Origin of the sequence: Natrinema sp. 74, from assembly GCF_046097095.1 — an archaeon.
Taxonomy (GTDB): Archaea; Halobacteriota; Halobacteria; order Halobacteriales; family Natrialbaceae; genus Natrinema.
This window is the reverse complement of sequence record NZ_CP175699.1, coordinates 57672-519044: the sequence shown is the minus strand read 5'-3', so window position 1 is coordinate 519044 and position 461373 is coordinate 57672. Positions and strand designations below refer to the sequence as shown.

At 58.5% G+C, this 461373-nt stretch carries 368 protein-coding genes and 50 pseudogenes (2 of these 418 running past the window's edge); 273 read left to right on the top strand and 145 right to left on the bottom strand.

Translation table 11 applies throughout. From position 1 onward, the window contains the following. From ACJ70B_RS20330 to ACJ70B_RS20320, 3 genes are all read right to left on the bottom strand, one after another. Window positions 1–1406: the 5' portion of a rhamnogalacturonan lyase gene (locus ACJ70B_RS20330; protein ID WP_408960705.1), read on the bottom strand. Its footprint begins 505 nt before the window's first position; only the first 1406 of its 1911 coding nucleotides appear in the window; it begins with the start codon at window positions 1404–1406; the stop codon falls past the left edge of the window. 457 nt (window positions 1407–1863) lie between these two features. Next, entirely contained in the window at window positions 1864–3825 is a 1962-nt protein-coding gene (locus ACJ70B_RS20325; protein WP_408960704.1) for a hypothetical protein, read from the bottom strand. Window positions 3826–4089: 264 nt separating this feature from the next. Beyond that, a complete protein-coding gene (locus ACJ70B_RS20320) occupies window positions 4090–6033 on the bottom strand; it encodes a rhamnogalacturonan lyase (RefSeq protein WP_408960703.1) in 1944 nt (647 codons plus the stop codon). A gap of 429 nt (window positions 6034–6462) precedes the next feature. On the opposite strand from ACJ70B_RS20320, the gene ACJ70B_RS20315 reads away from it, so the two are divergent. From ACJ70B_RS20315 to ACJ70B_RS20280, 8 genes are all read left to right on the top strand, one after another. Beyond that, a complete protein-coding gene (locus tag ACJ70B_RS20315) occupies window positions 6463–6687 on the top strand; it encodes a hypothetical protein (RefSeq protein ID WP_408960256.1) in 225 nt (74 codons plus the stop codon). A gap of 253 nt (window positions 6688–6940) precedes the next feature. Beyond that, window positions 6941–8596: an ABC transporter substrate-binding protein gene (locus tag ACJ70B_RS20310; RefSeq protein WP_408960255.1), complete on the top strand. Its 1656-nt coding sequence runs from the start codon at window positions 6941–6943 to the stop codon at window positions 8594–8596. A gap of 147 nt (window positions 8597–8743) precedes the next feature. Further along, window positions 8744–10498 (top strand): ABC transporter substrate-binding protein, encoded by a 1755-nt coding sequence (locus tag ACJ70B_RS20305; RefSeq protein WP_408960254.1) that lies wholly within the window; start codon window positions 8744–8746, stop codon window positions 10496–10498. Window positions 10499–10540: 42 nt separating this feature from the next. Then, window positions 10541–11560: an ABC transporter permease gene (locus tag ACJ70B_RS20300; RefSeq protein ID WP_408960253.1), complete on the top strand. Its 1020-nt coding sequence runs from the start codon at window positions 10541–10543 to the stop codon at window positions 11558–11560. After that, a complete protein-coding gene (locus tag ACJ70B_RS20295) occupies window positions 11553–12548 on the top strand; it encodes an ABC transporter permease (RefSeq protein WP_408960252.1) in 996 nt (331 codons plus the stop codon). Before ACJ70B_RS20300 ends, ACJ70B_RS20295 begins: the two co-directional genes overlap by 8 nt. A gap of 69 nt (window positions 12549–12617) precedes the next feature. After that, the gene (locus ACJ70B_RS20290) at window positions 12618–13682 is read left to right on the top strand and encodes an ABC transporter ATP-binding protein (RefSeq protein WP_408960251.1); all 1065 of its coding nucleotides are present in this window, start codon (window positions 12618–12620) and stop codon (window positions 13680–13682) included. Beyond that, the gene (locus tag ACJ70B_RS20285; RefSeq protein ID WP_408960702.1) at window positions 13679–14767 is read left to right on the top strand and encodes an ABC transporter ATP-binding protein; all 1089 of its coding nucleotides are present in this window, start codon (window positions 13679–13681) and stop codon (window positions 14765–14767) included. The genes ACJ70B_RS20290 and ACJ70B_RS20285 overlap by 4 nt, the downstream gene beginning before the upstream one ends. 32 nt (window positions 14768–14799) lie before the next feature. After that, on the top strand, window positions 14800–15045 hold the full coding sequence (locus ACJ70B_RS20280; RefSeq protein WP_408960250.1) for a hypothetical protein: 246 nt from the start codon (window positions 14800–14802) through the stop codon (window positions 15043–15045). A 157-nt stretch (window positions 15046–15202) separates the two neighbouring features. On the opposite strand, the gene ACJ70B_RS20275 is transcribed toward ACJ70B_RS20280, so the two are convergent. Then, on the bottom strand, window positions 15203–15967 hold the full coding sequence (locus tag ACJ70B_RS20275) for an IclR family transcriptional regulator (protein ID WP_408960249.1): 765 nt from the start codon (window positions 15965–15967) through the stop codon (window positions 15203–15205). Between the two features lie 340 nt (window positions 15968–16307). Here ACJ70B_RS20275 and ACJ70B_RS20270 point away from each other — a divergent pair, with 340 nt between their 5' ends. The 3 genes from ACJ70B_RS20270 (at window position 16308) to ACJ70B_RS20260 (ending at window position 20011) form a co-directional block, all read left to right on the top strand. Continuing rightward, window positions 16308–16820, top strand: coding sequence for a lactate utilization protein C (locus ACJ70B_RS20270; RefSeq protein WP_408960248.1), 513 nt, complete (start codon window positions 16308–16310; stop codon window positions 16818–16820). After that, window positions 16820–19042, top strand: a complete 2223-nt coding sequence (locus ACJ70B_RS20265) for an LUD domain-containing protein (RefSeq protein WP_408960247.1) — start codon at window positions 16820–16822, stop codon at window positions 19040–19042. The genes ACJ70B_RS20270 and ACJ70B_RS20265 overlap by 1 nt, the downstream gene beginning before the upstream one ends. Window positions 19043–19174: 132 nt before the next feature. After that, window positions 19175–20011, top strand: a complete 837-nt coding sequence (locus ACJ70B_RS20260; RefSeq protein WP_408960246.1) for a fumarylacetoacetate hydrolase family protein — start codon at window positions 19175–19177, stop codon at window positions 20009–20011. 3 nt (window positions 20012–20014) lie between these two features. On the opposite strand, the gene ACJ70B_RS20255 is transcribed toward ACJ70B_RS20260, so the two are convergent. Next, the gene (locus ACJ70B_RS20255) at window positions 20015–20881 is read right to left on the bottom strand and encodes an amidohydrolase family protein (protein ID WP_408960701.1); all 867 of its coding nucleotides are present in this window, start codon (window positions 20879–20881) and stop codon (window positions 20015–20017) included. Window positions 20882–21073: 192 nt separating this feature from the next. After that, window positions 21074–22108, bottom strand: coding sequence for a zinc-binding dehydrogenase (locus ACJ70B_RS20250; protein ID WP_408960245.1), 1035 nt, complete (start codon window positions 22106–22108; stop codon window positions 21074–21076). 294 nt (window positions 22109–22402) lie between these two features. On the opposite strand from ACJ70B_RS20250, the gene ACJ70B_RS20245 reads away from it, so the two are divergent. The 3 genes from ACJ70B_RS20245 (at window position 22403) to ACJ70B_RS20235 (ending at window position 25033) form a co-directional block, all read left to right on the top strand. After that, complete coding sequence (locus tag ACJ70B_RS20245) at window positions 22403–23608, top strand: enolase C-terminal domain-like protein (RefSeq protein ID WP_408960244.1); 1206 nt, start codon at window positions 22403–22405, stop codon at window positions 23606–23608. A 3-nt stretch (window positions 23609–23611) separates the two neighbouring features. After that, window positions 23612–24643 carry an LLM class flavin-dependent oxidoreductase gene (locus ACJ70B_RS20240; RefSeq protein ID WP_408960243.1) on the top strand — a complete coding sequence of 344 codons (1032 nt, stop codon included), beginning with the start codon at window positions 23612–23614 and terminating at the stop codon, window positions 24641–24643. Between the two features lie 84 nt (window positions 24644–24727). After that, window positions 24728–25033: an L-rhamnose mutarotase gene (locus tag ACJ70B_RS20235; RefSeq protein WP_408960242.1), complete on the top strand. Its 306-nt coding sequence runs from the start codon at window positions 24728–24730 to the stop codon at window positions 25031–25033. A 488-nt stretch (window positions 25034–25521) separates the two neighbouring features. Here the strand turns inward: ACJ70B_RS20235 and ACJ70B_RS20230 are convergent, their stop codons facing one another. Together ACJ70B_RS20230 and ACJ70B_RS20225 are read right to left on the bottom strand one after the other, a co-directional pair. Continuing rightward, window positions 25522–26511, bottom strand: a complete 990-nt coding sequence (locus tag ACJ70B_RS20230; protein WP_408960241.1) for a hydroxyacid dehydrogenase — start codon at window positions 26509–26511, stop codon at window positions 25522–25524. Between the two features lie 111 nt (window positions 26512–26622). Continuing rightward, window positions 26623–27447 (bottom strand): sugar phosphate isomerase/epimerase family protein, encoded by an 825-nt coding sequence (locus ACJ70B_RS20225; protein WP_408960240.1) that lies wholly within the window; start codon window positions 27445–27447, stop codon window positions 26623–26625. Window positions 27448–27630: 183 nt separating this feature from the next. Here ACJ70B_RS20225 and ACJ70B_RS20220 point away from each other — a divergent pair, with 183 nt between their 5' ends. Beyond that, window positions 27631–29526 carry a heparinase II/III family protein gene (locus tag ACJ70B_RS20220; RefSeq protein WP_408960239.1) on the top strand — a complete coding sequence of 632 codons (1896 nt, stop codon included), beginning with the start codon at window positions 27631–27633 and terminating at the stop codon, window positions 29524–29526. 291 nt (window positions 29527–29817) lie between these two features. Further along, window positions 29818–30452: pseudogene (locus ACJ70B_RS20215) on the top strand (IS6 family transposase). 679 nt (window positions 30453–31131) lie between these two features. Here the strand turns inward: ACJ70B_RS20215 and ACJ70B_RS20210 are convergent. After that, window positions 31132–31899, bottom strand: coding sequence for an IclR family transcriptional regulator (locus ACJ70B_RS20210; protein ID WP_408960238.1), 768 nt, complete (start codon window positions 31897–31899; stop codon window positions 31132–31134). A 361-nt stretch (window positions 31900–32260) separates the two neighbouring features. Beyond that, window positions 32261–33955 (bottom strand): (2,3-dihydroxybenzoyl)adenylate synthase, encoded by a 1695-nt coding sequence (locus ACJ70B_RS20205; RefSeq protein WP_408960237.1) that lies wholly within the window; start codon window positions 33953–33955, stop codon window positions 32261–32263. 182 nt (window positions 33956–34137) lie between these two features. On the opposite strand from ACJ70B_RS20205, the gene ACJ70B_RS20200 reads away from it, so the two are divergent. The 4 genes from ACJ70B_RS20200 to ACJ70B_RS20185 all read left to right on the top strand — a co-directional run bounded on the left by ACJ70B_RS20200 (window position 34138) and on the right by ACJ70B_RS20185 (window position 39642). Continuing rightward, on the top strand, window positions 34138–34437 hold the full coding sequence (locus ACJ70B_RS20200) for a hypothetical protein (RefSeq protein ID WP_408960236.1): 300 nt from the start codon (window positions 34138–34140) through the stop codon (window positions 34435–34437). Further along, the gene (locus tag ACJ70B_RS20195) at window positions 34437–35918 is read left to right on the top strand and encodes a sodium:solute symporter (RefSeq protein ID WP_408960235.1); all 1482 of its coding nucleotides are present in this window, start codon (window positions 34437–34439) and stop codon (window positions 35916–35918) included. The genes ACJ70B_RS20200 and ACJ70B_RS20195 overlap by 1 nt, the downstream gene beginning before the upstream one ends. A 173-nt stretch (window positions 35919–36091) precedes the next feature. Then, on the top strand, window positions 36092–38191 hold the full coding sequence (locus tag ACJ70B_RS20190) for an FAD-dependent monooxygenase (RefSeq protein ID WP_408960234.1): 2100 nt from the start codon (window positions 36092–36094) through the stop codon (window positions 38189–38191). 683 nt (window positions 38192–38874) lie between these two features. Then, a complete protein-coding gene (locus ACJ70B_RS20185) occupies window positions 38875–39642 on the top strand; it encodes an IclR family transcriptional regulator (protein ID WP_408960233.1) in 768 nt (255 codons plus the stop codon). A gap of 780 nt (window positions 39643–40422) precedes the next feature. Here the strand turns inward: ACJ70B_RS20185 and ACJ70B_RS20180 are convergent. After that, complete coding sequence (locus ACJ70B_RS20180) at window positions 40423–40911, bottom strand: DUF3237 domain-containing protein (protein ID WP_408960232.1); 489 nt, start codon at window positions 40909–40911, stop codon at window positions 40423–40425. Between the two features lie 550 nt (window positions 40912–41461). Between ACJ70B_RS20180 and ACJ70B_RS20175 the strand changes: the two genes are divergently transcribed. The 5 genes from ACJ70B_RS20175 to ACJ70B_RS20155 all read left to right on the top strand — a co-directional run bounded on the left by ACJ70B_RS20175 (window position 41462) and on the right by ACJ70B_RS20155 (window position 48486). Then, the gene (locus ACJ70B_RS20175; RefSeq protein WP_408960231.1) at window positions 41462–42922 is read left to right on the top strand and encodes a YjiH family protein; all 1461 of its coding nucleotides are present in this window, start codon (window positions 41462–41464) and stop codon (window positions 42920–42922) included. A gap of 284 nt (window positions 42923–43206) precedes the next feature. After that, the gene (locus tag ACJ70B_RS20170) at window positions 43207–45156 is read left to right on the top strand and encodes a 3-hydroxyacyl-CoA dehydrogenase/enoyl-CoA hydratase family protein (protein WP_408960230.1); all 1950 of its coding nucleotides are present in this window, start codon (window positions 43207–43209) and stop codon (window positions 45154–45156) included. Window positions 45157–45158: 2 nt separating this feature from the next. Continuing rightward, window positions 45159–46355 carry a thiolase C-terminal domain-containing protein gene (locus tag ACJ70B_RS20165; RefSeq protein WP_408960229.1) on the top strand — a complete coding sequence of 399 codons (1197 nt, stop codon included), beginning with the start codon at window positions 45159–45161 and terminating at the stop codon, window positions 46353–46355. Then, a complete protein-coding gene (locus tag ACJ70B_RS20160) occupies window positions 46352–46867 on the top strand; it encodes a Zn-ribbon domain-containing OB-fold protein (protein ID WP_408960228.1) in 516 nt (171 codons plus the stop codon). Before ACJ70B_RS20165 ends, ACJ70B_RS20160 begins: the two co-directional genes overlap by 4 nt. After that, entirely contained in the window at window positions 46864–48486 is a 1623-nt protein-coding gene (locus ACJ70B_RS20155; RefSeq protein ID WP_408960227.1) for a long-chain fatty acid--CoA ligase, read from the top strand. Before ACJ70B_RS20160 ends, ACJ70B_RS20155 begins: the two co-directional genes overlap by 4 nt. A gap of 93 nt (window positions 48487–48579) precedes the next feature. Here ACJ70B_RS20155 and ACJ70B_RS20150 read toward each other — a convergent pair whose 3' ends face one another. Then, window positions 48580–49650, bottom strand: coding sequence for an alpha/beta hydrolase fold domain-containing protein (locus tag ACJ70B_RS20150; protein ID WP_408960226.1), 1071 nt, complete (start codon window positions 49648–49650; stop codon window positions 48580–48582). A gap of 578 nt (window positions 49651–50228) precedes the next feature. On the opposite strand from ACJ70B_RS20150, the gene ACJ70B_RS20145 reads away from it, so the two are divergent. After that, window positions 50229–50990 carry an IclR family transcriptional regulator gene (locus ACJ70B_RS20145; RefSeq protein ID WP_408960225.1) on the top strand — a complete coding sequence of 254 codons (762 nt, stop codon included), beginning with the start codon at window positions 50229–50231 and terminating at the stop codon, window positions 50988–50990. Window positions 50991–51319: 329 nt separating this feature from the next. On the opposite strand, the gene ACJ70B_RS20140 is transcribed toward ACJ70B_RS20145, so the two are convergent. Next, window positions 51320–52174 carry a UbiA family prenyltransferase gene (locus ACJ70B_RS20140; RefSeq protein WP_408960224.1) on the bottom strand — a complete coding sequence of 285 codons (855 nt, stop codon included), beginning with the start codon at window positions 52172–52174 and terminating at the stop codon, window positions 51320–51322. A gap of 215 nt (window positions 52175–52389) precedes the next feature. Between ACJ70B_RS20140 and ACJ70B_RS20135 the strand changes: the two genes are divergently transcribed. From ACJ70B_RS20135 to ACJ70B_RS20120, 4 genes are all read left to right on the top strand, one after another. Then, a complete protein-coding gene (locus ACJ70B_RS20135) occupies window positions 52390–53937 on the top strand; it encodes a class I adenylate-forming enzyme family protein (protein WP_408960223.1) in 1548 nt (515 codons plus the stop codon). A gap of 138 nt (window positions 53938–54075) precedes the next feature. Further along, window positions 54076–54282 carry a hypothetical protein gene (locus tag ACJ70B_RS20130; protein ID WP_408960222.1) on the top strand — a complete coding sequence of 69 codons (207 nt, stop codon included), beginning with the start codon at window positions 54076–54078 and terminating at the stop codon, window positions 54280–54282. 91 nt (window positions 54283–54373) lie between these two features. Then, entirely contained in the window at window positions 54374–55762 is a 1389-nt protein-coding gene (locus tag ACJ70B_RS20125; protein WP_408960221.1) for an acetate--CoA ligase family protein, read from the top strand. Continuing rightward, a complete protein-coding gene (locus ACJ70B_RS20120) occupies window positions 55755–56465 on the top strand; it encodes an acetate--CoA ligase family protein (RefSeq protein WP_408960220.1) in 711 nt (236 codons plus the stop codon). Before ACJ70B_RS20125 ends, ACJ70B_RS20120 begins: the two co-directional genes overlap by 8 nt. A 78-nt stretch (window positions 56466–56543) precedes the next feature. Here the strand turns inward: ACJ70B_RS20120 and ACJ70B_RS20115 are convergent, their stop codons facing one another. After that, the gene (locus tag ACJ70B_RS20115) at window positions 56544–57422 is read right to left on the bottom strand and encodes a fumarylacetoacetate hydrolase family protein (protein ID WP_408960219.1); all 879 of its coding nucleotides are present in this window, start codon (window positions 57420–57422) and stop codon (window positions 56544–56546) included. A 131-nt stretch (window positions 57423–57553) separates the two neighbouring features. Between ACJ70B_RS20115 and ACJ70B_RS20110 the strand changes: the two genes are divergently transcribed. Both ACJ70B_RS20110 and ACJ70B_RS20105 read left to right on the top strand, forming a co-directional pair. After that, window positions 57554–58633, top strand: coding sequence for a cupin domain-containing protein (locus ACJ70B_RS20110; RefSeq protein WP_408960218.1), 1080 nt, complete (start codon window positions 57554–57556; stop codon window positions 58631–58633). Between the two features lie 108 nt (window positions 58634–58741). Further along, on the top strand, window positions 58742–58927 hold the full coding sequence (locus ACJ70B_RS20105; protein WP_408960217.1) for a hypothetical protein: 186 nt from the start codon (window positions 58742–58744) through the stop codon (window positions 58925–58927). Between the two features lie 69 nt (window positions 58928–58996). Here the strand turns inward: ACJ70B_RS20105 and ACJ70B_RS20100 are convergent, their stop codons facing one another. Continuing rightward, the gene (locus ACJ70B_RS20100; RefSeq protein WP_408960216.1) at window positions 58997–59905 is read right to left on the bottom strand and encodes an SDR family oxidoreductase; all 909 of its coding nucleotides are present in this window, start codon (window positions 59903–59905) and stop codon (window positions 58997–58999) included. Window positions 59906–60244: 339 nt separating this feature from the next. On the opposite strand from ACJ70B_RS20100, the gene ACJ70B_RS20095 reads away from it, so the two are divergent. Continuing rightward, window positions 60245–60568 (top strand): hypothetical protein, encoded by a 324-nt coding sequence (locus ACJ70B_RS20095; RefSeq protein ID WP_408960215.1) that lies wholly within the window; start codon window positions 60245–60247, stop codon window positions 60566–60568. Window positions 60569–60790: 222 nt separating this feature from the next. Here ACJ70B_RS20095 and ACJ70B_RS20090 read toward each other — a convergent pair whose 3' ends face one another. After that, on the bottom strand, window positions 60791–62026 hold the full coding sequence (locus tag ACJ70B_RS20090; RefSeq protein ID WP_408960214.1) for an FAD-dependent monooxygenase: 1236 nt from the start codon (window positions 62024–62026) through the stop codon (window positions 60791–60793). Between the two features lie 422 nt (window positions 62027–62448). Continuing rightward, window positions 62449–62631 (bottom strand): annotated as a pseudogene (locus ACJ70B_RS20085) (GNAT family N-acetyltransferase); the annotation flags it as partial. Between ACJ70B_RS20085 and ACJ70B_RS20080 the strand changes: the two are divergent. Beyond that, window positions 62592–62966: pseudogene (locus ACJ70B_RS20080) on the top strand (electron transfer flavoprotein subunit alpha/FixB family protein); the annotation flags it as partial. The pseudogenes ACJ70B_RS20085 and ACJ70B_RS20080 sit on opposite strands and share 40 nt — an antisense overlap. A gap of 430 nt (window positions 62967–63396) precedes the next feature. On the opposite strand, the gene ACJ70B_RS20075 reads toward ACJ70B_RS20080, so the two are convergent. The 4 genes from ACJ70B_RS20075 to ACJ70B_RS20060 all read right to left on the bottom strand — a co-directional run bounded on the left by ACJ70B_RS20075 (window position 63397) and on the right by ACJ70B_RS20060 (window position 68242). Beyond that, a complete protein-coding gene (locus tag ACJ70B_RS20075) occupies window positions 63397–64899 on the bottom strand; it encodes an aldehyde dehydrogenase family protein (protein ID WP_408960213.1) in 1503 nt (500 codons plus the stop codon). A gap of 529 nt (window positions 64900–65428) precedes the next feature. Next, window positions 65429–65581: a hypothetical protein gene (locus ACJ70B_RS20070; RefSeq protein WP_408960212.1), complete on the bottom strand. Its 153-nt coding sequence runs from the start codon at window positions 65579–65581 to the stop codon at window positions 65429–65431. Between the two features lie 517 nt (window positions 65582–66098). Further along, the gene (locus tag ACJ70B_RS20065) at window positions 66099–67559 is read right to left on the bottom strand and encodes a YjiH family protein (RefSeq protein WP_408960211.1); all 1461 of its coding nucleotides are present in this window, start codon (window positions 67557–67559) and stop codon (window positions 66099–66101) included. Window positions 67560–67849: 290 nt separating this feature from the next. Next, a complete protein-coding gene (locus ACJ70B_RS20060) occupies window positions 67850–68242 on the bottom strand; it encodes a universal stress protein (protein ID WP_408960210.1) in 393 nt (130 codons plus the stop codon). Window positions 68243–68447: 205 nt separating this feature from the next. Between ACJ70B_RS20060 and ACJ70B_RS20055 the strand changes: the two genes are divergently transcribed. Next, window positions 68448–69914: a DUF3179 domain-containing (seleno)protein gene (locus ACJ70B_RS20055; RefSeq protein WP_408960209.1), complete on the top strand. Its 1467-nt coding sequence runs from the start codon at window positions 68448–68450 to the stop codon at window positions 69912–69914. Here the strand turns inward: ACJ70B_RS20055 and ACJ70B_RS20050 are convergent. Further along, window positions 69911–70309 carry an acyl-CoA thioesterase gene (locus tag ACJ70B_RS20050; RefSeq protein WP_408960208.1) on the bottom strand — a complete coding sequence of 133 codons (399 nt, stop codon included), beginning with the start codon at window positions 70307–70309 and terminating at the stop codon, window positions 69911–69913. The two genes, ACJ70B_RS20055 and ACJ70B_RS20050, sit on opposite strands and share 4 nt — an antisense overlap. Before the next feature lie 401 nt (window positions 70310–70710). On the opposite strand from ACJ70B_RS20050, the gene ACJ70B_RS20045 reads away from it, so the two are divergent. The 4 genes from ACJ70B_RS20045 to ACJ70B_RS20030 all read left to right on the top strand — a co-directional run bounded on the left by ACJ70B_RS20045 (window position 70711) and on the right by ACJ70B_RS20030 (window position 81011). Further along, a complete protein-coding gene (locus ACJ70B_RS20045) occupies window positions 70711–73791 on the top strand; it encodes an FAD-binding and (Fe-S)-binding domain-containing protein (RefSeq protein WP_408960207.1) in 3081 nt (1026 codons plus the stop codon). Window positions 73792–76833: 3042 nt separating this feature from the next. Then, window positions 76834–78057, top strand: a complete 1224-nt coding sequence (locus ACJ70B_RS20040) for a mandelate racemase/muconate lactonizing enzyme family protein (RefSeq protein ID WP_408960206.1) — start codon at window positions 76834–76836, stop codon at window positions 78055–78057. Window positions 78058–78409: 352 nt separating this feature from the next. Then, a complete protein-coding gene (locus ACJ70B_RS20035; RefSeq protein ID WP_408960205.1) occupies window positions 78410–79858 on the top strand; it encodes an aldehyde dehydrogenase family protein in 1449 nt (482 codons plus the stop codon). A gap of 214 nt (window positions 79859–80072) precedes the next feature. Continuing rightward, window positions 80073–81011, top strand: a complete 939-nt coding sequence (locus ACJ70B_RS20030) for a dihydrodipicolinate synthase family protein (RefSeq protein WP_408960204.1) — start codon at window positions 80073–80075, stop codon at window positions 81009–81011. A gap of 148 nt (window positions 81012–81159) precedes the next feature. Here ACJ70B_RS20030 and ACJ70B_RS20025 read toward each other — a convergent pair whose 3' ends face one another. From ACJ70B_RS20025 to ACJ70B_RS20010, 4 genes are all read right to left on the bottom strand, one after another. Next, complete coding sequence (locus ACJ70B_RS20025) at window positions 81160–82455, bottom strand: TRAP transporter large permease (RefSeq protein ID WP_408960203.1); 1296 nt, start codon at window positions 82453–82455, stop codon at window positions 81160–81162. Between the two features lies 1 nt (window position 82456). Next, window positions 82457–83017 (bottom strand): TRAP transporter small permease, encoded by a 561-nt coding sequence (locus ACJ70B_RS20020; protein WP_408960202.1) that lies wholly within the window; start codon window positions 83015–83017, stop codon window positions 82457–82459. A gap of 55 nt (window positions 83018–83072) precedes the next feature. Then, on the bottom strand, window positions 83073–84041 hold the full coding sequence (locus ACJ70B_RS20015) for a TRAP transporter substrate-binding protein (protein WP_408960201.1): 969 nt from the start codon (window positions 84039–84041) through the stop codon (window positions 83073–83075). 344 nt (window positions 84042–84385) lie between these two features. Beyond that, on the bottom strand, window positions 84386–85072 hold the full coding sequence (locus ACJ70B_RS20010) for an IclR family transcriptional regulator (protein WP_408960700.1): 687 nt from the start codon (window positions 85070–85072) through the stop codon (window positions 84386–84388). On the opposite strand from ACJ70B_RS20010, the gene ACJ70B_RS20005 reads away from it, so the two are divergent. Beyond that, a complete protein-coding gene (locus ACJ70B_RS20005) occupies window positions 84983–85384 on the top strand; it encodes a hypothetical protein (RefSeq protein WP_408960714.1) in 402 nt (133 codons plus the stop codon). The two genes, ACJ70B_RS20010 and ACJ70B_RS20005, sit on opposite strands and share 90 nt — an antisense overlap. A gap of 1104 nt (window positions 85385–86488) precedes the next feature. Here ACJ70B_RS20005 and ACJ70B_RS20000 read toward each other — a convergent pair. Together ACJ70B_RS20000 and ACJ70B_RS19995 are read right to left on the bottom strand one after the other, a co-directional pair. Beyond that, window positions 86489–87565 carry a mannonate dehydratase gene (locus ACJ70B_RS20000; RefSeq protein ID WP_408960200.1) on the bottom strand — a complete coding sequence of 359 codons (1077 nt, stop codon included), beginning with the start codon at window positions 87563–87565 and terminating at the stop codon, window positions 86489–86491. 308 nt (window positions 87566–87873) lie between these two features. Next, complete coding sequence (locus ACJ70B_RS19995; protein WP_408960199.1) at window positions 87874–88317, bottom strand: universal stress protein; 444 nt, start codon at window positions 88315–88317, stop codon at window positions 87874–87876. 98 nt (window positions 88318–88415) lie between these two features. Here ACJ70B_RS19995 and ACJ70B_RS19990 point away from each other — a divergent pair, with 98 nt between their 5' ends. Then, window positions 88416–89045, top strand: coding sequence for an IS6 family transposase (locus ACJ70B_RS19990; RefSeq protein ID WP_408960699.1), 630 nt, complete (start codon window positions 88416–88418; stop codon window positions 89043–89045). A gap of 10 nt (window positions 89046–89055) precedes the next feature. Next, window positions 89056–89502 (top strand): annotated as a pseudogene (locus ACJ70B_RS19985) (site-specific integrase); the annotation flags it as partial. Window positions 89503–89544: 42 nt separating this feature from the next. Here ACJ70B_RS19985 and ACJ70B_RS19980 read toward each other — a convergent pair. Together ACJ70B_RS19980 and ACJ70B_RS19975 are read right to left on the bottom strand one after the other, a co-directional pair. Continuing rightward, a pseudogene (locus ACJ70B_RS19980) lies at window positions 89545–90278 on the bottom strand (IS6 family transposase). 122 nt (window positions 90279–90400) lie between these two features. Then, window positions 90401–91255, bottom strand: a complete 855-nt coding sequence (locus ACJ70B_RS19975; RefSeq protein WP_408960198.1) for a hypothetical protein — start codon at window positions 91253–91255, stop codon at window positions 90401–90403. A 753-nt stretch (window positions 91256–92008) separates the two neighbouring features. Here ACJ70B_RS19975 and ACJ70B_RS19970 point away from each other — a divergent pair. The 11 genes from ACJ70B_RS19970 (at window position 92009) to ACJ70B_RS19920 (ending at window position 108903) form a co-directional block, all read left to right on the top strand. After that, a complete protein-coding gene (locus ACJ70B_RS19970) occupies window positions 92009–92344 on the top strand; it encodes a hypothetical protein (RefSeq protein ID WP_408960197.1) in 336 nt (111 codons plus the stop codon). Between the two features lie 487 nt (window positions 92345–92831). Then, a complete protein-coding gene (locus ACJ70B_RS19965; RefSeq protein WP_408960196.1) occupies window positions 92832–94244 on the top strand; it encodes a hypothetical protein in 1413 nt (470 codons plus the stop codon). Between the two features lie 77 nt (window positions 94245–94321). Then, window positions 94322–95800, top strand: coding sequence for a hypothetical protein (locus tag ACJ70B_RS19960; protein ID WP_408960195.1), 1479 nt, complete (start codon window positions 94322–94324; stop codon window positions 95798–95800). A gap of 1 nt (window position 95801) precedes the next feature. Beyond that, window positions 95802–97181 (top strand): ATP-binding protein, encoded by a 1380-nt coding sequence (locus ACJ70B_RS19955; protein WP_408960194.1) that lies wholly within the window; start codon window positions 95802–95804, stop codon window positions 97179–97181. 72 nt (window positions 97182–97253) lie between these two features. Further along, on the top strand, window positions 97254–97640 hold the full coding sequence (locus tag ACJ70B_RS19950; protein ID WP_408960193.1) for a hypothetical protein: 387 nt from the start codon (window positions 97254–97256) through the stop codon (window positions 97638–97640). Window positions 97641–97856: 216 nt separating this feature from the next. Beyond that, a complete protein-coding gene (locus ACJ70B_RS19945) occupies window positions 97857–98708 on the top strand; it encodes a hypothetical protein (protein WP_408960192.1) in 852 nt (283 codons plus the stop codon). Next, window positions 98708–100945: a VirB4 family type IV secretion system protein gene (locus ACJ70B_RS19940; protein ID WP_408960191.1), complete on the top strand. Its 2238-nt coding sequence runs from the start codon at window positions 98708–98710 to the stop codon at window positions 100943–100945. The genes ACJ70B_RS19945 and ACJ70B_RS19940 overlap by 1 nt, the downstream gene beginning before the upstream one ends. Beyond that, window positions 100938–105143 carry an ATP-binding protein gene (locus ACJ70B_RS19935; RefSeq protein WP_408960190.1) on the top strand — a complete coding sequence of 1402 codons (4206 nt, stop codon included), beginning with the start codon at window positions 100938–100940 and terminating at the stop codon, window positions 105141–105143. Before ACJ70B_RS19940 ends, ACJ70B_RS19935 begins: the two co-directional genes overlap by 8 nt. After that, window positions 105140–106033, top strand: coding sequence for a DNA primase (locus ACJ70B_RS19930; RefSeq protein ID WP_408960189.1), 894 nt, complete (start codon window positions 105140–105142; stop codon window positions 106031–106033). The genes ACJ70B_RS19935 and ACJ70B_RS19930 overlap by 4 nt, the downstream gene beginning before the upstream one ends. Continuing rightward, entirely contained in the window at window positions 106030–107535 is a 1506-nt protein-coding gene (locus tag ACJ70B_RS19925; protein ID WP_408960188.1) for a primase-associated protein, read from the top strand. The genes ACJ70B_RS19930 and ACJ70B_RS19925 overlap by 4 nt, the downstream gene beginning before the upstream one ends. A gap of 1086 nt (window positions 107536–108621) precedes the next feature. Next, window positions 108622–108903: a hypothetical protein gene (locus tag ACJ70B_RS19920; RefSeq protein ID WP_408960187.1), complete on the top strand. Its 282-nt coding sequence runs from the start codon at window positions 108622–108624 to the stop codon at window positions 108901–108903. Between the two features lie 35 nt (window positions 108904–108938). Here the strand turns inward: ACJ70B_RS19920 and ACJ70B_RS19915 are convergent, their stop codons facing one another. Then, entirely contained in the window at window positions 108939–109172 is a 234-nt protein-coding gene (locus ACJ70B_RS19915) for a hypothetical protein (protein ID WP_408960186.1), read from the bottom strand. Between the two features lie 381 nt (window positions 109173–109553). Between ACJ70B_RS19915 and ACJ70B_RS19910 the strand changes: the two genes are divergently transcribed. From ACJ70B_RS19910 to ACJ70B_RS19885, 6 genes are all read left to right on the top strand, one after another. Beyond that, the gene (locus ACJ70B_RS19910) at window positions 109554–109736 is read left to right on the top strand and encodes a hypothetical protein (RefSeq protein WP_408960185.1); all 183 of its coding nucleotides are present in this window, start codon (window positions 109554–109556) and stop codon (window positions 109734–109736) included. Next, window positions 109737–110234, top strand: a complete 498-nt coding sequence (locus ACJ70B_RS19905; RefSeq protein ID WP_408960184.1) for a type II toxin-antitoxin system VapC family toxin — start codon at window positions 109737–109739, stop codon at window positions 110232–110234. It begins immediately after the preceding gene. Between the two features lie 170 nt (window positions 110235–110404). After that, a complete protein-coding gene (locus ACJ70B_RS19900) occupies window positions 110405–110695 on the top strand; it encodes a hypothetical protein (protein ID WP_408960183.1) in 291 nt (96 codons plus the stop codon). Continuing rightward, window positions 110695–111018, top strand: a complete 324-nt coding sequence (locus ACJ70B_RS19895) for a hypothetical protein (protein ID WP_408960182.1) — start codon at window positions 110695–110697, stop codon at window positions 111016–111018. The genes ACJ70B_RS19900 and ACJ70B_RS19895 overlap by 1 nt, the downstream gene beginning before the upstream one ends. 265 nt (window positions 111019–111283) lie before the next feature. Continuing rightward, on the top strand, window positions 111284–112081 hold the full coding sequence (locus ACJ70B_RS19890) for a hypothetical protein (RefSeq protein ID WP_408960181.1): 798 nt from the start codon (window positions 111284–111286) through the stop codon (window positions 112079–112081). A gap of 114 nt (window positions 112082–112195) precedes the next feature. After that, window positions 112196–113455: a hypothetical protein gene (locus ACJ70B_RS19885; protein WP_408960180.1), complete on the top strand. Its 1260-nt coding sequence runs from the start codon at window positions 112196–112198 to the stop codon at window positions 113453–113455. 620 nt (window positions 113456–114075) lie between these two features. Here ACJ70B_RS19885 and ACJ70B_RS19880 read toward each other — a convergent pair. Continuing rightward, window positions 114076–114764, bottom strand: a pseudogene (locus tag ACJ70B_RS19880) (RNA-guided endonuclease TnpB family protein); the annotation flags it as partial. A gap of 100 nt (window positions 114765–114864) precedes the next feature. Between ACJ70B_RS19880 and ACJ70B_RS19875 the strand changes: the two are divergent. The 20 genes and pseudogenes from ACJ70B_RS19875 (at window position 114865) to ACJ70B_RS19780 (ending at window position 131350) form a co-directional block, all read left to right on the top strand. Continuing rightward, complete coding sequence (locus tag ACJ70B_RS19875) at window positions 114865–115587, top strand: helix-turn-helix domain-containing protein (protein ID WP_408960179.1); 723 nt, start codon at window positions 114865–114867, stop codon at window positions 115585–115587. A gap of 9 nt (window positions 115588–115596) precedes the next feature. After that, a pseudogene (locus tag ACJ70B_RS19870) lies at window positions 115597–116126 on the top strand (hypothetical protein). Between the two features lie 314 nt (window positions 116127–116440). Next, window positions 116441–116716, top strand: coding sequence for a ribbon-helix-helix domain-containing protein (locus tag ACJ70B_RS19865; RefSeq protein ID WP_408960178.1), 276 nt, complete (start codon window positions 116441–116443; stop codon window positions 116714–116716). Further along, window positions 116697–116990 carry a type II toxin-antitoxin system RelE family toxin gene (locus ACJ70B_RS19860; RefSeq protein WP_408960177.1) on the top strand — a complete coding sequence of 98 codons (294 nt, stop codon included), beginning with the start codon at window positions 116697–116699 and terminating at the stop codon, window positions 116988–116990. The genes ACJ70B_RS19865 and ACJ70B_RS19860 overlap by 20 nt, the downstream gene beginning before the upstream one ends. A gap of 485 nt (window positions 116991–117475) precedes the next feature. Next, a complete protein-coding gene (locus ACJ70B_RS19855) occupies window positions 117476–117790 on the top strand; it encodes a UPF0175 family protein (RefSeq protein WP_408960176.1) in 315 nt (104 codons plus the stop codon). An 86-nt stretch (window positions 117791–117876) separates the two neighbouring features. Beyond that, window positions 117877–118290, top strand: a complete 414-nt coding sequence (locus ACJ70B_RS19850) for a hypothetical protein (RefSeq protein WP_408960175.1) — start codon at window positions 117877–117879, stop codon at window positions 118288–118290. Window positions 118291–118409: 119 nt separating this feature from the next. Continuing rightward, window positions 118410–118703, top strand: a complete 294-nt coding sequence (locus ACJ70B_RS19845) for a PadR family transcriptional regulator (protein WP_408960174.1) — start codon at window positions 118410–118412, stop codon at window positions 118701–118703. A 162-nt stretch (window positions 118704–118865) separates the two neighbouring features. Further along, window positions 118866–119426 (top strand): annotated as a pseudogene (locus ACJ70B_RS19840) (hypothetical protein). A gap of 316 nt (window positions 119427–119742) precedes the next feature. Further along, window positions 119743–119943 carry a hypothetical protein gene (locus ACJ70B_RS19835; RefSeq protein WP_408960173.1) on the top strand — a complete coding sequence of 67 codons (201 nt, stop codon included), beginning with the start codon at window positions 119743–119745 and terminating at the stop codon, window positions 119941–119943. Window positions 119944–121159: 1216 nt separating this feature from the next. Next, a pseudogene (locus ACJ70B_RS19830) lies at window positions 121160–121255 on the top strand (IS5/IS1182 family transposase); the annotation flags it as partial. Window positions 121256–121462: 207 nt separating this feature from the next. Beyond that, on the top strand, window positions 121463–121738 hold the full coding sequence (locus ACJ70B_RS19825) for a hypothetical protein (RefSeq protein WP_408960172.1): 276 nt from the start codon (window positions 121463–121465) through the stop codon (window positions 121736–121738). Window positions 121739–122809: 1071 nt separating this feature from the next. Further along, window positions 122810–123079, top strand: a complete 270-nt coding sequence (locus tag ACJ70B_RS19820) for an AbrB/MazE/SpoVT family DNA-binding domain-containing protein (RefSeq protein ID WP_408960171.1) — start codon at window positions 122810–122812, stop codon at window positions 123077–123079. Beyond that, window positions 123080–123436, top strand: a complete 357-nt coding sequence (locus tag ACJ70B_RS19815; protein WP_408960170.1) for a type II toxin-antitoxin system PemK/MazF family toxin — start codon at window positions 123080–123082, stop codon at window positions 123434–123436. Window positions 123437–124183: 747 nt separating this feature from the next. Continuing rightward, window positions 124184–124675: a hypothetical protein gene (locus ACJ70B_RS19810; RefSeq protein ID WP_408960169.1), complete on the top strand. Its 492-nt coding sequence runs from the start codon at window positions 124184–124186 to the stop codon at window positions 124673–124675. Between the two features lie 306 nt (window positions 124676–124981). Then, entirely contained in the window at window positions 124982–125932 is a 951-nt protein-coding gene (locus ACJ70B_RS19805; protein ID WP_408960168.1) for a MarR family transcriptional regulator, read from the top strand. Further along, a complete protein-coding gene (locus ACJ70B_RS19800) occupies window positions 125929–126798 on the top strand; it encodes a hypothetical protein (RefSeq protein ID WP_408960167.1) in 870 nt (289 codons plus the stop codon). The genes ACJ70B_RS19805 and ACJ70B_RS19800 overlap by 4 nt, the downstream gene beginning before the upstream one ends. 270 nt (window positions 126799–127068) lie before the next feature. Next, complete coding sequence (locus tag ACJ70B_RS19795; protein ID WP_408960166.1) at window positions 127069–127941, top strand: thermonuclease family protein; 873 nt, start codon at window positions 127069–127071, stop codon at window positions 127939–127941. Between the two features lie 485 nt (window positions 127942–128426). Beyond that, window positions 128427–129590, top strand: coding sequence for a PQQ-binding-like beta-propeller repeat protein (locus ACJ70B_RS19790; protein ID WP_408960165.1), 1164 nt, complete (start codon window positions 128427–128429; stop codon window positions 129588–129590). Next, window positions 129583–130872 carry a PQQ-binding-like beta-propeller repeat protein gene (locus ACJ70B_RS19785; RefSeq protein WP_408960164.1) on the top strand — a complete coding sequence of 430 codons (1290 nt, stop codon included), beginning with the start codon at window positions 129583–129585 and terminating at the stop codon, window positions 130870–130872. Before ACJ70B_RS19790 ends, ACJ70B_RS19785 begins: the two co-directional genes overlap by 8 nt. 265 nt (window positions 130873–131137) lie before the next feature. Beyond that, complete coding sequence (locus ACJ70B_RS19780) at window positions 131138–131350, top strand: hypothetical protein (protein ID WP_408960163.1); 213 nt, start codon at window positions 131138–131140, stop codon at window positions 131348–131350. 412 nt (window positions 131351–131762) lie between these two features. Here ACJ70B_RS19780 and ACJ70B_RS19775 read toward each other — a convergent pair whose 3' ends face one another. The 4 genes from ACJ70B_RS19775 to ACJ70B_RS19760 form a co-directional block, all read right to left on the bottom strand. Then, window positions 131763–132227 (bottom strand): hypothetical protein, encoded by a 465-nt coding sequence (locus ACJ70B_RS19775; RefSeq protein ID WP_408960162.1) that lies wholly within the window; start codon window positions 132225–132227, stop codon window positions 131763–131765. Beyond that, a complete protein-coding gene (locus tag ACJ70B_RS19770; RefSeq protein WP_408960161.1) occupies window positions 132224–133939 on the bottom strand; it encodes an AAA family ATPase in 1716 nt (571 codons plus the stop codon). Before ACJ70B_RS19770 ends, ACJ70B_RS19775 begins: the two co-directional genes overlap by 4 nt. Further along, window positions 133926–134453 (bottom strand): hypothetical protein, encoded by a 528-nt coding sequence (locus ACJ70B_RS19765; protein WP_408960160.1) that lies wholly within the window; start codon window positions 134451–134453, stop codon window positions 133926–133928. The genes ACJ70B_RS19770 and ACJ70B_RS19765 overlap by 14 nt, the downstream gene beginning before the upstream one ends. A gap of 747 nt (window positions 134454–135200) precedes the next feature. Further along, complete coding sequence (locus tag ACJ70B_RS19760; protein ID WP_408960159.1) at window positions 135201–136256, bottom strand: hypothetical protein; 1056 nt, start codon at window positions 136254–136256, stop codon at window positions 135201–135203. A gap of 813 nt (window positions 136257–137069) precedes the next feature. Between ACJ70B_RS19760 and ACJ70B_RS19755 the strand changes: the two genes are divergently transcribed. The 20 genes and pseudogenes from ACJ70B_RS19755 to ACJ70B_RS19660 all read left to right on the top strand — a co-directional run bounded on the left by ACJ70B_RS19755 (window position 137070) and on the right by ACJ70B_RS19660 (window position 151184). Beyond that, window positions 137070–137372, top strand: a complete 303-nt coding sequence (locus tag ACJ70B_RS19755) for a hypothetical protein (protein WP_408960158.1) — start codon at window positions 137070–137072, stop codon at window positions 137370–137372. 166 nt (window positions 137373–137538) lie between these two features. Continuing rightward, on the top strand, window positions 137539–137727 hold the full coding sequence (locus tag ACJ70B_RS19750; RefSeq protein ID WP_408960157.1) for a hypothetical protein: 189 nt from the start codon (window positions 137539–137541) through the stop codon (window positions 137725–137727). Further along, complete coding sequence (locus ACJ70B_RS19745; RefSeq protein WP_408960156.1) at window positions 137724–138116, top strand: hypothetical protein; 393 nt, start codon at window positions 137724–137726, stop codon at window positions 138114–138116. The genes ACJ70B_RS19750 and ACJ70B_RS19745 overlap by 4 nt, the downstream gene beginning before the upstream one ends. 298 nt (window positions 138117–138414) lie before the next feature. Further along, window positions 138415–139287, top strand: a complete 873-nt coding sequence (locus tag ACJ70B_RS19740) for a hypothetical protein (RefSeq protein ID WP_408960155.1) — start codon at window positions 138415–138417, stop codon at window positions 139285–139287. A gap of 374 nt (window positions 139288–139661) precedes the next feature. Then, window positions 139662–141284, top strand: a complete 1623-nt coding sequence (locus tag ACJ70B_RS19735) for a hypothetical protein (RefSeq protein WP_408960154.1) — start codon at window positions 139662–139664, stop codon at window positions 141282–141284. Window positions 141285–141299: 15 nt separating this feature from the next. Then, a complete protein-coding gene (locus tag ACJ70B_RS19730; RefSeq protein ID WP_408960153.1) occupies window positions 141300–141599 on the top strand; it encodes a hypothetical protein in 300 nt (99 codons plus the stop codon). Between the two features lie 16 nt (window positions 141600–141615). Next, the gene (locus tag ACJ70B_RS19725; RefSeq protein ID WP_408960152.1) at window positions 141616–142128 is read left to right on the top strand and encodes a hypothetical protein; all 513 of its coding nucleotides are present in this window, start codon (window positions 141616–141618) and stop codon (window positions 142126–142128) included. A gap of 395 nt (window positions 142129–142523) precedes the next feature. Then, a complete protein-coding gene (locus ACJ70B_RS19720) occupies window positions 142524–143021 on the top strand; it encodes a hypothetical protein (RefSeq protein ID WP_408960151.1) in 498 nt (165 codons plus the stop codon). 244 nt (window positions 143022–143265) lie between these two features. Then, window positions 143266–143427, top strand: coding sequence for a hypothetical protein (locus ACJ70B_RS19715; RefSeq protein ID WP_408960150.1), 162 nt, complete (start codon window positions 143266–143268; stop codon window positions 143425–143427). A 165-nt stretch (window positions 143428–143592) separates the two neighbouring features. Beyond that, window positions 143593–144288 carry a hypothetical protein gene (locus ACJ70B_RS19710; protein ID WP_408960149.1) on the top strand — a complete coding sequence of 232 codons (696 nt, stop codon included), beginning with the start codon at window positions 143593–143595 and terminating at the stop codon, window positions 144286–144288. Between the two features lie 122 nt (window positions 144289–144410). Then, window positions 144411–144632, top strand: coding sequence for a hypothetical protein (locus tag ACJ70B_RS19705; RefSeq protein ID WP_408960148.1), 222 nt, complete (start codon window positions 144411–144413; stop codon window positions 144630–144632). A 77-nt stretch (window positions 144633–144709) separates the two neighbouring features. Then, on the top strand, window positions 144710–145129 hold the full coding sequence (locus ACJ70B_RS19700) for a hypothetical protein (RefSeq protein ID WP_408960147.1): 420 nt from the start codon (window positions 144710–144712) through the stop codon (window positions 145127–145129). A gap of 307 nt (window positions 145130–145436) precedes the next feature. Continuing rightward, window positions 145437–145637, top strand: a pseudogene (locus ACJ70B_RS19695) (DUF6735 family protein); the annotation flags it as partial. A 455-nt stretch (window positions 145638–146092) separates the two neighbouring features. Continuing rightward, window positions 146093–147391 (top strand): NRAMP family divalent metal transporter, encoded by a 1299-nt coding sequence (locus ACJ70B_RS19690; RefSeq protein WP_408960146.1) that lies wholly within the window; start codon window positions 146093–146095, stop codon window positions 147389–147391. Between the two features lie 277 nt (window positions 147392–147668). Further along, window positions 147669–147968 (top strand): annotated as a pseudogene (locus ACJ70B_RS19685) (hypothetical protein); the annotation flags it as partial. Between the two features lie 370 nt (window positions 147969–148338). Then, window positions 148339–148627: pseudogene (locus ACJ70B_RS19680) on the top strand (hypothetical protein). Next, a pseudogene (locus ACJ70B_RS19675) lies at window positions 148627–149059 on the top strand (hypothetical protein). The pseudogenes ACJ70B_RS19680 and ACJ70B_RS19675 overlap by 1 nt, the downstream one beginning before the upstream one ends. 30 nt (window positions 149060–149089) lie before the next feature. After that, a complete protein-coding gene (locus ACJ70B_RS19670; protein ID WP_408960683.1) occupies window positions 149090–149395 on the top strand; it encodes an AbrB/MazE/SpoVT family DNA-binding domain-containing protein in 306 nt (101 codons plus the stop codon). Then, window positions 149392–149829, top strand: a complete 438-nt coding sequence (locus ACJ70B_RS19665; RefSeq protein WP_408960682.1) for a PIN domain-containing protein — start codon at window positions 149392–149394, stop codon at window positions 149827–149829. The genes ACJ70B_RS19670 and ACJ70B_RS19665 overlap by 4 nt, the downstream gene beginning before the upstream one ends. 430 nt (window positions 149830–150259) lie before the next feature. Then, a pseudogene (locus ACJ70B_RS19660) lies at window positions 150260–151184 on the top strand (transcription initiation factor IIB). A 117-nt stretch (window positions 151185–151301) separates the two neighbouring features. Here ACJ70B_RS19660 and ACJ70B_RS19655 read toward each other — a convergent pair. Continuing rightward, window positions 151302–151514 (bottom strand): hypothetical protein, encoded by a 213-nt coding sequence (locus ACJ70B_RS19655; protein WP_408960681.1) that lies wholly within the window; start codon window positions 151512–151514, stop codon window positions 151302–151304. A gap of 1029 nt (window positions 151515–152543) precedes the next feature. On the opposite strand from ACJ70B_RS19655, the gene ACJ70B_RS19650 reads away from it, so the two are divergent. Next, window positions 152544–153056, top strand: a complete 513-nt coding sequence (locus ACJ70B_RS19650; protein ID WP_408960680.1) for a hypothetical protein — start codon at window positions 152544–152546, stop codon at window positions 153054–153056. Window positions 153057–153464: 408 nt separating this feature from the next. Here the strand turns inward: ACJ70B_RS19650 and ACJ70B_RS19645 are convergent, their stop codons facing one another. The 4 genes from ACJ70B_RS19645 to ACJ70B_RS19630 form a co-directional block, all read right to left on the bottom strand. Further along, a complete protein-coding gene (locus tag ACJ70B_RS19645) occupies window positions 153465–153728 on the bottom strand; it encodes a hypothetical protein (RefSeq protein ID WP_408960679.1) in 264 nt (87 codons plus the stop codon). Window positions 153729–153754: 26 nt separating this feature from the next. Next, on the bottom strand, window positions 153755–154126 hold the full coding sequence (locus ACJ70B_RS19640) for a hypothetical protein (RefSeq protein ID WP_408960678.1): 372 nt from the start codon (window positions 154124–154126) through the stop codon (window positions 153755–153757). A 191-nt stretch (window positions 154127–154317) separates the two neighbouring features. Beyond that, window positions 154318–154752 (bottom strand): DUF3995 domain-containing protein, encoded by a 435-nt coding sequence (locus ACJ70B_RS19635; protein ID WP_408960677.1) that lies wholly within the window; start codon window positions 154750–154752, stop codon window positions 154318–154320. Between the two features lie 123 nt (window positions 154753–154875). Beyond that, the gene (locus ACJ70B_RS19630) at window positions 154876–155058 is read right to left on the bottom strand and encodes a hypothetical protein (protein ID WP_408960676.1); all 183 of its coding nucleotides are present in this window, start codon (window positions 155056–155058) and stop codon (window positions 154876–154878) included. Window positions 155059–155336: 278 nt separating this feature from the next. On the opposite strand from ACJ70B_RS19630, the gene ACJ70B_RS19625 reads away from it, so the two are divergent. The 8 genes and pseudogenes from ACJ70B_RS19625 (at window position 155337) to ACJ70B_RS19590 (ending at window position 159158) form a co-directional block, all read left to right on the top strand. Continuing rightward, the gene (locus ACJ70B_RS19625) at window positions 155337–155546 is read left to right on the top strand and encodes a hypothetical protein (RefSeq protein WP_408960675.1); all 210 of its coding nucleotides are present in this window, start codon (window positions 155337–155339) and stop codon (window positions 155544–155546) included. A gap of 693 nt (window positions 155547–156239) precedes the next feature. Then, a complete protein-coding gene (locus ACJ70B_RS19620; RefSeq protein WP_408960674.1) occupies window positions 156240–156773 on the top strand; it encodes a sugar-specific transcriptional regulator TrmB in 534 nt (177 codons plus the stop codon). An 8-nt stretch (window positions 156774–156781) separates the two neighbouring features. Further along, the gene (locus ACJ70B_RS19615) at window positions 156782–157216 is read left to right on the top strand and encodes a hypothetical protein (RefSeq protein ID WP_408960673.1); all 435 of its coding nucleotides are present in this window, start codon (window positions 156782–156784) and stop codon (window positions 157214–157216) included. A 78-nt stretch (window positions 157217–157294) separates the two neighbouring features. Then, the gene (locus ACJ70B_RS19610; protein ID WP_408960672.1) at window positions 157295–157585 is read left to right on the top strand and encodes a hypothetical protein; all 291 of its coding nucleotides are present in this window, start codon (window positions 157295–157297) and stop codon (window positions 157583–157585) included. Beyond that, window positions 157585–157910, top strand: a pseudogene (locus ACJ70B_RS19605) (hypothetical protein). The gene ACJ70B_RS19610 and the pseudogene ACJ70B_RS19605 overlap by 1 nt, the downstream one beginning before the upstream one ends. Window positions 157911–157981: 71 nt before the next feature. Next, complete coding sequence (locus tag ACJ70B_RS19600; protein ID WP_408960671.1) at window positions 157982–158284, top strand: hypothetical protein; 303 nt, start codon at window positions 157982–157984, stop codon at window positions 158282–158284. Then, window positions 158285–158797 (top strand): hypothetical protein, encoded by a 513-nt coding sequence (locus ACJ70B_RS19595; protein WP_408960670.1) that lies wholly within the window; start codon window positions 158285–158287, stop codon window positions 158795–158797. Window positions 158798–158828: 31 nt separating this feature from the next. Further along, on the top strand, window positions 158829–159158 hold the full coding sequence (locus tag ACJ70B_RS19590; RefSeq protein ID WP_408960669.1) for a hypothetical protein: 330 nt from the start codon (window positions 158829–158831) through the stop codon (window positions 159156–159158). 143 nt (window positions 159159–159301) lie between these two features. Here the strand turns inward: ACJ70B_RS19590 and prf1 are convergent, their stop codons facing one another. Continuing rightward, window positions 159302–160378: a peptide chain release factor aRF-1 gene (gene prf1, locus ACJ70B_RS19585; protein ID WP_408960668.1), complete on the bottom strand. Its 1077-nt coding sequence runs from the start codon at window positions 160376–160378 to the stop codon at window positions 159302–159304. Between the two features lie 854 nt (window positions 160379–161232). Here prf1 and ACJ70B_RS19580 point away from each other — a divergent pair. The 3 genes and pseudogenes from ACJ70B_RS19580 to ACJ70B_RS19570 all read left to right on the top strand — a co-directional run bounded on the left by ACJ70B_RS19580 (window position 161233) and on the right by ACJ70B_RS19570 (window position 164908). Then, window positions 161233–162129 (top strand): DNA-binding protein, encoded by an 897-nt coding sequence (locus ACJ70B_RS19580; protein WP_408960667.1) that lies wholly within the window; start codon window positions 161233–161235, stop codon window positions 162127–162129. 494 nt (window positions 162130–162623) lie between these two features. Then, window positions 162624–163031, top strand: a pseudogene (locus ACJ70B_RS19575) (AAA family ATPase); the annotation flags it as partial. A 374-nt stretch (window positions 163032–163405) separates the two neighbouring features. Next, window positions 163406–164908 carry an amidohydrolase family protein gene (locus tag ACJ70B_RS19570; protein ID WP_408960666.1) on the top strand — a complete coding sequence of 501 codons (1503 nt, stop codon included), beginning with the start codon at window positions 163406–163408 and terminating at the stop codon, window positions 164906–164908. 288 nt (window positions 164909–165196) lie between these two features. On the opposite strand, the gene ACJ70B_RS19565 is transcribed toward ACJ70B_RS19570, so the two are convergent. From ACJ70B_RS19565 to ACJ70B_RS19540, 6 genes are all read right to left on the bottom strand, one after another. Then, window positions 165197–166129: an ABC transporter ATP-binding protein gene (locus ACJ70B_RS19565; RefSeq protein WP_408960665.1), complete on the bottom strand. Its 933-nt coding sequence runs from the start codon at window positions 166127–166129 to the stop codon at window positions 165197–165199. Beyond that, window positions 166129–167241, bottom strand: coding sequence for a FecCD family ABC transporter permease (locus ACJ70B_RS19560; protein WP_408960664.1), 1113 nt, complete (start codon window positions 167239–167241; stop codon window positions 166129–166131). Before ACJ70B_RS19560 ends, ACJ70B_RS19565 begins: the two co-directional genes overlap by 1 nt. Before the next feature lie 5 nt (window positions 167242–167246). Beyond that, complete coding sequence (locus ACJ70B_RS19555) at window positions 167247–168392, bottom strand: ABC transporter substrate-binding protein (protein WP_408960663.1); 1146 nt, start codon at window positions 168390–168392, stop codon at window positions 167247–167249. A 107-nt stretch (window positions 168393–168499) separates the two neighbouring features. Next, the gene (locus tag ACJ70B_RS19550; RefSeq protein WP_408960662.1) at window positions 168500–169366 is read right to left on the bottom strand and encodes a helix-turn-helix transcriptional regulator; all 867 of its coding nucleotides are present in this window, start codon (window positions 169364–169366) and stop codon (window positions 168500–168502) included. A gap of 327 nt (window positions 169367–169693) precedes the next feature. Continuing rightward, a complete protein-coding gene (locus ACJ70B_RS19545) occupies window positions 169694–170542 on the bottom strand; it encodes a VOC family protein (RefSeq protein ID WP_408960661.1) in 849 nt (282 codons plus the stop codon). Window positions 170543–170562: 20 nt separating this feature from the next. Beyond that, window positions 170563–170967, bottom strand: a complete 405-nt coding sequence (locus ACJ70B_RS19540) for a DoxX family protein (RefSeq protein ID WP_408960698.1) — start codon at window positions 170965–170967, stop codon at window positions 170563–170565. Window positions 170968–171116: 149 nt separating this feature from the next. Between ACJ70B_RS19540 and ACJ70B_RS19535 the strand changes: the two genes are divergently transcribed. The 8 genes and pseudogenes from ACJ70B_RS19535 to ACJ70B_RS19500 form a co-directional block, all read left to right on the top strand. After that, window positions 171117–171473 (top strand): winged helix-turn-helix transcriptional regulator, encoded by a 357-nt coding sequence (locus ACJ70B_RS19535; protein ID WP_408960660.1) that lies wholly within the window; start codon window positions 171117–171119, stop codon window positions 171471–171473. A gap of 321 nt (window positions 171474–171794) precedes the next feature. Then, the gene (locus tag ACJ70B_RS19530) at window positions 171795–172139 is read left to right on the top strand and encodes a hypothetical protein (protein WP_408960659.1); all 345 of its coding nucleotides are present in this window, start codon (window positions 171795–171797) and stop codon (window positions 172137–172139) included. Window positions 172140–172657: 518 nt separating this feature from the next. After that, a pseudogene (locus ACJ70B_RS19525) lies at window positions 172658–172957 on the top strand (hypothetical protein); the annotation flags it as partial. 24 nt (window positions 172958–172981) lie between these two features. After that, window positions 172982–173527 (top strand): type II toxin-antitoxin system death-on-curing family toxin, encoded by a 546-nt coding sequence (locus ACJ70B_RS19520; protein WP_408960697.1) that lies wholly within the window; start codon window positions 172982–172984, stop codon window positions 173525–173527. A gap of 2 nt (window positions 173528–173529) precedes the next feature. Continuing rightward, window positions 173530–173667: a hypothetical protein gene (locus ACJ70B_RS19515; RefSeq protein WP_188879674.1), complete on the top strand. Its 138-nt coding sequence runs from the start codon at window positions 173530–173532 to the stop codon at window positions 173665–173667. A 127-nt stretch (window positions 173668–173794) separates the two neighbouring features. After that, window positions 173795–174118 (top strand): annotated as a pseudogene (locus tag ACJ70B_RS19510) (pirin-like C-terminal cupin domain-containing protein); the annotation flags it as partial. Window positions 174119–174205: 87 nt separating this feature from the next. Next, window positions 174206–174553 carry a hypothetical protein gene (locus tag ACJ70B_RS19505; protein WP_408960658.1) on the top strand — a complete coding sequence of 116 codons (348 nt, stop codon included), beginning with the start codon at window positions 174206–174208 and terminating at the stop codon, window positions 174551–174553. 288 nt (window positions 174554–174841) lie between these two features. Next, window positions 174842–175192, top strand: a pseudogene (locus ACJ70B_RS19500) (hypothetical protein); the annotation flags it as partial. A gap of 72 nt (window positions 175193–175264) precedes the next feature. Here the strand turns inward: ACJ70B_RS19500 and ACJ70B_RS19495 are convergent. Further along, entirely contained in the window at window positions 175265–175813 is a 549-nt protein-coding gene (locus tag ACJ70B_RS19495) for a hypothetical protein (protein WP_408960657.1), read from the bottom strand. A 128-nt stretch (window positions 175814–175941) separates the two neighbouring features. Between ACJ70B_RS19495 and ACJ70B_RS19490 the strand changes: the two genes are divergently transcribed. After that, window positions 175942–176355, top strand: coding sequence for a PadR family transcriptional regulator (locus ACJ70B_RS19490; RefSeq protein WP_408960656.1), 414 nt, complete (start codon window positions 175942–175944; stop codon window positions 176353–176355). A 31-nt stretch (window positions 176356–176386) separates the two neighbouring features. On the opposite strand, the gene ACJ70B_RS19485 is transcribed toward ACJ70B_RS19490, so the two are convergent. After that, complete coding sequence (locus tag ACJ70B_RS19485; protein WP_408960655.1) at window positions 176387–177307, bottom strand: helix-turn-helix transcriptional regulator; 921 nt, start codon at window positions 177305–177307, stop codon at window positions 176387–176389. A gap of 139 nt (window positions 177308–177446) precedes the next feature. Between ACJ70B_RS19485 and ACJ70B_RS19480 the strand changes: the two genes are divergently transcribed. Continuing rightward, entirely contained in the window at window positions 177447–177770 is a 324-nt protein-coding gene (locus tag ACJ70B_RS19480; protein ID WP_408960654.1) for a hypothetical protein, read from the top strand. Between the two features lie 1081 nt (window positions 177771–178851). Here ACJ70B_RS19480 and ACJ70B_RS19475 read toward each other — a convergent pair. Continuing rightward, complete coding sequence (locus tag ACJ70B_RS19475; RefSeq protein WP_408960653.1) at window positions 178852–179181, bottom strand: hypothetical protein; 330 nt, start codon at window positions 179179–179181, stop codon at window positions 178852–178854. Window positions 179182–179778: 597 nt separating this feature from the next. On the opposite strand from ACJ70B_RS19475, the gene ACJ70B_RS19470 reads away from it, so the two are divergent. The 5 genes from ACJ70B_RS19470 to ACJ70B_RS19450 all read left to right on the top strand — a co-directional run bounded on the left by ACJ70B_RS19470 (window position 179779) and on the right by ACJ70B_RS19450 (window position 183238). Then, on the top strand, window positions 179779–179976 hold the full coding sequence (locus ACJ70B_RS19470) for an antitoxin VapB family protein (protein ID WP_076146299.1): 198 nt from the start codon (window positions 179779–179781) through the stop codon (window positions 179974–179976). After that, window positions 179973–180368, top strand: a complete 396-nt coding sequence (locus ACJ70B_RS19465) for a PIN domain-containing protein (protein ID WP_408960652.1) — start codon at window positions 179973–179975, stop codon at window positions 180366–180368. The genes ACJ70B_RS19470 and ACJ70B_RS19465 overlap by 4 nt, the downstream gene beginning before the upstream one ends. A 105-nt stretch (window positions 180369–180473) precedes the next feature. Next, window positions 180474–180923, top strand: a complete 450-nt coding sequence (locus tag ACJ70B_RS19460) for a hypothetical protein (RefSeq protein ID WP_408960651.1) — start codon at window positions 180474–180476, stop codon at window positions 180921–180923. A 383-nt stretch (window positions 180924–181306) separates the two neighbouring features. Beyond that, the gene (locus tag ACJ70B_RS19455; protein WP_408960650.1) at window positions 181307–182110 is read left to right on the top strand and encodes an alpha/beta fold hydrolase; all 804 of its coding nucleotides are present in this window, start codon (window positions 181307–181309) and stop codon (window positions 182108–182110) included. Between the two features lie 444 nt (window positions 182111–182554). Beyond that, the gene (locus tag ACJ70B_RS19450; RefSeq protein ID WP_408960649.1) at window positions 182555–183238 is read left to right on the top strand and encodes a phospholipase D family protein; all 684 of its coding nucleotides are present in this window, start codon (window positions 182555–182557) and stop codon (window positions 183236–183238) included. Here ACJ70B_RS19450 and ACJ70B_RS19445 read toward each other — a convergent pair. Further along, a pseudogene (locus ACJ70B_RS19445) lies at window positions 183204–183934 on the bottom strand (IS6 family transposase). The gene ACJ70B_RS19450 and the pseudogene ACJ70B_RS19445 sit on opposite strands and share 35 nt — an antisense overlap. Before the next feature lie 273 nt (window positions 183935–184207). Between ACJ70B_RS19445 and ACJ70B_RS19440 the strand changes: the two are divergent. The 6 genes and pseudogenes from ACJ70B_RS19440 (at window position 184208) to ACJ70B_RS19415 (ending at window position 191024) form a co-directional block, all read left to right on the top strand. After that, the gene (locus tag ACJ70B_RS19440; protein ID WP_408960648.1) at window positions 184208–184444 is read left to right on the top strand and encodes a hypothetical protein; all 237 of its coding nucleotides are present in this window, start codon (window positions 184208–184210) and stop codon (window positions 184442–184444) included. A 586-nt stretch (window positions 184445–185030) separates the two neighbouring features. Further along, entirely contained in the window at window positions 185031–185864 is an 834-nt protein-coding gene (locus ACJ70B_RS19435; protein ID WP_408960647.1) for a type IV toxin-antitoxin system AbiEi family antitoxin domain-containing protein, read from the top strand. After that, window positions 185861–186658: a nucleotidyl transferase AbiEii/AbiGii toxin family protein gene (locus ACJ70B_RS19430; RefSeq protein ID WP_408960646.1), complete on the top strand. Its 798-nt coding sequence runs from the start codon at window positions 185861–185863 to the stop codon at window positions 186656–186658. Before ACJ70B_RS19435 ends, ACJ70B_RS19430 begins: the two co-directional genes overlap by 4 nt. A 371-nt stretch (window positions 186659–187029) precedes the next feature. After that, a complete protein-coding gene (locus ACJ70B_RS19425) occupies window positions 187030–188226 on the top strand; it encodes a PQQ-binding-like beta-propeller repeat protein (protein WP_408960645.1) in 1197 nt (398 codons plus the stop codon). Window positions 188227–188858: 632 nt separating this feature from the next. After that, on the top strand, window positions 188859–189830 hold the full coding sequence (locus tag ACJ70B_RS19420) for a hypothetical protein (RefSeq protein WP_408960644.1): 972 nt from the start codon (window positions 188859–188861) through the stop codon (window positions 189828–189830). 506 nt (window positions 189831–190336) lie between these two features. Beyond that, a pseudogene (locus ACJ70B_RS19415) lies at window positions 190337–191024 on the top strand (IS6 family transposase). Window positions 191025–191183: 159 nt separating this feature from the next. Here ACJ70B_RS19415 and ACJ70B_RS19410 read toward each other — a convergent pair. From ACJ70B_RS19410 to ACJ70B_RS19400, 3 genes and pseudogenes are all read right to left on the bottom strand, one after another. Further along, window positions 191184–191288: pseudogene (locus ACJ70B_RS19410) on the bottom strand (multicopper oxidase domain-containing protein); the annotation flags it as partial. A gap of 11 nt (window positions 191289–191299) precedes the next feature. Further along, entirely contained in the window at window positions 191300–191563 is a 264-nt protein-coding gene (locus ACJ70B_RS19405) for a hypothetical protein (protein ID WP_408960643.1), read from the bottom strand. Next, complete coding sequence (locus tag ACJ70B_RS19400) at window positions 191560–191946, bottom strand: DUF302 domain-containing protein (RefSeq protein WP_408960642.1); 387 nt, start codon at window positions 191944–191946, stop codon at window positions 191560–191562. Before ACJ70B_RS19400 ends, ACJ70B_RS19405 begins: the two co-directional genes overlap by 4 nt. Before the next feature lie 222 nt (window positions 191947–192168). On the opposite strand from ACJ70B_RS19400, the gene ACJ70B_RS19395 reads away from it, so the two are divergent. After that, window positions 192169–193095, top strand: coding sequence for a complex I NDUFA9 subunit family protein (locus tag ACJ70B_RS19395; protein ID WP_408960641.1), 927 nt, complete (start codon window positions 192169–192171; stop codon window positions 193093–193095). A 48-nt stretch (window positions 193096–193143) separates the two neighbouring features. Here ACJ70B_RS19395 and ACJ70B_RS19390 read toward each other — a convergent pair whose 3' ends face one another. Together ACJ70B_RS19390 and ACJ70B_RS19385 are read right to left on the bottom strand one after the other, a co-directional pair. Next, window positions 193144–193308, bottom strand: coding sequence for a hypothetical protein (locus ACJ70B_RS19390; RefSeq protein ID WP_408960640.1), 165 nt, complete (start codon window positions 193306–193308; stop codon window positions 193144–193146). A gap of 93 nt (window positions 193309–193401) precedes the next feature. After that, a complete protein-coding gene (locus ACJ70B_RS19385) occupies window positions 193402–193572 on the bottom strand; it encodes a phosphotransferase (RefSeq protein WP_408960639.1) in 171 nt (56 codons plus the stop codon). A gap of 401 nt (window positions 193573–193973) precedes the next feature. Between ACJ70B_RS19385 and ACJ70B_RS19380 the strand changes: the two genes are divergently transcribed. Together ACJ70B_RS19380 and ACJ70B_RS19375 are read left to right on the top strand one after the other, a co-directional pair. Continuing rightward, a complete protein-coding gene (locus tag ACJ70B_RS19380) occupies window positions 193974–194537 on the top strand; it encodes a hypothetical protein (protein WP_408960638.1) in 564 nt (187 codons plus the stop codon). A gap of 187 nt (window positions 194538–194724) precedes the next feature. Then, window positions 194725–195228 (top strand): ArsR family transcriptional regulator, encoded by a 504-nt coding sequence (locus tag ACJ70B_RS19375; RefSeq protein WP_408960637.1) that lies wholly within the window; start codon window positions 194725–194727, stop codon window positions 195226–195228. Here the strand turns inward: ACJ70B_RS19375 and ACJ70B_RS19370 are convergent. Further along, window positions 195225–195560 (bottom strand): hypothetical protein, encoded by a 336-nt coding sequence (locus ACJ70B_RS19370; protein ID WP_408960636.1) that lies wholly within the window; start codon window positions 195558–195560, stop codon window positions 195225–195227. The genes ACJ70B_RS19375 and ACJ70B_RS19370 overlap by 4 nt on opposite strands. Window positions 195561–195870: 310 nt before the next feature. Between ACJ70B_RS19370 and ACJ70B_RS19365 the strand changes: the two genes are divergently transcribed. The 8 genes and pseudogenes from ACJ70B_RS19365 to ACJ70B_RS19330 all read left to right on the top strand — a co-directional run bounded on the left by ACJ70B_RS19365 (window position 195871) and on the right by ACJ70B_RS19330 (window position 202346). Next, a complete protein-coding gene (locus ACJ70B_RS19365) occupies window positions 195871–196821 on the top strand; it encodes a transcription initiation factor IIB (protein ID WP_408960635.1) in 951 nt (316 codons plus the stop codon). Beyond that, the gene (locus tag ACJ70B_RS19360; RefSeq protein WP_408960634.1) at window positions 196818–197186 is read left to right on the top strand and encodes a hypothetical protein; all 369 of its coding nucleotides are present in this window, start codon (window positions 196818–196820) and stop codon (window positions 197184–197186) included. Before ACJ70B_RS19365 ends, ACJ70B_RS19360 begins: the two co-directional genes overlap by 4 nt. Before the next feature lie 216 nt (window positions 197187–197402). Further along, window positions 197403–198170 (top strand): helix-turn-helix domain-containing protein, encoded by a 768-nt coding sequence (locus ACJ70B_RS19355; protein ID WP_408960633.1) that lies wholly within the window; start codon window positions 197403–197405, stop codon window positions 198168–198170. A gap of 79 nt (window positions 198171–198249) precedes the next feature. Then, window positions 198250–199011 carry an MBL fold metallo-hydrolase gene (locus ACJ70B_RS19350; protein ID WP_408960632.1) on the top strand — a complete coding sequence of 254 codons (762 nt, stop codon included), beginning with the start codon at window positions 198250–198252 and terminating at the stop codon, window positions 199009–199011. Between the two features lie 275 nt (window positions 199012–199286). Beyond that, on the top strand, window positions 199287–200171 hold the full coding sequence (locus tag ACJ70B_RS19345; protein WP_408960631.1) for a hypothetical protein: 885 nt from the start codon (window positions 199287–199289) through the stop codon (window positions 200169–200171). 112 nt (window positions 200172–200283) lie between these two features. Then, entirely contained in the window at window positions 200284–200505 is a 222-nt protein-coding gene (locus ACJ70B_RS19340; protein ID WP_408960696.1) for a hypothetical protein, read from the top strand. 42 nt (window positions 200506–200547) lie between these two features. Then, window positions 200548–200993: pseudogene (locus ACJ70B_RS19335) on the top strand (hypothetical protein); the annotation flags it as partial. A gap of 328 nt (window positions 200994–201321) precedes the next feature. Further along, window positions 201322–202346 (top strand): annotated as a pseudogene (locus ACJ70B_RS19330) (DUF6610 family protein). Between the two features lie 216 nt (window positions 202347–202562). On the opposite strand, the gene ACJ70B_RS19325 reads toward ACJ70B_RS19330, so the two are convergent. Then, on the bottom strand, window positions 202563–202712 hold the full coding sequence (locus ACJ70B_RS19325) for an aminotransferase class I/II-fold pyridoxal phosphate-dependent enzyme (RefSeq protein ID WP_408960695.1): 150 nt from the start codon (window positions 202710–202712) through the stop codon (window positions 202563–202565). Window positions 202713–203328: 616 nt separating this feature from the next. On the opposite strand from ACJ70B_RS19325, the gene ACJ70B_RS19320 reads away from it, so the two are divergent. The 6 genes and pseudogenes from ACJ70B_RS19320 to ACJ70B_RS19295 all read left to right on the top strand — a co-directional run bounded on the left by ACJ70B_RS19320 (window position 203329) and on the right by ACJ70B_RS19295 (window position 209015). Continuing rightward, complete coding sequence (locus ACJ70B_RS19320) at window positions 203329–204609, top strand: DUF6498-containing protein (protein ID WP_408960630.1); 1281 nt, start codon at window positions 203329–203331, stop codon at window positions 204607–204609. A 56-nt stretch (window positions 204610–204665) separates the two neighbouring features. Next, window positions 204666–205202: pseudogene (locus ACJ70B_RS19315) on the top strand (IS6 family transposase); the annotation flags it as partial. A 360-nt stretch (window positions 205203–205562) separates the two neighbouring features. Beyond that, window positions 205563–206492 carry an ArdC-like ssDNA-binding domain-containing protein gene (locus ACJ70B_RS19310; RefSeq protein ID WP_408960694.1) on the top strand — a complete coding sequence of 310 codons (930 nt, stop codon included), beginning with the start codon at window positions 205563–205565 and terminating at the stop codon, window positions 206490–206492. Window positions 206493–206790: 298 nt separating this feature from the next. Next, entirely contained in the window at window positions 206791–208206 is a 1416-nt protein-coding gene (locus ACJ70B_RS19305; protein WP_408960629.1) for an ATP-binding protein, read from the top strand. Window positions 208207–208328: 122 nt separating this feature from the next. Then, window positions 208329–208804 (top strand): annotated as a pseudogene (locus tag ACJ70B_RS19300) (DUF955 domain-containing protein); the annotation flags it as partial. Then, the gene (locus tag ACJ70B_RS19295; protein ID WP_408960628.1) at window positions 208797–209015 is read left to right on the top strand and encodes a HalOD1 output domain-containing protein; all 219 of its coding nucleotides are present in this window, start codon (window positions 208797–208799) and stop codon (window positions 209013–209015) included. The pseudogene ACJ70B_RS19300 and the gene ACJ70B_RS19295, both read left to right, overlap by 8 nt. Before the next feature lie 52 nt (window positions 209016–209067). On the opposite strand, the gene ACJ70B_RS19290 is transcribed toward ACJ70B_RS19295, so the two are convergent. Both ACJ70B_RS19290 and ACJ70B_RS19285 read right to left on the bottom strand, forming a co-directional pair. After that, entirely contained in the window at window positions 209068–209166 is a 99-nt protein-coding gene (locus ACJ70B_RS19290; protein ID WP_408960693.1) for a hypothetical protein, read from the bottom strand. Window positions 209167–209896: 730 nt separating this feature from the next. After that, window positions 209897–211279: an ATP-binding protein gene (locus tag ACJ70B_RS19285; RefSeq protein ID WP_408960627.1), complete on the bottom strand. Its 1383-nt coding sequence runs from the start codon at window positions 211277–211279 to the stop codon at window positions 209897–209899. Window positions 211280–211784: 505 nt separating this feature from the next. Here ACJ70B_RS19285 and ACJ70B_RS19280 point away from each other — a divergent pair. Then, a pseudogene (locus tag ACJ70B_RS19280) lies at window positions 211785–211973 on the top strand (RNA-guided endonuclease TnpB family protein); the annotation flags it as partial. 216 nt (window positions 211974–212189) lie between these two features. On the opposite strand, the gene ACJ70B_RS19275 reads toward ACJ70B_RS19280, so the two are convergent. Beyond that, window positions 212190–214265, bottom strand: a complete 2076-nt coding sequence (locus tag ACJ70B_RS19275) for an ATP-binding protein (RefSeq protein ID WP_408960692.1) — start codon at window positions 214263–214265, stop codon at window positions 212190–212192. Beyond that, window positions 214245–216275 (bottom strand): annotated as a pseudogene (locus tag ACJ70B_RS19270) (MEDS domain-containing protein); the annotation flags it as partial. The pseudogene ACJ70B_RS19270 and the gene ACJ70B_RS19275, both read right to left, overlap by 21 nt. Before the next feature lie 400 nt (window positions 216276–216675). On the opposite strand from ACJ70B_RS19270, the gene ACJ70B_RS19265 reads away from it, so the two are divergent. Next, entirely contained in the window at window positions 216676–217833 is a 1158-nt protein-coding gene (locus ACJ70B_RS19265; RefSeq protein WP_408960626.1) for a Fic family protein, read from the top strand. Between the two features lie 570 nt (window positions 217834–218403). Here ACJ70B_RS19265 and ACJ70B_RS19260 read toward each other — a convergent pair. Continuing rightward, a complete protein-coding gene (locus tag ACJ70B_RS19260; protein WP_408960625.1) occupies window positions 218404–219009 on the bottom strand; it encodes a helix-turn-helix domain-containing protein in 606 nt (201 codons plus the stop codon). Window positions 219010–219150: 141 nt separating this feature from the next. Here ACJ70B_RS19260 and ACJ70B_RS19255 point away from each other — a divergent pair, with 141 nt between their 5' ends. The 4 genes from ACJ70B_RS19255 (at window position 219151) to ACJ70B_RS19240 (ending at window position 222770) form a co-directional block, all read left to right on the top strand. Next, window positions 219151–219717, top strand: coding sequence for an FAD-dependent oxidoreductase (locus ACJ70B_RS19255; protein WP_408960691.1), 567 nt, complete (start codon window positions 219151–219153; stop codon window positions 219715–219717). A 228-nt stretch (window positions 219718–219945) separates the two neighbouring features. Then, on the top strand, window positions 219946–220362 hold the full coding sequence (locus ACJ70B_RS19250) for a luciferase family protein (RefSeq protein WP_408960624.1): 417 nt from the start codon (window positions 219946–219948) through the stop codon (window positions 220360–220362). Between the two features lie 12 nt (window positions 220363–220374). Then, window positions 220375–221592 carry an MFS transporter gene (locus ACJ70B_RS19245; protein WP_408960623.1) on the top strand — a complete coding sequence of 406 codons (1218 nt, stop codon included), beginning with the start codon at window positions 220375–220377 and terminating at the stop codon, window positions 221590–221592. Window positions 221593–222314: 722 nt separating this feature from the next. Continuing rightward, on the top strand, window positions 222315–222770 hold the full coding sequence (locus ACJ70B_RS19240) for a hypothetical protein (protein ID WP_408960622.1): 456 nt from the start codon (window positions 222315–222317) through the stop codon (window positions 222768–222770). A 403-nt stretch (window positions 222771–223173) separates the two neighbouring features. On the opposite strand, the gene ACJ70B_RS19235 is transcribed toward ACJ70B_RS19240, so the two are convergent. Further along, the gene (locus tag ACJ70B_RS19235) at window positions 223174–223749 is read right to left on the bottom strand and encodes a metal-dependent hydrolase (RefSeq protein WP_408960621.1); all 576 of its coding nucleotides are present in this window, start codon (window positions 223747–223749) and stop codon (window positions 223174–223176) included. 403 nt (window positions 223750–224152) lie between these two features. Here ACJ70B_RS19235 and ACJ70B_RS19230 point away from each other — a divergent pair, with 403 nt between their 5' ends. The 3 genes from ACJ70B_RS19230 to ACJ70B_RS19220 all read left to right on the top strand — a co-directional run bounded on the left by ACJ70B_RS19230 (window position 224153) and on the right by ACJ70B_RS19220 (window position 230668). After that, the gene (locus ACJ70B_RS19230; protein WP_408960620.1) at window positions 224153–225892 is read left to right on the top strand and encodes an alkaline phosphatase PhoX; all 1740 of its coding nucleotides are present in this window, start codon (window positions 224153–224155) and stop codon (window positions 225890–225892) included. Between the two features lie 1249 nt (window positions 225893–227141). Beyond that, the gene (locus ACJ70B_RS19225; RefSeq protein ID WP_408960619.1) at window positions 227142–229688 is read left to right on the top strand and encodes a DNA double-strand break repair protein Mre11; all 2547 of its coding nucleotides are present in this window, start codon (window positions 227142–227144) and stop codon (window positions 229686–229688) included. After that, complete coding sequence (locus tag ACJ70B_RS19220; RefSeq protein ID WP_408960618.1) at window positions 229685–230668, top strand: DNA-processing protein DprA; 984 nt, start codon at window positions 229685–229687, stop codon at window positions 230666–230668. The genes ACJ70B_RS19225 and ACJ70B_RS19220 overlap by 4 nt, the downstream gene beginning before the upstream one ends. A gap of 78 nt (window positions 230669–230746) precedes the next feature. Here ACJ70B_RS19220 and ACJ70B_RS19215 read toward each other — a convergent pair whose 3' ends face one another. Further along, entirely contained in the window at window positions 230747–231667 is a 921-nt protein-coding gene (locus ACJ70B_RS19215; protein WP_408960617.1) for a metallophosphoesterase, read from the bottom strand. 417 nt (window positions 231668–232084) lie between these two features. Next, window positions 232085–232743 (bottom strand): annotated as a pseudogene (locus ACJ70B_RS19210) (IS6 family transposase). Between the two features lie 141 nt (window positions 232744–232884). Between ACJ70B_RS19210 and tnpA (ACJ70B_RS19205) the strand changes: the two are divergent. Further along, window positions 232885–233130, top strand: a pseudogene (tnpA, locus tag ACJ70B_RS19205) (IS200/IS605 family transposase); the annotation flags it as partial. 144 nt (window positions 233131–233274) lie between these two features. Here tnpA (ACJ70B_RS19205) and ACJ70B_RS19200 read toward each other — a convergent pair. After that, entirely contained in the window at window positions 233275–234033 is a 759-nt protein-coding gene (locus tag ACJ70B_RS19200; RefSeq protein ID WP_408960616.1) for a hypothetical protein, read from the bottom strand. Window positions 234034–234667: 634 nt separating this feature from the next. Between ACJ70B_RS19200 and ACJ70B_RS19195 the strand changes: the two genes are divergently transcribed. The 8 genes and pseudogenes from ACJ70B_RS19195 to ACJ70B_RS19160 all read left to right on the top strand — a co-directional run. Further along, window positions 234668–235783 (top strand): hypothetical protein, encoded by a 1116-nt coding sequence (locus tag ACJ70B_RS19195; protein WP_408960615.1) that lies wholly within the window; start codon window positions 234668–234670, stop codon window positions 235781–235783. A 147-nt stretch (window positions 235784–235930) separates the two neighbouring features. Next, a pseudogene (locus ACJ70B_RS19190) lies at window positions 235931–236603 on the top strand (IS6 family transposase). A 733-nt stretch (window positions 236604–237336) separates the two neighbouring features. After that, a complete protein-coding gene (locus ACJ70B_RS19185; RefSeq protein WP_408960614.1) occupies window positions 237337–238284 on the top strand; it encodes an NADH-ubiquinone oxidoreductase-F iron-sulfur binding region domain-containing protein in 948 nt (315 codons plus the stop codon). A 3-nt stretch (window positions 238285–238287) separates the two neighbouring features. After that, window positions 238288–239253, top strand: a complete 966-nt coding sequence (locus ACJ70B_RS19180; protein WP_408960613.1) for a 2Fe-2S iron-sulfur cluster-binding protein — start codon at window positions 238288–238290, stop codon at window positions 239251–239253. 29 nt (window positions 239254–239282) lie between these two features. Continuing rightward, complete coding sequence (gene fdhF / locus ACJ70B_RS19175; RefSeq protein WP_408960690.1) at window positions 239283–241517, top strand: formate dehydrogenase subunit alpha; 2235 nt, start codon at window positions 239283–239285, stop codon at window positions 241515–241517. Between the two features lies 1 nt (window position 241518). After that, window positions 241519–242259: a DUF1641 domain-containing protein gene (locus ACJ70B_RS19170; RefSeq protein ID WP_408960612.1), complete on the top strand. Its 741-nt coding sequence runs from the start codon at window positions 241519–241521 to the stop codon at window positions 242257–242259. Between the two features lie 117 nt (window positions 242260–242376). Next, window positions 242377–244221: a molybdopterin oxidoreductase family protein gene (locus ACJ70B_RS19165; protein WP_408960611.1), complete on the top strand. Its 1845-nt coding sequence runs from the start codon at window positions 242377–242379 to the stop codon at window positions 244219–244221. Window positions 244222–244302: 81 nt separating this feature from the next. Further along, window positions 244303–244440, top strand: a pseudogene (locus tag ACJ70B_RS19160) (IS4 family transposase); the annotation flags it as partial. A 166-nt stretch (window positions 244441–244606) separates the two neighbouring features. Here ACJ70B_RS19160 and ppc read toward each other — a convergent pair. After that, entirely contained in the window at window positions 244607–247348 is a 2742-nt protein-coding gene (gene ppc / locus ACJ70B_RS19155; protein WP_408960610.1) for a phosphoenolpyruvate carboxylase, read from the bottom strand. Between the two features lie 1012 nt (window positions 247349–248360). On the opposite strand from ppc, the gene ACJ70B_RS19150 reads away from it, so the two are divergent. From ACJ70B_RS19150 to ACJ70B_RS19140, 3 genes are all read left to right on the top strand, one after another. After that, window positions 248361–248540: a hypothetical protein gene (locus ACJ70B_RS19150; protein ID WP_408960717.1), complete on the top strand. Its 180-nt coding sequence runs from the start codon at window positions 248361–248363 to the stop codon at window positions 248538–248540. Between the two features lie 44 nt (window positions 248541–248584). Beyond that, window positions 248585–249493 (top strand): pyridoxal 5'-phosphate synthase lyase subunit PdxS, encoded by a 909-nt coding sequence (pdxS, locus tag ACJ70B_RS19145; RefSeq protein WP_408960609.1) that lies wholly within the window; start codon window positions 248585–248587, stop codon window positions 249491–249493. Between the two features lie 557 nt (window positions 249494–250050). After that, window positions 250051–251169 carry a CobW family GTP-binding protein gene (locus tag ACJ70B_RS19140; RefSeq protein ID WP_408960608.1) on the top strand — a complete coding sequence of 373 codons (1119 nt, stop codon included), beginning with the start codon at window positions 250051–250053 and terminating at the stop codon, window positions 251167–251169. Between the two features lie 245 nt (window positions 251170–251414). Here ACJ70B_RS19140 and ACJ70B_RS19135 read toward each other — a convergent pair whose 3' ends face one another. Further along, window positions 251415–252572, bottom strand: coding sequence for a glutathione-independent formaldehyde dehydrogenase (locus ACJ70B_RS19135; RefSeq protein ID WP_408960689.1), 1158 nt, complete (start codon window positions 252570–252572; stop codon window positions 251415–251417). A 726-nt stretch (window positions 252573–253298) separates the two neighbouring features. Next, window positions 253299–253742, bottom strand: a complete 444-nt coding sequence (locus ACJ70B_RS19130; protein WP_408960607.1) for a GlcG/HbpS family heme-binding protein — start codon at window positions 253740–253742, stop codon at window positions 253299–253301. Between the two features lie 436 nt (window positions 253743–254178). Between ACJ70B_RS19130 and ACJ70B_RS19125 the strand changes: the two genes are divergently transcribed. Next, window positions 254179–256752, top strand: coding sequence for an FAD-dependent oxidoreductase (locus ACJ70B_RS19125; protein ID WP_408960606.1), 2574 nt, complete (start codon window positions 254179–254181; stop codon window positions 256750–256752). 373 nt (window positions 256753–257125) lie between these two features. Then, the gene (locus tag ACJ70B_RS19120) at window positions 257126–258895 is read left to right on the top strand and encodes an aldehyde ferredoxin oxidoreductase family protein (RefSeq protein WP_408960605.1); all 1770 of its coding nucleotides are present in this window, start codon (window positions 257126–257128) and stop codon (window positions 258893–258895) included. A gap of 194 nt (window positions 258896–259089) precedes the next feature. Here ACJ70B_RS19120 and ACJ70B_RS19115 read toward each other — a convergent pair whose 3' ends face one another. Next, complete coding sequence (locus ACJ70B_RS19115) at window positions 259090–259362, bottom strand: hypothetical protein (protein ID WP_408960604.1); 273 nt, start codon at window positions 259360–259362, stop codon at window positions 259090–259092. A gap of 265 nt (window positions 259363–259627) precedes the next feature. On the opposite strand from ACJ70B_RS19115, the gene ACJ70B_RS19110 reads away from it, so the two are divergent. Beyond that, complete coding sequence (locus ACJ70B_RS19110) at window positions 259628–261151, top strand: NADH-ubiquinone oxidoreductase-F iron-sulfur binding region domain-containing protein (protein ID WP_408960603.1); 1524 nt, start codon at window positions 259628–259630, stop codon at window positions 261149–261151. Continuing rightward, window positions 261148–264483, top strand: a complete 3336-nt coding sequence (gene fdhF / locus ACJ70B_RS19105) for a formate dehydrogenase subunit alpha (protein WP_408960602.1) — start codon at window positions 261148–261150, stop codon at window positions 264481–264483. The genes ACJ70B_RS19110 and fdhF (ACJ70B_RS19105) overlap by 4 nt, the downstream gene beginning before the upstream one ends. Window positions 264484–264855: 372 nt before the next feature. On the opposite strand, the gene ACJ70B_RS19100 is transcribed toward fdhF (ACJ70B_RS19105), so the two are convergent. Further along, window positions 264856–265017 (bottom strand): hypothetical protein, encoded by a 162-nt coding sequence (locus ACJ70B_RS19100; protein WP_408960601.1) that lies wholly within the window; start codon window positions 265015–265017, stop codon window positions 264856–264858. A gap of 558 nt (window positions 265018–265575) precedes the next feature. On the opposite strand from ACJ70B_RS19100, the gene ACJ70B_RS19095 reads away from it, so the two are divergent. After that, window positions 265576–267204, top strand: coding sequence for a BCCT family transporter (locus ACJ70B_RS19095; RefSeq protein ID WP_408960600.1), 1629 nt, complete (start codon window positions 265576–265578; stop codon window positions 267202–267204). Window positions 267205–267689: 485 nt separating this feature from the next. On the opposite strand, the gene glyA is transcribed toward ACJ70B_RS19095, so the two are convergent. Next, the gene (gene glyA, locus ACJ70B_RS19090) at window positions 267690–268940 is read right to left on the bottom strand and encodes a serine hydroxymethyltransferase (protein WP_408960599.1); all 1251 of its coding nucleotides are present in this window, start codon (window positions 268938–268940) and stop codon (window positions 267690–267692) included. Between the two features lie 138 nt (window positions 268941–269078). On the opposite strand from glyA, the pseudogene ACJ70B_RS19085 reads away from it, so the two are divergent. Then, window positions 269079–269331, top strand: a pseudogene (locus tag ACJ70B_RS19085) (Rid family hydrolase); the annotation flags it as partial. Window positions 269332–269633: 302 nt separating this feature from the next. Here the strand turns inward: ACJ70B_RS19085 and ACJ70B_RS19080 are convergent. Next, complete coding sequence (locus ACJ70B_RS19080; protein ID WP_408960598.1) at window positions 269634–270644, bottom strand: aromatic ring-hydroxylating oxygenase subunit alpha; 1011 nt, start codon at window positions 270642–270644, stop codon at window positions 269634–269636. Window positions 270645–271429: 785 nt separating this feature from the next. Between ACJ70B_RS19080 and ACJ70B_RS19075 the strand changes: the two genes are divergently transcribed. The 3 genes from ACJ70B_RS19075 (at window position 271430) to ACJ70B_RS19065 (ending at window position 273880) form a co-directional block, all read left to right on the top strand. Beyond that, on the top strand, window positions 271430–271657 hold the full coding sequence (locus ACJ70B_RS19075; protein ID WP_408960597.1) for an IclR family transcriptional regulator C-terminal domain-containing protein: 228 nt from the start codon (window positions 271430–271432) through the stop codon (window positions 271655–271657). A gap of 608 nt (window positions 271658–272265) precedes the next feature. Next, on the top strand, window positions 272266–272691 hold the full coding sequence (locus tag ACJ70B_RS19070; protein WP_408960596.1) for an EamA family transporter: 426 nt from the start codon (window positions 272266–272268) through the stop codon (window positions 272689–272691). Window positions 272692–273064: 373 nt separating this feature from the next. Continuing rightward, window positions 273065–273880: a hypothetical protein gene (locus tag ACJ70B_RS19065; protein ID WP_408960595.1), complete on the top strand. Its 816-nt coding sequence runs from the start codon at window positions 273065–273067 to the stop codon at window positions 273878–273880. A 95-nt stretch (window positions 273881–273975) separates the two neighbouring features. Here the strand turns inward: ACJ70B_RS19065 and ACJ70B_RS19060 are convergent, their stop codons facing one another. The 4 genes from ACJ70B_RS19060 to ACJ70B_RS19045 form a co-directional block, all read right to left on the bottom strand. Continuing rightward, entirely contained in the window at window positions 273976–274335 is a 360-nt protein-coding gene (locus ACJ70B_RS19060) for a hypothetical protein (protein ID WP_408960594.1), read from the bottom strand. A gap of 61 nt (window positions 274336–274396) precedes the next feature. Then, complete coding sequence (locus tag ACJ70B_RS19055; RefSeq protein ID WP_408960593.1) at window positions 274397–275530, bottom strand: aromatic ring-hydroxylating oxygenase subunit alpha; 1134 nt, start codon at window positions 275528–275530, stop codon at window positions 274397–274399. 180 nt (window positions 275531–275710) lie between these two features. Continuing rightward, complete coding sequence (locus ACJ70B_RS19050) at window positions 275711–275986, bottom strand: hypothetical protein (protein ID WP_408960592.1); 276 nt, start codon at window positions 275984–275986, stop codon at window positions 275711–275713. A 149-nt stretch (window positions 275987–276135) separates the two neighbouring features. Next, window positions 276136–277245 carry a hypothetical protein gene (locus ACJ70B_RS19045; RefSeq protein WP_408960591.1) on the bottom strand — a complete coding sequence of 370 codons (1110 nt, stop codon included), beginning with the start codon at window positions 277243–277245 and terminating at the stop codon, window positions 276136–276138. Window positions 277246–277478: 233 nt separating this feature from the next. On the opposite strand from ACJ70B_RS19045, the gene pabB reads away from it, so the two are divergent. Continuing rightward, window positions 277479–278993: an aminodeoxychorismate synthase, component I gene (pabB, locus tag ACJ70B_RS19040; RefSeq protein ID WP_408960590.1), complete on the top strand. Its 1515-nt coding sequence runs from the start codon at window positions 277479–277481 to the stop codon at window positions 278991–278993. Further along, window positions 278986–279738 carry an anthranilate synthase component II gene (locus tag ACJ70B_RS19035; RefSeq protein ID WP_408960589.1) on the top strand — a complete coding sequence of 251 codons (753 nt, stop codon included), beginning with the start codon at window positions 278986–278988 and terminating at the stop codon, window positions 279736–279738. Before pabB ends, ACJ70B_RS19035 begins: the two co-directional genes overlap by 8 nt. 20 nt (window positions 279739–279758) lie before the next feature. On the opposite strand, the gene ACJ70B_RS19030 is transcribed toward ACJ70B_RS19035, so the two are convergent. After that, on the bottom strand, window positions 279759–280766 hold the full coding sequence (locus ACJ70B_RS19030) for a succinylglutamate desuccinylase/aspartoacylase family protein (RefSeq protein WP_408960588.1): 1008 nt from the start codon (window positions 280764–280766) through the stop codon (window positions 279759–279761). 89 nt (window positions 280767–280855) lie between these two features. Here ACJ70B_RS19030 and ACJ70B_RS19025 point away from each other — a divergent pair, with 89 nt between their 5' ends. The 5 genes from ACJ70B_RS19025 to ACJ70B_RS19005 all read left to right on the top strand — a co-directional run bounded on the left by ACJ70B_RS19025 (window position 280856) and on the right by ACJ70B_RS19005 (window position 288803). Further along, window positions 280856–281593, top strand: coding sequence for a creatininase family protein (locus ACJ70B_RS19025; protein ID WP_408960587.1), 738 nt, complete (start codon window positions 280856–280858; stop codon window positions 281591–281593). A gap of 330 nt (window positions 281594–281923) precedes the next feature. Further along, window positions 281924–282862: a tetrahydrofolate dehydrogenase/cyclohydrolase catalytic domain-containing protein gene (locus ACJ70B_RS19020; protein ID WP_408960586.1), complete on the top strand. Its 939-nt coding sequence runs from the start codon at window positions 281924–281926 to the stop codon at window positions 282860–282862. Window positions 282863–283052: 190 nt separating this feature from the next. Continuing rightward, on the top strand, window positions 283053–285608 hold the full coding sequence (locus ACJ70B_RS19015; protein WP_408960585.1) for an FAD-dependent oxidoreductase: 2556 nt from the start codon (window positions 283053–283055) through the stop codon (window positions 285606–285608). A 39-nt stretch (window positions 285609–285647) separates the two neighbouring features. Beyond that, window positions 285648–286892 carry a threonine ammonia-lyase gene (gene ilvA, locus ACJ70B_RS19010; RefSeq protein WP_408960584.1) on the top strand — a complete coding sequence of 415 codons (1245 nt, stop codon included), beginning with the start codon at window positions 285648–285650 and terminating at the stop codon, window positions 286890–286892. A 276-nt stretch (window positions 286893–287168) separates the two neighbouring features. Further along, window positions 287169–288803: a BCCT family transporter gene (locus ACJ70B_RS19005; protein WP_408960583.1), complete on the top strand. Its 1635-nt coding sequence runs from the start codon at window positions 287169–287171 to the stop codon at window positions 288801–288803. Window positions 288804–289120: 317 nt separating this feature from the next. Here the strand turns inward: ACJ70B_RS19005 and ACJ70B_RS19000 are convergent, their stop codons facing one another. Further along, window positions 289121–289258, bottom strand: a complete 138-nt coding sequence (locus ACJ70B_RS19000) for a hypothetical protein (RefSeq protein ID WP_408960582.1) — start codon at window positions 289256–289258, stop codon at window positions 289121–289123. Between the two features lie 120 nt (window positions 289259–289378). Here ACJ70B_RS19000 and ACJ70B_RS18995 point away from each other — a divergent pair, with 120 nt between their 5' ends. Then, complete coding sequence (locus ACJ70B_RS18995) at window positions 289379–289759, top strand: Rid family detoxifying hydrolase (protein ID WP_408960581.1); 381 nt, start codon at window positions 289379–289381, stop codon at window positions 289757–289759. A gap of 413 nt (window positions 289760–290172) precedes the next feature. Here the strand turns inward: ACJ70B_RS18995 and ACJ70B_RS18990 are convergent, their stop codons facing one another. Continuing rightward, the gene (locus ACJ70B_RS18990; protein WP_408960580.1) at window positions 290173–291150 is read right to left on the bottom strand and encodes a formyltetrahydrofolate deformylase; all 978 of its coding nucleotides are present in this window, start codon (window positions 291148–291150) and stop codon (window positions 290173–290175) included. 290 nt (window positions 291151–291440) lie between these two features. Then, the gene (locus ACJ70B_RS18985) at window positions 291441–292652 is read right to left on the bottom strand and encodes an alanyl-tRNA editing protein (protein ID WP_408960579.1); all 1212 of its coding nucleotides are present in this window, start codon (window positions 292650–292652) and stop codon (window positions 291441–291443) included. An 89-nt stretch (window positions 292653–292741) separates the two neighbouring features. Between ACJ70B_RS18985 and folP the strand changes: the two genes are divergently transcribed. From folP to ACJ70B_RS18965, 4 genes and pseudogenes are all read left to right on the top strand, one after another. Beyond that, window positions 292742–295171, top strand: coding sequence for a dihydropteroate synthase (gene folP / locus ACJ70B_RS18980; RefSeq protein WP_408960578.1), 2430 nt, complete (start codon window positions 292742–292744; stop codon window positions 295169–295171). A gap of 423 nt (window positions 295172–295594) precedes the next feature. Then, window positions 295595–296172 (top strand): annotated as a pseudogene (locus ACJ70B_RS18975) (IS6 family transposase); the annotation flags it as partial. Between the two features lie 143 nt (window positions 296173–296315). Next, window positions 296316–296972 carry a helix-turn-helix domain-containing protein gene (locus ACJ70B_RS18970; RefSeq protein WP_408960577.1) on the top strand — a complete coding sequence of 219 codons (657 nt, stop codon included), beginning with the start codon at window positions 296316–296318 and terminating at the stop codon, window positions 296970–296972. Window positions 296973–297419: 447 nt separating this feature from the next. Further along, window positions 297420–297611 (top strand): HalOD1 output domain-containing protein, encoded by a 192-nt coding sequence (locus ACJ70B_RS18965; RefSeq protein WP_408960688.1) that lies wholly within the window; start codon window positions 297420–297422, stop codon window positions 297609–297611. Between the two features lie 88 nt (window positions 297612–297699). Here the strand turns inward: ACJ70B_RS18965 and ACJ70B_RS18960 are convergent, their stop codons facing one another. Further along, entirely contained in the window at window positions 297700–298221 is a 522-nt protein-coding gene (locus ACJ70B_RS18960) for a phosphopantetheine adenylyltransferase (protein WP_408960687.1), read from the bottom strand. A 480-nt stretch (window positions 298222–298701) separates the two neighbouring features. Continuing rightward, window positions 298702–299715, bottom strand: a complete 1014-nt coding sequence (locus tag ACJ70B_RS18955; RefSeq protein ID WP_408960576.1) for a TIGR04024 family LLM class F420-dependent oxidoreductase — start codon at window positions 299713–299715, stop codon at window positions 298702–298704. Between the two features lie 261 nt (window positions 299716–299976). Here ACJ70B_RS18955 and ACJ70B_RS18950 point away from each other — a divergent pair, with 261 nt between their 5' ends. Continuing rightward, on the top strand, window positions 299977–300753 hold the full coding sequence (locus tag ACJ70B_RS18950) for an IclR family transcriptional regulator (RefSeq protein WP_408960575.1): 777 nt from the start codon (window positions 299977–299979) through the stop codon (window positions 300751–300753). A gap of 407 nt (window positions 300754–301160) precedes the next feature. On the opposite strand, the gene ACJ70B_RS18945 is transcribed toward ACJ70B_RS18950, so the two are convergent. After that, window positions 301161–301952, bottom strand: a complete 792-nt coding sequence (locus ACJ70B_RS18945; RefSeq protein WP_408960574.1) for an enoyl-CoA hydratase/isomerase family protein — start codon at window positions 301950–301952, stop codon at window positions 301161–301163. A gap of 117 nt (window positions 301953–302069) precedes the next feature. On the opposite strand from ACJ70B_RS18945, the gene ACJ70B_RS18940 reads away from it, so the two are divergent. From ACJ70B_RS18940 to ACJ70B_RS18905, 8 genes and pseudogenes are all read left to right on the top strand, one after another. Further along, window positions 302070–303218: an ABC transporter ATP-binding protein gene (locus tag ACJ70B_RS18940; RefSeq protein WP_408960573.1), complete on the top strand. Its 1149-nt coding sequence runs from the start codon at window positions 302070–302072 to the stop codon at window positions 303216–303218. A 127-nt stretch (window positions 303219–303345) separates the two neighbouring features. Then, window positions 303346–304758 (top strand): ABC transporter substrate-binding protein, encoded by a 1413-nt coding sequence (locus ACJ70B_RS18935; RefSeq protein ID WP_408960572.1) that lies wholly within the window; start codon window positions 303346–303348, stop codon window positions 304756–304758. Next, entirely contained in the window at window positions 304755–305702 is a 948-nt protein-coding gene (locus ACJ70B_RS18930) for a carbohydrate ABC transporter permease (RefSeq protein WP_408960571.1), read from the top strand. The genes ACJ70B_RS18935 and ACJ70B_RS18930 overlap by 4 nt, the downstream gene beginning before the upstream one ends. Window positions 305703–305708: 6 nt before the next feature. Further along, window positions 305709–306584 (top strand): carbohydrate ABC transporter permease, encoded by an 876-nt coding sequence (locus ACJ70B_RS18925; RefSeq protein WP_408960570.1) that lies wholly within the window; start codon window positions 305709–305711, stop codon window positions 306582–306584. A 164-nt stretch (window positions 306585–306748) separates the two neighbouring features. Further along, complete coding sequence (locus ACJ70B_RS18920; RefSeq protein ID WP_408960569.1) at window positions 306749–307399, top strand: enoyl-CoA hydratase/isomerase family protein; 651 nt, start codon at window positions 306749–306751, stop codon at window positions 307397–307399. 348 nt (window positions 307400–307747) lie between these two features. Next, a complete protein-coding gene (locus ACJ70B_RS18915) occupies window positions 307748–309412 on the top strand; it encodes an AMP-binding protein (protein ID WP_408960568.1) in 1665 nt (554 codons plus the stop codon). 96 nt (window positions 309413–309508) lie between these two features. After that, window positions 309509–310241 (top strand): annotated as a pseudogene (locus tag ACJ70B_RS18910) (IS6 family transposase). Between the two features lie 159 nt (window positions 310242–310400). After that, a complete protein-coding gene (locus tag ACJ70B_RS18905; RefSeq protein WP_408960567.1) occupies window positions 310401–310664 on the top strand; it encodes a hypothetical protein in 264 nt (87 codons plus the stop codon). A 183-nt stretch (window positions 310665–310847) separates the two neighbouring features. Here the strand turns inward: ACJ70B_RS18905 and ACJ70B_RS18900 are convergent, their stop codons facing one another. Then, on the bottom strand, window positions 310848–311231 hold the full coding sequence (locus tag ACJ70B_RS18900) for a Rieske (2Fe-2S) protein (protein WP_408960566.1): 384 nt from the start codon (window positions 311229–311231) through the stop codon (window positions 310848–310850). Continuing rightward, window positions 311228–312346 (bottom strand): amidohydrolase family protein, encoded by a 1119-nt coding sequence (locus ACJ70B_RS18895; protein WP_408960565.1) that lies wholly within the window; start codon window positions 312344–312346, stop codon window positions 311228–311230. Before ACJ70B_RS18895 ends, ACJ70B_RS18900 begins: the two co-directional genes overlap by 4 nt. A 485-nt stretch (window positions 312347–312831) precedes the next feature. On the opposite strand from ACJ70B_RS18895, the gene ACJ70B_RS18890 reads away from it, so the two are divergent. Then, on the top strand, window positions 312832–314334 hold the full coding sequence (locus ACJ70B_RS18890) for an aldehyde dehydrogenase family protein (RefSeq protein ID WP_408960564.1): 1503 nt from the start codon (window positions 312832–312834) through the stop codon (window positions 314332–314334). 477 nt (window positions 314335–314811) lie between these two features. Here ACJ70B_RS18890 and ACJ70B_RS18885 read toward each other — a convergent pair whose 3' ends face one another. After that, a complete protein-coding gene (locus ACJ70B_RS18885) occupies window positions 314812–315636 on the bottom strand; it encodes a MoaF C-terminal domain-containing protein (protein ID WP_408960563.1) in 825 nt (274 codons plus the stop codon). A gap of 459 nt (window positions 315637–316095) precedes the next feature. On the opposite strand from ACJ70B_RS18885, the gene ACJ70B_RS18880 reads away from it, so the two are divergent. After that, window positions 316096–317553, top strand: a complete 1458-nt coding sequence (locus ACJ70B_RS18880) for an amidase (protein WP_408960562.1) — start codon at window positions 316096–316098, stop codon at window positions 317551–317553. A gap of 548 nt (window positions 317554–318101) precedes the next feature. Here the strand turns inward: ACJ70B_RS18880 and ACJ70B_RS18875 are convergent. From ACJ70B_RS18875 to ACJ70B_RS18855, 5 genes and pseudogenes are all read right to left on the bottom strand, one after another. Continuing rightward, window positions 318102–319460: an APC family permease gene (locus ACJ70B_RS18875; RefSeq protein ID WP_408960561.1), complete on the bottom strand. Its 1359-nt coding sequence runs from the start codon at window positions 319458–319460 to the stop codon at window positions 318102–318104. Between the two features lie 355 nt (window positions 319461–319815). Continuing rightward, window positions 319816–320136 (bottom strand): annotated as a pseudogene (locus tag ACJ70B_RS18870) (heterodisulfide reductase-related iron-sulfur binding cluster); the annotation flags it as partial. Then, window positions 320132–320725, bottom strand: a pseudogene (locus ACJ70B_RS18865) (Fe-S oxidoreductase); the annotation flags it as partial. The pseudogenes ACJ70B_RS18865 and ACJ70B_RS18870, both read right to left, overlap by 5 nt. 21 nt (window positions 320726–320746) lie before the next feature. Continuing rightward, complete coding sequence (locus ACJ70B_RS18860) at window positions 320747–321697, bottom strand: electron transfer flavoprotein subunit alpha/FixB family protein (protein ID WP_408960560.1); 951 nt, start codon at window positions 321695–321697, stop codon at window positions 320747–320749. Beyond that, window positions 321694–322485, bottom strand: coding sequence for an electron transfer flavoprotein subunit beta/FixA family protein (locus ACJ70B_RS18855; RefSeq protein ID WP_408960559.1), 792 nt, complete (start codon window positions 322483–322485; stop codon window positions 321694–321696). The genes ACJ70B_RS18860 and ACJ70B_RS18855 overlap by 4 nt, the downstream gene beginning before the upstream one ends. Window positions 322486–322964: 479 nt before the next feature. Here ACJ70B_RS18855 and ACJ70B_RS18850 point away from each other — a divergent pair, with 479 nt between their 5' ends. The 4 genes from ACJ70B_RS18850 (at window position 322965) to ACJ70B_RS18835 (ending at window position 328865) form a co-directional block, all read left to right on the top strand. Continuing rightward, window positions 322965–324182, top strand: coding sequence for an NAD(P)/FAD-dependent oxidoreductase (locus tag ACJ70B_RS18850; protein ID WP_408960558.1), 1218 nt, complete (start codon window positions 322965–322967; stop codon window positions 324180–324182). 240 nt (window positions 324183–324422) lie between these two features. Beyond that, window positions 324423–325955, top strand: a complete 1533-nt coding sequence (locus ACJ70B_RS18845; RefSeq protein WP_408960557.1) for an aldehyde dehydrogenase family protein — start codon at window positions 324423–324425, stop codon at window positions 325953–325955. A 166-nt stretch (window positions 325956–326121) separates the two neighbouring features. After that, on the top strand, window positions 326122–328362 hold the full coding sequence (locus ACJ70B_RS18840; protein WP_408960556.1) for a glycoside hydrolase family 3 N-terminal domain-containing protein: 2241 nt from the start codon (window positions 326122–326124) through the stop codon (window positions 328360–328362). A 200-nt stretch (window positions 328363–328562) separates the two neighbouring features. Next, window positions 328563–328865, top strand: coding sequence for a hypothetical protein (locus ACJ70B_RS18835; RefSeq protein ID WP_408960555.1), 303 nt, complete (start codon window positions 328563–328565; stop codon window positions 328863–328865). A gap of 54 nt (window positions 328866–328919) precedes the next feature. Here ACJ70B_RS18835 and ACJ70B_RS18830 read toward each other — a convergent pair whose 3' ends face one another. Continuing rightward, complete coding sequence (locus ACJ70B_RS18830; RefSeq protein WP_408960554.1) at window positions 328920–329762, bottom strand: IclR family transcriptional regulator; 843 nt, start codon at window positions 329760–329762, stop codon at window positions 328920–328922. Between the two features lie 677 nt (window positions 329763–330439). On the opposite strand from ACJ70B_RS18830, the gene ACJ70B_RS18825 reads away from it, so the two are divergent. Further along, complete coding sequence (locus ACJ70B_RS18825; RefSeq protein WP_408960553.1) at window positions 330440–330628, top strand: hypothetical protein; 189 nt, start codon at window positions 330440–330442, stop codon at window positions 330626–330628. A 1070-nt stretch (window positions 330629–331698) separates the two neighbouring features. Here ACJ70B_RS18825 and ACJ70B_RS18820 read toward each other — a convergent pair. After that, complete coding sequence (locus tag ACJ70B_RS18820) at window positions 331699–332022, bottom strand: rhodanese-like domain-containing protein (RefSeq protein WP_408960552.1); 324 nt, start codon at window positions 332020–332022, stop codon at window positions 331699–331701. A gap of 209 nt (window positions 332023–332231) precedes the next feature. Here ACJ70B_RS18820 and ACJ70B_RS18815 point away from each other — a divergent pair, with 209 nt between their 5' ends. Continuing rightward, window positions 332232–332540: a hypothetical protein gene (locus ACJ70B_RS18815; RefSeq protein ID WP_408960551.1), complete on the top strand. Its 309-nt coding sequence runs from the start codon at window positions 332232–332234 to the stop codon at window positions 332538–332540. Between the two features lie 147 nt (window positions 332541–332687). Here the strand turns inward: ACJ70B_RS18815 and ACJ70B_RS18810 are convergent, their stop codons facing one another. Next, window positions 332688–333296 carry an HTH domain-containing protein gene (locus ACJ70B_RS18810; RefSeq protein ID WP_408960550.1) on the bottom strand — a complete coding sequence of 203 codons (609 nt, stop codon included), beginning with the start codon at window positions 333294–333296 and terminating at the stop codon, window positions 332688–332690. A 271-nt stretch (window positions 333297–333567) separates the two neighbouring features. Here ACJ70B_RS18810 and ACJ70B_RS18805 point away from each other — a divergent pair, with 271 nt between their 5' ends. Next, window positions 333568–333957: a PAS domain S-box protein gene (locus ACJ70B_RS18805; RefSeq protein ID WP_408960549.1), complete on the top strand. Its 390-nt coding sequence runs from the start codon at window positions 333568–333570 to the stop codon at window positions 333955–333957. A gap of 140 nt (window positions 333958–334097) precedes the next feature. On the opposite strand, the gene ACJ70B_RS18800 is transcribed toward ACJ70B_RS18805, so the two are convergent. Next, window positions 334098–334697 carry a hypothetical protein gene (locus tag ACJ70B_RS18800; RefSeq protein ID WP_408960548.1) on the bottom strand — a complete coding sequence of 200 codons (600 nt, stop codon included), beginning with the start codon at window positions 334695–334697 and terminating at the stop codon, window positions 334098–334100. Between the two features lie 204 nt (window positions 334698–334901). On the opposite strand from ACJ70B_RS18800, the gene ACJ70B_RS18795 reads away from it, so the two are divergent. The 6 genes and pseudogenes from ACJ70B_RS18795 to ACJ70B_RS18770 all read left to right on the top strand — a co-directional run bounded on the left by ACJ70B_RS18795 (window position 334902) and on the right by ACJ70B_RS18770 (window position 345099). Beyond that, on the top strand, window positions 334902–337568 hold the full coding sequence (locus ACJ70B_RS18795) for a PD-(D/E)XK nuclease family protein (protein ID WP_408960547.1): 2667 nt from the start codon (window positions 334902–334904) through the stop codon (window positions 337566–337568). Further along, on the top strand, window positions 337565–340483 hold the full coding sequence (locus ACJ70B_RS18790) for a UvrD-helicase domain-containing protein (RefSeq protein WP_408960546.1): 2919 nt from the start codon (window positions 337565–337567) through the stop codon (window positions 340481–340483). The genes ACJ70B_RS18795 and ACJ70B_RS18790 overlap by 4 nt, the downstream gene beginning before the upstream one ends. 807 nt (window positions 340484–341290) lie before the next feature. Further along, the gene (locus tag ACJ70B_RS18785; protein ID WP_408960545.1) at window positions 341291–341917 is read left to right on the top strand and encodes a twin-arginine translocation signal domain-containing protein; all 627 of its coding nucleotides are present in this window, start codon (window positions 341291–341293) and stop codon (window positions 341915–341917) included. Window positions 341918–343803: 1886 nt separating this feature from the next. After that, window positions 343804–343947 (top strand): annotated as a pseudogene (locus tag ACJ70B_RS18780) (arsenical-resistance protein); the annotation flags it as partial. Window positions 343948–344156: 209 nt separating this feature from the next. After that, window positions 344157–344912, top strand: coding sequence for an ATP-binding protein (locus tag ACJ70B_RS18775; protein WP_408960544.1), 756 nt, complete (start codon window positions 344157–344159; stop codon window positions 344910–344912). Between the two features lie 4 nt (window positions 344913–344916). Further along, window positions 344917–345099 (top strand): hypothetical protein, encoded by a 183-nt coding sequence (locus ACJ70B_RS18770; RefSeq protein WP_408960543.1) that lies wholly within the window; start codon window positions 344917–344919, stop codon window positions 345097–345099. Between the two features lie 370 nt (window positions 345100–345469). On the opposite strand, the pseudogene ACJ70B_RS18765 reads toward ACJ70B_RS18770, so the two are convergent. Continuing rightward, window positions 345470–345619, bottom strand: a pseudogene (locus ACJ70B_RS18765) (IS6 family transposase); the annotation flags it as partial. A gap of 68 nt (window positions 345620–345687) precedes the next feature. Further along, window positions 345688–347916 carry a DEAD/DEAH box helicase gene (locus ACJ70B_RS18760; RefSeq protein ID WP_408960542.1) on the bottom strand — a complete coding sequence of 743 codons (2229 nt, stop codon included), beginning with the start codon at window positions 347914–347916 and terminating at the stop codon, window positions 345688–345690. A gap of 1190 nt (window positions 347917–349106) precedes the next feature. On the opposite strand from ACJ70B_RS18760, the gene ACJ70B_RS18755 reads away from it, so the two are divergent. Continuing rightward, window positions 349107–350267, top strand: coding sequence for a cupredoxin domain-containing protein (locus ACJ70B_RS18755; RefSeq protein WP_408960541.1), 1161 nt, complete (start codon window positions 349107–349109; stop codon window positions 350265–350267). Continuing rightward, complete coding sequence (locus tag ACJ70B_RS18750; protein ID WP_408960540.1) at window positions 350264–352126, top strand: PQQ-dependent sugar dehydrogenase; 1863 nt, start codon at window positions 350264–350266, stop codon at window positions 352124–352126. The genes ACJ70B_RS18755 and ACJ70B_RS18750 overlap by 4 nt, the downstream gene beginning before the upstream one ends. A gap of 93 nt (window positions 352127–352219) precedes the next feature. Here the strand turns inward: ACJ70B_RS18750 and ACJ70B_RS18745 are convergent, their stop codons facing one another. After that, on the bottom strand, window positions 352220–352843 hold the full coding sequence (locus ACJ70B_RS18745) for a helix-turn-helix domain-containing protein (protein WP_408960539.1): 624 nt from the start codon (window positions 352841–352843) through the stop codon (window positions 352220–352222). Window positions 352844–353133: 290 nt separating this feature from the next. Here ACJ70B_RS18745 and ACJ70B_RS18740 point away from each other — a divergent pair, with 290 nt between their 5' ends. Together ACJ70B_RS18740 and ACJ70B_RS18735 are read left to right on the top strand one after the other, a co-directional pair. After that, entirely contained in the window at window positions 353134–355872 is a 2739-nt protein-coding gene (locus ACJ70B_RS18740; RefSeq protein ID WP_408960538.1) for a PQQ-dependent sugar dehydrogenase, read from the top strand. Between the two features lie 2 nt (window positions 355873–355874). Further along, window positions 355875–356822: a TIGR03557 family F420-dependent LLM class oxidoreductase gene (locus tag ACJ70B_RS18735; protein ID WP_408960537.1), complete on the top strand. Its 948-nt coding sequence runs from the start codon at window positions 355875–355877 to the stop codon at window positions 356820–356822. 169 nt (window positions 356823–356991) lie between these two features. On the opposite strand, the gene ACJ70B_RS18730 is transcribed toward ACJ70B_RS18735, so the two are convergent. Together ACJ70B_RS18730 and ACJ70B_RS18725 are read right to left on the bottom strand one after the other, a co-directional pair. Next, complete coding sequence (locus ACJ70B_RS18730; RefSeq protein ID WP_408960536.1) at window positions 356992–358347, bottom strand: sulfatase; 1356 nt, start codon at window positions 358345–358347, stop codon at window positions 356992–356994. A 193-nt stretch (window positions 358348–358540) separates the two neighbouring features. After that, the gene (locus ACJ70B_RS18725) at window positions 358541–359821 is read right to left on the bottom strand and encodes a DUF6498-containing protein (protein ID WP_408960535.1); all 1281 of its coding nucleotides are present in this window, start codon (window positions 359819–359821) and stop codon (window positions 358541–358543) included. A gap of 620 nt (window positions 359822–360441) precedes the next feature. Between ACJ70B_RS18725 and ACJ70B_RS18720 the strand changes: the two genes are divergently transcribed. The 5 genes and pseudogenes from ACJ70B_RS18720 (at window position 360442) to ACJ70B_RS18700 (ending at window position 363931) form a co-directional block, all read left to right on the top strand. Beyond that, window positions 360442–361443 (top strand): DUF6610 family protein, encoded by a 1002-nt coding sequence (locus tag ACJ70B_RS18720; protein WP_408960534.1) that lies wholly within the window; start codon window positions 360442–360444, stop codon window positions 361441–361443. A 78-nt stretch (window positions 361444–361521) separates the two neighbouring features. Further along, window positions 361522–361869 (top strand): hypothetical protein, encoded by a 348-nt coding sequence (locus tag ACJ70B_RS18715; protein WP_408960533.1) that lies wholly within the window; start codon window positions 361522–361524, stop codon window positions 361867–361869. A gap of 85 nt (window positions 361870–361954) precedes the next feature. Continuing rightward, a complete protein-coding gene (locus ACJ70B_RS18710) occupies window positions 361955–362896 on the top strand; it encodes an ArdC-like ssDNA-binding domain-containing protein (protein ID WP_408960532.1) in 942 nt (313 codons plus the stop codon). Continuing rightward, window positions 362889–363110, top strand: coding sequence for a HalOD1 output domain-containing protein (locus ACJ70B_RS18705; RefSeq protein ID WP_408960531.1), 222 nt, complete (start codon window positions 362889–362891; stop codon window positions 363108–363110). The genes ACJ70B_RS18710 and ACJ70B_RS18705 overlap by 8 nt, the downstream gene beginning before the upstream one ends. Before the next feature lie 144 nt (window positions 363111–363254). Beyond that, a pseudogene (locus ACJ70B_RS18700) lies at window positions 363255–363931 on the top strand (IS6 family transposase). A 511-nt stretch (window positions 363932–364442) separates the two neighbouring features. Here the strand turns inward: ACJ70B_RS18700 and ACJ70B_RS18695 are convergent. The 3 genes and pseudogenes from ACJ70B_RS18695 to ACJ70B_RS18685 form a co-directional block, all read right to left on the bottom strand. Beyond that, window positions 364443–365552 (bottom strand): NAD(P)-dependent alcohol dehydrogenase, encoded by a 1110-nt coding sequence (locus tag ACJ70B_RS18695; RefSeq protein WP_408960530.1) that lies wholly within the window; start codon window positions 365550–365552, stop codon window positions 364443–364445. Window positions 365553–366323: 771 nt separating this feature from the next. Beyond that, the gene (locus ACJ70B_RS18690; RefSeq protein ID WP_408960529.1) at window positions 366324–367730 is read right to left on the bottom strand and encodes a Cdc6/Cdc18 family protein; all 1407 of its coding nucleotides are present in this window, start codon (window positions 367728–367730) and stop codon (window positions 366324–366326) included. A 702-nt stretch (window positions 367731–368432) separates the two neighbouring features. Continuing rightward, window positions 368433–368711 (bottom strand): annotated as a pseudogene (locus ACJ70B_RS18685) (helix-turn-helix transcriptional regulator); the annotation flags it as partial. A 132-nt stretch (window positions 368712–368843) separates the two neighbouring features. Here ACJ70B_RS18685 and ACJ70B_RS18680 point away from each other — a divergent pair. Beyond that, window positions 368844–369167: a hypothetical protein gene (locus ACJ70B_RS18680; protein WP_408960528.1), complete on the top strand. Its 324-nt coding sequence runs from the start codon at window positions 368844–368846 to the stop codon at window positions 369165–369167. 352 nt (window positions 369168–369519) lie between these two features. On the opposite strand, the pseudogene ACJ70B_RS18675 reads toward ACJ70B_RS18680, so the two are convergent. Both ACJ70B_RS18675 and ACJ70B_RS18670 read right to left on the bottom strand, forming a co-directional pair. Then, window positions 369520–369654 (bottom strand): annotated as a pseudogene (locus tag ACJ70B_RS18675) (DUF955 domain-containing protein); the annotation flags it as partial. An 87-nt stretch (window positions 369655–369741) separates the two neighbouring features. After that, window positions 369742–369960, bottom strand: a pseudogene (locus ACJ70B_RS18670) (hypothetical protein). Between the two features lie 912 nt (window positions 369961–370872). Here ACJ70B_RS18670 and ACJ70B_RS18665 point away from each other — a divergent pair. Next, window positions 370873–372072, top strand: coding sequence for an FAD-dependent oxidoreductase (locus ACJ70B_RS18665; protein WP_408960527.1), 1200 nt, complete (start codon window positions 370873–370875; stop codon window positions 372070–372072). Window positions 372073–372110: 38 nt separating this feature from the next. On the opposite strand, the gene ACJ70B_RS18660 is transcribed toward ACJ70B_RS18665, so the two are convergent. The 3 genes from ACJ70B_RS18660 to ACJ70B_RS18650 all read right to left on the bottom strand — a co-directional run bounded on the left by ACJ70B_RS18660 (window position 372111) and on the right by ACJ70B_RS18650 (window position 375969). Further along, on the bottom strand, window positions 372111–373094 hold the full coding sequence (locus ACJ70B_RS18660; protein ID WP_408960526.1) for an asparaginase: 984 nt from the start codon (window positions 373092–373094) through the stop codon (window positions 372111–372113). Between the two features lie 143 nt (window positions 373095–373237). Then, window positions 373238–375007 carry a Na+/H+ antiporter NhaC family protein gene (locus ACJ70B_RS18655; RefSeq protein ID WP_408960525.1) on the bottom strand — a complete coding sequence of 590 codons (1770 nt, stop codon included), beginning with the start codon at window positions 375005–375007 and terminating at the stop codon, window positions 373238–373240. Window positions 375008–375204: 197 nt separating this feature from the next. Next, window positions 375205–375969 carry an IclR family transcriptional regulator gene (locus ACJ70B_RS18650; RefSeq protein WP_408960524.1) on the bottom strand — a complete coding sequence of 255 codons (765 nt, stop codon included), beginning with the start codon at window positions 375967–375969 and terminating at the stop codon, window positions 375205–375207. A 432-nt stretch (window positions 375970–376401) separates the two neighbouring features. On the opposite strand from ACJ70B_RS18650, the gene ACJ70B_RS18645 reads away from it, so the two are divergent. The 8 genes and pseudogenes from ACJ70B_RS18645 (at window position 376402) to ACJ70B_RS18610 (ending at window position 383833) form a co-directional block, all read left to right on the top strand. Next, window positions 376402–377637 (top strand): methylaspartate ammonia-lyase, encoded by a 1236-nt coding sequence (locus tag ACJ70B_RS18645; RefSeq protein ID WP_408960523.1) that lies wholly within the window; start codon window positions 376402–376404, stop codon window positions 377635–377637. A 216-nt stretch (window positions 377638–377853) separates the two neighbouring features. Beyond that, window positions 377854–378588: pseudogene (locus tag ACJ70B_RS18640) on the top strand (IS6 family transposase). A 3-nt stretch (window positions 378589–378591) separates the two neighbouring features. Beyond that, window positions 378592–379512 (top strand): PQQ-binding-like beta-propeller repeat protein, encoded by a 921-nt coding sequence (locus ACJ70B_RS18635; RefSeq protein ID WP_408960522.1) that lies wholly within the window; start codon window positions 378592–378594, stop codon window positions 379510–379512. A gap of 911 nt (window positions 379513–380423) precedes the next feature. After that, window positions 380424–381302: a manganese catalase family protein gene (locus ACJ70B_RS18630; RefSeq protein ID WP_408960521.1), complete on the top strand. Its 879-nt coding sequence runs from the start codon at window positions 380424–380426 to the stop codon at window positions 381300–381302. 14 nt (window positions 381303–381316) lie between these two features. Next, a complete protein-coding gene (locus tag ACJ70B_RS18625) occupies window positions 381317–382192 on the top strand; it encodes a hypothetical protein (RefSeq protein ID WP_408960520.1) in 876 nt (291 codons plus the stop codon). A gap of 105 nt (window positions 382193–382297) precedes the next feature. Next, the gene (locus ACJ70B_RS18620; RefSeq protein WP_408960519.1) at window positions 382298–382549 is read left to right on the top strand and encodes a hypothetical protein; all 252 of its coding nucleotides are present in this window, start codon (window positions 382298–382300) and stop codon (window positions 382547–382549) included. 158 nt (window positions 382550–382707) lie between these two features. Then, window positions 382708–383523, top strand: a complete 816-nt coding sequence (locus ACJ70B_RS18615; protein WP_408960518.1) for a class I SAM-dependent methyltransferase — start codon at window positions 382708–382710, stop codon at window positions 383521–383523. Beyond that, window positions 383510–383833, top strand: coding sequence for a hypothetical protein (locus ACJ70B_RS18610; RefSeq protein ID WP_408960716.1), 324 nt, complete (start codon window positions 383510–383512; stop codon window positions 383831–383833). The genes ACJ70B_RS18615 and ACJ70B_RS18610 overlap by 14 nt, the downstream gene beginning before the upstream one ends. A 127-nt stretch (window positions 383834–383960) precedes the next feature. On the opposite strand, the gene ACJ70B_RS18605 is transcribed toward ACJ70B_RS18610, so the two are convergent. The 7 genes from ACJ70B_RS18605 to ACJ70B_RS18575 form a co-directional block, all read right to left on the bottom strand. Then, entirely contained in the window at window positions 383961–384866 is a 906-nt protein-coding gene (locus tag ACJ70B_RS18605) for a hypothetical protein (RefSeq protein ID WP_408960517.1), read from the bottom strand. Beyond that, window positions 384863–385603, bottom strand: coding sequence for a hypothetical protein (locus ACJ70B_RS18600; protein WP_408960516.1), 741 nt, complete (start codon window positions 385601–385603; stop codon window positions 384863–384865). The genes ACJ70B_RS18605 and ACJ70B_RS18600 overlap by 4 nt, the downstream gene beginning before the upstream one ends. Beyond that, window positions 385600–386460, bottom strand: a complete 861-nt coding sequence (locus tag ACJ70B_RS18595) for a hypothetical protein (RefSeq protein ID WP_408960515.1) — start codon at window positions 386458–386460, stop codon at window positions 385600–385602. The genes ACJ70B_RS18600 and ACJ70B_RS18595 overlap by 4 nt, the downstream gene beginning before the upstream one ends. 206 nt (window positions 386461–386666) lie before the next feature. Continuing rightward, window positions 386667–386801 (bottom strand): hypothetical protein, encoded by a 135-nt coding sequence (locus ACJ70B_RS18590; protein WP_408960514.1) that lies wholly within the window; start codon window positions 386799–386801, stop codon window positions 386667–386669. 62 nt (window positions 386802–386863) lie between these two features. Further along, window positions 386864–387184, bottom strand: coding sequence for a hypothetical protein (locus ACJ70B_RS18585; protein WP_408960513.1), 321 nt, complete (start codon window positions 387182–387184; stop codon window positions 386864–386866). Further along, window positions 387184–387564, bottom strand: coding sequence for a hypothetical protein (locus ACJ70B_RS18580; RefSeq protein ID WP_408960512.1), 381 nt, complete (start codon window positions 387562–387564; stop codon window positions 387184–387186). Before ACJ70B_RS18580 ends, ACJ70B_RS18585 begins: the two co-directional genes overlap by 1 nt. Then, window positions 387564–387842, bottom strand: coding sequence for a hypothetical protein (locus ACJ70B_RS18575; protein ID WP_408960511.1), 279 nt, complete (start codon window positions 387840–387842; stop codon window positions 387564–387566). The genes ACJ70B_RS18580 and ACJ70B_RS18575 overlap by 1 nt, the downstream gene beginning before the upstream one ends. Window positions 387843–388017: 175 nt before the next feature. Here ACJ70B_RS18575 and ACJ70B_RS18570 point away from each other — a divergent pair, with 175 nt between their 5' ends. After that, window positions 388018–388242, top strand: coding sequence for a hypothetical protein (locus ACJ70B_RS18570; protein ID WP_408960510.1), 225 nt, complete (start codon window positions 388018–388020; stop codon window positions 388240–388242). A 111-nt stretch (window positions 388243–388353) separates the two neighbouring features. Here the strand turns inward: ACJ70B_RS18570 and arsB are convergent, their stop codons facing one another. The 3 genes from arsB to ACJ70B_RS18555 are packed head-to-tail and all read right to left on the bottom strand — an operon-like array spanning window position 388354 to window position 390351. Beyond that, window positions 388354–389520 (bottom strand): ACR3 family arsenite efflux transporter, encoded by a 1167-nt coding sequence (gene arsB, locus ACJ70B_RS18565; protein WP_408960509.1) that lies wholly within the window; start codon window positions 389518–389520, stop codon window positions 388354–388356. Continuing rightward, window positions 389513–389956, bottom strand: a complete 444-nt coding sequence (locus tag ACJ70B_RS18560; RefSeq protein WP_408960508.1) for a low molecular weight phosphatase family protein — start codon at window positions 389954–389956, stop codon at window positions 389513–389515. The genes arsB and ACJ70B_RS18560 overlap by 8 nt, the downstream gene beginning before the upstream one ends. Next, window positions 389953–390351 (bottom strand): ArsR/SmtB family transcription factor, encoded by a 399-nt coding sequence (locus ACJ70B_RS18555; RefSeq protein WP_408960507.1) that lies wholly within the window; start codon window positions 390349–390351, stop codon window positions 389953–389955. The genes ACJ70B_RS18560 and ACJ70B_RS18555 overlap by 4 nt, the downstream gene beginning before the upstream one ends. A gap of 196 nt (window positions 390352–390547) precedes the next feature. On the opposite strand from ACJ70B_RS18555, the gene ACJ70B_RS18550 reads away from it, so the two are divergent. The 4 genes and pseudogenes from ACJ70B_RS18550 to ACJ70B_RS18535 all read left to right on the top strand — a co-directional run bounded on the left by ACJ70B_RS18550 (window position 390548) and on the right by ACJ70B_RS18535 (window position 393175). Further along, entirely contained in the window at window positions 390548–392122 is a 1575-nt protein-coding gene (locus ACJ70B_RS18550) for a transposase (protein WP_408960506.1), read from the top strand. After that, complete coding sequence (locus ACJ70B_RS18545; RefSeq protein ID WP_408960505.1) at window positions 392119–392379, top strand: hypothetical protein; 261 nt, start codon at window positions 392119–392121, stop codon at window positions 392377–392379. Before ACJ70B_RS18550 ends, ACJ70B_RS18545 begins: the two co-directional genes overlap by 4 nt. A 401-nt stretch (window positions 392380–392780) precedes the next feature. After that, window positions 392781–392924: pseudogene (locus ACJ70B_RS18540) on the top strand (hypothetical protein); the annotation flags it as partial. Then, window positions 392918–393175, top strand: coding sequence for a DoxX family protein (locus ACJ70B_RS18535; RefSeq protein ID WP_408960504.1), 258 nt, complete (start codon window positions 392918–392920; stop codon window positions 393173–393175). The pseudogene ACJ70B_RS18540 and the gene ACJ70B_RS18535, both read left to right, overlap by 7 nt. A 225-nt stretch (window positions 393176–393400) precedes the next feature. Here the strand turns inward: ACJ70B_RS18535 and ACJ70B_RS18530 are convergent, their stop codons facing one another. Beyond that, window positions 393401–394036 carry a helix-turn-helix domain-containing protein gene (locus ACJ70B_RS18530; RefSeq protein WP_408960503.1) on the bottom strand — a complete coding sequence of 212 codons (636 nt, stop codon included), beginning with the start codon at window positions 394034–394036 and terminating at the stop codon, window positions 393401–393403. A gap of 146 nt (window positions 394037–394182) precedes the next feature. Between ACJ70B_RS18530 and ACJ70B_RS18525 the strand changes: the two genes are divergently transcribed. Then, window positions 394183–394626, top strand: a complete 444-nt coding sequence (locus tag ACJ70B_RS18525; protein ID WP_408960502.1) for an ester cyclase — start codon at window positions 394183–394185, stop codon at window positions 394624–394626. Between the two features lie 216 nt (window positions 394627–394842). Then, window positions 394843–396651, top strand: a complete 1809-nt coding sequence (locus tag ACJ70B_RS18520; RefSeq protein WP_408960501.1) for an aldehyde ferredoxin oxidoreductase family protein — start codon at window positions 394843–394845, stop codon at window positions 396649–396651. An 18-nt stretch (window positions 396652–396669) separates the two neighbouring features. Here ACJ70B_RS18520 and ACJ70B_RS18515 read toward each other — a convergent pair whose 3' ends face one another. Continuing rightward, on the bottom strand, window positions 396670–396945 hold the full coding sequence (locus tag ACJ70B_RS18515; RefSeq protein ID WP_408960500.1) for a hypothetical protein: 276 nt from the start codon (window positions 396943–396945) through the stop codon (window positions 396670–396672). A gap of 356 nt (window positions 396946–397301) precedes the next feature. Here ACJ70B_RS18515 and ACJ70B_RS18510 point away from each other — a divergent pair, with 356 nt between their 5' ends. Next, window positions 397302–398825 carry an NADH-ubiquinone oxidoreductase-F iron-sulfur binding region domain-containing protein gene (locus tag ACJ70B_RS18510; RefSeq protein WP_408960499.1) on the top strand — a complete coding sequence of 508 codons (1524 nt, stop codon included), beginning with the start codon at window positions 397302–397304 and terminating at the stop codon, window positions 398823–398825. Further along, on the top strand, window positions 398822–402148 hold the full coding sequence (gene fdhF, locus ACJ70B_RS18505; protein ID WP_408960498.1) for a formate dehydrogenase subunit alpha: 3327 nt from the start codon (window positions 398822–398824) through the stop codon (window positions 402146–402148). Before ACJ70B_RS18510 ends, fdhF (ACJ70B_RS18505) begins: the two co-directional genes overlap by 4 nt. Before the next feature lie 301 nt (window positions 402149–402449). Here fdhF (ACJ70B_RS18505) and ACJ70B_RS18500 read toward each other — a convergent pair whose 3' ends face one another. Beyond that, window positions 402450–402668, bottom strand: coding sequence for a HalOD1 output domain-containing protein (locus ACJ70B_RS18500; protein WP_408960497.1), 219 nt, complete (start codon window positions 402666–402668; stop codon window positions 402450–402452). A gap of 648 nt (window positions 402669–403316) precedes the next feature. Here ACJ70B_RS18500 and ACJ70B_RS18495 point away from each other — a divergent pair. After that, window positions 403317–403526 (top strand): annotated as a pseudogene (locus ACJ70B_RS18495) (hypothetical protein); the annotation flags it as partial. Window positions 403527–404579: 1053 nt separating this feature from the next. On the opposite strand, the gene ACJ70B_RS18490 reads toward ACJ70B_RS18495, so the two are convergent. From ACJ70B_RS18490 to ACJ70B_RS18480, 3 genes are all read right to left on the bottom strand, one after another. Next, entirely contained in the window at window positions 404580–404888 is a 309-nt protein-coding gene (locus ACJ70B_RS18490) for a helix-turn-helix domain-containing protein (protein WP_408960496.1), read from the bottom strand. Between the two features lie 142 nt (window positions 404889–405030). Further along, a complete protein-coding gene (locus ACJ70B_RS18485; RefSeq protein ID WP_408960495.1) occupies window positions 405031–405198 on the bottom strand; it encodes a hypothetical protein in 168 nt (55 codons plus the stop codon). A gap of 595 nt (window positions 405199–405793) precedes the next feature. Beyond that, complete coding sequence (locus tag ACJ70B_RS18480; protein WP_408960494.1) at window positions 405794–406135, bottom strand: hypothetical protein; 342 nt, start codon at window positions 406133–406135, stop codon at window positions 405794–405796. 266 nt (window positions 406136–406401) lie between these two features. Between ACJ70B_RS18480 and ACJ70B_RS18475 the strand changes: the two genes are divergently transcribed. After that, window positions 406402–406560 carry a hypothetical protein gene (locus ACJ70B_RS18475; protein ID WP_408960493.1) on the top strand — a complete coding sequence of 53 codons (159 nt, stop codon included), beginning with the start codon at window positions 406402–406404 and terminating at the stop codon, window positions 406558–406560. 513 nt (window positions 406561–407073) lie between these two features. On the opposite strand, the gene ACJ70B_RS18470 is transcribed toward ACJ70B_RS18475, so the two are convergent. Next, a complete protein-coding gene (locus ACJ70B_RS18470) occupies window positions 407074–408438 on the bottom strand; it encodes a dihydrolipoyl dehydrogenase family protein (RefSeq protein ID WP_408960492.1) in 1365 nt (454 codons plus the stop codon). 110 nt (window positions 408439–408548) lie between these two features. On the opposite strand from ACJ70B_RS18470, the gene ACJ70B_RS18465 reads away from it, so the two are divergent. The 3 genes from ACJ70B_RS18465 to rpiA all read left to right on the top strand — a co-directional run bounded on the left by ACJ70B_RS18465 (window position 408549) and on the right by rpiA (window position 410725). Beyond that, window positions 408549–408671 (top strand): C2H2-type zinc finger protein, encoded by a 123-nt coding sequence (locus ACJ70B_RS18465; RefSeq protein WP_408960491.1) that lies wholly within the window; start codon window positions 408549–408551, stop codon window positions 408669–408671. A gap of 104 nt (window positions 408672–408775) precedes the next feature. Further along, window positions 408776–409831 (top strand): phosphogluconate dehydrogenase (NAD(+)-dependent, decarboxylating), encoded by a 1056-nt coding sequence (gene gnd / locus ACJ70B_RS18460; protein WP_408960490.1) that lies wholly within the window; start codon window positions 408776–408778, stop codon window positions 409829–409831. A 21-nt stretch (window positions 409832–409852) separates the two neighbouring features. Then, a complete protein-coding gene (rpiA, locus tag ACJ70B_RS18455; RefSeq protein ID WP_408960489.1) occupies window positions 409853–410725 on the top strand; it encodes a ribose 5-phosphate isomerase A in 873 nt (290 codons plus the stop codon). Window positions 410726–410956: 231 nt separating this feature from the next. Here the strand turns inward: rpiA and ACJ70B_RS18450 are convergent, their stop codons facing one another. Further along, window positions 410957–411388, bottom strand: coding sequence for a DCC1-like thiol-disulfide oxidoreductase family protein (locus tag ACJ70B_RS18450; protein ID WP_408960488.1), 432 nt, complete (start codon window positions 411386–411388; stop codon window positions 410957–410959). 192 nt (window positions 411389–411580) lie between these two features. On the opposite strand from ACJ70B_RS18450, the gene ACJ70B_RS18445 reads away from it, so the two are divergent. Next, entirely contained in the window at window positions 411581–413449 is a 1869-nt protein-coding gene (locus tag ACJ70B_RS18445) for a glycoside hydrolase family 15 protein (protein WP_408960487.1), read from the top strand. Between the two features lie 62 nt (window positions 413450–413511). Here the strand turns inward: ACJ70B_RS18445 and ACJ70B_RS18440 are convergent, their stop codons facing one another. Next, window positions 413512–413868, bottom strand: a complete 357-nt coding sequence (locus tag ACJ70B_RS18440) for a DsrE family protein (protein ID WP_408960486.1) — start codon at window positions 413866–413868, stop codon at window positions 413512–413514. Window positions 413869–413971: 103 nt separating this feature from the next. Continuing rightward, window positions 413972–415432 (bottom strand): annotated as a pseudogene (locus ACJ70B_RS18435) (dihydrolipoyl dehydrogenase). A 118-nt stretch (window positions 415433–415550) separates the two neighbouring features. On the opposite strand from ACJ70B_RS18435, the pseudogene ACJ70B_RS18430 reads away from it, so the two are divergent. From ACJ70B_RS18430 to ACJ70B_RS18410, 5 genes and pseudogenes are all read left to right on the top strand, one after another. Next, window positions 415551–415819: pseudogene (locus tag ACJ70B_RS18430) on the top strand (MarR family transcriptional regulator). A 321-nt stretch (window positions 415820–416140) separates the two neighbouring features. Beyond that, entirely contained in the window at window positions 416141–416458 is a 318-nt protein-coding gene (locus tag ACJ70B_RS18425; protein ID WP_408960485.1) for a hypothetical protein, read from the top strand. A gap of 71 nt (window positions 416459–416529) precedes the next feature. Beyond that, a pseudogene (locus ACJ70B_RS18420) lies at window positions 416530–417057 on the top strand (alpha/beta fold hydrolase); the annotation flags it as partial. A 163-nt stretch (window positions 417058–417220) separates the two neighbouring features. Further along, a pseudogene (locus ACJ70B_RS18415) lies at window positions 417221–417409 on the top strand (DNA polymerase I); the annotation flags it as partial. A 1151-nt stretch (window positions 417410–418560) separates the two neighbouring features. Continuing rightward, on the top strand, window positions 418561–419838 hold the full coding sequence (locus tag ACJ70B_RS18410) for a Cdc6/Cdc18 family protein (RefSeq protein ID WP_408960484.1): 1278 nt from the start codon (window positions 418561–418563) through the stop codon (window positions 419836–419838). A gap of 726 nt (window positions 419839–420564) precedes the next feature. Here the strand turns inward: ACJ70B_RS18410 and ACJ70B_RS18405 are convergent. Further along, complete coding sequence (locus ACJ70B_RS18405) at window positions 420565–420687, bottom strand: hypothetical protein (protein ID WP_408960483.1); 123 nt, start codon at window positions 420685–420687, stop codon at window positions 420565–420567. Window positions 420688–421029: 342 nt separating this feature from the next. On the opposite strand from ACJ70B_RS18405, the gene ACJ70B_RS18400 reads away from it, so the two are divergent. After that, window positions 421030–421929 carry a polysaccharide deacetylase family protein gene (locus ACJ70B_RS18400; RefSeq protein ID WP_408960482.1) on the top strand — a complete coding sequence of 300 codons (900 nt, stop codon included), beginning with the start codon at window positions 421030–421032 and terminating at the stop codon, window positions 421927–421929. Here ACJ70B_RS18400 and ACJ70B_RS18395 read toward each other — a convergent pair. Continuing rightward, window positions 421920–422924: an asparaginase gene (locus tag ACJ70B_RS18395; protein ID WP_408960481.1), complete on the bottom strand. Its 1005-nt coding sequence runs from the start codon at window positions 422922–422924 to the stop codon at window positions 421920–421922. The genes ACJ70B_RS18400 and ACJ70B_RS18395 overlap by 10 nt on opposite strands. Before the next feature lie 116 nt (window positions 422925–423040). On the opposite strand from ACJ70B_RS18395, the gene ACJ70B_RS18390 reads away from it, so the two are divergent. Together ACJ70B_RS18390 and ACJ70B_RS18385 are read left to right on the top strand one after the other, a co-directional pair. After that, a complete protein-coding gene (locus ACJ70B_RS18390) occupies window positions 423041–423715 on the top strand; it encodes a helix-turn-helix domain-containing protein (protein ID WP_408960480.1) in 675 nt (224 codons plus the stop codon). A gap of 140 nt (window positions 423716–423855) precedes the next feature. Beyond that, complete coding sequence (locus ACJ70B_RS18385) at window positions 423856–424707, top strand: aldo/keto reductase (RefSeq protein ID WP_408960479.1); 852 nt, start codon at window positions 423856–423858, stop codon at window positions 424705–424707. A gap of 244 nt (window positions 424708–424951) precedes the next feature. Here ACJ70B_RS18385 and ACJ70B_RS18380 read toward each other — a convergent pair whose 3' ends face one another. Beyond that, entirely contained in the window at window positions 424952–425614 is a 663-nt protein-coding gene (locus tag ACJ70B_RS18380; RefSeq protein ID WP_408960478.1) for a helix-turn-helix domain-containing protein, read from the bottom strand. Window positions 425615–425712: 98 nt separating this feature from the next. On the opposite strand from ACJ70B_RS18380, the gene ACJ70B_RS18375 reads away from it, so the two are divergent. The 6 genes from ACJ70B_RS18375 (at window position 425713) to ACJ70B_RS18350 (ending at window position 433435) form a co-directional block, all read left to right on the top strand. Then, window positions 425713–426006, top strand: a complete 294-nt coding sequence (locus ACJ70B_RS18375) for a hypothetical protein (RefSeq protein WP_408960477.1) — start codon at window positions 425713–425715, stop codon at window positions 426004–426006. A 35-nt stretch (window positions 426007–426041) separates the two neighbouring features. Continuing rightward, on the top strand, window positions 426042–426653 hold the full coding sequence (locus ACJ70B_RS18370; RefSeq protein WP_408960476.1) for a hypothetical protein: 612 nt from the start codon (window positions 426042–426044) through the stop codon (window positions 426651–426653). An 84-nt stretch (window positions 426654–426737) separates the two neighbouring features. Beyond that, window positions 426738–427220: an Lrp/AsnC family transcriptional regulator gene (locus ACJ70B_RS18365; protein ID WP_408960475.1), complete on the top strand. Its 483-nt coding sequence runs from the start codon at window positions 426738–426740 to the stop codon at window positions 427218–427220. A 528-nt stretch (window positions 427221–427748) separates the two neighbouring features. Then, entirely contained in the window at window positions 427749–429230 is a 1482-nt protein-coding gene (locus ACJ70B_RS18360) for a proton-conducting transporter membrane subunit (protein WP_408960474.1), read from the top strand. Further along, window positions 429220–431640, top strand: a complete 2421-nt coding sequence (locus ACJ70B_RS18355; protein WP_408960473.1) for a DUF2309 domain-containing protein — start codon at window positions 429220–429222, stop codon at window positions 431638–431640. The genes ACJ70B_RS18360 and ACJ70B_RS18355 overlap by 11 nt, the downstream gene beginning before the upstream one ends. Window positions 431641–432466: 826 nt before the next feature. Beyond that, entirely contained in the window at window positions 432467–433435 is a 969-nt protein-coding gene (locus ACJ70B_RS18350) for an ArsR/SmtB family transcription factor (protein WP_408960472.1), read from the top strand. A gap of 243 nt (window positions 433436–433678) precedes the next feature. Here ACJ70B_RS18350 and sod read toward each other — a convergent pair whose 3' ends face one another. Further along, a complete protein-coding gene (gene sod, locus ACJ70B_RS18345; RefSeq protein ID WP_408960471.1) occupies window positions 433679–434281 on the bottom strand; it encodes a superoxide dismutase in 603 nt (200 codons plus the stop codon). A 204-nt stretch (window positions 434282–434485) separates the two neighbouring features. Between sod and ACJ70B_RS18340 the strand changes: the two genes are divergently transcribed. The 3 genes from ACJ70B_RS18340 (at window position 434486) to ACJ70B_RS18330 (ending at window position 438538) form a co-directional block, all read left to right on the top strand. Next, entirely contained in the window at window positions 434486–435235 is a 750-nt protein-coding gene (locus ACJ70B_RS18340) for a pirin family protein (protein WP_408960470.1), read from the top strand. 121 nt (window positions 435236–435356) lie between these two features. Then, window positions 435357–436106 carry a helix-turn-helix domain-containing protein gene (locus tag ACJ70B_RS18335; RefSeq protein ID WP_408960469.1) on the top strand — a complete coding sequence of 250 codons (750 nt, stop codon included), beginning with the start codon at window positions 435357–435359 and terminating at the stop codon, window positions 436104–436106. A 59-nt stretch (window positions 436107–436165) separates the two neighbouring features. Continuing rightward, window positions 436166–438538, top strand: coding sequence for a heavy metal translocating P-type ATPase (locus ACJ70B_RS18330; RefSeq protein ID WP_408960468.1), 2373 nt, complete (start codon window positions 436166–436168; stop codon window positions 438536–438538). 515 nt (window positions 438539–439053) lie between these two features. Here the strand turns inward: ACJ70B_RS18330 and ACJ70B_RS18325 are convergent. The 4 genes from ACJ70B_RS18325 to ACJ70B_RS18310 form a co-directional block, all read right to left on the bottom strand. Continuing rightward, on the bottom strand, window positions 439054–440343 hold the full coding sequence (locus ACJ70B_RS18325; RefSeq protein ID WP_408960467.1) for an MFS transporter: 1290 nt from the start codon (window positions 440341–440343) through the stop codon (window positions 439054–439056). Between the two features lie 118 nt (window positions 440344–440461). After that, the gene (locus ACJ70B_RS18320) at window positions 440462–441586 is read right to left on the bottom strand and encodes an MBL fold metallo-hydrolase (RefSeq protein WP_408960466.1); all 1125 of its coding nucleotides are present in this window, start codon (window positions 441584–441586) and stop codon (window positions 440462–440464) included. A 456-nt stretch (window positions 441587–442042) separates the two neighbouring features. Continuing rightward, window positions 442043–444475, bottom strand: coding sequence for a heavy metal translocating P-type ATPase (locus ACJ70B_RS18315; RefSeq protein ID WP_408960465.1), 2433 nt, complete (start codon window positions 444473–444475; stop codon window positions 442043–442045). 3 nt (window positions 444476–444478) lie between these two features. Next, window positions 444479–445282 carry a sulfite exporter TauE/SafE family protein gene (locus tag ACJ70B_RS18310; RefSeq protein WP_408960464.1) on the bottom strand — a complete coding sequence of 268 codons (804 nt, stop codon included), beginning with the start codon at window positions 445280–445282 and terminating at the stop codon, window positions 444479–444481. A gap of 427 nt (window positions 445283–445709) precedes the next feature. On the opposite strand from ACJ70B_RS18310, the gene ACJ70B_RS18305 reads away from it, so the two are divergent. Then, a complete protein-coding gene (locus ACJ70B_RS18305; RefSeq protein WP_408960463.1) occupies window positions 445710–446636 on the top strand; it encodes a bile acid:sodium symporter family protein in 927 nt (308 codons plus the stop codon). Window positions 446637–447082: 446 nt separating this feature from the next. On the opposite strand, the gene ACJ70B_RS18300 is transcribed toward ACJ70B_RS18305, so the two are convergent. From ACJ70B_RS18300 to ACJ70B_RS18285, 4 genes are all read right to left on the bottom strand, one after another. After that, the gene (locus tag ACJ70B_RS18300; protein WP_408960462.1) at window positions 447083–448318 is read right to left on the bottom strand and encodes an RNA-guided endonuclease InsQ/TnpB family protein; all 1236 of its coding nucleotides are present in this window, start codon (window positions 448316–448318) and stop codon (window positions 447083–447085) included. Beyond that, on the bottom strand, window positions 448315–448704 hold the full coding sequence (tnpA, locus tag ACJ70B_RS18295; RefSeq protein WP_408960461.1) for an IS200/IS605 family transposase: 390 nt from the start codon (window positions 448702–448704) through the stop codon (window positions 448315–448317). Before tnpA (ACJ70B_RS18295) ends, ACJ70B_RS18300 begins: the two co-directional genes overlap by 4 nt. 216 nt (window positions 448705–448920) lie before the next feature. Then, complete coding sequence (locus ACJ70B_RS18290) at window positions 448921–450228, bottom strand: glycosyltransferase (protein ID WP_408960460.1); 1308 nt, start codon at window positions 450226–450228, stop codon at window positions 448921–448923. Window positions 450229–450415: 187 nt separating this feature from the next. Next, window positions 450416–451456 carry a YbhN family protein gene (locus tag ACJ70B_RS18285; protein WP_408960459.1) on the bottom strand — a complete coding sequence of 347 codons (1041 nt, stop codon included), beginning with the start codon at window positions 451454–451456 and terminating at the stop codon, window positions 450416–450418. Window positions 451457–452753: 1297 nt separating this feature from the next. Here ACJ70B_RS18285 and rdfA point away from each other — a divergent pair. Together rdfA and ACJ70B_RS18275 are read left to right on the top strand one after the other, a co-directional pair. Further along, window positions 452754–453506, top strand: coding sequence for a rod-determining factor RdfA (rdfA, locus tag ACJ70B_RS18280; RefSeq protein WP_408960686.1), 753 nt, complete (start codon window positions 452754–452756; stop codon window positions 453504–453506). 2 nt (window positions 453507–453508) lie between these two features. Continuing rightward, window positions 453509–455293, top strand: coding sequence for an archaea-specific SMC-related protein (locus ACJ70B_RS18275; protein WP_408960458.1), 1785 nt, complete (start codon window positions 453509–453511; stop codon window positions 455291–455293). Window positions 455294–455436: 143 nt separating this feature from the next. Here ACJ70B_RS18275 and ACJ70B_RS18270 read toward each other — a convergent pair whose 3' ends face one another. Together ACJ70B_RS18270 and ACJ70B_RS18265 are read right to left on the bottom strand one after the other, a co-directional pair. After that, window positions 455437–455661, bottom strand: coding sequence for a hypothetical protein (locus ACJ70B_RS18270; RefSeq protein ID WP_408960457.1), 225 nt, complete (start codon window positions 455659–455661; stop codon window positions 455437–455439). A gap of 635 nt (window positions 455662–456296) precedes the next feature. Further along, a complete protein-coding gene (locus tag ACJ70B_RS18265) occupies window positions 456297–457169 on the bottom strand; it encodes a DUF106 domain-containing protein (protein ID WP_408960456.1) in 873 nt (290 codons plus the stop codon). A gap of 819 nt (window positions 457170–457988) precedes the next feature. Here ACJ70B_RS18265 and ACJ70B_RS18260 point away from each other — a divergent pair. From ACJ70B_RS18260 to ACJ70B_RS18245, 4 genes are all read left to right on the top strand, one after another. Next, the gene (locus tag ACJ70B_RS18260; RefSeq protein ID WP_408960455.1) at window positions 457989–459089 is read left to right on the top strand and encodes a hypothetical protein; all 1101 of its coding nucleotides are present in this window, start codon (window positions 457989–457991) and stop codon (window positions 459087–459089) included. Window positions 459090–459210: 121 nt separating this feature from the next. After that, window positions 459211–460233, top strand: a complete 1023-nt coding sequence (locus ACJ70B_RS18255) for a hypothetical protein (protein WP_408960454.1) — start codon at window positions 459211–459213, stop codon at window positions 460231–460233. 1 nt (window position 460234) lies between these two features. Further along, on the top strand, window positions 460235–460873 hold the full coding sequence (locus ACJ70B_RS18250; protein ID WP_408960453.1) for a hypothetical protein: 639 nt from the start codon (window positions 460235–460237) through the stop codon (window positions 460871–460873). Further along, a protein-coding gene (locus tag ACJ70B_RS18245) for an ATP-binding protein (RefSeq protein WP_408960452.1) crosses the window boundary here: on the top strand, window positions 460866–461373 show its start. The gene runs 1160 nt beyond the window's last position; only the first 508 of its 1668 coding nucleotides appear in the window; the start codon lies at window positions 460866–460868; its stop codon lies off the right edge, out of view. Before ACJ70B_RS18250 ends, ACJ70B_RS18245 begins: the two co-directional genes overlap by 8 nt.

Genomic DNA, 461373 nt, shown 5'->3' with positions numbered 1-461373 from the left:
TCGTTGTCGGACAGGGGGATGCCTGCCCACGCTTCCGCACCGTCGTAGTTCGGATCGATGTCCGCGATCATGCCTCTGCCGATGTCGCCCTCCGCTTCGACGCCCCACAGTAACTCGCCCGTTCCGGCGTCGCGGAACGTCGCACCGTACGGCCCCCACTCGTGGGGCATGAAGACCTCGAGCCCGTCCCGACTGGGATCGAAGTTGCTCACGTGCAGGGCGTCGCCGTGGTTCCAGCCGGTCGAGTAGAGCCCGGTCCCGTCGTGATCGACGACCATCGCGCCGTAGACGATTTCGTCTTTCCCGTCGCCGTCGACGTCGGCGACGGAAAGCTGGTGGTTGCCCTGGGCCTCGTACTCCTCGTTGCCGTCGTCGCTGTCGAAGATCCAGCGGGTCTCGAGTTCGCCGTCCCGGAAGTCCCACGCGGCCAGCATCGACTTCGCGTAGTAGCCCCGCGTCATGAGGATGCTCGGTCGCTCACCGTCGAGGTAGGCGACGCCGGCGAGGAACCGATCGGCGCGATTGCCGTAGCAGTCGCCCCAGTCGCAGATATCTCCGCGTGCGGGCTCGAAGTCCTTCGTCGCGAGTTCCTCGCCCGTCTCGCCGTCAAAGACGGTCAGATACTCCGGCCCCTCGAGGATCCGGCCTGCGTCGTTCACGTAGTCGGCGTCCGGGTCACCGATGACCGTCCCGGACCCATCCGTGGCACCGTCGGACGTCCGCACGGCCACCTCGGCTTTCCCGTCCCCGTCGAAGTCGTAGACGACGAACGGCGTGTAGTGTGCGCCGGCGCGGATGTTCTGTCCGAGATTGATTCGCCAGAGGTGTTCGCCCTCCAGCGTGTACCCGTCTAACAGGACGTCGCTCGTCTGCCCTTCGTGGGCGTTGTCTTTCGCGTTCGACGGCGACCACTTCTGGACGATATCGAGCGTTCCGTCGCCGGTGAGATCGCCCACGCTCGCGTCGTTTGCGTGATACGTGACCGTCTCGCCGTTTTCGCCCTCGACCGACTCGGGCTTGTTCAGCGGAATTTCCTTGTATTGGTTATCCCATACCTCGACGGACTTGGACAGGCCCGGTTTGCGGTCGTCATCGTTTCCGTCGTGTCCTCTTCTGCCGTGTGGCCGTTCGTCGTGGTCTCTCTCGCCATCTCTCCATTCTCGTTCATCGTGTTCCCGTTCGCCGATCCGACCGAAGCCGACCGGACGAACCGCGTACGTCGACTCGGTCGTCCCGTCGGGGTCGAGGAAGTTCGTGCTCTCGGTGATCGGCTCATCGTTCACCCGCTCGCCGTCGCGGAACACGTGGAATCCCAGGTCGACAGGTTCGGTCCCGAGCAGTCGCCATCGGACGAGGACCCCGCCCTCTACCGGAACGGCTACGAGGCCGCGACCGAGCGACTCCATCTGTCGCGTCGACTCGTTCTCCTTGTTATCTGGTCCGGTTCCACAGCCGAACCAGCCGTTTCGGCCCGTGGCAGTTGCCACGCCGCTGGTCGCAACCACTGCCGTCCCGGCTGCTACTCCGCTTAGCAACTCGCGTCGATATCGTCGGTGTCGTGTCTCGTTCGTGTCCGTATTAGTCATTGTCTTTCACACCGCACCTTCTCCGTCCATATCGTGATATATAAACATTTTTGACTGTGAGACGGCTGCCATAAACGCCATCTACGTCGGTATCACCAGTGCCTTCGCCGACGGCACCGTCGGGATATCCATGCTACTCTCGGGCGAGTCAGCAGCCTGACTCGACTCACCGATGGCTGATGGGGACCGAGTCGATGGTCTCGAGCCTCGCGTACTAGCTGCTCAGACGCGCAGCGTCGGAGGCCGGTAGACAGTGACGCGACGATACGCGCCCTGTTCAGTCGTCGGCGGAGACGAGTTCGATATCGGGTTTCGGCGGGTCGTCCATCCCGTGGCCGATGAAGTAACTCGGCCACGGCGGCTGGTTATAGATCACGTTCTGCCAAGCGAGGGCCAGCCGATACTGCGGGTCGTGCAACAGCGTGTAGAGTCGGTGATCGGTCTCGTAGGGCGTCGCGTACAGGCGCAGCGCCTCGCTGTCTTCGGTCCGCCAGATCACCTCTTCGCGCCAGTCGCCCAGAATGTCCCCGGAGAAACACGGGTTGCCCTTCGAGCCATTGTTCGACCGCGTGCCGTCGAAGGTCTTCAGGCGCTCTAGTTCTTCGGTCTCGGGGTTCCACTTCTTGATCCAGCCGTGACCGTATCCTCCCTCGTCGTAGCCGAGGAAGTCGTGGTCCAGCAGCTCGCGGTGGAGGTCTCCCGTCCACCAGATCGCCGAATTGGTCGAACCGATTGGCGTCTCGCGAATCCGTTCACCGCTGGCGGTCCATGTACTGAGTCCGTCATCGGAGAGGGGTATCCCCGCCCACGCTTCCGCACCGTCGTAGTTCGGATCGATGTCCGCGATCATGCCTCTGCCGATGTCTTTCTCCCCGTCTCCCTTCCCCCACAGTAACTCGCCCGTTCCGGCGTCGCGGAACGTCGCGCCGTACGTCCCGTACTCGTGGGGCTGGAAGACCTCGAGTCCCTCCCGGTCCGGGACGAAGTCGCTTACGTGAAGGGCGTCGCCGTGGCCCCAGCCGGTCGAGTACAGGCCAGTGCCGTCGTGGTCGACGACCATCGCGCCGTAGACGATCTCGTCTTTCCCGTCGCCGTCGACATCAGCGATGGAGAGTTGGTGGTTGCCCTGACCCTCGTACGCTTCGTTGCCGTCAGTGCTGTCGAAGATCCAGCGAATCTCGAGTTCGCCGTCGCGGAAGTCCCACGCGGCCAGCATCGTCTTTTCGTAGTAGCCACGACCCATGACGAGGCTCGGTTGCTCGCCGTCGAGGTAGGCTGGCGTCGGAAGGAAATGATTCACGCGGTGGCCGTAGCAGTCGCCCCAATCGCAGACGTCTCCGCGTGCGGGCTCGAAGTCCTCCGTCGCGAGGGCTTTGCCCGTCTCGCCGTCGAAGACGGTCAGATACTCCGGCCCCTCGAGGATCCGTCCGTCCTCGGTTGAGTGGTCAGCGTCAGGATCACCGATGACCGTTCCAGTTCCGTCCGTAGTGCCGTCGGACGTCCGCATCATCACTTCCGCCGTTCCGTCGCCGTCGAAGTCGTAGACGGCGAACGACGTGTACGCTGGGCCAGCCTGAATGTTCTGCCCAAGATTGATTCGCCAGAGGTGCTCGCCTGCTATCGTATATCCATCGAGCAGGACGTCGCTCGTATATCCGTCGAGCGGGTTCACCTTCGAATCCGACGGGGTCCACTTCTGGACGATGTCGAGCGTTCCGTCGCCGGTGAGGTCGCCTACGCTCGCGTCGTTTGCGTGATACGTGACCGTCTCGCCGTTCGCACCCTCGACCGGCTCGGGCTTATTCAGTGGGATTTCCTTGTATTGATTGTCCCATACCTCGACGGACTTGGACAGGCCCGGTTTGTGGTCGTCATCGTTTCCGTCGTGTTCCCTTCTGCCGTGGGTCCATTCGTCGTGGTCTCTCTCGCCATCTCGCCGTTCCTGTTCGTCGTATTCTCTATCGTGACGGTCTCTCTCCCAGTCTCTCCAGTTTCGTTCGTCATGTTCCCTTCCGTCGACCCGACCGAGACCGACTGGACGAACCGCGTACGTCGATTCGGTCGTCCCGTCGGTGTCGAGGAAGTTCGTGCTCTCAGTGATCGGCTCGTCGTTCACTCGTTCACCGTCGCGGAACACATGGAACCCTAGATCGATCGGTTCGGTCCCGAGCAGTCGCCATCGGATGAGGACTCCGTCTTCTACCGGAACGGCCACGAGGCCTCGGTCGAGCGCCTCCATCTGACGCGGCGATCCAGCCCCGTCGTTTCCGACGGCGGATCGGTCGTTTCGACTCGTGGCAGCCGCCGTCCCGCTGGTTGCGAACACCGCTGTTCCGGCCGCGATTCCGCTCAGCAGTTCGCGTCGATACCCTCGATACTCCGTAGTGTTGGCGTCTGAACTAGTCATCTTCTCTCATACTCCGGAACTCAATATATTATCTATTGATATAATTGTTTGGGTAATTCTACCGTAACTAAATGGTACCATGGCGGGACACGCCGTTCAGCCGGTATCGCTGGAAACGAGTTCGATGTCGGGTTTCGGCGGGTCGTCCATCCCGTGTCCGAGGAAGTAACTCGGCCACGGCGGCTGATTGTAGCCGGCGTTCTGCCACGCGAGCGCGGTTCGATACTGCGAGTCGTGCAACAGTGTGTGTAGTCGGTGATCGGTCTCATACGGCGTCGCGTACAGCCGCAGCGTCTCGCTGTCGTCGGTCCGCCAGATCACCTCTTCGCGCCAGTCGCCGAGGATGTCGCCCGAGAGACACGGCGTCCCCTTCGAGCCGTTGTTCGACCGCGTGCCATCGAAGGACCGTAGGAGCTCTAACTCCTCGGTTTCAGAGTTCCACTTCTTGATCCAGCCGTGACCGTATCCTCCCTCGTCGTAGCCGAGGAAGTCGTGGTCCAGCAGCTCTCGGTGCAGGTCGCCGGTCCACCAGATTCCGAAGTTGATCGAGTTGACGGAGTTCTCGCTGATCCGCTCGCCGCTGGCGGACCACGTGCCGAGTCCGCCATCGGACAGGGGGATACCCGCCCACGCCTCCGCACCGTCGTAGTTCGGATCGATGTCCGCGATCAGCCCTCTTCCGATGTCGCCTTCGCCTTCGACACCCCACAGTAACTCACCCGTGCCGGCGTCACGGAACGTCATGCCATACGGGCCCGACTCGTGTGGCTGGAAGACCTCGAGTCCGTCCCGACCGGGGTCGAAGTCGCCGACGTGGAGGGCGTCCCCGTGGTTCCAGCCGGTCGAGTAGAGCCCGGTCCCGTCGTGATCGATGACACAGGCGCCGTAAACGATCTCGTCCTTCCCGTCGCCGTCGACGTCAGCGGTGGTGAGCTGGTGATTCCCTTGGCCCTCGTACTCCTGATTGCCGTCGGTGCTATCGAAGATCCAGCGGATCTCGAGTTCGTCGTCGCGGAAGTCCCAGGCGGCCAGCATGGTCTTCTCGTAGTAGCCCCGCGTCATGAGGATGCTCGGGCGCTCACCGTCGAGGTAGGCGGCGCCAGCGAGGAATCGATCGACGCGATTTCCGTAGCAGTCGCCCCAGTCGCAGACGTCGCCGCGCGCGGGTTCGAAGTCTTCTGTCGCGAGTGCCTCGCCGGTCTCGCCGTCGAAGACGGTGAGGTACTCCGGCCCCTCGAGGACGAATCCGTCCTCGTTCGTGTAGTCGGCGTCCGGATCACCGATGACCGTTCCAGTCCCGTCCGTGGTGCCGTCGGACGTCCGCACGGCCAGTTCTGCCGTCCCGTCGCCGTCGAAGTCGTAGACGGCGAACGGCGTGTAGTGGGGTCCAGCCCGGATGTTCTGTCCGAGGTTGATCCGCCAGAGGTGCTCGCCCTCCATCGTGTAGCCGTCGAGCAGGACGTCGCTTCTATGACCCGGCAAGTTGTCCCCTGCGTCCGATGGAGTCCACTTCTGGACGATGTCGAGCGTGCCGTTCCCGGTGAGATCGCCGACGCTCGCGTCGTTGGCGTGGTACGTGATCGTCTCACCGTCCTCGCTCTCGACCGGATCGGGTTTGTTCAGCGGGATCTCCTTGTACTGATTGTCCCATACTTCGACGGACTTGGACATGCCTGGTTTGCGGTCGTCATCGTTGCCGTCGTATTCCCTTCTGTGGCGGCCCATCTCGCCATCTCGCCATTCCCATTCGTCGTATTCCCTATCGTGACGGTCTCTCTCCCAGTCACTCCATTCCCATTCATCGTGGTCCCGTTCGCCGATCCGACCGAACCCGACCGGGCGAACCGCGTACGTCGACTCGGTCGTCCCGTCGGGGTCGAGGAAGTTCGTGCTCTCGGTGATCGGCTTGTTGTTCACTCGCTCACCGTTGCGGAACACGTGGAATCCCAGGTCGATGGGTTCGGTCCCGAGCAGTCGCCATCGGACGAGGACTCCGTCTTCTACCGGAACGGCCACAAGGCCCCGGTCGAGTGACTCCATCCGACGCGTATACTCGTTCGGTTTGGTTTCATAGCCGGGCCGACGGGTCTGACCACCGGAAGTCGCTCCGCCGACACCGCTGGCCGCGATCATCGTCGTTCCGGCTGCGATCCCGCTTAGCAACTCGCGTCGATATCGTGGCTTACTCGCGTTTGGATCAGTCATTATCACTCATGCTCTAGCTTCTTAATTTAGTATCTAATATTAGAACGTTACGGCGAAAAGCGCTTTCTGCAATATTCCCGTACTCGAGTCATCGTCACCATTCGAGTGTATCCTCTCGTTCGGTTACCGCTCGATCATACCCGCGGTGGAACCGAATTGACTCGAGAGCGCTGTCCGACGCATTCGGCACTCGGTCCAACGTGATAGGCGTGTTGTAGTTTCACACAGTAACACTTGTGATGACCGAGCGAAAACGATGACAGCATGACAGAAGAAACCCTCGTCGGCGCGTTCTGCCGATTCCGGTATCAGTTCCGACTGCTGTTTATGGTCTCGGTGTTAGCGCTGATCGTCCTCGGTGCTGCGCTGCCGGTCATCGAGCGAGGAACAGGAACGTTCGTTATTACGATCGTTCAACTCGTGTCATTCGCCGTGATCGGTGCCCTCTCGTTCGCGATGATGGTCGTCTGTGCGCGACGCGCCGATTAACGGCGACCGCGCCGGACGATCGACGCTGCGCTCTCGTGGCTCGCTTCGATCGGACGAGCGCTCGCTGATCGATCGCTGATCACTGATCACTAGTCCAAATCTACATAAGGATCGATAATTATTGGCTACTTGTAGGCATATGAGAACTAATCGCACTCGGGTGAATAGACGGCAGTTTGTCGGCACGAGCGCCGGCACGGTCGCTGCGACACTCGCCGGTTGCCTCGGTGGTAGCAGTAACGCGACGGAATTCGTGACGGCACTTGCAGGCGGCCGCCAGCCGACGCAGGTCCACTTCAACCCCTGGAACGCGTCGAACTACGCACAGACCTACAGCATCTACTGGCTTCAGGGGACGGTCGTGACACACGCCGACGGGACCGTCTCGACCGACTTCTTCGAGAATCTCAGCGTCGACGGTCGGACGGTCACGCTCGAGTTTTCGGACGAGTGGAGCTTCTGGAACGGCAACGACATCACTGCCGAGGATTACCTCATCGAACAGGAGATCTGGCGCTACCAGGATCCCGAGGCCTCGCCGATCGAAGGTCACGAACTGGCCGACGATCACACCGTCAAGCGGATCTACAAGGACGAGATCTCGCCGACGATCGCGCGATCGGAAGCCGGCGCTGGGACGGCCGCACCCAAGTCGGTCTTCCGCGAGTACTACGAGCGCTACGAGGACGCGACCACGAAGAGCGAGCGGGAGGCCGTTACTGAAGACCTTCTCCAGCTGACGATCGACACCGAGGAATTCGTCGAAAAGGGATACGGGAGCTCGCTCTTCCGTATCGAGGACTTCAACTCCTCCGAGACGCTGGCGACCAAGTGGGAAGATCACCCGTGGTCCGACCGAACGGATGTCGAGCAGATCCGCGTACAGCCCACCGAGGGAACCCAGGTCAAACAACTCGAGAAAAGCGACGAGCTCGATACAACTCAGTATATCACCGAGGATCAGCGGTCGAACTATCCCGATAACATCGAGAACATCTACAAGCTGGACCATTACAGCTGCCGGAAGTACATCCTGAACTGGAACAACAAGCACCTCGCGAGGCGGCCGGTCCGGCGAGCGATTATCTCCGCGATCGACATTCCCTCGATCGTCGACGCCGCAAAGCAGACCGGGCTGATGGCGACGCCGACGCAGGTTCAGACGGGGATCCGGGCGTCCATCGAGGAGCAATATCTCGGTGCGGACTTCGTCGACAGCCTCATCAAGTACCCCGTCAAGGCCGACGAGGAGACGGCCGTCGAGTACATGCAGCAAGCCGGCTACTCCAGAGAGGACGGCGAGTGGATCGGACCCGACGGCGACGCGACCGACTTGACCGCCATCACGCAGGCGGGCGTCAGGAAGTCCCAGCCGATGAAAGTCTTCACTGACCACCTCTCCGAATTCGGCTTCAACGTGGAGATGGAGGCCGTCGGGCAAGACTACTACTCGCGGGTCCAGGAGTGGGAGTTCGACATCGCCTGGATGTGGCACGTCGCCCTGCCCTACTGGCACCCCGTGGCGTACTTCTCGAACGACTTCTACGGCCTCCTCGCCGGCGATATCACCAGCAATAGCGCTACTGGCCCGACCGGCGTGCCGTTCTCGCTCGAGATCCCCGGGGAAGTCGGCGCGACGGAGGTCGGAAACAACGGCGTCGAAATCAATCCGGCTCAGCTCATGGTCGACCTCGAGGGGGCGTCCTCCGAAGCGGAGACGAAGGAATTGACGCGAACGCTTGCTCAGTGGGTCAACTTCGATCTGCCCGTGATCATTCACTTGCAGGAAACCCGCGGCTTCGCCGGCGATGTCGAGAACTTCGACTTCCCGAGCGAGGACGAGTTCCGGATGGACCGCTCTAATCCGGGTCCGAACGCGCTGTTGAACGGTCGTATTTCGGTCAATTGAGGCCGTCTTGACGGGAATCGAACGCGAACGACGGAAGACGTCGCACAGACGAGTTCCGAGTTCGCCAGTATTCTAACTAGTCCAAACATACATAAGGGTAGATGGGTATGAAGGAACTGCAACCATATGAGACACAGTAACACTCGTATGAGTAGACGGGGGGTTGTCGGCGCGAGTGCCGGTACGGTCGCCGCCACGCTCGCTGGCTGCCTCGGCGGTGGCAGTAACGCAACGGAGTTCGCCACGGCGTTCGCGGGCGGTCGCCCGCCGACACAGGTCCATTTCAACCCCTGGAACGCGTCGAACTACGCACAGACCTACAGCATCTACTGGCTTCAAGAGACGCTTGCGCCGCATTCCGACGGATCCGTCTCGACCGAGTTTTTCGAGGAGCTCAGCGTCGACGGTCGGGAGGTCACGATCAAGCTCTCGGATCAGTGGAATTTCTGGAATGGCAACGACATCACCGCCGAAGACTACTTTATCGATGCGGAGATCTGGCGCTACCAGGACCCGGAGGCCTCGCCGATCGAAAGCCACGAACTGGTCGACGAGTACACGGTCAAGCGAATCTACAAGGAAGAAGTGTCACCGACGATCGCGAAATCGAACGCGGGCGGTGGGACGACCGCACCAAAATCGGTCTTCCGCGAGTATTATGAGCGCTACGAGGATGCAAGCGGAGAAAGCGGTCGACAGGCGGTGACCGAGGATCTCCTCCAGCTGACGATCGACACCAAGGAGTTCGTCGAAGAAGGATACGGGAGCTCGCTCTTCCGTATCGAGGACTTCAATTCCTCCGAGACGCTGGCGACCAAATGGGAGGACCATCCGTGGGCGGATGAAACGGATATCGAGCAGATTCGGGTTCTCCCGCACATCGAAGCGGGGACCCAGGTCGAGCAACTCGAGAAGAGCAACAAGCTCGATATGACCAAGTACATCGCCGAGAACCAGCAGTCGGCCTACCCCAATAACATCGAGAACATCTACAAACTGAGCCACTACAACTGCCAGAAATTCATCCTGAACTGGAACAACAAGCACCTCGCGAGGCGGCCGGTCCGGCGAGCGATCATCTCTGTGATCGATATTCCCGCGATCGTCAACGCCGCGGCGCAGACGGGAATGCTCGCGAGTCCGACACAGGTCCAGACGGGGATCCGAGAGACCATCGAAGAGCAGTACCTCGGTGCGGACTTCGTCGACAGCCTCATCGACTACCCCGTCGAAGCCGACGAGGAGACGGCCGCCGAGTACATGCAGCAAGCCGGCTACTCCAGAGAGGACGGCAGCTGGGTCGGCCCCGACGGCGACACGACTAACTTCACCGTCATCACGCAGTCCGACGTATCACAGTCCCAGCCGACGAAGGTCTTCACCGACCATCTCAGCGCGTTCGGGCTGAACGCGGAGATGGAGGCCATCGGGCAAGACTACTACTCGCAGATCCAGGAGTGGGAGTTCGACATTGCTTGGATGTGGCACGTCTCTCTCCCATACTGGCATCCCGTGGCGTACTTCTCGAACGACTTCTACGGCCTCCTCGCCGGCGACATCACCAGCAATAGCGACACTGGCCCGACCGGCGTGCCGTTCTCGCTCGAGATTCCAGAGGAAGTCGGCGCGACGGAGGTCGGAAACAACGGCGTCGAAATCAACCCGGCTCAGCTCATGGTCGACCTCGAGGGGGCGTCCTCAGAAGCGGAGACGAAGGAATTGACGCGGACACTCGCTCAGTGGGTCAACTTCGATCTGCCCGTGATCGTTCACCTGCAGGAAAACCGCGGCTTCGGTGGCGACGTCGAGAACTTCAACTTCCCGAGCAAGGACGAGTTCCGAATGGACCGTCCGAACCCCGGACCGTACGCGCTCCTTCGAGGACGCATTTCAACGAACTAACCCCGTCTCAATCACAGAACCCTACCCAACAGGATACAGGCCATGCAAGGGAACTACTTCGCGAAACGCGTCGGGCAAGCGCTACTGACGTTTTTCGCGACGGTGACGCTGACGTTCGTATTGTACCAGTCGATGCCGGGTGGTCCCGCCGAGGCGCTTCGAAACCAGATCCTCTCCCAGCAGATGGGATCGTCGAACACGATCAGCCCGGAGCAAATCGAACAGCTAGTAGCGAACTATACAAATATCGAGAGCGACAAACCGATTTTTACCCAGTACATTCAGTATATGAGTAGCGTCTTCCTCGAACAGGATCTCGGCGAATCGCTCTACGAGAATACCTCCGTGACGACGCTCATCGCCGAACGGCTCCCGTGGTCGATGCTCATCAGCGTCTATGCGATGGTCATCGGATACACGGTGAGCATCGTGCTCGGGGCGGTGATGGCGTTCAAGGAGAAATCCCGGTTCGATTCGGTGTCGTCCGTCGTTGTGATCGGACTCAACTCCACGCCGTACTACGTCGCGGGCATTCTGTTCATCTTCTTCTTCGGCATTCGGAACAATTTCTTCCCCACGGGCGGACGGTACGGACTCGGAATCGACGTGGGATTCAACCTGGCATTTATGCAAAGTATCGCACACCACGCCGCGCTTCCGATACTGTCGATGAGCGTGCTCGGACTCGGCACGGCGCTGACGATGCGGGGCAATTCCATCCGCGTCCTCGGCGAGGATTACCTCCGCGTCGCGGAGCTACGCGGACTGCGTAACTCCCGCATCGCGACCCAGTACGTAGGACGGAACGCCATCCTGCCGATGTACACGCAGTTCATGATCGGTATCGCCGGCGTGCTCAGCAGTTCCGTCATCGTCGAGGAGATCTTCTCCTACCCGGGCGTGGGACTGTTGGTGTACGACGCTATTCAGGTACAGAACTACCCCGTACTCATGGGCTCGCTCATCGTCTTCACGTTCGTGACGATCGTCGCGATCCTGATCGCGGATCTGACGTACGGCTTCATCGACCCCCGAATCTCAGCCGGAGGCACCAATGAGTAACGAACAACTCGACGACGAACTCGAGACGCTGTTCGACGCGGACGTCGACCGAGAGCCGACGCCGCGATCCCAGCGGCTCAAACGACGGTTCGATCTATACGTCGCCGCCCCTGCCCGTGTGGCGATGACCGACTGGCGAGCCGTCATCGGGACGGCGATTATCACGATGTTCGTCCTGATGGGAACCGTCGGCGTCTGGCTCGTCGACAGACCGATAAGCGGGGACGCGCCCGTTCTCGTACCGCCGTTCCAGAACCCCAACTACATTCTCGGGACGGACACCTTCGGCCAGCCGATCGGGGCGCAACTCATCCACGCGACGCCGGACATGTTCCGGATGGTGTTCGCCGGGGCGGTCGTGAGTATCGGATTCGCGGCGCTGATCGGCGTCCTCTCCGGGTTCCTCCGGGGGTCGAAGATCGATACGATACTGATGTCGATCACCGACATCATCATTACGATCCCCGGACTCCCGCTGGTTATCGTCCTGATCGCGATCTTCCAGCCGAAGAGTCCGTACGTCATCGGCGTTTTGCTCGGACTCGACAACTGGCCCGGGCTGGCGAGGACGGTGCGTTCGCAAGTGCTCAGCATTCGGGAGGAGTCGTACGTCGAGGCCTCACAGATAATGGGCATCTCGACGCGGACGATCCTCCGCCGAGACGTCCTCGCCCAGCTGATGCCCTACATCACGGTGAACGCGGCGCTGGCCTCTCGACGCATCATCTTCGAGTCCGTCGGGCTATACTTCCTCGGGATCCTCCCGTTTACCACGTTCAACTGGGGCGTCATGATGAACATCGCCTACAAGGGGAACGCGCTGAGTAATCCGGACATGTACCACTTCCTCGCGTTCCCGTTGCTGACGATCTTCCTGATGTCGTTCGGGCTCGTGTTATTCTCCCAGGGGATGGACAGCGTGTTCAACGTCCGACTCAGGGCGCGACACTCGTCGACGATCGACGACGACGGAGGTCCCGAACCATGAATGGATCAACTGTCAGACAGAACGGTAGTACTATGCCGCTGTCTGCGATGTACTCCGACAAGACAACGCATGCGTAACACAGACACGATCGTGGAGGTCCGAGACCTCAACGTCACGTTCCAGATGAATCGTGGACAGTCACGCGTCGTCCGCGACGCCGATCTTGACGTCGCTCGCAACGAGACGCTCGGCATCATCGGCGAAAGCGGGAGCGGAAAGTCGATGCTCGCCTCGTCGTTTCTCAACGCCGTCGTCGAACCCGGCGTCTCGACCGGCGAGGTCACCTACTATCCGGAAGACGACGAGCCAGTCTCCGTGCTGGATCTCTCCGAGTCCGAACTGAACCGATTCCGCTGGGAGGAAATCGCGATGGTGTTTCAGGGGGCGATGAGCTCGTTCAATCCCGTCACGACGATTCGAACCCACTTCAGGGAAACCCTGCAGGACCACAACCGGAACATTCCCGCCGGGATGGATCGCGCACGCGAGCTCTTAAAGAGCGTGTACCTCGATCCGGATCGAGTCCTCGACTCGTACGCCCATGAACTCTCGGGCGGGATGAAACAGCGTGCACTCATCGCGCTCTCCCTGGTGCTCGAGCCGGACGTCCTCGTCCTCGACGAGCCGACGGCCGCGCTGGACCTCCTGATGCAGCGCTCGATCATCACGCTCTTGCGCCGGCTGCAAGACGAGTACGAGCTGACGCTCGTGTTCATCACGCACGACCTCCCGTTGTTGACCAAGCTCGCCGACCGCATCGCCGTGATGTACGCGTTCAACATCGTCGAAATCGGGACAACGGATGACGTGCTCTACGACGCGTCGCATCCGTATACGCGCGCACTCCTCGATACGACACCGGATCTGAACGTGCCGGTCGAGGACATGGATATCATCGAAGGGAGCACGCCGGATCCGGTCGACCACATTTCGGGTTGTTCGTACCATCCCCGGTGTCCGATGGCCGACGGGCGATGTCGAACCGACGACCCGCCGATGATGGACGTAAGCGACGCTCACGAGTCCGCGTGTTTCTACTACGACGAGGCCGGAGACGCGGTGCCGATCAGCGCCGCGCCTGATACCGGCTCGTCGAACGGGCGAAGCACCGCGACTGACGGGGGTGAGAACTGATGGCGTCGGATCCGATGCTCTCGATGGACAGCGTCTCCGTCAAGTTCACCAACGACGGTGGTGTGCTCGACCTCTTCGGCGACTCCGAGACGGTCCGTGCGGTCAGCGACGTCTCCCTCGAGCTCGACGAACAAGAAACACTCACGCTGATCGGTGAGAGCGGCTGTGGCAAGTCGACGCTCGGAAAGACGGCAATCGGTGCGCAGAAACCGACTAGCGGAACGGTCAGCTACCGCGGCCAGGATATCTGGGAGGCGCGAAATGATTCCGACAACGCCTCGATCCCGTTCGACGAGATCCGCCACTCCCTTCAGATCATCCACCAAGATCCCGGAAGCGCGCTCAACCCGAATCAGCGAATCCTCACCTCGCTGATGCTCCCGCTAAAGCGGTGGTATCCGAACCTCGGCCGCGAGGAGCGAGAGGACCGCATCCACACGCTGTTCGAACGCGTCGGCATGTCGCCGCCGGGCGATTACCTGAACCGGTACCCACACCAGTTGAGCGGCGGGGAAACCCAGCGCGCGGTCCTCGTTCGCGCGCTGTTGTTGAATCCCGATCTAATCCTGGCCGACGAGGCCATTTCGGCGCTGGACGTCTCCCTGCGCGTCGAGATGATGGATCTCATGCTCGAGTTACAGGACCTGTTCCAGACGTCGTATCTGTTCATCTCGCACGACCTCTCGAACGCCCGCTACATCGCCGAACGATCCAACGGACGGATCGCCGTGATGTATCTCGGCGAGATCGTCGAGATCGGAACCGTCGAGGAGATCGTCGAAAACCCGCAGCATCCGTACACGAAGGCGTTGCAGTGGGCGACCGCGAACCTCTACGAGGACGAGGACGACGAGGAGTTTCCCTTGCGGAAGATCGACGTTCCCGATCCGACGGACCTCCCCGCCGGCTGTCACTTCCACCCGCGTTGTCCGAACGCTCGCGAGGCGTGTACGCGGCAGCATCCGGGACGGATTCAGGCGAACGGCAACGAAGCGAACTACGCTCGGTGCTTCCGGGCGGACGATACCCACGAATACTGGAATAGCCCCGAGATAGCGGACGAGTCGCCGGTCGATTCACCGTGAGAGAGCGTTCACACGATACAGAGATGTCCGATATGACCGACACTACCGCGATGGAACCGTCCAGTGAATCGAACTCTAGACAGCGCCGCTCCGTGCGTCTCCCAGGCGGTCGGGGGCTCCACGTCTCGATCGCGCTCGCGAGCCTCCTCCTGTTCGCCGGGCTGTTCGTCTTCGACGGGCCGATGGCGGGTGTGGTCGGACTGTGGAGCCTGTCGCTCCTCGCCGCCGCCATCGTCGGATCCGTCGTCTACCGGATCTGGTATCACTACGGCCCGTAGCCGCCGGCTGCAGCGTCGCCAGCATCGATACTGCGAGGATAACGCTCTGCTGTGTACCCAGCGATCACTGGCCCCTCGTCGACACGGTCGGTGGTGCAAGTTTTGCACCACAGACGCGTAGCCGAATGAGGATCTGACAGGCCGGTTCGGCCGGGGGTTAGGAATAGGTCATGTTCACTTCGATGACGTTTGCGGTGCTCAGAACGGTCTTCGGAATGTCGGTGCTGAACGTCTCGTCGTTAAAGCGATTCGTCGGTCCGGAGACGCTGATCGCTCCAAGGGGATTCTCGTCGCTATCACAGATCGGCGCTGCGACACACCGCATTCCGGCGACCCGTTCTTCGTCGTCGATCGCGTATCCCGTATCGCGAATCTCCGCCAGTTGACTCTTCAGTTCGTCGGCGTCGGTGATCGTCTTCTCGGTCACGCGGGGGAGCCCATGGCGATCGATAACGTCGTCGACGGCCGCTTCGGACCGTTTTGAGAGAATCGCCTTCCCCAACGCGGTGGTGTGGAGGTGAACGCGCTTGCCGATGTGCGTATCGAGGTTCACGGCGTCTCGGCCTTTCGCCTTGTTGAGGAAGATTCCCTTCCCGTGCTCTTCGATCATGAGGTTCGCGTGCTCGCCGGTCTCCGCCGCCAACTTCTCGATTTCGGGGGACGCGATCTGATAGAGCTTCATCTGACTGCGAGCGAACCCGCCTAACTCGAGGAAGCGAGCGCCGACGTGGTATCGCCCGCTCTCGTTGACGAGATATTCGGCCTCGGTCAGCGTCTGCAGGTGGTCGTGGACCGTGCTCTTTGGCATCTCGAGTTCGTCCGCGAGTTCAGAGACGCCGGCCCCGTTGAGGTCGTGAAGCGTCTCGATGATTCGAAACGTCGTCGCAGCGGCCTGAACCGGTTGACGCGGTTTGTTCGACATACCCACCCACGCAACGAGGAGATATTTAATAGTTGTCCGGCCACGCCGGAAATCGCTGTCACGGCGCCCTCGCTCTCGGTCGAGCAAGGCGCAATGCCGACCGAATCGGGGACTCTGGCTGTCCGTCGAGACCGGCTCCGATAGCGCCGATATCGAAGGCGTCGACCCGACCGCCGTGTCGGATGGCTTCGATGTCGCCGGACAGACTCGTCCAGCGTGCTCGAGTGCGAGCGAACGTGATCCGGGATCGGCGATATTCGATACAGGGTCTCGTCCGTTACACGATGTGGGGGCAATGACAAGAGCCAACTTTCTGGCATCGGTTAGTCACGACCAAGCAATGGAGACACAGCTAGAGACGTTCGAGACGAACCTCAGAAGCGTTCGGACCGCCGTCACCCAGACGTCGCCGGCCGCGTTTCGGGACGCGCTCGCCGATGTCATCGATGAGCCCGCGATCGGTGCGCCGCTTCCCTTCGAGGCGATCACACTCGAGGGAACGGACGTCGTCCTCGAGCCGACGCCCGAGCAGCTCCGTGAGGCGGCCTGTGGCGTCACGGCCGCCACGCTCGGCGTCGCTGAGTACGGAACGGTCGTCCTCGAGTCGACGCCGGCGGGTGCCGAACTCGCCGGGCTCTTCCCCGATCGACACGTGATCGTCGTCCGCGAGCGAGACCTCGTCGACGACATGGCCACGGCATTCGAGCGGCTGGGCGAGCGGTTCCGAAACGGAGACGGCGACGCCGTCCTCGCGACCGGCCCGAGCGCGACCGCCGACATGGGGGAACTCGTCTACGGCGTGCACGGCCCACAAGAGACCCACGCGGTCATCGTGGAGGACGCGGAGGAATAATGGCGAGCGAGCGATCACGGAAGGCCGACCGGATCCGGCAGGTCATGGCCACGGAGGGCGACAGCGTCGAGCGCAACACCCGCGGGTTCAACGAGGGCCGGTACGAGTCCGTCGATCGGCTCGATGACTACGACGCGTACAAAGACCGGGCGCGGGCGATTAAAGAGGACGCGATCGAGCGCCTCCCCGAACTGATCGAGCAGGTGCGCGCAACGGTCGAGGACAACGGGGGAACCGTCTACGTCGCCGACGACGCCGCCGACGCGAATCGGTACGTCCGCGAACTCGCCCGCGAACGAAACGCCGAGACCGTCGTCAAGTCCAAGTCGATGACGACCGAGGAGATCGAACTTAACGATGCCCTCACGGCCGAGGGCTGTGCTGTCTGGGAGACCGACCTCGGCGAGTTCGTCCTACAGGTGGCCGACGAGGCACCGAGCCATCTCGTTGCACCGGCGATCCACCAGTCGCGCGAGGAGATCGCCGCCCTGTTTAACGAGTACTTTGACCCGGATACGGAACTCGAGACGGCCGAAGAGTTGACCGCGTTCGCACGGGAGTACCTCGGCGAGCGGATCGAGGACGCGGACATCGGCGTCACCGGCGCGAACTTCGTGACGGCGGACACGGGGACGATGGCGCTCGTCACGAGTGAGGGGAACGCTCGGAAGACCGTCGCCGTGCCTAACACGCACGTCGCGGTCGCGGGCGTCGAAAAGATCGTCCCGACGTTCGAGGACCTCCAGCCGTTCGTCGAACTGATCGCGCGCTCAGGGACGGGACAGGACATCACCGCCTACGTCTCGCTGTTCTCACCGCCGGTTTCGACGCCGCCGGTGGACTTCGACGACGACGGGCCGATCGCCGATGACTCGGCCGAGCGGGACTTTCACCTCGTCTTGCTGGACAACGGCCGGATGGACATGCGCGAGGACGACCAGTTGCGGGAGACGCTGTACTGCATCCGGTGTTCGGCCTGTGCGAACTCGTGTGCGAACTTTCGGTCCGTCGGGGGCCACGGCTTCGGCGGCGAGACCTACTCCGGCGGCATCGCGACCGGCTGGGAGGCCGGCGTCCACGGGCGGGAATCGACCGACGACTTCAACGACCTCTGTACCGGCTGCTCGCGCTGTGTCGAGCAGTGCCCGGTGAAAATCGACATTCCGTGGATCAACACGGTCGTCCGCGACCGGCGCAATCGCGGGGCCGAGGACGGCCGGTTCGACTTCCTTGTCGAGGGACTCACACCGGACGAAGAGCCGGCCGGAATGGACCTGCAGAAGCGCTTTTTCGGCAACTTTGCGACGCTGGCGAAACTCGGCTCCGCGACCGCGCCCGTGTCGAATTTGGCCGCAGATCTGCTCCCCTCCCGACTCCTCATGGAGCAAGTCCTCGGCGTCGATCGCCGCCGCAATCTGCCCACGTTCGAGCGCGAGACGTTCGTCGAGTGGTTCCGAAACCGCGACGTGCCCCGGCCCGTCGGCGCGGACTACCACGCCGTCGTCTACCCCGATCTCTACACGAACTACATTCGGACCGACCGCGGAAAGGCGGCCGTCCGCACGCTCGAGGCGCTGGGCGTCGCGGTCGAGGTCCCCGACGTCGCCGCCTCGGGCCGCGCGCCGCTCTCACAGGGGATGATCGCCACCGCCCAGGAGCACGCCGAGCGGGTCACGGCCGACCTCGAGCCCTACCTCGAGGCGGGATACGACGTCGTCGCCATCGAGCCAAGCGACCTCGCGATGGTCCGCGGCGGGTACGAGCGCCTCCTCGACGCGGAGCGCTACGAAGCGCTCGCCGAGCGCAGCTACGAGGTCTTCGAGTACGTCTACGGCCTGCTCGAGAACGGGGCTGATCCCGCGGCGCTGACACACGCCGAGAATGCCGACGGCGGCTCCGACGTCGCCTATCACTCCCACTGTCAGCAGCGCACGCTCGGACTCGAGTCGTACACGACGGCTGTCCTCGAGCGGCTGGGATACGACGTCTCCACCTCCGACGTCGAGTGTTGCGGAATGGCGGGGAGCTTCGGCTACAAGCGCGAGTACTACGAGCTGAGTATGGACGTTGGCGACCGACTGAGAGAGCAGTTCGAGACGCCAGCGGCCGCTGATCGAACGGTCGTAGCCAGTGGGACCTCGTGTCTCGAGCAACTGGACGGGCTGTTGGCCCGCCACCCGCGGCATCCGCTCTCGCTCATCGCTCCGAACGGGTCCGAGTAGTCTCCGAACGGGCTTAAGCGGTCCCCAGCCGACTCGAATCGTCTCCGGACGAGCCCGTCGATTGACCGAATTCGGTCCGATCGCACTCCGCCGAGAGAAAGATTCAATATCAAGGACAGGAATTTCGATACGATGCAATTCGTTCGCTTCGCGACCGACGGCGGCGTCCGCTGGGGCGTTTCCGTCGACGACCAGATCTACGCGCTGGACCGCTTCGGAGAACCGTCGCTCGAGGACCTCGCGACGCCCGGCTACCGCCGCCGCGTCCGTCGCGCCGTCGATACCGGCGAACTGCCGGCAATCGATGAGCCGGAGACGTATCTGGTACCGATTCCCTCGGTCGACCAGATCATCTGTATCGGCCTGAACTACTACGATCACGCCGAAGAGCAGGACGCGGAGATCCCCGATACCCCGCTGTTGTTCGCGAAATCGCCCTCGAGCGTCACCGGGCCGGACGCGCCGATCGTTCACCCCGAGGACGTCGAACAGGTCGACTACGAGGTCGAACTCGGCGTCGTCATCGGCCGAACCGCCTGCGAGGTCCCGGCCGACGAGGCCGAAGAGTACGTCGCCGGCTACACGGTCGTCAACGACGTTAGCGCGCGCGACGCGCAGTTCGAGGACGGCCAGTTCTTCCGCGGCAAGAGCTACGACACGTTCGCACCGATGGGGCCGGCTCTGACCGCACCCGACGCGATCGATGCCAATGACGCCGCCGTCGAACTCCGGGTCAACGGCGAGGTGAAACAGGAGTCTTCGACGGCAGAGTTCATCTTCGACGTCGGCGAGACGATCGAGTTCCTCAGCCACAGATTGACGCTGCAACCCGGCACCGTCATCGCGACCGGTACCCCAGGTGGCGTCGGCATCTTCCGAGACCCGCCGGAACTGCTCTCGCCCGGCGACACCGTCGAAGCCGAAATCGACGGGATCGGCACGCTCGAGAACCACGTCGTCGGCAAGTAGCGCTCAGATCCCGCACAGCTCCCGCATCGCCCGATCGGTGAGCCACTCCCGATCATTCTTCGAGAGGCAGTCGACGTGCTCGAGCCACCGCAGGCTCTCCGCGTAGGTCGCCTCGTCGCTGACGTTCGGAAAGTCCGAGCCCCAGATAACCCGCTCGCGGCCGAAGGTCTCGAGTAGCCAGCGGACGTGGTCGTGCATGTCGGCGTAGGGAAACCCCTCCGCGGAGCGGTGGACGACTTCGGAGATTTTCACCGCCACGTCGTACTCATCGCCGGCGAGGGGCTCGAGTGCGCCGAGCGCGTCTTCGGGCGGGACGTCAGGGCCGGCGTGACAGAAGTGATCGAGCGCGTAGGAGAGTTCGGGATAGGTCTCGACGAGGTCGCCCACCTGCTCGAGTTGGTCGACGTGGGCGAGTACCTGCACCAGCGCGTCGGTCTCGCGGGCGGCCGCCCAGAACGCGGTCTCGTCGACCGCCTCGCGCAGCCAGTCGACGGTGGGATCGAACGTCTCCCACATGCGGTCGGACGGACAAATCGCGCCGAGTCGGAAGCCGAGCACGCCGTCGACGGCCATCGCCTCGCGCAGCCGGTCGGCCGCGTCGTCGGCAAACGGATCGAGCATCACGATTCCTGAGAGCGCATCGTGCTCCGTAACACACCGGACGGTGTACCAGTTATCGGTCCACTCACAGATCGGGTAGCCGACGACGACCGCCTCGTCGATCCCGACCTCGTCCATGTCCGCGAGGAGCGTTTCCGCGGGGTAGACCGCGTCGACGGAAAACTCGTCGACGGTCTCCACTAACGGGCCGTTGACCCAGGGGTGGTCTCGGGTCGGTCGCGTCCATGCGTGTGTGTGAGTATCCATCACCATCGTGTGCGGAAAGCGACGTGTCGAGCGATACTAAACGTTGTGTCGAGGCGACGGTCCGCTCGAGCGGACCGTCACCGCGGGAACCGCGTTCGGTCGCTCGCGGTGTCGGCGTCGATTCACACGGTCGGGTGTCACGCTCGCCGCTCGGAGAAACGGGGTCTCAAGACGGATTTCGTCAAATCGTCCGGGTCAGCGGTCTGCAAACGAGAAGACCGGCTTGCAGGTCTCCGACTCGAGGAACGCCTCGAACGCGGCGGTCGGGTCGTCGACGCTGAACGAGCGGTCGATGATCACGTCAGCGTCAATCGCACCGGCTGCGAGGAGTCGAATGGCCTGTTCGAAGTTCCGCCAGGTCGAGCCGTAGGACGTGTTCACGTCGACCTCGCCGCGAACGACCGGCGTCATGAACACTTCGCTGGGAGAGCCGGGGAGGCCGACGACGACGATCTTCCCGCCTTTCCGAACGTGGTCGACGGCCATCTCGATGCCGCTCGAGTGGCCGGTCGTATCGAACACGGCGTCGAAGCCGACGCCGTCGGTTCGCTCGTCGACGACGTCGGAGAGGTCGGTCGCCTCAACATCGATCGTCTCGATCCCGAGTTCTTCGACCAGCGGCAGTCGATATCCCGTATCTTTGCCGAGTCCCGAGACGAGGACGGTGGCACCCATCGAGTCCGCGACGGCCGCAACGAGCACGCCGATCGGGCCGGGACCCTCGACGAGAACAGTATCGCCCGGCGTCACGGAGGATTGATCGAACACCGCCCGCGTCGCGATGCTGAGCGGTTCGGTGATGCTCGCGTGTCCAAGCGCCACGTCGTCGGGGATCAGGTGGAGATCACGCGGCCGGACCGTCGTGTACTCAGTGTAGGCACCGTCGTTGTGCATGCCCGTGATTTCGAAGTTCTGACAGACGTTCGGCTGGCCGTTCTTACACTGGAAACACGAGCCGCAGTCGTGGATTGGCTCCTCGACGACGTGGTCGCCGACCGCGAAGTCGGTGACGTCATCGCCGACGTCGACGACCTCGCCGGAGTACTCGTGGCCCATAGTTCGCGGGATCGGGATCCACTCGTAGCCGTCCTCGTACTTGTACGCGTGGGCGTCGCTACCACACAGCCCCGCCGAGTGAACGCGAACGAGTACCTCGTCGGCGTCAGGGACTGCCTGCTCGCGCTCGCGGATTTCGATGGCTCTGGGACCGGTATGTACTATGGCCTTCATGTAGGGTTACCTCGCTCTGGTCGAGCTAGCAATACGTGGGGGATTCACACGTATATAACTTTAGGTGGACACGGTTGATCGAAACGGCGACTTCCGGTTCACTGGCGAGAAGACTCGAGGTCGGCTGGGAATCGTCGGCTTTCGCGTTCGGTGCCGGCGGCCGCCGCGTTCGGAGTCCCCTCTTGAGAGCGGAGGAGAGGTATATCACGTGCCGAGAGCGTCGTGTCACTACAAACACTTATGTGGCTGTTGCACACACATCAGGATAGATTCATCGGAAGTGAACGTCAATCCATGGAGATAACGAACGTCAACGTCACGAAGGTCAGTACCGATTCCTGGGGCGAGTTCGTCGAATTCCCGCTCGTCACCGTCATGAGCAAGTTCGACGAGTACAATAACGCCGACGGCGACAACCCGCAGGCCCGTCGAGCGTGGATGGGGCCGGTCGGCGACGTCGTCGTCGAGGTCGAGACGGACGCGGGCATCACCGGTGTCGGCGTCGGCAACTGGGCGACGGGAGCGATCGAGACGATCGTCGACGAGACGCTCTCGAAACTCGTCGTCGGCGAGGATCCCCGCAAGCGCGAGCGGCTCTGGGACATGATGTACCGGGCGACGATCCCCTTCGGCCGGAAGGGTGCGGCCGTCGAGGCCATCAGCGCGGTCGACCTCGCGCTCTGGGATATCGCCGGCAAGGAAGCCGACAAGCCGGTGTACGAACTGCTGGGCGGTCCCGTCACCGACGAGATCCCCTGCTACGCGAGCAACCTCCACCCCGTCGACCACGAGACACTCGAGCGGGAGGCCCAGAACTACGCCGAGCAGGGCTTCGACGCGATGAAGCTGCGGTTTCGCTACGGACCCGAAGCGGGCCGCGAGGGGATGAAGGAAAATGAGAAGATCGTCGAGACGGTCCGCGACGCCGTCGGCGACGAGCTCGCGATCGCCGGTGACGCCTACATGGGCTGGGACGTCCGCTACGCGAAGAAGATGCTCAAGCGCCTCGAGCGCTACGACATGGAGTGGGTTGAGGAGCCGGTAATCCCGGACGACATCGATGGCTACGCGGAGGTCCGCGAGGCGTCGAACATCCCGATCTCCGGCGGCGAACACGAGTTTACCCGCTGGGGGCACAAGGAACTGCTCGAGCGCGAGGCAGTGGACATCCTCCAGCCCGATATCCACCGCTGTGGGGGGCTGACCGAACTTCAACGGATCGATGCCATGGCCAGCGCCCGCGACGTGCCGGTGATCCCCCATTCCGGGACGAACCCGACGCTGCACTTCATCGCCGCCTCGACGAACGCGCCGATGGCGGAGTACTTCCCGATCCCCGAGTGGTACGAGGAGCGCCAGGGCGAACAGGAATCGACCTACGCCGACGCCATCTACGCCGACCCGCCCCAGGCCACGGGCGGCACCGTTCCGCTCCCGGAGGGCGTCGGGCTGAGTTCGGCGATCAATCGCGAGGCCCTCGAGCACTACAGCGTGGAGTGAGCCATGAGCGATATCACGTTCGAGTACAACGTGCCGGTGTTTGCTGGCGCGCCGAAATCGGGAACGGATCCCACGCACCGCGATACGCCGTGTTACGAGCGACTCGACTGGGAGACGACGAAAGAGGGCGTTCTGACGGCCGAGGAACTGGGCTTCGACGCCGCGTGGGCGCCCGATCACGTCATGCTCGGGCGCGACCACGCCGAGTACGAGTGCTGGACGCTACTGTCCGCACTGGCGGGGCTTACCGACGATATCGATCTCGGCTCGCTCGTCCTCTGTAACGACTACCGCAACCCCGCGCTCGTCGCGAAGATGGCCGCGACGCTGGACGTCATCTCCGGCGGCCGACTCGAGCTCGGGCTCGGCGCCGGTTGGCACGAGTCCGAATACGAGGCCTACGGCTGGGAGTACCGTGATGGCTTCGACCGGCTGCTGCGCTTGGACGAGAGCATCCGCCTGATGAAGCGAATGTGGGACACCGACGTCGGCGAGGGAGCCTCCTTCGCCGGCGATCACTACGAGATCGACGGTGCTTACTGCGATCCCGGTCCCGTACAGGACCCCCACCCGCCGATTCTCGTCGGCGGGCAAGGCGAAGACGTGACGCTCAAACTCGTCGCGAAACACGCCGACGTCTGGAACACGGACGTCTTCAGCGGGACGGCGGAGACGATAGAGCACAAGATCGGCGTCATCGAGGATCACTGTGAGACGGTCGGCCGCGATCCCGACGAAATCGAGTACTCCTGGGATGGGCACGTCATCTGTACGCGCGATCCCGAGACGTACGAGCGCCTGCTCGACCTGATGATCCCGATTCAGTTCGAAGAGGAGTACGTCGATCGGGCCGACATCACGACCGAGGAGATCGCCAGCGACTACTTCCTCATGGGGACGCCCGAGGAGTGTGCCGAAGGGATCCAGCGGCGGATCGACGCCGGCGTCACGAAGTTCCAGTGCTGGTTCGTCGATTTCCCCGACACCAGCGGGATGGAACTGTTCGCCGACGACGTAATGGGACAGTTCCGGTAGCGACGGGTTGTACAGACGAGCGTCGCTCGAACGGTCCGGAGACAGGGGAACAGCTATGGGGCCTCCGCCCGACTCGGTTCCCGTATGGCACGCATTGCGTTCCATCTGGAACTCGCCGACGGACAGCGCGAGGCGTACCGCGAGGCCCACGAGAACGTCCCCGCGTGGCTCGAGGAGGTGTACCTCGAGTCCGACGCCGGACTCGAAACCTACAGCGTCTTCGAGTCAGACGGACACGTCTTCGGATTCATGGAACTCGACGATCCAAACGCGATTCGAGACGTGATGGAGACCAGCGACGCACAGGCCCGTTGGGACGAGACAATGGACGGTATCATCGTCGACGACGACTCCGAGCAGTGGCTGGACGAGGTGTATCGAATGCGCTGACGGACCAACGGTGTCCTCGTTGCGCAACTGAGTCGCTTCTGCCCTGTTGCTCCGCTCCGATCGCAAATCGGCGACCAGTAGCGGGGCGAGCGTGCGACCGATGGAGGAACTCTCGAACTCCGCATTATGACAGTCAGTGACACAATCGTCCGGCGTCACCGGATTGCACCAAAATTCGGCGCTTCGGTTCCGTTGCCGGCATGATTTCGGTAGTCGGATCGATCTCCCTCGAAATAGCGACAACTGTTTACACCTGTACCGTCGTAATGTTCGGGGCAGGAATAAGCTCCTCACTCGAGGTGCAGTTCCGGTTATATCGGACGGCTATCCTCGGCTGTCCATCGAGCCGTATTAGAACGCCTGTCGGTGTATCGCTACCAACCCGTCTACGCCCCGTTTCAACCCCGTTCGATGCTGACGGACGGTTCGACGCGACGTGCTCGAGGGGATCCGCAGTCGGTCGCCGCGTCTCGTTCGCCGCGTCCGTCTCATCGGGTCATCGTCTTCCAGTGTCGCCTCGAGATTTCGTGCTCAAGCGGTCGGCCTCGCTCGAACCGCTCGATGTCGTCGATGACGGACTCGGTTAGCGGTCCACGGATCTGAGAGCCGCCGACGTGGGGGGTGAGCAAGACGTTGTCGAGCGTTCGGAGTTCGTGGTCGGCGGGGAGCGGTTCCTGATGATAGACGTCAAAGACGCCGGCGAGTCGACCCGACCGCAGTTCCGCCATGAGCGCCGCTTCGTCGACGATCTCGGCGCGTGCGGTATTGACGAACAGCGCGCCGTCGGGGATCCGTGCCAGTCGATCCGCGTCCAGCATGCCGATCGTCTCGTCGGTCCGCGCCGCGTGGACGGAGACGACCGCCGCGTCCAATGCCGTCTCCAGATCCGTCAGCGTCGCAAACGGATACTTCGCAATCTCTTCCGGGTCCACATAGGGATCGTAGATACTGGCGGACACGTCGAACGAAGCCAGGTGGTCGAGCAGTTTTCGACCGATAGTTCCCAGTCCGACGAGGCCGACGTCCTTCCCGTAGAGGGACCGAATATCGACGTCGTCGGCGTCGAACTCACCCGCTTTCATCGACGCGTCGAGTTCCGGAACGGCGCGCAGTTTCGCGATGATCAAGCCAAGCGTGTGTTCCGCCGTGTACTCGGCCATCACATCGTTGGCGCTCACGACGCGGATTCCTGCGTCGTAGACCGCGTCGGTGACGAGCGTCCCGACGCTCCCGCCGGTGTGGGCGATCAGTTGCAGGTCGTCGGCCGCTTGGAGAACGTCGGCGGTGACCCGCGGACTGCCCCATCCCGTGACCAGTACGTCGACGCCGTCGATGCGCTCGCGGAGGGCGTCCTCTGAGAGGTCGTCGGTCGACGGGTTCCACGCAACCGAGCCCAGCGACTCGAGTCGGTGGCGGACCTCGTTCGGGAAGAAGTCGTCTCGGAGTTCCCCGTCCGGTAGCGTGACGAAAACGTTCATACCCCCTCATGATACGTCTGATACTATAAACGTCGGGATCTATTCCGGGAATCCAATATCGGACCTCGGCCTATAATCGGTCCGATCGCCGAGAAGCGCCGGGAGGTGCGCTCACAGCTGGTCGCGGACCCACCCGACGAACGCCGGAAAAGCGACCTCGGGCTCGGGAATCGACGGGTGCCAGCGTTTTTCGTGTTCGAAGACGAGCCAGCCGTCGTAGTCTCGCTCGTGGAGTGCCGCGACGACGTCTGCCATCGGCAAATCGCCGTCGCCGGGGACCGTGTACACGTAACCGTCGTCGGTCGCATCGCGGTGATCCGGGTCATGGACGGCGTCTTTCAGGTGCACGTACTCGATTCGGTCACCGAGCGCGTCGAGGGTCTCGCGCGGGGATTCGTCGGCGAGACGGAGGGTGTGGGCGGCGTCCCATACGATGCCGACGTCGTCCGTGGGCATCTCGTCGAGGAGTCGCTGGCAGTCGGCTGAGGCGGTCCAGGCGTCGTGCGTCTCGAGGACCCACTGAAAGTCCGCCGCGCCGTCGATCGCAAGAATCTCCCGCATGGTTTCGCCCCCAGCACGCGCGAGTTCGGCTCTCGAGTGCGCGTCGAGGTCGCCGCCGCCGAACACGCGGATCCGGTCGACGTCGAACGCGTCGCCGACTTCGATCAGCCTGCGTGCCTCCGCCACGCGGGCCGAACGGTCGCCGGGTTCGCAGAGACTGATACTCGAGCTAAGGGCGCTGACGGTTAGTCCAGCGGTTTCGACTCTCGACTGCGTTTCGTCGGCTCGGTCGGTGAACAGGGGATGGCGCGTGACGTCGATCTCATCGCGGTAGCCCCGAACGTCAACGCCGTCGTAGCCGGCCTCCCGGCCGACGGACAGTATTCGCTCGAGGTTCCAGTCAGGACAACCGAGCGTCGACAGTGCAAGGTTCACGTGTACCACAACTCGCCGCTCGCACGTAGAGTTTTATGAACCGGCACTGGGCGGTCGCGAGTCCGGTCTCTGCCGACCAGTCGTCGACCGATAGGGGACCGCGAGGCGGCGGTGCCTGCTCGACAGTGCTCATGGCCGACGGAGCCCCTGAGGTTTATCGGCATCCCGTCGGTCCTATTACGTATGCCGACGGCACACGACCACGACTATCCGCCGCGTGACTGGACGGTCGGCGGCCTCCGAGACGCTCTCGAGGGCACTGGGGAGGCGTTCACGCTCTCGACGTACGAAGACGAAGCGGCGTGGACGGCCCTCCGCACGGACGACCTAACCCGCGAGCCGGTCGAGGCATTGCTCGACTGCGCCGAAGCAGCCCGCGACGGCGACATCCCGTCGCTCACGGCCAGCCGGTATCTCGACTACGAGCGAACGGGTAATCGAACGCGCTACGAAGCCGTCGCACGCGAACGCCGGCGTCGCCTCTCCGCGCTCGTCGTCGCCGCGTGTGTCGAACGCCACGACGACTTCGATCCGATTCTGGACTACGCGTGGGCGCTCTGCGAGCAGACGACGTGGACATGGCCCGCACACCTCGAGGACGACTCCCACGAGGGCCTCCCGAGCGCGGTTCCGAGCGACGAGCAGACGGTCGCGCTCTTCACCGTCGGTGCGGCGCTCCTCCTCGCAGAGGTCGACGGAATTTGCGGCGACCGTCTCCATCCCTCGCTCCGCGAGCGCATCCGGTCCGAAGTCGACCGCCGCGTCTTCACCCCCTACGAGGAACGCGACGATCTCTGGTGGACGACGGCGACGAACAACTGGAACGCGGTCTGTAGCGCGGGTGTCGCGCTCGCCGCGCTCCACCTCATAGACGACGCCGGCCGGCAGGCGCGCATCGTCGAACGCGTCGCCGACAGCCTCGGCTCCTACCTCGACGGCTTCGGCCCCGACGGCGGGACGCCAGAAGGAGTCGGCTACTGGAATTACGGCATAGGTAGCTACGTCGCGCTCGCGGACGCCCTCGAGAGTGCGACCGACGGCTCGTACTCGCTGTGCTCACCCCCGAACCTCGAGCGTCTCGCTACGTACCCCCTCGCCGTCGAACTTAGCCCCGGCCGATTCGTCCCGTTCTCGGACTCGGACGAGGAGAGCGTCGTCGCGCCGCGTGCGGCCGCATGGCTCGGCCGCCGTCTGAACGACCGGGGACTGGCCGCTCGCGGACGGTGGGAGATGGCGCGCCGGACGGACGCGTTCGCCGGCCCGAACGTCACGTCGCTCCCCGAGATCGTCCGCGACCTCCACTGGGCGCGGACGGTGCCCGCGTCGTGGACGCGTGCCACCCCGCCGACCCGTCGATACTTCGAGGGCTGTGAGTGGTGGTTTACGCGGGCGAGCCCGGCCGACCCGGACGGGCTCGTCGTCGCCGCGAAAGCTGGCCATAACGGTGAGCCACACAACCACAACGACTGTGGCTCGTTCGTCGTTCACGCGAACGGCGAGTCGCTCCTCACCGATCCGGGACGTCCTGAATACGACCGGGACTACTTCGGCCCGACCCGCTACGAATACGTCGCCGCGCGCTCGCTCGGACACTCCGTTCCGTACGTCAACGGCGTCGAACAGGCGGCCGGCGAGGAGTTCGCCGCGACGGTGCTCGACCGACGCTCCTCGTCGACGGTTGACGCGTTCGAGATGGATATCGGAAATTGCTATCCCGAGGACGCCGGCGTCGAATCGCTCCACCGGACCGTAACGCTCGACCAAACCGACGGCGTCGTCTCCGTCGCCGACGACGTGACGTTCGTGACCGCGGACAACACGTATGCGTCTACGCTCGTCTCCGCGTTCCCGATTCGAAGCGAGGAGAGGAAACTCGTCGTCACTGGCGAACGCGGTCGCATGCGAGTGACGCCGGACGATCCGAATGCCGAACGCAACGTCGAGCGGCTCGCGGACGCTCTCGAGACGGCCGACGGGACACGTGACGTCTGGCGCGCCCGCATTACACAGACCGTCGATAGCCACATGACGTCGCTACGGCTACGGATAGAATCCGACAGCGAGACACCGATCTCGTAGGTTACTGCCTCGCTCGAACCTGAATTACTGACAATTTATATATTAAAATGCCATATTATTAAATATATGTCCGAAGTCAGTTTCCCCATACTGAATAGTTAGATTGGTGTAATGTTTGAATAATACTTCTTATTTTATGTTCACATGATCAGTAGAATCTGTTTGTCGGATTGTCTAATCAAGTTTGTCAGGCAGGAGAGCAAACTATTCTTTGGGCATAGATACAGATGAACAAGCAACTAACTTGAGAATGGTTACTACGAGTGAGGGGGTTCGTTTTCTGAGTAGTTTATTCCCGAAAACGACCGTCTCAGTGGTTGTTTAGAGGATATCAACGTAGGGTTTGTTGAAGAGAAGCGACACCGCGGCTGCTGATGAAGCTCAGTATTCAGCTCCATCTTGCTGGACTCTCACTTTCGAATACTGTTTCTATTCTTGGGATATTCGGTGCCAGTCGGACTCGGTCAACCGTCCATAATTGGGTTCACAAGGCCGATCTACAGCCCGAATCTGGTCGGTGTCTGGATTACGTTGCGGTTGACGAGACCGTGATCCGACGCAACGATGAGCAATATTGGCTGTATGCAGCCGTCGATCCCGAGACAAACGAGTTGCTCCATACAAGGCTTGCACCGACGACAACGAAGGGTCTTGCTTATTCTTTTCTGCGAGAACTCTCCGAGGAACACGGCATCTCCGACGCTGTGTTTCTCGTCGATGGATCGCACTCATTACAAGATGTATGTCAGCGCCACGGCTTCGATTTCAGAGACGAAAAACATGGAAATCGGAACGCTGTCGAACCTGTCTTTAGGGAGATAAAGCGCCGAACTCTCTGTTTCGAAAACTATTTTAGCAACGCCGAAGCAGAAACCGCCGACGACTGGATCAAATCGTTCAGCTTCGCATGGAATCAGCGTATCTGAACACTACCCTTTCCCCTTCGACGGTGCGAATTTCCCGACGCGAGCATATCACGTGTGCGGTCGCGGTCCGACCCGGCCGAGGCCATCGCGAGATATGGCTGCCGCTCGAGCGATCCGTTCGCGCCTATCGAACCGTCGGGCCGGCCGTCGAACCTCCGCTCCGGTAATCGCGTGGGTCCGGCTTCGGCCGCAGCCAGTCGTTTACGCATCGAACTGGGGCGGGGGAAAATTCCGTTGCGCACGGATTCTGACACGCGTTTCACGGTGTGAGATCCCACTCGCGGTTTGACCCACTTTTGCGGAACCGCGCGAATACGTCCCGTTTCGACCGAAATCGCTGACGCGTTATCGATTCGGTCTCCGATCCCAGAGATACGGGTACGGCCGATCCGATCCTCCTTCCCGTTCGCGAATTCCGTGCGTCGCAATGGCTCCGATTCTCACGGCTATCCGTCGGTACTTGTTCGATACATCTCCGTCCTATTTCGAACTCTGAAAGAGCGATATCCGTTTCGAGACCGCGTATCCGGAAACGCCCCGATCTTCATTTACAATAGTACTTGTGTAATAGATGGGCGACGGACATCGGTTGACGGTTGATTCCCGAGAATCGGTGGTCGCAGCGATAGCATCGGTAACCGGCATTCGGCCGCAATACTCGTCCGAGAACGAATCGCCGCTACGAGTAAGAGATCGTGAGTTCGAACTCCTTGACGGCCCCCTGAACCAGATCGGGAAGTTCCGAGTCAAATCGCTCCCCTCGTAAGCGATGTGACGGTCCGGCGATGACGAGGCTCCCGAGGAGGGTATCGTCGTCGGGATCGAACGCTGGTGCGGCGACGGCTTTCAGCCCGTTCACGTACTCTTCATGAGCGGTCGCATACCCGCGGTCGCGGATCTCCGTGAGTTCCGATCGGAGTTCCTCCCTATCCGTTATCGTGCTTTCCGTCCGCGCCAGCAGATTGTGTTCGTCCAGTAGCTCCTCACGTCGATCCGCCGGAAGATGTGCGAGAATCGCTTTACCCGACGCGGATTGGTGGAGATAGAGATTCTGTCCGACTCGAGCCTCGGACGGAACGCCTTCGGTCCCCATCTCACAGTAGAGAAATGTCCCGATTCCCTGATCCTCGACGAGGAAGCCGACGAATTCGCCGGTTTGATCCGCGACCTGTTGGACGATCGCCTTCGACTGCCGGTGGAACGAATAGCGCTCCCGCGCCGCCCCACCGAATCGGAGGAACTCTAATCCGAGGACGTATTCGGCGTCTTCCTTCGTGACGAACCGTTGGTCGCAAAGCGTCTTCAGATGGCGATGGACGGTGCTCTTCGATACACCGACTTCGTCGGCGAGCGTCGTCAACGTAGCTCTCTCGTGCGAATGGAGTGTCTCGAGTATTTCGAGTAGCGTTTCGTCCGATTTGATTGTACCGCCCGTCTGTGTTCCCATACCGCGTTCCACGGTGTGAATCCTCATAGTTGTTCCGTCTCATGCAACCGTCGAGAATAGTCCTTAGATCGTCGACTGCGCCTATCGATCTATTGCACAAGACGGAACGGACACTGATTAGATCGATGGTTCACTATCCGGACACTCGTACCCTTAAAAATCCCTCATATGAACGAGTCTCATCACACGAACAGTATATCTCTGCATAGTTATCTGGGAATGATATTTTCGTCCGAGGTCTGATCATTGCACGATAGTAAATGACATGGGTAGATCCTGAAGCGGAAAGCGGACTCGGCAGTCACACCCGAGGCCCCGAGAACAGAACGCGAGTGGATCGGATGAGAAGAGACCGAACTAGTTACGTCGACTCTGCGTCGGTGATGCGGTCCTTGAGAGCTTGCTTCTCTATCTTACCGACTTCCGTTCGCGGAAGCGACTCGAGGACCTCGAGGTACTCGGGCCGCTTGAAGACGGCGATACCGCGTTCCCCAAGGAACGACGAGACGTCCTCAAGCGAGAGTTCGTTCGCATCGTCCGTTAGTTCGACGAACGCGGCCGGCCGCTCGCCGAGTCGATCATCCGGTATTCCGATCACGGCGGCGTTCGTGATCTTCGGATGCTCGACGAGTTCGTCCTCCGCGCCGGGTGCATAGATGTTCTCCCCACCGCGGATGATGGTGTCCTTGATTCGGCCGTAGACCTCCAGATTACCGTCGTCGCGTCGGGCGAGCACGTCCTCAGTGAAGAACCAGCCATCGTCGGAGAAGTTCGCGGCGTTCTCCTCCTCGTTCCGGAAGTAGCCAGTGAAGTAGCCGGGACCGCGGACGGCGAGTTCACCCGCTCCTCCGGTAGGGACCTCCGTTTCGCGGTCGGTTTCCACGATGCGGACCTCGTCGGCCTCGAGGGCGATCGGGCGACCGACGGTGTTGGCCTGAATCTCGACGTCGTCTCCCGGACGAGTACAGATGAGCGGCCCCTCGGCCATGCCGAAGATGTTACAGAACCCGACGTTCCAGCGATCGACTGCCTCCTCGACGACCCTCGGTGGAACCTTCTGACCGCCGCTGACGAGCACCTCGAGCGAGCTCAGGTCGTACTGGTCGAGGTCGGGATGTTCGAGGATATCGATGATCTGAGTCGGCATAGGAAGCGTGTAGTTCCCGCCGACGCGTTCGATAAACGCCATGAGCGCGTCCGACTTGAGCTCCGGTTCGACGGCGACTGTCGCTCCCTCCCATAGGGCAGCGCCGACGATGCAATTGAGCGAGGCGTTGTGACCGATCGGGACGCTTGGGAAGGCGATCCAGTCGTCTTCGACGGCGGCCGCGTTGGCCATCCGTTCCCACTGGAAGATGTACTCATTGTGGGTACGCGGAATCGCTTTCGGCAATCCAGTTGTGCCGCCCGAGAGAAGCATGACGCCCGGTTTCGACGGATCGACGTCGGTCTCAGATACCTCGTCGCCATGCTCGTCGAGCCAGCGCTCGTCGCGCATATCGGCGAACGTGACACAATCGTCGACGGACGTCGTCTCATCGTCGCTAACGGCGATGAGATGTTCCAGAGGCTCGTGGGCGTCACGGACATCTTTCGCGAGTCCGACGAAGTCGAACCCGTCTGAATAGCGGTCGTAATCGACGACGTAGGCCCGTGCGTCGGTGAGTTCAACGACGTGATTTGCCTCGGCGCTTCGGTGACGAGGGAGTACCATCACCGGAATGACGCCGACGCGGGAACAGGCGACGAACGCTTCGAGGAATTCGGTACAGTTCGGGAGCTGGAGGACGATTCGCTCGTTCGGGCGCAGACCGAGTTCGCCGACGAGGTACGCCGCGATCCGGCGGGAGTTCACAGCGAGCTCCGCGTACGTGAGTTCCCGATGCGGGCCGACGAGAGCGGTATCGTCGGGGATTTCCTCCGCGTGTCGGTCGATTACGTCGTGAAACGTGATATTTCGCCAGTATCCTGAATCGATGTACGTCTGCTGTCGTTCGGCGTCGAACGGAACATACCCGTCTAACGACGCCGTATCGATAATCTCGCCTTCGACCATAGGTGCGGATCCACATACCGTACCGGTATTATTAAATCTATGTTCGGTCTCGGGCTCTGTCTTCGCGTTTCGGCGCCCTTAGTGTCGGAAGCACACTGCCCGTTATTCTCCGCGATATGTGTGATTTTTATAATTATCTTCAAGTACCCCCCGTCATATATTGTGGTGTGTGAAATGAGAACATGATGGGAGATAGCTTCTGGACTCCGAAGACTCCGGTACGAGCGGCACTGCTTGGCTCCGTACTGGCGATGGTTGTACTCCATCAGAGCGAACTGCTCGGCTTACTGAACGCGCAGACGTTGCTGTTCGGCTGGCTGCCGGTCCAGCTCGCGTACGACATCGCGTTCCTCCTCGTCGGCGTCGTCATCCTGTCGGTGATGTACGTCGTCGCGCCCGAACCGCCCGCAGATTACGATGCGAGACTCGAGCGAGAGGACGAACCGTCCGACCCCGTTACCCCCGCGGAGGGAGACGACTGATGCTGGCCGAATCGAACCTCCTCATCGTCGGCATCACTGCGGTCTACCTTCTGGTCGTCCTCGGTGTCGGTCAACTCGCGGCGCGGACGACCGGCACCTCTCGTGAGGACTACCTGATGGCGGATCGGTCGTTCAGTACGATCATTCTCCTAGCGGCGCTGTTCGCCACGAACATGACCGCGGTAGTGATGATCGGGGCACCGGGGCTGGCGTACAATGCCGGTGCGGGCGCGTTCGGATTTTTCGTCGTCCTGTTCGCGTTCCTCTTTCCGGTCTTCCTGATGACGGTCGGCTACCGGATCTGGATGGTCGGCAAGGAGTTCGGTCACATCACGCCCGCACAGATCATCAACCACCGGTGGGACGCAGAGTACCTCGGTGTGCTCGCCATGGGGATGTTCACCGTCTGGACCGTTCCGTATCTCCTCGTCGGCGTACAGGGTGGGGGGATCGTCTTCGAGGCACTGACGGACGGACTAGTCCCCTACTGGGCGGGCGCCGCGATCGTCCTCTTGGTGGTCGGCGGCTACGTCTATCAGGGCGGAATGCGCGGGACCGGCTGGACGAACGCGTTTCAGGGTGCCGTTTTCATCGCATTCCTGCTCGCGATGTTCGTCTGGATTCCGTTGCGGGTCGGCGGGTTCACCGAGGCGACGAACGCCGTCGCGCAGATTAATGACGGCGCGCTCCTAAACCGTGCCGGGATTCCCCCGTTCCAGCCGCGAGTTTGGTTCTCCCAGGGGCTGGTCGTCGCGTTCGGCGCCTTCATGTTCCCACACCTGATCATCCGCTATATGACCGCTAAGTCCGTGAAGAACCTCCAGCAGACTGCCGTCCTCTATCCCATCGCGGTCATCGTCGTCTGGGTGCCCGCCGTGATGCTCGGGTTCTGGGGGATCGCACAAATTCCGGACTTAGCGAACCCCGATTTCATCCTGCCAGCGCTGGTCGACGAGTTCCTCCCCGTCTGGGTCATCGGTTTCGCTCTGGCCGGAATCCTCGCTGCGCTCATGTCGAGCCTCGACGGCCAGGTGCTCACCCTCAGCACCTTCTTCACCGAGGACGTGCTCCGGCCGTTCTTCGACGTGGATGAGTCCAGGGAGATCCACTACACACGGTTCTTCCTGATCGCGATCTTCCTCGCGGCGTTCGCCGGCGCCATGCTCACCCGGGACTCGATCGTCAACACCGCGACGTTCGCGTTCTCCGGGTTCGCACTGATGTTCTTCCCGATCTGCTCGGCGTTCTACTGGCGTCGATCCAACAAGTATGCCGCTTACGCGGGCCTCGTCTGGGGATTCGTCGGCCTCTGGGCGTTCGAATTGGGACTGCTTCCGGAAAGCCTCACGTTCGGGTTCCTGCCGTTCGTGCCGCTCGCCGTCAGTCAACTCGTCTTGATGATCGTCGTCGCCTATTCGACGCCGAAACCGCCGGCCGACAAGGTATCGAAGTACGAGCAACTCTTTGAAAATGTCTGGTGAGCAGTCACAACAATGAAGGGAGTACGAGTCATCGTGGCAAACAGGAACGTACGTATGCGAGGAACCGTCCAGTACTGCGAGGGGAGACGACGTAGCAGACGTATCGAAGAAATCGCGTCAGGAGGACGTGAGATGGTCACGTCCTCGATCGCTGAGGAGGGGCGGTCCGACCGATGAACGTCGCGACTATCGGCGGCGGTCCCGGCGGACTATACGCGAGCCTCCTCCTCAAACGGAGCCACCCCGACTGGGACGTGACCGTCCATGAGCGGAACCCGCAGGGGGTCACGTACGGCTGGGGGATCGTGTTTCCGAACCGAACGCTCTCGAACCTCGCCGATGCCGATCCGCCGTCTCACGAGGCAATAACAGAGACGTTCGACCGCTGGGATCCGTTCGACATCGTCACCGACGACGACTACTTCCGGTGTGACGGAAATACGTTTGCGAGCATGATGCGGACCGATCTCCTCGCCGTCCTCGAGGAGCGCTGTCGCGACGTGGGCGTTGAACTGAAGTACAAGTCGGAGATAGCGGATCCCGCCGCTATCGCCGCCAAGGCCGATCTCTGTATCGCGGCCGACGGGATCCACAGTCACACGCGCGAGGTCTTCGCCGACGAGTTCGGCACGGAGATCACCCAGGGAAGCGCGCGGTTCTCCTGGTTCGGTACCGACGCGGAGTTCGAAGCGCTGACTCACATCTTCGTCGAGAACGAGGACGGTATCTGGTGCGCTCACACCTATCCCGGACCGACGAGCACGTTCATCGTCGACTGCGACGCCGAGACGTGGGAGCAATCCGGGATCGCCGAAATGACCGAAGACGAGTATCTCGCCTACCTCGAGGACGTGTTCGCTGACCAGTTGGATGGACACGCCCTTCAGTCCCAGCAGGACCGATGGCGGCGGTTCCAGACGGTCACGAACGAGAACTGGTCTCACGACAACGTCGTCCTCATCGGTGACGCCGCGCACACCGCCCACTACTCGATCGGCTCCGGAACGACCCTCGCGATGGAAGACGCAATCGGGCTGATGGAGGCCTTCGAGGACCACAACGAGACCGGTGCCGCGCTCTCGGCCTACGAATCGGCTCGGAAACCGTTCGTCGAGACCCTGCTATCGGCGGCCGAACGGAGTCGGATACACTTCGAGGAGATCGACCGATACTACGATCTCCCACCTCGACAGTTCGCACTCCATCATCTCACCCGGAGCGGCCGGCTCACGTACGGGAGCCTCCAGCGCCGTGACCAGACGTTCACGGACGCGTTCGACGAGTGGTTCGCCGAGCGGACACCGATCGACGCGGAGACGCGACCGCCGGCCCGCCAGCCGGTTCGACTCGCCGATACCGTCGTCTCGAACCGGTACGTCCGTGCCCTCGAACCCACATCGTCCGCCGACGAGGGGACGCCATCGGCTGCTCAACTGTCCGCGTTCACCGCGGCCGCAGACGAAAGGCCGGGGCTGCTGCTCACGGAACCGCTTGCTATCGCTCCCGAGGGGCGGACGGTGATTGGTTCTCCGGGACTCTACACCGAGGATCACGCCGCTACGTGGGCCGATGCCGTCGAAGCCGTGCCAGACGGAGTTACGGCCGGTGTCCATCTCACGCACGCCGGCGCGAGCGGTGGGCGAGATCCTCGCGTTTTCGATCACGGCGACCGTACCGAACGAGAGTCGACGTGGGCGCCGCGACTCAGTGACGACTATCCGATTCATCCGCAATCGTTCGACCCCACCAAACTGAGCGCGGCGGACCGGAACGCCGTCGTCGACGACTTCGTCGCAGCGGCGCGCCGGGCCGTCGACGCCGGCTTCGAGTACGTGCAGCTCCAAGCGGCCACCTCCTCAGTTCTGTCGCAGTCCCTAACGGCTTCGGACGTGCCGTTCGAGGACGGTGTCCAGTTCGTACAGACCGTCGTTACCGACGTTGCCGACGCGGTACCGGCTGGAATGCCGCTCGGGGTAACGGTTCCGGTCTCAGACGGCGACGAACGCGGGCTCTCGCTCGAGGAGGCGTTTGAGGCCGTTCGCGAGCTTTCGGCGGCGGGCTGTGACGTCGTGGCTCCGGTCGATACCACTACCAGCGAGCGTGGACTGGCTGCGAAAGGGCCGAGCAATTTCAGCGACGATATCAGAAACGAGGTCGGTGTCGGCACGTTGGCAACTGTCCCCACCGCATCCGCCGATAAGGTGAACACGCTCGTCGCGACTGGGCGTGCGGATCTCTGCGTGGTTCAGGGAGCACTGTCTCGTGACGACTGACCTCGATCCACTGTCGGGATGTGCGGAGAGCCCACACAGCCGTCGGCGTTCGTAAGTGCCCCGCTGAGCCCTGTCGCAGTGTTGACTGCGCAACGGGTGACTGATCGGGACGGACACCGTGGGAGGCTGCCCTCGAAGGAAAACCGGCACCGAGCATATGCGCATGGGGCCGACAACGGTCTGTTACTCACGGCCGTCTCCGTCCGAACCACGCGACTACGAACCGGACCGCTATCCCCGATCGCTGCCACGTTTTCCGGGGCCGCTGTCCGGCACGGGCGTTTGCGACCTGCTACGAGGTCTTGTGAGCATGCTGAACGACGCCGACGCGGCCACAGGGAACTCCCCGGAACTCGAGTTCGCCATCGTCCCTGCGGCTTCGCGTTCACGAGGAAGACCGTCTAGCAACTCGCGCGGTTCCCGAACGCCCACGTCTGTATAGAGGCGCTGGAGATTCTATTGCAGGAAACGCTGACTCCTTCGAGCAGCTCCTCGCGGAGACGTGACCTGCTCACGGGGTTCGCGTCCGTTTTGCTTGAGACCGCCTGCTGCTACGTAGCTACCGCCACACACCGATATTCCATCTGCTGTTTCTTCAGAGTGAACTTCTAGTGTTCATTCTGCATACCATAGGTAGACAACAATGCACAAATCTTTAGATGCGCGTTTCTAATTCACTAGCCATGGAAAAGGACGACAGCTCTGGACGATCGATCAAATCGAATAAGACACTGTTCTCTATCATCGAATCACTCAAGGAGAACGACAGCGCGGGCGTCACCGAACTCGCTAATCAGCTCGACCTCGCGAAGAGCACCGTCCATAAACACCTCGTGAGCCTCGAACGTAACCGCTACGTCGTCAACGAGAACGGTCGCTATCGACTCGGACTCCAGTTCTTCAACACCGGTGTCCACGTGCGAAATCGGTACGAGGTATATCACGCCGCGAAACACCGCATCGACGGGCTGGCCGAGGAGACCGACGAGGCGGCGTGGCTCATCATCCCGGAGAACGGCCTCGGAATGTTCGTCTACGGCGTCTCGCGCAACGAGTCGTTCTCGTTCGATTCGACGATCGGGACGTGGGTCTACCTCCACGCGAACTCCGCCGGCAAGGCGATCCTAGCCCATCTTTCCGACGAAGAGGTGCAGCAGATCATCGATCGTCACGGCCTTCCGGCTCAGACGGAGAACACCATCACGGAACCAGCGGAATTGTTCGACGAACTCGAGCGCACCCGCGATCGCGGCTACGCAATGAATTTTCAGGAGGATCTGCGGGGACTGCACGCAATTGCGACGCCGATCATCTGGGACGGGAGACCGATCGCTGCCGCCACGATCGCCGGCGCCGCAAACCGACTGACCGAAGAGCGAATCGAGGACGAGTTGTACGGGGCGCTCCTCGAGGCCGTTGACGACATCGAACTCCGTCTCGTCTACGGCTAGGAGACTCGCTGCTATCCGTCACGAACGCAGGCTGGTTTCTGGCGGCGTTTCCGATAGTTACGCGTTGATGACCGACGGTGTCGTGTATTCAGGCGTTTCAAGCGAATTACGATAGCGCGCCCAGAATTCCCCAGTGATGTGCGTAGCAAAACTATCAGGACCGATATCGACCGCGGAGACTATTACATTAGTACTAACGTAATGGTCGGACTTCGACTCCCGCCGGATCAGCTCTTCATCCATTATTGATAGACAGAGAATACTCTCTCAGAAGGTGTCTTAGCCAGTTCAGAATGGCTATTACGAAAGTAGTATGGTTGAAGATTGCATAATATAGTACTATTCTCGATATAATGAATGAAATTTAAACCAGTATTCGAATTGGCATCGATCACGACCGACGCAGATGTCTGATATAATCGGACGATTAGAGGGCAGTGATAGTCAGCTACTACTATGATCGATGCTACACTGCCGCTGTCCTCCGTTCTCTGAGCGTCGACGCACCGACCGGTTCCTAAATGGGAAATGGTACCGTCCCTCCGCTGGCATGAGAGACGTGGGCGTGCCAGTGTTCGTTGCGCCCGGCGAGCGTATTGAGAAGCGGTCCGTCGACGAGACGACCGTCTCACCTCCGTAGCACGGTTGATCGTTCGATCGGGAACCCGGCATGAACCTCGCCGACGATGGCAGCGTAGCCGGTCGGACGACGTAGTCGTCGAAGACGGCGTCGTCTTCGTTGAGGACGGAACGTGCCCGCTCGTTTCTTCGCAGCGCCACTCAGTAGACGCGGTAGACCGCCAGCTTCACGCCTCTCGGCTGCCGAATCCCTGAAGCGACGAAGACGTTCCGAGTAAGCCACTCGAGGTCGGGATCGGCGGTCTCGAACTCGGGTGTCGACTGGAAGTAGACCTCGTCGGGATCGACAGGGTCCCCGTCGCGGAGTCGCTCTTTCGTCTCCGGCGGCGCGGAGCGAATGCCGCGATTCTCGACGTAAACGCTGGAACCGTCGTCGGTCTCGAAGGCGTACTTCGCGACCAGTTCGGTCGGTCGATCGACGCGAAACAGTTGGTAGTCCGCGCCGGCGGAAATGACCCGCCCCTCAATGCGCCCCGAGACCGTGCCGCCGGTGATCGGAATGATCCGCCGTTGGCCGTCGCCGGTCTCGCCGATCTCGATCGGTTCCTCGACCTCGACTTCGAGGTCCATGACGTGTTCGAGGCTCGGCTCGGGAACGGTGTTGTCGCTCGAGTCGGTCTCTTTGACCATACTCCCGTCATCACTGTCAACCGTAATAAATGCTCCCGAGTGAGAGCCGCTTCGGTTCGCTCTAGGCGGTCGGCACCAGCAGTATGGTGGAAGAGAAACGAGTGAGAACGGCCAATTATCCTGTGCCCCGTCGACGACGAATTCAGTGCCGCGGTCGTGACGAGGGCCGACGAACTCATCGAAGTGTTTTCGAGCCGACGGCAAGAGTACGGACGCGGCGAATCTGCAACCGGTCGCCGAAGCGAGCAAGCAACTCGAGGAGCGGGCGTTACCGCTGAGGTCGCTTGGACCAGCGGTGACCCCGTTCGGAGCATGGGTAGTCAACGCGCTCGATCCTGGCGCACTCAACCTAATCGGCCGAAAGCGATTACCTTTGATCGCCTGCCTCGCCAATTCGCCCGCCGCAGACAATCGAGTCAGTTTTCTCGCCACTGGCGGCGATTAGTGCGCTGCCTGGTTATATTCCGCTATAACACAGTGGTTGTTACAATAGTATACGTTCCTATATATGACCGGTGTTTTTATGACCCATGGTACTATTTGTCGAGCTATGTTCGGTAGTCAGAGCTGGGAAGATGACGATAGCATTTCGGGGGAAGCAGTGAATCCAGAGCAGAAGTCGATCGACGATGCGAACCTCGTCGAGAAACGATTACGACCGACGCTCAAGTTCATCCTCGCGTTCGCGACCGGCGCGTTCGTCTTTCTCTTTCCGGTACAATATCAGGGACAGACCACGATTCCACTCGACATTCTGATGTCGTACATCACGAATCTGTCGTTGCTCGCCGTCGAGACATTCGCGCTGGCGGTCCTGTTCGCGGGTGGGATCCTGACGACGGTCGCGATGTTGCACTACCAAGGCGTCATCACGCTGGACGAACGCCAGCAAGCGCTGTTCCAGATCGATTACTGGCAGACGTCGAAGCCGTTCTGGGCGTTTCGCGTAATCGCGATCTTCCTCGGCGTACCGCTGTTCCTCGGGACCGGCCCCGACTGGTTAGTCGGTGGGGCCGTCTCGACGATCGCTTGGAACGCGCTTCTACTCACGGTCGTGCTCGTAATCCCGCTGGGCGGCATTTTCGTCAATCTGCTCGCCGAGCTCGGTGGACTTCAGTTCATCGGCACGCTGGCGCAGCCGATCATGCGGCCGCTGTTTAACCTGCCTGGCCGGTCGGCCCTCGACAGCGCAGCCTCGTGGCTCGGCTCGTTCAGCGTCGGCTACTACCTTACGCGAAACGTGTTCGATCGCGGCGGGTACAATAAGCGGGAAGTGTTCGTGATTTGTACCTGTTTCGCCACCGCGAACCTCGGGACCATCGGTGCGGTCGCCGCCGTCGTCGGCGTCCTCAAGATCTTCCCGGTCCTCATCCTGCTGTACCTGACCGCGACGCTCATCGTCGGTGCGATTCTCGTCCGCATTCCGCCCCTCTCGACGGTTCCCGAGGAGTACATCGCAGAGCCGGATCCGGAACCGCAGTTCACCGGTACCGTCACTGACTACGTCCGGTTCGCCTTCAGCGAGGGTGTCCGAACCGCCGAAGAGGGGAAATCGATCCCCCGCGCGGCGATCGAGGGCCTCGTCGATGGAACGAAACTCACCGCGATGATCCTCGGTACGGTCTTGACCATCGCGACGGCCGTACTCCTCCTCGAGGCGAACACGGACATCTTTTCCTACCTCGCGGCGCCGTTCGTTCCCCTGATGACGATTCTCGGCGTTCCGGACCCGAAAATCGCCGCCACGGCGATCATCGTCGCCGGTGCCGAGTACTTCGTCGGAACGACGCTCGTCGTCGAAGCGTCGTTGTTCACGAAGGTGTTCGTCATGGTCGTCACGAGCGCGCAGGCGATCTTCTTCGCCGCGACGGCACCGATGATGGTCGACATGTTCGACGACATCCCCATGCGCTTCCGTGATCTCACTCTCCTCTTGATTCTCCGAACCGCGCTGCTGATCCCCGTCACGGCCGCGCTGACCCACGGTGCCGTCGCCGTCGGCCTCATCTGAACGTCTCCAACCTCGACGCCGTTCGATCCCGTTCCGTTCTCCTCGATGACGCTGAACCGCAACGGGGCTCGAGCGAGGAGTCGCGATTGATCACCGTGAGGACGCGAGCGGTGGACCGGCCGGCTCCGGTATAGCCGGCGATATCGACGCTCGCACTCGCTGTCAACAGTCAACGTCGTCGATCGGACCCTCGAAGACTGATCCTTCCAGTCGTGGACCATTCTCGGGATTACACGCTCTACTCTTCCAAAGATATATGGGAGACAATAACAGAGATTTCTGTGATGACGATTGACACCGTGCAGCGAGTGGCAGTACTCGGAGCCGGAAGTATGGGACACGGTATCGCGGAGGTCGCCGCGATTGGCGGCTACGACGTCGCGATGCGCGATATCGAGGAGGACATCGTCCGCGAGGGATACGAGCAGATCGAGTGGAGCCTCGGCAAACTCGAGGAGAAAGGCCGGATCGACGAGTCCGCGGAGATGGTCCTCGAGCGGATCGAGACGACGACGGACATTGGCGAGGCCGTCTCGAACGCGGACTTGGTCATCGAGGCCGTCCCCGAACAGATGGAGATAAAGGAGGACACGTTCTCCGCGGTCGACGAACACGCCCCGGATCACGCGGTCCTGGCGTCGAACACGTCAAGTCTCTCGATTTCGGCGATCGCATCTGCGACCGGCCGACCGGAGCAGGTCGTCGGTCTCCACTTCTTCAACCCGCCGGTGAAGATGGACCTCGTCGAGGTCACCTACGGCGAGGCGACGACCGACGAGACGGCAGAGATCGCCTACGAGTGGGCCGAATCGGTCGATAAGACACCGATATACGTCCGCAAGGACGTCCATGGCTTCGTCGTCAACACCGTTCTTGTCCCGTTCATGGAGGAGGCGGCCTGGATGCTGTCGACCGACGAGACGACGGTGCAGGAGGCCGACGCCACGATGGTCTACGAGCGGGGCTACCCGATGGGGCCGTTCGAACTCAATGACTTCGGCGGGATCGACGTCGCATACCACTTCCGCGACGAGTCCGGCCAGCCCGTTCCCCCGGCCATCGCGGAGAAGGTCGAGGCCGAGGAGCTCGGCAAGAAGAGCGGCAAGGGCTTCTACGATTACGAGGACGGTGACGGCGTCGACTACGAACCCGAGGATTCGGGCGGCTACGACGCGCTTCGTACCGAGGCCGTGATGATCAATAAGGCCGCCTGGCTCGTCGGGAACGATGTCGCGACCCCCGAGGAGATCGATATCGGGCTCCGGCTGGGCGGTAGCTTCCCCGAGGGAATGTGTCGGCGCGGCGATCGCATCGGCCTCGATGTCGTCCTCGAGAAGCTCGAGTCCCTGTACGCGGAGTACGGCGAGGAGCGCTACGAGCCCACCGACCACCTCGTCGAACTCGTCGAGGAAGGCTGGACCGGCGAGGACGCCGGCAAGGGCTTCTACGACTACCGCATTGATCCGCCCTACCACTACATCAACTGGGAAATCGACGGCGACGGCGTCCTCGCGGTCGAGCTCGACCGCCAGGAGCGGATGAACTCGATGTCCGAGGACATGTTCGCGGAGATCGATCGGCTCCTGAACGACGTCGATGTCGACGAGGTCTCCTGCGTCGTCTTCGAGGGGGCCGGCGACCGCGCGTTCAGTTCGGGAGCCGACATCACCGGCTTCACGGCCGGCGAGCCGGCCGACATCATGGACGTCGACGAAATGTTCCAGACCGTCTACGAGTTCCCGCGGCCGACGGTCGCGAAGATTGACGGGTTCTGTCTGGGCGCGGGCATCGAGCTCGCGCTGGCGTGTGACATCCGCGTCGCGACCGAGGACTCGACGATCGGGACGCCCGAGACGAACCTCGGCGTGATCCCCGGCGGTGGCGCGACCCAGCGGCTCGTCCGCCTCGTCGGCGAGGGCCGGACGAAAGAAATGGTGCTCCGTGGGATGCAGTTCGACGCCGTACAGGCCGAGGAGTGGGGCATCATCAACCATGCCGTCTCCGACGACGAACTCGAGGAACTGGTTGGCGAGATCGTCGACGACCTCGTCTCGGGTCCGCCGGTCGCGCTGAAGGCGGCCAAGCAAGTGATCAACGACGGTCCCGAGGCCAGCCTCGAGGCGGCGCTGGCCATGGAGAAACAGGCGTTTGCGGTGCTGTCGACGACCGACGATATGTACGAGGGCGTGGCAGCGTTCAGACAGGACCGCGAACCGCAGTTCGAGGGTGAGTAACCGTGACCGCGACTCGCAACGTCGCGATCGTCGGTGGCGGACAAACGAACTGGGGCGAACGCGACGCGACGTGGAAGGATCTCGCTCAAGAGGGCGGAAAGGCGACGTTCGACGCTGTCCCCGACGTCGACCCCGAGGACGTCGAGGGGCTGTTCGTCGGCGCGGTCCAGCCGGAGCGGTTCGCGAACCAGACTCACGTCGCGCCGCTGGTCGCGGAACTGCTCGGCATCGAGGTCACCGAGATGACCGCGCGGACCGAACTGGCCTGTGCCAGCGGGCAGGCGGCGCTGCGCTACGCCTGGCTCGCGATCGCGGCCGGTCAGCTCGACACCGCGCTCGTGCTCGGCGTCGAGAAGATGAACCTCGGCCGAGAGTACATGCCCGAGATGCAGTCGTCGATGTCGAACGTGCTCGACCGTGAGTTTGACGGCGTCAACGGGCTCGCCGCGCCGCCGTTTTTCGCGTGGTATGCCCAGCGACACATGCACGAGCACGGGACAACCCGCGAACAGCTCTCGCTGGTCGCCGCGAAGAATAAGAGCAACGCCGCGAAGACCGACTTCGCCCAGTTCCGGTCAGCGATCGAGCCCGACGAGGTCACCGAGTCGCCCGAGATCGCGCCGCCGCTGCACCTCTACGACTGCAGCGGCATCACGGACGGCGCTTCGGGCGTCATCTTGATGAGCGAGGAGAAAGCCCGCGAGGTCACCAACACCGCGGCCTGGATCACCGGCAGCGGACAGTCGTCGATGGCGGGCAACTCGATCAATAACCTCCCGTCCTTTTCCGGCTGGCCGCAGGCCCGAAAGGCGTCGCAGAACGCCTACGAGCAGGCCGGCATCGATGACCCCCTCGAGGAGATCGACATCGCCGAGATCCACGACTGCTTCTCGATCAGCGAGATTATCGAGTACGAGGAACTCGGCTTTTGCGAGCGCGGCGAGGGCGGCCAATTTATCGAAGACGGCCGCAGTCGCCTCGACGGCGACGTCGCGGTCAACCCCCGCGGTGGCCTGCTGGGTTGTGGCCACCCGCTGGGCGCGACCGGCGTCTCGCAGGCGCTGGAAGTGACCCGGCAGTTCAAGGGCGAGGTATCGAGCGACAGACTGGTGGACGATCCGACGACCGGGCTGATCCACAACTTAAGTGGGAGCGGATCGGTCCACAGCGTGATGACGCTCGCGAGGGATCCACAATGACTGACACCACAGACCCCACGGACGGCGACGCCGAACGGGAGCGCGTCTCGGTCCCCTCGGAAGTCGAGCTGCCACGACTGCTCGACTTCTACGAGCTCCAGACCGAGGATCAGACGCAGATTCACGAGTTCTACGACAACCTGCGGGACGGGCGGCTGACGACGACGCAGTGTCGCAACTGCGACGAGGTCCACTTCCCGCCGCGAATCGTCTGCCCCGAGTGTACGGGCGACGACCTCGAGTACGTCGATCTCCCCCACAAGGGCGAGCTGTTCGCCTTCTCGGAGGTCCGCGGCGGCCTCCCGCTAGGACTGAGCGAGCACGACGTCCCATACGTGGTGGCCGTCGTCGACCTCGGTCCCATCAGGCTCTCTGGACGGGTTGACGGCGCCTCGTACGGCGACCTCGAGATCGGCGATCCGGTCTCGTTGAAGGTCGTCGAGATCGACGGACCGACCGACGAGGAACGCGTCTTCTATCGCTTCGAACCCGCGGACGGTGATGCGAAATGAGAGACTACGAACTCACGTTACGGGTCATGCTCGAACGGGCCACTGACCTGTTCGGCCATAAGGAGATCGTCTCGGAACTGCCCGACGGAACGACCCACCGGTACACGTACGAAGCGGCGTACGATCGGATCGCCCAGCTGGCCAACGCCTTGGACGAGCTCGGCGTCGACGCCGGCTCGCGCGTGTCAGTGATGGCGATCAACCACTATCGCCACTACGAGCTGTACTTCGGACCCTCCTGCAGCGGCCGGAGCATCCACATGACCAACCACATGCTCCCGGACGAACACCTCGTCGAGATCGTCAACGAGGCCGAGGACGAGGTCGTCTTCGTCGACCCCCAATTTGTCGAGACCGTCGAGAACGTCGCCGACGAACTCGAAACGGTAGAGCACTACGTCGTGCTGGACGACGAGGTGCCCGAGACGGACCTCGAGCCCGTCGTCGCCTACGAGGACCTCCTCGAGGGGCAGGACACCGACTACGACTGGCCGGACCTCGACGAGGAGCAGGAGGCGGGGATCTGTTACACCTCCGGAACGACCGGGCTCCCGAAGGGGGCCGCCTACTCCCACCGAGACCTCTACCTTCACACGCTCACACACGGCCACGTCGACGTTTTCGAGATCGGAGAGAACGACGCCGTAATGCCCGTCGTTCCAATGTACCACGTCAACGGCTGGGGGCTGCCCTACAGCGCGACGCTGTCCGGCTCGAAGCTGATCCTGCCGGGCCCCAAGACCGACGCCGAGGAGATCGCCGAACTCATCGATCGCGAGGACGTGACCATCACCGCCGCGGTGACGACGGTCTGGCTCGAGATGGCGGAGTTCTACGACGAGCGCGACGACGTCGAACTTGAGAGCCTCGACCGGGTCCTCATCGGCGGTACGTCGCCGCCGGAGTGGCTCATGGAGAAGTTCGACAAGGAGATCGACGCGCCGATCCACCAGGGGTACGGCATGACAGAGGCTGCCCCACACCTCGTCAACACGATGACGACGGCCGAGGTGGCCGATCTCCCCGAAAGCGAGCGCTACCAACAGCAGATGAAGCCCGGTCTCCCCGCCCCCGGCGTCCGGATTCGGCTGCGGGACATGAGCGGCGAGCCGGTCCCCCACGACGGGGAGTCGACTGGCGAGATTCAGGCGCGCTCGCCGTGGCTCATCGACGAATACTTTGACCGACCCGAGGAGACTGAGGCGTCGTTCACCGAGGACGGTTGGTTCAAGACCGGCGACGTCGGCGTAATCGACGAGTACGGCTATCTCGAGGTCGTCGACCGCCTTGATGACGTCATCAAAAGCGGCGGCGAGTGGATCTCGTCACTCGAACTCGAGAATGAGCTGATGGCCCACGACGCCGTCGAGGAGGCGACGGTAATCAACATGGAACACGAGAAGTGGGACGAGCGTCCGATCGCCTACGTCGTCCAGCGAAACGAAGTCACTGAGGACGAGCTGAAGGAACACCTGGTAGAGCGGTTCCCAAAGTGGTGGCTGCCGGACCGGATCATCTTCATCGAGTCGATCCCAAAGACGACGACCGGGAAGTTCGATAAGAAGGTGCTCCGCGACGAGTTCGAGTCAAAGTACGGGACGCTGCCAGTCGACGAATAACGCGACCGCCGAGCGCGCCGACCCTTTCGGTCGTCTTCGACCGATCTCGCCGCTGACGACGCCTCTCGAGCGGTTCGACCGCCGAACCGGGTATCAGTGCCGCAGGTTGCGACGGAGGAACCGTTCCATGTCCGTAAGGGAAGCGATCGGACCGTCTCTCACTCGTTCTTGCGGGGCGTCATCGGTGGGTTTGCAGTGCACCGTTCTCGCGGTCGCTTCGGCCGGCGGGGCATCGCTCAACGCCGAATAGACGTCTTCGGAACTATGCCCGAGGCCGTGGAGTTCGTAGAACGTGGTGTCGTGACAGCGCTCGCAAGCGCGCTCGAACAGCAACTCGCTCTGTCCGTGGCCGACGATGCGATCGTCGTTCCCGTGATAGAGGAGGAGCGGCGGATCGTCGGGGTCTACGTACTTGAGTGGACTGGCGTACCGGCCGGCTTCGGGATTCTCTCCGACGGTCTCCCCCACGAGAAGCGATTCTGGAGCCGTGGCGTGTTCGTACTCGTATGGGCTGTCCGGGTGGGCCGTTTCCCGCATCCGGTCGAGGGCCATGATGCCGTACCAGGAGACGGCGGCCTGGACGTCGCTCGAGTACTCGGCAGGGCCGTCGCCGTCGAACTCGTTGACCTCGTTCGTCACCCCGGCGAGGGCGGCGAGATGAGCACCCGCGGACGTCCCCCAGGTAGCGACGTTCTCTGCGTCGAGATCGTAGTCGTCAGCGTGAGCACGGAGCCACTGGATAGCGGTGTTGACGTCGCGAATCTGCGCGGGGAACGTCGCCTCCGTCGCGAACCGGTACTCGATGCTCGCGACGGCGAACCCTCGCCGCGCGAAGTGCTCGAACATCGGCACCTCTCCGGGATCTGCCTTGTCCCCATAGAGCCACTGCCCACCGTGAACGTAGACTACTACCGGGGCCAAACGCGGCGTCCGTCGATCGGGGAGATACAGGTCGAGTCGGAGTTCGCCGTCGCTGTGGTCTTCGTGATCGACGTCCGGCCGTTCGGCGTACGTGAGGTTCTCGTAACGTTCGATCTCCCTCGAGGGAGTAGCCGGTGTACCTGCTGCACTGCCGGTCGACAGTGCGATCGCCGACCCGGCGATACTGAGCCCACGAAGAACCGATCTTCGCGTCGTTCCGTTTCTCTTATCGTGATCAGTCATGCCGACGTAAGTGTGTGACAATGACACACCATATATGTCTTGGGCTGATAGTCAGATTTTGCTGCTAAACGGACCGACTATAGATCGCGACCGGTCTCGGCCGGATCGGATCGTCTTTTTGATCGCCGTGCCCGAACCGTGCTCGTGGTATCCATCAATAGTAGACATATCGCTCGCGGACGGCCGATTCGACGACGCGATCGTTCCAATCGTCGATAACGAAACGCTCTCGCCCTCGTACGGCGTGAATCGATTCGTCAGTGTCCGAACAGGTTCGAGAGCATTCGGGATGGGGTCTCGTCGTTCGACAGTGTGGGAATAAGTACCGTCTAATCCGTCTGGTCGTGTTGGACGTAGTTCGCTCGCCGATCTGGACGCCCGATCGGCCGAACGCGCGGCGTCAATTGATTACAGTTGTATGGATGTAATCTACCGGCGGTAGACGCGACCAGCCAGAGATTCGGCGGTGAGCGTCTACGATACGTAGACGGTACCGATGTCGACGGGTCCGTTTCTGATGAAACGAGACGTCTGACATCATCGGACGATTTATGGGCGTTGCCAGTGACCGTTCGACCATGACCGACGGCACACCGCCGATGAAATCGGTGCTCCGCGCGTTCGACGTGCTGGACGTTCTCTGGGAGGTCAACGGGGCCGGTCCCTCGGAGGTCGCAGCGCGGATGGACGTTCCCAAGAGCACGGCTCACGTCTACCTGCGGACGCTCGAGGAGACGGGCTACGTCGTCAACGAGGGCGGCGAGTACCGACTCAGTCACCGGTTTCTCACTACCGGATCGCGGATCAAACACCGGAGCAGCCTCTTTCGAGCGTCGGAGGCGAACCTCCGCGAGCTCGCGACGGAAACGGGCGAGCTCGTATCGGTCGTCGTCGAGGAAGCCGGCCGGTCGGTGGTCCTCCACGTGGAGGCGGGGAACCGCTCGCTCGAGCTCGGCATCTACTCGGGGATGGTCACGCCCCTGCACACCAACGCCACCGGGAAGGTGATCCTCGCGCATCTCCCCACTGACCGAACCGACGAGATAATCGACACCCACGGGCTCGAGCGACTGACCGACGAGACGATCACGGACGAGGAGACGCTGCGCGCCGAACTGGAGACCGTTCGGGAGCGCGGTTACGCGGTTGACTGGAATCAACAGGTCAAGGGGATGGGACTGATCGGCGCACCGATCGTCGTCGACGAACAACTGAAGGGGGCGGCCGGTGTGGTCTGTCCGACCGGTCGCATGAAAGACGAGACGTACCAGCGCGAGCTCCTGCAGAAACTGGAGGGGACGATCGACTCGATCACGATAAAGTACCGATACGGGACGTGACGGCCGAACGCCCGCCCGACGCGACAGCGTCGACTGCGGTGGAACGTTCGCTCTCGAGACGTTCGCTCTTGAGAAACGAGTTGTGAAAACGGGTTTGCCGCTCTCAGTGGCGAACACGACTGATTCATCTCTTTTACTACGTCGGAGATCCGTCAGAAAACGCGTTTCGAACCGTTCCGAACTCGGTTTCGCGAGAGCGAACGATTCTCGCTTGTCGCCGCAGATACCCGGTCCGATCGCGAGTTCCGGGCGTAACTCCCGCCCATAACGACATCACTCGAGGTGATCGTCGACCGGTATCGGTTATCGTTCGCTAGTAGCGAACGAGATCACGAAAAGCGGATCGCGAGGAACAACGCCAGACCGAACACGTACGTTGCGCCGATAAACAGGGCGACGAGCCGATCCGGGTCGGGGTCGCGCAGGCGACAGCCAAGTGCAGCGCCGACGGGGACGGCACCCGCCAACAGCGCGCTCCGCGGAAGCGGACCGAAGCGGCTTGAGACCGTCAGTGCGGCGACGCTGACGAGGACCAGCGCCCATGCCACCCGCAGGGCGCGGTCGGGGCCGAGGACGACTGGCAGCGTTCGCTTCCCAACCCGGCGATCGTGGCGGTAGTCAAGTCGGTCGAGCATGACGTTGATCGCGACGAGCAGGAGGAAGAGGACGAGACAGACGGTCAGCGCGAGAGCCGTGACCGTCCCCGTCTGCGTCGCGTAGCCGCCCGCCGTCGCGAGGACGATCCCGAGCGGATAGTCGACGCTCTCGGTAGCGGGGTTCGTATCGAGGACGGGCGCGTGGAGATAGCCCAGCACGAACAGCGGCGCGGTCAGGAGCACGCCGATCGATCCCGCGGCGAGCCAGAGCGCGACAAGACAGCCCGCAAACAGGCCCGCTGCGGCGATGATCGCGACGCGGATCTCGCTCGGCTTGAGGGGGTTCGTCTCGTCTTCGCCGCGGACGTAGTGGTCTACGTATCCGTCCTTCAGGTGCGCGACGTAGATAGCGAGACAGACCGCGGCCGCGTGGAGGACCGCGATCGGGATCTCGAGGTCCGTCGCGAGCAGCGCCCCGAACCCGGACATCGCCGCTCCCGGGAACAGGAAGATAGGCTGAACGTGGATCCAGAGCCCGCGAACGCTGCGTCCAACCCGCGTTCGGTTCGATGGCGACCGATCGTGCACGGCCGACCGTACTCGGTGCCACCATATCAATGTCCCCACAGCGTCATCACAGCGTTCTCAACTACTGAACCGATCGGACGACAGCTGAGAGCCGGCGCTGATGCGTGAGCTGGCACTGTGGGCGCTGATCAAGCACGTATTAGTATCCCCGTCAAACGACGGGGATTCCATAATCATTAATACCCTCGGTAGTGGTCGTCACACATATACCCCATATGGACTTCATCGAGACCTTCGACCGTACCGTTCGACGGCACTCGTCTGATACGGCGCTCGTGTCCGACGACGGACGGTCGCTGACCTACCAAGAGCTGGACGAGCGTGCCACCCGTCTCGCAAACGCGCTGAACGAGCGGGCGGCCGACCGCCGGGTGGCGACGCTGGCGATCAACGGCCCGATGGCAATCGAAGCGATGATTGCGAGCCAGAAACGCGGGATCGGAAACGTCCAGTTGCCGTTCCGCGACAGTCCCGGCGGGCTCGCCTCGATGCTCGAGCCCACCGACGCGGGAGTCCTCCTCTTCGACGATGCGAACGCCGAGAAGGCCCTCGAGGTCCTCGATCGCACGGACATCAAAGGCGGAATCCACGCCGGCGAGACGTCGATCGACCGCGAGGACGTCGAATCGTACGACGTCGCCCTCTCAGACGCGCCGCTCGAAGAGGTCGAGCCGCATCCGAACTACGAACACGGCGTCTTCTACACCAGCGGGACGACGAGTACGCCGAAAGCGGTACTGTTCGATCAGGAGAAACTCTGGCACGGTAGCACGCAAGTGGTCATGGAGATGAGCATCGAGGAGACGGACACGGCGCTGGTGACGACACCGTGGTATCACATGGTGACCTGCGATGCCTGGATCCTGCCTCACATTCAGGCCGGCGCGACGCTGGTCGTACAGTCGGATTTCGACCCCGACGAGACGCTCCGGCTCGTGGCGGACCACGACGTGACGGGGCTGCTGGCCGTTCCGACGCAACTGCACGCGCTGGCCGACCGTCAGGCCGAAGCCGAGTACGACATCGATTCCCTCTCGTACATCCGGACCGGCGGCTCGATCGTCACGGAATCGCTCGTCGAGAGGGCGTCCGAGCACCTGACCAAGGGCGTCTACAACACGTACGGACTGACCGAGGGCGGACCGAACCTGACGTTCGCTCATCCGTCGGTTCAGGACGAACACACAGGAACGATTGGCAAGGAATCGTTTACTTCGGAGGTCCGCGTCGTCGAGGCGGCCGACCCGGACGAGGATCCGGATCCGGAGGCGACGGTCGACCCCGGCGAGACGGGAGAGGTGATCGTCCGCGGACCCGGCACCTGCAACGGCTACATGGATCGACCGGAGGAGACCGAGTGGCTGCTCGTCGACGACGAGTGGCTCCGAACGGGCGACGTCGCCGAAGTCGACGAGGACGGCTTCCTCTACATTACCGGCCGCGTCGACAACATGTTCGTCTGCGGCGGCGAGAACATCTACCCCGAGGAGGTCGAGGAAGTCGTCGAGACCCACGAGGACGTCGACGAGGTCGTCGTCGTCGGCGTCGAGGACGAGCAGTGGGGCCACCGCGTCGCCTGCGTCGTTTGCTGTGGCTCGGCGGAGGTCACAAAAGACGATCTGGACAGCTTCTGCAAGGACCACGACCAGCTCCCGGACTTTAAGCGCCCCCGCGAGTACGTGCTGACGACGGAGGAGCTACCGCGGACCGACACCGGGACCGTTCAGCGCGAGACGGTCCACACCGAGTTCTTCGCCGAGTAGGCCGTCGCCGGCTTTCGTTGGGCGGTCGCCGCCGATCGTTGTCGAGGCAGTCGTCGCCGCGTGGGAGGGGATCGGACGGTATTTTTATCGTATCCTCTAAATACCGAGCTACCGATAGATACCGAACTGCTTCCGGGAGTGTACGATATCACGGTCCAGGACGACGGGGACGCCAGGTATCGGGCGTTCCTCGTCGACGCCGACGTGCCAACGCTCGTCGATACGGGGCTGCCGGACACGACGGACGCGCTGTTCGACGACAGGCTCGTCTTCCACGGCTCATCGGTTCGCTCGGACGCGTGGGACAAACTCGCGGAGGTCGTTGGGTTCGCCGGCAAACCGTAGCGGACCGACGTCGCGCCGCGAGATAAGGTGTGTTGCTCGTTTTCTCTCGCCATGGAAAACGCTTTCACCACCCCCGAACAACACCATCGGTATGTCGGTCACAAGTTTGTTCGATCCCAGCGGTATCGCGGTCGTCGGGGCCTCCGATACGCCGGGGAAGATCGGATACGAAGCGATGCGGAACGCGATCGAATTCGACGGGCCAGTGTATCCGGTTAATCCGTCGGCCTCGGGAGCCGTCTTCGACCGGGAGTTCGTCTCCTCGGTAGCCGAGATCGACGGCGACGTTGATCTGGCGCTGTGCTGCGTCCCGGCACACGTCGTACCGGACGTCATCGAGGAGTGCGGCGAGGCGGGCATCGGCGCCGCGATCGTCTTCGCCGGCGGCTTTTCCGAAGCGGGGCCTGAGGGGCAGGAACTGCAGGACCGCCTGATCGCGGCCGCCGAGGAGGGCGACATCGCCGTTCTCGGGCCGAACACCAGCGGCTTTCTGGAACCTTCGCGGGATCTGTACGCGACGTTCGCGAGCGATCTCGAGAGCATTCCCGCCGGGAACCTGGCGATCGTCGCCCAGAGCGGCGGGCTCGCCTACGCGGTCGCGTTCCAGGCCGAGAACGCCGGGGTCGGAATCTCCGCGATGGTCGGCCTTGGAAACCGGGCCACCGTCGGCTTCCGCGAGGCGATCGACTACTTCGACGGCGACGAGCGGACCGACGCGATTTTGCTCCACGTCGAGGGGACCGACCGGGGCCGCGAGCTACTCGAGACCTGCCGCGAGGCGGAGACGCCGGTCGTGGCCTACAACGTCGGCGAGCAGGACGTCGGCGACTTTGCGGAGTCGCACACGGGCGCGCTGACCGGCGAGTACGAACTGTACGAGGCCGGCTTCGCCCAGTACGGCGTCCCGACGGTACGCACCTCGTCCGAACTGCTGAACGCGGGCAAGGCGCTGGCCGACTGCCCGGAACCGGACGGGCCAAACGTCGGCGTCGTCACCGCGCAGGCCGGGCCCGGGATCGCGATCGCCGACCAACTCAAGGCGGCCGGCGCGACGCTTCCGTCGCTGACCGAGGAGACCCAGGCCGTTGTCGAGGAGATTCTTCCCGGAATCACGTTCTCGGCCAACCCGGTCGACACTGGTCGCCCGATGCCTGAGTTCGGCGAGGTCGTCGACGCCGTCGCCCGCGACGACAACGTCGACATCGTCCTCGTCTATGAACTGTACGAGGGCAGCGTCGGCTACCCGACCGACGCCCTCGAGGGGGTCGTCGACGAGGTCGACAAACCGATCGTCTTCGCCAGCGGCGGCCCCGAGGCGATCTTGGACGAGCAACTCACCGAACTCGAGGAGCTGCGGATTCCGACCTACCGGGTGCCCGAGCGGGCCGCCGACGCCGTCGGAGCGCTCGTCCGGTACGCAAAACGGAATCGGGATCCGGCTGCCGCCGTCGACGCAGCGGAGGTGAGCGCCGATGACTGAGCTGGCCGAGAGCGACGTCCTCGAGGCCGTTCGCGGGGAACAGCAGACCACGCTGACCGAGTCCGAGGCGAAGGAACTCCTCGACGAGGCTGGACTGGCCGTTCCGCGCGGCCGCACGGCTCGCTCGCCCGATGACGCTGTCGAGGCGGCCGACGAGATCGGCTATCCGGTCGTCGCGAAGGTCGCGTCACCGTCGGTCCAACACAAGAGCGAGTGGGGCAACGGCGTCGGCGTGAACGTGAACCTCGAGGGGCCGGACGCGGTCCGAGCGGCCGTGGCGGAGATCCTCGAGACCGCAGAGCGGGAGGCGATCGACGCCGCGGTTCTGGTCGAGGAGGCCGTCGACCTTGAGGCGGGATTGGAAGTGATTGTCGGCGGGACGCGAGACCCCTCGTTCGGGCCGACGGTCCTCGTCGGTCTCGGCGGGATCACCGTCGAGGTGTTGCAGGACACAAGCCACCGACTCGCGCCGATCTCGATGGCCGAAGCAGTGGAGATGACGCGCGAACTCGAGGCGTCGCCGCTGTTCGACGGCTACCGCGGGTCGCCGGCCGTCGACCGCGAGGCGGTCGCCGAGGCGATCGTCACCGTCGGCGACCTGCTGGACGAGCGCGAGGCGATCAGCGAGATCGAGGTCAATCCGCTGTTGGCCCGGTCGGACGACGCAGTGGCGCTCGACGCGCTCGTCTCGCTCGAGGACTGAAGTCGAGAGACTGTGTGGCGGAAAACCGAAGCGAGAGTCTCGACCGCAGCCGCGGTCGCTTTCCGTACTCGGTTCTGATTACTCGTCTTTCTGACTCTTCTGAACGTCGACGTCCTCGAAGGCAACGTCGCGTTCCGTGACGTCGACGGTCATCGCGCCGACGTTCTCGATTTCGGCATCGATGGTGTCGCCGCCGGAGATCGCGCTGACCCCTTCTGGTGTGCCGGTGGTGATGACGTCCCCAGCTTCGATGGTCGCGCCGATCGAAGCGTATTCGACGATGTCGGCGCAGCTGTAGATCATGCCGCCGGTGTTTTGCTGCTGCTCGGTCTCGCCGTTAAGCTGTAGTTCCATCTCAAGGTCGTGGGGGTCGTCGAACTCGTCGGCGGTCGTGACACAGGGGCCGATGATCGTGAACGTGTCGTAGGACTTGCGGTTCGAGCGGTCCTGATCGCCGCGAACGGAGACGTCGAGTAGGATCGTATAGCCTAACACGGCGTCCCAGACATCGTCGGCGTCGATGTCTTTGACGTCCTCGCCCATGACGAACGCCAGTTCGATCTCGTGGTCGACGCGGCGGTCGTTGAACGGCAGTTCGATGCCGTCTTCGGGACCGGCGACGCTCGAGGGGGCCTTGAGGAAATAGCCCTTGTCCTCGATGGTGAACCACTCCTCAGTGACGATGTCCTTGTCAGCGAGGGCTTCCTCGACGTGATTCTCGTAGTTCAGCGGTGCGGCGATGACCTTACCGGGGCGGCGTACCGGAGATTCGATGGTGACCTCCTCGCGGTCGTAGTCGGGCTCGTCGCCCTCGTACTCGCTTGCGTCGAGGTCCTTCCGGGCGTACTCCTTGATCGGGTCGTTCGTCTCGAGACCGAGGTCGTCGGTAACATCGACGATGCCGTCGTCGTCGGTGAGCAGTCCGAGCCGGTCGTCGTCGAATCTGACGAGTCGCATGGTAAATGCACTGCGAGCTGTCCACATAAATCATCCTTTCTCGGCTCGGCCAGCGGCGAGTTCGAACGGTCGATTACGGTCGGCCGGGATCCTCCACCACACTTATGGTATCGTTCGGCAAACATACGCACATGGCACAGCAAGAGCCAGAGGATCTCTTGGAGCTGAGTTCCAACACGCGGAGCCTGCTCGAGGACAACGACCTCCGCCCGCTCTGGGAAGTGGAAGACGACATGGGAAACCTCCTCGACGACCTGGAAGCGAACATCTGGAAGTGGGAGGACATCCAGGCTGCGATCGACGGCATCGAGGACGACGTCCCGATCGCCGACCTGCCGCCGGGCTTCCAGCGGCGAGTCGCGGTCCCGATCAACGCCCAGAACGCGATTTCGAACACGATCTACGTCGGCGTCCAGACGGTTTCGCCGGGCGAGACGGCGCCCGCCCACCGCCACGCCGCCAGCGCCCTTCGGTTCACGATCGACGGCCACGAGGACATGAAGACGGTCGTCGCCGGCGAAGAGTTCCCGATGGAGGACAACGACCTGGTCACGACGCCTCAGTGGGAGTGGCACGACCATGTCAACGACGGCGACGAGACGGCCGCGTGGCTCGACGTGCTCGACCTGCCGCTGTTCCTCGACACGCTGAACAACACCCACGTCTTCGAGAACCACGAACTCGAGCGCCAGCCGGTCACGAAGACCCAGGGCTACTGGGATTCCCAGTACGGGCGCGGCCGCCCCGACGGCAAGGAGTCGGACGGCTCCATCCCCGGCCCGTTCGAGGGGAACAAGGAGCCGACGCCACCGTACCGCTTCGGCTGGGACGAGATGGAAGAGGCGCTGCGCCAGCGGGCTGACAACGACGATCCGGACCCCCACGACGGCTACAGCCTCGCGTACGTCAACCCCGCCACAGGCGAACCGCCGCTGTTCCCGACGATGTCGTTCCGGGCCCAACTGCTCAACGACGGTCCGACAGACCCGCACTTCCACAACTCCGTCGAGGTCTATTTCGTCATCGAGGGCGAGGGCGCCACCCACGTCGGTGACGAGGCCCTCGAGTGGGGACAGTGGGACATCTTCGTCGTGCCGCCGGACGAGCCACATCACCACGAGCCCGACGACGAGGCGATCCTGCTGGGCATGACCGACGAGCCGATCCTGCGGTCGATGAACTTCTACGCTGAAGCGGCGATCGACGAGTAACGCGGTACCGATCCCGATCACGTTTTCGCGGACTCGGGGCGTCGCGACGCTGGTTTCACAGCTGTCGAATGGGTAATACTCTTATACGTGTCACCCTAGCATTCCCGTATGGCCGAGTTCGATAATCCCTACGTCGACGAGGACCCGTTCGTCCGAGCGCACTTCGACTGTCTGGATTGCGGCGGCAAGCTCTGGGAATACGCGATTCAGGGTCAGATGGTCTGCGAGGACTGTCGCGGCGTCTTCCGGTCGGAGGACGTGTTCGACGCTAGCGTCGAGCAGCCCGCGGACTGAATACTTCTCCGACGTGGATTGCGGTCGTCACCGCTCAGAGCCGCTCTTTCGCTTCCGACAGCGCGGCACTCAGAGGAACCGCTCCGTCCGCGTCACCTCGTAGCCGTCGGCGATCGACTCGAACGCCTCGTCGATTGCATCGACCGTCCAACCGTCCTCGGCGACGCCGGTCCGGACCTGACGCGGTTCTGAGAGAATCCCGATCTCGTCGCCCGCTGCGGTCACGGTGATCCCCGTGACGTCGGCGGCGGCCTCGCTCAATAGGTAAACTGCGGCGGGCGCGACGTCCTCGGGCGGCAGCTCCTCGCGCGTGTACGGTCGGTGCTCCTCCGGGATCGTCTCCGTCATCCGCGTGTAGCCGTTCGGAACGAGCGCGTTAACTCGGACGTCCTGGCGGTGCAGTTCCGTCGACGCGGCGCGGACGAACCCTAAAATCCCGGCGTTCGCGCTCGCGTACGCGAGTTGCCCGACGTTACCCAGCGCCCCTCTGGAACTGACTGCGAGGAAGGAGCGGTCGTTCGCCGCGTCCGTGCCGTCGCCCTCGCCCTCGTTCTCGTCGTCGACCGACCGCCAGTAACGGACAGCGCTGCGCAACAGCGTGAAGTTGCTCCGGAGATGGCTCCGTAGTACGGCGTCCCAGTCCTCCTCGGACAACGACCAGGACATCCCGTCCCGCAGGATCCCCGCGAAGTTGGCGACGCCGTCCAGTCGGCCGAACGACTCGAGGGCCGTCTCGACGGCCGCCTCGGCGTCGGCAGCGTCGGCGGCGTCACCGAAATGGGCAACCGCCGAGGCCCCCTCGATATCGTCAATCTCGTCGGTGACCGCGCGGGCCGGCCCCGGATCCGAGCCGGTGCCGTCGACGGCCGCCCCCAGATCGGAGACGACGACGTTCGCGCCCTCGCGGGCGAGTTCCCTCGCGGTCGCCGCGCCGAGCCCGTTGGCGCCGCCGGCGACGAGATACGTGGGATCGGTCACGCGGACCACCCCTCGTCGACGGTCGGTTGACTCGGATCGATTCCGTTCCGTTCGCGCTCACGGAGTCGTGCGGTCGTACGGCAGCGCTCGCTCGTAAGCATGAATCGAATCATCGCTCGATACGCAGTCGGCGATATTCATGGTTCGGGATCGGAGTACCGGGGGAGCGACATCGGCGCGAGTCTGCGGTGACTACGCGAACGCGTTGTCGTCCGCTCGTGATCGAGACCGTCCTCTCGAGGGATCCGTGCATCGCATGTCATCGATTAGAATCGCTTCAACACCGGAGAGCGAACGAAAAGGGGATGGATTTACGTGATTATGCTACAGAGTGAGCGCATGGTACTCGAACGAGACCTCGAAGAAGTGGCAGCGAAGCAGGACGACCTCCCGGACGTCGGCGACGTGTACGACGAGGACGAGGAGATCGCTATCGCCGACGTGTTCGACCGCGAGTTCGTCACTGAGCGGACCGACTTCGAAAGCTTCGACGAATTGGTCGCCAAGAGCCCCAGCGAGGCCGGCTCCGGCGTGGAACTCGAGACGATTCCCCACGGCGAGTGGGACGAGTTCGTCGCCGAGCAGACCGACTTCGATACCGAAGAGGCGTTCGTGCTGGCCGCCCGCGACCACTGGGTCGCCAAGCAACTGGACCTGGCCTGAGCCGGTCCGCTCTACGGCCGTTTTCAGCTCTCTTTCAGTCGACGCACCGCCGTCCGCGACGAGTCGCTGTCCGTCTTGAGACCCATCAACACTCGTCGGGTCGCACGCGACTATGTCGGAGTCGGACGTCTCGAGCGAGAGTCCGCGCTCCGCACGACGGCGGCGATTCCGATGCGAAAAGCGGCAGTGACGGTTCGGACGCGAAACGGAAAACGAGTGAGTCTAGTAGTTACCGGTCGAGACGATCGGCGGTGCACCGTGGGGGCCGTACGGGGCGTCGTCGAGCCACTCGCCGGCGGTCTCGAACGTATCGGCCATCGAGGCGGCCACCTCCTTGCGGAGGACGGTCACTGGATCGTCACCCTGGAGATACTCCAGCGCCTGGCCGGCCGCATTGAGGTTGTACTCGGCGGCCTTCTCGCGGCGGGCCGCGTACAGTTCGACCTCGTCGCGGGCGACCGCGTCCGTGCGGGCGTCGAGTGCGACGGAGATTGCCGAAGCGGCCTCGTCGGCGTCGGCGATGCCGGAGTTCATCCCGCGAGCGCCGAACGGCGCTAGCAGGTGCGCGGCTTCACCGGCCAACAGCACACGCCGGTGATCGTCGACGAAGGAGTCCGCCATCACCTGGAGGAAGTGGTAGGTGGAGACCCACTTCAGCTTGTCCTCGTACTCTTCCCCCATGACATCCCGAACGAACTTCCGCATCTGCTTGTCGCTGCTGAGTTCCTCGGGGTCGTCGTCGCCAATACACTGAATGTCGAGGCGCCAGCCGCCGGTGAAGGGGACGAGCAGGACGTTTCGGCCGTCGGCCTCGGGCGCGTCGTAGTGGAACATCCGCTCGAGGTCGGGGTGACCGTCGTCGATCTCCTCGTCCTCGACGTCGGCGATGATGAAGGCGTTCTCGGACTGGTCGCCCTCGAAGTTCGCGCCGATCTCCGAGCGGACCGTCGAGCCGCCACCGTCCGCGCCGATCAGGTACTCAGTCTCCCACTCGCGGCCGTCACCGGTCTCGACGGTAACGCCGTCCGGCGAGGAGTCGACCGAGACGACCTCCGACTCCCAGTGGATGTCGATACCAATGTCCTCGAGCGCCTCGAGCATGTACTGCTCGGTGACGACTTGCGGGACGCTGGTGAAGTGCGGGATGTCGCCGCTGCCGCCGGGCGAGTCGTACGTCCGGTTGAACACTTCCTCGCCCTTGTAGAGGGTCCGACGGGTCGGCCAGACGAGTCCCTCGTCGACGAGGTCGGTGCCCAGTCCCGGGCGGATCCGCTCGAGGGTCCGCAGCGTCGAGCCGTGGACGTAGATGGCGCGGCTCCCAGACCGGTCTCGGTCCTCGGGATCCGCTTCGAGAATCGCGGTCTCGATTCCTCGCGCGTGCAGTGCTAGCGCGGCCGTCATACCGACTGGTCCGGCACCGGCGACCAGCACCGGCGTATCGGTCGTATCTGCGCTCATGATGTGCATTGACGTAGTATGGTGACATAGTGTTTGCGGTGTCCACCAGAACCGCTTTATGGTGTTACAAACATCGATGCTATCGAAAACAGCGTTACATAGAGCGACACATCCGTGCTCGACGGCCGGAATCCGAGGGAATTACCGGTAATGGCTATCGCGGCGTTCGAAACGGCTGGTCACGCGGAATGCGAAACGCGGGCCCAGCGAGAACGACGGCAGACAACCGACGTTTCTCATTAGCGAACGCAGCCCTCGAGGGGACGAGCCGGAATCAAGGGACCAGAGAGTGATCAGTCGAAAGCGGCCGGCGGTCGTCGAACCGCCGTCACCAGCGGGAGTTGCATCTCGATGTCGATCCGATTGGCGTTGATCACGCTGAACTCGATCTTCTCGTAGACGGCGATCACCCGGGGATGGTCCGTCGAGACATTGAGGGTCAGTTCGTCGTGGTCGCGGTCGTCGGCACGGGCGACGACGTGCTCGAGTAGTTCTGATCCGATTTCGCGGTTCCGAAAATCGGGCCGAACGAAGACGACGAACTCTGGGTTAACAGCGTCGGCGGGGCGACATCGACAACAGCGAGGTCGACGTACTCGTCTCAGTCGGCCGCGGCATCGAAAAAGAGGAGCACCTCAAAATTATTCACGAGTTCGCGGACGCACTGGATGCAACGATGTCGTCCTTGCGGCCGATCGTCAACAACGGCTGGCTGCCGAAGAACCGCCAGGGCGGCCAGTCAAGGAAGGTCGGCGCGTCTGACATCTATATCGCGATCGGGATCTCCGGCGCGATCCAGCACGTCGCCGGCATGACGGGTTCGGACACGATCGTCGCGATCAACGCGGACCCAAACGCGCCGGTCATGGATATCGCCGACTACGCCATCGTCGATGACCTTTTCGACGTCGTCCCCGCGCTGACCGAACAGTTCCGATGACGCAAGTCCCCGTCTGATATGGATCACATAGCCCAATCGACCGTAACGAGGGAGATCTGCTGGGGAATCACCAGCGTCGAGTACACCCTATTCTACTTCCGGCCCGCCCTCGATACCACTCTTGACGTTCGCGACGCGCTCCGGACGTCCGAGCGATGGTGTGGAAACGCCGTACAAATCTGTTTCGAGTACGAGCTAACCGCCACCGGACGCCTGGTGGTCACGGAACGAGGTATCCCAGACTGCCGACAGTTCCGGACTCATGGGGTAGCTAATGTGTACCACCACCTACATGGATTACATTATATTTAGTGTATGTCTGGAACGGTCGTGGCGTTCGCCGAGTAAACAGTACTCCGGTGTTGTCGAAAGAACACAGCGAGGGTCGAGATCCCGTTATCGAACTCGGCCGACGATCGAGTGAGCCGGGTTAGAACGGGAACTCACGCGGTTCGTGCTGCAGCGAGATCCACTTCTTCTCGGTGACCTCCTCGAGGAAGGCGGTCGTGTTGTAGCCGCCGACGCCGGAGGCGCCGGTGCCGCCGAACGGGACGTGGGCCTCATCGTTGATCGGCTGGTCGTTGACGTGGACCATGCCAGTCTCGAGGCGGTCGGCGATCCGTCGGCCGGCGCCGACGTCGCCGGCGTGGACCGATCCCGAGAGGCCGTATTCGACGGCGTTGTGGAGTTCGACGGCCTCGTCGACGTCCGAGAACGGGATAACCGGTGCGATGGGACCGAAGTGCTCGTTGCACGCGGCGGCCATGTCGTTGGTCGCGTCCGAGAGGACCGTCGGCGCGACGACCAGTGAGTCGTCGACGCCCTCGAGGTCGACGGTCTCGCCGCCTGTCTCCAGCGTCGCGCCCTGGTCGATCGTCTCCTCGACGTACTCAAGTATCTCGTCGCGCTGGGACTCGTCGATGATCGGGCCGACGATCGTATCAGGATCGTGGGCGCTGCCGACGGGCAGTGACTCAGCACGCTCGGTTAGCTTCTCGACGTACTCGTCGTAGACGTCCTCGTGGACGAGATGGCGGTTGATCGAGATGCAGACCTGTCCCTGATGGACGAAACTGCCGAAGACCGCGGCGTCGATAACCGCGTCGATATCGGCGTCGTCGGTGACGATGTGAGCGTTGTTGCCGCCCAGTTCCATCGCCGCTTCGGCGAGGTTCTCGCCCGCGGCGGCGGCGACCCGTCGACCGACGGGGGTCGAACCGGTAAAGGCGACGACGTCGCTTTCGGGGTGACTCGCGACTCGGTCACCGATCTCGGAACCGCGTCCTGTGACGACGTTGAGAACGCCGTCGGGGAAGCCGACCTCCTCGAAGAGCCGAGCGAAGAGGAGTCCGCCGACGACCGGCGTGTTGGTCGCAGGCTTAAGGACGACCGTATTTCCGGCGGCGATAGCCGGTGCGACCGCGCGCATGGAGAGGTTGAGCGGGAAATTCCACGGGGAGATGACTGTAACGACGCCTTTTGCCTCTCGTTCGACGATGTTCTCCTTACCGGGGATATTCGAGCGAGCGTGCTCGCCCTTCATCCGGCGTGGGAGCGTTGCCGCCTCGCCGAGCTGGTCCTCGGCGAGGTGAACCGACGTTCCGGCCATTACGGCCGAGCCACCGGCCTCGGTGGTCGCTAGTTCCATGATCTCCTCGCTGCGGTGCTCGACGGTTTCGAGAAGGTCCTGAATGAGTTCCTCGCGACGGGCCGGCGGCGTCGCCTCCCATTCGGGCTGTGCCTCAGCAGCGGCCTCGTAGGCGGCGTCGACGTCCTCCTCGACGGCCGCAGGAACCTGCGTGACGACCTCACGGGTGGACGGGTCCTCGACGTCGATGGTCTTCCCGCTGGCGGCAGCGGTCCACTCGCCATCGATGTAGAGTTCGTCCCACTCCCCAGTAATGCGGTACGGCGATTGACTTCGTTGGGCCATATGCAAACATTTGTCGAGGACCTAATCAAGCTTTCGGAACCCTGACACGGACAGTACGGTGTCCAGCGTTCCGCTCAGTTTGAATCGATTTGGGGAACAAACCGGCGTGATCGGGGCATTCCGTTCCGCTCTGACTGGACGAGACCGACGGCGAGTTCGGTCGGCTACCGAATGTGTCGGTCCTGGACTATCCTTGCATAACTAGGAGACACGGTAGCCGACCGAGTTCAGCGGACATCTGCTCTGGAAGTCGGCTCGTATCGACGCTAGCGTCCGTACGCGTAAGGCGATCGGCGGTCCGGTGGCGGTTGCGAGAGCGGTGAACGGTGTCTTGACGGTCGGCTCGGTCCAGAATACTTTCGCAGAATGGGTCAACTGATACGAAGAGTGAACGGAGCATCGCTCTCTTGCTTCCGTCGATCGAATGTGGTTTGATACCCTCAACTGAGTTGCGAATCAATAACAATGTGCAGTAGACGTCGATCCGTCGCCGTTTCATCATCGACCGAGACGGCCGTCCCGTTATATATTACGTCACTATGGTTGTAAGTATTGTGTTCCGCGAATCGCCGATGAGATCGAGCGCGAGCACTCCTCGTACCCGGATGATCCCGAGACGCCCGAGCGCATCCGCGAGGGGATGGAGTCGATCGGCGTCGACGAGACGCTGCTGATCTCCCACCTGATCCTCGCCGGCGCCGCTCGAGCCGACGGGACGCCGTCCTGCATGCGTCGGCGACCCGTCTCCGATTCGAACGGATCATTGACATGGGGATCGTACCGAAACGAACGCACATACAATTCCAATTATATCGGATGTTTATTCATTCATGACTCTTACAGGTGCCTATCGAACGTATTACAGTGTTCTTAGCGCGAGCGTGCGCTATTCGAAACGATCGCCCACCGATCTACAGTACTGCTCCATATTCGCCCTCAAGCCAGTATTTCGGTACGATTGTGCTCTCATATAGCCACTATTATTCTATCCATCCCAGACCAGAAATGTTTAGTAACGTATTCCAGTTATGCATTTCAATTGTTATACTTATTACAAACACCGATTGTTTTGGCTAATACATTCCAACTATCGATGTCGGCGTCGAAAACGATCGCGACACATCGCTGGCCCGGCCGACAGCGGCGGACGGATCATTGGTCTTGGAGACGAGAAACGGAATTAAACGGCGGTCGCGAGCTTAGATGAGGCCAGCGACGGCGGCACCGTGGGTCAGCGCGGCCGCGATGGGGACGAGCAGCGCGGTCCGGAGGATCAGGAGGAGGGTGAGATCACGGAAGCGCATGGGGATGTCGTCGAACATGTCGACCATCATCGGGATCGACGCGGCGAAGAAGATCGCTTGCGCGCTCGTGACGACCACGACGAACACTTTCGTCGTGAGACTTGCGCCGACGGCGACCGTCGCACCCACGAAGTACTCGCCAGCACCGGCGAGGACCGCGATCGCGGCCGTCTCGGGTTCCGGGATTCCGAGGATCGTCATCAGCGGGACGAACGGCGTTGCAAGGATCTCGAAGAAGTCGGTGTACCCCTCGAGCAGGAGGACGCTCGTCGCGATCGTCATCACAGTGCCAAGGATCATCGCGGTGAGTTTCGTCCCGTCGACGAACCCGTTGATCGCCGCCCGCGGGATCGATTCACCCTCTTCTGCGGTTCGGACGCCCTCGTTGAAGGCGAACCGGACGTAGTCGGTGACGGTACCGGTGAACTGCGGTTCCGGGTCCGGTTCCGCGATATACTCCTCGGGAACCGTCGAGAGCGGCGGGATGCGAACGAGGATCGCGGCGACGATGAACGTCGCGATCATGTACAGCGCGACGACGACCGGGAAGACATGCAGTATCTCGAGGATGGCGGCGACCGCCCCGACGCTGCCGAGGTTCGCGGTCGCAAAGCACGTACAGATCGCGAACACCTCGCGCTTGTTGTAGCCGCCGCGGTCGAAGACGTTCCGCGTGAGGTAGTAGCCAATACTGAACGAGCCAAGCCACGACGCCGCGCTGTCGAGGGCTGATCGGCCGGGGAGGTTGAACAGCGGACGCATAATCGGCTGGGCTAACGTGCCGATGAACTCGAGGCCGCCGAGTTCGGCCAGCAGGTTGACGAAGATCCCACCGAGGGGGATCACGAGCACGATCGTGATCATGAGCACGTCCCAAGAGACGCCCGCGATCCCGTCGGCGAGCAGCCAGTCGGGTCCGACGCCGAGGAACATCGAGAGCCCGAGGGCGACCGCGATCACGCGGAACGCCCAGAACGGCTTCGACGTCTGCCAGTAGTCTGGCTGGACGCGGTCCCGAATGCGCTCGTTCAGCGTGATAACGCCCTGAAAGTGGAGCATCGAAATCGTCGTCATAATGCCGCCGGCGAATAGCACGAGCAGCGCGAACACTTCGACCGCGAGCAGCGACGTCGACTCGATGTATGACATCAGAATGTCGAGCGGAATCGTCGTCTGTCCCTGGTACTGGACCGGGAAGAGGAAGAAGAACGCCCCGGTCGTGAACGCGAAGAGGAACTTGAGCGTCGGTCGCAATCGCTTCTCGACCAAGTTCACGTCATCGATCTCTTTCTCATCGGGGGACACTGATTCCCCAGATATGTGATCGTCACCTTCCCAACTCTGACTACCGAACATGATTCGACAAGTCGTGCCATGGGTCATAAAAACATCGATCATATGTCGCCATCCATACTATTATAACAATAATAACATATATACTATTACTGTTCCAGGAGGAGAAAATATTCAGGTCCTGCCAGTTGGCAGGAGAAGGCACCTATCGACGGTGTCTCAGCTGTCGTCGTTCGCGACGGTCGCGACGACTACAAGGGATCGATAGCGCCGGAAAATCGCCGGGACGGACTCGCCGCGGTCGGCGAACACGAGTCCGCAACCGACCGGTCCCGATCGGTCCGAGGCGGCGACTACTCGGTCGCGCTCAGCAGCACCGTCCGGTCGGACTTGAGGATCACGTCCTGCGTGACGCTTCCGAACAGTGCCTTGCCGGTCGGCGATCGCTTTCGGCCGGCCAGACTGATCACGTTGGCGTCGATCGCCTCGGCCTTCTCTAGAATGCTTCGGACGGCGTCGCCGCTGGACTGAGAGACCTCGACGGTAAAGCCCGCCTCCTCGAGTCGCTCGATCGCTTCCGAGACCGATTTCAGGTTCTCGGCGTCGGCGTCTTCGTCGTCGGCCCGGAAGACGTGGTAGAGCACGATACGCACCTGTTCCGTCTCCAGCGGTAGCTCAGTTACCGATCTGACCTGTTCGTTCGCCCGTTCGACGTCCGTGTCGATGCAGAGTAGGATCGTTTTCATTGTGATCTTCCCCGCCACGGTCGGCGGGCGACCCGATCGACCACCCTCGCCGGCCGGTTCGGGCCTCGTGTATCTAACACATCAGTTCACGGTATTATAGTACTTGTTATCACGGTCCACTACGTCGGCGCGGAGTCGACTCGGACCGTCGACGTGACGGAATCGACCGCCGTACTTTTTATACGATCAGGTTTCATGCACGAGTGTGACAGCCACTACCGACGACCTCGAGTCCCTCGTCACGGAGCTGCTGGTTCGTGATCCGGACAGACACGCCGAGGCGCTGGACGCGATCGCGGAAATCGATGATCCGCGCGCGATCCCGCACCTGATCGAGGCGCTGATGATCCACGAGATCGGGAGCAATTGGGAGCAGTTCGGCTTCCCGGAGGCCCTCCGGGAACACAGCCCGCCTCGGTACCTCGAACTCCCGGAGGCACGCTGGCCGGGTGTCCGCGAAGCGTTACGGACGATCGCCGAGCCCGACTACGACTCCGCGTACGCCTGGGTCGAGTGGGAGACCTGGTACTCACAGCGGGAGATCGAACCCCTCGAGGGGTATGATGAGTGGAAGTTGCAACTCTACCGTTCGTATCTCCCGCCGGTTGGACGGTTACTCGACGCCGAGCCGCGAGCGTTCGACCTACAGGATATTCGTTGGGGGAACTGCGATCCGTCGTTCCTCGCGGCCTGTAACGAGCCCGATTTCGTCGCCGGCGACGTCGTCTCGGTCGACGGCGGGGACGGCGGACAGAGCGACGACCGCAAGGACGGCGACGGCGAGGAGGCGACCGAACGGTACCTCGATCCTGACGACACCGTCTTCGGTTTCACCGTCGACGACACTGCCTACGCCGTGCCGCGGTGGGTGCTGTTCCCCCACGAATTGGCGAACCTCACCGTCGAGGGAACGCCCCTCTCGCTGACCTACTGTACGCTCTGTAACGCGCCGATCCTGTACGACCGACGCGTCGGCGACCGCACGCTAACGTTCTCCAGTACGGGGATGCTCCTCGAGGGGAACAAGGTCATGTTCGACGAGGAGACCGAGAGCCTGTGGAGCCAGCACCGCGGAGCGCCGATCGCTGGCGACTACCTCAAGCGGGAGGCCGACCTGCGGCTCGATTTTCGCCCCGTCACGCAGACGACGTGGGCAGAGTGGCGGGAGGCCCACCCCGAGAGTCGTGCGCTCGATATCGACACTGGCTACGACTACGATTACCGGTTCTACGAGGACGACATCGGCTTCTTCCGCCACTACTGGAACGACGCGGACGCCGTTCAGCCGGGCGTCGAGACGGACGACGGACAACTCCCGGAGAAGACCGATGTCTACGGCGTGACGAGCGACGACGGGTCGACGGTCCGCGTCTATCCGGTCGACGAAATCGGCGACGACGCCGTCGAGACCGACGAGATCGACGGCCGGTCGGTCGTTGTCCTCCGTGACGAGACGAACGACGTCGCGGTCTACGAGGCGCCGCCGACACCGGTCGAGTGCGACAGAGACGTGATCGTCGACGACGATGGAACGCGCTGGCGGCGCACCCGCGAGGCGCTTGTCAGCGAGAACGCGGACGACGACCGGCAGCTGTCCCGTGTTTCCGGCCGTCACGGGCTGTTCTTCGCGTTCCGATCGCAGTACGAAACGGTCGAGATCGGACCGAACTAAACGCCCGTTTCCAGCGCGTCGTGCAGGTCGTCGGGAACTGGAACGCTGCTGTCGCCGTCGACGGGAACGCAGACGCGGAACTCAGTTCCGCTGAAGACGACCTCGCCATCGTGGGTCGCCCGGTAGTCGAACTGCACGCTCGACTCCCCGACCTCGGGTGTCAGTTCGATCTCGACCTCGTCGCCGCCGGCGACCTGTCCCTCGAAGTCGAAGTCCATCGAGACGAGGGGCAGTCCGACGCCCTGTTCCTCGGTCAATTCCCAGAACGGCCACCCGATCGCTTCCATGAACATGTCCGAGGTCTCATGGACCGCGTCGATCATTCGCGGATAGTGAGCGATGCCGAACGGGTCCGTATCCGAGAATCGAACGGTCCAGGTACGTGTGAATCCCATGATATTCTGAACGAGTGTGCCGGGAGATATAAAAGTACTGTCGAACGCCGCGCCAGCCGATCGCTCGTTCGATATCAGCGAACGTTAGTGTCGCATTGTGTATATGTTTTCACTATCCTTCCATACGAAGCAACCGAAGAGCGAGATAGTATCTCACGAGAAAACATTCATGGGGGTAGCGCTCAAAGAAAGGTTGATAAATGGACATCGATACCTGGGTCGAGACGCTCCATACGAGAGAATCCAGTGGCGTGTCCGCGACCGAAACCACCAGCAGCACCTGTGGCGCCTTCGAACTGACCGTTAGGAATCGTACTCGACGTGACGGATCGGTTCCCACTCAGACATGCGATCACGTCGAGAATATCGGTAGTACCTTCGAGATGGACGCCTGACGATTTATGACTGCGAGTTCTAATACCTCTCTCGATGTCGACGACGCACCGGACACTGACGAGCGGGCAGGGTACGACTACGTCTCGGACGACGTCGAACGACCGGCCCTACTCGCCGACCTCCGCGACCGAGTCGACGGCGACGTTCGGTTTGACACCTACACCCGCCAACTGTACGCGACCGATGCGAGCGCGTACCAGGAAACGCCTATCGGCGTCGTCTTCCCGACGTCGACGGAAGACGTCGCGAGCGTCGTTTCCTACTGTGCCGAGCGCGAGATCCCGGTCCTCCCGCGGGGCGGCGGCACGAGTCTCGCCGGCCAAGCGGTCAACGAGGCGGTCGTCCTCGATTTCACACGTCATATGGACGGGATCGTTTCGGTCGACGCTGACGACCAGCGAGCGCACGTCCAGTCGGGGGTCGTCCTCGAGGAACTTAACGACGCGCTGGCACCCCACGGACTGAAGTTTGCACCCGATCCGGCCGCCGGCAATCGAAGCGTCATCGGTGGCGCGATCGGGAACAACTCCACGGGCGCTCACTCGCTGAAATACGGCAAGACCGACGCCTACGTCGAGGAGTGCGAGGTCGTGCTGGCCGACGGCACCGTCGCGACTCTCGGCGAAATCGGCGTCGACGAGCTCCGTGAGCAGGCCGACCCAGACGGTGACCTCCTCGAGCGCGTCTCCGCGGAAGTCGTCCGGATCATCGACGAGGAGGCCGACGATGTCCGCGAGCAGTTCCCCGACTTGAAGCGCAACGTCTCCGGCTACAACCTCGATATGCTCGTCGACGAGGCCGAGAGCGGGACCGTCAATCTCGCCCGCCTACTCGCCGGCAGCGAAGGGACCCTCGCGGTCGTCACCGAGGCCGAAGTGTCCCTCGAGCCCGTCCCCGAGACGAAGGCCGTCTCTTTGCTGTTCTACGAGAGCGTCCTCGAGGCCGTCACGGACGTCCAGCACGTCCTCGAGCACGACCCCGCAGCGGTCGAACTCATCGACGACATTCTCATCGGACTGGCCCGCGAGACCGCGGAGTTCGAGGAGATCGCGGCGCTCGCTCCCGATGGCGCGCAGGCGGCGCTGCTCGTCGAGTTCTACGCCGAGGACGACGAGCACGGCCGGGAACGGACTGCGGGGCTCCTCGCCGACCGCGTGCCGGGAAGCGAGAGCGCGGTAGCCGCCCCGGCCGAGCACCCAGACGTTGCGGAGACGCTTGCCTTCGAGGGCCTCGAGGCACACGCCGAGGCCGACCGCGAGCAGTTCTGGAAACTCCGCAAGGCCGGGCTCCCGATTTTGCTCTCTCGCACCTCCGACGCAAAGCACATCAGCTTCATGGAGGACTGTGCGATTCCGCCCGAACACCTTCCCGAGTTCGTCGAGCGCTTCCAGTCGTTGCTGGTCGAGAAAGACCGCGACGTCGACGCGGCCTTTTACGCCCACGCCGGCCCGGGCGTGCTCCACGTCCGTCCGCTGGTGAACACGAAGGCCGCCGAGGACCGCACGGACATGGTCGACATCGCCGACGCGGTGACCGACATGGTCGTCGAGTTCGGCGGCTCGGTTTCTGGTGAGCACGGCGACGGCCGCGCCCGCACCCAGTGGAACCGCAAGCTCTACGGCGACGACCTCTGGGAGACGTTCCGCGACCTCAAAACCGCCTTCGACCCCGACTGGCTCCTGAATCCCGGGAACGTCTGTGGCGATCACGATATGACGGCGAACCTTCGCTATGACAGCGACTACAGCCACGACGCTGGCTTCGATCCCGCCCTGAACTGGGACAACGAAAACGGCATGCAGGGGATGGTCGAACTCTGCCACGGCTGTGGCGGCTGTCGGGGTGATCAGGAGACCACCGGCGGCGTGATGTGTCCGACCTACCGCGCAGCCGAAGAGGAGATCACGGCCACCCGCGGCCGTGCAAACCTCCTCCGGAACGCGATGAGCGGCGACGTCCCCGACGATCCGACCGACGACGAGTTCGCTGAGGAGGTGCTGGACCTCTGTATTGGCTGCAAAGGCTGTGCGCGTGACTGTCCCAGCGAGGTCGACATGGCCAAGCTCAAAACGGAGGTCATGCATGCACGCCACCAGGAACACGGTGCTAGCCTCCGCGACAAGCTCTTCGCGAACTTCGACCGGCTTGCGCCGCTTGGCAGCGCGCTGGCACCGCTGTCGAACCTCGCGGAGTCGCTCCCAGGAGCCGGGACGATCGCCGAGAAGACCGTCGGCATCGCCCGCGAGCGGTCGCTGCCGGAGTTTCACCGCGAGACAGTCCACGACTGGTTCGAGGCCCGCGGCGGTTCCCGCATCCCCGAGTCCGAGGCCGAGCGAAAGGCCGTCTTCTTCGTCGACACCTATACGAACTACAGCCACCCCACGGTCGGGAAGGCGACGATCCGCGTCCTCGAGGCCGCCGGCGTCCACGTCGATGTCGCGCGGCGGACCGACAGTGGTCGGCCGGCGCTCTCGAAGGGCTTCATCGACAAATCGCGTGAGACGATGCGATCGAATGTCGCTGAACTTGCGCCTCGTGTCGATAGTGGCTGGGATATCGTCCTCGCAGAGCCGTCTGATGCGGTGATGTTCCAGTCCGACGCGCTCGACCTCCTGGGTGGAACGAACGTCGAATCCGTCGCGGCCAACGCCTACGGCGTCTGCGAGTATCTCGACACGTACCGTCTCGACGAGAACGTCGATTGGAACGCGCCATCCGAGTCAGTGGCCTATCACGGCCACTGCCATCAGAAAGCGACGAAGAAAGACCATCACGCGGTCGGCGTCCTCCGCCGCGCGGGTTACGCCGTCGATCCGCTCGACTCGGGCTGCTGTGGTATGGCCGGCAGCTTCGGCTACGAGGCCGAACACTACTCGCTGAGCCAGTCGATCGGTGATATCCTCGTCGACCAGATCGAGGACAGCGAGGCGACCGTCATCACCGCGCCGGGAACGTCCTGTCGCACCCAGCTCGGTGACAAGCACCTCGAGCCGGTTCCAGCGGAGAGTTCGCTCGCCGGCAGTGAGCTTGACGGGGAGGAGCCGCCGACCCCGGCCGAACTGCTGGCCCACGCGCTTCCGCGCTAACGGTTGTGTCGGCTCCCTCGGGTACGTTCCCGGTCGAACGCGGTTCGTCCACCGCTGAGCTCGAGTCCTGCGCCGTTCCGGCTGCGTTTCCTGTGAGGAAACGGGGCGACCCGATCGCCGTACACCTGTTCTCTGTCTAGAACGTCGCCCGTGACTCGCAGGACAGTGAGTACCACCGTGTCGCTATCAAAACATCCACTGATGACTCCGTGAAAATTGGTACATGGACCTGCCGATATTCAAGGTTCTGTTCGCTGTACGTCAGGAATAGGGGACTATCGGAGATGAATACGGCCACAGTCATTCGAAATTTCCAAACTATCACTTCAAAACTAATCGTATATCGGTCGCAAGGGGCGGCTCTGGTTCGACCGACCGGCATCTGTTTACATAGATATGGTTGTGAAAGAGAGCAGCAAGCGTTCGATAACTTCGAACGATCCTCACGGGGGCGACGCTCAAGTCCGGCACCCACTGGCCGAAGGGTGTCCAGGAGTTCGGAGAGATCAGTGATCGTGTTTTCAGTGAATGAGTCCGAACCCCGCCATAATCGTTCTGACGTGCCGCTTAGGTGACCGCAAGAGGTTCGACTTTTTCACCAGCAGTGCACCGGATGTGCTCCTGCGGTCGGTCCCGCTTTCAAGCGTGAAAGTCCCAGTCGACAGCGTTCTCGCCGAAGACCTCGTAGAGGGCGATCGGTTGGTCGTCATACTCCGTGAGTAGGTGGGCAACGCCATCGCTCGCATAAGCGAGTCAATCCGCCTCTCCTCTCGCCGCTTGATATAGCGAGCACTGCATGCGGACGTGTTCACCGAGTGGCAGGAGTTCAAGGCCGAGCGCGTACTCCAGACGGGCAGGTCGAAACAATCGTATCTATTTTTACAATAGTACAATTGTATTCCTGCATGGAGAACCATGCATGTAAATCAGCGACAGCAGTCAGAACACTGTGAGAAATGAAACAGACTTGGTCGGTAAATGTATCGTCAGATATTCAGCTAACAATTGGATGAAACACAACTCCATATAATCCCTCGAGATGAAGGCGAACACTCGATAATCGAGAAGTCGAGATAGCACATATAATCTTCTCTCGAGCACGACCGGGAGTCGCGCTCGTGACCCTTCTTCTCGACTGGGGCGCAAAGCTCGCCGATTTCTACCGATCCATTGAGTGACCACTGAGGCACGTCCAGCGCTTCCTGCGAGCGCTAGACGTGCCGGTAGACTGTCTTGAAGGAAACATCGAGTTCATGTTCAGCAGGGGTGTAGACCGCGGTTCCACTAGTAGATTGTGCGTCCAGTAGGAAAGTGGGGGAAGTTGCGTAGAAATTGTTGCCAATCTACGGACTCCGCAGAAGAACACATCTTCGTCGATAACATGTTGATGGATTGCGAGTTTGACAGCCAACACGTCTTCGACGCAATTAGCCAGCGTGGGCTCACGTCTGTCGTCCCAAAGGAATGCAGAATAGTTGTTAATACAACCCAATAAGTCGTTTGAGAGCCAATCTAAATCAGTTCTCGCTCACCAAACCGTCCGAGACCACACATTCTGGCGTCTCTCTACCAACTGTCGTCTCATTTCCAGTGTCCGTATTTAATATAGCGTATTATGGTTTATGCAAGTGGGGAACGTAGACTACGAGGGCCGAGGAGAGGAAAATCGTCAGAATTGGGGGCGATAACGATCACTCGTGATTACTTCAATAATCGTGTGTGCTTTCACGGTGGTCCGTCCCCTCTCCGAATCACGATCGATGGAATTCGGCACGAAATCCCCTCTCGAGCACTATATCGAGGTTTTTCGAGTGGCAAAAGAGAGCTGCGCCCGAAGAGGACGTTCGACGAACAGACCAGACGGACGTCCTGCCTGGAACTCGAGAGTACAGAGGTCGAACCCCACCGAAGACGGCTTTCACAGACAACATGCAGCGGGCCGACATCGGCTGAGATAGTCCCACCCCTTGGGGAAAGCACAGTTATCGACCGTCGTGACGAAACCACTCTCCGTACGGCGGTCGCCGACTAAATACGCAGTAGGGGTCGAGTGACGAACAGTATCTTCCGATTACGTGTTACGTCACCGAACATGGCGTTGTCGACGCAACGAACTCGAGGTCGTCCGAGCGCTTCACGGTTGAGCGCCTGTCTACGTCCACGCTTCTCCGGCCTCCGTAGTGTTGGGTGTCGTAGATCTGAAGGCCATCCGCGGAACAGTCCCTTGAGATGGGATCTGGCTCGAGAGTCGGACGACGACTGTTCTCGCGGAAGAGCACACGGCTCGACTGTCCACGTACGAAGCAGCCATAAATTCTATATCGCGATATAGAACCACTCGATCTTGTCGACGCAGTTTCGGAGGAGAGACCGTTCTCACGGAAAACCAACTCACAAAGAGTGTCACTACTCATAAAAGACGACTCGTGTTGGTGCAACGGACTACTCTGGGAGGAGCAGTGCTATGCAAACTAACTCGACACACCTAGCTGTACGAACCGGCGCGCGATCCATCTCACCGTCGACGCCATCTTCCATAAGAAATCGGTGAACCGCCAGCTGATGTGTAACAGCACTGGAACACGCTCACCAGTGACCAGACACATTCAGTTTTGAGCGATTGCTGTGTCGGTGGTTCGGGGTCAGCAGCCTGTTCGGTGTTTGTGACTGGTATTGGAATCAACCGGACCGCGTCACTCGGCCGAGGTGGGAATCCACAACGTGGTCCTTTCCATCGATGCGTTATAGCCATCGCCAAGACCGTTATCAGTAATTCGAGATCACACACGACAAGCGACGCGAAGGATGTTCAAGAACCTATCAAACCCTACACGATGAACGTCGATAGAGCACTGAAAATTCCCGTAACCGTACGACTTTACCTGCAGACGAGAGAAGACAGACTATGCTTATACTCGAAGCTGACAGGTGGCCATCATTTGACACACAACCCCGCTACGGCGGTTTCAGAAATCATATCAATACCGGGCGAACGCAGCAGCTCAAAACCGACGCAGGTAGTGTTCCCGGGGTCGGTCACCGATGAGAGAGTTTTCGAATCACGCGACTGATCGTCCTACGGGCCATGACGTCGAAATCACGGGACTCGAGTCGGTGGTCGTCGAAGGGAACTTCGAGTGGAATCTCGTGAAAGTCCACACCGATGCGGGCGTGACGGGAATCGGCGAGGCCTACCGCGGCGGTGGGGTGCCGGAACTCGTCGCGTACGCGAACCGCTTTCTCATCGGCGAGAACCCCTTAGATGTCGAGCGGCTGTTTCGGTATATCGTCCAGGAGATGTCGGGCCACGGCGGGACGACGGGAAAGGTCGTCACCGCCGCCTCAGGAATCGAGATCGCGCTGTGGGACGCCGCCGGCAAGCTTCTAGAGTTGCCGGTCTACCAGTTGCTGGGATCTCGGTATCGGGATCGAATTCGGCTCTACTGCGACTGCCACGCCGGTGAGGCGTACGCGGTCGACGACGGCGGCTTCACCGAGTACGCCGACGCGGAGGCCTATACGCCCGAAGCCTATGCGGCGGAGGCCAAGCGCGTCGTCGACATGGGTTTCGACGCGATCAAGTTCGATCTCGATATGGCCCGCGACAACGACCCAGATCCGTACAACGGCCGGCTGACCAACGCCGCGCTGAATCACAAGATCGCGGTCGTCGAGGCCGTCCGCGACGCCGTCGGCGACGAGATCGACCTCGCGTTCGACTGCCACTGGGATTACACCGTCGAGAGCGCCACACGGCTTGCACGCAAACTCGAGCCCTACGATCTCATGTGGCTCGAGGATGTCGTCCCACCCGAAGAGACGGACGCCCAGCGCGAAGTCGCCCGGCGGACCGAGACACCGCTGGCGACCGGCGAGAACCGGTTTCGAATCCACGAACTGAGCGACCTGATCGACGACTACGCGGTCGACGTGATCACGCCCGATCCGGCGACCTGCGGCGGGCTCGCCGAATCCAAACGGATCGCCGAACGCGCTGAGGAACGCTACATTCCCTTCTCTCCGCACAACGTCTGTAGCCCAGTCGGAACGATGGCTTGTGTCCACCTCTGTGCGGCGGTTCCGAACGCCGACGTCCTTGAGTATCATGCCCTTGAGGTCGACTGGTGGGACGACCTGCTCGCACGAGACGAGCCGTTGATCGACGACGGCTACATCGACGTACCCACGGAACCGGGTCTGGGCATCGAACTGGACGAGGCAGTCCTCGAGGAGCACCTCCGTTCGGGCACTGACGGCTTCGACTGAGGACTGTCAAATAGGAAGGGACTGCCGCCAAGCGGACTAACCGCCGCTCCGCCAGTCCAACGTAGATCGGCAATGGGAACGATCGAGATACGGCAATCAGAGAAGCGCTTGAACGCCCTCCACCATGTCTATGTACCGAGTTGATCCCCACCGTGGGAAACCGAGTTGCTCCCTACCGTGGGGAACCGAGTTGCCACCAATAGTTGGGTTCGGGATAAAGCACCGCTCTCAGTCTGTGTCTTGCATGGTCGAAACCGGGCGCGTGCATGGACCAATCCGCCATCGATGTTCACAGCCGACCCATATTCATACCACAATTCATGTATACGAGAACTCCGAATACCCGGATGGAATGTCGACAGTGTACGCCAATTATATCGACGGCCAGTGGAACGAATCACAAAGCGGAGACACATTCGAGGTTCAAAATCCCGCGGACACCGATGACATCGTCGGAGCGTATCAATCATCGACACAAGAGGACGTCGAAACCGCGATAGACGCAGCAGTAGACGCACAGGACGAATGGGCTAATATGCCCGGTCCGAGCCGCGGACAGGTCCTCAAGAAAGCCGGAAACCACCTCGATGCGCGCAAAGACGAAGCGACGGAGACATTGGTCCGAGAGGAAGGGAAGACCCGCAGCGAGGCCGCCGGTGAAGTCCAGCGTGCGATCGATATCTTCGCGTATTACGCCGAGAAGGCCCGCGACCTCGGCGGAACGTCGAAGGCCCCGAGCGCGCCCGGAAAGCAACTCCACACGAAGCCCGAGCCGCTCGGAACGGTTGGCCTCATTACCCCGTGGAACTACCCCATCGCGATTCCAGCCTGGAAACTCGCACCCGCGCTTGCAACCGGAAATACGCTGGTCATCAAACCCGCCTCGGAAGCGCCGAACATGACTCGAATTATCTTCGAGTGTCTCGACGAAGCGGGGCTGCCAGACGGCGTTGCGAACTTCGTTACTGGTTCGGGAAGTGAAGTCGGCGCACCGCTTGCGTCCAACGACGACATCGACGCCGTGTCATTTACCGGTAGCACCGAGGTCGGAACGACAGTCGCCCAGACGGCCGCGGACGATCTAAAGCGCGTCCAGTGTGAAATGGGCGGCAAGAATCCCACGGTAGTCATGCCGAGTGCCGACATCGACGAAGCCGTCGATATCGTCGGCGTCGGCGCGTTCGGAACCACAGGTCAGTCGTGTACCGCCTGTTCCCGTGCGATCGTCCACGAGGACATCGCCGACGAGTTCGTCGACGCGCTCACTGACTACGCGAAATCGATCGAAATCGGACCCGGTCTCGAGGACCCCGACATGGGACCACACGTCAGCCAAAGCGAACTCGAGTCGACGCTTGAATACGTCGACGTCGCTCGAGAGGACGGGGCGACGGTAGCGACTGGCGGCAGCGAACCTGACGGTGGCGAATACGATGGGTACTTCGTCGAACCGACCGTCGTCACCGATGTCGAAAGCGAAATGCGGATCGCCCAAGAGGAAGTGTTCGGCCCAGTGCTCGCCGTCATCACGGTCGGCGACTTCGAGGAGGCCCTCGAGGTAGCAAACGACGTCGAATACGGACTGTCCGCGAGCATCGTCACGCAGGACATCACGGAGGCCAATCGGTTCGTCGAGGACGTTGAGGCGGGCGTCGCCAAGGCCAACGAGAAGACGACTGGGTTGGAACTCCACGTTCCGTTCGGCGGCTACAAGAACTCCTCGACGAACACGTATCGAGAGCAGGGTGATGCCGGACTCGACTTCTTCACAAGCACAAAAACAATCTATATGAACTATTGACGTTCCACCAGGGGACGTAGAGAGCCGAACCGCCCGTTTCAACTGTCTCGGATTTCGAATGAATTGGACTGGATGTCACGCTCGTTGGCTGGGCGAGACAAGTCACCATATGCAGGCCGTATAGGCCGACGAGCGTTCGTCGAACAACGGTGATTTCGCAAGTCAGTCGGCTGTAGACGATGGTTTTATGCCAATTCCCACCACAAAACGAGCTATGGCATTGTCTGCCGAGCAGGTGCAGGAGCACCTCCGTAGTGTAGCTGTCGGATTGCTTACACCTTTCGACGAAAATGGTGAGATCGAATACGAGAAGATAACAGAAAACGCGAAAGCACTCTACGAGGAGGGTGTCAGAACGTTCCTCGCGACCGCAAACATCAGCGAGTACCACTCACTATCACAGAGCGAACGGATCGCAGCCGCCGAAGCGGCCCTCGAAGGCCTGCCGGAAAGCGCCTGTGTACTCGCAGGCGTCGGCGGAAGCACGGCTGCCGCTCAGGAACTCGTTCGAGAGTACGAACAGCTTGGAGTCGACGCGATGATGATCATGCCACCAGACCACACCTACCTCCACGAGGAGGGCCTTCTCGAGTACTATCGGGAACTCGGGGCGAACACCGAACGGCCGCTCGTCCCCTACGTTCGCGGCTTCGATCCGTCCGTCGACTACCTCGGGAAGCTCACGCGACTCGACAGCGTCGTCGGAATCAAGTACGCGCTGAAAGACAGCGTGAAACTCGGTGCCGGGATCGAAGCGGGCGACGACGACGTCGTCTGGGTCAACGGCCTCGCGGAACCCTTCGCAGTCGCCTACTGGGCAGAGGGCGTCGAAGGGTTCTCCGCAGGTGTGAGTAACTTCCGTCCGGAAATCGGGCTCGAGCTATTCGACGCGCTCTCTGATGAAGACTGGGACCGTGCGCGGGAACTCCGAAACATCTGTCTCCCGTATCAGAACCTCCGCGACGAATACGGTGAAGACAACGAGCTCCCGGGAGCCGTCAGCGTTCCTGTCGTCAAAAAGGGACTCGAGCTCGCCGGACTCCACGGTGGGAACGTTCGCGAGCCGATCCGCCCACTTCCCGATCGGATTGAACGCAAAGCCGAAGAGCGCTACGACGAACTCGAGGACGACATCGACCGTCTGATCGAATAGGACGACGACCCGCCATCGGCTGAGACGACCGACTACCAGTTTTTCTCGAAACAGGATATCGCACCGACAGTCGCGTCTGCATCGCGAGCGGTCCTACCATTGACCGAGTTTGCCGATCGACGCGACGCAAATAAAAACGAACCAGTCGTTAGAAGAAGTAGTGGTTCGGGACGTAGATCGAAACCTCCGGCACGAGTGCGACGATCAGAATAACGATCAAGAGCGGGATATAGAACAACACCATCGCACGCATAACCGTCTCAAGCGAAGCGTCGGTCACCTTTTCCAGAACGAAGAGGACGGACCCCAGCGGCGGCGTAACGACGCCAGTCATGAGCGAGAGGATCATTACGATCCCGAAGTGAATTGGATCGATCCCAAGTGTTTCGATGATCGGCATCAGGATCGGTACCATGATCATGATCGTGGCGGTGATGCTCATGAACGTCCCGATCAGCATGAAAAGCGGGACGAAGATCAGGATCGCGACGGTCGGATTCGTCGTGAATCCCGTGATTGCGTCGGCCAGCAATATTGGGATCCGGAGCTGCAGTGCAACGAGGCCATACAGCATCGCCAGGGAGATGATAAACAGAATGGAGAACGTTTCGACCATTCCTTCCTGGAACTCCTGGAGGAGGACCTCACCTGTAAGCGAGCCCTGGTAGAAGCCGAGCCCAATCGCGTAGATGACCGCGACCGCACCGGCCTCCGTCGCAGTGAACATCCCAGAGAGAATACCACCGACAATGAATACGGGAATCAGTAATGCGGGGAGAGCGTTAACGAACTCCTGCCCGATGGTCCGGAGTCCAGCGGCCTCACCTTTCCCGTATCCCTTCCATCGCACGACGAGATACGTGAACACGGAAAGGACTGCAGCGAGTAGCAGTCCTGGTACGATGCCGGCCAGGAAGAGTGCACCTATCGATTCCTCGGCCAACACGCCGTACAGAATGATCGGGACGCTCGGCGGAATGATCGGACCGATAATCGACGATGCACCGGTGACACCAATCGCCGTCTTCTTGTCGTACCCCTGATCGCGCATCGCGTTGTACTCGACGCGGCCGAGCCCTGCCGCGTCGGCGACTGCCAGCCCGGACATCCCGGAGAAGATGACGCTCGCGCCGATATTGACCTGTGCAATACCGCCACGAACCCGTCCGAAGACGGCGTTTGCAAAGTCGAAGACGTCCGAAGTCATATCAGTCCTGTTCATTAACCGACCTAACATGAGATAGAACGGAACTGCGAGCAGCGTAAACGAGTTCAAGCCGTGCATCAACTCGTTCGACATGAGGCCGTAATTGAGGGGTGGACCGAACGGGGACAGCATGATCAGGACGCATGCCGATCCGATCGCAGCCGCAACGGGCATGCCAAGCGCATAGAAGGCCAACAGCCCACCGAGGAAGATGAGTCCGATCAGTAATAGTTCCATCTTATTCACCCTCTTTGTTCGCACTAGTTACGGTGCTCATGAATTGTCGACTGAAATCGTTCGTCGTCAGTACGGAGTACAGGTTGATCAGTTCGTAAATGATCATCATTCCGAGTGAGGCCGTTATCGTCCCGTATATCCATCCCTGTTTGACCACCTGAACGCCGAGCATGGGCGTGCTCCACTTCCCGAGCGTCGCCTGCAAACCGGCGTAGGTCAGGAGGACTAGGAAGAGGATCGTTAGTATCTGCGCAATGATATCGACGATCGTTCCAATCGACGGAAATCGTTCCTCGAGTTGATTCGAAATGATGGTCATTTTAATGTGTTCTCCATTTCTGGACGCGACCGCTGCGCCAACATATGTTCCGGTCATAAGCGAATATCGCGCGACCGGTTCCGTCCACCACGCTCCGCCGCTGATCGGAAGGTCGAAGATGCGGACGATTACTTGCGCTGTTGTAAGCACCAGCATTAGAATGAATAACAATGTCGCTACATTCAGCACGATCCTATCGTACCACGTGTCTTTCTTCAATCCTAATGATTGGTCGATGTCCATGTCCAATAATGAGGGATATTCCGTTATAGAACCACCGATTCGATGCGCCTTGGTTTCAGAGGTTTCGCCAGTCGTCCCACGTTCCCGTATACGAGTTCTCGAAGAGCCTCTCAATGCCAGGCGCAGCAGCATCGTAGAAGGCCTCCGAATCGACGTCCTCGATGATTTGCATTCCGTTTTCCTCGATTTCGGTCAGGAGATCTTCCTCCGAGCTCTTCGCCCACTGCGTCGCTTCTTTCGTGACTTCGCTGATGATCTCGTCGAACATGTCCTGCTGAGATTGATCGAGATTCTGGTAGAAGTCCGACCTGACGTACATCTGTCCGCTCTGGGGTAGGTGAGCGGTGAGACTGTAGTAGTCTTGCACCTCCCAGAGACTCAGAGATGAAATCTGGGCCGGTGGCCCCTCGGATGCGCTGACGACGCCCTGTTGGAGCGCCGAGTACAGTTCGTCGAGGGACACGGGAGAGGGGCTCGCGCCGACGGATTCCCAAGCGGTCACCCAGGGGTCGGAACTCGGTAGCCGAAGCTCCATCCCCTGAACGTCCTCGGGCGTACGAACAGGTTTGTTGGATGTGAAGTATCGCATACCCCTGTAGACGCGGTCACCAGCGACGCGGATGTTCCCCTTCTCCTCGAGTGTCGGGTAGACTTCGTTCTGGAACTCATCGGTCTGCATGATCTTTTTCTGATGCTCAAAACTCTCGATGACGAAGGGAGTGTTGAAGAAGTAGTACTCGGGCGTGTAGAGTTTGTAGGCATCCGAGCCGCCCGTGTACATGTCGATGGCACCCTGGCTCATCAGGTCGAACGTCTCGTTTTCTGACCCGTAGGCACCACCGTAAGAGAAGTCGACGCTGATATCGCCGTCCGATTCCTCTTCGATGCGTTCTTTGAAAAGTTCGCCCGCGTGTACCATCGAGGTCCCTTTCTCCATCACGCTCGCCATCGTGATGTTCGTCCCACTACTACTACCACCCATACAACCGGCGAGAGTCGCGATCCCAGATGCGCCGATACCCATTTTGACTGCTTGGCGACGCGTCACACTAGCTAAACGGCTGTCCCTACCGGTTGTCTGGTTGCCAGACATACTCACACCATTGTAATGGTGGTATATGAATCTATCCCTATCTTTCATATATTTCCGATTTTGCTCTTCACTCAGTCTATCTCTAGGTGGCAATCAGAAGGAACAGGATCGTTCACAGCAGTTCGAACTTCCTCCAGAACCGAGCGGCGTGTTTGACCGTGTGGCAACGCCCCCAGAGGAGAGATTTGTCCATCGTAACTGACGACACCATCAGCTCGAGACGAACGACCGTGCCAGGAATCACTGATCGAGAGACGAAAGGGGGTGAGACGGGATCAGTAGCTCAAATCAAGCTCGATCAGGTTCGCTTTCTGCGAGAGTTTATTGGGTATCTCTTCTTGAAACCGGTCATCAGTCATCCGGCTCCTTGGACCGGAGACGCTTATCGCACCTATAGCCTCCCCGTCGTCTAGAAGCGGAACCGCAACGCATCGGAGCCCATTTATTCGCTCTTCATCGTCGAAAGCGAAGCCCCGGTTTCGAATTTCCGCAAGCGATTCGAACAGGTCATCAACGTTCGTGATCGTTCTCTCGGTCGCAGACGGAAGTCCGTGGTGGTCGGCGACCTCTTTGACCCGTTCTTCTGGGAGATGTGCTAAAATCGCTTTTCCGAGCGCGGTGTTATGGAGATATACCGACTCGCCCGTGTACGTGTTGATCTGGATCGCTTCGTTTCCCATAGATCGGTAGATGTAGATTCCGAGCCCATGCTCTTCGACCAAAAGGTTCGTCTTTTCGCCCGTCTCTTCTGCCAGCGATTTGAGTTCCGGTTTCGCCGTGTTATAGAGTTCCATCTGGTGGCGCGTGTACCCTCCTAACTCGAAAAACCGAAGCCCCAACCGGTACTTCGACCCATCTTTGATGACGTACCGATGTTCCTGAAGGGTACTGAGGTGTTTGTGAACGGCGCTGGGGGCGAGATCCAGTTGCGTGGCGATGTCCGTCACGCCCGCTCTGTCCATTTCTTTAAGCAGATCAATAATCTCGAGAGTCGTCTCGGTCGCTTTGACCGGATGTTTTGCTTTGTGGACCATGGATACCGGTTCGACACGGTCCCCTATAAGGTTTCTTCATTAGAGAATTCTGAAAGAGAGCAGACGAACCACGCCGCTTGGCTTATGACACCACACGACTTCAAAATAATTCACAGGGCTACAGAAGAGCTAACCGACATCGACAACACCGATTTAGGCGGTTTCTCCGGTTCTGCTGATTCAACCGGTGGCTACGCCGTTCCGGACGAAACAGGTGTCTGCCGCCACCCACACCGATGACCTACACAATATTTATCTAACAGAGAAGGCACCTCATTAGTTCGTTCTCCCCGGCGCCTTTACGCCGGTACTATCGTAATGTTTGGGAGGAGTCCTTTACATTCATACAGGTGTAATTCTCTATGTGTGCTTCGCGTCAGATATAATATAGGGGTTGGTTCTTCAGGACATCAATTAATCGAGAAACAGAATTTTACATGGGTATATATGTAAACGCGAAGTGAAGAATAAGCCAACGTGTGAGGATTGATATTATCTATGAGAGAACGCAGATCGGTCGTTCGTTGTCCAATGATCTACCTAGGAGAAAGTATGGTAACAACCGTCAGCCGTTGATAGTGAACCCCGACGGTCCACATAGACCTATGCAGCTACGCTGGCTGATGTGGGCATACTCAGTCATGTTCACGTTGAATTCACTCAGAGAGAATTCCGTGTGAAGAGAGCACAGCAACCAAAGAGAAACCGAAAGGAATCGTGTGAAATTCCCGCATATTTGGTCTGCGTCGCGGAAGTTAGTCGACTTGTTAGGATTGTTGATCACGTACCGAAAACCGTACTTCTCTGTCAGAGAAATTTAACGGATGCATGCTTGAGCGACCGTCTACTCATTGCTACGACGCAGAATTCAAGTCAACACTAGCTGGAGGCCACTCGAGAGATCGAGCGATAACAGACAGCAATGGGTACGGAAGAAACGAGGAGAACGAACGGATAGCCACAATCGATAGCAAGGTCTTCTCCTTACTGCCGAAGGGAAGAACCGACGCAGCGACACCGGGGATCAACGGTTCTCAGTGCTAGTTTCGTTCGACGGTCAATCGGCCCCTTGCGGTGGAACGAACCCACACTCCTCGCACAGAAACAGGGGATAGTCGTATGGCGCAACCAACATACGGTCACAACTGTCGCAACGCATCGTCTACCATATTAGGACGACATCTAATAAAGGTGTGTACGTCAAATGACGAACGTAGAGTATGGAGGATTATTTAAATAAAGAGCGAGGAGCAGGAGTGACGAGCAACCGCGGAAATTGTGAACCACTCGTTTTAGCACCGTTAAGTGCGACCCCGGACGACGTACTAAGGAAACTTGCTGTGGCTACTCCGTTTCGGCCACTTGCGTCGTTCGGGACGGTTCCGTCCGGACCGTATCGATAACACCGCGGAGGTATCCGACAGTAAACCCACGAGCGCGGTGTCGCCAATCGTCGTCGCCTTCCATTTTCGGAACATGATCTGGGATAACGGGGCCGTCGAACCCAACATCGTGAAGCGTGCGTACCGCCTCTGCAGTGTCAAAGTTCCCCGTATCGACAAACGTCTCGTGGAACTTCGGTACCGTTCCAACGACGTCACGGAAGTGAATGAAGACGATCTGATCTCGTTCGCCAAAACGACGAATGACCTCGGTCACATCCTCTCCCATCTGCGAGAAACAGCCGAGACATAGCTTGAGACCGTGATTATCGCTGGGTACGAGTTCCATCGCCTTCTCGAAGTTCTCTACGTTCCGGAATAGACGCGGGATACCACCGAGCGACTCGAGGACCGGTGGGTCGACGGGGTGAAGCGCGAGCTCAACGCCGGCTTCTTCCGCCACGGGGAGAACGGTCTCGAGGAAGTACTGGTAATTCTCCCAGAACTCGTCTTCGGTGTAGGCTCGATCGAGACCAGGTGCGAGTTCGTCCGGATCATCGAGTTCGTCGTAATCGAAGGCAGTTGCCTCTGCGCCGCCGCGGGTCTCGACGGGCGACGTCCGCATCGGAACGACGCTTCGGGGGTTCCACTGGTAACCTAACACCGGAATGCCGGCCTCACCGAGGTTTCGAATTAGGGTGGTGATCTGATCGAGCGCCTCGTCTGCACCGTCGCGACCGAACATGATATCGCCGTACATCGAATACGGGAGCGACTGAATGCCAGTAAAGGAGAGCCCGGCATCCTCAATACGTTCTCGAGCGGCCGTGAGCTCCGAGACAGACGGGATCTGGTTCGGACCGACTGCGATCGTATCGGTCCCATCGCGGTCATTGAATTCATCGGGCTCTTCGTCCGTATCTGCGTGATCCACGAAGATGTCCGTTACTCCGAGTTGACGGATGTATCGTAATCGAGACTGCGCAAGCGATCGTGTTCGAACACCGACGCTGACGGCCGGATTACTGTCGCGGTCCATACCTGAGTACTCGTTTGAAACGTCTAAACTATTTCGGAGGGATATCGGACTGGCTTTAGATACTATCACTCATACAGAGAGTGCCAACGGAGTCTACTCTTCGATGAAAGCCGAAAAAGCTAGGTCTGGTTCCGTTCTATGGGACAGCAACCCGAGACTAGCGTTTTCGGGAGTTACGACAAGTGGCGCTCTGCTGCCCAGTTACTACCTTAAAAGAAGAGACCGATCGTATATCCGTGCCACCTCGATGCTGCTCTCGCCCGGATGGGCAGGGGTACCGACGGCCGACGGAGTCTCCGTCGGCGGTCTTACACCGACTGTGTTGTCACGGTAACTGGCCCGTCGAACTGGAGGATAATCGACTGCGCTACATCACCGAAAACCGCTTTTCCAGCCGGAGAGCGTTTCTTTCCGCTGACGAACACGTGCTCGCAGTTCTCCTCTTCAGCGATCTGAACGACATCGTCCGGGATCGTCCCCACAACGCCCATTACCTTGTACGGAACGTCGTCGCCGAATGCGTCTTTCGCGATTTCGTTGGCCTCGGTTGTCGCGATCGTCTCCATCTCGTCGATACTTTCGACCTGTCTATCTGACTTCGCCTGCCGTTGTAGGTTATTCTGGAACTGCTTCTCATCGACAATCCTGCAGAGCAGGATCTCGTTTTCCGTTCCGGCGACATGGTTTTTTGCTGTACGCAACAGTCGCTGGTCCGGGCTATCCGCTAGCTGGACGACGAGTACTTCCTCCATAGTAGCTATACAGTCGGGACAATATATAAAACTCAGCACTGGCAAGAGGGTGCTGTTCAGATAAGGCTGAAGGAGTGAAGCGTGGCATTTTCAAAGTGATTTATGCCGAAAATGCACGCCTCGGTTCTAGTATCGGCCAGTTCGACTTGGATTTTGTGGAGCGAGAAGCAACACCGCAACTGTTGATGAAGCTTAGTATTCAGCTCCATCTTGCTGGGGTCTCGCTTTCGAATACTGTTCGATTTCTCGAGATATTTGATGTTGAACGAGCTCAATCGACGGTTCATAGTTGGGTTCACAAGGCAGATCTACAGCCCGATTCCTGTCGAAGTCCGGATCACGTTGCGGTTGACGAGACGGTGATCCGGCTCAATGATGACCAGTATTGGCTGTACGCCGCTGTCGATCCAGAGTCAAACAAATCACCCCATACAAAGATTGATCCGACTAGAACCAAGGTCATAGCCAGTACGTTCTTCACGGAATTACGCGAGAAACACGACGTCGATGACGCGGTGTTTCTCGTCAATGGAGATAAATCGCTGAACTACGCCTGTCAACGACATGGCCTCTATTTCAGATACGAACGACATGGAAATCGGAACAGTGTCGAACATATCTTTCGTGAGATAAAACGTCGAATCTCATACTTCTCAAACTGCTTTAGCAACGCTCATGCAGAAACTGCAGATCAGTGGCTTCGGTCGTTCGCCTTTGTATGGAATTAACTTATCTGATGACGAACGCGTGTTCCGGGAGTACGCCCGTCATTTTGCTGGTGATCGAGGACTCAAGCAGAACACGGTACAAACCTATTATTGCCATATCCCTGTGTGGTGTGACTGGTGTGTCAACGAGGGCTACCTCGAGGCGCACTACGCGCAACGGGCGAGCGCGATGGCACCCCTTCTAGAAGATGACGGTCGAAAGCCCGGCGACCAGCAGGCCTGGACGTCCGATCAGCGCCACGCCATCACCCGCCACGTCGACGAACGGGCCCGCGACGCTATAGAGATGTACACTACACTGTCGGAGGATGCTGACCTAATCGACAAACAGCGAGCACGATATACGGCGCTGAAAGCCGCTCGAGATCGGGCGCTTGTGTTCGTTCTTGCCTACACAGCTGTCCGTGTCGGCGAGTTGCTCCGTGACCCGAACGATCCTCGCCGGCGTGGTGTTCAGTAGGGCGACCTCTCGCTCGAAGATGGAAGTATGGGGCACTGTCTAGTTTAGTACCTCCGCTGGCGGTTGTTTGTTGAGTGACTGGTGGGGTCGCTGTGTGTTATAGTAGTGAACAAACTGTTCAAGACATTCTCTGGCGCTGGCCCGACTGCCAACCGATGAGTTGTGGAAGCGGTCGATCCGCATTTTGAGGGTGTGAAACCATTTTTCGATGGGGGTTCGATCGACGTAGTCAAGGTGACCGCTCAATCCTACTCGAGAGAGGGCAGTCAGATAGCCAGCACCATCGACAGAAACTCAGTGTCGGAGAGATCGTGTGTCTGGGCGAGTCCATGCAGAAACGCAGCAGCTGGATCGGTTCCTCGCCGTCCAAAGAGCGCGACGTCGAGAATGAGCTTTGTGTCGAGGTCTATTGCAGCGTACATCCAAGATCGGCCGCCGTTAATCCTGACAGCGGTTTCGTCAACCGCGACCCGCGACGGCTGCGCCGTCCTCAGAACGCTTTGCGTTCTGATGGGCCGCACGAGAGCGTGGCTCTCGTGGACGTCGGCGGGTCCGGTACGCTGTCAGCTAGCCAATGTACCCAGTGCCAGATCGCTTGATGAGAGCGTTCAACGCCGAGTGAGCGAAGAGTCGCTTGTGTCTCCCGAAGTGAACAACTGGCTGCGTGGAGCCGGACGGCGAACGCCCTGACGGGCGTCCGCCGTCCGCTCACGCTCCCAACATTCATCAAATTCCTCCGCGTAGCACTCGCTGAGCAGGTCTGCGAGCATCATTCCAACCCAACTCTACGACCTGCTCGCTTCTCAAACTGCGCTAACTAGACGGTGCCCCGAATCCCCTTCTGAAGGGCGATCGTATTGTGGGTCTTCCACTCGGAAAGTAACCGCCTATGCCGTCAGATCACCTCTGGCATTTTCACGTAATCCTCGTTCTCTGTCCAATTAGGCTTGATATCAACAAGGGCAATATTATCTTCATGAGATGATAGCATCTCGTCCGCTTCTGAAGCGTCAGATTGTTGTGAATAAACTGGTTCGGAGATACTATACTCATCGCTCACCTCTAGGGTGAATCCTTCACCTGGAGGAACTTCCAGCGTAAAGTAAACACCTGCCAAGTATGCCGGGATGCTGCCACGTCCGTTGTAATTCATTCGCCAGTGTTGGCCGTTGTCAGCATCGTTGATGCCGAGGTTTTCGTCACTCATATTATCTATCATGTTTGCCACCGAAAGGCCAACTCCGGTCGCACCTAACAAGGTTGCGGCCCCACCACTGGCGATCGTGCCGCCAATTCCCAGAGCTAGTCCTGCACCCTGTGCAAATTTGTCACTCACCGCATCTATCTGATCGTACTCAATGTCTTCAGCACTTGTGGCAGATAACCACCCAGACCCGCTTCCGACATCCTCCACGTGCTGGTCCAGTAGACCATCAAGCGCAGCGAATTTCGCGTTATCCTCATTGAGCATATTCGTTTGGTTCGTGTTTTGTACTTCTAGTTCCATCGTGTGATCAGCATTAAATAGCGAAGGGATGATTTTCGGATCGGTGATCGTCCCACCTTCACCTTGGTATAGATTCTGATACTGACGCCACAGACCAGCACCAAACGATGCGAAATTAAACGCATAGAGATAGGAGTGGCTTGTATTCAAACGGAATGGATTATCAAGGCACTCGACACCTATAAACGAAAGTGTTCGATGAACACTCACGCCGATTTCTGCCACGCCTTGGTAGCTGCTCATGTACATATCTGGCTTGCGCTCGTCTCTTTCCCACGAGTTGTGGTTTTGACCGACGTCTACTGGTTCGTCCCAAACCGAATTGTATGGTGTGCTAGTCGATGCTGCACTACCAACTCCGCTAGCGCCAACGCCGAGCGTTATCCCCCCGACTGAAGCGCCTAATGATTTCAGAACTGTCCGGCGTCCAGGATTGTAATCCTTTCTAACCATTCAAATCCACATAAAACAGCTGTTTATTAAAATTTTAATATTCCATAACATTATCGCTATATAGTGAATGGTCATGTTACAAGATTAGGTTAATACAATACGGATCTATTGGATCTATAGAGGGAAATAGAATCCATTGTCTGATTGTATCGCTGGCAACTTGGTCTTCTATGGCTCGACTTCCTCGTCGATCCCCAATAGGTGCGGTCACTAGTTAGACCCGTGTAGTCGACGAGATCGTAGCGCTTCAACTTCTTGAACTTGCCTCGGCGTGTTCACTCGCCAATCGACTGAGGTGTTTTGTTATAGTAGGGATCCGCTGCGACCTCGTCATAGTAGTCGTGGAGGTCCTTTCAACGCTTGTCGCTTTTTGTCTGTTTGCTCATTAGTACAGAGTCGCCCATCCAGCCGAGGCTTGAGTTGTTGCTATTGATACAGTCCTCTTGTGATTTCTGTATATTGAAACCGTTATCCGTTGTCTAAGAAACATTCATAAATAGTACTATATAAGATTTTTAGTGTAGGTGCTAATATGAATATAGCATGCACCAGCACAAAGGTGCCACACGATCCCTGGTCGCCCTGTTCGCGTTCACCGTAAGTACAGGCGTCGCTGCCGCCCAACAAAGCGAAATAAATGACTCGCTCACACAGATCGAGGAGTTCGTCGCCACAACCCTCGGTCAGGTCGGTGTAATCGTTTTCCTCGTCGGTGCTGCTGCCTGGTTCGTTTCCAGACGTAGTGCCGACCGTGCTCAATGGGGCTGGCGCGGCATGTGGGGCGGTGCCGGGATGATCGTCCTCTCGGTCAGCTACAGCGTGTTTGTCACCCTCTTCGAGAACCTCGCCCCGGGGATGATCGTTCCAGTCCTTCCGTGAGCAGTGTACTCGGGTGGGTCGAAAGCAGACTCTTGCTCCATCCACCCCATCACTCTGACCTATGATGGACAGTCGTTCCCTACTCGGTCTGGTGGTTGTTGTCCTCCTCGTGCTCCCCGTCGTGAGTGCGGTCACAACACCGACTGGTACCGCGCCAAACAACGGAACGCGTGCGTTCATCTCCGACGATCGCGATCCAGACGCTGGAACGCTTCCCCCGTTCGTACTCTCTACCCTTGACGATGTCGTCCATTCGGAGAGCATCTCTATGGCAAACATCAGTCGGATGCGCGATTTCTCATACGCAACAACACAGCCTCCCTATCGCGTTGGACCGAACCAGCAGACACTCAGCGAGTATCGTCTCGCCCAGTTGAACTCGATTCAGCGCAACGACTCGACGAGTCTCTGGCTGCCCGACTCACAGCGCTCGAATGGAACCCTCGTCAAAAACGCACATATCACGATCCTTGGGACAACTGAAGGAGTGCGTACTGGCATCGGTACCGAAGAGGACAGTCACTCTGCAAACAACAGTGACCGACTGCTAATTCCCCGGAATGGGACGGTGCTGACGCAGCTCGATTACTCGCTGCCCTCTCCAAACCAGACGTGTACCGTTGCCGGCGACACCAAGAACTGTCTCTCTTACAATCTCCTCGAGCAGCAGGTCAACCGGACCGTCCGAATTGGCAATCAGACCTGGGAGAGTGATTCAACGTCGCCGCGTCAACTCGAGTATGACGGGGCGATAGCAACCGAGCCGACGACACTGCAGGTCCATGCAACAATCAACTCGACTGTTGCTGTCTCGACGAATACCTACATCCGCGACGGGGGTGGTTGGCAACTGTCGAATACGACGACCGATGAAACGCTCACCCTCTCGCACACGGTTCGAGACAGCATGCCTGTGGCCGTCACCACGAATCAGGACCTCAACGTCACGCAGACGATCATCCGTTCTGAGGAGGGAATCGACCGAATCGTTCTTCGATTTGAAGGCCCACAGACGCTCTCTGACCGCCGACTCTGGAGCTATGCTCGGTTTAAGGGCTCGGCTGGACGCGTTCAGAACATCTGGGGCGTCTATTCGCAGCGCCAGTACACGAATGCATCTCGCGGTCGACGGCTTCTCACGACGTCGAACACCACCCTCTCGTCCCCACCGAGTAACACAACTCAGCTCAACCAGACGCTTGCACGGCACCTCGCGGCCACAACTGAACGACAGCGCACCGTCCCGTTCCCGAACGTTCTCGAGCAGGGGCTCACCGCTCGCAGCCGTCAGCCGACGCTCCAATGGACGCAGAACACGAGCGTTATCTCTGCTCCGGAGATTGGTCGACTCTCCGGATTCAATATATCCAGCAACACGCGTCCACTTGACCAACGTGTGAATCTCGCTTCGGTGCCACCGCGTGGCTATACGACGATTGTCATTACGAACGTGGACCAGCCGATTGCGGAGGTCAGCGACATTCACAACGAATCAATTCCGTTGACGACACGAACCGTTCGCGAGCGGAATGCAAGCCTCTCGACGACGGTCCTCAACGAGACACACGCTACGATTCAGCTCACCGACGCCGCCACTGGCCAACCACTGTCGGATCGGACACTCTGGCTCAGGGGGGCCGCCCAGGGGCGAGTAACGACGAACGCCGACGGGACAGTCGTCGTCGAGCGGCGTGATCTCTACGTTACGGCTTCGTTCACGGGGGCGACCAACGTCTCAGAGAGCGTCTACTATAGCACCGCACAGACGCGGATCGCGTTTCAGCAGGACCCCTTCAACATCTACCAGCTACTAACCAGCCTCGCAGGTGCGCTCGTCTCGGTAGCAGCATTCCTGATCTTCTTTGCGCCGTTCGCGTACATGCGGCGAGAAACAGGGTAGTACCTGAGTTGTACGCACCTGGGATTCGACACTGACGCTCACGCAACAAACTCACAATACCGAACTCGGAACAACCAATGACCGGATCAAGATTCCACACCCCGTTCGAGATCGTCCACCAGAGCATCGGTCCCGAAACTCTGGCGTCTATCCGAGGTAGCATCGCGACGCTGCCAACTGACGCCACGGTAATTCAGCTCGCCATCTTCTCTGACTGGATCGCGAACTTCTTCACCTACATCCTGACTGGGGTTCTGGGCTTCATCAGCGAACTCATCGCTAACGGGATGCGGACGTTCATCATCTTCGACAGTCCCTACTCGGACCCCACGATGCAGGCAGCTTTCCAGCACAACCTCGATATCTTCCCACAACTGCTCGTAATCATGTTCATGGCGGGGATCGCGACAAAACCGTTCGCCGATCAGCTCGAAGTGACGAATTTCATGCTCGCCTGGAAGGCACTGAAGGTGATCATTTTCGTCGCTGTCGCCCGCCAGATCATGCATTTCGGACTCCTACTGACGAACGCACTCATCCGTCATATCTTCACCGCGAACTACGGTGCTGCGTTCGGACCAGAGGTCCTGAAATCCAGTCTCGATGGGGCTGCGGCGTCGAGTGCTGGCATGGTCATCGGTGCGCTTATCCTGAGTATGGTGTCCGTGGCGGGCATCCTCCTTGCACTGGGCGTCTTTGTTCTACGGGAATTTTTGTTCAACGCGACGTTCATCCTCCTACCAGTCCTCGGGGCGATGCTCTTTCTGGACTTCGGACCACTCCGCTACACGTCGGAGATCGCGAAAACCGCCCTTCGGGCGACCGCTTACATGTTGTTGGCGGGCATCGTGATGGCGGGTCTCCTACAGACCGGGGCTGCAGCGGCTGGTGCGTATGCGGACATGGCCGGGCAAGGTGCGACCGCTGCCCAGAGCCAGCAAGCTGGCGACCCCGGATTTGGGGGAGTCCTCGAGGCGTACCTTTTCTGGCTAATCGGGCTCGTTGCTCCCGCGCTCGTTGGCATCAAATCAGCGACGATGGCCGGGCTGTCACCACGGCGGATGTCCGGTCGTCAGGGTGCTAAAAGTAAATCGGGTTCACAGGGTTCGTCGGCGAACCGGTCGGGAGGAAAGTCAACTCGTACCGCCCTGATAGAGCAGGCGAGGCATGGGACGTCGAAGGGGCTAAGTTATGCTGATCAGAAAACTGGCGGAATCGGAAGCAGCGCCGTCAGTAGGGCTGGGTCTGCAGCGGGCCAGGCAAAGAGTGTAGCTGGAAGTACAGCTACAACAGTCTTCTCAGAAGAGACTGTCAAGACGAGTAAGAAGATAGGATCTCAAGGGAAAAAGAGCGGAAAGCGTGCCGCTCAAGATGTCAAAGCCGGTGCTGACTACACAACTCGAAATCTCCACCAATCGCCTGTTGACTGGGCGGAGGCTGGCCTTGAGAGATACCGCGAGAACCCCGCTGTCGATACGTCAACGGAGACTGGACCTAACCAACAGACGATAAGCGATTGGACGGGTGAATCCCCCGACAAGAACCGGTCAAAATGAGATGACTGGAACACTCAGGATTAGAGATCGCCTGTGGAAGGTGATTGTGGAGTTTCTCTCAACGGGTCTCTTTACGGCAAACTATGTACTAGCTCCACTGGGAGTTGTCTGGGTCGCAGCTAATACTCCCTCCTCGGTTAGAGGATTAGCTGCTCTTTTAGGTGTTCCAACAATCTGGATGTTTCCTTCATTCACTGCTGCTCTGTTGACTGGAGTGATCTATCCGATGCATAGTGAAAATACCAAAAGTGCAGATATTGATTGGGTCTTTGGGATTCTCATTGGTTCGGTTGTATTAACAGCTGTATGGTTCCTCCCAGCTTGGGAGAACAGTTGGACATCACTTGCAGAAACTCTCGCTCCACTTCGAGTCTCGTCTATGTTTGACCGTTTGTGGCTTATGGGTCTCAGTTGGATTGCATGTATTCCCTTAATGATCTCGACGAGCCTCGGCACCGCTACCGACAATATCGAAGAAAAATCCTTACCATCTGAGACGGGTCAGACTGATGAACCGGATTCGTCTGCTCAAAGCACCACAGAGCATAAGCATAAATCTCCTCAGAACAGCGACAATTCTGACCCGTTGCATCCTACTCTTGATGATCTCGAGTACAATTGGAAACTCGCTCCAAATGTTGGGTTCTGGGATGTCGGTGGCCAAGATGAGCTGAAGAAAGAAATCATACGATCCGTCCTACGACCCCTAACTCGAGTCGACGAAGCCTACGAGCGATTCAACGTCTCACCACCGAATGGAATTCTTCTGTACGGCTCACCGGGAACCGGGAAGACCCTGTTCGCTCGAGCAATCGCCGGTGAACTCGGCCATCCGTATCTCGAGCTATCTGCAGGCGATATCAAATCGCGGTGGATCAACGAATCAACCGAGCAGGTCAATCGACTGTTCGACGAAGCCGAGCAGTTCGACCGATGCGTCATCTTCATCGACGAGATCGACGCCCTCCTCGCTGGTCGCGGAAACGAACTCCACCGTGAGCACGCTCAGGTCGTCAATGAGTTCCTCGCGCATTTAGACGACGAAGATCCGAATTTCCTCGTAATTGCGGCGACGAATCGAGCCGACCTCCTCGATGAGGCTGCCACACGCCGAGGGCGGTTTGACCAACAGTACGAAATTGGCCTCCCTAGCCGCGACGCTCGTGAGGAAATCTTCCGCGTCCGACTCTGTGATCTTCCAACCGCTCTCGATGAGGACGACTATTTAGAGTTAGCCGATCGCTCGGACGGGCTCAGTAGTGCAGATATCGTGGGAATCGTCGACGACGCCGCAATGCATGCCGCCGAGCGTGATGCGGAGGCAATTACACCCACAGACCTCCACGAGTCGTTCCCGAGCACATCGGAGAGAACGACCTAACAAACCATACTACGATGCGAAAATGTGATCTATAAAACCATTAACTATCCAAATATAGGACGAAATAATCGTATGGAGACGTTCCCTATCGCAGGTCGGATCATCAATACGAAGTTGGTTTTCGGCCTCACAGCCCGCGAGGTCGGCGAGGTCCTCATCATCCCGTTTCTCGCTCTCGGCATCGTCCAGAGTCTCGGAGTCACCGGCACGCCTTTCCTGATTGCCGGTGGCGTCGGTCTCACACTGGGCATCCTCATCTTGCTTGTCGCGCCTGCTGGCCAACGACCGATCAGCTACGCCCGTGCCGCCGCTGATTACTATCTCTCGTCGAACTCGTACTACAATCGGCGTACTCGACCTGAGGCGGAAACACCTGTTGTCCAGGATGTCGTCGGCGTCCGGCAGGAGGGACTCGATCTCGAGACGATCGAAGCCGAGCGGGAGGCCGAATCGAGGTGACTGCAGATGGGCTCTGCCTCTACCGACGAGACCATCGACGGACCAGGCGACGACAGCGATGGAGCTACTGATAGGGACGAGACAACGACCGAGCACTCCTCATCCGACAGTTCGACCGAACAATCCACGCCGAGTGCGTCAGTGACCGAGTCGCATTCACCACCGGATTCCGACGATCAGAACGGTTCCCAGCCGACCACGGGTACCCGTGGTGAAATGCCGCCGACAGCGCCGGAATCCGACCTCGAGGTCCTCCGCGCACTCGATAGATTCCTCGACGACATCGATACGGATCTCCCGACCGCTCGCGAACGGGCTCGAGCTCACGACCATTTCGACCTCGAGAATCGACTCGGCGAGTCGATGACCACGCAAGAGAAACTCGGCTTTGAGTACGTTCGCGACGATGGTATCGCTGTCGACGAGAACAGCTACATCGGCCTGCTGAAGGTCCACCCACAGAACTGGCTGTCGCTCAGTGACGAGGCGAAACGCAACACGATGAGCGCGTACATGTCCTTCCTAATGTCACTGGAGTCCAGTGTTGCCGTTCCCTGCTATCCGAAGACGTTCGATCTGACAGGGCATCTTGAGCGCTTCTACAAAGCGGGTGCGAGTATGAGTTCTCATGGGCAGACGCCAATCCTCCAGTATGGACGCAAATTCTACATTCAGTGGGCCAACGCCAACATCGAGGACGAAGATCTCAAACAGCGCGATTTCTACATCGTCACGCGCGTCGATGCCGACCAGGTCAACAAGGATCTCGATACAGGGAGTGTGTTGAGTCAGCTCGGAACGCTCCCGATTATCGGGACGGTCTTTTCGGGGATCGTCGATCGAACATCACTGGGTGATTCCCACGAGGAGGCCCGGACCGAACTTTGTATCCGCGAAGTCCGACAACGCCAACGCCGAATCACGAACAAACTCGGCCGGACAGACGTGTCCATTGAACGTGTCACCGACCGCCAAGAGACGATGGAGATTCTCTATCACTACTATAATCACGTCGATCCACAGTTCGAGAAGTTCTCCCACGCGACGAAAACGGAGGGTGAGCACTGATGGCGGGACGATTCGGCCGCTTCCGCTCGTGGCTTCCAGTGGGGAGTAGCGAGTCAAGCATCGACGACATTGACGACGAGACATTCGACCGCGCTACGGAGATTCTTGAAGCAAATGGGGACGACCTTACGAAGGAGAACATCCGCGAACAAGCCGAGTACCTACTCGAAGTTGAGGACGTCGACGAGGGTGAACTCCGGCTTGGCATTGTGCAGGACGAGACCGAACAGTCGCTTGCTGACCAAGATGTCATCGCCCCGCGTCAGCTTCAGGAAGTCTCGAACCTCTTCGAGTCGGGGTATATGATTCGCAACGATCAGTTCGTTCGCACCCTCACCATCCACGGCTATCCCGAACGCGTGCCACTGGGGTGGCTCGAGGACCTCTATACAACGAACGACCACATCCGCGTTACCCAACATATCCAGCCTCGCGATACCGGCTCAGTACTCCGAAAGCTGCAAAAACGCCTCACGCAGCTTCGAGCTCGCCTTCACAAGAAACATGAGAAGAACCAGACCGACACCCACGAGGCTGAGGCCGACCGCGACATGGTCAAAGATCTCATCTGGGATATTATCCTCGGGGAGACGAAACTCTTCGACTTCGCGATCTACATCGAGATCATCGCTGATACCGAACAGGAACTCGATGACGCCACCGAACGCGTCATCGAAACGCTTGGTGCTGCGAATGCTGAGGCGGTCACGCTGGATAAACGCCAGGTGGAATCCCAAGACGCCCTCGCCCCGCTAGGCGACGACCCAATCAAAGCCACCCAACTCATGCAGGAGACAGCCGTCGGGACGATGTTCCCGTTCATCGAGCCTGCGGTTGCGGACCCTGAAGGCGTCTTCTACGGGTTCGATGGGACGAACACGCCCGTTCTGCTAGACCGCTACAGGCTCTCGTCGTACTCGAAGGCGATTGCCGGAAAGATGGGGTCGGGGAAGACGTTCGCCGAGAAGCACGAGATGTACCATCGGCTGATGATGGACCCCGAGATCGAGATGCTTGTCCTCGATCCGCTTGGGGACTTCGTCGACTTCGCGGACGACCTCGGTGGGCAGGTTATCCGTTTCGGCGGGCAGAACACAGTTAACCCGCTGGAGATTCGGCGTGGGATCGACGACGTTGCGGACGATCCGTTCAAGAAGAAGTTCCGCTCTGTGATGGAGCTGTTCCGTACCCACTTCTCGGCGGTCGCCGATCAGTCGCTGAGCAAAGAGCAGGAGGGAATTCTTCGGCGGGCCGTACGGTTGGCATATCTCAAGTACGGAATCACGGCTGACCCGGCGACTCACGAGAACGCGAGCCCGACGATGCAGGACGTCCTCGATATCCTCCATGCACTCACGGACGGCGATCAACCGTCGGAGTTCATCGAGTTACACGAAGATGCTAACGACGAACGTGTTCGGCCGGAGATCGAACAGCTGGAGATGCGGTTCAAAGAGGCCGACGAGAAGTACGCCTACCAGCTTCTCCTCGGTCTCGAAGCGTTCCAGCACGGCGGCGAAAATGACAATCTGAACGGCCACACAAACGTCGAACTCGACAATCGCCTGGTCGTCATTGATATGTCGATGTTCGCCGATACCGGGCAGGCACCGCTGTTCATGCATGTCATGTTCGACTGGATCTACCAACGTGCCCAGAGCAGTGACCGGCGGACGCAGGTCACCATCGACGAGGCACACTACCTCCTGCGGCGGGCGGCGACGACGGACATGATCGACCTGTTCATCCGCCATAGCCGTCACTTCAACACGGCGATCACACTCATCTCACAGACGGTCGATGAGTTCATCGCAAAGTCCGACAAGAAATCCGAGGAGGCCGTCGAGAAGGCACGGAACGTCTACAATCTCTGCGATATCAAGCAGATCTTCCATCACGAGTCGGTCAGTGACGAAATGGTCGACTTCCATGGGTTGACACCGTCTGAGCAGAACTTCATCGCGACCGCGCAAACTGGTGAGGATGGCGGCTACTCGGAATGCCTGCTCGCTGTCAATGACTGGACGAAATCGCTCGCACTTCACGTGAACGACTACGAGATTCACGTCCTTGACGACGATTTAGACCCGTGGGAGCATCTCGTTAATCAGCGGTATATCGACGCCAGCGACGTTGAGTATCTTGCCCAGAAAGATCGTGTCGATGACTACGACATTCCAGACCCGCTTCTTGAGGACGCCGGGATCCGGACTTCTCCCCAGGAGGCCGATGACTGAGCCCCGTCGCTACATCCGCATTGAACCAGCACGCGAGCGGGTGGATTCTGCGGATATCGTCTCTCGACTGGCTGGACTGCGAAAACTCCGGACTGGCTGGAAGGTCAAATACGACCCTCGAAAGAGTCCGCCTACATTCGAGTTCCTTGCACTCACGCGAGGCGAAGACGCGCCGGTACGGTTCTATCTCGGCGTCGACGACAAGGAGCTGCTGCCGACGGTCAAATCCGAACTGCAGACGGCGTACCCAGCAAGCTACGAGATTTACGAGGAGACGGTTGACCTTCCTGCAGAACTTTGTCGTCCTACCAAGGACGAGGAGCCCCAACCCCCAACCGAGGGAGGGGACACGGAGGAGCAGGAGGGTTCACTCTCTGAGCACACGCCAATCGCCGCTCGCTGGAGCGGCGTCGGTGAGCGGAGCCGCGACTGGATGACGCCGATCAAGCAGTATTCGCAGGTTCAAGAGGAAGGCACCAGTTCGGGGGACCCAGCACGAGCGCCACTCGCGACGGCCGTTGAACGACTCACAGAGGCCACAGCTCCCACCGCGTTGCAGGTGTTGTTCATGCGGTATGGCAGCTGGCAGAAGTTCGCTGAAAGCCGCAAAAAGCAGATCGAAACCAAACACGACGGTGCCCTCCAGTCCGCGCGAACCAGCCTCGCGGATATGCTCCATGGGGCCGATGAAGAGCGAATTCGAGATCGGCGACGTGGTCGTGACCCGCCGCATGTCGGTGAGAGCACCCAGCAGACATCAAGTGCAGCCAGTGGTGAAGTTGCCTCCCGACAGGCACTAATTGATCAAAAAGGGCCCTCACAGACGTTTCTCGTGAACGCCAGGACGGTCGCCGTCCTCTCGAACGAACCTGATGAGGCAGTCAAAGCACAGGCGGCGAACAATATTGAGACGCTGGCCAACGCGTTCAATCATCTGGACGGGTACTTCTATCACCTCGACGGGAGCCGCGTTACGAAGAGTCTGACCAACATTCGGGACCCCGCGACAAAAGAGCTGAAGCGATTGGTCTCCCGTTCGTTCAACCAATCCTCGATGGGGAAGCGTCGGCCCCAACTTATTCTAAACGCGGACGAGCTCGCGAACTTCGTTGCAGTGCCGAGCGCACAGTCACTGACCACCGAGGGCTCGCGTGGCGCTCGCGGAAAAGAACGACTCCGACAACCACTCCCACTGCCGGATCCCGATCTCCTCGAGGAGTTCGCCGGATCTGGTATGACGGTGGGAAAGCCCCTCCGAAACCGGAACGAACCCCTAGACCAACCGATTCGTATTCCGCCGGATCTCTTGACCACGAGCTATATCCGGGCTGCGTCGACCGGGAGCGGGAAGTCCACAGCTGTACAGGCCGAGATGCTCTCACTCCATGAGTACGTTGACGGTCCTACTGTTCTCCTTGATGGGAAGGGGGACGGGATGGCCGAGAACTATCTCCACGCACACTACGCCGAGAACGGGAACCTGGATGATGTCTACTACTTCAACGCCCCGGACACGCTGCCGGCGGTCTCGTTCTTCGACATTCGACCGGCGCTTGCGATGGGGCGCTCTCGTGAGGACGCCGTCCAGGACAAGGTCGAGCATTTCCACGAGATCATGCGGCTCATCCTCGGCGAGGAGCGTCACGAGCAGGCATACGTCGCCAACGAAATCCTCACCTTCCTTATCAAGGCGCTGTTCGACCGGGAATACGGCCATGACGCGTTCAGTCTCGAGGACCTGATTCAGGCTGTCTTCCGGATGAGTCAGGAGAAGACACTTCCAGAACTCTGTGATGCAAACTCGCATATCGAACAGTCGCTGGTGCAGAAGTGTCAGGTCGACGACCGCCAGTTCCAGCAGACGATGGGGGCTGCGGCGAATCGCCTTGACAAACTCGTCGAGCACGAGCACCTCTACCAGATGTTTACCCACGTCCCCGAGTGGGATGACGAGGAGGAGGAATACGTTGGGAACGCCTTCGACTTCCGTGAGTTCGTCGACGAGGACGCAGTTATCCTGTTCGACCTTGGTGAGTTCCGCGCTGAATCCCAGCACGCTCTGACGATGATTCTGTTGAGCAACCTCTGGGACGCTGTTCAGGGGCGTCGTGGCGGTGGGCGGTCACTGAACGGTGGGTCTCGTCAGAGTGAGAGCGACGCCGACGATACGATCGTGAATATGATCATCGAGGAGGCGGCACCAGTTGCGACATCCTCACTAGTCTACGAACAGTTTATCCCCCAAGGCCGAGCATTCGGCGTCAGTCTTGGCCTCATCCTCCAGTACCCCGAACAGGTCGCCCAGTACAGTACGTCCGATCGGCCGTACACGGAAATCCTGAACAATGTCAAAACGAAGCTTATCGGCAATATCGCGACGGATGCGAAACTCGCCGAGTCGATGGCCCACGAAAATCTCAGTACGTCGGAATTGCGCAATCGCGTGAGCCGCCTGCCGGCCGGTGAGTGGATCGCCCAGTTGCCGAGTCCGCAGTTCGGACAGACGGGCCCAGCGCCGTTCTCACTTGCCTCGCTGCCGATCCCAGAGGGCCACCCTGAGAGCGATGCGCCACTGTCAGGCGACGACCGGCATCTCTTTGAGGAACAGCAGATTCCCCAGGTGATGCGGCGAACGCAACACGAGTGTAGTCTTCCGGGTCGGACGAATCAATTTGCCCGCGAGGAGGTGCGGGAGACGCTCGACGAGGTCGGTGATGACGTCGATGGTGAGCCTGCGACGACGAGCGGGAGCACAGCGGGCGCTGGAGCGGCAGACGGCGGTACCTCATCGGATGCCCCCTTCTTCGGCGCGGACGGCACGAGCGACGACGCAGATGCCTCCGCGGAGGACGAGACAGCCATCACAGCGGGCCAACCCACCACCCCATCGGGTGACGAGCGAGATATCGGGAGTGCGCCCATGTTCGGCGCTACTGCAAGCGAGCAACAGGAATCCGAGGGAAGCCCTCAGCTCTCGGCTGCGGGACAGGCAGCGTCAGAACACCGTGAGGAGCGCAATGAGGCTTCAGAACTACAAACCACGAACGGCGATGAGGACACAGAGGATTCGGCGGAAACGACAGGCGGGGATTTGCTGCCCGAGCACGTGAGCTACGACGCGAATACTGAGTGCTACGTTTGCGACGTCTGTAGGTCCGAATATACCGCGTCCGAAGAGCGGAAGGCCAGTGCCTGCTGCCAATTCGCGTCTAAAGACGACGTGTTCGTTGCGGCCAAACGCGCTCGCTCCACCGCTTCGTCGTCCAGTGAACTCTTCACTCGACTCGGGACTATCACCGAGCACGCCGAATCGTACGGGATCGAGGTAACTATCCAAGACTTCGCGAATCTCGAAGGCTCTTCTGAGGAGTCCGCCGCTGCTCCCAACGGAGAGTCAGAGGAGCCAGCAGAGCCGGAGGAGAGTCAGAACCCGAATGTGTCACACTCGATCCGTTTCAAGGACGCAACGACGACCATCCCGGATGAGACGCTCCGCGAGGAAGGCATCACACGTGACGAGGCCGCCTTCCTCGGTCTCGTACTGGATGCGATGAACCACCAGGTCGAGGAGTATTCGCTGCTGGAGAGCATGACCGTGCTCAAAGAGCCATTCTCCAATCTCGATCTCGAGACGCTCAAAGAGAAGGAGTTCATCGAAGAACACCGTTCGTTCTGGCAGACGTACTATACGGTCCTCCCCGCCGGGCGACGGTTCCTCGATCGCTCACTCGACACTAGCCCTGGAATCGGCGATCTCGGTGAAAAAACGCCACACAAGGCTGCCGTTGTGTTCCTCGAAGCATGGCTCTCCCAACAGAAAGACGTTGCTCGCACGGCCGTCTACTATCAGCATTCGGAGGATGTCGTGTTTGACGTTGCGGGATTCGATGCCGCTGACGAACTCGTCTGGGTAGGTGAAGTCGAAACCCCGAGCAACAATACTGACGCGCTGCTCTCGGATTACGAAAAGCTGGCGACCGTCGACGCAGCTGCTGTCTGGGCGTGTGAAGATAAGGACCTCATTCTGGAGATCATCGAGTCGCTCACAGGGACTGACACAGTCGATATCTCGTTGACGTCCACGCAAACCCGGACGATTAGTTCGCTGCGTGCGGCGATCAACGACCACGACCTGTCGGGGATGGGCGCTCTCCATACGTTCCGGAGTCTCAAAACGGAGGTCGACCACGAGCCGTGACTGGGGAATGGCGAAAAGCAACCCGTGAGGAGCTCCACACCTACTACACAGAGACGTTTCCGGACCAACTCGACGCCCTCCCGTCATTCCTCACAGCTAGTGGCCCGAAGCAGTACGCTATCGCCTTCGGCGAGGCATACCCAACCCGAAACCAGAACGCTCCCGATCGGTCGTTCATCCGCCGCGATACCTGGCAGACCAGCGACTCTGGCGAACGAAGCATCCAGCAATTCGGCTCGATGGAGGACCTCGTCGAATTCATCCAGTACCCCGCCAGCTACGACCCCGCTCAAGGGAGCAACTATGCGCTCGCAGACCCGGATCTATTAGAACGACCAGAACCACGCCCTGATGCAGTCTACTACGCGCTCGATCACTGGGAGCGACCCTGGGTGCTGGCGGTCGATATCGACGCGAAGGACATCGCCGCACAGCGCGCGTCCAATGAATCAACCAATGGGAGAGCCGACGATGTCGGGACTGAGCAACTTCGTGCCACAGGTGTCCTTGACAGCCCACCCGAGGGATATCCCTACGCATTCGAGGATATCGAGCAAGCTCTTGAGTATGGATTTGCAGTTCAGGACATCTTCGAGGACGACTTCGCGGCCGACGAGACGATGGTCGTCTACTCGGGGCAGGGCTGTCACGTCTACCTGCTTGATACGGACCGCGAACACTGCTACGACGAGCAAAGTCGCGAAGTCATCAACGACCTACTCCTCGACGAATATGGGATTCCCATTGACCCGGTCGTCACGGCCGACCGGCGTCGCGTGATGCGGCTGCCGTACTCACTACACGCCGATGTCTCGCGTGTCGTTCAGCCCATCGACGATTCGGGATTCGACTTCCGGACCGAGGCGATGCCTGACTTCCTTGACTCATGAGCCGAGACACGCCCACAGACGACGAGTACACGGCGTATCGAGTCGCGGCACTTCCACGAGACAAGGGGGAGTTCCAGCTCACCCAACTGTTCGAGCGTGGGTATCAGCGGTGGACAGTCGATGGTGAGCAGCAGACAGAGAAGATGCTCGCAGATGTCGAGCGGTTCACGATCGACGCGTTCGCACCGAGTACACGAGAGGAAGCAGCCAAGCGTCCCTATGTCGACGATCCCGGGACGCTGGCCGTCTTAAGCACTCTTGGCGCGGTCTGTATCATGGACCATCCGAAACTCGAAGATACGCCACCCCGTCATCTCGCGCTCCTCGGAAATCTCCGCGAACTCTGCGTCAACAATATCGCCTCACTCGTTCGCGAGTACGATGACTGGTCGCTCCACCAGGAGATCGCCGAAACCCTCTACGCAAAAGATCCCGGCGAGGACGGTGTCCATCCAGGGCGTGTGTGCACCGACGTTACGACCCACCCCGAGTTCGGAGAGGGGTACTATCTCGAGATTCCGCTCGTCGCCGCCTCGCGAAAGTGCTTGGCCCGTGCTGATGGGGACGAGGACCAGCAGGGCGAGATTCAAGCACACGTCGCTGACAACAATCTGTACGTTCCCGTTTCGGATTTCATGGCGAAGTACTGCGAGTACGCAGAGGACGCCTTCGGCCGGCTGCTTGCTGTTCAAGAAGAGTCGTTGACGGCGGAACAGCGGAGTTGGCTGACGGCAAACGAATCGGCGATCACCGACCGAATCGATCGGTTCTTCGAGGCCGGTCAGACCCACCGCGTTTGGGAGAACTGGAGCCGGCAGAAGCGTGACCTCCTGACGATTATTAACGCCGTCTCCGCCGCAGACGATGACGTCGCCCAGCTCGATGAGACGCAGACTGCCCGCGACCTCTACGAAGCGGTGGAGGCATATGAGCCAGAGCGAACATGGGAGCGAAGAGTCTGTGAGTCAATTTCTTCACCGCGAAGTCTCGGGACGGTGCTCTCGCGGAACCGCGATCACGCGAGCGTCACCGTCGAGAACGCGCGCTTGAATCGGTACACACTCACCGAATACAGCGACGGTTCGCAACCACTCCACGTCGACGACCTCGAAGATCTATTCGAGTTGCCCTGCATGGCAGCGATGGACGAGCGCCTACAAGAGAAGAAACCTGTTCGGAAGGACCTGTTCAATCTGGTGCGGATGGCATGGTGGCTTCCCCAGTACCGGGACGCGAGTATGGCGGAATTCATCAGCGACGTGAAAGACCTGTTCTCGCGGTGGCCCTGGTATGACGACGAGGTGACTGAGTACCAGATTCGGTACGAACTCGACAACGACATCGACGGCGAAATCCCCCTCCCGATGAATTGTACGAATGATGATATGAAGCGGTACTGCATCGGGCGCGACCAATGCCCGTACTCGATTTATGGGAGCCTCCCCTTCCCCGACGAGATGTACGAGCAGATCGATGACCAAGGAACGTCTCCATCACAGTAACTGACCAAGACGGGCGGTCACAGTCACGTTTAACAGTTCGCGTATCTATTCATCCGCTGGTCTTTCAAGACCGTCCAGGACTGCAGTTTGCGAATACGATTGATGGATTCTCCATGGGTAATTGAGCAGTCTTAGCGATTTCAACCCCCTCAGTTTTCATTTATCGTCGGAACTCGCCTTCGTATAGTATATATAACCTTATTCCACCAATTTCCTGTTTCTCCAATATTCAGCAGGTAGAAGTCGTCACGCGTTGCATATATCAACGAGGGTTCCGATGCTCACTTTCATATAACAAATAACGCCCTCAAATCAGTCCTCCGCTATCCTATGCAATTCTGCCTCCGTCAAATCTGAATTCGTACCTCGGAATGCGTCCAAAGGAAGGGTGGGGTGCGAGGTGTGAATCCGGTGTGTTTCGTAAGGGGGATTCAGGGATGGGTAGAGCGCAGCGTAATTCATAGAGCTATCAGTTTGAGAGAACACGATGCGGTGGTAGCGAGAGCGGGGGGATAGGTAGCGTAGTGAAGATGGTAGCTGTATAGCCAGACAGGGGGAGGACTAGGGTGGTCACGTTCCTGGTGACAGCCTTCTCATCTGTTTCAGTTTGCGTAGGGTTTGAGTGACGACTGGAAACTCTCATCTGCCAGCCTGGGTGTACTACTAGGCCGTGGTATCCGTGGCGAGCATGCTGGGGGTTCTAGTGAGGGTGCTATCTCTCCGCGTCTTGTGTCAGCCTGAGTACTTCTCTGTGAGAAGGTGTTGTGTTCTGTGGGTTGTTCGCGCCGACGAAGGGCGACGGCGCTCAGCGTGCCCGGCACGCAGGTCGAACCTGGTCGTGGTGCGGGTGCCATGGGCGGCTGAGTGCGGTCAGTGAGCGATTCCATGTCCACGTTCAGTAACTCCGAGTCAGCGACTGCATCGGCTTCAGAAAACCACGCGAATCCACGAGATACTGGCGAGCAATCTCGACAGTCTGGATGGCTAGACGAAGAGAGCAGCGACGACGGGTCACCAGAACTCGAGATGGACCGGTGTCCGGAGTGCGGAGCACGTCGCTTCGTCTCGAAACTATTGGTGTACGAGGTGACGAGCTACGACGAGGGCGGCGAGCGAGAATTTCGTCGGCAGCACGTTCGCGCCGAGTTCGAGTTTACCTGTAGCGAGTGCCAGACGACACTCCGGAGGCTGCCGGCGGATCGGCGCGATTACTACGACGAGGTGCAGATCTTGGAGGCGGAACGCCGTGCAGCCCTCCGAGATCAGTGCCGGCAGCTGTGTAGTCGGGTCGGACGGCGACTCTGGACCATGAAGTCCGGGATCGCGCTGGCACTCTTTGCAGTCGCCGTCGCGGTGATCTGGCTGTAGGGGCAGCAGTGAGGGACGGCGGACGTCCAGGCTCGTTAGGGTCGTGACGGAATCCGCAGTTCCCCGTTGACCTCGTATAGATAGCCCTTCAGGAGCAACTGCTCGATATGTGATCGGGCGTCGGCACGCTCAACGCCCTGGTCCATGAGGCGGGCAACGGCGTCCTCTCGCGTGAGCGGCTCATTATCCGTCAGTGCGTCGACGTACTGCTCGAGGTACTCGAGCGCGGCTTCCTCACTGGAGGTGATCGGCGTCCGCGAATTCGCCATTACGTAGTGTATTAGTGTCTCTGCGTTTGACAATTGGGGTCATGATCGCGCTTCGATGTACGGTTACGATGTGTGAACCGCCTCGGGACCAAGTGGTTCGAGACGCGAAGCGTCTCGTCATCACGGAAGACGTAGTCTTCCGTACGCGAGCCACTCGGCCTGCTCCGCCTGTAGAATAGCGCTTGCCCAGCTGCGAGTTCATCGTGGGATGAATCTCGCACAGGAGTCTGTAGTACACGCAATATGAACGGTGGAGAGTGGGTCTTGCCCGACCACGTAGTGCCTCTGACAGGGGAGGAGCAACCCTCCAGCCTAACGTGACAACCATCACGTATAGCCCTGTTGTGTACGGCGGCATTGCGTGAAGCGACCGAAGTCTGGATGGAACAACAGGAACAGGTCGATCCAGACGATCCACTATTCGCGATTCTCGACCAGCTCGATCAAGAGCCAGTACCCAAGACACCACGGACGAACGCCGCCACAGAAGATGATCTGGTTGACGAGTGGAGTGGAGACACAGCTGGGATCCGATTCTCGAATACACCCGACAGCGAGGAGTGAATGGGCCGCTCGATTGATACTGATGCTGGTCCGGTTTCCGCTGGGGACTTCAAGCCTGAACGACTCACCCATCGGGTGTTTCTCGGTCCGAAATTCCTCTTCGCGTTTTTCAATCCGAACGACGAACTGCATGGAGCATCGAGAGCGCTTGCTGAATTCGCACGCAGCGGGGACCTCCCATATCGACAGTTCATCGTTAACGGGCACGCGCTCGACGAGGCGGCAACGCGACTGAAAAAGCGTGCGTCACTCCGGTACGCCGAGTTGCTATTCAAAGCGGTCGATGAAAGTGGGCTATTTCGCTTCGAGCGTGTTCCCGACGAGGCATTCGAGCAGGCACGCGATAGATTCATCAAATGGGACGACAACGACGCCTCATTCACGGACTTCGTCATTGCGTGTCACATGGAAGAACTGGGTATCAACCACATTGCAACGTACGATCGACACTACCAGCTATTCGATGTCATGACGGTTCCGCACATCGATCTCGGATAAGTCCCTCATCGAGTTGGTGCTGGTCGCCAATGGCCACATGGACGAGGCGCGTGTCCTCGCTACTCGGGGTGTGTTGAGGAAACGTATTCGGTCGTGCCTGTATCGCAGGGATGTTTGTCAGCGCCAGGTGGCATGAGGCGCGTTCACAACTGTACCTCGTGTGAGTTCCCATGACTGATCCAAATATACTCGATGATACGACAGCTGATTACGAACGGCTCGAGACCGAACTCCTTGCACAGGACCGGGATGCAGCCCGGGTGTCGACGGCGGACGTCGACAGGACGACGGCGCAGCAACTCGCCAGTGACCTCGTCGACGACGGCGTCGTGACAGCGGTCGCTAACCAGCGAGTCCTCGTTCACGAACCAAGTGGTGAAGCATTCGACTCAATTCGGCAGTTAGTTGTCTTCCACCGTGGGTGGACAGCCGGCTGTGATGCCAACGACGAGATGTCGTAATGCAGCAGACGCTTTCGGGATGTGCGTTCTACGATTCGCTTCCCGGGTCGGAGCGTGGTGCCGCCTTCACCTGGGGTAAAGATGAACGGGTTTCGCATCCGATCTGTGTCGACTGCGCCGTCCAAGCCCGGGCCGACCCCGACGACCGAGATCACCACGCCTGTGATAGCTGTGGTCTCGTCGTCGACACGCTCGCTGCACTCACGCGGTTTCGCGTGGGACTCGGCCATCTCGAGGGAACACTATACCTCTGTGTCCGCTGTAGTCCTGACGGACTCGCAACGTACTGGACGCGTGACCTCGACGAACATCTCGTCGAATGAAGGTATCGCTGACTGTCGCACTGTTTACTGAGGTAGTTGATAGAATAATATGAATAGGGGCTTGAAGAGTCGGTCCGAGGTATTTCTGTATATTTACCTGTTCGAAACTATTTATTACAATGCCGGTGAACCCACCGTAGTCTCAACCCCTACAGCCACTGCAAGAACCGCTCTGTTTTTTGAAGGCGTTCCTATATTCCTCCCTCAGCTCTCTGATAGAGATCGCCGAAAGTAATATATACTGGAATGTAATTGTGCCAACTGTATGGCCAAGGAAAACAACTCATATCCACGTCGTAGCGTGCTGAAAAAGACCGGTCTTACCATCACAGGCACCGTCATCGCGGGGAGTGCGGCCAGCGGAACTGCGTCGGCAGCATCGTGGGATCATCTCCCGTACGATAAGGTCGAAGGAAGTCAGCAGGACAAGTACACGATTCAATGGGAGAAAGACAAACCGTTCAGTACCGCGAAACTTGCAGGCACGACGACCGTTGATATCTTGGACGATAGTACGCAAGATGGCGGAGGGTACACATACAAATTCGGTGTTGCCACCCACGGTCTCGGGTTGAACGAAAACGACGGTGATAAGCAGGATGCAATATCGTCTCACGCAGTCAAGGTATGGGAACATCCGAACAGCACCGTTGATCAGCAGACTGTGTACACTACGAACGACTCGGATGTGACCGGTGCATGGGCTCATGGAACTGGAACTGAGATTCCAGATCCAGCTGTCGATGCTATTCACACCGCCGTCTCGATTGCGAACACGAAGTATGCGATCGCAACCGGTACTGCGACGATCGCGGACAGTATCTTGGACTACTACACAAAAGGCTGTAACGAGAGAGATGATTGTGTGCTATTCGAATGGGCACCGTCGTCGGCCGACGAGGTAACCCACACCACGAAATTCAGGGTTGACGTTCCGGAGAGTGAGACTGGTTGTGCGTTGCTATTGACGACGCATATCAACAACAGAGTTGTCATGTCTTTTACACTGACCGGCAACGAGGACAACGCCTACATCACACCGACAGAACCGCAGCTGTGGTGACGGCCAATTAACGGCTTGACCGTGGACAGCCCGCAGTTTTCCGGACCTATTCGATTAGGTGGCACTGTCTGTTTGTTCGGAGGCCTCAATGAGTGGACCTCGGAGAGATCAACGATGAGTTCTGACACCCCAATCGACACAGCAGCGCTGCTAGCTAGCTTGCAGGAACGCAAGCAGTGGGTATGCTGGCGAGAGGAAGAGCGCGATGGCAAACCAACGAAGATACCGGTGACGCCAGGAACAGGAGCATTCGCCTCGTCAACTGATCCGGATACGTGGGACAGCTTTGACACAGCGATTGGATACGCCGGGACGAAGAACGCTGATGGCGTTGGCTTCGTCCTTACTGACGATGATCCCATCGTTGGCGTAGACCTTGATGATTGCCGTGATCCCGAGACCGGAGAGGTCGACAACATAGCACTCAACATCATCGAACGACTCGACTCCTATACGGAGATTTCGCCATCCGGTACCGGCTACCACGTACTCATCACGGGAGAGCTTCCGGACGGTCGGAACCGACGTGGAAGCATCGAGCTGTACGACACCGCACGCTTTTTCACCGTCACTGGTGACCATGTCGAAGAGACTCCCACCCACGTTGCACGCCGACAGGATGCGCTCGTAGCGATCCACCGCGAGTACCTCCAGGACACCGATAGCGATGTGAAGTCGCAGTCTGGGCAACTGGGCGCTGGCGACGACCAGTCAGCAACGAACGGTGCAGTTGACGTTGACCTCGAGGACGAAGAATTGCTCGAAAAAGCAATGAACGCGTCGAACGGGTCAAAATTCGAGCGCCTCTGGAACGGGAACATTGCTGGGTACGACAGCCAGTCGGAAGCCGATATGGCGCTGTGCTGTCTGCTAGCCTTCTGGACCGGCGGCAACCACGCTCGTGTGGATCAACTCTTCCGCCACTCAGGGCTGCTTCGGGAGAAATGGGATGACGTGCACTACGCCGACGGGTCGACGTACGGCGAGAAAACCATCGAACGAGCGATTGCGAACACCTCCGAGTTTTACGATCCAGACGCTCGAGACGACTCGAGTAAAGCGAGTTCCAGACAGAGCGAGTCATCGGTCACTAGTAGTGGTGACGAACCGGCACAGAATCATGCGTATCTGGTCGAGAAAAATCGACTCTTGACCGACCGCGTCGACGACCTCGAGGCAACGCTCAAGGAGAAAGACGAACGTATCGACGAACTCGAAGCGACCAATGAAGCGCTTCGAGAGCAACTCAGTGACTGTCAGGAGGCACTCGAGCGTCGTGATCAGTCTTCGAACCCTGAGATGGATGAGACGGGTGCTGCTGACAGTGACTCGATCTGGGGACGTGCACGGCGGTTCGTTGGGGATAACAACTGAGACCACTTCTAAAGCACTCTGACGGGTTTATCGACCCCCAGAGGGGCGAGGGAGTACCATCATTCTCCCTGTGAACCATGAGTTCTCAGAAATCACAACCAGTTAGTACTGAGTCTGAACCGCTCCAAAACCGTACAATTGGGGGATCCTGCGGCGTTCCTCAACTCTCTATTCCGAATGATCGAAGCACTCCGTCGATACTCTCGTTCGTCGAATGGGCGCTCGTTGAACTCACACATGGCAATATCAGCGCTGAGTACCGGTCGTCGCATCTCTGGGGTCAAAAACGAACACAGTATACTGTAGCGGATTCCAACGGAGAGTTCTTCTTGAAGCGACACCACAATGCTCGACTCGGCTGCCACACTGAGATACTTCGCCGAGAGGAACTCCGAACGGAACTCGTAAGCCGATTATCAAGGTCGCGTCCAGAGACATCCGATCCGACTCGAGATGTGGCGTGTCGGTGTGACCACTTCGTTCTCAAGCCACTCTAGCAATTCCGCCAGAAGTGACATCCTCCTCGCCGTAAACGGAGAGGGAGCGAAGCTCCCTCAAGCAGTCGGGCGGAGCCCGACGACGGCGAGGCTTCCCGTACCGCAGGTGGGATATTTGCCGGTCTACGACACGACCTGTTCTCTGGCCTTGAACGTCCCGCTCTCGCGGTCGAACAGGTGTACCGATGGCTGTGCCACACAGCCGTTACCCCTATCCTCCCCATGAGGACTTGGAGTTATCTTCTGGCGCATGTTCTCCGCCCCGTTACAATCCGCGTTGGCCACCAACTCACACGACAAGCAGACGTACAGGCCACGTTCGACACGGTTCGACTTCGTGTCGTCACCACATCGTGAACAGGTCTTACTGGTGTTCCACTCGTTTTCCTTCAGCACCTCAACACCGCGTATCCCGCCATTATATTCGAGATACTGGTAAATGCGGTCAAACGCCCCTGAGTGAACTTCTTGTTGCCTGTTTTGCCCCAGTCTGATTCACGCACGTCTTCGGGCCAACTCACTGCGAGCGTTCCCACGTTCCGTTCGACACACTCGGTGATGATGGTGTCCGTAAGCGTGTGGTAGAAGTGCATTTCACGGTCAGCGAGTTTCCTGCGTGCCCACATCGACTTCTCCGATGGGCCGTTCTCGCCTTCCGTGTCGTACTGTGTGCGGGTGAAGTAGTGCTTGTCCTGCTTGAGCGAGTTCCCGGGGTACAGGACATATTCATCGGGGAATGCGACCGTGGCGATGTTCGTGATACCGAGGTCGATGCCTGCCACTTCGTCGCCTGCCGAGTCGGTAAATTGTAGAGGAAGTGTCGGATTCACTCCCACCCTTCCGGGCGGATTCTCTCCTCGCAGAAAGATAGTCTCCCACAAGTAGAAAAGAGTTGGCGCTAGTCTGAAGTACATGGACTTCGAACAAGCGGATATGACCGATATGGATCGCATTCGTCCCGACGGTGGGATTGACGCGTTGGATCCACCACCGACAGATATCATGGACGAAGAGACGCTCGACCCGGCAGCGCTTGCCCAGAACGCGCCCAGACTCGAGACAGTCGTGCAGTTGCTCAACCAGCCAGCGCTGGCTCGTGTGTACGTCTACGTTTGCTATTGGGGGCCCGTTTCGCCACCGGAGATTATGGACGGTCTCGAACTATCGAAATCGACGACCTATGAGTACGTTGACCAACTCGTCGACCTCGGTCTCGTCGATCGAGATGACTCGACACGTCCGCAGCAATTGACGGCCGATCCGATCATCATCGTCGAGCAGTACGTCCCCATCGTCATCACGCCGACGGTCCTGCACGCACTTGCACTCCAGGAAATTGACGAGGATGTCGAGTATTTCATGGACCGCTACGGTGCTGGCAAACTCGTCGCTGCGCTGCGAGGTGCAGGGCTGCACTTTGCTGGGAAGACGACCCAACGAATGGTCGCGACCGATATCGACGTTCGCGACACCGAAGCGATGATGATCATCTATGCGCTCGAGCCATTGCTGACTGTTGGCCGAACGCATGATCCGTTCTTCGAGCATCTATTTCCGGACGTTCATGATCAGATGGATCTTCCTTCCCTTGATGAGGTAGACGGTGCCCCGACAGAGTCTGATTCCCCCGAATGAGGCCGTTGAATGAGCCGAGGTAATCCACTCTCTTCCGAACAGGACGTCTTCGTCGATGCAAACATCTTCTTTGCCATCAGACACCCATCAAATCCGAGATACGCACGGTTTCGGAGCACTGTCCGGAACGCTGATGTCGTGTGCAAACTCCCCCAGCGCGTTATTGGAGAGCTTGGCGGGTCAGAGACGGATCGTGTGCGGACGGCTCTTGATGAAGGATGGGCCGAAATCATCGATGCACCCTCTCCGACAGATGGTGATGCGGTCGCAGCAAGCGATATCGCCACGAGAACGATCGCAAACGAAACCGGCAAGCCCGAACACGAGGTCGAAAAGACGGATGTGATTCTCGCAGGGCTGGCTATCCAGTACGTCAGAGATCCTCGACAGAGCGCGTGGTCGTACTGACCGATGATAAGCCAGCTCGAAAAGGGGTCGAAAACGCGGTCACTGCACAGGGCTATACTGATGTGATCTCCGTCTACGGATTGACAGACATCATCGGAGATGATTCCAGTGACTCGATGCGGTTAATTTGAGGCAGATAGCTCGTCGAATTCGAGTGCGTTATACAGTTTGGCAGCCTGCCCGGCGGGGCGGGTGCTGATGATAACTCGATCTGAGATCGTGCACGGCGGTTCATCGGAGAGGACAACTGAGGTCCATTCCAACGCACTCGGACGGTTTTATCGACTCCCCGAAGGGGTGAGGAGTACAACGATGACTGTAACCAACCAGAGAGACGAACAACGCATTGTGTGGTTGTACGGACCGATCGTGAGGTATAGCTATGATCTGATTCCGGCAACCTCGACGGTACTGTTTTGTGTGTGTACTACGAACGTACAAGCGTATGTCTGAAGCTGAACCCAACAATGGAGATCCTGAGATTGAACGAATCAACCTTCGGATTTCCCAGTCGTTCCGCGAAGTCGTTGACGAGACGTGGCGCGAGCGGGGATTCAATAGCCGAAGTGAGTTTATTCGCTACGCACTGCGAGAGTCAGTGAATCATCCAGAGGGTGCAGGGTTCTGGAAGGACCTTGCAATTAGTGAAGCACAGTTTGATGACGGTGAGAGCCGCTCGAGCGAGGAAATCAGAGCAGCATATGGGTCCGACGGCGAGTGACGACGATTGGGACTGGGCATTTTCGTCTCGAGCGGAAGACCAACTTGCGCAGCTCCCCACAGAAACGCAGGACCGGATCATCACGAAACTCGATGATGTCGTGTCCTCCGAGTGGCGCGAGCCAGCTGACTTTCTCGAGCCATTGACTAATTCGCCATACAAGAAATTACGAGTCGGGACCTACCGACTGGGGTGTCGACTCCGATCGGAAGAACGCATCCTACGCGTAGAGAGTGTTCGAAAGCGAGATGGGGCATATTCAGCGGACGATTGAACCTCACAGCCGTGGGAACTGCCTAGCTGATATCAAATCGACTGTCTTCTTGGGAAAGAAGCGTTACTGGCTCGATCGACTGACCACTGATCAGTACGACACTAGCAAGTCATTGATCGCTTTTTCGAACCGAATCGTGATCAGGTATGTACCATGCTCTCGAATACGCCAACAGAAGTCTTTCTGACTCCAACGCAGTTATACGAAGAGCGTGAGATGACCGCGTTCAACATCATAGAAGCCACACTCGTTCTTGGAGTCTACGTACGAGGCCAACTTTGTCTTCACGTATGATGAGACGACTGCCACGCTCGCGCGGAGTTTCAGACTTGACGTCCTTCCATATGCGACGCTACTCATCTCAACTGACTAGTCCTCGTTTCTTAGATTAATAGCCGAGCCGGGCACTCGTAGTATGGAGCAGCAGCCGCTCGAAACACACACTACAGGCATATTCAGGAATTGCCAGTCAACTCGAATCGACGATGCCAGACGAGGACACACTAATGATACTGCCGCTCGAGTATTCACCTAGACCCATAGCAACCGATCGTCACAGCCCCCATGTCGATCACACTGAGGAGCTCGCGACCACGATCGGGCTCTACGTGCTCGGTGAAATCTCCCTTGGGAAGGCTGCAGAGCGGGCTGACGTCACCCGCTGGGAGATGAAAGAGATTCTCACTGAGGCCGGTGTTGAGGTTCGCCTTGGCCCACAGACCATGGACGATCTCGAGAACGAGGCGAGACAGCACTCGACATCGAATGAGCGAGTCGTTTTCGCCGCCAGTTGTTCTTGATGCAACAGTATTGAGCAACTTCACGAGCACTGACTCGGTAACGTGGCTTACGTCGGTGCTCGAGAATCTAACGACCGTCCCTGCCGTTGAACGGGAACTTCAACGCGGTACCGAGAATTGGATATCCGTATCTCGAGAACGCACTCGAGGCCATTGAGACTGGACAAATTCCTCTCGAGCAGAGTGCAACAGAACAACTCGAGCAAGCGTATCCAAGGATTCGAGACCAACTCGATCCAGATGAGGCAGAGGCATTCGTTGTTGCCGATCAAACGAGCGGAACACTCGTGACCGATGACAGTGCAGCCCGGAACCTTGCTTCTACATACGAGATTGAACTTACGGGTTCTATTGGGATACTCGTTCGTGGTGTTGTACGGGAGGATCTCACTGTCGAGACAGCTGACAGTTGGCTCACAACCTGGATTGATGAATGCAGTTACTATGCACCAGTTGAAAGTGTTAGTGATGCTCTTCCTGACGAGTATACTCCAGAATAGTTTCTCTCGCTGTGGTTTTGGCAGGATGAGATACTTGCTTGCCACACCTGCTGTCCCTGAAACGTGATTTCTTTCACCTCTATCGAAACGGTCATATAGTCATATTCATTAACCACGATATGTACGATCTTACCGCATTCCAACGTGATCTGCTCTACGTGATAGCCGGCCAGGGTGATCCACACGGACTCGCAGTCGAAGACGAACTCGAGGAGTACTACGAGAAGGAAATCCATCACGGCCGGCTCTATCCGAATCTCGATGAAATTGTCGACAAGGGCCTCGTCGAGAAGGGGGAACTCGATCGCCGAACGAATTACTATACGGTCACGGCTCGCGGCCAGCGGGAACTCGAAGCTCGACGAGAGTGGGAAGACCAGTACGTGAGCAACTTTTGCACCTCGTCTGAATAATGGCCAATATTCTCACTCCGAAGCTGGGAGAATGACGCAGAGCGCAGCGTCGATTCCATAAAAATACCCCCGCTCGAGGAAGAACGCGAACTCCTCCTCGAAGGAGTTGATCATTTTGCGTCTAAGGGGTGAGGCGCGACCACGTGTGCCTCGAGATTATCCATGAGTACAGATCGACCGATCCAACACAAGCAACACCAGGAACACCACCAGAACTGCAACACCAGCGACCGAGAGCGACGGTATTCCGGCGACGTCGCTCGACTGAATGGACACGAACTTGTTGCCGTCGACGAGTAGCTACCCGGCACGGAACCAACACCATACGAGATCGACCTCACCGATGGATACGAGTACCGAACGCGCTACTGGCACTGCCGGGACTGTGGCCAAGAACGAAACCGCCGTCGCGAGTTCAGCGATCCCTGCGAGACACCAGACCCACCGACTCCGCTTGAGGCAGGTGGCTACTCGATCGACGAGCCGCGAACCCGCCGGGCACTGAGCGAGGATATGGACGTTTGCTTCGCCAGCGTGGGCTCAACCTACGAGGTTGTCAGTGAGAGTAGGAACACCTACACGGTCGATATTGAGGCAGAGACGTGTACCTGTCCAGATTGTGAACAACGCCAGCCAGTCGGTGGCTGTAAGCATCTCAGACCCGTTGATCTCGAGATCCGAACTGGGATCACCCCTGCTCCGGATGGGACGTTCAACCGGTGACTGCGGGTTGAACTGGTCGTTCGCTCAAGATGGTTTGTCGCCCCCGGAAGGGGTGCGGGGGCTCAATGAAGTTCACCGCAGCAATTCATGAGAACAGCTGATGTAGCAACAGCGTCACCAAATGCTGAGACGACTCGGTTCCTGAAGCGAGGTATCGCCAGATGACCAATCGCAATGCGTGCCGAATGCAAAATTGTTCGGCACGCACTCGCGATCGGACAGGATACGCTGGCCGGTTCTGTTCGGACAGTTGTGAGGTTCGGTACGACCACCTGCAAGCGGACGCTCGAGACGCGGCTCAGGAGGACACGTACTGATGCTCGAGCAGATCGACCACCGTGGCAAGCGCTTCACGATCGATGACGATAGCACCCGCGACGAAGCGGGAATCAGACGCTGTCAGCGAGCAGCCGCACTCGACCGTCAGGCCCAGCGAGAACGCCGTGAACTCGAGCGTGCGAAAGCGGTCGCTGGGCCAGCCGGTATAAATCCCGACGTCGAGGTGCTTAACCGATGACACCAGATGATCCTGATCCACACGACATCCCCGGATTCGACCGAGCACTCGGTTCGATGATCCGATTCCCGACTCGGAGTACGGTAATCAGGGGTACCAGCTGGAACGTGACGCCGTCGATGGCGGTCATGTTCCCATCGACGATCTTCACGAGGCGCTCCTCGAGGCCGAACAAGCCCTTCGCGAGATTAATGAGCGACTCCCCGAACCGATGACGCTCAACAGTTCGCTCACTGAACTGGGTGCCACCGCAGATGCATATGCTCGGCTTGATCCTGAGCACCGCAACAGCGGGGAGTAAACTAACGTACTCAACCGAGCCGCTCGTCGGAGGTAGACTCTTTGTATCTACCTTTGAGTTGGGTCTCTTCTGCAGTTCTGAAGAAGGGAGACTAACGTTAACCAACAGTTCCGAGTGGTATCCCCAATCTGTTGGTTAACATTCTCGGAGCTAGACTCTGCTCTACCACCGGATCTGCTACCGGCGTACGAGTCTATCGGCGCCGGGAGGCGTGAGGCGCGCTCGAACAGCGTCCTCGAACTGATCCTCATGACTGGTTCAGATGCAATCAATAACACAGCTGACGATCACAGACGGCTTAAAACCGGACTCCTCGCTCAAGACCAGGCCGCGACTTACGTCTCGACGGCAGACGTCGACGAAACGACCGCCTGATGCCTCGTTGGTGCTCTCCTCGAGGACGATGTAGTCATCCCGGATTCCGGACAGCAAGTGCTCGTTCACGAACCAAGTGGCGAAGCATTCGACCTATGCGAGGGAGAAAGGGAGACTTCCCCCAGTGTGTCGCTGGTTCCCTCTGAGTGCGGGTTGGACCCTCGAACACCACTTCTGATGGAAATCCGATGGTCGAATTCTACGTCCTACAGGACGTGTAGGAGGTCAGGGTTTATCGACTCCCTGGTGGGATGAGGGGCTCAACGATGACTGAAATCAACCAGATAGATGACCAACGCACTGTGTGGGTAGACGGACCACTCGAGGAGTGTAGGTATGATCCGATTCCAGCGACGATTAGTTCGACTGGATCTCCGATTGACTGCTCGAAATATAGCGTTCCAGGCGTATTGATCAATCACTATGCAAATTTAAGCAGAACTGCATTCGACGACGCCGTTCCACAAGGAGTGTCAACTCGGCAAGTCGAAACACAGGGTTGGGTTCCAAGCGTTCCGTGGGGAGACTGGATTGGTGATATTCGCCGATTACGCTGTTGTGTCGCTGCATTGTCTGCGGGTTTACCTAGAGAAATCGGGAACTCGCAGCGCTCGAAGCGGCCAGGTTCTAGGTGAACGATACGTCGACAACGTTGTGGCTGGGATCGAATCTACCAGTGTCCACCACGAACTCACCCACCTCCTCAACGATTACTGCACAAGCGACGTTGCCGACCTCGTGGATCTCTATACGACACTCGGCGGCCCAACCCTCGACGAAGCGTATCGCCGGACAGCAGCTGAAATCACCTAAAAGACCTCATCTGGCGATTCAGGGTACTGTATGATCTCGATTCATAAGTTGGAAGCGGAAATTTTCGGCTTTGTATTCAGCAACCGAGTGTTCGAACTATCCGATGTCGATTCTGGAGATTCCGTAGCCCAGATACAGCTTCACCCGGAGCATCTTCCTGATTGGCTAAGCGACGAAGGAGATACCTGCTATATTTCGATTCGACTCGAGTACGACCATGGGGCGATGCTGGACCACTATAGCGAAGTCGAGATCGAAGAGAAACGAGAACAGTTTCGGGAGCGAATGGATGAAATGGAAGAATGAAAGTAACATCCCTCGCCGGTTACAGAGGATAGATACAGGTTACGCACGTATCGTTTGAAGCAAGTGGTTAAGACCCACTGTTCGCTCACAAGCATTTATCTGTTTGAGGAGTCTCTATCTGGTACGGAACAACGATTCATTATCGTGTGTTCGCACCCCAAGAATGGAGGGGTCGCTTGAACCAGTTACCCGTTCTGTTGAGGAACGAACCTTGTTCTCTCCACGTCGCGGTCACGTGGAACACATTAGAGTGGACACGGATTCCCCCACAGTGACCACATATGTCCAAAAATAAGGATACCTCGACAGAGAGGGCCGTGCAAACCTCAGAGAAAGTCCGCATCGTGTGTACTGAATGCAATTTCTCGAAACCGGTAACGAAGGAAGGGCAAAAATCTGCAGACGTAATTAGGGAACACGGTCGAGAAACTGGCCATAGACTCACTGCTGAGGAACTCAACGATGGTGAGTAAGCAGTTGTGCTTATCAAGGACGCAGCGATATGAGCGTGTGAGAATAGTATTCATTCACAACAGTCTGCGTCAAATGTTGATTGAGGAGTAATTCGTAAACTTCGAGAATCTCTGCGATTTCCGCGGCGGTGAGTGACTCCTCTGGTCAGCGCGACAGTCAGGAACCTGCTTACGATAGATTTCGTATCTCTGGTTCTTTTCGAGGACCCATGCCGCGTTCTCGACGAGTAGCGTTTCCTCCTCTGCCCATTTGAGAAGCCGATCGTCTAAGCCAACAGCCTCGAAACGAACGCACAGCCGGTGGTGTTGTTCGACCCCTGAAAAGGATAAGGTAGAAAAGATGGATGGCCAACACATCCTCGGATACCTGCTGTGCATGCGTGGAGCAATTTCAGAAGAGCATCGACGAGGATCAGTTGAGCGAGGAAGATCGAGAGAGAAACGCTGATGCAGTAGCACTCCTTGAAGACGTATCGCTTTTGGAGAGTGGAGGACGCTCAGAATCCTCAGGGTCCAGCACGGCCGGGCGATTGGCCAGCCAAGCAATTGCCTCCACCCGCCCGGTATCCTTTTGAGTATGGATATGATATGAATATGTATGGACGAGGTAAAGAAACGACGTGTTGGCGACCGCGGGCAGATCACTCTCCCAAAGGAACTACGCGAAGAATTTGACATTGGCGGCGGTGACGAGATAGAAATCCGCAAAGAGTCGGGAAAAATCGTTATCGAGAAACCGATCACTCGGGACGATCTAGCGGCCGGGTACCGTGCGCGGGCCGATCAGCTTCGAGACCTCGAGGAGGAGATGGATGGCGTTTCGCAAGAGGCCGACGAATATCTCGGCGACGTCCCGGAGTGGGAATAGATGGAGGTGCGCCGAGGAGACATTGTGATCGTTGAGCTCGACCCGACGAAAGGATCGGAGCAGCGGGGGACGCGACCATGTCTCGTTGTCCAGAATAACGTTGGGAATGAAAACGCACCCACAACGATCATCGTCCCGTTTACGACGTCGGTTGATGACGATTTGTATCCGTTCGAAGTGCTCATAACGGCCGATGAAAGCCACCTTCGCGAGGATTCCGTCGCGATGTGCAGTCAGATCCGAACTGTGTCGATCGAACACCGGATCAAAAACGTCATCGGATCCATCCCCGATGAGCGGATGAATGAGGTTGATAATGCACTCGAGTATAGCCTCGGGCTGCGCGGCTCGTGGTAGTTTCCCGGACAAGTGAACTACCCTGCCCTACCGGGCTCGGGGCTACTCGCCCCTCGCTTGTTGAGGACAGGGCTTCCTGTTTCTGTGTCGGAACTTGTACCTACCGAGGACACAGCGGTTCCAGACTCCGCAGGCGGCTTCCCTTTACGGGTGGTTCGGAGTGTCCCACTCCTACCGAATGGACACTCAGCCACAACCGACGGGACGCGCTTCTTGTCGTGCTTGAATACCGTCGGAGGCGTGGTGAGCATCGTACTCCCGTATTCGACCGCGTGTGGGTAGTAAGGTAGCGGAGAACGTGAAAGCAACTCGTGCGGGCGCTGTATCCCCTTCCTGCTCGCGCCTTCCCTTCGGTCGGCGCTCGCTGAGGAAGGGGGCTTAGCGCCCTCAATTACAGCTAATGGGTGCTGAGAGGAATATTTCGGCCGTCCCAGCACTGTGATTCATCGTCACTGTGAGTCGCGAGTGCTGATAGCGGACGACGCTTACAGAGGTATCCACGGGAAGCCCCTAAACATCGCGCGTACTACGCCGCCTACAACTCGGATACATTCTCAGTTGTGTTCGAGGCCGATTACGAGAGCGGGGACTGACGGTCAGCGTCGAAGAGGAGACTGCCAGTCGAAAATCGAGAACGTCTAGCCAGCGTCGTCAGTACTATTTTTTGAGCGCCGGCGATGGCTGCCGGCGCATCACGTAGTGACGCAGTGTGCAGTCGCGTGCGTCGGCAGACGACGGTGAAAACCGATGCATATGGTCATTTACACCCTGATAGAGGCATCGACGCGAGACGACGCAGTGGCCACCGGCAAAGCAGTGTTCGATCGGCTGATTGGAGCCGATCCGCACGCTGGCGCCGTATTCGACTACTTCGTCACGTTCGATCAAGAAGGCACGACGGTGGCAGGGAAAGCCCGTTGGGGCGACCTCCCAGTTGCAGCGCGCGTAGACTCTGACAAAGGCCAGGAACTCCTGGAGCGCGGTTGGGACGCAACGAAGAGCGAGTTCCAGCGGAATCTCAATCGAGTACAGGAGGCGCTCGATGAGCTTAGCGATGATGAGATAATGCGTGATGAGAACCTCCCCCGGCATGCCTTCCATCAAGTCGGTGCCTACGACGGTCCCTCGATTTTCCTGTACGACCAACACGGTTGCGGGATTCGCCACCGAGGCCAGCTGGATCGCATCGTCGACGAGAGTGACGACCTCTGGGTCGTTCCGGCGGACGTCCATTTCTAAACAATGCCCAGAATCACAAACTGGCGACGCGAGAGCCGCTCGCCAACGTTGGCGTATCGGAACACCGAGACTGGCGCTCGAGCCGTCCTGCATCGAGCACCGGACTCATACCGGTACGGAGTCAAGGTGAGCGAGCATTCTGGGTACTCGCAATAGGACGGACCGACCGACGGGGTTTTCAAGTGAGCGAGTTGGCAATTCCACGGGTCTCTAGAGAGCGCACTCGTAGACTTCGTACCGGAACAGTCCGATTGTAAACCCAAATCCAGAAACCCATATATACGAGTGGGTTTTAGAGTATACACAGTGATTTCAAAGGCCGGAATCGCCGTGATTGACGCTCTGAGTACCGGTCGAGAAGCGACGCCAGTGGATCTCGCAACTGAAACCGGGTATTCACAGACACACATCTACGAGGTGCTCGATGACTTGCTGGACGCGGGGCTCTTGGTCGAACGCCGTGGGCCCAACAACCAGCGGAAAGTCCGTGTCGCGGACCACCCAGTCATTGAAGCGTACCGGACGCTGCAGTCGGAGCTCAGTCACGTTGAATGGGCTGACCTCCTCTCGCCCGCCGCCCTCAAAGTGTGCTGGTTTCTCGACGAACCCCGTCGAGTATCCGAGATTGCAGAGCGACTCGGGATTACTCGACAAGGCGTTCACAAGGCGCTGTCGCCGCTCAAAAATCGGGCGATGCTGTCCCCGTCCGGCCCCGAGTACGCGGTGAGTGAGGACCTCGCACCGCTGCTGGCATTCGCGCAGGCCGTCGTGACCCACGAGCACCGATCGCGAGCCCGAGAGATCGCGCCGAGTGCGATTATCGAGTGGTGCGACCCGAAACGAACACTCGTCCGCGTGCAGACCACTGAAGATACAGACGCGCTACTAGACGCACCAGATTGGCAGGTGACCGGTCTTGGTCGATTCGAGGAGTACGGGCTGCAATTCTTCCTTGCAGGTGAGCCCGCGTTCTGGTACGCGCCCGACGAGGAACTTACACCGGGCGAAGTGGTGTGTCACACGCTCACCCTCGATAGCGGCTCCCGCCGAGTTAGCTATGCAATGTTGTTGATCGAGGCGTTGGACATCGACCAGGAAACGCTCACAGACACGGCAACGTGGTACGATCTGGAAACCACGGTCGCTGCGATGTACCAGGCACTGCAGGAAGGGGTCGAAAACTCGGACGAGATCCCTGTCGTCCTTCCAAGTGAATCAGAATTTATGGCGCTCAAAGAGCAGTACGGTGTAGTATGACGGTATTCAAAGGTGGCGAGGCGATCAAAGAGTTCCTCGAGGAGTTCGATAGCTGGCTGTCGGAGTCCGTGACGGTGTATCTCCTCGGCGGATCAGCGATGACGGTCCGGGGATTGAAAGACCAAACCGAAGATATCGATCTTGCGGTGGGTGTTGTTTCTGAGTTCGAACACGTTTACCAGACGCTCACGTCACAGGGATTCACGGTTGTCGACGAACCAACAGAGTCGTTCGAGGGCGTCGGAAAAACCGTCGAACTGCATCACGACAAGCGCGGGTTTCGAATCGATATCTTCGAACAGCAAATCGTCGGGAAAGTCTGGATCACAGACCGGATGCGCGACCGGGCCGAAGAGTTCTGGACCGGGAGTTTCGTAACAGCGTTCATCCTCTCGGATGAGGATATGTTCCTGCTGAAAGCGGTTTCCGGCGGTGATCTAGCGAGTGGCCGTCGACGCGACATCGAAGATATGCGGAAATACGCCCAGCGTGGGCTGGACTATGAATCGATTCTCACTGAGATCGACGAACAGCGACCGTTCAATACCAGCACGACTGAAGCACGGCAGATCCGTGATCGTTCGCATCCCCTATTCACTATCGAGATGGCGGTAAACTCACTGTCGGGGCTCCCAAACAAGTTCACCGCTCGTATCGCAGAGTTCGCGACGGAGTTCGAGGTCGAATATACCGTTCTGGGTGCTGTTGACGATGAGATCGACAACGTCGAAGTACTTCGAGATAGAGTTCTCGCGAATGTGCGAGCACTTTCGGACGACCAGGAAGATACCGTCGATGAAGCGATTGAGCGACTAGTCGCAAAGCAGATTCTCGAGCGCGACGGAGATACAGTTCGACGCCGCTGAGCAGGTACTACATGTTTGGGTACGGACTTAGATGATGCCGCCAACCACGAGCAGGACATTGACATCCTCCTCCGGCTAAAGCCGGAGGAGGATGTCAAGATAGTTAGAAGGTGCAGGTTCGTTTCGATCTGAGAAACGAGCTGAAATATATGTACATACGAGTATATATTAATATTACACAAGTTGATTGCGATTGCAGTTGGGTCAGTGAGTGTGATTCGACAGAAACTCCTGACAGCGGTCATGGTTGTAGCACTTATTGCAACTGGGATGACGGTCTCGGCAGGGGCGGTCACGACGCCGTCGGTTGAGACGACCTCGATCAGCGAGTCGACGACGGTGACGGTGACGGTGACGAACGTCGTCGACGGCGACACAATCGACATTGAATATCAGAACGGGTCGACCGATACCGTTCGACTACTGGGTGTCGACACACCGGAAACGTACGGGTCGGTCTCGCCCAGCGAATTCGAGGGCGTGCCGGACACGCAGGCGGCCCGTGAGTGCTTACAAGCCGCGGGTGAGAACGCCAGTGCGTACGCGACTGACCAACTCGCTGGCCAAACGGTCTCGCTGCAGTTCGACAGCCAGGCGGACCGACGCGGTGACTACGGTCGTCTGCTCGCGTACGTACAGGTCGACGGTTCGAACTTCAACTATGATCTCGTGGAGCGAGGCCACGCCCGGGTCTACGACAGTACGTTCTCCCAAAGCGATTCGTTCTACAGCGCCGAATCGGCGGCTCAGTCCGCCGAACGAAACGCTTGGTCGTGTCGAACGCCGAACGACGACGGCTCTGGCGATGACGGGTCGTCGGGTGGAGACGCAAGTGCACTCACTATCGATTGGGTCAACGCAGAAGCGAGTTCCCTCACCGACGAACGTGTGAAGATCACCAACACCGGCAGTAGTTCGGTTGACCTCGACGGGTTTACGCTCGCCGACGAGGCGGGTTATAGCCACACGTTTGCGGAGTTCACGCTCGGCGCCGGTGACTCGGTGTACGTCCACACTGGTAGTGGAACCAACGACGCCGACGACCGCTACATGGGCTATGGGACCGAGATCTGGAACGACGACGGTGACACGGCGACGGTGCAGACGGCAACCGGAACGACCGTCGCCCAACTCGCGTACTAAAGCGAGCGTAGCAGCTTATTTTTCAGACGCCTCGGCGGCGGGTCAGGTGGTGGCGACCGAATTCGATAACGAGCGGTGAAAGCCCTCGGCGGGGTCCGTATCCGGACGACCGCCACTCGAGTGCTCAGAGAGCTGAATACGAGCCAGTGGAAGTTACTTTCTGCGTCCGCCAGGACGGTGATTGCTTTGCCAAGCGCTGTAGCCGGATAACCAGTGGTACGTAACGGCCCGCCCCGCTCGCCGCTGCCGCCTTCCGGTGGGCAGCGTTCACCGGCGTCCCGCTTACTTCGTTCGCGGGACCTCCGCGTCGCTCGTGACCGCCCATTCCGGACGTGCGGCCGCTCTTCGCACTGCCCGATAGGATGCTCACGACGGCACGAATACGGGCAGATAGAGAGTGCTAGTACGTCCTCGACCTGCACCATTTGTCGAACAAATAACAAGACTGATATCATCGCCGTCGCAACGGTGAACAAATGTCCTCCATGACACGTCGCGCGGCCCTCGGCGCAGTCACCGGCTTCGTTGGCAGCGTCGCGGGTTGCGTTGGTCTCTTCGATGGGGAATCGTTCCCCATCCAACGGTCGTGGCAGTCGGGTTACCGTGATCCGTCGTCCGTCGCCACGACCGCAGACGGGCAGCTCTTGGCTGGCTCGCACAGCCCATTTCGTGATCGGCCGATCGTCGCCGGCTTGGACACCCAGACCGGTAAGACTACCTGGACCGTGACGGCCCCGAAGGGTAAGAAGTCGCCTCTCGGCGTCGGTGATGGGCGAGCCTACGCCTTCTCGAAGGCCGAAACGATGGTTGCTGTCGACGCAGCCACGGGTGAGACCGTCTGGCAGCGCCGGCTTGCACCGATCGACGAGGCCGACCCTGGGGTCGTCGAGTTCGCCCCCATCCCGCTCGGTGATCGCATCGTGGTTCCAATCTCTGGCACCGAAGACGACGTGCCCGACCGACTGGTCGGTGTCGCCCGGGCGGACGGTGAGACGCTGTTCACCCATACCCTGTCCGCATCGCTGTCAGGCGCTCCTGGTGCGACGTCCGGTGGTGTGGTTGCGCCCCTGGTCGACGGTCGTGTGCTTTTCCTCGACCGGACTGGCGAAGTCGGATGGACACAGGATATTGGCGCTGTGCTGTCGGCCGTCGGAGCTGCTGACGGGACCGCATACCTCGGCGCCGCCACCGAGGAGCTGCTGGCGCTGGAGACCGCGACCGGCACAGTCGCCTGGCGCGGCTCGCTGGCCAACACCGTATTCACACGGCCGTTGGTGACCGACGATCGGGTGTACGTCGGCGGCGCGGACTACACCCTCCGAGCGTTCGACCCGGCCTCAGGAAAGCAGCTGTGGCGCGATGACCTCGGGAACGCCGTGACCCACGGGCCGATGCAGGTCGGCGACCGCCTGGTGACGCTGGTCGGCGGGGGACACAACATCCGTGGCTCGAGCGGCACCATCCCGTTCAGCCCGACTGTACTCTACGTCCACGAGCAGGACGGCACACGCGTCCGAGAAGTTCGGTTCGATGACAAGTCGTTCGAGGGCGGCAGCATCGAATGGGCACAGGCGGCCGGCGAGACAGTCTATCTGGGACAAACGTTCGGTCTGACACGGGTCGCTTCGGAGGCGATCACCGATGCGTGACGCCGACACCGCTGCCGACAAGCACGGTTCGCCGCGGCACGCGAGCGAGCGACAGGACAGTCGGAACTGGTCGCGCCGCCAGACGCTCGCCTCGCTCGCGTCGGTGGGCACGCTCACGCTCGCAGGGTGCAGCCTGCGATCAGCGCTGTCCGGTGTCCAACCCCTCTGGGAGCGTGACTTCTCGAGCGCAATGGCGGCAAGTCCACCGTCCGCGACCGACGAACATGTCGTCGTCGGTGGACAGGACAAACGCCTCCACGGGTTCACGGCCGACGGGGAACGTATCCTCACCGTCGAAACCGGTGGACCCATCGAGACGCGACCGGCTGTCCCGTCATCGGGCGGCCCGGTCCACGTCCACAGCACCGACGGTGACCTCTACACGGTCGGGCTGTCGGGGGAGCGACTGTGGCACGTGGAGGGACAAGCCCGGGACGGGTGGCTCGGTCGACACGGTTCGCTGCTGGTCGGTATCAATTCGGTCGACAGTGTGGTCACCGGCTATGATGCGCATGACGGCACACGTCGCTTCCAGCGGTCCGGTCGAAGATATCCGTACCCGACGCTCAGTGACTCGGCCTGTCTCTTCCCCGTCACGAACTCGGACGACGACACGAAGTTGGTTACACTTGCTCCGGAGACCGGCGAGGTGCTGTGGGAGTTGCCACCTGGTAAGAGCTACCCCTACATCGTGGCTGCAGGCGACCGGATCGTGACGGTCCACAATTCTACCGTGCGGATGCGCCGGGCCCGCGATGGGCACGTCCTATGGCGGACCGCGGTGGACGGCGACGTGACTAGCATCTTTGGTCCGCCAGTCTGGCTTGGCGAACACGTCTACGTGCGTGTCCGCCGCGATGATCGCTCGGACGAGCTGGTTGCCCTTGAGCGCGATGGGGGAACCGTACGGTGGCGCCGATCCGTCGGATACGAATTCGAGACGGTGACGACGACCTCACAGGGTGTGTTCGCTGCAAGTTCGGTCGAGGACCCCGACGGTGGCGTCCTAATCCGGCTGGACGCCTTCGCCCTCGATGGGACCCGGCGATGGAAGACGACAACTGACATCCAGATCGGCGGGACAGTCGCGGCACTAGGCCGTACCGGTGAGATTCTCTTTACGGCCAGCGACAATGAACTCGCCGCCTACGACCCTGCTACTGGGGAGCGCCGATGGCGGTACGATCCGGACTCCTCCCGGATCGGTGTGACGACGGCTGATAACGCGCTATACGTTTCTTACCGCGACCGCGGTGGCGTGGCGCGGCTTCCGACGAGCTGACCTGGGACTGCTGGGAACCTACTCGTTCGACATCGCACAGGAATCTGTTCCGGCGCCGTGGTGAGAGTTATCCCTGGGACCCAGACAACGATGGCTTGCCACAGGGTAGGCGCACCCGTGGCAGTGGCACAACCCACCGAGTACCGAGCGAGTAACTCTCGCCGATAACGCTCTCGGCTTGTCAGCGACGATCTGCTAAAGTCCCAGAAATGGCACCCAGAAAGACGGCCGCCCAAAGATCGAGTTCGGGTACTTATTTGTGCTGGTGAACTACCGCGGGTCGGACAACCTCTCCCAGCACAGTCTGGCCAAACTCGACTATGCCGTCCAGACCCGGCTGGATCCCGACGAGCGCGACCACCACGCCTGCGGCAGCTGTGGCCTCGTCGGCATCACGAGTCACGATTTCGAGAAGGCCGCTACCGGAGCGTCAGTGGATGCCGTCACAGACTACGAGACACATCCAGACGACGGCTAAACGTACTGAAAGCTACACGGAACTCCCTCAAACAGAGGAAGATACGTAGAGACCGTTGTTAGAATCAATCCCCTGACGACGCTCGTCTTGTTTTTCATGGATGTCATAGGTAGCATGTTTATCCTCGAATGGATCAGCATGTTACCCGTGGCCGTTGGGGTGTTCGAGATAACCATCCAGCGTGAGCTAATATGCGTTCTCACCAGTATTCTCTTCCTATCGATATTCTATGTTTCCCAGCAGACCTCACTACTCGTTGAGAACGAAGACATTGGATGGCAGATGATCAGGCACATGTCTCGGGTGGTTATGACATAACGAAGGTGGCCTCGGGTTTCTCACTTCGCTCTGAGATAGTCGGGTAGAACCCCTTCCTTAAATTCGAAAACTCTTCCAATAGACACAGTATCGCCTACTCTTGTTCCTGAGAGTTCGAGTCCCCCGGAAGCGGAGTTCCGAGCGATCGCTTCTTGTCTTCCTGCACGTCTTCTTCTTGCACCAGTTCGTTCATACTCTTATCACCGTATTTTGAAGCAATCTTTTGGACTCGGTTATGCGTCCTCTGGAAGGAGTCGTCTAGATAGGACTTCGTTCGTTCAAATCCGCTCACATATCTTTCGCCTTTCTCTGTTTCTTCAATATCCCGGGATTGTCCCTCCTCATCGGTCTCGACAATCCCCATGTCGATATACCGCTTAACGCTTCGTGAAAGGCCTTCGTTGAATGGGCCTCGCTCCTTCAGAACAGAATCTACATCACTCTCACCCGGCTCACGGCGGTACCGATCTAAGAGCTTGTGATACTTTCCTCGCCCTTCGATCTCCCCACCTATCTCATGCAAGAGCAGCAGTTCCGGATGATGATCTTCGTCACTCATAGGTACTCATCGAGAGTTGTCACTTCAGTACTGATACGGTCCAACTGAATGATCTGTGATTGACTGTCCTGGAAGTGAGATTGGATCCTGTCGAGCGGAGATGTCATGATGCATTGGATATCCACATTTCGCAGATATCGGGCAGCAGCGTCCTGAATGTCAGATTCAAGGTTCGTGAGCGGTTCGTCAAGCACAAGCACCTCCCAATTGTGTGCATCATCATCTTCCTGAGCGAACTGTGCGACCGTGAGAGCAAATGCAAGATTGACTAGTCGTTTCTCGCCACTGCTCAGTCGGTCATATGGCCGAATACCTTCAGATCCCGTTCCCGGAAATTCCAGTTCCCCATCTTGGGTAAGGCCGACTTCAGTACCGAGCTCTGGTGCGATTTCTTGATAGACCTCAGAAAGTCGGTCAGTAAAGGCTTCTCGAATTTCTGTAAACGCCTCATCCTTTAGTTCCTCTATTCGAGTCTCTGCGACAGATATCGACTCGTCGATAGAGTGAACAATATTCTGGCGCCGTTCTAAGCGGGCACTGAGTTCCTCTTTTCGAGACTTGAACTCTTCCAAGTCTTCTCGTTTCTGCGCGAGTTCCTCCTCAGTAGTTTCCCGAAGCTGATCAATATCGTACTCTGCCTGCTTGAGCGCAGTTCTGACGAATTGATTAAGCTCGTTCAGTTCTGGCTCAGATTTCTTGACCTCGGTAATTTCAGCCTTTACTGCCGAGAGTTCTTCCTCTAGTTCCCCAATGCCTTCTTTCAGTTCCTCAATCCGGTCATCCGCACTGTCAACCTTTTCCCGAAGTTGCTCACGCAGTTCAGAGAGATCTCGCTCACGCCCACACTGTGGACATCTGTTCGGAAGTCGGTTCCGTGCAGTATCTTCCTCAACCAGACGTCCACAGACAGGGCAGGTAAACTCCTGAATGGCGTCGATAATAAGATCGTTTACCTTCTGCGTATACCGAGAAGCATCGCCCAATTCACGTCGCTTCTGCTTGAGGCGGTCTTCAAGGGTCCGCCGCCGGTCATAGAGTTCGTCAAGTCGTTCTGCAACGTCATCTTTCGCCCGAAGTCGATCTCTGATACTTTCGATCTCCCCCGACTCGATCAGATCTTTGAGTTCCTCAATCTCTTCAATCCGATTCTGGGTGCGGGAGACCGGGAGAGAATTCAGATCCTCTTCCAATTGTCTAATACCCGGCTCTTGTTCGCCACGTCTCCGGATCTCTTTGAGATGGCCTAAGTCGTGCTTTGCACGGCGATGTCGCTCAATTTCGTCTTGGTTTTCCGCACTAAGTAGCCCTCTAATCCTGTTGAGCAGTTCTTCTTTGGAAAGGTTGCTGATCGGCTGATTCGCCAGGTTTGCGGGAATGAACTGGAGACGAACGTCTTGCTTCGGGCCGATATTTGACTTCACTCCTTCATCAGCGTCGAATGACTGATCCGTACTCTCGTACGTGTGGTCTCGATCCCGTAGAACTGCATCAGCATTATCGAAGTACACATTCACTGTGCTACGCTGGCCGGGCGTAACACCGAACGTTCCGGAACGTCCATACAACGCGTAGAGAATTGCGTTGAATGTCAGCGTCTTACCGGACCGATTCCCGCCATATAGCAGTAGGTCGTCACCTCCTATGGAGTCCTCGTTGATTGTCGGGCTCTCTTCAATTGCGAAGTTTTCGACTTTGAGTCTACTGATTTTCATAGTTTTCTTCGTAGGGAACAGACATTTGTTTCGCAAGCCGGTTCAGTTCACGATAGGAACGAATGGAGAGCGCACGAAGCAATACAGGAGCGGTGACGACGCCGAGAATCACTCCAATATTCCCAGCAACCACGTATCCAGTGACAGGTACTGCGACCGCTAGGATGATCCCTGAAAGAATCGCTACGTGATGACCGTAAGCTAATTCATCAAATTCATCCACTGAGTCTTTGACTTCCTGTGGAGCGGAATCATAGAAGTCATTCTCACCGGTTATCTTCGCTATTGTCTCCGTAGACCGCTTCAGATTCCCACCTGCCCAATAATCGTTGAGCCAGTCGTTTGTGACGACGACGGTAAACATCACTGCCAAGGCGGGAATTGTTGCTGCCGCAAGCGCCAGCCTATCTGTCGATATGAGCGGAACGTCCCAATAGAGGAAAGCGAACAACGAATAGAGATATACGCCCAACGCACCCCATCCACCGTTCTTTATTTGGGACCTGACCCCCATATGATACCATTCAGTCAACAGAAGCCCGGAGTAATAAATTATATGGTAGTTGCCGTATCGTCCGTGATATTATCATCCTGACTCTAAATCTATTTCATCATGGTATTCGTGGAAATTACCCGTCTGGGGGTTGGTCTTCGGATTCGTTGTGCTGAGATGCGGAGAGTGTTTTGGACGGTGGCCTTGGTCCCACTCTAACCATTGATGGTGAACGGGGATAGTTGTAGCAGCGAGAGCAGTTGCTTCAACAGCAGAAGACGTGAGGAACCGTCAACAAGAGTAGACCATGAACATGCCAATAAATCATACAGGTAAAAGACACCTTCGCGGAACTCTAGAAGACTGCCAATCAAGCACGGAAATCTACAAAACCTACCACAGCTGCGGGGCCTGCCCTCCTGATTGCTGAAGGAGGCCCTCCGTTATAGCCTTCCGGTACTCTGATGGTTGCGGGAGACGGTCCGCCGCTCTCTCGAGGAGATCAAAACGTACTGGAAAGAATAGAGTGCATGGCCGGACACGGACCGGTGGACAGGTATGGACCGACTGTGATCAAGCTAGATGACATAATCTGGTATGATGATGGCGGCCAATCGATCCAGACGCAGGACAATGTGGATCGGCGTACATCGGCGATTACGACGGAGAGACGGTGGCGTACCGGAGTAAGTCGGCGAAACGGTTTGTGAAGTACCGCGACGGATTAGGCCCAGAACAAGCCTAAACCCTGCAATCCTCAAACTACGGCTAGACAGACGGACCTCCGATAACACCAATCCAGGCCAAGCCGACAATACTGACAATTCCAACTGTCACGGTAACTGCGAGCGGTTTCCCCCACGCTCTCCGGATTGCTTTTGCATCCTCTGTCTCTGGATAGCACCATAACAAGCCTGCGACAATCGCTGTCACGGCAAACATGAGGTAAAACACGAATGTCTGCCAGTCATAGCCTGCAATCATGTAGATTACCGGCGATTCAACGGCCCGATCAGCAACTGCATCTATACCCAGAATCAATATTGCCAGATCAACGCAGCAGACCGTTACCGATACGTGAAATGGCCACTGTCGCTGCCAGTACGAGACGGCCCGAGCCCACAATTGACGCGGCTGTGCACCCACTGTTCGTATCCGGTGGAGGTCGATATTAGCTGGCAGCTCTGATTTGAACACAGTGGAAACTGCTTCACAGACAGTAAGATGGACGAGAGCCGCAAAGAGAACGAAAACTACGTCAGTCTCGAACGATGAAGAAAAGTGCGTATCCAACGCACGGTATATTCCGCGTTCAAGCGACGTTGTAGCAAAAAATACGATAAAACCTGCAGCCATTGCTACACCGGCTGGATCCATTTTCGTGCCCCGGTACCGTTCGTTTGGGAACCGGCGAATATACAGTACAAGCCCGGCTGCCAGTACGCCGATAGAGATCGCCAACTGGACGACATCGGTGTACGTAGTGATTGCTGAGCCGATCGCCAGACACAATGTGCCGGTGCAGAGCACTATCACTGTGTAGCCGAATTCGGTAGTGATCGGTCGCGTGCCTTCATGGAGGTTGCTCAAGAGTTCAGTAAGTGCGCGCCAACAAAGCCAGAAGGCAGTGAACCCGAAGATGGTGAGACTGGCGAAGATGGCGCTGCGGGCGACAAGTCTGGAAGTGCCGTCGGGAAAGTTTGAGGTGAGGAAGACTGAAACCGTACCGAAGATCCCCATGATCGCGAACTGGGAGTAGTACTCATCTAGGAAATCACCGGTGGAAAGATAGTTGTCTTCCGATTCTGTGTCGTCCTCGGTCATACAGTAGTGCAGGAGTGTCGGTGCTGATTACTCTTAATTGTCTTGATCAATTGGGAAAGTGAAGCGAGAAACAAGTACGCTTTTTTAACGCCGGAGACAGTGTATAGTGTAGACGGCTATCTGGCGTATACCGACTAATGCTGGTTGAGGAGGTGGGCCCGGGGGAACACCGCTATGTTGTTCTCTACTGGTTCGCATCACACCATTTCCGTCATTCTACAGCGGTTACTTTTCTCGCTCTGATATTACGCGGTAGAGGAGGTTGACTGTAAATTCAGCGGCCGCTATTCGACCGTTCGCATCCATTATCTCGGCTTAGGTCGTATCTGCTGAGTGATGGATTGTTTTCCCTTGTAGATATACCCTCTAAGAAGACACAGTACATCCTCTGTTCTCAGAAGGCCGAACACGTTAGGAAAATCTGTGAGTTCTTTTGTACACTTGTAGACCAGTTCTGATAACCGGAATCATACTACCGACGGCTGGACTGGAAGGGTTTGGAGTCAGCCATCTTGATCTTCCTCGTCTATCAACCGCCAAATTACATCCTCATAGCTCTCGCCTCGAGATTTCCGCTCGTGAAGCTCATCTGCAAGTTCAGTTGTGACCCTAATGCTCGTGTAATCGGCCATAGCGGTGATTCTATTTCTATAACCATACATCTAAGCATATTGTGCAAGGACATGGATGCATACAATAGTTAAATGCATACATTTATGTGAATCGGGATAATACTATGAATTAGACACAGGGGCCGGAAAAACGATCTCGGCCGGGTGCTGGCACACCCGACCTGTGTCCTAGCTCAGGACAATGAGTATTCAACCGCGAACTCACGAAACGGTTTCGGAAGCACAGCCTGCTGACCCACGAGACGACTACATCCCTATCGGTATCGATAAAGAGGGCGCACACCACGTCTACCGGACGATTGACGAGTCGGTCCACGTCATCGAGGACGGCGAACGCCCGGTCCGCTACGACCTCGAGGACCTCGACAAGACGATCGACGATTGGATCGACTACGTCGATGCCCACCGTGACGGCTTCGAGATACAGCACCTCTATAGAACTCTCTCGGGCTCACTCGAGAGCGCAGTCGAGGTGGGCAACTAATGGTGCTTATCATCCCCAGCGATGTCCATCTCAACGATCACGCCCACTGCTCCGAGGATCGATATCGAACTGACCTCCTCGAGCGAGGACAAGCATGGTCAACTACTGGGTCTACCGCCCAGCATCTGAGTGACCGTGCCGGCGCCGGCGTGGAGGACGAACGCGCATGACGACCGATGCCGAGCAACCAATCCGCGTTCGTCTCGAGGAGGTCCTCGACGACATCCAGACGCTCGAGGGCCAGCTGGCTGACCCGTTGTCACTCGGGCCAGCAATCCGGAATCTCGAGGAGACGATCGAGGCCTACGAGCGACTCTGCTCCGAGAATTCCGGTCTGGAGGAGGGTACCCGATGACGGACTCGAACGCCTGGCTGTCAACCGTGAGTGATGACAGCCTCGAGTCACTGGAGACCCAGCCACCCTCGCCGACAGGTACTCACGATCACCTCCTCGAGACCCGGTTCAGCGGAAAGCAAATTGCGGCTGGCGAGACCGCGCCCTGTCACCACTGTGACGCCCGCCTCCACGAAGGCCACCCGATAACAGCTCATGCCTACCGGCACTCTGACGAGCCAGCCTACACCATCGCCGCCGTCTACTGTGCTGGCTGTGCACCGACGGACCTGATGGAGACGACACGGGGTCGGGACGACGTCCTCCTCGAGGCCGACCTCGGACTCGCCATGGCTGGGCAGACCCACTGGACGATCCTCGTCGAGCCGACCATCGTGGCCACCGCCTAACGAGCATCACCTCCAGTTTCCCCCAGAACAGTGCTCCAGTCAGGGACGGCCAGTTACCGGCAGTGGCCACGTCGCTCACCGTCGTCTCGAGGGCGTAGTCGCTCTCGGGGCAGCCAGCCCATCCATCGCCGTAGCGACAGCGCTGTGATCGGGGTGCGACGGTCTAGACCCTTTCTGGAGAACGACCCATACGGATCGGGACGACAACGTCGTCACATCGCAACCAGTTCGCCAACGTGGCGACGTTTGGGTGTCTCGCCAGGAGACCATCCCAATCCTCGAGAGTTCCTAAATCCCGATGACACCAAACGGTACCACCAGCGACGCATCGATCAACGACCGCCTCGAGCAACTCGAAGCTCGTATCGACGACCTCGAGAGTGAGAATGGGCAGCTTCGAGAGACAGTCGCTCGGCAGAGCGACCGAATCGAAGACCAGCAAGCACAGATCGACTCCCTCGAGGACGAAGTCGAACGGCTCCAAGAAGAGAACACTCGACTGGAGGCAGTCACCGATGCCGCGCTGAAGAAAGCCGGTGCGAACAAGGCTCGAATTGCAGAACTCCAGACGAGAGAGCTCGAGAAAGGAGCCCATCTACTCGACGAGAACGTCGACCCCGATTCGCTTGCCGACACCGTCGATCGCCTCGAGCGGTTCACCAAGGAAGACGGCAATACCTACGTACGGATCCCTGACTCAGACGATCCACTCGACCGTGGTGGAAGCGTAGCGTTATCACACGGCGATCTGCTGCCTATCCAGCAGCTTGCACGGATGGACGACGATATGTTGCACTCCTCGACGAACTCGTTACCAGCACGACTCGCTGCCAGGCTCTGGCGGGCACGGACCAATCCGAGTGTCGGTGATGATCCATGGCAAGATGGGTGTAAGGAGGTTCAGGAGTACGTGAAGGCCAGCGACATGAAACACTGGATTCGGCGTCAGGAGAGTGGCGTCAGTGATGCCTACGCGAAGAAACTCGTCTCGAGGACGATCGATGTCTTGCTCGAACTCTCGAAGAATCGGGTGGCCATCCGAAAGCAGACCGAACGGAAGAACGGACTGCCATACACAGAGCGTCGGGTGTTGTTGAAGACAGATGCCTCGATTCCAGGGAAGATTACTGAATCCGATAGATCGCCGGAGACGGCTGGTGTCCACGGCTAGGATTGACCATAGAGACTGATCACTGCCCAACCGGGCGATCATCGGTCCACGAGACGGTTACTACACGATATGGCCGGCTGTACGTGTGGTATCGTTACTTGTGGGTCTCTCGTTCGATAGGTCGTCGTAGGTGACTCCTCGAGACGTACTCGAGAGTCTTGTCCGAGGACATCATGTGTCACTTGAAGCAAGTCGAAGTCGGGGAATGATCCGACAGTCCTTCGCAGCATCAAGCCGATCTAGACGCCCGGCGGTGGAAACCTCCAATAGAGGTCTACACGAGCGGCTGGCGTGTTCCGGAAACGAGTCTCGACGCGGAATACTGGGCATATGCATCGATTGAAGACGAGGCGGGCATCAACGGAGTCGAATTCGTGAAAGAGGGATCCGTCGAAAAACGGTTCCCCGATGCCGACGGCATCGAGGTGACCCGTCGGTTCAAATACACGGATAAAATCTCCGGCGGAAACGTCGATACCAGTAGCATCAAGTCGACGGTCGTCTCGGGTACTGGAAGCGCGATCGACCTTACTGGTGATCTCGCGGGAGCCATCGCTGACACGACCCTCGGGACGAGCGTATCCCTGCGCGCGACAGACGCGAACGGCAATCGCCAGCAGGTCGTCGCCGTGGAGCGTGCGAACTTCTACGGGTACATGGCCGACGAACTCCCGACCGGTTGGGACCTCGCCGATAGGGAGATCGCTCGAAAGGTCGGTACCGTCTCCGGGTTCTCTGCGAGCATCGGCGTCGTCTTCCGGGACGCCGAACAGCTCCTGAACGATCCCGGTGCGTTCATCGACGGCATGCGGGCCATGCTCGAGCTCGTCGCCGAGGCCGATCCCGCCGTCATCGACAGGCTGATCGACGGCTACATCCAGCAGTTCGAACAGAAACAGGAGCAGAACAATCCGTACGACGAGGGCACGACGAAATACAGACTCTTCGAGGAGAACTGGTACGAGGGATACGCGCTCGGTTTCCTCTCGAAACTCGTCGTCAGCGGTGGCTCCAGTGGAGCGAAGAACGCGATCAAGAGCACCGATCGCGTCGGCGATATCGCGGATCGGCTCTCGGACAGTCGCGCCCTACGGGCGCTCTCGCGGATTGACGGCGCGACCGATACCGCCAAAGCGCGAGTGACCGCACGCCTGCTGCTGGCGACCGACGACGCCGCCGAACCGTTGCTGAGTCAAGCTGATACCGCCGGCCAAGCCTACCGGCTTTGGCGGCTCCAGCGCAGCGTCGATGTGAACGTCGACGCGATGCCCGAGGCAAGGCAGCAGCGGTTAGGCGAGTACCTCGCGAGGACCGGTAACGACGGAGCGAGGTTGTTCGACGACCTTGACCCCGAGGTGCGCGACGACTTCCTTGGGACGCCGTGTCGCCGGCCGTCGCTGTCGATGCCCGTCGGGGCCAGCGTAGGCGTCCGCCAGCAGCACATCGCCGGCATCGGACTGGCGGGCGGGTGCAGTGATATCGGGGACGACCTCCGCGAGCAGCTGACAGCCGTCGACAGCCGCAGCGACTCCTTCGACACCAATAGGTTCCTTAAGAACACCGACGCCGACAGTCGAGCGACGTTCAGCCAAGTCGACGATACGACTGCTACGCGGATGCTCGTCCGCTACGGCGAGGGCGACCTCGAGGCCGATCATCTCCGCCGAATGAACGAACTGCTGGACAGCGGCGACATGGACCAGGCCGATGCCCAGCGGATGATGGAGATGCTCGAGACGAAGGATGCCGATGGTTCGCTCATCGACGATTCGATCACCGGCAGCGATCTAATCGATATCGCCGAATCGGACAAGTCGAATCTGGCGCAGACGCGGATCGTCGGAAAAACGGACGACGGGCAACCGCTGTGGTTCGAGCGCGGGGAATACGAGATAGGCTCCGACGAGAATCATGGCTGGGTCTACCTGAAGGGCAGACACATCGACGCGGACCAGTTCGACGAGAAATCCACGACGACAATCTGGCCCAACGGTTAGGAGCTCCCCGACCGGATGGAGCGAAAGCTCCCGGACAAAACGGACGGTAGCGTGCCACGGACTGTGAGCCAGGACGAGATCGAACGTCTAGTGTACGAGGCAATCGATGAATCCGACGGTATCGATCCCGCAAAAGGCGATAACGTCTACTACGATCTCCCCGAGAGCAAAGCGTCGGAGACGGGGATCGAGACGATCCGCGTTCGTATCGAGGATGGGGGACGTATCACGACTGCGCACCCAGAGGATGGAGCAAACGCGTACAAATGGATTAATAATCTCGACGACTGGAAGAGAAACTACGAAAGCAACTGACCGAAAGGTGACGACAATGAGTGACGGTGATCCGTTCACGATCGAGTTCGCGCTATCGACCTCGGGCGTCAGTGATGTGCAAAGCGGGAGACCGCCTGGCGGAGGCTCCGTCCGAATCACGACGGCGGACGGGAAACGAGAGTACGATCTGAGCCTGTTTACGTACTCGTTCGAGGAGTTTCTGGAGGCTGTTCCGGAGATGCTTCGGGGTGGTCACGGCGGCATCTCGACCGAAGATACGACCCACCTCGTACTCGAGCGAGAAGACGACAGCCGTGGTCACGTCACGATCTGTTTCAGTCGGGACGCGATTGAAGACCCGGAGCGGCGGTTGTTACCCCGTGACGATCGTCCGCTCGATGCCGTCGTTCCCTTGTCAGTCATCGTCGACGAGGTAGTCACGGCCGCGGAGGATCTGATCGATCACATCGAACAACTGAATGAAAGCGCTGTCGAGCGTGAGTGGTTCCGAGACTTGAATGCGGACCTCGAGGAAGCCCGCAGCGTTGCCGAGGAACACCTTCAGTAACCTCATCTCGCACGCTCGGCAGCATTTGGCGTGGACGTGATGCCTGAGCCCACACAAAATGGTGGTCGTGTATCTGAAAAAGAACGTCTGAATTTACACTCGTCCGTTCGTCACTGGATCACTCGAGGCTGTGTCCGAATTCGAAGAGTTCGCTCTCGCCGTAAACCCAGACCTCGCCGAACAAAGCGCATATCGTGGACTTCGTGCGGACATCGAACGCGTCGAAGACGTCTACGATTAACCCTCGTAACCGATAGACGGCTAAACCACGGATCACCAAAGAAGTGAGATAATCAGAAACGGGAACGTCCGGACTGCATATCTGAAAAAGGGTCCAGCAGTCTGGAAGTACATCAATCAGAACGACGTTGGTTGGAGACAGATGGGGTGAAACCATGGTGGATAAATACGATAAAATAGATATTGACATCCAATCTCCGGGGGCCTATGATCTAGAAAGAGGATGGATGCCGAGTGCTGACATCCGAATACACCCAGGTGGAATTGAGGGTGGAGAAGACCGTCCCTGGGACGACGTAAGCCTCCCGAATGAGGTGTTCCCGGATCTGCTCCGATGCATGGCTGCGATTCTCGAGAACGAGGAGTGCGCTGCAGCGTTCGATATGGGGGAACTCGAGTTCACGCCCGTCCCGGAGAACGACGCCGTCGGCGTGTATTTCCATATCGATGGGGTGCCGCAAGATGTCCGAGATGATTCGGCGGATCTCGTCGATCGAACTGCTCTCGTCGAGGAACTCTATATCTCCATTCGAGGGTGGGCCGACGAGGCGCTGTCGGTCAACGACGATCTGACGGACACCGATTGGTTTCAGGAGATCGATGCGGCACTCACGGAAGCTGAACGGGTCCTCGAAGAGAAAAGGATTCGCTAACCGCTAGCGCCCACCATAACGTCTTTCTTCATCTATACGGCAATACACTACTCGGACCACTTCAAAACAGAATATCAGTTGTTCACCTACTCAGTGAGATAAACTAGTGCTTCCAAGGCAGACGATAGACAGACACGGAAATAGATTCGATGAACTGATTGAGGAGACAAGACTTAAAGACCAACGAGGAAGTTACCGCAGACAAGGTCCAGATTACGTATACTAGCTACGAGGAGATCGAGCAATGAAGAGTCTTCCATATTACACCCCGTCTGCAGTCGATGATACCGGTGAGGTGATTAAAGATATCTGTGCAGAAGTTGGACTGACAGTGGAGAAAATCCCGACTGAGCAGACTACTGCAAACCCGGACTCGTCAGTATTTCTCGTCTCTGAGGATAGTTAGGACTTCGAGATTAGATTTGATTCAGAGTCAGACAGTCAGGTACCTGCCCCAGAAATCGTTATCGCAGGAACCCCCTGGTTCGACAATCCGTGGGAGAGAGGCATCGAAGACGATGAGTACCAGCGGCGTGTCGACCGCCTGTTCGAAGTCATCTGCCGGCTTGCGATGGCGCTCGAGGTCGAATATGCGCCGATGTTGGGGTTTGTCGACCCGTTGCAAGTCTGGCCAACCGATCGGCCACTCGCTGAGAACATCGAGGAACTCCCGATATTTGGGATCTATTCCGAATCGATACTTGAGGAGTTCGGTGGCCTCTCAGAGATGTTTGACGGGTCGTTGTGGTACGTAGCAGAGCTCCCGAGCGGTCACACGGTCGTTGTTCGGAAAGACTTCCCGTGGAATAATCGGGAAATCGAACTCTTCGAGCGTACTGAAGGGCTTCCTCACCCGGTCGGTGTAGACATTCTTGTGAACGGCCTCGGCTGCCGACAGACCGAAGCAGAGTGGTCGTTCGACTATCTGCACAAGCACAGTTCTCCGACGACGATTTCAGGCGGTACTCGGTCGACGACCGCACGGGCAGCTGACGGCGAAGTGCTCGTTGCAGCCAAGCTCCATAGTGGTCGAAAAACGGATCTCGCTGACGTCCTCGCTGCGGTTCCGTCGATCGACCTCGGAATGGTCGAGACGCATCTGCATCGCGGCGATACTGAAGCCCTTCGTCAACAGCTCAGTGAGGCACAAGCGTTCATCGAAGAGGGCGGACTCGATCACCGATTCAAGAGTATGGTCGGTCAATCATCGGCCTCGGCCGAGGATATCGAGACGCTCCTCAAGTTCCTCAAGCAGCAGCAGAAGTAAACTGCACCCACTGCGATAGCAACAGCGACGGTATCTGTGGGTGGCCGTCTCCGAATTTGAGCTAGAAAGGGAGTGAGCAGGTGCTGTTTGTCGTCGCCTTGAGGGCGCGGAGGCAGACACCAGTGAGTGACTCTTCAGATCAATTTGTAGAATCGGGTGGCCTAACACCGGAACAGCGTCTCGAACCACCGAACACGCGTCTCATTAACGCCGGTATTGTGACGATCAACGATATGGCGACACTACGGGCTTGTGTCGCATACGAGAATGCGAATCAGGGACGTGTTCAGATTCTCCGGCGTCTCGAACGTCAGGCACAAGAAATCCGCTCACAAGAGGGGTGAGTCAGCTCGTAGTCGAATATCTTTTTTCACCCCCGAAGGGGTGCGGGGGAATCAAACGTCCTTCAGAGGTGAACCAAATGAAAGACTCCAACGAGACGACAGCGTATCGAGTAACGATTACCCTTGATAGCGCGAAACTCCCCGTCGACGAGCAAGCCCGCAACGCGCTTCTCACCGAGTTTCGCTCACGAGTCGGCCATCTCGTCGGTGGGCTTCGTGGCATTGACGCTGAGCAAGATGACATCGACATCAGTACGGGCTACCGATATGCGCAAGTTCCGTCGACGTGCCCACTTTGTAGCGAGCCACTCGATCTCCAAAGCGTTCATCTAGATACAGGGAACGGGGCCCTAGCAAGCGCGGTGTGTTCGAGCGATCAGTGTAACTGGAGCGGTGATGCAGTCTATCGAATCATCGACCACGAGGGCAGCGAAAGCGACGCCTTCGAGAGCAGTGTACTAACCGGGGATATCGCTCCGAGCTACCACCCGTACTGAACTGAGATCCGCGAGGTATCCCTGCTGAGCCGACAGCGTAGCAGCCCCCACAGGGAACCAGCCCGATTAACCAACATGACTCATCCAGTAGCAACCGATGTTGGTTAACGGCTAGCCGCCGGTAGCAGTTTTTCTCCCCCCAGGAGGGGGTGCGGGGCGAGTTCCTAGCAAAACGGTACGTCGTTCGCGATGGCGAGGTATTCCACGCGGATCTCAGCCCCCCTGAGCCGATCGACGAGTAGGGTTGTTCGTCCTCGGAGGGATGCGGGGCGATCCAGCCCAGATCACCCTGCGAGGTGATTAATCAATGGGCTACCGAGCAGTCGTTGCGTACAAACGGACCAACGGACAGTACACGCTTCACTACTTTCACTGGGGCGCGGCGAACCTCAAGCATCGCATCACAGCGGAGACGCCGTTCGGCGGCGATAACATCGACTCCAAGTAGACGAAACAGCTGCTTACTGAACTCGCGGACGGACTGAAAAGAGATCTGGTCAACGACTATCCAATATGGTTACGGGGCTTTGAGACGAAGGAGGCCACCATGTTCCGGGCTATGCACTCCGGGACAGGGCAGTCCCCAACCCATCCTGTCCAGAGTATCCAATCGACGACGTCCTTGTCGGCCAGAAGTTAGCTGACGGCGATGTAGAAACGATGCCAGCAACGCCACTATCACCCTCTGAGAACGGCTCTCCGCGATTTTCATAACAGAATAGCTCCCTTTCCTAGAACCACAGGAAATAACCCTCTGGGTGGGCTGTATCGTAATATAGTTCTTGGACATTGTGCGCCAGGTAGTGTACGCACTCGGAGCTTGGCGGTTCGGGGTCGTCGTAGTATTGCCAGCGTGATCCGTTCCAGCTGAGTGGTGACGCTCGCGAGATGGGCCGGTCGTCTCAAAGAGGAATCCCCCGCCAACGCATGCATCGCTAAACGACCAAGGAAACCTATGAAACAATGAGTTTTGATTTCAACACGTACGACAATCTTCGCTCGATATTCGGCGTCAAGACCACGGTAAGCGACGTCTTCCGGAAGTATGGGCTGGCGTTCGTGATGGTCGCCGGATACTTTGGCTCTGGATCAATCTTCATCGCCAGTTCTGCCGGCGTCCGCTACGGCTATTCGCTTCTGTGGGCTGTCGTGGGCGCGGTTCTACTCGGCTACATGGCCCAAGACATGAGCGCCCGTCTTGGCATCTTCGGCGAGTCCCTGGCCGCCTTCGCCAGAGAGAAACTCGGACGGACTATATCGACGGTGCTCATGGTACTTCTGTCGGTCGGCTGTGTCGCTTGGACGCTCGAACTCACCGCCGCTGTCGGGAAGGGCATCGTCGTCCTGCTCGGCCTCCAAGGAATCGGCTGGGGCCCGTTCGCATACCTGACCGGCCTTGCGGCCATCGTGGTCGGTATCCTCGGCTACGACTGGGTCGAAAAGATCATGATCACGATGATGTTCGGTCTTCTCGTCAGCTACGTCATCGTTGCCGGCGCCTCCTCGCCGAATATTGTCACCGCAACGATGGGATTTATCCCCATACTTGGTGGCATGAACGGGATGGTGCTGGCGGTCTCCATTCTTGGGACCACGGCGCTGTGGCCCAACTTCTTCCTCGAATCCGAGCTCGTCGAAGAGAAAGGCTGGGTCGGCGCTGATGCGATCCCTGACATGCGCCGTGATCTCGCCATCGGCTACGCAGTCGGCGGCATTGCTACCATCGCCATCGTCGTCGCTGCGGCTGCGGTCCTGCGACCAGCGGGTTACGAGCACCTCCAGACGTTCCTCACGCCTGGCAAAGCTATGGCGACTGTGCTCGGTGAGTGGGCGATGGTCGTCTTCCTCGTGGGGACCCTCGCGGCGGCCTTCAACAGTATTATCCCCATCATGTGGGCGCCTGGCTACATAATCCGCGAGGCGATGGGCGGCGAGTATGCCGATAGCCGCCGGACATTCCTCATCATTTACGTCGCTGGCGTCGCGATTGGCAGCCTCTCGCCACTCGTCCACCAGTATATGGGCCTCAGCGTCATCGACATGATCATCCTCTTCCCGGCTTACAACGCCGTGGTCGGACTACCCATCACCGCAGCCTTGCTGTTCTGGGCGGTCAACGACTCCGACGTGATGGGTGAACACACCAACGGGCTGACGCTCAATATCCTCAACGCCGCACTCATCCTCGTGGCGGCCTACTCGGCCTACAGCGCCGGCACGTTGGTCATCGAGACGATTCTCACCGGCGGGTTCGCCGGGTGAACGGGATGAGCTGATATGACCGCAGTCGCCGGCCTCAGACTCCCGGTTGTGTTCGCCTTGGTCCTCGTCTCTCTTGCGGGTGGAATGAGAATTACCGCAGTCGGCCCCGGCGGTGTCTTCGTCACTGCGGCGTTGTACGCCCTACTGGACATCCCGCCTGGTACAGTCGCGGGTACCGCCAGCGCTACCTTCGTCGTCACAGGGCTGCTCGGGACCGCCACTTACCTCCGCTCTGGCGAACTCGATGACCACGTGGGGGCCAGCGCGGCAGGAATAGTCGGAGTACCCGAATGCTCACGACCAAGACATTCCGTGGTGGTGGAAGGAGGACCGCCGCGATCTCCGTGAACGCGAGGAGAAGGTGTTGAAGCAACGCGAGGTCTACAAGCTCCAGACCGTGGACCACAGGCAGGTGGTTGCCTACGAGGGCGACCGCCCGGTGGAGACCGCGAAGAGCGGTATCCTCCGGGTCGGCAGTCACTCGAAATACGGCTTCGGTGAGCTTCGAGTGAAGTCCGTCGAACCCCGGTCGGACCAGTATCAGAACTCAGAGGCAAAGACGAAGCTCACCGGGTGAGATAACTCATGCGAGACGGAAGAACCGGCACGAAAAATCACGCCGCAGATCGAATAAAAGAATCGTATTTGTAACAGCTGGTAAGGACACAAATAGCGAAATGTTCCTCGATGCAGTTGATCCATCGGCAGTCGTCATCTCCAGTTCAACAGCCGCACTACAACTACCCCCCGAAACGTTTAGCCGGGTCAGTAATTTGACTTCTTCCGAGTAATCACCAGCCGTCGGTTCTCCAGCCTATTGTTGAATCTCGGTCACAGACTCCAGTACGCATCACCTAGTATCTTCGACTCGATTGTGCTTCCAGCAGCGGGTTTCTTGACGCCATGAGACATGAGGCGCGTTCAACAATGTGCCTCATGTAGTTCCAATAACTGATCCAAACCTGATTGACGACACTGCAGACGATTACAGCCGGTTCGAAGCCAGACTCGTTGCCCAATCTGGATACAACTCGCACCGTGACAGCGGATATTGACGACACAGCCGCCCAACAGCTCGTTACGGAACTCATCGATAACGGTGTGACGACACCGGTACCTGACAAGCGGGTGTTCGTCCACGAGCCAAGCGGGACCACCTTTAACTCGAGTACTCAACTTGCTGTTTTCCACCGAGGCTGGATGGCTGCTCGCAACGCCGACGAGGTGGGTGAGTGATGCAGCAAACGCTCACTGACTGTGCCTTCTTCGACGCCCTGCTCGGAATCGAGATCGGTGAGGCACATACGTGGGAAAAGACAAGCGAGTCTCCCATCTGATCTGTGTCGACCGCTATCTAAGCGGAGTCGGACTCTGATGACCGCGATCACTGCACCTGTGGCGGCTGTGAGCTCGTTGTCGACACGATCGCGGCGTCGCCGGTGTTTCACGCCGGCTTCCAGCGGGACCAAAGGTCCCGCCCGGCTCACGCGGTTCCGCGTCGAACTCGGTCATCTGGATGGTCTATTGCAGCTATGTACACAATGTAGCCTCGGTAGGCCGGCAACGTATTGGACCTGGGACCTCGAAAAGCATCTCATTACGACGCCGACAGAGAAAATAAGCGGGTATTTTGAACGAACGAGGAGGGGTTTTCCCATCGATAGTTAGTAGTACTCTGGGTCCATAGTAGAATATAATATGTCGAGTAGTACTCGAGACCCAGAGGTCGTACGCGTCTCACAGAAGGGACAGGCAACGATCCCGAAGACGCTCCGAGAGAAGTTCGGGATCGACACCCCAGGTGAGGTGTTCATTTACGAGGAAGACGAGCGGATCATCGTCGAACCAATTCCGTCACTCGAAGAGTTAGGCGGGATTCACGCTGACACCGACCGCGATCGTGGCGACGTGCTTGACCGGGTTCGCGAACTGAAACACGAGGAACGCCGGCGTGAAGAGACCCGTGCTGACCGGCTCCGACCGGCTGACTCGGAGGATGAATGAGCGACCGGTACGTCTTTGACACCGAAGCGATCATCGCATACCTCTATGACGAGCCAGGTCGGAGCGTCGTCGAAGAGTATCTTCGGGACGTTCGTGACGGGTCTGACGAAGGGCTGCTGGCAGAAACCAACGCTGGGGAAGTACTCTATCTCGTTGCACGCTTCGAAGGAAATGACGACAAACCCACGACAGACTCACTTCGGACTGCCGATCGCGATCTCCGTGCGCTCGAGCGGTGGGGTATTCAAATCGAACGAGCTGACTGGCGGCTTGCCGCCGAGGTGAAGGCGGATGGTCACATCTCGTTCGCGGACGCTCATGGCGTTGCACTCGCTTCCGAGACGGATGCGACACTCATCGCCGGTGCTGACGACGACTTCGAGGCGCTTCCAATCGACGTCGACGTAGTTCGATTTCGCGAGAATGGTGTTTAGGCCAGTCAATTGGAGACACCTTCGATGTAACCAGCTTTTCGACTACTCGCTGCGTGGATCTGTCTTGAGCATTATTTCGATAATCTCACCAGGTTCGAGTTCCGCGGATCCAGAAGGTGAAGAACATGGTCGCCTTCTCCCCACTTACCACGCGAGCCCTGATACCGAGATCGTCACCGAAACCGCGTGAGTGTTTCCTCAGTGCTGGTTGCTGTCTATGAGTAAGCGTACCGCTGGGGTTCGATGTCTCGAGAAATGTCGGCCAGAGACCGGCGTTAGAGCCCCATCCCTCACGTGGTGTGTCAATTAGGGGAAACCTGCCTGAAATTTAGCACCAATACGACGGACCCTTCTACTGGACTCTGGAATCAACGAGTGGTGTTTATCGCCCGGTGAAGGGGCTGATCAGTTGTCCTCTTCGGAGTTATCGATGGCAACGAGAGACATCTACACGACTACGTGTGACGATGGCGTTCAGACGACTCCAACTACCTGTCCGGACTGTAGCGGCAGCGTTCGAACGACTGATCGCGAGACGATCTGCGAGGACTGTGGCCGTCTCCTCGAGGATACCCACTTAGATCGAGGACCTGACTGGGGTCGACATGACGAGCAGGGATCCAGGAAACGGACCGGCGCCCCGCTAACACCGACACGCCACGACCGAGACCTCTCCACCGAGATCGGGTACATGCAAGACGGACATGGAAACACCCTCTCGAGCACGAAGCGCCGACAATTGAACCGGCTGCGTCGCGAACAGTCCCGTGCCCAGTGGCAGTCGAAAGTCGAACGGAACCTCGCCTATGGACTCGGTGAAATCCGGCGAATCGTCGCCAGTCTCGGCCTCGCACAGCGTATCCGGGATCAGGCGTGTTCGCTGTTCCGAACGGCACAGTCCGAACAGCTCTGTCGCCGACGATCGCTCGAGGCAGTGGCTGCAGCCAGTGTCTACGCCACCACTCGCTGTAACGGACTCGGACGATCACGAACCGAAGTCGCAGCCTGTGTGCGCTGTGATCAGCAGCGACTCACCAGCACCTACACCGCGCTGAACGTCGAGCTCGAGTTACCGACACAGCCGATTGCAGCAACCGATCGGATTCCGAGGCTTGCGACAGAACTCGAGGTTCCGGACCACGTGCGTCGACGAGCACTCGAGCTCGCACAGACGGCACGCGAACGCGGACTGACGATCGGTTGCCGGCCGAGTGGCGTCGCAGCGGGCTGTCTCTATCTCGCTGCCCAGCGAGTCGGCTGCTGTCTCTCGCGACAACGGACCGCCGATATCGCAGGAAACATCGCCGAATACGCTCCGCAGTCGGCGAGACGAATTACTCGAGATCGATACCTGAGCCAGATACAGCAAACCAGAGGAATGCTTGCAACCAGTAGTCGGTAGCGCGATTTCTGTATGCAGAGATTCAGGTAAGAACGAATTGGATGATTCGGTAACTACGTGTGCGAACTTATCAGGCCGAACCTTGTCTTCGGTCAAACAGCAGTACGGGAACAATCACCAGCATTGCAAGCAACAGACCGGCTCCAATGATAACAAAAAACATGTCTGCTGACCCTTCTGTTGTCATGTAATCATACGAAAAAGCAACTGCCGTGACCATAGAAACCGCGATGAAAAATAGTTGGCGAAACTCCGAAGATCTGTGCATAGAGGGGACGTTCATATTACGTGGTAGAAGATCCTCATGCAAATACGTAGCGGTGATGATGATCAGTACACACTCTGTACTGAACGTGGGGGTTCTGAATCTATCACTATTTGATGATTTCAACAGGGCTATTAAGATCAAATAGGCGTCGAGAGAGATCAATGGACAACTTACCGAGCGATTCTGAGAAACGCAATGGTGGGGACTAAGTCATCGTACCCAGGTAGCCGCTCGCCAGAGGTAGATCTCGGTCTCTCCCCGAATTTTTGTTCTCTTCTGTAGTTCTGCAGTAGGAAGTTTGCATTAATCAACGGCCCAGGGGTGATCCCAAATTATTGGTTAATGCTCCGGAAGCTTGGGACCTGCTTCACTACCCCACCTGCTACCGACGCTCAGTCTGTCGGCGCCATGAGGCGTGAGGCGCGCTCTCGCGTGCCCGGCAAGATTCACCATGTCTGATCCGCACCACGACACGAGCGCCGACTACGAACAGTTCGAGACCGATATACATCGCCCGTTCTGGAGGAAATATAGAGGATACGTCTATAGTTGCACAGATAGACAATCTATATGAGTTCAGTCAAAACAACCCTTGGGGAATAGACCCTGGTACGAAATTAGAAACTGCTTGGGTTGAGCAGGGTAATAAGGATGACTGGGGATGGACTCATGCAAAAGCGCGACACATTGAGGGATATAAGATGAATTCTAAAGACAAACAGATTTCCTCTTTTTCCCTGCCGGCCAGAAGCTAAAGGGGGACCATATTCCGGAAGGAGCAAGAGGTAAAGAACTTCCTCGAAAGATGGATGGTATAGCCGGGGATAAAAAGTCGATCTATAAAACCATAGATGAAAGCAATCATCAGCGTCGAGATGGCGGATATATCGCTTTCAGTCGCAGTTCGAGTATAGAAGGCGTTGATGAAATAAAGGTCAGAGTTGATCCGAATACTGGGAGAATGGAAGTTGCACATCCGAAAAAAGGAGGCAAGAACGTCTGGACCTGGTCGCGTGGAGCAGGTGATTGGCTGAGGAACCTATGATGAGTAACGATACTATCGAGATCGCCTACTCTCGGCCAGAAGGGGACAACAGGATACGCACCGATGAGGAAGCACTATCCCTCTCAGTCGGTGTTACGATCACCGTCAACGGTGAGTCGTTCCCCGGCGACGGTGGAAAAATCGGGTTCCGTCTCCGAGAACTGATCACGGGGTTCGTATTTTTCGGGATGGACGACTTCATCGCCGGTGAGTCCGAACGAGCCATCGTCACAGCGGGTGAGTCGTATCTCGTCTTCGAGCACGAAGATGAGGGCCGCGTCAGAATTACCCTCTACTACACCGAAAAGACAGCGAAGAATCCAGGCGATCGTTATGATGCCGAGCCAACGACCGTCGTCGATCGTGATCCCCTCATCGAAGAGATCTTACAGACTATCGATGAGTTGGTCGAGATACTCCTTACAGAGAACGAAAACCTCCACGACCGTTACCGGACCACAGTTCAGCGCTGTCATGAACAGCTCGAAGAGATAGGTGACGCCATAGAGTAATCTCAGTCAGGCCACGTTTCACCTGCCAGATTTCTGGTCCCTTCCGAAATACGGTGACGGGGACGCTAACTGCGGCAACTACATTGAGAACCACATCGCACCGGACGCCTCAACGTATCGAGAAGTAGGTTCTATCCACGTGAAATCGAAGAATACCTCGGAATCTAACTGCAGTACACGAACAGGGTGCAGAGATCCGAAGTGAGTTTCTCGGAGCGTAATTTCATAGACCGCCCATAGAGTAATAATAGCAACTTACGATGTGCGGATTCGCACTCGATCATGGATACGAGATTGAACTGAGCTACTGAGCCAAGCCGTTACCGCTGGCGGTGTGGTCCGACTCTGGCGCCTCCAACGGGCATCGACGCCGACATCGACGTGATCCCAGAGGCAAGGCAGCAACGGTTAGGTGAGTACCTTGCACGGACCGGTGACGACGGGGCGAGGTTGTTCGACGACCTCGATCCCGAGGTGTGCGACGATCTCCTCGTCGCGGTCGCGCTGACGGAGTCTAATGTCCACTGTGAAAGCAGGGCCACCCTCGTTTAGACGAAGCGTGACGATACCGTCGCCAGTGAAGTTGACCTCAAGCGAATCTCTCAGCGCCCCTCTTATCTCATTCACGAGAACGTCCAAATCCAGCTCGCGTCCTATACTTCCACTCCCCATTGTACTGATGATCTCCAAGCTCACGCCTACTCACGGATGGCACTAATGAATCCATCCACACCGTCGTATTCTAATTCGATTGTCTCCAGTCGTTCACCAATGACCCGAATGAACCTAACGGGAAACCAATTCCCATAATCCAGTAACTCCGCCACCGTATCACCACTTACCGAAACCTCAATCGGATCGTCTAACAGCAACAGATAATCCCAATCTCGATCACGGCTCACGTCCTTAAGGACCTCCTCTCGAATCGCGTCACCAAAATCTGGATTGTGCTGTTTTCCTTTAATCCGGGCCGCATGCTCGTACTGGTTTTCCCGGGTATAGAAGAGAACCCAGTCGTCCCTTTCAGAGGTTTTCCATGTTGGTTTAATTGAGGACGTAAGACCCCACATGTGAGCGCAAGACCCCAGGTCCTCGTTAATAAAGTTCCACCGCTCAGGAAATAATTGGGTCACTCGTGGAGTGACGATTCCGACAACCTCTGGAGCAGTAGTCACAGTCGCAACTAACCTTTGTCACAACAAGCAGAGTAGTCTGTATAGAACTAACTGGCTCTTGGCATACACGGGCCACCAACCACTCATCATCTGACCTGCTGATTACGTGACCTCAATTGGTAGTTCCACGCCGCTGTACAGAAGAGAATTCCACCGAGGAGCCACCACGGTCCCCACACGAATGTCTGCCAGTGATTCGATGTCCAAGCCGCAGGGCTGGAGAAACTGATGAGTCCCGTCTCTGTGAGTGCTCCCTGAATCACGAAATCACCGCCGTGGATGACCAATACAGCACCCACACCCCATGCAGCAATGAGCAACAGCCAGCGCGGGATCTGCTGACCCCATGTCTGGACCAGCGCAAGCGCGAGCAATCCACTACCGACCTTTAGAATGCCAGTGAGCCAGAGAGCCGTGATGAACCACGATTCGTCTGCGACATCCTGACCAAGCGAGACGGTGTTCAGACCTATAGTTCCGCCAAGAGCCCAATAGAAACTCATTGCGGCGAACACGAACATCCATGTACAGGCAGTGTAACCGGTCAACATTGGTGACCACGATCGCATAGTGGGTGGCATCTTCGTGGTGAAGGTACAACTCAGATCTTCACTTAGGCTGGTAGGTTGTCTCTGGACGGGCCACTACTCGACAACCGTCACGTCGAACTTCTCGCGCAAGCGGTATCGCCGGCCGCCACAGACGAACGTCCAACGGATGAGCGCCGAGAGGAACTGCTCGACCGGCCCCGGTGTCGGATCAAAGCCCAGTATCTCCGTGATACCACTAACGAGTCCCATTGGGTACTCTTCCTTGTCCGGAGCCATGAGCACGCTGCCGGCGATCCATGGACGCTTATAATGGACAACTTGCGGGGTGACGGCTTATCGAGGACGCATACGGTACGTCGCCGTCGTTGCTTACCCCGACGAGGAGACCAACCGACTCGATTGACGAGTCAACGAACTCGGCCTAAAGTACTAGGTATCCATCGAATGGAACAGGTACTTGAGTCGCTCGAGACGACTCGAGTGAAGCGAGTTCCAGACAGAGCGGGGCGTCGACCGCCGGCAGTCGTGACGAACCAGCGCAGAATCATGCGTATTTGGCCGAGAAGAATCGACTGTTGACCGGCCGGGTCGACGAACTCGAGGCAACACTCGAGGAGAAAGACGACCGTATTGCGGGCCTCGAGGCGACTACTGAAGCGCTTCGAGAGCACCTCAGTGACTGTCAGGAGGCACTCGAGCGTCGTGATCAGTCCTCGGACCTCGAGATAGATGAAGCGGGTGCTGATGACAGTGACTCGATCTAGGGACGTGCACGGCGGTTCGTCGGGGATGACAACTGAGACCCGTTTTAGAGCACTCTGACGGGTTTATCGACCCCCAGAGGGGCGAGGGAGTACCATCATTCTCCCTGTGAACCATGAGTTCTCAGAAATCACAACCAGTTAGTATTGAGCCTGAACCGCTTCGAAATCGTCCAATTTGGGAATCCTGCGACGTTCCTCAACTCTCTATTCCGAATGATCGAAGCATTACGTCGATACTCTCGTTCGTCGAATGGGCGCTCGTTGAACTCACCCACGAAGACGTCGGAGCCGAGATCGTTTCGACGAGCGTTGCGGGAGTGAAGCGGACACAGTATATCGCCATAGATGACGTCGGCCAACGGTTCCAGAAGCGGTATTTCGACGAGCGGCTCGGCCGGCACGAAACGACTGTCAGTCGTGAAACGGTTTGTGACGAGCTGGTCAGCCGGCTCACACACCAGTCGTCACTGGGCGGTGAGGTAGGTCAGAATGACGTTGACGGTGGTCAAGACAGCTTCTGCGTGAAACCAGCTCGAGAGCTCCGATTTCAGGAGTGATGTTTTAACCAACACTTGGACAAGCGGATTACCCGATGTTGGTTAAGGCATTGTCAACCTGTGGATCCCAGCCCACCCAAGTCAGGAAACTATTCCCTGAAGTAAGAACTATATCCTTCGCCCTGTAATTCCGAGTATGTCCGAAACAGACGCCACCGATGGGCCGCCCCCCTTCGAGGACGCGTTCAGCAGCGATGACGTCGAACAACGCATCTACGGTACTATCCTGCAGACCCGCGAGCCGACGACGGCGAGCGCGATCGCCGACAGCGCCGACTGTGACCCCAAGACCGCCCGGAAATACCTCGGCTGGTTCGACGATTTGGGAATCGTCACCCGGCACGATGGCCATCCGGCCACCTACGAACGGAATGACGCGTATTTTGAGTGGCGACGCATCAACCAGCTCGCAGCCGACCATTCCGTCGAGGACCTGCAGGATCGCGTTCGTGAGCTGACGACGCGCATCACTGAGTACGAAGCGACGTACGACGCCGCGTCACCGGCCGCAGTCGACGCCGTCGACGCCGCGCAGGCCAGCGATGAGCGGACCATCGACGACGTGTACAGCGACCTCGCCGACTGGGCGACCGCCCTCGAGGAGCGTGACCGCTACGAACGCGCGCGCCAGCAACGCACGGGTGGCGAGCGCAAACAGGCGTCCGGGTAGCCCGCTCAATGGTGCCACCGACAGGCGATGGCGGGAGCCCTGCCCCCATCGATCGTCCCATCCTCGAGTTCCTCCAGTCGCGGCTCCAAGCGACGAGGCAGGTCTCCCGAGCGACCGTCACGGACGCCAGCGGCCATCTGGAACTCCACGTCGTCTTTGCCCCGTCGTACTACCCAACGGCAGTCGACGAGGCGCAGTTGACGATCCGTTGGTACACAAACGACGACTTCAAACTCCACTATCGAGAGCAGCACGCGGACCACGCCTGGGAGTGCCGGTGGGATCGGCATCCGAATACGCACAATACACGAGACCATTTCCACCCCCCGCCCACTGCCCCGACGCCTGGCGAGGACACATCGTGGCCGGACGACCATCGTGACGTCGTTGCGCTCGTCCTCGACGAGATCGAAGACCGGATCACGGCCCTCTGGAGCGAGTAGGGACCGCGGTCTCGCGTGGGGTGTTTGTCCGCACCGAGAGGCGTGCAGCGCGCGACAGCGTGCGCGGCGTGATTTACCATGGCTGATCCCGATCCGCACGACGACACGAGTGCCGACTACAAACAGCTCGAGACTGAACTCCTCGCACAGGACCGCGACGTCGCCGGCGTCGACACGGCAGACATAGATGACGCGACAGCCCACAGCTTGGTCGACGATCTCGTCGACGCGGACGTCGTCACTCCGGTTTCCGAGGACCGCGTTCTGGTTCACGATCCGAGCGGCACCGCGTTCGATTCTGCCACGCAGCTGGCCGTCTTCCATCGGGGTTGGATGGCCGGCCACGACGCCGACGCGGAGGGTGAGTGATGCAGCAGACGCTCACTGGCTGTGCCTTCTGCGACACTCCGCCCGGCGCTGAGGCTGGCGAGGGTATACGTGGAACCAGGACGAGCGGGTTACTCACCCCATCTGCGTCGACTGTGCGATCCAGTCGGAGCCGGATTCCGACGAGCGCGATCAGTCCACCTGCGACGGGTGTGGACTCGTCGTTGACACGCTCGCAGCGCTCACTCGATTTCGCGTGGAACTCGGCCATCTCGAGGGGGCGTTGCAACTGTGCGAGCACTGTAGTCCAGGGGGGCTCGCAACGTACTGGACACGTGATCTCGAGGAGCATCTCGTGGCCGAGTGACGGTCGGCCGAGTGAGGCTCACATCGTACACACGAAAACGGCTAAGTGCGTTGGCTCACATTGTACACATCATGAGCACCGATAAGAAGCGCGTGCAGTTTCGGGCCCCCAATCGGCTCGTCGACCGCGCCGACGCACTGGCCGCAGTCCTCGGGGAAGACCGAACAGACGTCCTCGTGACCGCGCTTCGAGAGTACCTCCAAGACGCCGCTCACGACGACGCACTCACCCAAGAGATCGCCGCCGCCTATTACGACGACGAGATCACCTTCGATCAACTCAAGGCACTCGTCGGCGCCGAGGAGGCAGCAAACCTCCGAGTGTTGAAACAGCAGTTGGACGAGGACTTCATCGACGAGGTCGCCGACGCATAGATGTCGCGGCTTATCGCAGACGCCTCCGCCCTCGTGAGTCTCGGGATCGTTACTGACGACGACCCCGATCCACTCGCACTCTGTCTATCCCGGTACGAGGTCGTCGTCCCAACAGCGGTCATCGATGAACTCCAAGAAATCGCCTCCTACGATGACGTCCATGGACACGCCGCGTCCGCCGTACTCGACCAAGCAGAGTCATTCACGACACAGTCGGTCGACCTCGATGCCGAGTTCCCCCTCGATGACGGTGAGAACGCGGCGGTCACGCTCGCGAACGATCTCGATGCTGCGCTCTTCCTCTGTGACGAGTTCAACCAACTTGGCTTGATCCACGCCTCACTCGCGGATACCCGACTCGTCACGACACCGACGCTGCTCTCGGTTCTCGTTCGAACTGAACACCTATCAGCTGCCGATGCGCAGCTGCTCCTCGATGAAATCAGCGACGCCCGTAGCTGGGGCGCGAACAGTTACGTGCAGCGAGCTCGCTCGTTGCTCGAAGAGCCCTGATACCGTGGAGGATACTTCGAAGTGAACAGGAATGCCCGATAACGACGCTCTCTACGACGTTCGTGAACGAACCAAGAATCCCGAGCACGCATCAGTTGACGACGTAGTCGAACTCGTGCTCGAACGCGCACAGCATCCCCGGACAGAGCACCGGGACGCGCATCTCGACGAGATGATGGCTACTGTCGTCGACAGGTACGGGACCGACCCCGTCCGAACCGTTATCCATCGCATCCTCGTCGACCACTACCCCTTTCGGACTGCCACGCACGACCTCGAGATGCACAACGTAGATGGCATTCGTATCGGGACGGCAGCCGGCCAGTTCCTTACAGAATTGAACGCACAGGACGACGGTTGAGACCGGTGTGAGTGATTCGTGTCCCCAAGAGCGACACCGCACCGCCCGGTTTACGGCCATTCGAGGTCGTCTGCACGACCGATGACTGCCTCTATACCCGTACTGGGACGCTAGAACAGCTATGGCGTCAAAAACTACTCGGCTTAGTTGATCGGAAACCGAAGGAGCGCTCCAAGGCCCCCGAATGCAGCATCGAACTGGGCACCTCGATCTGTGTCAGTCGACACAACGAGACACTCACCGCCTTGGTCGGTCGTCGCTTCCTCCAGCTCACGAATCTCCGCTGGTGGCCGTGCGTCAGAAACGAGAAGGACGTCGACTGCTCCATAGTCGATGGCGGTTTGCGTTTCATCAGCTCCGTAGGCGACATCTCCACCTAGTCCCAGCGCCGTGAAGAACCGATCGAGGGCTTCCCGTTCCCGTCGGCGCTCAGCATCAGACAGTACGTCGTCAGCGCGCTCAACGAGCTGTGAGAGTCCCTGCTTGGTCGCGTACTCAATCGGATAGACGCCTAGTATGTGGTCCCGCAACTCGTGGTGGAGATAGTCACCCTGCTGGAACTCGTCGACGGTGACCGTCGTCCCGCCGAGGATGACGCCATCGACAGTGGGCTCATCGAGGAACGTCTGCTCGGCAGCGTCGGCGACCTGCTCGAAGAACTCGTGTTTCTGGCGGTCTCGCTCGCGTTCGAATCGCTGCGCACTCTGACCGCCAGCACGGGATTTTCCCATCACTTGGCTCTCGAAGGTCCGACTGGAAACGATGCGTTCGCCGGCGAGGCGACCGAGGGCGGCACGGCCCCGTTCGAGGATGACCAGACCGTACACCTCTGACGGGGTGAGCGCCTGCTCGACAGGGGCAGTCTCGAATTCAGCCGCACAGCGGTACAGTGAGACGTCGACGGGGACGTCGAGATCGTCGAAGACGGCGTCCTGCAGCTCACCGTCGACGACACCAGCGTAGATGACGAGGCCGCTTGGTGGTGTCTCTTCGTACGCTTGGAGGAGGCGTCGGATGCGTCCGAGAGCGTCCTGGACGTGAGTTCGTGTCTGATCGGATTTGATGTTCGCAGCCTGTGCATATTCGCGGTCAATGCGCTCACGGACCGCATGGAGTGATTTGTCTGGCGAGACGGCCACGGTGATGAGCTCGGTGCCCTCGCCACGGTAGTTTGTGAGCTGGTCGATTCGATCGCGGAGTTCGTACTCGGTGGTCTGCATTTGTCTCGGTGAAAGCGGCGTCGCTGCTCGATGAGAAGGCGATACACCCGCCGGCGCCGCTACCAACTACGAAAGAACAGAGCAAGCGCTCATCGTCCGCACGTTCACCTGTTGCACCGGCGGTGTGTGGTGCATACTATATCGTTCGTGACGGTGCAGGATAATGCTTCCGTCGAGACGGCAGGCGGTGGCCGAGAACGAATAGATAGCCCTCGGCCGCTCGGCATCCCGCGACCCACACTGCGCTCCTCGTGCCTGTGGTGCTTGCGGAGTCGGGGGACGACCGAGACGCCCTCGCCCTTTCTGAGCCCACCAGGATATCGGCTGTGTGACTGAGCGTCGAGCCCGGTTGAACAGGTTCTTTGTTACGGCACGCCCCGCTGCCGCCCTCCGCGTCGCTCGCGACCGACCATTCCGGGCTTGCGGGCGCTCTCCGCACCGCGAGCGCCCGTTCCGGGCTAAAATGAATCTGGTCTCGACGCCAGCGGGTATCCCCGTCGGTTGCGCCCCTTGCGGGCTTTCGCGTTCCAGCGCTTTGTGCCGCCTGCGCTGTCGCGCGCCACACGGCGGCGCGCGTTCTCGGCGACAGTCGCCCTGAACACGGACCCGCTGTCCGGGCCGGACACGAGCGGGCATATCCCGCTGACCGCTTGCTCCGGGCGGGTCGGCGCGCGGTGCTGGTTAGGTGGCCTCCTTGAGGCGCGCTCTCGCTCGCGCCCCATAGGGCGCTCGCGAAGGCGCGAGCGAGAGCGCGCAGATGGGTCTGTCGGTCGTAGTCCGTCGAGGAAATCCGCGATGTAGAGGCATCGCGGTGTCGGGCGCGTGAGCGCCTTCAGGAATCTTGGGAGATTCCAATGTCAAGTAACAACGCCACTACGGATGTAGTTTCGGTCGATGAACAGGCATTCGAGCACGCGGACGAGCAGGCGGTTGATGAGGACGGGTTCCCGGTCGTCGACGAGACGCCGGAGTTCGAGGCCGCGGTCGAGCAGGAGACGCAGGCGAAGGTCGATGCGAACCACCCGGACGGGATCACGGACACGAGCACCGAGCGGATTCACGGCGTCACCCTCGAGCAGGAGGAGCGCATTCGAGCACGAGAGGACGAACTCGAACTGATCAATGCCCAGGGTGAAATGGGGCCGCAGGAAGGTCGTGCAAAGCGGACGCGAACAATCGCTGCGAAGCAGAGCAACGTGCGGCGTTCTGAGTTCCAGAAGCGGGCGGCAAGCGTGGATCCATTGGCAGACCCGGAGCAAGCGGATCCCCGTGAAGAACTCTCTAGAGAGCAGTTGGCGGCCGTGAACAAGCAGTCGATGCGACTCGCGAAGGAGTTAGATGGCTGGTCTCGAGCGGCGATCAGCCGACGGTTGAGTGAAGCCGTCGTCGGTGGCCAAGACCTGACAAGTGCGGTCGTCCACGTGTTCGAGGAACTGCAGACGGCGCCTGGACACGTCATTCCCATCGCGAACCTCGAGGAGGTCTCTCGGAAAGAGGTGAGCATCGAAGGGTGTGTCGAAACCCTGTGGGATCCCTCTCATCCAAGCATCGCACAAGTCGGGCTCGTTGCAGACGACAGTGGCCAGACGCGTGTAACCATCTGGAAGTCGTCAGACGCGCCGTGGATCGAGGAAGGTGAGCAGGTGCGGATCCACAAGGCTGCCCGGAACTGGCACGAAGGCCGTGTCTCACTGGCCGTGACCGGCTGGACGACGATCCACTTCCCCGAGCGCGGCCGCTGGTGGGAATAGCCGGGATGGAACCCCTTTTTTGCTAGTGTGTACGCAGTCACCGCCACCGCCCACCACCTCCACGGTCCGGGCTGCTCACGGCTGATGGCCGGTTCGCTGCCGGGCTTTCGCTTATAGATGGAAAAGCGATCATCCGACTTGCTGGACAATGGCGGCCAGACAGTCTGGCTCGAAGGAAAAGGCAGTAAGTGTTGTTCGGCAACCGTCCTAAGAGGCTGTCACCGCTGCTCGTCGATCGAGTCCCCACTTGTGTCAGAGACTAGACGACGATGTCACAGGCTCCATCACATCTTCACCGTTTCCACGTCTTACGGTTTCCCTTATCTAGACAGTGCCGATATTGGAATAGGCCATTTGGCAGATATTAGTCATGGTGTTTCTCAATCCATCCGAGTATATCACGAGAAGGAATTAGGAAGTAGCCAATTCCGAGTTAGCCTATTCTGAAATAGGCTATCTGGAAGTATTATTCTCCAGTGGGAGAGAGTAGACACATGGAACGCTTCGTGGATCGGGAACAGGAACTCTCACGGGTGCGTGGATGTTACGAATCCGACGACGCTGAGATGGTCGTTATTTTTGGTCGGCGACGACTCGGGAAGACACAGCTCGTCCAGCACTCGCTTTCCGACCGGGACGACGCCGTCGTCTACCAAGCCACGGAGACCACGTCACAGATACAACTTGACGAGTTCGTCGATGTTGCGGCCGACACGTTTCCTGGGATTACGGAGATCAAACAGAACTGGGAGTCCTTCTTGGGGTATCTCGGCGACCACGACGGAATTGTGGTCCTTGACGAATTCCCCTACCTCATCGATGCTGACGAAAGCCTTCCTTCGGTTATTCAGCGGCTGTGGGACCAACGCTTCCAGAACACCTCGGGTACGCTCATTCTGGTTTGAGAACCACCATCAATGCCGGCTGAGTAACAGACCGAGAATCCCGGAGAAGGACCGAGTGTCGTCGTCGAATGCTTGAGCAACGGTAGTGCGGAGCTCGTCATGACCACAGATACTGATGCAGGGAGAGGATCGTCGCCGCACTCTCAGCGAATGGCTTCGAAGATCGCGGCCGATCCAAAAATGGATACGGATTAATTGACGAGATCGTCTGACCCCTAGACAGCGCAATAGTACTGCCTGTTAGAGGTTATCCAGGTAATCTCACCGTTGCTCCATCTTTTCGCGCTTTGTCCGGCGGTCGTAGTGCTGTTCCAACATGACAAACGAGGTCCTATCCAGCCCCGGCCCAAACCATGATTTGCAGCGACACCATGACAGACTGCGAAGATAGTACTGGAACCGGCGTATCGAGACGCAACTCCCTCAAGGTCGGTGGTGTGACGTTATCTGCGCTGTCGTTCGCCTCCGTAGGTAGCGCCGACGGGGCCGAGAACGACTCGTCACGCACAGGCGACTCCGGCCAGCCCGGGCAGTCGCTAGGCCGTGTTTTGATAAAGGACGGGACCATCGTCACCGTCGACCCCGACATCGGCGTCCTACACGACGCCGACCTGTTCGTCCAAGACGGACGGATCGAGCGAATCGACGACCACATTGAGGCACCCGCCGCCGAGGTTATCGATGCCAGCGATTCTATCGTCCTGCCCGGATTCGTCAACGCGCACCTCCACACGTGGGAGGCGGGCGTTCGCGGCATCGCCGGCAACTGGTCATTCCTCCAGTATCTGGAGAAGATGCTCGGGAACATCAGCAGTCACTACCGGCCCAGAGACGCCTACCTCGGAAATCTCTTCGGGGCCGTCGAGCAACTGAACGCTGGCGCGACGACGGTTCTGGACTGGTTCCACATCGCGAACTCGCCGGGACACACCAACCGCGCGATAGACGGATTGGAGGACGCGGGTATCCGTGCGGTGTTCGCGCACGGGCCGCCCGGTGACGACAGCGCGAAGTGGTGGCAGAACAGCGCGGTACCGCACCCGGACGACATTCGGCGACTCCACCGCGAGCGCTTCCCCGCCAACGACGGTCTGCTCACGCTCGCGATGGGCATCCGCGGTCCGGACTACTCGACGGACGAAGTCGTCGCCCACGACATCGAACTCGCACGCGAGCTTGGTATCCCCGCGTCGATGCACATCGGTTCGCTCGGTCCCGGCGGAGTGACCACCCTCAAAGAGCTTGGACTGCTGGGAGACGATCTGAACTACGTCCACGCCAATCGACTCACAGAGGAGGAGTTCGAGCTGATCGGGAAGTCCGGCGGGTCGCTGTCGACCTCCCCGGAAGTTGAGATGCAGATGGGCATGGGTATGCCAGCGCTCCGGAAGGCGTTGGACGCGGGAGCGACTCCGTCCGTGGGCGTGGACATCGTCTCGAACGTCAGCGGCGACATGTTCACGCAGACGCGGATGGCGCTGCAGGTCCAGCGGGCGCTCGACAACCAGCCGACCGTCGAGAAGAACAAACAGATCAAGACCGTCTCGCTGAAGGCACGACGCGCGCTCGAACTTGCGACCATCGACGGTGCCCGTGCACTCGGACTGGAGGACGAAATCGGGTCGCTAACCCCCGGCAAGCGCGCGGACATCACGCTCATCCGGACGGACGACATCAACACGTCGCCGGTCCACGATCCCGTCCAGACGGCGGTCTTCCAGGCGGAGGTTGCGAACGTCGATACGGTACTCGTCGACGGCAACGTCGTCAAGCGCGACGGGACGTTGTACAACGCCACCGCACGGCGGCGTCAGGACCAGCTCGTGCAGTCTGGTCGGCGTGTCCTCCGCGAGAGCGGCATGTTGTATGAGTAGGACTACACCTCCCGCGAATCCGTGCGTTGCATAGACCGACAACCAGCCCTCCCGTGAGAGGGTCCTCGCCTGTGCCACCACCTCTCTCTCAATTCTGTTCTCACGCGCTTCGACATCGAGTCCACAGTGTCGAGTTTACGCGACGACCGGACGCGTCACAGACAAAAGATTGACATCCTCCTCCGGCTTCCTCCGGAGGAGATGTCAAAAATCGAGATGTCCCGTGAGATCTGCAGACAGCACGACGTTGCCACCGAGTCGCTTAGCCTCAAACAAGCCTCGTGCGCTTCACTCCTCTTCGTTGGGGTTGCCATCTCCTCGCTGTAGTGGCTCCGACTCACCCGTTTGGAACGGGTGGTTCTCCTTGATCGGATCCAAGGGGACCACCACAGGACCGTGGTCGGTCTCAATGACCTCCGAGTCGATATCGAAAACATCTTCAAGGAGGTCATCGGTCACGACCGCCTCAGCCGGACCGTGGGCATAGATTTCGCCCTCTGTGAGCGCGACAATGTTGTCGGCATAGCGTGCCGCCTGCGAGATATCGTGTAGGACGAGTACGACCGTCGTCTCACTCTCATCGCGGAGCGTCTCCACAACGCTCATCACTTCTAGTTGATGACGGGGGTCGAGGAACGTCGTTGGCTCGTCCAAAAGGAGGACATCTGTATCCTGAGCGAGTACCATCGCGATCCAGACGAGTTGCGTCTGTCCGCCGCTGAGCGTGCCAACCTCACGGTCGCGGAGATGCTCGACGCCGGCCATCGAAATCGCCTCGTCGACGGCTTCCTCGTCGCTGTCGGTCTGAGATTCAAAGAATCCCTGGTGGGGGTAGCGTCCGCGCTCGACGAGTTCCTCAACGCTGATGGTGTCGGGTGCGGTGTTCTGCTGGGAGAGCCGACCGATCTTCCGCGCAAGTTCCTTCGATTCGAACGAGTCCACACGCCGGCCATCCAGCAGGACATGGCCGTCATCGGGTTCCAGTCGGTTCGCAAGCCCTTTCAGCAGTGTCGACTTGCCGCTGCCGTTCGGGCCGATAAGCGCGGTTACCTCACCCTCGGGGACGGCGAGCGTCTGGCCGTCGATGACTGGCTCGTCGGCGTTTGGATACCCGACGACAAGTTCGTCCGCATTGAGGGCCGGTGACGCCATCTCGTCCACGCCAGCACCCGGTAATTCGCGGCTCGTTACACGCTCGCTTGACTTCGCATTCTCCTGCATTACACTTCACCCAAATTCTCGGTCTTCCGCATCAGATAGAGGAAGTACGGCCCACCGACTAGTCCCGTGATGATACCAACCGGGAGTTGAATGGGGTTGAGTGCGAGGCGCGCGCCCACATCGGCACCGACCAGCAGCGCCGGCCCAAGAAACAAACACCCGAGCAGGAGCCGTCGCGAGTCACCACCGACAATGTTCCGCACCATATGTGGAACAATGAGCCCGACGAAGCCGATGAGACCCGCGACCGAGATAGCGGCCGCTGTCGACAGTACGGCGATACCAGCGACCGCGAACCGCATCTTCTCAACAGGCATCCCAAGGGAGTCTGCGGTCTCCTCGCCAAGCGCGAGCACGTCCAACTCTTTGGTCACTACGAACGCGAGCGTGAGCGCCAATAGCGTGAACGGAAGTGCGATACGGACCTCACCCCAGTCGGTATTCAGCAGCGACCCGGAGAGCCACGCCTGCGCCGACATTACGGTGCTGAGGTCGTCGATGAAAAAGAACAGTGCGCGCTGTACCGAACCGAAGATCGTGCCGACGATGACACCCGCCAGTACAAGCCGGACGGGACTTGTACCGTTCTTCCACGCGATGACGTACACCAGCAGGAAGGCCGCGCCGCCACCGATCGCCGCGATCACTGGCACAAAGGGAAGGAACTCGGAGAACGCCGTTAGGACGACCAGTACGACGAGCCCGGCGCCATCGCTGACGCCAAGGATGTAGGGGCTGGCGAGCTCGTTCCGGGTGATAATCTGGAAGATGGCGCCGGAGACGGCAAGATTCGCACCGACGAGCACGCCGACGAAGATGCGCGGCAGGCGGATGTTCCAGACGATGTGCTGTTGCAGGGTGAACCACTCGGGGTTGTCAGCACCGAGCAGGAACGCCCGCCACGCTTCGAAGCTGAACAGGATGCCAGGGTCGAAAACTGCCCCCCACGCTTCTCCGAGGGTCAGCGGGAACGCGCCGAAGCTCACTTGAAGGAGTGTCGCTCCGACCAACACTGCGATGCTCCCAAGCGCGACGCCTGCCAGCGTCGAACTGGCGTACCAACGGCTAGCTGCCACTCGGCAGTCTGCAAGCCGGTCGAACAGTTCCGCCATCGGTCCTACAGATCCCCGTTGACGATGTTAATGAGGCGCTGGCGGTCGAAGAGCTGCTCGTCCTCCGGAACGTCACCGACGGGACCGGGCCACTCGCCGAACTCGTCGGGGTAGACCTGCTTTGCGACGGCCTCGGTGGAGAACATGTCGACGATAGGGCCCATGTACTGGCCGCCACTCCGGATGACGTTGCCGTTCTGGACGGCACCGAGCTGCTGGCCGTTCTCGTTGTTCTCGAACGGCTCAATGACGGTGTTCACGAACTCCTCGTGGGTCGCGTGCATGAGTGCGCCGACAGCGCCGATGTAGTCGGGGTCAGCGCGGAGCAGTTCCTCGTAGCCGATCGGGCCGTCCGGGTACTGTCCCTCGAAGGCGTCCTGCATACCGAGCCGATAGTAGGACTTGGTGTTGTTGGCGAGGCGGTGTAGGGGCGCGATGCGGAACCGACCGGAATCGGGGCTAACGCCCTGCCAAATGGCGGCGACTGTGGGACGGTCGCCCTCCGGTGGGAGCCCGTCCTCGATGGTGCTCATAAGGTCGTCGTGGAGAGACTGCCAGGCCAGGAACTGCTGTTGGCGCTGGAAAATCTTCGCGACCTTCTCGAAGGCCTCGTACATTGTGTACGGGTTCGGTTCGTCCTTGAACGCAATCTGGGGGGCAAATCGGAGTGTCGTGCCGAGGAAGGGGCCGGTCTGGGATTCGATGTTCTCGAAGTCGGAGTCATCCCAGTTGACGAAGTTACCGATGTTGTCTCGGGAGATGAGCCAGACGTCGGCATCGGCGGCGTAGAAGTTCTCCTTGTCGTAGCCGGACTCGGCGTCGCTGGCGATCATGGTGATTTGACTCTCGTCGAACCCGAGGTCGAGGAGGTCATAGAACTTCAGCGGAGCGCGTTCGAGGCCGGTGGTCGCCGTCGGGTGGATGCCGAGTGCCATCCCCATGTCGATGAAGGGGCTGGTACCGACGCCATACGTTTCGGGCACCGCTTCAAATGTGTAGGGATCGTTAGGTTTCATATGGACCGTGTACGGTTCTGTACTTGTCGACTGGTCCGTTCCGTCCGTTCCATTGCCGTTGTTTCCAGCACAGCCGGCGAGACCGGCGGCGATGAGACTAGCACTATTCGCGAGTATCTGGCGTCGACGTGCCATAGTTCTTAGGCTCCCCTAAAACAACTTATTGATGCCCACTGTTCGATTCGACCCAGTGTGAACGATGTTCACGGCATGTAACGGGTCACATGCCGTGTTCACTCGGATCAGTCCACGTCGCTCGTCCGCTCAGCAAGCGGCACCGCACGATCACTGTACTCACCAATTACCCGATTGGCCCACGCTACTACGTCGGAATGGGAACACGAGATGATGTCGAATCCGGTCTCGTGATCCCGATCGACGGTGAAAAATACAGTTTCGCCGTCGATGAGGTCGACGGTACAGGGGACACGTTCATCGAGACTGAAATATACTGTCGAATCGGCCTGCGACTCGAGTTCTCGCAACTTTGTGTGCAGAGACGAGTCTCCCACTATCGTTTCAGTGACATTCGAATCGAAGATGACGTGCACCTCGGGTTCACTCCCGTTCTGGATGGCCTGTTCGTACCCATACACTGGGAGTGAGGTGAACGTCCTAACGAGTGACTCACACGAGGAGCTACCTTTGATGGCATTGGCAAGAGTACGGGTAGCTGCGAGCGGGTCTTCACTCTTCCCATGGATGTGTTCGCCGTTGGCGAGGCAACGGAGGTCGAAGTCAAACCAGTCGGTCGGGAGTCGCGAAATTAGGTTAGGGTAGGTTTGCCCGACCATTATTGTTCCTTGAAGCCTAACGAGGTCCCGGTAAACAGTTTCACCAAAGGAGGTTAGTTCGTATCCCCCCTCGGAATTTCTTCGGTGGATGAGTGCCCGGTCCTCGAGGTCACCTAGAATGCGGCTCAAGGTTACTCGAGTCGCGTCTAACTGCTTGCGCAGCTCCTCGCGGGAACTGGCACCGTCTGCTAATAGATTGAGCACGTGAAAGCGGTGTTCCGAGCGAGTAAGGAACGCGACGTATTCGACTGTGGTCTCAGCAAGCTGATCCTCCCCCTTAGACTTTATCTCCTTCCCTGAGTACTCAGCTGTCATATGATGTCTGTTGTTTAGGCTGGCCTAAATCCTTTTCAATCCAGATTTGTTATAGCTTAGGCCAGAGCGGCCATTCAGTCGTTTCCTAAGGTCCATCTCCGAACCCGCCGCGCCCCGCAGGCCGCTGAATACGACACCGGCACTATCTGTGGATACTAAAGCTACGAATGAAATTTAGATACCGTTACCGAAACTTGTAGAAATAGCCGGCGAGCAGAGGATCTACCTCCCGCTGGCGTGACATCATATCTCGATTCTGATGAAACCTAACCGTCGAAAAGCACTCATATCTGATGTTCACAAGACCGTACAGAGCAGAGCTAGAAGCTACGTTCCGATTCGGAACCTCACCTCGATCTCGTCTGGTCCTGTGACCGCGATGCCATTCTCTGTCTCAGTTATCGGATACTGACTGTCATCGATTCGGGCTTGAATTACGTCGAGTGCCTCTGTGTCGGGAAGGAGCACTTCGAACCAGGAGAGGCCTCTGCCGCCGACTGGCCCGGACCGATGATTCCACGTGTTCGCACCGATGTGGTGGTGGTAGCCACCAGCGGACACGAACACTGCGCCTGGCTCATCCACTTGTAACTCGAACCCGACGGTGTCCATATAGAATTCACGGAACGCCTCCAGCGAGGATACCTCGAGGTGAACGTGCCCAATGTCCGTTCCAGCGGGGAGTCCTGCGTCACCAGCGGCAGCACTTTCCACCGCTTCAAGATCGAGGGGATACGTTCCCATACGAACGCTCCCGTCATCGCTGCGAGGCCAGTCCTCACGAGGACGATCTCGGTAGATCTCGATGCCGTTGTCCTCCGGGTCAGTCAGGTACAGTGCCTCGCTGACACCGTGGTTGGACGCGCCGCCGAGCTGCCAGTGCTCCCGAATGCGAGCTAACGCGTCACCCAGCGCCTCACGCGAGGGGACCCGAAACGCGTTGTGAAAGAGCCCAGCAGCTGACCTGTGTCGTTGGAGTCCATCTCCCTCCCCCTCCAAGATGAGGAGAGAGGTGTCCTCGACACCGAGAACGGAACTGGTGTTGGAGCGATGGAGCACATCGAGCCCAACGACATCCCGGTAGAACTCAGTCATCTTTCCGAGGTCGTTGACGCGGAGTGCGGTCCGTCCGATACGTGTTTGCTGGGGGAGTACGTCTGTAGTTATTGGTGTCATTATGGGAACATGAGCGCTATTTATCTGTCTGTGGCCCTCGACTGAGACGAGTCACGGATGCGGTCCTCTTGGTCGGACAATGTCTGTTCGATCGAAAGCGCTCCAGGACCACTCAAGACAAGCGCTACTGCCATCAAGGTCAGCACGAGCGTCAATTCGATACCATTACTCGAGGCCGGATACCCGTTGGGAAGGTGGTACAGCACTGTGGCGACGAACATGTCGATGGCAATCAACGCGCCCGTGATTCGAACGGCCAAGCCGACCAGTAGTAAGATACCACCAATAAGTTCGAGGAGACCGACGCCCCATGCCATAATCGTGGGAAGCGGAACGCCGAGACTCGCCAAGAAGCCTGCGAAGCCCGAGATACCCATCGCTTTCGGTCCGATCGAGAAGACTTTGCCGACGCCTGCGACAAGCATCGTAATCCCAAGGGCTAGTCGGATGAAAACTGGACTCCACCGCGCAGTCGTCTCGGATTGGCGTTCCGTCAAGTGTTGTAGTTCCATTACATCACCTGGTTGGACTTCAAACCGCTTAATAGCTCAGGCAACGAGAGTGTAACCAAGTAATGACTACCCAACCACCCGACGGTGATACGGAGGAAAAGACCGACGCTGAACAGCAAAATTCGGACCTCTGCAACGTCGTTGGAGCAGTCGAAGAGATAGGAACCGAGTGGAAACTTATTACCCTCCATAACTTACGAGACGGAGAAAAGCGGTTCAACGAACTCAAACGGTCAACAGGGGCGAGTTCCTACACACTGTCTCGTGTCCTCGATGACTTGGAGGAGAAGGGATTCATTGACAACCGCAAGGAGTTGGAGTCGCCAGTCGCCAGTTACTACTCGCTGACCGAGAAGGGGGGCGACCTCTGTCCCGTGTTCGAGGCATTAGATGGCTGGGGAGCTGAATGGCTTGAATAGACCGAACTGTCCAAAAGAAGGATACCCGGACAGCGACATTGACGATATGAGGGTGATCGTATTGCCAAATGGTGAGGTGGAAACGGCATATCCGCTTAGTGGCCCAGCAGTCAAGCGGTGGGTGCCGGAACTGAACGACGGAGAAGGAGGGTTTGTTGACACAGCATGACCGGAACCCCACCTTCGGCGACCGCGACGATCACGTTCCACTACGACTCGGAGTACCGGCAGAGAGTTTCCGAGAAGCAAAATCCGGACGGATGGATCGAGGTCTCGATAGCGGTCGGCGAGACGTACATATGGGGTGGTTCCGACGGCGGCGTGACGGGATTCGCATGTGGAATCGTCCTTAACCTACTCGACTCGGTAGATGCGGTACTCTCTGATGAGCGCTACATAATCGAGTTCGAATTCGGACCATCTTGGATGGTAGTCGAACCGTGGGACGACGAAGCGGTCAACGTGGCGAAAAGTTCGACCTTGATGGGTGCTCGAAACCCGGACGACCGCCTCGATATTGACACCTCCCGACCTGTATTAAAAGATGCGTGGATCGAGGAAGTCGTAGAAACTGCTCGAGACTTTCACGATACAGTTATCGAGATGAATCCGAACCTGCGGACTCGGGACGTGATGGAGCAAATTCGGGAAAATCGCCAGGGCTGAAAAGCTCAGAAGCAACACCGATCGAGCCTCGTAGAAGACGTGGCTCGGGAGGGTCAACGATGCGACTGCTACCCGGATGCTCGCCGGCTACGGCGAGGCCGATCATCTCCGCCGAATGAACGAACTGCTGGACTACGGCGACATAGACCAGGCCGACGCCCAGCGGATGATAGAGATACTCGAGACGAAGGATACCGATACCTTAACTCAGCCCTCGCCAAACAAGCGCATATCAGGGACTCTGTGCGGACATCGAACGCGTCGAAGACGACTCCGGAGACAAAGCCGATATACTCGGCCGAACGCTCGAGGACATCCCGGCTGATGCGACGCGCGACGAGCAGATGGTCTCCGCACTGCTCCACGAGGACATCCCAGCGTCGTTCGTTCGACTTGACGATCCAGACGGCCAGAAAATCGTTACGAACGTGATGAACCTCGATGTCGAGACGAACAAACACGACTTGCTCGTCTCGCTCGGTCGCGTCGCTCAACTCGCGAAATTCGACGACGAGGAGGACCTCGAGTGTCCGGACGAAATCCGACAGCGGGCCCGAACCCTTGCGGAACAGGCCGAGGAGCGCGGCGTCACGACGGGCGTCCATCCGGCCGGGTTCGCAGCGGCCTGCCTCTACAAGGCCGGTCGCGAGGAGGGCCGATGGCTGACGCAATCCGAGATTGCAGGAGCCGCTACCATCTCAACGACAACGATTTGGACCCATCGAGACGCACTACAACAACTGGACGAGAAGCATATAATAGCCACCAAGGGCGAACAGAGAAGCGAAGAGCATCTGCAGAAAGCAGAGGTTAGATAAGCGCCCTCCCAGAGGATATCGATGATGGACGAGGAACCGGGGTCAATCAGCTATTTGTCGGCTGGTGACATTCGTGACATCCACGAGTTGATCGTGGAGTCAAATGCAGACACCACGGCGGGCATCTCTTCACCAGGTGATATCGAATATACCGTCGAACATATCCAAGAAGGCCATTTCGGTCAGGTTCCCGAGTCGCTCCACGAGAAGGCATTTCAATTACTTCGGCTCATTGCGGCGAATCATCCATTCGTCGATGGCAACAAGCGAACGGCGCTCATGTCGACCCGCATTTTCTACGCGCTGAATGGCCGCCGCTTTGACTACGATCGAGAGGTCAAAAAGATACTCAAGGCGCTCGCCACAGATGAGGGTAGTGTCGATGAGGACAACGTGATCGAGTATCTACGAGCGCACACAGAGCCGCTTGCTCCGGAGTACGAGGCGACCATCAACCTGTGGCTGGCACATATTGAAGGCACAGACCAGCTACCGACGGGGCACGACATAGCCGACCAGGAATCCAACGAACCGAACGATTATGACGACGACGCCCATAGTGAGGAGTAAGGATGGCCGCTGAAAGTGAGCAGCCCGAGATTCCCGATGAGATGTCCCCCGAGGAGGCACGGCAGTATCTCATCCGGTTCCTCGGACGCCAAGACCTCGACGAGCACGAGGAAATCTACGACGAACTCGCGACTGAGTAGGACTGCCTCCAAGCTGCGGGTACTATACCAATTACGCCGGCCATTCGGGCAATACTGGTCTTCCATCCTCCAACGAATCGCCTCTACTGCCGACAGGAACTGCTGTAGTCAATCATCTGTTCCTAACCCGGTCGCCGGCGAATGGCGCCACCTGTTCGGGCCCGAGGGAACCGACGCCCCGCTGTACGTTCGGAACGACGTCAACTTCTACGACTGCCGACTCGACGCTGAGGCCACAACCACGCTCCCCTCACAGCCGGGTTGGCACACCTACCTGTACGTCTTCGACGGCGCCGTCGAGGTCGGCGATGAAACGGTCGAGTTCACCGAGAGCGCACTCGTGACCGGCGGCAACGACGTGGCCGTCACTGCGACCGAGGACGCCACCATCGTCGCCTTCAGCATCAAGCCCGACGCGCCGGTCACCCGCCAAGGCACCATCGGCCGCTAAGATACCGTCGTACCGACTGCAGGGAGTGTTTTTTGCGCCCCCAGAGAGCGCGAGGGCTCCATCGAGAGTCCTCAGAGGTGACTGCCTGTGAGTCAACAACAGAGTCCCAACAACATCTCGATCGACGAGGTCCCGGTCGATATCGACACCACGCAAGCAGACGAGATCAATCCCGCCGACGTCCCCGATGAAATCGAGTCCATCACCCGTGGGCTCGCCGGTGAGCAGCCGCCGACGAATCCCATAGTGGTTCTCAAAGCGGCTCGCTGGTGGTATCTACACGGCAAGGGCGGGACAGATCCCCCCTTCCAGTGGGCCATCGAGTGGGCGCGTCACCTTGCGACCGACACGCCTAGCGACGTCGAGCGGTTCGACGAGTTCCTCGAGTACCTCGTCACGGTCGGCTTCGCTGACGAACGCCACGAACTCCGCTAACCGACTGACTCGGTTTTTGAACGCCCCAGAGGGGTGCGGCGCGGTCTGAACAGACGCAGTCGCCGTGAATTCGATTCGGTGAACACGATGTCCACGACCAGAGACTCGTCGGTCTCCTTCGACCAGACCGACACGCGATCCGACGAGATGAACAGCACTATCGAACAGTGGATCGACGAACTCGTCGCCGGCGTCGACGACGCGCAGGCCAGCGAAGAGTTCCAAGAGTGGCTCGACGTCCAGAGTCGCTTCCACGACTACTCCTACCGGAACACGCTCCTCATCACCAGTGGCCCTGCGGAAGCCGTCGCTCCCGACGGTGGCCGAACGGGCGACGTTCGCGACCGACTGGTCGTCGACGAGGACGCAGCGTCACAGGACGATCTCGAGCCCCGCACGAAGCAGGCCGTCGCCGAAGCGATGGACGTCTCACTCCTCTCGAAAGGTGGCCGCTACGAGGTACAGTCCGCGTCCGGCAACAGGTACGAAGTCGACGTCATCGACGAATCGTGTACCTGTCCCGACTGGCAGCAGCGCTCACCCGAAGGCGGCTGCAAGCACCTGCGTCGCGTCGATCACGAAATCAAACGGGGCCGGGTCCCGCGACCGGATGGTCGTCTCCCAGCTGGTGCGGACTGATCTTGATTAACCAACAAACCGCCCTATTCACTTCTGTCGTTGGTTAAGAATAAGTCGCTATCTCACCCGCCGTCACGGGAGTTCTTCTGTCACGTCAACGAGTTGCTCCTCAGTCTGCCAGCGATACAGCCGCCCCTCGCGTTCGAACAGCTCGAAGACGCCGTCCTGCATCCAGCCGAAGGGGTGCTCCTCATCCTCGTACACCCGCTTGAGAACATGGCTCTTCGCGAAGAACTCGGTCGTGCCTACGAGGAGCCCCTGTTCGACGAGAAAATCACTCGGTTCCTTCTCGGCGACACCGACGAGGTAGGTCACGATGTCAGCGATCAGGCAAAACTTCTGGATGCTGTTATCCCACTCCCCGCGGATGTCGACCATCCGGAAGGCGTAAGCGTCCTGGCGGCGGTTGAGCCGGTCCACAACGAGGTTCAGCCGGCGAATCGGCTCCCGGTCGTAGTTCCCGAGCACGAAGTACGAGCGCTCGTTTTCATAGACGGGAGTCAGTTCGCTCAGGGCGTGGAGGATCTCCTCATTGTCGGCCAGCGAGATCTCTTCGTCATCGAGTTGGTCCTTCGCACTGGTAAGGACCTCTTCAGGGACGGGCGGCTCCTCGTCGGACATATTCAACTCCTCTCCGCGTTGTGCGATATGGTTTACGGAGTAAATCACCTACTCAATCGAGCGTAGTTTACTCCAGAGTGGTTTACTCAAGGGTAAACTACTTGCCGCCAGGCCGTGTATCGTCTCGTATGAGTACCGACCTGGGGACTGCCGACAGGATGGAATCCCGCGAACTCGTCCACTTCGTCACTCAGCAGACGCGGTTCGCGCTGATCAACAACATCCTCCAGCATCCCGAGCAGCTACCCTCAATGTACGAGCTCGAGGAGCTCAACCCCAGCGTGAGCGACGCGACCGTCTACAAGCACGTCCAGAAACTCATCGACGCCGGCATCGTCAAGGAGGTCGCTCTGGATGACGATCAGCGCCGGCAGGGCTACCCCTGGAAGTTCTACGGCCTCACGGCGGAGGGACGAGAGTTCCTAGAGGAACACAACCTGCTCGCCGCAGAGGAGACCCTCCAGCAGATCTACGACACCATCTCAGACAAGCCCGAAAAGATGGTTAAGTACGAGAAGGCTCCCCGTCCGGAAGAAGCGTAACTCCCGAAATTCTTTCCAAATGAGCACTCGATCAGGATTCAATTTTGTAATCTGCCGCTAGCTCCTGGAACTCCTCCCACTCCGGGAGCCGGTCGTCGTCGACCTCCCCGTGCGTCTCGAGGTAACGGAGCAAGGCGTCGATTTCGTCTTCGAGGCCATACTTCGCCGCCTGCTCTCGGAGGTCCTCCTCGTCGACGTCGACGTGACTGAGCAGAAGGAGACAGTACGAGCGGTGGCGGCTGCCGTCGTCGATTAACAGCGTGTGACAGCAGAGCTCCGCCGGCGAGACTGCGTCGAGATCCTCGGAGTAGACGTAGTAGCGCTGGCCGGTGAGCAGGAACTGGAGGTCGAAGGCCGCGAATCGAGCGAGCCCGGTTTCGTGGAACTCCGCCGCGTCGATCTCCGTCTCGACCTGGGCGAGGAATTCGTCGTAGTCCTCCCAGAGAATCGTCCCCTTCGGGGCAACGGCTTCGAGACGGTGGCGATGTAGATGGTGTGAGAGTTCCCGGGCAAACTCGTGGAGGCGGTCGAAATCGACGTTGAAGTCATAGCGGCCGTCGGCCGTCCCGACGAGACCACGATCGCCAAACCGCTTGAGGACGCGGTTGACCGTGTTGCGGTAGTTGTCGCTCTGGTCGGCGGTCTCGGAGACGGTTCGCGGCTGGTCGAGGTAGTACAACACCTCGAGTGCCTTGCCGGTCAGTAGCTCGGGGAAGTCGATGTGGGAGTGCTGGCGGACGAGGTCCTGATAGAGTTCGACGGCGCGAGCATCCGACGGGACGACTCGTTTTCGTCGCCCGTCGCGTTCCGTGTAGACGAGTCCCTTCTCGACGAGGTCGCCGACGGCACGGGAGAGGTAGCTCTCGCTGTGGTCGAGCTTCGTCGCGAGGTCGGAGATCGTGTCGCCGCGGTCAACCGTGGCGAGGACCTCAAGTTCGATGCGCCGGAGCACGGTGTAACATAGTACGAAACTTGTATATAAAGGAGTTTCGAGTAGTGTTACAGACCGAGAGGGACAAGAGCTTGCCCCATCGTCTTAACCAACAAAACTATGCGTAGAGAGTCCGTGTTGGTTAACTCGGAGAGAGTCGATGTCCTACGAACCACCGTCCCCACCGGCGAACCTCCCAACGGAGATCGTCAACACGCTCAACGAAGCCACATCGGAGCATCTTCGGGACGTTGCCAGCTACGCCGAGGCGTTGGCCGAATACAAGGAGCGTGAAGCTCGTCTCGAGGAGGAAGCGGACAACGCCGACGTCGAGGAACGCCCTAATGACCTCCCAGACGACGTGCCGGCGAAGGCGACGATCACGATTAAGGAGATCAACGACAACCGCTACTACTACTGGCAGTGGCGGGAAGGCGATTCGGTGACGTCGAAGTACAAAGGGCCGGTGAATCCCGACGAGTAGACGAGATGGAACTGTAGCCTGATGTTCGTTTCAACATGATTCGGAGCGTAGCAGATGGCACCCCCCCAGAGTGTGAATGGGATCGGTTTACCCGACACCCCTCGGTGTGAATGGACTACCAACCGCTACTCTCTAACGAGACTTCACGCCGAGAGAAGACAGAGCAACACGTGGATAGATTACGCCTCGTTTACCCCCACACCCCTCAGTGTGAATGGTCCCCCATAGGATACGACGGTTGTAGAGATAGAGCGGGAGTTGAAGAAGCAGGCTTGTTCGTCTGAAGAACCTAGTACGGCACGGAGAGCGGCTTACACGTTCTACCGCGGTAGCTGAGCCGACCCGCTACTGCACCGCACCGCAGCTGTAGTTATCTTTATTATACCCCAGTCCAAATAGTCCCTCAAGTTGGTATATCCTGAAAGGCGAGGCCTTGTGCCGAAGCCGAAGGTTCGCTGCTGAGGCGAGAACCCTCCCTACGGCGTGAGGACTTCTGCTGCTAAGGGCTTCTTAATCGCGGTACCCTGGGTGGTAGACCATCCTGATTGGCTAAGCGACGAAGGAGATACCTGCTATATTTTGATTCGACTCGAGTACGACCACGAGGCGATGCTGGACCACTATAGCGAAGTCGAGATCGAAGAGAAACGAGAACAGTTTCGGGAGCGAATGGATGAAATGGAAGAATGAAAGTAACATCCCTTGCCGGTTACGGAGGATAGATACAGGCGAACAAGGTAACAAACGACATCGCTCTCAGTCAGTAAATTCTCGTCCCTAGATTCTTCTCGTCAAATTTCGGGCCTTTTCTCACGATCTATTCATCTTTGTTCCATCTCACCAGCCCTTTTTCCTGCGCAGTGACATCTGCGCGACTCAGTTCGTGACTACGACGCTCCTCGAGGTGCTCTTGAATCCGTTCGAACTGATCGGCTTTGCTCCCGCGGAGTGAAACATCGATGCGCATCGTGTGTTAGTCGAAGGGGTGTTTGATTCGGACGTGATCGCTCCCATAGTGCGTACTCTCGAGCGTCCACTCGCGTGAATCGATGCGTCTGAGGGTGGTATCGTCCGAGTAGATTCACTTGGAGCCGATCGTGTTGTCCTGGTTGTCAGTGTAGCGCCGAAGCGTGAGAGGTTCGCCGTCGACGAGGAGTTCATCGGAAAGCGTTCGGGGACACGTCTCGGCGTCGGCCTTGTGGACGTCGGCGGGATATTCGACGATCCCGCGGACTTTGCCGAGATCGTTCCTACTGCCGAAGCCGCCGAGCATCGACCAGTACCAGCCCGTGGTGTTCGGGCCCCGAGTGAGTCGAATCGCTCTCGCGAAGGCGATCGCGAGGAGATTCCGGTCGTGGTAGACTTCGTCGATTTGCTTCTCGTCAGTCGGTGGCGGGTTGTTTGCGCCCATGGTCAGATGGGTCTCTCGAGCGAGTGATAGCGGCTGGGAATATCATAGTCTCGTACTAGTGAGACCAATGTTTAAACAGTTTCAGGACCAGTTAGGAACGTAGCCATTCCGATCCATCAGTTGACACAAGTTGGTCGTACGTCGGGCAGTGTTGTACTCCCAAAAGCGAACTTTGGGCGCTTGGATTGGTCGACGACGAAGGGAACGTGAAAGATCAGCCAGTGCGGGTGACGCAGACAGATGCAGGGACGTGGGAAGTTTCCGTTATTGATCCGGAAGACTACCCCACGCCATAGAAGTCGATATTTCCCACTCTATAGCACCATTGGCAACCAAAAGGGATGATCGTTGGAACTTTTATCTCTACCAACCCCATAGGCATTCACGGCAACTATGTCGCTACAAGAAACTGTCCGCGATATCCGTGAACAGTACGATATTCCGGACAACGAGCGGCTTCGGGAACTAGCGCGGTCGAACGCACATCTTCGTGATTGATCGTTTTATCTTTCCAGTTGGGCAGTCATCCTATAGCTGAGATTTGCCTGTCAGCTACTGGGCGAAACTTCTTAGCCGCTGCATACACGATGCATACATATGAGTACGTCCATCCGCGTCTCGGACGAGACGAAAGCAAAACTCGATCGACTCAAGCGCGACGACGAGAGTTTCGACGAGTTGCTCGAGCGACTGGCGAGCGACGAAGAGCCGATCACTGTCGGTGCATGGGATTCGGACACCGCCGACCGAGCCCGCGACGCTATCGATCGATCCCGTGAAAGCTTCGAGCGATGACGTTTCTCGATTCGTCGGTCATCATCGATATGCTCGAGGGTGTCGATGAAACTGTCGCGTTCGTCGAATCACAAGACGAACCGTATCTCACGTCGGCGATCTGTGTCTACGAGGTCCTCGCCGGAAGGCTCGGCAGCGGCGACACCGATCTCCGGGCGGAGCGCCAGCACTTCGGCGGCGTCCATTCACTCGAGTTCAACGAGGAGATCGCGCTCGAGGCAGCTCAGCTGCAGGACGAACTCCTCACCGATGGCGACCGGATGGCCGTTCGCGATTTGATGATCGCGGCGACCGCCCGCTCGACCGGCGATCAACTCGTCGTTGCGGATTCGGACTTTCAGACGGCCACCCTCGAGTCCAAAATGCGAGTGACGAATCTTCGCGACGACTGAACCCGGTCCTCGAGGACAGCGATAAGTATAGATGCGTACCTATCGGAGACGCTCTCTGGAATCCAGTCCAAAGGTTCTTATCACAGCAAGTATTAATTACTGAACATGTCGGATATGCCCTCCCGTCGCACTATTTTCGGCCTGATAGCGGCGAGCGGAATCGGAGGGGTTGTCGGGTGTAGCGATGTGATTAGCTCAGAGAAACCCGCGCACACTGTGAGTGTCTATTTGCATAATCGAGACGCTGTCCGCGATGTCACCGTCGCGATCAAAGAGGACGATGGAGCGGTCGTGTTCGAACGGGATTACTCCCTTTCCGACGACAATGAAGCTCATGAGGACGCAACGTTCCCCGAGACAACCGACCCGCATACCGTCGTCGTGACTGTCGATGGAAAACGGTTCGAACAGCCGTGGCCGGAATTCGATGATCCGAACAGTCAGTGTTCTAAAGGAAACTGGGAAGGTATCGAAGTCTGGATTAAGGGTGATCCGGAGGAATCTCCGTCTGTTCTTTTAGCGGGGAATTGCCAACATGTTACGCTCGATGAATGACGATATCTGTCAAAAGATCGAACACCATTTCTGAACGTCGTTCTATACACATCCTATACTTACCACAAGTACTGTGTCCGCGAAGCCGGTCCTCGAGGACAGCGATAAGTACAGGCCAAGGCGTTACTGGAGCGGCGACCCACATCCCGGCTAAATATCAGAAACGACCTACTGAACAAGGCCCAGAGAATCCAGTCAGAAAAGATCTATCTTCTTTCAAATGCGCCTCTAAGCAGAACGATCTGGTGGTTATATGCTTAATCCACAAACATAGGCCAGATATTCTGATAAATAGGGAAATTTTGGTGCAATTGACCATCAAATAGTCAAGATCATTGGCTAGCTGTTTATATAACTACATGTGGGACTGAACCTTGGTCAATATGACCCGAATACAAGTTGAAGAGGGAGTAGAGCTGTTCGTTCAGGATTGGGGGTCAGGTACTCCGGTCGTGTTCGTTCATGGATGGCCTCTGAGCCACAGAATGTTCGAATACCAGTACATCCAACTCCCGAGGGAGGACATTCGGTGTATCGGTATCGATCTCCGTGGCTACGGACAGTCGAGTAAACCGTGGAGTGACTACGGCTTCGATCTGTTCGCTGACGATCTTAAGACGGTTCTCGACGAACTTGATATCGATGACGTAACACTCGCGGGTTTTTCGATGGGTGGGGGAGTCGTCACCCGGTATATGAGTCGGCATAACGAAGAACACGTGTCAAAACTGGCGCTGCTTGGTGCTGCGTGCCCCGTTCTAACCGAGAAACCCGACTTTCCGGAAGGCGTCGATGAAGCCGCGTTCATGGACCTTGCCGAGGGATGCTATGAGGACCGGGCGAAAGTAAGCAGTGAGTTCGGTGATTCGTTGTTTCACTCCGCCCCGAGTCCCGAGCTGAAAGATTGGCTCTGGAACATGAGCATGGAATCGTCGCCGCAGGCCATGGCTGATTCAATCGAAGCGGTCGCGAAGATGGATCTTCGTTCCGACCTCGCAGACATCTCTGTTCCGACGCTCATCTGTCACGGTGTCCACGATCAGGCATGTCCGTTCGAGCTGACGGCGGAGAAGCTCCACGACGGAATCGAAAACACGGAGCTCGTTCCCTTCGAGGAGAGTAGTCATGCACTCTTCTACGAGGAAAAAGAGAAACTCAACCAAGAACTGACTGAATTCTGTAAATAGCTCTAAATAAACGTTAGAGCCAACAGAATCGGCCTCGTCATATTTTATTACCAACGTAAACCCACTAATCCACCGGAAACAGGGTTGTGAGAGATACGCGCTCTGCGTTCAATACAATTCTTATAATATACTCATATCTGATAGAAGTTACAGCGATAAGTTCGCATCTGTACTTACCACAAGTACTGTGTCCGCGAAGCCGGTCATCGAGAATATTTTGAGGTATATGGAGCACTCTACAACATTGGACCCAGGTATTCATCCTAATCTGTTGGGACGAAGTTGAGGATCGCGGACAACGATTAGAGAGACATCTTGTTCCGCGATGCAGCTTTTTGCTTGAAGTGTGAGTTGAATTCGTCATCACCATAACTACATGCACTTGTTGATGAGAGTGCATCAGGACAGTAATCGAATAAGCTACGGGCCTAAACAGCTAACAGAATGCATAGTAGCTTCATCGGACAGGGATTCGGAATTCAAAGCGAATCGACTGGAGAGATAGTCAATGTCGAAGAATCGGCAATAGAAAATCCACCCATCACCATTGGTGAAGCAGTAATATCCTCTCTCACAGAACCAGCGTTCCACTCTGCCCAGTTTGTTGTTGCGTACGCGACCAGTTCCGGTATCGGCTACCTGACTGAGGCACTTGAGAAAGAAGACAGCGTTAGTGATGTTGTCTTCTACATTGGAGTCGATGGTGAAGCTACGACAAAACAGGCGTTAGAAGGATTGCTTGCTTCTAAGATTCAGACATCGGTGTTCCGAGTAAATCGGCCCGAGGTAGAATATCACCCAAAGGTGTATCTCTTTCAGGGGGATGAGAAAACGCGAGCTATAGTTGGCTCAGCAAATGCAACGGACTCTGGTTTCCGGAGCAATATTGAGGCTGGCCTCGTGTATGAAGTAGACACTCACGATACAGACGGAAGCCACGTTTTCGAAGATATTGAGAGAACTCTAATTGCGTCGGTTCGAAAAGGGAGCAGGGAGTTGGACGAAATCCTTCTGAATCAGCTAATTGAGGAAGAAAGGATAGGCAATGAGGCATCGTGTTCCTTTGGGGATACCAATGACGTATCGGCACTGTCTAGTTTAGCACCTCCGCTGGCGGTTGTTTGTTGAGTGATTGGTGCGGTCGCTGTGTGTTATAGTAGTGGACAAACTGTTCAAGCCATTCTCTGACGCTGGCCCGACTGCCAACCCATGAGTTGTGGAAGCGGTCGATCCGCATTTTGAGGGTGTGAAACCATTTTTCGATGTGGTTTCGATCGACGTAGTTGAGGTGACCGCTCAATCCTATTCGAGAAAGAGCAGTCAGATAGCCAGCACCATCGACGAGAAACTCAGCGTCGGAGAGATCGTGTTTCTGGGTGAGTCCATGCAGAAACGCAGCAGCTGGATCGGTGCCTCGCCGTCCAAAGAGCGCGACGTCGAGAATGAGTTTCGTGTCGAGGTCTATTGCAGCGTACTGCCAAGATCGGTCACCGTTAATCCTGACAGCGGTTTCATCAACCGCGGCCCGCGACGGCTGCGCCGTCCTCAGAACGCTTTGCGTTCTGATGGGCCGCACGAGAGCGTGGCTCTCGTGGACGTCGGCGGGTCTGGTACACTGTCAGCTAGCCGATGTACCCAGTGCCAGATCGCTTGATGAGAGCGTTCAACGCCGAGTGAGCGGAGAATTGCTTGTGTCTCTCGAAGCGAACAACCGGTTGCGTGGAGCCGGACGGCGAACGCCCTGACGGGCGTCGCCGTCCGCTCACGCTTCCAGCATTCATCAAATTCCGCCGCGTAGCTCTCGCTGAGCAGGTCTGCGAGCATTGATCCAAACTACTCTACGACCTGCTCACTCCTCAAACTGCGCTAACTAGACGGTGCCTCCGTTGGAAAACAGTCATCTACATCGGATATAGGGTGGGAACCACTTACGAATCCGTTACGTCAGGCGTTTTTCTTCGCAAACACGGGGTGATCACGGTGACGCTCGAGATTTCACTACAGAGATACCAAGAGCCGTTTGGATTCGGACAAGATCTCGGCCAATTCAAATTTCATATCCAACAGGAATATGTGGGGGAGAACTGATGTTAAAACATGGTCCAGATCGTACTTTCATGGCCGGTGGCAATTTTGCTTGCTCTCCTCGGTGCTGCATGGATCTATTCCGATGGTCAAAAGCGGGATATGGAGTCTGCCGAGATGTGGGCTGTCGGGTTCTTTATCGGGATGTTTATCCCACCTATTATCGGCGCGGTGATTGTCGGAATAGCGTACCTCTTGAAGCGGAAACCGAGGAACGGCTCCCCGCAGTCTGTTGAGCACTACAGATAGTCGTCTCCCAGGAGACTGCTTTGTTGGAAAACAACTTATCAGCCTACCTTCCGCGTAGCCTCCCGAATGGAAGGAGCTGTTTTAGTCGGAGAGGTCAGTTCTCCTCGCAGCTTTGATGATGAGTCCTCAAGTGAATTTCTCACTATCTTGCCTCATTTCCACAGTCTTTCAGAAAGTTCGATCCCTATAGGGAAAAGGTCTTTCGCACGCAACTACGCTTAGTGCAATCCGTTTCCGTTGTACTCACTACAGTAGAAGATATGCTTACTCTCAAAGACGTACGAAATAGCAGTCAATTATTGGAGACGGATTAATCAGAGTCCACACAAGATGACCACTTCGACGAAGGTACGACCGCCAGCTCATTCTCTCTGGGTCTGAAATCTGTCTCTTCCTAAATCGACTCCTTCACTGGTGCGTAGAAAGCGCCAGTTAGTCCCAGACCGCTGTAGTAAATAGAATATTTCTGATTTCTTTTAGAGTCTATGTACTCTGAGCGACTGTGTAGTCGACTTTAGAAACGAGGACACTCAATGAGTACCTTTATTTTCCGAACGGATTTAGACTCTATGTACGCTGAGCGGCCATGGGATCGACAAACGAATCAGAGACTCAAAGAAAGAGTCTATCGACGCGTGAATCTCAAGCTCTCTCGCGACTCGCGAGCGAGGGGCAACAAGTCATCACTATCGGCGACGTCGAGGATACGCTAGAAATTTCTCGGAAATCAGCCAAGGACATGGCGTATTCTCTCAAGGAGAAAGGATGGCTGGAGCGCCTCTCTCAGGGAAAATATCTTATCTTGCCACTTTCGGCTGGAGAGAATGCGGTTTACACGGAACACGAGTTCGTCATCGCTTCGGCACTCGTGGAACCGATGTACATCGGGTATTGGAGCGCGATGAATCATCACGGTCTCACGGAGCAGATGTCGCGGACGGTATACCTCGTAACGACGAAACGCGCAGCGACGCGTGAGATTCACGGCGTCGAGTATCGGCCGGTGTCGGTCACTGAGCAGAAATTCTTTGGATATCAGCCGACGGCAGTCGGATCGGCGCAGGTGAACATCGCCAGTATCGAAAAGACGCTAGTTGACTGTGCTGATCATCCCGAGTTCTGCGGAGGTGTAAGTGAACTCGCCAAGGCGATGCAAAACGCGACCGAGAAGCGGTGTTCGTGGGAAACGGTCGTGGGATATCTCCGTCGAGTCGGGAATGGTGCTGCAACGAAACGCATCGTATACCTCGCAGACCAGCTCGACATCGATCTCCCGGAGTACTGGGATCTCGTCGAGGATTTCACGACCGGATATCCACTTCTCGATCCGACTCGAGAAGCGACGGGCACCCGGGACAGTAAGTACCAGCTGCGTCTGAACGTGGGGCCTGAGACATTTCTTCCGGACGATTTCGCATGATTACCGATACACGCCTGAGACAGTTAGCAAGAGAACTAGACGTCCGTCTGGGTTACGCGGAGAAGAACTACGTCAACTCGTGGATTCTATGGGCGATCTATACGAGTTCGTATGGAGATAATCTGCTGTTCAAGGGCGGCACCGCTCTTAGCAAGCTCTACTTCCCAGAGACGTGGCGGTATTCAGAGGACCTCGACCTCGGTGTCGAAGGAAACTACCAAGGCAGCGAGGAAGAGCTAGCGACTGCGTTGAACGACGCAGCAAGGCGGTCCGGAATCGACTTCGAGGTAACTCAACATCGCGAGTTACGGAACGAGGGGTATCCAACTCATTACGTCGACATCGACATCCAGTACAACGCCGTTCTTGGCCACAGGAATACGACGAGTTTGGACGTCATGATTGACGAGTACGTAGCGTTTGATTCAGTAGACCACACCCACCAGTATGAGGATACGCCCGAATTCACGTTGACTGCGTACAGCCTCGAAGAAATCTTCGCAGAGAAATTGCGAGCGCTCTACCAGCGATCACAAGCGCGTGACTACTACGACCTCTATCGGATGATCACAGAAGCTGAAGTCAACGATTCCGTCATCGTGCCAGCGTTCACCAAGAAATGCGATCACGACGATCTGGATATCCACCTCGAGGAAGGGCTTCCGAGCGAGAAGCGCGCTGAAATCCGTAATGGTTGGCAGAATACGCTCCCGGATCTAGTTTCCGACCTCCCTGAGTTCGATTCCGTCTACGAGAGGCTCGAGGACTACATCGATTCCCTGACAGAGAGTTGATGGCTATTCATCAGACGAGCATTCTCAGTAGCAAAATGCAGAAAAGCTCTCTGACCGGACTTGGTTATCTTTCCGGCGTTGGACTACAGGAGAGGCACCAGCCAGAGTCCAACCAGTTCGGGTGGTACTAGCTAATCAATCGACACATTTACCATTTGTCACGATTGCACTCAGTCCGTGCAACGACCAGTATCGCGCCGCCACGTTCTCCGCGGCGTTGCGAGTATAGGACTCGGTAGTATGGTCGGTGCGGCGAGCGCCCAGAAAGAACGGACGGCGCGGAAAACTGGCCGCAATCCGGGTTCGATCAACTGAACTCGGGATACGCGCTCGGCCACTCTATCCCGACGAAATCGGTCGGCCGGAAGTGGGTGAAGCGCTTCGAGGACTCAGAGGGACTGAGTCCGCTCGCTCTTCCGGATAGCGCGCCCGTCGTCGACGGAACCGTCTACGTCGGTGGGGAGGACCTCTACGCACTACGGACGAGCGACGGCAGCCAGCGTTGGCAAGCTGGATTCACTAACGACGTCGAAACGACGCCTGCCGTGGCGAACGGTCTCGTACTCGTCGAGTCTGGGCAGACATTCTACGCAGTGAACACAACCGACGGGACCAAGCAATGGCACCAGCCCCGCGGAACTATCCCGAGACCGGACGCTGCGACGGTCGCCGGCGATAGCGTATACGTCCCAGGAAACGACCTCTTCAAGTTCGACGTCGACACTGGAACGAAGCACTGGCAATTCGGACCGAGCGGGGTTCCACGAAGTCCGGCTGTCGCTGACGGTCGTGTCTTCGTCCCTGATACCATCGGTAACTTCTTTGCTCGGTCCGCCGAGGATGGAAGTGACCTCTGGCACTACGAGAGCCTTAACGGATCGAAACTCAAGGCCCCAGCTGTCGATAACGATACCGTCTACCTCTCCGTTACTGGTGATCGTTCCGGTGCTGCTGATCTTTCGATCATCAACGCGTTCGATGTCGCAACTGGCTCGGTACGATGGCGATACGGCGGAACGACCGGTGAGATCTCCACGGTGACGCCGGCTGGCAACAGCGTCTACGTCAAGGATGCCGGCGGCGCCCTGATCGCCCTCGACGCCTCGAGTGGCAAAGAGCGTTGGACGACCCAAGTTGAAGGGGCGACCGATCGTCCGATCGTCGTGAACGGCGTCGTCCTCGTCGGGGGCGCTGACCAACTGGTCGCGGTCGACGCGTCGAACGGCGATATCCGCTGGACGGCCTCGCTTCAGAAACCCAAGGTGCCGGCAGTCGTCGACGGAGTCGTGTACGTACCTACCGACAACACGATCACGGCACTCGCCCACGGTGCCGAGGCGAGCGAGACCCCCTCCGAGACGGAGACATCGAATCAGTCGACGTCGGAGCGACAGACACAATCCTCCGCAACGAACGAGACAGAGGGAAACGTATCAAGGAGTACTGACGCAGCCGACTCGTCGTCACAGTCTAGCGATGGCGCCAGCGGATTTGGACCAGCGGCGGCGCTGGCCGGAATCGCCGGTGCACTCATGGACCGTCGACGTAGAGTTGCGGACGAAGACTGATCGACGAGACAGCGGACGACCAATCGGGGGAGATGCACAGTTTCTAGCCTGCACGCCGAAACTGCTGGGCACGACAGTGAAGACCTGGTCTTCCATCTCGTTAACGAGATCGCTACTGAACTCAACAAATTCACTGATGATAATGAAGAATAGATCCACTTCGATGTGGGGTAGAGAGGTTCACCGATCGCTTGCGGTATCAGTTACTGGCAGAGTGAATCTGCGGTATTGTCCAGATAAGAGAAAACGATAGACGGCAAGATGGTGAACGAGACACAATGGCAGTGAAATCAGTGTCCACCAACAGAATACGCACTACACCAATGCCCGATGGGACAGCGCTCGTCCAGAACGTGACCGTTGACTACGCGCTGGATACGTAGCACTGTCGGACGAAGGGACCGCGGCTCTCACGAACGCGCTTTTGCCGGAGTATGCAGACAGCGTGTCCCGGTCAGCAGCCGTGCGACCGATAGTCGAGCCTGAACGCCCGGTGCCCGCTTTCTCACACGTATGTCTTGCTCAGAAAACATGGGCCGTATGTTAGTTTACATACTAAAACCTTTCCAAATCAGAATTTATCACTTGCAACTCATTCACTAAATATATACAGTCAGTAATACCATAATGTAATGCGTGACAACAGCCCGAGTGGTCGCCGTCGGTTCCTCAAGCGTGCCGGCACGGCCCTCACAGTCGGAGCAGGGATAGGTATTGCCAGCCAGTCCGCGGCCGCTGCGACCACGGACAAGACCTACCAGATCGAGATCGTTCCGCTGGACGAGTCGACGTCATTCGACATCGAGTTCGGGTCCGACGTCGACCCGTCGGTCGCACAGGAGCCGAGTGACGGCTCTTGTAACAGCTATGGGTCGACCGTCTACGGGTCGATCGACAGCGAGAACGGCAAGGCAGTGATTGGCGTCGATACGTACGACCTCGAGAGCGTCGAGATCGACGACGGCCCGGCGGCGTTCGGCGCACAGTTCATCGAGGAGAATTTTCAGCCAGTGGTCAGCCCAATGCCGGACGTGAAGAAGTTCTGCCAGATCGAAATCACCGGTAACGGTGGCTACGTCGTCGGGGTGCCCTACGAGGAGGGTGTCGAGACATGCAGGGTCGACCAGCACGGAGACATATGGGGTGTCAACGATACGGCCGAATTCGAGATTTCCCAGTTCGTCGGCACCGGGTCGGGAACCCGCGAAACGGCGAAGCTCGTCATCGTTGGGCCGACGGGCTCGACCGGGCCTGGTTCCGGGTGGAGTTCGGCGTCGTTCAACTTCACCAGTCAAGACCATATCGCCGCGATGGATTACAACGGAAGGGACAGCGATGTCGAGAAGCGTTTTGGACCGTCGAGCGAAAATGATCTACTGTCGAACCGGATCGACACCCATGCCGGCGTCTGTTCCTTCGGGTACGTCGACGGCGGCGTCGACAAGTACCAGACCGCAGGCTTCGAGAAAACCCACGAAGGAGTACTCAACGATCTCGAACTCAAGAACCCCGTGGCCCAGCCGCCAGCCTGGATGCGCCTCGAAGACGGCGTCGAAGTCAGCATCTCGTTTACGGACACCGCTCGGGATTGTCCGCACGTCTGAGCCAGCGCGTGGGCAACACGCCCGAAGTCGGTTATGCAGCGGTACAGCACGATCCAAATGGTGTAATGGCGGAGTGCTGTCGGCAAGCCCACGCAATTTGCTAGTGCTGCCGAGTCGTCACCGTGGGCCCGAGAATCGCTGATAGAGGACGGTCCGAACGAACAGGTGTCCGCGAACCCCGTCTTCGAAGACAGCGATAAGTACAACTGAATTAGTTATCGGTCAGTCGCAGAACGGTAAGAATGACCACGGTGAGTGGGAGAATATACATAAGAAGAATAGCAACTATCCCGATGATCATATTAACTGCGCTACCGCCTCCAGAACCCGTCTGTACGAATATAAGGACAACAAACCAGAGAGTTACTAACTGAGTGATCGATATATCGTCCATAGGTAGGTGTCAGTAAATAACAATCACTATAACAAGGTCTTTTCGATAAATATGGCACCGTCTAGTTAGCGCAGTTTGAGAAGTGAGCAGGTCGTAGAGGTAGTTTGGAACAATGCTCGCAGACCTGCTCAGCGGGAGCTACGCGGCGGAATTTGATGAATGTTGGGAGCGTGAGCGGACGGTTGTTCGCTTCGAGAGACACAAGCAATTCTTCGCTCACTCGGCGTTGAACGCTCTCATCAAGCAATCTGGCACTGGGTACATCGGCTAGCTGACAGCTCCCAGACCCGCCGACGTCCACGAGAGCCACGCTCTCGTGCGGCCCATCAGAACGCAAAGCGTTCTGAGGACGGCGCAGCCGTCGCGGGTCGCGGTTGATGAAACCGCTGTCAGGATTAACGGTGACTGGTCTTGGATGTATACTGCAATAGACCTAGACTCTAGACTCATCCTCAATATCGCAGTGTTTGGACGACGAGACACCGATCCAGCCGCTGCGTTCCTGCATCAACTGGCCGAGAAATATGATCTCTCCGATACCGAGTTTCTCGTCGACGGCTACAGGTATCTGACTGCCCTCTCTCGGGTAGGGTTGAGCGGTCAGCTCGACTATGTCGAGAGAAACCCGATCGAAAAGTGGTTTCACACCTTCAAAATGTGAATTGACCGATTCCATACCTCGTGGGTGGGCAGTCGGGCGAGCGCACGCGAATGGTTTGAACAATTCATGCTACTACAACCGCCAGAGACCGCACCACGCTCTCAACGGAAAGACGCCGACCGAGGAGGTGCAGAACTAGACAGTGCCACCATCCTATAGATACCATTCCAACTTTCCGGAAACACCAGTAAATCAGTGAGAGGCTGATGCCGACCCCGCCGACACCTATTAAGAAATACATCCCTGTGGGTTCGGTCCTGAACTCGTAGGTGAACGTCTCGCCAGGCGAGATCAGCGGCTGGATGATGTTCGGGACACCGTCCATCGCGTTGGGCACCGGTACGCCATGCCAGTGGATCGTCGTCCCTTCCGAGACGTCGTTGGCAATCTCGGTCTCGATCACGTTGCCCTTACTCACCCGGATTCGGGCCCGGGAAACTCGCCGTTGTACAGCCAGTTCTCGGCCGAGGCGTCGGCGCCTGGCTGCACCGTTGCCGGCACCGCCGTGAGCGCGGTCGACACGTCCGCGGGAGCGTCGACGGGGTCTCGCGAGGGCACCGACTGGTAGTCGTCCCCTTGGGTCGCGCCGTTCCGATCGAGACAGCCTGCGACAGCGCTCGCACCGGCCGCACTGAGCGATAGCAGGAACCGTCGGTGGGTGCTGGACGGCGGCGTCACAGATCACCCAGCACGCGGTCGAATCTGTCGGCGGCATCCTCCGCAACAGCGTCGAGGTCGGGATCGTCGGCGATGCTCAGGAGGCGCTCGGGGTTGACGGCGCTCACGACGATGTCGCCGTCGTCGCTCTCGTAGACGACGACGTTGCATGGCAGCAGCGCGCCGAGTTCGAGATCCGCGTTGAGCCCCTGACGGGCGAGCCCTGGGTTGCAAGCGCCGAGGATGCGGTACTGTCGGAACTCCTCATTGAGTTTCTTCTCGAACGTCGCCCGGACATCGATGTCGCTGAGAATGCCGAATCCTGCGTCTTCGAGAGCGTCGACTGTCTTCTCGACGACCGCGTCGAACTCACCGTCGACCTTCGTCTGTGTAGTATATTCCATACACCACAATACGGCTCGAGAGCGTATTACTCGTTTGGGGTGCCCTCCGATGACTATTCATTCTGAGAGACTACTAGGGCACATATTTCAGCCACCCACACTGCCGCAGACATCGATAGACTAAGATGTTTGTGGAATTCGTGCAATATATGCTGCACGTCCTAGTGGCTAATCAATGGGTGGACCGGTGTTTTACGCCCATGGTCGGTGTAGCTGCTACACATGAATGTACTCGTAACAGGCGGCGATGGCTTCGTGGGCCGACACCTCTGTTCCGAACTCCTTGACCGCGGCCACGACGTCACCTCGCTCTCGCGAACACCTGACCCGTCGGTTCTGCCGGACGAGGTGGACCTGCGGCAGGGCGACGTAACCGACTACGACTCGATCGAGGACGCGTTCGAGGGACAAGATGTCGCGGTGAACCTCGCGGCACTACCGCCGTTGCACCAACCGCCCAGAGAGACCAGCCACGACAGCGTCTGTATCGGTGGATCGATCAACGCCGTCGAAGCCGCCGAAAAACATGATGTCTTGAAGTTCATCGAGATGAGCTCGCTCGGAGCGGACCCGAACGGCGACATCGCCTATTGGCGGACACAAGGCCTCGGCGAGGAAGTGGTCCGCTACTCAGACCTCGACTGGATCGTCTTCCGACCGTCGTTCATCTTCGGCGAGGGTAGCGAGACCTTCACTTTCGTCAGGCGCCACACCACGCCATACGTGACGGTGCTCCCGGACGGCGGAGACCGACCACAGTTTCAGCCGATCTGGATCGGCGACTGCGTCGACATTTTCGCGGACGGTATCGAGGACGACGCCTACGACGGCGAGGTCTACGAACTTGGTGGACCGGAGGTACTCTCGTTCGGTGAAGTTACTCGGATGCTCTATGAGACCGACGGGAAATCGGTAGAGATCCTTCCAGTGCCGATGCGACTGGCGACGATCGCGCTGTACGCGGTCGATCCGATTTCCTTGATTCCCCTCGGCGTCAATCAGGCGCGTGCCCTGAAGATGACGAACGTCGCCGACCACAACGACGTCAACGCGTTCGGCTACGACGAGTCGAACCTGACAACGCTCTCGGCGTATCTAAGGGGCAAGCAGCGACACCGCCCGCAGCGGCGCCCCGTTCCGAGCGACTGAGCCAACCAGTGCGTCTGGGCCAGACGAAAATTGTCTCGACGTACCTCATTAGGTAGCCTTAGCCACCGCAATTCGGTCGTCAAGTTCGCTTCGAACCCAGTCGGTGAGGTTCTGCGTAGGCTGTGGAGCATCAGACGCCCAAAAATCGAGGGCTTTGGGCTTCGGGAGGAACGTCACTACCTGATAGAACGGCCGTCGGCGGTTGAGTTCCATGGGTAGTTCTTCGGCTTGTTCACGATAGCCGTCACAGACCGACGTTCGGAGGCGTTCCCGGCTACTCTCGGGTACGTCTGCCCGGTTAGCCACCTACTCCTCAGCCCAGCAGAGTCTGAGGCCTGGGTCGCCGACGAGCGCCCACTCCCAGTCAATAACTCCCGACTGTCTGTTCCGGAAGACGTTTTCGGGGCGGACATCGTGGTGGACGAGAGCTGCTGCGCCATCAAGGACGTCTGCATAGCTCCTGAGAAGGTTTGCCACGCATCTAGGTCTTCGTTGAATCTGTCTGGATACTGCACCTCAGTTGCTTCGCACTCAATTGCGTCGGCGAGAATTATACTCCACTGTCCAGGGTCGTAGTGGAGGTGTTCACTATCCCCGCCGGTAATTCGGCCATGGTCATTGAACCGAGCAGCAGAAATTCCTGCCACTGCCCGGCCGACGTAGCGGGCAATTGCCTCGCCTCGGCCGTCCGCCCCCTAATCCTCGTTTGCCGGGGTTCCGTCGAGCGGTGCCGTCGCGAGGTATGGCGGACTGAATGTTGAATCTTCCCTCACCACCGAGGACGAACACGCCCGAGTCCTAATTCTCCTGCCGACTTCTTGTATCGTTTATGTGTGCCAGAAGGCGTGAGGCGCGTTCTGCCCGCCTCGAGATCAGTGATGAGTACTGACCGACCGATTCAGAGCGAGACGCATCGAGAGCGTTCGACTGACGACGAATTCACCAACGACCGATCCCAGAATTATCCTGGCGATACTGCCCGCCTGAACGGACACGAACTCGTGGCGATCGATGAGTGGCTTCCCGGCAAAGCGCCGTCACCCTACGATATCGATCTCACAGACAGTTACGAGCATCGGACCCGCTACTGGCGCTGCAAGAACTGCGGCCACGAACGCAACCGTCGCAACGAGTTCACAACCCCCTGTGAGGAACCACAGCCAGCAACTCCTCTCGAGGCCGGCGGCTACTCGATTGACGAGCCACGAACTCGCCGTGCTCTCAACGAAAGGATCGACGTCCACTTCGCTCACCCGGGACCACTCTACGAAGTCGTCAGCGAAAGCGAGAGCACATACGAGGTCGACGTCGAGGAAGAGACGTGCACGTGCCCTGATTTCGAACAACGCGATCCAGATGACGGCTGTAAGCATCTGCGCCGTGTCGACCTCGAGATCCGAACTGGACTCGTTCCCAGTCCAGATGGGACATTCCAACGATAAGAGTCTCGAGAATTCCGACGCTGCACTCAGCCACGATGTTACACTATCAAACCAATTCATCCACCGTAGGATCCGATCCTCCGGGGAAGGTGGTTTGAATAATTGACCCAAGCGAAATTATTTGAGATTGCGGATTCAACTACTAGTACGAATGGGTGACTCAGATCAGCGGTCGTGGACGGAAAGCATGAGCGGGCGTGAACGGGTCCGCCACGTCGTAGAGTTACTTAACGAACCAGCACCAGTCCAAGAGATTGCAGACCAGGCAGAGGTCTCTCGCACAACAGCGGATGATGAACTCCAGCGACTGCAGAGTGACGACTGGGTCAGAGAAACGACGATTGACGGGACGAAAGCATACGACTTGAACCCTGTCCGAATGCTCTTCGACGAAGTAACTGACCTGATCGATGAGTATTCGCGTGACGAACTAGAAAGCCAGCTGACGGAGTTGAAGACGGAACAAGAGGAGTTAGCTGCAGAATACGACGTCAGTTCGCTTACTGAGTTTCGGGAACAACTCGCTGGGGAAGAGCTGTCGGCTGCGGAGCTTCGTGAGCGTCGCAACGTCGTCGAAACCTGGGAGGCAATCAACACGGAACTTAGGCTCGTGAAGCACGCTCTCCAGTTATACGATGATGTTGTTGGCCTTTCCTCACCCGGAAGTGGCTCTCACTCGACATTTGCCTAATGGTCGTTTTTCTCGCTAACCGGGCTAACTTGCAGAGCAAGCGCCTGCACGACCGTATCCAGAATCGACTCACTGCCGAATTCGACAACGTTCGACGGCGGCGTGCCGAGCCACGTGACGCGGGTCCATACCGCATTGTCGGTGATACGGATCCACGTCAATTCCTCGACGACGAGACGTACCCTACAACGACGGCTCGAATCGAAATTGGATTTCAGCTCCAGACAACTGATCCATACGAGCACTACTGGTGCAACTGGATTGAGCCCGACCGAAGTCTGCTGGTTGGCTGGCACCAAGACGATATACACAACGATCTCGGCCCAGTTCATTTGCAAGTGAATACTGGATCATCGGCTGTTGATCATCAGCCAACCCGGTTCATCGACTCACATCCACTCGATGTTATCGAACAGCGATTAGGAGAACTTCCCAGTGCCGTCCATGCTGTCGAGTGGGATGGTCATACCCCTGTTGGATTCGATTCATCTGCTTCTATTATTGGATAGTTGACCAATTGCGACCTGCGTTTGCCTTCAGCTAGGTTCCGCTCACGGTCACACGTAGTAGCATCCTCGAGACGGTTTGTTGCCCCGAAGAGGGGTGGCGGGGCGATCAGTCAGCAGCCTCGTCGGAAAACCGATGGCTCCAGATCAGACCGTCAGCAGTCGCTCTACGCGAGATGCATCGCACCAGTCGCAATCACCACTGTCGTGTCCGGAGTGCAGTGGGAAACTCGTCACAGCGAATCGCGAAACGCGCTGTCAAGAGTGTGGGTTGATCGTCGACGAGAACCAACTCGACCGTGGCCCAGAGTGGATCGCTTCGGATGAGGACTCGAGCCGACGCCGAACGGGTGCCCCACTCACTGCCGGGCGCCACGACCGGGGACTTTCAACCGAAATCGGCTGGAGCAGGGATGGATACGGGAATACACTCCCCGCCTGGAAACGACGACAGCTCAACCGCCTTCGTCGAGAGCATCGACGCAGCCAGTGGCGCTCAAAACGCGAGCGGAATCTCGCCTACGGTCTGGGCGAAGTTCGTCGTCTTGTGAGCGCACTCGGGGTATCAGAGTCTCTTCGCGAACAAGCGTGTACGCTCTTTCGGCAGGCCCAAAACGAAGACCTCTGTCAGGGACGGTCGCTCGAGGGAATCGCAGCAGCGAGTGTGTACGCGATCTGTCGTTGCAATGGCCTTGGACGAACCCTCGATGAAATCGGACAGGTAGCGAACTGCTCCCGGGCACAACTCGAGTGTGCGTACTCGGCGATGAATACTGAGCTCAACCTGCCCACTGCAGTACCACGGCCCCAGAACGTTCTCCCACGACTCGTAACCGACCTGGGAGTTCCAAACGACATCCAGCATCGGGCACTCAAGTTAGCGGCACTTGCAGAGGACATCGGCATCACGACTGGAAATCAGCCACACGGCTTCGCTGCGGCCTGCCTGTACAGAGCGGGCCAAGAGCTCGGATGCTTGATCACACAGCAGGAACTGGCAGCGGTAGCCAACACGTCGACGAAAACGATCCGAAAGCACAGGGATGCGCTTCTCGATCTCCTCGACGAACAGGAGGGAGGACAATGACGCTCGAGATTGCTACTGCGGTATCAGTCGAACGGGAACAACTCGCAAAGTGTCTCCATGCCTACGTGGTGAATGATCTCGACATCGATTCCGACGACGTTCGTATGATGGCCTACTCGGACGGCACAATTAATACCCAGCTTGCGTCCGGGATTGGGATAGACGGCGAGCCGGAGGTGCGTACTCTAGGACTACCATATGGTCGTTCAGCTCACACAGGCAGCTACAGTGACGCTCCTAGACTATCGATCGACGTCCACGAAGCATATGCTGCGGCAGTCAACAGAGCTACAGCTCGCCGCGAAGCGCTAGCTCTCCTCGAGGGACTCTTTGCGGAAATGGAGCAGTGGGAAATTGATAAGTAGTGACGAAGGCCTTTCCAGAGCGCCGATCTACCTCCCCAATAGCTGGCAGAAGCAGCATACTGACTATAGAGGCTATGTTCAGCAAGATAATTCCATTTGTTTCACGCAAAAATCTGTGAGCTACCCACTCACTATATGTGCTAATCAATCGGAAGAGTGTTTCTGGAGTGGGAGCCAGTCCGAGTGGTTATACGCAACGAGCGAGATTATCCCACAATGCGCGAGGTCGTTTTCACCATCGAGTATGAGCGAGGGGCCGATCCGTTGATGGATGCGTTCATCGAGTCCTCCGATTTGTACGCGCGATCTATGCAGGTGCAAGCGACCAGCGAGGCCATGTGGGGCATCGAGAAGGTCGTCGGCCCACCGTCCGTTCTCGACGAGTACGACAACCGCCTCAAACAGGCTGCCGGGGATTCGAGATTGGTCGGGATGTGCAGCGCGCCGATTACAGAGTACCAGTACGAGATTCTCTCGTCGAACCCGGAGTCACGGAAAATCTACTCGCTCCAGCGAGAAAACGACGAACCACGGTCAATCCCAATCGCCGCCGCGAACCACCTCGGTGAGGGAGTGATAATGCGGTCAGAACGCCACGGCGACCAGTTCCGCTGGCACCTCCTCACCGACGGCTCGCTCGGAGCCTTCCACGACGACATTCGAGCGAATCTCCGCGACGGACTCTCGCTGACGGTTGAACGACTCGGCGAACCTCCCTGCCTGCTCGAAGATGGACGGACACAGCACGACCTGACGCCGGAGCAGAAGACAGCGCTGGAAGCCGCACTCACCCACGGCTACTACGAAGAACCTCGAGAGGCCTCGGTGAGCGAGATCGCCGAGGAAATCGGCGTTCCAAGTTCCACGCTCCAGTACCGACTTAACCGGGCCGAGGCGTGGCTCGCCGAACAATTCGCCGCCGATTCGATGACCGTCAATATCGACACGGCTCTCGACCTCGGAGACATTGAATTCATCCAGTAGTTACTACCACACTCGAATCGAGGGAGTTGGAATATTTCAAAACAAGTTGTAATCGGCTACCTCTCCAAGAACGGGGTGTATGACAAGCGACTCTGAGATCAGCGTCCAACTCGTGCGAAACGCGACGGTGCTTGCGACGGTCGATGATACCACCTTCCTCGTTGACCCGATGTTCACGCCGCAGGGCGAGAATCCGACGGTGACGGACAGTCCGGAGGTGCCTGAATTCCTCACGACGGCGAATCAGAAACGAAATCCGTTAGTGGCGCTGCCGGACATCGATCTCGACTACGATGCCGTGGTCGTTACGCACCGCCACCCAGACCACTGGGACGAGGCGGCCAAAGAGGAACTCGATGCGGGCGTACCGCTGTTCTGCCAGCCCGAGGAAGCAGACGCGTTCAATGACGAAGGATTCACCGACGTGCGACCCGTCGAGGACAAGACCTCGTTCGATGGGGTGACGATTCACCGGACGCCGGGCCAGCACGGCCATGGCGAACTCGCTGAGGGGATGGACCCAGTCTCCGGGTTCGTCTTCGAGAGCGAGAAAACGCTGTACATCGCTGGAGACACCATCTGGTACGACCCAGTAGAAGCAACGCTCGACCGGTTCGAGCCAGAGATGGTCGTCCTCAACGGTGGGGCGGCACAGTTCGATCAGGGCGAACCAATCACGATGGGCGTCGAGGACATCACGGCTGTCCGGGAGGCCACGGATGCGACCGTGGCAGTTGTCCATATGGAAGCCATCAATCACTGTCTGCTCTCTCGTGAGGAACTGCGAACGGAGACGGAAGACGTCCTTGTCCCTGAGGACGGTGAGCAGATCTCCCTGTAACGACATTCCTACAGAATACTAACTGTACCGAACGATAGGTAGGCCACCTGTAGTTAGTATGTTGTGAAGAATATCTACCATAATTAGCGGAATCGTCAGCGTCAATAAGCACATGTAGTTTCCATCAGCGATACCAGACAACGAATAGTCATCTAACCCACAAACATATGGACGGACATCGTGGGATAGCTTCGATCATATGCAAGCAAAGGAATCGACTGGCCACCAGTTCCGTCCAAAATATGAATCGTCACAGATCGACCTCGGGTTTAAGTATGAAGCCGCAACCAACACCGATAGATCAATGGATCAAAGAGAACACGACCGCAAGGAGTTTCGACCGCGGGGAGAAGCACTGTCTGCTACAGATCCCAGACTCGAGGAAAGTCAGAGACCTACTCATTGCACAGAACATGGGAGAAGTGCCGATTAGAGTGACTGGCCACACGCTGGAAACGGAGTCGGAATGTCGTTCATGTGGTGCACCGATCCCATCAAACCGAACGAAATGCCTGTTCTGTCTGAGTGAGCATATCGAACCTACTGACGAAGAGACTACAGCATCTGCTGGAAATCTCCTGAGCGTGGTCTTCATCGCCGTTACGGCACAAACGAAGTACGAGGCTATAGCAAAAGGAGCAGCCGCTTGTCAGAAGCTTGTCTCAGACACTGGGCCGATCGATGGCTACCAGCTCATAGACGATATCGATGACCCAGCACCACAACTCGTCAAGCGCTGGTCCTCACTTCCAACGGCAACCACGCTCACTTCTGAAACCGGACAGCAGTTGCTCGAGCGACTCGTCACTGTTGTCGATGAAGATTTCTCGAGATGGTCAGCAGCTGATGGAGAGTTTCCGATTTTGTACAACGAGTGGGGACAAGTAGTCAACGACAGCGACCAAGCAATTGGGCTTGAGGGAGACCACCAATGGTTTGTATCTGCACTTGCACTTCACGAGGATCCTAAATCGAATCACACTACGCAAACGGAACCAGATATTCCAACCAAGACCCGACTCTTCTGTCGAGCCTGCGAATCAGAAACGATCCACGTAGTCGATGGTCGTGATACCGCGTCAGATACCGCAGTCCCAGCAACACCAGTTTGGCAATGTAACCGATGCCAAAGTCCTCAACATGGTCCAGACCCGAAGTGAAAGCAGATTGGTAGAGACGAGCGTATCGGTTGACGCCTACAGACGAACGTGTACAACTCGAGACAGGCTGCGTGGCTGTTTTTCGCGCCGTCAAGTAGTGGAGGCGTCCAAAGTGAGAGATTCATCACACAAACCTGAATCAGCAACTGAATTCCCACCGGAGAAACGGCTCAAGGCACCAAATACACAGCTTGTCGACGCGGGGATAGCGACAATTCCGGACATGGAAACCCTCCGAAAGTGTGTCGCTTACGAAAACGCCCACCAGAATCGGACTCAGATACTGAAACAGCTCGAGTGGAGGGCAGCCGAGCTCCGAGATGAGCAGGAGTAAGCGTCTATAGACGGAGCAGGCCAAGTGCCTCAGGGCTTGACCCGCGACGCCCAAGACATCGAGCTCGACTTCTCGGAACTTCCGTTCACTGTCACCGAGTTCTACAGTCTCCTCAAGTTCCCGGACTACCTCGCAGAGCATGCTGCCAAGGGCGGGGAGGCGAATGCGGCGTCGACGTTCGAGATCAATATGTGGACGCTGCACTCTGGTGCGACGTATGCACTGACTCACTTCTTCCAGGGCAAGGAGGGCGCTGTCCGCATCGCGAACGATATCCTGTTAATCCCGAGGGCACCATCGAGCCCGTCGAACAGGCCTACGAGCAGTAGCTGAACACCGAGGATAGTGATAGGGCGCAGTCCTCGCTCGCCGGCGAGCGGGCGCTCGTGAGCATCGAGTGCGTGAGTGAGGACCTGCAGGCGAACGTCGACCAATTCGAGGAACGTGAGGACGCGCTTCGCGATCGGTTCCAGGAAGTCACGAACTAGTGCTGCTCCTCGGTTTTGCGGTTCTACTGATGTCAAACGAATATGCCGACCGAGAGAGGCCGGTCTGTGATCGGCGAATTGCGAGCGTGATGATACTCGGACCGAGTGAGGCAGTGGTCACACCGTGTAGCCATCATGTCCATCCCCACCGACTCGACTGAGTTCCCGCTTCATCGCTGAACGGACAGGTCGCATACGTCGTCTGCATCTTAACCAACGTCACGCTGGTTCTGCAGGCTGGTGCTGGTTAACGGCTGACTGCAACTCCGTTTATTGCCCCTCGGAGAGGGTGCAGGGCGGCCGGATTCGCCCTCGCAGAGCATTACTCATGTCGCTTGATATCAGCCCTAGCAGCGGCACTACACATGAAATCGCCGCCGCCAGACAAGCTGATAGCGTGGCGTTCCTCCATCGAGCGCCGTTCGCTCTGGACGCATGCAAGCTCGGATTCCTCCCCAAATTCCGAGAGGACTGCGGGTATCAACAGACCCAGTATCAGGATCTGGACATCCCCGTCGGGATGCTCGATAACGACTTTCGGAATCCCGACCTGGATCGATACGTCGCCCGGTTTTTCGAGCACGAACCCCAGGTCGGCGTCATTGGCGATGCGTACGAGGTGAACGACGTCGACGAGTACGTGGCCGCCGCCTGCGAAATTCAGGCGAGTTACCCCGATGCAGAACTCGTCATCGTCCCCAAGTGCCGGGGAGTAATCGACGCGATTCCTGACGACCTCGTGCTCGGCTACTCGCGGGAGTACGCCGATCGGTTAGCGCACGAGTTCTCCAAGACAACCAATCGGCGGGGCCGCCGCGTCCACATCCTCGGTGGCAGTCCACCGAAACAGTGGGATGTCATCCGGCAGCTGACACAACCGACGCTTACAGATGAGCCACCGGCTGACATCGTTGGCCTCGACTGGAACGGGCTGCATCGCGGTGCACAGTTCGGTGAGTTCTGGACGGCCGACGGCTGGGATGACAGCGGTCGCGACGCCGATCACGTCACAGTTCGGAAGACAGTCCGCCACAGTCTCGCCCGCCTCAAGGCGTTCTGGCAGTCTCACGGCGGCTGGCCCGACTCGACACCACACGACGACACCTTCGGAATCGAGTACGAGAGCTCGTCCCCGACAATCTCGACGAGGCTGCCTGTACCGACTGCGGAGCGAACGTCTGGACGACACGCTGCGCCCCCTTCGTCGCCGAATACGATATTATATCACCGAAGAAGAGACACGGTGGCTCATGTTCGTACACGAGCCTGCGCTCGAGTAGCTCTGGGCGTCCGCCGGTCGACCCGCCAACTCGTGGACGATTCCAGACGTTTCGGAGACCGAAGAACAGATGACTCGCGGCGTCGAGCAGCTCGATCGATACGGCATCGAAATCATCGGCGTCGGCTCAAACCGGTCAAGATCGTAGCGCTCAACGAACTCGGCGAGGCGGTCTCGATTCGACTTCGCGTGAATACGGTTTGCCTCAAGTATGTTGATCTTTTGCTCACTGAGTGCCTGCTGAGCGATGTGCCGACCGAGCAGCGGCGGCGAAATCATGTATAGTCTTTCTATTTCCGGACCGTGTCCGCGAGTTCTCTGTCCGCGACAACCCAGCCGAGACGCGCACCTGCAAGACTATACGGCTTCGAAACGCCAGCGGTCGAAATCGCTCGTGGCCCGAATGACGCAGCCGGGGCGTGCGGGTCGTCAGCAAGCATTCGATACACCTCGTCCATGAGGAGGTACGCATCGCTCTCCTCGACAAGGACGTACAACGGGATAGGTCCGCTTCGGTACCCATCCCTGAAAGTCATACTCGATATTTGCTGCCTATTTATATCGCGTCCGTTGAACGCCTCCTGCGAGATAATATCGAATATATTTAAATTTAATACTGGCCCCAAATGCTTAATAACATTGTATTAGAATACCATTATATGGGTTCGAATACTAATGAAAAACGACGGAGTGTATTAAAATCGATGGGTTCGTTAGGAGCAGGATTCGCCGCTTTGCCTACTGCTTTCTCACTTACTGAGGCACAGATACTCGGCGAAGCCAGCGCTACTTCCAGCAATGCTGACAGCAACTCAGGGCGATCACTCGTAATTGAAAGGTGTCGGAATGCTAGGTTGTACGCTATTCTTTAATACTCTAGCTGATCTGGTCGCTCAATATGGAGCTAAAAAGGGCTCCAAATGGCCTATAACGAGGCAGGTATCTGTTGATTCTGACTGAACACACATCAATCTACATCAGTTGAATGCAATGGGTAGTCATTTCCACTGTATCATATATAGAAGTCTTATATACAATGGGTATTAGATTATATTAATGAATGAAAGTAAGTGGGACAGCTCCTTGGCGTATTCTTGGACGACCGTGAGCACCATTCTTATTATGAATCTGCTCCCATTGGTCGGGCTGATCGGTTTTGGGTGGGGGGTGACTGAATTACTGATCGTCTATTGGGCTGAAGCAGTAATCGCCACGCTGATTGGAATGGTGCAAACATTTCCTGCGAGACTTGTCAGCGCTCCGATCAGCGATCCGCGGTCAAAACCGGTGATCCGAGCTAGGCATGGAACAGTGAGTATCGGAAGCGAACGCATTATCGGGTACGTTCGAAACATTCCAATTATAGGTGGTAAGTCGATCTTTCTTTTCTTCTGGGCCGGTCCGATGCTCGCGCTCTTCGTTCCGGCTTCTCCAGTTTCCTATTCTTCATATGAGACGGCTGAAAGCGTCGTGGTCATTGCCGGTCTACTCGCAGGGACACACCTGTTAACTGCGAAAGCGTACTTCGACGAGAAACGGTACGACCGAGTAGTGGCGGAAACAGCCGCTCGCTCAGGGGTCACGACTGGCGCGGGCGTCACCGGCCTCGTTGTCGTACTCTTGGCTGTGGACTCGTCTACCACTGGTTCTGTACTTGCGGCTTGGCCGCTGGTTTTGTCGTCTGTAATTGTCGGCGTGAAGACCGGGATGGAGTTGGTGTTTCGTTGCCGGAATCGAGATCGTGTCGAGTGTCCCGAGGATGGCATCGATCCATTCGAATTTCAGCCAGACACAGCCGATGTGCTGTTCCTCCGGACATCGGGTATGAAAGCTGCTGAATTGCCCCGTGTGAAGCGTCCGACCACGTGGCCGCAAACGACCAGCCGTCCCCGTCTTTTGCGACTCCTCAGAGCCAGCCCACTCCTCGGTCTAGGAACGTCAAGGGATGGTGCAGAAATCGTGTTTATCGGTCTAGGAATCCTTTTCGGTATCGTAGATCTTCCGCTGGTATTTCCCCTTACTATGTTCGGGATAGCTATCGTAACTGCCGTCATCCCCGTCTTGTTTTTCGTACTTCCGAGACATGCAACGCTAGAGTACGAGTTCTATGACGATCGATTGGTCTGTCACGACTACTGGTTAGATGAACCTGTCTGGAATCTCCTTTATGACGAAATGACGGCCGTTTCGGTCGAGCGTGGGCTCGGTGCCAAGGTTGGGGGATATGGTACCGTGGTTATCGAGACAACCGACAATCGCCCTGCGCGACTGTCATATCTCGAAGACTATCAGGAAGTCGTCGATTATCTTAAGCAGCGCATCGATAACGGGCAATAACCGGTCCGTCCATCAGCGGAATGCGTATGGCCTAATCGAAACGGCGGTGTTCAGATAATATTCAACTGTACCTCGCTGGTCTCTCGCTTTCGAATATTGTATCTGTCATTGAGGTATTCGGTGTTAAACGCACTCGATCTACCGTTCACAAGTGGGTTCACAAGGCCGATCTACAGCCCGAATCTGGTCGGTGTCCGGATCACGTTGCGGTTGACAAGACCATGATCCGACTGAACGATGAGCAGTATTGGCTGTACGCTGCAATCGATCCAGAGACAAACGAATTGGTCCATACAAAGCTTGAGCTGACAATAACGATGATTCTCGCTCATTCGTTTCTGACGAAACTCTCCGAGAAACACGACGTCTCCGACGCCGTGTTTCTCGTCGAAGGATCGCACTCGTTACAAGATGCATGTCAGCGTCACGGCTTCGATTTCAGATACGAGAACCATGGAAATCGGAATGCTGTTGAACATGTCTTTAGAGAGATAAAACGACGAACACTCTCTTTCTCAAACTGCTTCAGCAATGCCAAAGCAGAAACTGCCGACGACTGGCTCAGATCATTCAGCTTCGCATGGAATCAGCTTTACTCAAGCAGTGCCGACAACGAGTGTAGCGGTCCGAGCAAGACGCATTTAAATTTGGTAGCAAGCGACATCCTCGCCACCACAAGTCGGACACGTCTCAGCGTCCGCCGAGAGCGTCGTACCACAGTGGCGGCACTCATACAGCGTGGCCGTGTCGGGCGTGCTGGTTCCGGTGACCCCGCGAATCACCTCGACGAGCCCCATGCCCTCATCGGTACTCTCGCACCGATTGTTAATCCCAGCCTCCGACAACCGGTCCAAGAACCCTCTCAGGAGCGCCGATGTTTCTCGTGCGCCCCTGAGGGGTGCGACGCGTCCTGACTTCTCGGAGACGTCGTCGTACTCGATGTGATGCAATCCATGATGACAGCCAGTGAGTCGGGGGTCTCGTTCGAGAAGACCGACACCCGACACGATGACATGCACAGTACCATCGAAACCTGGATCGACGAACTCGTCGCAGACGTCGACGAGGCACAGGCCAACGAGGAGTTCCAAGAGTGGCTCGATGTCCAGAGTCGCTTCCATGACTACTCCCATCGCAACACGCTGCTCATCAAACTCCAGTGTCCTAAGGCGACGAAGGTCGCCGGCTACAACACGTGGCGAAACGAGTTCGACCGGCACGTCCAGGAGGGCGAACAGGCGATCTGGATCTGGGCACCGATCATCACGAAGCAGTGCCCTGGGTGCAAGAACTCACCGAGCTACCACGAGGATAGTGATTGTGAGTACGACGAGACGCCGCCCGAGGAGTGGTCGAAAAGGCTCGTGGGATTTAAACCGGCCGCTGTCTTCGATGTCTCTCAGACCGAGGGAGAACCGCTTCCCGAGTTAGAAACGGAGGCGACAGGCGACGCTGAGGTCCTCGTACCCACACTCACAGAGGCAGCGGATGAGCTCGGCGTGACGGTTCGCATCGTCGACGCTGACGAGTGGGAGCACGGCGACGCAAAGGGCGTCTGCAAACAGCGGGATATCCATGATTTCACGCCGATCGTTGAGGCGAAAGCACGGACGAACCAAGCCGACCTCGCGGTCACGCTGGTTCACGAGTTCGCTCACGCGCTACTCCATTTCGACGTCGACGACGAGGCCGAACGGTCCAAGCGCGAAGTCGAAGCAGAAGCCGTCGCGTACATCGTTGGGCGGTTTTTCGGGTTGGATACGAGCGGGTCGGCGTTCTATCTTGCTGCGTGGCAAGATGATGATCCCGAGGTGATTCAGGATCGTCTTGGGCGGATCAGTTCGACCGCCCAGAAGATTATCGGGACGGTCGACGAGGGCTGAAGACGGAGTCCTCGCTAGTTAACCAACACTCTGTCCCTAATCCGGTTCTTTGTTGGTTAAGTCTATCTGCGCCTGCCGAGGGGCGGAGGCGCTGTCCCGTCTCCATCGACCCATGATCAATCAGTACCTGACTACTGTTCTCGCAGAAGCGGAGCGAGTCGCAGAACACCACGACCAGATCGCCCAATCAGCAGATAATTGGCCCACTGCATTAGAGTTTCGACTATTATAGTTTAGACTATTATAGCCTTCTCCCTAACTTCGGAACACGTATGTATTTCCCACCACGACTGGGTGTATGGACCAGTTCGTCAATCGAATCGATGAACTTGATCGGTTGCAGGCCCTCTATGAGAGTGACGCTGCAGAACTCGCAATCATCTATGGGCGCCGCCAGATCGGCAAGAGCGAACTCGTCCGCCAGTCGATTGCCGACCGCGACGATGTCGTGTACTATCAGGCAGTCCAAGGAACAGCGACGACACAGCTCAGGCGATTCGTTGAGGCAGCAGCGACGACCTATCCAGACATCACGGCCGTCAAAGAGGAATGGGAACCACTCTTAACGTACCTCACCGACAGAGACGCCATCATCGTCATCGACGAATTCCCGTACCTCATTGAATCGAACGAGGGGCTTCCCTCAGTCATTCAACACCTGTGGGATACAGCTGTCGACGAGAGTCAGGCGACGCTCGTACTCACAGGCTCTGCAATCGGCATGATTCATACCCACGTCCTCGATGGCGGTGCGCCACTCTATGGCCGGGTATCCCAGACACCGAATGGCCGCCTCGAACTCACCCAGCTGCCGTTTCGTTCCATCCAAGAGTTCGTGCCGACGTACGATCCCGAAGAACGGGTGTTCGTCTATGGCGTCTTCGGCGGCACACCCCGATATCTCAGCCCTCTCGATCCATCACAGAGCCTCGGAGAGAACATCACGCGGCTGTTGTGCGACCCGGATGACCCACTCCACGACGAGCCCGAAACCGTCCTCCAGATGGAGCTCAACGAGGTGAACACGTATTTCTCCGTCCTGGAATCGATGGCCAGCGGGAACCGCAGTCGAAACAAGATCGCCCAGGGAGCCGGCATCGAGAGCACCAACACGTCGTACTACTTCGACCGGCTGGAAACGCTTCAGATCATCGAGAAACACCATCCAGCACTCGCTGACCCGGCACGCAGCAAGCGGACGCGATACCAAATCCGGGATCCCGTGTTCCGGTTTTACTTCCGCTATCTCTACGGGCGCGGGGGACAGTACGAACTCTACGGCGAGAACGCCTACGCGGATCTCATCGAACCGGAACTGCCCGACTTCGTCAGCGAAACGTTCGAATCGCTCTGTCACCAGGCGGTGCCGGCGCTCTATGCAGACTACCAGCTTACACAAGTGCCAAGCCAGTGGTGGTACAAGGGCCGGGAGGTAGATGTCGTCGCACCAACTGACGAGTCAACGCTGATCGCTGGCGAAGCGAAATTCACCAACACCCCCCTCGGTTATGACGTGCTCACGGATCTCGAAGACGACGTGGAGCACATCGACTGGACACCCATTGGAGGTGGTGAGCCGACGTATGAATTCGCCTTGTTCAGCCGCTCTGGGTTCAAACGCTCGGTCGAGGAAGCTGCAGACGAACGTGATGATCTTCGTCTCTTCGATCTATCCGATATCGTTGCTGTTCTTGAGAGTAAAGCCGACCAGTAACGCCGGAGGGTAACAGCTGGGGGATAGTTTTTCGACCCCCGAGAGGGAGTGCGGGGGAATCGAACGTACCCCCAGAGGCGAACCAAATGAAAGAAACCAACGAGACGACAGCGTATCGAATACTTCCAGAACTTGATACAGAAGCGACCGGCGACGCCGACGGTCTCGTCACCCAGTTGACTGCCGCCGATGATGACCTTGGGTTGACGGTTCGAATTATCCCCGAGAGGAATGGTCACATGGAGAGGCAAAAGGTGTCTGTGAGCGGGTGAGTCTCATCGACGTCAAGCCCCTCGTCGAGGCTCGCGACCGCGAGAACAATGCGGATCTCGCTCGGACGCTGATTCACGAGTACGCCCACGCGCTGCTTCATTTCGACGTCGACGACGAGGCCGAACGGTCCAAGCGCGAAGTCGAAGCAGAGGCCGTCGCGTACATCGTTGGTCGGTTCTTCGGCCTGGATACGAGTGGGTCGGCGTTCTATCTCGCCGCGTGGCAGGATGACGATCCCGAAGTAGTCCAAGATCGACTCGGGCGGATCGGTTCGATCGCCCAAGAGATCATCGACATCGTCAGCGAGGTGACCGGCGATGAGTGATCGAGCGCTTCTATTCGAGATCATCACTGCACTCGAGGAACAGGGCCTCGATCAGAACGAGTACCAACTACAGCGGATGATCGACGCCGAAGCCCTCGAGCGGCTTGTAGACTCGACGGGCCCACAGACTGATCTCGAGATTCGATTCTCGATTGGTGAGCGGCGTGTGATAGTGATACCATCCGATGTTGCCGTTCTCAAAGCTTCGTAGGCTACCAAGACAAAGACATCAGAGGATTCCCAGAAGTCCACGTAGACTATGGCTACTCCACAAGCGAATAGAGCTTCTGACGGGCATCTCGAAAGGACACTCGTTGCTCAACTAACTTCTTTTCCTCAAGCCGAGAGATCACATATCCCACAGTTCGAGATGAAAGTCTGGTTTCTTTGACCAGTTTTTTCTGTGTGCACTCGTCCTCGTATTCCAGCGTCTTGTGTACCAACTTCGCACTCGGAGGCAAGTCCTCGAGCCGTTCTTTTGCGCTGCTCACTGTCTGTAGTGCTTCTTCTAAGTAGACGCTATAGGTCGTTTCGCTTCGGCATCTCAACTCATTCCTCAAGAACACCGGAAGACTACGTCAGGTCGAACCAGAGTTCATTCCTGTTCCCAAGTGACTGCACGGTTGGCACTGTCTAGTTACGCACTTCTGGCGTCGATCGACGTTTTAGCGGCTGTCGCAGCACTACTGCTGAAGAATGAAATACTTACTCCTTGTGAGAAATATGCTGAAGGAGCTGAATGTTCGTTGCTCGTCGATTGAGTCCTACTTGTGTAGGAAATAGATAACGATACCACAGGATCTATCACGTCTTCACCGGTCCCACGTCCTGCGGTTTCCCTTATCTAGACACTGCCGGGTCAAACCTATTGTTGACAAGCGAAAGGTTACGGAGGGCCAAAGCGTAAGTGTCGGATTCATGTTCGTCCGGGGAAATGGCGATATTGCAGGCTTCACGATGGACGACGAGTACAAGAAGCCGAGTAAGCGATAACAGTGGAGCCGACCCATCACGACGTCATCAGTCAAGCCCAGCTGATAAGGGTTCAAACTGAGGTAAGTTGATTCGTTTCCGGGAGTGAGGTGAATACGGTTACAGAACTCCTCCCAACTCACCCAGACCGAACAGCGACCAATTGTCGCCGACGTCGTCAGCGAGCCCATCGACGAACCCGCTCTTCGAGAACAACGCGAATTCCTCGTCACGCGTGTCCGATCCCCAGCGAACACGCTCGGCTTTCTCCCGCAACTGCGACACGAGGGCCGAACCAACCGGCTCGCTCGTCCATTTACATTCCGCGAACAAGATTCGGTTGGCGTCCGGGGCGAGCCCGACGATGTCGATCTCGTCTTCGCCGTACCACCACCGCCCGACCTCGGAATAGGACTCGAGTTCGCCACGACGGATCGCTTCCCAGATGGCCTCCTGACAGACGTCCTCGAACGTCGTTGCGACGTAGTCTGGAAGATTCGGCTCAATCGTTCCGTCGTAGACGACGTCGGGTGCTTCTTCGATGCTGGAGCGATTCGGTTCGACGAACCGGAACCAGAACCGGAGGAACTCGTCGGCCACCTGGTACCGCGACCGCTTGGACTGCTTTGCCGACGCCGTCACGGGCACCTCGCGGTCGATCAACCGCAGTCGCCGGAGGGTCTGAAGATACTTCGACAGCGGTCCCGAATCGATGCCGGTCGCCCCCGAGATCTCGTTGGGCGTCGTGTGTCCGGTTGCGATCGCCTCGAGAATGCTCATGTATCGCGCGGGGTTCCGTAGCTCCGTGCGGAGGAGGAATTCCGGTTCGTTGTAGAGGGCGGCCGTCGGGGAGAGAATATGCGTCCGGATATTCTTCTCGAGGGGTTGGTCGTAGTCGAAGAGGGTGAGGTACATCGGGGTGCCGCCCGTGACCGCGAACGACCGGATCGCGTCCTCGAGATCGTAGGCGATGACGTCCCGGGCCTGCCGGAAGGAAAACGGCTGTACGTCGATTTGGCCCGTGCGGCGACCGTACAGCGGGCTCTCGTGGCCGAGCACCTCTGACTCCATCGTGTTGACGCTGGATCCACACAGCACGAGCATCGACTCGGTCTCCTGGAGTTGCTCATCGATGAACGACTGGAGATAGGACGGGAGGGAATCGTTTTCCTCTACGAGGTAGGGGAATTCGTCGATGGTGACGACGAGTCGTTCGGTGGCGAGTTTCTCGCCGAGGTAGTCGAGGGCCTCGTCCCAGCCGTCGATCCGGGGCACGCGGTCGTCGAAGTAATCGGCCACTTTCTCGACGAACTTCTCGCGCTGGCGGTCTTCGGCTTCCTGGGCCGCCAAGAAGTAGATGTGTGGCCGGTCGGCACAGAATTCCTTGAGGAGTTCAGTTTTCCCGACGCGACGCCGGCCGTAGACCACGTAGAAGTCGTGGCTCGGTGACTCGAACGCCGTGTCGAGGGCGTCGAGTTCCTCCGTCCGGTCGTAGAAGGTCATACTCTGAATAATGATTACTGCGATAATGACTTATGTCTTCCTCCTGAGCTCACCGTCACCTCATCTTCATGAGCTGGTGATGGCATTGTTCCGTCATGGCAAGCGCGGCGTCGCCGCTCTCGGAACGGCGAGTGTTGGCACACGCGAACTTGGATCCGACGGCCGACGTGTGGGCGTTACGCGAGTCGGTGTAACCGTTGGGTTGGGTACCAGCCGAGTCAGGGGCCGTACTGCTCTTTGATCTGCTCGGGAGTAGGTTCCCGATGCGTACAGGTCAAACACCATCGAAGGGGCAGTTCGCCGAAGCCTTCAGCGGACACCTTCGGCGGCTTCTCACTGGCGGGGTTGAACCGAGCGTCGGTGAGCTGGTCTAAGTGGGCGCAATCGATGTGGGTGTGCACAACTGGCGCATCGTCCAGCGTGCCGGCAGTCATAGGAGCATGGACGCCCGGAACCGAGGTCGGAGCCTGCTCCCGTTCGTGCTCGTCTTTCTCCTCGTTTCGGAGTCTGTTCGTCGTGCGAGACGACGATGAATGCAGATGTGAATGGTGCGGTGAACATCCGTAGAAAGATAACTCAGAGTCCCCCGACGGGGGATATGAGTAACGGCTGGTTGGCACAGCCCGGAGTCTTCCTGTTCGACCGCGAGAGCGGAGGGTTCACACCGAGAGAACAGGGAGACTGCAACCCGTAATATCCCAACGCTCGGGATTCCTCCGGCTTTAGCCGGAGGAGGATGTCAAGGCTGCGGGAATGTAACAAATGCTTACCAGAGATCAGCGATTTGCCTCTTTACAAGCGACATCGAACCACTAGAGCGGCCTGTACTATAGGAGCGTTACTATGTCAAACCATCCATTGTTTGCGTCTGTTTTCTCAATAGACCGCGTAGTTCCATTCAGTCATCCAGTCACTTGGTATCCGAATCGAGGACTGACAGGGTGAAGGAAAACACCGATCCCTTACCCGGTTCGGACTCGACCCACATTTCACCCTCATGCCGCTCAATGATCCGCTGACAGAGCGCTAATCCGATGCCAGTCCCCTCGTACTCGTCGTGACTATGGAGCCGATCGAAGACGGTAAACACCCGATCCTGATCCTCCGGGTCGATCCCAATCCCATTATCCTGGACTGAGATAACCCACTCGTGTCCTCGACGCTCTGCCTCGATATGAATCTGCGGTGGGGTATCACCGCTGTATTGGATCGCGTTGTTGAGCAAATTCTGGAAGACCTGCCGTAGTTGGCTAGCATCACCCTCTACCTGTGGGAGGTCCTCGACGGTGATCTCGGCATCACTTTCGTTGATCTGTATCTGGAGATCCTCGCGCACGTCGTCAAGAACGGCGTCCAACTCAACCTGTTGGAACGGATCTCCACGCGTCTCTACACGAGAATACGAAAGCAGTCCGTCGATCATCTCGCGCATCCGCTCAGCACCGTCGACCGCGAACTCGAGGAACTCCTCGCCGTCTTCGTCGAAGGCGTCACCATATCGATCTTCAAGCAACTGGAGGTAACTCGTCACCATCCGGAGCGGTTCCTGTAAGTCGTGAGAGGCGGCGTACGCGAATTGCTCGAGACGTTCGTTCGATTCCTGAAGCTGGTTGACCGTCTTCTTTAGCTCCTGCTCGTACTGCTTACGCTCGAGTTCGTAGCCGACACACTGGCCCAAGAGGTCGAGGAACGATTGCTCGGCCTTGGTGAACTCCTCCCGCGGTGCCGTATTAGTGAAACAAACAGTGCCGTAGGCATCGTCATTGACAGTCACCTGCGTCCCGGCATAACACTCGAGGTCGAACTTGTGGTAGAGGGCATCCTCTTCCCATCCTGCTGCCCCAGCGTCAGAGACGCTGATCGAGTTCCCGGTGTCGACGACCCGACGACAGTAGTTATCCGTCAGCGGCGGCGTGAACGTGCCTTCGTCGAGGTCGGGGTGGGTGCCGTTCATATGTTCGATTTCGAACGCATCTATGTGCTCGCGGGTCAGCATCCCCACAGGGAGGTCGAGGCGGTTACATCCCACCTCGAGGAGTCGGTCGATCTTCTCGTCGGTGGAGAGGTCCGCGCTGGCGGTGATCGAATAAAGTTCCCGCTGTGCCTCGTTGTGCTCGCGGCGCTCAATCTCGTAGCTCACCCATTGTCCCATTAACTCAATAAACGAGCGTTCAGACGCCGAGAAGGGTGTATCGCGCGGTTCGGTACTCCCGAACCAGAGCGTCCCATACGGCGTCGAGCCATTCGATACCTTCGTTCCGAGGTAACTGATCATCTCGAACTCTTGGCAGATTGAATCCTCGGTCCAGTGGGTTCCCCGTACGTCGGCCATTGCGACCGGATCATCCCTGGTTACGGTTCGGCGGCAGTAACAATCGTTATCCGGGTCGGTCCAGAGTTCTTCGTCTGAGTCGAGTCCAAGACCGACGCCCTTCTCCAGCCGGAATTTGCCGTCCCACGACGGCAGGTGATTCAAACCACCCATCTCGAGATCGAACTGGTCGCGCCCCAGCTCAAGCAGGCGCTCGAGTTTCTCCTCGAATGAGAGGTCGGTGGCGGCCGTAATCTCGTAGAGGTCTCGCTGGTACTGCTCGTGTTTCTTGCGCTCTTCGATATGTCGGACGTTCGCGAGCACGAGTTCACGTCCGTCCAACGTGACTGTCGATGCTGTGACCTCTATCGGAATGTCATGACCGTCCTTGTGTCGGCAGTGGAGGTCTTCGTTCCATGCAGACCCTGTTTCGCGCACTTCGTCGATGAACCCCCAAAACTGATCCATCTCATCGGGATGCAGGTCAGACGGTCGCATTGAGAGTAATCCGTCGCGAGCGTATCCAAAATGCTTGCATGCGGCCGGATTTACGTCGACGAACTCACCTGCTTCAGGATCAATGAGGAAAACGGCGTCGTCGCTCTGCTTGAACACCGTCTCGAATCGATTTTTCGTCTGACGGAGTTCCGCTTCATACTCTTTGCGCTCGGTGATGTCGACGAGGGTGACGACAGCGCGATTCACCTCGCCGTCTGCGTCCTGGACGGGCATGCCATGGTTGAGAACCGTCCGACGCTCTCCGTCGAACCCTTTTATTTCGATCTCGTCTGGGTCAGTCACCTCCTCACCTTCGAGGGCCCGAGCAAGCGCCCACTCGTCGGGATCGACTGGGTCACCCGTGTCCGCCCACCAACCGTCGTATGCATCGTACTCGGCGACTGACTTGGATTCAGCGACCTCGCCGCCCCAGATTTCTTCGGCTGCTTTGTTCCACTCGACGATCTGTCCATCGTCTTCGGCAACAAATACAGCGACCGGGAGGACGTCGATGAGCGCCTGTAACTGGTTCTTGCTCTCCTGAAGTGCCTGTTGGCGTTCCTTTTGCTTGGTAACGTCGCGAGTCAGCGCTACTTGGACAGTCGTTCCGTCAGGGCGCTCGAGCGGCGCTGCGTGCGATTCCATGTGGCGGCGCGTGCCGTCTAGTCCGATGATGTCGAATTCTAAGGTGTCACTTTCTCCTTGGCAGATCCGCTCGTTAAATTCGCGGAAGCGGTCGCGGTCTTCGGGGGCGATCAGGTTGTAGACGCACTCACCGGTCACGTCCGATGCGTCGTCGGCTTCCACCATCTCTAACCCGGCAGAGTTCATCTGGAGCAACGTCCCGTCCGGGGCGACGGTCTTGATGCATTCGGGCGTGGTTTCGACGAGCGCACTCAGATGCTCTGTGCGCTCGTGCAACTCCTGTTCGCGCTGTTGGCGATCGAGTTCGTACTTCACCCACTGTCCCATCAAGCGGTGGAATGTGCGCTCCTCCTCAGAGACCGGAGCATTGCGGGGCTCCTCGGCAACGAAGAAGAACGTGCGATCGTAGCCGCCATCGACCGGGATTCGGGTGCCGAAATAGGCGTGTACACCGAATTCGGCGAAGCAGGCAGCGTTCTCAAATCCCTTGTCAGCCGGATCGGTAATCTCGACCGGTTCGGGAATAGTAACGTTTGGTCCTGCGTCGCTGTCAGCGATGACTCGGCAATAGGTTTCAGAGAGGTCAAGTCGTGCCTCAGGGGTGAGTTGGTCATGGTCACCGCTAATCGCTTCGACCTCGAATAGGCCGCTCTCTGAATCAACCCGGGCCAGTCCGCCGAGGTCAAAATTGAACCGCTCGCACCCAATTTCAAAGAGTGCATTGAGTTTTTCGTTGAACTCACGGTCAGCGTCCGATATGATCTCGTATACCTTGCGCTGGTAGTGCTCGCGAGTCTTAACAGTCAATTGCGCGTTGGTTCGATCGATCAGCGTCTCTAACTTCCGGTCAAGCTCGCGCGACAGCTGGTCAGGGCCGAAGTATTCCTCTGGCGGTGTGTAGTAGACATTCTGGCAGATAGTAGAATCGTAGATGAGATAGGGATGAGTCTTGATGACGTCGTGGAGGATGTCCGCCGGGAACCGGTTGCGGTTGTACTGACAGAGGACGGTATAATCCTCGCCGTCGTAGAGCGGATTCAGGAGCTCTTCGTACTCGCAGAGCGCGGTAAGGTCTGTGTCGTCAGCGTTGAGCGCCCATGTCATCTCGGCGGCGGCTCTGAGTCCCGTGAACTCATCGGCGGTCGCGTCTGCTAGGGTGTCTTTCCAAAACTCCAACATCGCTTCACGATCGAACTCACCGGTTCGGCGGTAAGTTTCCTTTTCCGTGTGTACGGAGAGTGCCCCGGATTCAAGGACGGCATCGACATCAATGCCACCTGACCGCAACGCGTCTAGCACCTCGTCAACGGTGTTGTCGTCAGCAACGTAGACGCACCGTTCGCCTTGCTCCAGACCGTCCTGGATGAACGGAACGACCGTCTCGAACTGCTCGGTTTGATCCTCGTAAATAAACGCAAAGTGATCGTTATCATCGTGTTCGTCGGCCGATTCGGCGGGACCACGAATCCCGATACTCGATTGTGATGAGTTGACCTGACTTCCCGGTTTAGTCTCAGTCTGCTGAATAGTATGGTTACTCATGGTTCACTCTCCGAGCATCCGAAAGTCCTCAACGTCGTGCTCATGTTGATCCCGGGAACGCTTGGTACCCCCGGATTCCTTCCGTTGAAACGAATGAAAAGACCAACGGTGAAAAGAGTATCGTGGTTCGCATTCCCCTTCAACGCTGACACGAACGTCGACAGGTTAGACGCATAGTGAGTAACCTCCTCTCGCGCTTAAAGACGCGGGAGGTGATCAGCTGTAGTCAACTGCTATTGTAGTCCAACTAGTTCGATGGTGGTCTACGTTCGTCGGTGGATTGAGGCCGTGTTCTCCAAAACTCCCACCTCGTATTGTGATCGAGTCCATCCCAGGCACTAGTAGTCAAGCCGGTTTAAGAGTGATATGATTAACAGGCCAGGATGCGTGGTATAGTCAAATGCGGACTCGAGAACTCCCGGAAGAGGCACCCGGACACTATCGCGAGTCTCATCCATATCCGTACTACATTCCGGACAAGCTCCCTCTCTCGACACGGATCGATGTCGACGACGAACTTACGGAGCGTATCGCCGATGCGTCCTTCCAGCTCGGCCGAATCGACGGTTTCAGTCCGACCGTCGATTTCTCGCCGGTTCTCTATACTTCTCTCGTCCGGCTCGAGGCCGTCGAAACCGCCGAGATAGAAGGGGCCGATGTCGACGTGGACGAGGTATACGCCCACCACACGCGGACTAGCAGAGACGAGAACATCGATGTGAGCCGGGACTTACAGGAGGTCCTGAATGCCGAGCGCGCCCTTCAAAACGGATTCAGTGCGATCAAACAGGGCGAGCCGATAACGCTCGACCTCCTTCAGTCGCTTCACGAGTTGCTCCTCGAAAACGTTCGCAACGAAGGCGAAGTCGTGGGAGAATGGCGGACGACTGATGTTCACCTTCCCTCTCCGTACGCCAGTCAACCGCCGTTCGTTCCCCCGCCGCACCGATTGGTTCCCGAGCTGATGGATTCTCTGGAGACGTATCTTCAGATGGGCGGCCAATATCACCCGCTCGTTGATCTCGCGATCATGCATTATCAGTTCGAGACGATCCATCCCTGCGAGGACGGGAACGGCCGGCTCGGCCGCATTCTCATCGTCTTACAGCTCTGCGCTGAGGGGTATCTGAGCGAACTGTATCTCTATCCGAGCGCCTACTTCAATCGCAATAAGCAGGAATACGTCGAGAAAATGCGTGCCGTGAGCGAAACCGGGGGCTGGCGAGAGTGGATCGCGTTCTTCATCGAAGGAATCGAGGTGCAGGCGCGGGACTCGTACGAGCGGACACAGCGGCTGATGGAACTTCGGCGCGACTACGAACAGCGGTATCCACAGCAGAAAACGAGTCATCGTCTCGCGCGAGGCGTCTTCGACATGCCGTATTTCACGGCCAACGATGTCCAAGAGGAGTTCGATGTCAGTCGACAAACCGCGTATAATGCCATCGACGAGTTAGTGTCCGACGGTGTTCTCATCGAGACGACCGGCAAACAACGGAATCAAGAGTATAAATTGGTCGACATCTTCGACATCCTCGAGAGAAGGCCAGATCACTAACTCGGAAACAGTTGGCTCATTGCCCACTATATCGCCTATGTAGATAAACCCACTTAATGGAGGGGATTGGCGTTGAATATCCAACCGACCATCGACGGTGGTTCGCGTAGCAGTTGTCGGCTTCACTCTCGCCTTGAGTGAAGATAGCCACTAACTGTCTCCGCCGCCAACCGGTGTGTCTGCTCATTGATCTGGCCGAGTTCTGCTCGCGACAACGCCGTTCGAGGAACCCCGCCGACGCAAGCACCGTAGCCTGCAAGGAGCACAGCGAAGGACAACGAGACGCGTGCGTCTCGCTAGGCGCGGGACTCGAGCGTCCCAGGGGCTTTCGGCTGTTAGTCAGCGTCAGTATAGATTTCATCCAGGTTGGACGTGTTCCCTCGAACTCTTCACAACCTCGGAGGATAGAAATGATGCGTGCCTTTCTTTCATAACGGGGGCTGTGAATTTGGAAAGTGTGAAAGCCCCATTAGATCGGCGATTACCGGAGTATTCAACCTAGAGCGATGTGTGGCGAGTTAAGAAACGAAGCACGTCGGCCGAATTAAACTGTATTACTCAAGACGGGGCCTATTCTTGCTCTGTGTCCTGACCTGATTTTCGAGTTAACTCTGCAACGAACTCCTTGATGATTCGGCCTTCTGCGCGGTGGAGTACCCCACTCACAGCCGATTTATTGACATTGAAAGTGTCTGCAAGCTCGGTGAGTGTACACTGTCGGGGACTATCATAGTAGCCGTGCTTGACCGCTTCGACAATACACTCCTGTTGGCGATCTGTAAGCAATCTGCTCAGAGCGTGTGTCTGTGCTATTGTCTGGATCTGGTACGGGATGTCGGCAGCGGCTAACTCGGCTGGAAGTTCCGATAATCGCTCGAAAGAGGCAGTATGTTCGGCAGATAACCACCCGTCCTGCAAGTGGGCGGGAAATGTGGGGAGATTCCCTGATGCGCGAAGTGCGCGGTTTGATTCCGTTTCTGGAATCATGTACTGGATCAGTACTATCTGCTCATTGGTATGTAACACCTCATAAGACATCTCCATTGCACCGTCGAAGTGCTGGATGACCGTGGTGGCGTCCGACGTTTCTATTTCTACGAGTCCGAGTATCCCTTCGTCCACGGGATGACTCGATAATATCGTGAACTCTTCGTCGGGAAGTTCAGTCGAGATCATGGCGAGCGGATCTTCGCACGCCGCAGCATCGAACTTCAGTTGTATACGAGGCACAGTACTCAATGATTGGTCGGAGCCCCTCTTAAACACATGAACAAGTTCACAATCAATTCCACGACGACACTCGTCCACAAGTTATGTATGTCAAAGACGACTGACGTCGCCATAGTTGGGGGAGGCCCAGCAGGACTGAGCACCGCACTGCTCAGCGCGAAGAATAACCTCGACACGGTCCTGTTCGACACAGATGAAACGTGGATGCACAAAGCACACTTGTTCAATTACCTCGGCATCAAGAGCGTGGATGGCTCTGCGTTCGTGGAAACGGGCCGCGTACAAGTTGACGAATTCGGCACGAGAAGAAAACAGGGCGAACTAGTAACAGCCGTCGAAAGCGTAACAGACGGGTTCGTTCTCACGACTGATCAGGACGAGTATGTGGCTGATTACGTGGTGCTGGCTACGGGTGCAAAACGTGACCTCGCCGAGAAGCTTGGCTGTGTTCTCGACGAAAACGGTATTGTGGACGTAGATGTGACGATGGAAACGAGCGTTACAGACGCCTACGCGACGGGTGCGATGGTGCGCGCCGAGGAATGGGAAGCGATCATCGCAGCGGGCGATGGCGCGGCGGCCGCGCTCAACATTCTCACGAAGGAACGAGGTGATCACTTCCATGACTTTGACGTGCCCGCGGACGCCAAGTGATCCGCTCCAGTTCACAATTGTTCCCTATCTGTCTGCGAACGGTTCACGCCCGTGTTCGTCGGCTAGATCACCGCAAGGTGCTGAGCGGACGGTCTGTCGTGAGAACCCCCGACACACCCTCGAAGAGGCCCATAAATTCGCTGCAATGGAGCATGAGCCTTCGGGGCTGAGAGTCACTGGCGCTCCCACTCGAAAAATTGAGTCCCACATCAGAACCAAGAAACTCCCATGAACCAGATCGAATCCATCATCAGTGACTGGCCCGGTGTCACGGTCAAATCGCACGAGCGAGGAGGGGGGCGTGAATTCATCCTCGATGGTCGAGAGATTGGCCACGTTCATCATGGCCAGCTTGTCGATATACCGTTCGCCAAGCGCATCCGTGACGTCCTCATTGAAGAGGGACGAGCCCAAAAACACCACGTCTTACCTGACTCCGGGTGGATCTCCTATCGCATCCGCTCTGACCAAGATGTTGATGGAGCAGTTTGGCTCCTGCGCGTCTCGTACCTGTACCACCTGCTCGCGTTGCAAAAGCGCGAGGAAGAACATCCCGCGGGAGACGCGATCGAGATCGACGCGGCACTCGCTAAGCTGGACATGAGCGACGCACTAGAGCACATGTTCAGTGATCTGAGGACATGAATGAATAGTGAAATGGCCATTCCGCGTCCGCGGATCGCCCAAGCGACGCTGTTGCTTGCCAGCATGCTGACCATCATGGCGGGCGCGACGATCGCTCCTACGTTGCCTGCTATTCAGCGGGAATTCGCAACGACACCGAACGCCTCGATTCTCGTTGGACTCGTACTCACAATGCATGGACTGTTCATTGCGGTAGGAGCGCCCATCATCGGGTCACTCGCTGATCGGTATGGCCGCCGGTGGTTGTTACTCGGCTCGACAGTAATCTACGCGATAGCCGGTAGTTCGGGGTTCGTGCTTGATTCGTTGGTTGCGATTCTCGCCGGGCGGGCTATAATGGGATTAGCCGTCGCGGGTGTGATGGTAACGGTGACGGCGCTGATCACCGACTACTACGAAGAGGACCGCCGTGAGACGGTTCTTGGGAGGCAGGGAGCGTTCATGTCGTTCGGTGGTGTCGTGTTATTGCCGCTTGCAGGTGTGCTCGCCGAAATCAGTTGGCGCGTTCCCTTCCTCGTCTACGCGACTGCATCCCTCCTTCTGCCTCTAATGGTATTTGCGTTGCCGGAGCCCGACCGTCATAAACCAACCGGGGATCGCGCGACGAGCATCGACGAACTTCATTTGACACTTGTTCGATTTCCGCTGGGGTCGCTCGCGCTCATTTTCGCGCTCGCGCTTGTCAGCCAGATTATTTTCTACATGATACCTGTTCAGGTACCGTTCTATCTCGAAGCACAGACGGGGGCGAGCGCGACACTAGTCGGCGTTGCATTGACAGCGTCGACATTCACCGGTGGGGTGGTATCGTTGCTCTATGGACGTATTCGAACTGTTGTGAGTGTGATTGCAATTGTCGCACTTATGTTTTCCTTCATGAGTATTGGATTCATCGTCATCGGGGTGAGTCAGACATTTCTTGGAGTCGTCGCTGGACTGGTTCTCGTCGGTGCTGGCATTGGGGTCATCCTCCCGAACCTCAACACGTGGATCGCGGCGATTACGCCGGAAACCGTTCGCGGCCGGGCTCTTAGCGGGCTGACGAGCGCTATTTTCTTCGGACAGTTCCTATCACCGATCGTGATACGCCCGGTGAGCGAGACAATCGGGCTCAGTATGACGTTTCTCAGCGTCGGCGTGATACTGGCGGGTGGCGCAGTTACATTCACTCTTGCGGCGGTGTACGCCACACCACCGACGGAGTTGGATTCGGAGCCGACGAGCAGCTAGGCACTGAGGGAGTACTCGACTGAAGGATGCCCGTATTCCACATCACCACAGCGAAGCATCAGTTCAAGCAGAATGTATCCTAGTGACAGCTTTCGAATGAGATATCTCTATGAGTCGTATCAATTTGGTATCGACATCCGAAATGATCTATATACTACTGATATCGTCACTGCTTTTGAGCGTCTCGACCGCTTGATCGACACGATCAACGACGGGTATCCAGCGTGGCATCCTAGACCATCAACCCGGATCTGGGTCATCCCCCGAAACTGTGAACTCTTCGATCAACAGTCCCGGCTCGACGATACTCCGCTCACCAACCTCGTAGAAGATGGCCTTCCTTAGTGCATTGATCCCAGAAATACTGCGGAATAGTCGTCTGGTTTTTCTGAGTAGTAGTCATGTAGGCAACGTCAGGGATGTGAGTCAGTCCACCATGTTACAATAGGTACCTATCGTACTTGGTGTCAATTTATTGATTGTGTCCTACACTCGTTTAGAGCAATAACTGCCTCTTGAGCAGTTCGCAACGTTTACCAATGAACTACCCGAGAAACGATCCACAAGTGATTGGAACTATCGGAATTCGGAAATATCCCGGAGAAACTGAAGGTGACCTCCGCCAACCTCGTTTGTATGTTGTCCGAAGCGTTACAAACCGAACTCGTGGATTATCTCGAGCGTATCGACTGGACCGGCGATAGCGAACGGATCGCCCGCTTATGGAAGCAGGGGACGTGGCTGTTGAACAGGACGCCACGCAGGTAACCGTCGACCACGTCGACCAGGCTCGAGAATCCCTCGAGCGGAGTCGGATCGTCGACGGCGTTGCTGGTCTCACTCAGCAGGGGCATCTCGTCCTGTATGCCCTCCTGATGTTACACGAAGAGGGAGAGACACCGATTCGGGCGCGTGACGTGCAGGATCGGTACGAAATTATCTGTGGCCGAGCTGCAGTTGACCCACTTGTTCCCCGACGGATGCGTGACCATCTCGGCGAGCTTTCGATGTTAGGCATTGCAAGTCGTACAGAGCGGAACAGAGGTGAATCGGGTGGTCGGTACTACGAGTACGCTCTCGACACAAATCCCGATCTCCTACTCGAAGCTCTCGACGAGACAGTAGACATGGTGGGGGTAACCGACGCCGTTCAGCAGCGTCTTGATCAGGACCTCTGACACTCGAAAGACACTGGACACAATGGGGTGTATTCTGCCGACTGCTGGTGATTTGGACACTGGACAGAGTGGGGTGTCCTGCTACTCTCGAGGAGTCTGAGACACTGGACAAACTGGGGTAGTCGTCCGAGTAGACACTGGACACGATGGGGTGTCCTGCTACTCTCGAGCTATCCGAGACACTGGACGTAGTGGGGTGGGTGCAGTGCAGTTCAGTTCAGTTCGCAGATTGTGAGAAGACACTGGACACGATGGGGTGTGGGCACTTGATTAGCTGAAAGTAGTCGCTGTATCCCCACCCTGCTCGCGCCTCCCGTTCGGTCGGCGCTCGCTGAGGAAGGGGGCTTAGCGCCTACTTTCAGCTAAATACAAAGTGTGAGTTGGGCAAGCCTGACGGAGGTCTTCACTCTCCGGGGAGCCTCATCTCTGAGGGATCGGATGTCTCCGTCATATGCCGCCGGTACTGTCGCTCTCCGAAGTAGAGGACGCTCCAAGCCACCGCGATAACGGTGAGCGCGAAGGGGATGCCCTCGTACTTTAGGAGGGGCAGGACGGCGAGAAGCAGGCCGACGAGCAGGTCCTCCGGACTGCCCGCATACCTGACGAGCATCACGGGCCCGACCCACCGGTCTATGGGATGGACGAAGATAATGCCGTCGCCGTCAGGTTCGTCGCTGGTCTTCTCAACATCGACGAAGAGGTCGGTGTAACAATGGAGGGTGGCCGCTGCAAAGAAATACGTCCCAACCACGAGTACTTGCGCGCCGACGACGGTGGCTGCCAAGAGAAACAAGCCTGTGAATATGCTGTAGTATGCCGGGTAGTGGAGTGTCTTCCGGTGTTCGAGCTTCGTATCAAGGTCCGGAACTACGCCGCCGATGAAGGCGGTGACTGCGACGACACTCAGTAGTTCGGGGTGCCACCTAGTGGCCGTCAGCGCGAGGAGCAACCCAGCCGTCGCGTGGTTCGGCGTCATCATAGTCCAGTCCCTAACCCCCCTCTTTGTTCCAGATAGTGTCCTCTCACTCTTAACCTCACGGCAAGCCACTCACCCGATACCGCAGGTTCAGACATTTCTTGGGGTTTCGCAATTCTAGCCAGAGGACTTCTGCGGATGGAACCCAGTAACACGTACACAGCAACTCTCCATCGTTCATTTCAGCCGACATTAGATCGATTCTCGCACTAGTCTGGGGAAGGATTGATGACTATCGCTGTTATTAACCACTCCTATGAGAGCATATCTCATAGGAGTTCTCTAAATGGTACTTTTCGTGAGTGTCATACCTATGTATCAAAAATAGCACGAATCAAACCTCTGCTTCAATTCCCATTCACTTGCAATGCGCGACCCAGTAACCCGGCGAGATACGCTTGCATCGATGCTTGTAGTCGCCCTGAGCGGGAGTGCGGCTGCGAACCCCGGACGGGGAAACGGTCACGAGACCCACGATGAGCACCACGGCCCAGACGAACCGACGCTCAATCGCTTCGCAACGACGGTCGCAGGTGCGGAGTTTACTGGTATGTTTCTCTCGGAGGACGGCCAACTCTTCTTCAATGTCCAGCACCCTTCCACTGCAGAGGGTGACAGCGTTGCAGAGGGATACCTCCCTGGGGCCGTCGGCGCTGTCACTGGCGTCGATATGAATGATCTCCCTGCAGATTTCTCGAGTGTCCAACCACCGAAGGGGCCCGCGACCCGCGTTAAGACGGCCGCTGGGGACTACCAAGTCCTCGCCGAGGGTGGCGACGAGACCGTGAACGGGAAGAAACTGGGTGTCCCGTATAATGCCGACGGTGAACCGATGACGACGGGCGCAAATCCGGATTTTAACGGGTTTGTCCCCACCGACGACGAGTCGAACGAAGGCTATCTCTTCACGAACTGGGAGACTCAGCCCGGCATGGTCAGCCGAATACACATCAGTCAGTCGCGGAACCAGGGGAAGTGGACGGTCCACGAAAAGCGCAATCTTGACTTCCGCCCTGTCGAGGGGACGTGGAATAACTGCTTCGGCACTGTCTCCCCGTGGGGAACGCCGCTTACATCCGAGGAATACGAACCAGACGCATACACGTGGTTCCACCCCAAGAAAACCGGGTACGGAAACCCAGAGGAAAGCTTTGAGGAGTACCTTGGCTACTCCGGGAACCCGTACCGATACGGCTACATTGTCGAGATAGAGGACCCGACCGCCGACGAGCCGACCCCAGTGAAACGATACTCGATGGGACGGTTCTCTCACGAAAACTCCGTCGTGATGCCGGACCAGCAGACGGTCTACATGAGCGACGACGGGACGGGTACCGTCTTCTTCAAGTTCGTCGCTGACGAACCCGGCGATCTCTCGTCGGGGACGCTATACGCCGCCCGGGCGAGACAGGAACGCGGGTACAATCCTGCGGATGTCGGCTTCAGCCTCGACTGGATCGAACTCGCCCACACGACCGACAAGCAGGTCGAACAGTGGATTGCAGAGTACGACGATCAGGACCCCTCGACTGATCCTGACTACGTCACTGACGACGAGATCCAGCGCTGGGCGAACGGGAACGCAGCGGACGACCGTGCGGCATTCCTCGAATCGCGTGCAGCGGCTGCTGCCGTTGGCGCGACCGACGAGTTCCGCAAGATGGAGGGCGTCAATATCAAACGGGACGCGCAGCCGGGTGACTTCCTCTACATGGCGATGTCGGAGGTAAACGAAACGATGGCCGACCAGGAGGGTGACCTCCAACTGAAAGGGAACAATTACGGCGCAATTTATCGGATGCGTTTAGACGGCCGGTATAACGTCCACAAGATGGAACCCGTCGTGACTGGTGGTCCCAATGCGAACGTCTGTGGCGGTTGTCCATATGACGCCGCACCGAACTCGAAAAGCACGGTCTGTCAGGACTGTGAGTTCAACCCGACGAAGCAGGACGAGAACGGCATTGTCGGCGCGGGGATGCAGAAGATGAAAGGCACGTTCTCGCGCCAAGAGATTGATCCCGAGAACACCATCGCGAACCCTGACAATCTGCTGGTGATGCGGGACGGTCGTGTCATCATCGGTGAGGACTCCGACCTCCACCGGCCGAACATGATGTGGATTCTAAACCCCGGCCAGCAGTAACTCACTCTGATTTACTCTCCCATAATCGACTGACAGTCTGCTTCGAATCGAATGTCTGGTTTGTCGTTTTGAGTGTTTTCGACGTATACCTCGATACCCACCTCATTCGAGCCATCACAAGGGAGTGCCGGTTGCTCGAAGCCCGGCCAGTCGCGTTCAAATCGAGTTCCGTCAACGGTCACGACGATGGTTTCGGGTTTGGTTGATGCTGGAAACGTCGCATCCTCGTCAGCCTCATTACTGTCTGAGAGGTGGTATTCCTTCTCGAAAAGGGATCCCCTTCTGGTTTGTGATCGTGATAGCAACGTGGTGAGTCTCGTTACGGTCACCCGGATACATTTTCACCCAATGTGGATCAGATTTTTTGTTGACTGTTGGGGGTGACCCCGAAGCAGTACATCCGCTGGTGACAGAGAGTGTCACGCCCGCACTGGCAAGGAGCATCCGTCGGCTAATGGAGGGCATTCAAGACAGGCAGATGATGTTAACGTTATTAATAATTGATATGATTTCTATATAGTTGGGAGAGCTACCATTCCTGCCGACGTTGGAAGTACAGCGCAACGGTGTGAACTACCCCTGCCTACTCGCCAGCTAACGCTGGCTCCTTGAGGCAGGGGCTTCCTGCTTCGACGACGCGACGTGCAGACACGGAAAGCGCAATGTGACGGTGCCCAATCGCTGGGATTCACGTACACGCCGTCACCCATCTCAGTGTCGAATCCGAGGACGTCGACTTCGGCGGGAAAGTCGACACCGTATTCGTCACGGTACGTTTCGATCGTGTCGGTTAGTTCTGACACTCGAGTCTGCAATTCCTCGATGGTGTGTTCTTGTGCCAACTCGTTCATGTGCTGCCACTCGAAGTAGTCGTCATTGTGTTCGTATCGGACAGGCCGCCCCTCGTGATGGATACCGATGCCGAGGTCGGCGTAGAAAGAGAGATGTGTCCGTACCGACTCCCCCAAGCAGTCCGCCTGTTCAACGATTTCGGCGGCCGTCATCGGTTTCCGGGCGTGCAGCACCGCGCCGTAAAAGACTACTCTTTGACAGGGCTTTGGGATTGATAGTGATCGAATTCTGTCTCGGCCCGCAGTGAACACATTCCTCTTGGTCGGTGTCCTCCGTGCTAGTCGTTCCGAACGCTTGCATCACCTCGCCGACGTCCGTATCGCCCTCACAGCGAGCGGTCGATTTCCGTCGCCGTCGTGCCCATCAACGTTATATTAATTTCTCAGAGACTGTCTGTATGACCACGTCAGAGGGATCTCGAGAGTCGATTTCGTCCACCGGTGCGTCAGTGACGTTTTCCGAGAAGGACATTCGGCAACTCTGTGGGGACGCCGATGGGAGTGACCGACTACCCGACCTCGAACGGAAGGGGCAACGCGTGCTCGAGATCGTCGAGCGGACGTTTTCGGGTCACGAGTGGTTCGACGACTTTACCTGGGGCGGAGCCGACGGATCTCCGGCCCTCGAGGCGAGCACCTCCACGCAGGAAGGGACGCAAGCGATGTGGCTCTCACTGGCTCACGAACAGTACCGGGAGATCGGTGGTCGGACGAAGGGACTCCAGCTCGAGTTCGGCCTCGACGGCGGCGACAAGCGGGGATTCTTCGACCGTGACGTGCTCTGCGGCGTGTATCTCGGACCCTGGGTTACGGAGTCGGTTCTCGAGGAATTCACGAGTCGTCTCCAGCGACATGCCGACGAGATCGCGGCTCATCTCGCGGACCACGAGAACCACGTTCTCCACGTTGGCGATCGAATTCTTCGTGCACCCACACCAGAAACGGTACGGGAAGTAGGTGCGGATTGCTCCGACGGCGTTCTCCTCACGGCCGATCTGACGTTCGCCGACGTTCGAGATGATCCAGCGATCGTAGGCCGGGTTTGCGAGACGTTCGCGAGCGTGTGGCCGCTGTACGGACTGTTGGCTGGCGTTGATATTCCGGCCACCGGAGACGATGCAACTCTCATGCCGGCCGACGTCGGCCGGACAGGGGAGGACGCCCCGAAGGAGACGACTGGCCGCCCGAGTCTGGCGGACGATCCGTCGGTGGCGCCGACTCGAGAGTCGATTCTGTCGCACTCGGATTTGGACGAGGAGCAAGTCGAGCAGACGCTCGATGCGCTCGCCGAGCGCGGAGCGACACGGGATGAAGCTCTTCGTATTCTCAGCCAGTACGTCGGCGATATGGCTCGTGGGAACGGGCTGTATTCCGTCTCCGGTCTCGGTCCAATGACGGGATACACGCTCGAGCAGGCCGGCATCGCGACAGTCGACGAACTGGTCGAGACACCGCTCGACGAACTACGCTCGATCGACGGAATTCGAGACCGGCGGGCACAGGTCATCCTCGAGGCGGCGGTACAGCGAACCGGGACGCCGACAGCCGAACGGGACGACGACGGTACTCGGGATCGCTCGGGCTCGGCTGACGACGGCGAGCAGCGCGTCGTGACGGACGACGGCGTCGCCGTGGAAGCAAACGCCCTGTCGGAATACTACGAATCGGTTCGTAGCATGCGGAAGGTGCTCGAGCTGTTTATCCTCTCTCCCGATAGCCCGCACGAACCGGACGATTTGACCGATCCGCTCGTGCAGTACTACGTCCTGTTGGACGCCTGTATCGCGTTCGGATCGGCCGACATCGCGTTCGCCGGCTACGGCCCGCAACATCAGTCTCGGCTCCCGTTTAGCACTACTGCGTATCGCCGGGCGTTCGGCAATGGGAACTGGATCACCGAGTATCGGACAATCGACGTCGAACCGTTTCAACTCGAGACCCGGGAGTGGCTGCGCGAACGGGCACGCTTCGAGAAACCTGAAGTGCTCGTTCGACCCGTACCGCCACAGGGAGAGCATCCGCTCCCGGAAGTCGTCACCTCCCTGGACGAACTCGAAGGAGCGCTGACTATGCTAGATCAGTTTCCGGCCTATCCGTCGATCCCCACGGATCCCGAGGGAGCCACGACCGACAGGACCATTCCCGTGGCGGACCTTTACAGGCGGATCTTCGCCGACCTCGATACCGAACACAGGGTAGACCTCGATATGCTCTCCGACTCGGTCCCGGTGGAGGAACTCGAGGGGCCGGTCGTCGAGGCGACACCGACGACACCGGAGGAAATCGATTCGTTCCTGGGGACCCACGAGAAACTGACACACCTGTTCGGGCGGATCGAGCCACCGTCGGAGTCTCCAGTACGGCGATCGGTGCCAGCGTTCGCTCTCGACTGGTACCGACCGCCGGGACTATTTTTCCAGCAACTACAGCAGTTGGCGAAGTCCGGATCGTCAGAACCGGTCGAGTTCTTCTTACCCCGACTACAGGACTTAGTCAATCGACGTCTCCTCCAAGATTACTGGGAGTATGATTACATCTGCGTCTTTCCGAGCCACGAGGCGTCCTCGCTCAGTGAACCCTTGGTCGAACTCGCACAGGAGGCTGTTCTTGATACGTCCATCATGTACACGCCGCTCTTGGAGCGGACCGAAACGGTTGGGCGACAGCGCGGAAAGTCCCGTGAGGAGCGACTCGAAGCGGTTCGGAACCCCACGCAGACGCTTCACTGCCGGTCGAAACTCGACGGTGAGACAGTGATCCTGCTCGACGACGTGAGTACGACCGGCAGTTCACTTCTCGCAGGTGCCCATGCGCTCCGTGAGGCCGGGGCGGGACGCGTTCTCGCTCTCACGCTCGGATTCACACCGGGGGAAGCGATCGAGACGAGAAAAGTAACATCACCCGACGGATACGTCTCCGAGATCGTAGCGGGGACAGAAAAATGAACCTCGACGACCTCGCCGGGCTCGTGGCCCTCACCGAGATCGGTGGCATCGGTGACAAGCGGGCGATGGAACTCTATCGCACGTTCGAGAGCATCGACGGCCTCCTCAATAGCCCTCGGGATGCGTTTTCCGAGTTCCACTACGTCGATGCAGAAGCGTACGACCGCTTGCAGTCGCTCGAACCGACCATCGAGGAGACGCGCCAGCAGTTCGAACGCCACCAGGCCGACGGGATCGACGTCATTGGAATCGAAGACGATCGGTATCCCGCTACGCTCGCCGCCCAGCATTCGCCACTCGTCATCTATGCGAAGGGGAACACCGAGCTACTCCAACAGCGGTCCGTCAGCTTCTCCGGATCTCGTGAAACCAACACCACCGGTCAGGAGTGGGCACGTGAAGTCGCTCGAGACCTCGCCGCCGAGGGATACGCGATCGTGAGTGGAGGTGCACTGGGTACCGACACGGCGGCTCATGAGGGCGCACTCGAGGCGGGTGGATCGACGATCGTCGTTCTAGGAACGGGAGTCGAGACGCCATACCCGGCAGAAAACGAGCCACTGTTCGAGGAGATCGTCGATGCCGGTGGCGTTCTCGTCTCACACCGCCACCCGACCGCAGAGCCGACGCGATCCGGATTCCTCGATCGGAACAAAACGCTCTCTGCACTGAGCCCCGGTCTGGTTATCGTGGCCACTGACGGCTCGGGAGGGACGATGTCTCAGTACGACGACGCAACCGCACAGGAGCGGCAAGTGTTCGTTCCGACGTCGACGCCTGATATCCGACCGTACGAGGGGATTACCGAAATTGTAACTAGCGGATCGCCACTGGCGATCGAAACGGCAACGGAGATCCTCGAGTGGTACCAACGAGAGGGCTCCACGGACGCAAATCCGGCCACTGAGACGGAACACAGCGGTGACGATACCGGGCAAGCAACGTTGGCTGACTGGGGGAGCGATAGCGGCGAGCAATAGCCGTTTTGCTTGGATAGCAGTGGGGTTCTGCCAAATCTCAGTCACATATCATGGCTGCTGAGGATAATGTCTCTCTTACTATCCGTTAAATTGCTCGAGTTCGCTCATCGTGACGCTGCCATCGGCCTCCCGGGTGAGAGCAGACAGGGACTCGGGCGTTTCGACGAACACTGCTTCACCGCCGTCCGAATCGAGATTCTCCCGAAGCACGTTTTGACAATACACTGTCCCCTTACGCTGCGGTGTGGGATGGCGGGTGTGGCCGACGACTTGCGGCGGCGCATCCGGAGGCAGATGATCGAAGTCGAGCCAGACGAGTCCTGCACCAGGACTCTTTGGATGCCCCTTCCCAACACCGAGAACGCGCTGATGGTCGTCGATGACCCGCCGTTGCATCGCCACGTCATCCTCGGTTCCGGCAGCCTCGAGCAGTTTCGTCGCAGCGTCGACGAGCGATTCGTTGACTTCCGCGACGCGATACTCCGCCGGCGAACCGGCGTGGACGTAAGTGACGTTGTACCCATGATAGGCCGCTACGACGTGGCCCGACACGATCTGTTCGAGAAACAGCCGACGGTCGGCAGTGTCCACCGCACCGGCGAACCACTGCGCGAATCCGAAGTGGTCGGGCGAAAGTATAATCGCCTCGTGGTTGCCGAGAGTGACGCGGACCCGTCCGGGTGGGGCCTCATCGACGAGTCTGGCGACCAGCTCGAGCACCTCCTCGTTCGCCGGCCCTCTATCGACGAGATCCCCGTTGAACACGAGCACGTAATTCTCGTCCGCCCAGTGGAGCGTTCCGTCTGTCTCGCGGACGACTACTGAATCGAAATCGGGGTGGTCCGCCGCCGTTAGTAGCGCGCTCCGTGCTGACTCGAGATAGCCGTGAATGTCACTGATGCTGATAATAGTCGGCGGCTCGCCCTCACTGGAGAGACCGTCGATGGAATCTCGAACGGGGGACGGGAGTGAAGTTCCGTCACCGATAGGGAGTGGCATCGTGTCCGGTCGTTCGGACTGATGGATTAAGTTTGTGAACTACTCCTGCCTACTCGCGAACTAAAATCTTTGAGTGAATGCTGCTAGATGTCACTGTTGGTGTATGCCTGCTGTTCGAGCTTCACGGTTGCTAGCACAATGGATACATGCTGGCAGATCACCATCAACGCCGAAAACTCGGAAATAATTTTCGGTGACGTGAGAGCCACAACCATCACATTCTGGCATTATCCGAATTCCAGTTGTCACTCCACCGAATATCTTGTTCCAACACACGTTGGTTTGTGGGGCACGGTCTATGGTAGTAACTGAAACAATTTACACACTAATCGCAACGCTGTCGTGCAATCTGGTGTGCAATGACGTTCAGTTGCTACTATAGTTTAGCACCTCTGCTGGCGTCTGTCCGTTGAGTGACTAGTGCGGTCGCTGTGTGTTATAGTAGTGGATAAACTACTCAATCCTTTCTTTAGTGCTTTCCCGACTGTCGACCCACGAGCTATGGAAGCGGTCGATCCGCATTGTGAGCGTGTGAAACCACTCTTCGATGTGGGTTCGATCGACATAGTCTGGATGATCGCTTAATCCTACTCGAGAGAGGGCAGTCAGATAGCCAGCACCATCAACAAGAAACTCAGCCTCGGCGAGATCGTGTTTCTCGGCGAATCTATGCAGAAATACAGCAGTTAGCTCGGTGCCTCGCCATCTAAAGAGTGCGACATCGAGGATGAGTTTCGTGTCAAGGTATATTGCAGAATATATCCAAGACCGGTCGCCGTTGATCTTGCTAGCGGTTTCATCAACCCCGACCCGCGACGGTGAAGCCGCCCTCAGAACGCGTTGCGTTCTGCTGTCGAGGCGAATCGAAGATTCGCCGACCATCGGAGCGCTTTGCGCTCCAAGAGGCCGCACGAGAGCTTCGATCTCGTGGACGTCAGCAGGTTTGGTACGCTGTCAGCCAGCCGATGCTCCCAGTTCCAGATCGCCTGATGAGGGCGTTCAGCGCCTATTAAGCGAAGACTCACTTGTATCTCCCGAAGTGAACAGCTGGCCGCGTGGAGGCGGACGGCGAACACCCTGACGGGCGTCGCCGTTCGCTCACGCTCCTAAGATCCATCAAAATCCGCCGTGTAGCACTCGCTGAGCAGGTTTGCGAGCTGTATGACAAACTAGCTCCATGACCTGCCCGATTCTCAAACTGCTAACTAGACGGTGCCTCTCTGCATCTCTCACCAGACCATGTGCATCTGTTCGTATTGGCTCCTCCGAAGCACGCGCCGAGCAAGATTGTTCGGACAGTCAAGAGCATTACTGCACGAGAGATGTAGGAACGGCACGAGCCGTACTTGACGGAGTATCTGTGGGATAGTGGGTTTTGGGAAGAATCGTACTACATTGGGACGGCAGGTGATGGTTCGACCGATACGATTGAGAAGTGCATCGAACACACGGAACACATTTAGCGGAGCGTACGGCCTTCACCCTCGGGGTCAAGGCCCGAGGCACTCGGCCTGCTTCGCCTGTAGACTCTGGATGTGGAGCAGCCGAGCTCACGGAGGGATATTAGGGAGGAGGCGTTCGATACCTTGATCATCAGTGACCGGGTACTACGGAACGTCATCTACGACACCGCGTAGGTCGTCTGGACTGGACCAAGCGAAGCATCGGTCGTGGAGTTCGAAGAGGCGGAACTCGTTAAGGTGGACCCAGCTGTATGAGACGGGTGCGTGTTCGCTGTCCTCTCGTTCCTCTAATTGGTTAATGACGTCAGGTGTTGTGAGGCTGATGCCGTTCTTGTTGGCTGTGGCGATGAGCGAGTCCAGCTCTTCTTCGGTGGTCGATTCGTCAAGATCATCGTTGAAGTAGATAGTCACAGCAGCTGCGATGATGTCTGCTTCCGTGTTGAGGTTCCGTTCGGTCATCCACGCGTAGTCCCGCGGTAACACGTACGATTTGTCGAAGTATGGTGTCGTGCTTATTTTCCCGAGTTCGGTGACTTCGCCACCAGCGTCCTGTTCATATACAGCGACGATGGTGTCGGCGTGTGCTGCGAGGAGAGTGAATCGGATACGGAAGACGGGGAGCCGGTCGATATCCAGTTCGGAGAGATCAGCCATCAGGAACGGATATGTGCCGAGGCGCTTGTCCAGTTCGTTTTGGACGATGCGGAGCCGTCGAAGGTATGGGTCGCGGTAGCTACCGAGGATGAAATACGAGTTTTCAGGCGTGTGGAGGTGCGGAAGTTCTCGGGTGGCGAACCCCAGTATTTCCGAGGTTTCGTGCGGTTCTAATTCGAGACCCTGAAGCGTATCGTTCACGCTCTCCATGATCTCCGCTGCATTCGGAGGCGGGCCGGGGTCAGCCATACTGTGTGCTCCTTGAGGAATGATTGACATCCTCCTCCGCGTTCACGCGGAGGAATCCCGAGCGGTGGGAGTTTCAGGTTTGCAACCATGGACACCGCCACTTCACGGGAACCCGTTTAACCCAGTCGTCGTGGTCGGTGGCTGTCTAGCCGTGCCAAACGGCTGTTACTCCTATCCTCCATCATGTTCGGACGCCCCGTGTTGTTTTTGCCACGGAGCGTCCGGCAGACTGCGACGGATTCGGAGGTATCGGCGGGCTTGCTCAACCGACGGGCACAGACGAACCCTTCTGGGATTCGTGTTCACCGCGTCGGCATTTCGGATACTGTCTCATTGAGTTGGCGGGTAGACCGCCTCCGAAGGCCGTTCGGAATCCGCTCCGCTCCGTTCCGACCTGACCTTACTACTGTATAGCGGTTCTTAGAACTTCAAAGTACAGATTGGAAATTCGACTATGCAGTTGTTGGTGGGATTCGTCATCGAGTGACGGCGCGTATCCACGGCCTGAAGGCCGTGGTATTGCGCCTGTTCAGCGGATAAATAGGTTGCTAACCAATATGGCTAATACGCTGATTAACCACATTAGTTGACCCAAAGTATTATTCGCGTCGCCGAGGTACCCTCAAGTGAGATCATGAGTGATGCGCCTGCCGCAGAGGGTGGCGGCCCGTTCGAAGAACAGCGGCAGATCTACGACCTTCTCTCCCAGGAAACACGGCACTTGATTCTGCAGTTTATCCTTGGCCACCCGAAGCATCTCCCCTCACTCGATGAGTTGGCGTATATGATACCGAAGAACAAGGCTGCAATCCGGGATCAGCTGGAGGTTCTCAGTGACAACGATATCATCGACTGTTATCGGTATCCACCGAATGAGGACGCGCGCGATCTCCCCAGTCAGTTCTACGGTCTGACCGAACACGGTGTGGAGATTCTCTACGAGTATAATTATCTCCGTGGGCTCCCCGTAGCACGTGCGCTCTACGATAACACACGCCTGTCGGAGAAAGCCCAGCGGCACCATGACGCGCCGCGTCCAGAACTTCCAGACACAGTTCGAGACACGCTTACGATTGACGAGGATGACGACACGGATTTCGACCGCTTGGAGAGGTATATCCGGGAACGAAAGGAGAACACACACAGCGTCGACGATCAGGTAAGTGTTGGAAAGGCGTTCTACAACGCAGGGATCGGTCCCGAAAAAGATGGGATCAAGCGAACGGAGCTGCTTGACTCGCTTGATGTCGATATCGAATACCAACTGAGAACAGTACTGAATCATCTCGTCGATGCTGGGGTGCTTGCGCAGACAGCGCCGCCCGAACCGAATGTCTTTGCGATTAGAGAGCGGCTTGACGACATCGTGAATGGGCAGGTGACTGAGGAAGCGGAAGCAAATCTGGAAGCACTGATTGCGCATATCGACGACGAACTCCAGGTCACGGCGCTTTCTGAGGATGCTGCGGAGCGGGATGGACCGCAGGCCCGGGTGTCAGCACCGTCTGTCGCCGTGGCTGACGGTGCTGGTCGAACAATCCGGAGCATCTTGGCTGCGGAGTTCGGTATCGAGCCAGAGCAGGTGACGGACTTTTTGCGATCCGGTGATCCAGTGGAGCGGCTCAATACGGCTGTCGAAGTAATTGAGTCCTCTGAGGAAGTCACGAAATCGGAAGATTACGGGCAGATCGTGTTTGTCCGACCGGCATATCGCTACCGGCTGACCGAACAGGCAATAAATCTCGTGTGACATCCTCAACCGACTCGAGAGAGCGCGGAGTTCTTCCTCGATCAAACGGAGCCAGCGTCTGTTGACTTTGTCACCTTTCAACGATAGAGCCACTGTCTAATTGAGTCAGTTTGAGAAGTGAGCAGGTCATTGGGCGAATTGGTTAGAATATTCGCAGACCTGCTCAGCGAGAGATGAACCGAATTTTGAAGAATCTTGGGGGAATAAACGGACGGCGACGCCCGTCAGGGCGTTCACCATTCGGCACCATCAGACCGTTGTTCCTTCGGAAGAAAACAACGACATTAGCGGAACTAGTCGTTCAACGCACTCACGGAGCAGTTTAGAACTAGAAATATTAGCTATCTAATATCTGGCGCAACCCGCCTGAGGCATAGTCGAAGCGGATTGCCATTGACGAAACCGGTGTCAAGATTAACAGCGAATGGTCTTGGCTGCCAGTTGCAATAGACCTCGAGACAAAGTTAATTCTCGATGTGGCGTTGTTTGGGCGGTATGGCACCGATCCGGCGGTTGCGTTTCTCCATCGACTCACTGAGAAACACATTTCTCGGATGCTAAGGTGCTCGTTGATCAATCCGACTACCGGACTGCCTTTGCTCGATGAGGAGTAAGCGATCAGATCAACTATACCGACCGAAAACTCATCGAAAAGTGTGTTCAAATCCTTAATATGCGTATCGACCGCTTCCATTATTCGTGGGTGGGAAGTCGGTCGATCGCCTATAGATGTCTTGATCAGTTTATGCATTACTACAACCATCGGAGACTGCATCACGCTCTCGAGGGAAAGACGCCGATCGAGGAGGTACAGAATTAGACAGTTCCTTGTCCCTCTTCGTTCTCAAACTGCTTCAACCATGCCTCAATAGGGGAATTATTGTTACCGGTTACGATCTAGCGGTGGTTTATATGTGTTCTACGATAAAGAAACTATATATGGTTAACATAGAGTCAAACCACCCTAGTGCTTTATGATACGGAACGAGAAGAGTCCTGTGAGAGCGTAACAAATGACGGCCATCACAACAGGCGAACATTTAGTTGTTCGAATCGCCGACAGCGATCCAGACAGAGGCTCTATTTCATCCACCACTAGCTTCGACGGCTCCATCGTCAACGTCGGTTCGACTGGAGTGCCCGCGCTCGAACCGCTCGTCACAGTGACAGCTGCGGGCCGGACTGCGTTTCATACACGATGTTCAACGGAAGAGGTTGAATCGATCATAGCGAGCACCAATACGGCTGACAGCGTCGATGATTCGGACCCGGATGCTGTCCTCTCACACGCCCCAGACCGACATAAGTTTCCGACCGCACCGTTGCCTGGGCTGCGTACTGGCGACCGCCGCGTGCTCGGAGCGTGCGGCTGGCGACGGCCGACGAGCGTTGCAGACCACGAGGCCGCTGGCGGATTCGTTGCGAGTGATGCGGAAACGGTGTTGAGTGTCGGTAAATCCCTCCACGGTCGTGGGTGGGGTGACCTATGTCAGGATAGCCCTCTTAGCGACGTATGGCGAACGGTCTGCGCGACCGACGGCGAGCCGATCATTGTGGTAAACGGACACGGGTCACCTGCTGATACGCTGTTGCTCTCCAGCGCACCGTTCGAGGTCCTTGACGGCGCGTCCGCTCTCGCGAGCACCGTCGGTGCCGACCGAATCGTCATCTACGTGTCCTCGGAGGTCGATAATGCGGTCGAGACAGTTGGTTCAGCAATCGATGCCTACCCGGACCCCGCGGCCCCGATGGAGGTGTTCACCGGTCCCGCGGAGTACCGAGCGGCTGAGCCGACGATGGCGATCGAAGCCTTGGAAGGGAACCACCGGCTGGAGGCCCGGCTTCGACCCCCAGGACCAGAGCGCGTGGGACTTGACGACCAGCCGACGCTCGTTCACACACCGCGGACGCTCGCACACCTCGCCGTAGCCCTGCGTGAAGGTCTCGACGAACAAACGCGTGTGCTGACCGTCCGTGGTGATGTTGATCCCGTCGCAACGGTCGAACTCCCGGAGACGGAGACACTGTCGGAACTAATCGACGCCGTCGGCGTTGACGGGTCGTTCAAAGCCGCTTGCGTCGGCGGTCGATTCGGCGGGATCACCCGTGATCTCGATGTCGGTCTCGGCCCGAAGGCGCTCCGAGACGCCGACCTCGGAACCGATGGGATCGTCGATGTCCTCTCGGACACCCGGTGTGTGGTCGAGTTCGTCGGCCAGCGTGCAAGCTTCGCCGCCGAGGAGAACTGCGGCCGATGCGTGCCGTGTCGGGAGGGGACAGCGCAGTTGGCGTCGCTACTCAGGGATATCTACGGCGGCGAGTTCGACGTGCAAGCGATCGAAGAGCTGGACCGCGTGATGGCTACGTCGAGTATCTGTGCGTTTGGCAAGCGGGCGGGTCAACCAGCACGGACCGCCATCAAGGCGTTTACATCAGAGTTTCAAGCGCACGCAGAGGGGCGCTGTCCCGCAAACGACTGTTTCGAAGCACTGGAGGCATAATCTATGAGTTCGGAAACGCCACAACAGATCGATGCACCGCCGCTGACAGAGCGACTCGCCCCCGGAACGGCGACGGATCCCCCGGTCGGGAGCAACGACGTGGCGACCGTGACTATCGACGGGACCCACGTCGATGTGGAGGCCGGCGCGACGCTTCTAGACGCGGTCGAGGCGGTCGAGACAGACGATTACGTCCCGGCGTTGTGTAGCTACGATCGCCAAGAGATCGGCCCTCGGGGTGAGTGCCGGACCTGTATGGTCGAAACCGACAAACACGGTATCGTACCGGCGTGTAGCTTCCCAGCTAAGGACGGGATCACCGTTCAGACCGACACAGCTGACGCCGCCGAAGCTCGCGACGTCAACCTCGATCTTGTCCTCTCAGATCACAATCTTCGGTGTACGACCTGCGGGAAGAACGGGCGGTGCGAACTACAGGACGCCGCCATCGAACAGGAAGTCGAAGAACCGCGATACGGCGTCTTCGACGACCGCGACGAGTATGAGCCGATCGACGACTCCTCGTCATTCATCCAAATCGACCGCAACAAGTGCATCCTCTGTAACCGCTGTGTCGAGGCCTGCAACGACGTCCAGGTCGAGGGTGTCCTCCGGATGGAGGGCTCCGGCCAAGACACACGGATCGGGTTCCAGAGCGACGCAGAGACGATGGAGGATTCGACCTGCGTCTCCTGTGGGCACTGCGTGACCGTCTGCCCGACCGGCTCGCTCGTCGAAAAAGGGATCGAGGACGCAACGACGATTCCCCTCCCCGGCTTCACGCAGAAGAATAGCGTCGGAGAACGCTACGAAAGCGCCGATAAATCAAAGGGACCAATGACGCCGAAGAAACGTGCCGAACGCACACCCGAGGAGCCCACGAATGAAATGATCGATGCACCGACCGACGACAGCACATCGAGCGATGCCTGGGACGACGATGCCCAGAGCGGAGGTGACTGGCTGTGAGCGACGACCTCAACGGTGTCGCAGGGTATATGCAGCAAGCCAAGAATCAAGCGATAGAGAACGTTGAACACGTCGCTGAGGGCGTCGCTGCCCAGACGCTCCCCGAAGGGAAACTGTTCGAGATCGCACAGTCGATCGGTGACAAGCGACTCGAGGAACTGACCGTCGAAGACACGACGTGTGGCTACTGTGCGGTCGGCTGTCGGTTCGACCTCTACTCCGACGGCGAGGAGATCCTTGCCGCACGTCCGACTGACGAGGAGGACGCACCCGTAAATGGAATCTCCACGTGTGTGAAAGGGAAATTTAGCTACGACTTCGTGAACTCAGACGATCGGCTGACTGCGCCGCTGGTCCGCAACGAAGACGGGGAGTTCCGCGAGGCGACGTGGGACGAAGCGCTCTCGAGGGTCGCCGAGGGACTCGACCGTATCCGAGACGACCACGGCGGCGAGGCATTGTCGGTAATCGCCTCCTCGAGGGCGACGAACGAGGATAACTACCTGATGGGCAAGTTCGCCCGACAGGTGCTCGGTACCAACAGCATCGACAACTGCAATCGGCTATGTCACTCCTCGACGGTCACCGGGCTGGCGAAAACCTACGGATATGGCGCTGCGTCGATCAGTACTGACGACCTCGAACTCGCGGATTGTATCCTGCTGACGGGGTCGAATACCACTGAAGCCCACCCCGTCCTCGCAACGCGGATCAAACAAAATGTACGAGATGGCGGTGACCTGCTCGTGTTCGATCCGCGGGAGGTCCAGATCGCAGAGTACGCGACGCAGTACACCCAAATCAAACCAGGATACGATGCCGTTTGGATCAACGGTATCACCCGTTACATCATCAATAACGACCTCCACGACGCTGAATTCGTGGAGGAGCGGACGACGGGATTCGAGGACGTCAAAGAAGCGGTCAAAGAGTTCACCCCCGAGCGCGTCGAGGAGGTCACCGGCGTTCCGCACGAAGAGATCGTTTCTGCCGCAGAGACGATTGCCGAAGCGGATACCTGCGTGTTCGGGTGGACGCTCGGCCTCACCGAACACTCTCATGGCACCGAGAATGTGATGGCGATGGCGAACCTCGCAGCGATCACTGGTAATCTCGGAAAGCCCGGTGCGGGGGTCTCGCCGTTCCGCGGGCAGAACAACGTGCAGGGCGGCGGCGGCGATATGGGGCCGCTTCCGGACAACTTCCCGGGGTATCAGGACATCGCCGACGACGATATTCGAGCGAAGTTCGAAGACGCTTGGGACTGCGAAATCTCACCGGAATACGGCTACTACACGACCCAGATGTTCCTCGCAGCGGACAACGATGACATCCGCGGGATGTACATCATCGGCGAGAACGCAGCGCTCTCAGAGCCCGGCGTGAACCACGCCGAGGACGTGCTCGAGGACCTCGAGTTCCTCGTGGTCCAGGACCTGTTCGTGACCGAGACTGCCCAGTACGCCGATGTCGTCCTCCCGGCCTGTTCGTTCGTCGAGAAGACAGGGACCTTCACGAACACGGACAGAACGGTCCAGAAAGTTAACAAGGTGATGGAGCCGAAGGGCAAATCCCGTCCCGACTGGCGAGTTCTTCAGGACCTCGCAAACCGAATGGGGCGCGAGTGGAACTACGATTCGACCGCGGAGATACTGGCGGAAGTAAATTCACTGACGCCACTGTACGGCGGCGTGACCCACGAGCGCGTCGAATCAGAGGGCGGCCTCCAGTGGCCCTGTTGGGACGAAGACCACCCCGGGACGAAACGTCTCTATACGGAGGAATTCAACACTGAGGACGGCATGGCTACTCTCCAACCTATCGGGTACAGCGAGCCTGCGGAAACGCCGGACGAGGAGTACCCGTTCACGCTCACCACCGGCCGCGTCCTGTATCAGTACCACACAGGGACGATGACCCACCGAGAAGAGGGCATTATGCAGTACAACCCGAGTGACTTCGTCGAAATTAACCCCAAGACCGCCGCCAAGTACGGAATCGAGAGCGGTGATCCGGTTCGGATCGAATCCCGACGCGGCGAAACGACTGTCCCTGCACAGGTGACCGACCGCGTCGGCCTCGAGAATCTCTTCGTGCCGATCCACTTCGCCGAGAGCGCTGTGAACCGCCTCACCGACGAAGAGCATCTCGACCCGGCCGCATCGACGCCGGAATTCAAGGTTTCAGCCGTGCGGATCGCGGCTGTCGAGGACGATGTCGACCGAGGCGGAGTGGAAGCGGTCGAGACAACGGGGGACGACTAAAATGGCGAAGCCACAGCCGTCCTACCCCGAGTCAGCGACCAACGGTGCGCGGAAAGAACGTCCTGAGGACAACGGCGAAGCGGCCGTTAAGGACGCCCTCGAAACCCACGGCGACGACATCGCCGCAGCGATCGAGCAAAGTGACGAACTCGCGGACGCGATCACAACCGCGGTCCTCGTGATCGCGAGTGCCGACGACGAAGAGGTCGGCCACGTCACGGACTCGGCGGCCAACCTCATCGCCGCCGTCGACGGCCTCTCGACGGACGGAACAGCAGACCTCGCGGACAATCTGGGTGAGAACGCCGACACGCTTTCAGCGTCGCTCGAAGTCATCGTCCAACTTCAGCGCGAAGGCCACCTTGAAGACCTCGCGACCGTCGTAGCTTCGCTCACTGAATCGCTTTCGCCCGAAGAGGTCGAAGAGCTGTCGGCGATGCTCGAAGACAACGGGACCGAACTCGTCACCACCCTCGATGCCATACTGGAACTCCAACGCGAAGGTCATCTCGACGACCTCGTCGAGACCGCGAAGACGCTCTCGGTGTTGGAAATCGACGAGGATGCCGCCCGTGGTATGAACGAGTTTTTCGGCGCTATCGGCGATGCCCAGCGGGACTCCGAGCCGGTCGGTCTGATAGGGACGTTGTCGGCGCTGGTAAACCGGGACGTCCAGTTCGGCCTCGGGTACTTCATCAGCCTCCTGAAGGCCAAGGGACGGCGTATCAGAGACCGATCTTGAACAGTGAGCGACACTAACGACGGCGCCACCGACCACTCGACCGTCTGCCAACTCTGTGCAGTCGGCTGTCGGCTGAAACCCAGTGACAGGTCGCGTGCTGACGGTGTACCGGGTCCCATGAATCCGAATGGACGGCTCTGCCGAAAGGGCATTGGAGCACTCGATGTCGACACGGACGATCGGCTTACGCAACCACTACTCCGTGATGGGGGAGAACTTCAGCCAGCGTCGTGGGGAGAAGCCTACGAACGGATCGTCGACGGGATCGAAGCCACACTCGACCGTTACGGTCCCGATGCAATGGCGTTTTTTGGTGCGCCACACTGCACCAATGAGGAGAACTATCTCCTACAAAAGCTGGCACGGATGCTTGGCACGAACAACATCGATAATCGGGCCCGACTCTGTCACGTGTCCACGGCCCGGGCTCTCGAGACGCGCGTTGGATGGCCTGCGTCGACGAACGGACTCGCTGAGCTGATGGACGCCGACGTAATTATCGTCGCGGGGGCCAATCCCGCTAAACGTCAACCGATTGCGTTCAACAGCTTCGTCCGACCGGCGGTCAATGACGGTGCGGCACTCGTCCACATCGATCCCATCGGTAACGCGACGACACGCCTCGCAGAAATCCACGTAACTCCTCGTCCAAGAACCGATGCATTGGTGTTCGATCTGGTGAGTAATCGTCTCCTCGATGGAGACCACGTCGACCGGAATTTTATCCGCGAACGCACTCGACAATTCGAGTCATTCGCAGCATCTCTGCGGGATCTCGACCCACCCCAAGCAGTGTCAGTGGCGGGCGTCGACGAGACGACTCTCGATCGGCTCGCAGAACGTCTTGCGACAGCGGACAGTGTCGCAGCGCTCGTCGGAACCGGTGTCGAAGGTGACGGTACAGACGCTCCCGAAGCGCTCCTTGACCTCCTCCTTCTCACCGGGAACCTCGGACGTTCCAGTACCGGATTGTACGTACTCCGTGGGCTTGCGAATGAGCAAGGAGCGACTGACGTCGGCTGTGTACCGGATCGTCTACCCGGTCACCGATCTGTGACTGCAACCGACGCTCGTGAGCAACTCGCCGAGGTTTGGGGCGTGACACCCCCTCATAGTCCCGGTAAGAACGCCCGGGAAATGCTTGCGGCCTGCGGCGAGGAAATACACACAGCGGTCGCTGTCGGCGAGAACCCGGCCATCTCGAAGTGTAGCCCCGAATGGACCCGCGATCGACTCGACGCACTCGACCATCTCGTCGTCCTCGATCCGTTTCTCAGCGAAACTGCAAGCAACGCAGACGTTGTGCTCCCGGCCGCTGTTGGATTCGAGAAACAGGGGACTATTACCAATCTCGAACGACGGGTCCAACGGTTTTCGCCGACGAAAACCCCTCCCGGTTCGGTCCGTTCGGATTTCGAGATTCTCCGTGATCTCGGAGCACGGCTACTCCCCAATTCGAACGCGTTCAAACACCAAACGGTTGCAGATGTATTCGATGAACTGGCCCGTGTCACACCGACGTACAGGAAACTTTCGTTCGCCGAGCTTGGATCGTCTGGTCGACAGTGGCCAGCCGACGCCGATTCGACACTGTACCGCGATAGCTTTGAGACGTCCGACGGACGGGCCGTCTTCAGTAGCGGACGATCGAGATCCACCTTCGATTCCGCGGATAGTCTCTCCCTTATCACTGGCGGACGGATCGGGGAGTCACAGAGCGATGCCAGCGAGGCTGAACGTGTACTCAGAATGCATCCAACGGATGCCCAAGACCGGGGTATCGGAGAACGGGAGCGTGTTGTGGTCTCGAATGAGGGACAGACTATCGAGGTCAGCGTCGAGTTAGATGAAAACGTTCGGCTCACGACAGTATACTTACCCGCCCAAGCCGCGAATCCCCTTCTGCGTCGCGGCACGAGCACCGTCACGGTCGAGTCAATATATGAGCTGGATCAGAGGTGAGGTCACAAACCATCATATTTTGCACATCTGTATCGCGTCATCACAGTGTCACCGTTTCAGCATCTTGCGACTTCCCCCTATCTAGACCTCCACGAACTCAGTGAGTGCCTCGACTACTCACTATCGCCGCTGCTGGAGTAACTGATTGAAGAGGCACAGAAGATCCACCAGCAACGACCGATCTTCCAAGAGACGCTCGCTATCGCTACGCAACCGAGGTATGTATCTTCGCTAAAGACGAATGTCACCAACGCTATCAGTCGCCGATCTATAGCGATGTTTCCAGCGGATACGACGGCCGCTTCCCTTACCGTACTAAAAAGGGAACAGAATTTTGGTAGGGCAGAAATCGATTCTATTCGTCTTAGCTGCTTAGTAGATCACCTCATCCGGTATTTTTCATCCCGGCGGCAATTCCCTTCACCGTCAACCGAAGTGTCCGTTCCTCAATATCCGTGCGGTGGGCCTGCTCGAGCAAATGGACCTGCAGTACGTTTAGCGGATCGACGTACGGATTCCGATGTTCCAGATTCTCACCGAGCCAGTCACGGGCATGAAGTTCGTCGCGCTGGCCGACTTCGGTGATCAGTTCGAGTGCGCGTTCGTACTCAGCAGTTATGCGCTGGAAGAACCGATCGCGAAGGTCCGGATCTGCGATGTTCGCGTACTGCTCGGCGATCTCGAGATCAGTTCGAGACAGTGAAAGCGCGGCGTTGTCCAATGTGGTCCGGAAGAACGGCCACTTGTCGTACATCTCTTGGAGCATCTCTATCGAGCCGCCGTCCTCTCGCGTCTCATTGCCGCTCGAGGATTCCGAAGAGCGTGGCTCCTCGCCCTCGAGATAGGCGTCAATGCCGGCGGCGAGGGCGTACCAGCCCGGCAGGATACACCGCGACTGGGTCCAGGAAAACACCCACGGGATCGCCCGGAGATCCTCGACCGTGCGCTCACCGCTGCGAGAGGCCGGCCGCGAACCGAGGTTGAGGTCTTCGATCACGGTAATCGGCGTCGCCTGTTCGAAGTACCGCACGAACCCCTCGCTCTCGAGGAGGTCGCGATACTCTTGTCGGGCAGCGTCGGCCATCTGTTCCATCGCCTCGAGCCACTCCTCGCGGACCGCTTCCTCGGGTTGGTCGATCGCCTGTTTGCGCGCCCGGAGTTGGGCGTTGAGCATCTGCTCGATGTTGCGCTCGGCGATGCGGGGGTTGCCGTACTTCTCGGCGATGGCCTCGCCCTGTTCGGTGAACTTGACCTGTCCCGTCACGGTCGAGTTTGGCAGCGCCAGCAGCGCCTCGTTCATCGGACCGCCGCCTCGCGAGATCGAGCCGCCGCGGCCGTGGAACAGCCGCATCGTCACGTCGTGGTCGTCGCAGATCTCCCCGAGTCGGCGCTGGTTTTTGTACAGCGACCAGTTGGCCGCCAGAAAGCCGTTCTCCTTGTTCGAGTCCGAGTAGCCCAGCATGATCTCCTGGGTCTGCCCGCGGGCTTCAAGTGCCTGGCTGTAGGCTTCGTTCTCGAAGAGCGTGCCCATGATCCGGCGAGCGCCCGAGAGCGCATACTCGGTTTCGAGCAGCGGGACGATGTCGATCCCGGAGTGTTCGGGGAGGGAAACGACGCCGGCCTGATCAGCCAAGAAGAGTACCTCGAGGACGTGGCTGGGCTCCTCGGTCATGGAGATGGCGTAGGTGTCGATGGCCTCGACGCCGTACTCGGTCTGCCAGTCGGCGAGGCTGTCGAAGAGTTCGAGGACACGAGCCGAGTCCTCGGAGAGGTCGTCCGTCTCCGCGAGGTCGATCACCGGCTGGTCCTGCAGGACCGCGTCGGTCAGCAGTTCGACACGTTCATCCTCCGAGAGTGACGTGTAGTCGATCCCCGCGCGCTCGAGGGCTTCGGCGATGGCGTCAGTGTGTTTCTGCTGGTGGTCGCGCAGGTCCAGACTGGCCAGCGAGAAGCCGAAGGTGGCGACCTGCCGGCGGATCGGGTCGACGTGACCCTCGACAACGCTCTCGGCCCCGTTGTCCCGCAGGCTATGGGCGATCCCCTCGAGGTCAGAGAGGAGTTCGTCGACGTCGTCGTAGCCGCCCGGGCGGACGTCACCGACACGGTCGAGGCGCTCGCGCATGAGTTTGAGCTTTTGGCGGTAGGGTTCGTCGGGATAGCGCTCTTGGGCCGTGCGAGCGCTGCCGGGAAGCCGCTCGCGGTCGCGCTCGAGGGCGGCTTGGAAGGCCGAGCCGGGGTCGATCCGGCTGCCGTCCTGACTGAGGACACCCGAGAGGCGTTTAAGCTGTTCCCGATACTTCTCGAGGATGACCGACCGCTGGCGCTCGAGGGTGGTGGCGGTCACCTCAGGGGTGACGTAGGGGTTGCCGTCGCGGTCGCTGCCGGCCCACGAGCGGAACTCGAAGAGCTTCGGAATCTCGATATCGGCCGGCACTTCGGCGTCGATGGCGTCGTCGAGTTCGTCGTAGACTTCGCCAACGACATCGAACAGCGTGTTCTCTAAGTACCACTGGACGTTGCGCGCCTCGTCTTCGGGTTCGGGCTGGCGGTTGCGTACCTGCGGGGTCTGCCAGAGGCTGGTTACCTCGGCGTCGATGTCCCGCCAGACTTGCTCTTCTTCCTTCTCGGTCAACAGCCGCTCGTCCAGCGTCTCGAGAGAGGTCGAGATGTCTCTGAGTTTAGCTTTGACCGTTTTCCGCCGAGCCTCGGTCGGGTGAGCGGTGAACGTCGGTTCGATCAACACGTCGTCTAAGATCCGCTGGACGGTCTCGACGTCGGCCTCGCCGAGCTCGTCGGCCGCGGTCTCGAGGCTATCCGCGAGAGTGCCCTCGTGAGAGTCGGTGCGAATCGTTCGTACGCGCTCGCGCTCCTCGGCGAGATTGATCAACTCGAAGTAGGTCGTGAATGCGCGCGAGACGACTCGTTGATGGTGCGGCGAGAGCCCCTCAAGGTCGGCGACCAGCGAGTCGCGCGAGTCGCGCTCACCGGAGCGGTATTCGATCGCAGTCCGGCGACACGACTCAACCCTCTCGAATGCCTGTTGAGATGCCTGTTCCTTCAGTACCTCACCCAGTAGTTCACCGAGTTCTCTGATGTCCTGCTGGATCTCTCTCTTATGGGCTGCCATGATCGACCTATGCTGGTTACATAGAATACTCACATAAAGTCGCCGATTATTAGCAATCATATTATCTATACGGACGGGACGATATCCGTCCTAGTCCCAGTTCTTGGCCGCTCGAATGTCGGGGTCGGATCGCGGAGTTCGTCGAGGAACGTGAGACGGTGAACACGAACTCGAAGACAATGAACATGTCGTGGAGTTCGACTGCGTCGATGTTGTCGGCTCGCGCCCGACCATCTCGTAGGCGCTTTGCCTGCTCTCAACGACGTAGACATTCGGATTATCCACGTTGGCGACTGATGGCTTTCGGGAGTAGTATCTCGAGCGTCGCTAGTTCGTTTCTCGGTGCGATTGAGACCTGCTCTAAAACGATCGACGGCTTCCGGAATACGACCCGTTCTGAGAAGACGAGGCTGGTTTCCGCGCACGCTACTCAAGCGGTCGTTATACGGCGTCTGGTCGGGCGAGACAAACGGATTCGCGGTCTTCTCACTGTATCTGTTCCCGACGTCAGTCGTCAAGCCGTTGTCCCTCCCTTCCACACTGATTCCACGTGTTCGATTTCCGCATTTATTTGAGAGATACAAACGAACGAGTCAATCTCTCGTCGGCTGTACCGGTGCTCGTAGAACCGAGACGCGGAACCGTTCAGACGCAGTCGCCGAGGGCACCAGCAACGAGCTCGGATGCCGCTGTATAGCGGATCGATCTATCCGTCGCTTGTCTCCGATTTCGAACGCGAGAACCTCCGACTTGTTTCAGGAGTCGATGGGGCCATTACAAACATACATCTGTAAAAGATTGTTTTCTATTCGCTATTTCCGATTCTATAAACTCATAACCTATGGAAAACGATAGTTGGTGTTTGACATTCGCAAACGACATTCCCCCACACGTCTCTTTTTGGCTCACTGCGGCCGTTCATAGCAGTTTCCCATTGCTGTCCCGGAACGGAGTCATCGTTCCATGGAAAAGGCGAAAATACCTTGATACAGTAGCCGTTTTATTGACATCGATGGCTGTACCTTGGTTAGACGAGAGCAGTGCCATTGACCTCGATGACTCCGCGGCACTGGCCGACGCCGCCGCCCGCGCCCAACAGCTTATCCCCGAAACGCCGTTTCCCGATGAGTTACGCGCGGAGGTCCTCGAGAGCTATCGGGAGGTCGGCGACGGCGGGGCAATAATTAAGTGACACCAAAGAAAAGTATTTATGCTGGAATCAAAGGTGAACATATAATGACTGAAAATTCACAGCTTGAAAAGCTGCGGAATGGGACAGACCTTGTTAAACGTGGCTTCGCTCAGATGCAGAAGCGAGGCGTCATCATGGATGTTGTCAGTCCTGAGCAGGCTCGCATCGCCGAGGAGGCTGGTGCCGTCGCCGTTATGGCACTAGAAGCGGTCCCAGCGGACATCCGCAAGCGCGGCGGCGTCGCACGGATGGCTGACCCCGCAGATGTCGAGGAGATCGTCGACTCGGTTTCCATCCCGGTCATGGGCAAAGCACGCATCGGCCACACCAAGGAAGCAGAAATTCTCGAGGTTGTCGGCGTCGACATGGTTGACGAGTCTGAAGTCCTCACGCCCGCCGACGACGCCTACCACATCGACAAGCGTGAGTTCACTGCGCCATTCGTCTGCGGCGCGCGCAACCTCGGCGAGGCCCTGCGCCGAATCAACGAGGGCGCGGCGATGATTCGCACCAAGGGTGAAGCGGGAACGGGAGATGTCAATCAGGCCGTCCACCACCAGCGAACCATCAAGGGTGCGATCCGCAAGCTCGAGGGGATGACCCACGAGGAACGCGAGGCTTACGCTCGTGAGATCGAAGCACCCGCGGAACTGGTCCACGAGACCGCCGAACTGGGCCGGCTTCCGGTCGTGAACTTCGCCGCCGGCGGCATCGCGACGCCGGCCGACGCCGCGCTTATGATGCACCACGAGTGCGACGGCATTTTCGTCGGCAGCGGTATCTTCGGCGCCGAAAACCCGCCCGCGATGGCCAAAGCGATCGTTGACGCGGTAAACAATTGGGACGACCCCAAAATACTCGCTGAGACTTCGAAGAACCTTGGAAAGGGCATGAAAGGCAACGCGAATGTCGATCTGCCTGAGAAGGAGAAGTTGCAGGAACGAGGCGTTTAGTGTGGTACTGCACTGCTATTTCGGCCGATAACGTCCGCAATAGGCGTCTTCACTAAGGAAATAGTCCTCGGTTCACGATCGGCTCTGTTCACGGTATCCACAACTTATAGTATAGCTTGACTATCAAGGTTGGCCTGTTATCATTATCTCGTTGATCTGATCACCTTTCGCGCTGCCTCTATTGGTCTATTAGGTACATCTTCTAATAGAAATCTCCATGCAGCTCGGACGCACTGAACTCGAAAATTCCGACGAGATCGACGCGCAATTCGGTGCTCCTGAGGAATTCCACAGCTGATTCCTGACTAGCCGGGTAACAGCTTCAACGCGGTGGCTGCCGGCGAAACAGACGAGACGGTGACGGCGAACGATTGACTCGCGGCGTCTTGCGCGCTCAACTACGGGTTCTGGAGAACGGCTACCGGTCGACCGCTATGCCGGCTACGAACACAGAACTACGATAGCAGCCACTGTGTCTTCTGTAACTGTGAGATGACAACTCATCTCTTGCTGTTGACGGGAGATTCATTATACATCGACACGAGACACCATACGGAATGGTCACGTCTACATCCGAGATTCCGATTACTGTCATCAGCGGACCGCTGGGTGCGGGCAAAACGACGCTGGTCAATCGACTGCTGAACAACCCCGGCGATAGGCGAATCGCTGTCATTGTCAACGACATGGGCGAAGTCAACGTCGACGCGGAGTTAATCGCCGACGAGACGGAGGATGGTGTCGTTGACCTCTCGAACGGGTGTATCTGCTGTCGACTTCAGGACGACCTCGTCGCTCAGACGACGCGGTTGGTAGAGGAGCGCGCGCTCGACTACCTCGTCGTCGAGGCGTCGGGAATCAGCGAACCGGTACCCATCGCTCGTGCGCTCACCGAGGGGACAAACGAAGACAGCCTCCCTGACCGGTTCCGCCTCGATACGACAGTTTCGGTCGTCGACGCATACGGGTTCTGGAAAGCGTTCGATTCCGAAGAGTCCCTCCCGGATGCTGCCCCGGAGCCCGAACGCCCGCTGACCGAGGTGCTAGTCGACCAAATCGAGTTTTGCGACACGTTGCTGCTGAACAAGTGCGATATGGTATCCGACGCTGCGCTGGAGTCTATCGAGGCCGCCATCCGCGAACTCCAGCCGCGTGCGACGCTTCATCGAACGACGTACAGCGATGTCGACCCGAGTGCCGTTCTCGATACTGGATCGTTCGACTTCGAAGCGGCACGGCGGCAGCAAGGTTGGAAGCAAGCTCTGTCCGGTGAAGTAGCAAACGAGCATCCGGGTCACGACCACGGTGACGATGCCGTTTCGGCGGCCGAGGCGCACGGCGTCGAGTCGTTCGTCTATCGGCGAGAGCGCCCCTTCCACCCCGAGCGGTTCGACGCGTGGCTCGACGACTGGGACGGCACGATTATCCGCGCGAAAGGGTTCGCGTGGGTGGCGAGTCGCCCAGAGACAGTTCTCGGGGTGAGCCAGGCCGGTCCATCCGTCCAGGCTGGTCCGATCGGCGAATGGGGAGACGACGACCCGACGACACAGTTAGTGTTCATCGGTAGCGATCTTGACGAAGCGGCCGTGACCGGCGAACTCGACGACTGTCTGGCGGCGTCCGACGAACAGACCGAAGCGTACGCTACCGATCCCTTCCCCCGCGGATCCGCTTGATCTCCGCCCGGAGCTGATTCCTTCACTGGTCGTTCCAGCACCCGTATACTTCTCGCAGTCGACGGCGACCCATATCGCTGGTGACTGTCCGGTTCGCGTCGTACCCAAGTATTTGGCTGCGTCTCGTACTCGGTCCCTCACGTCCAGTCGTCTAGGTACGAAGGACTTTGTGCGACTAGTCTATTACCAGGTAACGTGGAAAGACGTGGTCTCGCTAAAAACGGCGGCGTCTAATCGCGCGAGGGTTACGGTTCCAGCAAGACCTTTGTAACGCCTTCCTCGCGATTATCGAATTTCTCGTACATTTCCGGCGCGTCCTCCAGGTCGACGCGGTGCGAGACGACCCAGCTGGGATCGGCGCGTCCTTCGATGATCATGTCGCGGAGTTCGCGGTTGTACTCCTTGACGTTACACTGGCCGGTACCGAGCGCTTGCCCCTTCTCGAAGAGAAGACCAAAGTCAATGCCGAGACGTCCCTGTGCAGCCATGTCGTCCGGCGCACCGGGGTCGTCGGGGACGTACAGTCCCGGAATCCCGAGCTCTCCGGTCGGGCGGACCGTCCGGATGAGATTATTGATGACGACGGCCGGGTTCTCGCGAGCGGGGTCGTACGCGTCGTCGCCTTCCTTATCCGGGTCGATAGCCTGGTATCCGACGGCGTCAACACCCTTGTCGACGCCCCCGCCGTGGATGTCCTTGATCTGTTCGACCGGATCTCCCTCCTCGAAGTTGATCGGCGTCGCGTCGCAGTGTTCCTCAGCCAGTTCGAGGCGGCTGGGAACGCGGTCAACGACGTAGATCTCCGCGGCACCCTTGAGCTTGGCGCTGTAGGCCGCCATCAGGCCCACCGGACCAGCACCGTAGATAGCGACAGAGTCACCGGACTCGAGGTTGGCGAGTTCCGTGCCGTGCCAGCCGGTCGGGAAGATGTCCGCGAGCAGTGCGAACGAGTCCTCGTGTTCGTCGCCGTCGGGCAGTTTGAGCGCGTTGAAGTCGGCGTACGGAATGCGGAGTTGCTCGGCCTGACCACCCTGGTACGGCCCCATCGCGACGTACCCGTACGCGCCGCCGGCGAACCCGGGGTTGACGTTCGTACAGAAGCCCGTGTAACCGTTCTCGCAGTTCTCACAAAATCCGCAGGCGACGTTGAACGGCGCGACGACGCGGTCGCCCACCTCGAGAGAACTCACTGCATCGCCGACCTCGGTCACGGTCCCCATGTTCTCGTGACCGAATACAATCCCCGACTCTGCGGCCGTCCGCCCTTCGTACATGTGTAGGTCGGACCCGCAGATACACGTTGTCGTGATATCGATCACGACATCGTTCGGATGCTCGATCTGGGGTTGTTCGACTTCTTCGACCGCAACCTCGCGTTCACCTTTGTAAACGACGGCATTCATGGACATTGATCGATATCTCCACTATCATCTACGAGCGGACCATATTTATATTCAATGTTCATGCTGGTGGCCAAAACTCAACACGTGAACTATACAACCTTTAGTGGCGACGATTCGTTCTACATGGCTGTCTATCCACGTATGCTCACATTGGAAGGCTGCTACGCGAGTCAAAGTGGGCGTTTCTATGTGGACGGATGATAGTTTGAGCGCAGAGAGTTCAGCGGCGGGCCCCTAAAGAGTCTGGATTTAGCACGCGGACCCGGACCATGTACGCGAGAAGCACCCCCGATAACGCGGTAGCGCAAGCAATTATCGGTAGGGCGACTGGCAGGGATGGGTCGATATTGCGTTCGACTCGGCCGAGTTCACCGAGAACAGCGTCGTCAATGATCCGCGGAAGGCAAGCACTGATCCAGACAATGAACTTCGTGACCCCTCGAGCGAATCACTTATAGAGTTACTCGAAACCGTTGCCGAGTTCGATTCGGAATGTCTCACACATCGGTAACATGGCCGTATACGGGCAACTCGCACCGAACACCGCTACTATCAGTGTCTCAGGGATGGGATAGATCCATCCAACAAGAGAGACTTCTAGTATAATCCGAGTGGTCCCCAGCGTGACCCATATGAGAATGTGATTTAGCGGAGACACAATGAAGCAACTGAGAGCGTCGGGGATTCAGTCGCGTACCGGATGAGTGCCTCCGGGTCTCTCGCTGATCAGTCGTCTGCCGTGACCGCTCCCTCTTTGACGAGTTCGGTCCACCGTTCGACGCTCGCTTCGGCGACTTCGCGGTCTTGGTTCACAGCGCCGCCAGAGACGCCGACCGAGCCGACGACTTCACCGTCTCGCTCGAGCGGATAGCCGCCACCGAAGATGACGATCTGGTCGTCGTCGGTCGTCTGGAGACCGTACAGCGAGTTACCCGGTTCGGAGGGCTCTGCTAGTTCGTGTGTCGGCATTTCCAAGGCAGCCGACGTGTACGCCTTGTTACGCGAGATGCTCACGGAGGCCAGCCAGCCGCCGTCCATACGGTGCTGGGCGATGAGATTCCCCTCGCTGTTTGCGACCGTGATTACCATTGGGTTGTCAATCTCGTCCGCTTTCTCTTCTGCCGCTTCTATCAGCGCTTTCGCTGTTTCCAGCGGAATGGACTCTACCATGCAAGAGGAAGATAAGGAGTTGCCATGAAATAAGTTGTCGTTCTTTCTTCGATATCCGATATTATTTTCTGTAGTGCAGTATCGAATTGTTCCTCATCAGGGCCATTGTGTGCGGATTTCCCAGTGTTCGCCTGATTGATTCGGGGAGCTAGAAGGGGGAGCCCTCATCCCGCGATTCAGCGTTACCATCGCCAAAAGTGGTGTTAAAATGGCACTTTGTGTTTCTCCACGGCCTTGCAGATGCACAACCGGTGGCGTGTCCATGCACGGAACCGAGCGCCGTCGCTTGGCGATGGTGCCGTAGGATATCAGTGATATCACCGTTACCCACTGCCATCTCGAAACTCTAATTATAAATTTCCTACCACGTTTTGATGAAGATCTGGGTGAGCGATAATTATATTTGTGCTCGACTGGCACCACGGAGTGTACAATTATGAATGCAGACGACAGCTTGCCGGACCACGCAGACACTGTTATCGTCGGTGCCGGTATCGTCGGGTGCAATCTGGCATACCAGCTCACTGAACTCGGGCGAGACGACGTTGTTGTCGTTGATCAGGGACCGATGCCGACCACTGGTGGGTCTTCCAGCCACGCACCGGGGATCATGTTTCAGACCTCCGAGTCGAAGATCCTCTCGAAGTTTGCCAAGTACAGCCGTAACCTATACTCGGACCTAGAGGACGATAATGGAGTTCAGGCCTACAAGGAAGTCAGCGGCATCGAGGTTGCGCGGAGCGACGAGCGGATGGACTTCCTCCAGCGCCGCGTCGAGTGGGCTAAATCCTGGGGGCTCCCGAACCCGGAGATCCTTTCGCCCGCGGAAGTAGCAGAAAAGCTGCCGCTCGTCGACAGCGACGCGATTCAGGGTGGATACTACTCGCCGACTGACGGCCAGGTGTCCGGCGTCGTGGCCTGCGCTGCCCTCGCCAGAGAAGCCATGAACCGGGGAGCGAAATTCGTTCCGCATACTCGCACCGAAGATATCGAGACCGAGAACGGCTCGGTCAACTCGGTTATCACCGAAAACGGGACGATCGAGTGTGATGAAGTCGTCATCGCGACGAACATCTGGGCACGTCAGCTAGGCGAGAAACTCGACGTTCACCTCCCGGTAACACCGGTCGAGCACCAATACACGATGACCGAGTCGCTCGAGGAACTCGCCGACAACCGGATCGACGTCAGCGATCACCCGCTGTACGAGAACTATAAGGACGTCTCCGGTGACAAAACCGACCGCTTGCTCGCAAGTCCCGACCGGCCGATACTCCGCGATCAGGACAATGCGATGTACTTCCGGACGCACGGTGACTCGTACGGGATTGGGTCGTACAACCACGAACCCATTGTGCCCGATCCGCAGGACCTCGGCGGCAACGAGGAAGACGCTGAGCAGGGCTCGGTCCACGAGTTTACCGAGTACCACATGAACAACGCGACGCACCCGGATCGGCCGGACAAGGCCCCGCGACAGGCCAGCGACGAACTGTTGCCGGCCACTGCGGGGAAGGAACTCGAGCACAAGTACAACGGCATGTTCGCGGAGTCCCCAAACGGCCTGCCGGTGATGGGTCCGGTCCAAAAGTACGACGGTCTCTGGACCGCGGCCGCCATCTGGGTCACTCACGCCGGCGGTGCCGGCAAGGCGCTCGCCGAGTGGATGGAAAATGGTGTCCCCCGCCTCTCTGACGGACCGATCGATCTCCGGCACTGCAACGTCAATCGGTTCGACGCCCACGAAGGCAGCTGGGACTTTGCGCGAGACATCGGCGGCGAGGAGTACCGCATCGTCTACAACATCATGCACCCGAAATGGGTGTGGACGGATCATCAGCGCGACATCCGCCGCACGCCGATGTACCACAGCCACAAGGAACTCGACGCCGAGCTGTGGGCCGAAGCCGGTTGGGAGGAACCGCAGTGGTTTGAGTCTAACGCCGACCTGCTCGCCGAATATGGCGATCAGATCCCGGACCGCGAGGGCTGGGAGGGCAAGTACTGGTCGCCCATCGAGGGCGCGGAGGCGCTCCACGTCCGCAACAAGGTCGGCCTCCACGACATGACGTCGTTCAACAAGATGGAGGTCGTCGGGAACGACGCCGGAGACTTCGTCCAGCGTCTCTGTACGAACGACATGGACCTCGACATCGGCGACGTCCGGTACACCTTGATGTGTAACGAGGAGGGCGGCGTCCGCGCAGACATCACCGTCACGCGCGTCGACGACGACCGCTACCTCCTGCTGACGACCGGTCGCGAGGTCGGAAACAACCACGTCGCGTGGGTCCGCGAACAGTCCCCCGAGGACGTGGTCGTCAACGACGTTACCTCCAGCCTGGCGGCGATGGTCTGTACCGGTCCGAACGCGCGGAAGGTGCTCTCCAAGGTGACGGACGTGGACCTCTCCGACGAGGCGTTCCCGTTCTTCACGAGTCAGCAGTTCTTCGTCAAGAACGTGCCTGTCACCGCGCTCCGGGTGTCCTACGCCGGTGAACTCGGCTGGGAGCTGTACACACCCGCCGAGTACGGCGAGCAGCTCTGGGAGCATCTCATGGAGGCCGGCGAAGAGTACGACCTTCGCCCGTACGGCAACGGCGCGTTGAACGCGCTGCGCATTGAGAAGGGGTTCCGGCTGTGGGGAGCGGATCTCCACACCGAGCACAACCCCTACGAAGCGGGCCTCGGGTGGGCCACCGATCTGGAGACCGACTTCATCGGGAAGGAAGCTGTTGTCGCAGCGGCCGAGGGTGACAACATCGACCACAAGGTCGCGTGCCTGACCCTCGACGACGAAGCGGCGACGATCCTCCCTCACCGGCCGATCCTCGACGGTGATGAACCGATCGGCTACGTACACAGCGCCGAGTACGGGTACACGGTCGGTGCCTGCGTCGTCTACACGTATCTCCCGCCGGAGTACGCAGAGCCCGGGACCGAACTCGAGATCCAGTACGAGGGCGAACGGTACGACGCCACCGTTCGCGAGGAACCGCTCCTCGATTAGAAAGAGCGCACTCGACGGCGCGGTGCGATCTTCCCTTTGACTTTTATTTTCTCTCGATGAGATCGATGCTCTGTCGTGCGATTAGCGAGACCATCGGCAGCAAAATCTGATAGTATACTCGCACCTCGATCGGAGAACTCTAGTCCGCCCAGCGGCTGGCCACGAGTTCGTCAGTGACAGTGGTAGCCCGATCCGCGACGCGACGTATCAGCGGAGTTCCCGGCACGGTCGGTGACCGTCTTATCCGGTTCGTTGAAACGCGTCGAACGACTGCTGGCGATGAGGGACCCGCACGCAGATACGGCCGTCCGCGCGGTGCTGTACGTTCGAAGACGAGACACCTTTTTACACCGCAAAGGGATACCTCTACCTGATGCACCTTCGCGCGCCCGATCAACTCCTCCGCGTGGATCTCTCGACGGAGACGGTGGAACGCGTTTCCGTCCCGGACGAGTGGCGACGACGTTACGTCGGCGGCAAGGGTCTTGGAGCGCGGTACCTCTACGAGGAACTGGATGCCGATACCGATCCGCTCGGGCCGAACAACGTCCTGCTGTTCATGACCGGCCCGGTCTCGGGACTCCTTCCAGGAGAGAGTCGCTACGCAGCTATCACGAAGTCCCCTCTGACCGGGGGCTTTCTCGACTCGTACGCCGGCGGGACGTTCCCGGCAGTGCTCGCGGGTGCATTACGCGACGCGGGCGGCATCCTCGTCACCGGCCGGGCGTCGGAGCCAGTCCGACTCGTCGTGGCGGACGGAGACGTGGACATCGAGTCGGCTGAGACTTGGGGAGAAGATACCGTCGCCACTGACGAGCATTTTTCCGACGCCGCGGTCGCCTGTGTCGGTCCTGCTGGGGAGAACCAGGTCGCCTACGCGACCATTTCGTCCGACGCCGGCGACCACCACGCCGGTCGAGGCGGCGCGGGCGCCGTGATGGGTGCCAAGCGGCTCAAGGCCGTTGTCGCCCGGGGCGATCCCCCGTCGGGCCTCGAGAACCTGCGCGAACAGTACGCGGAACGCTATCTCGAATCAGATACTGGAACGTGGCTGCAAGCGAGCGGCACCGTCGAAACGGTCGACTTTGCCAACGAGACCGGCGTCCTCCCGACGCGCGGATGGCAAGACGGGCAGTTCGAGGGCGCAGACGACATCGGCATCGCCGCCGTCCGCAAACTTGCACGAGAGCGGGAGTACCCGAACGACGAAGACCTCGGAGGGTACCGAGTCGAGACTGACGTGGGCGAGAGCATCCCCCGCGGTGCGACAGCGATGACGCTCGGTGCAGGCCTAGGCATCGACGATTTCGACTCCGTGGCGGAACTCGGGGCAACATGTGACCGACTCGGTCTCGATCTGATCACCGCCGGAAACACAGTCGCGTGGGCCATCCGTGCCAGCGAGGCAGGCCTGCTAGATCACTCGTTTGCGTTCGGTAATCCCGGCGACGCGCGATCACTGCTCCGCGATATTGCGACTCGAGAGACGACGCTCGGCGACGCACTGGCGGAGGGAGTCGACGTGGCGGCCGAGCGGTTCGGCGGCGACGATCTCGTGCCGACGGTCAAAGCGATGGAACTGCCCGCATACGATCCCCGGGGTGCCGAAAGCATGGCACTGGCCTATGCCACGAGCGATCGTGGTGCCTGCCACCGGCGAGCGATTCCGATCGAGCAAGAGGCCTTCGAGAACTGGAGTTCAGGGCGGGCCGCCCGCGCCGTCGCAACTGAACAGGACCAACGATCGATTCTCTGGAGTCTGATCGTCGACGACTTCGTCGGCGATGTCTTCGAGGATCTCGGTGCCGAGTGGCTAGACGCCGTGGGGTTGGACACTGATGGAGACTTGCAGACGGTCGGGGAGCGCATCTGGACACTTACCCGGTTGTTCAATGTCCGTGAGGGGGTTTCTCGAGCGGACGACGAACTACCGCCCGCGCTCCGAAAACCCCTGAAGTCGGGGCCGAACGACGGGCAGGCGGTCGACGAGGACCGTTTCGATGCGATGCTCGACGCCTATTACGCGGAGCGCGGGTGGGGAGCCGACGGTCGACCGGCCCGCGAGACGGTCGATCGTCTCGGGTTGGACGAGGTCATCGACGACGAGACGCCGCTGGCCGAGCGTCCCATAAAACGGAAATGAGTGTCGTAACGGCCACTGTTCCGGCAGGATGCAGACCGTCTCGGCCAGCGGTCACAACCGACCTGTTTCGGAACTCATCTGGTACCGATCCGGACGAACCTGGTCGTTTGATGACTACAGCGGCCAGTCGTCGACACCGTCCAGAAGCGGGCGTAGCTCCGCAGCGGTCCGTGTTAGCGTGACCTGTCGAGTGCTTACCGAAGCTCCATTTGCTCGGCACGCTCGATTGCAAGGTCGGCAATCTCCTCAACGGGGCTGTCGGAACGGTCGGCGAGTACGCGCACCAGCATGCCGAGCTGAACCGCTGCGGCTTCCCGGAGTTCGGCCGCTTCCTCGGTATCGTTACCGAAGTAGTACTCGTGCCGGCCGTTCTCGTGGACAATCCCAGTGTACACCGAGCGGAGATCGTTACCGGAGACTGCCGCCGCCGCTTCCGTCTTGACTTCCTCGAATTGAGGATTCGTCATCACATCTAATATTCGGCTAGAGGATCCTAATATATTTGATAAGCTAAGCGAACGATCGGTGAGGGGAACCGACTTGCGTCGATCCGTTAGAACCGGATCGGCCATGGGCGGGTACGGGAGACGGATCCATACAGGGAACACCGGCTCCTGACAGCCTGGTTGTGAGACACCCACGACTTCAGTCATAGGTTTTACGTCCGTTACTATGGGAAACTAATATTCTAATCATGAGAGTTTTTATCCCTGCGATTCAACGGTATACCCAATGGAACGTGGTACAAGTGCCACTAGTCGCTCCACTCTCGTCCGCGTCGCGACCGACGTAGCGGCGAACGGCGACGAAGCGGTCGTGACGGCGATGCGAGACGAAGCTGATTCAATACCGGTGGTCCGCACGGGACCGACCGGTGTGACGGGGAGCGAACCGCTCGTCGTGGCGACACACGAGGGCCGGACAGCATTCTTCGCCGACTCGAATCCGTCAACCGCCCGGGATGTCGTTACCGCGCTGGAAGACGGAACCGTCCCAGCGGATGACGCTGACGCGGTCGTCGAACACGAATTCGAGACGACATCGCTTCCGATCCCAAACACAGGACCGCTCTCGATCGGTCAGCGGTCGGTGCTCGGCCGGTGTGGATGGGTCGATCCACTCGATCCGAACGAGTGGTCGATCGTCGCGTCTGAACGGACTGCAGAGACGGTGACGGATATCGGACTCCTTGGTCGGGGCCGCGGCGATGCCGCCGCCAACGACCCCGTCACCGACATGTGGGAGACCGTCCGAGACGCGGACGGAGACCCAGTCGTGGTTGCCAACGCGAACGAGACGCGCAACGAGCAGCGAGCGGACGAGGTGTTGCTCGGCGGCGCGCCGATAGCCGTCCTCGACGGAATAGCCGCCGTCGCCGAGTACGTAGGTGCTGACGACGCCGTCGTCTACCTGAACGAGGAGGATACCCACCTGCATCGACACCTCCGCGAAGCGATCGATGCAGTCGCCGGCGAACTCCCGATCGTTCCGCAGCTGGTGACCGGCCCCGACGAGTACCGCGCCGGCGCCCCGACGGCCGCGCTCGAGGCGATGGAAGGCGCCGACCGCATCGAACCGCGTCTCCAGCCGCCCTCGCCCGCCAAGCACGGTCTCTACGGACGGCCGACGGTCATCCACACGCCGCGGACGTTCGCACAGGTACGGCGGGCGATCCGCGATCCGGACGCATTCGACGCGGACGCCGCCGATCCGGGCACCCGGCTGATCACCGTCGCCGGCGACGTCGCTGATCCGGTGACCATCGAACTCCCGTCAGACAGCAGCCTTTCGGTGGTACGAGACGCCGTCGAACTGACAGGATCGTTCAAGATGGCCTGCGTCGGCGGTGTTCTCGGCGGTATTACGCGACGCCTCGACATCGCTCCGACCGCACAGTCGCTCACTGCAGCCGGTCTCGGGACCGACGGCATCGTCGAACTTCTGAACGACGACCGGTGCGTGGTCGCCAGTGTCGGCGAGCGCGCCCGGTTCGCATCCACCGAGAACAGCGGCCGCTGCGTGCCGGGCCGCGAAGGGACGACACAGCTCACCGAACTCTTGCGAGACGTCTATCAGGGATCGCTCGAGACCGACACGATCCGCGAACTGGGTCGAGTGATGACACGATCGAGCAACTGCCAGATCGGCGCTCACGCGCCCCGCCCCGTAACGACGGCGATCGACGAGTTCGAACCGGAGTTCCGAGCGCATACCGACGGCCGCTGTCCCAGCGGCACCTGCACGGAGAAACTATGAGTACTGACCACACGTTCCCTGCTATTCCCGATCTCGAAGATCCGCAATCGAACACGCCGGTCACGACCGAATTCGAGACCGGCACCGCGAACGACCCTGACGTCGGCACTGACATCGACGACCCGACGACGGTGACGATCAACGGCGAACCGGTGACCGTCCCGCCGGATTCGACCGTCATCGACGCGATGCAGGCCGTCAGCGACGAGACGGTCAGCGTCGACCCTGGGGCGGACGGCATCGAAGATGACGCCGATGTCCCCGCGCTTTGCTACTACGACCGCGACGGCGACTGCAGCGGTGAGATCGGACCGCGAAGCGAGTGCCGGACCTGCATGGTCGAGACCGAAGCGCACGGCCTCGTTCCCTCGTGTTCGTTCCCGGCCGAGGACGGGCTCTCCGTGCAGACGGACACGCCGGACGCCGAGGAAGCTCGGAGCGTCAACCTCGATCTAGTCCTCTCGAACCACAATCTCCGGTGTACCACCTGCAACGGCAATGGACGCTGCGAACTGCAGGACACCGCCATCAGCGAGGGTGTTGACCATCCGCGCTATGGCGTCTTCGACGACCGTGACGAGTACGAACCCGTCGACGACAGTTCGTCGTTTATCCAGATCGACCGGAACAAGTGCATCCTCTGCAACCGGTGCGTTGAGGGCTGTAACGATGTCCAGGTCGAGGGCGTGCTCCGCATCGAGGGCCACGGCGAGGACACGCGCATCGGCTTCCAGTCCGACGCCGAGACGATGGCCGACTCCGACTGCGTCTCCTGCGGTCACTGTGCGACCGTCTGTCCGACGGGCGCGTTGACGGAGAAGGACATCGGCGGCACTGCGACACTCCCGCTTCCGGGGTTCACCCAGCGCAACTCCGTTGGGAAAGTCATCGAACACGAAACGGTCGAAACGCTCGACGATACGACGGCGCCGAATCGCTCGCCCGACCCCGGCAGAGAGAATCGAATCGGAGCCAGCCCCAGCGTGAGTCCGGACAGCCGAAGCGGCGTCGCACGGTTCATGGCCCAGAGCAGACGCCGTGCGCTGGACCTCGCCACAGAGTACGGTCGGAAAGCCATGCTGGCCGGCGAACACACCGCCGAGAACGTCGCCGCGACGGTGCTTCCCGAAGGGCGATTGTTCGACGTTGCGTCGGCCGTGAGCGACTACCGACTTGGCAAGGTCGACAAGGAGGAGACGACGTGCGGGTTCTGTGCCGTCGGCTGCCGATTCGAGATGTGGGGGAAAGACGGTGACGCGATCGGCGTCCAACCCGTCGATGATCCCGCCCAAGCGCCCGCCAACAATTTCTCTACTTGCGTGAAAGGAAAGTTCGGCCACGAGTTCGCCAACAGCGACGAGCGGGTCACGGCACCACTCGTGCGCAACGAGGACGGTGAGTTCGAGACGGCGTCCTGGGATGAGGCGCTCGACCGCGTCGCGAGCGAGTTGCGCGCGATCCAGGACGAACACGGCGTCGACGCCGTCAGCTGTCTCGCGTCCTCGAAGGGGAGCAACGAGGAAGCCTATCTCGTCCAGAAGTTCGCCCGACAGGTTCTCGGAACGAAAAACATCGACAACTGTGCACGGCTCTGTCACTCGTCGACGGTGGCGGCGCTGCAACAGACCCTCGGGTACGGTGCCATGACCAACCGCATCAACGAAGACATTGGCGAGGCCGACGCCTACCTCATCACCGGGTCGAACACGACGGAGTCGCATCCGGTTCTGGCAACCCGCATCAAGCAGAACGTCCGGGACGGAGCCGACCTAGTCGTCTTCGATCCTCGAGAGGTCGACATCGCAGAGCACGCCGACCAGTACACACGGACCAGACCTGGGTATGACGTCGCCTGGATCAACGGTCTTATTCGATATATCGTTGAGAACGACCTCCACGACGAGGTGTTTATCGAACGTAATACGAAGGGATTCGAGAAAGTAAAGGAGAAGGTACAGGCGTTCACGCCCGACAAAGTCGAAGAGTTGGCTGGCGTTCCGCCTGCAGAGCTGAAGTCCGCCGCCGAGACGCTCGCCGAGGCCGATACCGTTGTCTTCGGCTGGGCGATGGGAATGACCCAGTCCAGCCACGGCACGCAGAACCTCCTCGCGATGGCTGACCTCGCACTCGCGCTCGGCCAGGTCGGCAAGCCTGGGGCCGGGCTCTCGCCCTTCCGGGGGCAGAACAACGTGCAGGGCGGCGGCGGCGACATGGGAACGCTCCCTGGAAGCCTGCCGGGCTATCAGGATCCGACGGACGACGAGGTTACCCAGAAGTTCGAGGACGCATGGGGCGAGCGCCCGCCAGAGGAGCCGGGACTCAAGGTGCCAGAGATGCTCTCGGAGGCACACGATGGGAACCTGCGGGGAATGTACGTCGTCGGGGAAAATCCCGCGTTGTCCGAACCCGACATCCAGCACGCCGAGGAGGCGCTCGAGAAACTGGAGTTCCTCGTCGTTCAGGACATCTTCATGACGGAGACGGCGACTCACGCGGACGTGATCCTGCCTGCAGCGACATCGCCGGAGAAACACGGCACGTTCACCAACACCGAGCGCCGGATCCAGCGGGTCCGTCCCACGGCGGAACCCCCAGGCGAGGCCCGCCAAGACTGGCAGATCACGCAGGCGCTGGCCGAGCGCCTCGGCTACGACTGGGACTACGACCACCCGTGCGAGATCATGGACGAGATCAGCGATCTCACTCCGATCTACGGCGGCGTTACCTACGAGCGCCTCGAGTCGGGCGACGAGCACGGACTCCAGTGGCCCTGCTGGGATGAAGACCACCCCGGAACGCCGTACCTCTACGATTACAAGGACGGAGAGTTCAACTTCGACGACGGCATGGCGCGCTTCGTGCCCGCGGACGGTGGACACCCCGGCGAGCTGCCCGACGAAGAGTATCCGCTCACGCTCACCTCCGGGCGGGTGCTCTACCACTGGCACACCGGCCAGATAACCCGGCGCGTCGAGGGGCTTATGAGCCACGTCGGCGAGAGCTTCGTCGAGATCAACCCGGCGACAGCCGACGAACTCGGCGTCGCCGACGGCGAGTACGTCCGGATCGAGTCTCGCCGCGGAGACATCGTCGTCAAGGCGACCGTGACTGACCGCGTCGGCGAGGGGACGCTATTCATCCCGATGCACTTCGCTGCCGGCGCGGTCAACAAGCTTACCCAGGAGAGCTTCGACCCGCACACCGGGATTCCCGAGTACAAGGTATCCAGCGTCCGCCTCGAACCGCTCGGATCGGACGCCAATCCGGATGTATTGCGGGCGACCGACGCTGGAACCGGTAGTGACGACAAAGCCGCGGCCGGCGACGACTGATCGTCACGGTCATCTCGACCGCAGACATTTCTGCTCGAGTAAACGTCTCGTGTCGGAACCATTACGGAATTACTGAACCACCGTTCGAGGCTGTCGAATCGCATGGGTGGAAAACGAACGCTGATCAGCAACTCGCTCGTCGGCCGTGTCGCTGAGTACTAGTCTGCCGGCCCGTTCGACGGGTTCTCCTGCGTGGGCCTCATTCCGAGTTCGGTAGGTAGTTAGAACGATGTTCTTGACCGCGAACGACAGTCGCTTGCGGCCGGAACTAACGGGCGTAGACCGGGATTTGATCGACGAAGCAGCCCGACCGAAACTCCCTCGGAGCGAGTGCGAGTCCTGCTTGCGAGAACTTCCGCCGAGTTGATCCTTTTAGGATGTGCCGTAGCCGACTTCCTCTCGAAGTTCGTCCCACGATTCGTGGAATCCGTACGTCGCCTCCGACTCTGTACTGATGGTGTTCTGGTACACATCATCGTACTGTAATAATTCCGTCCAGCCGTCGTGGTACCGATAGCTGCAGTATTGACACATGGACGTCCATAGTACGTCAGATGGAAAAGGTGTATCGGTAACCCGCGCAACGTCCGACTGTACCGGAGACGATACTCCAGTCATACCCACATTGTCGGAAATCCGCTAGGCTGTCTGTCGGTACATTTTACAGATTCCCTCGATAGAGAGTGTGAACCTATTCACGATGTGTATTCTCGTCGGTGGCCACGCTTGATCTGTCTTTCGTCGCGTGGCGTCCGGTGATACTCTCTGAGCCCGAATCCAAGAGGTACACGGTCAGAGACGCAAACCGAAAGTGGGTGTGAACGTATGATTAGTGGACGGTCCACCGCGAAAAGGATTTCCACTTATAATTTATCGGCGGAACGTATTTGATAACGATAGCTTCGGTGGATTTATACGCTATCACAGAACCGTAGGGGACAGGGAAGCCGCATGCTAACCTGGAACATGAGCGCCCCGCAAGCGGGTAAAGCAAGAGTCGAGAACGTACGAGGCGAGAATAGTGTCACGAGGCCGGTCGAGTTCACGCCGACGTGCACAGCGCACGATCAGGGCAAACGTTGGTGATTTTGTATGGTCAACTCTGATCCAGACGGTCGCTTCGCTCGGTTCTCGAACGAACTTGACATCCCCGTGTTTCTCGTCGGGTTCCTTACAGCGCTGGTAGCAGTCGTCGCCTTCGCTCTGATGCCGGACGCCGCCGCCAGCGCCGTCAAGCGTGTAAACGCATTACTGTGGGAAAAGGTCGGCTGGATGTACCTCCTCGCGATGTTCTTTGTCGTGGCGTTCGCGCTGTTCTTGGTGTTCGGCCCATGGGGGAACGTCAAGCTCGGCAAGCCGGACGAGGAGCCGCAGTACAGTTTCTTGTCGTACTTCGCGATGCTATACTCGGCTGGGATCGGCGCAGGGATCGTGTTCTGGGGCCCTGCGGAGGCGATCTTCCACTACGACACGGTTCCGCCACTCATCGATGCCAAGTCGCAGACGGCCGACGCAGCGGTCGGTGCTATTCAGTACACGTTCTTCCACTGGGGGCTTTCGGCGTGGGCCGCGTACGCCATCATGGCGCTCCCGATCGCGTACTATACGTACCGGCACGACGCGCCCATGCGTGTTTCGACGGTGCTCGCTCCGTTCCTCGGCGTCGACAACCTGAATTGCGTCTGGGCGAAACTGGTCGACATTCTCGCGGTGTTCGCCACTCTCGGCGGGATCGCAACGACGCTCGGGTTCGTCGGGAGTCAGTTCCTTACCGGTATCGAGTACACTACCGGGATATCGGTCGGTAACGCCGGGACGATTCTGACGATCATCGGCCTGACGGTCGCGTTTACACTGTCAGTGACGGTGGGTATCGAGAAGGGAGTCCGTCGGGTGTCCCGGTTCAATATGGGGCTGTTCATGGTATTCATGCTTCTGACGTTCGTGCTGGGCCCGTCAGCGTACACCATGTCGGTCACAACGGAAGCGCTCGGACAGTATATCAATCAGTTCGTCGCGATGAGTTTCTTCATGAACGCGGGCAACGGTGCGGGCTGGGTCGGTAACTGGACAATCTTCTACTGGGCCTGGTGGTTCTCCTGGACGCCATTCGTTGGACTGTTCATCGCCCGCGTTTCGCGGGGCCGTACGGTCCGTCAGGTAGTCGTCACCGGCGTCCTGGCGTCGACGGCGGTGACGATCCCCTGGTTCGGGATCATGGGTAGCATCGCGATCACGGAACAATCGACCAACGCGGCGGATATCCTGGAGGTCATCTCCGAGTACGGCGTTGCCGGCTCCGGGTACCCGCTGTTCGAAGCATTACCCGCCGGTGACGTACTGAACCTCCTTTTCCTGCTGTTGATCACGACGTTCTTCGTCACGTCGGCGGACTCCTCGACGCTGGCACTGGGAATGCTCACGACCGGCGGGGAACTCGAGCCGTCCACAATCAACCGCGTGATCTGGGGCGCCCTGGTCGGGGCACTGGCGTCTCTGCTGATGGTCGTCGGCGGCGTCGACGCGCTCCAGGCGGCGTCGATTATCACCGGTGGTCCCTTCGCCGTTATCACTATCCTCGCGGTGCTAGCGATCAGTTATCCCTGTCACAATATCTATCCAGTGTTCTTCGACACTGACCGTTCGGATTCCGTGTCGAACCAATCCACGAGACTCAATGCTCCAGGGGAAACAGCGGCTCAAGAGTCAGATGATGATTGATCACCTCAGGCTGTCGTACCTCGCTTCTCGCGGTTGTAGCGGGACCACAGAAGCACACCTGACGACGAGAGCGAAAGGACTGAGAGACACAACGGGCTGAAATCGAGAGCAGGCCGTCCGGTCGCAGCGAAGGGAACACATCAACGTATCAGTGGACGTAGTCCCAGCTCTCCTTCTCATTGCACGGTGATCTGTCCTCACTGACGTTGCCGTCTGCTCACCCTACTCTTCTCCTACCGTCACGGACACGTAACTTGGACTGCACAGTGACACACAGCATTGCGCAGTTCGGTCAGAGCATCCGTCGCTCGAGGCGGTAGGTGTTCGAGTCATCGGGACACGATGTGCCCTCGAATGCAGCCCGGTGTCACGGTCAGTTGGTGACCATATCCTCTCTCGAAAAGACCGACCGTAACGGTGTTACTGATCGCCTCTCTTAAAAGAGCAGTGCGTACTTGCGGGTACTCGAGGAGCGAGAGCCTGTACTACCCGTAGATGGGAAACTCCTGGCAAAGGTGCTCGACCGTCGAAGCGACCCGGTCGTGAACGTCCTCGTCTACGGGATTGTCGAGCACGTCCACGATGAGGTCGGCGACGGTCTCCATCTCTTTTTCGCCGAACCCCCGGGTCGTGAGCGCCGGCGTGCCGACGCGAATCCCGCTGGTGACCATCGGCGACCGCGTCTCGCCGGGGACGGTGTTCTTGTTGACGATGATTCCGACGTCAGATAGTAGCTCTTCGGCCTCCTTTCCCGTGATGTCGGGGTGGGAGTCGCGGAGGTCAACGAGCATGAGGTGCTTGTCCGTCCCACCGCTCACTAGCGAGAGCCCCCGATCGTTGAACAGATCAGCTAGCGTAGTAGCGTTAGAAACGGTCTGTACGGCGTAGGCCTGGAACTCGTTGGTCTCGGCTTCCGCGAACCCCGCGGCCTTGCCGGCTATGCTGTGCATCAGCGGCCCTCCCTGCGCGCCGGGGAACACCGCAGAGTTGATGTCGTCCGCGAACTCCTCGTTGCACATAATGATCCCGCCGCGACCAGCGCGAATCGTCTTGTGAGTGCTTCCGGTGACGAACTCTGCATGTTCAACGGGTGAGGCGTGGACGCCGGCGGCGACGAGTCCCGTTACGTGGGCGATGTCTGCGAGGTGGTATGCATCGACTGTGTCCGCGATCTCGCCGATCCGCTCATATTCGAACTCGCGGGGGTACGCTGAGGAGCCGCTGACGATGATGTCCGGGTCGAACTCGCGAGCGTGACTCTCGAGTTCGTCGTAATCGATGTACCCTATCTCGGGATCGACCTCGTACTGTTCGACGTCGTAGAGCTGCCCCGAGAAGTTGACGTTGTGGCCGTGAGAGAGGTGCCCACCGTGCGACAGCGACAGCGACAGTATCTTGTCGCCTGGCTCGAGCACGGAGAAGTACACGCCCATATTGGCCTGCGTGCCGCTATGTGGCTGCACGTTGGCGTGGTCGACCCCGAACAGCTCCTTCGCGCGTTCGATAGCGAGTTCCTCGACGGTGTCAACGTGCTGGCAGCCGCCGTAGTATCTCCCGCCGGGGTATCCTTCGGCGTACTTGTTCGTGAGGACGCTCCCCTGTGCTTCGAGCACAGCTTTCGAGACGTGATTCTCGGAGGCGATCATCCCCAGCGTCGATTCCTGCCGCTCACGTTCGAGGTCGATGGCCTCGGCCGTATTCGGATCTATTTGCTCGAGTGATTGTTTGAACACCATAACTAGACATCGATTATGGGTGATAAATATCTTGTGTGTATCAGATATTCAATCTCAAAAAATAACCTGTCTGGCATTATGTGCTGTTAAATTCGCGCAGTACTAGCCCTTAAGCTACAGGTGGAGAGATCGGTGTCTATGAAGTGCGCAATCAGTACCGGCGACGCTCCGGCAGCCGTGGGCGCGTACAGTCAGGCAATTACAAATGCTGACCTCCGTTTCACCGCAGGCCAGCTCCCGCTTACAACCGCGGCGAACTCCTCGACAATATCGACGACTTCGATGAGTTCAACCAGACGTATACCGAGTTTTCGATGAAGAGCCGCCTGTCAGAAGCGCCGTCAAGGTCGGCCGCATTCCCGAGGGTGCCACGGTCGAGATCGAGGCGCTCGTGGAATCGAGTAGCCACAACGGCGACGGGGGCTCGGTCGTCCACAGCGTGCAACGAGAGTCCACCGAATTCGCGCGGTCGGGCTCCGGTCGATTTCGCGTAGACGTTCTTGGAGCGACTCGTTCCATCGAAGACGTGCCACCGAACGCAATGGTCAGTCACGTCGATGGATACGGCACTATCACCCTACTCAGTGCGTCCAAATTTGATTTGGACACTGACGAAGTGACAGTTGAACGTAATACTGTCATTACTGCGGTACCTATCAGAGATACCGTTTCCGAAGTTGCAAAGGGAGATCGTTACGAGTCGTAGGCCTCTTGCGCGAGCTGGTGGAAGCGGTGGACGGTGTGTTCATTGGGGCCGAGTTGGGCCTGAGCGAGCGCGCCCGTTCTAAGCCCCTTCCACTGGCGTTCGACTAGTTCGAAGTCCTCTTCCTGAAGCTGGCGGCTCGTGCGGACGAACTCACGTTCTTCCTCGGAGAGGTCGCTGTCCCGGAAGTAGTAGTCCGCGATGAGCTGGAACCGGTCGGTGTCGATCGGATTAATGTAGTAGGTACCGTAGCCGTCGGCGGTGCCGTACATGTTGACCGTGAAGTTCGGCCAGAGGTAGTGGAACTGGGCCTCGTGTTCGTCGTGGATCCGCATCTCATCCTCAACGTCCTCTGCATGCGTATAGTGAAGCACCCAGTGGTAGTCGTTGACCTCGAGTTCGGAGTCGTTGAGCGAGATTCCCTTGATCCAATCCTGGTGGTTGGCCTGGCAGTGGTCGCACTCCGAGTAGTTGCTTGCGAACACCTTCCAGTTGCACTCAACTTCCGAACTGATCCGAGTGGCGAGTTCATAGTCCTCGAGGGGCAGTGCCTCGAGACGATCCTTCATGACGCCGGCCTGCTCGGCCAGCGGCATCGGATCGTCACGCAGGTTGATGAACAGCAGCGGCCCGATGCTGTCGACGTGCACCGACTCTGCATCGGCGAACTCGTCCGGATCGACGCGTTCGGGATCGGTCATCGTCGCGTCCTCGAGGAGCACGTCGCCGTCGCGAGCGGAGAAGTTCTCCACGGCGCGGACGTCACCGTCGTCGTCTCGAGCGATGATCAGGTCGCGTCCGCCGATGGTTCGCGTGAAGTACTGGCCGGGATCGCTGATACTGTTAGCGTGGCCGGCGTAGACCCAGTACCGACCGAATATCTTCTCTTTTTCCATCTCGAAGACGTCATCGTCGGTGAAGTACCGGGCCGGTAGCGCGTTCGTCTTCTCCGTGATGTCTGCGCTCACTGCCTCGGTCTGGCTTCGCTTCCATTGCGTCATGCAGTAGCACAATTGAGGGCATTCCGAAAAAGCGTTCACCAGTTATATAGAATCCCATTATATGCTCGGTTTCCTTATCGGGATAGTAGCTGAGAAGTCGAATCTGATATGGCTAAGTTATCAGTATCCTATATTATAAATATGATACATTTACGCAGGATTCTCGCGAAACGATACTGTGAAACACAACACCTTAGAAAGGGAACCGTTCGTTGATGGAGCACGATATCTCCGGACGGCGTTTTCAAACGGAACTCCAACTTCAGTGCGAAAGAAGCGAAAATAGCACTAGTGTCGGATACGTATAACCACGGATGAACGACGTAATATCGTCTGCACTTTTCGAGTGCGTAAAAGTAGACGGTGGGATCGCAGTTCCGGTATTTGCAGTTCGCCGGATCTATCAGGGAATCGCGACCTTGGAAACCTCCTTTTGGACGCTACGGCTCGGTACGCGATGTCGGGAGTTCGCGGCAGATAATAGTCTATCGCACTAATAGGAGATGCAGGTCCGGTGGCCGATGAGAACGGGCGAGTCGTTCGAACGTCGAGCTACCGATCGGATTTTGGCTGGTCCGTGCGTATTCGGTCTCGACGCTGAGACGGTGGGCGTAAACGTGGACGATTACAAACGTACGCGTGTAACGAATTGTATGAGGTGAACCGACGTCCGTAGTTGGAGAGGAAAGACGAAGCTGACGGACGCGACAGAGGACGTGTGATCACATGCACGCTACCGCTTCCGGGAAAGCGATTCTCGCTGAATTACCCAGGACTGGACCGAAGTGATCCTCGATCAGTGGAGACGACCGGCGAATACGGATAACACGGTCACCGATTGTCGGACCTTCTTCGAGGAACTCGATCGCGTTACCGATCGGGAATACGTGATCGACGACGAGGAATTCACCGAGGGACTGCGCAGCGTCGGGATGGCGGTCGATAGACTGGTCACTCCTTCCATTGGTACCATGAGCGTCTCGGGACCGAACTATCGCAGTATCGAGGGGTGATTAAGCAGAAGAACGTCCGAGCTCACGGTGGAGTTGCGGGATGCCCCGAAATCGCAGGTAAAGCGAACCTCGAGTATCTCCCGAAGCTTGAAGAACACGAATAGTATGGAATGTATCACGGTGGGTTTTCCACGAGGGCACACGATCAACTCGTCCGCGAACTCGAGAAGATTCACGTCACGTGGTCCGACGCCGCCGTCCTCCTTGGAGAGGTCGCCAATAGAGTGATCGGCGATCGGTCACTAAAGAGCTCCCTGCGGACAGACAAGACGATCGATTTCGTAGTGGAGCAAGTCGACGGCGAGCCCTTCTTCGTGTGGTGGTCCTTTTCGGACCCGCATACCCCTATGCGGTCCCTGAACTGTGGGGATTGATGATCTCCGTGAGGACACTATCGTCATCTTCAACGAACTCCGGACGAAGCTCTTGGAAAGCATGGTCCTCACCGAAGGTGCTCGGGAGAGCAGCATCACCATCGCGTGATCACCTCGGAATAACTTTCCGAGGCCTTGTTAAGACACAGAACAACGACCGTTAGCATCGTGTATTTAAACACCCGTCATACTGAACATGGCTCTCCTTTAAATGGCAAGACGAAATGTCCATTGATGGGAGTTACTGAGATCGATTCGGGAATTTTGTTTGGTTTAATCACAATGACATCATGGGGGATTTGGATACTCTTGGGCAACGGTGCGTCGGAGTCTATCGATCCGAGGACTGCCGCCGCGATCACGTATCTCGTAGCGGGTCTTCTCGCACTCGGGTCCATAGCTGTTTCAGACGCATCGATCGCCGTTACCGCGAAAGGAGGGCTGCTTGCTAGCGCAGCCGGATTGTTCGCTGGAATTGGCCTCATTTCGATGTACATCGGATTTTCCCAAGCGTCGACGACAGTGGTCTCTACCCTCGGTGCCATGTACTTCGTCGTAGCGGCCATCCTCGGTATCGTTATTCTCGGCGATGATGTTACGATAACGAGATTTACCGGAATCGCGTTTGCATGTCTCAGTATCGTCTTACTTACGCGATAGATCGGGTTTTTCTCGACGATTCTGTGCATCTCGTGAAGAACATCGAGGCCCCGTCGATACGGAGGGTACTGGCCGAAGACCGCCCACAGTCTCCACGCGATCATCGTTGCTGAGGTGAGCAGTATCAACCGGTACCCGTACCCAGGCATTCTCGCAGCGTTCCAATACAGTTACCGTGCCGACATACAGATCACGTGATTGAATCGCGAACGGTTCTCTGGGATCGATTCGAACGACTCTGCGAGCAGTGGAGTGGCTCGTCTCTCGAGCGGAGTGACGTTCCCCGATCGTCGGGGACGGCTGGCCGGCGTGAGTCGCCCATCAGTCGATCGAAGCAGTCAGCTATTTCCGTCAACCGGGCGAGAGAACGAGTATGGACGATGGGAAACAGGCCACGTTCGGCACTGAAGGGGAACTCCGGACCGACGAGACGGACGCGGCGGACGCGACCGACGATTCCGACGCTGGACCCAAGCGCGACGACTTCGGCGACGAACTCGGCGAGAACGAGACCAAGTCTGGGGCGAACCGGTACGTCGTCTCAAGTCTCCTCCAGAAGGCGGTCCGGCGATCCGACGAGGAGGTCGCGGCGTGGGCCGCGTGGGAACTGGTCCGTTCGGGATACGCCTGGAACTTCTGGGACCGGATCAACCTCTACGTCGTCGAGGACTTGCGCGCCGGTCACGAGGTCGCGCTCACAGTGGCTCGCTACGAGGAACTGGCCCGCGAGCGGTGGTCGGAAGAGTCCTGGCGCGGTCGGCTCTGTGCGGTCCACGCGGCCCTGGCGGCTGCTCGAGCGCCGTCGTCTCGCGAGGCCGCACACGCCGACGATTACTTCGGTGAACTCTCCGAAGAACGCGCGACCGCACGCGAGGAGGGCCGCGAGCCCCGCTACGACCACCCCGTGGACGACCTCGAGCCCGGCGGGACGTACGACGCCGTCTTCGACCAGCACACCTACGAGGGGAAGCGACTCGGCCGCGACGGAGCGTTCTTCAGAACCCGCGGCGCGCGAGTCGGGCCCGAGGGCGAACCGGAACTGAGCCGCCAGTGGCGGATCCGAAGCATGCAACTCGAGGATCGCGACTACACCGAAGACGAGCTCGTTCGCGCAGTGGAACCGATCGATCCTGACGCGAAGTGGCCTGAGACGGATGAGGTCAGTAGCCGAGAGGGGAACGAGAACTGATTGTCAGAACGGTACAATTACAGCGGTACGTGACGTCAACTAGCCGACGGACGGGGAGACCGGTTCAAGTTGGGATGGCAACCGTGAACGCTCGGTCAGAACGCGCCGAGGTGATCGTCCTGCGGTTCGTACAGGCCGCCGGTCATTCGCACGTCGTGGATCTCGTCTAACGTCTCGCCGATCGAGACCCCGTGGTCGGACATCACTGCCGCGACGACGCCGAACGGGACGCCGTTCTCGTATCGGTCTTGCAACTGCCAGACGACGTCCTTGAGACCGTCGTTCGCGACATCCTCGGCGAGATCTACCTGTGCACGTTCGATCTCCACGTCGTGGCCCGTCACACGATAGTGACGGCGGTAGAACTCGACGATCTCGTTCGGCGCCTCGGTTCGCAGATCGACGTCACACTCCGGACAGACTGCGACGTACGGTGCGTGGTCTTGCGTACTCATAGGTATCGAATAGCAGATTTCGTTTCGAGTGCTGGCGAGCGCTGGTCAATGATCGGTGTGATCACGAGTCGTAGGCCTCCTGTGCGAGCTGGTGGAAGCGGTGGACGGTGTGTTCGTTGGGGCCGAGTTGGGCTTGAGCGAGCGCGCCCGTTCTAAGCCCCTCCCACTGGCGTTCGACTAGTTCAAAGTCCTCTTCCTGAAGCTGGCGGCTCGTGCGGACGAACTCACGTTCTTCCTCAGAGAGGTCACTGTCCCGGAAGTAGTAGTCCGCGATGAGCTGGAACCGGTCGGTATCGATCGGATCGATGTAGTAGGTACCGTAGCCGTCGGCGGTGCCGTACATGTTGACCGTGAAGTTCGGCCAGAGGTAATGGAACTGCGCCTCGTGTTCGTCGTGGATCCGCATCTCGTCCTCGACGTCCTCCGCGTGAGTGTAGTGGAGTACCCAGTGGTAGTCGTTGACCTCGAGTTCGGAGTCGTTGAGCGAGATTCCCTTGATCCAGTCCTGGTGGTTGGCCTGGCAGTGATCGCACTCCGAGTAGTTGCTCGCGAACACCTTCCAATTGCACTCGACCTCGGAGACGATTCGGGTGGCGAGTTCGTACTCCTCGAGGGGCAGCGCCTCGAGACGATCCTTCATCACGCCGGCCTGCTCGGCCAGCGGCATCGGATCCTCGCTGAGATTCACGAAGACAAGCGGACCGATAGTGTCGACGTGGACGTCATTGAGTCCGTTGGACTCGCAATCGAACTCCTGGACCTTGTCGTCCTCGAGATCGGGGTTCAGACTCGCTTCTTCGAAGCTCTTGGGCGTACTCTGCAGGGTGCCGTCCAGGTCGTACGTCCAGAGGTGGTACGGGCACCGAATTCGATTCCCCTCGTCGGGATCGGTCATCGGCGTATCCTCAACCATCTTCGAGCCGCGGTGTGCACAGACGTTGTCGAACGCCTTGATATCGCCGTCGTGGCCGCGGACGACGATCAGTTGGCGATCACCGAGAGTCCGCGTGAAAAACTGGCCGGGATCGCTGATGCTGTTGGCGTGGCCTGCGTAGACCCAGTACTGCCCGAACACCTTCTCTTTCTCCATCTCGAAGACGTCGTCGTCGGTGAAGTACCGGGCTGGCAGCGCGTTCGCGTCGTCCGTGATATCCTCACTCACGGCTTTCGTTTGTGAGTCGTCCCACTGTGTCATACGATACCAACAATACAATAAGACCTAAAAACGGTTGACCAGTGATATTGAACATGAATATAAGTGGACGACTGATTCGGGGGTGAGGGTTCGTCTCAAGAACGATTCGGTCGCCGAGACCAGTCGCTCGTGAGAGCGACGGCAGACGGTATCGACGGCCGATGTCAGTCGTTCCGAGAATTACGACCGAAGGGACTCAGGGGGGAGCGTTCGGAGACGGTTCGTCCGTTCGTTTTCCAGTAACTCTATCCGTTCCGTTTCGGGGCCGTAGCGAATGACTTCTGCGTCCTCGAGCATCGGCAGGTGGACGTGCCGGAACGAGAGTTCGGTCCGTTCGATCGCGTCGGCCGCAGGTTCGGTCGCCTCAAGCTCTGTGACTTCGCGCACGAGATCCTCGAAACTGATCGCTTCCTGATCGAGGACGGCGATCGCGGTCCGTCGGGACGAGTCGGCCAATATCCTATGTAGTACACAGTCGCGAGCGTCTAAATTAGCTTAGTGACTCATGGTGTGCATCGGATGGCTGGAGGCGGAGAGAGCCGGAGCAGGGCGGTGCGCGCTGCCAGCGCTGGCACTGCGGGAGCGTCCCTCGTCGACTCGCGTTACTAGCCGTAGGTGGCGCTCTCGCGGATCCGATCGGTGATCTCGTTTCGCGAGGGGTGTCGATCGGGTATGTTCGCGTCGGAGACGCGTTTTACGACGAGATCGAGCAGGTTCAGCTGCTCGAGCAGTTCGCGGGTCCGACCGCGCTCGAGGCCGAGCGTCCGAGTGACGTCGTGTAACGTCATGGACGACTCGATCGCGTCCATCAGCTCGTCGATTTCGACGTCTTCGGGAAGACCGATCCCGTCGGCGACGAGCTGTTTCTCCGGAACGGACGCGGTCGGATCGTCTGCCGTCACCGATCGATCGAGTTCGCTGTCCGTGTCGACCGTCGGTTCCCGGTTCTCATCGGCGGAGCTATCCTGCTGTCCGGCAGTTACCTCCGAGCCGTCGGTCGTCGCGTCGTCCTCGTCCGGTGCGGTCGTCTCGTAGGACGTCGGCTCGTGGACGCCGGCGTCGATCATGTATCGTCGAACGGTCTCGGACGCGACGTCCATCTCGAGCGCCTCCGCCATCGCGGTGAACGTATCGAAGGAGTCGTACAGACACTCCAGGTACTCGACATCGTCGTACGGCGGCAGGTCGTCGTTCCGTGCGGCTGCGAGTGTGCGCTTGGTCTCGTCGTCGATCGCTACCGAATCCGAGGCGAATCGGTCGCGAGACTCGAGTGGGCGTTCGTCCTCGCTCTCGGTCGCCGATGCGCTCCGATCGGACTCGACGTCTCCGTTCGTCGTCTCATGGCTCTGCTCTGCGTCCGCCTCGAGACCGAGGGCGAACGTGACGACGACAGTTCCTTCCGAGGTGACGGTCGCTTCCTCCGTGGTGCACGACGCGTTCGCGGGCGCGAACTCGTCGATCGCCGGCACGATCGACGGCGGAAACTCAAGGGAGAGACCGTCGTTCTCGTCGACCGTCGCGGTCCGCGGTGTCGTTTCGGCCTTGGCGGTCGACTGCCCTGTGGCCGAACACAGCGGGACGACGACGTCGATCGCGATACTCGGTTCGTCACCGTCGCCTCGAATCGTCGCGTCGACGCGATGGATCTCGCCCCCGTCCGCCTCATATCGCTCGATCGTTCGAGAGAGGTTCTCAATCGAGGCACTGACTCCCATGGTGTTCGTAAGCACCCGGTCGTTAGGGATAAGGGTACGTGAGGAATAATTCACCCCTTCAAATGTCCCGTGAAGAATCCGCCCGAGATCGGTAGCACTCCTGTATTATCAGATCACCCGTCAAACTATGGTATGTCTGCCCTTGTCACAATCTTTTTATACGCTCCGAGTGCGCTCCTGATACGAACGCTTCCGGGACGGCGGGCGGCCGGTCCCGGTGGCGGGTATTCGCCATGAGTACGATCACGGTCGTAACCGATAGCGAATCGTTTGTAGAGACCGCTGAGAGCGCGCCGGACGGCGCTCGCATCCCGGTCGAGGTACGCGTCTCCGTCGCCGATCCATTCGACGCCTATCGCAGGGTTCGGACCGACGAGGCCGATGGGTTCTACCTCGAGACGACTGGCGGACAGTCCGGCTGGGGCTACTTCGGTGTCGACCCCGTCGAACGGACTCGAGTGACCGCGAACGCGGTCGATCGGGACGACGGAAGTCCGACGATCCGAACGATCGACGCGCTCCTCGAGCGCGAGCGGTTGGTACGCGGAGACTGCTCGGTCCCGTATCCCTGCGGTGCGTTCGGCTGGCTCTCCTACGACGTCGTCAGGGAACTCGAGTCGTTGCCGTCGACGACGACCGACGAACGCGGATTGCCGCGGCTTCAACTGGGCGTCTTCGATCGGGTCGCCGCGTGGCGTGAACCGCGTGACGGTGACGGCGAAACGGAACTGCGAGTGACCGCCTGTCCCGTGGTCGACGACGATCCCGACGACGCCTATGAGACCGGTCGAGCGAGGGCTCGATCCCTGGCGCGGGCGGCGATCGACGGCAGCGAAGCGGACCGCAGTCCAACGGTCGACGCGACCCGGGCCGCGTTCGAGAGCGAGTGCGGTCGGGCAGCGTTCGCCGACCGCGTTCGGCGAGTCAAGCGGTACATTCGCGACGGTGATACGTTTCAGGCGAACGTCTCCCACCGACTCGTCGCTCCGGCGGCCGCCCATCCGGTCGACGTCTTCGACGCGGTCCGACGCGTGAACCCGGCCCCATACTCGGGGCTGCTCGAGTTCCCCGGCGTCGATCTCGTCAGCGCGAGCCCGGAACTGCTGCTCGAGGTCCGCGACGGTTCACTCGTCACTGAACCGATCGCTGGAACCAGACCTCGCGGGCGGACGCCGGCCGAAGACGAGCGATTGGCGGCCGACCTCCGCGCCGACGAAAAGGAACGCGCCGAACACGCGATGCTCGTCGACTTAGAGCGCAACGACCTCGGAAAGGTCAGCGAGTACGGTTCCGTGTCGGTGACGGACTACCGCCGCGTGGACCGGTACTCGGAAGTCATGCACCTCGTCTCACTCGTCGAGGGAACCCTGCGAGACGACGCGAGCGTCGCCGACGCCGTCGCGGCGGTCTTTCCGGGTGGCACGATCACGGGCGCGCCGAAGCCGCGGACGATGGAGCTCATCGACGAACTCGAGGCGACCCGACGGGGCCCCTACACCGGGAGCATCGGAATGTTTGGCTTCGACGATCGGGCGACGCTGAACATCGTCATCCGGACGCTGGTCCGCCACGCCGACGAGTACCACCTGCGTGTCGGTGCCGGCGTCGTCCACGATTCCGTTCCCGATCAGGAGTACGACGAGACGCTCGACAAGGCACAGGCGCTCGTGACGGCGGTCGACGAGGCCTTGGGTGAGCGGGCCGGGATGGCACTCGAGGCTGAAAGCGGAGGTGAACAGTATGAGTGACGGACGTGGCACCCGAGAGCGAGTGGACACGAGCGAGCGGCCCAACGACCGACTGGAAGGAGGGAGGCAGGGTTTTCATCAACGTTTTGCCAGGGAACGAGCGTTAGCGAGTGACCGCAGCAAAAGGTTGCTGGTGATCGATAACTACGATTCGTTCGCGTACAATCTCGTTCAGTACGTCGCCGAAGCGATCGCTCCGGCAGGCTCCGCGGCGGCGCCGCGGGACGTCGGCCAGTTCGACGACGTGATCGTCCGACGCAACGACGAGATCGACCTCGAGGGTGTCCGCGACCTCGATCCCGACGGGATCGTCGTCTCCCCGGGCCCCGGGACGCCTGCCGAGGCCGGCGTCTCCATCGATATCTTCGCCGAGACCGAGTACCCGACGTTCGGCGTCTGTCTCGGTCATCAGGCACTCTGTGCCGCTCATGGGGTGTCCGTCGGACGCGCACCCGACGTCGTCCACGGAAAGACGTCTACGGTGGATCACGATGGAACGGGGCTGTACGACGGCGTGCCGAACCCCCTCGAGGTCGGTCGCTATCACTCGCTGGCGGTCGAGCGCGACGACCTGCCGGCGGAACTGATCGAGACCGCCCACACCGACGACGGTCGGGGGATCGTCATGGGCGTTCGCCACGCGGAGTTGCCCCACGTCGGCGTCCAGTTCCACCCGGAGAGCATTCTCACCGAGTCGGGGAAACGCATCGTCGAGAACTTCTGTACCTCGATCGCCCGCGGCTGAACCGGACGATCGACGGTTTGTCACGCTCGCTCCGCGATACAGGCGACCTTCTCACCGGCAGTCACGACGGACTCGCGGGTGAGCGAGTAGATCACGCCGTCGTCGGTCGTCGTCACGCGCTGGCGCTCCTCGAACGTCGATGGACAGTACACCGTCCCCAGTTCGGTCCCCGCGGACACGTGATCACCGACGGTGACCTCCGGATTCGGTTCGAAGAGCCCCGAAGCGTCGGTACCGATCCGCCCCTCGTCGTTTCGGAGGATCGTCTGCGAGGGCGTCGGTGCCGGTTCCTCACGGAGCATTCCCAGTTCACCGAGAACGTTCCGGAGTCCGCGGACCCCGCGGTGTGCCGCGTCGTGATCGATCTGGCGGCTGTTCGAGAGTTCTGGGACGATCGCCGGAATTCCGGCCTGCGCGGCGGCCGTTCGGAGCTTGCCCTGATACGGCTCGTCGTCGGCCGCGTTATCGTCCGCTGCGTCGCCGTCCCCTGTGCCGTCGTCTGCTTCACCGTCGGACGGCGAATCGGTCAGGAGATAGTCGGCCCCGAACGTCGCCGCGAGGGTCCGTGACTTCCGATTTCCGTGCTGGAATCTGACGTGCTCGAGCATGTCCGGGGTTCCGGTATGCAGATCGATTACGACGTCGGTCGGCTCGATCACCTCCCACAGTCTGGCGACGATCCGTTCTTGCAGGGTTCCCGCGTCGTCGCCCGGCCAGACGCGATTACAGTTCGGGTTGACCGCGTCGACCGCCTGCGGCGTGACGTACGATCCGTGATCGAACGCGAGCGAATTGACGACCGGCACGGCGATCACCGTACCGGCGACCTCAGCGGTCAGCAGGTGGCGGTGCAATCGACGCAGCGCGGCCGTTCCGTTGAGTTCGATACCGTGCTGTGCGGCCTGCACGTAGGCGGTCGGTCCGACTCCGCCGTCGTATCGATGGACGGTCACCGTGACGTCCGTCCCGGACGGCAAGCGAGCGAGACGGCGCTCGGCAGTTGTATGGGTGACGGTCTCGTGCTCCATACTCGTTTACTCCCTCGCTCGAACTTGTAAGTTTGCACGTCTCTCGAGGAAGTGTGTTTTATGCGACTACGCGTGCAGCGATCGGCCGTATGCATCTCGAGCAAGCGACGTGGACGGAGATCGATGCGGCCGAAACGGATCTCGCATTACTCCCGGTCGGGAGCACAGAGCAACACGGCCCGCACGCACCGCTGGGAACTGACACGCTCAACGCCGAAGCGGTCGCGGACGCGGCCGCGGAGCGGTACGAGGGGACGGTCGCGGTCGCGCCCGCGGTCCCCGTCGGTATCGCCGAGGAACACCGACAGTTCACCGGCACCCTCTGGACCTCGGAGTCGACGTTCAAGGCCTATGTCCGCGATATCGTCGGGAGCCTCTCCCACCACGGGGTCGATCGAATCGTCCTTGTCAACGGACACGGCGGGAATACGAGCGCCCTCCAAGACGTTACCGGCCAGATCACTCGACACGACGACGCGTACGCCGTGCCGTTCACGTGGTTCGACGAGGTCGGCGAACACAGCTCTCGCATGGGTCACGGCGGGCCGCTCGAGACGGCGCTGGTCCAGTACGCGAATCCCAGCGCCGTTCGGGAGGATCACCTCGAGGAGGCCGCCGAGAACGGGAGCGACCGTTGGGGCGACTGGCAGGGCCGGGTCAACCTCGCGTTCGACTCGGCCGAGTTCACCGAGAACGGCGTCGTCGGCGATCCACGTGAGGCGAGTGCGGAACTGGGTGAGAAACTACTCGACGCGGCGGCCGACGCACTGGTCGCGTTGCTGGAGACCGTCGCCGATCGGGATCTCGACCGTCCCGCCCACCGGTAACCGCTCCGCGACGGCGCGGCCGAGTTTCGCCTCTCGACGAGACGATCATTTGTCGTCGGTGCCGCCTCGATATCGTCACCTCGAGCGTCCTGCTTCACATTGATAGCACTGTTACTCTCCCGACCGATCGCGGCTCACCGATGTCGGTCACGAAACGCCATTCGACACGTGGATTAATTATCCTCCCCGCAAACCCTTTAGTCGACATCGCTGCGGGTCGATGCGGTCCATCTCGACGAGCGATGGCACCGGTACCCGATCGAAGTGCCGGCCGTAGCGCCCCGTCTCCTCGAGCGGACGCGGCCCGTAGCGATCGAAACGAGACCAACTATGACACGGATCATCGACGGTAACGAGATCGCGGATCGACTCACTGCGGATCTAGAACCGTGCCTCGAGACGCTCGCGGACGCCGGCGTGACGCCGGGGCTGGCGACGGTCCTAATGAGCGACGACGGCGCGAGCGAGACGTACGTCTCGATGAAACGACGGGCCTGCAACGACCTCGGAATCGAGAGCATTCACCACGAACTCGATCCGGACGCGCCCGCCGACGTGCTGTTCGATCAGATAGACGAACTGAACGACGATCCGGCGGTCCACGGTATCCTCGTGCAGTTACCGCTCCCGGACCACGTCGATCGGCAAGCCGTCCTCGAGCGGATCGATCCGCAAAAGGACGTCGACGGGTTCCACCCGGAGAACGTCGGTCGGTTGGTCACCGGGACGCCTCGGTTCAAGCCGTGTACGCCCCACGGTATCCAGAAGCTGCTCGAGGCGGAGGGCGTCGAGACGGAGGGTGCGGACGTCGTCGTCGTCGGCCGGTCGAACATCGTCGGGAAACCGATGGCGAATCTCCTCGTCCAGAAGTCAGACACCGGGAACGCGACGGTCGCGATCTGCCACTCGCGCACGGACGATCTCGCGGCGAAGACGCGGGGCGCGGATGTCGTCGTCGCGGCCGCCGGCGTTCCGGAATTGATCGATGGATCGATGCTCTCGCCGGGAACGACCGTGGTCGACGTCGGCGTCAACCGCGTGGATGTCTCCGAACGACGTTCGGAGGACAGTCAGACGGAGTCTGACCAGTCGGACACCGAGAAGGGGTACGAGCTCGTCGGCGACGTCGAGTTCGAGAGCGCGAAGGAGAAGGCCAACGCGATCACGCCGGTCCCCGGCGGCGTCGGGCCGCTTACGATCACGATGCTCCTCTACAACACGATCAAAGCGGCGGGGCTGCAGGCCGACGTCGACGTATCGCTCCCGTGACCGGCGACGGAGACGCGACCCCCGCGGCCACCCGGTCGAGCCGGTGACGATGCCGCGTTTGCCAAAACGTATCAGCGATATTTCTTGTTGTGGCGTTCGCGATTCGCTCCGTGAACCGGCCTCGTTCGCCCGTTTTTACTTAAGGCAGCGGTATATTTATGAGAGGGACTGTACCACGTGTGGGTATCACATGAGCATAGAGAGCTTGCCTACGAGAGCCGAGACGGTGATTATCGGTGCTGGGGCCGTCGGCTGTAGTATCGCCTACCACCTGACGGAACTCGGCGCAGACGACGTGGTCGTCGTCGATCAGGGACCGCTTCCGGTGACTGGTGGTTCGTCGACGCACGCACCGGGAATCATGTTCCAGACGTCCCCGTCGAAGATCCAGACCAAGACGGCCCACTACACGAGCCGACTGCTGAAGGACGCGGGCGTCTACACAGAGGTCGGCGGCATCGAACTCGCCCGCTCTGAGGAACGAATGGACTTCCTCCAGCGGCGCGTCGAGTGGGCCACCTCGTACGGGCTGCCGGAGCCACAGCTCCTCGAGCCCGAAGAGGTCACCGAGTACCTCCCGCTCGTCGACGAGGACGAGATCCTCGGCGGCTACTACTCGCCAACCGACGGCCAGGTGGCCGGGACCGACGCACTACAGTGGTACATCGAGACATCGTCGGCCCGGTTCTTCGGCGACACCGAGGTGACGGACATCGAGACCGGCGGCGGTGAGATCCAGGCGGTCGTCACCGACAACGGCCGCATCGAGTGCGATCGGTGCGTCCTCGCGACGAACAACTGGGCGTACCAGACCGGTCAGATGGCGGGCCTTGACCTGCCGATCGCCCCCGTCGAACACCAGTACGTCGTCACGGAGCCGCTTGCGGAACTCGACGACGAGTCCGGCACCGTGATCGGCGACGCCACCGCCGGCCTCGAGGTCCCCGGCGATAGTCAGATCACGGAGTCCATGGCTCAGCCGCCAGACCGGCCGGTCGGTCGGGATCAGGACAACTCGTTGTACTTCCGAACGCACGGCGACGGCTACGGGCTCGGCTCGTACAACCACGAGACACTGGTCGTCGATCCGGACGAGATGGGGAAAAACGACGAGGACAGCCAGGCGTCGGTCCACAGCTTCACCGAGAAGCACTGGACGAAGGCGACGCACCCGAACCGCGAGAAGTCGCCCCAGCAGGCATTCGACGAACTGCTGCCCGCGACCGAGGACAAAGACTTCCGCGTCACGGAGAACGGAATCTTCGTCTACACGCCGGACGGGATGCCAGTACTCGGCGAGACGGCGGCGGTCGACGGCCTCTGGACCGGGCTGGCGATCTGGTGGACCCACTCCGGCGGCTACGGAAAAATCCTCGCCGAGTGGATGGAGAACGGCGTCCCGCGGCTCCCGTCCGGACCCGTCGACACGAGCGGGATCCACGTCAACCGGTTCGAACCCCACGCCGGGAGCAAGGACTACTTCACGGACCGCGGTGGGAAGCGCTACGAACAGGTGTACAGCATTGTCGAACCACGGTGGCAGCCCGATGACCGCCGCGGGTTGCGTGTGAGTCCGTTCTACGGGCACCAGCAGGAACTCGACGCTGAGTTCTACCAGAGCGGCGGCTGGGAGACGCCCCAGTGGTACGAGTCCAACGCGGACCTCGTCGAGAAGTACGAGGAGCGGATCCCCGAACAGGACGGTTGGCAGGGGATCAACCGCTCTCCGATCGAGGGTGCCGAGCACCTCCACACCCGTGAGAACGTGTCCATGTTCGACATGACGACGTTCAGTTCGATCATGGTGGAGGGCGATGATGCCGGCGAGTTCCTCCAGCGGATCTGCAGCAACGACATGGACATCGACGTCGGAACGGTCCGGTACACGACGATGCTGAACGAGGGCGGCACGATCATCGCCGACCTCACCGTCGCCCGCCTCGACGACGAGGAGTACATGGTGACGACCGGCGGCGGCAACTCGCCGGGTATCCACGGTTCCTGGATCGAGGACCACGCGCCTGACACAGTCTCCGTGACGGTCGAGGAATCCGCGAAGTGCACCGTCGGACTGTGGGGACCGAAGTCTCGATTACTGCTCCAGCGAGTCACCGATGCCGACATCTCTAACGGCGAGTTCCCGTACTTCAGTTGCAAGCGGCTCTACGTCGGCGACGTTCCCGTAATCGCGCTGCGGCTCTCGTACGTCGGCGAACTCGGCTGGGAGCTGTGGGCTCCCTCCGAGTACGGCCGGAAGCTTTGGGACACGCTCTGGGAGGCCGGTCAGGATCTCGACGTCAGGCCCATGGGTGGCGGCGCACTCGAGTCGATGCGTCTCGAGAAGGGGTTCCGGCTGTGGGGAACCGACGTCGACACCGACGTCGATCCGTTCGCCGCCGGACTGCCCTTCGCCGTCGATCTGGACACCGACTTCATCGGGAAGGAGGCGCTCGTCGAGGCCAAGGAGTCGGGCACCGACACCGAGGTCGCCTGTCTGACGCTGGACGATTCGACGGACGCGATGCTGAGCGGCCGGCCAGTGCTCGCTGACGGTGAGGCCGTCGGATACGTTCAGGCCGGCGGCTACGGCTACAGCGTCGGCGAATCAATCGCCTACACGTACCTGCCCAGCGAGTACGCCGACGCCGGGACGTCGGTGCAGATCCAATGCGAAGGGGAGACCTACGACGCGACGGTCCGCGACGAGCCGCTGTTCGATCCCGGCCGCGACAAGATCATCCGATAGCCGGTAGCGATCGCCGGCCAACATCCACAGTATTCAATCATGAGTGAACCTCAGGAACGAGAACCATTAGTTCGGTATGCAGACATTGAACGAGCGCGCGACCGCCTCGACGACGAGACGGTCGTCAAGCGGACGCCGGTCGAGCGGAGCACGTCGCTCGGCGAGATGGTCGACGCGGAGGTGTACCTGAAGATGGAGCACCTCCAGTGGACCGGCTCGTTCAAGACCCGCGGGGCGTACAACAAGATCAGCCAGGCGGTCGCCGACGGAGCCGACGAGTTCGTCGCCGCGAGCGCGGGCAACCACGCACAGGGCGTCGCCCTCGCGGCGACGAAGTGTGGCGCGGACTCGACGATCGTGATGCCGACCCACGCTCCGCAGGCGAAGATCGATGCGACGCGAAGCTACGGCGCGACGGTCGAACTGGTCGGGCAGGACTTCCAGGAAGCGATGACGTATGCCCAGGAGTACGCCGCCGACAACGACGTCGAGTTCGTCCACGCGTACGACGATCCGCACATCGTCGCCGGACAGGGGACGCTCGGCATCGAGATCCACGAGGACTGTCCCGACGTCGACACCGTCGTCGTCCCCATCGGGGGCGGGGGGCTCATCAGCGGCGTCGCCACCGCGCTCGACCACCTCTCCCCCGAGACGCGCGTCGTCGGCGTCCAGGCCGAGGGGGCCGCGACCGTCCACGAGAGTCTCGACAAGGGAATCCCGGTCACGCTCGATGAAGTCGATACAATCGCCGACGGGATCGCAACCGGCGGGATCTCCGACCTGACGCTCAACCTCATCGAGGACCACGTCGACGAGGTCGTCACCGTCTCCGACGCGGAGATCGCAAACGCGATCCTACTGCTGCTCGAGCGCGCGAAACAGGTCGTCGAGGGCGCGGCCGCCGCGTCGGTCGCGGCCGTCCTGAGCGACCAATTGGACGTCAGCGGTGAGACCGTCATGCCGATTCTCGGCGGCGGGAACCTGGATATGACGATGCTACAGACCGTTCTCATCCACGCACTCACGGAGCGGGGACAGATCCTGCGGCTGCGCGTACGGATCGACGACATGCCCGGAAAGATGGACGACATCTCGAGTGTCATCGCCGATCACGGAGCGAACATCCAGACGGTCCGGCACGACCGCGCGGTCGAGGACCTCACCGTCGGCGAAGCGTACTTGGTGTTTCAAATCGAGACCAGCGGCGCCGAACACGCCGCGTCGATCATCGAAGCGATCGAAGCCGAAGGGTACACCGTCGAGGACGTCAACCAGAAGTGAGAATAGAATGATGTCTTGTGGAACAACCCTCTGATTCGGTCGATACCGACGTTAATTCCGGAATTCAAAGATGCGATACTATATTAAAGGGTAGGCTTATAACGAAGAACAAAGAGTTCCCATGAGAGGGAGTCACTAACAATGGTCGTTGAGAACGAGCATACGAGAATCCAGTGGACCGAGCGGGGGCGCGGTGCCCCATCGAACGAGGAGATCGAGTGGCAGACGTACGCCGCCAATCGCAGCGATCGAATAGCGGGGAAATGGTGATCGACAATGGCGCGAGCTGAATCAGACGGACCGGTTGGACGGTTCCTCGAGGAACTCGATACGCCGGTGTTCGCGGTCGGCTTCTCCATCGCCGTGGCGGCGGTGATCGCGTTCGTCCTCTGGCCAAAGACCACGTCGGGGTACATGACCAGCGTGAACGATTTCCTGTGGACCGCCGCAGGCTGGTGGTACCTGGTCGCGATGTTCGCCTTAGTCGCGTTCGCCGGCTTCCTGATATTCGGACCGTGGGGCAACATCAAGCTCGGCGGCGAGGACGAAGAGCCGGAGTTCACGTTCCTCGCGTACTTCGCGATGTTGTACTCGGCGGGGATCGCCGCTGGGATCGTGTTCTGGGGCCCTGCCGAGGCGATCTTCCACTACGACGCCGTCTCGCCGTTCATCGGCGCGGAGTCGCAGTCGGCGGCGGCCGCCGTGGGAGCGATCCAGTACACGTTCTTCCACTGGGGCCTCTCTGCGTGGACCGCGTACGTGATTATGGCGCTCCCGATCGCATACTTCGCCTACCGATACGATGCGCCGCTGCGTATCTCGACGGTGATCGCACCGTGGGTCGGCATCGGGAACCTCGATCGTCCGATCGCGAAACTCATCGATATCTTCGCCGTGTTCGCGACGATCGGCGGCGTCGCGACGACGTTGGGACTGGTCGGCAGTCAGTTTCTCGTCGGCGTCGAGTGGATTACCGGTGCGAGCGTCGGCGATCTCGGGACGATCGTTGTGATTACCGGACTGACCGTCGCGTTCACGATCTCGGTCGCGCTCGGCGTGGAGAAGGGAATTCGCCGCCTCTCGTACTTCAATATGATCCTGTTCGCCGTGGTGACCATCGCGACGTTCGTCCTCGGGCCGACGACGTACATCATGACCGTTGGCACGGAGGCGCTCGGCGCGTACATCAACGACTTCGTCACGATGAGCTTCTACACCGGCGCCGCCAAGAGCATCGGCGGCGGCGTCAGCAGCTGGGTCGGCGGCTGGACGGTCTTCTACTGGGCATGGTGGTTCTCCTGGACGCCGTTCGTCGGGCTGTTCATCGCGCGCATCTCGCGCGGTCGGACGGTGAGACAGGTCGTCGTCACGGGCGTCATCGCCTCGACGGGCGTCACGATTCCGTGGTTCGCCACGATGGGCGGCACCGCGATCTTCCTGCAGGAGAACGGTCGCGCCGACATCCTCTCCGTCATCAGCGAACTCGGTGAGGCCGGCTCCGGATACCCGCTGTTCGAGGCGTTGCCGCTCGGCGGCGTGTTGACGGGTCTGTTCCTCGTGCTCGTGACGACGTTCCTCGTCACGTCGGCGGACTCCTCGACGCTGGCGCTGGGAATGCTCACGACCGGCGGGAACGAGCAGCCCTCGACGATCAACCGCGTCATCTGGGGGTTCCTCATCGGCGCGCTCGCGTCGCTACTGATGGTCACCGGCGGCGTCGACGCCCTGCAGCAGGCCGCGATCATCACCGGCGGACCGTTCGCGATCATCGCGTTACTTGCCGTCGCAGCGATGATCGTCACGTTCAGCAGTCATCGACCCCTGTTCCTCCGTGAGGAGGACGATGTCTCGCTCCCGTCTCTCGAGGTCGAGATGTCCGAGCGAGAGACCACCGATCCGTCCGACGACTGACCGTTCCCGCAGTCGCGGTCACTGTCGCCCTCGCAGTCGACTCCGAGTTCGATTCGGAGCGTCCGCATCGAGGCACCAGTAGCCGTCCGAACCGAATCAGCCGACCGATCGAGCTATTTCTTCCTCCACCGTGTGACCGCAAACGCTCCGCTAACGTCGTCTTCTCGAAACCGCCAGTCACGGATACAGAGATCGGGCCGATCGCTCGAGAACGCTCTTAGAACGGTTTGAAACGCGGTTATAGAACGGTTCGGACGGAACTGCGACTGTAGCGTGACGACCGCCGAGAGCCGGTCACACAGCCGCGAACGTCGGCGCTACTCGTAGATCGGGAACTCCTCGCAGCGGTGCTTCGCGTTGGCAACGATCCGTTCGGCGTACGCTTCGAACGCTTCGGTCTGGGCCTCCTCGGACACGCTCGGTGCTATCCGCTCGAGTGGCTGTTCGAAGGCCATGGGCTACGTGGAACGGGTAGCGAGTGAGCATCTTGCGTGACATCCCTCCACGAAACGTAACTCCGCTAACAGGACATGGAGCAGAACCGAAATTTAAGAGACCTGAACTGGTACCCCAGTGTGATGCGAACTGTCAGCACCGACGACGCACCGGCTGCCGTAGGCGCGTACAGTCAGGCGACCACAACCGACAACGTCCTCATCACCGCGGGCCAACTCCCGCTGACGGCGGACGGTGACCTGTTAGACGACGAAGCAGTCGGCGACCAAACGAGGCAGTGTCTTGAAAACGTCGCGGCGATCCTCGAGGCGGAAGGTCTGTCGATGGACGACGTCCTCAAGACGACCGTCTTCCTCGACGACATCGACGACTTCGAGGAGTTCAACGAGGTCTACAGCGAGTTCTTCGGCGAGGAGCCGCCCGCCCGGAGCGCGGTCGAAGTTGGCCGCGTCCCCAAGGGTGCGGCGATCGAGATCGAAGCGATCGCGGCTGCCGAATAGGCGACCACGGCGAGCCCCGATCCGAAATCGATCCGTTCGTTCCATCCTTTCATTCCGTCGACCACAGGCAACTCAGCGAGAGCAAGAGACACGACCGTCCGAGCGTCCGTATTTGCGATCGGACAGCGACCGGTCGATACGGATAGTTCGATTGCGGTTTCCCAGTCTCGCGTCTCTCGGCATGCTTCCACGGGCGACTTTCAGAACGAGCTGGGACGCGAATTACACGTCGGATCGTTTCCGCGTGCTTCACAACACCGTCAGTGGTATCGGCTCTCCGTCGAGCGTATCTCGAGGCCCGTCACCGTCGAAACGATATCCGATGGCGGTTCGTCTCGGGTACACCGACCCGATCACGCGACTCACGCGAGTTCGACGGAACCGAAGAGAACGCTATCATGGGACGGAACCTGTTAGTCGTCGGCAACGGCCGACCTGTCGCCGTCTTCGGCGGTGAGTTCTTCGCGGCTGTCGACCGGTTCGCTGGGATTCGCCTGGTCCAGTTCCGTCGGGGCCCCGAGTCGAGCGTCGGTCGCGTTCGGGTCGACGACGCTCGTCTGGCCATCCTCGACCGCGATCTCGTCCTTGAGGTGCAACTGGATTGCCTCCACGAGGGCGTCTGCCTCGAGCGGCTGGCCGCGCTCCTTGATGTCCGCTTCGGTCGCGTCGGCGGGGATGTTGAACGCCCGTTGTGTGATGATCGGCCCCTGATCGAGGTCCGTCGTCACGTAGTGAGCGGTGACGCCGGCGATCCGAACGCCCTCCTCGAGGGCTTGCCGATAGGCGGCAGCGCCGGGGAACGCCGGTAGCAGCGAAGGGTGGACGTTGATAATGCGGTCCTCGTAGCGGAAGACGACCTCCGGTGAGAGGATCTGAATGTAGCGGGCCAGCGCGATGAGGTCGACCTCGTACTCTGCGAGGAGGTCGAGGAGTTCGTCCTCGTCGGGCGTGCCGCTCTCGTCGCCGATGTCGTGGAACGGAACGTCGTGTTCCGCCGCGAGCGGGCGAAGCGTGTCGTGGTTTCCGATAACGACCTCGATGTCCGCCTCGAGTTCGTCGTTCTCCCAGCGCTCTAGCAGGGCCTCCAGGCAGTGGCTCTCCTTTGTGACGAGGACGGCGATGGACCGGTTCTCGCAACTAGACGGAAACAGCACCTGGACGTCGACGCCGAACTCGTCGCCGAGCGCATGGAGGTCCTCGCGGAGTTGCTCCCGCGAGACCGTCATCTCGGACGCATCGACCTGCATGCTCATCCGAAACGTTCCGTCACGGACGGCCTGATCTAGATCGACGATGTCGACGTTGCGTTCGAACAGCAGCGACGTCACGTCGGCGATGATTTCCGAGTCGTCGTCGCCGACGATCGTAATCTCGGTCTGTTCGCGAGTCATCGCTTCCACCTTCGAGATCCGTTCTCGGTCGTCGGCTGCGCTCGGTCGATCCCGGTAGCGTGTACTGATTGGTCTCCCCGGTCTGTCGCCGCGGCGGACGGCGCACACTGTGCTAGTGACATCCACTCTTCCGTTCCCGAGCGCCGTTAATGAACCTTGGTTCTCCTGATATCGGGAGAATACGACGTGTTTGCCGACCGGCTCTTACGATCAGTAGTCCGATAGTATGAAAAGCAGCGTTCGATCCGTTCGGAACGACCGGCGGCGCCTCCGATCTGGAACGACCGAGGCTATACCTCCGTTCGGAGGTAGTCGACAACGGTGGCCGGCTCGTCCGTGAGGCCGCCGCCCTGTGCGAACGTCGGTCCGCCGCCGCCACCGCCGCCGAACGTCGCTGTGACGTCGTCGACGAGTTCGCTGGCATCCGTCTCGCCGGTCGTACCGACGACCACAAACGCGCTTCCGTTCACGCCGGTCAGTGCGACCACGTCACCGATGTCGCCCGCGAGCGCCCGTACGCGCTCCGACACGTCGTTGGGACCGATGCCGTCGATATCGAGCTCACCGACGACCCACTCCTCGCCGCCCTTCGAGACGGTGTCGTCGCCCAGCGACTCGAGGCGTTCCTCGAGCAATTGATCGCGCAGAGCGTCAACCTCCGCCTCGAGGGCCGCGTTCTCTTCGACGACACTGGTCGCTCGCTCCGGGAGCTTCTCGACGCTCGTCTCCAGCGTCCGAGCGGCGCGAGTCGCGGCTCGCGTCTCGTCGAGCTGTGCGCGAACGGCAGTCGGCCCGACCGCGTACTCGACGCGCACGAGCCCCGATCCTGGATTCGACACCTCGAGAATTTTGACGGGGCCGATCTCGACGGTGTTTTCGACGTGCGTCCCGCCGCAGGCGGCGATGTCCCAGTCGTCGATTTCGACGACGCGGACGGTATCGGTCGTCTCGGCCGCGCCGGTCTCGTTGAAGACGATCTCGTCGCGGTCTCGCGCCTCCGCCGCGTCCATCTTCCGCCAGGAGACGTCTCTCGACTCCCAGACGACCTCATTGACCATCCGCTGGAGGGTGAGCGCATTCACCTCGTCCGGGTCGCGGTCGGTCTCAAAGTCGATGCGGCCCTTCTCCGCGTCGATATCGAACCCGCCGTAACCGTGGTCGTCGAATAGTTCGCGAGCGGCGCCGTACAGCATGTGACTGGCGGTGTGCGCTCGCATACAATAGGTCCGGAACTCGTCGTCGATCGAGCCGGTCACGTCGTCACCCGCCTCGAAGTCGGGCGCCGTCGCCAGCGTGTGAACGGTCTCGCCGTCGCGCGTTTGCACGTCGACGACGTCGATTCCGCTCAGCGTCCCGCGATCGGCTGGTTGGCCGCCGCCTTCGGCGTAAAAGTACGTCTCCTCGAGCCGAACGTCGGTCCCGTCGACCGACCGTACCGTCGCCTCGAACTCCGTCGTGTACGGCTCGTCCGGTGCGCGATTGTCTCTCGATTCGGAAGCCATCATGCCGACTGTCGGAACACACCGTTATAAACCGTACGGAGGGTCCGGTGTGGCGACACATTAATGAAGCCGCCGGTGGCACGTGTGGTATGGAGTATCACGAGTCGGTCGACTACCTGGAGTCGCTACAGCGGTGTCGACCCAAGCTCGGAACGGAAACGACCGCCGCGTTGCTGTCGCACCTCGATCGTCCTCAAGCGGACCTCGATTGCGTCCAGATCGCCGGGTCGAACGGGAAGGGAAGCACCGCATGTATGCTCGAACGGATCCTTTGCGACGCCGGACTCGACGTTGGGCTCTACACGTCGCCCGATTTGAACGACCTGCGCGAGCGGATTCAGGTCAACGGCCGGAAGATCCCGAAACGGCGGGTCCGGGAGTTTGTCGCCGAGATTGACGACTGCATCGAACGGCTCCGCGAGGCGGACGATACGCCGACATACTTCGAGGTCCTCACGGCACTCGCGCTCCGCCACTTCGCCGCCGAGGACGTCGACGTCGCCGTCCTCGAGGTCGGCATCGGCGGTCGATACGACGCGACGAGCGCCGTCGATCCCGTCGCGAGCGCCGTAACCAGCGTCTCGCTGGAACACACCGACATCCTTGGCGACACGATCGAGGAGATCGGCCGCGACAAGGCACAGGTCGCGCCGGCCGACAAGCCGCTAGTGACCGGCGCGTCAGGAGCGGCCCTCGAGGCGATCCACTCGGAGACGGACGTGATTACCGTCGGGAGCGACGACGCGGACGTGATCGCCCGCGAGCACGGACTGGCGTCGCCGATCGAGAGCGAGATTTCGATCGCAGGACCGAAGTGGTCACTCGAGACAAGGCTGCCCCTCGTCGGTCCCCATCAGGCGACCAACGCCGGCGTCGCAGCGACGCTGGCCGATCAGATCACCGGCGTCGATCCGGAATCGATCGCGCGCGGTCTCCGCGACGCCCATTGGCCGGGCCGGTTCGAAGTCATGTCAACGGCGCCGCTCGCGATCCTCGACGGCGCACACAATCCGGGCGCTTGCGAGACGCTCGCCTCGCTCGTCGATCGGTACTCGTTCGACGATCTTCACCTCGTCTTCGGCGCGATGCGGGAGAAAGACCACCAGGGCATGGCGACGGCGCTCCCCACTGCCGACGCTGTCTATCTCTGTGAACCGGACGTACCCCGTGCCGAGAGCACGGACACCCTCGCGGCCGCGTTCGGCGATCGTGGGGCGGCGATCGATCGCGCCGGCTCCGTTCTCGAGGCGACCGAACGAGCGCTATCGGCGGCCGACGAAGATGACTGTGTCCTCATCGCCGGTTCGCTGTACGCGGTCGCCGAAGCGCGCGACCGGTGGACGCGGCTCCAGATTCCGAAGCAAATAGCGACGACAGAGCAGGCGCGGAATGTACTCACGAGCGCGGCCGTCGACGCGGAGACCGCCAAGTCCGTCGCAGACGAGACGGTCCATCGAACGATCAAGACTTATCTGCGCGATCCACAGGCCGAGCGCGTCGGGCGGGCCTTCGAGGCGATCGGCGGGACGTGCGTCCGTTCGGACGCCGAGACGGCCGGGCGCCGTGTCGCAACCGTTCTCTCCGGGACGCAGTCGCAGTTCCGGGGCCTTCTCAAGGAGCTGGCCAACGCTGATCGCGGACTCGCCCACGTCGCCGACCAGCTCCGGAGAACGATCGACGACGCCAATCGCGCCAACGACCGAGCCGATCGCAATCAGTATCCGTGGGATCGAACCCCCGCGGTCATGGGTATTCTGAACGTGACGCCGGACAGCTTCTATGACGGCGGTGAGTACGACCGCGTGCCGGACGCGGTCCAGCGAGCCCGCGAGATGGTCGCCGCCGGCGCCGGTATCGTCGACGTCGGCGGCGAGAGCACCCGACCCGGCGCCGAGCCGGTCTCGGCCGCCGAGGAGATCGACCGCGTCGTCCCAGTTATCGAACGCATCGCGGACCTGGACGTCCCGATCTCGGTCGATACGCGGAAAGCGGCCGTCGCCGACGCCGCGCTCGAGGCGGGCGCCGACATCGTCAACGACGTCTCCGGACTCGAGGACCCGGAGATGCGCTTCGTCGCGGCCGACCACGACGCGTCGCTCGTCATCATGCACAGCCTCGAGACGCCCGTCGACCCCGATCAGACCGCCTCCTACGACGATGTCGTCGAAGACGTGCTCCACGAGCTCTCGGAGAAAGTCTTGCTCGCGGAACGCGCGGGGCTCGACCGCGATCAGATAATCGTCGATCCCGGGCTCGGATTCGGAAAGGAGTCGGCGGAAAGCTTCGAGCTCGCCGCCAGGGTCGACGAGTTGCGCGCGCTGGGGTGTCCGGTCATGGTCGGCCATTCCCGGAAATCGATGTTCGACCGCATCGGCTGCCAATCCGGCGAGCGATTACCCCCGACGCTTTCGGTAACGACCATGGCGGCCGAACGCGGTGCTGATGTCGTCAGAGTTCACGACGTCCCCGAAAACGCCGCTGCGGTTCGGACGGTCCGCGCGGCGGATACTCGATACTAGCCCTCGCAGCCGAAGCCAAAACCAAAGCAAAGCGAACGCGGTCACGAACGAGCGGCGAAGGAAGCGGTCGATACTGTCGGATACGTCCCCTCGAGTTCCGCGGTATCGACAGGCCGCATCAGTAGCTCGTACACGTCCCCGTCCGTGAGAAGACGTCGCCTAATCGAATTCGTTTCTCCGAGTGCGGCGAACTGTTCACAGAGGTCGGTCCGATCGGAGAACCGCTCTGCGTCGGTGACGACCGGGTCACCGTTTCGTTCGACAACTCCAGAAAGTACTCGTTCTCGTTCGTTCGAATATTGATTTGCGTTTTGTGAACCGCCTCGGGGTCAAGTGGTTCGAGACGCGGAGCGTCTCGTCATCACGGAAGACTACGTCTTCCGTACGACCCCGAGGCACACGCCTTGTTCTCTCTGTAGAGGGGAGTGGACACCGCGTCAGCTGATGGATCTCGGTATTCGACGTCATCGTGCTTAGCTATCGCTTTCGAATACCGTTCGAGAATGAGAGAAGTTTGGCGTCGAACGTAGTCGAAAGGCGGTCTACAATTGGGTTCACAAGTGTGATTTACAGCCAGCAGATGACGAGAGTCCGAGTCACATCGCGCTTGATGAGACGGTGATTCAACGTGACGAACACCGCTATTGGCTGTACACTGCAGTTGATCCGCAAACGAATAAAACTCCCCATATGCGGCTGTATCCAACGAAAACAACCGTGTTGACAGACTGATTCCTGCAGGAACTCACGGAGAATCATGATCTTGATGATGCCGTGTTTCTCGTTGATGGCGCAAAACGACTCTAGACTGCACTCCGCCGATCTAGACTCTGATTTTGATACGAAAAACACGGAGAGCAGAATGCTGTTGAACATATCTTCTATACAATAAAACGACGTACCTCTTCATTCTCAAACTGTTTTAGTCACGTACAACATCAACAGCCGAATCGTGGCTCCAAGCTTTCGCTGTCTGGCACAATGCGACAACCTACACATGACCGACTGACTTGAGCATACTCTTATGATGCTGCCCAAAGCAACGAGAGAGTACCGTGCAGACGAACGATACACGATTGGTGAGCCGAGATCGAACCGACGGTCGAGACCGCTCGGTAAACAAGACGGAGCCACTGCCGAAAAGATGCCTATTACCGTAAAAGCCTACGCCGAACACGACGAACTCGCTCTAGTCCCGACGTTACGGAGCGTAGATGGTATCGAGATCGAAGTGATAACACAGGCGAACACCGATCCGGATTCAGATATATTTCCATTTCTCATCAAGTACGACGACCGCGACGAGTTGGAGCGTCACCTCGAATCGGATCCAACCGTTGACAGTTACGAACTCGTCGACGCAAACGATGGCATGTTCATCTACTATATCGAACATCCGGACGGGACCATATTACTGAGTCCGATCCTTACGGAAGTGAACGGATTCATGTTACGTACGGAAACCAAACGTCGCGGGTGGTTCGTCCAGTTACAGCTCCCAGACCGAGAGGCGCTCAATACGATCTGGGAGTACGCCGAAGGGTGCGGGATGAAGTTCGAGATTTTCGAAATACACGGAAGCACGGGGGCCAAAGAGGATGTCTCGTTCGGACTGACAGACGAACAGATCGAAGCACTGCAAACGGCGTACAAGTGTGGGTATTTCAACGAGCCGCGAGACACGGCGCTCAGCGGCGTTGCCGACGAGGTCGGCGTCTCCTCGACTGCAATGAGCGGTCGGCTTCGACGTGGGATGCGGAACCTAATCTCTGCGGCGTTGATGGACGAAGATATCGACTAACGGCCTCGCTACTATCCACGTGTTGCCAGTTCTCTGCAGACGTAGAGTTCTGTTTGGAATAAATGTGTATGATGTTTCTTCGATGAGGATATGAATAGGTCCTCTCTTAAGGGGAGAAATAGCGTAGATTACGATATTAATAAAACACATATACAATTCTTCTTCTCATCGACTGACTAACGATAGTCAACAGTGTGTAATTTACCGGTGTATGACTGATTCGGTGGAATTCGACCGGCCCACGAATCATTTTCATACAACGGTACTTGGAACGAATCCACCATATGTGAGTGTTTAAACGGGAGGAATATTACTCAGCAAATATAATCTTGGCCATTGTCAACTGTTATCTAACGAATAGTACTGTAGACTCGGCAGCCGACCGACGCACCACTTGCACCACGACTGGACCGGGGAAGAGCGGGCGAGTGACGTATCGTGTAGGCGATTGCGGAGTACGAAAACGAGCGTCCGAAGGATCTCCCACCGCTGGGCGATAGTATCAATCCTAAGGCGCTCGATACGGCGTTTGAATCCGCCGACGGGAGCGCCGGAAAGGCCGGGTGCATCACCTTCTCCTACTACGGATACACCGTTCTCGTGCAGAGCACCGGGCAGATTCTTATCAGGAAGAGCTGACACCGTTACCCTGGTGGGAGGGCATCCCGTTCTCGAGTAACTGGAGTACTCCGCGGCGTAACTGCTCTCGTAAACGTCGTTCGAACGCTTATTTGTCGAGCAACCGTCTGTGCGCGTCAATTTCACCGTTTCGGATGCGGAAACTGCTGATCCGGACGCCATCGTCGGCGGTGACGAACGGTGCGGTATGGACCTCAAGCGGCGTGAGGCCATCGTCCACTCGCCGTTCGTTCAGTCCGTGAGCGCGGTGCTGGGCTTTCCCTTCGGGAGAGACAATCAGCGCATCGACATCTGCCCGGGTAGCCGCGGGACCGTGCGGATCCTCCAGTTTGATGATCTCGTGCGACGCTGTATACGCGCTGCTCAGTTTGTCGAGCTCAGCTTCCAGCGCGTCGCGTCGCTGGTCGAACAGGCCGAGGGATTCGGCGTGACTAGGGTCGCTACGTGTCTGTTTAGCGAGCGCCGTTGCCGTCAGTGCGATGATAACGTATCCATCGCCGTCCCCGTCGTGGCTTGCGGTCTGGAAGGCTTTATGCAAGAGTGCACGGTGGCCGTCGTGAATTGGTGTAAACATTCCGCCGAGGATCGCGATGCGTTCACTGTCATTCATAGGAAGCTGTTCTCTACACACTCACGTATATTGATAAGATACGCGACCGCGATAGTCATCCTCCCCACAATATGGAAGTAGCCCCCGGCTCACGTCGGGGGACAGCCTCTGGCGGTATTGCCGTGCTGCGAGCGTGAATAATGGTCTGGATGTCGGTATCTGGCAAATCAAGCGGAGTACAAGAGTTCTATTCAGCTACCATTACTTATAGACGCAAAACAGTCGGTCGATCGGCATCGAAAGCTGCTCCACCCATAACTTTAATTACGTTTGTACTCGTGAGTCTATTCGTCACGCTTGCCAATGCGTGACACGTTGGCCATACGGTGGCCAATCTATAGGCGTAGTTCCCATGTCAATGGTCTTATAACGAACCCAAACTACGCCTATAGCTTTTCAGTATAATTCAGAATTCCTCATAATCGGTGTTCAACCGAGTCTACGTGCAGACGGACTTGCATGATATGCTCTCTTGGCCGTTTAGAGGCTAGTCCCGGGAGCGAGCGCGTCCATTGTCTTGTGGATCTCCTCGATAGTGGCGCCGCGAGGGAACGCGACCTTCATGGCATCAACTTCGTCACGCGCGACAACCGCCTCGAGGCACTCGCGCGCCTCCGCTGGAGTGCCAGCAGGGACTTCCTCCATCAGGTTCGCAGCGACGAGTTGTTTGGCTCGATCACGGTCGTCGGCTTGCCAAGCATCGTAAATGTCGTGGGCGAGCTCTTTGTAGCCTTCACGGGCGAGTGCATCGCGGTAGTAGGTACCCATCCCGCCGAGGTAGAAGGCGGTGTGTTGAACGACGAGTTCGCGCGCACGCTCGGCATCGTCGAGGGCACAGCATGTCTGGCCGAGCGTTACCCGGACGTCGTCCCGCTGGCGGTCGCCGAGATCGATTCCCCGATGCAGGTCGTCCATCCGCTGGGTCAACCCGTCTGGCGTGTAAACGATGGCTTGCCAGCCGTCGGCGAATCGGCCAGCGAGTTCGACTCCTTTCGGGCCCATAACGGCGAGGTCCACCGCCGGCGGTGTTTCCGGGGGCTCACAACGCAGCCGGAAGCCGGATAGGTCGAAGAAGTCACCGCCATAGTCGACCGTTTCGCCGCTAAGAACTCGCTTGACGACGTCAACATATTCGCGAATACGTCGAAGCGGGCGCTCGAAGTCGGCTCCGTGCCAGTTCTCGATCACGATGGGACTACTGGCCCCGAGACCGACGCGGTACCGGCCGTCGCTGGCCTCGTCGAGCGTCGCTGCAGTCTGTCCGATCAGCGCCGGCGATCGGGAGTAAACCGGAAAGACGCTGTTCGAGATGCCGATCTCGTCGGTGTGATCTGCGATGGTTGCGAGGGTAGTCACTGCGTCCCGACCCCACGTCTCTGGGAGCCAGAGCCGATTGTAGCCCAGCTCCTCGGCACGCTCACCTAGTTCGACAATAGCGTTTAGTGAGGGCTGTGCGGCGACGGGCAGGGCGATGTCGACAGTCACCTCAGACATCTCGAGTCACCACCTGACAGAGCTGTTCGGCGCTGGCTGTCTCTCGAAGTCGCTGCGTTCGCTGTCGAAGTCGGTCGTTGATCATCGTTCATCCGAAATAACTCTAGCTATTCCCTTTAATCCGCCGATTCAAATAATTCCGAAGTGATACATGGGCCAGACGTAGAATGGGCCACGAACGCGGTTAGTCGAACGCGAGAGTCGAGGCAACCTGTTTTACTGTGGAAAAAGTTTATTATGGCATTCATTGTCATAGAGAATATGAACGAACCGGACGATCCCGAACCGAAAACGATCGACGCATCCCGAAAGACGCTAGACGTAATCGAGACGCTCTGGAAACTCGACGGTGCCGGTGTCACGGAAATCGCGGACGAACTGGGCCTATCAAAGTCCACCGCGTACTTTCACCTCTCGACATTGAGCGAGAAGGGCTATATCGTTAAATCGGCCGACGAGTACCGGCTTAGCCTCCGGTTCCAGAACTATGGCGAGTACGTGAAGCGCTCCCAACCTCTGTACGACGTCGCCGAGCCTGCCGTCGAGGAACTGGCGGAGGAGACCGGCGAACGAACGTACTGCATGGTCGAGCAACATGGGCTCGTGACAAACCTCTGTGTGAGTAAAGGTGATCGGGCGCTCGAGACCGATGCTCGGAGCGGAGCCCATGCCTACATGCATTGTACGGCGGCTGGGAAAGCTATCCTGGCCTATCTTGACGACGACCGTGTGGACGAGATCATCGACAAGTGGGGCTTGCCTGAGTTCACTGATCACACGATCATAGATTGCGAGGAACTCGAAGAAGAACTTGCTGAAGGCCGTGAACGGGGATATTTCGGCGTACGCGAGGAAATCACAGAGGGCCTGAGCGCGATCGGCGCCCCGATCCGAGACGAGGAAACCGTCTATGGCGCTATTTCACTCGAGGGCCCGGAAATGCGTCTTCGTGATCAGTTGGAAGATGGGAGCCTTCTGAACGACCTTCTCGCCACTGCGAACATGATACAGGTTAATTTGAACTTCTCGCAGTCCTGACTCTTTACGGATGGGGCATTTACATTCATGCGGCCGTAATGAGATGAATTACCCACCGTCATGCTACTATATGCGTTTTATCTAGGTAAACACCTCTATTACAAGCATACGATTGTAAGAATAGAGGTGAAGCGACGGTGCTTATCAAATCTACGCGACTACTCGTTCGGATACCGTTTAACACAAGAAAACGCATTACAGACTAGCCGATCGTCATCGCTCCCTCTCTCGACGACGCGTTAGGAACGGATGGTGTGGCTATCAGGTCGATTTACACCGTGAGAAGCCTCTCAGGGCTCGGTAATTGATGTTCCCCATACCGCTCTTCCGGCACTCTCAGTGGGGGTGTCACTGAAAAGAATCGTTGCCGGAGGCGGTGCCGTCTTCGACGGAGGATTTGGGATAGTCTACTTGCCTTTGAATTCCGGCTCCCGGCCTTCGATGCGAGCCTCGAAGCCCTCGTCATAGTCGTCGGTGAGCACTAGCCGGTCACCGAGCTGGTCCTCGAACTCGAGTCCCTGTTCGAGCGGCATATCGAAGGCGTTGTTGAGGAGCTGTCGGCTGTATTTTAACCCAAGTGGGGCGTTCTTTGCGATCTGGTCCGCCCAATCGCGGGCAGCATCGTCGACGTCTGCAGGGTCGTCGACCACTTCGTGAACGAGCCCACAGTCCTCGGCTTCGGCCGGGTCGATATACTCACCCGTGAGGACGAACTCCTTCGCTTTCGAGAGCCCGATCAACCGTGGGAGGCGCTGGGTAGTTCCACCTGAGGGGAACAGCCCGAGTTTTACCTCGACGACGCCGTACTTGGCGTCCGCATCGATCACCCGGAAGTCGACAGGGAGCACCAATTCGAAAGAACCAGCGATGGCCGCTCCCTTGATGCCGGCGACAGACGGGGTGTCCATATCGTCGATGAAATGGGTGATATCGTCGAGACTCATCTCGAGGTCTGGTGCATCTTCCTCGCCGCGTTTTTTCATCATCTCTAGGTCCATCCCGGCGGAGAAGATGTCGCCCTTGCCGAGCAACGTCATCACGCGCACGTCGTCATCAGCCTCGACCTCCTCCAGAGCCGCCCGGAGATCCCATAGTAAGGATTGGTTCATCGCGTTCTTCTTCTGGGGGCGGTTGAGGATGACGTCCGCACGGTTGCCCGTGACGTCCAGCTGGACATTACCGCTGCCAATATTCCGCATACCCGTCATCTTGGCGACCGCATGTAAATAGTTAGGGGAACGGGCAACAGTTCACCCTCGTTTGAAGGCCAACTCGGACGAACTTTTTTATGATGGGCCGACATCCTCGGGAACACTATGGCCGAGATACGGCTAGAGAACCTGCGCAAAGAGTTCGATACACGCTCGGGAACCGAAGTGGCGGTCGAAGGAACCGACCTGACGATCGACCACGGCGAGTTATTCACGTTCGTGGGCCCGAGCGGCTGCGGGAAGACCACGACACTTCGAATGATCGCCGGCCTCGAGACACCGACCGAAGGCACCATCACGTTCGACGGGGAGGACGTGACGGATCTGCCACCACAGCATCGCGATATTGCGATGGTATTCCAGAACGTCGCGCTCTACCCCCACAAGACCAACTACGACAATATCGGGTTCCCGCTCAAGATGCGCGGCGGTACCGACAACTACGACGAAATCATTCGCGAAACGGCAGAGCTTCTAGAAATTACGGATACCTTGGAGAAGAAACCCGGGCAGCTCTCCGGCGGCCAACAGCAGCGAGTCGCCCTTGCCCGCGCGATTGTCCGGAACCCCAACGCGATTCTGATGGACGAGCCGATGAGCGACCTCGACGCGAAGCTCAAGGCCGACCTCCGCGTCGAGCTTCAACGTGTCCACGACGAGATCGACACGACCATCATCTACGTCACTCACGATCAGGAGGAGGCGATGACGATGAGTACGCGGATCGGGCTCATGAACGACGGCCGCATGGCAGCCGTCGATACTTCCGAGAACATCTATCAGCGTCCGAAGAACGCGTTCGTCGCGCAGTTCATCGGCCAGCCTGCGACGAACGTCGTGGACGCGCAACTGTCCGAGGATGATTGCCTGATCGCGATGGGCGGCGAAACGGGCCTCGACCTGTCGGAGCACGCGGCGACGCTACGGGAGGCCACCGATCCAGACGGAATACTCGAACTCGGCTTCCGTCCCCAACACCTCGAGCTCACCGACGACCCCGGGGCGAGTCTGTTCACCCTCGAGGTCGACGTCTGGGAGCCGATTAGCGAGAACTACATCGTCTATCTCTTCGACGACGAGGGGAACGAGATCAAAACGATATCTGATAAGGTCTCGTTGCTCGAATCGGGCAACCAGATCGGTGTCAAGGACGTCAAGACGATGTTCTTCTTCGACCCGGAAACGGGAGAAAAAGCCTTGCAACTCGACTCTGCGGACGCGCCCAGTCTCGTCGGGCCGAGCAGCGCCAACTGAACTGTCGGAATTCGATCGTAAATTCCGCGGCCGCAAGATCGACGTCCGTTCCCGATCAGCCGCAGATCTCGGTCGAACTGGTTTGATCGCCGAAATTTATTTGTGTGATGATCACAACCGTGGTGGTATGGCAAGAGATGGCAAAGCAGTAGGTGCCAGTACTGACAGCCACGGGAGGATCAGTCGGCGACGAGTCCTCGAGACGAGCGGTGCGGCGATGATCACCGCGGGGTTGGCCGGGTGTAGCACCCTGCTCGGCAACGGCAGCGCGGACTCGGGAATCACCGTCGTCTCGTACAACAGTTCCTCGGCTGCGAAGGACGCTTGGAACAGTATCGCCAAGACGTACGAGGAGGAGACGGGAAACACGGTCAACATGCAGTACACTGGGTTCACCGACGTCATCTCAACGGTGAGCCAGATGATTCGCGGCGGCAATCCCCCAGACCTCGTCATCGCCAACATGAACGTCGCCGGGACGCTGTTCGCGCAGGACCAGCTCGCCCCGCTCACGGACATCGTCGACGATCTCTACGAGGGCGAAACGCCTGAGGAGACCTTTATCACGGGCGACGACGACGAGGTGTATGCCCCGGTGTACTCGACGACGCTACACGGTCTGGACGTTCGGCGTGATCTAGTCAAGCAGGCCGGCGGGACGATGCCGGACGACTGGGTGAATCACGATATGGGCCTGTCCGACTTCGCCCAGTGGGGCCAGCAGATCAAGGACCAGACCGGGAAGTCGCTGTGGGCCTACTCGTCGGCCGCCAGCGGGCGCGGCGCCATGCAGGGGATGAACCTCTTGTTCATGAACGGCGTCCACATCTATTCCGGAACGCGCGGAAACTACGAGGTCGTCCTGGACAAAGGTGAGAACAAGCGTCGCGCCGCCGAGTTGCTCTCGTACTTCAAGAACGATCTGAAGCCGGTGTCCGAGGGGAGCCCCAACTACAGCTGGACCGACATGCAAGAGCTGTACGTCAACGGCAAGGCCGCGACGGTGAACTACGGCGTTGGCCGCATGCTCGCACTCCTCGACAACCGGGGCAAGACCGAGCAGTTCAACAATACGATCCCGATAAATCAGCCCCACGACAACCTCCGTGATGACGGCGGACTGATCCAGCAAGACCACGGCACGGAGATGTTGCTGTCGGCGAGCCAGAACAAGGACGCCGCCAAGGAGTGGATCAAGACGTTCCACAACAGCGACGGCTACATCGACTTCCTGCACACGACCCCGTTCTACAAGAACCCGCCCACCCCGGAAGGAATGCGCAACGAAGCGTGGCGGGACAACCCCATTATTCAGCAGCGCTCCGAGATCATCGACTTCCACATCGGTCTGATTGAGGAAGGCTACGCGCACCCCCACGCGGTGGCGATGGGTGACGGAGGAGTGAACATCCCCCACCTCCAAGCGTACCAGGCCGGCGAATACGGCAAGATGATGCAGTACGTGACCGTCGAGGGCCAGAGCCCCGAAGAGGCCGTGAGCAACACGGCCGACGCGCTCAGAGAGTACGTATCAGAATGATCGACGTAGTGCGTGACTCGGTCACTCGGCTCCGCGATCGGCTTGCCACGACCGATCAGCGCAGCCGCAAGTCCCGGTTCGGGATCCTGCTGTTCGCACCCGCGCTCGTCCTGCTCATGTCGCTGTTCCTGATCCCGATAGCGTATATCTTCTACCTGAGCCTCCACGACATCGGCATCCTCGAGGCCTCGGGCGAGTTCGTGGGTATCGGAAACTACGTCGAACTCTTCACCGACGCGGCGTTCCAGCACGCGCTCTGGGTCGGCACGGTATACGCCGTCGGGTCGGTGGCGTTCCAGTTGCTGCTCGGCCTCGCGCTGGCGCTGTTGGCGAACAAGTCGTTCCGTGGCGTCTCCGTGGTCCGGACGCTGGTGATCTTCCCGTATCTCGTCCCCATGATCGCCGTCGTGATCATGTGGCGCTGGATCGCCAACCCCGTCTACGGCGTGCTCAACTACGCGCTCACGTCGACCGGTCTCGTCTCAGAGAGCATCAATTTCTTCGGCTCGCTCGAGTTGGTGATGCCCGCGCTGATCGTCGCGTCCAGCTGGAAGTATACAGCGTTCGTGTCGCTCATCCTGCTGGCGCGGCTCCAGGCCATCGACGAGACGCTCTACGAACAGGCGAAGATCAGCGGTGCGTCGACGTGGCAGATGTTTCGCGAAGTGACGCTCCCGAATCTCAAGAACGCCATCCTGCTCGTGGTGTTTCTTCGCTCGATCTTCATGTTCAACAAGTACAGTTCGATCTGGCTGTTCACCGAGGGCGGTCCGCTCTCGGCCACGACGAACCTGCCGATCTACCTGTACGAGCGGACGTTCCACCAGTTCGAACTCGGCATGGGGTCGGCCGCGGCGATGACTCTCTTTGGGATCCTGATCTGCTTCGCAATCGTCTACTTCACGCTGTTCAACCCCAGCGAAGAAATTGAAACAACCTCGTGATCACCTATGAGTGAGAAAACCCGCACGAAATCGTTCGAACGGCCCGATCAGTTCATAGAGACGCACACCAAGCGACGCCTGCTCAAGGTGGTCCAGTACTCCGTGCTCATCGGCCTGCTGATTTATATCGCGTTCCCGGTGTTGTGGATGATGTTGAGCGCGTTCAAGACGCCGAGTCAGATCTTCGGTACGCCTCATCTCATCCCCTCGAACCCGACGCTCGAGAACTTCAGCGTGCTGTTGACGGAGACGGTGTTCCCGACCTACCTCGGCAACTCGATTATCGTTGCGATCGGGGCGACGCTACTGACGACCACGCTCGCGACGCTCGGTGGGTACGGTCTCACGCGGTCGGAGTTCCGGAGTAAGAAGACTCTGGCGCGAACCGTCCTGCTGACCTATATGTTCCCGCCGATCCTGCTAGGTATCCCGCTATACATAATCTTCTACAACCTGGGACTGCTCAACACCCCACTCGTGCTCATGGTGGCACACACGGCTATCGCACTGCCTTTCTGCCTCTGGCTGATGTGGCAGTACTTCCAGACGGTCCCGATCGCCTACGAAGAGTCCGCCTGGATCTACGGCGCGACCCGGTTCCAGACCTTCCGCAAGATCGTGTTACCCATGGCGCTGCCGGGCATCATTGCCATCGCGATCTTCGCGTTCGCCGTCTCCTGGAACGACTTCACCATGGCCGTCGTCCTCATGACGGAGACGTCTGCGAAGACGTTCCCGGTCGGGATCAAGGACTTCCTGGCCTCTCAGCAAGTGAACTGGGGCATCGTGAACGCTGCCGGATTCATGATCATCGTGCCCCCGCTCCTGTTGGTGTTCTTCCTTCAGAAGTACATCATGGTCGGATTCCAGATCGGCCGGTAGCTAGACTGGTTGCCGCCGCCTGGCCGTCGTGCCCGGAGCAATGGTCGGGCGGAGTCACGGCGAGCCCTGACAGGGCGAAGCCGACGTTGTTTGATTCGATGTTACCGATATTATTCGTAAATGTTAGCAGGAAGTTATAAGTGGATGGCGACTGTCCTCGAGATATGGCGAGCACTGTGACCGAGCTTGTCGAGACCAAACAGAACGGCGACCTGCTAACGATCTCGTTGAACCGACCGGAGAAGCTCAACGCTCTAACGCCCGAGCTCATCAACGGTGTGTACGAGGTGTTTGAGGACCTCGCGGCCGACCCCGGTGCCCACGTCCTGCTCACCGGCAACGGCGATGTCACCTGTGCAGGTATGGACACCGATATCGTTGCATCCGACGACTACGATACCGAGTTCGGCGATGTCGACGAAACGATGCGCCAGCTCTGTGAGCATATCGGCGAGTACCCCTATCCCACAGCGATGGCCGGGAAGGGGGCCGTCATCGGCGCCGCATTCGGAATGTCCGTCGAATGTGACTTCGTGATTCTGGGCGAGGACACCACGTTTTCCTTCCCCGAAATCACCTACGATGTCTGCCCGAGCGTCTCGCGGATCGAACACCTCGGCGACGTCGTCGGTCCCCGCGTCGCCAAGGAGATGGTCATGACGGGCGAGCCGATCGACCCGTCGCAGGCCAGGGCGCTCGGTCTCGTGAACGCCGTCGTTCCCGAAGACGAGGTGGACGCGGCTGCCACGAAGTTACTGGAAAAGATCAGCGAGCACGAAGCGGACATCGTCCGGCAGATTGGCGACGTTTTTTGAACGGCCACCTTTCGCCGGTCACTGAGGGTAGTAATAGGCACTCACAATCGGTCTTTCCGAGACGCCACGAGCAGGATGTCCCGTTTGTTTCTAGAGTGGGGTCGGTCCGAGACGGCAGCAGTCCCAGATTGATTTTCGTCTAGTTGCACAGCAGCCTCGGAGCGTCACCTGCACAGGCGTAGCTGCTTGTACTCGCTTTCCTCCAATCACTCGGGTCTCTCCGCGTTCGGCCGCTAAAGCATCCAGCCCTATCTGCGTCTCGTAGGCGTCCAGCCACACCACAGTTGCAGACCGACAGCCGAAAACGCCGCCGAATCTTTAAGGTGCTTACGCATGATATGATAACTCATGGTTTCGACAGACCCGGAGCAATATCCGGAGGGTATCGAACCGGAGGTCCAGCTGCCGCTCGGGAGACGTCCGCTCTACGAATATCTCGAGCACCACGCAGACGAGCGTCCGGACGAGATCGCGCTCAACTTCTACGGCCGAACGCTCTCGTTCGCGGAGCTGAACGATGCCGTCGATGCGTTTGCGAGCTATCTCGCCGACCGCGGCTACGGGAAGGGAGACACCATCTTGCTCTTCCTCCAGAACTGTCCCCAGTTCTACGTCGGGTACCACGCCGCACACAAGCTGGGCATGAAGGTAAGCCCCTGCAATCCGATGTCGAAGGAACACCGTGTGGAGTATCAACTCAACGACGCCGACGTCGGCGTCGTGCTCACGCTCGCGTCGTTCGGCGATATCATCGCGAACGTCTGGGACGAGACGGCACTGGAGGACGCCGTTTACACGCGATTAGATCGCTACCTCCCCGAGGAGCCGGTCCCCGCGATCCACGATGAGATGGGCGAACTGATCGCAGCCACTCCCGACGAACTCCCCACTGACGGGGAGTTCCTGGCCGACGTGCTCGACGATCACGCTGGAGAGTCGGCGCCCGACGTCGACCATGATATGGACGACGTGTGTCTTCTCCAGTACACGTCCGGGACGACTGGTCTACCGAAGGGATGCATGCACACCTACGAGACGATTCTCCACAAGGCAGGCACCAACGCGACGCTTTACAACTTCGATGAGGAGGACGTTCACTTCGGAGTCATGCCCGTTTTTCACGTCGCCGGAAAGCTGAACACCGTCGACACCCCGCTGGTCGGGGGCGGTGCCACCGCCCTCTTGACACGCTACGAACCTGAGGCGGTCATGGAGGTCGCTGAGCGGTATCGGCCCACACACTTCTGGCTCACGACGCCGATGGTTCGGGAAGTACTCGACCATCCGGACCGAGATACGTACGACCTCACATCCTTCGAGTACAATCCAGTCTCGAGCTTTGGTGAGGGTCTCACGCAGGAACTCGCTGACCGATGGCACGAGGTCACCGGTGCCGAAATAGCAGAGGGGGCCTACGGACTGAGCGAAACCCACACCAAGGACACCTTCACTCGGAAACTCGGCATCGTTGAAGAGGGGTTCGTCGGCCTCCCTGCACACGACGTCGACATCGTGATCCGAGATTGGGAGACCCACGAAGAGGTGCCGCGCGGCGAAATCGGCGAGATCAGCGTGAAGTCACCGTCGGTGATGGAAGGCTACTGGGAGAAACCAGAGAAGACTGCGGAGACCATGTACGAGGGCTACGTCCTCACGGGCGACATCGGTCGCATGACTGAGGACGGCTACCTCTACTTCCTCGGCCGGCGCAAGAGCATGATCAAATCCAGTGGATACTCCGTTTCGCCGACCGAGGTCGAGAAGATCCTCAAGACCCACGACGGGATCAACAACGCCGCCGTCTTCGGACGAAATCACGAAACCCGCGGTGAGGAGGTAATCGCAGTCGTCACCCTCGTTGACGATGGGCTGACCGCTGACGAGATCGTTTCGTGGGGTGCCGAGAACATGGCCGCATATAAGCGGCCACGAGAGGTGATTATCCGAAACGAGATGCCTCTAACGGATATGGGAAAACTCGACAAACAGGCACTCAAAGAGGAGGTGCTGTAGGCTGGACTTTCTGGGCCTAAGATCGCTCCCTCGATAAGGCAGCGTCTAGTTAGGCCAGTTTGAAAAATGAGCAGGTCGTAGAGTTTGGTTGGATCTATGCTCACAGACCTGCTCAGCGAAAGCTACATGGCGGATTTTGATGAACATTGGGAGCGTGAGCGGGTGGCAACGCCCGTCAGGGCGTTCGCCGTCCGGCTCCATGCAACTGGTTGTTCGCTTCGGGAGACACAAACGACTCTTCGGTCACTCGACGTAGAACGCTCTCATTAAGCAATCTGGCACTGGATGAATCGGCTGTCTGACATCGTTCAGATCCGCCGACGTCCACGAGAGCTTCGCTCTCGTGCGGCCTCTTGGAGCGCAAAGCGCTCCAATGGTCGGCAAATCTTCGGTTCGCCTCGACAGCAGAACGCGACGCGTTCTGAGGACGGCTTCGCCGTCGTGGGTCGCGGCTGATAAAATTACTGCCAAGATATGCTTCGAACAGTCTTGGATATACGATACAATATATCTTGACACGAAGCTCATCCTCGATGTCGCACTTTTTAGACGGCGAGGCACAGATCCAACTGCTGCGTTTCTGCATGGACTCGCCGAGAAACACGATTTCTCCGTGGCTGAGTTTCTCGTCGATGGTGCTGGCTGTCTGATTGCCCTCTCTCGAGTCGAATCGCATGGTCACCTCGACTATGTCAATCGAACCCACATCGGAAAGTGGTTTCACACGTTCAAAATTCGGATCGACCGCTTCCATGGCTCGTGAGACGGCAGTCGGGCAAGCACTAGAGTAATAATTGAACGGTTTGTCCACTACTATAACACACAGTAATCGCACTAGTCACTCAATAAATAGATATGTAGCCAATATAGATTCGCTGGAGTTGTACGCGCTTCGCAATGAAGTTAATCTGGAGTGTAAGTATCACTGTAACGCGTTGGCAGCGCAGTTCGCACCGCTGAGGAAGTCGATTTCGTTATAGGCGAACGTATGCCCCTTGACGAGGCGGACGACGTTGTCTTAACCGGCAGTACGGCCGTCATCTACGAGTCCGACAGCCATCCGTGGATTGCTGAACAGGAGGAACTCGTCGACCGAGGGATCCCGGCCCTCGTGGCTGAGATAGAGATTGTTATTCGTAGTGCACTACACGGCAGAACTACTGCCGATATCGAGATTCAAGGGCCTCAATTTCGCCGTTACAGACGAGAATCTTCGATAGGGGGTATAGAAGGTCTCTATCCGCTGTGTTAGTTCGAATCCCTTTCGACATCGATCCAATACCGGCAACCACGTTCGAATTACAAGCGGTATCGATTAGTACGGACGAGACGGCTTTCTGTTGCCAACTACAGCACTGCGAGCAGTACAGTATGCTCTCACCCTCGTGTCGCCTGTGTCTACCACGGTACTTGCCTCGGGTCGTCCGTCCGTAGATCAGGTTTGCTGTCCGTCCACGTAGACGACGCCGTCTTCGACGATCACATCGTAGGTCGGCAGGACGAGATCATTGTCGGCAAGTTGCTCACCTGTCTCGAGGTCGTAGGACCAGCCGTGCCACGGACAGGAGATGATCGGTTCGTCGTCGGCGTAGCTCTTTTCGACGCGCTTTCCGGGCTCGACGAACTCGCCAACGAGCTTCTTGCCGACTTGCCCCTTGGCGACCGGCCCGCAGTCGTGGAGACACTTGTTCCGAACGGCGTGGAACTCGCCGCCGACGCAGATAACGCCGACTTCCGCTCCGTTCACCTCGACGAGTTCGCGGTCGCCGTCTTCGAACTCCGCCTTGGATTTCACCTCGATCAGGTCCGCGTCGCTCATAAGTCGAACACCTCCTTCGCATTCTCCGAGAGGATTTGTTTCTTCTCGTCTTCCGAGAGGAACGGGAGATCGGCGACAGTCGTCGGTCGGTCGTAGTCCCAGTGGGGGTAGTCCGACGCATACATCAGGCTGTCCGTGCCGATCATGTCGAAGCACTTCTCAAGGTACGCCGAGTCGGCCGACACCTCCAGGGGCTGAGTTCCATAGTAGAAGTCGGTGATATACTCACCGGGCTTCTTCTCGAGCAGCGGTGCCTCTTCGGGGCGTTTGAGGTATTCCTCATCGAGGCGTGTGATCAAGCCGGGAAGGTAGGTGACGCCTGACTCCATGAAGACGATGTCCAGGTCGGGGAACTTCTCCGGAATGCCCTGGCAGACGAGGCTGACGATTTGAGACATGTTTGACTCGAGGAAGCCCAGCGTGTGCGTCTCAATCATCTCTTGGTAGCCCGCGCGGACGTACTCGTCAAGGCCAGCACCGCCAGTGTGGAAGACCGCTGGCAGTCCCAGCTCCTCGCACCGCTCGTAGAGCGGGTCGTACTTGCGATTGCCCAGCGGGGGTGTCGCACCCGCGGTGACGAAACAGGCACCGACGTACGCGTCATTGTCCTTAACGCGATCGAGGATCTCCATCGATGCGTCGATATCGCCGTACGGGATCGGAGCCAGACCGTGAATTCCATCGTCGGGATCGAGCACTTCTTCCTGCATGTACTCGACGTACGCCTTCGCGAATACGCTCTGGCGGTCGTCGTCAGCAGTCGTTCCCGCTCCGGCGAGAATGAGATGCGAGATCAGTAGCGTCTCGTCGACGCCGATGGACTCCATCCCCTCACGGATCCGTTCGGGTGTTTCGGGATCGTCAGGGTACGAGGAGTGTTCGCGAGTAACCTTTCCGTGGGCCTGCCGATCTCCGGTCGAGAAGGGGAAAAACGAACTGAGATTCTGCTTTGCGCCCTTCTCGTCGAAGTTGCTGCCCTCGAACTTCGTCTTCCAGGGCTCTTCCATGTACTCGGCGACGTCGTGGAACGACTCCATGTAGTGACAGTCGCCGTCGATGACGTAATACTGATCTAACGTCTCTTGTCTCGGCTGACTCTCGTCTGACTCGAGCATAGTCGTACAACATTTGCCCCGTCATATACACCCTTACTTTGAGGGAATGATAACCTATACCACAACCTAATTATACCTCGTCCCCCTCCCCTCGCCCTTGATTTGAAATGGTCAAAATACGATGATAGTTCATGCAGGAGAGTGTTTACAGTGGTATTCTTGTAATGCCTCGTGGCGAGTGACGCAATCGTCACCGAGATCGTACGTAATATGCGTTTAGAGTGTGCTCGTAGAACTCTCCGGCCCGATTGAATATATCAAATCCGTAGTCGGTTCCAGATAGAACGATACGGTTTGTGACTAACGAGACGACACGTACTACAACAGGATACCCGCGCTTGATGATCGCTATACCGTTCCTTTTCGGGCTTCAGCTGTGATTTGTGATACTCAAATCAACAGATAGAATAGCCAAAGACCAGAATATTGCGCTGGAGAGACACACTCTCCCAAAGATTGAATATCTCCCTACCAAATGCATCTATATGGCTCAACAGAGTCAATTATCGTACGGCACCGACGGAGCGTGGAACGAGCTATACATCAACGGCGAATGGGTCACCGCTTCCAGCGGAGAGACCATCGACGTCGAGGACCCCTCCACCCGTGCGACCGTTGCACAGGTTCCCGCAGCCGCCGAGGAGGACGTCGACGCCGCCTACGAGGCCGCGGCCGCGGCACAGTCTGACTGGGAGGCAACGCCGCCGGCCCGTCGAGAGGAACTCGTACAGGAACTCCTCGAAACCATCGAGGATCGCAGCGAAGAGGTCGCGGAGTTGGTGACCACTGAGGTCGGTGGGTCGGCCGTCATGGCCGGGACATCCCTGCATCTCGCCGAGGATCAGCTTTCCGAAGCTGCGACCGTTCCCCGACGAATGAAAGGCGAGCATGCGCGCTCGAATATTCCCGGGAAGGAAAATATTGTCCAGCGCGAGGCCAAAGGAGTCGTCACCGTTATCTCGCCGTGGAACTTCCCGCTGAATCTCTCGATGCGTGCGGTCGCACCGGCTATCGCCGCCGGAAATACGGTCGTCCTTAAGCCTGCGACCAATACGCCCATCGTCGGCGGACTCCTCTTCGCTCGGCTCTTCGAGGAGGTCGGCTTCCCCGACGGCGTTCTCAACGTCGTTACGGGACGCGGTTCCGAAATCGGCGATCGCGTCGCGAGTCATCCCAAAAGCGACGTCGTCGCCTTTACCGGTTCGACCCCCGTCGGTCGACGAGTCGCCGCTGCCGCGGGCGAGAACCTCGCTGAGGCGGCGATGGAACTGGGCGGCAACAACGCTCACATCGTCACCGACGACGCCGATATCGACGCGGCTATCGACGCCGCGGTCTTCGGCAGTTTCGTCCATCAGGGACAGGTCTGTATCTCGATCAACCGCCACCTCGTCCACGAGGACGTGTATGACGAGTACGTCGAACGGCTCACCGAACGGGCCGAATCGCTGCCGGCCGGATCGGTCCACGATCCGGACACCATTGTCGGTCCGATCATCGACGAATCCCAGCGCGACGAGATGCTCGAGTACGTCGATGAAACCGTCGACGCAGGAGCGACGCTGGAAACCGGCGGTGAGACGGTCGAACTCGAGGACGTCGACAACTCGCTGGTCGTCGCTCCAACGGTCCTCTCGGATGTTACCAACGAGATGTCCGCCGCGTGCTTCGAGCATTTCGGCCCGATCGCTCCCGTGATCCCGTTCTCGGACATCGACGAGGCCGTCGAACTGGCCAACGACACGGAGTACGGCCTTTCGGGGTCGGTTCACGCTGGCGATGTCGGTGCCGGCAAACGGATCGCCGACCGATTAGAAACTGGGATGGTACACGTCAACGATCAGCCGGTCAATGACGAGGCCCACGTTTCGTTCGGTGGCACTGGAGCCTCCGGCGTCGGCGGGTACAACACGACGGACTTCCTTGAGGAGGTCACCGAGAAGAAGTGGATCTCGCTGCAACACGAACCGCGTGAGTTCCCGTTCTGAGTCGGGTAACTCAACCGTCGGCTGATGTCGATAGAGAGGTCGTCTCGACTACTACCGATTTTCCAATACTGAATCCAGTCAGACTCGATGAAGGATGCGCTGATGGATCTTTTTCTGAGAATATAATCCATCTGGATTATATTCGTGGTGCCATACAATAGCTATGTCTAAGTCCAGAACTACCGGTATTCTGAGAACGTTCGTTCCGTGACCACAAAGCGCCTACTGTCGATTGAGTCGTTCCGTAAACGGACCTGCATGACATTTCCACGCTATCGCCAAAGCGGACGAAGCATGTTGTGAATATCAATAACGGCCATCCGTTTCACAACAATAGAGATGATATCCGTTCTGTTATTTCCGAATATAATTCTTCTCAACTGTCTCGAGAACCCCAGATCCGTTGGTATTTAGACCGAGACACGAGATTCGGTCCGTACTACGCTTCGGCGGAGAACGGATCTCGGAACGATTGGGTTACTGAACGGAAGGAGTCACATTGAGGGGTTCTGCGTGAGCGCCCATCGGGATATTGACGACATTCTCGAAGTCGTTCTTATCGTCGCAGAGCATCTTTCCGGTCGTCTTCAGCGATCGGAGGTCGATCAGAATAACCCCGATCACGGGAAGGACCATCTCCTCCCAGACTAATAGGTAGAGAGAGTCGGCGATTTCATAGTAAGAGCAGGGCGTAGCCTCCGCAATGTCCTTCTCTTCGCCTTCTAGACAGTGCCAGACGAAGCAGCCATCGTTCAGGTAGATGTGTTCATAGATGCTATTATCGCTATATGTGTATTTCACTCGTTTTCCCGTCAGTTCGTCCGTCTTCTCGTGAATCACTGTGGAATCCGTAAACGGTTGATCGATGACTGCAGAGCGGATTTCGTACTCGCCAGCCCCCAGCGATTCGTTAGCCATCGCATGTTCGAGCAACAACTGAGGCATCTCGTCTTTCGACGACGGGATAGTCGCAGTGATGACCGTTGCAATTTCTCGCTCGAAATCGAGAATGAGGGATTCCGAGGTGCGCTCTTCTTCGCTAATCATGTAGTCTACGAAGTAAATGTTCTCCCGTGGCATCGTCGCATTGTAACGTGACTCAATCTCTTCACCGGGATTGTCTGTACGCTCCAACTGCTGCTTGTCAATGAACGTGTACGTTCTCGAAAGACCATCTTCGAAGTTCAACGTCAGTTCTTTTCCAGACAATGAATCAACGGCCTCCATCTGATTCACGCCATATTCTTCAGCGATGTCACCCATCGGAATCCAGTTTGATGAACCAGTCATGGTCGAATCCATTATTTACCTAGAGAGGAACACACATAGTAGTTTCGAACATGGCAAAAGGATAGATGGGGGGTATCATCTTACTAATCGCGAAGTTACGCCGTTTTCCGGACCTCTTCGTGCCCTTCTTGAAATTCGAAGTATAGCTAAGTATGGTTCTCATGAGAAGCCGTACAGGTGTTACGCCTCGACAAAGCGAGAAGAACCTCAGTCTCAACGCCGACATCCAGCAAGTCAACGTCCACCTCGCTCGGTGGCCGTATCGCTGTCGTATACATCGGTGTCCGTCTCCGACGCGTACTGCGCGACTATATCTGTCGGATCACCGGCCGCAGGAACTGGAAGTCAGTCTTGACTGGAAGGATTTCTCTGTCGATCGCTCCAAAAACGGCCCCGTCCGTACACGGAACGCTCTTTCCACGAAGGAAGATGATCGAAAATGTAATATATGTCACTTCATGTACAGGGCCTATGGAAAACGAAATAGGTCAGCCCGCGATTGAACTCGCATTCGACATCCGCCACGGACGCATCTCTCCGGTAGAGGTAATTGACGAGACGTTCGAACGGATTGATCGGCTCAACGACGAGTTCAACGCCTTCGTCTATCTCCGGGAAGAGGACGCAAGAACGGAAGCGTTAGCGGCCGAGCGGGCGCTCGAGAACGGTGATCCTGTAGGGCCGCTCCACGGAGTACCAGTTGCGCTGAAGGACCTTGACTCGCACGTGGAGGGGATGCCGTACACGTTCGGTGGAGTGAAGCCGCTCGGCGAGCAGATGCCGGAGCGGACGTCGGTCACTGTACAGCGACTCCAAGACGCGGGGGCCATCGTCGTCGGGTCAACGAACAGCCCCGAATTCGGCGCGTCCGGGGACACGACGAATCCGATGTTCGGTTCGACAGGGAACCCATTCAACTCGTCGAAAACGGCCGGCGGCTCGTCCGGCGGGAGTGCGTCGGCTGTCGGGGCAGGCATGATACCGCTCGCGCTCGGCTCTGACGTCGCTGGCTCCCTCCGAATCCCGGCAAGTGTCTGTGGGACCTATGGACTGAAACCGACACCAGGCCTCGTCCCGAGCGAGTCACAGCCAGACCTGTTCCGTGATGCGGCCCCGTTCGTCTCCTACAGCGGACTAACGCGGACAGTCGAGGACACGGCACTCCTGCTTGACGTCATCGCCGGCGAGCACCCGCGAGATCCGCTCAGCGTGCCCGAAGCCGACACAGAGTACCGGGACGCCGTTGATCGCTCGATAGAGGGACTCTCGGTCGCATTCAGTCCCGACCTCGGCGTCTACGACGTCGAGGATACTGTTCTCAGCACCGTCGAGGACGTCCTCGAGACGCTTCGGGGAGCGGGAGCCACAGCCGAGCGGGTCGACATCGACTTTGGTATCCCGTTCGATGTACTATTGGAGAGCTACAATGCACTCCTCAATCCGAGCCTGTCTGCGGCGGTCGAGGGGATCGAGCGCGAAATGGGCATCGACCTGCTGGGAGAGCACCGCGACGAGCTTTCACCACAGGTCATTGACTTCATCGAGGACGGCTACGAGTACAGCGCCGTCGAGTACAAGCAGGCGAGCGTCGTGCGGTCGCGTGCATACGAGACGATCCAGCGCGTCCTTGACGGACACGACCTGTTGGTGACGCCGACGCTCGCAACAACGCCGTGGGAAAAAGGCAAGCCCGCGCCAGACAAGATTGCAGGCGAGGCTCCCGAGACCGACAAGGAAACATTCCTCACGTGGCCGCTGAACCTGACTGGTCACCCGGCAGCGTCGATTCCCGCTGGGCGCTCGGCGGAGGGACTCCCCATCGGCGCACAACTCATCGGGTCGCGGTTTGCTGAAGATACAGTGTTAGCTGCCAGTGCGGCGATAGAGCGGCGACAACCGTGGATGGACGACTATCCGGCCCAGCCGTAACGAATTCAACGGCCAGATCGCGGTCCACGAACGACTCCGATATAGCGAGTAGAGATGTGTGTATTCTTGGGAGGAGAGACTCACACAGTAGGAGTAATGCTGCAGTGGTGGAGAGCCAATGCGCTGGCTCATTTCGACAGTGCTTGCCCTCGTAATCGGGTAGTCCACTACCCGTCATCTGCTCACTCCATAGAGCCTGCACAGTTGCGACTCCCCGTTCCGTCCGGAGATCAATGCCGTATTTCGGCACCGTCTCACGGCACTGATCGAAACCGTCATCATCATGTTCACGTTCCTATCCTCGAACTCGATCTTGAGTTTGACCTCGATCAGGTCCACGTCGCTCACAGACCGATATCGTAGCACTCGAGTGCGATCGAAACGGCGGTCAAAACCGTCTCAAGCCACATAGCTATCACGGAATTTTGACATCGACTCCCGTTTCACTAGCTGTTCGTATAGGCGGTCGAAGAGTTTTCAACCGAGGGAGAATCCGTCGGCGCCGCCTAGCTGCAAGGATCCTTATCCGTTGACAACCTGTTCGATTACTAATCTTCGGCTTCAGGTTCTCCTCTGGTTTGTAGAGTCGTTCCCGCTTCTCTTCTGGCTTTCAACTGTGTGAGTACAACGGATACGACTGCTGTTGCGACCACGACCGCAAGCGTTGTCACGAATACCGAATCGCCCGAGAAGTAGAGCGCGGCTATCAGCCCGACGATTCCGATGACGGTGACAGCCGGTACCGACTCCGGTCCGCCGGCGCTAAACGGCCGGTCGTAGTCTGGGAGTTTGTATCGAAGCGCGATGACGCTGGCGAGGATCATGATGTAGACGACGATGAAGAAGTTCGCCGCCGCGTTGATAAGGACTGTCGGGACAGACACCAACCAGAGGAGTGCCAAGATAATCCCACCAGTGACCACCAGCGCAACGTCGGGTGTCTGGAACCGAGGATTGATCCGTCCGATTGCTGACGGTAAGTATCCCTCTCGACCGAGATTCCAGAGTTGTCTCGATGTTCCGGCCAGCACAGCATTGAACGTCGCGCCGGTCGCGACGAAACTGATAATAGCCATAATCCACTTTCCGACGGGGCCAAAGAACGCTTCAAATGCGACAACTTGCGGAAACGGCGACTCCGCTAACGTCGCTGACGCGAGCGATCCGTCCATCGCGATGATGAACGGAACTCGAACCAGGAACACGAGCCCGAGAACAGTGAGCATCGCCTTCGGGAGGACGTTCTGCGCGTCTTCCACCTCTTCGGCGAGAGGTCCAAGGACCTCCCATCCAACGAGTAACCAAACCGCGAGAGGAACGAAGGCCAGTATCGGTGTCCACCCGCCTGCCGTCCATGATAGCTCTGATGTCTCGAACGACGTTTGGCCAAATCCTCCGATCTGCAATAGTGAGAGAATCACGATCACCCCCACTAACGCAGAGAGAAGCACGACGGCGGTCTTCCCGACCAAGTCGATACCGGCGATGTTGATGCCGACGAAGAGGATCACCAACAGTGTCCCCCAGACTTGCCATGAAAGCAGACCGGGGAATACGAAATTCAGAATCTGTCCGACGATGGTCGCTTCTGATGCGAGCGCGATAAATACCAGCCAGTACACTAAACCGGTGGCCACTCCAGCGCTCGAGCCGAAGCTCCGTTTCACGTACGTCATGAAACTCCCTGCGACCGGAAACATCGTCGACAGCTCCGCTAGTCCGAGCGCCGCGAAGCTCATCAGTGCAAATGCGATAACCATGCTGATTATCATTCCGGACCCGATCTGACTAACTCCGCGCCCGGCGACGAACAGCGTCGTCGAGGATGTAACCATCCCGAAACTAATTGCAACTGCAGTCCAGTACCCTAACTCTCCGGTTTTAAGCTCTGCCTCACCATTATCCATTGGTAGCGTACCACACTATATCATGATGCACCCATAAAACTTGGGGTCTTTAAGTGTAGATGGTTACTCAGAGACGGACGAGTAGTTGGCTACTCCAGGAGATTTGCATATAGTACATGTTTAGATCTCATAGTACAAATACGTACAAATGAGTGTTCAATCTCTATTAGGGAAGCGTACCGACAGGGTATCATCGTCTCCGTGTCGATCACTGAGGGGTCACTATCGACGATGATAGGCTGTTCCTCCCGTCTCTCACTGTTTTAGCGGTAGCTCGGTCCTTGGTCCGATTCTGTTCAGATATATGTGAAATAATATCTCCGACCCTCCCCATTCGATGAATGTTCGATGTTACCTACCGCTTCATTGTCCGCCTATCGCAAGTAGTCGAGTCAGAATCTGCTTCGTCTTCCTTGCCGATGGCCTCGACGATGAGTTCGGCCACGTCGACGATCTCGATCTCCGCTTCGTAGCCGCCAGTCTTGCGACCGTCCTCGTACATCGTCATGCACATCGGACAGGCGACGACGAACTTCTCGACGCCGCTGCCGGCGTCGGTGTCCTCGAGCGCCTCCCGGAGCCGCTCCTCGCTGGATTTGGGTTCTTCCACGAAATCCATTCAGAGGCCGCCACCGCCGCCACAGCAAAAGGAATTGCTGCGGTTGCGGGGCATCTCGAATGCCGGCGCTGTAGACGCGCAGCCCCTCGAGCTGGAAGCCGCCGATGCCGAGCGCGAACAGCGTCCCGATGCAGAGATCGTCTTCGGTGGAGGTGTGGCGGTCCCAGAGCCGATAGTTGCGAACCCAGTAGCGTCGGTAGATTGCCATCCTACTGCCGACGACGAACAGCAGGCCCATGGCGTTGACGATGAACTGGTAGGCGAGATAGAAGTCACCGTTCCAGAAGGAGAGGTGGAGAAGTTTGTTCGCACCGTACTCTTCTACCAGCAGAATCGATGTCGCGACAAACAGGGTCGGAAATCCTCACAGGATACACGAGTGCATCAGGACGCCGTAGAGGTTTCTGTTGAACTATTTCTCGTTCGAAAGCACGATCTTGGTCGCGCTCGCGACGCGGGTTTGGAGGTCGGCGAGCCACGGGAAGGAATCGTCGTCCCCCGCAGCGTAGCGAAAGAACCGCTGATAGACACCGTACGTGAACACGGCGACTGCGGTGAACGCGAGGAGGTAAAACACCGCGTACTCGACGCTGGTGATCCCCCAATACGTCTCTCTCACGACGGTAGACTGAACGACGAAATCCATGTCGAACGGTGAGATATATTACTAGAACTCGTCGATGAGTTCGGGGACGACGTCGAAGAGGTCGTCGTGGATCGCATAGTCGGCAATGTCCATGATCGGGGCGTTGGGGTCCGTGTTGATCGCGACGATCGTGTCAGAGCCTTTCATGCCGGCGACGTGCTGGACCGCCCCGGAGATACCGATCGCGATGTAGACATCGGGCGTGACGACCTTTCCAGACTGGCCGACCTGCCGGTTCTTCGGGAGCCAGCCGTTGTCGACGATCGGACGAGACGAGGACAGCGTCGCGTCCAACGCGTCGGCGAGATCGCGGATCAGATCGAGGTTCTCCTCCTCCTCGATCCCACGGCCGATCGAGACGAGCAGATTGGCCTCGCTGATGTCGACGTCGCCGCCGCCGACTTCCTCGAAGCCGGTCACCGTCGAGCCGATCGCGTCCTCGTCGATGTCGGCGTCGGCGGCTTCGATTGCGGCGTCGCCGGTGCCCTCCGCAGCGGGCCACTCGGCACCGCGGATCGTGACGATTGCGTCGCCGGAGAGTTCGGTGGTAGTTTCGACCTTGCCGCCGTACATCTCGCGGGTCGCGACGAGCGTCTCGCCGTCGGTCTCGAGGCCGATCGTGTCGGTGACGATCGGGAGGTCGAGTTCGGTGGCGATGGCGGGGGCGTAATCGAGGCCGTTGACGCTGTTCGGGGTCAGGACGTACTGGGGCGCGAGTTCGTCATAGAGCTGGGTGACAGCTTGTGCGTAGACGTCGTGGTTGAACTCCTCGCCATGGTCGACGGTGTGGATGGCGTCGACGCCTTCGCGGTTGAGCTTCTCGGCGAAATCGTCGACGGTGCCGCTGATGACGGCCAGATGGAGGTCGCCGCTGGTCTCGTCGACGAGGTCGCGGCCGGCAGTGATGAGTTCGTAACTGACGTCGCGCAGTTCGCCGCGGCGGTGGTCTGCGACCGCGAGGACGTCGCTCATTGTGCCACCCCCTTGTCGCGGAGCAGCTCACCGAGCTCCGACGCGGTCTCGTCGGCACTGCCCTCCCAGACGGTGACGTCGCTCTCGCTTTCGGGTTCGTACATCTCCGTCAGCTCGAGGTCGCCCTCGACGGCGCTCTCGTCGACGCCGATGTCGGCGAGGCTCTGGACATCGAGTTCCTTGCGCTGGGCCTGTCGGATACCACGCAGGCTGGCGTAGCGAGGTTCGTTGATCCCCGTCTGAATCGTCAGCACCGCCGGCAACTCGATCTCGGTCAGCTCCTCGACGCCGCCCTCGAGTTCACGGCGAACCGAGGCGACCCCGTCGTCGAGGTCGTGCTCGAGGTGGTTGACGACGGCACCCCACTGGTAGCCGATGTTCTCGGCGACGGAGACGCCGGTCGCAGCGAAGCTGTCGTCGCCGGCCTGGACGCCGCTGAGTACGAGGTCGGGATCCTCGGCTTCGACGACGGCGCTCAGAATCTCGGTCTTCGCGCCGACGTCCAGTAGGTCGACGCCCTCGAGGGAGTCGTCCCAGACGCGGATGGCGCGGTCGGCGCCCTTCGCCAGCGCCTGCCGGATGGTCTGTTCGCAGTCTTCGGGACCGATCGTGACGGTCACGACCTCGTCGGCGATGCCGTCCTCTTGGAGCTGGACGGCCTCCTCGATGGCGTAATCGTCCCACTCGTTAAGATCGGCTCCGAGGTACTGGTCTGCGATTTGGGTTCCCTCGATTTCGAACTCGTCTTCGACAGTCGCCACTTCTTTGACCGTAACGAGAATTTTCATCGTCTATGGCTCTACCAATACAATATAAAAAGATTCCGGTATTTGGGATGTATTTTTCCTGTGAGCGGCTATGAGATAATAACGGATATCAAGCATTGCTAGTAATACTCAGACGTATCCTAACGGCACGATTACAAACATATGCCTGTAAAAATATCGGGATATCGGATCGAGATGCTGTGTGATCTGTATTAGTGCTACTAGTAATACTGGAAGTGAGTGATCTCCGGGCCTCGTTCTAAATCCGATAAACAATAAATAAGCCATAGGAAAATTCTTCGTAATGACAATAATATTTGTGATATAAGAATGTAAAATATACTGGCGGCATTATATAACTCACAGTAATATATAGACATGAGCCGTTAAGATATAACGTTTCTCGCCGTTTTCAGACAGAATATTGTGTCTCGGTAGGCAGGTTACCAAAATATTTTTTACAGTGGATAATCCCCTCTATTACGAGGCGACTGATACCCATGACAGCAGACGCAGAAGTCATCGTAGTCGGCGGTGGATGTATTGGGAGTGCGATCGCACGAGAACTAGCGTCGGATCATGACGTGATGCTCCTTGAACGAGATCAGCTTGCCGCTGAGGCGACGAGTCACTCGTCAGGACTCGTGAATCCTGAATTAGTCTATCCGGACCTTCCGAAGGCGGGCGAATACGTTTATCAGTACTTCGAAACCCTCGACGGAGTAGGGAACTTCGAATATATCGACCGAGAAATGGTCTGTCTTGCCGCACCTGACCGGGTCGAAGACGGTAAACGATACGTCGAGGAAATGGCAGATCCGAGTGGATACGACGTTACGTGGCAGTCGGCCGCTGAACTCGAAGAGCGGTACCCGGACCTCTTTAACGTCGACGAAGACGAGGGGCCGATCGCAGGTGGGATGGTTCTCGAACGAACGGGCTGGGTAGAACCCTATACGTTCACCACAGCGCTTGCCAAAGACGCCGAGAAGCGCGGTGCAACGATTCGTACCGGCGTCGAAGTAACCGATATCCTCGTCGAAGACGGAGCGGTGACGGGCGTCGAAACGACCGACGGTGTCGTTCGCGCGCCGACGGTCGTCACTGCTGCCGGCTGGCGAACGCGACAACTCGTCTCCGACTACGTCCAGTTGCCGATCCAAGCCAAGCGCTACTGGTCTGTCAACCTAACCAGTCAGAGCGGCGTCGAGACGGATATCGCAGACGAGTACCCGATCTGGTACGACGAGGTCTCGGACTCGTTCTGGCGTCCGGAGCGGAACGACGACGACGAAATCCATATAAGCGGTGTCGAAGGTATCGTCGAACAGGAGGGATCGGTGAAACATAGCGCGGACGAGGAGGTCCACCGAGAGCTGGCCATCCGGACACCGGAGTTACTCGACGAGTTCTCGGACGCGGCGGTCGCGAGCGACGGCTGCTGTCCAACGGGCGACGCTCAGACGCCGGACTGGTTACCGATCGTCGATTCGCCTGACGAGGCACCTGACGGATTGGTACTTGCGACCGGGTTCAGTGGACTCGGAATCACTGGCACTCCCGTCGGGGTCGCTGCAGTGCGCGAACTGGTCTCCGGATACGGTGCACCGTTCCCGGTGTCAACGTTCGCCCTCGATCGGTTCGACGATCGATCGACGGACTTCGAGTCAACTCAGTGGGAACTGTTCGATGTGTCCGAACTCGAGACTACAGAGTAAACGGAGCGCTAACGACGTAGGACGGAAGTCATAGTAATACTGATATCGGTTGTGGTGCTTGACTGGATACCAATAGCGAACCACCGTTCGATATCCGCCTTTCGGTCGCCAATCGATATCGCTCGGCCGCTTCCATGCAGTGGACCGATCGATCTGCTTATGCGGTTCTGATTCTGACGTATCAGGGTCATATGTACCGTTATCTTTAAGTATAATAGGGCAACCATGTCAAGGTGAGTCATGAGTATAGATACTGATCCGCAAGCAGACGAGAGTAGTTCGATCGTACAACGTCATCGAAGTGCCTCCGAAGAGGTGCTTCCCAGTAATTTGACTCACTATATCGGTGGCGAGTGGGTAGAAAGCAACTCGAGCGAGACGATTGAAACGCGAGACCCCGCGACCGGTGAGGTTCTCGCCGAGGTCCCTGCTGGGAACGCGACGGACATCGATCGAGCCGTCGACGCGGCGCAGTCGGCGTTCGAGACGGAATGGTCCGGGTATTCGCCCGGAGAGCGACAGCGCGTCCTTTCGGAGATCGCGGACGCAGTGGAAGCGAATCGCGAAACGCTCGCGACTCTCGAGGTACTCGACACCGGAAAGACGATCACGGAGGCGATGGGCGACATCGGCGTCGTCCTCGATCATCTTCGATACAACGCGGCGGCAGCGCGGATGGTAACCGGCGAGACGGTTCCGACCGACGATATGTTCGATCGGGAGAAGCAAGTACTGACGATCCGCGAACCCTACGGCGTCGTCGGCGGGATCGTCCCGTGGAACTTCCCGCTGATGATCGCAATCTGGAAGCTCGGACCCGCGCTGGCTGCGGGGAACACGATCGTGCTGAAACCGTCCGAAGAGACCCCGTTGTCGATCCTGAAATTCGTCGAGCTCGTCGACGGCATCGTTCCCGATGGCGTCGTGAATGTCGTCACTGGATACGGGGACGATGCGGGTGCGCCGCTGTCAGAACACTCCGACGTACACAAACTCTCGTTCACCGGGTCGACAGAAGTTGGCAAAGAGATCGTCCGAAACTCCATCGATACCGTGACGAAGACGACGCTGGAACTCGGCGGCAAGAGTCCAGTCATCATTTATCCTGACGCGGACATCGAGGAGGCCGTCGAGATCGCGATGATGGCGATCTTCTTCAACAAGGGCGAGTTCTGCGCCGCCGGCTCGCGGATCTTCGTTCACGAAGACATCAAAGACGAGTTCCTCGACGCCTACGCTGAGGCCGCCGCCGGGCTGGAACTCGGCGATCCGCTCCTCGAGGAGACCGACATGGGTCCGAAAGTCTCGCCGGAACAGGTCGAGCGAACGAGCGGGTACGTTGAGGCAGCGAGAGAGGGCGACGGGACGATTGTCACCGGCGGGCAAACGCCCGACGACGGCGAACTCGAGACGGGCTCGTTCTACGAACCGACGATTATCGACGGACTCGATCACGATCACCAGTCAGTGCAAGAGGAGATCTTCGGTCCGGTCGTGGAGACGTTCGGTTGGACGGACGAGGACGAAGCAATCGAAATGGCGAATGATACCGACTACGGTTTGGCGTCGGGCGTCGTCACGAACAACATCACGAAGGCGCTCCGGACGGCCCGCCGCCTCGAGGCAGGCGTCGTCTGGGTCAATCACTACAACGACGCCTCTGCCGGACAACCGTTCGGTGGATATAAGCAATCGGGTCAAGGTCGTGAGAACGCGATGGAAGCAATTGACGAGTACACGCAAACGAAAGCGATCAACATCAATCTCGGCTAATCTGACGATTGCCAACCGTCGATAGTGTCACCGCGAGTATCAGCGATTTCTGGTATATCGCGCACTACCCCTAATTTTGCGTTCCACTGAACTCTCTTAGAGCAGTTCGACCGCAAACGCAACAACAACGTAGCTTAATTAGGACCGGGTGTTACTATTTCGCATAATGTCTGAGGAAAGGGATCGCGTTTACGAGGATCCAACGGCACCCGTCGCCGACCGAGTGACAGATCTCATTGAACGGATGACTATCGAGGAGAAGATTGGGCAGACGGTCGGAATGTACGTCGGTGACTTCTCTGGTAACTTCTCCGAGAAGGATTACGCTGCAACGATTGATGACGCAATCACTGCTATTCGTGACCGATCCATTGGTTCCGTGACGCCTTTTGGAGTAGGAGTCTCTCGCTATAATCGTCCTAACGTTGCTATTCGGATAAGTAATTGGCTTCAACAGGTCGCCGTTGAAGACACTCGACTTGGAATACCGATTAATATTCCCGTTGACGCGGTTCACGGTCATGCGAACGTAGTCGACACGACGATATTCCCCCATAATCTCGGACTGGCCGCGACGTGGAATCCCGAACTCGTTCAAGATACCGCGAGTATCACCGCAAAGGAAATGCGTGCGACCGGTGCGACACAGACCAACTCACCAGCAGCTGGCGTTGCACGCGATCAACGATGGGCGAGGACTTACGAAACATACGGAGAATCCCCGTACTTGGTCAGCCAACTAGTCGCCGCGGAGATCAGCGGACTAGAGGATAAATCACGAGAAACGAACTCGCGAGTCGCCGCAACAGTCAAAAACTTTCCTGCGTTCGGGTCGCCTGTCCGAGGCGAACACATGGCTCCAGTCGATATCTCTCCACGGGCGCTCCATCGAATATTTCTCCCTCCGTTTCGCCGTGCGATAGACAGCGATGTCACAGCAGTCATGGCAGCGTACAATTCCGTAAACCGTGAACCGGTCCACGGATCACATCGATATCTCACTGAATTACTTCGTGACGAGCTCGGTTTCGAGGGTGTCACCTGTTCTGACTGGTGGGGCGTCGATATGCTGGAAGAAGGCCATGAAACGGCGGAAACGTCCACTGATGCCGTTCGAACAGCATGGGAAGCTGGAATCGATTTATTCACAGTAGGGGGTCCATCCTACGTGGATAGGTTACGGGAACTGTTCGACGACGGTAGCCTATCGGAATCATTGCTTGACCAGCGAACTCGACGAATTCTCGAGATGAAATTTCAGTTAGGACTGTTCGAGGACCCGTATATCGAAGCGGACGTTGCGGTCGAAAATATAGGGTGTGATGCACATCGCCGCGTTGCACTGAAAGCAGCACGGCAGTCGATAACGCTGTTACAAAACGATGATGGGGTCCTCCCACTCGAAACGGCAGACGAAATTCTCGTCACTGGACCGAATGCTCGCACCGTCGATAACCTGTGCGGCGGATGGACTGTCGCAGATCTAGATCACGATCGGGGAACGACGGTCATCGACGGAATTACCGAAGCGGTCGACGATCCGTCTTCGGTAACGTATACGAAAGGTGCGTCTATCGATACCGTCGCGGACGAAGAAGCGGTACAGGAAGCGGCCTCTACCGCCGACGCCGCCGTCGTCGTTCTTGGAGAAGATTGGTACGTCTATGAGTTCGGCCCGGAGTCGATCAATGGCCCGACCGGAGAGTTCCCGACTCGAACTCAGTTGGCTGTCCCCGATGCGCAACAGCGACTTCTCGAGACCGTCGCGAAAACGGGGATTCCGACCGTACTCGTACTCGTCTCGGGTCGACCGCTCGCGATCACCGATCTCATTTCCCACGCCGATGCAACGGTGATGGCGTATCTTCCTGGCCCGAAAGGTGGACGAGCGGTTGCTGACGTGCTATTTGGTAATCATAACCCATCTGGGAAACTTCCGGTATCGATGCCAAAGTCTGTCGGTGAACTGCCTTGTCTTCACGACTGTCTTTCACAGCCGGTGCTGATGGGTGAAAACGAGCATCCTTCGTCATACGACCCATTGTTCCGGTTCGGCCATGGTGAAAGTTACAGTTCGTTCACGTACGAATCGATGAAAATCGATACGACCGGAGCAAAACGATACGGACACATCAACGTAGCTGTCGACGTTACCAACACCAGTGCTCGTACAGGGACCGAAGTCGTCCAGCTGTTCATGCGGAATTGTAGCAGTTCTCAAGTCACTCCTCGTCGGGAATTGAAGGCGTTCTCTCGAGTTACGGTTCCGCCCGGTGAAACGACGACCGTTCGACTTACCGTTAATACGGACGATCTCGCAGTGACGCGTTCTGACGGAATAGAATTTGTCGAACATAGTGAGTTTATGGTGTATGTCGATGATCTTTCGGAACGATTTTCTATTTGATAACACCCAGAAAGAAATGCGATTTACCCAATTTATGGTGAATGGCTTACGAAAAACCTATATATCTCTGCAGTAATGAGAGTAATACAGATCATTGGTACCACCCATCACACGACGTGGTGAAACGCATTAAATATAGATAGTAAGGAATCAGAATGGGCGAAAAATCGCACAAGAAAGAGACTGGCAGTACAGAATCGATGGAATCAGAACTTGATACGTGGACGAACAGGGCGGGTGAGAGAGGGAAGGTTTCGGCAGAAATAGACGTCAAATCGGAATGGACAGGGACGACCATCTACCTTCCAAAAAGCGTACGTGAGGAGTTAGAACTGACATACCAAGAATTGTCACTCAAATCTAAACGGGAATACAGTATTGATATACAGAAACTCAGGGACTTCTATCCATACGTGATTGAACTGGGGTTAGAAGAGCTAGCAAAGCGAAACGCGGAAGACGTTCTATCCGACCAACCACATCTCGCTACGGAAAGCGAATGATTTGGGGGTCTTCTCTATGTCTGACTGGATGACATCGGCATATCGTCTCTTCGATTAACTGGTCTCATCGAGGTTCGAGTGGACGTTCACCTCAATGGCGTTGGCGGTCCGCATGACTGTCTTCGGTACCTCCTCCCGGAACCGGTCACCGCTCCAATTACTGGCAGATCCAGAGAGGCTAACTGCACCGAGGACGCGACCGTCGTCGGATAACACCGGCGTGCCGACGGCGCGAATACCTCGCATGTGTTCCTGATCGTTCAATGCGAACCCCCGTTCTCGGATCGTCTCGAGTTCGGCCACCAATTCATCTTTCTCTGTGATTGTCGATGATGTGTGTGAGACCAGATCACGCTCGTGAAGGATATTGGCGACGCGATAATCTGGAAGGTGCGCAAGGATCGCTTTTCCCGTGGCAGTGCAGTGGAGGAGCGGTTCTGGCCGTTCCCGCTTCCGAGGATGGAAATCAGTCCCAATTGCGTTCTCGCCGAAGGTCTCTTGGAGGATTATCAGCCGTCCATTGTGTTCGGTCATGAGGTGTGCATAGGCGCCGCTATCGTGGGCCAGCTGCTGGATCTCTGCCTCGGCTGCGCGATAGAACTCGTTCCGGACGCGGACGTGATCTCCGTATGGGAGTAGTTCGAGGCCGAGTCGGTACTCACTGCTCCCCTCATCCTGCCGAACGAGACCGCGTGACTCGAGGGTCGCAAGATACGTGTGAGTCGTTCCCGGAGAGAGCTCGATAGCTTCGGATATCTCAGAGACCGTCGATGTTCCCACTGTCCGCAAGTGTTCGAGGATATCACACACCTTGTCTGCGGACTTGATCCGTCGACGATCGCTGTCTGAACCCATATACGACAGTACTCGCCTCGAACAGAATATCCTTTTGCTCATATCAAAATCATATCTACTCGTATCACCATATCCACGGAATGAGGGTTGTGGAACGAACAAATTCGGGGAGTACTGACAGCGATTAACCTGAACCGCAACCCTCATTCGGAATTGAGGTCGCTGGTTCAGTCAGCGGACGGAGGGTGGTTCTCGTCGTTTCGAGGCGAGTATGAAATCGAACATATCAGAGAACTCTCGAGAAAGACCTAACTCATTATGTTATCAACTGTACCTACCTTGATGCCGTTTCGGCAGAATATTCCTGCAATTATTAGTTTAAATGTTTATTGTGGCTTTATATAGCTTGAATGGAAGCAATATCCACAGTGGGACTACAGTCAAAGAGAGAATAAATCCCTATCGATTCCCTAACCACTCTCCATTCTAATTTCTATCTGCCGAATTCTTGAGTGGGCCATAAATCGGTTATAACGCGTGAATTCAGTAGTTTACACTCGACATTTGGGGTATGGGCCTTCTCTCTCCCACTCCTTCAGTTACTGGAAAATTTCATTTGACGTCAGGGGTGTCTGGGTTTGATCCTTTACCGGTGCCTGTATTCAGTTCAATTTCATCTGACTGGGGTATACGACAGCGTATCGGCTATCCCGATGACTCGAGGTCGTCCTTGGATATAGGTCATCGTCGACGACTAGCCGGTCGCGGACATCGCCAGTTTGACCACCACCCGAGGCGACGGCTTCCTCAGGGCCATCGAGGCGCTCGTGAAGCAACTCCTCGACCTGATGACCGTCCGAGATAGTTTCGCAGCGCTCCTGATGGTTGTAGGAGCCGAACACGGCAGCGTTGCCAGTCCAGATCTGCCAGACACCGAGCGCGGCCATCACGTCGACGATGATGCGTAGGGTTGTCTACTGGTTGTCCGGGAAGAACACGTGGAAGCAGATACACGATTTCTGTAGTAGGACGGTCTCCCATTAGTCTTTGCTGGAGCCCCAGCTGTCGAGCATCTCGTCATCCTTGCTATATCCGATAGTCACGCCGGAGCAGCGTGCTGTCTGTCAACAGGTGTTCTGTCTCTCCCTTTAAGCCGCCGGAGAACGGTGTATCGAAGAAACTTGTGAGCCTGCTTGTCGTCGTTCGAGCAATCTGGTTGTGTTGCTCTGCGACGCGTTCGTCTCTCGCCGGAGGGTCAGAATGCGCCTCCGCCCCTTAGCGGACGCTGCAAGACTTACCCAACACGGAACGCCAACCAATAGTTCTGTTGGTTAACATGATGTCGGTCTCTATCCGCTTTGGAAAAGGCCTCACGAGTGGTCTTTGAGTCAGAGATAGACAAATTGCTCAACGGGATCTTCTGCTGAGTCAGGGAGCCGATCCCGATCAACGGTGTCGTAGCATCACACCCTCCGCCACTTCCGAAGCAATCGCCACTTAGATCGCCACTGAACAGAGGTTATTGGAGAATAAGATTGCATCGGAGATGGTGCACTGTCTAGTTACGCACTTCTGGTGTCGATCGACGCTTTAACGGCTGTCGCAGCACTACTACTGAAGAATGAGATACATACTCCTTGTGAGAAGTGTGCTGAAGTAGCTGAATGTTCGTTGCTCGTCGATTGAGTCCTATTTATGTCAGGGAATATATAACGATGTCACAGGATCCATCACGTCTTCACCGTTTCCACGTCTTGCAGTTTCCCTTATCTAGACAATGCCGCGCAGACGGAACCGTATCTGCCTCAAGTTCTTCGTATACTGTCTGTGGAATGAGTAACTCATCGACTGCCGAGAACAATTAAAGCGTGTTAATTTCGTCAAGGTGGATGAGTGGGCCTGTATCAGCGACCGCAGCGATCACGCACTTAGACCCCACCGAACATCGTCTTCGACTGCCTGCAGTTCGCGTTCTGCACGCTTGGTGCGGTCACGTCCCCACCGGATACCGCGCTAAGTGCGCATGCGAATCACTCTATTACTCTTGACTCTGCTCCCACGCATTCAAACCGCCATCAAGGGCACTCGCGTTCTTCCCTTGGTCTTGGAGTTGGCGGGCAGTTTCGGTTGATGCGACCCCCGCATCACATACCATAACGAGTTCCTTGTCGGCCGGGAGGTTGTCCAACTCTGCCAACGCTTTCTCAACATTCCCCGAAAGAAGCGCCTCTCGAATAGGACGGTTCTTACTATTCTTAATATGGTTTTCCTCATAATCCTCTTCTGACCGAATATCGACTACACACACGTCCTCACCATTCTCCAATTTCGTTCGAAGCGTTTTGGGGTCAATAGTAGTCATCTATATCATCTCTCTCATCGAGAGCCAAGAGGACGATGATTGGGCAACGAAGGAATGATAGTTGTGTCCTCTATACTGAGCGGCAGTGGTTGTTCAATTCCTCTCCCAAAGTCAGACATACTCACTCTTAGAAGGCAGCCCGTGATCATCTTAAGTTTGGACATAAGAATGGAGCAGTACTTAGTATTTCCCTATACCATACGGCAGACATGGTGACGTTTGATAGGCCGCCAGAAATTGATAATTTCAGTTATTGCGTGAAGAAGGCGCTTGAAAATCAAAATCGAAAACAGCTCATTAAGTGTCTCGCAGAGTACCGTATTGTTCCTGTTAAGAACCAATGGGCGAACACAGAGTACGGGAGGTCGGAAGCCAATTTTGAGCGGCGTGGGGATGAGAAGTCAGATATTCCAACGCAGTCACTTATGTTTGATCTTTTGGGAGTAAATGAACCAGAAGACGTGAAACCGGTGCGAGAGAAAATTAGGAATCATCCTGCTTGGGGGCAGGATGCCTAAGACAATCGGATTACTGCACGTTAAGTCCTCTTGGACACGGAACTCTGTCCGAGAAGTCGGCCAGAGTCGGACAACAATTTCACTGTATAAGACAGCTATTGAGCGCTAAATTACGGAGATTGCCGACGGGAAAAGAGACTTCTTAGATCACGGTCGGAGCATAAACTGCGACCGCTGACTTCGCTCGGGATGAAGCAGGGTGCCGACTTCGACTTGATCACAACTCTGACATACACCGATTCCCTGTACGTTCGTCAGTTCGGTATTGCATTCTGGACAGTGGCTTGGGGGTGGTGCAGCCGAATCAGGGGCGTACGGGAACAGCTCAAGGTCGTCCGTTCTGAAGGCTGCAATCGCGTCCGTGACTCCGTGGTGATCGTCACCCCATGAGTGTGGGAAGACGTTCACCAGTTGCTCTCCAACGTATACAGCAAGACACATCATCGGAGTCCGGAGCACGGTCCGTGTTTCGTTCGTAAAGGTGGACGTGGAAGTCCGAACACTGAACGGCGGTTGGATGCTGCCCCCGTGTTCACCGGCCCACGCTTCCATCTGTTCAAACGCATCAATCACATCACTATAGGGTGTTTGGTCTGTGAGCGTGATTGCCGCTGGCCATGCGTGTATCTCCAGATTATCAATATGATCTGAAGAGTTGAGCCGGTGTAACGCGTCGATTTTAGTGTCGATTGGCTCAACCAGCTCATCCGGACGGACGTACACCTCTACGGTCAGTTCGTTGGTATGAATAGTCATGGGACTCCCACGAAGGGGAAGAGACTTACAGCCCGTGGCTGGATAACAGTTGGTACGGCGTGAAACTACTGTCTCTGATAGTCAAGGGTCCATCAAAATGAACTGGTTCGCGTGTACACTTCGCACTTGCACTCAGCGCAGTATTCGGAAGAATTCTTCCTGAAATATGCATCCGACTTTGGGAACGTTCTTGGACAATCAATATGCACAGTACAGAGGACGAACTTACCATAACGACCTTTATCGCTGACCCAAGATTGTCGAGTGCGCTATGGCTCACACGTCAGAAGACGAAAACAACGCGATAGGAGATGCCCAATTCCGTTCCCTCATTGATAGAGCCCACGACGGTCTGTTCCTCATCGATCCAGAGACAGGTCAGATCGACGGCGTCAACCAGACGGTCTGCGACTGGCTGGGGTACAGCAAAGATGAAGTATTGGACATGACCATCTTCGACTGCCAGACGACCTTTTCAGAGCCTGACGGATGGCAGACGTTCGTTCAGAGAGTACGTGACGAAAACGGAGTCCAGTTGGAAAACGAAATTACGACACGTACCGGTTCGATGCTCCCTGTCGAAGGAAGTATCTCTGTCGTCTCGGCCGACGGGTCTGATTATGTTGTCGCGATTCCCCGGCGGATCTCCAACAGTGAGTGATGAAGTAAATCCTCGAAGAGACTAAGTGATAGTGCTGTATCTTCAGTGATAAATTGATTTGAGGACTGACGCAGACTGTCTCTTGAGTGAACGGCTGCATGTAGCACGATTCGGAAGAGAAAGTTCGGGGAACCGTGCTTTTACGCCGTTCGCGGATGCGTAAAGGAGATCCTTGGAGTGATATACACCCGGCCGATGCGGAAGGTGAGGTTGACTGGATACAGGTGAACGCGGTACCACTCGACAGTGGTCTCTTGCGCGAATACTATAGACTGCGGCTGTATCCCACTAGTCACGGTTCGGTGTCGTTGTCTGGAATACCATTTGAGCAGGAGCCTCCTCGAGCGACCACCGATATCGGCTCGGTCACAGAGCACCTCACGTGGATACAGGGAAATGAGCGCGTGTTCGATCGCGTGGAGCGCACTCAGATAGTCGTCCCGATCATCGGTCTGGGCGACGAGAGAGGCCTCGACAGTCGAGGGGACAGTAAAGAAGAGTCCAGTCGTCGAAACAGTCGACGGTGGCAGCGGCTCGTCGAACGTCTGTTCAGCGGGCGAATCATCGTTCGGATGGCTATAGCGGAGAAATCCGGTAACCGAGTCTGCAACCGTCATCCGAGCGAGTGTCTTTTTGAAGGCGACTCCACCGCAGTCGACCGTCTCTGCGTCCCGTCTCCTCGATTGTAATCTCTTTTTCGCGAAGTGTCGGGTGTAGGCCGCTGTCTCTACGGACTCCAAATACGCTCGATCACGATTGAGATCCAGTTCGACGACTCTGTATGACTGCTTCTGATGCGTATAGATGGCTTCAGGAACGATTTCTTCACTTCGCTCGCACACCATTTTTCACTTCTCTTGCTTCGAGTCTGGTAATCAAGAGAAACTCTTCATCTCTTTTTCGACATACAAATTTATTGTCTGGTAATTCAACCGATATACATCGTGTCACTCAAGCGGTCGAAACCGATCGATCGACTGTATCAGAATGTTTCTGCGTACGACCTCGTGATCGTCCCCGACTCACCGCTCGCGGACGCCCTCAATCGCCGCCTCGAGCGACCCCATTTCGGCCCGTTCGCGATCACACCCCGGCGGCTCGCGACGCGCCGCCGAGAGACCGCCGAGGACCGGACCGCGTTTCTCGAGGTGATCGACGAGACCGAGTTGAGCTGGAAGCAGATTGCCTATACGGTCGGAAACGTGCTTCAGTGCTGGGAATACCGGGGAACCCCTGATTCGATCCTCGAGTACGATGCGTTTGATACGCCGGCGACCAGGACCGTCGTCGATATCGTCGAGTCGATGGATACCTCTTCACGTCTTCTGGCAGACTATCAAATCGATATCGGGATAGACGAGTCGGTCGCTGTGGTCGGTGAACGTCAACTGACGAATCTCGAACGGTCGATCCTTCCTGATGAGTACGATTCGATCGATCGATTCACCGAGGACACCTTTGCACTACCGCCGTTTCGCATCTTCGAGTCATCAGCGGCGATCGTTGATGCGATTCTCGACACTGTGACGCGCGAAAATGCGGACAATATCGGGATCGTTCTGGATGCGAGCAGTGAGTACTCACCGCTCGTCGAATCCGCGCTCGATACTGCAGAAATTCCATACTATGGCGGTCCTGGCTTCATGGAGAACCGAGATCACCGCGCGTTCGTCCAGCTTCTCCGCTGTACGACTGCCGGCTCGGATACTCGCGTTCAGTCCGTGAAGCCGCTGCTCTCGTGTCTCGGTGCAACGGTACCTATTGACCACGACGAGAAACGTCTCTCCGACGTCGACGATCCTGACGTTGAGTGGCTCCGTGAATTCACTGATCAGGCGACCGCGCTCACGTTCGAGGAGACACTGCAGGCGTACGAGGATCGAACGGGGCACTCGCTAGAGGCGTTCCGTTCGGAGCTCGCGGATCTGAACCTCCTCGCGGAACCGATCACCTCTGAGGCCATCGATCGACTCACGTTTTACCTCGAGACCTACGAAGTACCGATCGATCGGGACAACGAGGGCATCCTCCTGGCCGATGCGAAATCGGCATCGTTCGTTGACCGCCCGGTCGTTTTCTACCTGGGACTGGACGAGGAGTGGACGCATAGTTCGCCGAAACGCCCGTGGGTCGACCGTGACGAAGAGTACGATCGAAACATCGATAGCTTCCAGTCGCTCCTCCAGAGCGGCGTCGAACAGTACTATCTGGTTCAGGATGCGGCCGGCGGTTCGCCCATCACGCCGTGTCTGTACTTCGAAGAACTCCTCAAGACCGACTTCGAACAGTTCTCCGATCTCGAGTCGATTCGCCATGCACGAACGGACCGAACGACGGGTGATGGGTTCGAGCGAGAATCGCTAAATGCGACGGTCGAACCCGACCACGTCGAGACGATTAGCCAGTCGAGTCTCAACACATACGCGAATTCCCCGCGAGACTACTTCTTCGGGCGGCTCGTCGATAACCCGGACAAACACTACTTCGTTGAAGGGAACTACTTTCACGACTTCGCCGAATTCGTCGCCAATCATCCCCGATTCGTCGACGACGATCGCATAGCAGCGGTCGTCGATGTCATGATCGAGGAAACCCGTGCGTTCTACCGAGAAGTCGACCTCGAGACTCGACGAACACGGTATCGGGCTGGTCTGGAGACTATCTGCGAGTACCTCGAGGATAACGCTCCATCCGACACAACGGTCCTGACTCCCTCGAGTGGCTGGGACACGAACTTCTTCGCAGAGTATTTCGGTCGAGATGTCGACTCACCCGCAACCGAACACTGGTTCGAAGACGACGAGCTCCGACTCAAAGGGAAGATCGACCTAGTTCAGTCGCCGACGCAACTGGTCGACTTCAAGAGTGGAAGCAAGAACTCCCCGTCCCAGGTGACCAAGTACACGTCAATCGACGAGCCGAGTGACAAATCGGACTTTCAGGCGTTACTCTATCTCACATACTGGCGGCAACGATGCCCCGACGAACGTCTCGAGTTCACGTTCTTCCACTTCCTCGAGACGCTGGACGATATCGTCACCGGGGATGCTTCCATCGGGGACTGCCTGACAACGGTGACGTACCATCCCGAGACGTTCGACGAGTTCGCGCAGTCGCAAACGGTCTTCGATGAACTCCGGGAAGACGCCGCCAATGATTGCAACAAGACGTTCTCGAAGACCAGTTACGAAACGTATCTGACGGCGTTCGACGTTCACGATGTGCCCCGAACGCGGGATGCAGACGAGATGGCCGCCTCCCCCTTCGGCGAAGCGCTCCGTGAGCGACTGATCGACGATGTCGGTGAGTACAAATACGTCAACAACGGCTGTATGCAGGCATTTCGACACCTCTGTGGCTACCGGAAAGAGGGGTATTTCGTCGAAGATATAGACAAGTTCGAACGGTTCGTCGACGACCAACTCGAACAGTTGAACCAGTACCGACGCGGTGAAGACCGCTTCCCCGTCGACGGTCGTGCTGGAGAGCCGAACTACCGCTACGTGAACAACCGCGACATGCTGCTCACTCAAACGCGATCGACTCGAGACGATTCGCAGGACGAGGCCGCTGCCATGGCTCCGACAGAACAATCGGAGGGCCGTCGATGACGTTGCCGATCGATAACCCGGCGTCGCACGAAGGAGACTCTTCGACCGAGGACGGTGCTTCGGACGACGAGTCGCCGACCCCGAACGAACGTCAGCGACGACTCATTGAGGGCACTGACGGCCTGCACCTCGTCGACGCCGGTGCCGGGACCGGGAAGACGTTTACCGTGACCCGACGGTACGCGAACATCGTCGCTCAAGACGATGTCGAACCCGACGACGCATTGCTGATCACGTTCACGCGTAACGCCGCGACGGAGATGAAAGATCGAATCGTCGCCAACTGTGACTACGATATGCGAGCGCTGAACGACGCCCCGATCCAGACGTTCCACAGCCTCTGTAACGACATTCTGGACCAGCATGGCTTTCACGCGCCCTCCTATCTCGGGATCGACGATGCAATCACCGGATCGACGCGGATCCTCGAGAACGAGACTATCGAGGACGAGTACTTCCGGGAGTTCGTACATCGATTCAACGACGATCACAGCGAATACGCCGACCTCTTCCGATGCCTCTCGGACCCGACGGAACTACTCGACCTGATCAATAATCTCGCGTCGAAAGGGATCTTTCCGACCGCAGACGGCTGGTATCGTGACGGCAGAGAGGCCCTCGAGGGAGACTTCGGAGCGTTCAAGGAGGCGTTCGACGAGGTAAACCAATCGCGAAACGGCGGCAGCAAACAGTCGAAACTCCGTTCACGGCTCGGTCGCTACGGCCGGAACAAGTGTTACCTTCCGGACGCCCCCGATCGGAGCGAACTCCGCGGTGAGTACGGCTCGAAGGCTATCCCGGAGGACGTCGCCAGACGGGTTTTCACCGAAGACCGCGACCACCTCATTGAGTTCGTCCATGACCTCTACTTCGAATATCTCGAGTTCGCGCTCGGACGAAACTACCTGAACTTCTCGTTCCTCCAGTTGTTCGCGTTCGTCCTATGCTGTGAGGATAGCGATCTTCGCGAGGAGCTCGAGTTCGAATACGTGATGATCGACGAGTTTCAGGACTCGAGCGAGATCCAGTTCAAACTCGCCTTGCTTCTGTCTGGAACTGCCAACGTCTGTGTCGTCGGTGACTGGAAACAGAGCATCTACTCCTTCCAGTACGCGGCGATCGAGAACATCACCGAGTTCGAATCCCGACTGGAGCGGTTTGCCGGCGAACTGAACGACGACGCCGAGCGGGTGTCGTTCCCACTCGAGCCTGTAACAACGATCGAACTCGACCGAAACTACCGCTCGACACAGTCGATCTTGGACTTCTCCGAACATGCGCTCGTGACGCCAGGCAGCAGTAACGAATCGGTCGATCGCGAGTCGGTCCTCGAGGACGTCGTTTCGCTGACCGCACACAGCGACCGCGATCATTCGCGGATCGAGGCCGTTCAGCACGCCGACGAACACGAGGCGATCCTCACAACGATCCAGGAGATCATCGGTAACCACGAGTATGCGGTCGAAGATGACGGTGAATTGCGGCCGCCGACGTACGGCGATATCGCTGTCCTCACTCGAACACGTGATTTCGGCCGCGAATTGCTCTCCACCGCCGAGACGTACGAGTTGCCGATGGCCTACGAGGGTGGGATTGAACTCTTCCGGACCGATCAGGCGAAGCTACTGCTAGCGTGGCTGCGTATCCTCGAAGACGATGCGGATGCCGAACGGGGCTGGGCAGTGGTGCTCGAACGGGCCGGCTATACGCTCGATGAGATCGAGTACGTTCTCGATCACGACGCCTATCCCGACGAGATGGGCGCATTTCGCACCGAACTGTCGTCGCTCGAGACCCACGCGGCGGTCGCTCGTCGCGTGTTTGATCAGTACGATTATGATGGGGCGACGGCAGACGTCGTCCTCACGACGGTCCAGTCGATCCACGGATCGACGACGATGACCCGTGGTGACCTCATTCGGATCATCGAACGAGGAATCGAGGACGGTTACACCGAGGAGGTACAGGCCGCTGCCGGTGCCGATTCAGTCACTGTCCAGACGATTCACTCTGTCAAGGGACTTGAGTATCCAATCGTGATTCTCGGGAACATGAACAGCGGCAAGTTTCCGCCCGGTGGCGGCTCCGAGGGAACGATCACGTACTCCGAGGCAACCGGGCTTCGTCAGCGGAAGTACTACGCCGAAGCCCACGGTGACCCCCATATCTACGATAACTGGCGAGCCGACGTCCTCCGCAAGTGCCAGCCGACCGAGCACGACGAGGAACGGCGACTCCTCTACGTCGCGATGACGAGAGCGGAAAATCACCTCCTGGTTACAGGGGGCGATGAACCGAATACCTTCCTCGAGGAGTTGCCAGTCGATGTCGAATCGCTTGAGCCGGCCGTTTCGGCAGTGGATGTCGATGAGGAGAGTGACACGCGACTCGAAGTCGACGTTCCCGATCCAGCAGGACCAGAAGGGTACTCGCCACACTCGCTCATGAATGACAGCATCTTCGAGGATATTTCGGGTGGAAGAGGCATGAATTTCGGCTCACAGGTTCATGAGTTCGCCGAGGACTACGCTCTCGATAAGGACGTATCTCCTGGTAGTGACGACGAAGAACACATCAGAGTGTTCCTCGACAGTCTACCGGGAAAGCTGCGCGTCGAGGAGCGAGCCTATCTCCCGCTCGAGGTCGACGGAGAACGGATCACCCTCTCCGGAATTATCGATCTGGTTCACGTGACCGACGACGCCGTCGAGATCGTCGACTTCAAAACGGATCTCAGTCGGCACGCCGAAGACGAGTATCGAATTCAGCTGAGCGTCTACTACCATGTCCTCGAAGAATGGTTCAGTGATCGGTCGATCACTGCGTCGATCTTCTATACGGCAGAGGATACTCGAGTAGAGATCGAGCCGTTATCGAAAGCAGAACTCGCAACCATGGCTGAAGAACAGTCGTAACGATCGTACTGGATCTCATTACTAGCAATTCGATCATACCCCACGTTTCCGTCGTAGCTTCTGACCCCCCCTCGTTTCCGTCGTTTCCGCAACCCCACCCCAGACTTCCGTCGTATATTCCTATAGGACATCCTGGAATTTATCCGCTCTCCCAGTTTTGTATTCGCGTATCTTCTAAGATGGTTTTACGGACAACTTGGGGATCTTCGATCAAGCGATTCTGAAGATGAATGCCGCCCGCGCTCCCTTTATCCGAAATTGCAGGCGCTAAGACCCCGCCTTCATCGAGCGACCAACCGAAACAAGCGGGTGGGGATACAGCGCCATCGTCGGTGGGTTAAGGCCGATGCAGCCAATCTGTGATACCAACCGAGGCGGTCTACAGGCGGAGCAGGCCGAGTGCGTCGGGGTCGTACGGAAGACGTAGTCTTCCGTGATGACGAGACGCTCCGCGTCTCGAACCACTTGACCTCGAGGCGGTTTACCTGAATTCGTCGGCCTAACGCCTATTCGTGTCACTGTCATACCATCACTTGATCTGCTCTAAAACGGCTCTGACCCACGCCAACAACGTAGGGCAGATCGTCGTGAACCGCTTCGACACGCGGATTTCACCGCTTGTCAGCACTGAACCGCCAATACCACGTGGGATACCGCCATCCGGCGTTTGTACCCGTGGAAGAGCATGCACACCTCTCCCCACGCGTGTATCTCTGAAGCCCTAACACCTCGACGGGCATCCGATGGCCGCTGCTACTCGAGACGCTCGACGATAGCCGTGGCCGTCATTTGGGGAAAGAATTCACAATGACAGACAACGATACCAGCCTTCTCGACCGAATCGCTGACGACGAATCGCGGCGTTCGTTCCTCAAGAAAAGCGCATTGACCACCGCCGTAACCGGGTTGGCAGCGTCGGGTACGGTGGCCGCTCAGGAGGACGAGGGGGGTGTCGTCGAAGCGGACGACGAGGACCCCTTCGAGGGCGAAGACCAGATCCGAGTCGCGGCGTTCCAGGACGCGTTCCAACCGAACGCGCGGTTCATGATCGTGTCCGGGACCATCGAATACGCACCGAACGTTCCAGAGAACCTCGGCGGCCCGTTGACGGGATTCAACGCCCATATGGCGGCGTACGTGAACACCGGCAAGCGGTTCACCCTCTTCGTTCAACAGGGGGAGAACCTCGGGGCTAGCTTCAACGAGGATGCGGGCTGGTTCGTTGATAACGACGAAGGCGGTGATGGTGGAGGTGACGGTGGCGGGTTCAACCAACCGGCGCTGTATGAGTTCGAAAGCGAGTTCAGCCGCTACGAGGGAACCGATCGGATCGTGACGACGTACGCGCTCCCGCTCGAACAGGACGTCGAGGAACAGGTCTTCGCCGCACAGGGAATCAACGACGAAGAGGACGTCAACGACTTCCTCTTCTGAAACACACGGGCACGCTTGAGCGACCGTTCAGGTCGCTCATCACCACCGACTGGGACCATCTCGTGCTGCCGTGTACTGGTCTTTTTCCCTCGAGCAGTTGATCGGGATACACCAAATGCAATACCTGCATTAGACGGGTGTCTGGTTATTCTCATCGGGTTTCAAATCAGTTTGATGGGCAGTGTCTAGATAAGGGAAACAGCAAGACGTGGGACCGGTGAAGACGTGATAGATCCTGTAATATTGTTATCTATTTCCTACGCAAGTAGGACTCAATCGACGAACAACGAACATTCAGCTCCTTCAGCACACTTCTCACAAAGAGTGAGTATTTCATCCTTCAGCAGTAGTGCTGCGACAGCCGCTAACGCGTCGATCGACGCCAGAAGTGCGTAACTAGACAGTGCCCCTTTCCCCTTCTGTTCAATATCACACACAATTAGCTGAACGGATCGTAACTGCTGTGTTCAGCGGTGCAATTCAAAGATGTCGCATGGAGTAGACGCATTAGTTCTACAGTAACCGTCACTCCAATCCACAGGCCGACCGTGATCACTGTAATAAGATAAGAGTCAGTCGGATCAAGTACGTCTGCCAGCCGATGGAACCAGAACAGGTTCCCTAGTGCCGAGTTATGGATTACCTTTATCCAGCCAACGTAGGTTGGTGCGATCTTATAGGCATCGGGAACTAGTGCAAACACACCTCCAAGTAAGATGAGTGTACGAGAGACCCGTACGCGACCAGGGAAAAGAGCAACTAGAACGGTCATTCCAGTTGCACCGATAGCGAAGTGTGTAAGGGCTTGTGACATCCTGAGATACTCCGGTGCCTCTCCGCTTTAGTACCCATAGGGTACTTCAGTCCCTCTCGCCTAAACCCCTCTGGAGATATGGTAGGTTGGGAAAAATCGGCACTGGCATTCTGAGCGTTCCTTGGTTCAAGTACGCCCCACTTGACGAGCGTTCGGAGTACAATTGGCGAGAGTGTGACCTTGGCAGTTGTGAGATTCTGAATCGGTCGGTCAGTACTCATCACTGATCTCGAGGCGGACAGAACGCGCCTCACGCCTTCTGGCGCACAAAAACGGTACGAGAAGTCGGCAGGAGAATTAGAATTCAGGCGTGTTCTCGAGCGAACAGAATGCTAATGGGGTACCTCCCTCAGCCCAGTTACAGTGACCTCTATCGAGGGGCTTCATCGGATACTGTCTTCCTGAGAGAAAAGAACGATCGAACGGGTGGGGCCTATCCAGCTATAACCCCGCACCACCGTCTAATCGGAAACGGTGACTGAACCGTGTTGCAAGATGTGGGCGTACGGCCGAGCGAGTGAATTAAATAGGGCTAGATCGGATTTGGCGGAATGAAATGGCTCCATATACAAAGAGGGTAAAAATAAGTAGAAGAGTGACGTATGTGAATTGCATAATTGGATCTGCCGGTTGGATTGCTCCAGAAACAGTTAATGAGAATATTGATCCCAGTACCATCGCACCGGCGATTTTTTCCTAGGTATTCTTCGCCGAAGTTCGTTGACCAATATTATCTCTTACGACCAAGTAGTATCCTAACGTAATGATGTTTAAAATTGCCCAGTACGCAACCCACTTATAGGGATTATCATGGCCCCGTTCTTTTGAATCAACAAATATCCAATATGCTCCAGCAATATACGTGAGCACGAATGCGGTCGCCGAAAAGATGAACCATGCTTGATTCGGTAGTAGTTGGAAGGGCAAGTCCATATCAGAATATGAATCTTGGATTTTATAATCTTTATTCCTAAATATACTCAGGACCGAATTGACATCCTCCTCCGGCTCGTGGTAAAGCCGGAGGGAGATGTCAACTGAATACCGCCAAGTGAAGAGTGTGGAATAGTAAGATGAGGTGCTCGTTCCGAAAATCGATCCGCTGACGCTCGTCACACTGCTGTTCGCTGTGATCGTGATGTTCGCCACACAGGGTGAGAACATCGTCGCATCATCTCGAGACGTGCTCCTGATCGCCGTACCGTTGACGATCTACCTCGCGGACAAGGTCAACGAATTCGCCGAAGCATCACTTGAAGCTCACGAGTACCGTGTGTTCAGAGATGGCTGCGGCAGAGGAGTTCGATCCGTCGTGGAAAGATCGACTCGGAGGGACTGGGGCGGGATGGGGGATCCACGAACTATTCGGACGTCTTCAAGGAGGTCACAGACCAATACCGTCGATTGAAGCCAAGCAAGTTCTGAATGACTTTGGATACGACGTCGACTCAGCTGAACCGACGCCCGACGAAGACGAGTCGAGGGGCAACAGCATCCTACAAGGACGAGTACACCGGTCCCGTCGAGTTGGGACTCCTACAGCGACTCTCACTCCGACTAGGGGCCGATGATCTCTCGCAGGCCGAGTGGCGGCGGATCTTCGAGGACAACGGTAGCTTGCAGCTGGCCCGCAACGGGATGACCGACGACGACTGGCGTGAGGCGATCGCGACCGTTATCGCCGCGCTTGCCCGGCTCGAGGAACGGACGTTCCTCGGCTTGGACGAGGCCCATCGGCTCGCACCGCAGGACAAGGACTATCCAGATGCCTTCGACACGCTCGTGACGACGTGGCACGGCGATGGGATGGGTGTCGCGTGGGTCACCCAGCGCTTCGCGAAACTCGACGAAGACATCGCCTTGCAGTGTCAGGCATCGATGCTCGGCGGCTTCGGCTCGGGTAACGACCTCGACAAGGTCCGCGGGATCGTCGAGTACCCGGCCGATGTCCACAAGGCCGACGCCGAAACCTGCCTGCAGACGCTCCCCGATGAGTTGCTCATCGACGGTGATCCACTGACGCTACAGCGGTTCACCGACGCCGAGGGAAACACGATCGGCTCCGAGTGGATATACTCAGACGATACAACGCTCAGACGTATCGATTCACGCGACTGGACGCTCAAGAGTACCTACTACGAGAGCGATCGCGTCCGAATCAAACACCCCTTCAACGACTAATCAGATGCGCACCGGTGTCATGCTCCGCGGGAGCAAGGCTGATCAGTTCGAACGGATCCAGAATCATCTCGAGGATCGGCGCGGTCACGATCTCTCGCGGACTGATGTCGTCGGCATCCTGATGGCAGAGTTCGAACAGGACCTTGAGGCTAACCGCGGTAACCCTGCTAAACTGCTCCGCGAGTAAGAAGCTCAACACATACAGGATAAGTACAGTAAGAAAACTTAATACATCTGCCACCCCGCAATAATATTATGTGGCCACTCGCTCTGTTGGGAATCGTTACATTTCTATTAAGTATGTTGATGGTTTTTCAAACCCGGGCGATGCTTCGATTCCGTGCCACTGGACATGTTGTGCCGGGGAGTATCAGCGACTGGGAAGTCGTCGTGTGGAGATTTACGTCAGCTGTAATGGGCATACTTGCGCTTATAATCACCTATATGGCTCTATTCAAACTCTGACTTGGTTCACGCCGTAAGATACACATCTATAGTGCGCGCCCCTTCCATTAGAAAATTATCTAGAGAAACTGGCTGCGGTAGAGTTTGGTTCATCCGACTAGGAAGAGGGCAGTCCGATAGCTAAATTGATCAACGAGAAGCTCAGCCTCGGAGAGATCGTGTTTCTTAGTGAGTCGGTGCAGAAACGTAGCCGCCGGATCAGTGCCATATCGACTAAACAACGCAACATCGAGAATCAACTCTATCAGGGAGAAGAGACAGTTGTTCAAACGTAAGATCATGACTGTCTCGTAACAATCTTCTCGTCTCTCTATTCAGTTAGTGAGAGCATCCGATCTCGAGTTCGAAGGTAGTCAGCGAGACTCGCATAGAACGACGCACAACTCTCCGCTGACGACCGGTGTGGTGCAACTGTTCCGAGCGTGTCCCAGTTACCGACCAAAACCAAGCGTTTGCGAGCTCGAGTCAGTGCAACGTTCAACCGGCGAGGGCCTTCATCTGGGAACTCGAGGAAGCCGCTGTGTCCGTCGTCGTTGCTACGGACGAATGATACGATGATCGCTTCCCGTTCGCCGCCTTGAAACGAATCGACCGTATCGACGTCGACGCGTCTCGGATTGTCGATATCGAGTTGGTTAACCCGGTTAATCACTTTCCCGACCTGGCCACTGTATGCCGTGATAACGCCAATATCGCTGGGATCAAGACCGCTCTGTACCAGGAGTTTCACCTGTTTCGCGACCGCCTGCGCTTCCTCGTGATTATAGAGGGAGTTTCCGTGCGTCTGGCGTCGCTCTTCCCCGGCAATGTCGATTCCAATGATCGGCTTGAGGTCGTCGACGGTCCACTCCCGACACTGATCGGCGGTTTTCAGTTTGCCGTCGTAGAAGGTGTCGTTCGGGAACGCGGCAATCTCCTCATTCATTCGGTACTGTTTCCGGAGGAGAACGGAAATATCGTCGTCGTATCGGTTGAGGAGGTACTCGAAGAGGGAGATGTGCATCTCTTCTTCCTGCATCGACTCGTCCGCACAGTACGGCGGGAGTTGCTTGTGGTCCCCAGCGAGAACGAGTCTTCGAGCGCAGTTGAGGACGATCGCCGTCGCCGGACGGCTCGCTTGCGTTGCTTCGTCGACGACTGCAACGTCGAACTCGTTCTGGTCGAACTGCGATGCCCCGCTAGTCGTCGCCGCAACGACGTCGGCGGCCTCGGGAGACCGATCGACGTAGTTCGCTTCCACGACCGGGTTCCGAGTATTGTTTCCGACCCGTGCGATCGACAGGTCCGTCTCCGAATCCTGTGCCATTGCGTGTAGCGTGTCCGCTTCTGGCGAACTTCGAGTACTGTCTCCGACGAGTAGATTGTCGACGGCCTGGTTGGAGTGTGCTGTCACCAGTACCGATTGATCCTTGGCAACAGCCCGCTGGACGTACGCGGTAAGCGTCCGCGTTTTCCCCGTTCCCGGCGGCCCGTGAATACAGACGACGTCGTTCGCGCTCGCAGCCCAGAACAGCGCCTGCTTCTGGTAATCGTTTAGATCGATATCCGGATCGGGGAACGCGTATTTGTTGACGTCGAATTCGACCGGCCGTTTCCCGGTGAGGAGTTCGCGCTTTAACCTATTCTTCTTGACCTGTTCGATCGCCGTGAGACGTCGCTCGAAGGGAACTGGGTTCAGCAGTTCGTGGAACCGGAGTTCGATCTCGTCGCTGGTTAGAATCTTTTCGGCGACGGCCCGATTCTCGACGGTACCCCAGTTGGGCTGGACTGTGACATTGGGGCCGTCGACGGAGAGGAGTTCAACCTCGAGCGGGAACTGCTCGTCGTTCGCGTCGGTGTCTACGATACAGAAGTTTCCCTCGAAGAGCCCTTCGTCGTCGCGGAGATCGATATCGTCCGCGTCCTCATCCTCTTCGACCGCGCGCTGGAAGACGTAGGCCGTGTCACCGTTTTTCCCGGCCGTTCCCCGAATTGGGACGAACGGACTGGAAACGCGATTCCGACGGATCGCGAGATCAAGGCCCATTTCGGAGTACGTGTCCCAATTGGACTCCCGTTGCGTCTCGCGTTCAGACCGGACGAACGCTTTCAACTCGTCGAAGAACGCCGCCTGTTCGTCGGACCTCAATCGGTTGGCCGGGTGAATCCGCTCGGCCGGTAATTCGGACTCGTCGATCGGCAGTTCCGGCTCTTCCCGATGTGACGGAAGCCAAAACCGGAGTCGATGTCCGATCTCCTTCGTCCGAAGTTTCTCGCACGAGATAAACCGATCAGTGCCCGAGACGCCGAACCCACTGTCGTACCACCCGATGTGACCCTGCTCCGGTCGATAGAGCACGTACTCGTTGGTCAGAATCGGTGCGTCGACCGTGAACAGGGGGACGACGTACTTGTCTCCGTCCGGTGTTTTGATACCGAGATCCTCTTTCGCCTGCTCTGCGGCCGCAGCGACGTTGACGGGTTCGTACTCGGTTCCGCGAACGTCCGTTCGAAGCAGTTCGGCCTCCTCGTGGCGCCAGTCGTTGAATAGGTCTTCCATTACTCTAAGATCGTAGTGAATATTTGGTGGTTAGGTAGCAGACCGTTTGGTCTGCTTCATGTCGTCGCCACTGTCAGTGAAGACGTTTGAGCTAATGTCCATAGTCAGTACGTCTCGAGTCCAGCCGGCAGCAATATCCCGTTCGGGTTCCCGGCAGTAATGTGGTTTGAATGCTACTTGGAGTGGTGCCTTAACGTTGACAGTGATATCAAATTCCTGCAACTCAAGGCCAGAGAAACGTATTCGGTCTGAGTTCCCCGTGTTTTGTTTACTTCGTTTCCGACCCATCAGATGTTCTCATCACTTAGTAGGAATGGTATAGCCTTTGCTTAGTCTGCTCTGACAGTAGCAGACACTGGTCTTCCATCCCAACGTTGATTGAGAGGAGGAACGCCAGGATTTGAGCCGGAGATGGGATGTGTGGCTAAGGCCGTCAATCTCGCTACACCTCCGTAGAGGGGGAGGGGGTGATGAGGAAGAGCCGTTTCCAGAGAACACGGCCAGAGCTGCCCGTATACAGATAGGGAGAGAGGGGAACACATACAGTTTGGGTGGCAGGTCGACGTACAGATGTGAGAACCAAAAGTAAAAACAGGTTCACTGGTCAGTCGAATCCGACGAGCCGGAAGACGATCCCAACCGTCACCGTGTAAACAGGGTTTCTCATCAGCGTCGTGGGGTCGAACCATAGAAGGAAGCCCCTCTGCTGAGTATTTCCAACTACTCCGGTATCACGGGAGATATCACACCTAATCAAAGAAAGGCACCACCTACCAATTTGAGGCCGATTCTCCGCCCTACTCTCGGAAGCGGAATAAGTGATATGTGATTTCTCCTCTGGCAGATGCTACCTTATTTTGATTATACGGTATGACGGGTTACTTCGCAGTGATCTCTTTCCTGTACGGGGAAATTGCATCGTTATCCCATAAACGGAATTGTCGCTTTATAGAGAGCATTCCCGGCTATCTAAGGGAATGTCACATTCAAATCGCACATCTGTGAGTCGACGTCGTCTTCTTAAGGCCGGAGGCCTCGCGACGATCGGCACGTTGTCAGCGATGTCCACCCAGTCGGCGCACGCCCACTCGGGGGATGCCTCCGCGACGGAAAATCAGGAAGCAACGACAGTCTCAGTCAAACAAGATCCCGACCAACTCGTCTATTGGGTATTACCTGGACAGCGACGATTGAGCCAGAAAGTGTTTGGCACACCGGACGACCCGAAATCACTCGTCCAACCGGTGATTGAGCGCGCGAAGAAACCGCCGATCAAACAACTGCTCAGGGAGTTTCCAATTTTGGTCGGACTTCCACCGAAGGCACGAGCAGTTAGCGCCGACGGGAACAGCTATACACACTCGAAGATCCCAACGCCGTTTAGCGACCACGGCGAGGTGATCGACGGATCGTTCGATATCACGTACGTCGACAGGCAGGCAGAAGACGGGATGGGAAAGCCGACCCAGAGTCAGGACGAGGTCAAGATGCGGAATGTCAGGTTCACCGATCCGCAAGGTAACGAGTACACGTTGGAACAGAAGACGATCTTCCAGCCACCGATTCCCGGCTATCAGACGGGTGGTGGCGTCTTCACGAACAGATATCACCACGGACTGACCGGAACCGGTTCGCCGCTGATGCCGAGAGTCTACTCGTGGGGCGCCTCCTACTCCCTCGGAAGTATCGTCGCAAACGGGGAGGTCGTCGATAAGAACCGTGTATTCCACTGGATGACGACCCAGACGGTCCGGACGGAGAACTACCGCCTCGCGATCGAAGAGGAACTCCCGCTCGCGCCGGAAGACACCATCGCCGGGCAGATCCATCACACTCACCTAATCGTTCTTCCCGTGAAGATCACCTCCGCGGGCGTCCCGGAATTCCAACCGGTCAACATCCCGTACACCGGAACGAAGCAACCGTTCATGCACATTATGTACGAGGAGGACGAGGTGACGGAGGCTCCCTTCGACCCGCCACAGCGGATCACGCAGCCTGATGAGGAAACGCGGTCTCCGACGACGCAGGAAGAGGTGCCCGGCATTCTCATCGAGGGATCGGAGTTCTTCTTCGATCCCCACACGATCAGAGCCACCCCCGGCGAGAAGGTCGTCATCACGTTCCGCAACGTCGGCTCGATCGCCCACAACTTCGTCATCGGCGATCTCGGCGTCAGGACGCCGACGATACAACCGGGGCAGACAGCGACCGTCCGGTTCACTCCGGAACAGCCCGACGTCTACGGTTTCTGGTGTGCCGTTCCAGGCCATCAGGACGCTGGTATGCAGGGACGACTGGTCGTTGAAGAACAGGGAGCGACGACCGACAACGAATCCACGAGCCAATGACCGACCACACCTCGCGCGATCAGAAATTAACCGACGCATCGACGCGGAGGACCTTCCTCCGAGCAGCAGCGGCCACCGGCAGTCTGGCCGGAATTGGCGTGGCTACGGGCCAGCAACAACAGGTACAAACGTACGAATTGCGTGCTCAGATTGGTCACTGGGAAGGAGTCGCTCCCCAGACCATCGAAGGGAAAGAGAACCCGACGCTTGAGATAGAACCCGGAACACGCTACCGCGTCGTCTGGACGAACGCCGACGGCTTCGCTCATAACTTCGTCATCATCAACGCCGAGGGAGACCAGCTCGTCCGCACCGAAGTCATTGGCGAACGCGGAGCGACCCAGACCGTGGAGTTCGAGGCGACGCAGGAGATGACGGAGTACTTCTGCGAGATTCATCCGAACTCCATGCGCGGTAACGTTTCTACGAACGGTGATCAGCCGGCGGCGGAACGCGAACCCCAGATTCCGAAAGGACCGACCATCGGTCTGGAGCCAGTCGCCGAGGGCCTAACCGCCCCGCTGGGGTTTGAGTACGCCAACGAGGACACCAACCGCCAGTTCATCGTCGACCAGACGGGCCAGATATACGTTCTTGAAGCCGACGGCCTCCGGAATGAGCCATTCCTCGATCTCAGTGATCGAATCGTCAACCTCGGCGTTCCTCGCCTTAACGGGTACGACGAGCGAGGACTCCTCGGCCTCGCGTTTCACCCGAACTACGCCGACAATCACAAATTTTACGTCCGCTATAGCGCTCCGAACCGTGAAGGGACGCCCGAAAACTACGACCATACCGAGGTCCTCTCGGAGTTCCGTGTCAGCGAAGACGGGCAGTCGGGTGATTCCGAGTCGGAGCGGATCATCCTGGAGATCCCCGAGCCACAGATGAATCACAACGGGGGTGCCGTCGCCTTCGGCCCCGACGGCTACCTCTATACCTCACTAGGTGACGGCGGTGCGGCCAACGACGTCGGCCTCGGGCACGTTCCTGACTGGTACGATCGTAACGAGGGCGGCAACGGTCAGGACGTGACCCAGAACTTGCTCGGAAGCATTCTGCGCATCGACGTCGATAATCAGGAGGGAGACAAGCCCTACGCAATCCCTGACGATAATCCGCTTGTCGGGACGGAGGGTCTGGACGAACAGTACGCTTGGGGCTTTCGCAACCCGTGGCGGATGTCGTTCAACGACGGCAAATTGTTCGTCAGCGACTCCGGACAGAACCTCTGGGAAGAGGTGGACATCGTCGAGAAGGGCGGGAACTACGGCTGGAACGTCCGTGAAGGTTCGCACTGTTTCAGCGTCGAGAACCCCAGCGAGCCGGAGGCCATTACTGACTGTCCCACCTCAACCCCCGACACTGTCCGTGGCGGCGAACCGTTGATCGATCCCATTATCGAATATCGACACCGCAAGAGCACGACGGCGTTCATCGACGGCTCGGTCGTCATCGGGGGCTACGTTTATCAGAACGACACCCTTTCGGAGTTGACCGGGACGTATGTCTTCGGCAACTGGAGCGGCCAAGGTGTTGTCGAGCAGGACGGTGAGATTTTCGTCGCGACACCGCCGGACGGAAGTGAGTGGGCGCAATCCGGTGACGGTGGAACTGAAACAGATAACAGTACGGAGACGTCTACCGACGTGGCGACGCCGACCGACGGCGGAAACGCACAGCCGTCACAGTGGTCGGTTCAGGAAGCAGTCATCGAGGGGACGGATGACGGGCAGTTCGGCCGGTACGTCTACGCCTTCGGTCGCGACGCGGAGGGCGAACTCTACGTCCTCTCGACCGGGACCTTCAAACCTGTAGGCGAGACTGGCAAAGTCCACAAGATCGTCCCGCCAGAGTAGGAGACGTCGATCCATTATCGTTTTTAAGGTAGTATATTCATTCGATCCCCGATCAGTTCTCCGCGTTTCACCGAGCAGTCACAGGAAATGCAGCTACTCAAGTGGACCCCGTCTAAATAAGCGGGTTACCAGTGAGCTACCTTTCTCACCGTCAGCAGTTGACTCTGTCTCCTCATCGACCGCCGTTTCGTTCCCTTCTCTGCCCTTCTTGAGGGTACTACCGTCAGCCTCCGAGTCGGTCTGGACCTCGGCCATCGCTTCGATTTTCTCCTCGCTTAGTTCCTCGATACGTTCTGCCGCTTCAGTACCCCATCCGTAGAGACCAATTCGAAACTGGCGTCGAACGTCGTCTATCGGAACGGGCGAATAAATGTGAACCCGACCGCCTTCCGCGAGCACTTGTGGTTGTTTCTCGACGATTCCGAGGTCAACGAGATGGTTGAGATGGCGATTAATACTGCTTTGATCGAGATCGAGCTGCGATGCGAGCTCTTTGACCGTCGTCTCCTCCTCGGACATGATGGTGCGGCACACAACGAGCTCCGTTCCTGATATCCCGAATACCTCGCTAACAATCGAATCCGTATCTGGTGGGTTAAACGTGGGAGATACGTCGACTGAATTCATCTGTTCCCCGCAACAGGTTTCACTCTGGTTCAACACAACCTTCTTACAGGAAGGGCACTCGAAGATGTCGAGGTCGCGGTCCGCGGACATTGTCCTATCGCATTGTGGGGAGTACACATACAGATTCGGCTTGCTCAGTTCGTGGTAGCCGACTACGTCGCTAAGCGGTACTTCGCTATTACCGCAAAAACGATCGTGGCGGTTCTTTCATCTGCACCTTCCTCTCACGCTATCTATTCGCCATGCCACCAGAACGCACAAGATCTGATCAGTTCAGTACGTCCGAGACGACTACGCAGATCGGCTTACAGCGCCTCGTAGAGGGAAAATTCGCTCCCACGGACTTTGCCGTTGCACCGGGTGAAGACGGCCGATTCTATATGGTCGACCAACCCGGACGTATCCTCGTACTCGAGGGTGAGGTGGTCCGCGACGAGCCATTCCTCGATATCCGTGACCGCGTCGTCGATCTGAAATGGGGGCACGACGAGCGAGGGCTACTCGGTCTGGCGTTCCATCCGGATTACGAGCAGAACGGTCGGTTCTACGTCCGGTATAGCGCTCCCCGACGTCAAGGAACGCCAGAGGACTGGGACCACACTGAGGTCCTCTCAGAGTTCACGGCGACCGCGGACGAACGCACGGTCGATCCGGACACCGAGCGAACGATCCTCGAACATCCCCATCCACACCTCCACCATAACGCGGGCGATATCGCGTTCGGTCCAGACGGCTACCTTTACCTCGGGCTCGGCGACGGTGGTCACACGGGCGACGTTGGTCACGGACATGTCGATGGCGGTAACGGACAGGACATCACGGAGAACCTCATGGGCAGCATCCTGCGGATCGACGTCGACCGGAAGGTAGGGGATCGGCCGTACGCGGTCCCCGAGGACAACCCACTCGTCGACGAGGATGGCCTTGACGAGCACTACGCGTGGGGACTCCGCAATCCCTGGCGGTTCTCCTTCGACGAGGACGGCCGACTGTTCGTCGCCGACGTTGGCGAGCATCTCTTAGAGTGGGTGAACCTCGTCGAGAAGGGCGGCAACTACGGCTGGAATATCACCGAGGGAAGCCACTGCTTCGACCCGGAGAACCAGTGGGAACCGCCAGAGGATTGTCCGAACGTCAACGACCGCGGTGAGAAACTGCGTGATCCCATCGTCGAGTACCCGCACATCGACGGCGTTACGGGGGCCGGCGAGTTCATCGGGTCGGCTGTCGTCGGCGGCCACGTCTACGAGGGCGATTCGCTCCCGGACCTGAAGGGGTCGTACGTGTTCGGCGATCTCAGCAAGAAATACGACGCACCGCGTGGACGACTGTTCGCCGCACGGCCGGGGGATGGCGACGATTGGAACCTCGAACCGCTTGGTATCGCGGGGATCGACGCTAACGTCGTCGACGACTACGTGTTCGCGTTCGGCCGCGATCACGACGGAGAACTGTACGTACTGACAAGCCGGTACCTCAACACACGAAAGGAGCGCCAGGGGACAGTTTACAAGGTCGTACCGCCCGAGGAGAGCGAGGTCTCCGGGCCCGAATACGGACGGTTCGACGCCGCATCTGACGCCTACTGGTACTCCCTTTACAATATGAACAACATTTTCGTCCGCAGCGGAAACGGCCTGGTTTTCCCGTTCCACGAGGAGCAGTTCGACGCGCTCTCACAGGAGATCAAAGCCGTGATGAAAGGGGTGATGCAGCGCGCGAAGTTCATGATGCGCCGCAAACAGATCCTCGACAACTCGCCGCGAGCCGACGAACTCCCGGTCAAGAATCCGCATCTCATCGTCGCCCCGTTTACAACGGGCGACCCGCATTTCACCCAAGAGCCGGACGCTATCGGGCGAAACATGGGCGCGCGGCCCGACGCAGACACGTTCCGCTGGGACCGAGAAAAGTCGTCAGGGGTAATCAGTCCGGCGGCGATGGGCTGGACCCACTTGAAGGGCGTCACGTGGGCCAAGAGCTTTGAGCACGAGTTCGACCTCGCGCCGATTGCGAAGCGCCACCGGCCACAGATCCTCGGGACCGCCGCTCAACTCGGTATCAAGTACGCGCTTCAGAACGGCCACCTCCTGGCGAACCCTGACGACGATGAAGACATGCGACTGATCGGCGCCTATCGACCTGCCGACGACGAGGTGGTCGACGAGACGGCCAGTCCAGACGACTACGCCGCGATGCTGTGGTTCCTCTCGGACATGGTGAGCTTCGCCGAAAACGGCTGGTTTGGATACGAGAATCCCAGTCCGATGATCGATGTAGATGAGATACAGGACCTCACCGATCAGATGGCGACCACGACGTTTCGGGAATGTACACCAGACGATGTGCTCGACGACGGGACGACGCGCGACCTCGGCGTCCTGTTGGGTGCGACCGGCTGGTACGGCACGCACGCCGGTGACGATCAGCTACGGGCGGACGCTGCCGCCTACGCGAACGACCTCGCGGACACCGTCAAGTCGCACATTGATGAAAGCGGCCACGTCGAGGGTGGTGCAGCGAACCAGGCAGCGACCCAGGGAATCGTCAGTCAAGGCCTCCTGTGGGCTTCGCAGATCGACGGCGTGGACCGCGAACGAGCGGCTGTGCCCGTTCTAACCTACCTTATCGATGACCTCTGGGACGAAGACGCTGGGACCTTTGCGACTGGCCATGGAGCAACGACGTACACCTACACGCCGCGAGACGCGGGCGACATCGTTGGCGGTCTCAACGCGGCCGTGGCGGTCACTGGAATCGACGAAATCGAAGACCGATACGCCACCTACTTCAACCAGACGTTCAATCGCGGCCGGCTCCAACGGGCGACGCGGTGGCAGGCCTACAGGCCCGAGGGGGAACATCCAGTTCCTTTGGAGGCAAACGCCGGCGGCGAGCACGGCCAAGCTGCCGTCTACAACGCCGAGATCGAGTACGATACCGCCGAAGACGAATGGACTGTCACCGACGACATGTTCCATACTTCCGGATCGCTCTACCTAGCGAACCAAGACCTCTGGGCGTCGATATGGGGTGGCTCAGAGTTCCCCGGCCGCGGAGTGCCTAGCGAATGTGACCGTCTTCCCCGTTGGGAGGACGAGCGAGGAGGGGGCGAGTGACCATGGTTGAACTCGGTATCAACCTCGCCAGTGAAGCCCACGGACCGACGGAACTCGTCGAATATGCTGACCGCGCCGAGGAGGTAGGGCTCGACTTCGCGGTCATCTCCGACCACTACCACCCGTGGATACCCAAGCAGGATAGTAGCTCGTTCGTCTGGAGTACGATCGGCGCAATCGCCGATCGGACGGACGATATCGAACTCGGGACGGCCGTCACCTGTCCGACGGTACGTATTCATCCGGCTATTATCGCGCAGGCGGCGGCGACTGCACAGGTGTTGATGGACGGTCGGTTCTTCCTCGGACTCGGAACGGGCGAACAACTGAACGAGCACATTCTCGGCGACCACTGGCCGCCCCATAGCGTCCGCCTCGAGATGCTCGAGGAAGCCGTCACTGTGATCCGCGACCTCTGGGAGGGCGACATGGTCACCCACCACGGTAACCACTATACGGTCGAGAACGCGCAACTGTTTACCCTACCAGAGGAGCTTCCGGAAATAGTCGTCTCAGCGTTAGGCCCCGAGACGGCCAGCGTCGTCGGTCAGTTCGGGGATGGGTTCATCACGACAAGTCCGAACGAAGAGTTCGTCGAGCGCTATGAGGAGGACGGCGACGGACCGATCTACGGTGGGACGAAAGTCTGCTGGGGTGAGAGCGACCGGGAGGCGCTCGAGACCGCCGTCGAGTGGTGGCCCAACGCCTTTGCCGACGCCAGCGGAACGGAACTGCCGACCCCGAAACACTACGAGGAAGCGTCGCAGTCGGTGGGCGAGGACGACGCCAAGGAAGCGATCGCCTACGGCCCTAATTCCGAGCCGTACGTCGAACAGATTCAGACGTTCGTCGACGCCGGGTTCGAGCGCGTCTACCTCCACCACCTCGGCCAGAATCAGAAGGGGTTTATCGAGTTCATGGAGCGGGAGGTGCTGCCGGAGTTCGACTGATCGACGCGGAATCGGTAACTGGACGACCACCGTCGAGTTACTCCCCAGATCAACGACTGCCAGTCCACCGACACTGTTCGGACTATCGAAACTGATAGGACGGCTGGTTCCGGAGTACGGCTGCATCGAGCGAGAGGGCGTGTAGGCCGATTACGTTCACACCCAGCTGTTACACGAGCCCGGCGAACATCTGATCGTAGTCGTCGGGACGAATTGGCCCGTCGAGTATCGGATCGTCCGTCTTGTGCATCCACGTGGCGAGCGTCGACGCTAGCTTGGTCCGCACTTGCTTGTAATCCGCTTCGGTGGCGACGTTCTCCTGCTCGTGCGGGTCGGATGCGAGGTTGTACAGTTCTTCGTATACCCGCGATGGTCGTCCGTAACGGCCCCGGACCTCGCGGCCGGCCAGGCTCGCGTAGACATCGTTGGGGAGGAACACCCGCGGGTTGTGCCAGAAGTTCCTGATGTACTTGAACCGCTCCGTCCGGATGGCTCGAATCGGGTTGTACGCTCCGTGCCACGTGATCTCAGCGAATACGTGGTTGCGCGGGGAGTACGTCTGATCCTCGTCGAGCAGCGGGACCAGACTATAGCCGTCGATATCGGCCGGTGTCTCGCCGATTGCAAGGTCGAGAACCGTCGGCAGGATATCCACGTTACTCACCAGTTCCTCGTAGACCGTCCCGCCGTCGATCAGTGGCGGATACCGCGCCAGCAGAAACGCCTCGATTCCCGGATCGTAGCAGGTCCCCTTCGCCCGCGGAAACGCGATGCCGTGCTCGGTCGTGAACAGGACGAGCGTCTCCTCCTCGAGGCCCGCCGACTCGAGGGAGTCGAGGATCGTTCCTAGGGCGTCATCGAGCGCGTACACCATCCCTCGCATAGCTGCGAGGTCCTCGCGGACGCCGGGCTCGTCGGGTAGATAACCGGGTACCTCGATCTCGTCGGGGTCGTCGGCGTCGTAGCGATCACCGTACCCGTAGAGGATGTCACCCTCCTCCTCGTCTGGTTCGTCCGTCACCAGACGGTGGGCTTCGAAGAACCCCACCGACGCGAAAAACGGGGAACCGAGGCCGCTCTCGAGGTACTGCGAGAGGGTATCCGCGACGTCCGCCGCGCGGTTGACCGAGTGCAGTTCCGGAGCGACGTTTGGGGAGAGGCGACCGGCTGTATGGATCTCGTCGTACCCGATGTCTTCGGGCGACTCCGAAATGTGCTGGAGGCCGAACAGGTGTGTCCCGTAGCCGGCTTTTGACAACCGATGTGGGAGTGTCTGTTTGGTGTCGAGTTCCCAATCGGTATGCGCCAGTCCCAGGAGTCCGTTGACGTGCGGGTAGCAGCCGGTGAAGAGACTACCGCGGCTCGGCGAGCACTGTGGTGCGGTCGTAAAGTGGTTGGCGAACCGAGCACCCTCTTCGGCCAGCCGCTCGAGGTTTGGCATCTCGATATCGACACCGTAACACCCGACGTATTGACCGAGGTCGTGGCAGTGGATCAGGAGAACGTTCGGCGCATCCATTGTCACTAACTACCACGGTGGAAAGACGGTTAAAACCGCAGCCGTGTGGCGTGGCGGCAGAGTATTGGGCGACCGGAGATGCAGAGAAACCGTAACTGGACCGTTAGCCGACTCAAAACTTGGGGACAGCATAGACCTTCCCTTCCCATTTTCGTTTGTTTCGATCAGGCCATACGCATTCCGCTGATGGACGGACCGGTTATTGCCCGTCATCGATGCGCTGTTTAAGATAATCGACGACTTCCTGATAGTCTTCGAGATACGACAGTCGTGCAGGGCGATTGTCGGTCGTCTCGATGACCACGGTACCATATCCCCCAACCTTGGCACCGAGCCCACGCTCGACCGAAACGGCCATCATTTCGTCATAGAGGAGATTCCAGACAGGTTCATCCAGCCAGTAGTCGTGACAGACCAATCGATCGTCATAGAACTCGTACTCCAGCGTTGCATGTCTCGGAAGTACGAAAAACAAAACGGGAATGACGGCAGTTACGATAGCTATCCCGAACATAGTAAGGGGAAATACCAGCGGAAGATCTACGATACCGAAAAGGATTCCTAGACCGATAAACACGATTTCTGCACCATCCCTTGACGTTCCTAGACCGAGGAGTGGGCTGGCTCTGAGGAGTCGCAAAAGACGGGGACGGCTGGTCGTTTGCGGCCACGTGGTCGGACGCTTCACACGGGGCAATTCAGCAGCTTTCATACCCGATGTCCGGAGGAACAGCACATCGGCTGTGTCTGGCTGAAATTCGAATGGATCGATGCCATCCTCGGGACACTCGACACGATCTCGATTCCGGCAACGAAACACCAACTCCATCCCGGTCTTCACGCCGACAATTGCAGACGACAAAACCAGCGGCCAAGCCGCAAGTACAGAACCAGTGGTAGACGAGTCCACAGCCAAGAGTACGACAACGAGGCCGGTGACGCCCGCGCCAGTCGTGACCCCTGAGCGAGCGGCTGTTTCCGCCACTACTCGGTCGTACCGTTTCTCGTCGAAGTACGCTTTCGCAGTTAACAGGTGTGTCCCTGCGAGTAGACCGGCAATGACCACGACGCTTTCAGCCGTCTCATATGAAGAATAGGAAACTGGAGAAGCCGGAACGAAGAGCGCGAGCATCGGACCGGCCCAGAAGAAAAGAAAGATCGACTTACCACCTATAATTGGAATGTTTCGAACGTACCCGATAATGCGTTCGCTTCCGATACTCACTGTTCCATGCCTAGCTCGGATCACCGGTTTTGACCGCGGATCGCTGATCGGAGCGCTGACAAGTCTCGCAGGAAATGTTTGCACCATTCCAATCAGCGTGGCGATTACTGCTTCAGCCCAATAGACGATCAGTAATTCAGTCACCCCCCACCCAAAACCGATCAGCCCGACCAATGGGAGCAGATTCATAATAAGAATGGTGCTCACGGTCGTCCAAGAATACGCCAAGGAGCTGTCCCACTTACTTTCATTCATTAATATAATCTAATACCCATTGTATATAAGACTTCTATATATGATACAGTGGAAATGACTACCCATTGCATTCAACTGATGTAGATTGATGTGTGTTCAGTCAGAATCAACAGATACCTGCCTCGTTATAGGCCATTTGGAGCCCTTTTTCAGTTCCACACTCACACGCTCGATGCTCACGAGCGCTCGCTCGCCGGCGAGTGCGTGAGTGAGGACCTGCAGACGAACGTCGACCAACTCGAGGAACGTGAGGACGCGCTTCGCGATCGGTTTCAGGAAGTCACGAACTAGCGTAGCCCCTCGGTTTTGCGGTTTCTACTGATGTCAAACGAATATGCCGACCGGGAGAGGCCAGTCTATGATCGGCGAATCGCGAGCGTGACGATACTCGGACCGAGTGAGGCAGTAGTCACACCGTGTAACCATCGTGTCCATCCCCACCGACTCGACTGAGTTCCCGCCTCATCGCTGAACGGACAGGTTGCATACGCCGTCTACATCTTAACCAACGTCACGCTGGTTCTGCAGGCTGGTGTTGGTTAACGGCTGACTGCAACTCCGTTTATTGCCCCTCGGAGAGGGTGCAGGGCGGCCGGATTCGCCCTCGCAGAGCATTACTCATGTCGCTTGATATCAGCCCCAGCAGCGGCACTGCACATGAAATCGCCGCCGCCAGACAAGCTGCTAGCGTGGCATTCCTCCATCGAGCGCCGTTCGCTCTGGACGCATACAAGCTCGGATTCCTCCCCGAATTCCGAGAGGACTGCGGGTATCAGCAGACCAAGTATCAGGACCTGGACATCCCCGTTGGAATGCTCGATAACGATTTTCGGAATCCCGATCTGGATCGATACGTCGCCCGGTTTTTCGAGCACGAACCCCAGGTCGGCGTCATTGGCGATGCGTACGAGGTGAACGACGTCGACGAGTACGTGGCCGCCGTCTGCGAGATTCAGGCGAGCTACCCCGATGCAGAACTCGTCATCGTCCCCAAGTGCCGGGGAGTGATTGACATGATTCCCGATGACCTCGTGCTCGGCTACTCGCGGGGATACGCCGATCGATTGGCGCACGAGTTCTCCGAACCGACTGACTGGCGTGGGCGGCGTGTACACATCCTCGGTGGCAGCCCACCGAAACAGCATGACGTCATCCAGCAACTGACCCGACCGACGCTCACTGGCGACTCGCCAGCCAACATCGTCGGCCTCGACTGGAACGGCCTGCATCGCGGCGCGCAGTTCGGTGAGTTCTGGACAACCAACGGTTGGGATGATAGTGGTCGCGACGCCGATCACGCCACGGTTCGCAAGACGGTCCGTCACAGTCTCGCCTGCCTCAAGGCGTTCTGGCAGTCCCACGGCGGCTGGCCCGACTCGACACCGCACGACGACACCCACGAGGTAGAGTATGAGGACCCATCGCCAACCGATCTCGATAGTGCTGCGTGTACCGACTGCGGAGCGAACGTCTGGACGACACGCTGTGCCCCCTTCGTCGCCGAATACGATACTGGCGCTCTCTGTGGCTACTGCAGCTACGAGTGCTACTTCTCGCATCGCCATCGGAACAACCTCGAGGAGATCGCCGGCGAGCAGAGCGTCTACTTCCCACCTAGGTGACGCTACGAGCGGTTTGTCGCGCCCTCCAGAGAGGGCGAGGGCTCGATCCAGAGAGTCCTCCGAGAAGGTGATTTATTCGTGAGTCAACAACAGCGTCAGACCGACATCTCGATCGATGCAATTCCAGTCGACGTTGCGAACAGCCAGTCAGCAGACGTCGACCCCGCCGAGGTGCCCGCGGAGATCGCATCGCTCACTCGGAAGCTCGCGAGTGAACAACCGCCGACGAATCCGCTCGTCGTCCTCAAGGCGGCTCGCTGGTGGTACATCTATGGGAAGGGCGGAACCGACCCTGCGTTCCAGTGGGCGATCGAGTGGGCGCGACATCTCGCGAGCGACACGCCTAGCGACGTCGATCAGTTCGACGCGTTCCTCGAGTATCTCGTTACGGTTGGCCTCGCTAACGAGAAACACGACCTCCGGTGACCGCCGGCGCGAGTTGTTCTGTGCGCCCCGGAGGGGTGCGCGGGCTGAAGTGAAGCGATCGCAGTGACGCGAATTCTCGACAATTATGGCTACGACCAGCGACCCGTCGGCCTCCTTCGAGGAGACCGACACGCGACACGACGAGATGCACAGTACGATTGAACAGTGGATCGACGAGCTCGTCGCAGACGTCAACGACGCTCAGGCCAGCGAGGAGTTCCAAGAGTGGCTCGACGTCCAGAGTCGCTTCCACAACTACTCCTATCGCAACACGCTGCTCATCAAACTCCAGTGTCCCAAGGCGACGAAGGTCGCCGGCTACAACACCTGGCGAAACGAGTTCGACCGGCACGTCCAGGAGGGCGAACAGGCGATCTGGATCTGGGCACCGATCATCGCGAAGCAATGCCCTGAATGCGAGAACTCACCGAGCTACCACGAGGATAGTGATTGCGAGTACGACGAGATACCACCCCAGAACTGGTCGAAAGGGCTCGTCGGATTCAAACCGACCGCTGTCTTCGACGTCTCCCAAACTGAGGGTGAGCCGCTTCCCGAGCTGGAGACCGAGGCGACGGGTGATGCCGAGGACCTAGTCCCCGCACTTACAGACGCGGCGGATGCCCTCGGTGTGACGGTGCGTATCGTCGACGCTGCCGACTGGAGGCATGGCAATGCGAAAGGCGTCTGTACACAGCGAAGTCTTCACGATCTCACGCCCGTCGTTGAGGCGAAAGCCCGCTCAAACCAGGCCGACCTCGCAGTCACGCTAATTCACGAGTACGCCCACGCGTTGCTCCATTTCGACGTCGACAATGAGGCCGAACGGTCGAAACGCGAGGTCGAAGCGGAGGCCGTCGCGTACATCGTTGGTCGGTTCTTCAACCTAGATACGAGCGGGTCAGCGTTCTACCTCGCTGCATGGCAGAACGACGACCCCGAGGCGATCCAGGATCGCCTTGGGCGGATCAGTTCGACCGCCCAAGAGATCATCGACATCGTCAGCGAGGTGACCGGCGATGAGTGATCGAGCGCTTCTATTCGAGATCACTGCACTCGAGGAAGAGGGCCTCGATCAGAACGAATACCAACTCCAGCGGGTGATCGATGTCCAAGCCCTCGAACGGCTCGTAGACTCAACAGGCCCACAGGCTGATACTGATCTCGAGATTCGATTCTCGATTGGTGAACTCCGTGTGATAGTGACACGATCTGATGTTGCCGTGGTCAGGGGGTCGTAGCAGGGGCAGTCAACGAGGCGACTACCAGTTCAATTCCCTAGTAGCCGCTCGGTGCAGTTTGTGTGGTGCCCGCCAGGAAGGACAGTAGGCAGTGTCTAGTTAGGCCAGTTTGAGAAGCGAGCAGGTCGTAGAGCTAGTTTGGCCATGACGCTCGCAGACCTGCTCAGCGAGTGCTACGCGACGGAATTTGATGAATCTTGGGAGCGTGAGCGGACGGCGACGCCCGCTAGGGTGTTCGCCGTCCGCCTCCACGCGACCGGTTGTTCGCTCCGAGAGACACAATCAATCCTTCGCTTGATCGGCATAGACCGCTCTCATCAAGCAATCTGGCACTGGGTACATCGGCTAGCTGACAGCGTGCCAGACCAGCCGACGGAGCAGCCGTCGCAGGTCGCTATTGATGAAACCGCTGTCAAATTAATGGCAACTGGTCTTGGGTGTATACTGCAATATAACTAGACTCACGGTTGATTCTTGATGTCGCAGTGTTCGGACACCGAGGCACCGATCCAGCCGCTGCATTCCTGCATAGATTGACTGAGAGACACGATCTCGATGAGACGGTGTCTCTCGTCGATGGCTATGAGTATCTGACTGCCCTCTCCCGATTAGGATTGAGCGGTCAGCTCGACTATGTTGAGAGAAACCTGATCGAAAAGTGGTTTCAGACCCTCAAAATGTGTGTCGACCGGTTCCATAACTCATGGGTGGGCAGTCGGGGGAGCGTCAGAGAATTGCTTGAACAGTTCGTACACTATTATAACACACAGCGACCGCACCAGTCACTCAACGGACAGACGCCAACGAAGGTGCTAAACTAAACAGTGCCTGCGAGAATAAAATCATACCCATCTATCAAAATTCGTAAGAAGGCAATCACGTTCTGCAGAGACAGTGGACTGGTATCGAAAAATCGACCGTTTGAACTACGACTACGGACGGTACTGGACTTGAAGCAACCGATTGTCAAGCACGTTCAATAACTACCAGTGATCCGTCATTGGTTTCAGATTCACTGCAGATCGAACGAATTGACTGACGGATCAGACCGGTTCGAATCGGTAGAAGACCCGCTCCCGGTCGGTGCCGTCGTCGATCTCGACGATTTTTAATCGAACCGGATCGCCGATCGAGAGATCGTCGTAGCCTGCGTCGTCGATCCGTGCTGAGAGGCGATCCGGTACGTCTTTGCCTGGCTCACTGAACGCATCGCTCTAGCCGCGTTCATTTTGCTCCAGGGTCGGAGTTGGGTCAGCAATCAAGAACGACTGGAACTACCGACTGTAGGAAAATCGATCTCGAAGAGATGAATTATGTGATTGGCGGTTGAGATCAGGGTTCGCTGATGCGGAGGACAGGTTTGATCGTCTCACCGGACTCGGAGTCTTCGACCGCTTGTTCAATCTCTTCGAAGTCGTAGTACGTGACGAGTTCGTCGAAGGGGAACTTCTCCTGCCGGTACAGTTCTACGAGGTCCGGAATGAACTGCTGTGGGTCGGAGTCTCCTTCCACGATTCCGGTAATGCTGCGGCCGTTCAAGATGAGGTTGTTGACGTCGTAGCTGGCCTCCGTCCCGAGCCCCGGAGCGCCGATGACACCGAGCGTCCCCCGTTGAGTGAGGGACTCGGTCGCCTGCTCTGCGACGGCTGGCACACCCGTGGTCTCTAGCGCATAGTCGACGCCACCGGTACGCTCCTGCATCGCTTCGACCACGTCGTCCACCTTGTCGGGGTTCAGCGTATCAGTCGCTCCGAGTTCCCGTGCCTTTTCCAGTCGGTTCTCTATCAGATCGACCGAGATGATCTCGGTACACCCCTTGATGTCGGCGGCCATGACGGCGGACAACCCGACGGACCCCGCTCCGAAAATAGCGATTGAGGAGCCCGTCTGTGGATCCAGGGAGTTGATCACGCCGCCTGCACCGGTTTGGATACCGCACCCCAACGGCCCGAGTAGCTCTAGCGGGACGTCGTCTTCGACGGGGACGACGTTTCGCTCGGTCGCAATCGAGTACGTAGCGAACGAAGACTGACCGAAGAAACGGCCGCTAATCTCCTCGCCGTCCTGTGAGATCGGTGACGTACCGTCTTTCGGTCGAGCGCCGCCGAAGTTATGCTCAAAGAACTCCGCACAGAATGCGGGGTGACTGTCTCTGCAACTCGGACAGGTCCCGTCGTAGTCGAAGCTCATCACGACGTGGTCCCCCGGCTCAACGCTCGTTACATTCGAGCCAACTTCTTCGACGACACCGGATCCTTCGTGTCCGAGTACCGCCGGAAGCGGCGTCGGGTACATCTGGTCCCGAACAATCATGTCAGTGTGGCAGACCCCGGTCCCGACGACGCGGATAAGTACTTCGTCCGACTGTGGTTCCTCGAGGGTCGCTTCTTCGATCTCGAACGATCCGCCCTCTTCATGCATTACCGCTGCTTGAATCTCCATTTTCAAACGACCATGTTACTAATACACACAATTAGGTATATAACTTCTGTTTTGGTATCACATACCATAATTTGGGTTGTTTCGATTTTGGTCAAAATATCATCGGAAGCACACAAATGCAGCCAGGCTCATATCTCACCACAGACGTACAAATAGCGACAATCTGCAATGGCCAGACTAAAAAGGGGGATTCAAAGTGGTGGTCTCTGACGGATATCCCTGCTCAGAGAGGGTACTCTCTGGGTTCGTGTTGAACCGAGCTTTCCGCAGTTCTACATAAGAGCGACACGAGAACAGCCGATATCCTACGAATCACCGACGCCGCCAACGGGCCTCCCGGTCGACATCGTCGACACGCTCAACGGGTACTCGCCGGGTCAGCTCCAAGACGTTGCCAGCTACGCCGAAGAGCTAGCCGAACACAAGGAACACGAAGCCCGGTTCGAGGAGGAGACAGACGAGATAAGAACTCACCTCACACCACCTTGCGAGTGTTCTGACTACACCACCTTGCAAGTGTTTTCCCACTACATCTCGAGACCTACTACACCACCCTGCAAGTGTTCTAAGGAGCACACACCACCCTGCAAGTGTTTTCTCACTACATTCCGAGACTACTACACCACCTTGCAAGTGTTTTCCCACTACATTCCGAGACTACTACACCACCTTGCAAGTGTTTTCCCACTACATCTCGAGACCTACTACACCACCCTGCAAGTGTTCTAAGGAGCACACACCACCCTGCAAGTGTTTTGTATCTGGTACGTGTCAGACAAATCTCCAGAGTACCTGTTGTTCTTCACTGGACTCGTCTGGGGGTTCGAAGTCGGTCGCCTCGTCTTCTAAATAGTGATTGAGAATTTCGTTCACGTTACTCGGAACGGCATTACTATAGGACGACTGAAGCGCGGCGTCGATAATATCGGCGGGATCATCGGTGACCTCATACACGTATTTCCGACCACCCTTCCGACCCAGGTTCTTCTCTGCGGACCGAACGAGTCCCTGCATCGACAACTGGTCAAGGAACTCGTAGATCTTGCGTTCGGATTTTACGCGCCGGCCGCTCGACTCTGCGATCGACGAATAGAGATTATAGATCCGTTTAGTCGCTGCCTCGTGTTTCGGTTCGATGAACGCAAGCGTCGTTGCAAGATACGTGAGCGCTTGTTGGGAGCTCAGATCCTGCTCAAAATAGTCGAGGATTTCGTCTTTTTCGATCGTATCGGTTGCTCGCCGTGTGTGCTCCTCAGTGACGGTATTAGCGTCTTCCATACGCGCGTACTCACCAGCTTTCTCGAGGATGCGAAGACCCTGACGAACGTCACCACGCTCCTGAGCAGAGAAAGCAGCTGCCAGCGGAACGATGTCGTCCTCGAGGACGCCGTCCCAGAACGCGATATCAGCGTAGTATTCGAGTATATCATGGAGCTCATTTGCGTTGTACGGTCCGAACTTGATCTCGCGCTCCCCAAGCGTCGATTTGACTTTCGGTTCGAGGACGTCGACGAACTTCAGATCATTCGAGATCCCGATGAGACCGATTTTTGCCTCTGAAATAGGTGTGTTTTCGTTAGCTTCAGCGCGAGGTAGTTCGTACAAGAAGTCATTACGGGCATCGGGCGGAATATTGTCAATCTCGTCGAGAATGATGAGAACGTTTCCTCCGACAGCCTCTATTTCCTCGTAGAGGAACTCAAAGACACGATCTGTGCTATAGCCACTGTCTGGAAGTTGGTTATCTGGTGAGCGGAACTCGTTGACAAGAGATGTGACGAGTGCGTAGGAGGACTTGTAGTTACGACAGTTGATTGGCCCGAGGACAGTCAAGGGAACGTCCTGTGAATCTGCTTTCTCTTGGAGTTTGTCACGGACCCACTTCGTAACTGCCGTTTTGCCGACTCCCGTAGGCCCGTACACGAAGACGTTGTTTGGGGCATGGCCGACGACGACGTCTTGGAGTGCGTTGATGTAAAGTTCGATCTCGTCGTCCCGATGGAAGATAGTCTCCGGTGTGAACGTATCCTTCTTTAGGGGCTGCTTCTGCTCAAAGATGGAATCCTTCTCGTCAAAGGGATTTTCGTCAACGTCCACCATTGTCTGCACGTCTCTAACCGACGCTATTAAAACTACCCACCACCCTGCAAGTGTTTCAACTGTTTGGAACGGGAACACACACACACCACCCTGCAAGTGTTCTCAGTTTCAGAAATAGTGGGGGAGGGTATTGAGTAGATACGATGTTAGATACTCCTGAATATAGCGGAATAGAATGATGTTGGGTGGTAAGAGGACAGTTTTCTCGACTACTACTAGCTAGCTTTATTAAGAATGTTGTTGTTGTGCCAGTTATTACCTGTGATAGAATCAGAGGTAAGAGGTCTTCAAGTCCACGAAAATGGGATTTAGGAGATATTTCCGATTGGATATACTCCTTCTATATTCTTCCCTTTATATGACATCGTTCATGCCAAGATGACTCCGTTCACTTGCTGGAGTAAAGAACACTTGCAGGGTGGTGTGTGTGCATCACCACGCTATCTTCTCTGGTCCAATAACATCAGAAACGGGGCGTTTGTTCCTCTAACGTCGATACCTGTTTATCCACGACGTCCTGAAAACCGCTATTTCTGGTAGAATTTCTCCCACCCTTTCGACCGTTTTCACTCTGGATAAGGGGTGTGTAGTCACTTGTTCATTCAATCTCTTCTTCTAAGATCCTCAGTCATCTTAACCAACATAACTCCGATTTGGCTTGGCTCGTTGGTTAAGTCTTGCTGCGCTCTCCAAAGAGCATCGGCGATTTCCCGCTTCACACTCCTAGTTCTGACGGTCGAAGCCGACGCTGTCCAGCGATTCACCAGAGCCCAGAAATTAGTACAGCACCTCGAGTGCCTTGCCGGTCAGTAGCTCGGGGAAGTCGATATAGGAGTGCTGGCAAACGAGGTCTTGGTAGAGTTCGACGGCACGAGCATCCGATGGGACTACTCGTTTTCGACGGCCGTCGCGTTCCGTGTAGACGAGCCCCTTCTCGACGAGGTCGGCGACGGCACGAGAGAGATAGCTCTCGCTGTGGTCGAGCTTCGTCGCGAGCTTGGAGATCGTGTCGCCGCGGTCGACCGTGGCGAGGACCTCGAGTTCGATGCGCCGGAGCACGGTGCAACATAGTACGAAACTTGTATATAAAGAAGATTTGAGTACACCCAGCAATCGCAAGAACCGTCTCTATCGTCTTAACCAACAAAACTATGGATTCGTGGGCCATGTTGGTTAACACGAGAGTAGCCGATGTCCTACGAACTCCCGACCCCACCGGCGAACCTCCCGACAGAGATCGTCAACACGTTCAATGAAGCCACACCGGAGCATCTTCGGGACGTTGCCAGCTACGCCGAGGCGTTGGCCGAACATAAAGAGCGGGAAGCTCGTCTCGAGGAGGAGGTGGACGACGCCGACGTGGAGGAGCGCCCCGATGACCTCCCGGACGACGTGCCGGCGAAGGCGACGATCACGATCAAGGAAATCAACGACAATCAGTACTACTACTGGCAGTGGCGGGAAGGAGATTCAGTGACGTCGAAGTACAAGGGGCCAGTCAATCCCGACGAATGACTCAGCTCAAGAGTGGGAGGCACTCACCCCATGTTTCCGTCGTTTCTCCATAACACCCCCCGTTTTCGAGTAGTAAATGCAGGGAGAATCAGAGCGAAATTAGTTCTTACTCCGGAGAAACATGGGGTGGGTGTGTCCCTAGAGTATCCGTTTAATCCGATCGATCAATCCGCACTCTCGTTAGAGTGGAAACATGGTCTAGGAAATCACCCCTCATTTCCGCTCTATAACCTCTCCATACCACCTCAGGCTATGTTTTTCAAATCTATAGAGCGGAAACGTGGGGTGTCCCCGTCGTCGGTGTGACACTGGACACGATGGGGTGTGGACACTGGACATCGAGCAACTCTTAGAATACCTCGCTGGCCTGCGCCACATCAACGCCATCGCCAAGCTCCTTGATCCCCTGTTCGATTGTACTGTGTATCTCGTCGTGTCGCGTGTCGGTTTCATTGAACGAGGCCGATGGGTCGCTGGTCATAGCTATTGAGGTCACTGAATCGAGTTCACCGCGATTGCGGCAGTTCAGAACATGTCGCACCCCGTAGGGACGTACAAAAAACCGAGCTCTCGGTTACCGGAGTTCGTGGGGTTCGTCAGCGAAGCCGACTATGACGAGGTACTCAAGGTACTCGTCGAATCGATCGACATTGCTGGGCGTGTCGGTCGCAAGGCGGCGCACCCATTCAATAGCCTACCGAAAGGCCGGATCAATGTCCTCTGATTGTGTGTTGTCGATATCAACCGGAATGTCGTCGATTAAGACGTTGTCGGCACTCTGTTGCTGACTCACAGGAAGTTATCTCTGGACGAGGACCCTCGGTGGACTCCTTGCCCTCTCTAGGGCGCAAAAAACGTGGTCGACGACGCCCAGCCCGATCAATTCTCGAAACATCGCTCCGAACGCCGGCTGAGTAGATGACATACTCCTAGATTATGGCTGGCTCAGTGTAACTATAGAGTCTTTCCGTAGCCCTACACAAGAGCGAGAATTAAGTAGTTGGCGACGATGTTTCTCCACGTTGAAGAAGTTTCCTCACGAACTTGACTTACCACTATAGTCGTAACAACCGCTGAGACGCCGCTTTCTGCCAAGAATGTTTAACTAGACAGTACCCTCTCCCAAGATTCTTCTAAATCCCCCTCATAGCTCTCGCTGAGCAGGTCTGCGAGCATCTGCCAACTTAACAGTACGACCTGCTCACTTCTCAAACTGGTCCAACTAGGCCGTGACGGAATTCTGTTATGATTAGAAGCTATTAGTATTTCTTCACCATCGAAATATCATTTATGGGTAGGATCGATCTATGGTCTCGTACTCTTCGGACGACGAGGGATCGATAAGCCGCTGCGACCACGCTCAAGCGACCGAGAAATACGATCTCGGACGCTGTGTTTCGTGTCGATAGCTACGGCCATCTCATACTCTCTCTCTCGGCTAAGATTGAGCGCTCACATCGACCACGTCGATCGAAACGAGCTCGAAGTAGAGCTCACGCACTCGAGATGCGCAGTGATCGATTCCATAGCTTACAGAGAGGTGTCACGTGACTCTGAAGGAATCTTGATTAGTACATACATTACTATAATGTATTGTATATATTTAATAAGTATATTAGACACATTGGCGGAGGTGGTACACGAGGCACTGCCGGTTGCTCGTAGCCATCACAACGAATATCGGGTGCGACAGCGTTGATCTGCTATGAAACAAACTAAGCAAACTAGACGAACTATCGATATAGCGGTAATCGGTGGCGGTGTTATCGGCATAACGACTGCAATCTACCTCGAACTCCGTGGATATTCGACTGCGATCTACACGGAAAAAGTGCCGTTTCGTGACGAGTTGGATCCAGAGTTTGCAACGCCGTATGCAGCCGCATCGATCAAACCGGCGTCTGTGACCATCTCTGACCAGCACCGTCTTCTCGCAATTTCGCAGGACGTGTTCGGGTTGCTTGCCGCCGCGGGATCAATGGGCGTCCGCCAGCAGCCCCACTTCGTGTTGTCCGAAGAGGACCAGTCGGACCCGGAATACGCAACGACAGTTCGTGGGTTTCGCCGTCTTTCAGAGGTCGAACGATATCCCCGGCGACCGGACGCTCGTTCCGTGTTCGGCTGGCGGTTCGACGCGTATTTTGCCGAGCTACCGGTGTATCTTTCTCGTTGTTATACGCTCTACGACTCCCTTGGTGGGACCGTTCACAAGCGGTCGCTTACCCGTGATGCCTGCCGTGATCTTCCCGGCGATGTACTGGTAAACTGCGCTGGGCTCGGCTCTCGACGATTGTTCGACGATCCCCGACCGTGGATGGTCCACGTTGGACATCAGGTCCTCGCCGACGGACTCTCTCTCGTTCAAAACGAGTCCGGTGACCTCTTCTCCTATAACTATGTACCTGACCCCGATACGATTCCGGACGGACTCGCCGGTGAGGTATATGCCTATCCTCGGATGGACACGATAGTACTCGGTGGTAGTCGCATACCCGTCTCACCCGACGAAGACTGGGATGGGCAGATTCTCGGTAGTTCTCGATCCGTTGGAGGAGTAGAGGTTCCGTCGCGAATCATCGCGATCAACGACGAACTGCTCGACGCGTATGCGGATGTCGCTATCACGGAGGGGGAACTCGTAGGCCGATATGGATTTCGTCCGGTACGTGACCCTGATGGCCACGGTGTCCGCATCGAACGTGTTTCTCGTAACGGCCGCCCAGTCGTTCACAACTGTGGCCACGGTGGTGCGGGCGTAACCCTCTCCTGGGGTTCCGCAGCGAAAGCATGCGAACTTGTGAGCGACGTACTCGATCCTAGTCCAAAGCCCCTCTCCGTATCCCGAGAGTTCGCCGTCGCCGAGCGTTTGGCTGCACGGATACGGTCTGACAGCTACGCAGAGTAAACCCGCTCAACGTCGTCCGAGCCGACTCTCAGTCGTAGCTACTGGTATCCGTGACCGCTGAGCTGCCCGGTGTCAAACGCTTCTCGAACCGTTTCTTTCGAATGACATGACAAGGCCACCAGAAGCTTGATTCGGGCCTTGTGAGCGGACAGGTTCGATGCGAACAGGACGCCTTTCTCCTCGAGAACGGCGGCCCCGCCGTCGGAGCCGTACACTGGCGAGACGACTCCGTTTCGACATCTCGTCGCGATCACGACGACGACATCGTTGACGGCACTATCGATAGCGTCTGCAACGGCCGTGGGAACATTTCCTACTCCGAGCGCATCGACGACGATTCCGTCGACACCGCGATCGACAGCGTGGCCGATCTGACTCCCGCCAGTATCAGTCGATGTCTGTACGAGTTCGACGTTCGCCGTGATATCCCGAACGGGGAGCGTGACTGAGAGACTCTCGGGTCGACGGTAGAACCAGAGTCCGTCCGGCGTCCGATCGGCGATCGGTCCATACGCACCTGAATCGTATGCATCGAGATTCGTACTGTGATCCTTCGTCACCGGCCGTGCCGCGTGAAGACGGTCATTGAAGAAGACGTAGGTGCCTGTCCGAACGTAGTCGTGGCTCGCTGCAGTGAGCGCCCCACGAAGGTTCGCCGGCCCGTCGGGGCTCAGGCTATCGTCCGGTCGTTGTGCCCCAGTAAGGACGACTGGCACGTCGACATCGAGTACGAGATCAAGGTAGTACGCGGTCTCTTCGATCGTATCGGTTCCGTGGAGGACGACGACTCCGTCGACGTCATCGGCGATGCCGCGAACGCGGTCACCGAGCGCCACGAGGTCGTCGATCGTCAGCTCTGAACTCGGCGTTTGCGCGACCTGTTCCAGTTCGACATCGACGTGATCGAAACTCTCCGGATACGCTCGTACTAGCTCTTGAACCGATTCAGTCGGGACTGCGCCGGTGTCGCTTGAGGTACTCGCGATCGTGCCACCGGTGGCGATAACGTAGACAGTCGGCATACGTCATACTGTCTGAACGAAACGTATACCGGTTGTGATTAATCTCGACTGCGAGCTGATCGATATCGACCGGATCTGTTACGGATGTCTCTGGACGCCTACTCTCAATGGTATCAAAACAGCAGAAACGGAACGCTACCGGCTTAGTAGCCAAGCGTCATGAATGCGAACACGAGACAGAGATATGCGATGACGACACTGACGGCGAGTAGCGGAATCGACTCGAGGAACGCGTACGCACCGTTGATCCGCGTTTCATCGGTCGAAGTTCCGTTCTCGATCGCATCGACGTCGATTTCTCCGTTATCGATGGCGTCGGTGGTCGGCATGACTTCGGGGAGATCCTTTCGGCCAGCGTCGAATTTGTTCAGTGCGATGACGGCGGCCGCGGTAAGGACGATCGACAGCGGCAGTAACACGAGTGCCGAGGTCAGCCCGAGCGCGTACAGGAGCAACATGAGCACCGTTACGCCGGCCGCCGTCATCGCGAATGGGATTTGCGTTCGCACGTGATCGATATGATCTGAACCGGCGAAGATCGACGACATAACCGTGGTATCACTGATCGGTGAGACGTGATCGCCCCAGATCGCCCCGCCGAACAGAACTCCCGTGAGGACTGGGAGGATCGATAGTCCGGACAGTTCGTAGCCGAGTGGAATCGCAAGCGGCGTCAGGATAGCCATGGTGCCCCACGACGTTCCCGTCGTGAACGCGATGAACATCGCCGCGAGGAAGATCAGCAGCGGTAGGAACGAGCCGGGGATACCACTGTTGACCATGATATCGACGATGTATTCGGCAGTTCCGACCTGTTCGGCGGCATGACCGATGCTCCACGCGAGGACGATGATCGCTGCCGCGATCATCATCGTCTTGAAGCCGTTGATCACGGTGTCGCTCGCCTCTTCGAGATCCATGGTTCCGAAACCGATAGCACCGAGCATCCCGACGACCATGAAGGCGAACGATCCGTACAGAAGCCCGAGTGCAACGTCGGTTTCCTGGAACGCGGTCGCAATGTCAACACCGGACTGATGGCCACCTCCGAGCCACCACATCGAAACGAGCCCGACGACCAGAAGCGAGAGGATCGGCGCGAAGAAATTGACCAGCGTCGGATTCTTCTCGCTTGGTTCACCGACATCGGTCGTGATATCCGAGAGCGGTGTCGCGTCATCCCGGTGTGTCTTCTTCTCCTTGCGCGACCGCCATTCCGCGTCTAGCATTGGACCGTAGAATCGCTGTGTGATCGAAATGAACCCGACCATGAAAAACGCCAGAAAACAGTATATATTCCATGGAATGCTCTGTAGAAAGAGTCCGAACGCGGTAAGTCCGACCTCTTCGGCGCTGAACTTGGCAGCCTCGAACCCGACGATGATCATCGATACTTGATAGCCGATCCAGTTCGAGACGGGTCCGAAGGTCGCAACCGGCGATGTCGTCGAGTCAAGCACGTAGGCGTGCATCTCTCGAGACGTGTTGTTCTTCTGTGAGAGGTCGCGAGTCGCGTTCCCGGTCACGATGGTACTCGTATATGAATCGAAGAAGATGAAGATCCCGATAAGCCACGTCAGTATTTGTGAGTCACGAGCGGTGTTTACTCGATGGCCGATCCAGTTCTGTAACGCGATAATACCACCCGACTTGTAGATGAACGCGGCACCGGCACCCATGAACATGATCAGGATCAGGAACTTGGTGTCGAACGGCGATCTAATGACCTCGACGATCCAGTCCATCGACAGTGCCGTCGCCGCGATCGGATTCCAATCGGCGATCATTAACGCACCGATCCAAACGCCGGCGAACAGGGACACCAACACCTGCCGCGTATACATCGCGAGTGTGATCGCGAGCAGCGGCGGAGCTAGTGCAAGTGCTGCGAACGGCAGTGATTCGTATGACATACACACTCAATGTGTGAGTCGTACTATTTTAATCCTTTGAAGAAAGTCAGAGAAGCAAGCAGATGTGTGCGCCCAGTGTCGTTCTCTACAGGGTATTCAACGGATATCGCTAGGGAATAGATGCATACCGAATTCGATCTATGAGTATAGCACCCCCAATTGGTCGATTATCGGTTCTTTCGTCAACCTTGAACCGATTATAGGTGACCCTGTGAGACTAGTTCCGTCTCGAAATTCGGCACAACTCGCTGCAGGATGTCCGGGAATTCCTGGTGGAGGTCAGCGTCTTCGATCCGGTATGCCGGACCGGAGATTGTGAACCCGCCGATGAGTCTCCCATTAGGACCCTCGGCGATGACGCCGGCGACGCGTTTGCCTGGAATCGATTCCTGATCGTTGATTGCATAGCCCCGTTCTCGAATATGCTCAAGCTCGGCATCGAGTTCCGCCCGGGACGTGATCGTCTCCTCAGTGAGTTCCGGGAGACCCCACCGGTCGGCGATCTCGTCGACGCGTGACTCCGGCAATCGAGCGAGGATTGCCTTTCCGATGGCCGTCGTATGCATGTACTCGTAGTTGTTGAGCCGAGAACTCGGCTTGGCGGAACTGCCAACTGAATCAAACAGCGTCACGATGCGACCATTCTCCTCGATTCCAAAATCGGATTCCTCGTTCGACTGCTCGGCGAGTTCGATTACGTACTTGCCCGCCAGTTCGTATACTTTGCTACGGTTCCGGACGTACATCCCAATGTGATAGAACCGAGCCCCGGGTCGGTATTCGTCGCCGTCGGAGACGACATAGCCGTGTTTTGCAAGAGTATAGAGGTGTTTGTAGACGGTGCTTTCAGACAGTTCAAGCGCCGCTGCGAGTTCGGCCGGTGTCGCCCCGTCGAGTTCCTGAATTGCTTCGATCACCGCTAACGATGTTTCGGTCGTCGTCAAAAGTTGACTCTCGGTCATACGTTCCCTTTCTCTCCAAACGTTATAAGTCTATGTATCATGGAATTACCTCATTCAACATGGTGATCACCCTAACTACATCGATAGTAGGGCCTCCCCCCCTTGCTCAATATAGGTATCCTAGTACCGTGTACCATAATTTTCTCTCCCTCTCCTTTGTAGAGACTTCCACCTTTCCCATCGGAGCTGAGTCGTTGAAATAGGACACCGAAAATTCACCTATCTCGTACCACTACTTTGATCTGCATCCGGTGTTACATCCATATGCATGTAATCTCTGCCGTTCTCCTAACCCGATAAAAACTGTGTTAGTGATCTCTCCATATATGATAGAATGAACGGCGAAATCAGATCGAACACAGCCCAAAACAACGACTTATTCATAATAGGAATTTATATATAACACCTCAATAAATACTAACACGGATACAAATGACAGAGATAGATAACGTAACCGCAGTGGTAACAACAGGTGGGTACTACTTCGACGATAAGGAGGCTATTGTTGCGAACGCAAACCGCGATGGGTTTCTCTATAAAGGAGAGACAATTACCTCGGGATTCACCGATGTCCGTCAACCGGCTGAAGCAGCAAGTGTAATAATCGAACTTGAAGACGGTCAAACCGGCCTCGGTGATTGTACAGCGGTCCAATACTCCGGATTCGGTGGTCGCGATGCATTTTTTACTGCGGAGGACCACCTCGACGAGATTGAGACGACAATTTCGGAGGCACTTGTCGGTCGAGATGCCAGTGCGTTTACGAGTAACATCGATACCCTGAGCGATATTGCTGACACGGAAGATTTACATACAGCAGTCCGATACGGAGTCTCCCAAGCGTTACTCGATGCCGCAGCGACAGCTTCTGCACGGACGATGACAGAGGTAGTTAGTGCCGAATACGGGATCGATCATACGCCTCAGCCAGTTCCAATCTTCTGTCAAAGCGGCAGTGATCGCCGACGAAACGCCGAAAAGATGATTCTTAAAGAAGTCCCTATTCTTCCCCATGGGCTGTTTAATTCGGTAGATGAGATTGGCCAGGAAGGAGAACAGCTCCTTAAGTACCTTAAGTGGCTCAGTGAACGAGTGACCGAACTTGGCTCGCCAACCTATGATCCGACGTTCCACATTGACATCTACGGAACAATCGGTGAAATATTTGCACCTCCGTACGACCGTAACGAAGTGATAGACTACTTCGCAGCCCTCGACAACGCCGCGTCGCCGTATTCGCTCCAAATAGAGAGCCCGATAGAGGCAGGATCACGCGACGAGCAGATTCGTGTGCTCGGAGTGCTCCGAGACGCCTTAACCGAGTGTTCAGTACCTGTAGACATCATCGCCGACGAGTTTTGCAACACCTACGACGATGTCACCGCCTTTGTCGACTCTGGTGCCGTCGATGTAGTCCAGATCAAGACGCCCGATCTCGGTGAGATCACTGCAAGTATCGATGCTGTCCAGTACTGCCAAAACACTGATACACGTGCATACTTAGGTGGAAGCTGCGCGGAAACGGATGTCTCTGCTCGAGTCTGTGCACAGGTGGCGCTCGCAACGCAACCGGCGCAGCTACTAGCCAAGCCCGGGATGGGAGTCGATGAAGGATATGAGATCGTTGCCAATGAGATGGCTCGGATATCCTCTCGAATAAACAGTTAAAAACCCTCCGAAGTAGAGCGTTAGTTGAAGGAATGAAAGCGCTGCAAGCAGAAGCGGCGCGTAGGGATCATTCAAATCTTACAATCTTGGGAAGTTGCGGAACGCGGCAGTAAATACCGTGAACTAGCTCCGGCAGGTTCGCTGGTACGATGGTCCCCAGGGCACCGTCTAGTTAGCGCGGTTTGAGAAGTGAGCAGGTCGTAGAGTTGGTTTGGAATGATGCTCGCAGACCTGCTCAGCGAGAGCTACGCGGCGGAATTTGATGAATGTTGGGAGCGTGAGCGGACGGCGACGCCCGTCAGGGCGTTCGCCGTCCGGCTCCACGCAACCGGTTGTTCGCTTCGAGAGACACAAGCAATTCTCCGCTCACTCGGCGTTGAACGCTCTCATCACGCGATCTGGCACTGGATACATCGGCTGGCTGACAGCGTACCAGACCCGCCGACGTCCACGAGAGCCACGCTCTCGTGCGGCCCATCAGAACGCAAAGCGTTCTGAGGACGGCGCAGCCGTCGGCGGGTCGCGGTTGATGAAACCGCTGTCAGGATTAACGGTGAACGATCTTGGCTGTACGCTGCAATAGACCTCGACACAAAACTCATTCTCGACGTCGCGCTCTTTGGGCGTCGAGGCACCGATCCAGCTGCTGCGTTTCTGCATGGACTCACCGAAAAACACGATCTCTCCGACGCTGAGTTTCTCGTTGATGGCTACGGTTATCTGACTGCCCTCTCCCGATTGGGATTGAGCGGTCACCTCGATTACGTTGATCGAAACCACATCGAAAAGTGGTTTCACACGCTCAAAATGCGGGTTGACCGCTTCCATAACTCGTGGGTCGGCAGTCGGGCGAGCGTCAGAGAGTGTCTTGAACAGCTCGTACACTATTACAACATACAGCGACCCCACCAGTCACTCAACGGACAGACGCCAGCGGAGGTGCTAAACTAGACAGTGCCGAATGTCCAGACATACGATCGCGATCTGAAAAGCGAGTGGACCGCTCCCGACGGTGGCAAGGTAGCTGGGATCCGTGACGGGACAGTTTACGCTGCTGGTCACACTGATGACGGGACTGTCGTCCACGCTCACTTGCTCGCTGATGGCAGTCGGCAGTGGCGGACGACATATGGGGATTCAGACACACTCACTCATCTTATTCCGACTGCCGGCGCCGTCCTCCTGACTGATTCAATGATCATGGCTTTCTCGCCATCAGACGGGACTCAGAAGTGGTCCCACGACACCCCCGCTCCAGTGCATCACGCCGTCGGGAACGAAGCACTTTACTTCGCTCAAACCGGCCTCGGCAAGGCTACACTTCGCTCGGGATTCGGCGAGATACAGCATGGGCACCTAAAGACGGTGGAACTACTCGACACGCCACGGATACAGTCGCCACTGACGTACATCGACGACCGCCTGTACTTCATGGTCACCTTCCCGAGCGACGGAGGCGTTGTCGTGGCCTTCGAGGATGGACGCGAGCAGTGGCGAACCCCGATCGGCGTCAGTTCATACACCGGCCAAGCAGTTGACCAAGACGCTGCCTACGCCGCGGGAGTGCGGACGAGTGAAGACCGAATCGACGGGGGCCTCCTCGGTGCGTACGCGCTCAACGCTGAAGGGCGCGAACAGTGGCAGAAGGAAACAGACGGATGGATACACGCGCCCATCCTTGCTGGCGGAAACGGAACGGCGGAAACCGTTCTCGTGTACGGCGGTGGCGATGGTGGTAACATCTACGCGTTTGACGCGAATGACGGCACACAACTCTGGAACGTCGAAACGACCGCCGAAGTTGATGCAATCGCGCCGGTTGGCTCACGCGTGTACGCCGGGACGCGAGACGGGACGGTTTTCGCGCTGGCTTGACGGAACCTGCCTCCGAAGCTCAAACCAGATCGAGAATCCGGACCGCTACGAAAACTGGTCTCGGGGCGGTACAGCATCGCCATCATGGGCTGGAGCAGGATCGAATTCCCAGAGCATGGTCGGTGGTGGGAAGAGTAGGCAAGCGCAACGCCCTTCTTTGTTGGTGTGCGCCGGACCGACCCTGACCCCGCCGCCCCATCCTTCTGCTCTGTGCTCGCTTTGCTGCGCGCGCAGCCACGACCTCAAGAACGGATTTCAATAGAGGAATTCAGAATAGGAGAATTCTCGGGAATAGCCATTTTTGGGTGATCTATATATTGATATTTGAATGGATAGGTCCCGTCGTCAGTTTCTAATTAAATTTGGTGCGGTCTAAAGCCGAACGAGGCCCTTGATACTCCGGACGTGTTGGTGTGTGATGAGGATGATTTCGGAGAGTACGAGACAAAGTTTGGTCGGTTCCCGATTGTAGATGGACTGCTTCTAACGGATAATACGTACTCGTTGAGACGGTTAGGTCAGATCTCTCTGCCAACGCAAATCCACGGTAAGAATCTACATTTGGAGAATTTCGGCACTGTCTAGTTGAGCCAATTTGAGAAGTGAGTAGGTCGTACTGTTGAGCTGGTTGATGCTCGCAGACCTGCTCAGCGAGAGCTACAAGGGGTTTAGAAGGATCCCAGTCGTTCGTTCCTGCAGATCAGAGTTCACCTGTATCGTTCGATTTACGCGCTTCAAATTTAAGTCGTCTCGATGCTGACTCTGCGCCCTGTATTCTGCAGATAATCAATTCCATCCCACGGCACTCGCGAGTAGGCTTGATGCGAGCCACGCTACTGATTTTGCCCACTTACTGTCAATGTGTTGTAAGTTGCGAATAACAATCACCGATCCTATCCTCGAGAAACACGATGTTCTACCACGAAGGAGATGAACTCCAGTACCCGGTTGAGGTCGAAGAGCCGGACCCAGAGTTCGCGAAAATGCTCCAAGAAGGAATCGGCGGTATCGAGGGCGAAGTGCGCGTCGCAATGCAATACATGGCCCAGGCGATGGGCCTGCCGAAAACTGAAGAGTTCAAGCCGTACCGGCGTGCACTCATCGACACCGCCGCCGAGGAGTTCGGCCACGTCGAGATGTACGCCACGGCGATCCACAAGAACCTCCAAGGGGCTCCCACGACCGTCGGAAACGACGGGACACCCGAGTACCAGCCACGCCAGTTCCTCTCGGCCGGTTTGAATCCACTGTTCGTCGATGCGAACGGCGTACCGTTCAACGGCAACTATGTCATCGCGAGCGGCAATCTAGCAGCTGATATGTACGCGAACATCGCTGCAGAGTCAACCGGGCGACAGCTCGCCTGCCGCCTGTACGAGATGACCGACGATCCGGGGATGAAGGACATGCTCTCGTATCTCATCGCGCGCGATACGATGCACCAAAACCAATGGATCCAGATCTTGAAAGATCTCGGCGATCCGGAAGACCCCTACGACGTGGTGCCGATCCCCGACAGCTTCCCCGACGAAGCAGAAAACCAGCAGTACAATTACGCCTTCATGTCCACGAACCTCGAGCAACAGCCCGATCCCGAGGAGCCGTGGACGTCGGGCGTCGCTCCCGACGACGAAGGCGAGTTCTCGTACTTCACACAGCACGAACTGGAGGGCTACGATCCGGACATTCAGGCATCCGATCCGGCGACGTTCAACAACCCCATTCCCGAAGGCGAGGACGCACTCGTCGGTGAGGAGGACAGTGACGACGGGAAGGGCGCTGGAGACTAATCCAAGACGCCACAATGAACCCCTCTACGGCATCAGCAAGCGGCGACGATGGCTCCGTTCCGACGTCGCGGCGGACGTTCCTTGCAGCGGCTGGCGCGACGGCCGCGGCCGGATTCATGTCAGGTCCAGCGAGCGGCGAACCAGCGACGGGCTCGCAGTCGGCGACGGTCGCCGTTAGTCCGCCACACCGGCCTGCGGTGGACGACGCGATGGACAGATTGACCGAACGCCGGCGACGGGCTATCACCCTCGACGTCACTGCGTCGACCGCCGGGTTCCGCCGCTTCGCCGACCGCGAGGTAGACGTGCTCGTCGCCGGTCGGCCGATCCTGGCCGCGGAACGTGGGACGGTCCGCGAGAATGAAGGCGACTACGAAGCGCGAGTGGTGCCGACTGCCACGGCCGCGCTTCGGCCGCCGCAGTCGTCCTGGGCGGACCCTCTCCGCCCGTCCCGTCTGGTCGAAGCCTGGTCGACCGACGACCCCGTCCAGACGTGGGCAGAGATCGCACCACTTGGGGAAGCGGACGACGCGGACGTTCGAATCGCTAACGCGCAAACCACTGTGGATCGGACGGGTGATCGTCTCGCTGGCGAAGTGACGCCGCTCCCGACAGACACCTTGACTCTCGTCCGTGGCGTGCGCTCGCACCAGTACGCCGCCGGTCGGGGTGGCGTCGGCTACTACGAACCCGACGCAGAGTGGTTCGGTCGGCCGGGGACCACGGGACACGAGGCCGCGGACGTACGGCTCGTTCGGTTGTCCTTCCTCTATGCCGATCGACACTCGCTCCGACGACCCGAGGTCCAGACCCTGCTTCGCGCGTACGGCCACACGAGTGCGGACGCGGTCGGGACGGTCGCGTTCTACGCCGATCCCCATGGCGGGTGATAGCGCCGTCGACCGCGACGGTGTGGTAGCGGACAGAAAACACCGGTTGGCCGACCGGTCACTGTGCTCTCACACGACGAAATGAACCAGCAAACGAACGAGCAGATGACGGACGACGAATCGAGTACAAACGATCGAACCCCGGACCCGGTGTCGGTTCCGCGCCAGGTACACTGCGAACTGAAGACCCTTCGGCAGATGGGAACCCACGACCTCCTCTCCGAAGAGATCCTCGAGGCGCTCGACGACTACGGGTTCGAAGCGACGCGAGAGTGGATCCTCGGCAACCCGGATCGATACGTCAAGGCCGTCTACTGCGGCACCGAGGATCGAACTATTGCCGACGACTCGTCATAGAACGGTCCCGATCGAAATCGTTTGGCTCTGGTCGACTGACCGTCACGTTCACACTCGTTGATTCTCACGCTTCAGGAGGAAACGGGATTTGCGTCGAGTCGACTGGCACAGAACCTCTATGCTCCCGCGAGTCGTACCTGAATGATTGGTGAAGTTCAATGGCAGGCAATGGCGGATGGCAACTGACGGAAAGTGGTCCTGAGGCCTACGAGCAGTATCTGGTTCCTCCGCTCTTTGGCCCGTGGGCGGAGCGCCTCATCAAACATGCCAACATCCGAGAAGGAGACCGAGTCCTCGATGTCGGCTGTGGCACTGGCATCATGGCCCGACGTGCGGCGACCCATGTCGGTGAACAGGGAACCGTCGTTGGCATCGATATTAACGAGGCGATGCTCACGGTGGCCAGAACGGCTACTGCCGATATTACGCCGGCGATCGAGTGGCGACAGGGGGATGCGACAGCGCTCCCCTTCTCTGACGAGACCTTCGACGTGATATTTTGTCAACAGGCGCTTCAGTTCGTCGAGGATCCCGCTGTCGCGCTCCGGGAGATGCATCGCGTACTTGCGCCGGAAGGCCGGCTAGCGGTCAGTGTCTTCCGGCCGCTTTCGTACAACGTTGGATACGACAAGCTAGCCGAGGCGCTGGAGCGACATGCCGGGGCCGAGGCTGGAATGATGATGCGATCGCCATTCCGCGGGCACAGTAGGAAGGAGCTTCGCGCCCTGGCCGAAGACGCAGGGTTCAGTGACCCAGTCATTACGATCGAGATTAGCTCAGTGCGTTATCCCTCGGTAGAAGAGTTCGTCCGTCGAGAGGCTGCTAGCTCACCGTTGGCAGGTTCCTTGGATTCCTTGGATCGCGGTGTCCGAGAAGTACTCCTCGACGACATTGCGGAGGCGCTCCACGATTACATCGACGATCAGGGGATTGTTATCCCGCTGGATTCCCACGTCCTCGTTGCCCAGCGCTAACAGCGAGGATGAATCAGGTCCAGAACAGTACTTCGGAAGTAGCGCTATAGAGGTTGTCCACGGCACGACGCCACCTACAAGTGTTCCTGCAACAGAGAGTTCAATTCACTCTAGGGTCGCTAGGGTCGTCAGTAGCGCCCTGATATTCTCGGTCTCAATAGTCAGGTTGAGGAGAGCAGTCAGCGTCTCGACCACTCAAAAGCTTGAGGAACTTTCTCGAAAAGAGGTGAGTATCAAAGGCCGTGTCTCACTGGCCGTGACCGGCTGGACGACGATCCACTTCCCCAAGCGCGGCCGCTGGTGGGAGTAGTCAGGACGGAACCCATTTTTGCTAGTATCAGTTGTTGGTAATACGATTTCTTTATTCAGCCGCACAGCTGTATTTTTCTCACGCGATTCATCCTGATTCTGGTGTTCCATCGGTTGCCTGTTAGTCGTTACTTCTCTGATTCTTGATACTGTTCGCTGAGGGGCTTCAGACGCAGTTCTCCGAAGCCATATCGGGAGTGTGAGCCGACCCGGGTGAGGCCGTTCTTCGCGGTCTCCACCGGACGGTCGCCGAGGTACTTCACGACCTGCCCGTGGTCCACCGTCACCAGTCTGAATACCTCGCGCTGTTCGAGGATCTTCTCTTCACGGAGTCGCAGGTCGTCACGGTTCTCAGCCCACCACCACGGTACGGGCCGGTCGTCCGCGTCGGGATACTCCGACTCCACCACGAACGGCGTCACGAGTTCGATGAGGTACGTCTCCACGCCTTCGAGCCGCGAGTAGTCCAGTTCATCGAGGTCCACCATCTGCGTGTCCTTCAGCTGGACCTCGCCGTAGCCGTAGTTCCGCTTGCCGCCGAACTGGAGGCCCTCCAGCACATCCTCGCCGAGCGGGAGTACCGTCGGGTCATCGGCGTGCAGGTAGGCATGAACGTACCATTTCGTGGTCTGCTGTTGCTTCCGCTGGTCCTCCCGCCGACCCATGATGGTCTCGTGAGCGAGCGCCGGGTGGCCGCCGTGGACGCGGAGATTGTGCGTGTTCAGCGCGTCCCGAGCGCGGGTATCCAGCAACCACCGTTGCATCGCTTCCCGCTGGAGGAAGAGGTCGTCGTAGGCCTCAGCGTCGGGGAGGCAACTCCCGAGGTACGGGCGGATGCCCGACTGCGTGTGTTCCTCGGGGAACGTCCCGAACTGACCGGGCACGAAGACGCCGTGACTGGCCGACACCGACCCGTGCGTCTCGGGATCGAGGTGCTGACCGAGGGCGTGCAGGATGGCGTTCCCCGAGCCGTAGTACGGGTGGCCGATGTAGTCCATCCGCAATTCCCACAGGACTTGCTGAATAGCCGTCATCGGTCGGGCCTCCATTCAGCGTAGTCCTCGATGTACTGGAGCGCCGCGCTCCAGGACTGCATCCGCCGAAGGTTGGCATCGAGGGTCATGTCGTACTTGTCGTGGCCGGTATCGAGCGGGTGCGCCGTCAGGCGGTTCCACGCTGACGCCCACGACCGCCACGGACGACTCCCAAGCCGGGCCGACGGATTCCCGTCCGTGTTCTCGTCGATACGGAGCGCGAAGCGGTCGCCGTCGAAGACCGTGCGGAACGGGACGACGTCGCCCGCCGGGTCCACGATGAGCCGGAGATTGCCGAAGTCGTGGTCGGCCCGGTAGTTGTCCAGTAGCGCCGCCACGAGGAGCGTGTGGAACTTCAACGAGGTATACGGGTGATACACGGACTCGTTGAACGCGGCGGCCACGTCGGACGCCAGCCACCTCTCGTGCGCGGTCTGTGCGTCCTCGATACCGATGAGGTCCGACACCTCGCTCTCGATAGTCGCCCGCGAGAACTCACCAGAGTCATAGGCCGTCTTGCCGGTGAGCAAGGACAACCGATAGTGGTCGTCGTGGGTCGGGACGGTCTGCTCCTGCTTCTGCTGAGGCCGCGAGAGCGCCGCGGCATCGCCGTCAGCGCCCTCGGGCACCGACTGGTTCACGGGCACGCCAGCGAACTCCCCGCGGGCGTCCTCGTGGCTCTCGCCGGTGAACTTGTGGGCGTCGTGCCGGAAGGCGGTGAGCATCGTGTCGGTCACGATTCGGCCTCCACACGCGCCGACAAGGCGCTCTCGAACTCAGGAAGGTACTCGTCGGCCCATTCGTCGTCCTTGTCGTCCATCTTGTTCGTGTTGCCCTTCCCGCGGTCGAACACTCGCCGCAGCTCGGTCTCATTGTAGAGCGGATTCACGAGCTCGCAATCGACGATCCCACCGCCGAAGTTCCGCGCACCACCGAGTTGGTGCATGAAGTCGGTCTTGTGCGCGTCCAGGTAGTCGATGGCTTCGGCCAGTAGCGCGACGAACTCGGGCTTTGTCTCCCGGAAGGAGAGGTGCCATGCACCGTCGAAGTTCCCGACGGCGTCCAGTTTGGCGTTCCGTAGCGGCTCCCGGTTGTCTTCCTCGTTTCGGGAGACGACGTTCCGGTTGAGGCGGCGGTAGTGGCCTTCGGCCTGCCCTCGCGTGTAATCCACGCTGGAGCGGACGGGCGAGAACTGGATCGGGCGGCGCATCACCTTGCCGGGGCGGTTCCCGAAGCCGCCGAAGAGGTCGAGAATCACGCACCCGTTGCCGTCTTCATCTTCGAGGCAGTCGCCTTTCGGGTGATACCCGGCGTCGAGGTCGCGGTTGTAGACGCCGTCCTTGCGGAAGTTTGCGTTCGCCTCCCCGGGGTGGCAGGCGGTGCCGCCGCGTTCCTGGACGACCTTCTCCATTCCGTGGCGAAGCCAACCAGAGAGGCTGAACGCCGGGATGATGCCGCCGATCTGGTTCTGCGGGTCGTCGTCCTCGTAGTTGCCGTTCGAGGCGTGGTGTCTGTCGGTCATGATGCTGTCCCCGACCACCAGCAGGTCGGTCTGAATCCGTACGAACACGTCGCGGTCGATATCTTCAATCATGGTTTGGTGTCGTTGGTTGGTTGTCGGTCGATTCCGTGGCGGTCGGTCGCCACCCGGAGTGCCCGTTCGGGGAGTCGAACCCCGGCACACGCTTTGCTCCCCGACTCACTGCGCCCGAAGACATCCCCGAGCGTCGGTCGGTGGTGGGACAGGAGGTTGACGTGAGCACACCGTGTAGCGGGCTCATAATGTGGTTGTGGGGAGAGTCAGCAGGCGTCCAGTGCGGCCTCCAGCGCGTCCAGAGAGCCGTAGCCGACGCCGCCGATCCGATACTCCGTGTAGTTCTCGCCAGCTTCAGTGCGGACGATCCGGGCCGTCACGCGGGCGTCACTGGTCTGCATCGTCGTCCTCCCTCGCTGCGTGCGCCTGTTCAAGTAGATCGACGGCCAGCGCCTCTGCCTGCTCAGCCGAGAGATGCACCAGTGTTCCGACGGACTCGTCGTCGTCCGTGCTCACCTCGAAGCCGAGCGGGATGCCGCCACGACCGACGACGTGGGGTTTCGATGATGCCGTTCGGATTGTCGCACAGCGCATCGAGTTCGGCGCTCACAAGCCCCGAGCGGACGTGTGCGAGGTTCCGTGTCGTCTCGTACGCCCATCGCTCATCGTCGTCGCGGTCTGCCAGATCCAGCAGACGGTTCTGTTGGGCGGTGATCTCCGCATCGGGGATGTCTCCGGCAGCTGCTCCGGCGACCGCCGCTTGGAGAAACTCGCGGCGCTGCATCAGAGATCACCCTCGCCTTCGAGGTTTCCTTCGGCTGCATCCGCTGCGACGACGAGCCGGGCAGCGAGATCGCGGGCGTCGTCGGGATCGAGGCCGGTGCCGACCTCAATGGGGCCGGAACTCCACCGGAGCCCGACGCCGCTCCAGCCGTTCTCTTCGTGAACGCCTTCGACTTCGAGCGGGCCGTCGTTCATGTCCGCCGTGACGTGGACGTTGTTCAGCCCGCCCGGAACGGAGCCACAGTCTGTGACCGAGTACGTCCCGTCGTCGGTCACGCTCCGGTCTTCGATGACCGCGCCTGTATCTGGTGTTTCTGCACCTGCCACCTGTGGTAGTCCGGCGAGTGCGGCTGCCGCACCGAGGAAGGTTCGGCGCTGCATCACAGACCCTCCTTGACTGCGTCCCGCGCCTCGATCAGGCGTGCCGTCCACGCGCCGGCCTCGGCAGCACTGATGCCCGGAATCTCGCTCCAGTCGGTGTTTTCGTGCTGCTCGATCAGCTCGGCGAGATCGAGGTCTGCTTCCACGTTTTCGGTGGTCGATTCGTCCGTCGTGCCGGAACCTCTCTTGTTGGTAATCCGATTTCTTGAATCAGGTTTGGCGGTCGGTGCTTCAGTCGTGTCGGCACGTTCTTGTGCCGCGACGTTGGATTTCTTCATGCTTCGTGTCTCCACGAAGCGCGGGGTCGGTGCCTTCAACACCGGCCTCATCTTCTGAGGCGTCCCGCGCTTCTCAGTTACATCTATACCCCCCTACCCATTTAATAATTAGCATCAAAGCAAACTATTGGCTATGGTGCGAAGTTAAGTGGCAATGGTGCTAATGTAGAAGTAGATGGCTTCCGGAACACTTGACGTGGGAAAATACCGCGCGATCATGACAACGACGGATCGAGAGAGAATCACGGGAGAGGCTGATGTATCCGACGAAAAGCGATACCAAGCGATTCACCGCGTACGAAGCAGGATTGAGGAATTAGAGACGGACGTCGAAGTCCTCGCCGAGCATCATCCCGATCTCCTCGACGAGCTCCGCGACGTCGTCTGCGAGGAAGAGTAACAGTAGTTGCCAATACGGTTTCTTTATTCAGAGATAGGAATGAAACAGCCGCTCAATACAGGGGATAGACCTACCGCTTAGTACAGAGGATGAATTCAAAGAATGTAGTTGTTAGTCCTCTTCAAGAACGGGGCTTGACGGTGCTGCGCCCGGACTTTCCGATGTCGTCTCAGTCCAGTCGAGCCGGCGCTGGAAATACAACGCCACATTGACCAATGCGAGGAGCACCGGCACCTCGATCAGCGGCCCAACAACCGTCGTGAAGGCGACGCCGGAGCCGACACCGAACACGGCAACAGCTACTGCGATGGCCAGTTCGAAGTTGTTGCTCGCCGCTGTGAACCCGATGGCCGTCGTCGTCGAGTAGTCTGCACCGATCCCTTTCCCCATCCCGAAGCTCACCAGGAACATCACGACGAAGTAGACCGTCAATGGCACTGCGATGAGAAGTACGTCACCCGGCGACGCGACGATGTTCTTACCCTGCGTGGCGAACATAACGATGACCGTAAACAGTAATGCGACCAATGTCAGCGGGTCGATTTTCGGGATAATCTCGTCCTCGTACCACGATTGACTTTTGACTCGCGTACCGGCGTACCGAGTAAGAAAGCCGGCGGCGAAGGGGATTCCGAGGAACACGACGATGGCCTCGAAGACCTGCATCGGCGTGATATTGAACGTCTGAATCCCGGCGACCAATGCCTCCATCCCGAGCAGTGGGGGGAGAAACAGCCCGAAAAACCAGACGTACACGCCGTAGGTGATGATCTGGAAGAGGCTGTTGAACGCGACTAAACCAGTCACGTATTCGGTCGAGCCCTCGGCGAGTTCGTTCCAGACGAGCACCATCGCAATACACCGCGCCATACCGATGAAGACGAGTCCAAGGAAGTACTCGGGACGCGCCGGCAGGCCGGGCACGAGCCCACTAAAGAAGACAACCGCAAGCCCGAACATGAGCGTCGGGCCGATAAGCCAATTTTGAATGAGACTGAGGCTGAGCACGCGCCAGTTGCTGAAGACGGCCCGGAGCCGCGAGTAGTCCGCCTTCGCCAGCGGCGGATACATCATGAGAATCAGACCAATCTCGACGAGATGCAAGTCCTGAATCGGTTGGGTGACCGAGGGGGCGACAAATCCAAGCCCGACACCGATCGCCATTGCACCGAAGATCCAGACGGTGAGGTACTTATCGAGGAAGTCCATCGACCGGGGATCGCCGCAGCTCTTACAGTCGCAGTTCGGACCGTGTTCGTGGGCGTCTGCATTACTCATCTTTGTTCATCTCCCGCTCGATTTCGTCAAATAGGGCCTGCACACGTTGGCGGACAGTGTCTCGGATATTGCGTGCCTCGGCAAGGTCTTTCCCATCAGGGTCGTCAAGGGCCCAATCTCGTACGTCAACGGTAGAGTTGTCAGCGTCGAGTTCGAGTGTCGAACAGCCCATCGTGGCGACATAGTCACACGATTCGAGTTCGGCAGTGGTAATCTCGCGTGGGGTCCGGTCTGACAGGTCGAATCCTTTGTCCTCCATCACTTCGATGACCACCTCGTGGACAGCGTCTGCCGGGTGTGTGCCGCCTGTGAGGATTTCGACCTCGTCTGTTAAACCTCGCTTTTGCCGCTCCTGTTGGGCAAATGCAGTTGCCATCTGGCTTCGCCCGGCGTTCTGGACACACATGAATGCCACCCGGATAGCGGGAGTACTCATTCGTCCCCCTCCCTGGTGTCATCAAGTGCTTCAAGAAGTGCCGTTGCTCGGTCGGTCGCTTCGTAATAGCGCCAGGTCCCGTCTTTGCGACGTGTGACAAGACCGGCGTCGTAGAGGTCGGAGAGTGCATGGCTTACGGCGCTGTCACTGACATCGACCACAGGCGTGAGTTCGCAGACGCAGAGTTCACGTTCTGCAATAGCGAGGAGATGAACAATCGTATACCGAGTATCGTTACTGAGGGCTTTGAGGGCTACACGATCTCGCTCGGTGTCTGTTGGGAAGTTAGTAATGTGGCTTTCGAGTAACTCAATTCGTGCATCGATATCAGCAGCACAACATTCCCCCTCTTGTTCAGTAATGAGGCGCTCAAGCCGATCCGGCTGTTGACTCATAGATGTTTGTATGAACACCTCTTCATATAGGCGTTTTGGAACACAACCTCTGCTGTTTATGTGACGCTAAATACGCACATATACGGAGCAATCTGGTATTTCGATTGCAGACGCCAGACTGAATAAAGATATCGCGCTAGTAACTACTGGTAATCGAACGGAAAAATCAAGAGAGTGGACTGGTTCTGGTACGCGTGTGGACGAAGACGCCGAACGCGACCCGGAATCGCCTGGCGAAATAGCGAAGCGACGCGAGTTTGTTAGCGAACTCGACAGCGAATTCCGGGAGCGACGGCGAGAACTGGAGGAGAAGGCCGCCGCAGACCCGTGGGATTACTGGCCTGAAACCCACGATGACCGGTACAACGAGGCCGATTACGAGATTCCGCCGCTGTGGGAGCGTCTGGATTCGAACGCACGCCGGATTCGGCGGCGGATGGAACATACCGACATCTCGAACCCGCTCGCGGCCACTATCGGGAAGACACGGTTGTTCCCTCACTACTGGTCGCCCGGCGACAACGACGACCTGACTCGGAAACTCGACGGGAACGACGCCACCCGCGTCTACCTCTACCTCGACCTCTCCCCCATTGCCGAGTATCGAATCGCAGACCGGCTCAAGATCGGGGCTATTCAGAGCGAACTGGACATCGAGGACACGGTGAGCCAGTCTACGCTGAACCGGATGCCGGGGCGGATGGAGAAGGAACGTCGCTACTTCTACGCCAGCGAAACCGAGACGCTCGTGCGCCAGTGGCAGGGGACGCCGTTCGAGGATTGGGTGCGAGAACCGACGCCTGAGACCATTGCGCCCGACGGCGAGGGCGTCCCGCCGGTGCAGACGATTGTGCGCGAGCTGCGGTCAGAGACGTTCAAGTACATCCGGCTGAAGCGAGACGCCAGCACCGAGGTCTCGAAGGACGCGGCGATGCGCGTGTTGGTGGCCGCCGCGAACGGCAACGAGTTCGTGAACGATGCGGCGAAGAACCTCGAACTCAAGCCGTGGTATGACGGTTCTGAGATTCCGACCGGACAGACGCTCATTCACCACATCCGGAAGTCCTCCCGAGAGGAGATCACTCGGATGTTCATGGAGGCAAACGAGCCGCTATTCGAGATCGCCGACGATGACGAGTACGACTACTTCCCTGACAAGGCAGAAGTCGCCATCGACATCACGGACTGGCCATACTTCGGTGATCCAGACACTGACGAGTACGTTCGCGGGACGAAATCGGGCCGGAACTACGCGAGGGCGTGGAAGTACATCACGCTCTCGCTGGTCGGGACGGACACGCCACTCGTGCTGCTCGTTCTCCCCGTCAGGAAGCGCTCGGAGGCACCGCAGTACGTCCGGCGGCTCCTGCGGCTGGCAAGCCAGTACCTCGACCTCCACCGCGTCTACCTGGACGCCGGGACTGAGTTCTACAGCGAGGACACGATCTCCACGGTCAACGAGTTCGACCTGGAGCTGGTGATGCAGGGCCGAAAGGCCGGCTCAGACATCAAGCACCTGCTGAACGGCATGGGGCGGCTGGATATGGATTCGTCGTACTACCCCTACGGCGTCGGCGGCCTCGACGAGGATAACTACTACGCGGTGGGCATCAAGTCGGAGAAGAAGTCCCGACGTCGGAAATCTGAGCCTGATGAGCCGATGGACGACTACACGTACTTCTACACGAACCTCGATCCGACCGAGATACCGCCGGAGGAACTCGCCAGCGACTACCGCGGCGGTGGGGCATCGAGACCGGGTTCCGCGTGATCAAAGAGGAGTTCCTCCCGAAATCAGCGTCCCCGGATTCGAGGGTACGGACGTTCTACTTCAACTTCGCGGCCCACATGTACAACATCTGGACGGCAGCGAACATCCGGCGCGCGGAAGAACTCGATGCCGACCTGAGCAAGGAGAAGCAGTTCACTGCGGGACGGCTGATCCAGGCCATCGAAGACGACCCGTACGACCTCGAAATCCCGACCGAACCACCAGAAACCGGACATGTATTCGGCGAGTTGTTTTAGCGACCTCGAAGCCCTCTGAGACGGCTACTCAGTTTCAGGACGAGGGCTGAATAAAGAAACCGTATTACCAACAACTGGTATGAACACAGTCACCGCCACCGCCCACCACCTCCACGGTCCAAACTACTCACGGCCGATGGCCGGTTCGCTGCCGGGCTTTCGCCACAGCATGAGTCGGTGCCATGGTATTACTATCGTCGGGATGGTAACTGTAAACCTCGGTCATGGTCAATTGCAGTACGACAGAGGGATCCAAGCGTGGCTCGATACTGCCTGCGCTGCGGTGATCGGATGAGCGCCAAGACCTTAGCCGGAGGTCTCTCCCATCGCGTTTGCAAGAACGGGTTACATGATCAGCTGGTGAGGAATGGACTCCGGAACAAAATACACAAGGACAAACCATGACACTCATTACGTCCACCGCCTACATCGGTGTTAGTATTCTGACTATAATCGCTGTCGGCATCTCGGCGGCAGCTTTCTTTCGCCCCTCTGAGGCCATCCTCGAATCCATGGCCGAGGGAGACGTGAAAGAATCGTGGCTGCCTATACTGGGCGCCTTGAAAGCAGCGGGCGCGTTCGGACTGCTGATCGGTATCGGCGGTCAGTGCCAGCGATCGGGACGGCTGCCGCAGTCGGCCTCGTTGTATACTTTGTCGGTGCCGCCATCGTCCACATGTGCGCTGGCGACTACTCGGTCAGTGGGCAGCATGTATTCCTCCTGTTGGCCGTGGCCATACTGGTATTGGACCTAGGTGAACCACCCTTAGGCGAGGTCGTCATGGTCGAGGAGTAGGATCGTTTCGAGAGTCGGAGTGGCGACTTACGAAGATCGATTTAATCAACAAAACCGCTGGCATTGTCGGCTTCTGGGAACGGACGGAAACCCGAGATAGGACACTCGAACAGTGGGAGGGCTTCGTTAACTGTGCAGGCGCCGACGCATGGTAATTCAGTGAATTCGGACGACGAACTCCCGCCAGCGACTTCCTCGGAATCGGCGTTCGAGTCTCCAATCGAGTTACTCCGTCACTCCGTCGAGAAACGCCGGGATGATCCGACATTCGGCGCGATGGAGCAGCCGACTCGCAGCCGATTTGTGGATGTCCAGCGACGTCGCCAGTTCGGTGACGGTGCAGTTGCGAGGCGAGTTGTAGTAGCCTCGCTCAACTGCCTCGGTCACGATCTCCAACTGCCGCTCGGTGAGTAGCTCCGTCGGTTCGTACGACTGGCTCACCGACAGCACTTCGTAGGGAATACCGGCCGCCACCAACTCGTCCGTGTACCGGGAGAGTCGTTCGTGTTCGGCAACGAGCGTCACCGAGAACCAGCCGTCTCGGAGGATCGTGGGATAAACCGAGACGTTCTTCGATTTCGCGAGTGGATCGTAAGCCTTCGAATGCTCAGTGGTGAATCGAAGCAGGATCGTCTCCTCGTCTGCGTGGAGCACCTCCAGCGCGCGGGCTTCCGACGCGGTCTGAAACCGATCGACGACGGCACCTCCGCTCGAAGTTCTTGCTTCGAGTATCACTTGGGCACCGTCGTCGCGCACTCGCGTCGCCAGTATTCGAAACTCGTCGTCCGGAAACTCGCTGGAGATGGTAGCGAGCCACCCCCCAACCGCCGTCCCGTCGAGTTCGACCTGTATTCGGGGCATCGTATCGCGAGTACGGCGTCAGGAGGTTTTAAACATAGGAACATGTTTCTACGAATTCTCACGCCTGTCCACCATCTACGGGTTCACGTGGTCACGATGAATCTGCCAACCGACGACAGCACCGGAACCGAGGAGTATTACGGACGATGACAGACACAGCACTGACTCCCCGGGAGAAAGAACGTGAACGGCTCGCCCGCCGCATTCCCGAAGACATCTTCGGGGATGGGAATCTCGATCTACTCGACGAACTGTATGCCGCTGACGCCGTTGACCACAATGCGTTCGGTGATCAGGAGGGGCGGACGGCGATTCGGGAGTCCTACGAGGCCTTCCTCACGGCGTTTCCCGACGTTTCCCAGACCGTCGAGGACGTCGTCGTGGACGGAGACACAGTCGCGATGTTCATCACGAGTCGCGGAACGCACGAGGGGGCCCTCTGGGGCATCGAACCGACCGGGCGCGAGATCGAGGTCCAGCAGATGGCATTCGTCCGGTTCGAGGACGGTATGATCGCCGAACGGTGGTTCCTCCCAGATAACTTCAGTCTCCTCCACCAGCTCGAGATCGTCGACTTCCCGCCGTCGTAACGCGTTCTCTATCACTAGCATTCTCGGATTTCCCGAGGGCTGTCGACAGGCTCACTAGCGGATCCTCGGATTCGCTGGCGTTGACGCCCGGCGGAACTGGGGGTCAGAAGTGGCTAAACTCAATATCGACATTCTCTCGCGGGTGGACTAACCCTGAGTCCGGTCCGACACGGAAGTGGTTTAATCGCGTGGTCCAAAACGGGTGACGTGACACCGATGCGTGACCACATTCTCCGGGTCAACCTCACCGAGGGGAAGGTCGGTCACGAGCGAGTTCCGGAACGATGGCGACGCCGATTCCTTGGGGGGAAGGGTCTAGGTGCCCGCTATCTGTACGAGGAACTCAACGCCGGCACTGACCCGCTGGGACCGGACAACCTGCTCGCGTTCATGCTCGGCCCACTTTCGGGATACCTACCCGGCGAGACTCGGTACGCAGCGGTCACAAAATCGCCGCTGACCGGCGGATTCCTAGACTCCTACGCCGGCGGGCAGTTCCCTGTCCGCCTCGCAGGTTCCCTCCCGAACTGCCTCGGAGTTCTCATTACGGGACGCGCAGACGAATCAGTCGCGGTCCACGTACGCAAGGACGGTGCTGATATCGTCGCCGAACCGGACCTCGCGGGCACCGATGCCGAAGCGGTCGCGGACGCGTTCCCGGACGCCGCAGTCGCGTGCGCCGGCCCCGCAGGCGAACGGGAGGTCAGATACGCGACGATCGCCTCAGACGGTGGCGACCACCACGCGGGCCGCGGCGGCGCGGGTGCCGTCATGGGCGCGAAGAACCTGAAAGCGGTCGTCGTTCACGGCGAGACGGGCGACCCGTCCGCCGATCTCGCGCGACTCCGCGACGAGTACGCAGAAACGTACGGGGAACACGACACCGGCCGCTGGTTGGCCGCTGGCGCGACGATAGAGAGCCTCGACTTCGCCGACGAGACGGACTTGCTCGCGGTATGTGGCTGGCAGGAGACGGAGTTCGAGGGGGCCGAAGCCATCGGCGTTGAGGCCGCCAAGGAGGCCGCCGTGGAACGTGAGTACCCCGATGGAGACCACCCCGGCGGATTTCGGGTCAAGACAGACGAGGGCGAGACCGTCCCTCGCGGCGCGACAGCGATGACGCTCGGAGCGGGTCTCGGCATCGACAACTTTGACGATGTCGCAGCGCTGGGTGCGCTCTGCGACCGCTTCGGAATGGACGTCATCAGCGTCGGAAACGCGGTCGCTTGGGCGATTCGAGCCGCCGAAGCCGATTACGTGGAGTTCGACGTGTCGTTCGGCGACGCCGCCACCGCGGCGTCACTGATAAAGCGAATCGCCGCACGCGAGGGGCCGGTCGCAGACGCGCTGGCCGATGGTGTCGCCGTCGCCGCCGAACGGTACGGCGGCGAGGAACTCGTCCCGACCGTGAAGTCGATGGCCGTGCCCTCCTACGACCCTCGGCGGGCCGGCAGCATGGCGCTGGCCTATGCGACGAGCGACCGCGGTGGCTGTCACCGCCGCGCCCGGCCGTTCGAGAAGGAGGTCTTCGACGGGGAGTGGTCGCTCAAAAAGCAGGTTCGGTCGGTCATCACCCCACAGAACGTTCGATCTGTCCTCTGGAGCCTCCCGGCCGACGATTTCCTCGGCGAGACATTCGACGACCTCGGTGCTGAATGGCTGGCAGCGCTCGGCCGGGAGTACGATTCCGAGGAACTCTACCGACTCGGCGAGCGCGTCTGGACGCTCGTCCGCCTGTTCAACGTCCGCGAGGGATTCGACCGGGCGGACGACAGTCTCCCCGCACGGTTTCAGAAGCCGCTTCCCGACGGGGAAGGACGGAGAGTCCGAGTCGACCCCGACGACTTCGAGCGGGCACTCGACCGGTACTACGCCGCTCGGGGCTGGGACCCGGACGGTCGCCCGTTCGCGGAGACGCTCGACAGACTCGACCTAGACGGTGTCGTCGACGACGAGACGCCGGTCGGCGAGCGCGCCGCCGGCGCCGGGTCGGCATCCTCGGAAGGGATCGGATCTACCGAGTAAACGGTGAGTCGGCGCAGGTTAGCGAAGCTGCATCTCTTGGGCGCGCTCGGCCGCGAGGTCGGTGATCTCGTCGATGCTGCTGTCGGAGCGGTCCGCAAGCACCCGGAGCATCATCCCCAACTGGACAGCGGCCATCTCGCGCAGTTCCTCGGCGTCCTCGGTGTCGTTCCCGAAGTAGTACTCGTGCTGACCGTCCTCGTGGACGAGTCCGGCGTACACCGAGACGAGGTCCTCCTCAACGACCGCTTCGGCGGCCTGCTCCTGGAGTTCATCGAATCGTGGGTTACTCATCATCACTGTAAACGGAACCGCACCCTCTCAACCCTTCGAAAGCGCCGCTCGCCAGAGGGTTCGACGGTGCGAGCTGACGGCGAGGCAGAAGGGTTAGGTGTCCGAGAGTGCTACGCGCGACTGATGTCGAAGCGATTGTCTGCGTTGCCCGGTGGCGTTCTCGTCGCCGCAGTCGCGGTCTGGCTAGTGCGTGACGACGACCCGGCCCTCGAACCGCCGTTCTGAGTCGTTGCTACCGTCGGACGGCGTACATAATGGTGAATAAGTTGAAATTATGGCCGGCATTATGGTGTGTTTTTGCCGCTTTTCGTAGGAATCCTTCGTGTATTTTTAGTTTCCTCGCTACAAGGAGGGTACCGATGACGAATGTCAACGGAGCTGTTGGCCGTTCGCCGGTCGTTCGCGTCTCGGCAGACGTGACAGCTGCCAGCGGAGACCGGGTCTTTAGTGCGGCCCGCGACGCGGTGAACTCTCTCCCTGTCGTGCGGACGGGACCGAGCGGCATCTCCGAACTCGAACCGCTTGTCTTGGCGACCGAGGGGGGTGAGACTGGTATCTTCGCGTCCCCCGACCCCTCGACCGTCCGCGACCTCGTGGCGGAGTTCGAGTCAGACGGGCTACCGACGAAGGAAGCCGACGCCGTCGTTGAACACGACCCGGAGACGGAGTCGCTCCCGGTTCCGGCGGACGGTCCGCTGTCGGTCGGACGGCGGCACGCGCTCGGCCCCTGTGGGTGGGTTGACCCGCTTGACCCGTCCGAATGCGCGCTCGCCTCGACCGAGCGCGACGCGGGTGCCGTCGCGGACCTCGGCCTCCTCGGCCGCGGCAGAGGCGATGCCTCCGCGGACGACCCCGTCGACGAGGCGTGGGAGCGCGCCCGCGAGACCGACGGCGACCCCGTCGTCGTCGTGAACGCCAACGAGACCGACGACCGACCGCGGGCTGATCGGACGCTGCTCGCCGGCACACCGATGTCGGTCTTCGATGGCGCGGCAGCGGTCGCAGAGTACGTGGACGCTGGGGACGTAATCGTCTACCTGAACGAGAGCGACACCGAGCTTCAGCGCCACATCCGGCAGGCCGTCGAGGCGGCTGAAGCCGAGCTATCTACGGCCATCCAGATAGTCGCCGGTCCCGACGAGTACCGGGCCGGCGCGCCGACCGCGGCGCTGGAGGCGATGGAAGGCGCGGACCGAATCGAACCGCGTATCCAGCCACCGACGCCCGCCGAATACGGGCTCCACGGTCGCCCGACGGTCGTACACACGCCGCGGACGTTCGCTCAGGTCCGGCGGGCGCTCAGTGAACCTGGGGCGTTCAATGCGGACGACGCCGACCCCGGAACCCGCCTCGTGACCGTCACCGGCGACGTGGATACTCCGGCGACTGTGGAGTTAGCGTCCACCAACAGTCTCACGGACGTGCGAGACGCCGTCCAGATGGACGGATCCTTCAAGATGGCCTGCGTCGGGGGCGTCTTCGGCGGCATTACTGCCGATCTGGACGTACCGCCGACCGCACAAGCGCTCGACGCTGCACACCTCGGGACGAACGGCGTCGTGGAGCTTTTGTCCGACGGTCACTGTGTCGTCGCGGACGCGGGCCAGCGAGCCAAGTTCGCGTCGACGGCCAACAGTGGTCGATGCGTGCCAGGACGAGAGGGAACGAAGCAACTCACCGAACTGCTACGCGAAGTGTATCAGGGTTCGTTGCGGACGGACGACATCCGCGAACTCGGTCGCGTCATGCGTCGAACGAGCAACTGCCGGATCGGCGCGCACGCGCCCCGTCCGGTGATGACCGCGATGGACGAGTTCGAACTGGAGTTCCGAGCCCACGCTGACGGTCGCTGTCCAAGCGGCACTTGTGAGGAAAAACTATGAGTACCGACGAGCCACTTCCAGGAGTACCAGACGTCGACGATCCGCAGTCACAGACACCGGTCACCGCGGAGTTCGAAACCGGGACCGCGAACGACCCAGACGTCGGCACGGACGCTGACCAGGCGCCGACACTCACCGTCAACGGACAGTCGGTCACCGTCCCGTCCGGCTCTACTATCATCGACGCGATGCAAGCCGTTGATGACGGGACCGTGTCCGTCGAATCAGGATCCGACGGCGTCGAGGGAGACGCCGACGTCCCCGCATTGTGTCACTACGACCGGGAGGGGGACGCGAGCGACGAAATCGGCCCGCGGAGCGAGTGTCGCACCTGCATGGTCGAGACCGAGGAGCACGGTCTCGTCCCCTCCTGTTCGTTCCCGGCGGAAGAGGGGCTGACCGTCGAGACCGACACGCCCGACGCCGAGGAGAGCCGGAGCGTCAACCTCGATCTGGTCCTCTCGAACCACAATCTCCGGTGTACCACCTGCAACGGCAACGGGCGGTGCGAGCTACAGGAGACCGCCATCAGCGAGGGCGTCAACCATCCGCGCTACGGCGTGTTCGACGACCGCGACGAATACGAACCCATCGACGACACCTCGTCGTTCATCCAGATCGACCGCAACAAGTGCATCCTCTGCAACCGGTGCGTCGAGGGCTGTAACGACGTGCAGGTCGAGGGCGTCCTCCGGATGGAAGGCCACGGCGAGGACACCCGCATCGGCTTCCAGTCCGACGCCGAGACGATGGCCGACTCGGCGTGCGTCTCCTGCGGTCACTGCGCGACCGTCTGTCCGACAGGTGCGCTCACCGAGAAGGGCATCGACGGGGCCGGGACGCTCCCGCTCCCCGGATTCACCCACCGCAACTCCATCGGGACGGTCATCGAGGGCGAGGCGGCCGAGACGCTCGACGACACGTCCGCGCCGAACCGCTCGCCCGACCCCAGCGGCGACGATTCGCCTGCGAGTACGGCCGCGGCCGGCGAGGAGACCGGCCTCTCGGACTTCATGGACCGGGCGCGCGAGCGCGCCGTGGACGCGGCCACCGAGTACGGCCGCAAGGCGGTGCTGGCCGGCGAGCACACCGCCGAGAGCATCGCGACGAGCACGCTGTCGGAGGGCCAGATGTTCGACATCGCCGACGTCGTCGGCGACCGCCGACTCGACGGTCTCGACCGCGAGGAGACGACCTGCGGGTTCTGCGCGGTCGGCTGCCGGTTCGAGATGGTGGGCAAGGACGGCGAGGCGCTCGGCGTCGAACCGGTCGACGACGCCGACGCGGCCCCCGCCAACGACTTCTCGACCTGCGTCAAGGGCAAGTTCGGCCACGAGTTCGCCAACAGCGACCAGCGACTCACCAAACCGCTCGTCCGCAACGACGACGGCGAGTTCGAACCGGCGTCCTGGGACGAGGCGCTCGACCTCGTGGCCGAGAACCTGCGAGCAATCCAGGACGAACACGGCGTAGACGCCGTCAGCAGCCTCGCCTCGTCGAAGGGCAGCAACGAGGAGGCCTACCTCGTCCAGAAGTTCGCGCGGCAGGTGCTGGGGACGAAGAACATCGACAACTGCGCCCGCCTGTGTCACTCCTCGACGGTGGCGGCGCTCCAGCAGACGCTGGGCTACGGCGCGATGACCAACCGCATCAACGAGGACATCGGCGAGGCCGACGCCTACCTCGTCACGGGGTCGAACACCACCGAGTCCCATCCGGTGCTGGCGACCCGCATCAAGCAGAACGTCCGCGACGGCGCGGACCTGGTCGTGTTCGACCCGCGGAAGGTCGGCATCGCCGAGCACGCCGACCAGTACACCCGGACCGAACCGGGCTACGACGTCGCCTGGATAAACGGCCTCATCCGATACGTCGTCGAACACGACCTCTACGACGAGGAGTTCGTCGAACGCAACACAAAGCACTTCGACGAACTGACCGAGAAGGTCGAGACCTACACGCCCGAGCGGGTTGAGGAACTGGCCGGCGTGCCGGCGGACGAACTCCGGTCGGCCGCGGAGACGCTGGGTACCGCGGAGGACGTCGTCTTCGGCTGGGCGATGGGGATGACCCAGTCCAGCCACGGCACCCGGAACGTGCTCGCGCTCGCGAACCTCGCGCTGGTTCTCGGACAGGTCGGGAAGCCCGGTGCCGGCCTCTCCCCGTTCCGCGGTCAGAACAACGTCCAGGGCGGCGGCGGCGACATGGGGACGCTCCCCGGCAGCCTGCCCGGCTATCAGGACCCGTCCGACGACGAGGTCCGCGAGAAGTTCGCCGACGTGTGGGGCGAACGCCCGCCGGAGGGCCCCGGACTCCAGGCCCCGGAGATGTTCGACGAGGTCCACGAAGGGAACCTGCGCGGGATGTACGTCGTCGGCGAGAACCCCGCGGTCTCCGAACCCGACATCGAGCACGCCGCCAAGGCCCTGTTGGAACTCGACTTCCTCGTCGTCCAGGATATCTTCATGACCGAGACGGCCGAGTACGCCGACGTGATACTCCCGGCGGCGACCTCGCCGGAGAAAACCGGCACGTTCACCAACACGGAGCGCCGCGTCCAGCGCGTCCGGGCGACGGCCGATCCGCCGGGGGAGGCGCGTCAGGACTGGAAAATAACGCAGGAACTCGCGAACCGCCTCGGCTATGACTGGGACTACGACCATCCCCGGGAGATTATGGACGAGATCAGCGACCTAACACCAATATACGGGGGCGTCAGCTACGACCGCCTCGAAGGGGGTGACGAGCACGGTCTCCAGTGGCCGTGCTGGAACGAGGACCATCCCGGGACACCGTATCTCTACGACTACGAGGACGGAAACTTCAACTTCGACGACGGCCTTGCCCGTTTCGTCCCGGCGGACGGCGGCCACCCCGGCGAGGTGCCCGATGAGGAGTATCCGCTGACGCTCACCTCTGGTCGGGTACTCTACCACTGGCACACCGGGCAGATTACACGGCGCGTCGAGGGACTAATGGGTCACGTCGGCGAGAGCTTCGTCGAGATACACCCTGAGACAGCCGACCACCTCGACGTCTCCGACGGCGAGTACGTCCGCGTGGAATCGCGACGCGGCGACATCGTCGTTAAGACACAGGTGACCGAGCGCGTCGGCGAGGGAACGCTGTTCATCCCGATGCACTTTGCCGCGGGTGCGGTCAACAAGCTCACGCAGGAGACCTTCGACCCACAGTCCGGAATTCCCGAGTACAAGGTGTCCAGCGTGCGCGTCGAACCGCTTGGTCCGGACACGGACGTCAAGGTACTTCAGACGCCCGATGTCGGAACAGGGGGCGACGGTGTAGCGACCGGCGACGACTGACCGAGAGTCCCTGAGAAGTACTCCCACGTCGTTCGCGCGAACGACCCTTTACTCGGTCGGCCGCTGACTGTCACTGAGAAAAGAGATGGGAGGTCAAGGATTTTCAGCGCCACCAGAGTGAGTACGCAAATCTCCTACTCGCTATTTGCGAATAATTAGTAATGGACCGAGAGCCGAGAACGAACGTTTCGAGCACTGAGTGTTCTGAACCTCGATTATCGCCGGACAATGGCGGCCAAACAGTCTGGACACGAGGGAAAAGGGCAGTGAGTGGTTGTTCGGTAACCGTCCTAAGAGGCTATCACTGCACCTCGCCGATCACCGTCACCTCGTGCGAGTCGGGGCCAATTGCAACGCGATAGCCAACGTAGTCGAAGCGGACAACGATGTCCGTACTCGACTCGAGCAACGAGGTGGCGGCCTCGGGGTCGACGGCCTCGTATAGCGGTGGAAGCGCCGTCGGATCGCAGCCCTCACGGACCGAGATACGTTCGAGTACCGTTGTGAGAGTTGGATGCATCGTAGTCAAGATCGGACGTAGTCGGCAGTTCGATGATCGATACCGTGAATGTCATCTCGCAGTTCGGACATGCGACCGTGCTATCAGACGGAGTCGCATCGATGTCAATGCCACAATCGCAATGGATGGTGATATTCAGGACCATAGTTCTCCAGTTAGCGGCCCCAGCATCGCAGAATACAATCCACCGAGAGACTCGAGTGCCGTCGCCACTGATCCGACGGGACGTCGGCACATCTTTATTTCGCCAATTCAAACGATGGATTGCTCCCGCTACGCGGGGGCTGGTGTATGAGCCGGAGCGAGGTGCCAGCCAAGCACTCCGGCTCAGCGCACTTTCGTGCGCGCCTATAAGTTACTCAATCAATCCTAAAGAGCGTTAGGATACCGACTGGTTTACCCGATCGGGGCCGGTTCACTGACGGAATCAGGATCCCCGTAGTGCCCGGTGGGTCGTGTCCAAACACGGTACCTACACAGCGATATCTGCCAGTCCTAACTGGTCGTGAGTTCTGATTTACTGGTTACTCGAGACAGTAGTATGGCGCTGTACCAGACAACAGGGATCGTCTCACTTCTCGAGTTCGCAGTGAAGAGATCCGTCGCAGCCAAGTGGACGGGTTTGAGGATCTCTCTAGTGCGGTTTATATGGTTTCACAGGGGTGGATACTACGGACAGAGTATCTGACACTGTCGGAGTTCACAGAAGGCAACGCAGACAACTCAAGGACGACCGAGACACCGACCGAAGAGATGGTGACGATAACCGCTGACAAGCAGGTTGCAACGTATCTGATCTTCGATCAGATGACGGACCTCATAGATGCAATCCGTGAGGCAGTCCAAAACGGTATTGACCGCATCGAGTACCCGATACGGGGGTTCGATGTCTCGCTCCTGAAGTTGGTCCACGATCCGATCAATGTTCCGCACGTCTTGTTCTCGGTGGATAGCCGCGGACAGTTGTAGTCGATCGTGATCCACCTCAACGTCGTACTCGCTCGGTCCATCATGGTCCGTCTGCTCTAGAAACGGTCTCCGCGGATCGGCGAGGAGTCCATCCATCATCCGAGAGAGGGACTGCTGGAGCCTGCTCTCGTACTCCTCCAGGGTTGCGTACGTGAAGTACCCTGTCTCTCGGCACTCCTCCCTGAAGTCCTGAACGGCCGTATACGATTCTGGATCAAGTTTGCTCGTTGGGACGTTCTGCTCGGAGAATCCGATTATCGACGGTGTCTCTCCCTCGAGTGCGAGCCGTCGTATCGTATCAGCGAGGGTTGTTCCACCCGTTCTCGTGTCGTTGGCAGTCGTCCAGAACGTCCCTAGAACCGCGTCGATCTCTTCCTCAAGATCGGCCTTAAATTGATAATGACGTCTTTTGAGATAGTTCGCTCTTGGTCAATATCGTCGGCCATGGCGAGGAGGGCCCGGTAGACGGTGGCTTCAGTCGGCATGTTTGTTTCCAATACTAACCGATATGCAAAATGAATGGCGGGTTGTAGTGCAGAAAGAGAGGATGCCATAGAATGGCTCTCAGATCCCCTTTACTCAATAACGGTAAGTACAACAGAAGCAGTTGCCGCAGTGAACATCGCTGTCCTCGTTAGCTGCTAAAATCAGTATGCTAGGTTCAGGGCAGGCGGGTAATGGAGCGACGATTGATTTACCCGAGAGAGAACAAAAACTGCGTGCTGAATATAGGGACTGGACTCAGCAGACGGACAGCTCCAAAGGATCGCTGCATCATGGCGACACGGAAGTCACTCGAGCTACTTGGAACCGGTCTGCTGAACGCAGAGAAGTCGGCTATATCTGTGAAAATTCAGAACGAATTAGTTAACATTAATTCAGTGATTTCCAGGCAGTAGCAGCCACGGTGAGTTAGAGTTTCCGCGACTACAGCCGGGGAGGTCACTCACTATAAGACTCAATTCGGTCATGGGCCTGTGCCGCCCACCGATCGATGGACGAGTGCATTAGCGTCTTGGCCTCCGGAAGCAGGGTCGGAAAGTGCTGGTAGACATATCCACCACCATCCAATATCTTCCGATCGCGCTGAACGAGTCCCGTCTCGGAAAGCGTCGAAAGGGATCGGTTTACGCTGCTCTGATCGCGGTTGAGGTCTCCGGCCAGTTCGGTCGTCGTGCTTCCCGGCGCCTCGAGAAGCGCAAAGTAGGTGCGACGCTCGTGACTATTGATCCCGAGCACGCACTCGAGCACCTGGCCGAATTCTGGATTGTCGATACGAACAGGTTCAGTTACTTCCGTATGCTGATCAGCCGGGGCCGACGCCGACGTTTCGGGTTGACGGTGTCCTGTCGGCTGTACACTTCCAGTACCGGTACTACCACTCCACGGTCTCTCACTCATGGGACGGCACCTCGAGTCCGCCGGCGACGTCTGGCTCCCGATCTGACGTCGCGAGTCTGTATCGCTCGAGGCAGGATCGCATCTCTTCCGTCGTACCATATTTGAGGAGTTTGACGGGCGTATCACAGTAGTACGTCTCATCGTGCTTGCGAATGACCATTCGAACCGATTTCCCAAGAAGGTCGATCTCGATTACGACTCGATTCCCGTGTCGACCTCATCGAGAATCTCCGTCACGGTCAGCTCTCCTCGCTGGACGTAGAGTGTGTCAGTCATCTGTAGCACTATCGAGTAACGATCAGCGGGTTGAGTCTTCCAATCCGGGTTGTTCTGCTGCGTTCTACCGAAGCCACAAATCTCTGCGCTATCAATTTCGATGGTTCAAGCCACAATTGCATCATCCGGTGATCATCTCACATATCCCTTCGTCGGGCCAGCATCAAATAGTATCAGGTAACCGAGTGGTAACTCCGTTTCGGCGGCAAGAATTAGCACCCGAGTGAACGCCGATGCGATCGAGTCACATCTCACTCGGCGATCGCTGCGGTGAGGTGGGTCGGCGCATTATCCGCAGTAACAGTTACCCTCGGGGCAAAACGTCGATTCCTGATCACCGGCGGGGAGACCGAGCATCGATAGAGAACTTTGCAGGTGTTGGCTGGCAGTCGTCTTGGGTCGAACCATCCCGCCGACGGCGCCCGTTGACGACTCACCGGTATCGATAGTTGTGAGCATGCTCCGCTGTTCGCGATCGATCACTGCGACGTGATTCGCCGACTGGACCGGAATGTACAGTTTTCCCGATCGGGGCCCCAGGCGCCGGCTATCGCACTCCCACCGATATCGATCTCCCGGTCGATAGTACGCTCCTTGAGGTCAATCACTGTGACAGCGTCGACGCCGGGAGTGAAGAGGTAGGCCTCCTCACTGTCGGGGTCCACCTCACTCGTTATCGGTAACGCCGATAGCCCATCGTCTCGAGTGATATGCTCGAGTTCGACCGGATCCTCAGGATCGGAGATGTCCCAGATACTTTCGGATCCCCGACGCGGAACGTCCGGGTCGGAACCGAGTCCGCCCTCGACGTTTTCGACCATGAGACAGTCACCGTCGAACGACGCCGTACACATGAACGGCAGAACGTTCCCGTCTCCGGCGGGATCTCCGACGTCGACCCGAGTGACGATTTCGAACGATCGACCCTGACCACGGTGAGCGTCTCGTTCGCGATGTCCGCGACGAACCCGTACTCGCCGCTCAGGTCGAGAGTCATGTCACACAGACCGGTGTAGCCGACCTCGATCGTCCCCGTGATTTCACCGAACCTATCGCTCTCGCGATCCGCATTGATCCGGACGAGAACGTGATCGGTGGGATCGTCCGGATCAGGTTCGATCGTTGTTGTTCCGCCCGCGGCGACGAGCAAAACGTCGCGATTCCAGACACGTTACTGAGTCTGGCCGGATATATCGCCTACGCCGTCCCCGTGGCACTGGCGTACGCGCTGGTCGCTCGAGACTGACGCCGTTGTCGGCCGTCGTCAGGAACCGACTTCACCGATCGATTTGGACCGTAACGCGAGGTACTACCGTTTCATTTTCGAGCGTCGATCGCTGAGCGCTCGCAACCGCTCGGTCGCTCGCAGTTCTCGAAGGAGTGTGCGAGTTCAGCGCACGACCGGGAGCGGGCTAAGACGAGTCGTTCCCTACTCTCAATCGAGATTCCTATGGTGACAGATCCCACCTGCGGTATGGAGGTCGATCCGCTCACGGCTAGCGTGACAGCCGAGTACGCCGGACGGCTGTAGAGAGCAGTTCGAAAAGGACCCGCAACGATTCGGCGAGAGCGCGACCTCCATCTGGTACGTCGTCACATCGAGTATCCCCGGCGTTATCGTCGGCAGCATAATCGGAACGCGAGTCAGCAAGTACGTCTCGACGGATGTCATGGAGGTCAGGTTCGGAGTCAGTTTCGGCGCAGTCGGTGTGCTCGTCCTCGTTCTCGAATTTGGATTCTGAGAGGGAGTGTTCGAGCTTCAAACATCGTCGCAGGCCCGTTGGACCACTTCGTTCAACGCCGGGTGGATGTGGATTGCGTCGGCGATCTCCGAAACCGTTCCGTCGCCGACTCGTGCGGCGATCATCACCTCGTGGATGAGCGTCGACGCGTCAGGGCCGAGGATATGACAGCCGAGGAGTTCCCCCGAATCCGAGTCTGCCACCACTTTCGCGAAACTATCCTCTGCCTTCATCGCGATCCCAAGCGCCACGCCGTCATAGTCGTACGTCCCGATGTCGTACTCTCGCCCCTCGTTCTCGAGTTCTCCTTCGGTCTTTCCCATGCTCGCGACCTCGGGGTCGGCGAAGATCGCGTGGGCCATTCCCGGATACTCGATCGGATCCCGTCGACCAGAGACGACACTCCGGTAGACGTACTCGGCCTCGTGTAGCGCGGAGTGCCAGAACATGTAGTTCCCGACGATGTCGCCGATCGCCCAGACGTTTTCCGCACTCGTCTCTAGATACTCGTTGACCTTGACGAACTCGTCGTCGTCAGTTTCGATCCCCGCTTCCTCGACCCGAAGCGTGTCCGAATTCGGTCGTCGTCCCGTCGCCATTAGCAGCTCGTCGCCCGTCACCTCGAGCCGATCTCCCTCGTCGGTCTCGGCCTCGACCGTAATCTCCTTGCCGTCTTGGGAGACGGCCGTCGCCTCGTGACCGGTGTGAACGTCGTACCGTCGCTCGTAGATATCAGTGAAGGTCTCCCGCACGTCGGTATCCTCGCGTGGGAGGAGATCGTCGCTCCGGCCGATGATCGTAACGTCCGATCCCAGCGTCCCGTAGACGTACCCCATCTCAGCCGCGATGTATCCGCCGCCGACGATGACGAGGTGGTCCGGCCGTTCGTCCAACCGCAACACCTCGTCGCTCGTGATGTAATCGACGTCCTCGATCCCGTCGATGGCGGAGGGGATTATGGGCCGTGAGCCCGCGGCGATGACGATGTTCTCCCCGGTAATCTCTTCGTCGCCAACTGAGAGCGTCCGCTCGTCGACGAACTCCGCTTCAGTCCCATAGAAGGTGACGTTCTCTGCATCACGGATATGGTCCTCCATGTGCGCCGCCTTTTCGTCGAACGGTTCGGTACTCTCCGCAACGATTTGTGAGAAATCGATGTCCGTGACCTCGGCCTCGATGCCGAACTGCTCCGCCTGGCGGACGCCCTCGACGACGTTCGCTCGGTGGACGAGCGTCTTCGACGGATCGCACCCTCGAGTCAGGCACGTGCCGCCCAGCGATCGCTTCTCGACGAGCGCGACGTCGAGCCCGCTTCGGGCGGCCGCCGACGCCGTGTTGTTACCGGTTCCGCCCCCGACGATGATGAGATCGAAGTCGCTCATACGTATTCCCACGTCCTACGTGAAGGACGACGAAAAAGCCCGGCTGAACAGTGATGGAGACCTATACGTAGGGCTGCGTTATTTAGCGTTCAATAATGTGAAGCATACGTATGGCAGACGAACACGACCACGATCACGAAAATGAGTACGAATGCGACATCTGCGGCCAGTCGTTCGACACGGAAGAGGAACTCCAAGAACACGCTCAGGAAGAACACCAGGACGAGATGTAGGCAATAGACAGTTCCCCTCAGTTCACGGCCGAATGTCCTGTATCGCTTATAAACACTTATGATTTCGACTAACAGTCACTTCGTACCTCATACCTCACCACGCAATGGCAGAAGATAATACTCAACTCGGCGTTATCGGTCTCGGAAAAATCGGTGGGAACCTCGCGAAGCAGGCCGTCGAGGCGGATATCGACGTTGTCGGAATGGCGCCGTCCGAACACGAAGAACTCCAAGAGAAGGGGATTCCGATCTACGACCCCGACGAATACGACAAGTTCCTCTCGAAGCTCTCTACACCCCGGATTATTTACGTCTCCGTCCCGGCGGGTGAGCTGGTCGATACGACCCTCGAGGAACTCGCTCAGCGGGCCGACGAGGGCGACGTCGTGATGGACGGCGGGAACTCATTCTGGCGGGATTCGATCCGGCGCGCCGAGCGCATACGCGATGACGGTCTCTACTTTCTCGACGTCGGAACCAGCGGAGGACTCCCCGGTGCACGTAACGGCGCCTGCTTCATGGTCGGCGGGGAGGAGGAGGTCTTCGAAATTGCCGAGCCGATCCTCGACGAACTCTCCGTCGAGGGCGGACTGATCCACGCCGGCCCATCGGGAGCAGGACATTTCGTAAAACTCGTCCATAACGGCGTCGAATTCGGAATGCTCCAGTCGATCGCGGAGGGCGTGGAACTCCTCGAGGCAGGACAATTCGATCTCGATCTCGAAGAGGTATTCCGCAACTGGAACAGCGGCTCGGTGATCCGGAGCTGGCTCGTCCAGCTCATGGCCGAGGGACTAGAGCGGGAGCAGTCTGAGATGGTCGACGATCCGCCGCCGTTCGAGGAGATTCCGAACGTCGTCGAAGACACCGGCGAAGTAAACTGGCTCGTCCAAGAGGCGATAAAGGGCGAGACGCCAGTTCCGGTCATCTCCCAGTCGGTAATGGAGTTGTTCAAGTCCCGGGGGAACCAGCGCCACGCCTACCGAGCGATCTCGCTGATGCGCCACGGATTCGGCGGCCATCCCTTCGGGGAAGACGACGATACGCTCGAGGAGCGCGTCACGGGCCGCGTCAACAACGAGGCTCGGAGTAGTCTCGCCGAAATTGATGGCCGTAGCCCAGTTCGGCCGACGGACCGCGAGGTCGACGATGAGGAATAGTGAGCCCTAGGTGGTTCGCTGATGGCTACGCAGTTCATCTACGAGGAAAACGGAGACGAGATCAGCGTCTGGGCCGAAGCCTACGACGAGACCGTCGAGGCGGCCAGAGATGCGCTCGAGGACGCTGGTGTGTCGCTCTCGGACGAGGAGATCGACGAGCGAATCCGGGTGATTCCGTCGCCGATGCGGATCAAGAGTTCGGCCGAGGACGTCCTGCTGGATATGCGCCGACGAGGTGGAAAGCAAGCGGCCGAACGCGTTGAGGACGGGATGACCATCGGCCTCGGAACGGGGTCAACGACCGCGTGGGCCATCGCCGCGATCGGGTGGAAGCTCGACGACGGCGAGCTAACGGACGTTCGGGGCGCCGCCACCTCCCTCCAATCCCACGAACTCGCGAAGGAGGCGGGGATTCCGCTGGTGAGCGTCGATCAGGTCGAATCGTTCGACGTTGCAATCGACGGCGCCGATCAGTGGGATCCCGACCGTCCACACGTCATTAAGGGTGGTGGTGCTTCCCATGCTCGCGAGAAGCTGATCGATTCGATGGCCGACCGGTTGGTGATCGCGACCGACGAGCGGAAGACTGCGTCACCGCTTTCCCACGAGGTCCCGCTGTCGGTTCTCCCGGAGTCCCGCGACGCCGTCCAGCGGTGGGTCCGCGAACAGGGTGGTGATCCGTCGCTCCGGTACGCCGAGCGAAAGGACGGGCCGTTGTTCACCGCGAACGGCAACCTCGTTATCGACTGCGACTTCGGCGAACTCGAGAAGCCGATTGAGAGAGCCGAGGCCTTGTCCAAGATTCCCGGGGCACAGGAACACGGACTGTTCGTGGATGTGGTCGACGAAGTTGTATACGGGACCGACGACGGCACCGATAGCGTCCAGTTTTGATCGGAGGACTTCTCCTATCAGAACAGGGATGGGATTTTTCGAGAGCCGAGTGTCACGGCTTCGTTGACAAAACTTTCGCTCTCTCGAGTCTGCCTTCGCCTTGCGCGAGCAATTTAATCCGTCCCCTCGTTCGCCGAACGGTCGCGTGGTCGCCCGGCCGACGCTTGTCGGTGCTCACGTGATGACTACGAATTTCGGTTTCGCAGATTCGCTCATCGATAGCTACTCGGGTTATCTAGATGTCTGTTCGGGGTAGACATCGTCCTCGGAGACGTGATCACTGACGGGTGGTTTCCTGCCGAGCACGTTTGCGACGATATCGCGGTTGTTCGAAAGGGTATGGTACATTTTCTCGCGTAACCATCCGTACATCTCGAATCGTCGCAAGAACTCGATCAGTCGTCTCGGCAACACGCCAGCGATGACGAGGGATTCCTCGGTCGCGGCCCCGCACGAGTACACCGCGTTTTCGGTGATCAGTTGTGCGCACTCTTCGTAGCCGTCCGGGAGGTGCTCGCGTTCGAAGTCGCTGAGCCGTGATCGTCCCTCTTGGACTTCTGAGAGCCTGATCGGCTGGATGTTGCTCCGGCGAACGGCGAACGTCGCGGACCACGTACAGAAGTGGCAGTCGTCGTCGTAGACGAGCTTTGAAACGTAGTCCATCCTACGACGAACCCACGGTAGTATACCTCGTGAAGCTTCGGCCTATGATATTTTTCGAGACTTCCCATCCCTTCTGGAGAAGGTTCGCTGACGCGGGGTCCGCTTTTTTATTCCTAGTCTCCGAATAGCGTATCATGTGGATCACCTCTCTCGGGTACGCCGCGTTCACTGCCTGTATTCGCACTGTGGGTGATGTCGGTGACTGAGTCCAGCGTGTATCCGCCGATCGAAGACTATGGCATCGTCGGTAACCTCGAGACGTGTGCGCTCGTCGCCCTGGACGGCTCGATCGACTGGTTTCCGTTTCCGCACCTCGAGTCGCCGAGCATCCTCGCCGCGATCCTCGACGCCCAGCGCGGCGGCCGCTTCCGAATCACCCCGACCGAGTCGTTCGAGACGGAGCGACGGTACGTCGACGACACGAACGTCCTCGAGACGACCTTTCGCACCGACGGTGGCACGGTGACAGTAATTGATTTCCTGCCACCGGCCGGCCGAACCGACCACCCGAAGAAAGTCCTCTACCGCAAACTCTCTTGTGCAGATGGTGCTGTCGATCTCGAGGTCGAACTCGATCCGCAGTTCGATTACGGGCGTGCAGAGACGTCGATCGAATCGGTCGAGAAAGGCATTATCGCCGACGGTGAGGATGAACGGACGCTGCTCGAGAGCCCGACCGACCTCGAGATCGACAACGGACGAATCACTGGCGACCTCTCACTCGAGGCGGGCGAGTCGGAGTGGTTCCTGCTCCGGTGTACGGGCGCCGAAGACGCGAATACGGACCCGGACGCTGCCCTGGAGGAAACCCTCGAGTACTGGATCGATTGGGCGCACAGCTGTGATCCGGAAGACGACTGCGCCTTTGAGGGATCCTGGCACGATCTGGTCGTCCGCTCGCAGCTCGTTCTCAAACTCCTCACGCACGCCGAATCGGGAGCAATCGCGGCCGCACCGACTGCATCGTTACCCGAAGACATCGGCGGCGTCCGGAACTGGGACTACCGGTTCAACTGGCTGCGAGATGCCGGATTCACCGTTCAGGCACTAATGAATCTCGGTACCGTTGGGGAGGCGACCGACTACTTCGACTGGTTCATGGATCTCTGTGAGGCGGACGAGCCGGCGGCGATCCAGCCGCTGTACAGCCTTCACGGTGAGTCGAACCTTGAGGAACGAGAACTCGATCACTTTGAGGGGTATCGCGGCTCGCAGCCGGTCCGGATCGGAAACGGAGCGGCACAACAGCAACAGCTCGATATCTACGGGGAACTCCTGCTAGCCGTCGACGAGATGCACCACCACGGGCGCGAGCTGGACGACGAGGAGTGGGAACGAATCAATGACATCGTCGACTACGTTCGCGAAATCTGGGACGAACCAGACGCAGGCATCTGGGAGGTCCGCGGCGGGAACGAGCACTTCGTCTACTCGAAAGTGATGTGTTGGGTCGCCCTCGATCGGGGGATCGCAATCGCGACCGACGGGGATTACGACGCTCCTCTCGAGACGTGGCGGGAGAGCCGCGATCGGATCAGGGACGACATCCTCGAAAACGGTTATGATGAGGACGTTGGTGCGTTCGTCCAGTCCTACGGATCGGATTCGCTCGATGCCACAGGGCTGTTGCTTCCGATCGTTGGCTTCCTTCCTTTCGGCGATGAGCGCGTTCAGGGAACAATCGAAGCCATAGAGGAAACGTTAGTCGAGGAGAAAGTCTTCGTATCTCGGTACGACGGCGACGACGGCCTCCCGGGCGACGAGGGGGCGTTCGTCCTCTGCTCATGCTGGCTCGTCGATGCACTCGTGCTCTCCGGGCGCGTCGACGAAGCACAGTCCCGATTCGAATCGCTACTTTCGTATCTGAACCCGCTCGGACTCATCGCAGAGGAGGTCGATTCGGAAAGCGGTGCGCACCTCGGAAACTACCCGCAGGCGTTCAGCCACATCGGGATCGTCAACAGCGCCCTCTACCTCGGCTATATGCGGGGGAACGAGACGCCCGGACCGCCGCCGATGGGGATTCGACTCGGCGATCCGATTATGTCTCCCGAGGAATAACCCGTATTCGCTACGGAGTGACGGTGGACCGTCAACCCGATGACCGGGATCGAGAGTGGCCGTCAGAACGTGATGATCTCGTAGCCGTCGTCGACGAGCGACCGGATGCTGGGATGGCCCTCGTTCTCGTCGATACGTACGAGACCGGCATCCTCGACGGCCTCGTCTGCGCCGAACGCGCCGGCGCAGTAATCGCAGACGGCCGCTTCGCCCTGTACTGACTGGTAGAGGTCGTGATAGTCGTGGTCCTCGTCCTCGAGTTCCTCGATCCACTGCGTGCCGGCGCCGTCGAAGATGAGTTCCAGCTCGTCCTCGTCGTTCTCGGAGAACTCCCGGGCCGCCTCAAGGCCGTTGACGAGACGACCGAGGTCACTGTGTGATTCAGTTCCTGCGAGTATGAAAATGGCTGTCTTTACCATTGTACACAAAGCCATGCAAGCCGCACACAAAACGGGGCGGCTGTCATATGCGCGGTGGAATACTGTCAAAGACTGACTATCGTTTCGGACCGTCTTCCTCGACTTAATGATCGTGTTTGTGGTCCTGGTCGTGACCGCCGCGGGTGAACTGTCCCGAGAACGCCCGCTGGACGACTTCCGAGAGCGCGGGGTGAATGTGCACCGACTCGCGGATGTCCTGAACTGTTCCGGACCCGGCTGTCATCGTGACGACGACCTCCTCGATGAGGTTCGACGCCCCCGGATCGACGATGTGACAGCCCAAGATCTCGCCTTCAAGGTCGATGAGTGGCTTGACGAACCCTTCTGCCTTCATCGCGCTCCCCCGTGCGGTATCCTCGTATCGGTACGTCCGTTTGGCGTAGTCGCGGCCGGCGGCCCGGAGTTCCGCCTCGGCCGCACCGACGCCAGCGACCTCTGGCGAAGAGAACACCGCGAACGGCATCGCGGTGTAGTCGATCGACTGATGCTCGTCGCCGAAGAGATTTCGCATGACAGTCCGGGCCTCATGGTTCGCGTTGTGCTTGAGCAGGTACTCTCCGACGATGTCGCCGAGTGCCCAGACTCCTTCGGCAGTCGTCCGCAGGTACTCGTCGGTCTCGACGAACCCCCGCTCGTCCGTATCGATTCCAGCCGCGCTCACGTTTAGTAGATCGGTGTTGGGAACTCGCCCCGTCGCGACGAGCAATTCGTCACCGGTGACAGTGACGTGCTCTGCGACTCCCTCGCCGCTCTCCGGTTCCGGATACGGTTATGACTCGGGTTCCGGATACGGTCGCGCTTCGACGGTTACGGTCCCGTCCGACTCGGAGACGGCAGTGGCCTCGTAGCCCGTATACACGTCGAACCGATCGGCCATCCGCTCGGTGAACTCGTCAGCGGCCTCTTCGTCGGCGTCCGGCAGCAGGTGCGATCGTCGACCGATGATCGAGATGTCGCTGCCAAACGTCCCGAAGAAGTGGCCCAGTTCCGCGGCGATGTAGCCACCGCCGGTTATAACGAGGTGATCCGGCGGTTCCTCTCGCTGAAGTGCTTCTCTGCTCGTCATGTAGTCGACGCCCTTGATGCCCTCGATCGCCGGAATTTCGGGGCGAGTTCCAGCTGCGACGAGAACGGTGTCACCGTACAGACGCTCGCCGTCGTACTCACCGCCCGACAGCTCGACCGTTCGCTCGTCGACGAACCGGCCCTCCGCCCGATAGAGGTCGTGATCCGAGGACGACTCCAATCCCCGACGAATCGATTCGGAGTCCTCTTCCACCTCCTCGTTGACTTCTCGAACGATATCAGAGAAGGCGACGCTACCGACCGACGCCTCAATCCCGAACTCGTCGGCGCGCTCGATCGTCTCAAGGACTTCCGCGCAGTAGAGCAGCATCTTCGAGGGAATACAACCGCGATTGAGGCAGGTGCCGCCGAGCTGTCCCTTCTCTACGACGGCGACCGACTGACCGCGCTGTGCGGCCGCGTTCGCCACGTCCAGGCCTGATCCAGAACCGATCACTAGAAAGTCGTACTCCTGCATACGTTGTGGAGACACATCCGTCGTAATGACGGACGAATAGGAATCGCTGTTGCGTCTGTGTGAGACTGATGCACTGCCGAGAATCATTGAAGTCGTTTCGAGGAGAGGAACCCGATACATGAATGATCAGCCTCCCCTCACTGCGAAAACTACACCCGATGCGATCAAGGAAGTTCCGCCGAGCGCCAAACTCGTGTTGATGGTTCTCACACACGAGGGTTCTCTCACCCAGTCGCAACTCGCGGAGGAAACGATTTGCCCGCTCGAACGGTCCGTTTCGCGTTGAACCAACTCGATGACCGCGATCTCGTCACCTCGGAAATATCATTCATGGACGCTCGACAGAAGGTGTACTCGCTCAATGACGAGCAGTATGCAGAAGTTTAGTTACGATAATCTGTTAGCGAGGCCTCGAACAGATCGAACGAGTCCAATCGTGACGGCCGTCAATCGGCTCGAGGACTTTTACGCTTGCTCGTTTTCACCGGAAACATGGACTGAGACGCGCGACCGCGGATCGCGCTCGTGGGATACGGTAGCCTCATCGCTCCGTCCGAACTGACCGCCTTGTCGGACGATGCACCCGATCGGGCAATCCCGATAAAAATCGAAGGGGTGAAGCGAATCTTTGACCAGCGGACGAGCTGGCGGAGCGATGACGACGTCGTATGCGCCGTCGCCAACGCGGTCCGGGATTCCGACGCCTGGATGAACGGCGTACTTGTTCCAGCAGTCGATCGAAATGAATACACCGCGTTTCGAGGGCGAGAGAGCTGGTACCGATTGATCGAAGTGCCGTTCGACGATATCACACCCTACGACGAGGACGACCGCGACCGCCTCGAGCGAACCGACCTTGTCCTGACGACGACCGGGCTGGAGACGGATTCCGATATCGAACCGATTCCCAATTACGTCGCAGACTGTCTCAAAAGCGCAGCCGAATGGGGTGAGGAGTTCCGCAACGATTTCGTCGAATCGACGGCGACAAACACGGGCGAACCGATCACGGAGTATCTCGACTAAGCCCGCGAATACGTCCGAGTTCCGACCGACACCAACTTCTAGTGGCATCGCTGTGGCAGTGCCGACACGGTATGGATTATCAGACGTGGTCCGAGAACCAGGAGACGGCGACCGTCACCGTCAACGAGCACGATCTCGAGGTTGCCTACTACGACGACGGCGACGGCGAACCAGTACTGTTCTGTCACGGCATTCCGACATCGTCGTTCCTCTGGCGTGACGTCGCACCGCCACTGTTGGACGAGTACCGAGTGATCGTGCCGGACATGATCGGCTACGGTAACTCGGCGATGCACGATGGCTTCAACCGCTCGATTCGAGCGCAAGAAGAGATGATCGACGGGCTGGTCGACGAACTCGGCCTCGGAGCCCTCTCGTTCGTCGGACACGACCTCGGCGGCAGCGTGGGACTTCGCTACGCCGCTCATAACTCCGATGCGGTCGAGAACCTCGTCCTCTCGAACACGGTCTGCTACGACTCGTGGCCGATCGAGACGATCGTTGATCTCGGGCTGCCTTCGACCATCAACGAGATGAGCGTCGACGACGCCCGAGAGATGTTCGAAGGAATCTTCCGTGATACCCGCTACGACGACCCGAGCGAAGAATTCGTTGAGGGGATGCGCACCGTGGGACTCCGAAGAGGCGATCGTCTCGCTCTCGCGCAATGCCATCGGGACGAATACGAGCCACACGACCGAGATCAATCCGAGCGATATTTCGGCCCGAACGCTCCTGTTGTGGGGCGCCGAAGACGAGTTTCAGCCGATCGAGTACGTGGTCGTCGACGACGAGAAAGCCTCACGAGACCGCGTCGCTCTTGCCCACGAAGATATCGAGACCTACGATGCCTCGTACTACGAGACCCAACTCGTCAGAGCTGTCGAAAGTGTGCTGTCACCGCTCGGATGGGATCGGAGGAAGATTCGACACCAAATCGCTGAGACTTAGGAAACAAACTTGTCGACCTTCATCAAACTCAACGAGAGTTAACCAACAAAATCGAGGGCTCCGAAGGACTGTTGGTTAATGTAGAGGTTGTTTGTCAAGATCCTATGTAGGGGGAAGCAGACGGAACACGTGGCCCACACACCCCTCGTCCAGAGTGAAAACCAGTCGAGAGAGTGGGGCAAGGTCCACAGGAAACGAAGGTTGTCAAGAAAAGAATCCAGAAAGAACCACGGAAAGATAGCCTAAGACGTAGAAATATAGAGAGAAAGGAATAGCGATAATGAGCAGCAGTTCGTAACTACCCGGACGAATGCCGTCTTCGTCCTTCTTACTGTAATGAATGCACTTGGAGAACGGTAGGGAAGGAACAGTAATAAAACCCCTAGATAGAAATACTAATATTGACATGTATAGCAAGTCGTCGTTTGTATGTTAGCGGTTTCATGAATATATCCCCTCTCATCTTGTGATTCCGGTGTTATCTCCTTGAGCCGGCCTCCGATTTCGCCCCGATATACTGAGACACTATCGAAGCGTTTCACTCTGGACGAGGGGTGTGTGGGTTTTATTCCATCATACATGCATCGTGAGACACCATCCGTATCTGGATTGATGATCGATCATAGAAACCCGTTAGATCTCGCGTCTAGGATGAATTCCATCAATTCGGTATCATCAGGTTGGAATCAGAGATCCTGATCACGACAGATCTGACTGAGACTCGTCTGCTTTCACTGGAACTGTCGTTCGCATCCTTGAGGAAGTTTCACAGCTCCTCCTGATTCACTCTTGACCGGGGGTACCAGCTGATTCTCAAAGACCCATACATAAATTCCATTATCCGTTGGATTTTCACTCTTGACGAGGGGTGTGCCCTAGATCGTTCGTTCTGCTCACTGGATAGTGCGCTATTCACTCTGGACTGGGGGTGTGGCAAACCCGTCTGATTCTGGCGTTTTCACTCTGGAACAGGGGTGCTGACTAAAGCTGTTACCCGTCGTCAAGAACCCCATTTCACTCGGGATTGACTCGACTCTTTATAAGGATGATACGCCAGAAACAAAACATCAGAAGACGACTATAGCCCGATTTACACTCTTGTCGAGGTAGCCAAATAATTAAGTAGTTCCCATGCGCGATGTCTGATGTTGATGGCCGAGGAACCATCCCAACCCTCTGACTTCGACGGCAGCTACGAGGACCCTTCCGACGATCCCCTCTTTAACTTAGATGAAGCCGACCCTGACCGAGCCAACATTTTCGCTCGGAAGGAACTGCTGAAAGTGGGTCACGTTCCTGAAAGTGGACGTATCGTCGGTCGTGATGGCGAGATCAAGGCTGTTGCCGCTGAACTCAGGCCGATCGTTCGTAGTGATCCGCCTAACAACGTGATTATTTACGGAAAAACGGGTACGGGGAAGTCACTGGTTGCTCGCCACGTTACCGAACGAGCTCGCCGAGCTGCGGAGTCGAACGGTGTGTCCGTCGGCACGGTTTACGTCGACTGCGCGCAGCACAATACGCAGACGCGCGTTGCTAGGACGGTGACACGTACACTCAACGAGACGGACGAGACTGACTTTGATATTCCACGGGCAGGAATTGGGAGTGGTGAATACTACGATTATCTCTGGGATATTTTGGATACCGCCTACGAGTCAGTTATTATCATTCTTGACGAGGTGGATCGACTCGATGACGACGATATACTCATGCAGCTGTCGCGTGCTCGCGAATCGGGGAAAGCGGACTGCCACTTAGGCGTCATCGCAGTCAGCAACAAGATCGAGTACCGGGACCAGTTGAACGAGCGCGTCAAGTCCAGTCTTCGTGAGGAGGAGTTTGTCTTCCAACCCTACGATGCGAACCAACTGCGCGAGATTATGAAGCACCGTCGAGACGCGTTCCACGAGGGAGTTCTCTCTGATGATGTGATCCCCCTGACTGCAGCATTAGCCGCTCAGGAACACGGCGACGCCAGAAAAGCCATCGAGATTCTCCGTCACGCTGGCGAACTTGCTGAGCGAGAAAACGTCGATATGGTCGTTGAGGAGCACGTTCGTGATGCCCAAGAGTGGGCTGAAATCGACCGGTTCGAGGAACTACTACGAGGATCGACGACGCAGGTCAAATTCATCCTCTATTCCCTTGCGCTGCTCACCGAAGAGAATCCGAATGAGGACGAATTTTCGACGAACCGGATTTACGAGCGTTATCAAGCGACGGCAGAGAAAGCCGATGCAAAAATCCTCAGCGAACATCGCGTCTATGAACTGTTGAAAGAGCAGGCATTCCTCGGTGTCGTTGAATCAACTCGGACTGGTGGCGGTCGAGGTGAGGGCAGTTATCTGGAGCATCGGTTGGTTCAGGACACTGGAATCGTGCTGAAATCTGTGCTTCGGGACAGCCGGTTGGAAGATCTGGCATAGCTCCCCGGTTCGGTCGCTCACCACACCCCTGATCACGAGTGTATCTCTCGATACGTCGAAACCCGAACTGCGTGATGAAACGACGGAAACGGGGAGTAGGTATCTTTCCTTCCCAATTTACTCGTCTGGATTGACTGGGCCCTTGTATTTGGAGGTCACTTTATCGCCTTCCCGCCACTGCCAGTAGTAGTAGCGGTTATCCGCTGAACAGGCGCAATACCACGGCCTTCAGGCCGTGGATACGCGCCGTCACTCGATGACGAATCCCACCAACAACTGCATAGTCGAATTTCCAATCTGTACTTTGAAGTTCTAAGAACCGCTATACAGTGGTTAGGTCAGGTCGAAACGGAGCGGAGCGGATTCCGAACGGCCTTCGGAGGCGGTCTACCCGCCAACCCAATGAGACAGTATCCGAAATGCCGACGCGGTGAACACGAATCCCAGAAGGGTTCGTCTGTGCCCGTCGGTTGAGCAAGCCCGCGGATACCTCCGAATCCGTCGCAGTCTGCCGGACGTTCCGTGGCAAAAACAACACGGGGCGTCCGAACATGATGGAGGATAGGAGTAACAGCCGTTTGGCACGGCTAGACAGCCACCGACCACGACGACTGGGTTAAACGGGTTCCCGTGAAGTGGCGGTGTCCATGGTTGCAAACCTGAAACTCCCACCGCTCGGGATTCCTCCGCGTGAACGCGGAGGAGGATGTCAACGGGCTGGACCTCTCAAAGCAGATCTACCAACTCGTGGGCGTGCTCGAGGACCTGGTCCATCTCCGCAGCAGCGAGGGTAGCGTTGCGCCCCTTCGGCTTGGTCTTGATCTCGTTTTGGCGTGGGTTCCCTGCCACGCTTGTGCTTCGCGGTGATCGAGACGCCGGTATGGATCTGTTCGCTCGTATCAATCTCTGATTCGCCACTGCCGTCACCTCGAGTTTCGGGCCCGGCGACGGCCTCGGTCTCGGAAGCAGGCCGGCGTTGTCGTTCGTTCTCTTGCTGCGCTTGGGTTTCGAGTTGCTCGCTACGATGGCTTTGAGCGTTACCCCAGTTACCGGGCGGTTTCTGGACTCGGAACCGGCACGCGACCGTCGGACGTTCGACGGAGACCATGGCCGACCAGTCGATTCACGAAACGGTCACACACGGCCGTGATACACTTCTTTACCGCTGGTAGGTGGAGTCACGCCCGCACCATGAGTACCGTCGACGTTGCGATCGGTGTCGATGCGGACTGCGTCGCCGGCTGGCTGGGTTCCTACGGGGGTGCGGACTCGCCCGCAGATCTCTCCAGGGGACTGGCCGCCGGGAACGAAGGCATTCCGCGCATGCTCGCGCTCTTCGAGGAGCAGGATATCCAGACGTCGTGGTACGTCCCCGGGCATACGATCGAGACCTTCCGCGACGAGATCGAGGCAGTCGCGGCCGCTGGCCACGAACTCGGCGTCCACGGCTACTCCCACGAGAACCCGACCGACCTCTCGAGGGAACAGGAAGACGAGATTCTCGAGGTCTCGATCGACCTCATTGAGGACGTCACCGGGTCAGAGCCGGTCGGTCATCGCGCCAGCTGGTGGGAGTTCAGCGAGAACACGCCGGAACTGGTCGAGAAACACGGCTTTCTGTACGACAGCAGCCTGATGGAACGGATGTTCGAACCGGGCTGGATGCGCACGGGCGACAGCTGGGAGAAGATCCAGTACGATCAGGAGCCCGAGACGTGGATGGAGCCCTACCAGTACGGTGACGAGACCGACGTCGTCGAAATCCCGATCAGCTGGTACCGCGACGACATCCCACCGATGCTGTTCATCAAGCAGCCGATCTACCACGCTGGGTACAAGGACCCGGCGATGATGTACGAGCAGTACTACAAGCGCCAGTTCGACTACCTCTACGACCGCCGCGGCGCGGGTGTCTACACGTTCACGATCCATCCCGACATCCACGGCCTGCCCCACATGATTCCCCTTCTCGAGGAGTTCATCCAATACGTCGAGGGCCACGAGAACGCGCGGTTCGTCACCCTCGAGACGATCGCCGAGACGTTCAAAGACGACCCGTCGGTGTACGAGAGCGAGAGCGACTACGTCTGATCGCTCGGCACCTGTGATCGGTCCGACGACGCGAACGCCGCTCGGATCGCCTCCGGGTCGTTGAACGCCTCGAGCGCCAGCGTGAGCCGAAGTCTGGCCTGCTGTGCGGAGAGGTCGTCAGCGAAGATCGCACCGTACTTGCGGAGGCGCTCCCCGCCCCCGTCGCCGCCGTAGACCGGCGTGACTCGTCCCTCGAGACAGCGTGACGTGACCACAACGGGGATGTTCGCATCGATCGCGTCACGGACGGCGTCGGCGATGCCCGCCGTCGCGTTCCCGAGCCCCGTTCCTTCGATCACGATGCCGTCCGCGTCGCGCTCGAGCGCAGCCTCGAGGAGGTCCCCAGTGACGGCGCTCCCGCTCTTGATCGTAAAGACAGTAGCAGCGAGCGATGTCGTCTCAATTGGCCGCGTCTCGCTTCTCGGTGGCCGGTGGATCGCGACGCCGTTCCGGTCGACCGTCGCGACTGGACCCGTGTTTCTCGAACAAAACGCCTCGAGAGCAGACGTATGGGCCTTCGTCACCGTCCGCGCGCTGTGGAGCGTCTCGTTGAACGCGACGAACGTGCCACCGGCACCGCGGTCGGCGAATGCTACGCCGGCGCGAACGGCCGTCAGGAGGTTGCTCGGCCCGTCCGAACTCACCTCGTCCGGGCGACGCTGGGCACCCGTTAGAATCACCGACGTCTCCGGCCGAACGGTGACATCAAGATAGTAAGCCGTCTCCTCCATCGTGTCCGTCCCATGGGTGATGACGACGACGTCGACGGTAGGATCGGCGTCGAGTTCGCCGACGCGATCGGCGATCGTCTCGAGCGTCCTAGCGTCCATCTCGTAGCTCGGAATCTGTGCGACGGATTCGACCGAGAGCGTCGCGTACGTCTCGAGTTCGGGAACCGTCTTGAGGAGTTCCGCCCCCGTCTGCGTCGGTGTTGCCCCAGTGTCCGTCGCCGTACTCGCGATGGTTCCGCCCGTACTGAGAAGGGTAACGTTCATACTGGTCTCTTGCACGCAAGCGGCCGAAAAAGTGAGCGGAGAATCACGGCTGTCCCAGCAGGACGGTCATACCGGCGACCTACAGGATTAAGTCCGAGCAGCAGTTACTATACCCTATGGCAATTACTGCGGAATTCCTCGTCAATTCTCCCTCACTTCCGTTTGTGGGTTTCGCAGAATTGTTACCATCTAATCAAATAGAGTGTGTACACGGCCTATGTCTCGGACGGAACTCTCGGGTGTTCGTCATCTATCTCGACCCGGCTGATGATGTTTCCGAAGACGATCTCTCTGCCCTCGATGAAGTAGTCGAGACAACCCCACTTGGACGCGCAAGCGGTAGAGATGTCTACCAGCTCAGCGTCAAACTGGAGGATATGATTTCGGAAGCGTTCGTTCCCGGACGGTTCGCGAAGACTCAAATAGAACCGACGATCATCAGTCCAGAGGGCTGGTACGAAAAGAAGCTTTTCCGGGACTATGAGTCGTTCAACAATATGCGGACTCATTGCGATGAGCATGGCATCCGAATCGATCTTCTCTCGATCACGCAGGATTCTCCGCCTCCAGATGAACGCTCACAGTACGGGCTAACTGACCGACAACACGAGGCACTGGCGCTCGCTATCTCTCGCGGATACTACGACAATCCCCGACAGGCCACGGCCAGTGAGCTAGCTGAAGAAATGGGTATTTCCCAACCCTCGATGTCGAACCTTCTCCGCCGAGGGGAGCGCCAGTTACTCACGTCGACGATCGAGATGCAGCCACAGCAGACGTTCCAGACTTGACCCATTAACCGGGTCTCTAATGAGATACTGCTATCCAGTACGCTCTCTGGAGAAGTGTTCGGGCTAGCCGAAGGGACTTAAATGGGTTTTGAGAATAGCATCGAATCCAAACGGCGTGCGGTCAACATTCAAATGTAGAAATGAAAACCGTCACGCTACACAACGATGTGGAAATGCCGATCCTCGGATTCGGGACGTATCAGATCGAGGATCCCGAAGTATGTGAACAAAGCGTCTCCGAAGCTCTCCGTACCGGGTATCGTCTCATCGATACTGCGGCCGGATATGAGAACGAAGAAGCTGTCGGCAGAGCGATCGAGACGAGCGATGTAGCGAGGGAGGATGTGTTCGTCACCACGAAGCTCTGGATACAGGATGCTGGCTACGAAAGCACGAAGCGAGCGTTCGAACGATCACTCGATCGACTGGGACTGGACTATCTGGATCTATATCTGATCCATCAGCCCTTTGGTGACGTTCATGGCTCGTGGCAGGCAATGGAGGACCTGCACAACGAAGACAAGATTCGAGCGATCGGCGTTAGCAACTTCCACCCGGATCGCTTGATCGACCTGATCGTCCACAACGAAGTCGTCCCCGCAGTCAATCAGATCGAGACACACCCCTTCTACCAGCGGACCGAAGACGCTGAGTTCCTGAGCGAGCATGAGATTCAGCATGAGTCCTGGGGGCCGTTCGCTGAAGGACGGAACAACCTCTTCGAGCACGACGTACTGGTTTCGATCGGCGAGCAGTACGGAAAATCGGCTGCACAGGTCGTTCTTCGATGGCTGATACAGCGAGGGATTGTTGCGATTCCCAAGTCAGTTCATGAGAGACGGATCGTCGAGAACTTCGACGTCTTCGATTTCGACCTGAGTGTCGGAAACATGAACACGATATCAGAGATAGACGAAGCCGAATCTCTGTTCCCTGACCATCGGGATCCGGAATTCGTCAAGCAACTAAGTGAAGTGGAGGCCAATACCTAAGCGTTCACGAGCGGCAACTCCCCCTCGGTTCGACCCAGTCCTCGAACGCTCTCCGACCGGGTCGACACTGACGCATTCGATGACGTAGTTCACACCACCGCAGGGAAACTCTCGTACTTCTTGGTGGTTTCTCCCCCGGGAGGAGTCGACCTCGGTCGTGCCAAACTCGTGGGCGATGTTGATCTTACCTCTGAGCCGAGACGGTAGCTGGCCGGTGGTGAAATCCCCGAAACAGCCGGTTGCGTTAACGGTCGGTGGTGTCAACGTGGAGCAACGAAAACACGGCCGCCTCGATCTTCCGGAGGTGCTCGCCGACCGTCGTCTCGGCGAGCCCGGTCACCGCCGCGATCTCGCCGTGGGTCGCCTCGCGGGGCTCTTGGTAGTAGCCAAGTTCGACCGCCGCCTGGAGCACCTCGCGCTGGCGCTCGGTCAACCGGGAGACCACGTGGCGGGGACCCGGCGTGTAGGGTCCAGTCCGCTCTATCTCGATCCTGACGCCCGTCGGCTGCTCAAAGAGTGCGTCGGCGAAGGCTTCCTCCGTCCCAATGTAGGTCGTCCGGAGGCCACCATCGTCGGTGTACTCGACCGGCATATCAATCAAGTACGACGACTCGCGCCGGCCCTCCATGAGTAGCCGAGTCAGATCGTCTACCGCATAGCGCGTATAAGCGAAGAACCCAGTATCGTCGCCGGAGATCGAGAAATCGAAGACTTCGGGTAACTCCGACAGAATTCGACGGAGGGCCTCAACGTCGCCGCGGCCCTCGGCGAACATCGCGACGGTGTCGTCAGAGAGGAGCTCCATGCGGTGGATGGCCCGGTACTCCAGCCCGAGCTCGTTGACCCGCCGGTCGAGCCGGTTAAGTCCCTCCTCAGAGGGGTAGGCCACGACGGTGACGTAACGCATGTGCCAGCGATGGACCGCCACCACAAAAGACGTGACTATGAGTGTTCATGGATCGCCGGCAGTGCGTTCATCGCCCGGAACGATGAAAGGGAAACGCCATGTCCGACTTGCCGCCGACGAGCATTCTCCTGCCGACGACGAGGTGGACCGCCGCGTGCGCGGAACTGGCCGCCCAACTTGGGGACCGCAACGAGCTGTTGGTCATTCACGACAGTGTAAACGACCCCGTCACCGAACAGGAGGACCCACCTGAGGGCATTCGGTTTCTCGCCGCCGGCGAGCCGGATGGCTGTTCGGGGAAGGCCAACGCTATCGTTGCCGGGATGGAGGCCGCACGTTACGACCGCCTCGTCTGGACCGACGACGACTTCCATCACCCCCAGACTGGCTAGCAACCCTCAACGCGGAGTACAAAGAGTATGGACCGGTGTCGGAGGTGCCGTACTTCGTCGGACAGGACCCTCTGTCGGTGCTACTCGAACCGCTGTATGCCTCAGCCGGCTCGTTCCCTCTCTCCCTCGGCAACCAGATATGGGGCGACGCGGTCATGTTCGAGCGAGGTGACATCGACGAAGCCGCGTTTCTTGATGACCTTCGGCGGACGGTCAGAGACGATGGGCTCCTCATGGAGTATCTCCAAGTGACGACGGTCGGCCGGACACGCATCGTCCCTATCGGAGAGACCATCCGCGAGTCGATCGAGCGCCCGGTCAGATGGACGCAGATTCTCCGGTGGCACTTCCCTGGTGCCATCGTAGGGACGTGGCTCATTTCACTGCTCGTCCTCGCAGGTGCGGTCTTGGCCCCGCTCTCTGCCGCGGCGGTCCTGACAGTGGGCCACCTCGCCGTCAACGAGATCCTGGGCGTCGAACAGTTCGCCATCAGTGGCCGTGAAGTCTACAGTCAAGGTAACAAAGACGAACTATCGAATGGGACCTTCACCGATGTCGGTGCAGTACTCGATATGTCCGCGACGAGGCGGGCGTGGAACGTCATCCTGGGTGTACAGGAGATAGGTGCAGCCTATAGTAGCCACTGAACGTCATTGCACACCTGATCGCACGACTGGAGCAAACACCACAGTAGCCGAAGCCCCTTATATTTCCGTGAGAAAACGAAGAATATGACCGAGTACGAACTCGATGATATCGATCGGGAAATCCTCTACGCGCTACAGGAGGACGCCCGAAATCTCTCGTCCGGTGAGATAGCCGATCGAACCGAAGCGTCATCGAGCACAGTTCGAAAGCGCATCCAGCGACTCGAGTCAGAAGACGTCATCAAAGGTTACAGTGCCGATATCGATTATCAGAAATCCGGCTACCCACTCCGAATGCTCCTGTTCTGTACAGCACCGATTCCAGAACGAGGCGAACTTATCGACGACATTCTCGATATTCCAGGAGTCGTTTCAGTCCAGGAACTGGTCACTGGAGAGAAAAACTTGCTTGTAACGGCCGTCGGTGAAACTGACGACGATATCACGCCGGTCGCACAGGAACTCCTTGAGATGGGGTTGACTATGGCTGATGAAGTGCTCGTCCGCAGTCACGAAGCGACACCCTTTGACGACTTCTCCTCACGGTCAAAAACAAACGACGAGTAAGCCGCCGCGAGTTCGTCTCGGAACTATAAGACCACGCGTCCCACGTCCTGAGCGCCAGCGTGACGAACGATCACTGCGATCGGGTCGTCGTAGCGAGAGCATTCGATCCGCCGTTGAGTACGAGTAATCTCGCCTCTCGATTACGGCGACAGTTGTCGGGTACGTCCACGACGATGACGGGGACTATGGCGGCTTTCCTGAGACCTCATAGCTCGCTAGCTTGGACGGAAAGTAGAACAGCGGAACACTCCGATCGTGCGTTCCAAAGAGACGTGACGTAGCAGTGGCCAGCGTCCGAAATTGACGTCTTTAGTAACGTCACCAGAAACACAGCTGACCCATGAAATTTGATAGTATACCAATACGTTCTAATAGCTCGTGGATAGAGAACGGTCCGGTAATATCGAAGAATATAATAACCAATCTGTTCTCACAAGAGAGTAGAACCGGTCAGCTTGGTTGCAGTGCCTCTGGCCTTCCTGTTTGGGAGGTCCTGATGCTGTGCTGGTCAGATGGTAAATCCGAACGATGGCTGGACAACCACAATCGAACGACCCGGTACAACTTCCTGAAACGACGCCCGCATCCTCAGTGGTGCCGCGAGCAGCGAGTTTAGGAGTTTGGGCACTCTTCTTGCTCAGTCTGGTGACGCTTGCGGTTTCGGTCCGGGGCGGCTACGAATGGCACCTCTCGGGCTACGTCGTCGTAGACGGGCTGACGAAGGTTATGTGGGTCGTCGTCACGTTCTTCAGTGGTATCGTTCACTCCTATTCACGCCGCTATATGGCCGGTGATAGTCGTATCGACCAGTTTTACGGTCGGATCTTCGCGTTCACGCTCATCGTCATGGCCATGACCGCAGCCGACCACGTAGTACTGTTCACGGTGGCGTGGCTGGGCATGGGACTGACGATGGCATCTCTCATCGGACACGTCCACGGCTGGGACCAGGCTCAGGCCGCTGGTGCGCTCGCCCGCCGCTACTTCCTCGCGAGCAGCGGATTGCTCGGGGGGAGTCTGGCACTGCTGGCCTGGACAACTGGGACGGCTTCGATTTCCAGCATTCTTAGTCAGGCTGAGAGTCTCCCGTCCGAGGTCGCGGGACTCGCTATCGGGGGGCTCTTCCTCGCGGCGATACTCCAGTCGGCGCTGTTCCCATTCCAGAACTGGCTGCTGTCGTCGATGACGGCACCGACGCCAGCATCCGCCCTGATGCACGCCGGGTTCGTCAACGCGGGCGGCATCCTGCTGACTCGCTTCGCACCGCTATTTGCCGGTGACACGGTGGCCATGTCGCTACTCGTCATCGGCGGTGCGAGTAGTGCCCTGCTCGGACAGGCACTGTTGCTCGTCCAGACAGATATCAAGCGCAAGCTCGGGGCCTCTACTGTCGCTCAAATGGGGTTCATGATCCTTCAGTGTGGGCTCGGGTTCTTCGCCGCTGCCATCACCCATCTTATCCTGCATGGGTTCTACAAGGCGTACCTGTTCCTCTCCTCGGGAACCACCGTCGAACAGACAGCTCCGAAGGCAGCCTCCCAGGATAGTCTGGGGCTGCTGGAAGTGATCGCGAGTCTGGGAGCGGCGGTCGGCGGTGGCGCTGTCTTCGTCGCGATAACCGGCAAGGGTGCCGAACTTGATGCCGGACTCTTCTTAGTGCTCGTCGTGGTCCTGACGACGCTACACGCGGCCCGCAATATCCTCAAGCGGTCGAAACTACCTACGCCGTTCAAACTCGTCGGCATTTCACTCATCGTCGTCCCCATCGCCGTCTACGGGATCATATTCGAAACCATCTCGTCGCTGCTGTCGACCGTCCCGATGACTCATGCACCGACCGAACTCACGGTCGTCCATTTCGCGATCGGAGCCCTCTTCGTCGTCTCGTATCTCGCAGTCGAATTCGGCTGGCACCGCTCTAGCAAGCGCCTCTACGTCGCATTGCTAAACCTCTCGCAGCCAGCCCCTGAAACCGTGCTGACCACGAAGGAAGACTACAATGACGCATAACGAGAACTATCTCACGAAGAGCATCGACCGTGCAGCAGAGAAAGTCGGCTCAGTCTGGCCACTCCACTCGTTCGTCACGGCCAATCCACTGTCCGGATTCGAAGACCAGCCGTTCCACCAGGCCGTCGCCGAGGCTGAACAGTTGTTCGGTGGCCGTGGCTATCCACATCCCTCCGTCTTCCGGGAGGCCTGGGAGCGCGGCCAGATCGACGCTGCGGTGTTGGCCACCGAACTGGATACACACGGTATCGACGAGGATCCAGAGACGTTACTGGACGAGATGGCGACAGCGGAATCGGCTCCCACTGAGACCGATTCCGCGACGGACACGCTCGATCGCATCCTCTCGAAGTGGCTCTCGGCGTTCCTCGACCATGGAAACGCCACATGGTCGATGCCTGACCGCGAACGGGGCTTCTACGCCGCCTGGCGCGAGATCGCTCCCTATGACAGTGAGATCTCAAACTGTGACAGCCCCTCGGACATCCCGGAAACGCCGATCGCGGCGCTGGAAGATGTCCTGTCGGACTATCCAGAGGGAGAGTGGGAGACGATCTTCGAGCAGCAGCTTGCTGCACTCCCCGGCTGGACCGGCTTCATCAAACAGCAGACTACCGATGACGCCGACCCGTGGCAGTCGAAGTATCCAATTTCGTTGGTCGACTATCTCGCCGTCCGCCTGCTCCTCGCGGACTTTCTCGATGTGCCCATCGAACCGGACGAACACGCCACTGAGCCAGTCGAGAACGACGACGTTCCGCTGCCGGAGATCTGGCTGACTGCGTGGGAGAAGACCCACCGCGACCGTCTGATAGCGCGGGTAACACAGCCAACCGAGGAGACGTCTTCCTCGGATGAAACCGCTCGCCCAGCCGCCCAACTCGTGTTCTGTATTGACACGCGCTCGGAGATCATCCGCCGCCACATCGAGGCAGTCGGACCGTACGAAACCCACGGCTATGCGGGCTTTTTCGGTGTCCCGATGCGCTACCAGGCATACGACGCGGACGTGGCCGTCGACGCGTGTCCGCCGATTCTCGATGCTCAGCACCGCATCACGGACCGCCCCACGACGGACGCGGATGCCAAACAGGACCGCCATGACCGCTGGCAAGACGTTCTAGATGCAGGGCAGAAAGTGCTCAAGAGCCTCAAGACCAACACGGCAACGGCGTTCAGCTTCGTCGAGAAAACCGGGCCGGGGTACGGCGCTGCGCTCACCGCCCGGACGCTCCTCCCTGCCCGCGTCTACGACCTGCTCTACGATGCCGACCGCGCACCACGCGAACACGAATTCTGTGAGCCGTCGATCGATTACAACCCGGATTCCGTCAATTCGCTCCGAGAAGGGCTCACGCTCGAGGAGAAGGTCGAGTATGCACAGGACGCCTTCGAACTGATGGGCTGGGAGGAGTTCGCCCGGCTCGTCGTGTTTACGGGCCACACCAGCCAAACGACGAACAATCCGTTCGATTCGAGCCTGGATTGTGGTGCCTGTGCCGGCAACCCCGGCGGCCCGAACGCTCGTGTGCTGGCAACCATCTGCAACGACGATGACGTCACGGCCGAACTGCGCGAGCGCGGGTTCGACATCCCCGCTGACACCGTGTTCCTCGCGGCCGAACACAATACGACGACCGACGAGATTACCCTGTTTGACGTCGAGGTGCCCGCGAGCCATCAGGAGGACATCGAGCAGTTACGCGAGGACCTCACGCAGGCCCAGACTCGCGCGACCGCCGAGCGGACGGAGTCGATGACCGATGAGGCGGCGGATAGCGTTCGCGAAACCCAGCGTCGCGCTGCCGACTGGGCGGAGACGCGCCCCGAGTGGGGGCTGGCCGGGAACGCCTCGTTCGTCATCGGCCCGCGTGAGTTGACTGAAGACGAAGCGCTCGACGGTCGCACGTTCCTCCACTCCTATGATTGGCAGACCGACCCGGACGGGGAAGCACTGGAAGCCATTCTGACCGGGCCGCTCGTGGTCACCCAGTGGATCAACAATCAGTATTACTTCGCCACCGTCGACAACGCCGTCTACGGAAGCGGGTCCAAGGTAACACAGAACCCGGTCGGCAATATCGGCGTGTTTCAGGGCAACGGTGGCGACCTGATGACCGGACTCCCGCTGCAGTCGCTCTACGCCGACGCCGACCAAGCACACCACCAGCCGCTGCGCTTGACGGCACTGATTCACGCACCGGTCGAACAGGTTACCGAGATTCTCCACCAGCACGAACAACTCGTGCAGCTCCTCGACAACGGCTGGATACAGCTCACCGTGATCGACCCAGAACAGGATAACAAACCGCTCCACTATCAGAAGAACCTAGAATGGAAGCCGGTGGAATCCACGCAGCCCTCGGTCGAACCTCCCGCCCAAGCGGTTTCGAGCGAAGTAGCTGATTAGTGATCGTTCCGAACGAAGAAGCCAGCTTATCGATTGGGCGTGCGTTCGGTAAGCCGCGACCGCGTTAGTGAGACGTGAAGACGACCACTCGGGGGTGCTTCGTTTCTGCGAGCGGTCCTTCGCTCTAAGCTCCCTCAGTAGACAGCACAAATGACGTTCACGACGGGAACGAACCCGTACAGCGCATAAATGGTGAATAATTCAGTGTCATCTTCATACACCCAACCAGAACAGCTAATTAACAGTAATTGGAATGCGATTTCTTTATTCCGTATGAGCTGTGAACCTGAAGTGCTTAATTCGTCACCTACAGATGCGAACTTATCGATATGTTCACCCTCTGACGCTCATCCAATGTATGAGTATTCAGAGTTACCCGCGAAACTCACTGTAAATACAGAACACGAACCTATTGTTACTGCAGTTTATCTGTAAACCGGCAGATTAATACAAAACTCCATTGTCAATATTTATATGGATATATACAAAGCTATCCTTCTCGAATTGTTTGGGATTACACTACTTCTCTTTGGGGGATTTAATCTGTTAGCTAACACACTGATTCTCGGTGATTGGGACGTCATCGGGGATATGACTGTTTGGCTATGGGCAGGGGTGATTGTGGGACTCATCGGGGTGGTCGCTGGCTTCCAGTCGGATGAGTAGATGGCATTCACACGTACCGAATTCCTTCCTTTCAGTTTAGGAGTGCAGACTGACTAACGAAATTGCGTTACCAACTACTGTTAAGTGATGTGGAATTCAAGTCGCTGAGCAAGTCACCTGCTTCGATAGGCTTTACCACCTAATCACCTAATTGACGCCTATGAGTCAGTTCGACCGGACGATCGGATCCAGCGCACAATCCGGGGCGAAATCCGATCGTGACACCGAACAAGGGATAGAACCAGGGTCCGTCACACATACTGAATCACAGTTGCTCCCCGCGGACGTGTTTGCAACGCTTGGTAACGAGACGCGGGTCGACATCCTTCGATCACTGCTCGAGTGCGGTGCGGACAACTCCCCCGTCAGTTTCACGGATCTATTCGAGGCGGTCGACATTGCGGACAGTGCGAACTTCAACTATCATCTGCAGCAACTGACGGACCACTTCGTTACGCAAACCGACGAGGGCTACGAGTTCCGCTATCCTGGACGAAAGGTTGTCAGCTCGATTTTCAGCGGAACATTTACAGAACGCGCACAACTCGGCTTGTTCCCCGTTGACGGCTCGTGTTACTCGTGTGAGCGTTCATTGCAAGGGTGGTATGCCGACGATACGCTTACGATTGGCTGTACCGACTGTGGGACGATCCAGGTGAGTTATCCGTTCCCGACCGGTGGTCTCGACGACCGATCGATCGACGAACTCCTCCAAGCGTTTCACCACTACGTACGTCATCACTACTGTCTCGCTGCGGACGGCGTCTGCCCAGAGTGTACTGGGAGCGTCGAGACGGATCTCGTCTATGGGTTGAACGCAGACGATCAGGATGTTGCCGTCGAACATGTCTGCCAACGGTGTGGTTACCAGTTGCAGTCGACCGTCGGCCTCACGCTTCTGGATAATGCTGACGTCCTCGTGTTTCATTCGAAGCGCGGCGTCGATTTGAATACCGAACCGTTCTGGCACTTCGACTGGTGCGTGAGCGATATCCGGACGAGGGTCGTCTCGGAGGCTCCGCTTCGCGTACAACTGACGCTTCCCTGTGAGAACGACGAGCTGCAGGTCCTCGTCGACGAAACCGGCACCGTTATCGAAACGGCGATCGTCGAACACCTTCCACAGTAGCGTTGACTTAGCGTTCGAGGACTAACCAAAACCGTCGTATATGAACCGCCTCGGGGGCAAGTGGTTCGAGACGCGGAGCGTCTCGTCATCACGGAAGACCACGTCTTCCGTACGGCCCCGAGGCACTCGGCCTGCTCCGCCTGTAGATGCGCCCACGTACGCCGCTACTACGCAGCGGTCAATCAGAACGCGGACGATGACCCAGAGAGACCGCAGTGATGCCCACGTCGTCTCGAGTGTCAGTTACTCGAATCGTTCGACGGCCTGCTCGTACCGTGCCGATGGCTCTTCCCAGTCAACGACCTGGAAAAAGTTGTCGATGAAATCGCCACGTGCGGGGCCGTAATCGTGGTAATAGGAGTGTTCCCAGACGTCCAGTGCGAGGATCGGGTGGCTTCCCCAGAGTGCGCCCTGGTCATGCTTATCCACGACGACGTTGCGAAGCTGATTGCTCACTGAATCGTACACGAGGAGCGCCCAGCCGCCTGCAGCGGATGCGGCGCTCTCGAATTCGCCCTGCCACGCTTCGTAGGAGCCGAAGTCTTCGACGATACGATCTGCGAGGTCTCCAGTGGGTTCGTCGCCGCCATCGGGGCTCATCGACTGCCAGAAGAGGTCATGGAGAATATGACCCGATCCGTTGTGCGTGACATCGCGAATCGCACTCGGCGAATCGGAGAAGTCGCCGTTCTTACGGTTCTCCGCAAGCGTCTCCTCGGCACTGTTCCAGCCGTTGACGTAGCCTTGGTGGTGGGTATCGTGATGCCAGCGCAGCACCTGTTCGCTGATGTGCGGTTCAAGCGCGTCGTAGTCGTACGGAAGCGGCGGCAGTTCGTATTCGCTCATGTTGCGTACAGCAATGACTATACAGAGGACGGATATGAAGATTCTCTGTACGGGATTCAAGTAATATCGGTGGCAGTTCTACGTTCCTAATAGAGGCCATGTGGTGCCTATTTTCGCAGCACAGGTTAGAACAGTGTCTGACCAGCAACCAATTTTAGGTTCCGGCTACGAGACGCTTATCAGTACCACGCAACGAGAGCGGGTATGGAACCGAACGATGTAACGGCAGAGCAAGCTACGCTGTGTTCGGGACAGCAGGTGCGCCATGGATCAGGGGTGCTTGCGAATCGCGCATTCCCGACGAAGAACTATTCCGCGAATCTCGATCCGTTTGTCCTCTTTGAGCGGTTCTACATCGACCCCCAGCAAGGATTCCCGATGCACCCTCACAAGGGATTTGAAATCGTCACCTACATGCTCGAGGGCGGGATGGATCACGAAGATACGCTTGGCGTCAGTTACACTGCCAAAGCGGGAGACGCAATGCAAATTACGACCGGACGTGGCATCCGTCACTCTGAATTCGCCGCTGACGGTGCAGCCTGTAACGGACTCCAGCTCTGGGTAAACCTCCCGAGCGAGCAAAAGGACGCCAAACCAGACTACACCAGCGCGACGCCGGGTGAACTCCCGACGGAGGAGCAAACGGGGGCGACCGTCACTACCGTCGTCGGCGACGAGTCGCCGATCGAACTGTACACGTCGATGGAGTATCTCGATGTGCAGATCTCCGATACGTGGACGTGGTCACCGCCAGACGAATGGGCAGGCTTTCTCTATGCGATTACAGGAGCCGGGACGGTCGATGGCAGTCGGTTCGCTGACGGAGACGTCTTCCTCCTCACGGCCGCACACGATGTCGTCCTCGAGAGCGAGGAATCGCTTCGCGTCGTTGCTGTTTCCGGTCTCCCTCACCACGAGCCGATTCGCCAGCGTGGCCCGTTTGTCCGGTAGCTAAATTGAGTCTCGAGCAGTGCCTCTAACGACGTTGCAGGGAGCGTACTGGTTGACGACGAGATCCGATCAACGCGTGTGAGGGCCTACGTGTTATGTCTGGGCGCCCCTTAGGAGGTGTATGCGCGAACTCGTCTTCGCTCTTGAATACGAGCCCGGGTGTAACAGGGTGGCGGACACCCTCGCCGACCATCCCGACGCCCGAATTCGCTCACTCTCACTGCACGCCACCGCCGAGCGCCTCTGGCGAGTTGACCACGCCGCCGGCACCCCAGAAGCGCTCGATGCCATCGAGGACGCGTTCCTTACTATCGACTACTACGCCGACTGTTTAGCGACCGAGGACTGTGGTGCGACCCAAACGACTCGTGTTCTCGACCGTACGGACGATACACTCGTTCTCTATTCCGACTGGGTGCGAACCCCCACCTGCGCGTCCGTGCCTCACATCGCCCGCACCCACTTCGGCGACGGCGTCCTCTTCGAAACACGGCACGAAGGGCGCCACTACACGTGGCGGCTCATCCACTCCGGCCAAGGCGACGTGTCCGCGTTCTTTGACGAACTCAGGACGGCCGTCGGCGAATGCGCACAGATGGAGATGCTCCGGACCGCAGATACGACGGAAACAGGAGCTAGGAGCGACGACAACGCGATCGGCCTGTCTCCCGAGCAAGAAGCCGCACTTCGGGCCGCCGTCGAACACGGCTACTATGAATCGCCCCGCGAGGTCGATGTCGGCGAGTTGGCCGAGCATCTCGACGTGCCGCGCTCGACGCTTACCTATCGCCTCCGCCGGGCAGAAGAACACCTGGCGAAGCAACACGTCTCGAGCGAACAGATGACAGCGGAGCCGTCCATCTCACTCTGACCTCCCTATTGGAATATTCCAACAAAGGCTTATCGAACTGATGTCCCTACCAGCAAGTGATGACAGAGCATTCGGACACAGCGGCGCACGTTGGCGGAGGCGGGCAGCAACGAGAGCTGACCGCCCAGCTCACGGTACCCGAGATGGACTGTCCGTCCTGCGCGCAGAAGGTCGACAAGAGCCTCCAGCGCGTCGATGGCGTCGTCGATGCCGCGCTCCAGCCGACCACTGGCACGGCCTCGATCACGTATGAGCCCGATCGTGCCTCCGAGAACGACCTCGTTCGGGCTATCGAGAATGCGGGCTACGAGGTGGCCACTGTTGGAGACGACGCCGAAGGTGGCTCAGGCGAGGAATTGGGGATCGCTCCCCCGTCGGAGGTCTTGACGAGTTCGCGGGCGAAAAAGACGTGGCTCGGCGCGGCGTTCGTCATGCTGGGCCTCCTCTTCGAATTCTTCCTGACCGGACAGAATCTCACTGTAGCGAGCGTGTTCGGCTATTCACTTCACCTCGCCGACGGGCTGTTCCTCGGTGCAGTGGTCGCGAGCGGCATCCCGGTCGTCCGCAGCGGCTACTACTCGGCGAAGAACTTGAGCCTCGATATCGACCTGCTGATGGGGACGGCCATCATCGCTGCGACAGGTATCGGCTACGTCGTTGAGGCCGCCACGCTGGCCGTCCTGTTCAGCATCGCCGAACTCCTCGAAGAATATGCGATGGACAGGGCTCGTAACTCCCTGCGCGAGTTGATGGAGCTATCTCCCGACGAGGCGACCGTCCGCCGTAACGGCGAGGAGGTGACCGTCCCCACCGACGAGGTCGACGTCGGCGAGACCGTCGTCGTTCGCCCCGGCGAGAAGATTCCGCTCGACGGCACCGTCGTCGAAGGCGGAAGTGCCGTCGACGAGTCACCGATCACTGGCGAGAGCGTTCCCGTCGACAAAGGCGTTAGCGACGAACTGTACGCTGGCTCCATCAACGAGGCAGGCTATCTCGAGTTCGAAGCGACGTCGCCCGCTGCGGAGTCGACGCTCTCACAGATCATCGAAATGGTGCAGGGCGCACAGGAGAAGAAAACCGAGAAAGAACAGCTCGTGGACCGATTCGCCGGCTACTATACACCGACCATCGTCGTTCTGGCGATTCTCACCGCTGTGTTGCCGCCGTTACTCATCAGCGGGGGGGCCACCGTCAGTTTCGCCAGCCTCTCGCATACGTTCAGCGGGAGCTGGCAGACGTGGTTTATCCGCGGGCTCACGTTGCTGGTGATCGCCTGCCCCTGCGCGTTCGTCATCTCGACCCCGGTCTCCGTCGTCTCCGGCATCACCAGCGCCGCGAAAAACGGCGTCCTCATCAAGGGCGGCAATCACCTCGAGGCAATGGGCGATGTCGACGTCATCGCCGTCGATAAGACGGGAACGGTCACGAAGGGCGAACTCGCTGTCACCGACGTGGTGGCACTCGGCGACGCGACCGAAGAGCAGGTCCTCCGGCGTGCGGCGGCGCTCGAACAGCGGAGCGAACACCCGATCGCCGAGGCCATCCTCGCTCAGGCCACCGATGAGGGGAGCAGCGACCTGCCGGGCATCGAGGCGTTCGAGAGCATCACCGGGAAGGGAATCCGCGCGAACGTCGACGGCGAGACCTACTATGCGGGCAAACCTGCTCTCTTCGAGGAGTTGGGTTTCGACCTGTCACACGCCCACCTCCGGGCCGACGGCGGCGCGGTCGCTGAGGTGGAACACGAACAGTGCGAGCGAGAGAACTGCGCCGACATCGAGAACGGCACCATTGCTCAGTACGAGGACGAGGGGAAGACGGTCGTCCTCGTCGGCACGGACACCGAACTGGTCGGCGTCATCGCAATAGCCGATGAGATGCGTCCGGCTGCCGAACGGGCAGTCGCACGGCTACACGACCTCGGCGTCGCCCACGTGGTGATGCTGACCGGCGACAACGAGGGGACCGCCCGTGCGATCGCCGAACGCGTCGGCGTGGACGAGTCCCAGGCCGAACTGCTGCCCGACGAGAAAGTCGACGCCGTGGAGGCGTTGCAGGCGGAGTACAACGGTGTAGCGATGGTCGGCGATGGCATCAACGACGCACCCGCGTTGGCGACCGCCGACGTCGGCATCGCGATGGGGGCCGCCGGAACCGATACCGCACTCGAGACCGCCGATATCGCGCTGATGGGCGACAACATCGGGAAGCTACCGTACCTCTACGCGCTATCGCACAAGGCCAACGGCGTGATCCGCCAGAATATCTGGTCGAGTCTTGGTGTGAAGGCCCTGCTTGCCCTCGGCGTTCCGCTCGGACTGGTTAGTGTGGCGCTGGCGGTCGTTGTCGGCGACATGGGAATGAGTCTAGGCGTGACGGGGAACGCAATGCGGCTATCGCGGATGGAGCCCGACCGGTTTTTCGACACCTAACAGGGCTGTTCAGGCCACACCCAATTACCTGTCGTCGCTGTGTTTCTCGCCCTCGAGGAGTGAAGGGAGAGCACCCTCAGCTAGACGATGCACCGGCTGGCCTCGAGACACCGGCTAGCGAGGGCGTTCAGGGCATCCGCAAGCGAACGTGGCACGACAGCGAGCGGGTGTGGTTTTCAAAAGGGCAGTAGGATGATTCCAACGCGCTCGGAATCGGAGCGGGGTTGATATCGGTCAAGACGAACAGATTTACTGTCGCGTTCCCACAGGCGCGACATCGCTCCCGACCCACTCAGCACCCACCCTTGGACTTGTCCGAACTCTGCCCGGCGGCCATCCCCTCTGTGCCCATCCGGGCGGTTTTGATTCCTTTCTCGAGGACTGATACCGTCAGAGTCAGACCTCGAGCACGTCGACGGCACCGTACGAACCAGCGTCGTGCTTGAAGCGGAAGTCGGCGGCCGGCTGCCAAGCATACTCGGCAAGGTTGGGTTCTGAAAGTAGATTCCTAGTCCTCAATCGTCGGGTGTGGCTTGTTCCGATGCGTCGTGGGAAGGCGCTGGTGGTTCGTGAGTGCCGAACTCGGGGTGTGTCTCTTCCATCCAGAGATAGACGACCGTGCCGGAGACGAACATCAAGCTGGCAGTCATGTAGAAAGCGGCCTCAGCGGTCACGAATTCCATCGAGAGGCCGATCAGAATCGCGCCGACGCCATAGCCGGCGTCGCGCCACATCCGGTAGACACCCATTCCCGCCGACCGCCACGTCGGGTGGGCAGCGTCGCTTGGAACCGTCATCAGATTCGGGTAAAGCAGCGCCATCCCGAGCCCGGAGATTCCGGCCAGTGTTGCCCACAAGAGATACTCGTCAACAAACACCATCCCGAGGACGCCCACGCCGGCGAGGAACATCCCTGCGATGACCGGTGGACGTCGACCGATGCGGTCGGCGAGTCCGCCAGTCCCGACTTGGAGGAAGTACATCGCGCTGTGGATGCCGACGACGACTCCAACGGCTTCGATTGCGAGTCCCTGACTCGTAAGATACAGCGGGACGGCGATCCAGAACAACGTGTCGACGAAATTCTCGATGTGGCCGGCCTGTGCCGCCGCGAACAGTGTCCGGTCGCCGTACGTTGCGCGCTGTAGCACCTCCCCGAACGGCAAGTTTGCATCGTGGTGATCGTCGTCGGCTTCCAACTGTGCGAGTTGGACCGTCTCCTTGATGAGGAAGATCGAGATGAGCGTCGCAAGGACGACAACCGCCGCGAGGAAGATGAACGGCTCGGGCCGGAGGCTCGTCCGTCCGGCGATGACGCCCGTGATCCACGCGCCAGCGGCGACGCCGGTGTAGCCGAAGGCCTCGTCGATGCCGACCGCGAGTCCACGCTGGTCAGGTCCCGCGAGGTCGATCTTGGCGTTGATTGCCATGCTCCAGGTCAGCGCCTGATTGATCCCGAGCAGAACGTTCCCGACTGTGATCCAGTTCCAACTGGGTGCATAGATGAGAAGTACCGGGATCGGCAGCGCGGTGAGCCAGCCGAGGATGAGCACGGGTTTGCGGCCGTACTCCTCGCCCCATTTACCGGCATAGAGGTTGAGCAGCGCCTTACCGAAGCCAAAGGAGACGACGAACGAGCCGATGACGAAAAACGACTCGACGCCGAGCACGTCCTCGCCCAGAACCGGCACGACCGTACGTTCTGAGCCGATCGTCAGCCCGGTCGCAAACACCAACAAGACGTGCAGCGAGAACTGTCCGAGGTGCTCGCGAATTCCCTGTTTCAGGTTAGGTTGTTCGTGCATAGATCACTCGACCCCACGCAGTAATTTGGATCCTAGTTCGAGGTCGGGCAACGGCACCGTCGGGAGCGTCTTTGCAGGAGTCATAGATAAAAGGGAGACTCGAATTAATTCGATTGCTTTAGTTGGCGGCGCAGTTGTTCGGACCCAGTTCGATCGCTTCAGTGTCCCCGTCGGGTTGTTGTTTCCCCCAGTTGATCTGCTTGATCTCGTTGTAGTTGGCGGGCTCGTCGGCGAGACTCTCGACGATCGTTTCGACGAACGCCGTTTCGTCGCCGTCTTCGACGTAACTCAGGAGTTCGTTCGTCGTTTCCTCTCGGAGCGCTCCGAGTTCGGTCGCTAGCGGGCGAATCTCCTCGTCGCTGAAGTGGCCGGGCAGAACGACGGTTTCGTCGTCCAAATTCGTTACCCGATTCAGACTGTCGAACAACTGGCTAGCCGCTTTGCGAACCGCGTCTTCGGCGCTATCCTCGAGGTCCGGCCGGCCGACGCTACGCAGGAACAGCGTGTCCCCGGAGAGGAGTGCATCGCCAAACTGCAACGAGACGCTTCCGGGCGTGTGTCCGGGCGTGGAGAGCACGTCGAGTTCGCGGTTCCCGACAGTGATCGTCTCCTCGCCCTCGAGTTCCGTGACGTGTTTGAGGTCGCCAGCGTCGTCTTCGTGCAGGTAGTACGGAACGTCGAGTTCACCGGCGAGTTGACGAGCACCCGAAACGTGATCGGCGTGTGCGTGCGTATCGGCGACGCCCACGATCTCGAGATCACGTTCGTCTGCCGCGGTCAGATACTGGTCGATGTACTGGCTCGGGTCAACGACGATGGCGTCACCGCTGTCGTAGACGAGGTACGAAACGCATCCAGTGCCGGGGCGGACGATCTGCACGATTCCATCGACATCCTGAATTTCGTACTGGCGATGAACCCGTCCCCAGCCGTTCATACCGCCGTCGATCGACGTGGCGTCGAATCCGTGCTCGCGGAGGAATTCGGCGGCACGTGCCGATGTAACGCCGGCGACGCAGACGACGGCGATCGTTTCATGTTCCGGCAGTTCATCGAGGTGTGACTCGAGCGTGGAGTAATCTTCGTCCAGCAGTTCATCGTAGACGGGAATGTTCACACTTCCGGGAATTTGCCACTCGTCGTAATCGTCCTCGTTGCGGACGTCGAGGACGAAGAGATCCTCGGCGTCGTCTTCCTGGACGCGGCGAGCGACTTCCGAAGGAGCTATCTTAGTCTTGCTCATTACACCCAATACTATGGAACGGCGTCTCTTAAATCCGTTGGTCGGAATACCCCCTTCGTTCGTGACTGGAAAGTATACTGCACTCACTTCAGTAGCTTTGAGCGTACCGACAATCCAGTATTAGAGGTGATGAGGGTCAGTGTAACCGCGTCTTCGGTGAGGAGATAGTTGTGTTCGGTAGCGAACGTACCGCGATATAGTTCTCGTCATCTCGGGCGCTATATTCCATGTCCAGTGAGGAACGTTCGCGGAGGGTGAGCACTGGTCGAACGTCAGTTCCTCGAGGTCCCTCACGGAGGTCTGCCTAGCCGTATCCGTCATTTGTACACAGTCTCGTACTCGGACTCTGAGAACCTCGTTACGTGTTTCCGACTGGCCAAAGATGTCGTATCACCAACGGCCAGTAGCAAACCGAAATTGAGCGCTGGCCTCGATCGGAGGCCGACGGAGCGTCGGTTACTCGTCGTCTGACAGCAGCGGCCGGGTCGAATTCGTGACGACCAGTAGGCTGCTCGCACCCATCGCGAGCGCAGCGAAAAGCGGGTTCAAGATACCCAGCACGGCCAAGGGAATTGCGATCGCGTTGTAGCAAAACGCCCAGCCGATGTTGCCCTTCACGCGGCGGTTCGTCGCTCGAGCGAGTTCGAAGACCGTTTCGACGGACGAGAGGTCGTCATCGACGAGGGCAACGTCTGCGGCATCGGCGGCCATCGCGGTGCCGCCACCGAGAGCAACTCCGAGGTCGGCAGCGGCCAACGCGGGTGCGTCATTGGTACCGTCACCGATCATCACCGTGCGTCCGGTCCCATTGAATCGGCTGACGGTTTCGGCCTTCCCTTCGGGGGGGACGCCCGCAAACACTTCGTCGACGGCGGCGTGCTCGCGAAAGCGTCGCGCGGCTCGAGCGTCATCTCCGGTGAGGACGACGATCGTTGCTCCGTCTTCCGAAATCGCGGTCAGCGTTTCTTCCCAGTTGGGTCGCAGGTCGTCGGCGACGACGATGACACCCTCGGCGGTCCCGTCGCGACCGACGGCGACCGGTATCTGCCCCGTTTCGCGGCCGTCGGCAATTCGTTCTGTGATGGCCTCGGGAACGTCCCAGCCGTGATCGCGAAACAGATCCGGGTGACCGACGATGATCTCGTCTCCACCGACGACGCCCGTAACGCCGTTCCGATGACTATCGAAGGACTCGACGACGTCGTCTTCCGGTCCCGCGTTCGATGCAGACTCGACCGTACCGCCGTCGGAAACCGCCTGTTTGGCGGCAATAGCCTGGCCAACCGGATGCGACGAGCGCTCCTCAAGCAGCGCCGCCTTCTCGAGCAGGCCGGCCTCGAGATCGGTGTCGACGACGGTCATTTCGCCCGTCGTCAACGTGCCCGTCTTGTCGAAGATGACGGTGTCCGCGTCTCGGATCCGCTCGAAGACGCTGTCGTCGAAGACGACGATCGAGCGCGCTAACGCATCACGGATTCCCGCAGCGACCGCGAGCGGCGTTGCCAGTCCGAGGGCGCAGGGACAGGAAACGATCAACACCGTAAGTCCGACGAGGAGGGCCGTCGGTCCGTTACCGAGCAGGAGATAGATTCCCGTGACGACGACTGCGAGAGCGAGAACGACTGGCACGAAGATCGTTGCCAGTTTGTCCGCGAGCTTCTGAATGCCGTGAGAGCCGCTCTGGAGGTCCCAGACGAGTTCGGCGATCCGGTCGAGGCTGCTGGTCGCGTCCTCCCCAACGTGGACGGTCACCGCGCCGTCAGTCACCATCGACCCGCCGACGACAGTGTCGTTCGTGGTTTTGCGTACGGGAAGCGATTCCCCAGTAACGACCGCTTCGTCGACGGACGCATCGCCGTCGACGATCTCGCCGTCGACGGGGATCCGCTCGCCGGATCGGACCAGCACGCGATCACCTGCCTCGAGGTCCTCGACCGCAACGTCTTCGTGCGCACCGTCATCGCGAACGCGGCGCGCCTCGTCGACTTGGACGGAGGTCAAGTCGGAGAGGCGTTCGGTCGCCTGCTGCTTGATCGTCGATTCGTAGTAGTTGCCGACCGTGACGATGACGATGATAGTGACGGTCACGTCGTAATAGATATGCTCGCCGCCGAGCGCGATCGACAGCGTACTATAGAGGTACGCGCTCACGGCCGCGATCGCGACGAGCAGATCCATGTTCGGGGACCGCGTCCGAATACTGACGTACGCGCCTTGCAGAATCGGTTTCCCCGTAACGGCCAGGACGATCGTCGTGAGCGCTCCGATAACGACGTAAAACGGAGTGGCGAGAGAGCTCGCGAGCGCGGTTTCGAAGAACTTCGTCACCCGGTCGCCGTAGAATAGTCCGCCGAAGTACGTAGGATAGATGATAACGAGGTACTGCAACATCACCGACATCCCCATGAGGACGCCGACCGCGACCCGGCCCATTTCCCAGTTGTTGGCTCGACGGCGGCTGAACGAATCGTCTCGAGAGTAAGCACTGTAGCCGAGTCTGCTGATTTCGTCCTGCAGATCGGCCGTCGAAACGCGCTCCGGATCGTGATCGATCCGAACCGTATCGGTCACATAACTCGAGTTGGCGTCGCTGACGCCCTCGACCGTCGTCGCGGCTGACTCGATAAACGCCTCGCAGGTCGCACAGTGCATCCCGTCGACCTCCAAGAACGTCGCTTCGTGATCCGACGGGACCTCTCGGTCTGCCTGTCGACCGTCTCGGGCGCGGCGAACGTCTTCGGCTGCGATATCGTCGACATCACCGAGCGCCTCGTAGACGTCGCGACAGCCGACGCAGCAAAACGGCTTCCCGTCGACGATGATATCACTCCCCTCGACGGGGAGGTCACAGAGCGTGCAGCCCGTTTCCGTGCTATCGGTAGCTGACATGTGTTATATGCTAGTGAGAACTGCTGGCATTTCCGCGGTATCGATGCCGTCGTAGAACGGCAGTTTTGGATGTGGCACGTGAATCCCCAGGCTCATCAATCCATGCGCCAAGAGGACGTACCCGAGGGCGACGAACGCGACCCCGAGCAGTCGATGCACTCGCCGTCGGTGACGTACGTCGACGGCATCGATCACGGTTCCGTACGCGAAGACGGCGGGAATCGTGCCGACGCCGAGCGCCGCGAGCGCGAGCGCACCCCCAGCGGCCGAGCCCGTCGCGAACGCGTACAGATACGCCGGATAGAGTATCGGACACGGGAGTAATCCGTGGACTGCGCCGAGCGCGACGATTCCAGGTCCGTTCGCGAGCCGATCGACGCGCATCGCGAGCCACTCCGTCACGCGCTCGAGCCCCGGGAGGTGAACGCCGCCGGTCGTTCGCCCCGCGAGATAGTACGTTCCGGTGATCATGACGAGACTGCCGACAGCGAGACCGGTCCCACCGCGAACGAATGTGACCATGGACGTGAGTGACGCAGTCGTCACGAACAACGTTCCGCCGAGCGCACCGAACACGGCACCGAGGAGCGTGTAGCTCGTCGCTCGCCCGACGTTGAACAGAGCGTGTTGTCGGACCTCGTAGGTCGTGAGGTGGCCGTCCCGCCCTCCGTTTGACGCGCCCCCATCCATCCGACCCGCGTAGATGGTAACGAGCGGGCCGCACATTCCGATACAGTGAGCACCGGCCAAGACACCGATCGCGAGAAACAACAGCACGTCGATGCCGAGAAGCGTAAATGGATCCATGGCTGTGAACAGTGAAAGCGCTAGTAATAGAAGCTAGCTACTCGAGGAGGGAAGAGATTTCGTCTCGAAGCAGTCGCCGCACTCAGCGGCCGACAGCGGTAACACGTTCTCACAGGCAGCCACATAAGTGATACAACGCGAACTCGCTTCGTGAACAACCGGCCCCGCGTTCGGTTCGACTACGGCCGGCCGATTAACGGAACTAGCAGGTACTCACGACAGCTGAACAAAGCCCGATAACGACGTCATTGACTTCTGCGAGAGCGCACAGAGTCGCTTGCACCAGAATACGACGCGACCGTCAATCACTGACTGTCGCGCATCGACGGTGCAACCAGTTGCCAGCGGAGCAAGAGCACAGACGACTCACTATGAACCGATCGATATTCACATATTCGGCACGTCGCCTCTGCACGAGATGGCATCGATGGCACCGTTTCAGCGGGGACTTCGGACCCTTTCAGCCGTTATCGAGGACTACCTCCTCGTATGGATTCTCCTCTCGGTTGGACTCGGCCTTACCGTCACGGATCTTGCCGCCGTCACCGACTTTTCGACGGTCATTCTCGCGGTGATGATCGGGAGCATCTCGCTGACGCTTTCGGTCGAACAGTTCAGCCGGCTCAGCGGACGGTCGATCGGGCTCGTTCTATTGGGTCACGCAACGATGCCTGTTCTCGCAGTTGGCGTTGCACGTGGCCTCGGCCTCTCGCCGGAGCTAACCGTCGGGTTCGTCGTTCTCGGGGCTGTGACGCCGGAACTCGTGACGCCGGTGATGACGGAGCTCGCGGGCGGAGACACGGCACTCTCGACGACGGCTCTGGTGGTCATCGGTGTCGGGAGTCTCGCGTTCGTTCCCGCGGTCGTCACCGTGCTCGCGAGCGGGGTTGCCATCCCGACCGTACCGATAGTCGAACAGCTAGTCGTGGCGGTCGTCGTACCCATGCTGATCGCCGTCGGCCTGCGAGCATGGTGGCCCGAGCGTGTCGGCGTATACGATGCCTACTACCCAGCCGTCTCTGCCACCATGGTGATTCTGATTATCGGCGGTGTAACCGCTGCGAATGCCGACGTCATCCGTTCGAACCGGAGCCTCCTGACGAGTATCGGGGCCGGCGTCGTCTCTCTGAACGCGCTTGGGTACGGCGTCGGCTTTCTCGTAAGTCACCGTGAAGACAGAGCCACTCGTATCGCGTCGGTTCTCTCCGTGGGAATGCGCGATTTCGCGGTTGCGGCGGCGCTCGTGATCGCTGCCGGCCTTCCGACGATAGCGTCGCTTCCAGCGGTCGTCTTCGGTGTGGTCGAGATGATGACGAGTGCCGGACTCGCGAAGTGGCTCGACCGTACGGAATGAGGTTCGCCGACTCTGCCTCCAATCGGTCGACAAACTCGTCGTGGAACGTCTCGTTCGTTCCTCAGGACCCTGACGGGCAAGCAGATTACCTTGTACAGAGGCGTGACGGTGCTCTCGTCCTCGGCGAACGAATACCACCGCAATTCGTCACAGTACTCGGAGCGCGTGAACGAGGCGCTCCACGGGCTTAGGTTCGAACCACACGAACTCTCAGATATTCCAGGGTTCGTCAATCAAGAACTCCCACACCTCCACACGCTCGAGGACTCGTATTACATTCCCGGCAGCTACCGTGACCCATACCGTCGACGGCTCTACAGCGTGCAGAACGAACGAGAACCGTCTAGACGTACACCTTTATGCCCGGTGAAACATTGACCTCCTCCCGCGCCTAAAGACGCGGGAATCCCACCACGGGATTTCAGCCCGAGCGTGGCCCTATGGTTTCAAGACGCATACGTCCCAAGCGTCCCTTGCTTGGTAGCATCGGCTTGGGTGTCTTGCGGGGCGGTCAAACGCCCCCCATCCTCAGCCGAGTCATCGTCGTTCTCGTGTTCTCTGGAACGACTCTCTCCGCTGAGGTAGCGGTCTGCGATGTTTATCGCACCGTTCACGTCCGCTTGGTATTCGTCCATCCAGCAAGCGTCGTTCGTACACGTGAACGTCGCCTGTCGTGGGCGGTATCCTACTTCACCGCAAGCGTGGCACTCCTTCGATGTGTTACGCGGGTTCACCGTCTCGACGGGGATCCCCTTCTCGACGGCCTTGTAGCGTATCTGCGCGTGGAGTTTGGCGAATCCCCATCCGTGGAGACGCCGGTTCATGAAGTCGCCGTAGTCCATTGACTCCCGTATATACGCCAGGTCTTCCAAAACGAGAACTGGGTTCTTGACGGACTCGGCGTACTCCACGACATCGCGGGTGACGCGGTGGAACACGTCGTCTATCTGGTTCCATATATCGTCCCCGAAGGACTCCGCGATACACTCGCTTCCGCGCGTCTGAAGTCGGCGCATGGCGGTGAAGTAGGTCTTGCGGAGCCGACGGACGATCTTGCCCTCGTCGGCCCACAGTTCGGGCGCGGTCGGAGAACCGTAGTCGTCGCGGTGACACACCGTGACGAGTGACGCTTCCCCGATGTCCACTCCGATGGGCGTCCGTTCTTCGGCGGACACCTCGGAGCGTTCCTCTACGTCGCGGGTGGCGGTGATGTGGAGATACCACGTCCCGTCCCGCTCGAACAGCCGACTCTCTCCCATCGTGGCGTCTCCCGCGTGCAACGCTTCTAACCAGTCCCGCTGGTCGGGATTCGGTTGGGCGGGCATCCAGAGGTGGTAGTCCTCATGGTGTGGAATTTTGACGTACCACTTGATAGCGTTCTCGGGCTTGTGGTCGAGTCGTAGCCCCTCGTTCGTGAACCGAACAGGGTGGTCGTCGTGAAGGTCGCCTGCGTTGTAGGTCGTTGTGAGTTGCGGGACGTACTTCTTGAGCGCGTTCTTCGCGTACCCGCTTAGGTCGTAGTTGACCACCACGTCGTTCGCTTCGGTCTGCGTGGTACATCGTGAGTCGAAGGCGTCTTGGAGGGCGTTCTGGTACGCCTCTCGCGTCTCACGAAGTTTCCTCCGCTTGTGGGCGTTCGGATCCACAAGTTTGAATTCGAGCGTCTTCGTAAGTTCGGTCACAAGTCGCCCTCCTTGTGCTGTTGAATGTAGTTCTCGACTGTCTCACTCGAAACGTTCCCAGCGGTCCCTGCGTAGTACCCTCGCGCCCATCCGATTTTCTCGCCGTCGTGGTCGGCGTATCGGTGATTGTACTTGCGCGAAGAGATGCCCTTGAACCAGTTGGCGAGTAGTGCCGGTTCGTTCTTGGGCGGGCTACTGACGAACAGGTGAACGTGGTCCGGCTGTACGGTGAGGTCGAGAATTTCGACGCCTTTGTCGTCGGCTATTTCGTGGAGGATGGACCGGACACGGCTGGCGACCTCGCCTTTGAGTACCGACTGTCGGTACTTTGGCAACCACACTATGTGGTAGTTGAGGTTGTAGGTCGCGTGCCGTGTGGTCTTCATCCGTGTTGCACACTATAGCCCGTCAGCGTCTTAATACTGCCGATGGAACGGTTGAAAATCCAGCTGTGGAGTCGTCGGTGGAGGTGTAGGCTATTGTCCGCTTGATCCCTGCCTAAAGACGGGGGTATGCGCTCGTATCTTTATCAGCGTCAGAACAGCCCGCGTTCTGACTACAAGCGAGAAGTTGAATACTTCCGTAACGAAGTCAGCGGTCCGTCAACCGTGTTTTTCCACTTGATACCAGTCAATTTCTCGCCCGGCGGCATAGCTGACGAGGACCTGCACGACAACGAGCCCGAAGAGCGTCAGTGCGATCGGAATGAGCAGCCACGCGAGGTCAAATCCTTCAGTACCGGCGGTTCGGTTGTCGATTCCACGGACTGCGAGTGTGATGCCGTAGATGCCAGCCAACCCCACAGCGACGAAACCGGGATGAGCGAGCGCCGTTAGTATGAGTTTCGGGACTGTTACCGAGAGGGCAATCCCCGCAATAAACGTCCCTACAAGTGACAATAGCGAACTGAGGTACGCCAGGTCAAACAGATTGCGCCAGTTGTGGACGTGGTCATGGTAAACAGAGACGTGGCCGGTTATCCAGCGAACTCGCTGTCCCCACCAGTCCCGAAGCGTATGCGCCGGCTCCTCGAAACAGGGATAGTACGATAGTTCTTCGATCGAGAGGTTGGCTTGGTGACAGCGATGGGTAAAGTCCATATCTTCGGTCAGCGCTTCCTCGTCGAACCGACCCACTTCATCGAAAACCGAGCGCTCTATGAGGACACTGCGGCTTCCGACAAAGCGAAGGCCAAGCAGAGAGCGTGCGAGCTTCTGCGGCAAGAAAAAAAGCAGGAGATACTCGTAGTACGCCATCGATTCGATGAGGCCTGTCGGTCGGGGAAGGCTCCGGACCCGCGCAATGGCATGGTCTCGTAACGCGGCCATCCCGTGGGCGATCAGCTCCGGGTGAGGTTCTTGATCAGCATCAAACATCGCGATTACGTCGGCGTCGCTGCGTTCGATGGCATCATTGAGTGCGCCTGCCTTCGATCCCGGCCGACGATTGCTGATATATTGGACGCGCTCGTGATCGGCTGCCAGATCGGCAGCTCGATCGAGAGAGGGCTGGTCATCCGGTTCACAGACGATTGTGACGGTGAGATCCTCGTAGGTCGAGGCTGCCAGGTGTTCTACCGAGCGGTGCACTACCTCGGGTTCATCGTAGACAGGGACCAGTGCCTCGACAGACCGGCCTGAATGGACCAGTGCATCGGGATCTTCCCGAAATAGCGACGATAGATACAGCAGCAACGAGGTCGCGAAGACTGCGACGGCGATCGCGAGCCAAATACGCATGTCGAAGACAACGCCGAGGAACGAAAGCGAGTGTGCGATCACAACGCCGAGGAACGAAACTGGATGCGCTATCACAACGCGGAGGAAATCGCCTATCAGTGCTAGCGCCGTGAGAGTGAGGACGAAGGCGACAACACCAGAGGCTAGGAGGTATCGATGGAGGGACGTCATACCCCTGGCTTGTAATAGCAATAATATAAACCTTCATATTCTATTTCACGTTTAGAGTTCGTCAGAAAAAGCGTCTTCGGGTAGCATCACATCTTTCGCAAGTCATCGACATTCTCAATTCAGCTAATAGTGGAAACAGTATCTCATCGTCCGACAGGCGAGAGGAACCTTGCAGTTCTTCTCGGCATCAAGAGCGACGATACAGGTTGTCCACGATAACAGCGGTGATACCGCCACCAACCAGCATCGGGAGCCAGTAGGTCGCTCCCCGATAGATGACGACGGCGGCCGTCGCAGCCGTCGTCGCAACTCCGGTCGTAGAGACAACCAGAACGATAAACGCCGTCTCGACGCCACCGATACCGCCCGGAAGCGGGAAGATTCCGGCGATGCTGGCGACAGGAAGCACGATGAGCATCGCCACGAAGGGGACAGTAAATCCAATCGATGCAAGCGAGATCCACAGACAGATCGCCAACGTGAGCCACCCGGCACACGAGAACAGACCAGCTAAGATCAGGAGCCGTCGGTTACTGGCGATACGTGCGATCGAATCGAAGAATCCATCTACGCGGTGTTTGATGTCCTCTCGCGTCGGTGCGCTAACGCGCGGGACGGTCCGGCCAACCCAGCGGACGATCGGTGGAAGCACCGAGAGGACCATCGCCTTGATCCGATGGCGGAACCGCCACCCGAGCGTCAGTGCGAGAATAAACCCGGCGAGAAGCGCCGTTACGGTGAAACTAGCAAGAAGTAGGTTCCGGTCGAAGTTGAGCCCACGCAAGACGAACAGCCCAACACCGACGATCCCCATCCCGATCGAGGGGAAAAAGTGCAGGGTGTCGACGCTCGCGATGGCAGCCAGCCCGTTCTCGTACTCCGTGTCGGCGGCCTCGGAGATCAAGAACGCACTGATAGGTTCACCGCCTGCCTGTCCGAACGGAGTGACTTGATTCGCGAAGGTCGCAGCAGTAAACACGATGATTGACTGCACTCGAGAGGTTGGCGTTCCCAGCGCACGCAAGACGGTATGTAGACAGAGCCCCCAAGCGACGAGCCAGAGAGGGATGAGACCAAGCAAGATGGCGATGATGGTGAGCTGGGCTCCATGCAGTTGTGCAACGATCGCGTCGATACCGACAACCCAGAGCAGTAACGAGAGAACGAGTCCAGCGCCGACGAACCCGACCAGGATGGATCGCCAATCAAGTAGTTTATCAGATGACATTAATGTCTCTCACATGTCCTTAAATTGTTTCCTAGAGAATGTTGAATAGATATTCACGGATCGGATAGTGCTGAACTTCATGTTCGGCCGATCGAACGGGTCGTATTTAAATTTGGTTGCTTCGCGAGATCACTATACAGAGTTTGACCTGAGCGTTTTCACTTAGCTAACTAGCCTGAACGGCTGTACCCTGTCTTTCGCCGATTTGGTGTGTTCTTAAAAGCTGAACCAGAACCGATAGGCGGTACGTCCCACTCGGTCAGAGCGCGGTGAGACAGCGATCACATTGACATCCAACCAACAATCAAATTCTACCCTCGAGTAAGAGCACTGAAAGAGAATTGATGGACCACCAGTAGCTACAAATCCCCCATAGATGTGTAATTTTTACAGTCTGTATACCCATCCTTAACAAGCATTGCAGCGAATACCCGTGAGCGAGTAGCGCGTGTACATCACCTTCCGCGAAGCAGTCGTGTCAATGTGGACACCGACCTCGCTGAACGAATACGAGAGATTGCAGAAGCCGGTACTGTCTAGTGTAGCATCTCCGCCGATATTGTGAGTTGATTGACTAATTCAGCTGTTGTGTGTTATAGTAGTGTATGAATTGGTCAAGGCATTCTTTGATGCTTACCCAACTGCACATTCACGAAGTATAGAACAACCAATACACACCTTCAACGCCAGAAGCCGCTTTTCACTTCTCATTCGGTCAGCATGGTCGAACTGACTGGTCAATCCTACTCGAGAGCGGGTACGCAGATAGCCGTATCCATCGATGGAAAACACGGTGTCGGAGAGCCCGCGTTTTGCAGTCAATCGGCCAGGAACGCGTGGATAGATTGGTGGCTTTCGTCCGGAGACTACGAATTAAGATGTAGCCGTGAGTGTGCGGTTATTGCAGTATCGACTCAGCACCATATATAATTGATACAATGACATTTCTGGCTAATAGCGGTCCGCGACGGCGAGAGCGTCGCGTCAGTTGGCACTGTTCGGCTGCTTCTCGACGAAATTAGCGGTGCCCACAGCCGGGACACGAACAGCTACGTGCAACGAGCCCGCTCGTTGCTTGAGGAACCTTGCTACCAATCCGTCGTAAACGCTTTGCAGCGAGTCAGTTGCTCACTGTTTACTGGTTGTCTCTACACGATTGAGTGCCCTGTATGTGCTAGCTCGGTCGCACTCAGCATTGTCCCGGAGCAGCCGTGTTCGACGTTACGTATCCAGATCGGTTATAGAGGGTGGTAGTCACCCTTAATAGGGCTGAGGCATGTCATCTGACATACGAACAATGGGCTGCAAGGTTGACCGTCTTACAGACCGCTACGATCTTACCCCACCTCGAGCCAGGGACGCTTCTCTCGACGAGTATCTAGAACGACGGTGGACGGGCGCTGACGACCGAGATCCCGAAGGATACAAATCGCTCACCGAGTGGTTCAACAAGCGCCTCCTCTCTCGAATATACGAGGCAAACGGCCGCGACGCGATGGCCGCCCACCTCGACCGTGAGTACGAACTCATCGTAGACGGTGACGGCGTCGAACGTGACGAACTGGCCGCCGATATGGCGACCGACGGGTTGGACATTGACGAGGTAGGTAGCGAACTGATCTCGTGGAGTACGATGCGGCACCACCTTAAAGGCTGTCTGGAGGCCGAGAAGGAGACGCCGTCCGCGTCGACGGACTGGGAACGCAACACCGTCGAGATGGCAAAAGAGAAGACGGCGGAGAAAGCCCGGTCGGTCCTCTCTTCGCTTACGTCGAAAGACAGGCTACCTGAAGCTGAACGGGCCGATATCGACGTTCAGGTGAAGCTGAGTTGTCCCGAATGCTCGGTTCGCGTCCCGTTCGAAGACGCCGTCGAACGCGGCTACGTCTGTGAAACGCACTTCGAGAACCGGTCGTCCGAGTCTGTCCTCGAGCAGACACAGAATCGGCTGTCCGTGATCGCTATTCCGTACTCCATCGTCGAGGCGTCACAAACGCTTCTCCTCGAAGACCCGTATCTCTTCGAAGCAGTATCGATGGCTGGGATTTGATCATGACGTGGCACCTGACACTCGAGAACATCGCCGGGATACAGTCCGGCGAGGCCGATATCGAACCCGGTGTAAACGCCGTCCGGGCGAGTAACTGGCAGGGGAAGTCGAGTTTCCTCGCAGGGATCGAGACCGCCTTCGGGACCGAGACGCCGCTCACCGAAGGGCGCGACCGGGGAAGCGTAACGCTTGCCACTGACGACCGAACGGTGACCGTCGAACTCGAGCGAACCGACGGCTCCGTTCGGCGGACGGGTGAGCCGTACATAGCAAGCGAGCGCGACCGCGTGTGTGCAGCCCTCTTTGCGTTCCTCGACGAGACCAACGAGATTCGACGTGCGGTTCGCACCGGAGAGAATTTGGAAGCGCTGTTGACGAGACCCCTCGATCTCGAAAATATCGAAGCACAGATCGCGGAGCTCCGTCGTGAGCGCGACCAGGTCGAACGGGAACTCGAACGGGCGAATACGGCCGCAGAGCGCCTCCCAAAACGACAGGAACGCGTCACGACGCTGGACGCAGCGCTCGAAGAACTACGCGCGAAACGAGCGGACCTCGACGTCGATGGGGACGCGGCCGACGCGCCGCGAGACGAGTTGAGCGACCTCCGGGCCGAGCGAGACCGAGTCGAGACGCGCATCGAGCGCCTCGAAGCCACGACAGAGCGGGTCCGTGATCGGCTCTCGGAACGGCGAGCTGACCGCGAATCGCTGTCTGTCCCGGAACACGACGTCGCGGACCGTCTCGAGTCAGTCCGCGACGACCTCCGTGAGGTCGAACGCGACAGCGAACTCCTCCAATCGGTGTTCGAGGCGAACAAACGCATCCTCGACGAGGGACGGGCGGAACTCCTGACCGAAGTCTCACACGAGGTACTGTCGGATACGATGGCGTGTTGGGTCTGCGGACAGGAGGCGACGCGCGACGACGTCGAGTCGCAACTTGACACGCTCGACGGCCGGATTTCGGAGTTACGAGCGAAAGCCCAGGAGTACGAAGCGCAAGTCGAGGACCTCGAGGCGAAACGAGACGAGGCGAGACGAGCGCGACGTCGTAAGGCGGACCTCGAAGACGAAATCGCAGACCTCGAAGCACGGCTCGCAGAGACGGAGCGATCCCTCGAGACGGCGACGACGAAACGGGCCGAGTTAGACGCACAGATCGACGACCTCAGCGAGGAAGTGGCGGTCGCGGAAGACCGGCTCACCGACCTCGAAAGCGAGATCAAATACACCGAAGCCGAACTAGCCGATGCCACCGAGGAACTTGAGGAGACGGAGCGGCAAGCGGAGAAACGAGAGGTACTCGAGGAGGAACACGAGGCGCTGACCGAGGAGATCACCGAACTTCGAACCCGGAAGGAGGAGGTCAAACGCCGAACGCGTGACGCGTTCTCTGCGACACTCGAGGACCTACTCGATAGGTTCGATACCGGCTTCGAGACAGCGAGACTCACTGCCAACTTCGATTTGGTCGTCGCACGCGAAGGCCGCGAAGTGGCCCTCGATACCCTTAGCGAAGGCGAGCGAGAGCTTCTCGGATTCGTCGCCACGCTCGCAGGCTACGAGGCGTTCGATGTCGGCGAACGCGTTCCCGTGATGCTCCTCGACGGACTCGGTGGACTCGCCAGTGATAACCTCCAGGTGCTCGTCGAGTATATGGCCGACCGAACGGCGTATCTGGTTCTCACCGCGTACCCGGAACATGCCGATTTCGACGCTCACGAGCTCTCACCGACCGACTGGCAGACCGTCTCGTATGGCGTTGACGCCCAGAGTTCGTCCTGAACTACCTACCGCTACGGGCCATTTATCTGTTCTCTGGCACTGTTTACTATATCACGATACTAGTGAGAGTCAAGGACCAAAACGACGTTCACGTATAGGTTAGCCCGTCTTTGCTCGTGTCGCTATTCGTCCCGAGTCTGCCATCAATCCGTAAGCGGGAGGATGATTCCGAGACCGAAAACGGAGAAGAATCCGAGAACGAAACCGACGATCATCAACCCGAAGAGGAGCGTCTCTTCCCAACTTGGAAATTGGCTCATTCCAGATCCGACCGTTGCGCCCAGCCCTCCCAGAACGAAGAGGGAGAGTCCGAGGAAGAAGCCACGTTTTGCGTGCGTTGCATAGTCTAATCCCATATTGTGGCCCATATACGAGCAAATGGAGCCAAAGATAATATCTATTATGATCTGGACAGAAATTGACAAGTGCAGCGAAGGATGCCATAGGACGCTTGGCAGGGTACCGCCCTGGCATGGTATTAGGGATCGCGTTGATCGTTCGTCTCATATCGAACGTACGATGGAGGTGCTCGACCGTCCTCCCTCGAGAGTCTTGACAATGCCTTAGGGGTTGTTACCACCGACGATCTCTCTCGACGATCCGTCTTCTAGTCCCCCAAGAAGTACACTCGTTCGGCGAATGGAAGAGCTAGACCCGTCGCGGAGAGATCAGAGACCGTTTCAGGCCGACATCAACGTGGATCGTTCGATACTCCCATTGGTCGATGGCACGATAGCTGATCGTCCCGAAGGCGTCCAGCGGCCACTGGAACGACTTCGAACCTCGCGTCATCCGGTACGAAACTACGGGCGAACGGGCACTGTTCTGCCTGTCGATCGCTATCGAAGCTCTCACAAATTCGGCGCTATCTCACGGCTGTTCCTCGGTGACTGCCTCATCTCGTTCGAACGCGACGAAGGTAGTCGGAAAACTAGGTGCGAGTAGTCGAATAAAACGAGTTCGCGATAGCACTACGGAGTCAGTCTCCCGAAGACGGAGACGTCTAGATATCGAACGTCTTCTGGATGAGCTGTCGGGAGGCCATTGAACAGAGGAAATACCAGACGATCCAGGTCGGCATGAGGCCTACCGTGTCCTGCCAGCCGACGGAACCGGCCAGCGGGAGGACCATGCCGGTCTCGCCAGCACCGAGGTGACCGCCGCGAACCTTCCAGCGAAGCCAGAGGAAGACCGGGATCGTCAGGAGCATGATCCAGACCATCGGCCGGAATTGGAGCTTGACCATCCCCAGTTGGTCACCGGCGGCTTCTATCTGCTCTTTCTGGATTCGTTCGAGCGCCTCGTCGTCGCCGCGCTCCTTGGCCGCCTCACGTCGCTCTTTCAGGTCGTTCATCCGATCCTGATAGGTCTGCATCTTCTTGTGGTCCATGAGCGTGGACTGTAAGACGGTAGAGTACAGCCCGGTAACGACGGCCAGCACGATGATAATGGCGTAAAACGGTAGGACATCGGTAATTGGCCCGAGAACGAGATCATCGATAGAAGCGACAACGTTCCGGATCTGGGAGTTCCAGTAGCCCATAAAGAGGATGAGTACCCCGAGCCCGGCAGCCTTGTCGTACCAGGTCCACATCTCGGGTTCGATATCGTCGGCCTGATTCTCGGCGCTCGCGTCGACTTCCGTACCGTCGAGTACGTCTCGAACTTGGTCGGGATTCGCGAGAACGAATCCGCTACTCGTGCCGACGAGGACGTCCTGACCGATCAGTCGACCCCACTGCCCGCTTGACAGGGCATCGCTGACGTCGTTCCACTGGATTTCCTCGCTTCCGCCGTCTGTCCGCTCGAGGACGACCGCGAGCGCCTCGCGCATTGCGGGGGTGTCGAGAAGTACCTCTAACTGCTCGGCTGGCATATCGTTATCACAACTCTCTTCCAGACGACTATCAACCCTTTCGATCGACGGAAAGTACTCTCCTCGAGGAGACCAGCACATGTCGTAGTCGTTTGCGACGAGTTGCTGCTTCTCGCAAGATTTGTCGGCAGGATAGGACGAGCCCGAATCTGCGACGGCGTCCACGAAATGGTCGGCATCCTCGTCATGGGCATCTCCCGGGTCTCGCCGTACCGCCCGCAAACTCATTCGGTGTCTCCTCGACGGAGATATCAACTGAATACTCGGTTTTAGAGATAGTATGTCAATCAGAGAAGATCGGTGTCAAACGGCGTCGAAAGACGAGCCACGATTGGATTCATCGGGCCGACCGACAGCCGGCAGTCGACGGGGATCTGAATCCCGGTGTACTCGGCAGACGGTGATCCAACGTGACGAACACCGGTAGTGGCGATACACCGCTGTCGATCCACAAACGATGTTCTCCCCCTATGCGGCTGTACTCGACGATCACGGCCGTATTGACGGGACGATTCTACAGGAGCCCACTGTGAAACGAAAAGTCGACGCTCTGTGAGTCTCGTCGATGGAGAAACCCATCTCCAGACAGCACGCCGCCGATGTTGGCTCTTAGTCCGAGACGAAAACACGGAAATCAGTGTAGAAGACATGTGTCTTATTGGATATATTGTCATACTTCTTTGTTCAAATATGGTTCGGTCACGTGAGGCCGTCAACCATAGAATCGCGGCTCCAAGCCTTCGTCGTCTGGCATACTGCGACGAACGAAAGTCGTCTCGCGGGCGCAAAGCTTAGTATGTCCACGAGGCGTTGTCCAGTATGACACTCCTGCCGGTTGACACGGACGCTCTTGAGGACGTCTGTCGAGACATCGCGCACGACAATTACGGGTTTCTCTACGTCTCTGAGCACAAAACCGATATCCGTGACGGCTACGAGGGCGCTCAAACCGGGATGCTCAACGCCCGGTCGCTGTCGGCGAGCGATATGCGAAAGGCGCTCGCCGAAATGGCCGCTGACGAGTTCCTCGGCTTCGAAAAGCTCCGAGACGGTGTGTTCTACGTCGACCCCTTCGGAGTGAAAGGGAATATGAACATCACTCGAGAGCTGACGAATCTGTTCGGTCAGCGGCTGGTGGTAACCGGCGAGACGCTGCGTTCACGGTTCTCGTTGGCGATCGACGATATCGACTTCTTCGTTAATGAACTCGCCGAACGGAACTACGTCCGACGGATCACGGCGGGCAAACGTGATTACTATACGATTGGTCCGGCGCTCAAAGAGCACGCCGACGACGTGGGGCTAGATGCCAGACTCGAGGCTGAGGCGTCGAACGGCAAAATCGCCCACAGCGACCTCGAGAACGTCATCGACGTCGCCGCCACGTCTGATGTGATTCGGTATCTCGACCGCGAGGGGTATATCGTCGACCTGGACGGGGAATATCTGGTCGAAGAGTCGATCGACGAATACGGTCGGTATCTAGCTGAGCGACTCGAGGACTCCGTCGAGACAGCGTTCGCGGATTCGAGTCACGTCCTCCGAAGCGGGGAGTTCGAACGGGTGGTCGAGAACGCGATCGACGATCGGTTCGACGTCCTCTCGTCGGCCAGAAGCGTCCGGGCCGAGATCATCGCGGCGGTCGAGACCGCGCTCTACGATCGACTCGGCCTCGAGCAAGGTCCGGAGATGGTCGTCGCGACCGAGCCGTTCGACGCCGTCGTCGAAGAGCAGGCCCGTCGCATCCTCGATACCGTCCGTGCCGAGTACGACGTCTTTGCGTCGCCGTCGGAGTTCCTCGAGCGGGCCGAGGACGACTTCACGGCGGTCCACGTTGCAAGCGACGAGCGAGTAAACGAGTACGTCCGAACGGAGGTCGAAAACCGATACGAACTGATCGTGAAAGAGGAAGAATTCTAACAGATTTTATATATGATACGCTGATCCGAATGTGGTCGGTACTCGTCAGCTTCACCCGTCCGAGGGGGAGCCGATGGAATAAAATAGATCGGATACGTCAACTCGTGATAACGATTCGTATATGACTCGCAAATATTCCTTCGAAACGAAATCTATCAACGGGAAACAGTACGTCGTCGCGCAGTCACACGGGCCGAAGTCAGAGCCAGTTCGGGTGCGGGCCGACTGGGTCGAGAGCGACGATCTCGAGGGGGAGTGGGAGGAACTGATCAAACAGGTGGTCCAGCCTGAGACGATCGACGAGATCGATATCGCGGACGGCCACGGCGGAATCGCCCGTCGCGAGGCTGTTGAGGCACTGGCGGGTGCGACGGCCGACGGGGAGACGCTGGTCTCGAGCGAACAGCAGGCCGACGTACTCCTCGAGTACCTCGCCGAGGAGGACATCGTCGGCATCGACGGGGACGAACTGGTGTTGTTCCGCGACCCGGACGAAGAGGATCTCAATAGTGCGGCGTTGATGAACTGGGCCGCACTGATGTCGGCGGTAATCGACAGCATCGACGACCACCTGGAGCGAGTCGAGGACGCCAAAGAACGGTTTCAGGAGACGGTCGACACGCTCGAGGCCGAACAGCAAGACTCCGAGGAACGGCTCTCGAAGACCGCCCAGCGGATCCAGAACCTCGGACCGGGGCAGGGAGTCCCCGACCCCGACACCCTAAGCGACGAGGAACGACAGCAGTACACCCAGCTCAAAGAACACTATCTCTATCTGCAGGACATCGAGAAGGCGAAATCGAGCAATTTCGTCGAGAACGTGAGCGCCGGCGTCGATCAGATCGGAATGGCTATCGAACGCCTCGAGGCCGCCCGCGAGGCGTACGACATGTTCTACAACGATACCCGGAAGGCCGCGCTGAAGAGTTCGGTATTCCCGGAGGAAGCCCTGGAGTTCGTCGACAACGCCGGCAGTCTGATCAACGAACTCGCCGGCGTCGAGGGGTCCCAGACTGACGACGTCGCAGACGAGGAATTCGCCAAGATGATCGAGGAAAACCACGGTGAAACCGTTCAGGAACGAGCCGCCGAGACAACAAGCCTCGCGGATACCGCCGAGGAAGCGGCGGGATTCCAGCGGTAGCATGTACGCCGCATCGTTCATCGAAACGCTCAGGGCAGTCGACGACGCCCTCGAGCGTGCGCTGTCGCTCGAGACGTATAGTCGAACGGAGACCGTACGACGGATCAGAGCGCAGGCGGTGGCGGCGATCGATGACGTCGCCGAGCTATCGACGGTCGCCGTGACGAACGTCGAACTGGCCGGCTACGAGCGACGAGACGCCGACGATGCAGTCGAGTCGATCGTTCGGGCCCGAATCGCCGACGGGGACGACGCCGAACCGCCAGCGGAGAGCGTCGACCGGGCGCTGGGAGCCGGTCGGATCGTCGAAGTGGAGCCGGGAACGATCCGCGTTCCGTTGACCGACAAGTCGCGGTGGCTCCGGAACTGGTGGCTGCTCGCGGCCGAGCTAAGCGAATGGCTCGCAGAGCTGATCGACGGCTACCGCCGGATCCATCGCCGTGCGTCGATCGACGGGTCTGACGCCGTCGAAACCGCGTTCTGGACGCTTTTAGAGCGGTTGCTCGCACTCCGGGACCTGTTCGAACAGGGGCTGACGATCGGTCGCTTCGTCTACAGAACGACGCGGCGAGAGACGTTCGACCTGCTCGAGGACGTCGGACGGATCGCGATGTCGATGACGGAGCGAAACCATGCTTAATCTCACGCCGGTCGCGCTGTCACGACAGCCGACGTCACACGTCAAGATCGGCGATTCGAAGGTCAGCGCGTCGACCGATATCGTCCGGCTGAAACACAACGGCCACCACGCGTACTTTTACGTCAAGCCCGTCGATGACCTGTTCGGGGATATCGGAAACGACGTCAGGATGCACGAGAACGCCGAGCGGTTGTTCGGCGGCTTCGATCGCAGCCGAGACTTCTTCGTCGATACGGACGTTTCCGCCGCGGAGATTCCTGACTGCAACTCGGTCTCGATCTACGCGGAAACGAGCGAGTCCGAACTGGCGGCATTCCTCCGCGAGAGCAACTACTTGATGCATCCAATCGAGGAGGTCGTCGAACACGGGGACAGCCTCGAGACGTTCGAACCGATTGAGATCGAGCCGTCCGGATACGGGACGGTGCAAGTGACTGCCGACACCGACATCGAGTTCGTCGACACTGGCGAGTATCGGGAGCGGAAAGCGACGGCGGACG

What these genes read in the sequence shown, in the direction of transcription:
- ACJ70B_RS18560 (WP_408960508.1), bottom strand. Translation starts at nt 389,956, where the DNA reads ATGAGTACTCCCGCTATCCGGGTGGCATTCATGTGTGTCCAGAACGCC.
- ACJ70B_RS19740 (WP_408960155.1), top strand. Translation starts at nt 138,415, where the DNA reads ATGACACCAAACGGTACCACCAGCGACGCATCGATCAACGACCGCCTC.
- ACJ70B_RS19900 (WP_408960183.1), top strand. Translation starts at nt 110,405, where the DNA reads ATGACTGATCCAAATATACTCGATGATACGACAGCTGATTACGAACGG.
- ACJ70B_RS18485 (WP_408960495.1), bottom strand. Translation starts at nt 405,198, where the DNA reads ATGGTCATTCGCAAGCACGATGAGACGTACTACTGTGATACGCCCGTC.
- ACJ70B_RS19055 (WP_408960593.1), bottom strand. Translation starts at nt 275,530, where the DNA reads ATGACACAGTGGGACGACTCACAAACGAAAGCCGTGAGTGAGGATATC.
- ACJ70B_RS19935 (WP_408960190.1), top strand. Translation starts at nt 100,938, where the DNA reads ATGACTGAGCCCCGTCGCTACATCCGCATTGAACCAGCACGCGAGCGG.
- ACJ70B_RS20270 (WP_408960248.1), top strand. Translation starts at nt 16,308, where the DNA reads ATGGAGACACAGCTAGAGACGTTCGAGACGAACCTCAGAAGCGTTCGG.
- ACJ70B_RS20280 (WP_408960250.1), top strand. Translation starts at nt 14,800, where the DNA reads ATGACCGACACTACCGCGATGGAACCGTCCAGTGAATCGAACTCTAGA.
- ACJ70B_RS19320 (WP_408960630.1), top strand. Translation starts at nt 203,329, where the DNA reads ATGAATGAAAGTAAGTGGGACAGCTCCTTGGCGTATTCTTGGACGACC.
- ACJ70B_RS19305 (WP_408960629.1), top strand. Translation starts at nt 206,791, where the DNA reads ATGGACCAGTTCGTCAATCGAATCGATGAACTTGATCGGTTGCAGGCC.
- ACJ70B_RS19260 (WP_408960625.1), bottom strand. Translation starts at nt 219,009, where the DNA reads ATGATCTCGACTGAACTTCCCGACGAAGAGTTCACGATATTATCGAGT.
- ACJ70B_RS18315 (WP_408960465.1), bottom strand. Translation starts at nt 444,475, where the DNA reads ATGTCAGCTACCGATAGCACGGAAACGGGCTGCACGCTCTGTGACCTC.
- ACJ70B_RS18850 (WP_408960558.1), top strand. Translation starts at nt 322,965, where the DNA reads ATGACAGCAGACGCAGAAGTCATCGTAGTCGGCGGTGGATGTATTGGG.
- ACJ70B_RS19390 (WP_408960640.1), bottom strand. Translation starts at nt 193,308, where the DNA reads ATGGAACTCAACCGCCGACGGCCGTTCTATCAGGTAGTGACGTTCCTC.
- ACJ70B_RS20125 (WP_408960221.1), top strand. Translation starts at nt 54,374, where the DNA reads ATGTCGGTCACAAGTTTGTTCGATCCCAGCGGTATCGCGGTCGTCGGG.
- prf1 (WP_408960668.1), bottom strand. Translation starts at nt 160,378, where the DNA reads ATGCAGACCACCGAGTACGAACTCCGCGATCGAATCGACCAGCTCACA.
- ACJ70B_RS18945 (WP_408960574.1), bottom strand. Translation starts at nt 301,952, where the DNA reads ATGCGGAATATTGGCAGCGGTAATGTCCAGCTGGACGTCACGGGCAAC.
- ACJ70B_RS19395 (WP_408960641.1), top strand. Translation starts at nt 192,169, where the DNA reads ATGAATGTACTCGTAACAGGCGGCGATGGCTTCGTGGGCCGACACCTC.
- ACJ70B_RS18310 (WP_408960464.1), bottom strand. Translation starts at nt 445,282, where the DNA reads ATGGATCCATTTACGCTTCTCGGCATCGACGTGCTGTTGTTTCTCGCG.
- ACJ70B_RS20235 (WP_408960242.1), top strand. Translation starts at nt 24,728, where the DNA reads ATGGCACGCATTGCGTTCCATCTGGAACTCGCCGACGGACAGCGCGAG.
- ACJ70B_RS19640 (WP_408960678.1), bottom strand. Translation starts at nt 154,126, where the DNA reads ATGTGGGGTCTTACGTCCTCAATTAAACCAACATGGAAAACCTCTGAA.
- ACJ70B_RS19045 (WP_408960591.1), bottom strand. Translation starts at nt 277,245, where the DNA reads ATGGGAGTCAGTGCCTCGATTGAGAACCTCTCTCGAACGATCGAGCGA.
- folP (WP_408960578.1), top strand. Translation starts at nt 292,742, where the DNA reads ATGGAGTATCACGAGTCGGTCGACTACCTGGAGTCGCTACAGCGGTGT.
- ilvA (WP_408960584.1), top strand. Translation starts at nt 285,648, where the DNA reads ATGAGTGAACCTCAGGAACGAGAACCATTAGTTCGGTATGCAGACATT.
- ACJ70B_RS20305 (WP_408960254.1), top strand. Translation starts at nt 8,744, where the DNA reads ATGAGTAGACGGGGGGTTGTCGGCGCGAGTGCCGGTACGGTCGCCGCC.
- ACJ70B_RS19710 (WP_408960149.1), top strand. Translation starts at nt 143,593, where the DNA reads ATGGCGCTCGAGGTCGAATATGCGCCGATGTTGGGGTTTGTCGACCCG.
- ACJ70B_RS19665 (WP_408960682.1), top strand. Translation starts at nt 149,392, where the DNA reads ATGAGCGACCGGTACGTCTTTGACACCGAAGCGATCATCGCATACCTC.
- ACJ70B_RS18620 (WP_408960519.1), top strand. Translation starts at nt 382,298, where the DNA reads ATGACGGACGACGAATCGAGTACAAACGATCGAACCCCGGACCCGGTG.
- ACJ70B_RS20045 (WP_408960207.1), top strand. Translation starts at nt 70,711, where the DNA reads ATGACTGCGAGTTCTAATACCTCTCTCGATGTCGACGACGCACCGGAC.
- ACJ70B_RS19650 (WP_408960680.1), top strand. Translation starts at nt 152,544, where the DNA reads ATGAGTAACGATACTATCGAGATCGCCTACTCTCGGCCAGAAGGGGAC.
- ACJ70B_RS19700 (WP_408960147.1), top strand. Translation starts at nt 144,710, where the DNA reads ATGAAAGACTCCAACGAGACGACAGCGTATCGAGTAACGATTACCCTT.
- ACJ70B_RS19125 (WP_408960606.1), top strand. Translation starts at nt 254,179, where the DNA reads ATGAATGCAGACGACAGCTTGCCGGACCACGCAGACACTGTTATCGTC.
- ACJ70B_RS18745 (WP_408960539.1), bottom strand. Translation starts at nt 352,843, where the DNA reads ATGTCCGCGGACCGCGACCTCGACATCTTCGAGTGCCCTTCCTGTAAG.
- ACJ70B_RS20290 (WP_408960251.1), top strand. Translation starts at nt 12,618, where the DNA reads ATGCGTAACACAGACACGATCGTGGAGGTCCGAGACCTCAACGTCACG.
- ACJ70B_RS18680 (WP_408960528.1), top strand. Translation starts at nt 368,844, where the DNA reads ATGTCCTACGAACTCCCGACCCCACCGGCGAACCTCCCGACAGAGATC.
- ACJ70B_RS19495 (WP_408960657.1), bottom strand. Translation starts at nt 175,813, where the DNA reads ATGTCCGACGAGGAGCCGCCCGTCCCTGAAGAGGTCCTTACCAGTGCG.
- ACJ70B_RS18595 (WP_408960515.1), bottom strand. Translation starts at nt 386,460, where the DNA reads ATGATTGAAGATATCGACCGCGACGTGTTCGTACGGATTCAGACCGAC.
- ACJ70B_RS19825 (WP_408960172.1), top strand. Translation starts at nt 121,463, where the DNA reads ATGATCTCGATTCATAAGTTGGAAGCGGAAATTTTCGGCTTTGTATTC.
- ACJ70B_RS19540 (WP_408960698.1), bottom strand. Translation starts at nt 170,967, where the DNA reads ATGCTTGTCGCAGGCGTCGGCAAAGTCTTCTCGATCGGACCGAAAGCG.
- ACJ70B_RS20155 (WP_408960227.1), top strand. Translation starts at nt 46,864, where the DNA reads ATGAGAGACTACGAACTCACGTTACGGGTCATGCTCGAACGGGCCACT.
- ACJ70B_RS20115 (WP_408960219.1), bottom strand. Translation starts at nt 57,422, where the DNA reads ATGCGACTCGTCAGATTCGACGACGACCGGCTCGGACTGCTCACCGAC.
- ACJ70B_RS18810 (WP_408960550.1), bottom strand. Translation starts at nt 333,296, where the DNA reads ATGACTATTCATACCAACGAACTGACCGTAGAGGTGTACGTCCGTCCG.
- ACJ70B_RS19150 (WP_408960717.1), top strand. Translation starts at nt 248,361, where the DNA reads ATGGCTGTACCTTGGTTAGACGAGAGCAGTGCCATTGACCTCGATGAC.
- ACJ70B_RS19170 (WP_408960612.1), top strand. Translation starts at nt 241,519, where the DNA reads ATGGCGAAGCCACAGCCGTCCTACCCCGAGTCAGCGACCAACGGTGCG.
- ACJ70B_RS19690 (WP_408960146.1), top strand. Translation starts at nt 146,093, where the DNA reads ATGAGTTTTGATTTCAACACGTACGACAATCTTCGCTCGATATTCGGC.
- ACJ70B_RS19380 (WP_408960638.1), top strand. Translation starts at nt 193,974, where the DNA reads ATGAGTACTGACCGACCGATTCAGAGCGAGACGCATCGAGAGCGTTCG.
- ACJ70B_RS19200 (WP_408960616.1), bottom strand. Translation starts at nt 234,033, where the DNA reads ATGGCTGACCCCGGCCCGCCTCCGAATGCAGCGGAGATCATGGAGAGC.
- ACJ70B_RS19845 (WP_408960174.1), top strand. Translation starts at nt 118,410, where the DNA reads ATGTACGATCTTACCGCATTCCAACGTGATCTGCTCTACGTGATAGCC.
- pdxS (WP_408960609.1), top strand. Translation starts at nt 248,585, where the DNA reads ATGACTGAAAATTCACAGCTTGAAAAGCTGCGGAATGGGACAGACCTT.
- ppc (WP_408960610.1), bottom strand. Translation starts at nt 247,348, where the DNA reads ATGGCAGCCCATAAGAGAGAGATCCAGCAGGACATCAGAGAACTCGGT.
- ACJ70B_RS19080 (WP_408960598.1), bottom strand. Translation starts at nt 270,644, where the DNA reads ATGACGCAATGGAAGCGAAGCCAGACCGAGGCAGTGAGCGCAGACATC.
- ACJ70B_RS18915 (WP_408960568.1), top strand. Translation starts at nt 307,748, where the DNA reads ATGGTTTCGACAGACCCGGAGCAATATCCGGAGGGTATCGAACCGGAG.
- ACJ70B_RS18955 (WP_408960576.1), bottom strand. Translation starts at nt 299,715, where the DNA reads ATGTCTGAGGTGACTGTCGACATCGCCCTGCCCGTCGCCGCACAGCCC.
- sod (WP_408960471.1), bottom strand. Translation starts at nt 434,281, where the DNA reads ATGAGCGAATACGAACTGCCGCCGCTTCCGTACGACTACGACGCGCTT.
- ACJ70B_RS19365 (WP_408960635.1), top strand. Translation starts at nt 195,871, where the DNA reads ATGGCTCCAGATCAGACCGTCAGCAGTCGCTCTACGCGAGATGCATCG.
- ACJ70B_RS20250 (WP_408960245.1), bottom strand. Translation starts at nt 22,108, where the DNA reads ATGAAGGCCATAGTACATACCGGTCCCAGAGCCATCGAAATCCGCGAG.
- ACJ70B_RS20195 (WP_408960235.1), top strand. Translation starts at nt 34,437, where the DNA reads ATGCTGGCCGAATCGAACCTCCTCATCGTCGGCATCACTGCGGTCTAC.
- ACJ70B_RS20095 (WP_408960215.1), top strand. Translation starts at nt 60,245, where the DNA reads ATGGTACTCGAACGAGACCTCGAAGAAGTGGCAGCGAAGCAGGACGAC.
- ACJ70B_RS18395 (WP_408960481.1), bottom strand. Translation starts at nt 422,924, where the DNA reads ATGAACGTTACCCTTCTCAGTACGGGCGGAACCATCGCGAGTACGGCG.
- ACJ70B_RS20105 (WP_408960217.1), top strand. Translation starts at nt 58,742, where the DNA reads ATGGCCGAGTTCGATAATCCCTACGTCGACGAGGACCCGTTCGTCCGA.
- ACJ70B_RS20160 (WP_408960228.1), top strand. Translation starts at nt 46,352, where the DNA reads ATGACTGACACCACAGACCCCACGGACGGCGACGCCGAACGGGAGCGC.
- ACJ70B_RS18695 (WP_408960530.1), bottom strand. Translation starts at nt 365,552, where the DNA reads ATGGAGATTCAAGCAGCGGTAATGCATGAAGAGGGCGGATCGTTCGAG.
- ACJ70B_RS19725 (WP_408960152.1), top strand. Translation starts at nt 141,616, where the DNA reads ATGAGTGACGGTGATCCGTTCACGATCGAGTTCGCGCTATCGACCTCG.
- ACJ70B_RS18960 (WP_408960687.1), bottom strand. Translation starts at nt 298,221, where the DNA reads ATGAATGACAGTGAACGCATCGCGATCCTCGGCGGAATGTTTACACCA.
- ACJ70B_RS18350 (WP_408960472.1), top strand. Translation starts at nt 432,467, where the DNA reads ATGAGTCAGTTCGACCGGACGATCGGATCCAGCGCACAATCCGGGGCG.
- ACJ70B_RS18385 (WP_408960479.1), top strand. Translation starts at nt 423,856, where the DNA reads ATGAAAACCGTCACGCTACACAACGATGTGGAAATGCCGATCCTCGGA.
- rpiA (WP_408960489.1), top strand. Translation starts at nt 409,853, where the DNA reads ATGGCTACGCAGTTCATCTACGAGGAAAACGGAGACGAGATCAGCGTC.
- ACJ70B_RS19860 (WP_408960177.1), top strand. Translation starts at nt 116,697, where the DNA reads ATGGGTCCGACGGCGAGTGACGACGATTGGGACTGGGCATTTTCGTCT.
- ACJ70B_RS19005 (WP_408960583.1), top strand. Translation starts at nt 287,169, where the DNA reads ATGGCGCGAGCTGAATCAGACGGACCGGTTGGACGGTTCCTCGAGGAA.
- ACJ70B_RS19220 (WP_408960618.1), top strand. Translation starts at nt 229,685, where the DNA reads ATGAACCTCGACGACCTCGCCGGGCTCGTGGCCCTCACCGAGATCGGT.
- ACJ70B_RS18890 (WP_408960564.1), top strand. Translation starts at nt 312,832, where the DNA reads ATGGCTCAACAGAGTCAATTATCGTACGGCACCGACGGAGCGTGGAAC.
- ACJ70B_RS20180 (WP_408960232.1), bottom strand. Translation starts at nt 40,911, where the DNA reads ATGGTCAAAGAGACCGACTCGAGCGACAACACCGTTCCCGAGCCGAGC.
- ACJ70B_RS20030 (WP_408960204.1), top strand. Translation starts at nt 80,073, where the DNA reads ATGGCATTGTCTGCCGAGCAGGTGCAGGAGCACCTCCGTAGTGTAGCT.
- ACJ70B_RS18760 (WP_408960542.1), bottom strand. Translation starts at nt 347,916, where the DNA reads ATGGAAGACCTATTCAACGACTGGCGCCACGAGGAGGCCGAACTGCTT.
- ACJ70B_RS19325 (WP_408960695.1), bottom strand. Translation starts at nt 202,712, where the DNA reads ATGCTTGCTGACGACCCGCACGCCCCGGCTGCGTCATTCGGGCCACGA.
- ACJ70B_RS19960 (WP_408960195.1), top strand. Translation starts at nt 94,322, where the DNA reads ATGACCGGATCAAGATTCCACACCCCGTTCGAGATCGTCCACCAGAGC.
- ACJ70B_RS19110 (WP_408960603.1), top strand. Translation starts at nt 259,628, where the DNA reads ATGGAACGTGGTACAAGTGCCACTAGTCGCTCCACTCTCGTCCGCGTC.
- ACJ70B_RS19670 (WP_408960683.1), top strand. Translation starts at nt 149,090, where the DNA reads ATGTCGAGTAGTACTCGAGACCCAGAGGTCGTACGCGTCTCACAGAAG.
- ACJ70B_RS20010 (WP_408960700.1), bottom strand. Translation starts at nt 85,072, where the DNA reads ATGGACAGAGCGGGCGTGACGGACATCGCCACGCAACTGGATCTCGCC.
- ACJ70B_RS18885 (WP_408960563.1), bottom strand. Translation starts at nt 315,636, where the DNA reads ATGGATTCGACCATGACTGGTTCATCAAACTGGATTCCGATGGGTGAC.
- ACJ70B_RS18750 (WP_408960540.1), top strand. Translation starts at nt 350,264, where the DNA reads ATGACCGACCACACCTCGCGCGATCAGAAATTAACCGACGCATCGACG.
- ACJ70B_RS19240 (WP_408960622.1), top strand. Translation starts at nt 222,315, where the DNA reads ATGGAAGCAGGGGACGTGGCTGTTGAACAGGACGCCACGCAGGTAACC.
- ACJ70B_RS20245 (WP_408960244.1), top strand. Translation starts at nt 22,403, where the DNA reads ATGGAGATAACGAACGTCAACGTCACGAAGGTCAGTACCGATTCCTGG.
- ACJ70B_RS19865 (WP_408960178.1), top strand. Translation starts at nt 116,441, where the DNA reads ATGTCTGAAGCTGAACCCAACAATGGAGATCCTGAGATTGAACGAATC.
- ACJ70B_RS20205 (WP_408960237.1), bottom strand. Translation starts at nt 33,955, where the DNA reads ATGGTCGAAGGCGAGATTATCGATACGGCGTCGTTAGACGGGTATGTT.
- ACJ70B_RS18365 (WP_408960475.1), top strand. Translation starts at nt 426,738, where the DNA reads ATGACCGAGTACGAACTCGATGATATCGATCGGGAAATCCTCTACGCG.
- ACJ70B_RS19905 (WP_408960184.1), top strand. Translation starts at nt 109,737, where the DNA reads ATGGGCCGCTCGATTGATACTGATGCTGGTCCGGTTTCCGCTGGGGAC.
- ACJ70B_RS19885 (WP_408960180.1), top strand. Translation starts at nt 112,196, where the DNA reads ATGAGTTCTGACACCCCAATCGACACAGCAGCGCTGCTAGCTAGCTTG.
- ACJ70B_RS19820 (WP_408960171.1), top strand. Translation starts at nt 122,810, where the DNA reads ATGGACGAGGTAAAGAAACGACGTGTTGGCGACCGCGGGCAGATCACT.
- ACJ70B_RS19115 (WP_408960604.1), bottom strand. Translation starts at nt 259,362, where the DNA reads ATGACGAATCCTCAATTCGAGGAAGTCAAGACGGAAGCGGCGGCGGCA.
- ACJ70B_RS19730 (WP_408960153.1), top strand. Translation starts at nt 141,300, where the DNA reads ATGGAGCGAAAGCTCCCGGACAAAACGGACGGTAGCGTGCCACGGACT.
- ACJ70B_RS18390 (WP_408960480.1), top strand. Translation starts at nt 423,041, where the DNA reads ATGGCAATTACTGCGGAATTCCTCGTCAATTCTCCCTCACTTCCGTTT.
- ACJ70B_RS19095 (WP_408960600.1), top strand. Translation starts at nt 265,576, where the DNA reads ATGGTCAACTCTGATCCAGACGGTCGCTTCGCTCGGTTCTCGAACGAA.
- ACJ70B_RS18450 (WP_408960488.1), bottom strand. Translation starts at nt 411,388, where the DNA reads ATGGACTACGTTTCAAAGCTCGTCTACGACGACGACTGCCACTTCTGT.
- ACJ70B_RS19350 (WP_408960632.1), top strand. Translation starts at nt 198,250, where the DNA reads ATGACAAGCGACTCTGAGATCAGCGTCCAACTCGTGCGAAACGCGACG.
- ACJ70B_RS18860 (WP_408960560.1), bottom strand. Translation starts at nt 321,697, where the DNA reads ATGAGCGACGTCCTCGCGGTCGCAGACCACCGCCGCGGCGAACTGCGC.
- ACJ70B_RS20175 (WP_408960231.1), top strand. Translation starts at nt 41,462, where the DNA reads ATGTTCGGTAGTCAGAGCTGGGAAGATGACGATAGCATTTCGGGGGAA.
- ACJ70B_RS19140 (WP_408960608.1), top strand. Translation starts at nt 250,051, where the DNA reads ATGGTCACGTCTACATCCGAGATTCCGATTACTGTCATCAGCGGACCG.
- ACJ70B_RS18410 (WP_408960484.1), top strand. Translation starts at nt 418,561, where the DNA reads ATGGCCGAGGAACCATCCCAACCCTCTGACTTCGACGGCAGCTACGAG.
- ACJ70B_RS19000 (WP_408960582.1), bottom strand. Translation starts at nt 289,258, where the DNA reads ATGGCCTTCGAACAGCCACTCGAGCGGATAGCACCGAGCGTGTCCGAG.
- ACJ70B_RS18840 (WP_408960556.1), top strand. Translation starts at nt 326,122, where the DNA reads ATGTCTGAGGAAAGGGATCGCGTTTACGAGGATCCAACGGCACCCGTC.
- ACJ70B_RS20295 (WP_408960252.1), top strand. Translation starts at nt 11,553, where the DNA reads ATGAGTAACGAACAACTCGACGACGAACTCGAGACGCTGTTCGACGCG.
- ACJ70B_RS18665 (WP_408960527.1), top strand. Translation starts at nt 370,873, where the DNA reads ATGAAACAAACTAAGCAAACTAGACGAACTATCGATATAGCGGTAATC.
- gnd (WP_408960490.1), top strand. Translation starts at nt 408,776, where the DNA reads ATGGCAGAAGATAATACTCAACTCGGCGTTATCGGTCTCGGAAAAATC.
- ACJ70B_RS18255 (WP_408960454.1), top strand. Translation starts at nt 459,211, where the DNA reads ATGACTCGCAAATATTCCTTCGAAACGAAATCTATCAACGGGAAACAG.
- ACJ70B_RS18270 (WP_408960457.1), bottom strand. Translation starts at nt 455,661, where the DNA reads ATGGGCCACAATATGGGATTAGACTATGCAACGCACGCAAAACGTGGC.
- ACJ70B_RS19130 (WP_408960607.1), bottom strand. Translation starts at nt 253,742, where the DNA reads ATGGTAGAGTCCATTCCGCTGGAAACAGCGAAAGCGCTGATAGAAGCG.
- ACJ70B_RS19570 (WP_408960666.1), top strand. Translation starts at nt 163,406, where the DNA reads ATGACAGACTGCGAAGATAGTACTGGAACCGGCGTATCGAGACGCAAC.
- ACJ70B_RS20090 (WP_408960214.1), bottom strand. Translation starts at nt 62,026, where the DNA reads ATGAGCGCAGATACGACCGATACGCCGGTGCTGGTCGCCGGTGCCGGA.
- ACJ70B_RS18425 (WP_408960485.1), top strand. Translation starts at nt 416,141, where the DNA reads ATGAACGGCGTACTTGTTCCAGCAGTCGATCGAAATGAATACACCGCG.
- ACJ70B_RS18770 (WP_408960543.1), top strand. Translation starts at nt 344,917, where the DNA reads ATGCGCACCGGTGTCATGCTCCGCGGGAGCAAGGCTGATCAGTTCGAA.
- ACJ70B_RS18720 (WP_408960534.1), top strand. Translation starts at nt 360,442, where the DNA reads ATGTCGCTTGATATCAGCCCCAGCAGCGGCACTGCACATGAAATCGCC.
- ACJ70B_RS18615 (WP_408960518.1), top strand. Translation starts at nt 382,708, where the DNA reads ATGGCAGGCAATGGCGGATGGCAACTGACGGAAAGTGGTCCTGAGGCC.
- ACJ70B_RS19465 (WP_408960652.1), top strand. Translation starts at nt 179,973, where the DNA reads ATGACGTTTCTCGATTCGTCGGTCATCATCGATATGCTCGAGGGTGTC.
- ACJ70B_RS18830 (WP_408960554.1), bottom strand. Translation starts at nt 329,762, where the DNA reads ATGAGCAAAAGGATATTCTGTTCGAGGCGAGTACTGTCGTATATGGGT.
- ACJ70B_RS19610 (WP_408960672.1), top strand. Translation starts at nt 157,295, where the DNA reads ATGGCTGATCCCGATCCGCACGACGACACGAGTGCCGACTACAAACAG.
- ACJ70B_RS20005 (WP_408960714.1), top strand. Translation starts at nt 84,983, where the DNA reads ATGTTCCTGAAGGGTACTGAGGTGTTTGTGAACGGCGCTGGGGGCGAG.
- ACJ70B_RS19265 (WP_408960626.1), top strand. Translation starts at nt 216,676, where the DNA reads ATGCGGACTCGAGAACTCCCGGAAGAGGCACCCGGACACTATCGCGAG.
- ACJ70B_RS18905 (WP_408960567.1), top strand. Translation starts at nt 310,401, where the DNA reads ATGCCCCTTGACGAGGCGGACGACGTTGTCTTAACCGGCAGTACGGCC.
- ACJ70B_RS19855 (WP_408960176.1), top strand. Translation starts at nt 117,476, where the DNA reads ATGCCAGACGAGGACACACTAATGATACTGCCGCTCGAGTATTCACCT.
- arsB (WP_408960509.1), bottom strand. Translation starts at nt 389,520, where the DNA reads ATGAGTAATGCAGACGCCCACGAACACGGTCCGAACTGCGACTGTAAG.
- ACJ70B_RS20120 (WP_408960220.1), top strand. Translation starts at nt 55,755, where the DNA reads ATGACTGAGCTGGCCGAGAGCGACGTCCTCGAGGCCGTTCGCGGGGAA.
- ACJ70B_RS18880 (WP_408960562.1), top strand. Translation starts at nt 316,096, where the DNA reads ATGGAAAACGAAATAGGTCAGCCCGCGATTGAACTCGCATTCGACATC.
- ACJ70B_RS20210 (WP_408960238.1), bottom strand. Translation starts at nt 31,899, where the DNA reads ATGGGAACACAGACGGGCGGTACAATCAAATCGGACGAAACGCTACTC.
- ACJ70B_RS19065 (WP_408960595.1), top strand. Translation starts at nt 273,065, where the DNA reads ATGGACGATGGGAAACAGGCCACGTTCGGCACTGAAGGGGAACTCCGG.
- ACJ70B_RS19995 (WP_408960199.1), bottom strand. Translation starts at nt 88,317, where the DNA reads ATGGAGGAAGTACTCGTCGTCCAGCTAGCGGATAGCCCGGACCAGCGA.
- ACJ70B_RS19595 (WP_408960670.1), top strand. Translation starts at nt 158,285, where the DNA reads ATGTCGCGGCTTATCGCAGACGCCTCCGCCCTCGTGAGTCTCGGGATC.
- ACJ70B_RS18580 (WP_408960512.1), bottom strand. Translation starts at nt 387,564, where the DNA reads ATGCAGCGCCGAACCTTCCTCGGTGCGGCAGCCGCACTCGCCGGACTA.
- ACJ70B_RS19565 (WP_408960665.1), bottom strand. Translation starts at nt 166,129, where the DNA reads ATGCAGGAGAATGCGAAGTCAAGCGAGCGTGTAACGAGCCGCGAATTA.
- ACJ70B_RS19765 (WP_408960160.1), bottom strand. Translation starts at nt 134,453, where the DNA reads ATGGGGGTCAGGTCCCAAATAAAGAACGGTGGATGGGGTGCGTTGGGC.
- ACJ70B_RS20200 (WP_408960236.1), top strand. Translation starts at nt 34,138, where the DNA reads ATGATGGGAGATAGCTTCTGGACTCCGAAGACTCCGGTACGAGCGGCA.
- ACJ70B_RS18375 (WP_408960477.1), top strand. Translation starts at nt 425,713, where the DNA reads ATGTCCGACTTGCCGCCGACGAGCATTCTCCTGCCGACGACGAGGTGG.
- ACJ70B_RS19895 (WP_408960182.1), top strand. Translation starts at nt 110,695, where the DNA reads ATGCAGCAGACGCTTTCGGGATGTGCGTTCTACGATTCGCTTCCCGGG.
- ACJ70B_RS19790 (WP_408960165.1), top strand. Translation starts at nt 128,427, where the DNA reads ATGACACGTCGCGCGGCCCTCGGCGCAGTCACCGGCTTCGTTGGCAGC.
- ACJ70B_RS18900 (WP_408960566.1), bottom strand. Translation starts at nt 311,231, where the DNA reads ATGAGCGACGCGGACCTGATCGAGGTGAAATCCAAGGCGGAGTTCGAA.
- ACJ70B_RS18790 (WP_408960546.1), top strand. Translation starts at nt 337,565, where the DNA reads ATGACGTTGCCGATCGATAACCCGGCGTCGCACGAAGGAGACTCTTCG.
- ACJ70B_RS20320 (WP_408960703.1), bottom strand. Translation starts at nt 6,033, where the DNA reads ATGGAGTCACTCGACCGGGGCCTTGTGGCCGTTCCGGTAGAAGACGGA.
- ACJ70B_RS19835 (WP_408960173.1), top strand. Translation starts at nt 119,743, where the DNA reads ATGCTCGAGCAGATCGACCACCGTGGCAAGCGCTTCACGATCGATGAC.
- fdhF (WP_408960602.1), top strand. Translation starts at nt 261,148, where the DNA reads ATGAGTACTGACCACACGTTCCCTGCTATTCCCGATCTCGAAGATCCG.
- ACJ70B_RS18445 (WP_408960487.1), top strand. Translation starts at nt 411,581, where the DNA reads ATGTCGGTGACTGAGTCCAGCGTGTATCCGCCGATCGAAGACTATGGC.
- ACJ70B_RS20050 (WP_408960208.1), bottom strand. Translation starts at nt 70,309, where the DNA reads ATGGGATTCACACGTACCTGGACCGTTCGATTCTCGGATACGGACCCG.
- ACJ70B_RS18940 (WP_408960573.1), top strand. Translation starts at nt 302,070, where the DNA reads ATGGCCGAGATACGGCTAGAGAACCTGCGCAAAGAGTTCGATACACGC.
- ACJ70B_RS19600 (WP_408960671.1), top strand. Translation starts at nt 157,982, where the DNA reads ATGAGCACCGATAAGAAGCGCGTGCAGTTTCGGGCCCCCAATCGGCTC.
- ACJ70B_RS18660 (WP_408960526.1), bottom strand. Translation starts at nt 373,094, where the DNA reads ATGCCGACTGTCTACGTTATCGCCACCGGTGGCACGATCGCGAGTACC.
- ACJ70B_RS18785 (WP_408960545.1), top strand. Translation starts at nt 341,291, where the DNA reads ATGACAGACAACGATACCAGCCTTCTCGACCGAATCGCTGACGACGAA.
- ACJ70B_RS19375 (WP_408960637.1), top strand. Translation starts at nt 194,725, where the DNA reads ATGAGCGGGCGTGAACGGGTCCGCCACGTCGTAGAGTTACTTAACGAA.
- ACJ70B_RS19925 (WP_408960188.1), top strand. Translation starts at nt 106,030, where the DNA reads ATGAGCCGAGACACGCCCACAGACGACGAGTACACGGCGTATCGAGTC.
- ACJ70B_RS20000 (WP_408960200.1), bottom strand. Translation starts at nt 87,565, where the DNA reads ATGGACCGCGACAGTAATCCGGCCGTCAGCGTCGGTGTTCGAACACGA.
- ACJ70B_RS19015 (WP_408960585.1), top strand. Translation starts at nt 283,053, where the DNA reads ATGAGCATAGAGAGCTTGCCTACGAGAGCCGAGACGGTGATTATCGGT.
- ACJ70B_RS19180 (WP_408960613.1), top strand. Translation starts at nt 238,288, where the DNA reads ATGAGTTCGGAAACGCCACAACAGATCGATGCACCGCCGCTGACAGAG.
- ACJ70B_RS19555 (WP_408960663.1), bottom strand. Translation starts at nt 168,392, where the DNA reads ATGGCACGTCGACGCCAGATACTCGCGAATAGTGCTAGTCTCATCGCC.
- ACJ70B_RS18805 (WP_408960549.1), top strand. Translation starts at nt 333,568, where the DNA reads ATGGCTCACACGTCAGAAGACGAAAACAACGCGATAGGAGATGCCCAA.
- ACJ70B_RS19615 (WP_408960673.1), top strand. Translation starts at nt 156,782, where the DNA reads ATGGTGCCACCGACAGGCGATGGCGGGAGCCCTGCCCCCATCGATCGT.
- ACJ70B_RS18470 (WP_408960492.1), bottom strand. Translation starts at nt 408,438, where the DNA reads ATGAGCGACTTCGATCTCATCATCGTCGGGGGCGGAACCGGTAACAAC.
- ACJ70B_RS19400 (WP_408960642.1), bottom strand. Translation starts at nt 191,946, where the DNA reads ATGGAATATACTACACAGACGAAGGTCGACGGTGAGTTCGACGCGGTC.
- ACJ70B_RS19645 (WP_408960679.1), bottom strand. Translation starts at nt 153,728, where the DNA reads ATGGGGAGTGGAAGTATAGGACGCGAGCTGGATTTGGACGTTCTCGTG.
- ACJ70B_RS18990 (WP_408960580.1), bottom strand. Translation starts at nt 291,150, where the DNA reads ATGACTCGCGAACAGACCGAGATTACGATCGTCGGCGACGACGACTCG.
- ACJ70B_RS19030 (WP_408960588.1), bottom strand. Translation starts at nt 280,766, where the DNA reads ATGGAGCACGAGACCGTCACCCATACAACTGCCGAGCGCCGTCTCGCT.
- ACJ70B_RS18440 (WP_408960486.1), bottom strand. Translation starts at nt 413,868, where the DNA reads ATGGTAAAGACAGCCATTTTCATACTCGCAGGAACTGAATCACACAGT.
- ACJ70B_RS19815 (WP_408960170.1), top strand. Translation starts at nt 123,080, where the DNA reads ATGGAGGTGCGCCGAGGAGACATTGTGATCGTTGAGCTCGACCCGACG.
- ACJ70B_RS20315 (WP_408960256.1), top strand. Translation starts at nt 6,463, where the DNA reads ATGACAGAAGAAACCCTCGTCGGCGCGTTCTGCCGATTCCGGTATCAG.
- ACJ70B_RS19355 (WP_408960633.1), top strand. Translation starts at nt 197,403, where the DNA reads ATGCGCGAGGTCGTTTTCACCATCGAGTATGAGCGAGGGGCCGATCCG.
- ACJ70B_RS18740 (WP_408960538.1), top strand. Translation starts at nt 353,134, where the DNA reads ATGGTCGACCAACCCGGACGTATCCTCGTACTCGAGGGTGAGGTGGTC.
- ACJ70B_RS18625 (WP_408960520.1), top strand. Translation starts at nt 381,317, where the DNA reads ATGAACCCCTCTACGGCATCAGCAAGCGGCGACGATGGCTCCGTTCCG.
- ACJ70B_RS18705 (WP_408960531.1), top strand. Translation starts at nt 362,889, where the DNA reads ATGAGTGATCGAGCGCTTCTATTCGAGATCACTGCACTCGAGGAAGAG.
- ACJ70B_RS19490 (WP_408960656.1), top strand. Translation starts at nt 175,942, where the DNA reads ATGAGTACCGACCTGGGGACTGCCGACAGGATGGAATCCCGCGAACTC.
- ACJ70B_RS20020 (WP_408960202.1), bottom strand. Translation starts at nt 83,017, where the DNA reads ATGGACATCGACCAATCATTAGGATTGAAGAAAGACACGTGGTACGAT.
- ACJ70B_RS19720 (WP_408960151.1), top strand. Translation starts at nt 142,524, where the DNA reads ATGGTGGATAAATACGATAAAATAGATATTGACATCCAATCTCCGGGG.
- ACJ70B_RS19295 (WP_408960628.1), top strand. Translation starts at nt 208,797, where the DNA reads ATGAGTGATCGAGCGCTTCTATTCGAGATCATCACTGCACTCGAGGAA.
- ACJ70B_RS18510 (WP_408960499.1), top strand. Translation starts at nt 397,302, where the DNA reads ATGACGAATGTCAACGGAGCTGTTGGCCGTTCGCCGGTCGTTCGCGTC.
- ACJ70B_RS18305 (WP_408960463.1), top strand. Translation starts at nt 445,710, where the DNA reads ATGGCACCGTTTCAGCGGGGACTTCGGACCCTTTCAGCCGTTATCGAG.
- ACJ70B_RS19360 (WP_408960634.1), top strand. Translation starts at nt 196,818, where the DNA reads ATGACGCTCGAGATTGCTACTGCGGTATCAGTCGAACGGGAACAACTC.
- ACJ70B_RS19750 (WP_408960157.1), top strand. Translation starts at nt 137,539, where the DNA reads ATGACGACCGATGCCGAGCAACCAATCCGCGTTCGTCTCGAGGAGGTC.
- ACJ70B_RS19945 (WP_408960192.1), top strand. Translation starts at nt 97,857, where the DNA reads ATGCCGCCGACAGCGCCGGAATCCGACCTCGAGGTCCTCCGCGCACTC.
- ACJ70B_RS20135 (WP_408960223.1), top strand. Translation starts at nt 52,390, where the DNA reads ATGGACTTCATCGAGACCTTCGACCGTACCGTTCGACGGCACTCGTCT.
- ACJ70B_RS19060 (WP_408960594.1), bottom strand. Translation starts at nt 274,335, where the DNA reads ATGAGTACGCAAGACCACGCACCGTACGTCGCAGTCTGTCCGGAGTGT.
- ACJ70B_RS19545 (WP_408960661.1), bottom strand. Translation starts at nt 170,542, where the DNA reads ATGACACCAATAACTACAGACGTACTCCCCCAGCAAACACGTATCGGA.
- ACJ70B_RS18835 (WP_408960555.1), top strand. Translation starts at nt 328,563, where the DNA reads ATGGAATCAGAACTTGATACGTGGACGAACAGGGCGGGTGAGAGAGGG.
- ACJ70B_RS19795 (WP_408960166.1), top strand. Translation starts at nt 127,069, where the DNA reads ATGACGGTCTCGGCAGGGGCGGTCACGACGCCGTCGGTTGAGACGACC.
- fdhF (WP_408960690.1), top strand. Translation starts at nt 239,283, where the DNA reads ATGCAGCAAGCCAAGAATCAAGCGATAGAGAACGTTGAACACGTCGCT.
- ACJ70B_RS19255 (WP_408960691.1), top strand. Translation starts at nt 219,151, where the DNA reads ATGTCAAAGACGACTGACGTCGCCATAGTTGGGGGAGGCCCAGCAGGA.
- ACJ70B_RS20265 (WP_408960247.1), top strand. Translation starts at nt 16,820, where the DNA reads ATGGCGAGCGAGCGATCACGGAAGGCCGACCGGATCCGGCAGGTCATG.
- ACJ70B_RS20015 (WP_408960201.1), bottom strand. Translation starts at nt 84,041, where the DNA reads ATGGGTATCGGCGCATCTGGGATCGCGACTCTCGCCGGTTGTATGGGT.
- ACJ70B_RS18340 (WP_408960470.1), top strand. Translation starts at nt 434,486, where the DNA reads ATGGAACCGAACGATGTAACGGCAGAGCAAGCTACGCTGTGTTCGGGA.
- ACJ70B_RS18820 (WP_408960552.1), bottom strand. Translation starts at nt 332,022, where the DNA reads ATGACTACTATTGACCCCAAAACGCTTCGAACGAAATTGGAGAATGGT.
- ACJ70B_RS19775 (WP_408960162.1), bottom strand. Translation starts at nt 132,227, where the DNA reads ATGAGTGACGAAGATCATCATCCGGAACTGCTGCTCTTGCATGAGATA.
- ACJ70B_RS19800 (WP_408960167.1), top strand. Translation starts at nt 125,929, where the DNA reads ATGACGGTATTCAAAGGTGGCGAGGCGATCAAAGAGTTCCTCGAGGAG.
- ACJ70B_RS18920 (WP_408960569.1), top strand. Translation starts at nt 306,749, where the DNA reads ATGGCGAGCACTGTGACCGAGCTTGTCGAGACCAAACAGAACGGCGAC.
- ACJ70B_RS18650 (WP_408960524.1), bottom strand. Translation starts at nt 375,969, where the DNA reads ATGACCGAGAGTCAACTTTTGACGACGACCGAAACATCGTTAGCGGTG.
- ACJ70B_RS19520 (WP_408960697.1), top strand. Translation starts at nt 172,982, where the DNA reads ATGGACGAGGAACCGGGGTCAATCAGCTATTTGTCGGCTGGTGACATT.
- ACJ70B_RS20040 (WP_408960206.1), top strand. Translation starts at nt 76,834, where the DNA reads ATGAGAGAGTTTTCGAATCACGCGACTGATCGTCCTACGGGCCATGAC.
- ACJ70B_RS18735 (WP_408960537.1), top strand. Translation starts at nt 355,875, where the DNA reads ATGGTTGAACTCGGTATCAACCTCGCCAGTGAAGCCCACGGACCGACG.
- pabB (WP_408960590.1), top strand. Translation starts at nt 277,479, where the DNA reads ATGAGTACGATCACGGTCGTAACCGATAGCGAATCGTTTGTAGAGACC.
- ACJ70B_RS18265 (WP_408960456.1), bottom strand. Translation starts at nt 457,169, where the DNA reads ATGCCAGCCGAGCAGTTAGAGGTACTTCTCGACACCCCCGCAATGCGC.
- ACJ70B_RS20170 (WP_408960230.1), top strand. Translation starts at nt 43,207, where the DNA reads ATGACGATTGACACCGTGCAGCGAGTGGCAGTACTCGGAGCCGGAAGT.
- ACJ70B_RS18380 (WP_408960478.1), bottom strand. Translation starts at nt 425,614, where the DNA reads ATGCGTTACGTCACCGTCGTGGCCTACCCCTCTGAGGAGGGACTTAAC.
- ACJ70B_RS18590 (WP_408960514.1), bottom strand. Translation starts at nt 386,801, where the DNA reads ATGCAGACCAGTGACGCCCGCGTGACGGCCCGGATCGTCCGCACTGAA.
- ACJ70B_RS20060 (WP_408960210.1), bottom strand. Translation starts at nt 68,242, where the DNA reads ATGAAAACGATCCTACTCTGCATCGACACGGACGTCGAACGGGCGAAC.
- ACJ70B_RS19120 (WP_408960605.1), top strand. Translation starts at nt 257,126, where the DNA reads ATGCACCTTCGCGCGCCCGATCAACTCCTCCGCGTGGATCTCTCGACG.
- ACJ70B_RS18555 (WP_408960507.1), bottom strand. Translation starts at nt 390,351, where the DNA reads ATGAGTCAACAGCCGGATCGGCTTGAGCGCCTCATTACTGAACAAGAG.
- ACJ70B_RS19070 (WP_408960596.1), top strand. Translation starts at nt 272,266, where the DNA reads ATGGGAGTTACTGAGATCGATTCGGGAATTTTGTTTGGTTTAATCACA.
- ACJ70B_RS19100 (WP_408960601.1), bottom strand. Translation starts at nt 265,017, where the DNA reads ATGTGTCAATACTGCAGCTATCGGTACCACGACGGCTGGACGGAATTA.
- ACJ70B_RS19975 (WP_408960198.1), bottom strand. Translation starts at nt 91,255, where the DNA reads ATGAGCAGCTACCAAGGCGTGGCAGAAATCGGCGTGAGTGTTCATCGA.
- ACJ70B_RS18605 (WP_408960517.1), bottom strand. Translation starts at nt 384,866, where the DNA reads ATGACGGCTATTCAGCAAGTCCTGTGGGAATTGCGGATGGACTACATC.
- ACJ70B_RS19035 (WP_408960589.1), top strand. Translation starts at nt 278,986, where the DNA reads ATGAGTGACGGACGTGGCACCCGAGAGCGAGTGGACACGAGCGAGCGG.
- ACJ70B_RS19590 (WP_408960669.1), top strand. Translation starts at nt 158,829, where the DNA reads ATGCCCGATAACGACGCTCTCTACGACGTTCGTGAACGAACCAAGAAT.
- ACJ70B_RS20300 (WP_408960253.1), top strand. Translation starts at nt 10,541, where the DNA reads ATGCAAGGGAACTACTTCGCGAAACGCGTCGGGCAAGCGCTACTGACG.
- ACJ70B_RS18285 (WP_408960459.1), bottom strand. Translation starts at nt 451,456, where the DNA reads ATGTCATCTGATAAACTACTTGATTGGCGATCCATCCTGGTCGGGTTC.
- ACJ70B_RS20275 (WP_408960249.1), bottom strand. Translation starts at nt 15,967, where the DNA reads ATGTCGAACAAACCGCGTCAACCGGTTCAGGCCGCTGCGACGACGTTT.
- ACJ70B_RS18570 (WP_408960510.1), top strand. Translation starts at nt 388,018, where the DNA reads ATGGCTTCCGGAACACTTGACGTGGGAAAATACCGCGCGATCATGACA.
- ACJ70B_RS19890 (WP_408960181.1), top strand. Translation starts at nt 111,284, where the DNA reads ATGGCCAAGGAAAACAACTCATATCCACGTCGTAGCGTGCTGAAAAAG.
- ACJ70B_RS19435 (WP_408960647.1), top strand. Translation starts at nt 185,031, where the DNA reads ATGGGATCGACAAACGAATCAGAGACTCAAAGAAAGAGTCTATCGACG.
- ACJ70B_RS19915 (WP_408960186.1), bottom strand. Translation starts at nt 109,172, where the DNA reads ATGGCGAATTCGCGGACGCCGATCACCTCCAGTGAGGAAGCCGCGCTC.
- ACJ70B_RS19250 (WP_408960624.1), top strand. Translation starts at nt 219,946, where the DNA reads ATGAACCAGATCGAATCCATCATCAGTGACTGGCCCGGTGTCACGGTC.
- ACJ70B_RS19745 (WP_408960156.1), top strand. Translation starts at nt 137,724, where the DNA reads ATGACGGACTCGAACGCCTGGCTGTCAACCGTGAGTGATGACAGCCTC.
- ACJ70B_RS18655 (WP_408960525.1), bottom strand. Translation starts at nt 375,007, where the DNA reads ATGTCATACGAATCACTGCCGTTCGCAGCACTTGCACTAGCTCCGCCG.
- ACJ70B_RS20260 (WP_408960246.1), top strand. Translation starts at nt 19,175, where the DNA reads ATGCAATTCGTTCGCTTCGCGACCGACGGCGGCGTCCGCTGGGGCGTT.
- ACJ70B_RS19420 (WP_408960644.1), top strand. Translation starts at nt 188,859, where the DNA reads ATGCGTGACAACAGCCCGAGTGGTCGCCGTCGGTTCCTCAAGCGTGCC.
- ACJ70B_RS18275 (WP_408960458.1), top strand. Translation starts at nt 453,509, where the DNA reads ATGACGTGGCACCTGACACTCGAGAACATCGCCGGGATACAGTCCGGC.
- ACJ70B_RS20035 (WP_408960205.1), top strand. Translation starts at nt 78,410, where the DNA reads ATGTCGACAGTGTACGCCAATTATATCGACGGCCAGTGGAACGAATCA.
- ACJ70B_RS19770 (WP_408960161.1), bottom strand. Translation starts at nt 133,939, where the DNA reads ATGAAAATCAGTAGACTCAAAGTCGAAAACTTCGCAATTGAAGAGAGC.
- ACJ70B_RS19580 (WP_408960667.1), top strand. Translation starts at nt 161,233, where the DNA reads ATGTCAAGTAACAACGCCACTACGGATGTAGTTTCGGTCGATGAACAG.
- ACJ70B_RS18575 (WP_408960511.1), bottom strand. Translation starts at nt 387,842, where the DNA reads ATGAAGAAATCCAACGTCGCGGCACAAGAACGTGCCGACACGACTGAA.
- ACJ70B_RS20075 (WP_408960213.1), bottom strand. Translation starts at nt 64,899, where the DNA reads ATGGCCCAACGAAGTCAATCGCCGTACCGCATTACTGGGGAGTGGGAC.
- ACJ70B_RS18935 (WP_408960572.1), top strand. Translation starts at nt 303,346, where the DNA reads ATGGCAAGAGATGGCAAAGCAGTAGGTGCCAGTACTGACAGCCACGGG.
- ACJ70B_RS20190 (WP_408960234.1), top strand. Translation starts at nt 36,092, where the DNA reads ATGAACGTCGCGACTATCGGCGGCGGTCCCGGCGGACTATACGCGAGC.
- ACJ70B_RS18930 (WP_408960571.1), top strand. Translation starts at nt 304,755, where the DNA reads ATGATCGACGTAGTGCGTGACTCGGTCACTCGGCTCCGCGATCGGCTT.
- ACJ70B_RS18630 (WP_408960521.1), top strand. Translation starts at nt 380,424, where the DNA reads ATGTTCTACCACGAAGGAGATGAACTCCAGTACCCGGTTGAGGTCGAA.
- ACJ70B_RS19950 (WP_408960193.1), top strand. Translation starts at nt 97,254, where the DNA reads ATGGAGACGTTCCCTATCGCAGGTCGGATCATCAATACGAAGTTGGTT.
- ACJ70B_RS18335 (WP_408960469.1), top strand. Translation starts at nt 435,357, where the DNA reads ATGCGCGAACTCGTCTTCGCTCTTGAATACGAGCCCGGGTGTAACAGG.
- ACJ70B_RS19550 (WP_408960662.1), bottom strand. Translation starts at nt 169,366, where the DNA reads ATGACAGCTGAGTACTCAGGGAAGGAGATAAAGTCTAAGGGGGAGGAT.
- ACJ70B_RS19630 (WP_408960676.1), bottom strand. Translation starts at nt 155,058, where the DNA reads ATGGCTCCGGACAAGGAAGAGTACCCAATGGGACTCGTTAGTGGTATC.
- ACJ70B_RS19940 (WP_408960191.1), top strand. Translation starts at nt 98,708, where the DNA reads ATGGCGGGACGATTCGGCCGCTTCCGCTCGTGGCTTCCAGTGGGGAGT.
- ACJ70B_RS19370 (WP_408960636.1), bottom strand. Translation starts at nt 195,560, where the DNA reads ATGAACTGGGCCGAGATCGTTGTGTATATCGTCTTGGTGCCAGCCAAC.
- ACJ70B_RS18950 (WP_408960575.1), top strand. Translation starts at nt 299,977, where the DNA reads ATGAACGAACCGGACGATCCCGAACCGAAAACGATCGACGCATCCCGA.
- ACJ70B_RS19215 (WP_408960617.1), bottom strand. Translation starts at nt 231,667, where the DNA reads ATGCCACTCCCTATCGGTGACGGAACTTCACTCCCGTCCCCCGTTCGA.
- ACJ70B_RS20230 (WP_408960241.1), bottom strand. Translation starts at nt 26,511, where the DNA reads ATGAACGTTTTCGTCACGCTACCGGACGGGGAACTCCGAGACGACTTC.
- ACJ70B_RS18465 (WP_408960491.1), top strand. Translation starts at nt 408,549, where the DNA reads ATGGCAGACGAACACGACCACGATCACGAAAATGAGTACGAATGCGAC.
- ACJ70B_RS18585 (WP_408960513.1), bottom strand. Translation starts at nt 387,184, where the DNA reads ATGCAGCGCCGCGAGTTTCTCCAAGCGGCGGTCGCCGGAGCAGCTGCC.
- ACJ70B_RS18895 (WP_408960565.1), bottom strand. Translation starts at nt 312,346, where the DNA reads ATGCTCGAGTCAGACGAGAGTCAGCCGAGACAAGAGACGTTAGATCAG.
- ACJ70B_RS19450 (WP_408960649.1), top strand. Translation starts at nt 182,555, where the DNA reads ATGCATAGTAGCTTCATCGGACAGGGATTCGGAATTCAAAGCGAATCG.
- ACJ70B_RS18645 (WP_408960523.1), top strand. Translation starts at nt 376,402, where the DNA reads ATGACAGAGATAGATAACGTAACCGCAGTGGTAACAACAGGTGGGTAC.
- ACJ70B_RS19165 (WP_408960611.1), top strand. Translation starts at nt 242,377, where the DNA reads ATGAATCCGAATGGACGGCTCTGCCGAAAGGGCATTGGAGCACTCGAT.
- ACJ70B_RS19715 (WP_408960150.1), top strand. Translation starts at nt 143,266, where the DNA reads ATGAAGAGTCTTCCATATTACACCCCGTCTGCAGTCGATGATACCGGT.
- ACJ70B_RS18530 (WP_408960503.1), bottom strand. Translation starts at nt 394,036, where the DNA reads ATGCCCCGAATACAGGTCGAACTCGACGGGACGGCGGTTGGGGGGTGG.
- ACJ70B_RS20145 (WP_408960225.1), top strand. Translation starts at nt 50,229, where the DNA reads ATGACCGACGGCACACCGCCGATGAAATCGGTGCTCCGCGCGTTCGAC.
- ACJ70B_RS20325 (WP_408960704.1), bottom strand. Translation starts at nt 3,825, where the DNA reads ATGGAGGCGCTCGACCGAGGCCTCGTGGCCGTTCCGGTAGAAGACGGA.
- ACJ70B_RS20025 (WP_408960203.1), bottom strand. Translation starts at nt 82,455, where the DNA reads ATGGAACTATTACTGATCGGACTCATCTTCCTCGGTGGGCTGTTGGCC.
- ACJ70B_RS18500 (WP_408960497.1), bottom strand. Translation starts at nt 402,668, where the DNA reads ATGCATCCAACTCTCACAACGGTACTCGAACGTATCTCGGTCCGTGAG.
- tnpA (WP_408960461.1), bottom strand. Translation starts at nt 448,704, where the DNA reads ATGAAGACCACACGGCACGCGACCTACAACCTCAACTACCACATAGTG.
- ACJ70B_RS18515 (WP_408960500.1), bottom strand. Translation starts at nt 396,945, where the DNA reads ATGATGAGTAACCCACGATTCGATGAACTCCAGGAGCAGGCCGCCGAA.
- ACJ70B_RS20065 (WP_408960211.1), bottom strand. Translation starts at nt 67,559, where the DNA reads ATGTTCGGTAGTCAGAGTTGGGAAGGTGACGATCACATATCTGGGGAA.
- ACJ70B_RS18290 (WP_408960460.1), bottom strand. Translation starts at nt 450,228, where the DNA reads ATGACGTCCCTCCATCGATACCTCCTAGCCTCTGGTGTTGTCGCCTTC.
- ACJ70B_RS19310 (WP_408960694.1), top strand. Translation starts at nt 205,563, where the DNA reads ATGATGACAGCCAGTGAGTCGGGGGTCTCGTTCGAGAAGACCGACACC.
- ACJ70B_RS18970 (WP_408960577.1), top strand. Translation starts at nt 296,316, where the DNA reads ATGCCTATTACCGTAAAAGCCTACGCCGAACACGACGAACTCGCTCTA.
- ACJ70B_RS19535 (WP_408960660.1), top strand. Translation starts at nt 171,117, where the DNA reads ATGACTACCCAACCACCCGACGGTGATACGGAGGAAAAGACCGACGCT.
- ACJ70B_RS18320 (WP_408960466.1), bottom strand. Translation starts at nt 441,586, where the DNA reads ATGAGCAAGACTAAGATAGCTCCTTCGGAAGTCGCTCGCCGCGTCCAG.
- ACJ70B_RS18260 (WP_408960455.1), top strand. Translation starts at nt 457,989, where the DNA reads ATGACACTCCTGCCGGTTGACACGGACGCTCTTGAGGACGTCTGTCGA.
- ACJ70B_RS19430 (WP_408960646.1), top strand. Translation starts at nt 185,861, where the DNA reads ATGATTACCGATACACGCCTGAGACAGTTAGCAAGAGAACTAGACGTC.
- ACJ70B_RS19225 (WP_408960619.1), top strand. Translation starts at nt 227,142, where the DNA reads ATGACCACGTCAGAGGGATCTCGAGAGTCGATTTCGTCCACCGGTGCG.
- ACJ70B_RS18330 (WP_408960468.1), top strand. Translation starts at nt 436,166, where the DNA reads ATGACAGAGCATTCGGACACAGCGGCGCACGTTGGCGGAGGCGGGCAG.
- ACJ70B_RS18710 (WP_408960532.1), top strand. Translation starts at nt 361,955, where the DNA reads ATGGCTACGACCAGCGACCCGTCGGCCTCCTTCGAGGAGACCGACACG.
- ACJ70B_RS19955 (WP_408960194.1), top strand. Translation starts at nt 95,802, where the DNA reads ATGACTGGAACACTCAGGATTAGAGATCGCCTGTGGAAGGTGATTGTG.
- ACJ70B_RS20220 (WP_408960239.1), top strand. Translation starts at nt 27,631, where the DNA reads ATGCCGACGGCACACGACCACGACTATCCGCCGCGTGACTGGACGGTC.
- ACJ70B_RS19970 (WP_408960197.1), top strand. Translation starts at nt 92,009, where the DNA reads ATGCACCAGCACAAAGGTGCCACACGATCCCTGGTCGCCCTGTTCGCG.
- fdhF (WP_408960498.1), top strand. Translation starts at nt 398,822, where the DNA reads ATGAGTACCGACGAGCCACTTCCAGGAGTACCAGACGTCGACGATCCG.
- ACJ70B_RS19230 (WP_408960620.1), top strand. Translation starts at nt 224,153, where the DNA reads ATGCTTGTAGTCGCCCTGAGCGGGAGTGCGGCTGCGAACCCCGGACGG.
- ACJ70B_RS18355 (WP_408960473.1), top strand. Translation starts at nt 429,220, where the DNA reads ATGACGCATAACGAGAACTATCTCACGAAGAGCATCGACCGTGCAGCA.
- ACJ70B_RS19760 (WP_408960159.1), bottom strand. Translation starts at nt 136,256, where the DNA reads ATGACCGAGGACGACACAGAATCGGAAGACAACTATCTTTCCACCGGT.
- ACJ70B_RS19470 (WP_076146299.1), top strand. Translation starts at nt 179,779, where the DNA reads ATGAGTACGTCCATCCGCGTCTCGGACGAGACGAAAGCAAAACTCGAT.
- ACJ70B_RS19020 (WP_408960586.1), top strand. Translation starts at nt 281,924, where the DNA reads ATGACACGGATCATCGACGGTAACGAGATCGCGGATCGACTCACTGCG.
- ACJ70B_RS19345 (WP_408960631.1), top strand. Translation starts at nt 199,287, where the DNA reads ATGAAGCCGCAACCAACACCGATAGATCAATGGATCAAAGAGAACACG.
- ACJ70B_RS18845 (WP_408960557.1), top strand. Translation starts at nt 324,423, where the DNA reads ATGAGTATAGATACTGATCCGCAAGCAGACGAGAGTAGTTCGATCGTA.
- ACJ70B_RS19560 (WP_408960664.1), bottom strand. Translation starts at nt 167,241, where the DNA reads ATGGCGGAACTGTTCGACCGGCTTGCAGACTGCCGAGTGGCAGCTAGC.
- ACJ70B_RS19195 (WP_408960615.1), top strand. Translation starts at nt 234,668, where the DNA reads ATGAGTGATGCGCCTGCCGCAGAGGGTGGCGGCCCGTTCGAAGAACAG.
- ACJ70B_RS18325 (WP_408960467.1), bottom strand. Translation starts at nt 440,343, where the DNA reads ATGCACGAACAACCTAACCTGAAACAGGGAATTCGCGAGCACCTCGGA.
- glyA (WP_408960599.1), bottom strand. Translation starts at nt 268,940, where the DNA reads ATGGTGTTCAAACAATCACTCGAGCAAATAGATCCGAATACGGCCGAG.
- ACJ70B_RS19455 (WP_408960650.1), top strand. Translation starts at nt 181,307, where the DNA reads ATGACCCGAATACAAGTTGAAGAGGGAGTAGAGCTGTTCGTTCAGGAT.
- ACJ70B_RS19875 (WP_408960179.1), top strand. Translation starts at nt 114,865, where the DNA reads ATGGACTTCGAACAAGCGGATATGACCGATATGGATCGCATTCGTCCC.
- ACJ70B_RS18520 (WP_408960501.1), top strand. Translation starts at nt 394,843, where the DNA reads ATGCGTGACCACATTCTCCGGGTCAACCTCACCGAGGGGAAGGTCGGT.
- ACJ70B_RS18250 (WP_408960453.1), top strand. Translation starts at nt 460,235, where the DNA reads ATGTACGCCGCATCGTTCATCGAAACGCTCAGGGCAGTCGACGACGCC.
- ACJ70B_RS19655 (WP_408960681.1), bottom strand. Translation starts at nt 151,514, where the DNA reads ATGAACGTCCCCTCTATGCACAGATCTTCGGAGTTTCGCCAACTATTT.
- ACJ70B_RS18400 (WP_408960482.1), top strand. Translation starts at nt 421,030, where the DNA reads ATGAGTACCGTCGACGTTGCGATCGGTGTCGATGCGGACTGCGTCGCC.
- ACJ70B_RS18480 (WP_408960494.1), bottom strand. Translation starts at nt 406,135, where the DNA reads ATGGTCGAAAACGTCGAGGGCGGACTCGGTTCCGACCCGGACGTTCCG.
- ACJ70B_RS19135 (WP_408960689.1), bottom strand. Translation starts at nt 252,572, where the DNA reads ATGAATGCCGTCGTTTACAAAGGTGAACGCGAGGTTGCGGTCGAAGAA.
- rdfA (WP_408960686.1), top strand. Translation starts at nt 452,754, where the DNA reads ATGGGCTGCAAGGTTGACCGTCTTACAGACCGCTACGATCTTACCCCA.
- ACJ70B_RS19235 (WP_408960621.1), bottom strand. Translation starts at nt 223,749, where the DNA reads ATGATGACGCCGAACCACGCGACGGCTGGGTTGCTCCTCGCGCTGACG.
- ACJ70B_RS19755 (WP_408960158.1), top strand. Translation starts at nt 137,070, where the DNA reads ATGAGTATTCAACCGCGAACTCACGAAACGGTTTCGGAAGCACAGCCT.
- ACJ70B_RS19810 (WP_408960169.1), top strand. Translation starts at nt 124,184, where the DNA reads ATGCATATGGTCATTTACACCCTGATAGAGGCATCGACGCGAGACGAC.
- ACJ70B_RS18525 (WP_408960502.1), top strand. Translation starts at nt 394,183, where the DNA reads ATGACAGACACAGCACTGACTCCCCGGGAGAAAGAACGTGAACGGCTC.
- ACJ70B_RS20185 (WP_408960233.1), top strand. Translation starts at nt 38,875, where the DNA reads ATGGAAAAGGACGACAGCTCTGGACGATCGATCAAATCGAATAAGACA.
- ACJ70B_RS19475 (WP_408960653.1), bottom strand. Translation starts at nt 179,181, where the DNA reads ATGGGCGCAAACAACCCGCCACCGACTGACGAGAAGCAAATCGACGAA.
- ACJ70B_RS20150 (WP_408960226.1), bottom strand. Translation starts at nt 49,650, where the DNA reads ATGACTGATCACGATAAGAGAAACGGAACGACGCGAAGATCGGTTCTT.
- ACJ70B_RS18875 (WP_408960561.1), bottom strand. Translation starts at nt 319,460, where the DNA reads ATGGATAATGGTGAGGCAGAGCTTAAAACCGGAGAGTTAGGGTACTGG.
- ACJ70B_RS18925 (WP_408960570.1), top strand. Translation starts at nt 305,709, where the DNA reads ATGAGTGAGAAAACCCGCACGAAATCGTTCGAACGGCCCGATCAGTTC.
- ACJ70B_RS19785 (WP_408960164.1), top strand. Translation starts at nt 129,583, where the DNA reads ATGCGTGACGCCGACACCGCTGCCGACAAGCACGGTTCGCCGCGGCAC.
- ACJ70B_RS18725 (WP_408960535.1), bottom strand. Translation starts at nt 359,821, where the DNA reads ATGAATGAAAGTAAGTGGGACAGCTCCTTGGCGTATTCTTGGACGACC.
- ACJ70B_RS20110 (WP_408960218.1), top strand. Translation starts at nt 57,554, where the DNA reads ATGGCACAGCAAGAGCCAGAGGATCTCTTGGAGCTGAGTTCCAACACG.
- ACJ70B_RS19635 (WP_408960677.1), bottom strand. Translation starts at nt 154,752, where the DNA reads ATGTTCGTGTTCGCCGCAATGAGTTTCTATTGGGCTCTTGGCGGAACT.
- ACJ70B_RS18855 (WP_408960559.1), bottom strand. Translation starts at nt 322,485, where the DNA reads ATGAAAATTCTCGTTACGGTCAAAGAAGTGGCGACTGTCGAAGACGAG.
- ACJ70B_RS18815 (WP_408960551.1), top strand. Translation starts at nt 332,232, where the DNA reads ATGGTGACGTTTGATAGGCCGCCAGAAATTGATAATTTCAGTTATTGC.
- ACJ70B_RS18360 (WP_408960474.1), top strand. Translation starts at nt 427,749, where the DNA reads ATGGCTGGACAACCACAATCGAACGACCCGGTACAACTTCCTGAAACG.
- ACJ70B_RS20240 (WP_408960243.1), top strand. Translation starts at nt 23,612, where the DNA reads ATGAGCGATATCACGTTCGAGTACAACGTGCCGGTGTTTGCTGGCGCG.
- ACJ70B_RS19480 (WP_408960654.1), top strand. Translation starts at nt 177,447, where the DNA reads ATGTCCTACGAACCACCGTCCCCACCGGCGAACCTCCCAACGGAGATC.
- ACJ70B_RS19285 (WP_408960627.1), bottom strand. Translation starts at nt 211,279, where the DNA reads ATGACCTTCTACGACCGGACGGAGGAACTCGACGCCCTCGACACGGCG.
- ACJ70B_RS19620 (WP_408960674.1), top strand. Translation starts at nt 156,240, where the DNA reads ATGTCCGAAACAGACGCCACCGATGGGCCGCCCCCCTTCGAGGACGCG.
- ACJ70B_RS19440 (WP_408960648.1), top strand. Translation starts at nt 184,208, where the DNA reads ATGGTCCAGATCGTACTTTCATGGCCGGTGGCAATTTTGCTTGCTCTC.
- ACJ70B_RS19460 (WP_408960651.1), top strand. Translation starts at nt 180,474, where the DNA reads ATGTCGGATATGCCCTCCCGTCGCACTATTTTCGGCCTGATAGCGGCG.
- ACJ70B_RS19515 (WP_188879674.1), top strand. Translation starts at nt 173,530, where the DNA reads ATGGCCGCTGAAAGTGAGCAGCCCGAGATTCCCGATGAGATGTCCCCC.
- ACJ70B_RS19025 (WP_408960587.1), top strand. Translation starts at nt 280,856, where the DNA reads ATGCATCTCGAGCAAGCGACGTGGACGGAGATCGATGCGGCCGAAACG.
- ACJ70B_RS18985 (WP_408960579.1), bottom strand. Translation starts at nt 292,652, where the DNA reads ATGGCTTCCGAATCGAGAGACAATCGCGCACCGGACGAGCCGTACACG.
- ACJ70B_RS18775 (WP_408960544.1), top strand. Translation starts at nt 344,157, where the DNA reads ATGACTTTGGATACGACGTCGACTCAGCTGAACCGACGCCCGACGAAG.
- ACJ70B_RS19245 (WP_408960623.1), top strand. Translation starts at nt 220,375, where the DNA reads ATGGCCATTCCGCGTCCGCGGATCGCCCAAGCGACGCTGTTGCTTGCC.
- ACJ70B_RS19910 (WP_408960185.1), top strand. Translation starts at nt 109,554, where the DNA reads ATGGAACAACAGGAACAGGTCGATCCAGACGATCCACTATTCGCGATT.